The organism is Nocardioides sp. JCM 18999, assembly GCF_055391175.1.
In genome coordinates this window covers 1857661-2304624 of sequence record NZ_AP043887.1, presented here as the reverse complement: position 1 = coordinate 2304624, position 446964 = coordinate 1857661, and the positions used below count along the sequence as shown (strand labels likewise).

450 protein-coding genes, 5 tRNA genes, 3 rRNA genes and 3 pseudogenes (2 of these 461 cut by a window edge) are annotated in these 446964 nt (G+C 70.3%); 284 read left to right on the top strand and 177 right to left on the bottom strand.

All coding sequences use genetic code 11. The features are described 5' to 3' along the window. Together ACZ5J1_RS11290 and ACZ5J1_RS11285 are read left to right on the top strand one after the other, a co-directional pair. Window positions 1-315, top strand: the 3' portion of a protein-coding gene (locus tag ACZ5J1_RS11290) for a MarR family winged helix-turn-helix transcriptional regulator (RefSeq protein WP_464558782.1). Its footprint begins 195 nt before the window's first position; only the last 315 of its 510 coding nucleotides appear in the window; its start codon lies off the left edge, out of view; the stop codon is at window positions 313-315. A 32-nt stretch (window positions 316-347) separates the two neighbouring features. Further along, on the top strand, window positions 348-872 hold the full coding sequence (locus tag ACZ5J1_RS11285; RefSeq protein WP_464558780.1) for a DinB family protein: 525 nt from the start codon (window positions 348-350) through the stop codon (window positions 870-872). Between the two features lie 11 nt (window positions 873-883). Here the strand turns inward: ACZ5J1_RS11285 and ACZ5J1_RS11280 are convergent, their stop codons facing one another. The 5 genes from ACZ5J1_RS11280 to ACZ5J1_RS11260 all read right to left on the bottom strand — a co-directional run bounded on the left by ACZ5J1_RS11280 (window position 884) and on the right by ACZ5J1_RS11260 (window position 8273). Beyond that, window positions 884-4267, bottom strand: a complete 3384-nt coding sequence (locus ACZ5J1_RS11280) for a pyruvate carboxylase (protein ID WP_464558778.1) — start codon at window positions 4265-4267, stop codon at window positions 884-886. A 97-nt stretch (window positions 4268-4364) separates the two neighbouring features. After that, window positions 4365-5705, bottom strand: coding sequence for a serine hydrolase domain-containing protein (locus tag ACZ5J1_RS11275; protein ID WP_464558776.1), 1341 nt, complete (start codon window positions 5703-5705; stop codon window positions 4365-4367). A gap of 24 nt (window positions 5706-5729) precedes the next feature. After that, on the bottom strand, window positions 5730-6377 hold the full coding sequence (locus ACZ5J1_RS11270) for a response regulator (RefSeq protein ID WP_464558774.1): 648 nt from the start codon (window positions 6375-6377) through the stop codon (window positions 5730-5732). Beyond that, window positions 6374-7777 (bottom strand): sensor histidine kinase, encoded by a 1404-nt coding sequence (locus ACZ5J1_RS11265; protein WP_464558772.1) that lies wholly within the window; start codon window positions 7775-7777, stop codon window positions 6374-6376. The genes ACZ5J1_RS11270 and ACZ5J1_RS11265 overlap by 4 nt, the downstream gene beginning before the upstream one ends. Window positions 7778-7802: 25 nt before the next feature. Further along, a complete protein-coding gene (locus ACZ5J1_RS11260) occupies window positions 7803-8273 on the bottom strand; it encodes a hypothetical protein (protein ID WP_464558770.1) in 471 nt (156 codons plus the stop codon). Between the two features lie 119 nt (window positions 8274-8392). On the opposite strand from ACZ5J1_RS11260, the gene ACZ5J1_RS11255 reads away from it, so the two are divergent. The 4 genes from ACZ5J1_RS11255 (at window position 8393) to gdhA (ending at window position 11996) form a co-directional block, all read left to right on the top strand. Beyond that, entirely contained in the window at window positions 8393-8971 is a 579-nt protein-coding gene (locus ACZ5J1_RS11255) for a cupin domain-containing protein (RefSeq protein ID WP_464558768.1), read from the top strand. A gap of 1 nt (window position 8972) precedes the next feature. Beyond that, entirely contained in the window at window positions 8973-9638 is a 666-nt protein-coding gene (locus ACZ5J1_RS11250) for an FMN-binding negative transcriptional regulator (protein ID WP_464558766.1), read from the top strand. Continuing rightward, the gene (locus ACZ5J1_RS11245; RefSeq protein WP_464558764.1) at window positions 9635-10534 is read left to right on the top strand and encodes an EamA family transporter; all 900 of its coding nucleotides are present in this window, start codon (window positions 9635-9637) and stop codon (window positions 10532-10534) included. The genes ACZ5J1_RS11250 and ACZ5J1_RS11245 overlap by 4 nt, the downstream gene beginning before the upstream one ends. Window positions 10535-10658: 124 nt before the next feature. After that, window positions 10659-11996, top strand: a complete 1338-nt coding sequence (gdhA, locus tag ACZ5J1_RS11240; protein ID WP_464564780.1) for an NADP-specific glutamate dehydrogenase — start codon at window positions 10659-10661, stop codon at window positions 11994-11996. Window positions 11997-12004: 8 nt separating this feature from the next. On the opposite strand, the gene ACZ5J1_RS11235 is transcribed toward gdhA, so the two are convergent. Further along, window positions 12005-13576 carry an MFS transporter gene (locus tag ACZ5J1_RS11235; protein ID WP_464558762.1) on the bottom strand — a complete coding sequence of 524 codons (1572 nt, stop codon included), beginning with the start codon at window positions 13574-13576 and terminating at the stop codon, window positions 12005-12007. A gap of 67 nt (window positions 13577-13643) precedes the next feature. Here ACZ5J1_RS11235 and ACZ5J1_RS11230 point away from each other — a divergent pair, with 67 nt between their 5' ends. From ACZ5J1_RS11230 to ACZ5J1_RS11205, 6 genes are all read left to right on the top strand, one after another. Beyond that, window positions 13644-13838, top strand: coding sequence for a hypothetical protein (locus tag ACZ5J1_RS11230; protein ID WP_464558760.1), 195 nt, complete (start codon window positions 13644-13646; stop codon window positions 13836-13838). Continuing rightward, entirely contained in the window at window positions 13835-14740 is a 906-nt protein-coding gene (locus tag ACZ5J1_RS11225; RefSeq protein WP_464558758.1) for an NADP-dependent oxidoreductase, read from the top strand. Before ACZ5J1_RS11230 ends, ACZ5J1_RS11225 begins: the two co-directional genes overlap by 4 nt. Window positions 14741-14811: 71 nt before the next feature. After that, window positions 14812-15780: a YihY/virulence factor BrkB family protein gene (locus ACZ5J1_RS11220; protein WP_464558756.1), complete on the top strand. Its 969-nt coding sequence runs from the start codon at window positions 14812-14814 to the stop codon at window positions 15778-15780. Beyond that, on the top strand, window positions 15773-16132 hold the full coding sequence (locus tag ACZ5J1_RS11215) for a DUF5709 domain-containing protein (protein ID WP_464558754.1): 360 nt from the start codon (window positions 15773-15775) through the stop codon (window positions 16130-16132). The genes ACZ5J1_RS11220 and ACZ5J1_RS11215 overlap by 8 nt, the downstream gene beginning before the upstream one ends. A gap of 62 nt (window positions 16133-16194) precedes the next feature. After that, a complete protein-coding gene (locus ACZ5J1_RS11210; protein ID WP_464558752.1) occupies window positions 16195-17532 on the top strand; it encodes an anaerobic C4-dicarboxylate transporter in 1338 nt (445 codons plus the stop codon). Next, window positions 17532-18626, top strand: coding sequence for an N-formylglutamate amidohydrolase (locus tag ACZ5J1_RS11205; RefSeq protein WP_464558750.1), 1095 nt, complete (start codon window positions 17532-17534; stop codon window positions 18624-18626). The genes ACZ5J1_RS11210 and ACZ5J1_RS11205 overlap by 1 nt, the downstream gene beginning before the upstream one ends. A gap of 10 nt (window positions 18627-18636) precedes the next feature. On the opposite strand, the gene ACZ5J1_RS11200 is transcribed toward ACZ5J1_RS11205, so the two are convergent. Then, window positions 18637-19071, bottom strand: a complete 435-nt coding sequence (locus ACZ5J1_RS11200; RefSeq protein ID WP_464558748.1) for a VOC family protein — start codon at window positions 19069-19071, stop codon at window positions 18637-18639. 103 nt (window positions 19072-19174) lie between these two features. On the opposite strand from ACZ5J1_RS11200, the gene ACZ5J1_RS11195 reads away from it, so the two are divergent. From ACZ5J1_RS11195 to ACZ5J1_RS11185, 3 genes are read left to right on the top strand one after another with little or no spacing between them, the layout of a single operon-like run. Next, on the top strand, window positions 19175-19636 hold the full coding sequence (locus tag ACZ5J1_RS11195) for an SRPBCC family protein (protein WP_464558746.1): 462 nt from the start codon (window positions 19175-19177) through the stop codon (window positions 19634-19636). A 9-nt stretch (window positions 19637-19645) separates the two neighbouring features. Continuing rightward, window positions 19646-20122, top strand: a complete 477-nt coding sequence (locus ACZ5J1_RS11190) for an SRPBCC domain-containing protein (RefSeq protein WP_464558744.1) — start codon at window positions 19646-19648, stop codon at window positions 20120-20122. Continuing rightward, entirely contained in the window at window positions 20119-20472 is a 354-nt protein-coding gene (locus ACZ5J1_RS11185; protein WP_464558742.1) for an ArsR/SmtB family transcription factor, read from the top strand. The genes ACZ5J1_RS11190 and ACZ5J1_RS11185 overlap by 4 nt, the downstream gene beginning before the upstream one ends. Window position 20473: 1 nt before the next feature. Here ACZ5J1_RS11185 and ACZ5J1_RS11180 read toward each other — a convergent pair whose 3' ends face one another. Together ACZ5J1_RS11180 and ACZ5J1_RS11175 are read right to left on the bottom strand one after the other, a co-directional pair. After that, on the bottom strand, window positions 20474-20632 hold the full coding sequence (locus ACZ5J1_RS11180) for a hypothetical protein (RefSeq protein WP_464558740.1): 159 nt from the start codon (window positions 20630-20632) through the stop codon (window positions 20474-20476). Between the two features lie 21 nt (window positions 20633-20653). Beyond that, window positions 20654-21811 (bottom strand): acyl-CoA dehydrogenase family protein, encoded by a 1158-nt coding sequence (locus tag ACZ5J1_RS11175; RefSeq protein ID WP_464558738.1) that lies wholly within the window; start codon window positions 21809-21811, stop codon window positions 20654-20656. A gap of 104 nt (window positions 21812-21915) precedes the next feature. Here ACZ5J1_RS11175 and ACZ5J1_RS11170 point away from each other — a divergent pair, with 104 nt between their 5' ends. Together ACZ5J1_RS11170 and ACZ5J1_RS11165 are read left to right on the top strand one after the other, a co-directional pair. Beyond that, window positions 21916-22107 carry a CsbD family protein gene (locus ACZ5J1_RS11170; RefSeq protein ID WP_464558736.1) on the top strand — a complete coding sequence of 64 codons (192 nt, stop codon included), beginning with the start codon at window positions 21916-21918 and terminating at the stop codon, window positions 22105-22107. 43 nt (window positions 22108-22150) lie between these two features. Continuing rightward, window positions 22151-22639 carry a hemerythrin domain-containing protein gene (locus ACZ5J1_RS11165; RefSeq protein ID WP_464558734.1) on the top strand — a complete coding sequence of 163 codons (489 nt, stop codon included), beginning with the start codon at window positions 22151-22153 and terminating at the stop codon, window positions 22637-22639. Here the strand turns inward: ACZ5J1_RS11165 and ACZ5J1_RS11160 are convergent. Further along, window positions 22605-23348: a GAF and ANTAR domain-containing protein gene (locus tag ACZ5J1_RS11160; RefSeq protein WP_464558732.1), complete on the bottom strand. Its 744-nt coding sequence runs from the start codon at window positions 23346-23348 to the stop codon at window positions 22605-22607. The genes ACZ5J1_RS11165 and ACZ5J1_RS11160 overlap by 35 nt on opposite strands. 270 nt (window positions 23349-23618) lie before the next feature. On the opposite strand from ACZ5J1_RS11160, the gene ACZ5J1_RS11155 reads away from it, so the two are divergent. Further along, window positions 23619-24410 carry a sigma-70 family RNA polymerase sigma factor gene (locus ACZ5J1_RS11155; protein WP_464558730.1) on the top strand — a complete coding sequence of 264 codons (792 nt, stop codon included), beginning with the start codon at window positions 23619-23621 and terminating at the stop codon, window positions 24408-24410. A gap of 5 nt (window positions 24411-24415) precedes the next feature. Here the strand turns inward: ACZ5J1_RS11155 and ACZ5J1_RS11150 are convergent, their stop codons facing one another. Together ACZ5J1_RS11150 and ACZ5J1_RS11145 are read right to left on the bottom strand one after the other, a co-directional pair. Then, window positions 24416-24940, bottom strand: coding sequence for a hypothetical protein (locus ACZ5J1_RS11150; protein WP_464564778.1), 525 nt, complete (start codon window positions 24938-24940; stop codon window positions 24416-24418). Then, the gene (locus ACZ5J1_RS11145; protein ID WP_464558728.1) at window positions 24937-25398 is read right to left on the bottom strand and encodes a hypothetical protein; all 462 of its coding nucleotides are present in this window, start codon (window positions 25396-25398) and stop codon (window positions 24937-24939) included. The genes ACZ5J1_RS11150 and ACZ5J1_RS11145 overlap by 4 nt, the downstream gene beginning before the upstream one ends. 67 nt (window positions 25399-25465) lie before the next feature. On the opposite strand from ACZ5J1_RS11145, the gene ACZ5J1_RS11140 reads away from it, so the two are divergent. From ACZ5J1_RS11140 to ACZ5J1_RS11130, 3 genes are read left to right on the top strand one after another with little or no spacing between them, the layout of a single operon-like run. After that, window positions 25466-25765: a hypothetical protein gene (locus tag ACZ5J1_RS11140; RefSeq protein ID WP_464558726.1), complete on the top strand. Its 300-nt coding sequence runs from the start codon at window positions 25466-25468 to the stop codon at window positions 25763-25765. Further along, window positions 25765-26091 carry a plasmid stabilization protein gene (locus tag ACZ5J1_RS11135; RefSeq protein WP_464558724.1) on the top strand — a complete coding sequence of 109 codons (327 nt, stop codon included), beginning with the start codon at window positions 25765-25767 and terminating at the stop codon, window positions 26089-26091. The genes ACZ5J1_RS11140 and ACZ5J1_RS11135 overlap by 1 nt, the downstream gene beginning before the upstream one ends. After that, window positions 26088-26252, top strand: coding sequence for a hypothetical protein (locus ACZ5J1_RS11130; protein WP_464558722.1), 165 nt, complete (start codon window positions 26088-26090; stop codon window positions 26250-26252). Before ACZ5J1_RS11135 ends, ACZ5J1_RS11130 begins: the two co-directional genes overlap by 4 nt. Here the strand turns inward: ACZ5J1_RS11130 and leuC are convergent. Further along, window positions 26235-27653: a 3-isopropylmalate dehydratase large subunit gene (gene leuC / locus ACZ5J1_RS11125; RefSeq protein WP_464558720.1), complete on the bottom strand. Its 1419-nt coding sequence runs from the start codon at window positions 27651-27653 to the stop codon at window positions 26235-26237. The two genes, ACZ5J1_RS11130 and leuC, sit on opposite strands and share 18 nt — an antisense overlap. A gap of 99 nt (window positions 27654-27752) precedes the next feature. On the opposite strand from leuC, the gene ACZ5J1_RS11120 reads away from it, so the two are divergent. The 4 genes from ACZ5J1_RS11120 (at window position 27753) to ACZ5J1_RS11105 (ending at window position 32798) form a co-directional block, all read left to right on the top strand. After that, the gene (locus ACZ5J1_RS11120; RefSeq protein ID WP_464558718.1) at window positions 27753-29390 is read left to right on the top strand and encodes a long-chain-fatty-acid--CoA ligase; all 1638 of its coding nucleotides are present in this window, start codon (window positions 27753-27755) and stop codon (window positions 29388-29390) included. A gap of 138 nt (window positions 29391-29528) precedes the next feature. Beyond that, window positions 29529-30107 carry an NADPH-dependent FMN reductase gene (locus ACZ5J1_RS11115; protein WP_464558716.1) on the top strand — a complete coding sequence of 193 codons (579 nt, stop codon included), beginning with the start codon at window positions 29529-29531 and terminating at the stop codon, window positions 30105-30107. After that, on the top strand, window positions 30104-31225 hold the full coding sequence (locus ACZ5J1_RS11110) for an alpha/beta hydrolase family protein (RefSeq protein ID WP_464558714.1): 1122 nt from the start codon (window positions 30104-30106) through the stop codon (window positions 31223-31225). Before ACZ5J1_RS11115 ends, ACZ5J1_RS11110 begins: the two co-directional genes overlap by 4 nt. After that, entirely contained in the window at window positions 31218-32798 is a 1581-nt protein-coding gene (locus tag ACZ5J1_RS11105) for a long-chain-fatty-acid--CoA ligase (protein WP_464558712.1), read from the top strand. The genes ACZ5J1_RS11110 and ACZ5J1_RS11105 overlap by 8 nt, the downstream gene beginning before the upstream one ends. 71 nt (window positions 32799-32869) lie before the next feature. On the opposite strand, the gene ACZ5J1_RS11100 is transcribed toward ACZ5J1_RS11105, so the two are convergent. Then, the gene (locus ACZ5J1_RS11100; RefSeq protein WP_464558710.1) at window positions 32870-33238 is read right to left on the bottom strand and encodes a nuclear transport factor 2 family protein; all 369 of its coding nucleotides are present in this window, start codon (window positions 33236-33238) and stop codon (window positions 32870-32872) included. 9 nt (window positions 33239-33247) lie between these two features. Next, complete coding sequence (locus ACZ5J1_RS11095; RefSeq protein WP_464558708.1) at window positions 33248-33823, bottom strand: VOC family protein; 576 nt, start codon at window positions 33821-33823, stop codon at window positions 33248-33250. Between the two features lie 151 nt (window positions 33824-33974). On the opposite strand from ACZ5J1_RS11095, the gene ACZ5J1_RS11090 reads away from it, so the two are divergent. The 9 genes from ACZ5J1_RS11090 (at window position 33975) to ACZ5J1_RS11050 (ending at window position 42812) form a co-directional block, all read left to right on the top strand. Then, a complete protein-coding gene (locus ACZ5J1_RS11090) occupies window positions 33975-34829 on the top strand; it encodes a helix-turn-helix domain-containing protein (RefSeq protein WP_464558706.1) in 855 nt (284 codons plus the stop codon). A gap of 47 nt (window positions 34830-34876) precedes the next feature. Next, entirely contained in the window at window positions 34877-36043 is a 1167-nt protein-coding gene (locus ACZ5J1_RS11085; RefSeq protein ID WP_464558704.1) for an enolase C-terminal domain-like protein, read from the top strand. Then, entirely contained in the window at window positions 36040-36969 is a 930-nt protein-coding gene (locus ACZ5J1_RS11080; protein WP_464558702.1) for a ketopantoate reductase family protein, read from the top strand. Before ACZ5J1_RS11085 ends, ACZ5J1_RS11080 begins: the two co-directional genes overlap by 4 nt. Window positions 36970-37044: 75 nt before the next feature. Continuing rightward, entirely contained in the window at window positions 37045-37710 is a 666-nt protein-coding gene (locus ACZ5J1_RS11075; protein WP_464558700.1) for a TetR/AcrR family transcriptional regulator, read from the top strand. Window positions 37711-37938: 228 nt separating this feature from the next. After that, the gene (locus ACZ5J1_RS11070) at window positions 37939-39183 is read left to right on the top strand and encodes an ABC transporter substrate-binding protein (protein ID WP_464558698.1); all 1245 of its coding nucleotides are present in this window, start codon (window positions 37939-37941) and stop codon (window positions 39181-39183) included. 71 nt (window positions 39184-39254) lie between these two features. Further along, window positions 39255-40136 (top strand): branched-chain amino acid ABC transporter permease, encoded by an 882-nt coding sequence (locus ACZ5J1_RS11065; RefSeq protein ID WP_464558696.1) that lies wholly within the window; start codon window positions 39255-39257, stop codon window positions 40134-40136. A gap of 3 nt (window positions 40137-40139) precedes the next feature. After that, window positions 40140-41261: a branched-chain amino acid ABC transporter permease gene (locus tag ACZ5J1_RS11060; protein ID WP_464558694.1), complete on the top strand. Its 1122-nt coding sequence runs from the start codon at window positions 40140-40142 to the stop codon at window positions 41259-41261. After that, window positions 41258-42028, top strand: coding sequence for an ABC transporter ATP-binding protein (locus ACZ5J1_RS11055; protein WP_464558692.1), 771 nt, complete (start codon window positions 41258-41260; stop codon window positions 42026-42028). Before ACZ5J1_RS11060 ends, ACZ5J1_RS11055 begins: the two co-directional genes overlap by 4 nt. 1 nt (window position 42029) lies before the next feature. Then, window positions 42030-42812, top strand: coding sequence for an ABC transporter ATP-binding protein (locus tag ACZ5J1_RS11050; RefSeq protein ID WP_464558690.1), 783 nt, complete (start codon window positions 42030-42032; stop codon window positions 42810-42812). A 78-nt stretch (window positions 42813-42890) separates the two neighbouring features. Here the strand turns inward: ACZ5J1_RS11050 and ACZ5J1_RS11045 are convergent, their stop codons facing one another. From ACZ5J1_RS11045 to ACZ5J1_RS11035, 3 genes are all read right to left on the bottom strand, one after another. After that, entirely contained in the window at window positions 42891-43835 is a 945-nt protein-coding gene (locus tag ACZ5J1_RS11045) for an SMP-30/gluconolactonase/LRE family protein (protein ID WP_464558688.1), read from the bottom strand. 40 nt (window positions 43836-43875) lie between these two features. Further along, complete coding sequence (locus tag ACZ5J1_RS11040; protein ID WP_464558686.1) at window positions 43876-45414, bottom strand: class I adenylate-forming enzyme family protein; 1539 nt, start codon at window positions 45412-45414, stop codon at window positions 43876-43878. 102 nt (window positions 45415-45516) lie between these two features. After that, entirely contained in the window at window positions 45517-46125 is a 609-nt protein-coding gene (locus ACZ5J1_RS11035) for a TetR/AcrR family transcriptional regulator (RefSeq protein ID WP_464558684.1), read from the bottom strand. Between the two features lie 90 nt (window positions 46126-46215). Here ACZ5J1_RS11035 and ACZ5J1_RS11030 point away from each other — a divergent pair, with 90 nt between their 5' ends. The 5 genes from ACZ5J1_RS11030 to ACZ5J1_RS11010 all read left to right on the top strand — a co-directional run bounded on the left by ACZ5J1_RS11030 (window position 46216) and on the right by ACZ5J1_RS11010 (window position 49363). After that, a complete protein-coding gene (locus ACZ5J1_RS11030; protein ID WP_464558682.1) occupies window positions 46216-46758 on the top strand; it encodes a VOC family protein in 543 nt (180 codons plus the stop codon). A gap of 76 nt (window positions 46759-46834) precedes the next feature. Further along, the gene (locus tag ACZ5J1_RS11025; protein ID WP_464558679.1) at window positions 46835-47131 is read left to right on the top strand and encodes a putative quinol monooxygenase; all 297 of its coding nucleotides are present in this window, start codon (window positions 46835-46837) and stop codon (window positions 47129-47131) included. Window positions 47132-47178: 47 nt separating this feature from the next. Further along, on the top strand, window positions 47179-47823 hold the full coding sequence (locus ACZ5J1_RS11020) for a carboxymuconolactone decarboxylase family protein (protein WP_464558677.1): 645 nt from the start codon (window positions 47179-47181) through the stop codon (window positions 47821-47823). Further along, complete coding sequence (locus ACZ5J1_RS11015) at window positions 47823-48164, top strand: DUF6285 domain-containing protein (protein ID WP_464558675.1); 342 nt, start codon at window positions 47823-47825, stop codon at window positions 48162-48164. Before ACZ5J1_RS11020 ends, ACZ5J1_RS11015 begins: the two co-directional genes overlap by 1 nt. Further along, window positions 48161-49363 (top strand): acyl-CoA dehydrogenase family protein, encoded by a 1203-nt coding sequence (locus ACZ5J1_RS11010; RefSeq protein ID WP_464558673.1) that lies wholly within the window; start codon window positions 48161-48163, stop codon window positions 49361-49363. Before ACZ5J1_RS11015 ends, ACZ5J1_RS11010 begins: the two co-directional genes overlap by 4 nt. A gap of 16 nt (window positions 49364-49379) precedes the next feature. On the opposite strand, the gene ACZ5J1_RS11005 is transcribed toward ACZ5J1_RS11010, so the two are convergent. Beyond that, window positions 49380-50375 (bottom strand): phosphotransferase family protein, encoded by a 996-nt coding sequence (locus ACZ5J1_RS11005; RefSeq protein ID WP_464558671.1) that lies wholly within the window; start codon window positions 50373-50375, stop codon window positions 49380-49382. A 126-nt stretch (window positions 50376-50501) separates the two neighbouring features. Here ACZ5J1_RS11005 and ACZ5J1_RS11000 point away from each other — a divergent pair, with 126 nt between their 5' ends. After that, window positions 50502-51395, top strand: a complete 894-nt coding sequence (locus tag ACZ5J1_RS11000; protein WP_464558669.1) for a hydroxymethylglutaryl-CoA lyase — start codon at window positions 50502-50504, stop codon at window positions 51393-51395. Here ACZ5J1_RS11000 and ACZ5J1_RS10995 read toward each other — a convergent pair. Then, window positions 51388-52089 (bottom strand): GntR family transcriptional regulator, encoded by a 702-nt coding sequence (locus ACZ5J1_RS10995; RefSeq protein WP_464558667.1) that lies wholly within the window; start codon window positions 52087-52089, stop codon window positions 51388-51390. The two genes, ACZ5J1_RS11000 and ACZ5J1_RS10995, sit on opposite strands and share 8 nt — an antisense overlap. A gap of 148 nt (window positions 52090-52237) precedes the next feature. On the opposite strand from ACZ5J1_RS10995, the gene ACZ5J1_RS10990 reads away from it, so the two are divergent. Next, window positions 52238-53449 (top strand): CaiB/BaiF CoA transferase family protein, encoded by a 1212-nt coding sequence (locus ACZ5J1_RS10990; protein WP_464558665.1) that lies wholly within the window; start codon window positions 52238-52240, stop codon window positions 53447-53449. Here ACZ5J1_RS10990 and ACZ5J1_RS10985 read toward each other — a convergent pair. Next, window positions 53446-54219 carry an SDR family NAD(P)-dependent oxidoreductase gene (locus tag ACZ5J1_RS10985; RefSeq protein ID WP_464558663.1) on the bottom strand — a complete coding sequence of 258 codons (774 nt, stop codon included), beginning with the start codon at window positions 54217-54219 and terminating at the stop codon, window positions 53446-53448. The genes ACZ5J1_RS10990 and ACZ5J1_RS10985 overlap by 4 nt on opposite strands. Before the next feature lie 98 nt (window positions 54220-54317). Here ACZ5J1_RS10985 and ACZ5J1_RS10980 point away from each other — a divergent pair, with 98 nt between their 5' ends. From ACZ5J1_RS10980 to cobS, 5 genes are read left to right on the top strand one after another with little or no spacing between them, the layout of a single operon-like run. Further along, entirely contained in the window at window positions 54318-55499 is a 1182-nt protein-coding gene (locus ACZ5J1_RS10980) for a thiolase family protein (RefSeq protein WP_464558661.1), read from the top strand. Then, entirely contained in the window at window positions 55499-56683 is a 1185-nt protein-coding gene (locus ACZ5J1_RS10975; protein ID WP_464558659.1) for an acyl-CoA dehydrogenase family protein, read from the top strand. Before ACZ5J1_RS10980 ends, ACZ5J1_RS10975 begins: the two co-directional genes overlap by 1 nt. Beyond that, window positions 56680-57699, top strand: coding sequence for a phosphotransferase family protein (locus tag ACZ5J1_RS10970; RefSeq protein WP_464558657.1), 1020 nt, complete (start codon window positions 56680-56682; stop codon window positions 57697-57699). The genes ACZ5J1_RS10975 and ACZ5J1_RS10970 overlap by 4 nt, the downstream gene beginning before the upstream one ends. An 8-nt stretch (window positions 57700-57707) precedes the next feature. Further along, complete coding sequence (locus ACZ5J1_RS10965) at window positions 57708-58913, top strand: acyl-CoA dehydrogenase family protein (protein WP_464558655.1); 1206 nt, start codon at window positions 57708-57710, stop codon at window positions 58911-58913. Between the two features lie 2 nt (window positions 58914-58915). Beyond that, entirely contained in the window at window positions 58916-59680 is a 765-nt protein-coding gene (gene cobS / locus ACZ5J1_RS10960; RefSeq protein WP_464558653.1) for an adenosylcobinamide-GDP ribazoletransferase, read from the top strand. On the opposite strand, the gene ACZ5J1_RS10955 is transcribed toward cobS, so the two are convergent. From ACZ5J1_RS10955 to ACZ5J1_RS10945, 3 genes are read right to left on the bottom strand one after another with little or no spacing between them, the layout of a single operon-like run. Beyond that, entirely contained in the window at window positions 59681-60208 is a 528-nt protein-coding gene (locus tag ACZ5J1_RS10955; protein WP_464558651.1) for a bifunctional adenosylcobinamide kinase/adenosylcobinamide-phosphate guanylyltransferase, read from the bottom strand. Continuing rightward, the gene (locus tag ACZ5J1_RS10950; protein ID WP_464558649.1) at window positions 60205-60735 is read right to left on the bottom strand and encodes a 2'-5' RNA ligase family protein; all 531 of its coding nucleotides are present in this window, start codon (window positions 60733-60735) and stop codon (window positions 60205-60207) included. Before ACZ5J1_RS10950 ends, ACZ5J1_RS10955 begins: the two co-directional genes overlap by 4 nt. Further along, window positions 60735-61721 carry a DUF389 domain-containing protein gene (locus tag ACZ5J1_RS10945; protein WP_464558647.1) on the bottom strand — a complete coding sequence of 329 codons (987 nt, stop codon included), beginning with the start codon at window positions 61719-61721 and terminating at the stop codon, window positions 60735-60737. Before ACZ5J1_RS10945 ends, ACZ5J1_RS10950 begins: the two co-directional genes overlap by 1 nt. Window positions 61722-61777: 56 nt before the next feature. On the opposite strand from ACZ5J1_RS10945, the gene ACZ5J1_RS10940 reads away from it, so the two are divergent. After that, window positions 61778-62539 (top strand): lysophospholipid acyltransferase family protein, encoded by a 762-nt coding sequence (locus ACZ5J1_RS10940; protein WP_464558645.1) that lies wholly within the window; start codon window positions 61778-61780, stop codon window positions 62537-62539. Here the strand turns inward: ACZ5J1_RS10940 and ACZ5J1_RS10935 are convergent. Continuing rightward, the gene (locus ACZ5J1_RS10935; protein ID WP_464558643.1) at window positions 62536-63462 is read right to left on the bottom strand and encodes an oxygenase MpaB family protein; all 927 of its coding nucleotides are present in this window, start codon (window positions 63460-63462) and stop codon (window positions 62536-62538) included. The genes ACZ5J1_RS10940 and ACZ5J1_RS10935 overlap by 4 nt on opposite strands. A 95-nt stretch (window positions 63463-63557) precedes the next feature. On the opposite strand from ACZ5J1_RS10935, the gene ACZ5J1_RS10930 reads away from it, so the two are divergent. The 3 genes from ACZ5J1_RS10930 to ACZ5J1_RS10920 are packed head-to-tail and all read left to right on the top strand — an operon-like array spanning window position 63558 to window position 65654. Beyond that, window positions 63558-64235 (top strand): TetR/AcrR family transcriptional regulator, encoded by a 678-nt coding sequence (locus ACZ5J1_RS10930; protein WP_464558641.1) that lies wholly within the window; start codon window positions 63558-63560, stop codon window positions 64233-64235. Window positions 64236-64261: 26 nt separating this feature from the next. Then, window positions 64262-65158, top strand: coding sequence for a dioxygenase family protein (locus ACZ5J1_RS10925; RefSeq protein WP_464558639.1), 897 nt, complete (start codon window positions 64262-64264; stop codon window positions 65156-65158). Continuing rightward, complete coding sequence (locus ACZ5J1_RS10920) at window positions 65151-65654, top strand: MarR family winged helix-turn-helix transcriptional regulator (protein WP_464558637.1); 504 nt, start codon at window positions 65151-65153, stop codon at window positions 65652-65654. Before ACZ5J1_RS10925 ends, ACZ5J1_RS10920 begins: the two co-directional genes overlap by 8 nt. Here ACZ5J1_RS10920 and ACZ5J1_RS10915 read toward each other — a convergent pair. Beyond that, window positions 65639-66652: a TIGR03617 family F420-dependent LLM class oxidoreductase gene (locus ACZ5J1_RS10915; protein ID WP_464558635.1), complete on the bottom strand. Its 1014-nt coding sequence runs from the start codon at window positions 66650-66652 to the stop codon at window positions 65639-65641. The two genes, ACZ5J1_RS10920 and ACZ5J1_RS10915, sit on opposite strands and share 16 nt — an antisense overlap. Window positions 66653-66677: 25 nt before the next feature. Here ACZ5J1_RS10915 and ACZ5J1_RS10910 point away from each other — a divergent pair, with 25 nt between their 5' ends. Beyond that, entirely contained in the window at window positions 66678-67529 is an 852-nt protein-coding gene (locus ACZ5J1_RS10910) for an SDR family NAD(P)-dependent oxidoreductase (RefSeq protein ID WP_464558633.1), read from the top strand. Here the strand turns inward: ACZ5J1_RS10910 and ACZ5J1_RS10905 are convergent. Beyond that, window positions 67487-68590 carry an NAD(P)H-dependent amine dehydrogenase family protein gene (locus ACZ5J1_RS10905; RefSeq protein WP_464558631.1) on the bottom strand — a complete coding sequence of 368 codons (1104 nt, stop codon included), beginning with the start codon at window positions 68588-68590 and terminating at the stop codon, window positions 67487-67489. The genes ACZ5J1_RS10910 and ACZ5J1_RS10905 overlap by 43 nt on opposite strands. Before the next feature lie 78 nt (window positions 68591-68668). On the opposite strand from ACZ5J1_RS10905, the gene ACZ5J1_RS10900 reads away from it, so the two are divergent. From ACZ5J1_RS10900 to ACZ5J1_RS10875, 6 genes are all read left to right on the top strand, one after another. Then, on the top strand, window positions 68669-69421 hold the full coding sequence (locus tag ACZ5J1_RS10900; RefSeq protein WP_464558629.1) for an SDR family oxidoreductase: 753 nt from the start codon (window positions 68669-68671) through the stop codon (window positions 69419-69421). 13 nt (window positions 69422-69434) lie between these two features. Next, window positions 69435-70430 carry a DUF389 domain-containing protein gene (locus ACZ5J1_RS10895; protein ID WP_464558627.1) on the top strand — a complete coding sequence of 332 codons (996 nt, stop codon included), beginning with the start codon at window positions 69435-69437 and terminating at the stop codon, window positions 70428-70430. A 4-nt stretch (window positions 70431-70434) separates the two neighbouring features. After that, window positions 70435-72510: an alkaline phosphatase family protein gene (locus ACZ5J1_RS10890; RefSeq protein ID WP_464558625.1), complete on the top strand. Its 2076-nt coding sequence runs from the start codon at window positions 70435-70437 to the stop codon at window positions 72508-72510. Further along, window positions 72503-73627, top strand: a complete 1125-nt coding sequence (locus ACZ5J1_RS10885; RefSeq protein WP_464558623.1) for an AI-2E family transporter — start codon at window positions 72503-72505, stop codon at window positions 73625-73627. The genes ACZ5J1_RS10890 and ACZ5J1_RS10885 overlap by 8 nt, the downstream gene beginning before the upstream one ends. 10 nt (window positions 73628-73637) lie before the next feature. Then, a complete protein-coding gene (locus tag ACZ5J1_RS10880) occupies window positions 73638-74015 on the top strand; it encodes a PLDc N-terminal domain-containing protein (protein WP_464558621.1) in 378 nt (125 codons plus the stop codon). Between the two features lie 64 nt (window positions 74016-74079). Beyond that, a complete protein-coding gene (locus ACZ5J1_RS10875; RefSeq protein WP_464558619.1) occupies window positions 74080-74703 on the top strand; it encodes a hypothetical protein in 624 nt (207 codons plus the stop codon). A 7-nt stretch (window positions 74704-74710) separates the two neighbouring features. On the opposite strand, the gene ACZ5J1_RS10870 is transcribed toward ACZ5J1_RS10875, so the two are convergent. Beyond that, window positions 74711-75874, bottom strand: a complete 1164-nt coding sequence (locus tag ACZ5J1_RS10870; RefSeq protein WP_464558617.1) for a CDP-glycerol glycerophosphotransferase family protein — start codon at window positions 75872-75874, stop codon at window positions 74711-74713. A gap of 240 nt (window positions 75875-76114) precedes the next feature. Between ACZ5J1_RS10870 and ACZ5J1_RS10865 the strand changes: the two genes are divergently transcribed. Beyond that, on the top strand, window positions 76115-77365 hold the full coding sequence (locus tag ACZ5J1_RS10865) for a GAF domain-containing sensor histidine kinase (protein WP_464558615.1): 1251 nt from the start codon (window positions 76115-76117) through the stop codon (window positions 77363-77365). A gap of 2 nt (window positions 77366-77367) precedes the next feature. On the opposite strand, the gene ACZ5J1_RS10860 is transcribed toward ACZ5J1_RS10865, so the two are convergent. Further along, on the bottom strand, window positions 77368-78558 hold the full coding sequence (locus ACZ5J1_RS10860; RefSeq protein ID WP_464564776.1) for a nitrate- and nitrite sensing domain-containing protein: 1191 nt from the start codon (window positions 78556-78558) through the stop codon (window positions 77368-77370). 150 nt (window positions 78559-78708) lie between these two features. Between ACZ5J1_RS10860 and ACZ5J1_RS10855 the strand changes: the two genes are divergently transcribed. Both ACZ5J1_RS10855 and ACZ5J1_RS10850 read left to right on the top strand, forming a co-directional pair. Continuing rightward, window positions 78709-79209: a hypothetical protein gene (locus tag ACZ5J1_RS10855; protein ID WP_464558613.1), complete on the top strand. Its 501-nt coding sequence runs from the start codon at window positions 78709-78711 to the stop codon at window positions 79207-79209. Beyond that, complete coding sequence (locus ACZ5J1_RS10850; RefSeq protein ID WP_464558611.1) at window positions 79206-80267, top strand: matrixin family metalloprotease; 1062 nt, start codon at window positions 79206-79208, stop codon at window positions 80265-80267. The genes ACZ5J1_RS10855 and ACZ5J1_RS10850 overlap by 4 nt, the downstream gene beginning before the upstream one ends. 19 nt (window positions 80268-80286) lie before the next feature. Here ACZ5J1_RS10850 and purU read toward each other — a convergent pair whose 3' ends face one another. After that, the gene (gene purU / locus ACZ5J1_RS10845; protein ID WP_464558609.1) at window positions 80287-81144 is read right to left on the bottom strand and encodes a formyltetrahydrofolate deformylase; all 858 of its coding nucleotides are present in this window, start codon (window positions 81142-81144) and stop codon (window positions 80287-80289) included. Window positions 81145-81180: 36 nt separating this feature from the next. On the opposite strand from purU, the gene ACZ5J1_RS10840 reads away from it, so the two are divergent. Continuing rightward, the gene (locus ACZ5J1_RS10840; protein WP_464558607.1) at window positions 81181-81534 is read left to right on the top strand and encodes a hypothetical protein; all 354 of its coding nucleotides are present in this window, start codon (window positions 81181-81183) and stop codon (window positions 81532-81534) included. Between the two features lie 18 nt (window positions 81535-81552). On the opposite strand, the gene ACZ5J1_RS10835 is transcribed toward ACZ5J1_RS10840, so the two are convergent. Then, window positions 81553-81948, bottom strand: coding sequence for an FAD synthase family protein (locus tag ACZ5J1_RS10835; RefSeq protein ID WP_464558605.1), 396 nt, complete (start codon window positions 81946-81948; stop codon window positions 81553-81555). A gap of 46 nt (window positions 81949-81994) precedes the next feature. Between ACZ5J1_RS10835 and ACZ5J1_RS10830 the strand changes: the two genes are divergently transcribed. Together ACZ5J1_RS10830 and ACZ5J1_RS10825 are read left to right on the top strand one after the other, a co-directional pair. Further along, window positions 81995-83242 carry a DUF445 domain-containing protein gene (locus ACZ5J1_RS10830; RefSeq protein WP_464558603.1) on the top strand — a complete coding sequence of 416 codons (1248 nt, stop codon included), beginning with the start codon at window positions 81995-81997 and terminating at the stop codon, window positions 83240-83242. Between the two features lie 101 nt (window positions 83243-83343). Then, window positions 83344-83586: an RNA-binding S4 domain-containing protein gene (locus ACZ5J1_RS10825; RefSeq protein ID WP_464564774.1), complete on the top strand. Its 243-nt coding sequence runs from the start codon at window positions 83344-83346 to the stop codon at window positions 83584-83586. An 11-nt stretch (window positions 83587-83597) separates the two neighbouring features. On the opposite strand, the gene ACZ5J1_RS10820 is transcribed toward ACZ5J1_RS10825, so the two are convergent. The 5 genes from ACZ5J1_RS10820 to aroA are packed head-to-tail and all read right to left on the bottom strand — an operon-like array spanning window position 83598 to window position 88267. After that, window positions 83598-84725 (bottom strand): PQQ-dependent sugar dehydrogenase, encoded by a 1128-nt coding sequence (locus ACZ5J1_RS10820; protein WP_464558601.1) that lies wholly within the window; start codon window positions 84723-84725, stop codon window positions 83598-83600. 4 nt (window positions 84726-84729) lie between these two features. Continuing rightward, window positions 84730-85098, bottom strand: a complete 369-nt coding sequence (locus ACZ5J1_RS10815; protein ID WP_464564772.1) for an FKBP-type peptidyl-prolyl cis-trans isomerase — start codon at window positions 85096-85098, stop codon at window positions 84730-84732. Between the two features lie 16 nt (window positions 85099-85114). Continuing rightward, on the bottom strand, window positions 85115-85984 hold the full coding sequence (gene hisN / locus ACZ5J1_RS10810; RefSeq protein WP_464558599.1) for a histidinol-phosphatase: 870 nt from the start codon (window positions 85982-85984) through the stop codon (window positions 85115-85117). A 9-nt stretch (window positions 85985-85993) separates the two neighbouring features. After that, window positions 85994-87007 carry a ribosome small subunit-dependent GTPase A gene (gene rsgA / locus ACZ5J1_RS10805; RefSeq protein ID WP_464558597.1) on the bottom strand — a complete coding sequence of 338 codons (1014 nt, stop codon included), beginning with the start codon at window positions 87005-87007 and terminating at the stop codon, window positions 85994-85996. 6 nt (window positions 87008-87013) lie between these two features. Then, window positions 87014-88267 (bottom strand): 3-phosphoshikimate 1-carboxyvinyltransferase, encoded by a 1254-nt coding sequence (gene aroA / locus ACZ5J1_RS10800; protein WP_464558595.1) that lies wholly within the window; start codon window positions 88265-88267, stop codon window positions 87014-87016. Between the two features lie 56 nt (window positions 88268-88323). Here aroA and ACZ5J1_RS10795 point away from each other — a divergent pair, with 56 nt between their 5' ends. Continuing rightward, window positions 88324-88770 carry a hypothetical protein gene (locus ACZ5J1_RS10795; protein ID WP_464558593.1) on the top strand — a complete coding sequence of 149 codons (447 nt, stop codon included), beginning with the start codon at window positions 88324-88326 and terminating at the stop codon, window positions 88768-88770. Between the two features lie 66 nt (window positions 88771-88836). On the opposite strand, the gene ACZ5J1_RS10790 is transcribed toward ACZ5J1_RS10795, so the two are convergent. From ACZ5J1_RS10790 to ACZ5J1_RS10780, 3 genes are all read right to left on the bottom strand, one after another. Further along, window positions 88837-89247 (bottom strand): hypothetical protein, encoded by a 411-nt coding sequence (locus ACZ5J1_RS10790; RefSeq protein ID WP_464558591.1) that lies wholly within the window; start codon window positions 89245-89247, stop codon window positions 88837-88839. A gap of 455 nt (window positions 89248-89702) precedes the next feature. Further along, complete coding sequence (locus ACZ5J1_RS10785; RefSeq protein WP_464558589.1) at window positions 89703-90101, bottom strand: hypothetical protein; 399 nt, start codon at window positions 90099-90101, stop codon at window positions 89703-89705. Between the two features lie 47 nt (window positions 90102-90148). Continuing rightward, entirely contained in the window at window positions 90149-91456 is a 1308-nt protein-coding gene (locus ACZ5J1_RS10780; RefSeq protein ID WP_464558587.1) for an HNH endonuclease signature motif containing protein, read from the bottom strand. Between the two features lie 92 nt (window positions 91457-91548). Here ACZ5J1_RS10780 and ACZ5J1_RS10775 point away from each other — a divergent pair, with 92 nt between their 5' ends. The 6 genes from ACZ5J1_RS10775 to ACZ5J1_RS10750 are packed head-to-tail and all read left to right on the top strand — an operon-like array spanning window position 91549 to window position 94416. After that, window positions 91549-92010 (top strand): aromatic ring-opening dioxygenase LigA, encoded by a 462-nt coding sequence (locus tag ACZ5J1_RS10775; protein ID WP_464558585.1) that lies wholly within the window; start codon window positions 91549-91551, stop codon window positions 92008-92010. Between the two features lie 9 nt (window positions 92011-92019). Then, complete coding sequence (locus ACZ5J1_RS10770; protein ID WP_464558583.1) at window positions 92020-92733, top strand: SOS response-associated peptidase; 714 nt, start codon at window positions 92020-92022, stop codon at window positions 92731-92733. After that, on the top strand, window positions 92733-93383 hold the full coding sequence (locus tag ACZ5J1_RS10765; RefSeq protein WP_464558581.1) for an alpha/beta hydrolase family protein: 651 nt from the start codon (window positions 92733-92735) through the stop codon (window positions 93381-93383). Before ACZ5J1_RS10770 ends, ACZ5J1_RS10765 begins: the two co-directional genes overlap by 1 nt. A gap of 7 nt (window positions 93384-93390) precedes the next feature. Further along, entirely contained in the window at window positions 93391-93999 is a 609-nt protein-coding gene (locus tag ACZ5J1_RS10760; RefSeq protein ID WP_464558579.1) for a sigma-70 family RNA polymerase sigma factor, read from the top strand. Then, window positions 93996-94283 (top strand): mycothiol system anti-sigma-R factor, encoded by a 288-nt coding sequence (gene rsrA, locus ACZ5J1_RS10755; protein ID WP_464558577.1) that lies wholly within the window; start codon window positions 93996-93998, stop codon window positions 94281-94283. The genes ACZ5J1_RS10760 and rsrA overlap by 4 nt, the downstream gene beginning before the upstream one ends. A gap of 58 nt (window positions 94284-94341) precedes the next feature. Then, window positions 94342-94416, top strand: coding sequence for a 50S ribosomal protein bL37 (locus tag ACZ5J1_RS10750; protein WP_369759046.1), 75 nt, complete (start codon window positions 94342-94344; stop codon window positions 94414-94416). Window positions 94417-94462: 46 nt separating this feature from the next. On the opposite strand, the gene ACZ5J1_RS10745 is transcribed toward ACZ5J1_RS10750, so the two are convergent. Continuing rightward, window positions 94463-95257, bottom strand: a complete 795-nt coding sequence (locus tag ACZ5J1_RS10745) for a DUF2785 domain-containing protein (RefSeq protein ID WP_464558575.1) — start codon at window positions 95255-95257, stop codon at window positions 94463-94465. Between the two features lie 23 nt (window positions 95258-95280). On the opposite strand from ACZ5J1_RS10745, the gene ACZ5J1_RS10740 reads away from it, so the two are divergent. After that, window positions 95281-96759, top strand: a complete 1479-nt coding sequence (locus ACZ5J1_RS10740; protein WP_464558573.1) for a sensor histidine kinase — start codon at window positions 95281-95283, stop codon at window positions 96757-96759. Between the two features lie 7 nt (window positions 96760-96766). Here the strand turns inward: ACZ5J1_RS10740 and ACZ5J1_RS10735 are convergent, their stop codons facing one another. Continuing rightward, the gene (locus ACZ5J1_RS10735) at window positions 96767-97018 is read right to left on the bottom strand and encodes a WhiB family transcriptional regulator (RefSeq protein WP_464558571.1); all 252 of its coding nucleotides are present in this window, start codon (window positions 97016-97018) and stop codon (window positions 96767-96769) included. A gap of 222 nt (window positions 97019-97240) precedes the next feature. On the opposite strand from ACZ5J1_RS10735, the gene ACZ5J1_RS10730 reads away from it, so the two are divergent. Beyond that, a complete protein-coding gene (locus tag ACZ5J1_RS10730; RefSeq protein ID WP_464558569.1) occupies window positions 97241-97618 on the top strand; it encodes a hypothetical protein in 378 nt (125 codons plus the stop codon). Between the two features lie 8 nt (window positions 97619-97626). On the opposite strand, the gene ACZ5J1_RS10725 is transcribed toward ACZ5J1_RS10730, so the two are convergent. From ACZ5J1_RS10725 to sodN, 3 genes are read right to left on the bottom strand one after another with little or no spacing between them, the layout of a single operon-like run. Then, entirely contained in the window at window positions 97627-98334 is a 708-nt protein-coding gene (locus ACZ5J1_RS10725; RefSeq protein WP_464558567.1) for an RNA polymerase sigma factor SigF, read from the bottom strand. Beyond that, window positions 98331-98717: an anti-sigma factor gene (locus tag ACZ5J1_RS10720; RefSeq protein WP_464558565.1), complete on the bottom strand. Its 387-nt coding sequence runs from the start codon at window positions 98715-98717 to the stop codon at window positions 98331-98333. The genes ACZ5J1_RS10725 and ACZ5J1_RS10720 overlap by 4 nt, the downstream gene beginning before the upstream one ends. 27 nt (window positions 98718-98744) lie before the next feature. Continuing rightward, window positions 98745-99158, bottom strand: a complete 414-nt coding sequence (gene sodN / locus ACZ5J1_RS10715; RefSeq protein WP_464558563.1) for a superoxide dismutase, Ni — start codon at window positions 99156-99158, stop codon at window positions 98745-98747. Window positions 99159-99272: 114 nt separating this feature from the next. Between sodN and ACZ5J1_RS10710 the strand changes: the two genes are divergently transcribed. Continuing rightward, window positions 99273-99542, top strand: a complete 270-nt coding sequence (locus tag ACZ5J1_RS10710) for a S24 family peptidase (protein ID WP_464558561.1) — start codon at window positions 99273-99275, stop codon at window positions 99540-99542. Then, window positions 99542-100510 (top strand): zinc-binding dehydrogenase, encoded by a 969-nt coding sequence (locus ACZ5J1_RS10705; RefSeq protein ID WP_464558559.1) that lies wholly within the window; start codon window positions 99542-99544, stop codon window positions 100508-100510. Before ACZ5J1_RS10710 ends, ACZ5J1_RS10705 begins: the two co-directional genes overlap by 1 nt. 10 nt (window positions 100511-100520) lie before the next feature. Here ACZ5J1_RS10705 and ACZ5J1_RS10700 read toward each other — a convergent pair whose 3' ends face one another. The 3 genes from ACZ5J1_RS10700 to ACZ5J1_RS10690 form a co-directional block, all read right to left on the bottom strand. Further along, window positions 100521-100949, bottom strand: a complete 429-nt coding sequence (locus tag ACZ5J1_RS10700; protein WP_464558556.1) for a DUF2238 domain-containing protein — start codon at window positions 100947-100949, stop codon at window positions 100521-100523. A gap of 206 nt (window positions 100950-101155) precedes the next feature. Continuing rightward, window positions 101156-101338: a DUF6104 family protein gene (locus ACZ5J1_RS10695; RefSeq protein ID WP_464558554.1), complete on the bottom strand. Its 183-nt coding sequence runs from the start codon at window positions 101336-101338 to the stop codon at window positions 101156-101158. A gap of 14 nt (window positions 101339-101352) precedes the next feature. Beyond that, entirely contained in the window at window positions 101353-105066 is a 3714-nt protein-coding gene (locus tag ACZ5J1_RS10690; protein WP_464558552.1) for a multifunctional oxoglutarate decarboxylase/oxoglutarate dehydrogenase thiamine pyrophosphate-binding subunit/dihydrolipoyllysine-residue succinyltransferase subunit, read from the bottom strand. 266 nt (window positions 105067-105332) lie between these two features. Between ACZ5J1_RS10690 and ACZ5J1_RS10685 the strand changes: the two genes are divergently transcribed. Together ACZ5J1_RS10685 and ACZ5J1_RS10680 are read left to right on the top strand one after the other, a co-directional pair. Then, window positions 105333-105839: a hypothetical protein gene (locus ACZ5J1_RS10685; RefSeq protein ID WP_464558550.1), complete on the top strand. Its 507-nt coding sequence runs from the start codon at window positions 105333-105335 to the stop codon at window positions 105837-105839. Next, complete coding sequence (locus tag ACZ5J1_RS10680) at window positions 105836-106795, top strand: LCP family protein (protein WP_464558548.1); 960 nt, start codon at window positions 105836-105838, stop codon at window positions 106793-106795. The genes ACZ5J1_RS10685 and ACZ5J1_RS10680 overlap by 4 nt, the downstream gene beginning before the upstream one ends. Here ACZ5J1_RS10680 and ACZ5J1_RS10675 read toward each other — a convergent pair. From ACZ5J1_RS10675 to ACZ5J1_RS10645, 7 genes are read right to left on the bottom strand one after another with little or no spacing between them, the layout of a single operon-like run. Beyond that, the gene (locus ACZ5J1_RS10675) at window positions 106788-107423 is read right to left on the bottom strand and encodes a pyridoxamine 5'-phosphate oxidase family protein (protein WP_464558546.1); all 636 of its coding nucleotides are present in this window, start codon (window positions 107421-107423) and stop codon (window positions 106788-106790) included. The two genes, ACZ5J1_RS10680 and ACZ5J1_RS10675, sit on opposite strands and share 8 nt — an antisense overlap. A gap of 27 nt (window positions 107424-107450) precedes the next feature. Next, a complete protein-coding gene (locus tag ACZ5J1_RS10670) occupies window positions 107451-108257 on the bottom strand; it encodes an SDR family oxidoreductase (protein WP_464558544.1) in 807 nt (268 codons plus the stop codon). Then, window positions 108254-109351, bottom strand: a complete 1098-nt coding sequence (locus tag ACZ5J1_RS10665; protein WP_464558542.1) for an NAD(P)H-dependent amine dehydrogenase family protein — start codon at window positions 109349-109351, stop codon at window positions 108254-108256. The genes ACZ5J1_RS10670 and ACZ5J1_RS10665 overlap by 4 nt, the downstream gene beginning before the upstream one ends. A gap of 45 nt (window positions 109352-109396) precedes the next feature. Continuing rightward, window positions 109397-110518, bottom strand: coding sequence for a cystathionine gamma-synthase (locus tag ACZ5J1_RS10660; protein WP_464558540.1), 1122 nt, complete (start codon window positions 110516-110518; stop codon window positions 109397-109399). After that, the gene (locus tag ACZ5J1_RS10655; RefSeq protein WP_464558538.1) at window positions 110515-111897 is read right to left on the bottom strand and encodes a cystathionine beta-synthase; all 1383 of its coding nucleotides are present in this window, start codon (window positions 111895-111897) and stop codon (window positions 110515-110517) included. Before ACZ5J1_RS10655 ends, ACZ5J1_RS10660 begins: the two co-directional genes overlap by 4 nt. 17 nt (window positions 111898-111914) lie before the next feature. Continuing rightward, the gene (locus ACZ5J1_RS10650) at window positions 111915-112418 is read right to left on the bottom strand and encodes a mycothiol transferase (RefSeq protein ID WP_464558536.1); all 504 of its coding nucleotides are present in this window, start codon (window positions 112416-112418) and stop codon (window positions 111915-111917) included. Between the two features lie 10 nt (window positions 112419-112428). Then, the gene (locus tag ACZ5J1_RS10645) at window positions 112429-112602 is read right to left on the bottom strand and encodes a hypothetical protein (RefSeq protein WP_464558534.1); all 174 of its coding nucleotides are present in this window, start codon (window positions 112600-112602) and stop codon (window positions 112429-112431) included. 67 nt (window positions 112603-112669) lie between these two features. Between ACZ5J1_RS10645 and ACZ5J1_RS10640 the strand changes: the two genes are divergently transcribed. The 8 genes from ACZ5J1_RS10640 (at window position 112670) to rho (ending at window position 122558) form a co-directional block, all read left to right on the top strand. Then, window positions 112670-112742 (top strand) — tRNA-Arg (locus tag ACZ5J1_RS10640). Window positions 112743-112847: 105 nt separating this feature from the next. Then, window positions 112848-114524: an arginine--tRNA ligase gene (gene argS, locus ACZ5J1_RS10635; RefSeq protein WP_464558532.1), complete on the top strand. Its 1677-nt coding sequence runs from the start codon at window positions 112848-112850 to the stop codon at window positions 114522-114524. Between the two features lie 7 nt (window positions 114525-114531). Further along, window positions 114532-115923 (top strand): diaminopimelate decarboxylase, encoded by a 1392-nt coding sequence (lysA, locus tag ACZ5J1_RS10630; protein WP_464558530.1) that lies wholly within the window; start codon window positions 114532-114534, stop codon window positions 115921-115923. Next, window positions 115920-117272 carry an MFS transporter gene (locus ACZ5J1_RS10625; RefSeq protein ID WP_464558528.1) on the top strand — a complete coding sequence of 451 codons (1353 nt, stop codon included), beginning with the start codon at window positions 115920-115922 and terminating at the stop codon, window positions 117270-117272. The genes lysA and ACZ5J1_RS10625 overlap by 4 nt, the downstream gene beginning before the upstream one ends. 10 nt (window positions 117273-117282) lie before the next feature. Then, the gene (locus tag ACZ5J1_RS10620) at window positions 117283-118593 is read left to right on the top strand and encodes a homoserine dehydrogenase (RefSeq protein WP_464558526.1); all 1311 of its coding nucleotides are present in this window, start codon (window positions 117283-117285) and stop codon (window positions 118591-118593) included. Further along, the gene (gene thrC / locus ACZ5J1_RS10615) at window positions 118590-119672 is read left to right on the top strand and encodes a threonine synthase (RefSeq protein WP_464558524.1); all 1083 of its coding nucleotides are present in this window, start codon (window positions 118590-118592) and stop codon (window positions 119670-119672) included. The genes ACZ5J1_RS10620 and thrC overlap by 4 nt, the downstream gene beginning before the upstream one ends. A 6-nt stretch (window positions 119673-119678) precedes the next feature. Continuing rightward, a complete protein-coding gene (gene thrB, locus ACZ5J1_RS10610) occupies window positions 119679-120593 on the top strand; it encodes a homoserine kinase (RefSeq protein WP_464558522.1) in 915 nt (304 codons plus the stop codon). A 309-nt stretch (window positions 120594-120902) separates the two neighbouring features. After that, window positions 120903-122558: a transcription termination factor Rho gene (gene rho, locus ACZ5J1_RS10605; protein WP_464564770.1), complete on the top strand. Its 1656-nt coding sequence runs from the start codon at window positions 120903-120905 to the stop codon at window positions 122556-122558. A gap of 15 nt (window positions 122559-122573) precedes the next feature. On the opposite strand, the gene ACZ5J1_RS10600 is transcribed toward rho, so the two are convergent. Further along, window positions 122574-123302 (bottom strand): FadR/GntR family transcriptional regulator, encoded by a 729-nt coding sequence (locus tag ACZ5J1_RS10600; RefSeq protein ID WP_464558520.1) that lies wholly within the window; start codon window positions 123300-123302, stop codon window positions 122574-122576. A 141-nt stretch (window positions 123303-123443) separates the two neighbouring features. Between ACZ5J1_RS10600 and ACZ5J1_RS10595 the strand changes: the two genes are divergently transcribed. From ACZ5J1_RS10595 to ACZ5J1_RS10510, 18 genes are all read left to right on the top strand, one after another. Continuing rightward, window positions 123444-123956, top strand: a complete 513-nt coding sequence (locus ACZ5J1_RS10595; protein WP_464558518.1) for a gluconokinase — start codon at window positions 123444-123446, stop codon at window positions 123954-123956. Next, window positions 123956-125344 carry a GntP family permease gene (locus tag ACZ5J1_RS10590; RefSeq protein WP_464558516.1) on the top strand — a complete coding sequence of 463 codons (1389 nt, stop codon included), beginning with the start codon at window positions 123956-123958 and terminating at the stop codon, window positions 125342-125344. The genes ACZ5J1_RS10595 and ACZ5J1_RS10590 overlap by 1 nt, the downstream gene beginning before the upstream one ends. 88 nt (window positions 125345-125432) lie before the next feature. After that, the gene (gene rpmE / locus ACZ5J1_RS10585; protein WP_464558514.1) at window positions 125433-125639 is read left to right on the top strand and encodes a 50S ribosomal protein L31; all 207 of its coding nucleotides are present in this window, start codon (window positions 125433-125435) and stop codon (window positions 125637-125639) included. A gap of 104 nt (window positions 125640-125743) precedes the next feature. After that, window positions 125744-126817, top strand: coding sequence for a peptide chain release factor 1 (gene prfA / locus ACZ5J1_RS10580; RefSeq protein WP_464558512.1), 1074 nt, complete (start codon window positions 125744-125746; stop codon window positions 126815-126817). Next, window positions 126814-127668, top strand: coding sequence for a peptide chain release factor N(5)-glutamine methyltransferase (gene prmC, locus ACZ5J1_RS10575; RefSeq protein WP_464558510.1), 855 nt, complete (start codon window positions 126814-126816; stop codon window positions 127666-127668). Before prfA ends, prmC begins: the two co-directional genes overlap by 4 nt. Further along, a complete protein-coding gene (locus ACZ5J1_RS10570; RefSeq protein ID WP_464558508.1) occupies window positions 127665-128339 on the top strand; it encodes an L-threonylcarbamoyladenylate synthase in 675 nt (224 codons plus the stop codon). Before prmC ends, ACZ5J1_RS10570 begins: the two co-directional genes overlap by 4 nt. A gap of 7 nt (window positions 128340-128346) precedes the next feature. Beyond that, window positions 128347-129480, top strand: coding sequence for an MraY family glycosyltransferase (locus ACZ5J1_RS10565; protein WP_464558506.1), 1134 nt, complete (start codon window positions 128347-128349; stop codon window positions 129478-129480). Window positions 129481-129598: 118 nt separating this feature from the next. After that, window positions 129599-130018: a hypothetical protein gene (locus ACZ5J1_RS10560; RefSeq protein ID WP_464558504.1), complete on the top strand. Its 420-nt coding sequence runs from the start codon at window positions 129599-129601 to the stop codon at window positions 130016-130018. Between the two features lie 100 nt (window positions 130019-130118). Continuing rightward, entirely contained in the window at window positions 130119-130904 is a 786-nt protein-coding gene (gene atpB, locus ACZ5J1_RS10555) for a F0F1 ATP synthase subunit A (RefSeq protein WP_464564768.1), read from the top strand. Window positions 130905-130932: 28 nt separating this feature from the next. Then, window positions 130933-131142: an ATP synthase F0 subunit C gene (locus ACZ5J1_RS10550; RefSeq protein WP_227782961.1), complete on the top strand. Its 210-nt coding sequence runs from the start codon at window positions 130933-130935 to the stop codon at window positions 131140-131142. 25 nt (window positions 131143-131167) lie between these two features. Next, the gene (locus ACZ5J1_RS10545; RefSeq protein ID WP_464558502.1) at window positions 131168-131722 is read left to right on the top strand and encodes a F0F1 ATP synthase subunit B; all 555 of its coding nucleotides are present in this window, start codon (window positions 131168-131170) and stop codon (window positions 131720-131722) included. Continuing rightward, on the top strand, window positions 131722-132525 hold the full coding sequence (locus ACZ5J1_RS10540) for a F0F1 ATP synthase subunit delta (RefSeq protein WP_464558500.1): 804 nt from the start codon (window positions 131722-131724) through the stop codon (window positions 132523-132525). The genes ACZ5J1_RS10545 and ACZ5J1_RS10540 overlap by 1 nt, the downstream gene beginning before the upstream one ends. 44 nt (window positions 132526-132569) lie before the next feature. Then, the gene (atpA, locus tag ACZ5J1_RS10535; RefSeq protein WP_464558498.1) at window positions 132570-134207 is read left to right on the top strand and encodes a F0F1 ATP synthase subunit alpha; all 1638 of its coding nucleotides are present in this window, start codon (window positions 132570-132572) and stop codon (window positions 134205-134207) included. Between the two features lie 34 nt (window positions 134208-134241). After that, window positions 134242-135171: a F0F1 ATP synthase subunit gamma gene (locus ACZ5J1_RS10530; protein WP_464558496.1), complete on the top strand. Its 930-nt coding sequence runs from the start codon at window positions 134242-134244 to the stop codon at window positions 135169-135171. Window positions 135172-135192: 21 nt separating this feature from the next. Next, window positions 135193-136626, top strand: a complete 1434-nt coding sequence (gene atpD / locus ACZ5J1_RS10525) for a F0F1 ATP synthase subunit beta (RefSeq protein ID WP_464558494.1) — start codon at window positions 135193-135195, stop codon at window positions 136624-136626. A 2-nt stretch (window positions 136627-136628) separates the two neighbouring features. Continuing rightward, window positions 136629-136889 carry a F0F1 ATP synthase subunit epsilon gene (locus ACZ5J1_RS10520; protein ID WP_464558492.1) on the top strand — a complete coding sequence of 87 codons (261 nt, stop codon included), beginning with the start codon at window positions 136629-136631 and terminating at the stop codon, window positions 136887-136889. Window positions 136890-136895: 6 nt separating this feature from the next. Further along, window positions 136896-137342: a DUF2550 domain-containing protein gene (locus tag ACZ5J1_RS10515; RefSeq protein WP_464558490.1), complete on the top strand. Its 447-nt coding sequence runs from the start codon at window positions 136896-136898 to the stop codon at window positions 137340-137342. 14 nt (window positions 137343-137356) lie between these two features. Then, a complete protein-coding gene (locus ACZ5J1_RS10510) occupies window positions 137357-138523 on the top strand; it encodes an MFS transporter (protein WP_464558488.1) in 1167 nt (388 codons plus the stop codon). Here the strand turns inward: ACZ5J1_RS10510 and ACZ5J1_RS10505 are convergent. From ACZ5J1_RS10505 to ACZ5J1_RS10490, 4 genes are all read right to left on the bottom strand, one after another. Next, window positions 138520-139092 (bottom strand): cob(I)yrinic acid a,c-diamide adenosyltransferase, encoded by a 573-nt coding sequence (locus ACZ5J1_RS10505; RefSeq protein WP_464558486.1) that lies wholly within the window; start codon window positions 139090-139092, stop codon window positions 138520-138522. The two genes, ACZ5J1_RS10510 and ACZ5J1_RS10505, sit on opposite strands and share 4 nt — an antisense overlap. Before the next feature lie 97 nt (window positions 139093-139189). Continuing rightward, window positions 139190-141682 carry an FtsX-like permease family protein gene (locus ACZ5J1_RS10500; protein WP_464558484.1) on the bottom strand — a complete coding sequence of 831 codons (2493 nt, stop codon included), beginning with the start codon at window positions 141680-141682 and terminating at the stop codon, window positions 139190-139192. Then, window positions 141679-142380 (bottom strand): ABC transporter ATP-binding protein, encoded by a 702-nt coding sequence (locus ACZ5J1_RS10495; protein ID WP_464558482.1) that lies wholly within the window; start codon window positions 142378-142380, stop codon window positions 141679-141681. Before ACZ5J1_RS10495 ends, ACZ5J1_RS10500 begins: the two co-directional genes overlap by 4 nt. Next, window positions 142377-142934, bottom strand: a complete 558-nt coding sequence (locus ACZ5J1_RS10490; protein WP_464558480.1) for a PadR family transcriptional regulator — start codon at window positions 142932-142934, stop codon at window positions 142377-142379. The genes ACZ5J1_RS10495 and ACZ5J1_RS10490 overlap by 4 nt, the downstream gene beginning before the upstream one ends. 138 nt (window positions 142935-143072) lie before the next feature. Here ACZ5J1_RS10490 and ACZ5J1_RS10485 point away from each other — a divergent pair, with 138 nt between their 5' ends. Genes ACZ5J1_RS10485 through ACZ5J1_RS10470 form a run of 4 tightly spaced genes read left to right on the top strand, consistent with a single transcriptional unit; the run spans window position 143073 to window position 146086 of the window. Beyond that, window positions 143073-145070 carry a protein meaA gene (locus tag ACZ5J1_RS10485; protein ID WP_464558478.1) on the top strand — a complete coding sequence of 666 codons (1998 nt, stop codon included), beginning with the start codon at window positions 143073-143075 and terminating at the stop codon, window positions 145068-145070. Window positions 145071-145119: 49 nt separating this feature from the next. Continuing rightward, window positions 145120-145305, top strand: coding sequence for a hypothetical protein (locus ACZ5J1_RS10480; protein ID WP_464558476.1), 186 nt, complete (start codon window positions 145120-145122; stop codon window positions 145303-145305). 15 nt (window positions 145306-145320) lie between these two features. Next, the gene (locus ACZ5J1_RS10475) at window positions 145321-145845 is read left to right on the top strand and encodes a ferritin (RefSeq protein WP_464558474.1); all 525 of its coding nucleotides are present in this window, start codon (window positions 145321-145323) and stop codon (window positions 145843-145845) included. Continuing rightward, a complete protein-coding gene (locus ACZ5J1_RS10470; RefSeq protein ID WP_464558472.1) occupies window positions 145838-146086 on the top strand; it encodes a hypothetical protein in 249 nt (82 codons plus the stop codon). The genes ACZ5J1_RS10475 and ACZ5J1_RS10470 overlap by 8 nt, the downstream gene beginning before the upstream one ends. On the opposite strand, the gene ACZ5J1_RS10465 is transcribed toward ACZ5J1_RS10470, so the two are convergent. After that, entirely contained in the window at window positions 146052-146579 is a 528-nt protein-coding gene (locus tag ACZ5J1_RS10465; protein WP_464558470.1) for a DUF1990 family protein, read from the bottom strand. The genes ACZ5J1_RS10470 and ACZ5J1_RS10465 overlap by 35 nt on opposite strands. Window positions 146580-146604: 25 nt before the next feature. Continuing rightward, the gene (nucS, locus tag ACZ5J1_RS10460; RefSeq protein WP_464558468.1) at window positions 146605-147288 is read right to left on the bottom strand and encodes an endonuclease NucS; all 684 of its coding nucleotides are present in this window, start codon (window positions 147286-147288) and stop codon (window positions 146605-146607) included. A gap of 186 nt (window positions 147289-147474) precedes the next feature. Between nucS and ACZ5J1_RS10455 the strand changes: the two genes are divergently transcribed. After that, complete coding sequence (locus tag ACZ5J1_RS10455) at window positions 147475-148647, top strand: 3-hydroxyacyl-CoA dehydrogenase family protein (RefSeq protein ID WP_464558466.1); 1173 nt, start codon at window positions 147475-147477, stop codon at window positions 148645-148647. Window positions 148648-148656: 9 nt separating this feature from the next. Then, complete coding sequence (locus ACZ5J1_RS10450) at window positions 148657-149451, top strand: alpha/beta fold hydrolase (RefSeq protein ID WP_464558464.1); 795 nt, start codon at window positions 148657-148659, stop codon at window positions 149449-149451. On the opposite strand, the gene ACZ5J1_RS10445 is transcribed toward ACZ5J1_RS10450, so the two are convergent. Next, window positions 149452-149958: a CGNR zinc finger domain-containing protein gene (locus ACZ5J1_RS10445; protein ID WP_464558462.1), complete on the bottom strand. Its 507-nt coding sequence runs from the start codon at window positions 149956-149958 to the stop codon at window positions 149452-149454. Window positions 149959-150021: 63 nt separating this feature from the next. Between ACZ5J1_RS10445 and ACZ5J1_RS10440 the strand changes: the two genes are divergently transcribed. Beyond that, on the top strand, window positions 150022-151101 hold the full coding sequence (locus ACZ5J1_RS10440; protein WP_464558460.1) for an EamA family transporter: 1080 nt from the start codon (window positions 150022-150024) through the stop codon (window positions 151099-151101). On the opposite strand, the gene ACZ5J1_RS10435 is transcribed toward ACZ5J1_RS10440, so the two are convergent. The 4 genes from ACZ5J1_RS10435 to mce form a co-directional block, all read right to left on the bottom strand. Further along, window positions 151000-152127, bottom strand: coding sequence for an AI-2E family transporter (locus ACZ5J1_RS10435; protein ID WP_464558458.1), 1128 nt, complete (start codon window positions 152125-152127; stop codon window positions 151000-151002). The two genes, ACZ5J1_RS10440 and ACZ5J1_RS10435, sit on opposite strands and share 102 nt — an antisense overlap. Next, complete coding sequence (locus ACZ5J1_RS10430) at window positions 152124-153269, bottom strand: hypothetical protein (protein ID WP_464558456.1); 1146 nt, start codon at window positions 153267-153269, stop codon at window positions 152124-152126. Before ACZ5J1_RS10430 ends, ACZ5J1_RS10435 begins: the two co-directional genes overlap by 4 nt. A 91-nt stretch (window positions 153270-153360) precedes the next feature. After that, complete coding sequence (gene ccrA, locus ACZ5J1_RS10425; RefSeq protein WP_464558454.1) at window positions 153361-154701, bottom strand: crotonyl-CoA carboxylase/reductase; 1341 nt, start codon at window positions 154699-154701, stop codon at window positions 153361-153363. Between the two features lie 97 nt (window positions 154702-154798). After that, the gene (gene mce / locus ACZ5J1_RS10420; RefSeq protein ID WP_464558452.1) at window positions 154799-155251 is read right to left on the bottom strand and encodes a methylmalonyl-CoA epimerase; all 453 of its coding nucleotides are present in this window, start codon (window positions 155249-155251) and stop codon (window positions 154799-154801) included. Between the two features lie 97 nt (window positions 155252-155348). Here mce and ACZ5J1_RS10415 point away from each other — a divergent pair, with 97 nt between their 5' ends. Genes ACZ5J1_RS10415 through ACZ5J1_RS10400 form a run of 4 tightly spaced genes read left to right on the top strand, consistent with a single transcriptional unit; the run spans window position 155349 to window position 159336 of the window. Continuing rightward, window positions 155349-156539, top strand: coding sequence for an acetyl-CoA C-acetyltransferase (locus tag ACZ5J1_RS10415; protein ID WP_464558450.1), 1191 nt, complete (start codon window positions 155349-155351; stop codon window positions 156537-156539). Next, window positions 156523-157494 carry a methylmalonyl Co-A mutase-associated GTPase MeaB gene (gene meaB, locus ACZ5J1_RS10410; protein WP_464558448.1) on the top strand — a complete coding sequence of 324 codons (972 nt, stop codon included), beginning with the start codon at window positions 156523-156525 and terminating at the stop codon, window positions 157492-157494. The genes ACZ5J1_RS10415 and meaB overlap by 17 nt, the downstream gene beginning before the upstream one ends. Continuing rightward, window positions 157491-158429 carry a co-chaperone YbbN gene (locus tag ACZ5J1_RS10405; RefSeq protein ID WP_464558446.1) on the top strand — a complete coding sequence of 313 codons (939 nt, stop codon included), beginning with the start codon at window positions 157491-157493 and terminating at the stop codon, window positions 158427-158429. The genes meaB and ACZ5J1_RS10405 overlap by 4 nt, the downstream gene beginning before the upstream one ends. A gap of 7 nt (window positions 158430-158436) precedes the next feature. Then, window positions 158437-159336, top strand: coding sequence for an EamA family transporter (locus ACZ5J1_RS10400; RefSeq protein WP_464558444.1), 900 nt, complete (start codon window positions 158437-158439; stop codon window positions 159334-159336). Here the strand turns inward: ACZ5J1_RS10400 and ACZ5J1_RS10395 are convergent. From ACZ5J1_RS10395 to glgX, 4 genes are read right to left on the bottom strand one after another with little or no spacing between them, the layout of a single operon-like run. Continuing rightward, a complete protein-coding gene (locus ACZ5J1_RS10395; protein ID WP_464558442.1) occupies window positions 159315-160082 on the bottom strand; it encodes an NUDIX hydrolase in 768 nt (255 codons plus the stop codon). The genes ACZ5J1_RS10400 and ACZ5J1_RS10395 overlap by 22 nt on opposite strands. Continuing rightward, window positions 160079-161878, bottom strand: coding sequence for a 1,4-alpha-glucan branching protein GlgB (gene glgB / locus ACZ5J1_RS10390; RefSeq protein ID WP_464558440.1), 1800 nt, complete (start codon window positions 161876-161878; stop codon window positions 160079-160081). Before glgB ends, ACZ5J1_RS10395 begins: the two co-directional genes overlap by 4 nt. Next, window positions 161875-163797 carry a maltotransferase domain-containing protein gene (locus ACZ5J1_RS10385; protein ID WP_464558438.1) on the bottom strand — a complete coding sequence of 641 codons (1923 nt, stop codon included), beginning with the start codon at window positions 163795-163797 and terminating at the stop codon, window positions 161875-161877. Before ACZ5J1_RS10385 ends, glgB begins: the two co-directional genes overlap by 4 nt. A gap of 14 nt (window positions 163798-163811) precedes the next feature. Then, window positions 163812-165974 carry a glycogen debranching protein GlgX gene (gene glgX / locus ACZ5J1_RS10380; protein ID WP_464558436.1) on the bottom strand — a complete coding sequence of 721 codons (2163 nt, stop codon included), beginning with the start codon at window positions 165972-165974 and terminating at the stop codon, window positions 163812-163814. A 116-nt stretch (window positions 165975-166090) separates the two neighbouring features. Here glgX and ACZ5J1_RS10375 point away from each other — a divergent pair, with 116 nt between their 5' ends. The 11 genes from ACZ5J1_RS10375 to ACZ5J1_RS10325 all read left to right on the top strand — a co-directional run bounded on the left by ACZ5J1_RS10375 (window position 166091) and on the right by ACZ5J1_RS10325 (window position 173721). Continuing rightward, window positions 166091-166414, top strand: coding sequence for a hypothetical protein (locus ACZ5J1_RS10375; RefSeq protein ID WP_464558434.1), 324 nt, complete (start codon window positions 166091-166093; stop codon window positions 166412-166414). Window positions 166415-166501: 87 nt separating this feature from the next. Further along, on the top strand, window positions 166502-167275 hold the full coding sequence (locus ACZ5J1_RS10370) for an electron transfer flavoprotein subunit beta/FixA family protein (protein WP_464558432.1): 774 nt from the start codon (window positions 166502-166504) through the stop codon (window positions 167273-167275). A gap of 12 nt (window positions 167276-167287) precedes the next feature. After that, on the top strand, window positions 167288-168241 hold the full coding sequence (locus ACZ5J1_RS10365; protein ID WP_464558430.1) for an electron transfer flavoprotein subunit alpha/FixB family protein: 954 nt from the start codon (window positions 167288-167290) through the stop codon (window positions 168239-168241). Between the two features lie 92 nt (window positions 168242-168333). Next, entirely contained in the window at window positions 168334-169827 is a 1494-nt protein-coding gene (locus ACZ5J1_RS10360) for a phospholipase D-like domain-containing protein (protein ID WP_464558428.1), read from the top strand. Between the two features lie 10 nt (window positions 169828-169837). Further along, the gene (locus tag ACZ5J1_RS10355; RefSeq protein WP_464558426.1) at window positions 169838-171103 is read left to right on the top strand and encodes a glutamate-5-semialdehyde dehydrogenase; all 1266 of its coding nucleotides are present in this window, start codon (window positions 169838-169840) and stop codon (window positions 171101-171103) included. Between the two features lie 28 nt (window positions 171104-171131). Next, complete coding sequence (locus tag ACZ5J1_RS10350; protein WP_464558424.1) at window positions 171132-171281, top strand: hypothetical protein; 150 nt, start codon at window positions 171132-171134, stop codon at window positions 171279-171281. 26 nt (window positions 171282-171307) lie between these two features. Further along, window positions 171308-171910 carry a nicotinate-nucleotide adenylyltransferase gene (gene nadD, locus ACZ5J1_RS10345; RefSeq protein WP_464564766.1) on the top strand — a complete coding sequence of 201 codons (603 nt, stop codon included), beginning with the start codon at window positions 171308-171310 and terminating at the stop codon, window positions 171908-171910. Further along, window positions 171907-172284, top strand: coding sequence for a ribosome silencing factor (rsfS, locus tag ACZ5J1_RS10340; RefSeq protein ID WP_464558422.1), 378 nt, complete (start codon window positions 171907-171909; stop codon window positions 172282-172284). Before nadD ends, rsfS begins: the two co-directional genes overlap by 4 nt. A 15-nt stretch (window positions 172285-172299) precedes the next feature. Then, window positions 172300-172920 carry a histidine phosphatase family protein gene (locus tag ACZ5J1_RS10335; RefSeq protein ID WP_464558420.1) on the top strand — a complete coding sequence of 207 codons (621 nt, stop codon included), beginning with the start codon at window positions 172300-172302 and terminating at the stop codon, window positions 172918-172920. Window positions 172921-173000: 80 nt separating this feature from the next. Beyond that, window positions 173001-173073: transfer RNA gene (locus tag ACZ5J1_RS10330), tRNA-Ala, on the top strand. Between the two features lie 117 nt (window positions 173074-173190). Continuing rightward, a complete protein-coding gene (locus ACZ5J1_RS10325) occupies window positions 173191-173721 on the top strand; it encodes a hypothetical protein (protein ID WP_464558418.1) in 531 nt (176 codons plus the stop codon). 35 nt (window positions 173722-173756) lie between these two features. Here the strand turns inward: ACZ5J1_RS10325 and ACZ5J1_RS10320 are convergent, their stop codons facing one another. The 8 genes from ACZ5J1_RS10320 to ACZ5J1_RS10285 all read right to left on the bottom strand — a co-directional run bounded on the left by ACZ5J1_RS10320 (window position 173757) and on the right by ACZ5J1_RS10285 (window position 183185). Then, window positions 173757-174500 (bottom strand): SDR family oxidoreductase, encoded by a 744-nt coding sequence (locus ACZ5J1_RS10320; RefSeq protein WP_464558416.1) that lies wholly within the window; start codon window positions 174498-174500, stop codon window positions 173757-173759. 70 nt (window positions 174501-174570) lie between these two features. Next, the gene (locus tag ACZ5J1_RS10315) at window positions 174571-176406 is read right to left on the bottom strand and encodes a putative bifunctional diguanylate cyclase/phosphodiesterase (RefSeq protein WP_464558414.1); all 1836 of its coding nucleotides are present in this window, start codon (window positions 176404-176406) and stop codon (window positions 174571-174573) included. A gap of 118 nt (window positions 176407-176524) precedes the next feature. Continuing rightward, window positions 176525-177244, bottom strand: coding sequence for a gamma-glutamyl-gamma-aminobutyrate hydrolase family protein (locus ACZ5J1_RS10310; protein ID WP_464558412.1), 720 nt, complete (start codon window positions 177242-177244; stop codon window positions 176525-176527). 10 nt (window positions 177245-177254) lie between these two features. Next, the gene (locus ACZ5J1_RS10305) at window positions 177255-178031 is read right to left on the bottom strand and encodes a 3-oxoacyl-ACP reductase (protein ID WP_464558410.1); all 777 of its coding nucleotides are present in this window, start codon (window positions 178029-178031) and stop codon (window positions 177255-177257) included. Window positions 178032-178046: 15 nt separating this feature from the next. Further along, window positions 178047-179417, bottom strand: a complete 1371-nt coding sequence (locus ACZ5J1_RS10300) for an aldehyde dehydrogenase family protein (protein WP_464558408.1) — start codon at window positions 179415-179417, stop codon at window positions 178047-178049. A gap of 4 nt (window positions 179418-179421) precedes the next feature. Next, window positions 179422-180807 (bottom strand): glutamine synthetase family protein, encoded by a 1386-nt coding sequence (locus ACZ5J1_RS10295; protein ID WP_464558406.1) that lies wholly within the window; start codon window positions 180805-180807, stop codon window positions 179422-179424. A 28-nt stretch (window positions 180808-180835) separates the two neighbouring features. Beyond that, the gene (locus ACZ5J1_RS10290) at window positions 180836-181519 is read right to left on the bottom strand and encodes a FadR/GntR family transcriptional regulator (protein ID WP_464558404.1); all 684 of its coding nucleotides are present in this window, start codon (window positions 181517-181519) and stop codon (window positions 180836-180838) included. Between the two features lie 82 nt (window positions 181520-181601). Then, window positions 181602-183185 carry an amino acid permease gene (locus ACZ5J1_RS10285; protein WP_464558402.1) on the bottom strand — a complete coding sequence of 528 codons (1584 nt, stop codon included), beginning with the start codon at window positions 183183-183185 and terminating at the stop codon, window positions 181602-181604. A 143-nt stretch (window positions 183186-183328) separates the two neighbouring features. On the opposite strand from ACZ5J1_RS10285, the gene ACZ5J1_RS10280 reads away from it, so the two are divergent. The 13 genes from ACZ5J1_RS10280 to ACZ5J1_RS10220 all read left to right on the top strand — a co-directional run bounded on the left by ACZ5J1_RS10280 (window position 183329) and on the right by ACZ5J1_RS10220 (window position 200687). Further along, complete coding sequence (locus tag ACZ5J1_RS10280) at window positions 183329-185002, top strand: alpha/beta hydrolase (RefSeq protein ID WP_464558400.1); 1674 nt, start codon at window positions 183329-183331, stop codon at window positions 185000-185002. 103 nt (window positions 185003-185105) lie between these two features. Beyond that, window positions 185106-186419 (top strand): SWIM zinc finger family protein, encoded by a 1314-nt coding sequence (locus ACZ5J1_RS10275; RefSeq protein WP_464558398.1) that lies wholly within the window; start codon window positions 185106-185108, stop codon window positions 186417-186419. After that, complete coding sequence (locus ACZ5J1_RS10270) at window positions 186416-187885, top strand: DUF5691 domain-containing protein (RefSeq protein ID WP_464558396.1); 1470 nt, start codon at window positions 186416-186418, stop codon at window positions 187883-187885. The genes ACZ5J1_RS10275 and ACZ5J1_RS10270 overlap by 4 nt, the downstream gene beginning before the upstream one ends. Then, window positions 187882-188970 carry an ATP-binding protein gene (locus ACZ5J1_RS10265; protein ID WP_464558394.1) on the top strand — a complete coding sequence of 363 codons (1089 nt, stop codon included), beginning with the start codon at window positions 187882-187884 and terminating at the stop codon, window positions 188968-188970. The genes ACZ5J1_RS10270 and ACZ5J1_RS10265 overlap by 4 nt, the downstream gene beginning before the upstream one ends. 13 nt (window positions 188971-188983) lie before the next feature. Then, complete coding sequence (locus ACZ5J1_RS10260; protein ID WP_464558392.1) at window positions 188984-191278, top strand: DUF5682 family protein; 2295 nt, start codon at window positions 188984-188986, stop codon at window positions 191276-191278. Next, window positions 191275-192468 carry a VWA domain-containing protein gene (locus ACZ5J1_RS10255; protein WP_464558390.1) on the top strand — a complete coding sequence of 398 codons (1194 nt, stop codon included), beginning with the start codon at window positions 191275-191277 and terminating at the stop codon, window positions 192466-192468. Before ACZ5J1_RS10260 ends, ACZ5J1_RS10255 begins: the two co-directional genes overlap by 4 nt. A 68-nt stretch (window positions 192469-192536) precedes the next feature. Continuing rightward, window positions 192537-192938: a hypothetical protein gene (locus tag ACZ5J1_RS10250; RefSeq protein WP_464558388.1), complete on the top strand. Its 402-nt coding sequence runs from the start codon at window positions 192537-192539 to the stop codon at window positions 192936-192938. Window positions 192939-193003: 65 nt separating this feature from the next. Continuing rightward, a complete protein-coding gene (locus ACZ5J1_RS10245; RefSeq protein ID WP_464558386.1) occupies window positions 193004-193093 on the top strand; it encodes a potassium-transporting ATPase subunit F in 90 nt (29 codons plus the stop codon). Beyond that, entirely contained in the window at window positions 193093-194766 is a 1674-nt protein-coding gene (kdpA, locus tag ACZ5J1_RS10240; RefSeq protein WP_464558384.1) for a potassium-transporting ATPase subunit KdpA, read from the top strand. Before ACZ5J1_RS10245 ends, kdpA begins: the two co-directional genes overlap by 1 nt. Further along, entirely contained in the window at window positions 194766-196922 is a 2157-nt protein-coding gene (gene kdpB, locus ACZ5J1_RS10235) for a potassium-transporting ATPase subunit KdpB (RefSeq protein WP_464558382.1), read from the top strand. The genes kdpA and kdpB overlap by 1 nt, the downstream gene beginning before the upstream one ends. Window positions 196923-196934: 12 nt before the next feature. Continuing rightward, window positions 196935-197549 carry a potassium-transporting ATPase subunit KdpC gene (kdpC, locus tag ACZ5J1_RS10230; RefSeq protein WP_464558380.1) on the top strand — a complete coding sequence of 205 codons (615 nt, stop codon included), beginning with the start codon at window positions 196935-196937 and terminating at the stop codon, window positions 197547-197549. Between the two features lie 51 nt (window positions 197550-197600). Further along, a complete protein-coding gene (locus ACZ5J1_RS10225) occupies window positions 197601-199796 on the top strand; it encodes a polyprenol monophosphomannose synthase (protein ID WP_464558378.1) in 2196 nt (731 codons plus the stop codon). A gap of 69 nt (window positions 199797-199865) precedes the next feature. Continuing rightward, window positions 199866-200687, top strand: a complete 822-nt coding sequence (locus tag ACZ5J1_RS10220) for a COG4705 family protein (protein ID WP_464558376.1) — start codon at window positions 199866-199868, stop codon at window positions 200685-200687. Here the strand turns inward: ACZ5J1_RS10220 and ACZ5J1_RS10215 are convergent. From ACZ5J1_RS10215 to ACZ5J1_RS10205, 3 genes are read right to left on the bottom strand one after another with little or no spacing between them, the layout of a single operon-like run. Further along, window positions 200656-201657, bottom strand: coding sequence for a sensor histidine kinase (locus ACZ5J1_RS10215; protein WP_464558374.1), 1002 nt, complete (start codon window positions 201655-201657; stop codon window positions 200656-200658). The two genes, ACZ5J1_RS10220 and ACZ5J1_RS10215, sit on opposite strands and share 32 nt — an antisense overlap. Then, on the bottom strand, window positions 201657-202367 hold the full coding sequence (locus ACZ5J1_RS10210) for a response regulator transcription factor (RefSeq protein WP_464558372.1): 711 nt from the start codon (window positions 202365-202367) through the stop codon (window positions 201657-201659). The genes ACZ5J1_RS10215 and ACZ5J1_RS10210 overlap by 1 nt, the downstream gene beginning before the upstream one ends. A 45-nt stretch (window positions 202368-202412) precedes the next feature. Beyond that, window positions 202413-203219, bottom strand: coding sequence for a COG4705 family protein (locus tag ACZ5J1_RS10205; protein WP_464558370.1), 807 nt, complete (start codon window positions 203217-203219; stop codon window positions 202413-202415). Between the two features lie 151 nt (window positions 203220-203370). Between ACZ5J1_RS10205 and ACZ5J1_RS10200 the strand changes: the two genes are divergently transcribed. The 3 genes from ACZ5J1_RS10200 to ACZ5J1_RS10190 are packed head-to-tail and all read left to right on the top strand — an operon-like array spanning window position 203371 to window position 206702. Next, window positions 203371-205023: a SulP family inorganic anion transporter gene (locus ACZ5J1_RS10200; RefSeq protein WP_464558368.1), complete on the top strand. Its 1653-nt coding sequence runs from the start codon at window positions 203371-203373 to the stop codon at window positions 205021-205023. Continuing rightward, on the top strand, window positions 205020-206411 hold the full coding sequence (locus ACZ5J1_RS10195; RefSeq protein WP_464558366.1) for a PASTA domain-containing protein: 1392 nt from the start codon (window positions 205020-205022) through the stop codon (window positions 206409-206411). Before ACZ5J1_RS10200 ends, ACZ5J1_RS10195 begins: the two co-directional genes overlap by 4 nt. A 9-nt stretch (window positions 206412-206420) precedes the next feature. Further along, on the top strand, window positions 206421-206702 hold the full coding sequence (locus tag ACZ5J1_RS10190) for a DUF4031 domain-containing protein (RefSeq protein WP_464558364.1): 282 nt from the start codon (window positions 206421-206423) through the stop codon (window positions 206700-206702). A gap of 16 nt (window positions 206703-206718) precedes the next feature. Here the strand turns inward: ACZ5J1_RS10190 and ACZ5J1_RS10185 are convergent, their stop codons facing one another. Then, window positions 206719-207321, bottom strand: coding sequence for a TetR/AcrR family transcriptional regulator (locus tag ACZ5J1_RS10185; protein WP_464558362.1), 603 nt, complete (start codon window positions 207319-207321; stop codon window positions 206719-206721). An 83-nt stretch (window positions 207322-207404) separates the two neighbouring features. Between ACZ5J1_RS10185 and ACZ5J1_RS10180 the strand changes: the two genes are divergently transcribed. Both ACZ5J1_RS10180 and ACZ5J1_RS10175 read left to right on the top strand, forming a co-directional pair. Continuing rightward, the gene (locus ACZ5J1_RS10180) at window positions 207405-208649 is read left to right on the top strand and encodes a cytochrome P450 (RefSeq protein ID WP_464558360.1); all 1245 of its coding nucleotides are present in this window, start codon (window positions 207405-207407) and stop codon (window positions 208647-208649) included. Between the two features lie 42 nt (window positions 208650-208691). Next, a complete protein-coding gene (locus ACZ5J1_RS10175; protein WP_464558358.1) occupies window positions 208692-209753 on the top strand; it encodes an NAD(P)H-dependent amine dehydrogenase family protein in 1062 nt (353 codons plus the stop codon). Here the strand turns inward: ACZ5J1_RS10175 and ACZ5J1_RS10170 are convergent, their stop codons facing one another. The 3 genes from ACZ5J1_RS10170 to ACZ5J1_RS10160 are packed head-to-tail and all read right to left on the bottom strand — an operon-like array spanning window position 209754 to window position 212169. Then, entirely contained in the window at window positions 209754-210632 is an 879-nt protein-coding gene (locus ACZ5J1_RS10170; RefSeq protein WP_464558356.1) for an aldo/keto reductase, read from the bottom strand. Window positions 210633-210646: 14 nt separating this feature from the next. Beyond that, on the bottom strand, window positions 210647-211693 hold the full coding sequence (locus ACZ5J1_RS10165; protein WP_464558354.1) for an NAD(P)-dependent alcohol dehydrogenase: 1047 nt from the start codon (window positions 211691-211693) through the stop codon (window positions 210647-210649). Between the two features lie 23 nt (window positions 211694-211716). Then, window positions 211717-212169: a MerR family transcriptional regulator gene (locus ACZ5J1_RS10160; protein WP_464558352.1), complete on the bottom strand. Its 453-nt coding sequence runs from the start codon at window positions 212167-212169 to the stop codon at window positions 211717-211719. A 61-nt stretch (window positions 212170-212230) separates the two neighbouring features. Between ACZ5J1_RS10160 and ACZ5J1_RS10155 the strand changes: the two genes are divergently transcribed. The 8 genes from ACZ5J1_RS10155 to ACZ5J1_RS10120 all read left to right on the top strand — a co-directional run bounded on the left by ACZ5J1_RS10155 (window position 212231) and on the right by ACZ5J1_RS10120 (window position 219349). Then, window positions 212231-213466, top strand: a complete 1236-nt coding sequence (locus tag ACZ5J1_RS10155; protein ID WP_464558350.1) for a M48 family metallopeptidase — start codon at window positions 212231-212233, stop codon at window positions 213464-213466. 17 nt (window positions 213467-213483) lie between these two features. Then, window positions 213484-214191 carry a hypothetical protein gene (locus ACZ5J1_RS10150; RefSeq protein ID WP_464558348.1) on the top strand — a complete coding sequence of 236 codons (708 nt, stop codon included), beginning with the start codon at window positions 213484-213486 and terminating at the stop codon, window positions 214189-214191. A gap of 38 nt (window positions 214192-214229) precedes the next feature. After that, on the top strand, window positions 214230-215180 hold the full coding sequence (locus tag ACZ5J1_RS10145; RefSeq protein ID WP_464558346.1) for a hypothetical protein: 951 nt from the start codon (window positions 214230-214232) through the stop codon (window positions 215178-215180). A 104-nt stretch (window positions 215181-215284) separates the two neighbouring features. Then, complete coding sequence (locus ACZ5J1_RS10140; RefSeq protein ID WP_464558344.1) at window positions 215285-216616, top strand: MFS transporter; 1332 nt, start codon at window positions 215285-215287, stop codon at window positions 216614-216616. Between the two features lie 42 nt (window positions 216617-216658). After that, window positions 216659-217552 (top strand): alpha/beta fold hydrolase, encoded by an 894-nt coding sequence (locus ACZ5J1_RS10135; protein ID WP_464558342.1) that lies wholly within the window; start codon window positions 216659-216661, stop codon window positions 217550-217552. Continuing rightward, the gene (locus ACZ5J1_RS10130) at window positions 217549-218184 is read left to right on the top strand and encodes a TetR/AcrR family transcriptional regulator (protein WP_464558340.1); all 636 of its coding nucleotides are present in this window, start codon (window positions 217549-217551) and stop codon (window positions 218182-218184) included. The genes ACZ5J1_RS10135 and ACZ5J1_RS10130 overlap by 4 nt, the downstream gene beginning before the upstream one ends. Window positions 218185-218200: 16 nt before the next feature. Next, the gene (locus ACZ5J1_RS10125; protein WP_464558338.1) at window positions 218201-218689 is read left to right on the top strand and encodes a pyridoxamine 5'-phosphate oxidase family protein; all 489 of its coding nucleotides are present in this window, start codon (window positions 218201-218203) and stop codon (window positions 218687-218689) included. Window positions 218690-218755: 66 nt separating this feature from the next. Next, on the top strand, window positions 218756-219349 hold the full coding sequence (locus ACZ5J1_RS10120; protein WP_464558336.1) for a hypothetical protein: 594 nt from the start codon (window positions 218756-218758) through the stop codon (window positions 219347-219349). A 12-nt stretch (window positions 219350-219361) separates the two neighbouring features. Here the strand turns inward: ACZ5J1_RS10120 and ACZ5J1_RS10115 are convergent, their stop codons facing one another. Continuing rightward, window positions 219362-220282 (bottom strand): dioxygenase family protein, encoded by a 921-nt coding sequence (locus tag ACZ5J1_RS10115; RefSeq protein WP_464558334.1) that lies wholly within the window; start codon window positions 220280-220282, stop codon window positions 219362-219364. Between the two features lie 33 nt (window positions 220283-220315). Then, window positions 220316-222388 (bottom strand): MMPL family transporter, encoded by a 2073-nt coding sequence (locus tag ACZ5J1_RS10110; protein WP_464558332.1) that lies wholly within the window; start codon window positions 222386-222388, stop codon window positions 220316-220318. 51 nt (window positions 222389-222439) lie between these two features. On the opposite strand from ACZ5J1_RS10110, the gene ACZ5J1_RS10105 reads away from it, so the two are divergent. From ACZ5J1_RS10105 to ACZ5J1_RS10095, 3 genes are read left to right on the top strand one after another with little or no spacing between them, the layout of a single operon-like run. Next, the gene (locus ACZ5J1_RS10105; protein WP_464558330.1) at window positions 222440-222922 is read left to right on the top strand and encodes a MarR family transcriptional regulator; all 483 of its coding nucleotides are present in this window, start codon (window positions 222440-222442) and stop codon (window positions 222920-222922) included. After that, window positions 222922-223236: an immunity protein Imm33 domain-containing protein gene (locus ACZ5J1_RS10100; RefSeq protein ID WP_464558328.1), complete on the top strand. Its 315-nt coding sequence runs from the start codon at window positions 222922-222924 to the stop codon at window positions 223234-223236. The genes ACZ5J1_RS10105 and ACZ5J1_RS10100 overlap by 1 nt, the downstream gene beginning before the upstream one ends. A 22-nt stretch (window positions 223237-223258) precedes the next feature. Then, the gene (locus ACZ5J1_RS10095) at window positions 223259-224044 is read left to right on the top strand and encodes an enoyl-CoA hydratase/isomerase family protein (RefSeq protein ID WP_464558326.1); all 786 of its coding nucleotides are present in this window, start codon (window positions 223259-223261) and stop codon (window positions 224042-224044) included. Here ACZ5J1_RS10095 and ACZ5J1_RS10090 read toward each other — a convergent pair. Both ACZ5J1_RS10090 and ACZ5J1_RS10085 read right to left on the bottom strand, forming a co-directional pair. Further along, on the bottom strand, window positions 223932-225080 hold the full coding sequence (locus tag ACZ5J1_RS10090) for a DUF7802 domain-containing protein (protein WP_464558324.1): 1149 nt from the start codon (window positions 225078-225080) through the stop codon (window positions 223932-223934). The genes ACZ5J1_RS10095 and ACZ5J1_RS10090 overlap by 113 nt on opposite strands. After that, window positions 225077-225565, bottom strand: coding sequence for a nuclear transport factor 2 family protein (locus ACZ5J1_RS10085; RefSeq protein WP_464558322.1), 489 nt, complete (start codon window positions 225563-225565; stop codon window positions 225077-225079). Before ACZ5J1_RS10085 ends, ACZ5J1_RS10090 begins: the two co-directional genes overlap by 4 nt. A 61-nt stretch (window positions 225566-225626) precedes the next feature. On the opposite strand from ACZ5J1_RS10085, the gene ACZ5J1_RS10080 reads away from it, so the two are divergent. After that, window positions 225627-226802, top strand: a complete 1176-nt coding sequence (locus tag ACZ5J1_RS10080; protein ID WP_464558320.1) for a saccharopine dehydrogenase family protein — start codon at window positions 225627-225629, stop codon at window positions 226800-226802. Here the strand turns inward: ACZ5J1_RS10080 and ACZ5J1_RS10075 are convergent. Together ACZ5J1_RS10075 and ACZ5J1_RS10070 are read right to left on the bottom strand one after the other, a co-directional pair. Then, window positions 226792-227301 carry an SRPBCC family protein gene (locus ACZ5J1_RS10075; RefSeq protein ID WP_464558318.1) on the bottom strand — a complete coding sequence of 170 codons (510 nt, stop codon included), beginning with the start codon at window positions 227299-227301 and terminating at the stop codon, window positions 226792-226794. The genes ACZ5J1_RS10080 and ACZ5J1_RS10075 overlap by 11 nt on opposite strands. A 20-nt stretch (window positions 227302-227321) precedes the next feature. After that, window positions 227322-227882, bottom strand: a complete 561-nt coding sequence (locus ACZ5J1_RS10070) for a TetR/AcrR family transcriptional regulator (RefSeq protein ID WP_464558316.1) — start codon at window positions 227880-227882, stop codon at window positions 227322-227324. A gap of 86 nt (window positions 227883-227968) precedes the next feature. Between ACZ5J1_RS10070 and ACZ5J1_RS10065 the strand changes: the two genes are divergently transcribed. Together ACZ5J1_RS10065 and ACZ5J1_RS10060 are read left to right on the top strand one after the other, a co-directional pair. Further along, on the top strand, window positions 227969-228865 hold the full coding sequence (locus ACZ5J1_RS10065; RefSeq protein ID WP_464558314.1) for an SDR family oxidoreductase: 897 nt from the start codon (window positions 227969-227971) through the stop codon (window positions 228863-228865). A 30-nt stretch (window positions 228866-228895) separates the two neighbouring features. Next, a complete protein-coding gene (locus ACZ5J1_RS10060; RefSeq protein ID WP_464558312.1) occupies window positions 228896-230152 on the top strand; it encodes a low temperature requirement protein A in 1257 nt (418 codons plus the stop codon). Here ACZ5J1_RS10060 and ACZ5J1_RS10055 read toward each other — a convergent pair. Further along, window positions 230118-230783 carry a class I SAM-dependent methyltransferase gene (locus tag ACZ5J1_RS10055; RefSeq protein WP_464558310.1) on the bottom strand — a complete coding sequence of 222 codons (666 nt, stop codon included), beginning with the start codon at window positions 230781-230783 and terminating at the stop codon, window positions 230118-230120. The genes ACZ5J1_RS10060 and ACZ5J1_RS10055 overlap by 35 nt on opposite strands. Window positions 230784-230818: 35 nt before the next feature. Here ACZ5J1_RS10055 and ACZ5J1_RS10050 point away from each other — a divergent pair, with 35 nt between their 5' ends. Both ACZ5J1_RS10050 and ACZ5J1_RS10045 read left to right on the top strand, forming a co-directional pair. Continuing rightward, window positions 230819-231673: an amidohydrolase family protein gene (locus tag ACZ5J1_RS10050; protein ID WP_464558308.1), complete on the top strand. Its 855-nt coding sequence runs from the start codon at window positions 230819-230821 to the stop codon at window positions 231671-231673. A gap of 138 nt (window positions 231674-231811) precedes the next feature. Further along, the gene (locus tag ACZ5J1_RS10045) at window positions 231812-232225 is read left to right on the top strand and encodes a hypothetical protein (RefSeq protein WP_464558306.1); all 414 of its coding nucleotides are present in this window, start codon (window positions 231812-231814) and stop codon (window positions 232223-232225) included. Here the strand turns inward: ACZ5J1_RS10045 and arsC are convergent. From arsC to yczR, 3 genes are read right to left on the bottom strand one after another with little or no spacing between them, the layout of a single operon-like run. After that, entirely contained in the window at window positions 232218-232571 is a 354-nt protein-coding gene (gene arsC / locus ACZ5J1_RS10040; RefSeq protein WP_464558304.1) for an arsenate reductase (glutaredoxin), read from the bottom strand. The genes ACZ5J1_RS10045 and arsC overlap by 8 nt on opposite strands. Before the next feature lie 10 nt (window positions 232572-232581). Further along, a complete protein-coding gene (ybaK, locus tag ACZ5J1_RS10035) occupies window positions 232582-233067 on the bottom strand; it encodes a Cys-tRNA(Pro) deacylase (protein WP_464558302.1) in 486 nt (161 codons plus the stop codon). Window positions 233068-233098: 31 nt separating this feature from the next. Next, window positions 233099-234541 (bottom strand): MocR-like transcription factor YczR, encoded by a 1443-nt coding sequence (gene yczR / locus ACZ5J1_RS10030; protein WP_464558300.1) that lies wholly within the window; start codon window positions 234539-234541, stop codon window positions 233099-233101. 94 nt (window positions 234542-234635) lie between these two features. On the opposite strand from yczR, the gene yczE reads away from it, so the two are divergent. After that, window positions 234636-235262, top strand: coding sequence for a membrane protein YczE (gene yczE, locus ACZ5J1_RS10025; RefSeq protein ID WP_464558298.1), 627 nt, complete (start codon window positions 234636-234638; stop codon window positions 235260-235262). Continuing rightward, window positions 235259-235519: a hypothetical protein gene (locus tag ACZ5J1_RS10020; RefSeq protein WP_464558296.1), complete on the top strand. Its 261-nt coding sequence runs from the start codon at window positions 235259-235261 to the stop codon at window positions 235517-235519. The genes yczE and ACZ5J1_RS10020 overlap by 4 nt, the downstream gene beginning before the upstream one ends. On the opposite strand, the gene ACZ5J1_RS10015 is transcribed toward ACZ5J1_RS10020, so the two are convergent. Further along, window positions 235471-235932 carry a GNAT family N-acetyltransferase gene (locus ACZ5J1_RS10015; RefSeq protein WP_464558294.1) on the bottom strand — a complete coding sequence of 154 codons (462 nt, stop codon included), beginning with the start codon at window positions 235930-235932 and terminating at the stop codon, window positions 235471-235473. The genes ACZ5J1_RS10020 and ACZ5J1_RS10015 overlap by 49 nt on opposite strands. A 62-nt stretch (window positions 235933-235994) precedes the next feature. Between ACZ5J1_RS10015 and ACZ5J1_RS10010 the strand changes: the two genes are divergently transcribed. Continuing rightward, complete coding sequence (locus tag ACZ5J1_RS10010) at window positions 235995-236771, top strand: SDR family oxidoreductase (protein WP_464558292.1); 777 nt, start codon at window positions 235995-235997, stop codon at window positions 236769-236771. 7 nt (window positions 236772-236778) lie between these two features. On the opposite strand, the gene ACZ5J1_RS10005 is transcribed toward ACZ5J1_RS10010, so the two are convergent. From ACZ5J1_RS10005 to ACZ5J1_RS09970, 8 genes are all read right to left on the bottom strand, one after another. Further along, window positions 236779-237261 carry a YbaK/EbsC family protein gene (locus ACZ5J1_RS10005; RefSeq protein WP_464558290.1) on the bottom strand — a complete coding sequence of 161 codons (483 nt, stop codon included), beginning with the start codon at window positions 237259-237261 and terminating at the stop codon, window positions 236779-236781. Beyond that, window positions 237258-237662: a hypothetical protein gene (locus tag ACZ5J1_RS10000; protein ID WP_464558288.1), complete on the bottom strand. Its 405-nt coding sequence runs from the start codon at window positions 237660-237662 to the stop codon at window positions 237258-237260. The genes ACZ5J1_RS10005 and ACZ5J1_RS10000 overlap by 4 nt, the downstream gene beginning before the upstream one ends. A gap of 136 nt (window positions 237663-237798) precedes the next feature. Next, complete coding sequence (locus ACZ5J1_RS09995; protein WP_464558286.1) at window positions 237799-239331, bottom strand: SDR family NAD(P)-dependent oxidoreductase; 1533 nt, start codon at window positions 239329-239331, stop codon at window positions 237799-237801. Continuing rightward, the gene (locus ACZ5J1_RS09990) at window positions 239324-239941 is read right to left on the bottom strand and encodes a TMEM165/GDT1 family protein (RefSeq protein ID WP_464558284.1); all 618 of its coding nucleotides are present in this window, start codon (window positions 239939-239941) and stop codon (window positions 239324-239326) included. The genes ACZ5J1_RS09995 and ACZ5J1_RS09990 overlap by 8 nt, the downstream gene beginning before the upstream one ends. Before the next feature lie 11 nt (window positions 239942-239952). Beyond that, complete coding sequence (locus ACZ5J1_RS09985) at window positions 239953-240852, bottom strand: hypothetical protein (RefSeq protein ID WP_464558282.1); 900 nt, start codon at window positions 240850-240852, stop codon at window positions 239953-239955. Then, entirely contained in the window at window positions 240849-241586 is a 738-nt protein-coding gene (locus tag ACZ5J1_RS09980) for a class I SAM-dependent methyltransferase (RefSeq protein ID WP_464558280.1), read from the bottom strand. The genes ACZ5J1_RS09985 and ACZ5J1_RS09980 overlap by 4 nt, the downstream gene beginning before the upstream one ends. After that, entirely contained in the window at window positions 241583-242512 is a 930-nt protein-coding gene (locus tag ACZ5J1_RS09975) for a glycosyltransferase family 2 protein (RefSeq protein WP_464558278.1), read from the bottom strand. Before ACZ5J1_RS09975 ends, ACZ5J1_RS09980 begins: the two co-directional genes overlap by 4 nt. 69 nt (window positions 242513-242581) lie before the next feature. Then, on the bottom strand, window positions 242582-244516 hold the full coding sequence (locus ACZ5J1_RS09970; RefSeq protein ID WP_464558276.1) for a hypothetical protein: 1935 nt from the start codon (window positions 244514-244516) through the stop codon (window positions 242582-242584). Window positions 244517-244636: 120 nt separating this feature from the next. Between ACZ5J1_RS09970 and ACZ5J1_RS09965 the strand changes: the two genes are divergently transcribed. The 6 genes from ACZ5J1_RS09965 to holA all read left to right on the top strand — a co-directional run bounded on the left by ACZ5J1_RS09965 (window position 244637) and on the right by holA (window position 253783). Next, entirely contained in the window at window positions 244637-245983 is a 1347-nt protein-coding gene (locus tag ACZ5J1_RS09965) for an aminotransferase class V-fold PLP-dependent enzyme (protein ID WP_464558274.1), read from the top strand. A 42-nt stretch (window positions 245984-246025) separates the two neighbouring features. Continuing rightward, complete coding sequence (leuS, locus tag ACZ5J1_RS09960; protein WP_464558272.1) at window positions 246026-248539, top strand: leucine--tRNA ligase; 2514 nt, start codon at window positions 246026-246028, stop codon at window positions 248537-248539. Between the two features lie 14 nt (window positions 248540-248553). Beyond that, on the top strand, window positions 248554-249444 hold the full coding sequence (locus ACZ5J1_RS09955; RefSeq protein ID WP_464558270.1) for a DegV family protein: 891 nt from the start codon (window positions 248554-248556) through the stop codon (window positions 249442-249444). Window positions 249445-249557: 113 nt separating this feature from the next. Further along, window positions 249558-250391 (top strand): ComEA family DNA-binding protein, encoded by an 834-nt coding sequence (locus ACZ5J1_RS09950; RefSeq protein WP_464558268.1) that lies wholly within the window; start codon window positions 249558-249560, stop codon window positions 250389-250391. A 33-nt stretch (window positions 250392-250424) separates the two neighbouring features. Then, window positions 250425-252758: a ComEC/Rec2 family competence protein gene (locus ACZ5J1_RS09945; protein WP_464558266.1), complete on the top strand. Its 2334-nt coding sequence runs from the start codon at window positions 250425-250427 to the stop codon at window positions 252756-252758. A gap of 44 nt (window positions 252759-252802) precedes the next feature. Then, complete coding sequence (holA, locus tag ACZ5J1_RS09940) at window positions 252803-253783, top strand: DNA polymerase III subunit delta (RefSeq protein WP_464558264.1); 981 nt, start codon at window positions 252803-252805, stop codon at window positions 253781-253783. Between the two features lie 73 nt (window positions 253784-253856). Here holA and rpsT read toward each other — a convergent pair whose 3' ends face one another. Together rpsT and ACZ5J1_RS09930 are read right to left on the bottom strand one after the other, a co-directional pair. After that, entirely contained in the window at window positions 253857-254117 is a 261-nt protein-coding gene (gene rpsT / locus ACZ5J1_RS09935) for a 30S ribosomal protein S20 (RefSeq protein WP_464558262.1), read from the bottom strand. Window positions 254118-254274: 157 nt separating this feature from the next. After that, window positions 254275-255222, bottom strand: coding sequence for a phosphotransferase family protein (locus ACZ5J1_RS09930; protein WP_464558260.1), 948 nt, complete (start codon window positions 255220-255222; stop codon window positions 254275-254277). Window positions 255223-255253: 31 nt separating this feature from the next. Between ACZ5J1_RS09930 and ACZ5J1_RS09925 the strand changes: the two genes are divergently transcribed. The 19 genes and pseudogenes from ACZ5J1_RS09925 to ACZ5J1_RS09835 all read left to right on the top strand — a co-directional run bounded on the left by ACZ5J1_RS09925 (window position 255254) and on the right by ACZ5J1_RS09835 (window position 276007). After that, window positions 255254-256174: a glycoside hydrolase family 25 domain-containing protein gene (locus ACZ5J1_RS09925; RefSeq protein ID WP_464564764.1), complete on the top strand. Its 921-nt coding sequence runs from the start codon at window positions 255254-255256 to the stop codon at window positions 256172-256174. 45 nt (window positions 256175-256219) lie between these two features. Next, a complete protein-coding gene (gene lepA, locus ACZ5J1_RS09920; RefSeq protein ID WP_464558258.1) occupies window positions 256220-258094 on the top strand; it encodes a translation elongation factor 4 in 1875 nt (624 codons plus the stop codon). A 10-nt stretch (window positions 258095-258104) separates the two neighbouring features. Continuing rightward, a complete protein-coding gene (locus tag ACZ5J1_RS09915) occupies window positions 258105-259250 on the top strand; it encodes an NAD(P)/FAD-dependent oxidoreductase (RefSeq protein WP_464558256.1) in 1146 nt (381 codons plus the stop codon). Continuing rightward, on the top strand, window positions 259240-260049 hold the full coding sequence (locus ACZ5J1_RS09910) for an aminoglycoside phosphotransferase family protein (RefSeq protein ID WP_464558254.1): 810 nt from the start codon (window positions 259240-259242) through the stop codon (window positions 260047-260049). Before ACZ5J1_RS09915 ends, ACZ5J1_RS09910 begins: the two co-directional genes overlap by 11 nt. A gap of 22 nt (window positions 260050-260071) precedes the next feature. After that, window positions 260072-260743, top strand: coding sequence for an MOSC domain-containing protein (locus ACZ5J1_RS09905; protein WP_464558252.1), 672 nt, complete (start codon window positions 260072-260074; stop codon window positions 260741-260743). 43 nt (window positions 260744-260786) lie between these two features. Beyond that, window positions 260787-262685: an AMP-dependent synthetase/ligase gene (locus tag ACZ5J1_RS09900; RefSeq protein WP_464558250.1), complete on the top strand. Its 1899-nt coding sequence runs from the start codon at window positions 260787-260789 to the stop codon at window positions 262683-262685. A 61-nt stretch (window positions 262686-262746) separates the two neighbouring features. Continuing rightward, the gene (locus ACZ5J1_RS09895) at window positions 262747-263478 is read left to right on the top strand and encodes a hypothetical protein (RefSeq protein ID WP_464558248.1); all 732 of its coding nucleotides are present in this window, start codon (window positions 262747-262749) and stop codon (window positions 263476-263478) included. Next, window positions 263475-265010 carry a DNA polymerase Y family protein gene (locus ACZ5J1_RS09890; protein ID WP_464558246.1) on the top strand — a complete coding sequence of 512 codons (1536 nt, stop codon included), beginning with the start codon at window positions 263475-263477 and terminating at the stop codon, window positions 265008-265010. The genes ACZ5J1_RS09895 and ACZ5J1_RS09890 overlap by 4 nt, the downstream gene beginning before the upstream one ends. Window positions 265011-265040: 30 nt before the next feature. Then, a complete protein-coding gene (locus tag ACZ5J1_RS09885) occupies window positions 265041-268457 on the top strand; it encodes an error-prone DNA polymerase (protein ID WP_464558244.1) in 3417 nt (1138 codons plus the stop codon). A gap of 15 nt (window positions 268458-268472) precedes the next feature. Beyond that, window positions 268473-269897: a serine hydrolase domain-containing protein gene (locus ACZ5J1_RS09880; RefSeq protein ID WP_464558242.1), complete on the top strand. Its 1425-nt coding sequence runs from the start codon at window positions 268473-268475 to the stop codon at window positions 269895-269897. Between the two features lie 17 nt (window positions 269898-269914). After that, the gene (gene hemW, locus ACZ5J1_RS09875; RefSeq protein ID WP_464558240.1) at window positions 269915-271135 is read left to right on the top strand and encodes a radical SAM family heme chaperone HemW; all 1221 of its coding nucleotides are present in this window, start codon (window positions 269915-269917) and stop codon (window positions 271133-271135) included. An 18-nt stretch (window positions 271136-271153) separates the two neighbouring features. Then, complete coding sequence (locus tag ACZ5J1_RS09870; protein WP_464558238.1) at window positions 271154-271357, top strand: PspC domain-containing protein; 204 nt, start codon at window positions 271154-271156, stop codon at window positions 271355-271357. 19 nt (window positions 271358-271376) lie between these two features. Further along, complete coding sequence (locus tag ACZ5J1_RS09865) at window positions 271377-272342, top strand: NAD(P)-dependent alcohol dehydrogenase (RefSeq protein ID WP_464558236.1); 966 nt, start codon at window positions 271377-271379, stop codon at window positions 272340-272342. 27 nt (window positions 272343-272369) lie between these two features. Then, complete coding sequence (locus ACZ5J1_RS09860) at window positions 272370-272798, top strand: DUF1801 domain-containing protein (protein ID WP_464558234.1); 429 nt, start codon at window positions 272370-272372, stop codon at window positions 272796-272798. Window positions 272799-272862: 64 nt separating this feature from the next. After that, the gene (locus tag ACZ5J1_RS09855) at window positions 272863-273375 is read left to right on the top strand and encodes a hypothetical protein (protein WP_464558232.1); all 513 of its coding nucleotides are present in this window, start codon (window positions 272863-272865) and stop codon (window positions 273373-273375) included. Window positions 273376-273550: 175 nt separating this feature from the next. Continuing rightward, complete coding sequence (locus ACZ5J1_RS09850; RefSeq protein WP_464558230.1) at window positions 273551-274030, top strand: DUF456 domain-containing protein; 480 nt, start codon at window positions 273551-273553, stop codon at window positions 274028-274030. A gap of 188 nt (window positions 274031-274218) precedes the next feature. Beyond that, entirely contained in the window at window positions 274219-274590 is a 372-nt protein-coding gene (locus ACZ5J1_RS09845) for a hypothetical protein (RefSeq protein WP_464558228.1), read from the top strand. A 240-nt stretch (window positions 274591-274830) separates the two neighbouring features. Beyond that, window positions 274831-275196 (top strand): annotated as a pseudogene (locus tag ACZ5J1_RS09840) (IS110 family transposase); the annotation flags it as partial. Window positions 275197-275206: 10 nt separating this feature from the next. After that, a complete protein-coding gene (locus ACZ5J1_RS09835) occupies window positions 275207-276007 on the top strand; it encodes a transposase (RefSeq protein ID WP_464558226.1) in 801 nt (266 codons plus the stop codon). A 191-nt stretch (window positions 276008-276198) separates the two neighbouring features. Here the strand turns inward: ACZ5J1_RS09835 and ACZ5J1_RS09830 are convergent, their stop codons facing one another. Beyond that, on the bottom strand, window positions 276199-277467 hold the full coding sequence (locus ACZ5J1_RS09830) for an HNH endonuclease signature motif containing protein (protein WP_464558224.1): 1269 nt from the start codon (window positions 277465-277467) through the stop codon (window positions 276199-276201). 279 nt (window positions 277468-277746) lie between these two features. Beyond that, window positions 277747-278592: a DUF3097 domain-containing protein gene (locus ACZ5J1_RS09825; RefSeq protein ID WP_464558222.1), complete on the bottom strand. Its 846-nt coding sequence runs from the start codon at window positions 278590-278592 to the stop codon at window positions 277747-277749. A gap of 197 nt (window positions 278593-278789) precedes the next feature. Between ACZ5J1_RS09825 and hrcA the strand changes: the two genes are divergently transcribed. The 3 genes from hrcA to ACZ5J1_RS09810 are packed head-to-tail and all read left to right on the top strand — an operon-like array spanning window position 278790 to window position 281766. Continuing rightward, window positions 278790-279812, top strand: coding sequence for a heat-inducible transcriptional repressor HrcA (gene hrcA / locus ACZ5J1_RS09820; RefSeq protein ID WP_464564762.1), 1023 nt, complete (start codon window positions 278790-278792; stop codon window positions 279810-279812). A 24-nt stretch (window positions 279813-279836) separates the two neighbouring features. Continuing rightward, window positions 279837-281006 carry a molecular chaperone DnaJ gene (gene dnaJ / locus ACZ5J1_RS09815; protein ID WP_464558220.1) on the top strand — a complete coding sequence of 390 codons (1170 nt, stop codon included), beginning with the start codon at window positions 279837-279839 and terminating at the stop codon, window positions 281004-281006. Between the two features lie 19 nt (window positions 281007-281025). Then, on the top strand, window positions 281026-281766 hold the full coding sequence (locus ACZ5J1_RS09810) for a 16S rRNA (uracil(1498)-N(3))-methyltransferase (protein WP_464558218.1): 741 nt from the start codon (window positions 281026-281028) through the stop codon (window positions 281764-281766). A 3-nt stretch (window positions 281767-281769) separates the two neighbouring features. Here ACZ5J1_RS09810 and ACZ5J1_RS09805 read toward each other — a convergent pair whose 3' ends face one another. Further along, the gene (locus tag ACZ5J1_RS09805) at window positions 281770-282816 is read right to left on the bottom strand and encodes a winged helix DNA-binding domain-containing protein (RefSeq protein ID WP_464558216.1); all 1047 of its coding nucleotides are present in this window, start codon (window positions 282814-282816) and stop codon (window positions 281770-281772) included. A 13-nt stretch (window positions 282817-282829) separates the two neighbouring features. Continuing rightward, a complete protein-coding gene (locus tag ACZ5J1_RS09800) occupies window positions 282830-283198 on the bottom strand; it encodes an HIT domain-containing protein (RefSeq protein WP_464558214.1) in 369 nt (122 codons plus the stop codon). A gap of 26 nt (window positions 283199-283224) precedes the next feature. Here ACZ5J1_RS09800 and ACZ5J1_RS09795 point away from each other — a divergent pair, with 26 nt between their 5' ends. The 9 genes from ACZ5J1_RS09795 to era all read left to right on the top strand — a co-directional run bounded on the left by ACZ5J1_RS09795 (window position 283225) and on the right by era (window position 291453). Then, entirely contained in the window at window positions 283225-283764 is a 540-nt protein-coding gene (locus ACZ5J1_RS09795; RefSeq protein WP_464558212.1) for a Gmad2 immunoglobulin-like domain-containing protein, read from the top strand. A 45-nt stretch (window positions 283765-283809) separates the two neighbouring features. Beyond that, window positions 283810-284820, top strand: a complete 1011-nt coding sequence (locus ACZ5J1_RS09790) for a PhoH family protein (RefSeq protein ID WP_464558210.1) — start codon at window positions 283810-283812, stop codon at window positions 284818-284820. Then, window positions 284817-285296, top strand: coding sequence for an rRNA maturation RNase YbeY (ybeY, locus tag ACZ5J1_RS09785; RefSeq protein ID WP_464558208.1), 480 nt, complete (start codon window positions 284817-284819; stop codon window positions 285294-285296). Before ACZ5J1_RS09790 ends, ybeY begins: the two co-directional genes overlap by 4 nt. Next, window positions 285296-286579, top strand: a complete 1284-nt coding sequence (locus ACZ5J1_RS09780; protein ID WP_464558206.1) for a hemolysin family protein — start codon at window positions 285296-285298, stop codon at window positions 286577-286579. The genes ybeY and ACZ5J1_RS09780 overlap by 1 nt, the downstream gene beginning before the upstream one ends. Next, window positions 286576-286878, top strand: coding sequence for a cytidine deaminase (locus tag ACZ5J1_RS09775; protein WP_464558204.1), 303 nt, complete (start codon window positions 286576-286578; stop codon window positions 286876-286878). Before ACZ5J1_RS09780 ends, ACZ5J1_RS09775 begins: the two co-directional genes overlap by 4 nt. A 90-nt stretch (window positions 286879-286968) precedes the next feature. Next, complete coding sequence (locus ACZ5J1_RS09770; protein ID WP_464558202.1) at window positions 286969-288354, top strand: FAD-binding oxidoreductase; 1386 nt, start codon at window positions 286969-286971, stop codon at window positions 288352-288354. Between the two features lie 5 nt (window positions 288355-288359). Continuing rightward, window positions 288360-289664: a class I SAM-dependent methyltransferase gene (locus ACZ5J1_RS09765; RefSeq protein WP_464558200.1), complete on the top strand. Its 1305-nt coding sequence runs from the start codon at window positions 288360-288362 to the stop codon at window positions 289662-289664. A gap of 41 nt (window positions 289665-289705) precedes the next feature. Next, on the top strand, window positions 289706-290494 hold the full coding sequence (locus ACZ5J1_RS09760; protein WP_464558198.1) for a siderophore-interacting protein: 789 nt from the start codon (window positions 289706-289708) through the stop codon (window positions 290492-290494). After that, entirely contained in the window at window positions 290491-291453 is a 963-nt protein-coding gene (gene era / locus ACZ5J1_RS09755) for a GTPase Era (protein WP_464558196.1), read from the top strand. Before ACZ5J1_RS09760 ends, era begins: the two co-directional genes overlap by 4 nt. A gap of 10 nt (window positions 291454-291463) precedes the next feature. Here the strand turns inward: era and ACZ5J1_RS09750 are convergent, their stop codons facing one another. Continuing rightward, window positions 291464-291943, bottom strand: coding sequence for a flavodoxin family protein (locus ACZ5J1_RS09750; protein WP_464558194.1), 480 nt, complete (start codon window positions 291941-291943; stop codon window positions 291464-291466). A 46-nt stretch (window positions 291944-291989) separates the two neighbouring features. On the opposite strand from ACZ5J1_RS09750, the gene ACZ5J1_RS09745 reads away from it, so the two are divergent. The 3 genes from ACZ5J1_RS09745 to ACZ5J1_RS09735 are packed head-to-tail and all read left to right on the top strand — an operon-like array spanning window position 291990 to window position 294300. After that, window positions 291990-292634: a hypothetical protein gene (locus ACZ5J1_RS09745; RefSeq protein ID WP_464558192.1), complete on the top strand. Its 645-nt coding sequence runs from the start codon at window positions 291990-291992 to the stop codon at window positions 292632-292634. A 53-nt stretch (window positions 292635-292687) separates the two neighbouring features. Further along, window positions 292688-293488, top strand: coding sequence for a septum formation family protein (locus tag ACZ5J1_RS09740; RefSeq protein WP_464558190.1), 801 nt, complete (start codon window positions 292688-292690; stop codon window positions 293486-293488). Continuing rightward, window positions 293485-294300: a septum formation family protein gene (locus tag ACZ5J1_RS09735; RefSeq protein WP_464558188.1), complete on the top strand. Its 816-nt coding sequence runs from the start codon at window positions 293485-293487 to the stop codon at window positions 294298-294300. The genes ACZ5J1_RS09740 and ACZ5J1_RS09735 overlap by 4 nt, the downstream gene beginning before the upstream one ends. A gap of 6 nt (window positions 294301-294306) precedes the next feature. Here the strand turns inward: ACZ5J1_RS09735 and ACZ5J1_RS09730 are convergent, their stop codons facing one another. Next, window positions 294307-294699 (bottom strand): pyridoxamine 5'-phosphate oxidase family protein, encoded by a 393-nt coding sequence (locus ACZ5J1_RS09730; protein ID WP_464558186.1) that lies wholly within the window; start codon window positions 294697-294699, stop codon window positions 294307-294309. Between the two features lie 8 nt (window positions 294700-294707). Beyond that, entirely contained in the window at window positions 294708-295790 is a 1083-nt protein-coding gene (locus ACZ5J1_RS09725; RefSeq protein ID WP_464558184.1) for an SLAC1 family transporter, read from the bottom strand. Between the two features lie 86 nt (window positions 295791-295876). On the opposite strand from ACZ5J1_RS09725, the gene ACZ5J1_RS09720 reads away from it, so the two are divergent. The 5 genes from ACZ5J1_RS09720 to ACZ5J1_RS09700 all read left to right on the top strand — a co-directional run bounded on the left by ACZ5J1_RS09720 (window position 295877) and on the right by ACZ5J1_RS09700 (window position 301482). After that, a complete protein-coding gene (locus ACZ5J1_RS09720) occupies window positions 295877-296767 on the top strand; it encodes a LysR family transcriptional regulator (RefSeq protein WP_464558182.1) in 891 nt (296 codons plus the stop codon). 154 nt (window positions 296768-296921) lie between these two features. Next, on the top strand, window positions 296922-298679 hold the full coding sequence (gene leuA, locus ACZ5J1_RS09715) for a 2-isopropylmalate synthase (protein WP_464558180.1): 1758 nt from the start codon (window positions 296922-296924) through the stop codon (window positions 298677-298679). A gap of 49 nt (window positions 298680-298728) precedes the next feature. After that, the gene (gene recO, locus ACZ5J1_RS09710) at window positions 298729-299454 is read left to right on the top strand and encodes a DNA repair protein RecO (RefSeq protein WP_464558178.1); all 726 of its coding nucleotides are present in this window, start codon (window positions 298729-298731) and stop codon (window positions 299452-299454) included. Window positions 299455-299528: 74 nt separating this feature from the next. Then, entirely contained in the window at window positions 299529-300779 is a 1251-nt protein-coding gene (locus ACZ5J1_RS09705; protein ID WP_464558176.1) for a YibE/F family protein, read from the top strand. Next, window positions 300682-301482 (top strand): isoprenyl transferase, encoded by an 801-nt coding sequence (locus ACZ5J1_RS09700; RefSeq protein ID WP_464558174.1) that lies wholly within the window; start codon window positions 300682-300684, stop codon window positions 301480-301482. The genes ACZ5J1_RS09705 and ACZ5J1_RS09700 overlap by 98 nt, the downstream gene beginning before the upstream one ends. Before the next feature lie 73 nt (window positions 301483-301555). Here the strand turns inward: ACZ5J1_RS09700 and ACZ5J1_RS09695 are convergent, their stop codons facing one another. From ACZ5J1_RS09695 to ACZ5J1_RS09680, 4 genes are read right to left on the bottom strand one after another with little or no spacing between them, the layout of a single operon-like run. Continuing rightward, window positions 301556-301996 carry a Fur family transcriptional regulator gene (locus tag ACZ5J1_RS09695; protein ID WP_464558172.1) on the bottom strand — a complete coding sequence of 147 codons (441 nt, stop codon included), beginning with the start codon at window positions 301994-301996 and terminating at the stop codon, window positions 301556-301558. Next, window positions 301983-303020, bottom strand: a complete 1038-nt coding sequence (locus ACZ5J1_RS09690) for a metal ABC transporter permease (RefSeq protein ID WP_464558170.1) — start codon at window positions 303018-303020, stop codon at window positions 301983-301985. Before ACZ5J1_RS09690 ends, ACZ5J1_RS09695 begins: the two co-directional genes overlap by 14 nt. Beyond that, the gene (locus ACZ5J1_RS09685) at window positions 303017-303802 is read right to left on the bottom strand and encodes a metal ABC transporter ATP-binding protein (RefSeq protein WP_464558168.1); all 786 of its coding nucleotides are present in this window, start codon (window positions 303800-303802) and stop codon (window positions 303017-303019) included. Before ACZ5J1_RS09685 ends, ACZ5J1_RS09690 begins: the two co-directional genes overlap by 4 nt. After that, on the bottom strand, window positions 303799-304770 hold the full coding sequence (locus tag ACZ5J1_RS09680; protein WP_464558166.1) for a metal ABC transporter substrate-binding protein: 972 nt from the start codon (window positions 304768-304770) through the stop codon (window positions 303799-303801). Before ACZ5J1_RS09680 ends, ACZ5J1_RS09685 begins: the two co-directional genes overlap by 4 nt. A gap of 142 nt (window positions 304771-304912) precedes the next feature. Between ACZ5J1_RS09680 and ACZ5J1_RS09675 the strand changes: the two genes are divergently transcribed. The 11 genes from ACZ5J1_RS09675 (at window position 304913) to ACZ5J1_RS09625 (ending at window position 314869) form a co-directional block, all read left to right on the top strand. Further along, the gene (locus ACZ5J1_RS09675) at window positions 304913-306316 is read left to right on the top strand and encodes a glycine--tRNA ligase (RefSeq protein WP_464558164.1); all 1404 of its coding nucleotides are present in this window, start codon (window positions 304913-304915) and stop codon (window positions 306314-306316) included. Between the two features lie 5 nt (window positions 306317-306321). After that, window positions 306322-306996, top strand: a complete 675-nt coding sequence (locus ACZ5J1_RS09670) for a hypothetical protein (protein ID WP_464558162.1) — start codon at window positions 306322-306324, stop codon at window positions 306994-306996. Between the two features lie 98 nt (window positions 306997-307094). Next, a complete protein-coding gene (gene dusB / locus ACZ5J1_RS09665; RefSeq protein WP_464564760.1) occupies window positions 307095-308180 on the top strand; it encodes a tRNA dihydrouridine synthase DusB in 1086 nt (361 codons plus the stop codon). An 11-nt stretch (window positions 308181-308191) separates the two neighbouring features. Continuing rightward, entirely contained in the window at window positions 308192-309082 is an 891-nt protein-coding gene (locus ACZ5J1_RS09660) for an SH3 domain-containing protein (protein ID WP_464558160.1), read from the top strand. A 32-nt stretch (window positions 309083-309114) separates the two neighbouring features. Beyond that, on the top strand, window positions 309115-310350 hold the full coding sequence (locus tag ACZ5J1_RS09655) for a deoxyguanosinetriphosphate triphosphohydrolase (RefSeq protein WP_464558158.1): 1236 nt from the start codon (window positions 309115-309117) through the stop codon (window positions 310348-310350). Between the two features lie 10 nt (window positions 310351-310360). Further along, window positions 310361-312217, top strand: a complete 1857-nt coding sequence (gene dnaG / locus ACZ5J1_RS09650; protein WP_464558156.1) for a DNA primase — start codon at window positions 310361-310363, stop codon at window positions 312215-312217. 73 nt (window positions 312218-312290) lie between these two features. Beyond that, window positions 312291-312363, top strand: a tRNA-Asn gene (locus ACZ5J1_RS09645). A 485-nt stretch (window positions 312364-312848) separates the two neighbouring features. Next, complete coding sequence (locus ACZ5J1_RS09640; RefSeq protein ID WP_464558154.1) at window positions 312849-313313, top strand: hypothetical protein; 465 nt, start codon at window positions 312849-312851, stop codon at window positions 313311-313313. A 183-nt stretch (window positions 313314-313496) separates the two neighbouring features. Further along, window positions 313497-313625, top strand: coding sequence for a hypothetical protein (locus ACZ5J1_RS09635; RefSeq protein ID WP_464558152.1), 129 nt, complete (start codon window positions 313497-313499; stop codon window positions 313623-313625). A 73-nt stretch (window positions 313626-313698) separates the two neighbouring features. Beyond that, a tRNA-Ile gene (locus tag ACZ5J1_RS09630) sits at window positions 313699-313772 on the top strand. Between the two features lie 194 nt (window positions 313773-313966). Next, window positions 313967-314869: an alpha/beta hydrolase family protein gene (locus ACZ5J1_RS09625; RefSeq protein ID WP_464558150.1), complete on the top strand. Its 903-nt coding sequence runs from the start codon at window positions 313967-313969 to the stop codon at window positions 314867-314869. 52 nt (window positions 314870-314921) lie between these two features. Here ACZ5J1_RS09625 and ACZ5J1_RS09620 read toward each other — a convergent pair whose 3' ends face one another. After that, window positions 314922-315560 (bottom strand): TetR/AcrR family transcriptional regulator, encoded by a 639-nt coding sequence (locus tag ACZ5J1_RS09620; protein WP_464558148.1) that lies wholly within the window; start codon window positions 315558-315560, stop codon window positions 314922-314924. Window positions 315561-315668: 108 nt separating this feature from the next. Between ACZ5J1_RS09620 and ACZ5J1_RS09615 the strand changes: the two genes are divergently transcribed. The 10 genes from ACZ5J1_RS09615 to ACZ5J1_RS09570 all read left to right on the top strand — a co-directional run bounded on the left by ACZ5J1_RS09615 (window position 315669) and on the right by ACZ5J1_RS09570 (window position 328999). Further along, window positions 315669-317048 (top strand): flavin-containing monooxygenase, encoded by a 1380-nt coding sequence (locus tag ACZ5J1_RS09615; protein WP_464558146.1) that lies wholly within the window; start codon window positions 315669-315671, stop codon window positions 317046-317048. Beyond that, window positions 317045-317878 (top strand): SDR family NAD(P)-dependent oxidoreductase, encoded by an 834-nt coding sequence (locus tag ACZ5J1_RS09610; RefSeq protein ID WP_464558144.1) that lies wholly within the window; start codon window positions 317045-317047, stop codon window positions 317876-317878. Before ACZ5J1_RS09615 ends, ACZ5J1_RS09610 begins: the two co-directional genes overlap by 4 nt. After that, the gene (locus ACZ5J1_RS09605) at window positions 317875-319248 is read left to right on the top strand and encodes an MFS transporter (RefSeq protein WP_464558142.1); all 1374 of its coding nucleotides are present in this window, start codon (window positions 317875-317877) and stop codon (window positions 319246-319248) included. The genes ACZ5J1_RS09610 and ACZ5J1_RS09605 overlap by 4 nt, the downstream gene beginning before the upstream one ends. Then, window positions 319248-319979, top strand: a complete 732-nt coding sequence (locus ACZ5J1_RS09600) for a TSUP family transporter (RefSeq protein WP_464558140.1) — start codon at window positions 319248-319250, stop codon at window positions 319977-319979. The genes ACZ5J1_RS09605 and ACZ5J1_RS09600 overlap by 1 nt, the downstream gene beginning before the upstream one ends. A gap of 43 nt (window positions 319980-320022) precedes the next feature. Further along, window positions 320023-321309, top strand: a complete 1287-nt coding sequence (gene tyrS / locus ACZ5J1_RS09595; protein WP_464558138.1) for a tyrosine--tRNA ligase — start codon at window positions 320023-320025, stop codon at window positions 321307-321309. A 452-nt stretch (window positions 321310-321761) separates the two neighbouring features. Beyond that, a 16S ribosomal RNA gene (locus ACZ5J1_RS09590) occupies window positions 321762-323282 on the top strand. 446 nt (window positions 323283-323728) lie between these two features. Further along, window positions 323729-326844 (top strand): 23S ribosomal RNA (locus ACZ5J1_RS09585). Window positions 326845-326993: 149 nt separating this feature from the next. Further along, window positions 326994-327110, top strand: a 5S ribosomal RNA gene (gene rrf / locus ACZ5J1_RS09580). Together the 16S, 23S and 5S rRNA genes form the textbook arrangement of a ribosomal RNA operon. 115 nt (window positions 327111-327225) lie before the next feature. Beyond that, a complete protein-coding gene (locus tag ACZ5J1_RS09575) occupies window positions 327226-328284 on the top strand; it encodes a tetratricopeptide repeat protein (protein ID WP_464558136.1) in 1059 nt (352 codons plus the stop codon). A gap of 187 nt (window positions 328285-328471) precedes the next feature. Then, window positions 328472-328999: a DUF3145 domain-containing protein gene (locus ACZ5J1_RS09570; RefSeq protein ID WP_464558134.1), complete on the top strand. Its 528-nt coding sequence runs from the start codon at window positions 328472-328474 to the stop codon at window positions 328997-328999. Between the two features lie 12 nt (window positions 329000-329011). Here ACZ5J1_RS09570 and ACZ5J1_RS09565 read toward each other — a convergent pair whose 3' ends face one another. From ACZ5J1_RS09565 to ACZ5J1_RS09535, 7 genes are all read right to left on the bottom strand, one after another. Beyond that, the gene (locus ACZ5J1_RS09565) at window positions 329012-329494 is read right to left on the bottom strand and encodes a hypothetical protein (RefSeq protein ID WP_464558132.1); all 483 of its coding nucleotides are present in this window, start codon (window positions 329492-329494) and stop codon (window positions 329012-329014) included. A gap of 66 nt (window positions 329495-329560) precedes the next feature. After that, entirely contained in the window at window positions 329561-330982 is a 1422-nt protein-coding gene (locus tag ACZ5J1_RS09560; protein ID WP_464558130.1) for an acyl-CoA carboxylase subunit beta, read from the bottom strand. After that, a complete protein-coding gene (locus ACZ5J1_RS09555; RefSeq protein WP_464558128.1) occupies window positions 330982-332247 on the bottom strand; it encodes a beta-ketoacyl-[acyl-carrier-protein] synthase family protein in 1266 nt (421 codons plus the stop codon). Before ACZ5J1_RS09555 ends, ACZ5J1_RS09560 begins: the two co-directional genes overlap by 1 nt. Window positions 332248-332303: 56 nt before the next feature. After that, window positions 332304-332555: an acyl carrier protein gene (locus tag ACZ5J1_RS09550; protein WP_464558126.1), complete on the bottom strand. Its 252-nt coding sequence runs from the start codon at window positions 332553-332555 to the stop codon at window positions 332304-332306. Window positions 332556-332613: 58 nt separating this feature from the next. Beyond that, a complete protein-coding gene (locus tag ACZ5J1_RS09545; RefSeq protein WP_464558124.1) occupies window positions 332614-333627 on the bottom strand; it encodes a beta-ketoacyl-ACP synthase III in 1014 nt (337 codons plus the stop codon). Next, window positions 333627-334811: an acyltransferase domain-containing protein gene (locus ACZ5J1_RS09540; protein ID WP_464564759.1), complete on the bottom strand. Its 1185-nt coding sequence runs from the start codon at window positions 334809-334811 to the stop codon at window positions 333627-333629. Before ACZ5J1_RS09540 ends, ACZ5J1_RS09545 begins: the two co-directional genes overlap by 1 nt. 104 nt (window positions 334812-334915) lie before the next feature. Further along, window positions 334916-336073 (bottom strand): PucR family transcriptional regulator, encoded by a 1158-nt coding sequence (locus ACZ5J1_RS09535; RefSeq protein WP_464558122.1) that lies wholly within the window; start codon window positions 336071-336073, stop codon window positions 334916-334918. A 74-nt stretch (window positions 336074-336147) separates the two neighbouring features. Between ACZ5J1_RS09535 and ACZ5J1_RS09530 the strand changes: the two genes are divergently transcribed. Then, complete coding sequence (locus ACZ5J1_RS09530; protein ID WP_464558120.1) at window positions 336148-337110, top strand: alpha/beta fold hydrolase; 963 nt, start codon at window positions 336148-336150, stop codon at window positions 337108-337110. Window position 337111: 1 nt separating this feature from the next. On the opposite strand, the gene aceE is transcribed toward ACZ5J1_RS09530, so the two are convergent. Continuing rightward, entirely contained in the window at window positions 337112-339886 is a 2775-nt protein-coding gene (gene aceE / locus ACZ5J1_RS09525) for a pyruvate dehydrogenase (acetyl-transferring), homodimeric type (RefSeq protein WP_464558118.1), read from the bottom strand. Window positions 339887-340039: 153 nt separating this feature from the next. On the opposite strand from aceE, the gene ACZ5J1_RS09520 reads away from it, so the two are divergent. The 7 genes from ACZ5J1_RS09520 (at window position 340040) to ACZ5J1_RS09490 (ending at window position 347941) form a co-directional block, all read left to right on the top strand. Further along, window positions 340040-340483, top strand: coding sequence for a DUF3052 domain-containing protein (locus ACZ5J1_RS09520; RefSeq protein WP_464558116.1), 444 nt, complete (start codon window positions 340040-340042; stop codon window positions 340481-340483). 3 nt (window positions 340484-340486) lie between these two features. Continuing rightward, window positions 340487-342082 carry an AMP-binding protein gene (locus ACZ5J1_RS09515; RefSeq protein ID WP_464558114.1) on the top strand — a complete coding sequence of 532 codons (1596 nt, stop codon included), beginning with the start codon at window positions 340487-340489 and terminating at the stop codon, window positions 342080-342082. Beyond that, window positions 342079-342561: a peroxiredoxin gene (locus ACZ5J1_RS09510; protein WP_464558112.1), complete on the top strand. Its 483-nt coding sequence runs from the start codon at window positions 342079-342081 to the stop codon at window positions 342559-342561. Before ACZ5J1_RS09515 ends, ACZ5J1_RS09510 begins: the two co-directional genes overlap by 4 nt. A gap of 117 nt (window positions 342562-342678) precedes the next feature. Further along, window positions 342679-344331 (top strand): alkaline phosphatase, encoded by a 1653-nt coding sequence (gene phoA, locus ACZ5J1_RS09505; RefSeq protein WP_464558110.1) that lies wholly within the window; start codon window positions 342679-342681, stop codon window positions 344329-344331. Window positions 344332-344528: 197 nt separating this feature from the next. Next, window positions 344529-344602, top strand: a tRNA-Val gene (locus ACZ5J1_RS09500). A gap of 100 nt (window positions 344603-344702) precedes the next feature. Further along, the gene (locus ACZ5J1_RS09495) at window positions 344703-346820 is read left to right on the top strand and encodes an MMPL family transporter (protein WP_464558108.1); all 2118 of its coding nucleotides are present in this window, start codon (window positions 344703-344705) and stop codon (window positions 346818-346820) included. A gap of 74 nt (window positions 346821-346894) precedes the next feature. Continuing rightward, the gene (locus ACZ5J1_RS09490; RefSeq protein WP_464558106.1) at window positions 346895-347941 is read left to right on the top strand and encodes an acyltransferase family protein; all 1047 of its coding nucleotides are present in this window, start codon (window positions 346895-346897) and stop codon (window positions 347939-347941) included. On the opposite strand, the gene ACZ5J1_RS09485 is transcribed toward ACZ5J1_RS09490, so the two are convergent. Then, the gene (locus tag ACZ5J1_RS09485) at window positions 347877-348557 is read right to left on the bottom strand and encodes a type 1 glutamine amidotransferase domain-containing protein (RefSeq protein WP_464558104.1); all 681 of its coding nucleotides are present in this window, start codon (window positions 348555-348557) and stop codon (window positions 347877-347879) included. The two genes, ACZ5J1_RS09490 and ACZ5J1_RS09485, sit on opposite strands and share 65 nt — an antisense overlap. 120 nt (window positions 348558-348677) lie before the next feature. On the opposite strand from ACZ5J1_RS09485, the gene ACZ5J1_RS09480 reads away from it, so the two are divergent. The 6 genes from ACZ5J1_RS09480 (at window position 348678) to ACZ5J1_RS09455 (ending at window position 354544) form a co-directional block, all read left to right on the top strand. Next, window positions 348678-349559 carry a LysR family transcriptional regulator gene (locus ACZ5J1_RS09480; protein WP_464558102.1) on the top strand — a complete coding sequence of 294 codons (882 nt, stop codon included), beginning with the start codon at window positions 348678-348680 and terminating at the stop codon, window positions 349557-349559. Between the two features lie 79 nt (window positions 349560-349638). Then, window positions 349639-350031, top strand: coding sequence for a Fur family transcriptional regulator (locus ACZ5J1_RS09475; protein WP_464564757.1), 393 nt, complete (start codon window positions 349639-349641; stop codon window positions 350029-350031). A gap of 31 nt (window positions 350032-350062) precedes the next feature. Continuing rightward, the gene (gene katG, locus ACZ5J1_RS09470) at window positions 350063-352240 is read left to right on the top strand and encodes a catalase/peroxidase HPI (protein WP_464558100.1); all 2178 of its coding nucleotides are present in this window, start codon (window positions 350063-350065) and stop codon (window positions 352238-352240) included. Between the two features lie 86 nt (window positions 352241-352326). Beyond that, window positions 352327-353127, top strand: a complete 801-nt coding sequence (locus ACZ5J1_RS09465; protein ID WP_464558098.1) for a Nif3-like dinuclear metal center hexameric protein — start codon at window positions 352327-352329, stop codon at window positions 353125-353127. A gap of 12 nt (window positions 353128-353139) precedes the next feature. Next, complete coding sequence (locus ACZ5J1_RS09460; protein ID WP_464558096.1) at window positions 353140-353880, top strand: zinc ribbon domain-containing protein; 741 nt, start codon at window positions 353140-353142, stop codon at window positions 353878-353880. A gap of 7 nt (window positions 353881-353887) precedes the next feature. After that, complete coding sequence (locus ACZ5J1_RS09455) at window positions 353888-354544, top strand: histidine phosphatase family protein (protein WP_464558094.1); 657 nt, start codon at window positions 353888-353890, stop codon at window positions 354542-354544. Window positions 354545-354556: 12 nt separating this feature from the next. Here ACZ5J1_RS09455 and yaaA read toward each other — a convergent pair whose 3' ends face one another. Beyond that, a complete protein-coding gene (gene yaaA, locus ACZ5J1_RS09450) occupies window positions 354557-355348 on the bottom strand; it encodes a peroxide stress protein YaaA (protein WP_464558092.1) in 792 nt (263 codons plus the stop codon). A 121-nt stretch (window positions 355349-355469) separates the two neighbouring features. Between yaaA and ACZ5J1_RS09445 the strand changes: the two genes are divergently transcribed. Beyond that, complete coding sequence (locus tag ACZ5J1_RS09445) at window positions 355470-356297, top strand: cation diffusion facilitator family transporter (RefSeq protein ID WP_464564755.1); 828 nt, start codon at window positions 355470-355472, stop codon at window positions 356295-356297. Between the two features lie 22 nt (window positions 356298-356319). Here the strand turns inward: ACZ5J1_RS09445 and ACZ5J1_RS09440 are convergent, their stop codons facing one another. Both ACZ5J1_RS09440 and ACZ5J1_RS09435 read right to left on the bottom strand, forming a co-directional pair. Beyond that, complete coding sequence (locus ACZ5J1_RS09440) at window positions 356320-357522, bottom strand: sensor histidine kinase (protein ID WP_464558090.1); 1203 nt, start codon at window positions 357520-357522, stop codon at window positions 356320-356322. A gap of 25 nt (window positions 357523-357547) precedes the next feature. Further along, the gene (locus tag ACZ5J1_RS09435; protein WP_464558088.1) at window positions 357548-359266 is read right to left on the bottom strand and encodes a cation:proton antiporter; all 1719 of its coding nucleotides are present in this window, start codon (window positions 359264-359266) and stop codon (window positions 357548-357550) included. 76 nt (window positions 359267-359342) lie between these two features. Here ACZ5J1_RS09435 and ACZ5J1_RS09430 point away from each other — a divergent pair, with 76 nt between their 5' ends. Both ACZ5J1_RS09430 and ACZ5J1_RS09425 read left to right on the top strand, forming a co-directional pair. Further along, on the top strand, window positions 359343-360122 hold the full coding sequence (locus tag ACZ5J1_RS09430; RefSeq protein ID WP_464558086.1) for a DeoR/GlpR family DNA-binding transcription regulator: 780 nt from the start codon (window positions 359343-359345) through the stop codon (window positions 360120-360122). 25 nt (window positions 360123-360147) lie between these two features. Then, window positions 360148-361380 (top strand): MFS transporter, encoded by a 1233-nt coding sequence (locus ACZ5J1_RS09425; RefSeq protein ID WP_464558084.1) that lies wholly within the window; start codon window positions 360148-360150, stop codon window positions 361378-361380. On the opposite strand, the gene ACZ5J1_RS09420 is transcribed toward ACZ5J1_RS09425, so the two are convergent. Together ACZ5J1_RS09420 and ACZ5J1_RS09415 are read right to left on the bottom strand one after the other, a co-directional pair. Then, window positions 361355-361765 (bottom strand): hypothetical protein, encoded by a 411-nt coding sequence (locus tag ACZ5J1_RS09420; protein ID WP_464558082.1) that lies wholly within the window; start codon window positions 361763-361765, stop codon window positions 361355-361357. The genes ACZ5J1_RS09425 and ACZ5J1_RS09420 overlap by 26 nt on opposite strands. 11 nt (window positions 361766-361776) lie before the next feature. Further along, the gene (locus ACZ5J1_RS09415; RefSeq protein ID WP_464558080.1) at window positions 361777-362427 is read right to left on the bottom strand and encodes a hypothetical protein; all 651 of its coding nucleotides are present in this window, start codon (window positions 362425-362427) and stop codon (window positions 361777-361779) included. A gap of 126 nt (window positions 362428-362553) precedes the next feature. Here ACZ5J1_RS09415 and ACZ5J1_RS09410 point away from each other — a divergent pair, with 126 nt between their 5' ends. Next, window positions 362554-363186, top strand: a complete 633-nt coding sequence (locus tag ACZ5J1_RS09410; RefSeq protein WP_464564661.1) for a DUF5701 family protein — start codon at window positions 362554-362556, stop codon at window positions 363184-363186. 4 nt (window positions 363187-363190) lie between these two features. Continuing rightward, on the top strand, window positions 363191-363694 hold the full coding sequence (gene mobA, locus ACZ5J1_RS09405; RefSeq protein WP_464564659.1) for a molybdenum cofactor guanylyltransferase: 504 nt from the start codon (window positions 363191-363193) through the stop codon (window positions 363692-363694). On the opposite strand, the gene ACZ5J1_RS09400 is transcribed toward mobA, so the two are convergent. The 9 genes from ACZ5J1_RS09400 to ACZ5J1_RS09360 all read right to left on the bottom strand — a co-directional run bounded on the left by ACZ5J1_RS09400 (window position 363585) and on the right by ACZ5J1_RS09360 (window position 374301). Continuing rightward, window positions 363585-364343 (bottom strand): sirohydrochlorin chelatase, encoded by a 759-nt coding sequence (locus tag ACZ5J1_RS09400; protein ID WP_464564657.1) that lies wholly within the window; start codon window positions 364341-364343, stop codon window positions 363585-363587. The genes mobA and ACZ5J1_RS09400 overlap by 110 nt on opposite strands. Further along, complete coding sequence (locus ACZ5J1_RS09395) at window positions 364343-365458, bottom strand: uroporphyrinogen-III synthase (RefSeq protein WP_464564655.1); 1116 nt, start codon at window positions 365456-365458, stop codon at window positions 364343-364345. The genes ACZ5J1_RS09400 and ACZ5J1_RS09395 overlap by 1 nt, the downstream gene beginning before the upstream one ends. Then, a complete protein-coding gene (gene nirD / locus ACZ5J1_RS09390; RefSeq protein WP_464564653.1) occupies window positions 365455-365826 on the bottom strand; it encodes a nitrite reductase small subunit NirD in 372 nt (123 codons plus the stop codon). Before nirD ends, ACZ5J1_RS09395 begins: the two co-directional genes overlap by 4 nt. Further along, window positions 365823-368384: a nitrite reductase large subunit NirB gene (nirB, locus tag ACZ5J1_RS09385; protein ID WP_464564651.1), complete on the bottom strand. Its 2562-nt coding sequence runs from the start codon at window positions 368382-368384 to the stop codon at window positions 365823-365825. The genes nirD and nirB overlap by 4 nt, the downstream gene beginning before the upstream one ends. Then, window positions 368384-369847, bottom strand: a complete 1464-nt coding sequence (locus ACZ5J1_RS09380) for an FAD-dependent oxidoreductase (protein ID WP_464564649.1) — start codon at window positions 369845-369847, stop codon at window positions 368384-368386. The genes nirB and ACZ5J1_RS09380 overlap by 1 nt, the downstream gene beginning before the upstream one ends. A gap of 67 nt (window positions 369848-369914) precedes the next feature. After that, the gene (locus ACZ5J1_RS09375; protein WP_464564647.1) at window positions 369915-371963 is read right to left on the bottom strand and encodes a molybdopterin oxidoreductase family protein; all 2049 of its coding nucleotides are present in this window, start codon (window positions 371961-371963) and stop codon (window positions 369915-369917) included. Beyond that, complete coding sequence (locus tag ACZ5J1_RS09370) at window positions 371960-373357, bottom strand: MFS transporter (protein ID WP_464564645.1); 1398 nt, start codon at window positions 373355-373357, stop codon at window positions 371960-371962. The genes ACZ5J1_RS09375 and ACZ5J1_RS09370 overlap by 4 nt, the downstream gene beginning before the upstream one ends. Before the next feature lie 133 nt (window positions 373358-373490). After that, complete coding sequence (locus ACZ5J1_RS09365; protein WP_464564643.1) at window positions 373491-373910, bottom strand: hypothetical protein; 420 nt, start codon at window positions 373908-373910, stop codon at window positions 373491-373493. A gap of 10 nt (window positions 373911-373920) precedes the next feature. Further along, window positions 373921-374301: a YccF domain-containing protein gene (locus ACZ5J1_RS09360; protein ID WP_464564641.1), complete on the bottom strand. Its 381-nt coding sequence runs from the start codon at window positions 374299-374301 to the stop codon at window positions 373921-373923. Window positions 374302-374391: 90 nt separating this feature from the next. On the opposite strand from ACZ5J1_RS09360, the gene ACZ5J1_RS09355 reads away from it, so the two are divergent. Then, window positions 374392-375504 (top strand): diguanylate cyclase domain-containing protein, encoded by a 1113-nt coding sequence (locus tag ACZ5J1_RS09355; RefSeq protein ID WP_464564639.1) that lies wholly within the window; start codon window positions 374392-374394, stop codon window positions 375502-375504. A gap of 10 nt (window positions 375505-375514) precedes the next feature. Here the strand turns inward: ACZ5J1_RS09355 and ACZ5J1_RS09350 are convergent, their stop codons facing one another. Next, window positions 375515-377200: a SulP family inorganic anion transporter gene (locus tag ACZ5J1_RS09350; RefSeq protein ID WP_464564637.1), complete on the bottom strand. Its 1686-nt coding sequence runs from the start codon at window positions 377198-377200 to the stop codon at window positions 375515-375517. An 11-nt stretch (window positions 377201-377211) separates the two neighbouring features. Then, complete coding sequence (locus ACZ5J1_RS09345; RefSeq protein WP_464564635.1) at window positions 377212-378786, bottom strand: SulP family inorganic anion transporter; 1575 nt, start codon at window positions 378784-378786, stop codon at window positions 377212-377214. A 71-nt stretch (window positions 378787-378857) separates the two neighbouring features. On the opposite strand from ACZ5J1_RS09345, the gene ACZ5J1_RS09340 reads away from it, so the two are divergent. From ACZ5J1_RS09340 to ACZ5J1_RS09325, 4 genes are read left to right on the top strand one after another with little or no spacing between them, the layout of a single operon-like run. Further along, entirely contained in the window at window positions 378858-381185 is a 2328-nt protein-coding gene (locus tag ACZ5J1_RS09340) for an arylsulfatase (protein WP_464564633.1), read from the top strand. Next, window positions 381185-382483, top strand: a complete 1299-nt coding sequence (locus ACZ5J1_RS09335; protein WP_464564631.1) for a chloride channel protein — start codon at window positions 381185-381187, stop codon at window positions 382481-382483. The genes ACZ5J1_RS09340 and ACZ5J1_RS09335 overlap by 1 nt, the downstream gene beginning before the upstream one ends. Next, the gene (locus ACZ5J1_RS09330) at window positions 382480-383145 is read left to right on the top strand and encodes a GAP family protein (RefSeq protein ID WP_464564629.1); all 666 of its coding nucleotides are present in this window, start codon (window positions 382480-382482) and stop codon (window positions 383143-383145) included. The genes ACZ5J1_RS09335 and ACZ5J1_RS09330 overlap by 4 nt, the downstream gene beginning before the upstream one ends. Before the next feature lie 10 nt (window positions 383146-383155). Next, window positions 383156-384028: a formylglycine-generating enzyme family protein gene (locus tag ACZ5J1_RS09325; protein WP_464564627.1), complete on the top strand. Its 873-nt coding sequence runs from the start codon at window positions 383156-383158 to the stop codon at window positions 384026-384028. 21 nt (window positions 384029-384049) lie between these two features. Here the strand turns inward: ACZ5J1_RS09325 and ACZ5J1_RS09320 are convergent, their stop codons facing one another. From ACZ5J1_RS09320 to ACZ5J1_RS09300, 5 genes are all read right to left on the bottom strand, one after another. Next, on the bottom strand, window positions 384050-384454 hold the full coding sequence (locus tag ACZ5J1_RS09320; RefSeq protein ID WP_464564625.1) for a DUF7144 family membrane protein: 405 nt from the start codon (window positions 384452-384454) through the stop codon (window positions 384050-384052). An 80-nt stretch (window positions 384455-384534) separates the two neighbouring features. Beyond that, window positions 384535-386859, bottom strand: coding sequence for an arylsulfatase (locus ACZ5J1_RS09315; protein ID WP_464564623.1), 2325 nt, complete (start codon window positions 386857-386859; stop codon window positions 384535-384537). A 20-nt stretch (window positions 386860-386879) separates the two neighbouring features. Beyond that, a complete protein-coding gene (locus ACZ5J1_RS09310; RefSeq protein WP_464564621.1) occupies window positions 386880-387356 on the bottom strand; it encodes a phage tail protein in 477 nt (158 codons plus the stop codon). Window positions 387357-387366: 10 nt separating this feature from the next. Then, window positions 387367-388665, bottom strand: a complete 1299-nt coding sequence (locus tag ACZ5J1_RS09305) for a flavin monoamine oxidase family protein (RefSeq protein ID WP_464564619.1) — start codon at window positions 388663-388665, stop codon at window positions 387367-387369. A 36-nt stretch (window positions 388666-388701) separates the two neighbouring features. Beyond that, window positions 388702-389211, bottom strand: a complete 510-nt coding sequence (locus ACZ5J1_RS09300; protein WP_464564618.1) for a hypothetical protein — start codon at window positions 389209-389211, stop codon at window positions 388702-388704. A gap of 192 nt (window positions 389212-389403) precedes the next feature. Here ACZ5J1_RS09300 and ACZ5J1_RS09295 point away from each other — a divergent pair, with 192 nt between their 5' ends. Continuing rightward, window positions 389404-390861 (top strand): phytoene desaturase family protein, encoded by a 1458-nt coding sequence (locus tag ACZ5J1_RS09295; protein ID WP_464564616.1) that lies wholly within the window; start codon window positions 389404-389406, stop codon window positions 390859-390861. Here the strand turns inward: ACZ5J1_RS09295 and ACZ5J1_RS09290 are convergent. From ACZ5J1_RS09290 to ACZ5J1_RS09280, 3 genes are read right to left on the bottom strand one after another with little or no spacing between them, the layout of a single operon-like run. Next, entirely contained in the window at window positions 390848-392026 is a 1179-nt protein-coding gene (locus ACZ5J1_RS09290) for a PrsW family intramembrane metalloprotease (protein WP_464564614.1), read from the bottom strand. The two genes, ACZ5J1_RS09295 and ACZ5J1_RS09290, sit on opposite strands and share 14 nt — an antisense overlap. After that, window positions 392023-392658: a hypothetical protein gene (locus ACZ5J1_RS09285; RefSeq protein ID WP_464564613.1), complete on the bottom strand. Its 636-nt coding sequence runs from the start codon at window positions 392656-392658 to the stop codon at window positions 392023-392025. The genes ACZ5J1_RS09290 and ACZ5J1_RS09285 overlap by 4 nt, the downstream gene beginning before the upstream one ends. 9 nt (window positions 392659-392667) lie before the next feature. Then, a complete protein-coding gene (locus ACZ5J1_RS09280) occupies window positions 392668-393909 on the bottom strand; it encodes a PucR family transcriptional regulator (RefSeq protein WP_464564611.1) in 1242 nt (413 codons plus the stop codon). 158 nt (window positions 393910-394067) lie between these two features. On the opposite strand from ACZ5J1_RS09280, the gene ACZ5J1_RS09275 reads away from it, so the two are divergent. The 5 genes from ACZ5J1_RS09275 (at window position 394068) to ACZ5J1_RS09255 (ending at window position 398351) form a co-directional block, all read left to right on the top strand. Next, on the top strand, window positions 394068-395375 hold the full coding sequence (locus ACZ5J1_RS09275) for a glycosyltransferase family 2 protein (protein ID WP_464564610.1): 1308 nt from the start codon (window positions 394068-394070) through the stop codon (window positions 395373-395375). Continuing rightward, a complete protein-coding gene (locus ACZ5J1_RS09270; protein ID WP_464564609.1) occupies window positions 395372-395896 on the top strand; it encodes a hypothetical protein in 525 nt (174 codons plus the stop codon). Before ACZ5J1_RS09275 ends, ACZ5J1_RS09270 begins: the two co-directional genes overlap by 4 nt. A gap of 12 nt (window positions 395897-395908) precedes the next feature. Beyond that, complete coding sequence (locus ACZ5J1_RS09265) at window positions 395909-396871, top strand: hypothetical protein (RefSeq protein WP_464564607.1); 963 nt, start codon at window positions 395909-395911, stop codon at window positions 396869-396871. Next, entirely contained in the window at window positions 396868-397545 is a 678-nt protein-coding gene (locus ACZ5J1_RS09260) for a hypothetical protein (RefSeq protein ID WP_464564605.1), read from the top strand. Before ACZ5J1_RS09265 ends, ACZ5J1_RS09260 begins: the two co-directional genes overlap by 4 nt. Window positions 397546-397613: 68 nt before the next feature. Beyond that, entirely contained in the window at window positions 397614-398351 is a 738-nt protein-coding gene (locus ACZ5J1_RS09255) for an HAD family hydrolase (RefSeq protein ID WP_464564603.1), read from the top strand. Window positions 398352-398360: 9 nt separating this feature from the next. On the opposite strand, the gene ACZ5J1_RS09250 is transcribed toward ACZ5J1_RS09255, so the two are convergent. Further along, window positions 398361-398708: a DUF2200 domain-containing protein gene (locus ACZ5J1_RS09250; protein ID WP_464564601.1), complete on the bottom strand. Its 348-nt coding sequence runs from the start codon at window positions 398706-398708 to the stop codon at window positions 398361-398363. A 41-nt stretch (window positions 398709-398749) separates the two neighbouring features. On the opposite strand from ACZ5J1_RS09250, the gene ACZ5J1_RS09245 reads away from it, so the two are divergent. Then, entirely contained in the window at window positions 398750-399166 is a 417-nt protein-coding gene (locus ACZ5J1_RS09245) for a hypothetical protein (RefSeq protein WP_464564600.1), read from the top strand. Here ACZ5J1_RS09245 and arr read toward each other — a convergent pair. Genes arr through ACZ5J1_RS09230 form a run of 3 tightly spaced genes read right to left on the bottom strand, consistent with a single transcriptional unit; the run spans window position 399153 to window position 400882 of the window. Continuing rightward, window positions 399153-399587 (bottom strand): NAD(+)--rifampin ADP-ribosyltransferase, encoded by a 435-nt coding sequence (gene arr, locus ACZ5J1_RS09240; RefSeq protein ID WP_464564598.1) that lies wholly within the window; start codon window positions 399585-399587, stop codon window positions 399153-399155. The genes ACZ5J1_RS09245 and arr overlap by 14 nt on opposite strands. 16 nt (window positions 399588-399603) lie before the next feature. After that, a complete protein-coding gene (locus ACZ5J1_RS09235; RefSeq protein WP_464564596.1) occupies window positions 399604-400680 on the bottom strand; it encodes an HNH endonuclease signature motif containing protein in 1077 nt (358 codons plus the stop codon). Then, the gene (locus ACZ5J1_RS09230; protein WP_464564594.1) at window positions 400619-400882 is read right to left on the bottom strand and encodes a hypothetical protein; all 264 of its coding nucleotides are present in this window, start codon (window positions 400880-400882) and stop codon (window positions 400619-400621) included. The genes ACZ5J1_RS09235 and ACZ5J1_RS09230 overlap by 62 nt, the downstream gene beginning before the upstream one ends. A 253-nt stretch (window positions 400883-401135) precedes the next feature. Between ACZ5J1_RS09230 and ACZ5J1_RS09225 the strand changes: the two genes are divergently transcribed. After that, complete coding sequence (locus ACZ5J1_RS09225; RefSeq protein WP_464564592.1) at window positions 401136-401981, top strand: DUF7674 family protein; 846 nt, start codon at window positions 401136-401138, stop codon at window positions 401979-401981. Here the strand turns inward: ACZ5J1_RS09225 and ACZ5J1_RS09220 are convergent. Beyond that, complete coding sequence (locus ACZ5J1_RS09220; RefSeq protein WP_464564591.1) at window positions 401966-403216, bottom strand: flavin-containing monooxygenase; 1251 nt, start codon at window positions 403214-403216, stop codon at window positions 401966-401968. The two genes, ACZ5J1_RS09225 and ACZ5J1_RS09220, sit on opposite strands and share 16 nt — an antisense overlap. 151 nt (window positions 403217-403367) lie before the next feature. On the opposite strand from ACZ5J1_RS09220, the gene ACZ5J1_RS09215 reads away from it, so the two are divergent. From ACZ5J1_RS09215 to ACZ5J1_RS09185, 7 genes are read left to right on the top strand one after another with little or no spacing between them, the layout of a single operon-like run. Next, complete coding sequence (locus ACZ5J1_RS09215) at window positions 403368-404294, top strand: LysR family transcriptional regulator (RefSeq protein ID WP_464564589.1); 927 nt, start codon at window positions 403368-403370, stop codon at window positions 404292-404294. Window positions 404295-404337: 43 nt separating this feature from the next. After that, window positions 404338-404766: a RidA family protein gene (locus ACZ5J1_RS09210; protein WP_464564588.1), complete on the top strand. Its 429-nt coding sequence runs from the start codon at window positions 404338-404340 to the stop codon at window positions 404764-404766. Beyond that, window positions 404763-405431: a DUF1028 domain-containing protein gene (locus ACZ5J1_RS09205; RefSeq protein WP_464564586.1), complete on the top strand. Its 669-nt coding sequence runs from the start codon at window positions 404763-404765 to the stop codon at window positions 405429-405431. The genes ACZ5J1_RS09210 and ACZ5J1_RS09205 overlap by 4 nt, the downstream gene beginning before the upstream one ends. Window positions 405432-405435: 4 nt before the next feature. Further along, the gene (locus tag ACZ5J1_RS09200; protein WP_464564584.1) at window positions 405436-406590 is read left to right on the top strand and encodes a M20 family metallopeptidase; all 1155 of its coding nucleotides are present in this window, start codon (window positions 405436-405438) and stop codon (window positions 406588-406590) included. Beyond that, a complete protein-coding gene (locus ACZ5J1_RS09195) occupies window positions 406587-407981 on the top strand; it encodes an aspartate ammonia-lyase (protein ID WP_464564582.1) in 1395 nt (464 codons plus the stop codon). Before ACZ5J1_RS09200 ends, ACZ5J1_RS09195 begins: the two co-directional genes overlap by 4 nt. Next, window positions 407978-408415 carry a helix-turn-helix domain-containing protein gene (locus ACZ5J1_RS09190; protein ID WP_464564580.1) on the top strand — a complete coding sequence of 146 codons (438 nt, stop codon included), beginning with the start codon at window positions 407978-407980 and terminating at the stop codon, window positions 408413-408415. Before ACZ5J1_RS09195 ends, ACZ5J1_RS09190 begins: the two co-directional genes overlap by 4 nt. Before the next feature lie 10 nt (window positions 408416-408425). Then, window positions 408426-408860 (top strand): VOC family protein, encoded by a 435-nt coding sequence (locus ACZ5J1_RS09185; RefSeq protein WP_464564578.1) that lies wholly within the window; start codon window positions 408426-408428, stop codon window positions 408858-408860. Between the two features lie 7 nt (window positions 408861-408867). On the opposite strand, the gene ACZ5J1_RS09180 is transcribed toward ACZ5J1_RS09185, so the two are convergent. The 3 genes from ACZ5J1_RS09180 to ACZ5J1_RS09170 are packed head-to-tail and all read right to left on the bottom strand — an operon-like array spanning window position 408868 to window position 412816. Further along, a complete protein-coding gene (locus ACZ5J1_RS09180; protein ID WP_464564576.1) occupies window positions 408868-409359 on the bottom strand; it encodes a hypothetical protein in 492 nt (163 codons plus the stop codon). Beyond that, window positions 409359-411311, bottom strand: a complete 1953-nt coding sequence (locus ACZ5J1_RS09175) for a primary-amine oxidase (RefSeq protein ID WP_464564574.1) — start codon at window positions 411309-411311, stop codon at window positions 409359-409361. Before ACZ5J1_RS09175 ends, ACZ5J1_RS09180 begins: the two co-directional genes overlap by 1 nt. Continuing rightward, on the bottom strand, window positions 411308-412816 hold the full coding sequence (locus ACZ5J1_RS09170; protein ID WP_464564572.1) for an APC family permease: 1509 nt from the start codon (window positions 412814-412816) through the stop codon (window positions 411308-411310). Before ACZ5J1_RS09170 ends, ACZ5J1_RS09175 begins: the two co-directional genes overlap by 4 nt. A gap of 132 nt (window positions 412817-412948) precedes the next feature. On the opposite strand from ACZ5J1_RS09170, the gene ACZ5J1_RS09165 reads away from it, so the two are divergent. The 3 genes from ACZ5J1_RS09165 to ACZ5J1_RS09155 all read left to right on the top strand — a co-directional run bounded on the left by ACZ5J1_RS09165 (window position 412949) and on the right by ACZ5J1_RS09155 (window position 416822). Then, window positions 412949-413590, top strand: a complete 642-nt coding sequence (locus ACZ5J1_RS09165; RefSeq protein WP_464564570.1) for a TetR/AcrR family transcriptional regulator — start codon at window positions 412949-412951, stop codon at window positions 413588-413590. A 49-nt stretch (window positions 413591-413639) separates the two neighbouring features. Further along, window positions 413640-415130 (top strand): aldehyde dehydrogenase, encoded by a 1491-nt coding sequence (locus ACZ5J1_RS09160; protein ID WP_464564568.1) that lies wholly within the window; start codon window positions 413640-413642, stop codon window positions 415128-415130. A gap of 66 nt (window positions 415131-415196) precedes the next feature. After that, window positions 415197-416822, top strand: coding sequence for an MFS transporter (locus tag ACZ5J1_RS09155; protein ID WP_464564566.1), 1626 nt, complete (start codon window positions 415197-415199; stop codon window positions 416820-416822). Between the two features lie 25 nt (window positions 416823-416847). On the opposite strand, the gene ACZ5J1_RS09150 is transcribed toward ACZ5J1_RS09155, so the two are convergent. The 7 genes from ACZ5J1_RS09150 to ACZ5J1_RS09120 form a co-directional block, all read right to left on the bottom strand. Then, window positions 416848-417924: a sensor domain-containing diguanylate cyclase gene (locus ACZ5J1_RS09150; protein WP_464564564.1), complete on the bottom strand. Its 1077-nt coding sequence runs from the start codon at window positions 417922-417924 to the stop codon at window positions 416848-416850. Between the two features lie 96 nt (window positions 417925-418020). Beyond that, entirely contained in the window at window positions 418021-418941 is a 921-nt protein-coding gene (locus ACZ5J1_RS09145; RefSeq protein ID WP_464564562.1) for a GGDEF domain-containing protein, read from the bottom strand. After that, window positions 418942-419553 (bottom strand): dihydrofolate reductase family protein, encoded by a 612-nt coding sequence (locus tag ACZ5J1_RS09140; RefSeq protein ID WP_464564560.1) that lies wholly within the window; start codon window positions 419551-419553, stop codon window positions 418942-418944. It abuts the gene before it with no gap. A 157-nt stretch (window positions 419554-419710) separates the two neighbouring features. Continuing rightward, entirely contained in the window at window positions 419711-420352 is a 642-nt protein-coding gene (locus tag ACZ5J1_RS09135) for a TetR/AcrR family transcriptional regulator (RefSeq protein WP_464564559.1), read from the bottom strand. A 9-nt stretch (window positions 420353-420361) separates the two neighbouring features. Beyond that, entirely contained in the window at window positions 420362-421315 is a 954-nt protein-coding gene (locus ACZ5J1_RS09130; protein ID WP_464564557.1) for a DUF1214 domain-containing protein, read from the bottom strand. 10 nt (window positions 421316-421325) lie between these two features. After that, on the bottom strand, window positions 421326-422687 hold the full coding sequence (locus ACZ5J1_RS09125) for a hypothetical protein (protein WP_464564555.1): 1362 nt from the start codon (window positions 422685-422687) through the stop codon (window positions 421326-421328). Window positions 422688-422716: 29 nt separating this feature from the next. Then, complete coding sequence (locus tag ACZ5J1_RS09120) at window positions 422717-424216, bottom strand: flavin-containing monooxygenase (RefSeq protein WP_464564553.1); 1500 nt, start codon at window positions 424214-424216, stop codon at window positions 422717-422719. An 87-nt stretch (window positions 424217-424303) separates the two neighbouring features. On the opposite strand from ACZ5J1_RS09120, the gene ACZ5J1_RS09115 reads away from it, so the two are divergent. Next, on the top strand, window positions 424304-425215 hold the full coding sequence (locus ACZ5J1_RS09115) for an alpha/beta hydrolase (RefSeq protein WP_464564552.1): 912 nt from the start codon (window positions 424304-424306) through the stop codon (window positions 425213-425215). On the opposite strand, the gene ACZ5J1_RS09110 is transcribed toward ACZ5J1_RS09115, so the two are convergent. Further along, window positions 425125-425796 (bottom strand): FMN-dependent NADH-azoreductase, encoded by a 672-nt coding sequence (locus ACZ5J1_RS09110; RefSeq protein ID WP_464564550.1) that lies wholly within the window; start codon window positions 425794-425796, stop codon window positions 425125-425127. The genes ACZ5J1_RS09115 and ACZ5J1_RS09110 overlap by 91 nt on opposite strands. Window positions 425797-425936: 140 nt before the next feature. Continuing rightward, the gene (locus ACZ5J1_RS09105; RefSeq protein ID WP_464564548.1) at window positions 425937-426479 is read right to left on the bottom strand and encodes a DUF1697 domain-containing protein; all 543 of its coding nucleotides are present in this window, start codon (window positions 426477-426479) and stop codon (window positions 425937-425939) included. Window positions 426480-426529: 50 nt separating this feature from the next. On the opposite strand from ACZ5J1_RS09105, the gene ACZ5J1_RS09100 reads away from it, so the two are divergent. Then, window positions 426530-427015 (top strand): hypothetical protein, encoded by a 486-nt coding sequence (locus tag ACZ5J1_RS09100; protein ID WP_464564546.1) that lies wholly within the window; start codon window positions 426530-426532, stop codon window positions 427013-427015. A 13-nt stretch (window positions 427016-427028) separates the two neighbouring features. Here the strand turns inward: ACZ5J1_RS09100 and ACZ5J1_RS09095 are convergent, their stop codons facing one another. The 3 genes from ACZ5J1_RS09095 to ACZ5J1_RS09085 are packed head-to-tail and all read right to left on the bottom strand — an operon-like array spanning window position 427029 to window position 428635. Then, window positions 427029-427532, bottom strand: a complete 504-nt coding sequence (locus ACZ5J1_RS09095; RefSeq protein ID WP_464564544.1) for a M15 family metallopeptidase — start codon at window positions 427530-427532, stop codon at window positions 427029-427031. A gap of 31 nt (window positions 427533-427563) precedes the next feature. Continuing rightward, complete coding sequence (gene arfB, locus ACZ5J1_RS09090; RefSeq protein WP_464564542.1) at window positions 427564-428013, bottom strand: alternative ribosome rescue aminoacyl-tRNA hydrolase ArfB; 450 nt, start codon at window positions 428011-428013, stop codon at window positions 427564-427566. Between the two features lie 10 nt (window positions 428014-428023). Next, entirely contained in the window at window positions 428024-428635 is a 612-nt protein-coding gene (locus ACZ5J1_RS09085; protein ID WP_464564540.1) for a TetR/AcrR family transcriptional regulator, read from the bottom strand. 90 nt (window positions 428636-428725) lie between these two features. Here ACZ5J1_RS09085 and ACZ5J1_RS09080 point away from each other — a divergent pair, with 90 nt between their 5' ends. Together ACZ5J1_RS09080 and ACZ5J1_RS09075 are read left to right on the top strand one after the other, a co-directional pair. Then, window positions 428726-429655, top strand: a complete 930-nt coding sequence (locus ACZ5J1_RS09080) for a nitrilase-related carbon-nitrogen hydrolase (protein ID WP_464564539.1) — start codon at window positions 428726-428728, stop codon at window positions 429653-429655. A 23-nt stretch (window positions 429656-429678) separates the two neighbouring features. Next, window positions 429679-430545, top strand: a pseudogene (locus ACZ5J1_RS09075) (agmatine deiminase family protein); the annotation flags it as partial. Here ACZ5J1_RS09075 and ACZ5J1_RS09070 read toward each other — a convergent pair. After that, complete coding sequence (locus tag ACZ5J1_RS09070; protein WP_464564537.1) at window positions 430485-430631, bottom strand: hypothetical protein; 147 nt, start codon at window positions 430629-430631, stop codon at window positions 430485-430487. The pseudogene ACZ5J1_RS09075 and the gene ACZ5J1_RS09070 overlap by 61 nt on opposite strands. Before the next feature lie 43 nt (window positions 430632-430674). Continuing rightward, a complete protein-coding gene (locus ACZ5J1_RS09065) occupies window positions 430675-431202 on the bottom strand; it encodes an N-acetyltransferase family protein (protein WP_464564535.1) in 528 nt (175 codons plus the stop codon). A gap of 103 nt (window positions 431203-431305) precedes the next feature. Here ACZ5J1_RS09065 and ACZ5J1_RS09060 point away from each other — a divergent pair, with 103 nt between their 5' ends. Beyond that, window positions 431306-432661, top strand: coding sequence for a flavin monoamine oxidase family protein (locus ACZ5J1_RS09060; RefSeq protein WP_464564534.1), 1356 nt, complete (start codon window positions 431306-431308; stop codon window positions 432659-432661). A gap of 16 nt (window positions 432662-432677) precedes the next feature. On the opposite strand, the gene ACZ5J1_RS09055 is transcribed toward ACZ5J1_RS09060, so the two are convergent. Next, window positions 432678-433565, bottom strand: coding sequence for a LysR family transcriptional regulator (locus ACZ5J1_RS09055; protein ID WP_464564532.1), 888 nt, complete (start codon window positions 433563-433565; stop codon window positions 432678-432680). A gap of 87 nt (window positions 433566-433652) precedes the next feature. Here ACZ5J1_RS09055 and gabT point away from each other — a divergent pair, with 87 nt between their 5' ends. From gabT to ACZ5J1_RS09040, 3 genes are read left to right on the top strand one after another with little or no spacing between them, the layout of a single operon-like run. Beyond that, window positions 433653-434990 carry a 4-aminobutyrate--2-oxoglutarate transaminase gene (gene gabT / locus ACZ5J1_RS09050; protein ID WP_464564530.1) on the top strand — a complete coding sequence of 446 codons (1338 nt, stop codon included), beginning with the start codon at window positions 433653-433655 and terminating at the stop codon, window positions 434988-434990. Continuing rightward, window positions 434987-436270 carry a Glu/Leu/Phe/Val family dehydrogenase gene (locus tag ACZ5J1_RS09045; RefSeq protein ID WP_464564529.1) on the top strand — a complete coding sequence of 428 codons (1284 nt, stop codon included), beginning with the start codon at window positions 434987-434989 and terminating at the stop codon, window positions 436268-436270. Before gabT ends, ACZ5J1_RS09045 begins: the two co-directional genes overlap by 4 nt. Further along, on the top strand, window positions 436267-437739 hold the full coding sequence (locus tag ACZ5J1_RS09040; RefSeq protein WP_464564527.1) for an NAD-dependent succinate-semialdehyde dehydrogenase: 1473 nt from the start codon (window positions 436267-436269) through the stop codon (window positions 437737-437739). Before ACZ5J1_RS09045 ends, ACZ5J1_RS09040 begins: the two co-directional genes overlap by 4 nt. 136 nt (window positions 437740-437875) lie before the next feature. On the opposite strand, the gene ACZ5J1_RS09035 is transcribed toward ACZ5J1_RS09040, so the two are convergent. After that, on the bottom strand, window positions 437876-438415 hold the full coding sequence (locus ACZ5J1_RS09035) for a TetR/AcrR family transcriptional regulator (protein ID WP_464564525.1): 540 nt from the start codon (window positions 438413-438415) through the stop codon (window positions 437876-437878). Between the two features lie 126 nt (window positions 438416-438541). Between ACZ5J1_RS09035 and ACZ5J1_RS09030 the strand changes: the two genes are divergently transcribed. Then, on the top strand, window positions 438542-439942 hold the full coding sequence (locus tag ACZ5J1_RS09030; protein WP_464564523.1) for an APC family permease: 1401 nt from the start codon (window positions 438542-438544) through the stop codon (window positions 439940-439942). Here ACZ5J1_RS09030 and ACZ5J1_RS09025 read toward each other — a convergent pair. After that, entirely contained in the window at window positions 439932-441143 is a 1212-nt protein-coding gene (locus tag ACZ5J1_RS09025) for an MFS transporter (protein WP_464564521.1), read from the bottom strand. The genes ACZ5J1_RS09030 and ACZ5J1_RS09025 overlap by 11 nt on opposite strands. Before the next feature lie 56 nt (window positions 441144-441199). On the opposite strand from ACZ5J1_RS09025, the gene ACZ5J1_RS09020 reads away from it, so the two are divergent. The 6 genes and pseudogenes from ACZ5J1_RS09020 to ACZ5J1_RS08995 all read left to right on the top strand — a co-directional run bounded on the left by ACZ5J1_RS09020 (window position 441200) and on the right by ACZ5J1_RS08995 (window position 446677). Continuing rightward, a complete protein-coding gene (locus ACZ5J1_RS09020; protein WP_464564520.1) occupies window positions 441200-441553 on the top strand; it encodes a MerR family transcriptional regulator in 354 nt (117 codons plus the stop codon). Window positions 441554-441620: 67 nt separating this feature from the next. Next, window positions 441621-442259, top strand: coding sequence for a hypothetical protein (locus tag ACZ5J1_RS09015; RefSeq protein ID WP_464564519.1), 639 nt, complete (start codon window positions 441621-441623; stop codon window positions 442257-442259). A 99-nt stretch (window positions 442260-442358) separates the two neighbouring features. After that, the gene (locus ACZ5J1_RS09010; RefSeq protein ID WP_464564517.1) at window positions 442359-443933 is read left to right on the top strand and encodes a circularly permuted type 2 ATP-grasp protein; all 1575 of its coding nucleotides are present in this window, start codon (window positions 442359-442361) and stop codon (window positions 443931-443933) included. Further along, window positions 443927-444859: pseudogene (locus tag ACZ5J1_RS09005) on the top strand (alpha-E domain-containing protein). The gene ACZ5J1_RS09010 and the pseudogene ACZ5J1_RS09005 overlap by 7 nt, the downstream one beginning before the upstream one ends. Continuing rightward, complete coding sequence (locus ACZ5J1_RS09000; RefSeq protein ID WP_464564515.1) at window positions 444859-445695, top strand: transglutaminase family protein; 837 nt, start codon at window positions 444859-444861, stop codon at window positions 445693-445695. Before ACZ5J1_RS09005 ends, ACZ5J1_RS09000 begins: the two are co-directional and overlap by 1 nt. A 31-nt stretch (window positions 445696-445726) precedes the next feature. Next, the gene (locus ACZ5J1_RS08995) at window positions 445727-446677 is read left to right on the top strand and encodes a GGDEF domain-containing protein (RefSeq protein ID WP_464564513.1); all 951 of its coding nucleotides are present in this window, start codon (window positions 445727-445729) and stop codon (window positions 446675-446677) included. A gap of 20 nt (window positions 446678-446697) precedes the next feature. On the opposite strand, the gene ACZ5J1_RS08990 is transcribed toward ACZ5J1_RS08995, so the two are convergent. After that, window positions 446698-446964: the 3' end of a GTPase family protein gene (locus tag ACZ5J1_RS08990; protein ID WP_464564511.1), read on the bottom strand. The gene runs 873 nt beyond the window's last position; only the last 267 of its 1140 coding nucleotides appear in the window; its start codon lies beyond the right edge, outside the window; the stop codon is at window positions 446698-446700.

Sequence of the window (446964 nt, the reverse complement as noted above, 5' to 3'; positions counted from 1 at the left end):
CACTTCAGCCGCTCCGGCGCACTGCCGCTGAGCAAGGTGGGGGAGCGCCTGATGGTCCACCCGACCTCGGTCACCAGCGCGATCGACCGGCTCGAGGCGCAGGGCTTCGTCGAGCGGCTGCCCGACGAGTCCGACCGGCGACGGACGCTCGCACGGCTGACGCCCGCCGGGCGTCGTACCGTCGAAGAGGCGACCGGGGCCGTGACGGCGATCGACTTCGCGATCACCGGCCTCTCGGCCGACCAGGAGCAGGACCTCTACCGGATCCTGCGCGACTTCCGGATCGGTGCCGGCGACTTCCCCGCTGGGGGATGAAACTGTCGGTGGTCCCTCCTAGCGTGGGCGGCATGACCACCGAACGCGACGACATCCTCGACCTGCTGCACAAGCACCGGGAGCTGTTCCGGTTCACCGTCCAGGGGCTCACCGACGACCAGGCCCGCTCCCGCCCGACCGTCAGCGAGCTGAGCCTGGGCGGCCTGGTCAAGCACGTCACCTCGACCGAACGGACCTGGGCCGAGTTCATCCGCTCCGGCCCGGCCGACGCGCCCGACGTCGACTGGGCGAACGTCGACTGGTCCAACCCGCCGGCCGCGGTGATCGAGCACCAGAACAGCTTCATCCTCCTGGAGGGCGAGACCCTCGCGGGCGTCCTCGAGGAGTACGACGCCGTGGCGGCTGCGACCGACGAGCTGGTGCGCACCGTCGACCTGGAGGAGCGGCACCCGCTCCCGACCGCACCGTGGTTCGAGTCCGGCGCCTCGTGGGCGAACCGGCGCGTGTTCACCCACATCGCGGTCGAGACCGCCCAGCACGCCGGCCACGCCGACATCATCCGGGAGACGATCGACGGTCAGAAGTCGATGGGCTGAGCCGCTCCGCGTCAGGCGATCACGAGCACGAGGTCGCCGCCGTCGACGGGCTGGGTGGCGCGCACGGCGAGCCGCTGCACCACGCCGCCGACGGGAGCGGTGATCGCGGCCTCCATCTTCATCGCCTCGATGGTGGCGACGGTGTCGCCGGCAGCGACGGTGTCCCCGACCGCGACGACGGGGGTGACGGCGCCCTGGAACGGTGCCGGGACGTGGCCGGGGACGGCAGGGTCGGCCTTCTCCACGGCGGCCGCTTCGGCCTCGACGGAGCGGTCGCGGACCGGGATCGGGCGCATCTGGCCGTTGATCGTGCACAGCACGGTGCGGATCCCGCGCTCGTCGGGGTCACCGATCCCCTCGAGGCCGAAGTAGACCTGCTTGCCCTCCTCGAGGGTGACGACGTGGTGCTCGCCGGAGCGCAGGCCGTAGAGGTAGTCCAGGGTCGGGATCACCGAGACGTCGCCCCACTTCGAGCGGGCCTCGCCGAACTCGCGGGTGGGGGCGGGGAAGAGCAGCCGGTTGAGCGTCGCCCGCGGTTCGGCGGCCAGCGCGGCCGCGTCCTCGGCCGACAGGTCGGCGCTCGGGGCCGTCCACGGCCGGCCGGCGATCGCCTGGGAGCGGAACGGCTCCGGCCAGCCGCCGGGCGGGTCGCCGAGCTCGCCGTGCAGGAACCCGAGGACCGACTCGGGGATGTCGAACGCGGCCGGATCGGCGGCGAACGCGAGCGGATCGGCACCCGCGGCGACCAGGGCGAGGGCGAGGTCACCGATCACCTTCGACGACGGGGTCACCTTGGGCACGCGGCCGAGGATCTGGTTCGCGGCGGCGTACATGTCCTCGATCGCCTCGAACCGCTCACCGAGCCCCAGCGCGATCGCCTGCTGGCGCAGGTTGGAGAGCTGGCCGCCGGGGATCTCGTGGGAGTAGACCCGACCCGTCGGGGCGGGCAGGCCGGACTCGAAGGGCGCGTAGACCCGGCGCACCGACTCCCAGTAGGGCTCGAGCGCGTTCACGGATCCCAAGGAGAGACCGGTCGGGCGGGCGGAGAAGTCGGTGGCCGCGACCAGTGCCGACAGGGACGGCTGCGAGGTGGTCCCCGACATCGGGGCCGACGCGGCGTCGACGGCGTCGACGCCGGCCTCGATCGCCGCGGTCAGGGTGGCGAGCTGGCCGCCGGGGGTGTCGTGGGTGTGCAGGTGCACCGGCAGGTCGAACCGCTCGCGCAGCGCCGTGACGAGGGTGCGGGCAGCCGGGGCGCGGAGCAGGCCGGCCATGTCCTTGATCGCCAGCACGTGCGCGCCGGCGTCGACGATCTGCTCGGCCAGACGCAGGTAGTAGTCCAGCGTGTAGAGCTGCTCGGACGGGTCCGACAGGTCGCCGGTGTAGCAGAGCGCGACCTCGGCCACGGTGGTGCCGGTGGCCCGGACGGCGTCGATCGCCGGACGCATCTGGGAGACGTCGTTGAGGGCGTCGAAGATCCGGAACACGTCGACCCCGGTGGCCGCGGCCTCGGCGACGAACGCGTCGGTGACCGCGGTGGGGTACGGCGTGTAGCCGACCGTGTTGCGCCCGCGCAGCAGCATCTGGAGGTTGATGTTGGGGATCGCCGCACGGAGCTGGGCCAGCCGCTCCCACGGATCCTCGTTGAGGAAGCGCAACGTGACGTCGTACGTCGCCCCGCCCCACGCCTCGACCGACCAGAGCTGCGGGGTCAGACGGGCCACGTGCTCCCCGACCCCGACCAGGTCGCGGGTCCGGACCCGGGTGGCGAGCAGGGACTGGTGGGCGTCGCGGAACGTGGTGTCGGTGACCGCGACCTCGTTCTGGGCCCGCAGAGCGGCCGCGAAACCGTCCGGGCCGAGCTCGCGGAGCCGGTCACGGGAACCGGACGGGATCGGCGTCGACAGGTCGAGGGCCGGGAGCTTCGAGGCCGGGTCGGTCCCCACGGGCGCCGTTCCGTGCGGGTGGTTCACGGTCACGTCGGCGAGGTAGGTCAGCAGCCGGGTGCCGCGGTCGCCACTCGCCCGGGCGGTGAGCAGCTGCGGGTGGGTCTCGATGAAGGAGGTCGTCACCCGGCCGGCGGCGAAGTCGGGGTCGTCCAGCAACGCCTGGAGGAACGCGATGTTGGTCGCGACGCCACGGATCCGGAACTCCGCGACCGCACGCCGCGAGCGACGGACGGCGTCGTCGAACGTCCGGCCGCGGCAGGTCAGCTTGGCCAGCATCGAGTCGAAGTGCGCGCTGATCTCGGCACCGGAGTAGGTGGTGCCTCCGTCGACGCGGACGCCGGCGCCGCCTGGGGAGCGGTAGGTGGTGATCACGCCGGTGTCGGGACGGAACCCGTTGGCGGGGTCCTCGGTGGTGATCCGGCACTGCAACGCCGCACCGCGCAGCACGATCGCGTCCTGGGAGAGCCCGAGGTCGGCCAGGGTCTCGCCTGCGGCGATCCGCATCTGGGCCTGGACCAGGTCGACGTCGGTGACCTCCTCGGTCACCGTGTGCTCGACCTGGATCCGCGGGTTCATCTCGATGAACACGTAGTTGCCGGCAGGATCGAGGAGGAACTCCACGGTGCCCGCGCACGAGTAGTTGATCGCCCGGGCGAACCGCACCGCGTCGGCACACATGCGGTCCCGGAGCTCGGGGTCCAGGTGCGGGGCGGGGGCGATCTCGACGACCTTCTGGTGACGGCGCTGGACCGAGCAGTCCCGCTCGTAGAGATGGATCACGTTCCCGGCACCGTCGGCGAGGATCTGGACCTCGATGTGGCGCGGCTCGACCACGGCCTGCTCGATGAACACGGTGCCGTCACCGAAGGCGGCCTCGCCCTCGCGCATGCAGGTCTCGACCGAGGCGCGCAGGTCAGCCGGGTCGTCGACCCGACGCATCCCACGACCCCCGCCACCGGCGACCGCCTTGACGAACAGCGGGTACGGGATCGCGGCCGCCTCGACCTCGGCGAGCAGGACGTCGACGTCTGTGGACGGCTCCACCGACGCCAGGGTCGGGACGCCGGCAGCCTTCGCCGCCGCGATCGCGCGCGCCTTGTTGCCGGTCAGCTCCAACACCTCGGCGCTGGGCCCGATGAAGGTGATCCCCGCCTCGGCACACGCCTCGGCCAGCGCCGGGTTCTCGCTCAAGAAGCCGTAGCCCGGGTAGATCGCGTCGGCCCCCGCGGCGACGGCCGTCGCGACGATCCCTGCGGGATCGAGGTAGGCCCGGACCGGGTGTCCGACCTCGCCGATCTGGTAGGCCTCGTCGGCCTTCAGCCGGTGCTCGGAGCCACGGTCCTCCTGCGGGAAGACGGCGACGGTACGAGCACCGAGCTCGTAGGCGGCACGGAAGGCGCGGATGGCGATCTCTCCGCGATTGGCAACGAGGACCTTGGAGAACACCCTGGGCACGCTAGCCACGATCGCGAGCCGGTGCGGGAGTCGACCGACTGGTGGACGATACGTTCCGCCGGGCGGAACGAAGGGCCGGAATCGGGGCTCAGCGCAGGGCAGCCGCGAGCTGCACGGCGGTCGAGACCGCCCGGTTGTCGTCGGCCTCGGGGGTGAATCCGAGCCGGGCGACCACGAGCTTCTCCGACGGCACCACGATCACCCACTGGCCGTCGTGGCCCTCGGCGAAGTACGCGTCGGCCGGCAGGCCCTGCTCGACGATCGAGCCGTCGGGTCGGGCGTTGGACCACCAGCCGGCTGCGTACCCGTCGGAGTCGGGCTCGACCAACGCGGCGACCGCCGTCGTGGACTCGGTCATCCAGCCGGCGGGGAGGAGCTGCTCGCCGTTCCAGGAGCCGCCCTGCAGGGCGAACTGACCGATCGAGGCCCACTCCCGCGGGGTGGCCCACATGTAGGAGCTGCACACGGGGGTGCCGACGGCGTCGGCCTCCAGGGTGGCTCCGGCCAGCCCGAGCGGCGCGAAGATCTCGCGCCGGGGAGCGTCCGCGAGACCGTGGTCGGCGGTCACGATGTCGCACAGCAGCGTGGTGCTGCCGCTGGAGTACTGCAGGTAGGAGCCCGGGTCGTGCGCCAGCGGCTGCGTGGCGACGTACGCGCCCATGTCGGGCTCGGTGTAGAGCATCTTCGTGATCGGGGTGCCGAGGTCGTAGGTCTCGTCCCACGCCAGCCCGCTGGTCATCTGCATCAGCTGCCGCACCGTGATCGAGCCACGTTCGTCGGTCCACTCCGGCCGGAGGTGGTCGTCGTCGAGACTGACCTCGCCGGCCTGGACCAGGCGGCCGACCATCAGGTTGGTCACGCTCTTGGTCATCGACCAGCCCAGCTGGGGGGTCGTCTGGGTGAAGCCGTCGGCGTACCGCTCCGCGACCAGCTTTCCGTCCTTGAGCACCACGATGCCGCGAGTGCCGAGCTCGTCGCGGTCGGCGGAGTCCAGGTCGTCGCCGAACCCGTGGGCCAGGGCGGCGGTGACGGCAGCGGAGGTCGGCGTCGTCAGCGGCAGGGCGGCGTACGGGTTGGCGTCGGAGGTCACGTTCGTCGCCGTGCCGAGGTCGGTCGGACGCTCGTCGGCCAGGGTGCAGCCGAAGCCGGGGACCTCCCACGCCTTCTGCTTCGCCAGCACTCCGAGCAGGGTCGCCTGGGCGGCGGTGTCGTCGTCGATCAGCTTCGTGCGCAGCACGGGGACCAGGGGGTTGGGCGGCAGGTCGTCGCCCGCGTCGTCGCGCCCAGCGATGGTGTGCAGGGCGCAGGCGTTGTGGGCCGCGTACCCGGTGCCGGTGAGCAGCATCGGTCGCTCGTACCAGTAGCCGCCGATGAGGAGGACGAGGACGACGGCGACGATGCCGAGGACGATCTTGCGAGCACGTGACACAAGACGGTGAGGCTACCCGTCCGGTCAGGTCGCCGGATGGTCCCGCGCCCAGAGCGCGGCACTCGTCCGGTCGGCGACCCCGATCCGGCGGAAGACGTTGCCGACGTGCACCTTCACGGTGCGTTCGGCGATGCCGAGACGGCTGGCGATCTGCTTGTTGGCCAGCCCCTGCGCGACGAGGTCGAGCACCTCGCGCTCACGGGCGCTCAGTTCCGAGCCAGGCTGGTCCGAGTCCACCGCTCGGGCCGGGAGCAGCGCCCCCGCCACGCGCGGGTCGAGCGGAGCATGGCCGGCCGCCGCGGACCGGATCGCCGCGATCAGGGCCTCGGGCTCGCTGTCCTTGAGCAGGTAGCCGACCGCGCCGGCTCGCAACGCGTCGGTCACCCGGGTGCGGTCCGAGAACGAGGTCAGCATGACGACCGCCCCGGCGAACCCGGTCTCGCTGAGTCGCCGGGTGGCCTCGATCCCGTCGAGCACCGGCATGGAGATGTCCATCAGGATCACGGCCGGGCCGAGCTCGTCGGCGAGCGTCACGGCAGCGGCGCCGTCGGCGGCCTCGCCGACGATCTCGAGGTCCTCGGTCGCGGACAGCAGTCCGACCAGTCCCGAGCGGACGACCGGGTGGTCGTCGACGACGAGCACGCGGATCGGGGTGTCCGCCGGCCCGTTCACAGCCGCAACCTCCAGGTGCATCCGGCGCCCGGAGCGGACGAGACGGCCAGCTCGGCGCCGGCGCGGGCCGAGCTCTCGGCCAGCAGGCGAAGGCCGAAGTGGCCCTCCTCGGGGTGGGCGAGGACAGCGGCCGGGTCGAAGCCGGCCCCGTCGTCGGCGACCGTGAGCTCGAAGCCCGCCTCGCCCGGGCCGAGACGGAGCCAGACGTGGCGGGCGCCGGAGTGCTTGCGGACGTTCTGGAAGCACTCGTGCACCGTCCGGAAGACGAGCCGGTCACGCTCGATCCCGAGCGCGGGATCGGTCTCGGGGAGATCCAGATGGACCTCGATCCCGCGGGAGCGCATCGTCGAGGCGAGGTCGCGCAGCACCTCGACCAGCCCTGCGGTCTCCAGCGTCTCCGGATAGATGTCGACCAGCAGGGTGCGCAGACCGCCGATGCTGTCGCGCACCGTGCCGGCGACCTGGCGCAGGTCCTCGGCCAGCGTCGACTCGCCGATCGTCTCGGCGCGGGTGGCAGCACCGCTGAGGGTGAAGGACGCCCCGGCGAGCTCCTGGACCACCCCGTCGTGCAACGTGCCCGCGATCCGCTCGCGCTCCTCGGCCGAGGCGTCGACGGCACGTTGCAGGAGCTCCTCGCGCTGCCGGCTCGCAGCCCGGACCCGGCTGACGAGCTGCCACAGGAGCGGGATCATCAGGGCGACGAAGACGAGCAGGCTGCTGATCGTCACCCCGGCGAAGCCGCGCCAGAGCTGGCCGGCGCGGGTGTCGACCTCGTCGTACGGGCTGTAGGTCTCGAACAGCAGCGGGGTGCCGTCGGGGGTCCACACCGGTCGGTAGGCCTCGAGGAGCTTGCCCTGGCCGCGCTCGTACTGGTTCTCCGGAGCGTCGAGGTCGCTGACCTCGGCGATCGTGCGCGGATCCCGGAAGACCTCGGTCTCCTCGTCGTCGAGGGTGAACCGCTGGCCGATCAGCCGGGACTCGTCGGAGTAGAGAACCGTTCCGTCCGCGGCCCACAGCTTCACCCGGACCAGCGAGGAGGTCTGGAGGTAGTCGGTCAGTGCGTCGTGCAGGCGGGCGAGGGCCGCCGGGTCTCGAGTCGCGATGCCGTCGGTGAGTGCCGGCTGCACGACCGCCTCGGCGAGCAGGTCGACGGTGTTGGCCGCGTCGTTGACCGACTGCCGCTCGGCGAGGCTGCGGGCGGCGATGATGCCGAGGACCGACACCGCCACGAGCACCAGCACGGCACCGACCGCGATCGCCGTCATCAGACGACGCAGGCTCGGGGCCGGGACGTCCTTCCCGGGGCCCGCCGCCGAGACGACCAACCACGGCGCCACCTGCGGGAGCTCCCGGGTGGCGCCGTCGTCCTGACCGGTGCGGTCGGTGTCGCTGGTCGTCATCGAACCCATTGTGGCGTCCGCTGCCTCAGTCGTCGTCGGATCCGTCGTGGCCGCCACCGTGCCCGCTGTTGTCCTCGCGGTCATCGTCGCCGCCGCGTCCACCGTGGCCGCCGTGGTCGTCGCCGGGCTCGGCGGTGCGGTTGTCGCGGTCGTCGCCGGGTTCGGTGCGCTGGTCCCGAGGCGTGCGGCCGCCGTGGTCGTCACCGGCTTCGGAGCCCTGCTTGCCACGCTGGTGGTGGCTGCCGGAGGTCGCGTGCTGGCTGGGGCTCGAGGTCGGCGTCCCCGCAGGGGCGTCGCCGTGGCCCTGGTCCGCGGTCCCGTCATCGTCCGAGGGGGACTCCGAGGGCGAGGCCGACGGCGTGGGTGTGCTGGTCTGCGCCTGCTGCGGCACCCGGACGGGGACGTCGCGGGAGAAGGAGGCGTTGCCGGCCATCCCGATAGCGGCCGGAACCGCGGCCAGCAGCAGGACCGCGGCGGCGAGGAGGTACTTGATCATGGTCTGCTCCCTTCCTGGAGTGGATCCAGGTTCGCTCGCGCTCGGCGTCCCGCGCTATCGGACCATGGTGCTAGTACCCAGGAACGATAGGTGCACTGTAAGTGCATTACGATGCACTTGTGGATCCTGCTACCGCCTCTCTCGCCGGCTCGATCGGCGCCCGCGTCCGGCGCGCGCGCCAGGCTCGGCAGTGGACCCTCGACCAGCTCGCCGAGGCGGCCGAGGTGAGTCGCCGAGCCCTGGTCAACGTCGAGCAGGGCACCGCCAACCCCAGCGTCGGCACGCTGCTGCGGATCAGCGACGCGCTCGGGATCGGCCTGCCGAGCCTGGTGGAGTCGCCGGACCCGACCCCGGTCAAGGTCGCCCGCGCCGGCGAGGGCGCGGTGCTCTGGACGGGGGAGCACGGTGGGCGCGGGGTCCTCGTCGCGGGCACCGAACCGCCGGACGTCGTGGAGCTCTGGGACTGGACGTTGGCGCCCGCTGACGCGCACCGCAGCGAGGCGCACGTCGCGGGCACCCGCGAGCTCCTCCAGGTGCAGGAGGGGCAGGTCGTGATCACCGTCGGCACCGAGGAGTTCCGGCTGGGGGAGGGCGATGCGATCTCCTTCCCGAGCGACCTCGCCCACGGCTACGCCAACGACGGCGGCGAGACCGCCCGCTTCACCCTCACCGTCTTCGAGCCCGGCGTCGGAGGCTGAGATGTTCATCCAACCCTGGGACGCCAGCATCGATCCCGCCGAGTGGAGTGCCTGGCTCGCCACCACCGGACAGTTCGGGATGCTCGCGGTCAACAACCTCGACCCGGCGCAGGCGCCCTTGGTGCTGCCGACCCACTTCACCCTCGCCGGCGAGGACCTGGTGCTGCACCTGGCCCGGCCCAACGCGGTCTGGCCGCACCTCGCGGCGGCCGCCGAGGTCCGACTCGCGCTGATGGGTGACTACGCCTACGTCCCGAGCTACTGGCGGGCCGCTCCCGGCGGACCCGAGGAGGACGGCGTGCCGACGTCCTACTACGCCTCGGTCCAGTTCGTGTGTCGTCCGCGGATCGTCGACGAGCCGGGCGAGAAGGCGGAGATCCTCACCGCTCAGCTGGCCGACCTGCAGCCCGAGGGACGTCACGCCGACGTGGTCGAGGGCGAGGCGCCGTACGGCCGGATGCTGCCCGGCATCCGTGGCATCCGGCTCACCATCCTGCGGGTCGAGTCCAAGTTCAAGTACGACGACCACAAGCCGGTCGAGCACCGCGAACGCGTCATCGAGAAGCTGCGCGAGCGTGATCGCGGCATCGACGCCGGCGCCGCGGCCCAGCAGCAGCGGCGCCTCGACGCGATCGGGGACTGGCAGTCCTTCCGGGGGCAGCCGTGAACCGGGTGCCGCCCTGGATGCTCGCGGTCACCGCGATGTTCTCCGTCCAGCTCGGGTCCGCGCTCTCGGTGGACCTGATCGCCGCCGTCGGCGCGGCCGGGGCCGCGTGGCTGCGGCTCAGTCTCGGTGCCCTGATCCTGATCGCGATCGCCCGCCCGCAGGTGCGCTCGATCCGGCGCGCCGACGTCCCGACCCTGGTGGCCCTGGGCGTGACCACGGGGCTGATGTCGGTGTGCTTCCTCGCCGCGCTCGAGCGCATCCCGCTCGGCACCGCGGTGGCGATCGAGTTCCTCGGACCCCTGACCGTCGCCGCGGTGCTCAGCCACCGCGCCCGCGCGTTGGTCTGGCCGGTGCTCGCCTTCCTCGGAGTCGTCCTCGTGACCCGGCCCTGGACCGGCTCGATCTCGCCCGCGGGTCTCGCCTTCGCGGCGCTGGCCGCGCTCGGCTGGGGGACCTACATCGTGCTCACCCAGCGCGTGGGTGACCGGTTCGACGGGATCGAGGGGCTGGCCTTCACCATCCCGATCGCCGCGGTCACGGCCGCGTTCGTCGGAGTGCCGCAGGCGTCCGGGAACCTCGACCTGGGCGTGCTCGCCGCGGCGGCCGGCTTGGCCGTCCTCCTGCCCGTGCTGCCCTTCGCCCTGGAGATGCTGGCGCTGCGCGGGATGACCCACTCCGCCTTCGGCACGTTGATGGCGGTCGAGCCGGCGATCGGGGTCGTGCTCGGCTACCTCGTCCTCGACCAGACGATGACACCGCTGCAGATGCTCGGGATCGGGCTCGTCATCCTCGCGGGCGCCGCCGCGCAGCGCGGCGGGCGCCGCGTGCCGGTGGCCGGTCAGCCGGTGGCGGGTCAGCCGGAGGCGGCCGCTCGCCGCGCGATCTCGCCGAGCTGATCCGAGACCCCTCCTTCCGACCCCTGAACGAACGCTCACTGGGGCGAACTACGCTGTGCTCCTGAACGACGAGGGACCGCGCGACCGCAGCGGCCGGACCGCTGAGGAGACGCACGTGACCGTTCTGGACCTGAAGCTGCAGGACACCTTCGACGAGGTGCTGCGTCGCAACCCGGGGGAGAGCGAGTTCCACCAGGCCGTCACCGAGGTCTTCGAGACCCTCGGTCCGGTCCTCGTCAAGCACCCGGAGTACGCCGACGCCGAGGTCCTCTCGCGTCTGTGCGAGCCGGAGCGGCAGATCATCTTCCGGGTCCCGTGGGTCGACGACCGCGGCCGGATCCAGGTCAACCGAGGCTTCCGGGTCGAGTTCAACTCGGCGCTGGGCCCGTACAAGGGCGGCCTGCGGTTCCACCCGTCGGTCTACCTGGGCATCGTGAAGTTCCTGGGCTTCGAGCAGATCTTCAAGAACGCCCTGACGGGGATGCCCATCGGTGGCGGCAAGGGCGGCTCGGACTTCGACCCGAAGGGCCGCTCCGACGCGGAGGTGATGCGCTTCTGCCAGTCCTTCATGACCGAGCTGCACCGCCACATCGGTGAGTACACCGACGTTCCCGCCGGAGACATCGGTGTCGGTGGTCGGGAGATCGGCTACATGTTCGGGCAGTACAAGCGGATCACCAACCGCTACGAGTCGGGTGTCCTCACCGGCAAGGGCCTCGGCTGGGGCGGATCCCTGGCCCGGACCGAGGCGACCGGCTACGGCACGGTCTTCTTCGTCGACGAGATCCTGCGCAGCCGTGGGGAGAAGCTCGACGGCAAGAAGGCTGTCGTCTCCGGCTCCGGCAACGTCGCGATCTACGCGATCGAGAAGCTGCAGCAGCTCGGCGCCACCGTGGTCGCCTGCTCGGACTCGAGCGGGTACGTCGTCGACCCGGCGGGGATCGACCTCGAGCTGGTCAAGGACATCAAGGAGAACCGTCGCTCTCGGATCTCGGTGTACGCCGACGAGCGCGCGGGTGCGTCCTTCCACGACCGGGGCTCGGTCTGGCAGGTCGCCTGCGACATCGCGCTCCCGTGCGCGACCCAGAACGAGCTCGACGGTGCCGACGCGGCGAGCCTGATCAGCAACGGCTGCCAGGTCGTCGCCGAGGGCGCGAACATGCCCTGCACCCCGGAAGCGGTCAAGGCCTTTGCCGAGGCGGGGGTCTCGTTCGCGCCCGGCAAGGCGGCCAACGCCGGTGGAGTCGCGACCAGTGCCCTGGAGATGCAGCAGAACGCCTCGCGTGACTCCTGGACGTTCAGTCACACCGAGGAGCGGCTGGAGGAGATCATGCGCAACATCCACCACCGCTGCCTGACGACCGCCGACGAGTACGGCCAGCCGGGCAACTACGTGGTCGGGGCCAACATCGCCGGGTTCACCCAGGTCGCCGACGCGATGCTCGCCCTCGGGGTCATCTGACCCGAAGGTCAGAAGTCGTAGCCCTCCAGCGACGAGCTCGGTCGCAGGTCGGGCAGGCGCAGCATCCGCAGCGAGTTGGCCAGGCCGAGCAGCGCCGCCAGGAACGGGATGAACAGCGCGACCTGCAGGGAGAGGTTGCGGGCGTCCTGGTTGATCGACACCACCTCGGCCTCGACCTCGGGCGGCTGGTTCACGATCAGCTCGGCGAGCTGGCGGTCGCTCATCACCTCGGCGTCGTCCTCCAGCGCGGTCGCGATCCGGTCCTGCTGGGACTCGGGGATCACGCTGCTGTTCGACGCCATCGCGGTGAAGCTGACCGACAGCGCGGCCAGCAGCAGACCGCCGGCCATCGCCAGGCCGAAGGAGAGGCCGAACGAGCCGGCCGCGGAGTTCACCCCGGCCGCTTCGCTGACCCGCTCCTCGGCCACCGGCGCCAGGGTGTAGTTGTTCAGCTGGGACACCAGCAGTCCGAGGCCCGCGCCGGTGAGGGCCAGGGGCAGTGCCAACGCCCAGCCGCTGTCGGCACGTGGCACGAACGGGATGATCACGCCGATCCCGACGGCGGACAGGGCGAAGCCGGCCCGGATGATCGCGGCGGGTCGACGGTCGCCCGCCTTCCGGCCCGCGATCAGGGCGGCGGCGAACATGGTGAGCGACAGCGGCGCCATCGAGAGCCCGGCCTGCATGGCGTCGTACTCCAGGGTCATCTGGAAGAACAGCGGCAGCGCGATCATCAGGCCACCGAGGGTGATCTGCTGCAGCATCTGGCCCGAGATGCCGGCGGTGAAGTTCGGCTGCGAGAACAGGTCGGGATCGAGCAGGGCGACCCGCCCCGCACGCTTGCGTCGGACCAGCCAGCGGGCCAGCAGCACCAGCGCGACGGCGCCGACGACCATCAGCGCGACGACGTACTCCCCGCCCTCCTGCCAGACCAGGATGCCGAGCACCACGCCGCCCATGCCGATCACCGAGAGCACCGCGCCCATCACGTCGACCTGGCGCGAGCCGGTGTAGGGGACGTCCTTGATCAGCGAGATCTGGCTGAGCACCACCGCGATGATCACGACCTCGAGGGCGAAGCCGACCCGCCACGAGAGGTAGGTGGTGACGAACCCGCCGATCAGCGGACCGACGGCCGCGGCGATCGCGGCCGAGGCGCCGACCAGCGCATAGGCCTGCTTCTGCGCGGCGCCGGCGAAGTTGCCGTGGATCAGCGACTGCATCGCCGGGAGGAGCAGGGAAGCGCCGAGCCCGCCGATGATCGCCCAGAAGATCACGATCGCGGTCAGGTTCTGGGCCAGCGTCATCGCCAGCGCCCCGATCGCGTAGGCGGCCAGGCCGAGCACGTAGGCGCGCTTGCGGCCGATCAGGTCGCCGACCTTGCTGTTGATCAGGATGAACGCGGCCGAGACCAGCGCTTCGAGGGCGATCGCGGACTGCACCCCGCTCGCGGTGGTGTCGAGGTCCTCGATCACCGCTGAGATGGAGACGTTCATCAGCGAGGTGTCGACCACGAGGACGAACATCGCCATCGCCAGCAGCACCATCAACCGCTTGCTGTTCCCCTGGTCGTCGGCCACAGGCCGAACCTAGCGACTGGCCGCCCGGCCCGCCACCAATGAACTATCTACGATATATGCTTGGGCCATGGCTAAGCCGTTGTGGGTCGTCGCAGGAGTCGTGCTCATCCTGATGGGTTCGGTGTGGGCGCTGCAGGGATGGGGCGTCATCGAGGGGAGCGCGATGAGCGGCACCACCACCTGGTCCGTGATCGGTACGGTCGTGGTCGTCCTCGGTGCCCTGGTCACCTGGGCCGGCGTCCGCGGTCGGAAGACCCCGTGAAGGCGGCGCGCTTCCACGAGTACGGCGGCCCCGTCGTCGTCGAGGAGGCTCCCGTCCCGCAGCCCGGCCCCGGCCAGGTGCTGGTCCGGGTCGCGGCGACCTCGCACAACCCGGTCGACGTCGGGATCCGGGCGGGCGCGCTCCGGGCGGCGTTCGACCTGGCCCTGCCGCACACGCCGGGCGCCGACGTCGCCGGCGTCGTCGAGCAAGTCGGCGCTGACGTCGACGGTGTCAGCGTCGGGGACGCGGTGGTCGGCTTCATCCCGCTGAACCTCCCCGGTGCCGCCGCCGAGCAGGCCGTCGTCCCGGCCGCGATCCTCGCCCCGGCTCCGACCACCCTCGACCTGGCCGACGCCGCGGCTCTCCCGCTGGTCGCGCTGACCGCGCAGCAGGCGCTCTTCGAGCACGGCCGCCTCGAGGCGGGCCAGCGGGTGCTGGTCAACGGTGGCGGCAGCGCCGTCGGCGCGTACGCCGTCCAGCTCGCGCTCCTCGCCGGGGCGGACGTGATCGCGACGGCCGGGCCGGCCAGCGCGGAGCGCGTCGCCTCCTACGGAGCGGTGCGGATCATCGACCACACCGCGACCAGCCTGCGCGCCGGTCTCGAGGGCGAGGTCGACCTGGTGGTCAGCTTCGCGCCGACCTCGTTCGACGAGCTGGCCGCGCTGGTCACGCCCGGTGGACGCGTGGTCTCGGCCGCGGCCGAGGTCCAGGAGACCACCGACGCGGGTGTCGCCGGGTTCCGGATGCGGGTGCGTTCCGACGCCGCCCAGCTCGCCGAGCTCGTCGGCAAGGTCGACGCCGGCCAGCTGCGCGTGTGGGTCGGCGAGCGACGCTCCCTCGACGAGATCGCCGAGGTCCAGGCCGGCGACCGCACCGGCAAGACGGTCCTGCTGACCCGCTGAGGCAGCCGACCGTCGCCGCATGAGCGACCGGTCGACCGGGTACGGCTCTCCCGACACTGGAGGAGGGCCCGATGCCTGGTCTGGATGTGCGGGACGTGGAGCCCGATGCGCTGCACGATCTCACGAGACCCACGTGGCGGTACGTCGCCCGACGGACGCTCCGTGAGTTCGTCAGCGATCAGTGTCCGGACCTGGCCGCGGCCCTGACGTACTACGCCGTGCTCGCCCTGTTCCCCGCAGCGATCGCGCTGCTGTCCCTGGTCGGGCTGGCGGGGCAGAGCGACGAGACCGTCTCGACCCTGCTGCAGATCCTGCGCGACGTCGGCGCCTCCAGTGCGGCCGAGACGCTCGAGCCGACCCTGACCCAGCTCAGCCGGAGCCAGAACGCGGGGCTGGGTCTCGTCCTCGGGCTGGCGATCGGGATCTGGTCCGCCTCGGGCTACGTCGGGGCGTTCGGTCGAGGGCTCAACCGGATCTACGGCGTCGACGAGGAGCGGCCGTTCTGGAAGCTCCGTCCGTTGATGCTGCTGGTCACGCTGGTCACCGTCGTGCTGGCGGCCGTCGTGGCGCTGGCCCTGGTGCTGACCGGGCCGGCCGCCCGGGCGGTCGGGGATGCGATCGGGCTCGGCTCGACCGCCGTCACCGTTTGGGGCATCGCGAAGTGGCCGGTGCTGCTGGGCGTGGTGATCGTCATCGTGGCGCTGCTCTACTACGCCACCCCGAACATCAAGCAGCCGTCGTTCCGGTGGGTCTCGGTCGGCGCCCTGGTGGCGATCCTGATCTGGGTCCTCGCCTCGGCAGCGTTCGGGTTCTACATCGCGAACTTCTCCAGCTACGACCGGACCTACGGCACGTTGGCCGGAGCCGTCGTGTTCCTGCTGTGGCTGTGGATCACCAACCTGGCCCTGCTGTTCGGTGCCGAGCTCGACGCCGAGCTGGAACGCGGCCGGGAGCTGCAGGCCGGGCTGGACGCCGAGGAGGACATCCTGCTGCCGCAGCGGCAGGCCCCGAAATCTGACGAGGGAGGACGAGATGAGTGAGGACCAGCTGCAACCCGAGGACACGTTGGACGACCGCGGCGTCGACGACGTGCTGGACGAGGGCTACTCCCCGCCCGAGCGTGAGCCGAGGTACGGCCGGGAAGGTGAGTCGCTCGACGAGCGCCTGGCCGAGGAGGAGCCCGACCCCGATCCGTACGCCGACGGGCTCGGTGACGTCGGCAGTCCGGATCTGCGCAGCGGTCGCCTCGTGGCGCCCGACCAGGGGACGGCCGAGGACGAGGAGAAGGACGAGGTCGCGACCGATGTCGGGATCGACGGTGCCGGAGCCAGCGCCGAGGAGGCGGCCATGCACGTGTTCGATCCGGAGGAGGATCCCCGCGTGGAGGAGTGACCGCGGAGCCCGGACATCGCTACGGTGCGGAGTAGGCGGAGCCGCCGCCGCAAGGGGGAGCGATGGACAACCTCAAGCTCGTGGCCGAACTCCTGGTCGTCCTGGCGTGCATCGTCATGGGCACCCGCTCGAGCGGTGTGGCGCTCGGTCTGTGGGGCGGGACCGGTGTCGCGATCCTGGTCATCGTCTTCGGCGAGGACGTCGGCAGCCCCCCGGTCGACGCCCTGCTCATCATCCTGTCGGTGGTGCTCGCCTCCTCGATGATGCAGCTCGCCGGCGGCATCGACTGGCTGGTCACCGTGGCCGCGCGGATCATCCAGTCCAGGCCACGGCAGATCACCCTGATCGCACCGCTGGTGTCGTTCCTGTTCTCCGTGGGAGCGGGCACCTCGAACATCCTCTACCCGCTGCTGCCCGTGATCAGCGATCTCTCCTACCGCAACAACATCCGACCCTCCCGGCCGTTGTCGCTCTCCGTGGTCGCCACGGGTGTCGCCCTGGCCTGCAGCCCGGTCTCGGCGGCGATGGCGGCGATGGTCACGCTGACCGACGTCGAGCCGTACAACTTCGAGATGATCCAGATCATCGCGATCACGCTGCCGGCGGCGATCATCGGGATCATCCTCACCTCCTTCGTCTCCGCCCGGCTGGGCAAGGACATCGAGGACGACCCGGAGATCCAGCAGCGGATCGCGGCCGGTGAGATCCCTGCTCCGGGTGCCTCCGGCTCCGTGGAGCTCGGCGTCACCGCCACCGCGGCGGGCAAGCGCGCGGCCCTGATCTTCCTCACCGGCGTGGTGGCGATCGTCGTCTTCGGCCTCTTCAAGGGCCTGCGGCCCGAGACCTCGGACGGCGACCCGCTGTCGATGACCCCGATGATCGAGATGATCATGTTCGTCGTCGGCACCCTGATCCTGCTGGTCTGTCGGCCCGCGGTCGCCAAGATCCCGGAGCAGACCGTCTTCCGGGCCGGCATGGTCTCCGCGATCGCGCTCTTCGGCCTGGCCTGGCTGACCGACACCTTCATCTCGGCGAACTCCGAGGTCATCACCGACACGATCGGCGACATCGTGCAGAACCAGCCGTGGGTCTTCGCCCTCGGAGTCTTCGTCGTCTGCGTGCTGACCACGAGCCAGTCGACGGCGACCCGGACGATCGTGCCGATCGGTCTGGCCGCCGGGATCGCGCCCGCCGTGCTCAGCGGGATGTGGGCGGGAGCCTTCGCCGGCATCTACCTGCTGCCCACCAACGGCTCCCAGATCGCTGCCGCCAACTTCGACGAGTCGGGCAGCACGAAGCTGGGCACGAAGCTGATCGACCACAGCTTCGCGATCCCGGTGGTCGTGCTGGCGGTCACCACCGTCGCCGCCGGTGCCGCTCTCGGCGTGGTGCTCGGGTGATGGAACCTCGTCTCCTTCCCGCCGGGCACGTCTTCGCCCCCGAGGACCTGATCTTCTACGCCGACCGTTCGACCCGAACGATCGACGAGGCGCTGGCCGCCGCCGACGTGGTCGTCTCGTGTCCGCACTCGGGCGCGGCGATCCCCGGAGAGCTGCAGCCCTATCTGGCCCCGGAGTTCACCCGCCGGCTGCAGTACGACTTCACCGACGTCGCCACCTCGGCGATCGTGCGGCGGTGGGCCGAGATCGACCCCACCGTCGTCTACGTCGAGAACCCGCACCCCCGGATGGTCCGGGATCCCAACCGTGCCCGGCCCGACGACCTCGCGGCCTCGCTCACCGAGGCGCTCGAGCGGGTCCGGCGTGCTGGACCGTTCGAACGGGTGGACCTGACCGGGGTCGATGCCATCCGGCCGGTGACCTTCTCCTTCTTCCCGCTGCTCCGGGTGCCGGACTCGGCCGCCGGGGTGCAGGAGCTGGTCGCCGCGTTCGTCGATGCCGGCAGCCGAGGCGTCGACGTCTACCAGGCGACCCGGGTGACCCTGATCGAGCGTCGGGCGGAGATGGCGCTCCACGGCCGCGCCGAGCGCCGGTTCACCACCCTCTCCTTCCACGACACGATGAACTGCACGACCCAGCGTGACGGCGCCGTCCGAGTCCCGCGGGATCCGAAGGACCGGCTCCCGGCGGTGGTGGCGCTCTCCAACCGCGGCGACGCCGAGGGGAACCCGCGCGATGCCGACCCCGTGGTCACCATGGACCCTGCCCGGATCCGGCTCCTCGCCGACGCGCACCGCGCCGGGTTCGCCGTGGCGGACCCGGGCGACGTCGCGCTCAACCAGCCCTACCTCGGCAGCGAGGAGATCATCACCGCCGGCCGCTACTTCGACACCCTGCGTCAGGAGGCCGACCTGGTCGGCGCGACGCTCGACGCGGTCCAGGCGGAGTTCCTCCGCGAGCTCCTCCTCGGCGCCGCCAACGCCGCCTACATCGCGCAACCCGGTGGCGACTGGCCCGAGCCGGATCCGGTTCACGTCGACCTGATCGCGCGGTCGTGCCGTGACTCCTGGGCGCGGTACCGCGAGCTGCGCTGACCGGCACCCCTCAGTCGAGGCAGAACTCGTTGCCCTCGACGTCGCGCATCACGAGGCAGGACTCGTTGATCCCGTCGGCGCGGTGCAGCTCCACCTTGGTCGCGCCGAAGCCGAGGAGGCGGTCGCACTCGGCCTCCAGGGCCGCGACCCGGTCGTCCCCGGTCAGTCCCGTGCCGACCCGGATGTCGAGGTGGACCCGGTTCTTGACCACCTTGCCCTCGGGCACGCGCTGGAAGAAGAGTCGTGGACCGACGCCGCCCGGATCGACGCAGGCGAAGGCGGAGTCCTGCGCCTCCGGCGGCAGTGATGCGCTGAAGGCCGCCCAGTCGGCGAAGCCGGGAGGCGGTGGCGGGACGACGTACCCGAGCGCCTCGCACCAGAACCGCGCTACCCGCTCGGGCTCCGCGCAGTCGAACGTGACCTGGAACTGTCTCACCGAGGACATGCGTCCAGCCTAGGCCACGTTGAGCAACAAATCATTGCGCATTCCAGGAGGTCGACGTACGGTGGAAGCGCAACAAAGTGTTGCTTGATTCTCAGGAGGAACCATGCCCGACATCCTGCACCGGGTCGGAGCGACAGCTCCGCTCAGCACGGTCTACGACGCGTTGGCCACGCCCGAGGGGGTGGCGTCCTGGTGGTCGCTCGACACCTCCGGGGGACGAGATCCCGGCGACCTGATCACCGTCGTCTTCGACGATCCCGGCACCGGAGAGCGGATCGGCTCGTTCGACCTCGTGCTCGACGAGCTCGTCCCCGACCAGCGGGTCGCCTGGCGGGTCCAGGGTGGACCGCCGGAGTGGATCGGCACCCTGATCGACTTCGACCTCACCCGCGAGGGTGACTTCACCATCATCGGCTTCGCCCACACCGGGTGGTCCGAGCCCGGCACGTTCATGGCGCACTGCAGCACGAAGTGGGCCACGTTCCTGCTCAGCCTCAAGGCGCTGGTCGAGACTGGGCACGGCGCACCGGCGCCGCACGACCTCCAGATCAGCAACTGGCACTGAGGAGCACCCGTGACCGAGTCGACCCAGCGCGACGAGTACGCCGCCATCGAGCGCGAGCTCTACATCGACGCCAGCCCCGACATCGTCTTCGAGGTGGTCAGCACGCCGGCCCACATCCTCGCCTGGTGGCCGGACTCCGGCGAGATCGATCCCGAGCCCGGAGCGCCGGGCTGGATCGGCTTCGGCGACATCACCGACGGTGGCCAGCAGGTCCAGATCACGGTCGCCGACGCCGTACCACCGCGGCACTTCTCGTTCCGCTGGACCCACGACCAGGACGTGGTCGCGGGCCCCGACAACTCCAACCTGGTCACCTTCGACCTCGAGCCCCGGGGCACCGGCACACTGCTGCGGTTCCGGGAGATCGGGTTCCGGGAGCGCGGCTTCTCCGAGGCGCAGGCAGCGGCCACGCACGCCGACCACTCGAGCGGGTGGGACTACTACCTGCCCCGGCTGGTCGCTCTGGCTGAGAGGCTGTCCGGGTGAGCACCACGATCGGCGGCAGCATCGACGAGGACCTCTGGGCGGCGATCGGCGATCCCACCCGGCGCCAGGTCCTCGACCTCCTCGTCCTCGACGGTACGGCGACCTCGACCGCCCTCGCCGATCGCCTGCCGGTCACCCGGCAGGCGATCGCGCGGCACCTCCAGGTGCTCGACGACGCCGGGCTGGTGCACGCCGAGGTCGAGGGTCGCGAGCGCCGCTACCGGGTCGACGAGGCCCAGCTGCGCCGGGCCGTCGAGCAGCTGCGCTCGGTCAGCGGCGCCTGGGACAAGCGACTCGGTCGGATCCGGGCCGTCGCCGAGGAGCTCCAGCGCCGACGGACCGACGGCTAGGTCACTGCCCCGGAGCGTGCGTCGCCGGACCCTCGGGAGTGGCGCCACCCTCGGAGGCCCAGTCGGCCCCCTCACGGTCCGACTCGGCCGGATCGCTCTCGGTGTCGGGATCCGTGCCGGACTTGGGTGCGGTCGCGTCGGCGGGGTCGTTCGTGGTCATGAGGGTGAGGTACCCCGAGCGCTACAGACCCATGTCCTTGGCGATGATCATCTTCATCACCTCGGAGGTGCCGCCGTAGATCCGGTTGACCCGGTTGTCGGCGTACAGGCGGGCGATCGGGTACTCGTTCATGAACCCGTAGCCGCCGTGCAGCTGCAGGCAGCGGTCGATCACCCGGTGGGCGACCTCCGTGCAGAACAGCTTCGCCGAGGCCGCCTCGGCCGCCGTCAGCTCTCCGGCGTCGAGCGCCTCCAGGGCGCGGTGGGCGACCGCCTCGGAAGCATCCACCTCGGCCTTGCAGGCGGCGAGCTCGAACTTCGTGTTCTGGAACGAGGCCACGGTCTTGCCGAACACGGTGCGCTGGGCGACGTACTCCTGGGTGAACCGGATCGCCGCCTTGGCCTGGGCGAACGAGCCGTAGGCGATGCCCCAGCGCTCGGAGGCGAGGTTGTGGCCGAGGTAGTCGAAACCCTTGCCCTCCTCGCCGAGCAGGTCCTCGACGGGCACCTTGACGTCGGTGAAGGAGAGCTCGGCGGTGTCGGACGTCTTCAGGCCGAGCTTGTCCAGCTTGCGACCGACGGCGAAGCCCTCGGAGTGCGCGTCGACGGCGAGCAGGGACAGGCCGAAGCGGCGGTTCTCCTCGGTCGCGGGGCTGGTGCGGGCCGCGACGATCACCCGGTCGGCCAGCACGCCGCCGGTGATGAAGGTCTTGGCGCCGTTGAGCACGTAGTGGGTGCCGTCCTCGGACAGCTTCGCGGTGGTACGGATGCCGGCGACGTCGGAGCCGGTGCCGGGCTCGGTCATCGCGAGCGCCCACATCTCCTCGGCGGCCACGAACGGCGGCAGGTAGCGCTGCTTCTGCTCCTCGGTGGCGAGCATCTTGATGTAGGGCAGCGCCAGCAGGACGTGCACGCCGGAGCCGCCGAACGTCACCCCGGCCCGGGCGGTCTCCTCGGAGAGGATCGCCTCGAACTTGTGCGTCTCGAGTCCGGCGCCGCCGTACTCCTCCGGGACGGAGATCCCGAAGACGCCGAGGTCGGCGAGCTTCTTGTAGAGCTCCTTGGGGACCTCGCCCGCGGCGAACCAGTCCTCGAAGTTCGGTGAGACCTCGGCGGCGATGAAGGCCCGCAGGGTCTGGCGGAAGGACTCGTGATCCTCGTCGAACACGGTGCTGCGCATGGCTGTCTCCCTCGACTGTGGCGTGTGTCACGCCAGCCTAGGCATTCAGCCACAGCGGATCGGGTACGGGGTGGGTTCACGTCCATCCAGAGAAGGAGTTCACGATGAGTGCTGACGACAAGCTCGAGAACAAGGCCCAGGACCTGACCGGCCGGGCCAAGGAGGCCGCCGGAGCGGTGACCGGGAACGACTCGCTCAAGGCCGAAGGTGAGGCCGACCAGAAGAAGGCTGGCCTCAAGGACAAGATCGAGGACATCAAGGACAAGGTCGAGAAGAAGATCGACGAGACCTTCTGATCGTGTCCTGATTGGTGTCCTGGCCGCGGGGTACCTGGGTGGCATGGCTGACGTCGTCGATCTGATCACCCAGGACCACCGCGAGCTGGAGCGCCTCTTCCGGGTGCTGCTCGACGAACCGGAGAAGCGAGCCATGACGGCTCCGGTGATGAGCACCCTGCTGTTCGCCCACAGCCGGGCCGAGGAGGTCGAGGTCTATCCGTTCGCCCGGGACGCGGGTCTGGGGGAGGACATCGAGCACAGCCAGAAGGAGCACCTGGTGGCCGACCTGATCGCCGCCCGCCTGGTGGTGACCGACCCGACCTCGGCAGCGTTCGAGCAGGTCCTCCGCGAGCTCGTCGAGACGGTCCAGCACCACATCGACGAAGAGGAGGGCGACGTGCTGCCCGGGATGCGCTCGTCGATGCCGAGCGATGACCTCGAGCGACTCGCGAAGCGGTTCCTGGCAGCCCGCACGGACAACCTCGTCGGCGTCGCGGGCGGCGACAGGAGCGAGGTCACGCGGGCATGGGCGGCCCGGGCGGAGTGGTGACCGTGTCCCCGTCGAGGTGACGATGGTGCTCCTCGACGATGTGGAGGGCGACCTCGCGCAGCTTGATGTTGTGGTTGTTCGAGAGCCTGGTCAGGTACTCGAACGCCCGGCTGTCGTCGACGCTGAAGCGCTGCATGATGATCCCCAGTGCGATCCCGATCGTGCGACGACTCTCCATCGCGGTGGTCAGCTCGTCCTCGCGACGCATCCATCCCAGCGCCACTCCCGCCTGAGCGGCGAAGAGGTCGGCCAGCTGGACGGTCTCCTGGCAGATCGAGTCACTGATCGTGGAGTAGAGGTTGATCGCGCCCATCGACCGGTCGTCGGTCAGGAGCCGGACCCCGATCATCGACCGCAGGCCGAGCGGGAGCGCGGCGCCGATGAACTCCGGCCAGCGCTGCTCGTGCCGGGCCGGTTCGATCCGGACGATGGTCTCGGCCTCCGCCGCGAACACGCAGGGACCGTCGCCGAGCACGGCCTGGATCCGATCCAGCTCGGCCGCGAAGTCGCTCGACGAGGCCGGCGTGGTGATCGTGCCGTCGCTGAGGGCGAGCGAGATCCCGACGTGGTCGATGTCAGGAAGCAGGGTCGCGGCCGCGGAGACGATGGAGTCGAGGGCCGCGGCGCGGTCCGGGGCAGAACTGAACTGTCGGGCGACCTCGGCCAGGCTCGCCAGCAATTGGGGCTTATCCACGTGCTCCTCATTCATGGCACCACAACGTCCTCGACCCGACCTGCTTCAGCGTCCTGGCCAGCATAGACATATCCCGGGGTGCAGGAGGGTACAGCGGTGCTCAGGTGAACTCTGTGGCCATGGAGACCGAGGGCACCAGGTCCGTGGGGTCGACGCTTCCGGCCCCGTGGACCGCTCTCCGGAGGTTTGAGCTTTTTACTTTGCGGGTACGGTCGATTCAGGTTCACCCGTGAGCGGTCGACACCACGGCCGCGCCAGCTGTACTCCCCTCACCGAGGTGACGACGTGAGCACGACAGCCACCAAGCACCATGCCTCCCGGGACCTCCAGGGGGTCGAGCAGGACCTGAAACGCACCCGGGCTCTTCCGGGTCTGCGCCGCCAGGCGGCCGAGGAGAGGATCATCCAACGGCTGATGCCGTTGGCCGCCTCTCTCGCACGCCGCTACGTGGGTCGAGGTCTCGCAGCCGACGACCTCGAGCAGGTCGCCTACGTCGGGCTGATCAAGTCCGTCCGCGGATTCGACCCGGATCGGGGCAGCGACTTCGCGTCGTACGCCGTCCCCACCATCCGGGGCGAGCTGCAGCGCCACTTCCGCGACGCCGGGTGGACCGTGCGTCCGCCGCGTCGGATCCAGGAGCTGCAGGCCCGGCTCTGGGCGACCGAGTCCCGGATGTCCCAGCAGCTGCACCGCGCCCCGACCGCGGGCGAGCTGGCCGTCGAGCTCGACGTCCCCGCCGCCGAGGTCAGGGAGGCGCTGTCGTCGGGCGGCTGCTTCCGGCCGACCTCCCTCGACGAGACCGGCGGCGACCACGACGGCAGCAGTCTCGGTGAGCGTCTGGTCTCCGACGAGGAGGGCTACGCCCGGACCGAGACGCGGTTGATGCTGGCGCGCGCCCTGCGTGGGCTCGGGGAGCGGGACCGTCGCATCGTCGTGCTCCGCTTCTTCGACGGTCGGACGCAGGCCGAGATCGGCAGGGAGGTCGGGGTGACGCAGATGCAGATCTCCCGGCTGCTCACCCGGATCCTCGCCGAGATGCGGGTCTCCCTGACCGCTCCTGCCGCCCGGGCCGCCTGACCGGCTCACGCGCCGAGCAGTGCCGCGACCGCCCGGTCCAGCGCGTCTGGACCGTGCGGTCGCGGGTCCAGGACCGTGCCGGCCTCGAAGAGGTCGATCACCCGCGGATCGATGTAGGACGACCGTGCGACGCTCGGGGTGTTTCCGAGCAGCTCCGACGTCACCTCCAGTGCCTGCCTGAGGCGGACGGCGCGTCCCCGGGCCGAGGTCGGGGCCGGCGGCTCGGCCAGGGCGGCCGCAGCGGTGACCGTGGCGTGCCAGGTCCGGATGTCCTTCGCCGTGACGTCCAGTCCCGTGACCGCGCGGATGTGCTCGTTGACCTCGTCGGGAGAGAGGGGGCGGCGTCGACCGGCCTCCGGAACGGTCAGCAGGCGGTCGCAGCCGCTGCGGCGCCGGCGCAGGGAGTCCACCACCGCGACGACGTCGGGGTCGTCGATCACGATCTCGTGCTCGACGCCGGACTTGCCGATGAACGTGAAGGCACGCGCCCCCTGCCGCGCCCGCACGTGGCCGCGTTCGAGTGTGGTCAGCCCGTGGGCACCGAAGTCGGCGGCCGACGCCTCCGAGCCCGGGCGGAAGCAGCCAGGTCGATCAGCCGGACCGCCGCGGCGAGGACGCGCAACCGCTCGGACTCCTCGTCCTGGGCGTCGGTTCGCATCTGGTGGCGCAGCGTGCGTCGGACCCCGGGCAGCCGAGTGGCGAGGCTGGCCACGCGGTCGAACTTCTCCGCGTCGCGCTGCTCGCGCCAGGCGGGGTGGTAGAGGTATTGACGTCGACCCGCGTCGTCGGTGCCGACCGCTTGGAGGTGGCCCCGTGCGTGGGGGCAGATCCACACCTCGGTCCAGGCCGGAGGGATCGCCAGCGCGCGCACCCGTTCCACCTCGGCGGGGCCCAGCCGCTCGCCGTCGCGGTCGAGGTAGCTGAAGCCGCGACCGCGACGTACCCGACGCCATCCGGGTTCCTGGCTGGAGACGTAGCGCAGCCGCACCGTTGTTGCCCCTTCCCGTCGTCTCGCTCCGGTGTTTGCCGATCCTGGTGTGGGGTACCCCTCCTTCATGTCCGGTATCGCTATCACCCTGATCATCGTGCTCGGAGCCGTCGTCGTGGCGGGGTTCCTGATCGCGTGGACCCTCGACGCCCGGCGGGCGGACAAGGTGACCCACGACGAGGAGCGGCTCGACGTCGATCCCGACCTCGCCGTGAAGCCGGTCGATCCGCCGCCGCACACGACGTGGGTCGACGACGCGGCCGCCGCTCGACCGCGGGTCGAGCCCGACGCCGATCCCGGCAGCGTGCCCGAGGGCTGGGGCGACGACCCCTTCGGGCGTCCTCCGGCCGACCGTGGGATGCGCTGATGCCACAGCGGTCCTGGAGCGCCAAGCGCGAGCGCCAGTACAAGCACATCAAGGACGGCCTGCTCGATCGCGGCGAGAACGAGGACACCGCCGAGGAGATCGCCGCCCGTACCGTGAACAAGGAACGCGCACGTCATGGGGAGTCCGACGAGGCCAGCCGGACCTCGACCGAGGACATCTCCTCGGGACGACGCGGCGGACTGCGCAGCCACCACGGTCGCGGCGGCCGCACGAAGGCGCAGCTCTACCAAGAAGCCAGGAAGAAGCACATCAAGGGTCGGTCGCGGATGACCAAGGCTGAGCTCGAGCGCGAGGTCGACCGATGAAGCTGCGCGTTCTCGTCCTGGTCGGCGCCCTCGTCGGCGCTGCCACCGGAGTGGCACTGGTGGTCATGCGGCTGCGACGTGAGGAGCGGTGGGAGCAGCTCGACGGCGACGAACGACGCGACGACGAGCTGCTCGACCGGCCCTCAACCAGCAGCGCCTGAGCCCAGGTCGCCGGGTGCACACAGCCGCCCGGCGATGGCCGTCGCGGCGGCGACGTCGGGGGAGACCAGGTGGGTCCTCGCCCCGTCCCCCTGACGGCCCTCGAAGTTGCGGTTGGTGGTCGACGCCGACCGCACGCCGGGGCCGAGCGAGTCGGGGTTCATCGCCGTGCACATCGAGCACCCCGCCGAACGCCACTCGAAGCCGGCGTCGAGGAACACCCGGTCGAGCCCCTCGGCCTCGGCGGAGGACGCGACCGCCCACGAGCCGGGAACGACCAGGGCCCGCACCCCCGGTGCGACCGTCCGCCCGGCGGCGACCCGGGCCGCCGCGCGCAGGTCGTCGAGGCGCCCGTTGGTGCAGGAGCCGATGAAGACCGCGTCGATCGCGATCTCCCGCATCGGGGTGCCCGGGGTCAGGTCCATGTAGGCCAACGCGCGGACCGCGGCCTCGTGCCCGGCCGGGTCGACGAACGACGCCGGATCGGGCACCTGCCCGTCGAGCGGCACCGAGTGGCTCGGGATGGTGCCCCAGGTGACCGTCGGGGAGACCGCCGCGGCATCGATCACGATGCTCCGGTCGAAGCCGGCGCCCTCATCGGTCGCCAACGCGGCCCACGCGGTCACCGCCTCGTCCCAGTGCCGGCCGGTCGGAGCGTGCCGACGGCCCTGCAGGTAGGAGAGGGTGACCGCGTCGGGCGCGATCATCCCGGCGCGGGCACCGCACTCGATCGTCATGTTGCACAGCGTCATCCGCTGCTCCATGCCGAGAGCGCTGACCGTGCTTCCGCGGTACTCGACCAAGGCGCCGGACCCGCCGTGCGGGCCGATCACCCGCACCACGTGCAGGGCCAGGTCCTTGGCGGTGACGCCGGGACCCAGCACGCCGTCGATCCGGACCTCCATCGTCCGCGGTCGATCCATCCACACGGTCTGGCTGGCGAGCACGTGCTCGACCTGGGTGGTCCCGATGCCGAACGCGAGGGCGCCGAAGGCGCCGTGGGTGGAGGTGTGGGAGTCGCCGCAGACGATCGTCATCCCGGGTTGGGACAGGCCCTGCTCGGGACCGATCACGTGCACGATCCCGTTCCCGGCCGACGCCATCGGATGGTGCGGCACCCCGAACTCGGCGCAGTTGGTCCTCACCAGCTCCAGCTGGCGGCGGCTCAGGGGATCGGCGACCACCTCGCCCGTGCCCACCGTGGGGACGTTGTGGTCCTCGGTCGCCATGGTCAGCTCCGGTCGGCGGACCGGCCGACCCGCCTCCCGCAGGCCCGCGAACGCCTGGGGCGAGGTCATCTCGTGCAACAGGTGCAGGTCGACGTACAGCAGGTCGGGACCGTCGCCGCCGGCGACCACGACGTGGCTGTCCCACAGCTTGTCGGGCAGGGTGCGTGGCGCCATCGACGCCTCCTCACGTTCTCTTCCAGTTCGGATATCACCATGTTAGCGTTCGCTAAGTGGCGTACGTCACGATCCGGTTCGGAAGGAGCGCCGAAGACCATGCAGAACTCGATCCCGCTCGGGAACATCGGCGACGGTGAGCTGACCGTCGCGAACATCCTGCGGCACGGCTCGACCTGGCACGCCGACCGCTCGGTGCTGACCGTCGGCGACGACGCGGCCACCGTCAGCTTCGGCGACTTCGCCGGCCGTGCCGCGGCCCTGGCCCACGGCCTCGCCTCGCTCGGGGTCCGACCCGGAGCCTGTGTCGGCTCGCTGCTCTCGAACACCCGGCACCACCTCGAGGCGTACTACGCGGTCCCGTCCATGGGAGCGCTGCTGCACACCGTCAACCCGCGCCTCTCTCGCGAGCAGATCAGCTACACGATCACCCATGCCGCCGGCGAGGTGCTCCTGGTCGAGCCGCCGCTGCTGGGACAGCTGGTGGACGCGGCAGCGCTCCTCCCGACCGTGCGCACGCTCGTCGTCGTCGGCGCCTTCGACCGCGCCGTCCTGGGGGAGTGGGCGGTCCAAGCCATCTCGTACGACGACCTCGTCGCGGGGCAGCCGACCGAGTACGCCTGGCCCGTCGTCGACGAACGCTCCGCCGCCACGCTCTGCTACACCAGCGGGACGACCGGTGACCCCAAGGGGATCGCCTACAGCCATCGCTCGATCTGGATCCACGCGCTCTCGTTGTGCACCGCCAACGCGGTCGGGGTCAGTGCCGGTGACACCGGCTACATCATCGTCCCGATGTACCACGCGAACGCCTGGGGCTACCCGTTCGCCAACTTCTGGGCGGGCGGCGACCTGCTGCTCAGCAACAACAAGGTGGACCCGGTGACCGTGGTCGAGGCCGTCCGACAGCACCGGCCGACGTACGCCAACGGCGTGCCGACCGTGTGGAACGAGATCCTCACCCACGTCGATGCCGACGAGGGCCGTGACCTCGCGTCCCTGAACCGGGTCGTCCTCGGTGGTGCCCCGATCCCGCAGGCGCTGAGTCGCGGGCTCGCGAGGTACGGCGTCGAGGCGCTGCAGGGGTGGGGGATGACCGAGACCTCTCCGCTGGTCACGGTCAATCGCCCTCCACGTCCTGAGGAGAACCCTGATCCCGAGGCTCGCGCAGCCCTGCAGGGACGGGTGCTCGCCGGGGTCGACATCCGGGTGGTCCAGCCCGACAGCGGTGAGGTGCTGGCCGCCGATGGTGCGTCGGTGGGAGAGCTGGAGGTGCGCGGACCGTGGATCGCGGACTCCTACTTCCGCACCGCGGCGCCGGAGAAGTTCCGCGACGGCTGGTTGCGCACCGGTGACATCGGGACGATCGATCCGCTCGGGTACGTGCATCTGAGCGACCGCGCCAAGGACGTGATCAAGTCCGGCGGCGAGTGGATCTCCTCGGTCCACCTGGAGCTCGAGATCGCCAAGCACCCGGACGTGCTGCAGGCAGCCGTGATCGGTGTGCCGGACGAGCGCTGGGACGAGCGACCGGCGGCCCTCGTCGTGCTGCGTGAGGGCAGCGAGGTCACGGTCGAGCAGCTGCGGGCGCACCTGATCGAGGAGCTGCCGAAGTGGTGGGTCCCCGAGCGCTGGATCCTGCTGGAGGCCCTGCCGCTGACCAGCGTCGGGAAGTTCGACAAGCGCGCCATGCGTCAGCTCTACGCGGCCGGCGACCTCCCGGTGCAGCACCTCTGAGCACCCCGAGTGTTCGCCCTTAGCGATCGCTCAGACCCAGGTTGACTCGCTTGCTTAGCGAGTGTTCAATAAGGATGCCGCGTGTGAGGCGGGCCACATGGTCCGGCGGGGGCACGCCATGACGTCAAGGAGAGAAACGTGAGCGGAGACGCACTCAAGGTCTGGGGTATCGCAGGCAGCCTGCGAGCCGACTCGTGGAACCAGAAGCTGCTGGAGGCGGCGGCCAAGCTCGCGCCGGAGGGCATGGAGATCCACGTCAGTGACCTGCTCCCGCAGATCCCGATGTTCAACCAGGACCTGATCGGCAACGAGCCGGCGATCGTGCAGCAGGTCCGTGCCGAGGTCGCTGCCGCCGACGCCGTCCTGATCGTCACCCCGGAGTACAACGGGGGCGTCCCCGGCGTGCTCAAGAACCTGCTCGACTGGATCGCCTTCCCGATGGGTGCCTCGGCCCTGCACGAGAAGCCGGTCGCCCTGATGGGTGCCTCGGGGAGCAAGCTCGGCACCGCTCGGGCCCAGTTCGAGCTGCGCAACACCTTCGTCTTCACCCGGTCCGACGTGGTGCCCTCGCCCGAGGTCCTCGTGGGCTTCGCCCACCAGGCCTTCGACGAGAACGGCGAGCTGGTCGACGAGATCGCGACCGAGCGGATCGGTCAGCTGCTCGGCACACTGCGGCGCTACGCGCTCCGCAACGCCCAGGACGTGGTGCCCGCATGACGGCGATCGAGCGGGAGTTCGTCAGCCTGGTCTCGCCCGGTGCGTTCCGCGCCGGCGCCGGCGGTCGGCCGTGCCAGGGCGTCTACTACACGCCCGAGGGTGCCCGGCCGAAGATCGCGATGATCGCCACGCACTACCAGATCGACTTCTCCGAGCACTACCTCGCCGACCTGATGGCGCAGCGGGGGATCGGCTTCCTGGGCTGGAACACCCGCTTCCGTGGGTACGAGTGGCAGTTCCGCCTCGACCAGGCGCTCGTCGACATCGGCGCCGGGGTGCGCTGGCTCCAGGAGGAGGCCGGCGTGGAGCAGGTCATCCTGCTGGGCAACTCCGGCGGCGGGTCCCTGATGGCCGCCTACCAGTCCCAGGCCGTCGACCCCTGGGTCGTGCCGCCGCGCGACCGTGCCGAGACCGCGGGGATCGCCGAGCTCGTCCCGGGCGTCGGCTACGTCTCGCTGGCCGCGCACCTGGGTCGCCCCGACGTGCTCACCTCGTGGCTCGACGGTGCGGTCACCGACGAAAACGACCCCACCGCGACCGACCCCGCGCTCGACCTGTTCAGCGAGCAGAACGCGCCGCCGTACTCGGCCGAGTTCATCGAGCGCTACCGGGCCGCCCAGGTGGCCCGCAACCACCGGATCACGGCGTGGGCGACGTCCGAGCTGGAGCGGATCACCGCGCTCGGCTACGACGACTACCCGTTCAGCGTGCACCGCACCTGGGCCGACCCGCGGATGTTCGACCCGACGCTCGAGCCGACCGACCGCCCCACCGCGGAGTGCTACCGCGGCGCGCTGCCGGCGGCCAACCGGACCGGGCACGGCATCGGTGGCCAGACGACGCTGCGCAACTGGCTCGAGATGTGGTCGCTGGAGGAGTCGCAGTGCCGGGCCGACAAGCGGCTGGGCTCGATCACGGTGCCCGCCCTGGTGATCAACCCCACCGGCGACACCGGCGTCTTCCCCAGTGACGCTGAGCAGATCTTCAACCGGATCGGCAGCGCGGAGAAGAAGCGGATCGACCTGGCCGGCGACCACTACTTCCTGGCTCCCGACGGGGCCCGGGACGTCGTCGCCGACACGATCGCGGACTGGATCGGATCGACGTTCGGTGTCTGAGGCATCCCCGATCGGGGCGCTGGCGGCTGCTCGTCGCCAGCACTGGGTCAACCAGGTCGCCCGTCACGCCGCCTCGCGGGCCGACGTCGTCGCGCTCGAGTTCGAGGGGCAGCGGCGCACGTGGGCCGAGGTCCAGGCTCGCGTCGTGGCGCTGTCGGGCGCGCTGGCTCGCCGGGGTGTGACGTTCGGCGATCGGGTCGCCGTCCTGATGGGCAACCGGGCCGAGTACGTGGAGATCCTGATCGCGGTCAATCGACTGGGTGCGATCGCGGTGCCGGTGAACTTCCGGCTCAGCCCGGGCGAGGTCGGCTACATCCTCGACGACAGCGGTGCTGGCTTCCTGTTCGTCGACGACCTGGCCCGTGACCTCGGACGGGCCGCTGCGGCCAGCACGTCGGGTGCGGTCCAGCTCTGTGACGTCACCACCGACGGCGGTCCGTCGCCGGTCGGCCTGGCGTCGTACGAGGACCTGCTGGCCGAGGAAGGCCCCGTGGCCGAGGCGGTCGACGTGCCCGAGGACTCCCCGGCGCTGATCATGTACACCTCCGGCACCACCGGGCGTCCCAAGGGTGCGGTCCTGACGCACCTCAACCTGGCGGCGCAGTGCACCACGAACATCAGCGCGTTCGGTCTCCGGTTCCGCGACGAGGTCCAGCTGTGCGCCTCGCCGATCTTCCACATCGGCGCGGTCGGTACGTTCGCGCCGGCCGTGATGGTCGGAGCCACGATCGTGATCATGCCGTCGGCGGCGTTCGACCCCGGAGGCGTGCTCGACCTGATCGCCCAGCAGAGGGTCAACACGCTCTTCCTGGTGCCGACCCAGTGGCAGGCGGTCTGCGAGGCGCAGGTGCAGCAGCCGCGCGACCTCACCAGCCTCCGGGTCGCCGGCTGGGGCGCTGCCCCGGCGACGGACGCACTGCTGCGCACGATGAACCAGGTGCTCGTCGGTGCTGACAACGTCGCCTTCTTCGGCCAGACCGAGATGTCCCCGGTCACCTGCGTGCTCGAGGGCAAGGACGCGATCCGCAAGCTCGGCTCGGTCGGCCGCCCGGTCCCGGGCGTCGAGATCCGCGTCGTGACCCCGGAGATGACCGACGTGGCTCCGGGCGAGGTCGGCGAGATCGTCTACCGCGGACCCGGGCTGATGCTGGGCTACTGGAACAACCCGACCGCGACGGCCGACGCCTTCGCCGGCGGCTGGTTCCACTCCGGCGACCTGGTCCGGGTCGACGACGAGGGCTTCATCTACGTCGTCGACCGGGCCAAGGACATGATCATCTCGGGCGGGGAGAACATCTACTGCGCCGAGGTCGAGAACGTCCTGGCCGAGCACCCCGACGTCGTCGAGGTCTCCGTGGTCGGGCGGCCGCACGAGCGCTGGGGCGAGACTCCGGTCGCGGTCGTCGTGCTCCGCGACGGTGCCGAGCCGCTCGACGTGGTGGCGATGCGGGAGTGGGCCGGAGGACACCTGGCGCGCTACAAGCTGCCGTCGGTGGTGGAGGTCGTCGAGGCACTGCCCCGGAACGCCTCGGGCAAGGTGCTCAAGGACACCCTGCGGGTCACCTTCGGCTGAGCGTTCGACACCGACGACCACAACGGCCCGGCCCCCGAGGGGACCGGGCCGTTGTCGGTATCGGTTGCTGCTCAGGCGAGCGCCGCGAGGAGCTGGCCGTAGTCGAAGTACTCCTCGATCCGGTGGATCCGGGAGTCCTCGACGTAGACCCGGAGGATCGCGGGGACGAGAGCCGTCTTCCCGTCGCGGACCGCCTTGATCGTGTGCTGGCGCAGGAATCCGCCCTCGATCTCGGTCCGTCGGGCGTCGACGTACTCGAAGCTCTCGTACCGCTGGCCGATCCCGCCGAGCACCGCGAGGTTCTCGGCCTTGGACTGCTCCACCCCGTCCCAGTTGTGCCAGACGGTGACGTCGTCGGTGTAGCAGTCGCCCACGGCCTCGATGTCACCCGCCGCGACCGCGTCGAAGAACCGGTCGGCGAGGTCGAGTACGGCGCTCACGGCCGCGCCTCAGACGCCGACGCGGACGGGCATCGGCTGGACCTCGCCGTCCTTGTTGACCGGGTTGTGCCGAACGTCCTCGGCGGTGAGCTCGCGGGTCCAGGCGGCGAACTCGAGGAGCTCGCCGTCGGGGCCGAAGAAGTACATCGAGCGGACGAAGACGCCCTTGTCGGCGGTGGTGTACTCCGAGATGCCGCGCGGGCTGTCGTCGTGGTTGAGCACCGGTCCGGTCACGACGCCCTTGGCGTCGAGCTTGGCCTTGTACTCGTCGAACTTCTCCAGCGGCACCTTGAAGGCGACGTGGTTCATCGAGCCGTGCGCCGTGACGAACTCGTCGACGCCGGGGATGTGGTTGGGGGAGGCGATGCCGGGAGCCCGCTTGGGTGCGCCCGGGAACCAGAAGAACGCCAGGTACTCGTTGCAGCCGACGTCGAAGAAGAAGTGCTGGCCGCCGTTGCTCATCTCGACCGTCTTGGCCAGCGGCAGGCCGAGGACGTTGGTGTAGAAGTCCACCGTCCGCTCCATGTCCTCGCAGACCAGCGCGAGGTGGCACAGGCCACCCAGTTCGAACTCGGTGTTCGTCATTTCCATCACTCCCTGTCGTGTCGAGCCTTGGAATGTGACCGTAGTCACGCTGTTCGGCGGAGTCAATAGTTAGCGCTCGTTCAGTACGAACAATGATCGGCTGCGCCGTGCCTGCCCGACGCGGTGCGTCGGGGCCGATAGCGTTTCGGCCGTGGTGAAGGGATCGCGGAAGACCGAGTCGGGCCTGGGTGCGACGGTGCGCGCTGCGCGGAAGGCGCGCGGCCTGGGCCTGCGCGACCTCGCCGTGACGGTCGGGATGAGCCCGTCGTCCCTCAGCGAGTTCGAGAACGGCAAGAGCACGCCGAGCCGGGTGCGGCTGGAGGCGCTCGCGGCGGCGCTCGAGGTGGAGCTCGTCGAGGCGGCTCCCGAGCGTGACGACATCTCGTTCGTCTCGTGGCGCGAGTTCGACCCGGTGCCGCTCGACCCGGTGCGGAACGCGGCGCTCGAGGTCTTCGTCGAGTTCGGCTACTACGGCGCGACGATGCGGATGATCGCCGATCGTTCCGGGATGTCGGTCGCCGGCGTCTACCACCACATCCGGAGCAAGGACGAGGTCCTCGCCTGGTTGATCGAGCGCTCGATGACCGAGCTGTTCGCGCGCTGTGCCGCGGCGGATGCCGAGGTCGTGGACCCGCGGCGACGCCTGTCCCAGCTGGTCGAGTGCCTGGTCCTCTTCCACGTGCACCGGCGTCCGTGGGCGTTCCTGGCGGCGAGCGAGGGCCGATCGCTCGACGACGAGCACCGTGACCGCCTGTTCGAGGGGCGGCGCCGGGTGCGCCGACTGATCCAGGACGCGCTGGCCTCCTACGTCGGCGTGGAGTCGACCGTCGTCCCCGAGGAGTCGATCGCCCGGGCGATCGCGACGATGTGCGTCGGTGTCGCCGACTGGTACGGCGCGGCCGGCAGCCCGGATCCGTCGAAGCTCGCCGACGAGTTCGTGACGTTGGCGCTCGCGATGGCCACGGCCGAGCCCCGAACGCTTGTCCCGTCAGGAGTCTCCGACTAAGTTAGCGAACGCTAAGTCGGTCAATCCTGAACAAAGGATGTGCAGCCATGCGCATTGTCGAGATCCGAGAGGTGGCGGTCCCGCTCCAGGGCAACGTCGCCAACGCGGTCGTGGACTTCTCCCGCCACACGGTCTCCCTCGTGGCGGTGGTCAGTGACGTCGTCCGCGACGGGCGACCGCTCGTGGGGGTGGCCTTCAACTCGATCGGCCGGTACGCCCAGGGCGGCATCCTGCGCGACCGGATGATCCCGCGCGTGCTGGAGGCGGACCCCGAGTCGTTGCTCGGGTCCGAGACCGGGCTGATCGATCCGGCCGCGGTGCTCGCGGCCGCGCTCAAGGACGAGAAGCCCGGTGGTCACGGCGACCGGGCCGCGGCGGCGAGCGCGATCGAGCTCGCCTGCTGGGACCTGCTGGCCAAGGAGGCCGACGAGCCCGCGCACCACACCATCGCCCGGGCCCACGGCCGAGCGGTGGCGACCCGGGGGATGCCGGTCTACGCGGCCGGTGGCTACTACGCACCCGGCAAGGGCACCGAGGCGCTGCGGGAAGAGCTCCTCGGCTACCGCGCCAACGGCTACGACGCGGTCAAGATCAAGATCGGTGGCGCTTCGCTGGCCGACGACCTGCGCCGCCTCGAAGCCGCCATCGACGTGATGGGGTCAGGCTCGGCCGTCGCCGTGGACGCCAACGGCCGCTTCGACCTCGAGACGGCGCTGACCTACGGGCGCGAGATGGCTGACCTCGGCCTGCGCTGGTACGAGGAGGCCGGTGACCCGCTCGACTACGACCTCAACCGGCGCCTGTCCGAGGTCTACGACGGCCCGATCGCCACGGGCGAGAACCTCTTCTCCACCCGCGACGTCGAGAACCTGCTGCGCTACGGCGGGTTCCGGGCCGATCGCGACATCTTCCAGATGGACGCCGGCCTGAGCTACGGACTGACCGAGTACGCCGCCATGATCGAGCTCCTGGAGAAGCACGGCGTCTCGCGCACGGCGGCGTTCCCGCACGGCGGGCACCTGATCAACCTGCACATCGTGCTGGGCCTGGGACTGGGCGGCTGCGAGGCGTACCCCGGGGTGTTCCAGCCCTTCGGGGGCTACGGACCCGACGCGGTCGTCGAGTCGGGCACGGTGCGCGCGTCCGAGGCGCCCGGGTTCGGTCTGGAGGCCAAGCCGGGGCTGGCCGAGCAGATCGCCGGCCTGCTCCGATGAGGATCGCCGTGATGGGGGCCGGCTCGATGGGATCGGTCTACGCCGCCCGCTTGGCCCGCGGCGGCCACGACGTGCTCGCGATCAGCCGCTCGGTCGCGCACGTCGAGGCGATCAACGCCCACGGCCTCGTGCTCCTCGGCCCCGACGGGGAGGCGACCGTCCCGCTGCGCGCCTTCACCTCGCCTCCGGCCGAACCGGTCGACCTCGTCGTGCTCGCCGTCAAGGCCGCCGACGCCGGACCCGCCGCGGCCGCGGTGGCGCCGATGCTGGGGGAGAGGACCGTCGTCCTCACCATCCAGAACGGCCTCGGTGCCGCCGAGGAGGTGGCCGGCCTCGTCGGCACCGACCGGCTCGCCGTGGGCATCGCCAGCGGCTTCGGTGCCGAGCTCGTCGCGCCCGGCCAGGTCCGACACCAGGCCATGCGCGCCGTTCGCCTCGGTCCGTACGGCGGCCACGTCGAGGGGATGGCCGGGGAGACCGCCGAGGAGGTCGCGGCCGCATGGCGCCAGGGCGGATTCGACGCCGAGGCCGTGGGCGACATCCTGGCGATGCAGTGGGAGAAGCTGATCTGCAACGTCGCCTACAGCGCCCTGTGCGCGCTCACCGGCCTGACCGTCGGTGAGGTCCGGGACGACGTGCGCCTCGGCCCGCTCAGCCAGCGGGCCGCTGTCGAGGCGTGGGAGACCGCGAGGGCGCTCGGCGTGGCGATCACGGTCGAGGACCCGGTCGAGCACGTTCGCGCGTTCGCCGCGCAGATGCCGTCGGCGAAGCCCTCCGCCCTGCTCGACCTGGAGGCCGGTCGGGTCAGCGAGGTCGGGGTGATCAACGGTGCGATCGGGCGGGAGGCGGCCAAGGTCGGCCGGACGGCGCCGATCAACGACACGCTGACCACCCTGGTGCAGGCGCGGGAAGCGGATCCCCGTTGAGCCTTAGTTTACGCTCGCTCAGAGGCGCCGATCCCGCCGAGTGGATGTGGCCCGAACCAGAACTGGAAGACCATCGTGACTGAGACGCTCAACGACTCCCCGGCTGCCGACGACACCACGGTGGACTGGCGGGTGTGCGCGCCCGTCGAGCTGAGCAACATCCTCGAGGCGGCCAGCGAGGCGTTCTACGAGCACGGCTTCCACGGCACCTCGGTCCGTGACATCGCCAGCCGGGTCGGCGTCACGGTGCCCGCCCTCTACTACCACCACGAGAACAAGGAAGCGATCCTCGTCGCCGCCCTCGAGGCCGCGATCCACGACCTGCTTCCGCGCAGCGAGGCCGCGATCGCCGACGCCGACGGCGACCACGTCCAGGAGCTGGCCAACCTGGTCCGGTGCATCGCGCTGCACGTCGCGGTCCGGGCGAAGCTGGCCTCCCTCGACAGCGAGTACCGCTACCTCAGCCCGGCGGCGCGTGAGCCCTACGCGGAGGTGCGCAAGCAGAACGAGCTCCTGATGCGGGGCGTGGTCGTCCGCGGCCAGGAATCGGGCGCCTTCGTGGTCGAGCAGCCCGCCGAGGCCGTCCGGGGCATCCTCGGCATGCTGCAGGCGATCAGCCGGTGGTTCGACCCGGCCGGGAGCCTCACTCCCGAGGCGATCGCGGACAGCTACGTGGCGCTCTGCCTGGCGATGGTGGGCGTCGAGCCGGCTCGGGCCGAGGCTGTCGCGCACGCCGGTTGATCGGTCCCTAGACCTTCGCCGGTCGCCCATTTCGTATACATTCTCGCGCCCTCCGCCGTTCTTGGCGGAGGGCGCGAGCGCATTCCGAGATACATAGGCACTCGATCGTGTACCAAATCGGTTTTGAACGATCGCTAAGTAGATGCTTGACTTCGGCACTTAGCGAATGTTCAATAGGGTCTCGGTCACACCGCAGGTGAGCCACGTCACATATCGAAGGGATGCACCATGTATCGCAGAATCGTTCCGGCCATCGTCGCCGGCGCCGCCCTCACGCTGAGCGCCTGTGGGTCCTCGGACGGCGGCAGCTCCGCGACCGACGCCAACGGCGTCAAGACCGGTGCCGGCGTGACCGACACGCAGATCAACGTCGGCCTCCTGACCGACTACTCCGGCCCCCTCGCCGAGGGCGCGACCTCCGGCTCGCTCGGTGCCGAGCTCAAGTTCGACGAGGTCAACGCCGCGGGCGGCGTCTGCGGTCGCAAGATCGTGGCCGTCAAGGAGGACACCAAGTACGACCCGCTCCAGACCGTCCAGGCGTACCGGGCGATCTCCAAGAAGGTCGTCATGATCAGCGAGCTGCTCGGTACCGGCAGCGTCGAGGCGATCAAGACGCAGATCGAGCGGGACGCGATCCCGGCCCTCGCCATCTCGATGAACACCGCGACCCTGGAGAAGAAGGGCGTCTACGTCCCGCTCCCGGTCTTCGAGGTCGAGCTGATGAACGGTCTCGCGTGGGCGGCCGAGCAGGCCAAGGCCAGCGACTCCAACCCGATCAAGGTCGGCGTCGTGACCGGTGCCGACGACTACGGCAAGGACTACCTCGACGCCGTCGAGCACGCCGCCGAGGCGCTTCCGGGTGTCGAGATCGTCGCCAAGCCGACCTTCGCCTACACCGACAAGGACTTCACCGCCCAGGTCTCCGAGCTGAAGGACAAGGGCGCCGAGTACGTCCTGCTCGGTACGGCCCCGCAGCAGACCGCCGGCCTCGTCGGCACGTCGGCGCAGCTCGGCTACGAGCCGACCTGGGTCGCCAGCTCCGGTGCCTGGTACGTCGCCCTCGCCACGCCGCTCAAGGGTCTGCTCGACAAGTTCTACGTCTCGGCCGGCTACGGCACCGAGGTCGACAAGGTCAAGGGCGTCGAGGACCTCAACGCCGCGATCGCGAAGTACTCGCCGGACTCCAAGCCGACCAACTTCATGATCGCCGGGTGGCTCTTCGGTATCGCCACCGTCGACGCGCTCGAGGCCGCCTGCGACAGCAAGGACCTGACCCGCGAGGGCATCACCGCCGCCCTCAAGGACCTGAAGATCAGCTACGACGGCCTGGCCGGCGACGCTGACCTCAAGGACGGCGACACCATCGCGAGCTACAGCTCGCGGATGAACACCGTCGGCGCCGACGGCTCGCTCCAGCCGGTGAACGACTTCGTGGCCACCGAGGCCGCGAAGTCCTGGGACCAGAACAACTGACCCACGCCTCCCACGGGTGGGGCGGGCGCCCCGGCGCCTGCCCCACCCTCGGCAGTTAGTGAGAGACACCAATGACGCTGTTCCTGCAACTCGGCTTCCAGGGCATCGCCCTGGGCATGGTCTACGCCCTGATCGCCCTGGGGTTCGTGATCATGACCAAGGGGTCCGGCACCTTCAACTTCGCCCACGGTGAGTTCGTCGCCCTGGGCGCGTACGTCGTGATCGCGCTGATGCCCCACATGCCTTACGGCTTCGCGTTCCTCGGCAGCATCATCGTCACCGTCGCGGTCGCGGTCTTCGTCCAAGCGGTGCTGCTGCGGCGCCTGGTCGGACGCTCCCCGGCGGTGATCGTGCTGGCCACGCTGGGCGTCTCGATCATGCTGCACCCGGTCATCCTGATGGTCTGGGGGGTCGGGGCTCGGGGAACCGCCGGTCCGGTCGGTTCGCAGACCGTCAGCATCGGTGACGTCGTCCTCCCGGTCAGCGCCATCGCCACGATCGCCACGTCGCTGGTCGTGATGGGTGCCCTGGTCCTCTTCTTCAACAAGACGTCCTACGGCCTCGGCCTGCGCGCGACCGCCAGCCACCTCGAGGCGGCCACGGCCCAGGGCATCAACGTGCGCCGGATGTTCGCGCTCTCCTGGGCGCTGGCTGCCGTGCTCGCCGTGGTGGCAGCCGTCTTCCTGGCGTCCTTCCCGCGGGTGGTCGAGCCGACGATCAGCACGATCGCGCTGGCGGCGATCCCCGCCGTCGTCATCGGCGGCATGGACTCGCTCCTGGGCGCGGTCGTCGGCGGTCTCACCGTCGGCCTGATCCAGGTGCTGGGCGCCGGCTACCTCACCGACTTCGGCGGAGGAAACCTGCACGAGGTGCTGCCGTACGTCCTCATGTTCGTCGTGCTGATCGTGCGCCCCTACGGGCTCTTCGGCCACCGCAGCATCGAAAGGGTCTGACTCATGACCGTCACTACGTCCGCGCTCTCCGAGGACACCCAGCCGGCCGCGATCGCCACGTCGACCGTGGTGCGGTCCCGACGGACCAAGGCGCTCGGCATCGCCGTCTTCCTGCTCGGCATGATCGCCGTCCCGTGGGTGGTCACCGAGGACAAGTGGATGAGCATCGCCGTCTTCACGTTGATCTTCGCGATCGGCACCCTCGGCATCCAGGTGCTGATGGGCTACGCGGGTCAGGTCTCCCTCGGCAACGCCGCCTTCATGGCGATCGGTGCCTACGGAGCCATCTGGCTCAACGACGACCTCGGGCTGCCGTTCTGGCTCTGGCTGCCGGGATCGGCACTGATCGCCGGCCTCGCCGGTGCGATCATCGCCCCGACCGCCGTCCGGATCCGGGGTCTCTACCTGGCCGTGGCCACGATCGCTCTGGTCTTCATCACCAACTACATCTGGGACTACTGGGAGAGCTTCACCGGTGGCACCAACGGGCGCGCCGCCGCAGCCGTCGAGATCGGCGGCCAGAACCTGCTCGACGGGATCTGGTCGGGCAACACCGAGATCCTCACCATGTTCCAGGCGTGGTGGTACTTCGTCCTGGTCATCCTGCTGATCGTGATGGTGCTGACCTGGAACATCCGTCGCTCGCGCCTGGGTCGCGCCTTCATGGCGGTCCGTGACCGCGATGTCGCTGCCGGCGTCGCCGGTATCCCGGTAACGGCCACCAAGGTCACCGCCTTCGCGATCTCGTCGGCCTTCGCCGGTCTGTGCGGTGCGCTCCTGACCTCGTTCATCGGGTTCGCCTCGGCGACCCAGTGGGGTCTGATGCTCTCGGTCGACTTCCTCGCGATGGCCGTGATCGGCGGCCTCGGCACGATCTCCGGTGCGCTCCTCGGGGCGCTGTTCGTCAAGGCGATGCCCGAGTTCGTGAACTGGCTCGCCACCTTCATCCCGTTCATCTCCCAGGACGCCAAGGTCGGGGGCGGGGTGACCGCGCCGCTGCTCAGCCAGTTCGTCTACGGCCTGGCGATCGTGCTCGTGCTGATCTTCGAACCGCTCGGCATCCGCGCGATGCTGCTGCGGCCGTTCAACGCCCTGCGGGCACGGAAGGAAAGGGGTGCGGAATGAACGCCACCAGCACTGCCGACGCGCTCCAGGTCACGGACCTGAGCGTGCAGTACGGCGCCGCGCACGCGGCGATCGACGGGATCTCGATCACCGTCCCGGCGGGCCAGATCGTCAGCCTGCTCGGCCCGAACGGGGCCGGGAAGTCCACCATGATGCGCGCCATCTCGGGCCTGCTGCCCCTGCACGGCGGCGCCGTCACCCGCGGCACGGTCGCGCTCCTCGGTGCGGACGTCACGACCGCGGACCCGGCCAGCCGGGTCAAGCGGGGCCTGGCTCAGGCACTCGAGGGTCGCCACGTCTTCCCCGAGCTCACCGTGGCGGAGAACCTCGCGGCGGGCGGCTACACCCGGCGCTACCGCAAGGCCGAGGCTGCCGCGGCCCGGGAGCGGGTGCTCACCTTCTTCCCCCGTCTCGGTGATCTGATGGGACGCACCGCGGGTTACCTGTCCGGTGGGGAGCAGCAGATGCTCGCCATCGGCCGGGCGATGATGTCCCAGCCCTCGGTGCTGCTCCTGGACGAGCCCAGCCTCGGCCTGGCGCCGAAGATCGTCGAATCGGTCCGGGACGTGATCGTCGCCATCAACCAGAGCGGCACGTCGGTCCTCCTGGTCGAGCAGAACGCGGCGATGGCGCTGTCGATCGCGTCGTACGGCTATGTCGTCGAGGGTGGTCGCGTGATCAAGGAGGGGCCGGCTGAGGTCCTCCGTGCCGACGACGAGATCGCTGCCCTCTACCTGGGTGGCGCTGCCACCGCGAACGGAGCGTGACATGAGTTCTGAGAAGACCCCCCTGCTCGAGGTGACCGACCTCTCGCTCAGCTTCGCCGGCGTCAAGGCGCTCTCGGACGTGACCTTCTCCGTCAACGAGGGCGAGCTGTTCTCGGTGATCGGACCGAACGGCGCCGGCAAGTCGTCGCTGTTCAACTGCATCTCCGGCGTCTACCGGAACCAGGCCGGCACGGTGACCTTCGCCGGTGAGACCATCACCGGACTCAAGCCGCACCGGATCGCTCGCAAGGGCATCGCCCGCACGTTCCAGAACGTCGAGGTGTTCCCGGCGATGACGGTGCGGGAGAACCTGCTGCTCTCGCGGCACAACTTCATGAAGTCGGGCTTCCTGGCGAACATGGTCCGGCTCGGGCCGTCCGTTCGTGAGGAGCGCCGGGCCGAGGCCGCGGTGCTGCCCTTCGCCGAGATGCTGCGGATCGGCCACCTGCTCGACATCCCCGTCGGTGCGCTGCCGCACGGCACCCAGAAGCGGATCGAGCTGGCGCGGGCCCTGGCCATGGAGCCGCGCCTGATCATGCTCGACGAGCCGGTCGCCGGCATGAACCACGACGAGACCGCCGAGATGACCGAGGCGATCACGTCGGTGAACCAGGAGCTCGGCATCGCCATCCTGCTGGTCGAGCACGACATGGCGATGGTGATGAGCATCTCGGAGCGGGTCTGCGTGCTCGACTTCGGACAACGGATCGCGCTCGGCATCCCCGCCGACGTCGCCCAGGACCCGGCGGTGGTCAACGCTTACCTCGGTGGTGCGCTGACCTGATCCCCACCGCCCGGACACAGCGGAAGGCCGCACCGATCAACGAGGATCGGTGCGGCCTTCCGTCGTCGGGGCGCCGGATCAGACGCCGGCCGGCACGACCTGGTGGTTGAGCTGGAGGCCGGGCCGTGCCCAGTCGAAGCGGAGCAGCTTGCCGGTGCTCGAGGCGGTGACGTACGCCGTCCGCAGGTCCTCGCCACCGAAGCAGATGTTGGTGATGCCGGGGTCGCCGTCGGTGTCGATCTGGAGGAACTCCACGGTCTCGCCCTCAGGGGAGATCACCACGATCCCGGGGTTCGCCAGCGAGGCGACGCAGATGTTGCCGTTGGCCTCGACGGCGAGGGAGTCGAAGTTGCGGAAGTCGCCCGAACCCCACAGGTAGTTCGCGCCACCGGAGCCGGCGATGGTGCGCCCGCCGACGATCTGGCCGGGGCCGGTCACGTCCCACCACCACACCCGGGCCGACCAGGTCTCGCTGACGTAGAGCTTGGTGCCGTCGGGGGAGAGGCCGATCCCGTTGGGGCAGTTCATGTCGTGGGCGACCAGCGTGATGCCGGAGCCGTCGGCCTGGGCGTAGAAGATCCGGCCCTTGTCCTGGGTGACGCCGTCGCTCTTGCCGTGGTCGGTGAAGTAGAAGCCGCCGTGGGCGTCGAAGACGATGTCGTTCGGGCCGCGCAGGTCGGCACCGTCGCACTGGGTGTAGAGCACCTCGACCTCGCCGGTCTCCAGGTCGACGGCCTGGATCGAGCCGCTGACGTAGTCCTCGGGGATGCCGCCGGCGAACACGTACGGGCCGAACTCGAAGGCGTACATGCCGCCGCAGTTGGCGATGTAGGCACGACCGTCGGGGCCGATCGCGGCGCCGTTCGGGCCGCCGCCGACCTCGGCCACCACGGTGCGGGTGCCGTCGGGGGAGACCCGGGTCAGGGTGCCGCGGTGGATCTCGACGACGAGCACGTCGCCGTTGGGGAGGGCGACCGGGCCCTCGGGGAACTGCAGTCCGGTCGTGACGACGTCGAACGTCATGAGTGTTTCTCCTGAGTGGTGGGTGGAACGAAATCGGGGGTCAGGCGGGACCGAAGCGGTCCCGGAGGACGTTCTTCTGGATCTTCCCGCTGACGGTCTGGGGCAGGGCGTCGAGGAAGACGACCTGGCGTGGCTGCTTGAAGGACGCGATCCGGTCGGTGCAGCGCGCGATCACGTCCTCGGCGGTGAGCGAGGCCCCGGGCCGGCGCACGACGAAGGCCGTGACGACCTCGCCCCACTTCTCGTCGGGCACGCCGATGACGGCGGCCTGGAGCACGCCCGGGTGGGTGTAGATCGCGCCCTCGACCTCGCTGGAGTACACGTTCTCGCCGCCGGTGATGATCATGTCCTTGGCCCGGTCGACCAGGTAGAGGAAGCCCTCCTCGTCCTGCCGTGCCAGGTCGCCGGTGTGGAACCAGCCGCCGGCGAACGCCTGCTCGGTGGCGGCGGGGTTGTTCAGGTACCCCGTGAACACCTGGTCGCCCTGGACGACCAGCTCGCCGACCTCGCCGAGCGGGCAGTCGTGGCCGTCGGGGTCGACGACGCGGACGTCGACGAGCGCCATCGGCTTGCCGACCGCGTCGAGCAGGTGCTCCTCGCCGCGGGCCGCCCGCTGGTGCGCAGCCTTGTCGAGCGTGATCATGTTGCCGCCGAGCTCGGTCATCCCCATGCCGGCGTACACGACGTCCCCGAACCGCTCGATCGTCCGGCGCAGCACGTCGGGCGGGATCTTCGAGGCGCCGTACCCCATCCACTCCAGGCTGGAGAGGTCGTAGTCGTCGATCCGAGGATGGGCCAGCAGCATCTGCATCATGGTCGGCGCGAAACCGCCGCTGGTGACGCGGTGCTCGTCGACCAGACGCATCCAGCGCTCGGGGTCCCATCCCGACATCAGCACCACCGAGCCGCCGTGGAACAGGTGCATCGGCGTCAGGTAGCCGGCGACGTGGCACAGCGGCATCGCGTTGAGGAAGCAGGTCTCCGGTGTCGGTTCGTAGGCCATGACCGACTGCACCAGCGCGGTGGTGAGGTTGCGGTGACTGAGCATCGCACCCTTCGGACGGCCGGTCGTCCCGCTGGTGTAGAGCAGCCAGGCGGTGGCGTCCTCGGTCACGGGGGCGGGGCGCTCCAGCGAGCTGGCCGCAGCGAGGAGGGCCTCGTAGCCGAGTGCGCCGGCGGGCACGTCCTCGCCGAGGACGACGACGTGCTCGACGCTGGACAGCTCGCTCCGCAGGTCCTGGACCGCCTCGAGGTACGCCGGCTCGACGATGAGGACGCGGGCCTCGGCGTCGTTGAGGATCCAGGTCCACTCGGCAGGGTGGAGCCGGTAGTTGAGCAGGGTCAGTGCCATCCCGGCGGCGGGGACACCGAAGTAGCACTCGACGTACTCGAGGTTGTTCTCCGACAGGATGGCGACCCGGTCGCCGGGGGAGGCGAGGCCGCCGAGCGCGTTGGCCAGGCGGGTCGCGCGGTCGTGCAGCTCGCCGTAGGTGCGACGACCCGCCCGGTCGGGAAGGAGGAGTGCCGTCCGATCCGGTCGCCGGCGGGCGTGGCGCCGCAGCAGATCGCCGTACAGCATCCCAACCTCCCCTTGATTGTGTGCAATCTTAAACCGGCGAGGGAGGTGTCACAAGAGAACGGCCCGGAGCCTTCGTTCGAGAGGTCGGCAGATTGTATGTAATCAGTCGTCGAGGCCGAGCGAGCGGATGGTCAGCAGATTGACCGCCGCGAGCGCCGCCTCGTCGGCGGGGCCCTCGCCGGCGACGCAGCGCAGGTAGAGGGTGCGATCGAGCATCGCCCCCAGGGCCTGGGCCGCGATCTCAGGGTCGACGTCGCGGGGGACCTCGCCGCCGTCCTGCCAGCGTCGGATCGAGGAGGCCATCCGGTCGTACGTCGTCCGGCGGTGGCCCACGCGGAGCTCGGCGAACTCGGGGTCGATGGCGGCGACCTGCTCGACGATCGCCATCAGGCCAGCGTTGCGGCGGTAGCGCTCCCAGTAGGTGCGGTTGGCCCGTTCGAGTCGTTCGCGGGGCGTGCTCGCCGCGGGGGCGTCCGGCTCCGGGGCGAACATCTCCTCGAAGAGTCGCGAGGCGACGGCCGAGAAGATCTCCTCCTTGGAGGAGAAGTGCGTGTAGAAGCTCCCGTAGGCGACCTTCGCGGCCCGGGTGATCTCCGCGACCCGGGCGTCGACGAAGCCGCGCTCCTCGAAGACCGTGCGTGCTCCGACGATCAGCCGTTCGCGGGTGGCGCGACCACGGCTGCTGGCGGGAAGCGGAGTCGGCTCGGACACGGCGGCGAGCGTAGCAGTCAGGCTTGCTCGGAATTGATTGACATGACTATCATGTCAAGTACCGAATCGAAGATCGAAAGGACGTCGACCATGAGCGACTTCGCAGTCAAGGGCATCAACCACCTCGCCCTCGTGTGTTCCGACATGGAGCGGACCGTGGACTTCTACTCCAACGTCCTGGGCTTCCCGCTGGTGAAGACCGTGGAGCTGCCCGGCGGGATGGGTCAGCACTTCTTCTTCGACCTGGGTGGCGACAACCACCTCGCCTTCTTCTGGTTCCCCGACGCCCCGCCGGCCGCGCCCGGTATCGCGATGGCCGCCGGCATGCCCGGTGGGGGAGACCTGACCAGTGCTGTCGGCTCGATGAACCACGTGGCGTTCACGATCCCGCTGGACAAGTTCGAGGAGTATCGCGACCGGTTGATCGAGCGCGGTGTCACGGTCGGCAAGATCCTCAACCACGACGACAGTGAGTCGACGGTCGCGACCGAGATGCACCCCGGCGTCTTCGTCCGCTCGCTCTACTTCCAGGACCCCGACGGCATCCTGCTCGAGTTCGCTTGCTACACCAAGGAGCTCACCGCGGCCGACGTCCGGCACGCACCGGCGAGCGCGCTCTCGGCGACGGTCTGAGAGTCGGCCCCCGCGGGCCGGGTGCGTGCTACTGTCGCACCCGGCAGGATTGCATACAAAGTGGAGGATCGGTCCGATGATCGTCGTGGAAGCCCGGATGCGGGTCCGGCCCGGTGTCGAGGGTGACTACGCCGCCGCCGTACGCGAGCTGATCGCCGCGACGCGGACCGAGCCCGACCACGTCTCCTACACCTGCGCCCGCGACCTGCTCGACGACACCCAGTTCGTCTTCGTCGAGCACTGGGCCGACCTGGACGCCTTCGGTCGCCATCTCGCCACCGAGCACTACGTGTCCTTCAAGGCCGTCACCGGTGACTGGGTGGCCGAGCGGGACGTCCGCTTCCACGAGGTCACCTCGACCACCCAGCGCTGAGCACTCCTCCGCGCCGTACCCCCAGCTCCCCACCGGAAGGAAACACCATGCCCCGCCTGCGCCAGGTCCCTCGCTCCGAGGTCGATTCCGACGTCGTCCTGACGATGTACACCAAGCTCTTCGGCGACCGCGACCCCGTCACGGAGCCGGGCACCGCCACGGGCACCCCGGGCGACTGGTGGACCGTGTTCGCGCTCGCGCCCGACATCTTCAAGCACGCCGTCGACGGCTTCGGCATCTACCGCAGCAGCGCGCGCACGATCGACCCGGTGCTGCGCGAGCTCGGCCAGACCCGCGCCGGCTACCTCGGCGGCTCGCAGTTCGTCTTCTCCCAGCACTGCAAGTCGCTGCGCACCCTCGGGGTCAGCGACGAGAAGATCGCGAACATCAACGCGTGGGGCATCTCGGACCTCTACTCGCCCGAGGAGCGCGCGATCCTCTTCTACACCGACTGCCTGATCTCGGGCTTCGGTCGCGTCGACGAGCCGACGTTCGCGAAGATGAAGGAGTTCTTCACCGACGAGCAGATCTTCGAGTACACCTACATCATCGCGCTGTACGGCATGCACGCCGTGATCACGCGGGCCCTCCGGATGGAGTACGACGACCGCGAGGAGCCCGTCGTCGAGATCGCCGCTCCCGAGGGGTTCAAGGGGATGGACCTCGGCTCGTCCATCAGCCTGGACGACTGATGCACGGCACCCCCACGGCCGCCGAGCTGGTCGAGGCGGTCCGGGAGTTCCTCGAGGGCGAGGTCCTGCCCGGCCTGGAGGGCAGCACGTCCTACCAGGCCCGGGTCGCGATCAACACCTTGAAGATCGTGCAACGCGAGCTCGAGACGGGTGGCGCCGACGTCGCCGCCCACCAGGCCCGACTGGCCGAGCTCGGCTACGCCGACGACGCCGAGCTGTCCGCCGCGATCCGACGCGGCGACGAGGACGGCCGCTACGACCAGGTGAAGGCGGCGATCGCGCAGAGCGTGAGCGCCAAGCTCCAGGTCGCCAACCCCCGCTACCTCCAGGAGAGCAGATGAGCTTCCAGGTCCCCGACCACGTCCGACCGCTGCGCGACGCCGTCCACCGCTTCATCACCGAGCGGGTCGAGCCCAGCGAGCCGGTGCTGCGCGCCGGCGGTCCCGAGGGTGAGGCGCTGCTCGCCGAGCTCCAGGCCGAGGCGAAGGCGCAGGGCTTGTGGGCGCTGGGCCACCCGAAGGAGATCGGCGGTGGTGGCCTCCCGTTCCTCGACTACGTCTACGTCAACGAGATCCAGGGGCGCAGCGAGTACGGCCAGCTCGCCCTGGGGACGTGGACGCTGCAGGACTCGATCATGCTCAACAAGTACGCCAGCCCGATGTGGCGCGACGCGTACCTGGCGCCGATGGTGGCGGGGGAGGTCTCGCCGAGCTTCGCGATGACCGAGCCCGACGTGGCCGGCTCCGACCCGACGCAGCTGCAGACCACCGCGGTGCTCGACGGCGACGAGTGGGTGATCAACGGTCACAAGTGGTTCACCACCGGGGCCGCCGGGGCGGCGTACACGACGGTGATGTGCCGGACCGAGCCCGACGCCGCGCCGCACGCGGCGTTCAGCATGATCATCGTGCCGACCGACACCCCCGGCTACGAGATCGTCCGCGACACCCCGCTGCTCGGCCTGCACGGCAGCGGTCACGGCGGGCACGCCGAGGTGCGCTACGACAACGTCCGGGTGCCCGCGCAGAACCTGCTCGGCGAGCGCGGCCAGGGCTTCGTCATCGCCCAGGAGCGCCTCGGACCGGGGCGGATCTTCCACGCGATGCGGTGGCTCGGTCAGGCCCAGCGGGCCTTCGACCTGATGTGCACCCGGCTCAACGAGCGGGTCGCCTTCGGGGAGCCGCTGGCCAACAAGCAGCTGATGCAGAAGCACGTCTTCGACTCCTACACCGAGATCCAGGCCAGCCGTCTGCTCACCCTGGCCGCGGCCCAGCAGATCGACCAGGGCGACCAGGCCCGCGTCGAGATCGGTGCGATCAAGGTGTACGGCGCCCAGATGCTGCACAACGTGATCGACCGTGCCATCCAGGTCTACGGCGCTGCCGGCGTCACCGAGGACACCCCGCTCAGCGTGATGTACCGCAACGCCCGCTTCGCCCGGCTCTACGACGGTGCCGACGAGGTGCACATCCAGTCCGTCGGCCGCCGGATCCTCGGCGAGTACCGCCGCGGCGGCAACTGGGAGTTCGGCCTCCGCTGATCCCCTGCGGCTCCTCCTACGGGAGGAGCTGCAGGAGCTCCCACTCGTTCTCGGCGACGCGCCGGCCGATGCTGGCCAGCTCGACGGAGCGGTTGACGCCGGAGCGGTGACGCTCGGACTGGTGGATGCAGAGCACCGCCCACTTGAGCGTGCCGAGCACCTGCCACCACGCGAGCGCGTCGCGGTCGACGGTGGTGCCGCTCTCGGCCTCGTAGGCCGCGACCAGGTCGTCGACGGTGCCGAAGCCGCCGACGGTCGGCTCCTCGCCGAAGCGCCAGGCGCGGATGCAGAGCCAGCCCAGGTCCTCCAGCGGGTCACCGAGGTGGGCCAGCTCCCAGTCGAGGACGGCGCGGATGCCCTCGGGTCCGACGATGAAGTTGCCGTTGCGGAAGTCGCCGTGCACGACCCGCGGCTCGACGGCGGCGGGCCGGTGCGCCTCGAGCCAGCGGAAGGCGAGCTCCAGCGCCGGGTGCGCGTGGCCGTAGCCGTCGAACTGGTCGCGCAGCGTGTCGAGCTCGTCGCGCGCGGCCAGACCGGGCACCGCGGAGGCGGGGATCGTGTGGATCCGGGCCAGGGCGACGCCGCACTGGGCCGCCAGCAGTCCGCGGGCCTCGGCGTAGGCCGGGTCGCGCAGGATCCTGCGCGGGATGGTCTCGCCCTCGACGAAGCTCATCACGACGAACGGGACACCGAGGATGCCCTGCTCGTCGCCGGAGAGGATCACCTCGGGGGAAGCCACCCCGGCTGCAGAGGCGGCCACCATCAGCGCGGTCTCGCGACCCATCGCCTCGGCCTCCACGCCACCGGGGGCGTCCATCCGCAGGATCAGCGGCCGACGCTCGGTCGCGTCCCCGACCAGCTCGAAGGACCAGGTGTGCCGGGAGGCACCGGCCGGGATCCGGCGCAGCGCCTCGATCCGCAGCGACGGGTCGCCGACCCGCTCCGCCAGGGGTTCACGCAGCTTCTCCGCCAGGACGTCGGCGGTGGCGGGCGGCGGTGCGGTGGTGGCCACGAAGGAGCTCCTGGGATGTCGGTGAGCCGGACGGTTCGTGTCGAATTGTATGCAATATGTCAGACTGGTGCTACCGCGCCCCACGAAATCGCGTCGGCACCGAGCCTGGTCGGAGGAGAGTCAGCAGTGAACATCATCGAGGTCGGACCCCGAGACGGTCTGCAGAACGAAGCAGTGCTGGTCTCCACCGAGGACAAGATCGAGCTCATCGAGCGCAGCATCGCCGCCGGGGTGCGCCGGATCGAGGCGACCAGCTTCGTCCACCCCGGCCGGGTCCCGCAGATGGCCGACGCCGAAGCGGTGATGGCCGGCGTTCCGCGCCGCGACGACGTCTCCTACAGCGGCCTGGTGCTCAACCGGCGCGGCTTCGAGCGGGCCGTCGTGGCCGGGGTCGACGAGGTCAACATCGTCGTCGTCGCGACCGAGACCTTCAGCCAGCGCAACCAGGGCATGTCCGTGGCCGACGGTGTCCGCGGCGTCGAGGACCTGGCGGCCGAGGCGCGGGCCGCCTCGGTGAGGTTCTCCGTCACGATCGCCGCCGCGTTCGGCTGCCCGTTCGAGGGTGAGGTGCCGGAGGAGCGCGTGGTCGACATCGCCCGACGCGTCGCCGGTGCGGGCGTGGACGAGATCGCGCTCGCGGACACGATCGGGGTCGGCGTACCGGCTCAGGTGTCCCGCCTGGTGGCCGGGATCGGGGCGGTCGCGCCGGGCGTCGACCTCCGGTGCCACTTCCACAACACGCGCAACACCGGCTACGCCAACGCCGTCGCCGCGTACGACGCCGGGGTCCGTGCCCTCGACGCCTCGACCGGTGGCATCGGCGGGTGCCCGTTCGCCCCGGACGCGACCGGCAACATCGCGACCGAGGACCTGATCTACCTGCTCGAGCGGTCCGGCATCGCCACCGGGGTCGACCTGGGGACCGTGATGGACACCGCCCGCTGGATCGAGGGTGTGCTGGGGTCGACCGTGCCCGGTCAGCTGGCGAAGGCCGGCGGCTTCCCGGTGCCGGTCAGCTGACGGTGGGGAAGAGCGCCTCGACGCCCGAGCCCGACTCGTCGATGTGCGCGATCAGGACGTCGCGGCCCATCAGCACGTGCTCCGACATCAGTGTCGCGGCGCGCTGGGCGTTCCCCGACACGATGGCGTCGCGGATCATCTGGTGGAAGACGTGGGACCGCTCGGTCTGAGCGCGGTCGAACTGTCGGAAGGACTGGAAGACGAGCGGGACGTCGACCGTCCGGGCGTGCAACCGGCGCAGTCGGTCGTGGTGGGCCGCGTCGAGGATCGCGTCGTGGATGGTCCGGTTGGCGGCGTCGATGGCCCGGATCCGGTCGATCTCCTCGTCGAAGTCGGCCGCGAGCGCGTCGGCGAAGGCGAGGATGCCGGCGTCGAGCCGGGCCAGCTCGTCGGGCTCGATCCGCTCGGCGGCCAGCTCCGCGCCGTACGACTCCAGGCGGGCTCGGAGGCCGTAGAGGTCGCCGACCTCCTCGAGCGAGACGTCGCGGACGACCGCGCCGCGGTTGGGGACGGACTCGACCAGGCCCTCGGCCTCGAGTCGGCGCAGCGCCTCGCGCACCGGCGTCCGGGAGAGGGAGAACTCCTCGCCGATCCGCTGCTCGATCAACCGCTGACCGGGGGCGTAGCGGCCCTCGACGATCGCGCTGCGGATCTGATCGTAGGCGGTCTGGCTGTTGCCCTGGTGCGTGGCCACGTCGTCGAGCCGTCCCTTCCGTGGTGAGAACTAGATTGTGTGCATGGTAGTCACTCTGGTCCCACGGTGACGGGAAGCGCCGGACTATATACGCGTCAGATCTCGTTTCGGACCTAGACCGAACCTGCAGATTGTGTACAATCTGGCCATGTCTACCTCCTCCGGGCCACTCGCCGGCATCCGCGTCCTCGAACTGGGCAGCTTCATCGCCGGACCGTTCGCCGGCCAGCTCCTCGGTGACTACGGCGCCGAGATCCTCAAGGTCGAGACGGTCGGCTCCGGTGACCCGATGCGCACCTGGGGGATCAACGTCGAGGGTGAGAGCCTGTGGTGGCCCTCGATCGCGCGGAACAAGCAGTCCCTCGCCCTCGACCTGCGCCAGGACGAGGGACGCGCCGTCATCCGGCGCCTCGTCGCCGAGGTCGACGTCGTCCTGGAGAACTTCCGGCCGGGCACCCTGGAGAAGTGGGGCCTGGACTACGCCGCGCTGTCGGCGATCAACCCCCGCCTGGTGATGGTGCACGTCTCCGGCTTCGGTCAGACCGGCCCGCGGTCCAGCGACGCCGGCTTCGGCAGCATCGGTGAGGCGATGGGCGGGATCCGGCACACCACCGGCAACCCGGAGCTGCCGCCGACCCGGGCCGGGATCAGCCTGGGTGACTCCCTCGCGGCGCTGTTCGCCGTGATCGGCACCCTGGCCGCGCTCACCGAGCGCGCCACCAGCGGCCGGGGCCAGGAGGTCGACGTCGCGATCTACGAGGCCGTCGCGGCCCTGATGGAGTCCACCATGGCCGACCACGTCCTCGGCGGGGTCACGCGCGGGCGCACCGGATCGGTGCTGCCCGGGGTCGCGCCGTCCAACGTCTACCCGACCTCCGACGGGGCCGAGGTGCTGATCGCGGCCAACGCGGACAACGTCTTCGGGCGGCTCTGCGTGGCGATGGGACGGGCCGAGCTGGTCGACGACCCGCGCTACCAGGCGCACGCCTCGCGCGGGGAGAACATGGTCGAGCTCGACGGGATCATCAGCGACTGGACCCGCACGCTGACCGGCGACGAGCTGATCGCGGCGATGGAGAAGGCCGGCGTTCCGGCGGGTCGGATCTACACCGCCCCCGACATGGTCGCCGACCCGCACTACGCCGCGCGCGAGATGGTGCTCAGCCTGACCAACCGGATCGGGCTCGAGGTCCCCGCGACCGGCATCGTGCCGAAGTTCTCCCGCACCAAGCCGGCCACGCCGGTCCCCGGGCCGACGCTCGGCGGTCACACCCGCGACGTCCTGACCCGTCTCGCCGGGATTGACGACGCCGCCTGGGAGCGGCTCAGCTCCGACGGAGTCGTGTTCCAGGCTGACTAGATCGCGGCGAGGCCGCCGTCGACCACCAGCGTCGTGCCGGTGACGTAGGACGAGGCGGGGCTGGCCAGGAAGAGCAGTGCTGCGTCGAGCTCGGACTGCTCGCCGAAACGGCCGAGCAGGCTGTGGGTGGCGACCATGTCGCGCAGCTTGTCCTCGCCGTTCTCGCCGCCGGTGGTCATCTCGCTGGCGAAGTAGCCGGGGCAGAGCGCGTTGACCCGGATGCCCTTGCGGCCCGACCACTGCTGGGCGAGGTCGCGGGTGAGGCCGACGACGCCGGACTTGCTCGCCGAGTACGACGCCTGCGGGAACCGTGACCCGACCAGACCATGGACGCTGGCGACGTTGACGATCGACGACCCGGGCTGCATCACCCGGGCGCACGCCTGGGCCATCCAGAAGGTGCCGTTGAGGTTGACGTCGACGACGGCACGGAAGTTCTCGGGCACCTCGCGGGTGGCGGGCACGGAGCCGCCCAGGCCGGCGTTGTTGATCAGCACGTCGACCTGGCCGAACGCCTCGACGGCCGCCTCGACGAGCGCCTGGCACGAGGCCGGGTCGGTGACGTCGGTCTCGCGGACCACGACCTCGGCCCCGCTCGCGCGCAGCTCCTCGGCCACGGCACTGAGTCGATCGATGCGCCGGGCGCCGAGGACGAGGCGTGCGCCGACCTCGGCGGCGGCGCGGGCGAACCCGACTCCGAGGCCGGAGCTGGCGCCAGTGATGACGATGACGCGGTCGTCGAGCCGGAAGCTGCTCAGCAAGGTGGACACGGTGTTCCTTTCGGGTTGCGCACAGGCGCGGATCAGCATACCTTAGCGAGCGCTAAGTAGGGCCGCAATCGGATCAGCGGTCGAACCAGGAGGAACCCATGCGTGAAGCAGTGATCGTCGATGTCGTCCGAACCGCCTCCGGGCGCGGCAAGGCCGGAGGCGCCCTGTCCGAGGTCCATCCGGTCGAGCTCCTCGCGACGGTGCTGAAGGCCCTCGCCGAGCGCAACGACCTCGACCCCGCCCTCGTCGACGACGTGATCACGGGCTGCGTCATGCAGGTGGGGGAGCAGGCGGTCAACATCGGCCGCCAGGGCGTCCTCGCCGCCGGGTGGCCCGAGTCGGTTCCGGCCACCAGCGTCGACCGGCAGTGCGGCTCCAGCCAGCAGGCCGTTCACTTCGCCGCGCAGGGCGTGATGGCGGGTGTCTACGACATCGTCATCGCCGCCGGTGTGGAGTCGATGAGCCGGGTCCCGATGGGGTCGTCGACGATGGGTCAGGACGCGCACGGTCCCTCGATCGCCGCTCGCTACCCCGAGGGCCTGGTCAACCAGGGCGTCTGCGCCGAGCTCATCTCCGACAAGTGGGGCTTCGACCGTGAGGCGCTCGACGCCTACTCGGCCCGCTCGCACCAGCTCGCCGCCGCGACCGCCGCCGCAGGCGGGTTCGACCACGAGATCGTCCCCGTCACCACCCCCGACGGCACCGTGGTCACCGCCGACGAGACCATCCGCGCCACCACCACCGCCGAGGGTCTCGGCGGCCTGCGGGTCGCCTTCGCGACCGAGGAGATGACGGCCCGGTACCCCGGCCACGAGTGGCGGATCACGCCCGGCAACTCCTCCCCGCTCACCGACGGCGCGTCGGCCGCCCTGATCATGGCCGCCGAGACCGCCGAGAAGCTCGGGCTGAAGCCGCGAGCCCGGTTCGCCGGCTTCTCCGTCGCCGGTGACGACCCGCGCCTGATGCTGACCGCGCCGATCCCGGCCACCGAGAAGGTGCTGGCCAAGGCGGGCCTGACGATCGACGACATCGACGCCTACGAGGTCAACGAGGCCTTCGCCCCCGTCCCGCTGGCCTGGCTGGCCGAGGTCGGCGGCGACCTCGAGAAGCTCAACCCGCGCGGCGGTGCGATCGCCCTGGGCCACCCCCTCGGCGGATCCGGCACCCGCATCCTCGCGACCCTGCTCAACCACCTCGAGGCCACCGGTGGTCGCTACGGCCTGCAGACCATGTGCGAGGCCGGCGGCCTGGCCAACGCCACGATCATCGAGCGTCTCTGATGGGGCACGGACTCTGGGACCCGCGCCCGCTCTTCACCGAGGACCACGAGGCCTTCCGCGGCAGTGTGCGCTCGTTCCTCACGCGCACTGTGGTCGACCAGATCGAGACCTGGGACGACGCCGGCATCGTCCCCCGCGAGCCGTGGCTCGCGGCCGGCGAGCAGGGCTACCTCGGCATCAACGCTCCCTCCCACCTCGGTGGCGGGGAAGCCCTGCATGACTTCGGCTTCCGGGTCGCGATGATCGAGGAGTTCGCCAAGGCCGGGGCCACCTCGTTCGCGGCCGGGATCGCGGTGCACTCCGACATCGTCGTGCCGTACGTCGTCGACCTGGCCACCCCCGAGCAGGCCCAGCGCTGGGTGCCGGGGATGTGCACCGGCGAGATCATCGGCGCGATCGCGATGACCGAGCCCGGCACCGGGTCGGACCTCCAGGGCATCCGCACCACCGCCACCCGCACCGAGGACGGCTGGGTCCTCAACGGTGCCAAGACGTTCATCAGCAACGGGATCAACGCCGACATCGTCATCGTGGTCGCCCGCACCGACCCGGACCCGGCCGCCGGGTCCAAGGCGTTCAGCCTGTTCGTCGTCGAGCGCGGCATGCCCGGCTTCGGTCGCGGCCGCAACCTGGACAAGATCGGGCTCAAGGGGCAGGACACCGCCGAGCTGGTGCTCGACAGCGTCCACGTCGGGCCCGACCACCTGCTCGGCGAGGTCGGTGCCGGTCTCGGTTACCTGATGAGCCACCTGCCGCTCGAGCGCGCCCAGATCGCCGTGGCGGCCTGCGCCGGCGCACGGGCCGCGCTGACCTGGACGATCGACTACGTCCAGGAGCGCGAGGCGTTCGGCAGGCCGCTCTCGGCGTTGCAGAACACCCAGTTCGCGATCGCCGAGATGGTCACCGAGCTCGAGGTCACCCAGGCGTACGTCGACGAGGCGGTGCTCCGCTTCAACCGCGACGAGCTCAGCGCGGTCGACGCCGCCAAGGCGAAGTGGTGGGCGACCGAGATGCACAAGCGGCTCGTGGACCGGTGCCTCCAGCTCTTCGGTGGCTACGGCTACATGACCGAGTACCCGATCGCCCGCGCCTACGCCGACACCCGGGTGACGACGATCTACGGCGGAGCCACCGAGGTGATGAAGCACATCATCGCCCGCGACGTCCTGGAGCGGACCCGATGAACGATCTCGTCCGTCCCGTCGAGCTCGGCGCGCTCCTGGCCGACGTGCTCGGCGACGATGCGTGGCGTTCGGTGCAGCCGACGCTGATCGCCGGCGGCAAGTCCAACCTGACCTACCTGCTCACCAGTGCTGCCGGCGATCTGGTGCTGCGTCGCCCTCCGTCGGGGGAGCTGCTGGCCAGCGCGCACGACATGGGCCGCGAGGCCCGGGTGCAGCGTGCCCTGGCGGGCTCCGCGGTCCCGGTCGCGGCGATCCGGTACGTGGACACCACGGGTGATCTGCTCGGCGTGCCGTTCTACGTGATGGAGAAGGTCGAGGGCCTGATCCTGCGCGACGAGCTCCCGGCGGGCTACGCGAATGACCGGGCCGACCGGGTCGCGATGTCCGACGCCCTCGTCGACACGCTCGCCGACCTGCACGCGGTCGACCCGGGCCTGATCGGCCTGGGCGACTACGGACGGCCGCTCGGGTTCCTGGAGCGCCAGGTCCGGCGCTGGCGAGGGCAGTGGGAGGCCTCGAAGACGCACGACCTCGACGACCTCGACCGGCTCGGCGCCTGGCTGACCGACTCGATCCCTGCTCAGCAGGACGCCGCGATCGTGCACGGTGACTACCGGCTCGACAACTGCCTGATGGACACCACCGCGCCCGACCGGGTGGCGGCCGTGCTCGACTGGGAGCTCTCCACCCTCGGCGACCCGCTCGCCGACCTGGGGATGCTGCTCTTCTACTGGCGCGAGCCGCACGAGCCGGCGCCCGCCCTGACGCCCGCGTTGACCCGGCTGCCCGGCTTCCCCGGCCGCGACCACCTGGTCCAGCGGTACGCGGCGACCTCGGGACGCTCGGTCGACGACCTCGCCTTCTACGTGGCGTTCGCCCACTTCAAGTTCGCCATCATCGCCCAGGGGATCGCCGCCCGGGTCGCGGCCGGCTCGATGGCCGGCCAGGACTTCGGTGACCTCCAGGGCGAGGTCGGACGCATCATCTCCGACGGCCTCGCCGCCCGCACCCAGTAAGGAACGACATGGACTTCGCACTCTCCCCGTTGGCCTCCGACACCGTCTCGAAGATGTGGGACTTCATGCGCGAGGAGGTCTTCCCGGCCGAGGCCGAGTGGGCCGCCTACCTCGCCGAGCACGGCGACCACGCCACCCCCGAGGTGCTCGGCCGGCTCAAGGAGTCGGCGCAGCGGCGGGGACTGTGGAACCTCTTCCTGCCGTCGCTCTCGGGGATGACCAACCTCGAGTACGCCGCCGTGGCGGAGGTGTCGGGCTGGTCGCCGGTGATCGCCCCCGAGGCGATCAACTGCCAGGCGCCCGACACCGGCAACATGGAGACGCTGCACCTGTTCGGCACCGACGAGCAGAAGCAGCGCTGGCTCGAGCCGCTCCTCGCCGGACAGATCCGGTCGGCGTTCGTGATGACCGAGCCGGCCGTCGCCTCCTCCGACGCCACCAACATCACTACCGAGATCGTCCGTGACGGCGACGAGTACGTGATCAACGGGACCAAGTGGTGGATCACCGGGGTCGCCGACGAGCGCTGCGAGATCTTCATCGTGATGGGCAAGACCGACCTCGACGCCGAGCCGCACCGGCAGCAGTCCATGGTGCTGGTGCCGCGCGACACCCCCGGCGTCACGATCGTGCGCAGCCTGCCGATCTTCGGCTACCAGGACCAGCACGGCCACTGCGAGATCCGGTTCGACAACGTCCGCGTCCCGGTCGAGAACCTGCTCGCCGGTGAGGGCGACGGCTTCAAGATCTCCCAGGCCCGGCTCGGGCCCGGTCGCATCCACCACGCGATGCGCGCCATCGGGATGGCCGAGCGCGCGTTGGCCCTGATGGTCGAGCGCGCCAGGTCGCGGGTCGCGTTCGGCAAGCCGCTGGCCGAGCAGGGCGTGGTGCAGGAGCTGATCGCGCAGTCGCGGATCGACATCGACCAGACCCGGCTGATGGTCTACAAGACCGCCTGGCTGATCGACCAGGTCGGCGCCAAGGGCGCCCGCACCGAGATCGCCGCGATCAAGGTCGCCGCACCCGCGATGGCCACCGCCGTCATCGACCGCGCGATCGAGGTCTTCGGGGCCGCCGGGGTCAGCAACGACACCCCGTTGGCCTACTTCTACGCCTGGGCCCGCGTCCTGCGGATCGTCGACGGTCCGGACGCGGTCCACCGCCGCACGATCGCCCGCGAGGAGCTCAAGCGGGAGCGCCCCTACACTGGCTGACCATGCTTCGTGACGCCTGGCGGCTGTCGCTCGGGACCCTGACCGCCGTCCCCGTGACACCGCCGGAGGTCGTCGACCGTCGGCGTGCGGGGGCGGCGATGCTGCTCGCCCCGCTGGCGACGATTCCCCTGGCGCTGGCGCTCTTCGCCGTGCTCGTCGCGGGGGAGTGGCTGGACCTTCCGCCCCTCGTGACGGCGCTGCTCGCGGTGGGGGCGACGATCCTCGGCAACCGGGCCTTCCACCTCGACGGACTCTCCGACGTGGTCGACGGGATGGCCGCCTCCTTCGACCGCGAACGCTCCCTGGCGGTGATGAAGTCCGGCACCGCCGGGCCGGCCGGCGTGGTGGCGATCGTGCTGGTCGTCGGTCTCCAGGCGGCCGCGCTGGCGTCGTTCGCGGCCTGGGGTAACTGGGAGGCGGCGGCGTTGTCCGCTGGAGCGCTCTGCGTCTCCCGCGGCGCGCTGGCGATCTGCTGCGCCCGCGGCTTCGAGCCCGCACGTCCCGACGGGCTGGGTCGGCTCTACACCCAGACCGTCCCGCGCTGGGCCGTCGCGCTCGTGTGGCTGGCCGGCGCCGCGCTGCTGTCCGCCCTGGCCGTGCTGGCCGACCTGGCGTGGTGGAGGGGAGCGGTGGCGGCGCTGGTCGCCGTGGTCGCGGTCCTCGTCGTCGTACGGCGCGCGGTGACGCGCTTCGGTGGGGTCACGGGCGACGTCTTCGGCGCTGCGATCGAGCTCGCCTTCGCCGCCCTGCTGATCGCCCTGGCCTGACTAGAGCTCCAGCACCCGGCCGGCGATGACCAGGTGCACCGCGTCGCAGCGGGCGGCGACCCGCTGGTTGACCAGGCCGAGCAGGTCCCGGAACAGCCGACCGGAACGGTGCGAGGGAATCACGCCGAGACCGACCTCGTTGGTGACGAAGACCGTCGGTGCGTCCCGCTGGTCCAGCACCTCCTCGATCCGGTCCACCTCGGCGTTGACCCGCGCCGTCGCGGCGTCACTGGTGGCCTCCCACAGCTCGGCGTCGTCGAGCAGGCGGGTGAGCCAGGTGCCGAGGCAGTCCACGATCACCGCCTCCTCCCGGTCCAGGGCCGTGACCAGGTCGGCGGTCTCCAGCGTCGTCCAGTGCGAGGGCCGCGCAGCCTGGTGGGCCGCGATCCGCGCCGACCAGTCGGGGTCGCCCTCGGCGTCCGGGGTCGGCCCGGGGGCGACGTACGTGACGGTGGCGATGCCCTGCAGCAAGGACTCGGCGTGCCGGGACTTGCCGGAGCGGACGCCGCCGGTGACGAGCACCTTCATCGGTCACCGCCCAACCGCCAGGAGTGCAGCAACCGGCAGTCGTCGTTGGCCCACCACTGCAGGTCGATCCGGTCGAGCGTGAAGCGCACGGGGAGATGCGGTGCCATCCGGGTGCGGACCTCCTCCAACGTGACGCCGCCGGCCGGGTGGTCGAGGGTCAGGTGCGGCACCGGGTCGGGGAACGCCCCGGCGTAGGGCGGGTGGTCGGGGAACGCGGCCACCAGCGCTGCGGTCAGCCTACGGAACGGATCCTCCGGTCGGGGGCGCAGGTGGATCACTCCGCCGGGGAACTCGAGCACCTCCTCGAGGTCGATCTCGGTCGGGGCCAGGGAGGCAGCGATCGAGGCGACCGTCGCCAGGTCGGCCGGGGTCGGTTCGTCGATCCAGGGAGCCAGCAGGGTGATGTGGGCGTGCACGAAGCCGGGGTCGGCCGAGACGAACGAGGCGTCGTAGTACGCCGTCCGTTCTCGGACAACCACGTCGATCTGCGGCACCGGGACGGCGAGCACGGAGTGGCCGAGCGCCATCAGAGCGGATTGATCGATTCGGAGGACTCGCTCGCTCGTCCGAAGCGCAACAGGCGCGCGCGGCGTTCGGCGACCCGGTGCCAGACGTGGTGCTGGAAGGCGAGGGTGAGCCAGCCCGCCAGTGCCATCCCTGAGACGTTGATCAGGATCTGCATCAGGCTGCCCCGGATCTCGTCGCCGAGACCGAACGCGATCCCCACCCCGATGTTGGCCACCGCCGGGATCGTCGTCACCGAGATGAACACCCCCGACAGTCCGCCCACGCGCGCCGAGGTCAGGGACAGCACCCCCGCTGCGGCCGCCACGACCGCGACGATGAACGACCACTTGTCGGGGGTGTAGATGAACCCGGTCTGAGGGCGGGCCGCGGTGACGTCGGCGACGGTGATCCAGCCCAGCCACTTGCCGACCAGGACGGCGATCGTGGTGGCGATGATGCCGACGGTGAAGCCGATCACGAGGGTGGCCAGGGCACGTCGGAGGAGCCCATAGCGGTGCCTGACCAGAGCGACGCCGAGGGCGGCGATCGCCCCGAACTCCGGCCCGATCACCATCGCGCCGATCACCAGGATCTGCGAGTCCAGCACGATCGCGACCGCGGCGATCAGCGACGCCAGCACGAACAGGCTGGCGAACGTCCAGTTCGCCTCGCTGTCCTCGTAGGCCTGCTGCGTCACGTCGGCCCACACCACGGTGTCGGCACCGCTGCCCGGCGCGATCCGGGAGGCCGCCAGGCCGGGTTCGGACAGCCAGGCTTGGACGGGATCGATCTGGATGCTGCCCTGCTGGGAGATCCCGAGGGCGTCGAGCCGCTCGACCACGTCGTTGGCAGCCTCGCGCGCGACGCTCGCCATCACGACGTCGCCCGGCGGGCGCAGCGACGCGCCCGGCAGGAGCGCCAGCTCGCTGACGGCCGGATCGCTGCGGAGGACGTCCAGGGCGGCCGGGGTGAGCTCACTCGGGGTGGTCAGGCGCAGACGCAGCATGTCCGGCATTCTTGCGGCTGGGCGGCGCCGCTGTCGTGACCCGGCATGATGGCCCCATGGACTTGGCTTACCCCGTCGTCATCAAAGCGGCCCGCACCTGGCTCAAGGTCGGTGACATGCGGATCCGGATGACCGGCGGTGAGCACATCCCCGAGACCGGCGGAGCCCTGATCGCGGTCAACCACCTCTCCTACATCGACTACGTGATGGCGGGCTTCCCGGGCGCCGAACGTGGGCGGTTGACCCGGTTCATCGCGAAGAAGGAGATCTTCGACAACAAGGTCGGCGGACCGGTGATGCGCGCGTTCCACCACATCCCGATCGACCGCGCCAGCGGCCGGGAAGGGATGCGGATCGCGTCGGAGAAGCTGAAGGCGGGGGAGCTCGTCGGGATCTTCCCGGAGGGCACGATCTCGAACAGCTTCCTGATCAAGGAGGTCAAGACCGGCGCCGTCCGGATCGCTGCCGATGCCGGCGTCCCCCTGATCCCGATGGTGCTCTGGGGCACGCAACGGATCCTGGCCAAGGGTCACAAGGCCGACTTCTCCCGGCACCGCACGATCGGGATCAGTGTCGGTGAGCCGATGCACGTCACCGGCGAGGACCCGATCGCGGAGACCGCCGAGCTCAAGAAGCGGATGGAGGCGATGCTCGACGAGCTGATCCGCAACCACCCCGCCGAGGAGCAGCCGCCGGGTTCGTGGTGGCTCCCTCGCGCGTACGGCGGCTCGGCACCGACCATCGAGGAGGCGGCTGCGGCCTACGCCGAGGAGCGACGCCTGCGCGCGGAGAAGAAGCGCGCGAAGAAGGGCTCCTAGGCCGCGAACTCCGTCAGCTGCGGTCGCGCGTAGGCCGCGCGGAGACGCTCGTAGCGGCGACGGTTGGCGGCCAACGGGTCGAGCAGCAGCCAGGACGGCAGGACGCGTCGTCCGGCCCGGATCAGCCGGGTGTACAGCCGGAACTCCCACGCCTTGCGGCGCGTCCAGGTGATGCCCAGCAGGTCACGCATCACCGGGTGCGCCGTGGCCTCGCCGCAGATCCGGGCGGGGCGGGAGAGCAGCGGCGTGGCGAGCCGCCACAGGGGCGTGATCGCCCGGTGCAGCCACCGCGGCCCGATCAGGGTGGGCACCGGCAACGCGCTGAAGCTCTCCGCGGCCCACTGCAGGAACGGGTTGTCGGCGAGCTCGAAGGTGGCGACCTCCTCGTAGTACGCCTCCATCTCAGCGACCGTCGGCGGCACGGACGCGGCATCGCTGGGCAGATCGGTGTCGCTCATCCAGAGCACGGTGCGGTAGACCACCTCCCGTTCCTCGGTGCTGAGGCCGGGGTAGGTGCTGATGTAGCCGGTGTAGAAGACGAGCAGGCTGCTGGTCCCGACCCACTTCCACAGCGCGGGGTTGAGCGCGCTGTAGCGCTCGCCGGCGAAGTCGCCCGTGCCGCGCCCGTGCACCTGGCCGTGCAGCACCTTCAACCGCTCCGAGGTGGCCCGGCGGTCACTGTCGTCGCCGAAGAGCATCAGCGGTCCCCAGAGGTAGCTGCGCACCCCGCGGTTGGTGAAGTTCTCCGCGAACCGTCCCGTCGCGTCGACCGCCGCGGCGACCTCGCGATAGGCCACCTGGTCCAGGGCGAGTCGGCCGTAGAGCCCGAAGGCGAGCGGGGTGCCGACCCACCAGCGCACGTCGTCGGCGAGCTCGTGGTGCGGCTGGGAGGGGTGCCACGGGGGCACGCTGGTCGATTCCATGGGGGAGCACTCCTGGATCAAGTGTCAACGCACGTTGACAGATCTATCAGACCAGTGCTCACCCCATCTGTCAACGGATGTGTCACGATGGCGTCGTGTCCACGATCCCGACCGAGCCGCGTCGTTACGCGGGAGCCTCGGCCGCCGAGCGCACGGCCGAGCGCCGGGCACGGCTCCTGGCCGCCGGGCTCGACCTGATGGGCGGCGGCGGCACGTCGGCGGTGACCGTGCGCGGCGTGGCCGAGGCCTCGGGGCTCGGAGCGCGCTACGTCTACGAGAGCTTCCCGACGATCGAGGAGCTCCAGGTCGCGGTGTTCGACGCGATCGCGACCGAGGCGGCGACCCGGGCGATCGCCGCGTTGGCGTCGGTCCCCGACGCGGGGGACGAGACCACCCGGGCGGCCCGGACGCGGGCGGTGCTGGCCGAGATGGCCGACCTCATGCTGGAGGACCCGCGCAAGGGGCGGATCGTGCTGCTCGAGGCGGTCTCCTCGCCCATCCTGGGGCCGCGGCTTCGCGAGGAGAGCCGGCACTTCGCCGCGATGCTGGCCGCCACGGCCTCGTCGGGCGACCCGCTGGCCGAGGCGGCCGAGCTCTCGCCACGGCTGCGCATCCTCGCCCAGTTCCTGATCGGGGGAGTGGCCCACGCCCTGGCCGCGGTCCTCGAGGGCGACGTCACCGCGAGCCGTGACGAGGTGGTCGACATCCTGGTCGACGTCTTCGGTGTCGTCGACGGTTTGGTCGTGGGCGAGATCGGCGTATCCTCGAATTAGTTGAAGGTACAACTAAGGAGCGAGAGATGTACGCCGACCCGCGCACTGCCCAGGCCGATGCCGAGATCGCCGCGACCCACCCGTTCGCGGCTCACCTGCGTCGCGCGGCCGCGGTCGAGGCCGCCGTACCGCACCGGGACTGGACCCCGGCCGACGGTCCGCTGCCCGCGCTCTACCTGAGCCACGGCGCACCGATGCTCTTCGAGATGACCGACTGGATGACGGAGCTGCACACCTGGGCCCGGGCGCTGCCGAAGCCGACCGGGATCGTGATCGTCTCCGCGCACTGGGAGCAGGCGCCGCTCAGCCTCTCGGTCGCGCGTCCCCTCGAGCTGGTCTACGACTTCGGTGGGTTCGACCCGATGTACTACCGGATGCGGTACGACACCCCGGACTCCGGACACCTGGCCGACCGGGTGCGCGGCCTGATGCCGGACACCGAGACGGTGCACCAGCACGTCAGCCGCGGCTTGGACCACGGTGCCTGGGTGCCGCTCAAGATCATGTACCCCGCCGGTGACATCCCGGTGCTGCAGGTGAGCATGCCGACGCACGACCCCGATCGTCTGCTGGCGCTGGGCTCCCGGCTGCGGGACCTGCGCGACGAGGGCGTGCTGGTGATCGGGTCCGGGTACATGACCCACGGACTGCCCTTCATCGACTGGCACCAGCCCGACCAGGTGCCGGGCTGGTCCAGCGACTTCGACGTGTGGGCCGCCGAGACGCTGGCGCGGGGCGACCTCGAGACCCTGGCCGCCTTCCGTGAGGCGGCTCCCGGGATGCCCTACGCGCACCCGACGGTGGAGCACTTCACGCCGCTCTTCATCACCCTGGGCGCGGCCCAGGACCCGACAGCAGCGCCGACCACCCGGATCGACGGCTACGCGATCGGCCTGGCCAAGAGGTCGGTCGAGGTTGCCTGAGCGGCCCGAGCAACACGAGCAGCCGCGCTGGCTCGACCCTGACCAGCTGGCCGCCTGGCAGCGGGTGGTGGCGATGGTCGAGCTGCTGCCCGCCGCGCTCGACGCCCAGCTGCGGCGGGACGCCGACCTGACCCACTTCGACTACTACGTGCTGGCGATGCTCGCCGACGCCCCAGAGCGCACCATCCGGATGGCCGACCTGGCCAGCAGCACCAACGCGACCCTGCCGCGGCTCTCGCACGTGGTGAAACGGCTCGAGGCGCGGGAGTACGTCGAGCGGATCCCGTGCCCTGAGGACCGGCGGGCCACGAACGCCCGTCTGACCGAGACCGGTCGTCGCGCCCTGGTCGCGGCGGCCCCCGGGCACGTCGACCTCGTCCGCGACACGGTGATCGACGCGCTCAGTCCCGACCAGCTGGCGCAGTTCGCCGAGATCGCCGACGTCCTGCTCGAGCGCCTCGATCCCGAGGGACGGTTCGGCTACCGCGCCGGCTGAGCGTGCAGCGCCTCGGCGAGGCCGCGCAGGGTCGAGGCCGGATGGTCCGAGCCGGGGAAGTAGGCGCACACCCGGTCGGCGATGTCGCCGAACCGGCGCCCGATCTCGGTCGCGCACTCCTCCGGGGTGCCGACCACGGCCAGCGTGCGCAGCATCGTGTCGTCGATCAGCTCGATCATCGCGCCGATCTCGCCGCGCTTGCTCAGCTCGTTCAGCCGCGGACCGAGGTCGCCCCAGCCCTCGATCTCGAGCACCGGCCAGTACGCCGGGGTGGACCCGTAGAAGGCCAGCAGGGCTCGGACGCCCATGCTCGCCTGCTCGATCTCGGCGGCCGTCGTACCCATCGCCACGATCGCGGCCGGGAACAGGTCGAGGTGCTCCCGACCGGCCCGGTCCAGGCCGGCAGCCACCGCGGGCAGGGTGCGTTCCCGGATGTGGGTGTGGCTGTGGAACGGCATCACCAGCAGCCCGTCGGCGACCTCCGCCGCGGTCCGTGTCATCACCGGTCCCAGCGCGCCCATCACGACCGGCGGGACGCCGTACGGGTTCGGGCCGGGGATGAAGGTCGGCGGCATCAGGGTGTGCCGGGTGAAGTCGCCGCGGAAGTCGAGTCGGGTCCCGTCCTGCCACGACGCCAGGATCGCCTTGGTTGCCAGCACCGACTCCCGCATCCGGGCCGCTGGCCGGTCCCAGGTGCTGCCGTAGCGCTTCTCGATGTGCGGCCGGATCTGGGAGCCCAGCCCGAGCCGGAACCGGCCCTTGCTCATCACCTGGAGGTCCCAGGCGAGATGTGCCAGGTGCATGGGTGACCGGGGGAGCGCGATCGCGACGTTGGTCATCAGGTCCGTCTCGACCGCGGTCGAGGCGGCGATCAGGGGAGCGAAGACGTCGTGCGGCCCCTCGAACGTGAAGAGGCCGTCCACCCCGGCGGCCACCAGCTCCTGGGCTCGGGTGACTGCTTCGGCGGGGCCGCGATCGAGTTGTACGTCCAGCAACACGAGAACGTGTTCTACGCTCGCGGCCATGAATGCGCAAGGGTTGTTCACCGGTCGGTCGGTGATCGTGAGCGGCGGCAGTCGTGGCGTCGGGCTCGAGGTGGCGCGCCAGCTGGTGGCCGAGGGCGCGGCCGTCGTGCTCAACGGCCGCGATCCCGAGGTGGTCGCCCGAGCCGCCGACGAGGTGGGCGCGATCGGTGTCGCCGGGTCCGCGGCCGATCCGCAGGTGGCGGACCTGCTCGTCGCGACCGCCGTCGATGCTGCGCCGCTGGGCGCCCTGATCAACTGCGCCGGCACCGCCGAACCGGTCGGTTCCTCGATCCTCGAGATCGACTCCGCGACCTGGCACGGCCTGATCGACGCCCATCTCCATGCCACGTTCGAGACCTGTCGCGCCGCGGCTCCGCACCTGGTCGAGACCGGCGGCGCGATCGTCAACACCAGCTCGCACGCCTTCACCGGAACCTTCGGTGGCACCGGGTACGCCGCCGGCAAGGGTGCGGTGAACAGCCTGACCTACGCCCTGGCCGCCGAGCTGCGCGAGCACGGGGTCCGGGTCAACGCCGTCTGTCCCGGCGCCGCGACCCGGCTCTCCACCGGACCGGAGTACGAGGAGACGGTGCGCGGGCTGCACCGTCGCGGGCTGCTCGACGACCTGATGCTGGCCGGCTCACTCGCCCCGCCGCCACCGGCCCACGCCGCGGCGATGTACGTCTTCCTCGCCGGCCCGCTGGCCGCGGGGATCACCGGGGAGGTGCTCTCCGCCGCCGGCGGGTACGTCGGCAGGTTCGCCTCGCCGAGCGAGGCGATGGTCACCTACCGCGACCACGCCACGTCTCAGCCGTGGACACCGACGGAGCTGGCCGAGCTCCTCACGTAGGTGCCCTTGCCGGTCGGCAGCGGCATGTCCAGCGTGGTGCGGATCCCCGGCGCCGCCGCGACCACGTCCGGGATCGAGTTCACGATCCGCCCGCAGGCGGCCACGATCGCGGCGTGGTTGTGGTCGCCGTGCTCGCTGCTCGGCACGATGTCGACGACGTAGCTGGGCTCCCCGGTGATCTCGACCCGGTAGGCACCGCCGCCACTGGCCGGACGCGCCCAGTCGGGGCGCAGGTCCTCGCGGGTGCGGGTGACGTGCTCGACCACGATCGCGGGCCGGCCGTCGACCAGGCCGGAGATGGAGAACTTCAGGGCCGCGATGGTGCCCTTCTCGATCCGGCCGGCGGCGATGTCGTAGGACTCGGGAGCGGGCTCGGCCTCCCAGGCCTCGACCACCTCGTCGATCTCGACGCCGATCCCGGCCGCCATCATCCGGATCGCCGTGCCCCAGGCGAAGCCGAGCACCCCGGGGAGGAAGAGCATCGGCGTGGCATCGATCGGAGCCCCGAAGCCCATCAGGTCGAACATCACCTCGGCGCCGTCGTACGTCGCGTAGTCGGCCAGCTCGTAGCAGTGGATCTTCTCGATCCGTTGACAGGTGCTGGCCAGGGCCAGGGGGATGAGGTCGCTGGCGAAGCCCGGGTCGACCCCGGTGATGTAGAGCGTGGATCCGCCGGCGGTGGCGGAGGCCTCGACCTTGTCGATCACCGACTGGTCGAGCGTTCCCCACGGGTACTGCAGGGTGCCGGGAGCCGAACCGACGACGTCGATCCCGGCCTCGAGCAGGGTGCGCACGTCGCGGGTCGCCTCCACCGGTCGGGTGTCACCCATCGCGCAGTAGACGGCCACCTGGGGGCCGCTCGCGATCAGCTCGGCCAGGGAACCGACGGCCGTGATGCCGGTGACCACGTCGAGGCCGGCGAGCTCCCCGGCGTCACGTCCGACCTTGTCCGGGTTGGTCGTCGAGACGGCGACCAGCTCGAACCGATCGTCGTCGATCAGCTGGCGGAGCGTGAGCATGCCGGCGTTGCCGGTGGCGACCTGGGCGACCCGAATGGGCATCGAAACTCCTGCTGATTGAAGGACGTCGAGGAATGGAACCTGTTCTAGTTTCCTGAAATCTACGTTATCGTCCGCCGCATGGGTCGTGTTGAAGGAAAGGTCGTCCTGATCAGTGGCGGCGCACGCAACATCGGTGGCGCCAGCGCCCGCCGTCTCGTCGCCGAAGGCGCCCGCGTCGTCATCGGTGACCTCCTCGACGAGGAGGGCAAGGCGCTCGCCGACCAGCTGTGCGCCGAGTTCGGCCCCGACGCCGCCCGCTACACGCACCTCGACGTGACCAGCTCCGACGAGTGGGCCGACGCCGTCGCCTTCACCCTCGCGGAGTTCGGTGCGCTGCACGTGCTGTTCAACAACGCCGGGATCTTCAACGGCGGCCAGCTGCAGCGCTACAAGCAGGCGCAGTGGCAGCAGATGCTCGACGTCAACCTGACCGGAGCCTTCCTCGGCGCCCAGGCCGCGGCCGACGCGATCATCGCAGCCGGCGGCGGCTCGATCATCAACACCTCCTCGATCGAGGGTCTGCGCGGAACGCCCTGGGCGCACGGGTACGTCGCCTCGAAGTGGGGCCTGACCGGACTGACGAAGTCGCTGGCGATGGAGCTGGCGCCGCACGGGATCCGGGTGAACTCGCTGCACCCCGGTCGGATCAGCACCCCGGCCACCGACCAGATGCCCGACGACCTGATCCCGATCCCGCTGGGTCGTCCGGGCAAGCCCGACGAGATCGCGACGTTCGTGGTCTTCCTCGCCAGCGACGAGTCCAGCTTCGCCACTGGTGCCGAGTTCGTCGTCGACGGCGGAACGGTGATGCACATCCCGACCAAGATCTGAGCACAATGGCGCCGTGAGCACCCTGGCTGCGGCGGACGTCGAGCGGATCACCGGCACGTACTTCATCGAGGGTGCGGGCGGTCGGCGGAACCTCCAGACCTTCTGGGTGATGCTGGTGCTGGCCGCGATCATCGCCTCCGCCGGTGTGGTGGGCGACTCCACGGCCACGGTGATCGGCGCGATGATCGTCGCCCCGTTGATGCGCCCGATCCTCGGCACCGCCTGTGCCCTGGTCCTCGCCCGTCGCCGTCAACTGGTGATCAACCTCGGGCTGGTCCTGGCCGGTGCCGTGGTGGTGATCGCGATCGGGTACGTGCTCGGGCTGCTCACCCCGCTCGCTGTGACCGCAGAGACCAACAGCCAGGTCGCGTCCCGGGTGAACCCGAAGCTGATCGACCTCCTCGCGGCACTCGCCACCGGCACGGTCGGCGCGTACGCGGTGGTCCGCTCCGACGTCTCCGACAGTCTGCCCGGCGTGGCGATCGCCATCTCCCTAGTTCCGCCGCTGGCCGTGGTCGGGCTGACCCTCGAGTCCGGAGCCGGTAGCCAGGCGCTGGGAGCGCTGCTGCTCTTCGGCACCAACGTTGCGGCGATCATCGTCACCGGGATCTGCGTGCTGTTGGTCGTTCGTTTCCGCGAGGCCGCACGGTCCTCCGGCGGCGAGGTCGGCCATCTCACCGGCCGCTCGCTCACGGTCGTCATCGCTGCCCTGGTCCTGGTGGCCGTCCCGCTGACGTTGGGCAGCGTGCACGTGGTCGACCAGCAGAGGACCATCTCGAAGGCCCAGCCCGTCGCGGAGGAGTGGGCGGTGAGCCAGGGCTGGGAGATCACCGACCTCTTCCTGCGTTCCGGGGTGCTGCACGTCGTCGCCCTGGGTGGTCAGCCCGAGGCCGACCCGGAGGAGCTGCGCCAGGCACTCGACGATGCCGGGCTCTCCGACGTTGACGTGGACGTCAGCCTGGTGCTCGGCGGGTCCAGGGACCTGCCGGCCTCCGGCGTGCCACAGTAACGCCATGCGGAGGTTCTCCATCCGGTCAGGGGACGTGGGCCGGCTCGTCTGGAGCTGGGCCGTCGGGGCCGTCTCGCTGGTCATCGCCGACATCGTGCTGCCGAACCTGAGCGCCGACTCGATCTGGGTCTGGTTCGGGGTGGCACTGATCACCGGCATCGTCGGGGCACTGCTGCGACCGGTCCTGGTGATGGGTGCCGCGGTGATCGGGTGGATCGCCGTCTTCGCGCTGGCCTTCCTCGGGCAGGCCGTCATCCTCAGCGTCGCGTTGGCGCTCGTGCCCGCCGTGCACGTGGGTTCCTTCTGGACGCTGGTCGCGGCCGCCTGGATCACCGCCATCCTCGCCACCGTCCTGGAGTGGCTCAGCACCGCCGGGACCCCGGACCACCTGGTCGCCCTGCTCGCTCGCGACGTGCGGCCCGGCAAGCGCAGCGAACCGATCGAGGACCCCGAGGTCACCGGCCTGATCATGATCCAGCTCGACGGGGTTCCGTTCCCGCTGGTGCGCTGGGCGTTGCAGTCGGGCCTGATGCCCACCCTGCGACGCTGGGTCGACAGCGGCAACCACGTCGCGCGCGAGTGGACGGCCCAGCTGCCCTGCACGACTCCGGCCAGCCAGCTCGGCATCCTGCACGGCACCTCCGCGGGCGTCCCGGCGTTCCGCTGGTACGACCGTGAGCTCGGCCGGATCCTGGTGGCGAACAAGCCGGCCGACGCCCGCGTGATCGAGGAGCGGGCGAGCACCGGGCACGGCCTGCTCGCCGACGACGGTGCCTCGATCAGCAACCTCTTCTCCGGGGACGCGGTCAGCTGCTCGATGGTGATGAGCCGCACCGGCCTCACCCGCGGCAGCCTGCAGACCCGCAAGGTGCTGGCCACCTTCATGGCCCGGCCCGAGGGGTTCGCCCGCAGCTTCGGACGCGCGATCGCCGAGATCGTGCGGGAACGGCAGCAGGCCCGGCGCCAGCGGGTGCGTGACGTCGTACCCCGGATGAACCGGCCCTGGGAGTTCGCCGGCCTGCGCGCGGTCACCAACGGCCTGCTCCGCGACGTCAACATCACCCTGGTCGCGCGCGAGATGGAGATCGGCCGCAAGTCCATCTACGTCGACTTCGTCGACTTCGACGAGGTGGCCCACCACGCCGGCGCGGTGCGGCTGGAGTCCTTGGCGGTGCTCGGCGACCTCGACCGGATCGTCGACGTGATCTCGCAGCTGGCCGAGCTCGCCCCGCGCACCTACGAGATCGTGCTCGTCTCCGACCACGGCCAGTCGACCGGCGAGTCCTTCGCCGACCGCTACGGACAGGGCCTGGACGGCCTGGTCCGCGAGCTGATCGGCGCCTCCGTGCACTGGGAGGGCGCACCGGTCGAGGGCTGGGGCCGGGCCGGCTCCATCGTCGAGGACGTGGCGGCGACCTCGAAGCCGTCAGCCGTGGCCGGGGGACTGGCCCGCACCGCACGCCGGCACCAGGGCAACAGCGACGCACCCGAGGCCGAGCCCGTCGTGCTGGGTTCGGGCAACCTCGGTCTGATCTACTCCGGGACGTCGGAGCGGTGGAGCCTCGAGGTGCTGGAGGAGGAGTGGCCGGGCCTGATCGACGGGCTCGCGGATCACCCCGGGATCGGCTTCATCGCGGGCGTCGACGACGCCGGGACTCCGTTCGCGATCGGTGGCGGTGGGCGGCAGAACCTGCTCACCGGCGAGATCCAGGGGACGGACCCGCTGCTGCTCTTCCCTGCCCACTCGGCCCGGGTCCTGGCCACGGCCCTCGCCGATCCGCGGGCGCCTGACCTCTACGTCAACAGCCTGGTCGACCCGAGCACCGACGAGGTCGCGGCGTTCGAGGACCTGGTCGGGTGCCACGGTGGACTGGGCGGCTGGCAGGACCGCGGCCTGGTCGTCGCGCCGACCTACCTCTGGACCAACGAGGACCAGGTCGAGGGCGCCGCGGCGCTGCACCGCGAGCTGGTGCGGATGCTCGAGGCGCTCGGCCACCGCAAGGACCTACCCCCGATCAGCGCGGAGCGAGTAACCTCCGTGCCTGACTCGCCACGTGCACAGGAGATTGCTGATGTCTGATTCGCCGCAGCCCTCGGCATCCGTCGACGGAGGCGGCATTCCCCGCGGCCTCCTGATCGTGATCGGCCTCGCTGCCGGCGTGATCACGATCTTCGGCATCCGGGCGATGTCCGGCATCATCGGGCCCGCGTTCCTGGCCATCGTGCTGGCGATCGCCGCCAGCCCGGTCCGGCGCTTCCTGGTCAAGAAGGGCTGGCCGTCCTGGCTCGGCAACCTGATCTCGCTGCTCACCGTCTATGTCGGTCTGATCCTCTTCAGCCTCGCCATGCTCGTCGCGCTGGCCCACTTCGGCACCTTGATCCCCGAGTACAAGGACGAGTTCGCCAACACCATCGCCGACGTCACGTCCTGGCTGAAGTCCGTCGGAGTCGATCAGGACCAGCTCGACAAGATCCGTGAGTCCCTCGACCTCGGTCGCCTCGCCGACCTGATCACCAGCCTGCTGCTCGGCACGTTCTCGATCCTCGGCAACGTGGTCTTCATCGTGACGATGGTGCTCTTCGTGGTGATGGACGCCGGCAAGTTCAGTGACAACCTCGAACAGCTCTCGGCGTACCGGCCCAACTTCGTCCGTGGCCTGTTCCAGTTCGCCACCGGGACCCGGATCTACCTGCTCGTCTCGACGGCGTTCGGGCTGGTCGTGGCGGTCATCGACACGGCGATGCTCACGGCGATCGGGGTCCCGGGCGCTGCGCTGTGGGGTCTGCTCGCCTTCATCACCAACTACGTGCCCAACATCGGCTTCGTGATCGGACTGATCCCGCCGGCCATCCTCGGTCTCCTCGAAGGTGGCTGGGAGATGGCCCTCGCGGTGATCGTCGGCTACATCGTGATCAACACCGTGATCCAGTCGATCATCCAGCCCAAGATGGTCGGCGACGCCGTCGGTCTCTCGGCCACCGTCACCTTCCTGTCCCTGGTGGTGTGGTCGTTCATCCTCGGCCCGGTCGGCGCGGTGCTGGCCGTGCCGCTCTCGCTCTTGGTCCGCGCGATGTTCGTCGACGTGGATCCCAAGGCCCAGTGGTTCAACGCCTTGATCGGCGGCAAGGTGACACCGCCGCCGGAGGAACCGTTGGGCAGCACCGAATCCTCGGATTCACCCCCACCCGCACCCTGAGAGGTATCGCATGTCGTTTCTCGAAGTTTTCTGGCTGATCGTCGTCTCGTTCGCGTTCGTCGCCTACTTGATGGTGATGTTCTCGATCATCGTCGACCTGTTCCGTGACCACGGGACGTCCGGATGGCTCAAGGCAGTCTGGATCATTTTCCTGATCGTGTTCCCGCTGATCACCGCGCTGGTCTACCTGATCGCCCGCGGCGACGGCATGGCCGAGCGCAGCGCCAAGGAGTACAAGGAGGTCAAGGCGGCCCAGGACGAGTACATCCGCTCCGTCGCTTCCCCCACCTCCGTGTCCGACCAGATCGCGCAGGGCAAGGCCCTGCTCGACTCCGGCGCCATCACGCAGGCGGAGTTCGACCAGCTCAAGGCCAAGGCTCTTTCCTGATCCAGCAGACGGCTCCGGCGGCACCGATGAGGTTCGGTGCCGCCGGAGCCGTTAGTTTCGTCCCATGAGCGTGGTGCAACTCGGGATCTGTGTCGGTGGTCTGCTTCGGACCTGGGACGACTCCGGCACGCAGCTGTGGGTGGTCGAGGACGACGCCGCTCTGGTCGCCCTGCAGGGCACCGGCGTGCTGGACCGGACCGAGCGCGGCGAGGATCGCTACCGGGAGGCCGGCGAGCTCGACCTCAGTGACCCGCAGGCGCCGCTGCTGCGGCTGGCCGGCGACGTGACGCTGAGCCTGGCTCCGGCGCAGGGGCAGGTCGCCCCGCGGGCCGACGCTCCGCAGGAGTTCGTCCGGGCGATCAACCAGGCCGTGCGCCACGTCGCGGAGAACTTCGAGTACCTGGTCGTCGAGATCGGTGGCCCGCAGGCGCCGCTCGAGCCGTACGCCTTCTTCGCCCTGCACGTCGACGACGAGGGCACGCAGCTGTCCACCGTCGAGGTCTGCCCGCCGCCGCGCGAGAGCACCCTGTGGGCGCAGCACGTCGCGGGCGGTGAGCCCGTGGTGTCGCTGAGCGCCCCGGCCAGTGCCGAGGCGATCGACATGGCGCCGTACTACCTCGCCGACGCCGTGCCCGGATGGGGCCTGCTGCCCTGGGACGTCGCCCTCACGTACGGCGTCCGGAGCTAGGCCCGAACTAGGCGATGTCGGCGTTCGCGTCGGAGGTCGGTGCCACACCGATCAGCCGGTCGCGCAGCTCGCACAGCACGGTGAGCTCGGTGGTGAACCGCGTGGTCGACTCGCCCACCCGGACGTCGTCGAAGTAGTGGTGCCGCATCGCGGCCCGCGCGATCCGGTGCTCGTCGTGGTCGAGCCGGTCCGCGATCAGAGCGCTGAGCGCGCCCAGGTCGATCAGGTCGCGGGAGTCGAGCACGTCGGCGACCCGGCTGACCGGGACCTCCTGGCGGAGGGCCTCGCCGTCGTGGTGCCGGTCGGTGATCAGGATCGGCTTGTCGGTGCGCAGGTAGAGCCAGTCCAGGCCGACCGAGGAGACGTCGGTGATCATGGCGTCGCAGACCGGCATCACCGCCAGGATGTCGCCCTCGAGCACGACCTCGTGGCCGGCCGCGGGGTCGGCCAGGGCGGCAGCCCCGATCCGCTCGAGGATGGCGCGGTGCCCCTCCGCGATCGCGGGGATCTGTGAGGTGGTCACCTTGGGGTGCGGCTTGTAGACCATCCGGACGTCGGGGGTGGCGAGGATCGCCTCCGTGATCTCGTCGCCGAACACGTCGACCGAGGTGTAGCAGTTGTAGTCCGCGTCGCCCTCCCAGGTCGGCGCGTACAGCACGGTGCGGCGCTCGGAGGTGCGCACGATCGGCTCGGGCTGCAGGTCCAGCTGCGGCCGTCCGATCCGGACCAGCTTGGTCGAGTCGAACTGGAGGAGGCCGCGCTCGATCCGCTGGGCCGCGGCCTCACCGGCGACGAAGACCCGGTCGTAGGCCTTGGCGTTGTTCGAGACCATCGAGTGCTTGTCGGACTCGCCGTGGTTGATGTGGACGTGCAGCATCCGGTTGTCGAGCAGGGACTGGAAGTTCCGCATCGAGTTGTTGCAGTACACGACGACCTTGGCGTCGAGCCGCGGGTACAGCTCGTGCAGGTCGTGGAACTCAGGGGCGCAGTGGACCGGCAACGTGGTCCGCTCGCGGACGATCGCGGCGGTCTCCGGGTCGCGGGTGACCACGCCCACCCGATGCGTGCTATCGACCTTTTCAAGCACCGGGATCCACTGCAGGAGCTGGTAGACGCGGGTCGCGTCGTCGGCGAAGTAGGCGATGACATCAAGGGTGGGGGGCTTCTGCACTCACGGATCCTAGGTCCAGCATGTTTCAAGTACCTACCTGAGGCCGTTCCGTGACCGTTCTGTTGCCAAAGGACCGAAGTGGGCCGCCAAAAGGCGGGACGAAAGACCTTGATCGCGCGTCGCCCCCGCCGATGGAGCCTGTGAGTCGAACGTCCTCGGTACAGTCCTGGGCAGGGGCCCGCTCGGGAGGGACGCGCGACGGAGGGGAAGGGCCTCGTGACGTCTGTGACGCGTGATGAGATGCATGACGAGCTGGTCGAACAGGTACGACTCGCCGATGCGGCACGCCGGCTGATAGCCGCCGTCGCCGGTGAGGAGGACCTCGACACGGTGATGCGCGACGTGCACGACGAGCTCGTGCACTGCTTCGGGCTCGCCTCGATCCGGTTGCGTCTCTTCGACGCACCGATCCTCCCGGTCGCGCGCCGATCCTCCGACGAGCCCGGCTCCCAGGCCTGGCCCGAGTCGATGGCGCTGCGCGCTGCCCAGGACCTGTGGACCCTGCAGCAGATCGCGGTGATCTCGCTCGGTGAGGACGACACCACCGGCAACGACCCGCGGTTCGACCCGCTGCGCCGTCGGCTGACCTCGGGATCGCTCTCCTCGGTGATGCTGGTGCCGCTCGGCATCGGCCAGGAGTGCCTCGGGGTCGCGCTGATGATGCGCGCCGACGGGGCCGCACCGTGGAGCTCCTACGAAGCCACCGCCGCCCGCGAGATCGGACGCGACCTGGGCCGGGTGGTCTCGAACGCCCGCGCCCGGACGCAGCAGCAACGGATCCTGGCCGAGCTCCAGGACGTCGACCGGGTCCGGGACCGGCTGATCGGCTCGGTCTCGCACGAGCTGCGCAACCCGCTGACCTCGATCGTCGGCCACCTCGAGCTGCTCCAGGAGGGTCTGCAGGACCCCGCCCAGGTCGAGGAGGTGCTGGCATTGGTGCTGCGCAGCGCCGAGCGGATGTCGACGGTCGTGGACGACCTCCTCGTGATGGCGCGGTCCGGAGCGATCACGCCCTCACCCGGCTCCGCCTCGGTCTCCCTGCCCGACGTGGTCCGCGAGAGCGCACTCCTGCTCGGCCCGATGGCCGCCGATCGCAACATCAGGATCGAGGTCGAGTCGCCGGGCGTCCCCGTCGTGGTCGTGGGTGACCACGGCCAGCTCGTCCGTGCTGTGCACAACCTGCTGAGCAACGCGATCAAGTACTCCCCGGAGGGATCGTTCGTGCTCGCCCGGATCCTGGTCGGGAAGCGCACCGCCGAGCTGGTGGTCCGCGACCAGGGGATCGGGATCAGCCCGGGGGACCAGGCGCTGCTCTTCACCGAGTTCTTCCGCTCCCAGCAGCCGGCCGTCCAGGCGCAGCCGGGCACCGGACTGGGTCTGGCGATCGTGGACCGGATCGTCCGCGCCCACGACGGCAGCATCGAGGTCGTCTCGGAGCCGGGGGAGGGCACCACCGTCCGGGTCGTGCTTCCGCTGGCGCCCTCGCCCTGAGCTCAGGAGGCAGCCTCGACGGGGGCCGCGTGACGCGGCACGTGCCGCTGCTGCGGGATCGGCACCACGCCGACGGCCGGCTCCGGCGGACCCGCGTGGGCGCCCCGGGAGTGGGCCAGGAACGAGTCGAGCAGCTCGTCGGGTCGGCCCGCGTGCGCCGCGAGAACGGCCGCGTCCGACTCCGCCGCCGTACGACGGCGCCGCCGGCGCATCACCGAGCCCAGCGCGACACCGGTGATCAGCACGGTGCCCACCGCTGCCGCGACGGCGATCTCGGTCTGGATCCGCACCACCGAGGTGCGCGAGGCCAACGCGGAGTGCAGCTCGCCGGCGGCGTCCGCCGCGGTGCCCGCGACCGCGGAGAACAGGTTGCCCCACTGCGCGAGGACCAGGCTCGGTCGTAGCCCGTCGGTCGTCCCGGTGGTCAGGATCTGCTCGACCGCCGGCGCCAGCGCCGCGTGCGCCTTCTCGACCGCGGCGGCCTTGAGCTCGACGCCGGTGCTGCTGGCGTCCCGGAACCGTTGGAAGGCCGCCGCCCAGCTGGCCTCCGCTCCGGCCAGCGCGGTCACCGTCGCCATCGAGGGCCGGGCGACGTCCGGTGCCAGGGCCGCCGCCAGGGCCGCGCGCTCGGCGAGCAGGGCGTTCGCCGCGACGCCGAGGTCGGCGAAGGAACGGCTGTGCCGGGCGAGGTCGTCCTCGCGTTGCGTCGGCAGGTGGGAGCCGAGGGCGCTCAGCCGGCCGATCAGCGAGGCGTACGCCGCCAGGCCCGCGTCGGTTCGGGCCCGGACCGTGAGGTCGGAGCGCAGCGGGTCGAGGTCGCCGACCCCGACGGCGAGGTCCTGGAGGTCGCGCTGCAGCGTCGGGTTCTCGGCCCCGGCCACACCGCCGAGCAGGCCCACCCACGATGCGGCCTCGGCGTCGGTCGCGATCCGGAGGCGGCCGAGCCGGGCCGTGTCGGAGCCTGCCTCGCCGGAGCTGATCGTCTCCGACTCGAGCCGCAGGCGGTCGGCGAGCCGCAGTCCGTCGGGGAGCACCGCCGCCAGTCGGGTCGCCTGAGCGAGGTGGCCGGTGTGATCGATCCCGTCGGTGGCGGCGACCGCTCCGAGGGCGACCACCGCCATCACTGGCAGGAACAACAGTGCACCCATCCGCGCTCGCCCGATGCCGCGCGTCGGAGTCACTCGGGGCGTCATACTCACGGCGCCCTCCTTTCGACCACTCCGCAGATGGGAGCATCGCCCACCCCCGTCGCACCAGGGTCCAGGTGGGTTTTGAGGACCTTCGTCCTCCGGGAACCACCCGCCTTGCTCAACTGCGCCGCTGGGGTGCCGATCGGAGCAGGCATGAGTGAGACCGTGATGGGTTCGGCGGATCTCGTCGACGCCGCGCCCGACGAGCTGCGTGAGCACTACGAGGTGCGGATGGCCGAGCGCCGGCGAACCTGGCACGAGGCCTGGGACCGGGCCGGCATGCTCCCGGTCCACCCGGAGGACGGCCTGGTCGAGGCGCACCGGTCGGCCTGGCACGAGGCCTGTTCGGCCGCCACCGGGGCCAACTCCGGGTGGGAGCCATCGCCCCTGGACGAGGCGCTCATCGAAGCGTTCCTGCTCAGCGCCCAGTTCCCGCTCTGGGTCTCGCCCAGCGCACCCGGCGAGGTGAACTGGGGCGACGTGCACGTCGCGCTCTACCGCCAGACCCGGCTCGCCGGCGACGTGACGCCCGTGACGCCGCTGGCGCAGCTCCTGCACCGGTCCCTGCGGATCGGGTTGCCCAAGACCCTCGACCGGGTCGTGCGCCGGGCCCAGGAGGCCGCCGAGTCCCTCGGCATGGCGGTCCACCCGTGAACCGGGCAGCGGTGATCGTGCTCGCGATCACGCTGCCGCTGCTCCTGGGATTCGCCACCCCGGCCCGAGCCGACGAGGCAGCCACCCCGGGGGCGGCGCGCCTGAGTCTGACGCCGGGACCGGCACGGGTCGTCGCTGACGGCGCCGTCACCGTCTCCGGAGCAGTGGCCGCACCGGCCGGTGGTCTGCTCGGTGGCCTCGGCACCGTCGTCGGGAGCCTCCTGGACGCGCTCCTGCGACCCCTCGCGCCGGTCTCCGGCCTCCCGGTGTCGCTGGAGCTGAAGACCCCCAACGGGTGGCTCGCCCTGGCCAGCGCCCGGACCGACGCCGCCGGCCGTTACACGCTCCGGGTGCCGACGTACTTCCTCGGCGCCCACCAGTGGCGGGTCAACGCCGCCAGGACGACGACCTCGGTCGCCACCCCCAGCGCGCCGTTCTCGCTCTCGGTCGGACCCGGCTACGCGCCGACCGGCTCGGCCCGCTCGTTCAAGCTGATGGCCGACGCCGGAGCGCGCTGGAACCCCTGCCAGGCGGTGCCGTACTACGTCAACCGGGCCGGCATGCCGCGCGGAGCGCTCGGCGTCATCGCCGCGGCCCTGCGTCAGGTCCGCGAAGCCAGCGGGATCAGCTTCCGGTACGCCGGCTCGACCCGCTCGCTCCCGTTCGGGGTCCGGTCGGCCGGCAACGGGCTGCCCGCGTCCGGGATCACGATCGCCTGGTCGACCCCGCGCCGCGTGACCGAGCTGCGCGGATCGACGATCGCGATCGCCGGCTCATCGACCCGCGTGACCCAGCGCGGTCCGTCCGACTTCCGCCAGCAGTACGTCGCCGGGGGACTGGTGGTGGACCGCACCGAGCACGTCGCGACCCGGATGGGTCGGGGCAAGACGCTGGGCTACGTGATCATGCACGAGATGGGCCACGTGCTCGGGCTCGCCCACGTCAAGGACGGTTCCCAGGTGATGGGGCCGTTCATGAACAGCCGCTCCTACACCCGCTACGGCGCCGGCGACCTGGCCGGGTTCGCCGCGGTCGGGCTGGGCAAGGGCTGCGTCTGAACCCGATCGACGGGGACCGTCAGCGGAACACCACGGTCTTGTGCCCGTTGAGCAGGATCCGGGTCTGGGCGTGCCAGCGCACCGCGCGGGAGAGCACCTGAGCCTCGACGTCCCGGCCCGACGCCACCAGGTCGGCAGCCGAGGCGCGGTGGTCGATCCGGACGATGTCCTGCTCGATGATCGGTCCCTCGTCCAGCTCGGCGGTGACGTAGTGCGCCGTCGCTCCGACGAGCTTGACCCCCCGCTCCCAGGCCTGGTGGTAGGGCCGGGCGCCCTTGAAGCTGGGCAGGAACGAGTGGTGGATGTTGATCGCCCGACCCTCGAGCCGGCGGCACAGGTCGTCGGAGAGGATCTGCATGTAGCGCGCCAGCACCACCAGGTCGATCTCGAGGTTGTCGACCAGCTTCATCAGCTCGGCCTCCGCCTCGGACTTGGTCGCGGCCGTGACCGGGATGTGGTGGAACGGGATCCCGTAGTGGTCGGCCAGCGGCTTGAGGTCGAGGTGGTTGGAGACGATGCCGGGGATCTCGATCGGCAGGGTGCCGGTGCTCCACCGGAAGAGCAGGTCGTTGAGGCAGTGCCCCTCCTTGCTGACCAGCAGCAGGGTGCGGTGCGGCCGGGCGGCGTCCCACAACGACCAGCTCATCGCGTAGCGCTGGGCGACCTCGGCGAAGTCGGCCTTCAGGTCTTCGGCGCTAACGGTCTCGTCGAGCATCTCGACGTGCACCCGCTGGAAGAAGCGCCCCGACTCGGGGTCGTTGAACTGCTCGGCCTCGACGATGTTGCCCGACCGCTCGGCGAGGAAGCCCGAGACGGTGTGGATCAGGCCGGGGGCGTCGGGGCAGTCGATCGTCAGGACGAACTGGGGGCGGGTCACGGGGGAGAAGTCTAGGGCGCCTGCCAGGATGTCACCGTGACGATCAACTACGACGGACGCGTATTCCGTCCGGTCAGTGGCACGGAGAACGCTGAGGTGTCCGCCGAGACCCTCTTCGTGTACCGCCAGGTCCGCAGCATCGTCACCGCCGCCTACCAGGGCGGCACCATCCAGGCGGGCCACCTGATCGGGCTGGTCAACCCTGCCGGCGTGCTCGACTTCCGGTACCACCAGGTCACCCTCGACGGTGACCTGCAGACCGGGACGTGCCAGTCGGTCCCCGAGATCCTCGAGGACGGACGGATCCGGTTGCACGAGACCTGGCAGTGGACCTCCGGTGACGGATCGAGCGGCACCTCGGTCATCGAAGAGGTGCCGCCGGCGGTCTGACCGGCAGCCGGGTGGGGCTCAGCCCTGGGAGATCTTCTCGATCAGCGCGGTCGTCGAGATCGCGGGGGTGCGGGGCAGGTAGACGACCTCGCAGATGTCGGAGAACTCGTCGAACCGGCCGGCCCAGTCGTCGCCCATCACCAGGACGTCGGCGCCGTGGGTCTCGATGTAGTGCCGCTTGAGCTCCAGGCTCTCCTCGACGAACACCTGGTCGACGCCCTTGAGCGCGCCGACGATCGCGAGCCGCTCGCCCTCGGAGAACACCGGGGAGCGGCCCTTCTTGCGCAGGTTCAGCGCATCGGCGGAGACGCCGACGACGAGCCGGTCGCCGTAGGAGGCGGCGCGCTCGAGGATGCGGAGGTGCCCGACGTGGAAGACGTCGAACGTTCCAAAGGTGATGACAGTTCGCGACACGCGGTGCATCGTCGCATGCTCCCATCGACCCGGCAGAATCGAAACCATGCTGCTGGTCGAGTCGCCCGCCGACGTCGTACGACGACGCGCACTGCGCCGGATGCGGACGATCGCGACGGGTCTGCTCTGCTTCGCCGCCGTCGTCTACCTGCTCACCCTGGACGCCACCGGAGGCTGGGGTTTCGTCAACGCCGGCGCTGAGGCGTCGATGGTCGGCGCGATCGCCGACTGGTTCGCGGTCACCGCCCTGTTCCGCCACCCGCTCGGGCTGCCGATTCCGCACACCGCGCTGATCCCGCGTCGCAAGGACGAGCTCGGGCAGGGGTTGGAGGACTTCGTCGGCGAGAACTTCCTGAACGAGGCGGTCATCCGCGAACGGATCGCCGACGCCACCCCGGCGCTGCGGGTGGCGACCTGGCTCAGCGACCCGGTGCACGCCCGGTCGCTGGTCGACGAGGTCTCCACCGTCGCCGCGGCCGGGTTGGCTCGGGTCCGGGACGAGCACATCGAGGCGCTGCTGGCCGAGGGGGTGTTCCCGCGGTTGCGCGAGGAGCCGGTGGCACCACTGATCGGCGGCCTGCTGGCCGACGTCGTCGAGGACGACCTGCAGCGCGGTCTGGTCGACCTCGGCCTGGCCGAGCTGCACGCCTGGCTGGTCGCCAACCCGGCCACCGTGACCGACGTCCTCGAGGAGCGGGCGCCGTGGTGGACCCCGAACGCGCTCAACCACGGCGTCGCGCTGCGGATCCACGCCGAGGTGGTGCGGTGGATCGAGGACATCCAGGCCGACCCGCACCACCGTGCCCGGGACGCCTTCGACTCGTGGCTCATTCAGCTGGCCGCGAACCTGGAGACCGATCCGCCGACCCAGGAACGGGCGGAGCGGCTCAAGGAACGGCTGCTCGAGCACCCGCAGGTGCTCACCTCCAGCATCTCGCTGTGGAACGCGCTGCGCCGAGCGTTGACCGCCTCGCTGCAGGACCCCGACGGCGCGGTCCGGGCGCGCCTGGCTGTCGAGGTGCAGGGGTTCGCCCGCAGCGTCCTGGACGACACCGAGCTTCGCACCCGCCTCGACACGCTCGTCGCTGACGGCGCCGTGTTCATCGTCGAGCGGTACGGCTCGGAGGCGACGGCCGTGATCACCCACACGATCGAGCGGTGGGACGGCAAGGAGGCCTCGGACCGGATCGAGCTCCACGTCGGCCGGGACCTGCAGTTCATCCGGATCAACGGCACCATCGTCGGCGGTCTGGTCGGCGTGGGGATCCACACCGTCTCCGTCCTCGTCACCTGAGTCTCGCCGTCTGAGGGCGGTGGCCCTCCGTGTGATGGAATTCAGGCATGGCCCTGTTCCAGCGACGCAAGAAGACCCCCGAGACCGTCGCTGAGACGCCCATCGCCGAGCCCGTTCCGATCACGGGCGACGTCATCCGGCTCGGGCAGTTCCTCAAGCTCGCCAACTTCGTCGACGACGGGGTCCGGGCCAAGGCCGTCATCCAGGCCGGTGAGGTCCTGGTCAACGGCGAGGTGGAGACCCGACGCGGACGCCAGCTCGGCATGGGGGACGTGGTCCAGCTCGGGAGCCAGCTCGCGACGCCGGTCGACGGGGAGCAGTTCGAGGACGACCTGCCCTGGTGAGCCTCGGCTAGTCAGCCGACCCGGACCAGCAGGATCCGGTCGTCGTTCGCGCCGGGGGTGGCGCGTCCGTCCCGGTTGCTGGTCGTCACCAGCAGCGTGGCGTCGTCGAGGGCGAGCACGCTGCGCAGTCGGCCGTAGCGGCCGTTGAGGAAGTCCTGCGGCTTCCCCGCCGTCTCGCCGTTCAGGGGGATCCGCCACAGCCGCTCACCCTGGAGCGCGGCCATCCAGACGGCACCGCTGGCGATCGCGATCCCGCTGGGGCTGTCCTCCTCGGTGCCCCACTCGGCGACCGGCCCGGTGAAGCGCGAGTCGGAGGTGCTGCCCTCGGTCTCGGGCCAGCCGTAGTCCTGGCCCGCCTGGATCAGGTTGAGCTCGTCGAAGGCGTGGCTGCCGAACTCGCTGGCCCACAGCCGTCCGTCGCTGTCGAAGGCGAGCCCCTGGACGTTGCGGTGCCCCAGCGTCCAGACCACGGAGCCCGCGTCCGGGTTCCCCGGCGCCGGTTCCCCGTCGGGCGTCATCCGCAGGATCTTGCCGCCGAGCGAGTCCGGATCGGGGGCCAGCGACGGCACCCCTGCCTCGCCGGTGCTGGCGTAGAGCATGCCGTCGGGGCCGAAGGCCAGCCGCCCGCCGTTGTGGTGCACCCCGTGCGGGATGTCGGTGACGATCGGGTGCCAGGTGCGCAGGTCGGTGCTCCAGGCGATCCTGTTGTCGTCGCGGGTCGAGTAGTAGGCGTAGACCCGTCCGGCATCCCCGTCAGCGGCGTACGTCGGCGCGACGGCGAGGCCGAGCAGACCGCCCTCGCCGAACTCGTCGACGTTGCTCACCGACTGCGGCACCCGGCCGACCGTGTCGATCCGCCCGGTGTCGGGGTCGAGCCGGTGGATCCGACCGTCGTCCCGGGTGCTGACCAGGACCTCGCCCGAGGGCAGCAGGGCCAGGCCCCAGGGCACGTCGAGACCGCGGGCCAGCGTGCGGACCACGCGGGCACCGGGTTTCGCCGTCGCGGACGGGCTCGGGGTCGTCGTCGAGGAGCTCGTCGCCGGCGGTGACGAGGCAGGAGACGACGGAGCTGCGCTGGGCTCCGACGTGCACCCCGCGAGGAGTGCGGCGATCGGGAGCGCGATCAGCGCCCGACGCATCGGATCAGCCGACGGCCAGCAGGTCGACGACGAAGATCAGGGTCTCGTTCGGCTTGATCACGCCGAGGTCGCGCGAGCCGTAGCCGAGGTGCGGCGGGATGACGAGCTGGCGGCGACCGCCGACCTTCATCCCCTGCACGCCCTGGTCCCAGCCGGCGATGACCTGGCCGGAGCCGAGCCGGAACTGGAGCGGGTTGCCGCGGTTGTAGGAGGCGTCGAACTCCTCACCGGTGCTCAGGGCCACGCCGACGTAGTGGACCGACACCGGCTTGCCGGCGACGGCCTCATCGCCCTCGCCGACGGTGATGTCGGTGATGACGAGGTCCGACGGCGGGGTCGGGTCGACGAACTCGATCTCAGGCTTCTCTGCCATTCCCATGCGCGCCACCCTACTCGTGACGGCCACGCAGGTGCGTGACCGTGCCGGGCCCGGTGGTCGGCTGGTCGGGGTCACCGATCGTCGCCGACGTACCGAGGAAGGAGAGCGCCGCCTCGTGCAGGTGGCCGTTGCTGGCCAGGGCGTTGCCGCCCCACGGGCCGGGGGAGCCGTCCAGGGAGGTGAAGGTCCCGCCCGCCTCGGTGACGATCGGCACCAGGGCGGCCATGTCGTAGAGCGCGAGCTCCGGCTCGGCGGCCAGGTCCACGGCGCCCTCGGCGAGCAGCATGTAGGACCAGAAGTCGCCGTACCCGCGGGTCCGCCAGACGCGTCGCATCAGGGCGAGCATCCCGTCGAGGTTGCCCTGCTCCTCCCACTCGGCGAGGTCGGAGTAGGCGAGCGAGGCGTCGTCGAGGCGGCGCACGTCGGAGACCTGCAGCCGGGTCGGCTTGAGCAGCGACTTCCCGGTCCAGGAGCCCTGCCCCTTCGCGGCCCACCAGCGGCGGCCGAGCTGCGGGGCCGAGACCACCGACATCACGACCTCGTCCTCGACCGCGAGCGCGATCAGGGTCGCCCAGACAGGCACGCCGCGGACGTAGTTCTTGGTGCCGTCGATCGGGTCGATGATCCACCGCCGCGACGAGGTGCCGGTGGTGCCGGTCTCCTCGCCGGTGATCGCGTCGCGGGAGCGGGCCCGGCCGAGGGTGCGACGGATCGCCTCCTCGACGGCCTGGTCGGCGTCGGAGACCGGGGTGAGGTCGGGCTTCGTCATGACGTGCAGGTCGAGCGCCTTGAACCGGTCGTTGCTGATCGAGTCAGCGTCGTCGGCCAGCAAGTGCGCCAGACGCAGGTCGTCGGTGTAGTCCACTGCGTCATTCGCCACGGGCGCAGCCTAGTAGTCAGTGGTGCTGCGCGCCGCCAACAGGCGTCGGAACGAGGTGACGCGTTCCGGATCGGCCTCGCCACGGGTGATCGCCTCGTCGAGTCCGCACTCGGGTTCCTCGGCGCCGTGCGTGCATCCGCGCGGGCACTCCTCGGTCATCTCGTCGAGGTCGGGGAAGGCCTCGATCAGGTGTCCCGGCTCGACGTGGGCGAGCCCGAAGGTGCGGATGCCGGGGGTGTCGATGATCGCGCCGCCGCCGGGCAGCTGCAGCAGCAGGGCCGAGGTCGAGGTGTGCCGTCCGCGACCGGTGACCGCGTTGACGTGCCCCACCTCGCGCGAGGCACTCGGGACGAGCGCGTTGACCAGCGTCGACTTGCCCACGCCCGAGTGGCCGAGCAGCACCGAGGTGCGGCCGGCGAGCTGCTCGGCGAGGTCGGCCACGCCGTGCTGGTCCGTCTCCGAGCGCATGTTCCCGGTGACCACCCAGCGCACACCGAGGCTGCGGTAGGTGCTGAGCAGCACCTCGGGGTCGGCGAGGTCGGACTTGGTCAGCACCAGCAGCGGACTCATCCCGGAGTCGTACGCCGCCACCAGGGCGCGGTCGATCAGTCCGTGCCGCGGCTCCGGATCGGCGAGTGCGGTCACCACGACGAGTTGCTCGGCGTTGGCCACGATCACGCGCTCGACCGGGTCGTCGTCGTCGGCGGTGCGACGCAGCACGGTGCTGCGCGGCTCGACCTCGACGATCCGGGCCAGCGCCCCGTCGACGCCGGAGATGTCACCGACCACGCGGACGTGGTCGCCCACGACGACGCCCTTGCGGCCCAGCGGACGCGCCTTGACCGCCCAGATCTGGCGGTCCTCGACGATCAGGGTGAAGCGACCACGGTCGACGGTGACGACGATCCCCTCGACGGCGTCGTCGTACGTCGGACGGTCCTTCGTGCGCGGACGGGTGCGGCGGCGGGGACGGTCGTAGTGCTCGACGTCCTCGGTCGAGTACCGAGCGTTGTTCCGCGCCACCCCGGGTCAGGCCTCGAACAGGTTCGCCCAGAACGGGCCGAAGTCGGTGAAGGTCTTGGAGGTCGTGGCGATGTTCTCCACCACGATCCCGTCGACCGCGGCGCCGATCAGCACACCGGCGTGAGCCATCCGGTGGTCGGCGTAGGTGTGGAAGGTGCCGCCGTGCAGCGGCGCCGGGGTGATGGTCAGTCCGTCCTCGTGCTCGACCACGTCGGCGCCGAGGGCGCTCAGCTCGGTGGCCAGTGCGGCGAGCCGGTCGGTCTCGTGACCGCGGATGTGGGCCACCCCGGTCAGCCGGCTCGGCGTGGTCGCGAGGGCGCACAGGGCGGCGATCGCCGGAGTGAGCTCGCCGACGTCGTGCAGGTCGGCCTCGAGGCCGAGCAGCGTGTCGGGGCCGGTGACGCTCAGCCCCTCGGAGGTGAGCTCGACGCGACATCCCATCCGGGCGAGCAGGTCGCGCAGGGAGTCGCCGGCCTGGGTGGTCTGGGCGGGCCAGTCCTGGACGGTCACGGTGCCACCGGAGATCGCGGCTAGCCCCAGGAACGGAGCGGCGTTGGAGAGGTCGGGCTCGATCCGGTGGTCCACGGCCTTCACCGGTCCCGGCTCGATCCGCCAGGTGCCCTCGCCGGTGATCACCTCGACGCCGTGGGCGGCGAGCATCTCGACGGTCATGTCGATGTGCGGCTGGGAGGGGATGGAGCCGCCGACGTGGACGATCTCGATCCCGTCCTCGTACCGGGCCCCGGCGAGCAGGAGCGCGGAGACGAACTGCGACGAACCGCTCGCGTCGACCGTCACCCGGCCGCCACGGACGCGGCCCGAGCCAGCGATGGTGAAGGGCAGCGCGTCTCCGGTCACGTCGACGCCGAGGTCGCGCAGCGCCGTCAGGATCGTTCCGACCGGCCGGGTCCGCATGTGCTCGTCGCCGTCGAAGGCGATCGTCGCGTCGGTCAGCGCCGCGATCGGCGGGACGAACCGCATCACGGTGCCGGCCAGACCGACGTCGATCGTGGCCTCGCCGGCACTGGTGCCGGGCACGACGTGCCAGTCAGGCCCATCGGTGTCGACCTGGGTCCCCAGCGCCCGCAGCGCCTGCGCCATCAGCAGCGAGTCACGCGAACGCAGCGCCCGGTGCACGGTCGACGGCCCGTCCGCGATCGCGGCCAGGATCAGCGCGCGATTGGTGATCGACTTCGACCCGGGCAGCGTGACGGTCGCGTTGACGGGGTGCAACGCACGAGGCGCGGGCCAGAGATCCACCTGCCCAGCCTATCGAGGAGTGCAGGAAGGCGCCTTCAGCCCCATAACATCGCGCGGTGCGACTCCTCGGACGCCTCAAGCGGCTCGGCAACGTGGTGTATCTCGTGATCTGGCCCGTCCTCGCGGTGTTCTGCCTCCTCATCCTCATGCTCTCGCTTCCCGAGGCGGTGAAGGCTGACAGGGTCGAAGGCTTGCGAGGCACGTACGCCGTCACGCACGTGGAGTCGTGCGGGCGCTGGCACAGGGACCAGTGCTTCGAAGGAACCTTCACCAGCGCCGACGGCACCGTCGAGCTCGAGCGCGTCACCTTCGACGGAGACGTCGACCACGTCGGCCAGGTGGTCCAAGCCCAGTCCCTTCCGGAGGCGTTGTCCGGCAGTGGGGTCTTCTCCTTGAACCCGCACGGCGTCCTCTACACCTTGCTGCTCGCCTTCGCAGCGTGGGCTTGGCTGGCGTACTGGGTCTGGAAGGTCCTGATCGCCCCGCACCGTGTCAGAAGCTGATCGGCCGACTCGTCTGGTGCGCGGCCCGGCGTAGCCGGCGCCCGCTCAGCGGCAGATCCGTACGAGTCACAACTTCTTGTCCTCGCGTGAGTAGGCGTACCAGCCACCACCGGGAATGATCCCGTCCGGATACTGGGCCGCAATCTCTCGCAGGCGGAGGAGGCCCGGGTCGACCGGCAGTTCTGGGGCGTCGCAGGGCAACAACTGGTAGTAGCTGTAGACGAGGAAACGCTGGTCCTCCGGTTGATTCAGAACGAGCCCTCGCACGTGATCCGCGGCCGACTCGACCACGACCCACCACATCGAAACGAGGTCACCCCACTCCTCCCGTGTCATGACAATCTCGACCACGGCCGGAGTTCCGTCGGCCCTTTGAGCGCTGACAACAAGGCCATACGGGTCGCGCGCCTCCACCACTCCCAACGAGCCCAGGACGTCGGTCAGCACGGTCCACCACGGGTCAGGTTCGACGCTCACGACCTGAGGCTCTCACGATCTGGCAGACCAGTCGGCGGCATCCGCTCATCGGCAGAACAGTTCACTGCGATGCGGCATGGTCGAACGTTTCGTCAAGGTCTGCCCGTGAATAGCCAGTCGCTCTCGGCCCGGTTCGGGGAAACGACAGCCGAGCGGACGTTCGGGATCCTCGGACTGATCGCGGTCACGATCGCTGTCGGATCGCGTCTCCTTGACCTGGGTGACGCACCGTTCGTCGCGGCTTGGGGATTCGCTGTGGTCTCGATCGTGTCCTGGAATCTTCTGGTGTTCATGCGCCGTCGACGCGAGCAGCCGTAACCAGTCGCCGTCAGAAGCGGGGAATGACCGAGGGCCACGTTCGGGACGGGGCGATGAACGGCCTCGGACGGGTGGAGCCGGTCGGGCCCCCTACGCTCATCGCCAGGACCGCGCATAGCGCGGCATGGTCCGGCGTTTCAGGTCTCGTCGAGCAGCGTGCCGGTAAAGGAATCCAGTTCGCGGAGACGCGTTTCCCATGGGCGATCGCGTTCGTCAGCCAAAGGTTCCGGGAGCCAAAAGGTGCGCGCCCCGTCTGGTAGCCAGAGACTCACGCCCTTGCCGCCATCCCAGATATCCACGTGTAGGCCGCGATGTCGGTCCCGGCCTTCGCCATGCACAACGACCACCGAACCGGGACCCGGCGGCGTGAACTCGCCGCACCAAGGCTCGAAAAAGTAGAACGACGCGGTTACGTCCGTCCAGCCGGTCGCGGTGGGGTCGAAGGCCGCCTTACCCGTTGACCGCACACCTCCCGGCCGCCTGAACCTCCGCATACTCGCCATCATTTCACGAGCGCCTTGCCACGACCGATCCATCGACATGAGCGTGTGGAGCAGCGGCCCAGGACCGATTCGCGGCAGGGTCAGTTCGCGAAGCTGATCGGTGTGGTGCCGTCCCGGGTACGGAGCAGCAAGTCACCAGTCGGTGTGCGCCACAGGTACATCCCGGCCGCGAGGCGGGCATACGTCCAGTCGGTGAAGGTCTTCAACCGGTGGTGATACCTGCACAAGGGTGCGAGATTCGATGAACGAGTCTGGCCGGGTGGGCCGTCCTTGTCATAGGCGTTGATGTGATCCAGGTCCGCCTTCCGCGCCCGCTTGTTGCAGTACGGATGCGCACACGTCGTCTGTGTGAGGAACAGTTGCTCGCGCTGCTTGGTCGAGGGGGCGTACGGGTTGCGGATCAGGTCCTCGTTCAGGTCGATCACCGGCCGCACGATCACCTTGCTCGCACCGGAGAGCCATTCCTTGACCCGAGCCACGGGCACGAGGGTGTCGGGTTGCTCGAGGCGTGCCCACGCTTGCATGGTCTGGTCGGCATCGAGGTGGATGTAGAGGTTCGCATCCCGCGCTGTCGAAGGCGCCACGGTCAGATCACCGGCGAGGATGCGGCGGGCGATGATCCCCACCGCCCGGGCCCGACGCACATCCAGACTCTCTTCCGACCCGGCTTGCTTCAGTTCTTCCGCGACCATGGCGACCGCGGTGTCGAAGTCGATCGCATCCGGGAGGTCGAGGCAGGCGTAGGTGTCGGCCACACCGTTCTGGTTCAACGCCGCCGACTCGGCGTGGACCTCGACCTTGCGTGATTCGGCAGCCGCTTCGGCACGACGTGCTGCCTCATCGGGGTCGAACCGCGTCAACGCCTCCGTGATCAACCGGGTCAGGGTGGTGTGGCCGACCTTCTCGAACCGGTACGCCAGCTGGGCATCCATCCACGCCGCCCCCTCAAGCGAGAGGGGTCGGGTCGCGGCAGCGACCAGGCGGGCCTTCCAGACCGGGAGGTGTTCCTCCCACAACCGGTCGAAGATCTTCGGCAGCCGGTAGGCGAGCTCGAGAGCGTCCCCGATCCACAGGCGCGCCTGCGCATCACTCATCCCCAACGCGACTGCCATCTCGGCGATCGCATCCTCCCTCACCAGTGGAGTGCCTTCACCGGCGAGCGGGATGTCGTGGAGCAGATCCAACAGTGCCGGCCCGCGCCCGAACGAGACGCCAGGGCCGGACTCGGGGCCGTGGGCTTCAGCCCAGTCCACGGTGTGCAACAGAGCTGAGACTTCAGCCGCGGCCATCATCTGCCGCGTGTTGGCGACCATCGCCAACGGGTCATCGACAGGGAAACCGGCGGTCGGACCCAGGCCGCGACCAGCCTTAGACCCCTCGTCGAACACCGGCTCCTCCATACCCCGAACCTAGACGGCACCACCGACAAAACCGTGCTCACCTCTTCCGGTCCTCCACGAGCGCTGCTCTCATGGTTTCCATGAGTGAGAACCCTCCGTCCTCCAGCCCGTCGACCGCGCGCGCTGACGGCGCCGTTCGCATCATCGGCATCGTCGTCGCGATCCTCGGAGTGGTCTTCGTCGTCGCCGGCATCACGACGTACGCAACCGTCTCCATGACCCTCGCCGACGAGCACATCGTCGTGTCGGACGACGCCGCCCACTTCGCGGGGAAGGAGGTGAAGGGACCGTTCACCGCCTACGCGCAGGCGGAGGTGATCGCGAAGCACGCCCTGGAGATCGGTGGGGGCAAGACCTACTCCGAGCTTCCCCAGGACGACCCGAACCGCGACGCCGTGATGACCGCGTCGTTCCTGCGAGCGAGCCTGTTCACCTCCGTCGTCGCCTTCGGTGTCGCGGCGTTCGTGGCTGTGATCGGTGTCGTGCTCGCCCTGCTGGGCTGGGCGCTCCTCCGTCTCCAGCGGGTGCCGCGACAGCCCTAGGCTGGCCCCATGTGCGGCCGTTACGCCTCGAGCAAGTCAGCCGGTGAGCTGATCGACGAGTTCGAGATCGACGAGGTCCGGACCCTGACCGAGCTGGCGCCGAGCTACAACGTCGCGCCGACCGACGAGGTCTACATCGTCGCCGAACGTGCCCCGGACAAGCAGCAGCCCGACGTCCTGACCCGTCAGCTCCGCTCGGTGCGGTGGGGCCTGGTGCCGTCGTGGTCCAAGGACCGCAAGGGCGGCGCCCGGATGATCAACGCCCGGATGGAGACCGTCGCGGAGAAGCCGGCCTTCCGGCGGGCGTTCGCCGCCCGACGCTGCCTGGTCCCGGCCGACGGCTACTTCGAGTGGTACGTCGCCGAGAACGGCTCCAAGCAGCCGTTCTACATCCACCCCGACGACGGCTCGTCCCTCGCGATGGCCGGTCTGTACGAGATCTGGCGCGACCCGACGATCGCCGACCCCGACGACCCCGGCGCGTTCCTCTGGACCTGCACCGTGATCACCACCAGCTCGACCGACGCGCTGGGTCGGATCCACGACCGGATGCCGCTGCTGGTTCGGCCCGAGGAGTGGGGGCACTGGCTCGGCGCAGGACAGGTCGGGCTCGACCTGCTCACCCCGGCGACCGACCTGCGCGCCTGGCCCGTCTCGACGGCCGTCGGCAACGTGCGCAACAACGGGCCCGAGCTCGTCCGACCGCTCGCCGAGGAGGCCTGATGACGCTCTCTCCGGTCGAAGTCCCCGTCCCCACCTCGTACGGCGACGGGCGGCTGGTCCGCTGGGAGGCACCGAGCCCCACCGTGACGATCGTGCTCAGCCACGGAGCCGGGGCCGGGATCGACACCCGCGACCTCGCAGCGATCGCAACCCAGCTCCCCGAGCGCGGGATCAGCGTGCTGCTGTTCGAGCAGCCGTGGCGGGTGGCGGGCCGTCCACTCGCCGGTGCTCCGGCCACGCTCGACGTCGGTCTCCGGGCCGCGGTCGAGGTGGCGGACGTCGAGGGTCCGCTCATCGTCGGAGGACGGTCCGCCGGTGCCCGCTCGGCGGTCCGGACGGCACGGGAGGTCGGAGCCGTGGGGGCTGTGGCGCTGGCGTTCCCGCTGCACCCGCCCGGCAAGCCGGAGCGCTCGCGCGCCGACGAGCTCGCTGCGGCCGGGGTCCCCACGCTGGTGGTCCAGGGGGAGCGGGACACCTTCGGTCGCCCCGAGGAGTTCGATCTCGCCGTGCTGCCGCACGTCGAGCTCGCCACCGTGCCGGGCGCCGACCACGGCTTCAAGGTGCCGGTGCGGCACGAGACGACCCAGGAGGAGGCCCTCGCGAGGATCGTCGACGCGGTCGCGGAATGGACGGGCCGTTTTGTCGGTTGAACCCGACATGACCCTCCTGCTGGAACGACCCGACGTAGGCTGGTCCCTGATGTCTGACACCGAGACCCTGACCCAGGACCAGCGCTTCGAGCGAGATGCGCTGCCGTACCTCGACCAGCTTTACTCCGCCGCGATGCGGATGACCCGGAACCCGGCCGATGCCGAGGACCTGGTCCAGGAGACCTTTGCCAAGGCCTTCTCGTCGTTCCACCAGTTCAAAGAGGGCACCAACCTCAAGGCCTGGCTCTACCGGATCCTGACCAACACCTTCATCAACTCCTATCGCAAGAAGCAGCGTGAGCCGCAGAAGTCGATGTCGGAGGACGTGGAGGACTGGCAGCTCGCCCGAGCCGAGTCGCACACCTCGACCGGACTGAAGTCCGCCGAGATGGACGCGCTCGAGCACCTGCCCGACTCGCAGGTCAAGGACGCCCTGCAGAAGCTTCCGGAGGAGTTCCGGCTGGCTGTCTACCTCGCCGACGTCGAGGGCTTCGCGTACAAGGAGATCGCCGAGATCATGGACACTCCGATCGGGACCGTCATGTCCCGCCTGCACCGAGGGCGTCGCCAGCTGCGCGACTTGCTCAGCGACTACGTCAAGGAGTCCGTCGCATGAGCGAGCACCAGCACGACGGCGCCGCGCACCCCACCACGGCGGAGTGTGTCGACTACTTCGAGCGGATCGTGTCGTTCATCGACAACGAGCTCGAGGCGGCCGACTGTGCCGCGGTCCGGGAGCACCTCGACTCCTGCAACCCCTGTCTGGAGCGGTACGACCTGCAGCGCACGGTGAAGGCCGTCGTGGCGCGTTCGTGCAGCGAGACCGCGCCGACCGAGCTCCGTGAGCGGGTGCTGCTCCGCCTGCAGCAGGTCCGCATCGAGGTCACCCACGAGGCCTGATTGGCGTTCTGTCCGGTCGGTTTGAGAGAATCGACGGAAGACCACCAGGAGGAACACCATGGGCAAGACCGGACGCAAGCGTCGGGCACGCAAGAAGAAGGGCGCGAACCACGGCAAGCGCCCCAACGCCTGAGCAACACTGAGTAAAAGGCCCCGCGATCCGCGGGGCCTTTTCTTGTTCAGCGCAGGTTCGGGTCGATCTCGCGCAGCACGTCGACCAGCAGCAGGACCAGGTCCGGTCGGCCCGCGAAGGTCCGTCGGCCCACTGAGACGTGCAGGTAGAGCGCCCGCAGGAAGGTCTGGGCGTTGCTGGCCGCTGCGCCTCCGCTGAGCGCGCCGGTGCCGAGGCGGAGCACCCACGACTCGATCAGGTCCATCGCCACGACGTCGCGACGCAGCACCGTCATGGCGGCGTCGGCCAACGCGTCGACCTCGGCCAGGCGGAACCCGGCGTCGGTGGTGCTCAGCGCCCGGTCGGCGACCACGTCGAGGACGACGGTGAGCTCAGGTCCGCTGAAGTGCGCCGAGCGGGCGAGGGAGGCCAGTGCCGCCCCGCCGGGGGCGACGGCCCGCAGGTCCGGGTCGGTGAGCACCCAGGAGACCAGCAGGTCGCCCCACTCGAGCACCTTGCCGGGAGCCAGCAGCGCCAGGCGGTTGTCCCGGTCCAGGCAGGCCGCCAGGACCGAGGCGGACGAGGCGCGTCGGACGGCGGCGTCGCGTCCGGCCGGCCAGGCCGGGCTCAGTCCGGCGCGGAGCCCGGAGGTCATCCCGTCGCCCAGACCGGCGAGCAGGTCGTCGTACACGCCCTCGCCGATCCACCGGATCAGCGTGGGGGCGGCGATCTCGCGGAACGCCGGATCCGGGTCGCCGAGCATCGCGGTCAGGTCGGCGGTGAGGTCGCCCAACGGGCGGTCGGCGGGCACCGTCCCCCCGTCCGCGAGCACACCTGCCCAGTACGACCCCGATATCGCCATGGGCACCATCCTAAACTGCTCCGGTGCCCTCTCTGACCGAGCTCGTGCGCTCGCACACGGACCTCGACGACGCCGATGTGGCCTGGCTCCACCTGCTGATGGCGGACTGGCAGATCGTCGCCGACCTGAGCTTCGCCGACCTGGTCCTCTGGCTCCCGGACCGCGACGGACAGGGCTTCTGGGCCGCCGGCCAGATCCGCCCGACCACCGGCCCGACGGCGTACGTCGACGACGTGCTGGGCACCTTCGTGCCGGTCGGGCGGCGTCCGCTGCTCGACGTCGCCTGGCGCGAGGGGCGCTTGGCCCGCGAGGGCGACCCGGAGTGGCGCGACGACGTCCCGGTGCGACTGGAGTCGATCCCGGTACGTCGCTCGGGCCGGGTGATCGCGATCGTGGACCGCAACACCAACCTGCTCGGCGTCCGGACCCCGTCGCGGCTGGAGCTGACCTACCTGCGCTCGGCCTCGGACCTGTCCCGGATGATCGCCAGCGGGCACTTCCCGTCGGCGGCCCAGCGCAGCGACGACGCCGACACGCCCCGGGTGGGGGACGGGTTCGTCCGGCTCGACCAGGAAGGATCGGTGGAGTACGCCAGCCCGAACGCCCAGTCGGCGTTCCGCAAGCTGGGGCTGCACGGCGACCTCACCGGGAAGTCGCTCGCCGAGACCACCCGCGAGCTGGTCCCGCAGCGCAAGCACATCGACGAGGAGACCCTCAGCGCGGTCCTGGGCGGGCGTTCCTTCCGGGACGCCGAGATCGTGAGCCAGGACGTCTCGCTGGTGGTCCGCTCGCTGCCGCTGCGACCCGACGGCACGCCGATCGGCGCGATCGTGCTGGTCCGCGACGTCTCGGACCTGCGCCGCCGCGATCGGGAGCTGGTCACCAAGGACGCGACCATCCGGGAGATCCACCACCGGGTGAAGAACAACCTGCAGACCGTCGCAGCGCTGCTCCGGCTCCAGGCCCGGCGGATCTCCTCACCGGAGGCGAAGGCGGCTCTGGAGGAGGCGGTCCGTCGGGTCGGGTCGATCGCGCTCGTGCACGAGACCCTCTCCCAGGCGGTCGAGGAGGTCGTCCCGTTCGACGAGATCGCCGACCGGATCAGTGTCGCCCTCGGTGAGGTCGGTGGGGTCGGCGCGGTCTCGGTCCGGGTCAGCCGCGAAGGCAGCTTCGGCGGGCTCGACGCCGAGGTCGCGACGCCGCTCGCGATGGTCCTGACCGAGCTGTTGCAGAACGCGGTCGAGCACGCCTACCCGGGCGGGGTCGAGCAGCGGCTGCACGGTCAGATCCGGATGGTCGTCGACCGCAACGACGCGGGCCTGACGGTCCGGGTGCTCGACGACGGCGTCGGGTTGCCCGACGGATTCGATCTGGCGACGGCGACGAACCTGGGTTTGACGATCGTGACGACTCTGGTCGAGTCGGAGCTCGGTGGGCGGATCACCATGGGGAACCACCCCGATCGGGGAGCTCAGGCGGAGATCTGGGTGCCGCTCTCCTGAGGGAGACTCAGGCGGTGCGGACGCGGGCGCGGGCGTTGCGGCGCTTGAGAGCGCGACGCTCGTCCTCGGAGAGGCCACCCCAGACACCGTGGTCCTGGCCGGCCTCGAGGGCCCACTGCAGGCACTGGTCGCGCACCTCGCAGCGGCGACAGACAGCCTTGGCCTCTTCGATCTGAAGGATGGCCGGACCGGTGTTCCCGATGGGGAAGAACAGTTCCGGGTCCTCGTCGAGGCACGCCGAAATGTGACGCCAATCCATGGGTAAGGAAACCTCTTCCTACAAAAGTTCAGTGTGCGGGCGGCGCTGGATCATCAGCGCCGCGGGCTCGGGGCGTGCGGATGTGAACGCGTTCACGAGCGCTCATCAAGAGTTCCAGTTCCAGCCGTTGGACACAAGGGTCGTTGGCCGTGTGTTTCGTCACTGTTTCGTGCACGGTAGTCCCGAAATAGGTCTTGGCGATACCCGGGCTAGGCTGACGCGGTGAATCTGACCGCCCTGCCTCGCCCGCTCCGGTTGACAGTAGCCGTTGTTGCGCTCCAGGTCATCGCCCTGATCGCGCTGGCTGTCTGGCAGCTGATCAACCTCGAGAGCCACCGGGTCGCGATGGGACTCACCAGTGCGGCGTTCTTCCTGCTGGTCGCGGCGGCGCTCAGCGCCTGCCTGTGGGGGCTGAGCCGGCTCAACTCGATCGCCCGCAGCCCGATCGTGCTGGCCGAGCTGATCAACCTCGGCCTGGCCTGGAGCTTCCACGAGACGCCCGCGGTCGGGATCCCGTTGCTGCTCGCCTCGATCCTCGCGCTGGTCGGGATCTTCGCCCCGGCCAGCCTGCAGGCGCTCGAGCCTGCTCCCGAGCGGTAGACCCTCGGTCAGGCGTCGCCGTCCGGGCCGAGTCCGTGGCGCAGCTGGGCGAGCGTCCGGCTGAGCAGCCGGGAGACGTGCATCTGGGAGATCCCGATCTCGGCGGCGATCTCGCTCTGGGTCAGGTTGCGGAAGTAGCGCAGCACCAGGATCCGCTTCTCCCGCTCGTCGAGCTCGTCCAGCAGCGGACGCAGCGAGGCCCGCAGCTCGACCAGGTCGAGATCCTCGTCCTCGCTGCCGAGTGAGTCGGCCAGGCTCGGACCCTCGTCCGTGTCCGCCGCCTCGAGGCTGATCGTCGCCCAGGCGTTGCCGGACTCGAGCGCCTGGAGGACCTCCTCGGAGCTCACCCCGAGGGCCGCCGCCAGCTCGGAGACGGTGGGGGAGCGCCCCAGGGTCTGGGTCAGTCGGGCCGTCTCGGCGGTGACCTGCGCGCGCAGCTCCTGGAGCCGGCGCGGGATCCTGATCGCCCAGCCCTTGTCGCGCAGGTGCCGCTTCAGCTCGCCGACGATCGTCGGGGTGGCGTAGGTGGAGAACTCGAGACCGCGCTGGACCTCGAACCGGTCGATCGCCTTGATCAGGCCGACCATCCCGACCTGGACCAGGTCCTCGTAGGACTCGCCCCGGTGCTGGAACCGTCGGGCCAGGTGCTCGACCAGGGGGGCGTGCCGCACGACCATCTCGGCCCGCGCGTCGTCCCGCGCGCCGTCGGGCCTCATCCGGTGAACTGGCTCCCGACGGCGCTCGTCGTCACCAGCGACACGGTCATCCGGTCGTCGGTCACGGCGGAGGTCGCCTCGGCGAGGGAGGCCAGCAGGGTCCACGCGAAGGAGGACTCGTCAGGGGGGAGGGGAGTCGGGGTGAGCAGCGAGACGTCGGTGCGCAGTCGGCCGGGTCCGAGCCAGAAGCCCGCCTCGAGCCGATCACCGGGACGGGCCGCCTCGAGGGCGACGGCCGCGGCCTCGCCGACAGCCATCCGGAGGTCCTCGATCTCCTCGAGGGTGAAGTCGAGCCGGGCTGCCAGGCCCGTCGCCGTGGTGCGGAGCACCGCGACGTACGCGCTCTGGGCCGGCAGCCTCAGCTCGACATCAGGGGTCGTCATGACCGGGTGGTGCAGAGGGAGACAGGCTCAGGCGGCCTTCTTGGTCTCCCAGAAGATGTCGGCGATCTCGTCGATCTTGCCGAGCAGCTGGTCGGCCACGGCCTCGTCCCAGCTCGCCTTCGTGCCGCCGGCACCGGCCAGCTTGGTGGCGTCGTTGAACAGCTGGTGCAGCTGCGGGTACTTCTCGAAGTGCGGGGGCTTGAAGTAGTCGGTCCACAGCACCCACAGGTGGTGCTTCACGAGGTCGGAGCGCTCCTCCTTGATCGACAGCGCGCGAGCCTTGAAGCTCTCGTCGTCCGACGCGTTGGCCTTGGTGATGCAGGCCTTCACGGACTCGGCCTCGAGGCGGGCCTGGGCGGGGTCGTAGACACCGCACGGCAGGTCGCAGTGGGCCGAAACCTCAACAGTGGGGGCAAGCAGGTGGGCGAAGCGCGAGAACATGCGACGTTCCTCTCCTCTGAAGTCACTTCCGAAAAGTGCACGCGGATGCTCGTGCATCGGCTGCACTGCGACACTACTCCCGTGTACGGGTTCGCGCGCGTCAGGGGTCGATCCATGGAACCGACGTTGCGCGCCGGCGACGTCCTCTGGGTCAAGTACGGCGCCGCGCCGGTGCCGGGCCGGATGGTGATCGCCCGGTTCGCCGACGGCACGATCGCGGTCAAACGGGTCACCGAGCGGCGCGCCGGTGGGTGGTGGCTGCTCTCGGACAATCCGGACGAGGGCGTCGACTCCCGACACCGTGGGACGGTGCCCGACGCGGCGGTCCTGGCCGTCGTACGAGCCCGGCTCCCGCGGCTGCCGTTCTGTGCCACACTGCGCTGATGTTCGCCGTCTACGCCGCCTCGCAGTCCGCCGCCGATCCGCTCAGCGGCCTCGTCCTCGGAGAGCGTCCCGAGCCCGTCGCGCCGGCCGGCTGGACCACCGTCGAGGTGAAGGCGGCCAGCCTCAACCACCACGACCTCTGGTCCCTCAAGGGGCAGGGCCTCAAGGCGGACCGGCTGCCGATGATCCTCGGCTGCGACGCGGCCGGCCTGGACGAGGACGGGCGACCGGTGCTGGTGCACTCCGTGATCGCCTCGCCGGACTGGGTCGGCGACGAGACCATCGACCCGCGCCGCTCGCTGCTCTCCGAGGTGCACCAGGGGACCTTCGCCGAGCGGGTGATCGTGCCGCGCAGCAACGTGATCGCGCTGCCCGACGGGTTCTCCGCCGCGGAGGCGGCCTGCCTCCCGACCGCGTGGCTGACCGCCTACCGGATGCTCTTCGTCAAGGGCGAGCTGCGCCCCGGCGACTCGGTGCTGGTCCAGGGAGCCGGCGGCGGTGTCGCGACGGCGTGCATCATCCTCGCCCGGGCCGCCGGGCTGCGGGTCTTCGCGACCAGCCGGGACGCGGCCAAGCGTCAGCGCGCCCTCGAGATCGGTGCGCACGAGGTCCTCGCCAGCGGCGAGCGGCTGCCGGAGAAGGTCGACGCCGTGATGGAGACCGTCGGCCGGGCGACCTGGGAGCACTCGATCCGTGCGCTCAAGCCGGGCGGCGCCCTGGTCATCTCCGGGACGACGTCCGGGCCGCAGCTCGATGACGCGATGCTGACCCACATCTTCTTCCTGCAGCTGCGGGTGATCGGGTCCACGATGGGGACGCGCTCGGAGCTGGCGTCGCTGGTCGCGCTCCTCGACGCCACGGGGACGCGGCCGCTGATCGACGCCACCCTGCCGATGTCCGAGGCCCGTCAGGGCTTCGAGCGGATGGCCGAGGGCGACGTCTTCGGCAAGATCGTCCTGACCCTCTGACGCCCGGACGTCAGGTCAGGCGCGGGACGCGGCGCTGCCAGGCCTGGTGGACGACGACCGCCGCGACGACGGCGCCCAGCACTCCCAGGCCGAGGTCCCCGAGGGTGTCGGCGTAGGCGAACCTACGCTCCGTGGAGTGGCTGATGAAGGCGAAGTACTCGGCGATCTCCCAGGCGATCGCGGCCGTGGCGCCGAACGCCAGCGCGCGTTCGAGCAGGCTCGGCAGGCCGTCGCCCGGCTTCTTGGTCAGCAGCAGGACCGCCGTGACGAGCAGGCCGACGTTCATGAAGTGCATCCAGTCGTCGAACCAGACCACGGTGTCGTAGAGGTCCATCCGGTTGCCCAGGATGTCGGTGAAGCACGTCAGGGTGACCAGCAGGTCGGCCAGCCACGGGACGGCGGTCCGGTCGCGGTCGAAGAGCCACCAGAGCGCGAGCACCGTGCACGACGCCAGCGGATAACCGATGGCACGGAGGCCGGCAGCCTTGTCGCGCAGGTTGCCGGAATCGGGGAAGAGCAGGGCCAGGGCGAGCAGCAGGATCAGGCCGACCTTCGCCGAGATCGCTGCTGCGCGCAGTGCCGGTGGGGTCGGATCAGCCGTGATGGCGAGGTCAGGAGCGCCGCTCCAGGAGGGTCTGATCTGCGTCAGTCCTCGTCGTCGAGATCGTCGAGCCGGGCCAGCCAGGTGGCCAGCCTCTCGATCGGGGTCTCGAACTCCGGGTGCACATCGACGAAGACCTGGAGGTGCTCGGCGAGCCAGGCGAAGGAGATCTCCTCCTCACCGCGGCGTCGCTCGAGCTCCTCCAGGCCTCGGTCGGTGTGGTACATGGGTCGGTCAGGCCTCAGCTGAACGCCCGGTCGAGCAGGTCGGCCTGCTCGGCGAGGTGGCGCTTGGCGGTGCCGACGGCGGTGGTCGAGGACGCGGTCCGGCTGATCAGCTCGGCGGCGACACCCAGCGGGGCGAAGACGTTGAGCGCGAACGACGGCCACGGGCCCTGGTTCGCGGGCTCGTCCTGGACCCACTTGACCTTGGCGTTCGGGTACTTCGCCAGCTCGGCGGCGACCTCGGCGGTCGGCCACGGGTAGAGCTGCTCGACCCGGACGATGGCGACGTCGTTGCGCGACCGCTTGGTGCGCTCGACGACCAGGTCCCAGGTGAGACGGCCCGAGACCAGCAGCACCGTGGAGACCGCGGCCGGGTCGACGGTGGTGTCGGCGATCACCGGCGCGAAGGTGCCGGAGGTGAAGTCCTCGGGCGCCGAGGCGGCCTCCTTGCGACGCAGCATCGACTTCGGGGTGAAGACGATCAGCGGGCGGTGGATCTCACCGAGCGAGTGCCGGCGGAGCAGGTGGAAGTACGACGCGGGGGTCGACGGCTGAGCCACGACCATGGCGTCGTCGGCGCACAGCGTCAGGAAGCGCTCGATGCGCGCCGAGCTGTGGTCCGCACCCTGGCCCTCGTACCCGTGGGGGAGGAGGAGCACGACGCCCGAGTCCTGGCCCCACTTGGTCTTGCCGGCCGAGATGTACTCGTCGATGACGCTCTGCGCGCCGTTGACGAAGTCACCGAACTGGGCCTCCCACAGCACCAGCGCGGAGGGACGGGCGACCGAGTAGCCGTACTCGAACCCGAGGGCGGCGTACTCCGAGAGCAGCGAGTCGTAGACGTAGAACTTGGCCTGGTCCTCGGACAGGTGGGCCAGCGGGGTCCACTCGTCGGCGTTGACCCGGTCGATGATCGTCGCGAACCGCGAGGCGAACGTGCCACGACGCGAGTCCTGGCCGGCCAGACGGACCGGACGACCCTCCATCAGCAGCGAACCGAAGGCGAGCAGCTCACCGGTTCCCCAGTCGATGCCACCCTCGGAGATCGAGGTGGAACGACGCTGCAGCTGCGGCATCACCTTCGGGTGGACGGTGAAGCCCTCCGGCGGGGTGACGTAGGCGTCGGCGATCCGCTTGAGCACCTCGTCCGAGATGGCCGTGGTGGCCTCGCCCGCGGGCTTGGTCGGGTACTCCGGCACGGTCTCCCACTGCTCGGGCTTGGTGTCGGCGTCACGGACCTCGGTGAAGACGCGCTCCAGCTGGTTCTGGTAGTCGCGCAGCACCTCCTCGGCCTCCTCGAGCGTGATGTCGCCACGACCGATCAGGGACTCGGTGTAGAGCTTGCGCACCGAGCGCTTCTTCTCGATCAGGTCGTACATCAGCGGCTGGGTGAACGACGGGTCATCACCCTCGTTGTGGCCGCGGCGGCGGTAGCAGACGAGGTCGATGACGACGTCCTTGTGGAACCTCTGCCGGTAGTCGAAGGCGAGCCGGGCCGCACGGACGCAGGCCTCCGGGTCGTCGCCGTTGACGTGCAGGATCGGCGCCTGCACCATCCGGGCCACGTCGGTCGCGTAGAGCGAGGAGCGCGACGAGCCGGGGGAGGTGGTGAAGCCGACCTGGTTGTTGATGATCAGGTGGATCGTGCCGCCGGTGCGGTAGCCGCGGAGCTGGCCCAGCTGCAGGGTCTCGGCGACCACGCCCTGACCGGCGAACGCCGCGTCACCGTGGATCAGCAGCGGCAGCACCGGGTAGGCGCCGCCCTGGTCGAGGACGTCCTGCTTGGCGCGGGCGATGCCCTCCAGGACCGGGTCGACGGTCTCGAGGTGGGACGGGTTGGCCGCCACCGACACCTTGATCGTGTCGCCGGTGCCGGCGACGAACTCGCCCTCGGCGCCGAGGTGGTACTTCACGTCGCCGGATCCCTGCACGGTGCGCGGGTCGATGTTGCCCTCGAACTCGCGGAAGATCTGGTTGTAGGACTTGCCCACGATGTTGGCCAGCACGTTCAGCCGGCCGCGGTGGGCCATGCCGATCGCGACCTCGCGCAGGCCGGCCTCAGCGGCGGCCTCGGCGATCTCGTCGACCACGGGGATGGTGGTCTCGCCGCCCTCGAGGGAGAACCGCTTCTGGCCGACGAACTTCGTCTGCAGGAAGGTCTCGAACGCCTCGGCCTGGTTGAGCTTGAGCAGGATCCGGAGCTGCTCCTCGCGCGGGGTGCGGTCGAACGGCTTCTCCAGGCGGTCCTGGATCCACTTGCGCTGCACCGGGTCCTGGATGTGCATGTACTCGACGCCGGTGGTGCGGACGTAGGCGTCACGCAGCACGCCGAGGATGTCGCGCAGCTTGAGGAACGACTTGTTCGACGGGCCGAAGGAGCCGGTCGGGAACTCGCGGTCGAGGTCCCACAGCGTCAGGCCGTGATTCTCGATCTCGAGGTCGGGGTGGGTGCGCTGCTTGTACTCCAGCGGGTCGGTGTCGGCCATCAGGTGACCGCGCACCCGGAAGGCGTTGATCAGCTCGCCGACGCGGACCTGCTTGGAGACCTGGTCGTCGTGGCTGATCGCGACGTCCTGGGCCCAGCAGATCGGCTTGTAGGGGATCCGCAGCGACCGGAAGATGTCGTCGTAGAAGCCGTCGTTGCCCAGCAGCAGCTTGTGCACCGTGGCGAGGAACTCGCCCGACTGCGCACCCTGGATGACGCGGTGGTCGTACGTCGACGTCATCGTCATGATCCGGCTGACCGCGTCGCGGGCGAGGTTCGCCTCGGAGGCGCCCTGCAGCTCCGGCGGGTAGTCCATCGAGCCGACGCCGATGATCGCGGCCTGACCCTGCATCAGACGGGGCACCGAGTTGTTGGTGCCCAGGCCGCCGACGTTGGTCAGGCTGATCGTCGTCCCGGAGTAGTCCTCCATGGTCAGCTTGTTGTCCTTGGCCTTGCGCACGATGTCCTCGTACGCCGTCCAGAACTGGGCGAAGTCCATCGACTCGCAGCCCTTGATCGACGGGGCGACCAGCTGGCGGGTGCCGTCGGGCTTCTGCTGGTCGATCGCCAGGCCGAGGTTGATGTGCGCCGGCGTGACCTGGGTCGGCTTGCCGTTGACCTCGGCGTAGGTGTTGTTCATCGCCGGGATGGCCTTGCTCGCCCGGATGATCGCGTAGCCGATCAGGTGGGTGAAGGAGACCTTGCCACCGCGCGCCCGAGCGAGGTGGTTGTTGATCACGGTCCGGTTGTCCCAGAGCAGCTTGACCGGAATGTTGCGCACCGACGTGGCGGTCGGGACGCTCAGCGAGATGTCCATGTTCTTCGCCGTCGCGGCGGGGATGCCGCGCAGCGTCGTGTAGACCGGCTCGTCGCTGGAGGCGACCGGGGCCGGCGCGGGAGCGTCCTTGGGCACCGGGTTGGAGGTGCCCTTGGCGGGCTCGGCGGCCTTGGTGTTCGCCGGACGCGGCTTCGCGACGGGGGCAGGGGCGGCGGCCGCGGGTGCCGCTGCGGCGGGAGCCGGCGGGGTCGGAGCGGGGGCGGCGGGGGCCGGGGCGGGTGCCGCGGCCGTCGTACCGCCGTTGCCGTTACCTGCGTGAGCGCCACCGTTCTTGAAGAACGTCGCCCAAGCAGGATCGACACTGCCCGGGTCCTTGGTGAACTGCTCGAACATCTCCTCGACGAGCCATTCGTTGGCTCCGAACTCGTCGGGGATCTCGCTGGTCTGGTTGCCAGTGGGCTGCGGCACGGCTGGGTTCGCCTCTTCCGGGGTGGCTCTGAACGCTGATTCCAGGGGTCAAGGCTAGACCCACCGTGATGGAAATACCTGCTCAGGGGGTCTCTTTGGGGCAGGGTGTCGCCTAACCCACACCGACACGAGAGTTCTTCCCCATGAGCAAAGCCATCCTGGCGTGCTCTGCGGTGCTCGCCGGAAGCCTTCTGCTGACCGGATGCAGCTCCTCAGATGCCAGTTCGTCCTCCCCGCAGTCACCGAGCTCGACCGCCCCGGAGGTTGTGACCAACGCCTCAGTCGACGTGGTCACCGGGCGCCTCGACGAGGCCGGTCAGAGCGACCTCTCGGCCCAGGTCACCGACCTGATGACCCGCTACTTCGACGCCGCCTACCTCGGCGACTTCCCCCGCTCGGACTTCTCCGCGGCGTTCACCGAGTTCACCGAGGGGGCTGCCGCACGGGCCCAGGACGACCTCGACCTGCTCACCTCGGCGGCGCTGTCGGACCAGATCGACGAGGCGACCCAGACCGAGGGCAACCTCAACCTGGACATCCTCTCGCCGAAGAACACCCCGGCCGGGGTCACGGTGCGGTGGACCCTCGACTTCACCACCACCGGCACCCTCGAGTCGGACCAGAGCGTGACCGGCATGTTCGACCTGACGCCGGTCGACGGTGCCTGGAAGGTCTTCGGCTACTCGATCAAGGGCGGCCCGATGGTCCCGCTCGCCTCCGCACCCACCACTCCGGAGATCACCCTGGACGCAACCACGGAGGCCACCCCATGACCCGCTCACTCCTGCACCGCCTCGTCACGGGGACGGCGCTCGCGCTCATCCTCGGCCTGGTCCTGGTCGCCCTGCCCGACTCGAGCTCCCAGCCCACCCAGATGGCGATCGTCGCCACCGACTCCGCCCGGACCGCCGACGTCGACTCCGACATGGTCTACGTCCTGGCCGTCGGCTCCGACCAGCGTCCCGGCGAGGACCTGCTGCACACCCGCGGTGATGCCATCCAGATGGTCTCGATCAACACCCGCACCGGCGCCGCCGCTGTGATCGGGGTGCCGCGTGACTCCTACGTCTCGATCCCGGGCCACGGTCACGAGAAGATCAACGCCGCGCTCTACTTCGGCGGTCCGAAGCTCTTCGGCCAGACCGTCGGCGACCTGGTCGGGATCCAGCCGGACTACGTCTTCCTGTCCAGCTTCAAGCAGTTCCAGCGTCTCGTCGGTGGGATCGGGGGAGTCGAGATCAACAACCCCTTCTACTTCGACGACGAGTACTTGAAGGAGAAGGGCTTCCAGGCCGGCAAGATCCACCTCACCGGCTACGAGGCGATGGCCTACTCCCGGATCCGGCACAGCCTGCTCCGCGGCGACTTCGACCGTTCGCGGCACCAGCAGGTCGTGATGCGGGCGATTCAGAAGAAGGTCGCTCGTCGGGCGACGCAGCCGGGCTTCGTCACCGGCGGTGTCGCCTCGGTGATGAAGAACCTCTACACCGGCCTCTCCCCGGTCGAGCTGTTCAAGCTCGGCCACCTGCTCGCCGCGATCGACCCGACCAAGGTGACCAACTGCGTCGTCCAGGGCGGGATCGGCGTCAGCCCCGGCGGGGCGAGCATCGTCGAGCCGTTCGTGGAGCAGGCCCGCGCGATGGGCGCCGACGCGAAGAAGGACGGCACGTTGTCCAAGTGCGAGTCGCCGTGGACGGTGCCGGACCCGGCCTCGGGCGCCGCTAACTGAGCGCGACCACGCTCGGCGGCACGGCGATCCCGGCCCGCAGGTTCGGGTGCGGGACCGGGGCGCCGTACTGCTGGGCGAGGGGGACCACGCCTGCCCACGCCGGTCCCTCGACGTCGCTGTCGGGGTCGTCGCTGAAGTCGTCGGAGACCTTGAGCGACCACTCCACGATCGGCAGTGCCAGCACGAGGGTTGCGGCCAGCTCCTTGCCGGTGCTGGCCCGGATCTCGGCCCGCCTCCCCGGCAGGAGCCGGTCGGTCAGCAGGTCGAGCGCGTGCGCCTTGGCCTCGCCGAGGACCTCCTCGCAGCGTCCGAAGAGCACCGCGCTGCGGTAGTGCAGGGAGGACTCGAAGGCCGACCGGGCGACCACGACCGCGTCGAGCGTGGTGACGGCGACCGAGACCGGCGTGCCCGCCGCGGCCGCGCGCATCCACGGCGACCCGGTCGAGCCGTGCAGCAGGAGCCGGTCACCGTCACGGGCCACCGCGGTCGGGACGACCACGGGCCAACCGTCCTCGCGGACGAGGCCGACGTGAGCGAGAAAGGTCGCATCGAGGAGCAGATCGAGATCCGCTCGGTCGGTGCGACCCTTCTCCTTGATCCGGGTGATCTGGGTCCGCGTGCCCTCCATGGGCGGCATGCTGCCAGACCGGCCGCCTCAGGTGAGGTCGGGCAGACCCAGGTCGAGGTTCGGCTCCTGGATCCCGCCGTCGACCTCGAGCAGCTTGCCGGTGATGTACTTGCCGGCGCGCGAGGAGAGGTAGACCACCGCAGCGGCGATGTCCTCGGCCTCCCCGATCCGCCCGAGCGGGGTCCGGGTCTCCATCTGGTCCTTCATCTCCGGCACGCCGGCGACGAACTCCAGGGCGCTGGTCATCACCGAGCCGACGTAGATGCCGTTGACCCGGATGTTCGGGGCCAGGTCGGTGGCCGCCAGCCGGCTCCAGTGCGCGAGCGCCGCCTTGGCGGTGCCGTAGGCGAGGTAGCCGCGGGCGGCGGTGCGACCCATCATCGAGCTGATGCTGACGATCGACTTCTGGTGGGAGTCGTCGACGGTCTTGAGCATCAGCGGCACCGCGGCACGACTGAGCGCGTGCGCGGTCGAGACGTTGAACCGGAACGCCTCCTCGAGGTAGTCCACGTCGGTGTCGAGGAACGCGTTGGGGATGGTGCCGCCGACGTTGTTGACCACGATGTCGAGACGACCGAAGGCCTCGTGCGCCCGTTCGACCAGCGCCTCGACCTGGTCGAGCTTGGCGAGGTTGGCCGGCACGACCAGGGCCTGGCGGCCCACGGCGCGGATCTGCTCGGCCACGCCGTTGAGCTGGGCCTCGGTCCGCGACGAGATCACGACGTCGGCGCCGGCCTCGGCCAGGGCGATCGCCGTGGCAGCGCCGATCCCGCGGCCCGCGCCGGTGACGATCGCGACGTGGCCGTCGAGGGTGAAGCGGTCCAGGATGCTCATCGCGTCACCAGTCCGCGACCGGTGACCAGGGGCAGGTCGAGCGGGGTGACCAGGCCGGGCTTGGCCGCGACGACCGCGGGGATCGCGTTCACCAGCCGCTGGGCGGTCACGATCATGCCGCTGACGTTGTGGTCGCCGTTCTCGCCGTGGTGGGAGAACTCGACCTTCATCATCGGCTCACCGGTGATCTCGATCCGGTAGCAGCCGTCGCCCTCGTGGGGGGAGGGCCAGTCGGGGTCGGACTCCGCGTCGGTCCGGGTGACGTGGTCGAGGGTGACCCGCGGCACGCCGTCGACGGTGCCCACGACGCCGAACCGGACCGAGCCCATCGTGCCCGCGGCGATGTCGACGCTGATCGTGTCCTTGTCACGGGTCGCGGGACGGCGCTCGACGTACTCGGTGAGCGGCTCGTCCAGCGTGAGCCCCAGGCCGGCGGCGATCACCCGGACGACGGGGCCCCAGGCGCTCGACAGGATGCCCGGCTCCCACAGCATCGGCCGGGTCTCCAGCGGAGCACCGAAACCGTAGATGTCCTTCATCACGACCGGCTGGTAGTAGGTCGAGTAGTCGGCGATCTCGCTGACCCGGACGTGGTCGATGCGCTGGGAGAGCGAGGTCATCACCAGGGGCAGGACGTCGTTGGCGAAGCCGGGGTCGATGCCGTTGACGTGCAGGCTGGCGTTGTTCGCCTCTCCTGCCTTCTGCAGCGGTCCGACCACGTCGTCACCGAACACGCCGTAGGGGTAGAGCAGGACGACCGGACCCGAGGAGACCACGTTGATCCCGGCCTCGAGCAGGCCGCGCAGGTCGTCGATCGACTCGAAGAGCCGGTCGTCGGTCATCGCGGCGTGCAGGATGCAGTCCGGCTCGAGCGCAAGGATCTCGTCGCGGTCGGTGGTGGCCAGGACGCCCAGGTCGCGGCCGAGCTCGGCGAGCTGGCCGACATCGACCCCGTGCTTGGCCGGCGTCGAGGTCCAGACCCCGACGAGCTCGAGGTCGGGATGGGCATCGATTCCGGCGATGGCGTGGCGGCCGATGGTTCCGGTCGACCAGACGGCCACACGGAGCGGTGTGGCGGGGATCACTTGCGACATGAGGCAAAACGTAGAACAAGTTCTAGTTTTGCGGAAGGGGTCCGGTCAGATGAGTGCTTGATCCAGATCGGCGAGCAGGTCGGCGACGTCCTCGATCCCGACGCTGAGCCGGACCAGGTCCTCGGGGACCTCGAGCAGGGATCCGGCGGTCGAGGCGTGGGTCATCGCCGCCGGCAGCTCGACGAGTGACTCCACCCCGCCGAGGCTCTCGGCGAGGGTGAAGATCCGCAGCCGGGCGCACAGGTCCAGTGCTGCCGGGGCGCCGCCGGTCATCCGGATCGAGACCATCCCGGCGAAGCCCGGCCAGCGGACCTCGCTCACCGCCGGGTGCGCCTCCAGCATGCTCACCACGGCGGCCGCGTTGGCGGTGTGCCGCTCCATCCGGATCGCCAGCGTCTTGAGCCCGCGCAGGGTCAGGAAGGCGTCGAAGGGGCCGGGGACACCGCCGGCGCCGTTCTGCAGGAAGCCGAACGCCGCGTCGAGCTCGGTGTCGTTGGTGATCAGGGCACCGCCGACCACGTCGGAGTGCCCGCCGAGGTACTTCGTCGTCGAGTGCAGCACGACGTCGGCACCGAGCCGGAGCGGCTCCTGGTAGTACGGCGTCGCGAAGGTGTTGTCGACGACCAGCCGGGCACCGGCACCGTGCGCGACCGCGGCCACCTCGGTGATCGGGGCGGTGGTCAGCAGCGGGTTGGTCGGGGACTCGATCCAGACCAGCTTGGTCGCCGGAGTGCAGGCGCGCGCGATCGCGTCCGGGTCGTCGACGGGGGCGACGTCGTAGGTGATCCCCCAGTGGGTGAGCACCTTGTCGATCAGCCGGAAGGTGCCGCCGTAGGCGTCGTTGGGGATGACCAGGTGGTCGCCCGGGCGCAGCATCGCCCGCAGGGCGGCGTCGGTCGCAGCCATCCCGGAGGAGAACGCGCGCCCGTGCCGACCGCCCTCGAGGGCTGCCAGGGCGGTCTCCAGCGCGGCCCGGGTCGGGTTGCCGGTGCGGGCGTACTCGAAGCCCTCGCGCAGCCCGCCGACGCCGTCCTGGGCGAAGGTGGAGGAGGCGAAGATCGGCACGTTCACCGCGCCGGTGCGGGGGTCGGGCTCCTGCCCGGCGTGGATGGCGCGGGTCGCGAACCCGGTCTCGGTGGGGTTCTCGGCGGGGTGGTCGTTCGTCATATCTGCATTCCCAAGAGGTCGTGGCGGGTGAGGACGCCCAACGGCTTCCCGTCCTCGATCACGAGGAGGGCGTCACTGGTGATCAGGAGCTCGTTCGCCTCGGCGGCGAGCTGGCCGGCGCCGACCAGCGGCAGCGGGGCCTCCATGTGGGCCGAGACCGCGTCGGTCAGCTGCGCGCGGCCGGTGAAGACGGCGTCGAGCAGGGCACGCTCGCTGACCGAGCCGGCGACCTCGCCCATCACGACCGGGGGCTCGGCACCGACGACCGGCATCTGCGAGACGTTGTACTCGCGCAGGATCTCGATCGCGTCGCGGATCGTCTCCTGCGGGTGGGTGTGGACCAGGTCGGGCAGCCGGCCGGACTTGGAGCGGAGGATCTCGCCGACCGTCGGGTGGTCGGGCTCGGTGCCCTCCAAGGTGCTGCGCAGGAAGCCGTAGGAGCGCATCCAGTCGTCGTTGAAGACCTTGGACATGTAGCCGCGGCCGCCGTCGGGCAGCAGCACCACGATCACCGCGTCAGGTTCCGTGTCCTTGATGCGCTCGGCGACCTGGGCCGCAGCGACCACGGCCATGCCGCACGAACCGCCGACCAGCAGGCCCTCCTCGCGTGCCAGACGTCGGGTCATCTCGAAGGCGTCGGCGTCGCTGACCGCGATGATCTCGTCCGGGATCTCCGGGTCGTACGCCGTCGGCCAGAAGTCCTCGCCCACGCCCTCGACCAGGTACGGGCGCCCGGTGCCGCCGGAGTAGACCGAGCCCTCGGGATCGACCCCGATCACCTTCACCGCTCCGCCGGAGACCTCCTTGAGGTACTTGCCGGTGCCGCTGATCGTGCCGCCGGTGCCGACGCCGGCGACGAAGTGGGTGACACGACCCTCGGTGTCGCGCCAGATCTCGGGCCCGGTGGTCTCGTAGTGCGAGCGCGGCCCGGCCGGGTTGGAGTACTGGTCGGGCTTCCAGGCGCCCGGCTGCGAGGCCAGGCGGTCGGAGACGTTGTAGTAGGAGTCGGGGTGCTCCGGTGCGACGGCCGTCGGGCAGACGACCACCTCGGCGCCGTACGCCTTGAGCACGTTGCGCTTGTCCTCGCTGACCTTGTCGGGGCAGACGAAGACGCAGTGGTAGCCGCGCCGCTGGGCGACGAGAGCGAGGCCGACGCCGGTGTTGCCGCTGGTCGGCTCGACGATCGTGCCGCCGGGCAGGAGCAGCCCGGCCGCTTCGGCGTCGTCGATCATCGCCTCGGCGATCCGGTCCTTGCTGCTGCCGCCCGGGTTGAGGTACTCGACCTTGGCCGCGACGACCGGACCGGCCGGGACGACGCGGTTCAGCCGGACCAGGGGAGTGTTGCCGACGAGCTCGACCACGTGGTCTGCGATGCGCATGCATCCATTAGACCGGATCAGACCAGCAAACCCCTGATGTAGGCCGCCTGCCCCAGGTGCTGGGTGTCGTCGTTGAGCACGCTGACCAGTCGGGCGCCCAGCGTCACCGGCGGATCCCAGCGGGTGTCGACGATCCGGTCGAGGTCCGGGCCGCCTCCGAGGGTGTCGAGGAACGCGAGGGTCGCCTCGTGGGTGGCGTGGAAGTACGCCGCCAGCTGGTCGGCGCCGAGCTGGACGTGACCCACCTCGTCGACGCTCTGGTCCCAGCCGGTGGCGGCGCTGTCGAACGGCAGGCCGAAGGAGTCGGCGAAGCCGTGAGCCGTCCAGACCTGCTCGGTGCCGGCCACCTCGGCGACGTGGTCGTCCTGCACCCGGGTGAGGTGCCAGACCAGCCAGCTGATCGTGTTCGCCTCCGGTCCGACCCGGGTGCCGAGCTGGTCCGAGGTCAGGCTGTCGAGGATGCCCGGGAGCTCCTCGGCGATCCTCCCGAACCCGTCACGCAGGACAGCGATGGCATCCACGGTGCACCGCTCAGCGAGCGGGGACGTTCTTGTCGTCGGTCTTCATCGCGAACGCCATGATCGCGTCGGTGTCGTACTCGCGACCGGGGTGCTCGGCCGCGAGGTGGGCCTGGACGGTGGCGACGAAGGTGTCATCGAAGTCGACGATCCGCTCGCCGCACGGGCAGCGCAGAGACATAGCCATGTCTCCCAGGTTACTGCGGACCCGTTTCGTGGTGCGGTCGAACGGCCGTGTAGTGTCAAGCCCCGTTGCCTCCGTAGCTCAGGGGATAGAGCACTGGTTTCCGGTACCAGGTGCCGCAGGTTCGAATCCTGCCGGGGGCACGCACGTTCGATCAGTTGCGGATCCACTCCTCGAGTGGATCCGCTTCTGCGTTCGGGGGCGACGGCGAAGGTAAGTCGGTGGCGCTGCGCCGATAGGCTGGTCCGGTGACCCCTGAGCAGCTTTCCTCCGTGATCGTCGACGTCCTGACGGCCCTCAGCAACGAGGGTGAGTTCACCTTCCCCGACGGCGTTCCGAACCAGGTCACGGTGGAGCGTCCGCGGGCCAAGGGACACGGCGACTACGCCACCAACGTCGCGCTCCAGCTGGCCAAGAAGGCCGGGGTCGCCCCGCGCGTGCTCGCCGAGGCCGTCGCCGCCCGGCTGACCGCCGCCGAGGGCGTCGCCGGGGTCGAGATCGCCGGCCCGGGCTTCCTCAACATCTCCGTCGAGGCGGGCGCCCAGGGTGAGGTGGCCGCGCAGATCGTGAGCGCCGGCGCTGCCTACGGCACCTCGAACGCCCTCGGTGGGGCGAAGGTCAACGTCGAGTTCATCTCGGCCAACCCGACCGGCCCCCTGCACCTGGGGCACACCCGCTGGGCCGTGCTCGGCGACGCTCTCGGTCGGGTGCTGTCCGCGGCGGGCGGTGACGTCACCCGCGAGTTCTACATCAACGACCGCGGCGTCCAGATGAACCACTTCGCCAACTCGATCATCGCCTCCGCGCTCGGCCTGCCGAAGCCCGAGGACGGCTACGCCGGGGCCTACATCGACGACCTCGCCACGGCGGTCGGTCAGGCGCAGCCGGGCATCTTCGAGCTGCCCGAGACCGAGCGCCTCGCCGCCGTCCGGGCGAAGGGCTACGAGATCCAGCTCAAGGAGCAGCAGGACCAGCTCGAGGGGTTCAACACCCACTTCGACGTGTGGTTCAGCGAGCTCTCGCTGCACGAGTCCGGATCGGTGCCCGACACCCTGGCCCAGCTCAAGGAGCTCGGCCACGTCTACGAGGAGGGCGGCGCGCTCTGGATGCGCACCACCGACTTCGGCGACGACAAGGACCGCGTCCTGATCAAGTCCGACGGTGAGCTGACCTACTTCGCCTCCGACACGGCGTACTACCTGAACAAGCGCGGCCGGGGCTTCGACCGCTGCATCTACCTGCTCGGCGCCGACCACCACGGCTACGTCGGCCGCCTGCGGGCCATGGCCGCCTGCGCCGGCGACGACCCGGACTCCAACATCGAGGTCCTGATCGGGCAGCTGGTCAAGATCATGAAGAACGGCGAGGAGGTCAAGCTCTCCAAGCGGGCCGGCAACATCGTCACCCTCGACGAGCTCGCGGCCGAGATCGGCGTGGACGCGCTGCGCTACTCTCTGGCGCGCTACCCGGCCGACAGCCCGCTCACCCTCGACATCGCCGAGATCACCAAGGCCTCGAACGACAACCCGGTCTACTACGTCCAGTACGCCCACGCCCGGTCGTGCCGGATGCTGGCCAACGCCGTCGACTTCGGGCTCACCCCGGAGAGCGCGATCGCCGACTTCGACCCCGCGCAGCTTGCCCACGAGCGCGAGGGTGACCTGCTGCGTGCGCTGGCCGAGTTCCCGCGCGTGGTCAGTGCCGCGGCCGACCTGCGCGAGCCGCACCGGGTCGCCCGGTACCTCGAGGACACCGCCGCCGTGTTCAACCGCTGGTACGACACCAAGGAGTGCCGTCTGCTGCCCCAGGGTGACGAGCCGGCGACCGCGGTCAACAGCGCTCGCGTGGTGCTCGTGCTCGCGACCCGCCACGTGATCGCCAACGGTCTCGACCTGCTCGGCGTCAGCGCGCCCGAGCGGATGTGAGCCACCGATGAGCGGACACGCCAGCCCCGGCAGCTTCACCGGCACCTCGCCCGTGTGGCTGCAGCAGCCCGACGACGTCAACGCCCTGCTGCCGCAGCTGTGGTCGACCACGGCGACGAAGGTGGGCGGCGACCTGCACGTCGGCGGGGTCTCGATCCCGGACCTGGTCGCCAACATCAACACCCCGGCGTACGTCCTCGACGAGGAGGACTTCCGCACTCGCGCCCGAGCGTTCCGCGACGCCTTCGCCGGCTTCGACGTGTACTACGCCGGCAAGGCGTTCCTCTGCACCGAGGTGGCCCGCTGGGTCGACCAGGAGCGGCTCAGCCTGGACGTGTGCAGCGACGGCGAGCTGACCGTCGCGCTGCGCTCCGGGATCGACCCGGCCCGGATCGGCTACCACGGCAACAACAAGACCGCGATGGAGCTGCGTCGCGCCGTCGTCGCGGGGGTCGGGCGGATCATCGTCGACTCCTTCGACGAGATCGACCGCGTCGCCGCCCTCGGCCGCGAGCTCGGCGCCACCACCCCGATCCGGGTGATGGTCCGGGTCACCGCCGGCGTCGAGGCGCACACCCACGAGTTCATCGCCACGGCCCACGAGGACCAGAAGTTCGGCTTCTCGATCGCGTCGGGCTTCGCCTTCGAGGCGGCCCGTCGCGTGCTCGAGGCGCCCGGTGTGGAGCTGCGCGGCTTCCACTCCCACATCGGTTCGCAGATCTTCGAGTCCGCCGGCTTCGAGGTCGCCGCCCGCCGGGTGCTGCAGCTCCAGGCCCGGGTCGCGACCGAGCTCGGCGCCACCCTGCCCGAGCTCGACCTCGGCGGCGGCTTCGGGATCGCGTACACGACCCAGGACACACCGGCGACGCCGGCGTTCCTGGCCGAGGAGCTGACCCGGATCGTGGGCGACGAGTGCGCCCGCCAGGGTCTGGCCGTGCCGCACCTGTCGATCGAGCCGGGTCGCGCGATCGTCGGCCCGGCGATGTGCACCGTCTACACGGTCGGCACCGTCAAGCCGGTCCAGCTCGACGGCGGCGCCCAGCGGCTCTACGTCAGCGTCGACGGCGGGATGAGCGACAACATCCGCACCGCCCTGTACGACGCCGACTACTCGGCCACGGTCGCGGGCCGCGCCTCGGAGGCGACGCCGGTGCTGGCCCGGGTCGTCGGCAAGCACTGCGAATCGGGCGACATCGTGGTCAAGGACGAGTTCCTGCCCTCCGACATCGCCCCGGGCGACCTGATCGCCGTCCCGGCGACCGGCGCCTACGGCCGGTCGATGGCCTCGAACTACAACCACGCGCTGCGGCCGCCGGTGGTCGCCGTCGCCGGGGGAGAGGCCCGGGTCATCGTCCGTCGGGAGACCGTCGAGGACCTGCTCGCCACCGACCTGGGATGAGCCAGGCAGCGGCGGTCGCGCCGTCCGCGTGGCGAGGTCACTACCTCCCGATCACGCTCGGCGTCTTCTCGCTCACGTTCCTGTTCGCCTTCGAGACGGTCGCGGCGTCGACCGTGATGCCAGCGATCGCTCGGGACCTGCAGAGCCTGAGCTGGTACGCCGTCTCGTTCGCTGCCCCGACCGCGGCGATGATCGTCGCCACCACGGTGGCCGGCCCCTGGATCGACCGGTCCGGACCGCGGCCCGCGCTGCACGTGGGCACGGCCGTCTTCATCGTCGGGCTGCTGGTCTGCGGACTGGCGCCGGCGATCGCGCCCTTCCTGGTGGGGCGGGCGATCCACGGTTTCGGCGCGGGCCTGGTCGGGGTGGCGGTGTACGTCGTCGTGGCGCAGGCCTACCCGGAGCAGCTGCGTCCCCGGGTCTTCAGCATCCTCGCCGCCGGCTGGGTCCTGCCGGCGATCCTCGGGCCGGCGCTGGCCGCCCACGTGGCTGAGTGGTGGAGCTGGCGCTGGGTCTTCCTCGGCGTCCCGCTGCTGGCCGTCGCGGCCTGGGTGCTCGTGCTTCGCGCCCCGTCGCGCCCCGCTGGACGCGACGCGGAGCGGGCGCCATGGCTCGCGGCGCTGTGCGTCGCCGGCGGCGTCTTCGCGATCAGCATCGCGGGGCAGCGCACCGTGCCGGGCTGGCCCGTGCTGCTCGGGCTCGGCGCCGTCGCGATCGTCGTCACCGCACCCCGACTGCTCCCGGCCGGCACCTGGCGGCGGCACGCCGACGGGCTGGCGGGGATCATCACGCTCCGTTCCCTGGTCTGGGTCGGCTTCATCGGCACCGAGGCCTACCTGCCGCTGCTGCTGATCCTCGAGCGCGGCCTCAGCCTGGCCGAGGCCGGATCGATGCTGACCGTGTCGACGCTGAGCTGGTTCGCCGGATCGTGGTGCACCAGCCACGTCGGGTACTTCGACGGGCGCCCACGACGGTCGTTGCTGGTCGGGCTGCCGTGCGTGAGTGTCGGCATCGCCGTCGTCGCGACCGCGGCCCTCGACGTCGTACCGGTGGTGGTGCCGATCCTCGGCTGGGCGGTGGCGACCTTCGGGGTCGGTCTGGTCTTCCCGACCGCGGCGGTGCTCGCCCTCGCCTCGGTCAGCGACGCCGAGGCGGGCCGGGCCTCCTCGGCGTTGCAGCTCAACGACTCGCTGGCCCAGTCGGTGGTGCTGGCGCTCGGGAGCGTCCTGTTCGCCGCGCTCGCCGACACCGAACCGGTCCTCGGCGCGACGGTGCTGATCGTGCTCTCCGCGCTCGTCTCCTGTCTCGCCTGGTTGCCGGCGCAACGCGCGGGCCTCGAGCCCCGATAGGCTGCAGCCCATGCGTGCGTATGACCGACCACTCAACGTCGCCGTCCTCGGCTGCGGCTCGGTCGGCTCCCAGGTCATCCGGCTCCTCCAGGAGCAGTCCGACGACCTCGCGGCGCGCGTCGGTGCGCCGCTGAACCTGGTCGGTGTCGCGGTGCGTCGGCTCGACGCCCCGCGCGAGATCGAGCTGCCGGCCGAGCTGCTCACCACCGACGCCGCGGCGCTGGTGGCTCGTGAGGACGTCGACCTGGTGATCGAGGTGATCGGTGGCATCGAACCCGCTCGCACCCTGATCCTGTCCGCCCTCGAGCACGGTGCCAGCGTGGTCAGCGCCAACAAGGCACTGCTCGCCGAGGACGGCGCGGCGCTCTTCGAGGCCGCCGCCAAGGCGGGTCGCGACCTCTACTACGAGGCCGCCGTCGCCGGTGCGATCCCGATCCTGCGGCCGCTGCGCGAGTCGCTCGCCGGTGACCGGATCCTCAAGGTGATGGGGATCGTCAACGGCACCACCAACTTCATCCTCGACAAGATGGACTCCCAGGGCGCCGGCTTCGAGGAGACCCTCGCCGAGGCCCAAGAGCTGGGCTACGCCGAGGCCGACCCGACCGCCGACGTCGAGGCGTTCGACGCCGCCGCCAAGGCCGCGATCCTGGCCAGCCTGGCCTTCCACACCCGGGTGACCGCCGCCGACGTCCACCGCGAGGGCATCGTCGACGTCACCGCCGCCGACGTCGCCTCCGCACGCGAGATGGACAGCGTGGTCAAGCTGCTCGCGATCGCCGAGCTCAAGGGCGAGGACGTCTCGGTGCGCGTGCACCCGGTGATGATCCCGCGCTCGCACCCGCTGGCGAACGTGCGTGAGGCCTACAACGCGGTCTTCGTCGAGGCCGAGTCGGCCGGCCAGCTGATGTTCTACGGCCGTGGCGCCGGCGGTGCCCCCACGGCCAGCGCCGTGCTCGGTGACCTGGTCACCGTGGCCCGCAACCTCGTGGTCGACTCCCGCGGCGCCGGCGAGAGCTCGTACGCCGCCCGCGCGGTGCTGCCGATGGGGGAGACCATCACCCGCTACCACGTCTCCCTCGACGTGGCCGACCTCCCGGGTGTGCTCGCCTCCGTCGCGACGACGTTCGCCGACCACGGCGTCTCGATCCAGACCGTGCGCCAGGAGGGGCGCGGTGCTGACGCCCAGCTCGTCGTGGTCTCGCACGAGGCCACCGACGCTCAGCTGAGCGCCACCGTAGAAGCTCTGCGCGGCATGGAGACCGTGCGAGAAGTGACCAGCGTGATGCGCGTTGAGGGCGACCTCAGAGGAGAGAACAAGTGAGTGCCACCCCTGCCCTGACCCACCAGTGGCGTGGAGTCATCGAGGAGTACCGAGAGCTGCTGGACATCCCGGAGGGGACGCCGGCGGTCACGCTCGGTGAAGGCGGCACGCCGCTGGTCCGTTCGGCGTGGCTCTCCGAGCAGACCGGCGGTGAGGTCTGGCTGAAGGTCGAGGGCCAGAACCCGACCGGCTCCTTCAAGGACCGCGGCATGACCGCCGCCCTCTCCGTGGCCGTGCACGAGGGCGCCAAGGCCGTCGTGTGCGCCTCGACGGGCAACACCTCGGCGTCGATGGCTGCCTACGCCGCCCGCGCCGGGATCACCCCGGTCGTGCTCGTCCCGGACGGCAAGATCTCGGCCTCGAAGATGGCCCAGGCGCTGATCCACGGCGCGAGGGTGATCCGCGTCCGCGGCAACTTCGACGACTGCCTGACCATGTCGCGCGGGATGGCCGAGTCCTACCCGGTCGCACTGGTGAACTCGGTCAACCCGGTCCGCCTCGAGGGCCAGAAGACCGCCGCGTTCGAGGTCGTCGACCGCCTCGGCGACGCCCCCGACGTGCACCTGATGCCGATCGGCAACGCCGGCAACATGAGCGCCTACTGGCTCGGCTACCAGCAGTACGCCGCCGCGGGCCGCTCCACCAGGACCCCTGTCATGCGTGCCTTCCAGGCCGAGGGTGCGGCACCGCTCGTGCTGGGCCACCCGGTGCTCGAGCCCGAGACCAAGGCGACCGCCATCCGGATCGGCAACCCCGCGTCCTGGAAGCTCGCCGAGGCCGCCCGGGACGCGTCCGGCGGTCGGTTCAAGGCGCTCAGCGACGACGCGATCCTCAGCGCCCAGTCCCAGCTCGCCCAGCGCGAGGGCGTCTTCGTCGAGCCGGCCTCCGCGGCCGGTGTCGCGGGGCTCCTCGCGGACCTGGCGGCGGGGGAGAGCTACGCCGACCTGACCACGGTCATCACCGTCACCGGTCACGGCCTCAAGGACCCGGCCACGGCACTCGACTTCTTCGGCGAGGTGCCGGAGATCGTCGTGGACGCCGACATCGACGCGGCTGCGGCCGCCGCCGGCCTGCTCTGACCTGAGATGGCACTCACCTTCGTCGAGGGGCCGGTCACCGTCACGGTGCCGGCGACCTCGGCCAACCTCGGACCCGGTTACGACACGCTCGGTCTCGCGCTCGCCCTGCGCGACACCCTCACCGCCGAGGTGATCCCGGCGGGCCTCGAGATCAAGGTGACCGGCGAGGGCGCCGACACCGTCGTCCGGGACGAGTCCCACCTCGTGGTGCGCTCGCTCAACGCCGGGCTCGAGCTCGCGGCCCGCGTCCTGGGCGTCGAGCCGAGCGTGCCGACGGGGCTGGCCCTGCGCTGCGAGAACGTCATCCCGCACGCGCGTGGCCTGGGGTCCTCCTCGGCGGCGATCGTCGGTGGGCTCGCGCTGGCGCGCGCGCTCGTGGTCGGTGGGGAGCAGATCAGCGACACCGACCTGTTCGCTCTCGCCGCCGAGATCGAGGGGCACCCGGACAACGTCGCCCCGGCCGTCTTCGGTGGGCTCACCATCTCCGGGCACGAGGGCGCCGAGCCGCCCCGGTTCTTCAGCGTCTCCGCGCCGATCGACGCTCGGATCACCACCACCGTGTTCATCCCGCCGACCGGTGTCGAGACCAAGGTCGCTCGAGGCCTGCTGCCGGAGACGGTCCCGCACGCCGAGGCTGCGGCCAACACCGGCAACGCGGCCCTGCTGATCGCCGCCCTGGCCGGACAGCCCGAGCACCTGCTCCGGGCCAGCGCCGACCTGCTGCACCAGAACTACCGTCGCCCGGCCATGCCGGACTCGCTCGCCCTCGTCGATGCGTTGCGCAGCGCCGGGATCGCCGCGGTCGTCTCCGGGGCCGGTCCGACGGTGCTGGCCTTCACGCTGGGCGACGACCTGACCGGCTGGTGCCCGGAGGGCTGGCGCTCGGTGCCGCTGGCGGTCGGCGACGGCGTCCGGGGCTGAGCCCCGGGCCCGAACGACACGGTGTGACGAAACCGGGACAAATGCCGCGCGCCCTCCGGCGCAGTGCTACTCTCGAAGAGACGCGCCGCACTCGTCGGCGCGCCTCCCTGGAATCTTCGCAGGCAACGACCCGTACCGGGTCACTGCTCATCAGGGAGACCTGACACCCAGTCAGCCACCACGTCCTGATGGTGTGCTGCGCAAGCGTGGGAAGGACCTCACGTGACGGAAACCACCGAAGCCCCCGTCGACTCTCCTAAGAAGAAGTCCGGTGGCCTCAACTCCCTCCTGCTCGCCGACCTCAAGTCGATGGCGATCGGCATGGGCATCGCCGGCGCCGGCTCCATGAAGAAGGCCGACCTGATCGCCGCGATCAAGGGCGCCCAGGGCGCTAGCCGCCCGGCCCGCGCCGAGAAGAAGGCTGAGAAGCCGGCGGAGAAGCCGGCCGAGCGGACCGCGGAGAAGTCGGCGGAGAAGCCGGTCGAGAAGACCGCCGAGAAGTCGGCCGACCAGCCCGCCGAGAAGCAGGCCGAGAAGCCCGTCGACTCCGACGGCACCCAGAGCAGCCAGCAGGGCCGCAGCCGCCAGCGCGGCGACCGCACCAACCAGCAGGGCGGCCAGACCCAGCAGGGCACCCAGAACAACCAGCAGGGCGGCCAGACCCAGCAGCGCACCGGCGAGAACGGCCCGCAGACCAACACCGGCGACGGTGAGGGCTCGCGCCGCAATCGTCGTCGTCGCGGGCGTGACCGCGAGCGCCCGAGCGGCGGCACCGGCGGCGGCCGTGCCAACGGTCCCCGTGGCGAGATCGACACCGAGATCCGCGAGGACGACGTCCTCGTCCCGGCCGCCGGCATCCTCGACGTCCTCGACCAGTACGGCTTCGTCCGCACCTCGGGCTACCTGGCCGGGGCCGACGACGTCTACGTCTCACTCACCATGGTGCGCAAGCTCGGCCTGCGCCGCGGTGACGCGATCGTCGGCCAGGTCCGCCAGCCCCGCGAGGGCGAGGGCAAGGCCAAGTTCAACCCGATGGTGCGGATCGACTCCGTCAACGGCCTCGACCCGTCGACGGCCTCCGGCCGCCCCGAGTTCGCCAAGCTGACCCCGCTCTACGCGAGCGAGCGGCTCCGGATGGAGACCGACGCCACCAACCTGATCGGTCGCGTGATCGACATCGCTGCGCCGATCGGCAAGGGCCAGCGTGGCCTGATCGTCTCCCCGGCCAAGGCCGGCAAGACGATGATCATGCAGTCGATCGCCAACTCGATCACCGCGAACAACCCCGAGTGCCACCTGATGGTCGTCCTGGTCGACGAGCGTCCGGAGGAGGTCACCGACTTCGAGCGCAGCGTCAAGGGCGAGGTCATCTCCTCGACCTTCGACCGCCCGGCCGGGGACCACACCGCGGTCGCCGAGCTCGCGATCGAGCGGGCCAAGCGCCTCGTCGAGATGGGCCACGACGTGGTGGTGCTGCTCGACGGCATCACCCGCCTGGGTCGTGCCTACAACCTCGCCGCCCCGGCGTCGGGCCGGATCCTCTCCGGTGGTGTCGACTCCGCCGCGCTCTACCCGCCGAAGCGGTTCTTCGGTGCCGCCCGCAACATCGAGAACGGTGGCTCGCTCACCATCCTCGCCACGGCGCTGGTCGAGTCCGGCTCCAAGATGGACGAGGTCATCTTCGAGGAGTTCAAGGGCACCGGGAACATGGAGATCCGGCTGCGTCGCGACTTCGCGGACAAGCGGATCTTCCCGGCCATCGACGCCGTCCAGTCGGGCACGCGTCGTGAGGAGCTCCTGATGAGCAAGGACGAGCTCCAGATCATCTGGAAGCTGCGCCGGGTTCTCTCCGCCCTCGACGGGCAGCAGGCCCTCGAGCTGCTGCTCGAGCGGCTCAAGAAGACCTCGAACAACATGGAGTTCCTGCTCCAGGTCCAGAAGACCACCCCGGGGGAAGGCGCCTGACCGCCTGATCCTCGATCAGACCTCGTCGAGGTCCGTGGCCACGGCGGCCGCGGCCTCGTCGATGATGGCCCGCATCGCCTCCTCGGCGGTGCGGGCCTCCTTCATCCGTACGGCGCGCGCGACCGCGTCGTGCAGCGCGATCGCCTCGGGGTTCGGGCGGTGGGGCATCAGCCCGTGATGGGTCCGCCCGCCGAGGACCTCGGCGACGACGTCGCCCAGTGCGGCGAGCATCTCGTTCCCGCTGGCCTCGAGCAGGGTGCGGTGGAAGCGCTGGTCGGCGAGCAGGTAGGCCTCGAGGTCGCCTGACTCGCCGTAGATCTCCATGTCGCTCACGGCCGCGGCCAGGGCGCGCCGCTGGTCGGTGCTGGCCCGTTCGGCGGCCAGCGCTGCGGCCACGGGTTCGATGCCACGGCGCAGCTCCGAGAGCGAGACCAGCTGGGCGACCCGGTCCTCGCTGGCCAGGCGCCACTTGATCACCCGCGGGTCGAAGACGTGCCAGGAGGAGCGGGGCTGCACGGTGACCCCGACCCGGCGCCGGGAGGCGACCAGTCCCATCGACTCCAGCACCCGCACCGCTTCGCGGGCCACGGTCCGGGAGACGCCGTACTCCTGGCCGAGCCGCTCCAGGGTGAGCACGGTGTCGACCGGGGTCGCGCCGGAGACGAGCGCCGTGCCGAGGGCGTCCAGCACTGCACCGTGCAAAGCCCCCGATGCCGGGGTACTGGAAGAGGGCTCGCTCGTCATGGCAGTCATGCTCCCACGACACATCTTTCAGCGAAAGAGCCGATCTTTTGGCGTCAAGGTCTTGCAAAAGTAATACTTAATGAGGTTCGCTGTGACGGTCGCCACATCCGGTGGTGACACGACGAGGAAGGTGGAGGACGGATGGCGAAGAGTGCCCAGGCTGCTCCGTTGCTCGTGGTGATGGGTGTCTCGGGGTCGGGGAAGTCGACCGTCGGGGCCGCGATCGCCGGTCGGCTCGGTGTCCCGTTCGAGGATGCCGACGACCTCCACCCGCAGGCGAACATCGACAAGATGTCCTCCGGCACACCGCTCGACGACGAGGATCGCCGGCCGTGGCTGGACACGATCGGTGAGTGGCTCCACCGGCACGAGGGCAGCGGGGGAGTGATGAGCTGCTCCGCGCTCAAGCGGATCTACCGCGACCAGCTCCGCTCGCACGCCTCCGACGTCGTCTTCGTCCACCTGCACGGCACCCGTGAGGTGATCGCCGCACGCCAGGCCGCACGTCCCGGGCACTTCATGCCCGCGGCGCTCCTCGACTCCCAGTTCGCCACGCTCGAGCCGTTGGCCAGCGACGAGGCCGGCCTCGTCCTCGACGTCGCCGCCTCGGTCGACGAGCTCGTCCAGTCCTGTCTCGACTCGAAGGAGTTCTGATGTTCCCCGCCCTCTCCACCCTGCCGTGGGCCGATGCCGCCCTCCCGGAGCCCGTCGCCTCGGGATGGCACCTCGTCATCGCGGCCCTGACCGGGATCGCGGTGATCGTCGGCCTGATCATCTGGCTGAAGGTGCACCCGTTCCTCTCCCTGATGATCGGTGCACTGGTCGTCGGCATCGTCGCGGGTGAGGACGTCAGCACCGTGATCACCAGCTTCACCACCGGCTTCGGGGCGACCACGGCCGGCGTGGGCCTGCTGATCGCGCTCGGTGCGATGTTCGCCAAGCTGCTCGCCGACTCCGGCGGTGCCGACCAGATCGTCGACACGATCGTCGGGCGCGCCTCCAAGGCGGCGCTGCCGTGGGCGATGGCGCTGGTCGGGGCGATCATCGGTCTGCCGATGTTCTTCGAGATCGGCCTCGTGCTGCTGATGCCGGTGATCTACCTGGTCTCGCGCCGTGCCGAGGTCTCGATCATCGCGATCGGCATCCCGACCCTCGCCGGTCTGTCGGCCATGCACGGGCTGGTCCCGCCGCACCCCGGGCCGCTGACCGCCGTCGCCTCCCTGGACGCCGACCTCGGTCTGACGATCGCCCTGGGCATCCTGGTCGCGATCCCGACGGTGATCCTCGCCGGCCCCGTCTTCGCTCGTTTCGCCGCCCGGTGGGTGGACGTGCCGGCGCCTGCCCGGTTCGACATGGTCGAGCGTCCGGAGCGCCGCCCGAGCTTCGCGATCACCATGTTCTCGGTCCTGCTCCCCGTCGTGCTGATGCTCGGCAAGGCTCTCGCCGACGTCCTCATCGACGACCCCGAGGCACCGCTGCGTCGGGTCCTCGACGTCCTCGGCAACCCGCCGATCGCGCTCCTCCTCGCCGTCATCGTCGGCTTCTTCACCCTCGGCCGTGGCGCGGGCTTCGACCGGGTCAAGATCTCGACGACCGTCGAGTCAGCCCTCCCCGGCATCGCGGGCATCCTGCTCATCGTCGCCGCCGGTGGTGGTTTCAAGCAGGTCCTGGTCGACACCGGCATCGGCACCGTCCTGGCCGACTGGGCCAGCGCGGCCAACGTCTCCGTGATCCTGCTCGCCTGGCTGCTCGCCGTCCTGATCCGACTCGCCACCGGTTCGGCCACCGTCGCCACCATCACCGCCAGCTCGTTGATGACCGGACTCGTCACCGACCTGCCCGCTGCCGAGGTCTCGTTGGTGGTGCTCGCGATCGGTGCGGGCTCGGTCTTCTTCAGCCACGTCAACGACGCCGGCTTCTGGCTGGTCAAGGAGTACTTCGGACTCACCGTCCCGCAGACGCTGAAGTCGTGGTCGGCGATGGAGACCGTCCTCTCGGTCACCGGACTGGTCTTCGTCCTGCTCCTCAACTTGGTCGTGTGAGGCGGCCCGCGTAAACTCGGCATGTTCCGGAACCGGTTCACCGTCCGCGACCGCGGTCGGACCCGGATCCTCTCAACGAAGGAATCCCATGAAGACTGACATCCACCCCGAGTACGTCGACACCCAGGTCACCTGCACCTGCGGTAACGAGTTCACGACTCGCAGCACGGTCACCAGCGGCGCCGTTCGCGCCGACGTGTGCAACGCGTGCCACCCGTTCTACACCGGTAAGCAGAAGATCCTCGACACCGGTGGCCGCGTGGCCCGGTTCGAGGCGCGCTACGGCAAGAAGTGACGCTTCTGACGGCTTCGGCCTGATGAGTGCCGGCCCCATCCGTGGGGCCGGCACTGTCCATTTCTGGGGCCGGGTGCGGCCCGTCCGAGTCGAGGGGAACTGAGTTGTTCGAGGCTGTCGAAGGTCTGATCGTCGAGCACGAGGCGATCGAGCAGCGGTTGGGTGACGCCGAGGTGCACGCCGACGCGCGGCTCTCGAAGCAGCTCAACACCCGCTACTCGCAGCTCAGCGCGATCATCTCGGCCTACCGCACCTGGATCCAGCTCGGCGACGACATCGAGGCGGCCGGTGAGCTCGCCCGCGAGGACTCCGCATTCGCTGCCGAGGTCACCGAGCTGACCGCCGAGCGCGAGGTCGCGGCCGAGCGCCTGCGCCACCTGCTGGTCCCGCGGGACCCCTCCGACGACAAGGACGCGATCCTCGAGGTCAAGTCCGGCGAGGGTGGGGAGGAGTCGGCCCTGTTCGCCGGCGACCTGCTCCGGATGTACTCCCGCTTCGCCGAGCGCCACGGCTGGCGCACCGAGATCATCGACGCCACCGAGTCCGACCTGGGCGGCTACAAGTCCGTCACCGTCGCGGTGAAGGCGAAGGGCATCCCCGAGCCCGGCCAGGCGCCGTACGCGCTGCTGAAGTTCGAGGGCGGCGTCCACCGCGTCCAACGGGTCCCCGTGACCGAGAGCCAGGGCCGGATCCACACCAGCGCCGCCGGGGTCCTCGTGATGCCCGAGGCCGAGCAGGTCGACGTCGAGATCAACGACAACGACCTCCGCATCGACGTCTTCCGGTCCTCCGGTCCCGGCGGCCAGAGCGTCAACACCACCGACTCCGCCGTCCGGATCACCCATGTCCCGACCGGGATCGTGGCGAGCTGCCAGAACGAGAAGTCCCAGCTGCAGAACAAGGAGCAGGCGATGCGCATCCTGCGCGCCCGCCTGCTCGCGGTCGCCGAGGAGGAGGCCGCGGCTGCGGCCAGCGACGCCCGCCGCTCCCAGATCCGCACCGTCGACCGGTCCGAGCGGATCCGCACCTACAACTACCCGGAGAACCGGATCTCCGACCACCGCACCGGGTACAAGGCCTACAACCTCGACCAGGTGCTCGACGGCGACCTCGGACCCGTGCTCGACAGCGCGGTCCAGGCCGATCTCGCGGCTCGGCTGGCCGCGCTCGAGTCGTGAACCGGCGGGACCTGGTCGCCGAGGCGGTCGCCGCCCTCGCGGCCGGAGGCGTCGCCTCCCCGGAGTACGACGCCAGCGAGCTGTTGGCGCACGTCCTCGGTGTCTCCCGGGGAGCCCTGGTGCTGGTCGACGGGGTCGACGACCCGGCCGCGGCCACCTTCCGGGAGCTGGTGGCGCGCCGCGCGGCCCGCGAGCCGCTGCAGCACCTCACCGGTTCGGCGGCGTTCCGCTACGTCGAGCTGGCCGTCGGCCCGGGGGTCTTCGTGCCGCGTCCCGAGACCGAGCTCCTCGCGGGCTGGGCGATCGAGTCCACCGCCGGCATCGACGCCCCTGTCGTCGTCGACCTCTGCACCGGCTCGGGGGCGATCGCGGCCTCGATCGCCGACGAGGTGCCGGGTGCGGTCGTGCACGCCGTCGAGCTGAGCGAGGACGCGCACGCCTGGGCGACGCGCAACCTCGCCGGCACCGGGGTGGACCTGCGCCTGGGTGACGCGTTCGCCGCCTTCGACGACCTGCTGCGCACGGTCGACGTGGTGGTCTGCAACCCGCCGTACATCCCGCTGGAGGCCTGGGAGTCGGTCGCCCTCGAGGCCCGCGACCACGACCCCCATCTCGCGCTCTTCTCCGGCGACGACGGCCTCGACGCGATCCGGCTCCTCGCCCGGCGCGCGGCCCGGCTGCTCAAACCCGGCGGCGTCGTCGGGGCCGAGCACGCCGACGAGCAGGGCCCCGACGCCGAGAACGGTGGCGCGGCCGCCGTCTTCGCCGCGACGGGGGAGTGGACCGAGGTGCGCGATCACGTCGATCTGGCGGGCCGTCCACGCTTCGTGACGGCGAGACTGGCACGATGAGCGCCATGGCCGAGCGACTCTCCACCGAATTCAGCATCGCTCGGGACGAGGCGATCACCAGCGCGGCGGACGCCCTGGTCCGCGGTGAGCTGGTCGTGGTGCCGACCGACACCGTCTACGGGCTCGCTGCCGACGCCTTCAACCCGGAGGCGGTGCAGCGCCTGCTCGACGCCAAGGGCCGTGGCCGCACGATGCCGCCGCCGGTGCTGATCAGCGAGCCGTCCACGCTGGACGCCCTCGCTCGCTCCGTGCCCGCTTGGGCCCGGGCGCTGGCCGAGGTGTTCTGGCCCGGCGCGCTCACGCTGGTCTGCCAGCAGCAGGCCTCGCTGCAGTGGGACCTGGGGGAGACCCGCGGCACCGTCGCGGTCAGGGTCCCGGACCACCCGGTCGCCCTCGCCCTGCTGGAGCGGACCGGCCCGCTGGCCGTCAGCTCGGCCAACCTGACCGGTCAGCCCGCGGCCACCGACGCCGACCAGGCCGAGGAGATGCTGGGCGACGCCGTCGCGCTGATCCTCGACGACGGTGCCACGCCGGGGGACTCCGACTCCCCGTCGACGATCGTGGACGCGACCACCGCCTCCCCGCGGTTGCTGCGCCTGGGCGCGCTCTCGGTCGATGACCTCAACCGGGTCCTCGCCGAGCACGGCGAGTCCATCGAAGACATCTCGTGAGTCGCCGATGAGGGCGTTCCTCCTGCTCTTCTTCATCTCCGGCGCGGTCACCTACCTGTTGACCGTGATCGCGCGCGAGATCGCGCTGCGCACCGGGGCGGTGGCGCGGGTGCGCGACCGCGACGTGCACGACGAGCCGATCCCGTACATGGGCGGTCTGGCGATGCTCGGCGGTCTCGGCGCGGCCTACGTGGTCGCCCTGCAGATCCCGTTCATCTCCGACGGGTCGCCGTTCCTGCCGCACGACGCCGGCGCGGTCCTGATCGCGGGGGCCGTGATCTGCCTGGTGGGGGTGGTCGACGACATCGTCGAGCTCGACGCCCTGACCAAGCTGGGCGGTCAGGTGATCGCCACCGCGATCCTGATCGGCTTCGGGATCCAGTACTCCTACATCCCCACGGGGGACGGCACCTGGTTCGCGCTCGATCCCTCCCAGGGGGCCCTGCTCACCGGCCTGATGGTGCTGGCCACGATCAACGCGGTGAACTTCATCGACGGCCTGGACGGCCTGGCCGCCGGCGTCGTCGGGATCGGCGCCCTGGCGTTCTTCGCCTTCTCCTACACGCTGACCCGGGTCAACGACCTCGACCGGGCCACCACGCCGGCGCTGCTCTCGGTCGCCCTGGCCGGCGCCTGTGCCGGCTTCCTGATCCACAACTGGAACCCCGCTCGGATCTTCATGGGGGACTCCGGGTCGATGCTGATCGGCCTGGTGCTCTCGGCGAGCGCGATCTCGCTGTCCGGCGGCACCTTCGCCGTCGGCCAGCTCAGTCAGGGCGCCGCGGGCACCCAGTCGAGCCTGCTGCCGACGTTCCTGCCGATCATCCTGCCGCTGACGATCCTGATCGTGCCGCTGGTGGACCTGGTGATGGCCGTCGTCCGCCGCACCCGGGCCGGACGCTCGCCGTTCGCGCCCGACAAGCAGCACCTGCACCACCGCCTGCTCGAGATCGGGCACAGCCAGCGCCGCGCGGTGCTGATCATGTGGCTCTGGGCGGCGCTGATCGCCTTCGGGTCGGTCTTCGCCAGCCTGTACGCCGGCCCGGCGATGTGGGCGATCCTCGGACTGGGCCTCGCCGTGACCTTGGCGCTCACCTTCGTCCTGCCGAAGCTGCACAGCGCCCCGGACCCGACCGCCTGAACAGGCTCCTTGATCGTTCCAGTTAGGCCGCCCTGACCGCTTGTGCTACTTTTCACAAGCGCCCGAAGTAGGGTGTGCAGGACCCCATGTTTACCGCTGACAGAACGGCCGCCCCACGATGACGACCGAGTACCGCCGCACCTCCGTGGTGCGGGGAGCACTGACGTGGTCCGTCGTCCCCGTCGTCCTCGCGATCGTGTTCGGCGCGATCGTCGACGGCTCCGCGGGAGCCTGGGGCGCGGTCATCGGTGGCGTCGCCACCCTGGTGGTGCTCGGCGCCGGGACGGCGCTCGTGGTCAAGGTCGCCCAGGCGTCGCCGACGGCCTCCCTGATGGCTGCGCTCTGCGTCTTCACGGCTCAGGGCGGGCTTCTGCTCGCCACCCTGGCTATCGTCAAGGCCACGCTCGGTTCGCCCGAGCTGACCTGGTGCGCGGTCGCCGTCATCGCGGTCACCGTCGTGTGGACCACGGCGTTCGGTTTCTACGTCCGCCGCGAGCGGATCCCTTTGTTCGACCTCTCAGGGGCGGGTGCGCCGTGACTCTGCCCGCCTGCTATCTTTCGGCTCGACTGCTGGAGACCTGTTCAGGTCTGTTCCCCGCGTCGAACCCCCAGTTACAGAACCAGGAGACCGCGTGAGCATGCTTGCCACGATGATCCCCGCCGACGACGAGTTCCACGCTCCGGGTCCGGCGGACTTCGACCTTCCCGCTGTGTTCGGCGACGTCACCAAGCCGATGATCCTGGTGGTCCTCTCGGCGGTCATCGCCTTCGGCCTCTTCTACGCGATGTCGCGCAAGGCCGCTGTCGTCCCGGGTCGGCTGCAGTTCGCCGGTGAGTACGTCTACGGCTTCGTCCGGAACTCGATCGCCCGCGACATCATCGGCGGTCACGACTACATGAAGTTCGTGCCGTACCTCTTCGGCCTCTTCCTGTTCGTCCTGATCAACAACTTCTACGGTGTGATCCCGTTCATCCAGTTCCCGTCGATGTCCCACATCGGGTACGCGGCGTCGCTGGCCGGAACGACCTGGGTCATCTACAACGTGGCCGGTATCGCGAAGCACGGCTTCTTCGGCTACCTGAAGCACCAGACGGTCCCGGCCGGCATCTCCGGCCCGATCCTGTTCGCCCTGGTGCCGCTGGAGTTCTTCTCCAACATCATCGTCCGGCCGTTCACGCTCGCGCTGCGTCTCTTCGCGACCATGTTCGCCGGTCACCTGCTCGTCGCCCTGTTCTCGGTCGGCGGCTGGTACCTCATGGCCCACTACGAGCCCCGGGCCCTCGGCGCCGTGGCCGGCACGTTCTCCTTCGTGCTGGCGATCGGGGTCAGCTTCCTGGACATGCTGGTCATGTTCCTGCAGGCCTACGTCTTTACTCTGCTGTCGGCGATGTACATCGGCAGCGCAATCTCTGACGAGCACTGAGCTCGTCAACCAACGAAAGGAAACCCCCATGGGTGGCACCCTCAACATGATCGGCCTCGGCCTCGCTGCGATCGGCCCGGCCATCGGTGTTGGCCTCATCTTCGCCGCGTACGTCGCCGGCGTTGCGCGCCAGCCGGAGGCCCAGGGTCGTCTGCAGAGCATCGCGATCTTCGGCTTCGTCCTCGCTGAGCAGTTCTTCATCATCTCGCTGGCTCTGGCGTTCGTTCTCAAGCCCTGATCTCCGGGGAGTCTGAGAGATACCCATGTTCACGACGCTTGCCCTTGAGGCGGCCGCGAAGGAAGAGCCGAACCCGCTTCTTCCTCACTGGCCCGAAATCGTTCTCGGACTGATCGTCCTCGGGATCCTCGTCTTCGCCCTGGCGAAGTTCGTCGTCCCGAACTTCGAGAAGGCGTACGCAGAGCGGACCGAGGCCATCGAGGGTGGTCTGGCCGCCGCCGAGACGAAGCAGGCCGAGGCTGACGCGAAGCTCGCGCAGCTCGAGGCCCAGCTCGCCGAGGCTCGGCACGAGGCTGCCCGGATCCGCGAGGAGGCTCGCGCCCACGGCGCCGAGATCGTCGCGGAGATGCGGGAGCAGGCTCAGTCCGAGGCCACGCGCATCGTCGAGCACGGCAAGACGCAGATCGAGGCCGAGCGCCAGCAGGCGATCACCTCCCTGCGTGCCGAGGTCGGTGGCCTGGCCGCCGGCCTGGCCAGCAAGATCGTCGGCGAGAGCCTCGAGGACGAGGCTCGCCAGAGCCGCGTCGTCGACCGGTTCCTCGCTGACCTCGAGTCTGCCGACGCTGGGAAGGCCATCTGATGGACTTCCGTGGAGCTTCGGCCGACGCGTTCGCCGCCCTTTCCTCCGAGCTCACTTCGGTGGCGGGGGAGAGCGCGGCGTTCGCCGAGGTCGCTGCCGGTCTCTTCGACGCCTCCGCCACGCTTCGGTCCGAGCCGGCCCTGCGCCGGTTCGTGACCGACGCGTCGGTGGCGGCCGACGCCAAGCAGGGCCTGGTCACGGAGCTGTTCGGCTCCCGCCTTCCTGCTGGTGCGCTCACGCTGCTCGGCTCCGCCGTGTCGCGGCGCTGGACGCACGGCGGTGACCTGGTCGACGCGCTGGAGCGCCTCAGCGAGGTCGCTTACGCACGGTCGACCCAGGCCGACCAGCTGATCGACGAGCTGTTCACCCTGGAGCGGGCGGTGCAGGACAACCCCGAGCTGCGCGACGCGCTCTCGGACCCGTCCCGCTCCGCTGCCGACAAGGCTGCGCTGGTCGACTCGCTGCTGGGTGGCAAGGCGCTTGCCGCCACCGTCGCCCTCGCGAAGCAGGCCCTGGCCGGCACCTACCGCACGGTCTCGACCGCGCTCGCGGGCTACCAGAAGGTCGCTGCGTCGGTGCGTGAGGAGGGCGTGGCGACGGTTCGCGTCGCTGCTCCGCTCACCGTCGACCAGGAAGCGCGGCTCGTGGCGGGTCTGTCCCGCCAGTACGGCCGTGCCATCCACATCAACACGCTGGTCGACCCCACGGTCATCGGCGGAATCTCAGTCGAGATCGGTGACGACGTCATCAACGGCTCCATCGCGAGCAAGCTCGACGACGCCCGCCGGGCCCTCGCCGGCTGAGCCGGCCCCATTACTTAGTAGAGAACGAGAGAGAAGGCATCGACATGACGGAGCTGTCAATCCGTCCCGACGAGATCCGGGATGCGCTGGCGAAGTACGTCGCCGACTACACGCCTGAAGCTGCGGCCAAGGAAGAGGTCGGCACGGTCGCCCAGACCGCCGACGGCATCGCCCGCATCAGCGGCCTGCCCTCGGCCATGGCCAACGAGCTCCTCGAGTTCGAGGACGGCACGCTGGGTCTGGCGCTGAACCTCGACACCCGCGAGATCGGTGCCGTCGTCCTCGGTGACTTCGACAAGATCGAGGAAGGCCAGCCCGTCCGTCGGACCGGCGAGGTCCTCTCCGTCGCCGTCGGTGACGGCTACCTCGGTCGCGTCGTCGACCCGCTCGGCAACCCGATCGACGGCCTGGGCGACATCGCCACCGAGGGTCGCCGCGCGCTGGAGCTCCAGGCTCCCGGCGTCATGGCCCGCAAGTCGGTGCACGAGCCGCTCGCCACCGGTATCAAGGCGATCGACGCCATGACCCCGATCGGCCGTGGCCAGCGTCAGCTGATCATCGGCGACCGCGCCACCGGCAAGACCACGGTCGCGATCGACACGATCATCAACCAGAAGGCCAACTGGGCCTCGGGCGACCCGAAGAAGCAGGTTCGCTGCATCTACGTCGCCGTCGGTCAGAAGGGCTCCACCATCGCCTCCGTGCGTGGTGCGCTCGAGGAGGCCGGTGCTCTGGAGTACACCACCATCGTCGCCGCTCCGGCGTCCGACTCGGCGGGCTTCAAGTACCTGGCGCCGTACACCGGCTCGGCCATCGGCCAGCACTGGATGTACGACGGCAAGCACGTCCTCATCGTCTTCGACGACCTGACCAAGCAGGCCGAGGCCTACCGCGCCGTGTCGCTGCTGCTGCGTCGTCCGCCGGGCCGCGAGGCCTACCCGGGTGACGTCTTCTACCTGCACAGCCGGCTGCTCGAGCGTTGCGCCAAGCTCTCCGACGAGCTCGGTGCGGGTTCCATGACCGGTCTGCCGATCATCGAGACGAAGGCCAACGACGTCTCGGCGTTCATCCCGACCAACGTCATCTCGATCACCGACGGTCAGATCTTCCTGCAGTCCGACCTGTTCGCGGCCAACCAGCGTCCGGCCATCGACGTCGGTATCTCGGTCTCCCGCGTCGGTGGTGCGGCGATGACCAAGGCGCTCAAGGGCGTCACCGGTTCGCTCAAGGTCGACCTGGCGCAGTACCGCGCCATGGAGGCGTTCGCGATGTTCGCCTCCGACCTCGACGCCGCCTCCAAGCAGCAGCTCGCTCGCGGTCAGCGCCTGATGGCTCTGATGAAGCAGCCGGCCTACTCGCCGTACGCGGTCGAGGAGATGACCGTGTCGCTGTGGCTCGGTACCTCGGGTCGCCTCGACTCCATCCCGGTCGAGGACGTGCTCAAGTTCGAGCGCGAGTTCCTGTCGTTCATCAAGTCGAGCAAGCCCGGCATCCTGACCGGTATCGCCGAGACCCTCAAGTTCGAGGACTCGACCGAGACCGAGCTCGTCGCCGCGTACGACGACTACCTGCTCCAGTTCGAGACGAGCGCGGGTGGCGGCATCAAGCCGGGTCACCTCGAGACCGACGCGCTCGAGGACGACGAGGTTGAGCAGGAAACCATCGTCAAGCAGAAGCACTGACGAGTCCTACCAGGGAATCTGAGGACTAACGACTATGGCTGTTTCGCTGCGTGAGTACCGCGCGCGGATCCGATCGACTGAGTCGATGAAGAAGATCACGCGCGCCATGGAGCTCATTGCTGCGTCCCGCATCATCAAGGCGCAGCAGCGAGCCAATGCTGCCGCGCCCTACGCACGGGAGTTGACCCGGGCGGTGTCGGCCGTGGCGACGTACTCCAACGTCGACCACGCCCTGACCACCGAGCCCGAGTCCGCCGACCGGGCCGCGATCCTCGTCGTGACGAGCGACCGCGGTCTGGCCGGTGCCTACTCCTCCAACGTGATCCGCGAGGCCGAGGGCCTCATCACGCGGCTCACCGACGAGGGCAAGGCCGTCGACATCTACGTGTCGGGACGCAAAGCAGAGGCGTACTTCAAGTTCCGCGGTCGCGCCGTCGCGAAGGCCTGGTCGGGCTTCTCCGACCAGCCGACCTTCGAGGTCGCGAAGGAGATCGGCGAGACGCTGATCGGCGCCTTCCTGGCCGGCAAGGCCGAGGGCGGCGAGGACGTGTTCCCGGGCGTGGACGAGGTCCACCTCGTCTACACGCGCTTCGTCTCGATGCTGACGCAGAAGCCGACCGCGCTGCGGTTGCTTCCGCTGGAGGTCGTCGAAGGGATGGAGCCGCCCGCCGAGGGCGAGGTCCTGCCGCTCTACGAGTTCGAGCCGTCGGCCGAGTCGGTGCTGGACGGACTGCTGCCGCAGTACGTGCAGAGCCGGATCTGGTTCGCGCTGCTTCAGTCCGCCGCCTCCGAGCTCGCCGCTCGGCAGAAGGCGATGAAGTCGGCGACGGACAACGCCACCGAGCTCATCAAGAAGTACACCCGGATCGCCAACCAGGCCCGCCAGGCTGGCATCACCCAGGAAATCAGCGAGATCGTCGGAGGCGTGAACGCCCTCGCCGACGCCACCGCCGCGAACGACTGACACCAAAAGGAAAACGAGACAATGACTGCAACCGCGACTGAGACCAGCACTGGTCGTATCGTCCGCGTCATCGGTCCGGTCGTCGACGTGGAGTTCCCCGTTGACTCGATGCCGGACATCTACAACAAGCTCGAGGCCACCGTGGTGCTCGACGGCGAGTCCGCTGTCCTGCCCTTCGAGGTCGCGCAGCACATCGGCGACGGCGTCATCCGTGCCATCTCCCTGAAGCCGACCGACGGCCTCGTCCGCGGCCAGGCCGTGACCGACACCGGGAACCAGATCACCGTTCCCGTCGGTGACGTCACCCTGGGCAAGGTCTTCAACGCCACCGGCGACATCCTCAACGTGGACCCGTCCACCGTCGAGGTCACCGAGCGCTGGGGCATCCACCGCAAGGCTCCGGCCTTCGACCAGCTCGAGCCGAAGACCCAGATGTTCGAGACCGGCATCAAGGTCATCGACCTGCTGGCGCCGTACGTCACCGGTGGAAAGATCGGTCTGTTCGGTGGTGCCGGTGTCGGCAAGACCGTGCTGATCCAGGAGATGATCGCTCGTGTGGCCAAGAACCACGCCGGTGTCTCCACGTTCGCCGGTGTCGGTGAGCGCACCCGTGAGGGCAACGACCTCATCGTCGAGATGCAGGAGGCCGGCGTCTTCGACAAGGTCGCCCTGGTCTTCGGCCAGATGGACGAGCCGCCGGGCACGCGTCTTCGCGTCGCGCTGTCCGCGCTGACGATGGCGGAGTACTTCCGTGACGTCCAGAAGCAGGACGTGCTCCTCTTCATCGACAACATCTTCCGGTTCACCCAGGCCGGGTCCGAGGTCTCGACCCTGCTCGGCCGGATGCCGTCCGCCGTGGGTTACCAGCCGAACCTCGCCGACGAGATGGGTCAGCTCCAGGAGCGGATCACCTCGACGCGTGGTCACTCGATCACCTCGATGCAGGCGATCTACGTGCCGGCCGACGACTACACCGACCCGGCTCCGGCGGCGACGTTCGCGCACCTCGACGCCACCACCGAGCTTTCCCGTGAGATCGCGTCGCTGGGTATCTACCCGGCCGTCGACCCGCTGACCTCGACGTCGCGCATCCTCGACCCGCAGTACATCGGTCAGGCGCACTACGACTGTGCCGTTCGGGTGAAGCAGATCCTGCAGCGCAACAAGGAGCTCCAGGACATCATCGCGATCCTCGGTGTCGACGAGCTGTCCGAAGAGGACAAGACCGTCGTGCATCGTGCCCGTCGGATCCAGCGCTTCCTGTCGCAGAACACCTACGTGGCCAAGCAGTTCACGGGCATCGAGGGTTCCACCGTTCCGCTGGTGGAGACCATCGAGGCCTTCAACAAGATCTGCGACGGCGACTACGACCACGTGGCCGAGCAGGCGTTCTTCATGTGCGGTGGCCTCGACGACGTCGAGCGCAACTGGGCTGACATCCAGAAGAGCCTCTGATCATGGCCGGCGTGATCACTGTCGAGCTCGTCGCTGCGGACCGCGTGGTCTGGAGCGGCGAGGCCTCGACGGTGTCGGCACGGACGGTGGAGGGTGACCTGGGTGTTCTCCCGGGTCACGCTCCGCTCCTGTCCCTGCTGGCGCCGTCCTCGGTGCAGATCCATCCCACCGAGGGTGCCGTCCTGACGGCCGAGGTCGATGGCGGATTCATCTCCGTCAACAACGACCACGTCTCGATCCTCGCCGAGCACGTCACGCTCTGAGCAGGGATGGCTCTCTGGGCGTGGGTGCTTGATGCCATCGGCATCCTGCTGCTCCTTGCCCTGATCTACTTCGGGTCTCTGATGGTCCGCCGGCGCATCATCGCGCGGCACGGCGGCACCTTCGAACTCGCCTTCCGCGTCCGGGCCGATCGGCCCGGACGCGGTTGGGTTCTCGGAATCGGACGCTACTCGGGGGAGACCCTGGAGTGGTTCCGGGTCTTCTCGCTCCGACCGTCCCCGCACCGCAGCTGGCAGCGGGTGGCGATGGCCTACCACTCCAGCCACAACCCGGATGCTGAGGAGCAGATCGCCCTCTACCCTGGTCACGTGATCGTGACCTGCGACCTCCGCGACGCGGCTCAGGTGGAGCTGGCGATGGCGTCGGACAGCCTGATCGGCTTCCAGGCCTGGCTCGAGTCGCGCAACCCCGGAACGGACTGGACACGCCGGTGAACCACGCTCCGACGGTGGAGCGAACTCGGGACGGGGTCTATGCGACGTTCGCCCTGGCCGGACTTCTCTTCGCCTCCTTCGTCACCCGACTTCCCGACATCCGGTCCTCGTTGGAGCTCTCCAACGGATCGCTGGGACTTCTCCTCTTCACCGGCTCCCTCGGTTCGCTGATCGCGCTCCCGCTGTCGGGACGCGTGGTCGAGCGGATCGGCGCAGCCGCCGCGGTCCGCCTCGGCGGGGCCGTCGCCGCCGTCGGTCTGGTGCTGATCGCGTTCGGCGCGACCACGATCGAGGTGGTCGGCGTCGCGGCGCTCGGGCTCTTCCTGCAGGGCGTCGGGGTCAGCTTCTGGGACGTCTCGATGAACGTCGAGGGCGCCGAGGTCGAGCGTCGGCTCGGCTACACGATCATGCCGCGCTTCCATGCCGCCTGGAGCATGGGATCGATCCTGGGCAGCGCCATCGGGATCCCGATGGCGGCACTCTCGGTGCCGGTGCTGCTGCACGTCAGCGTGGTCTGCGCGGTCGGCTACGGCGCCGTCCTGCTCGCGACGAGTGTCTTCCTGCCGACCGACACGCACGGCTCCACCCACGCCGGCGGTCCGACCCGGATCCGGCCGTGGCGGGAACGGCGCACGCTGCTCATCGGGGTGATGGTGCTGGCCTTCGCGATGGTCGAGGGGTCGGCCAACGACTGGCTCAGCCTCGGGTTCATCGACGGGTACGACGTCGAGCACTGGGTCGGCGTCACCGCGTTCTCGGTGTTCGTCATCTCGATGACCTTCGGGCGGATCGTCGGCCCGGTCGCCCTCGACCGCTACGGTCGCGCGCCGCTGCTGTGGGCCTCGACCGCCGCCGCCTTCGTCGGCATCCTGATCACGGTCTTCGCCGGCAGCGTCGCCGTCGCCTTCGTCGGCGTGGTCATCTGGGGCCTGGGCTCGGCGTTGGGCTTCCCGGTCGGGATGAGCGCCGCGGCCGACGACCCGGTCGGCGCGGCCAAGCGCGTCGGGGTCGTCTCCACGATCGGGTACGGCGCCTTCCTGGTCGGTCCGCCCCTGCTCGGCTGGGTCGGGGACCGGATCGGGACGCTGGAGTCGCTCCTGGTCGTCGCGCTCCTGATGATCCCCGCCGCGCTCAGCGTGTTCGCCGTCCGCACCCCGCCCGAGGTGCCGGCGCGGGGCTAGCGTTCTCCGCCGGGCACCCAGAGGACGTCGCCGTTCTCCCGGTTCTCGTAGCGGGCGAGGATGAAGAGCAGGTCGCTGAGCCGGTTGAGGTACTTGATCGCGGTCAGGTTCATCGTCTCGGAGTGCTGCTCCCACGCGGCCCAGGCGGCACGCTCGGCACGCCGGGCGACGGTGCGGGCGACGTGCAGGTGCGCCGAGGCCAGCGTGCCGCCGTTGAGGATGAAGCTGCGCAGGTTGGGCAGCTCGTCGTTGAACCGGTCGCACCAGCCCTCGAGCCGGTCGACGTAGTCGGGCTCGACCCGCAGCTGCGGGTACTCCGGGTTCTCCACGATGGGGGTGGCGAAGTCGGCCCCGACGTCGAAGAGGTCGTTCTGGACGTGGGTCAGGATGCCGGCGATCTCGGGGTCGATCCCGCCGCTGGCGACGACCACACCGAGGTGCGCGTTGAGCTCGTCCACGTCGGCGTACGCCGCCAGGCGCAGGTCCGTCTTGGTGGTCTCACTCATGTCTCCGAGTCGGGTGGATCCGGCGTCGCCGGTGCGGGTGTAGATCCGGGTGAGGTTGACCATGTGTCAGACACTAGCCGTCCGAGCTGGAGGCGACGGACCACGATCAGCTCGCGGATCCGGCGTCGTCGGGTGCGGGCGTCGGGACGGTGAGCGACGGTCATGCGGCCCTCCTCAGGCTGATCGTGCGTGACCGGGACACGAGCGTCGTGATCCCGCCTGCCACCAGCGGGAGGATCACCAGCAGGAGCACCAGCAGCATCCATGGGATCCGGAGTACCCAGCCGTCGCCGTAGACATGCGTGAGCAGGTAGGCGGCGGCGATGCCGGGGGTGAAGCCGACCGCGATCCCGAGGACCGCCCCGAGGAAGGCGATCAGGAAGGCGTGCGTGCCGGCGACGACCTTCCGGGTCGCCGGTCGCGCCCCGACCGCCGACAGGGTGGCCATGTCGTGGCGGGCGTCGTTGAGCGCCAGCCCCGTCGCCGAGAACGTGCCGAGGAGCACGGTGAAGACCGCGAGCAGCGAGAGCAGTCCGAGGATCAGCCAGTAGTCGGAGTGCCATCCCTGCTCGGTCAGCAGCGTCCATCCGAACGGACTGACGCTTCCGGCCGCCGCCCGGACCTCGGGGCTGTCGGCCGCCGACGGATCGTCGGCGATCGCTTCCTGGTTGCCGTCGACCCCGACGAGTCCGAAGGCGCGGGCGGTCTCGGGAGAGACGACGATCCCGGCGATGATCGGCGGGGCCGCAGCCGGTGCCTCACCCTTCATGGTGAGGTCGGCCTCGACGGCCGGGAGCCGGAGGTCGGACTCGTTCCCCGCGTCGTCCCAGGCGCTCAGCGTCACGGCTCCGTCGGTGGTGATGACGCTCGGATCGACGAGCGCCTTGCCCGCGAGCAGCTGCGCGGTGGCGGTGTCGTCGAGCGTGACGCCCCAACGCTTGAGGGTGGTCGGGTCGGCCGCGACGATCGTGTAGGCGTTCTCCGGCACGGCCTCGGCGGCGGTCTCGAAGGAGTAGCCGCCGAGGCGGGACAGCGGGGTGAACCGCACGCCGGTCTGCTCCTCGATCGCGGCGACGGTCCTCGCCATCTGGTCCGCCGTCTCGACGCTCAGCGTGACGGTACCGATCGGGTACTGGTAGCCACCGATGCGCATCCCAGAGGCCTGGTCGCTCGCCGAGCCGATGCCGAGGGCGACCACCGCGGCGACCGAGGCCATCACCGCGGCCACGGCCGGGGCGCTGCGGGAGCGGTGCCGGTCGGCATCGCGGAGCGCCAGCCGGAAGGGCAGGGGGAGTCGCGGGGCGAGCCGGGCGATGACGGCGATCAGCCAGGGGGTCATCATCACGGCCCCGCAGACCGAGACCACGGCCCACCAGCCGTTGGCGTAGCCGTAGGCGCGTCCGAGCGAGGCGATGCAACCGAGCGTGCCGAAGGCGAGCACGACGGCCCCGAGGATCGGCCATCCCCGTCGGATCCGCGGCGTGGGCTGGCGCCCGGCGAGCGCGGTCACGACATCGGCCCGCGCAGCGATCCGCGCCGGGATCAGGGCCGCGAGCACCGCGGAGAGCGTGCCGAGCACGATCGCCGGAACCACCGCGACCCAGCCGATGTCGAACGGACCGACCACGAGGCCCCATCCGCGGGCGGCGACCCACAGCCCGGCCCAGGTCAGGGGGATCGCGGCGAGGGCGCCGACCACGGAGCCGAGCAGGCCCAGGACGACCGCTTGGGCCAGCACCGCGCGCCGGATGTCACGCGGACTCCCGCCGGCCACGGCCAGCAGGGCGAGGGCGTGCCGCTGGCGACGTACGCCGACGGCGAAGGCGGGGCCCGCCAGCAGCACGATCTCGATCAGCAGGCAGGTGACCACGAGGGCGATCAGCTGGGTGTCCGTGCTGTCGGGGCCGGCCATGGACCAGGCGGCCTCGCCGGGGGCGCCGATGGTGAAGCCGGCCTGGGACAGCGTCTGGCGCTGGGCATCGGTCAGCGGTGCGTCGTCGGGTCCGCCGACGAGGAACGTCCAGCCGTGGCTGTACTGGAAGTTCGTCGGATAGGACTGACCGTCGGCCAGGAGGACCGCCGCCGACTCGGCCGGCACGAAGATGCCGTTCGTGACGACGCGTGCGTTGCCGATCGAGCTCGCCACGCCGACGACCGTGACCTCGGCATTGCCCATCGACACGGTGGCGCCGATGTCGAGGCCGTCGTGGGCGAGGTCGGGGGTGACGGCGATCTCGTCCGGCTCGGTGGGCAGGTGACCCTGGAGCACGGTGGCGACGCCGTCGGTCAAGGGGGAGTCGAAGTCGGTCCGCAGGGCTTGCACCTCCCAGCCCCGCACGCCGTCGACGAGCTGAGCGGGGGCCCAGGTGTCGTCGACGACCGGGAGGTCGGTGAGGGAGGTCAGCTTCGCGCGGACCTGGTCCTCGGTGAGGGTCGAGCCGGCGTCCTCCCAGACGGCCTGGTGCTGCGCCGAGGCGTAGGTGTACGGGTCGGCCTCGGAGCTGTCGATCGAGCCGGTCTCGATCAGGGTCACGGCCGCGACGCTGACCATCACCGGCAGCCCGATCAGGATGAGCACCAGCAGCGAGCGCCACCGGTGCCGGAGGATCTCGCGTCGGGCGAGACGGAGTGCGGGCCGCATCCCGGTGGTCATGCCCGTGCGCCGTCGGTGACGTCGACGATCTTGCCGTCACGCAGGAACACGATCCGGTCCGCCCAGGCGGCGTGCCGGGAGTCGTGGGTCACCAGGACGCCGGCGGCACCGTTGTCGATCCGCTCGCGCAGCACCTTGAGCACCTCTTCCCCGGTGCGTGAGTCCAGGGCGCCGGTGGGCTCGTCGGCCAGCAGCAGGCGTCGAGGTCCGGCCAGCGCGCGGGCGATCGCGACCCGTTGGCGCTGTCCGCCGGAGAGCTGGTCGGGGAAGCGGTCGTCGACGGCGGGCAGGCCGACGTCGGCGAGCGCGTCGCGCCCGATCCGGTTCGCCTCTCGAGCCGGGACGCCGTCGAGCTCCATCGGCAGGGTGACGTTCTCCAACGCGGTCAGCGTGGGGATCAGGTTGAGCTCCTGGAAGACGTAGCCGATCGACTGACGACGCGCCTTCGCCAAGGCGGCCGCCGAGGCTCCGCGCAGCGACCGGCCCTCGACCACGACGTCGCCGCTCTGGAAGTCCTCCAGACCGCCGGCGATCTGCAGCAGGGTCGACTTGCCCGCCCCGGACGGCCCCATGATCGCGACCAGCTCGCCCGCGGCGACGTCGAGAGACACCTCGTCCAGGGCGTGCACGACGGAGTCGCCGTCGCGGTAGGTGCGGGAGACGTGGGTGAGGCTCAGGACGGTGCTCGAGTCGGTCATGCGTCGTTCTCCTTGGGAGCAGGGATGAGGAGGGCGGTGTCGCCGGCGAGCCGGCCCTCGATGTGGTCGAGCCAGCGCACCTGCGCCTCGGCGTCGAAGATGCGGCGTTCCAGCACCAGCTCGGCGGCCAGGGTGAGGCCGCCGGTGCGCTTGGCCCGGGTGAGCTCCTGCAGCTGCGTCATGGCGGCGGTGCGCTGACGTTGGACGAGGTCGGTCACGTCGACTCCTGGGACGGTGACGGCGAGCGCGAGCTTGATCGTCAGCTCGTCGCGCGGATCGGGGGTGGTCGGGAGGGCTGAGTCCCACCACTGCTCGACCTCGGTGCGGCCGGTGTCGGTGAGGGAGTAGGGGATCGTCTTGTCGTCGCCCTGTCCGTGCGGGCCGCCGGCCTGAGACACCAGGCCGTCCCGCTCGAGACGCTGCAGGGTCGAGTAGATCTGCCCGATGTTGAGCGGCCAGGTGCCCCCGGTCCGGTCCTCGAACTCGGAGCGGAGCTGGGCGCCGTACATCGGCTGTTCGGACAGCAGGGCCAACAGCCCGTTTCGGACACTCACATACTCAGTATGTATACCGAGTATGCATTGGTCAACGAGGCGCGCCCTGCGGCGTGTGGGATATGCCACACGCGGGTGGATCGATCCAGAGCCGGAAGGGTCGTTACCAGCAGGTAACTAACGGCCTAGGCTGCGGATATGGCTGAGAAGGATCGTCCCTGGGTGATGCGCACGTACGCCGGTCACTCGACCGCCGAGGCGTCCAACGCGTTGTACCGGACCAACCTGGCGAAGGGGCAGACCGGACTCTCGGTCGCCTTCGACCTGCCCACCCAGACGGGCTACGACCCGGACAGCCCGCTGGCCAAGGGCGAGGTCGGCAAGGTCGGCGTCCCGGTCCAGCACCTCGGCGAGATGCGCAAGCTCTTCGCGGGGATCCCGCTGACCGAGATGAACACCTCGATGACGATCAACGCCACCGCGATGTGGCTGCTCGCGATGTACCAGGTCGCGGCCGAGGAGCAGAACCCCGACGCCGACCCGGCCGCCGTGGCGGCGCTGCTGCAGGGCACCACCCAGAACGACATCATCAAGGAGTACCTCTCCCGGGGCACCTACGTCTTCGGGCCCGAGCACTCCCTGCGCCTGATCAGCGACATGATCAGCTACACCGTCCACCAGATCCCCAAGTGGAACCCGATCAACATCTGCAGCTACCACCTGCAGGAGGCCGGCGCGACGCCGGTGCAGGAGATCGCCTACGCGATGTGCACCGCGATCGCGGTGCTCGACCAGGTCAAGGCCTCGGGCCAGGTGACCGAGGACGAGTTCGGCAAGGTGGTGGGGCGGATCTCGTTCTTCGTCAACGCCGGCGTGCGGTTCATCGAGGAGATGTGCAAGATGCGCGCCTTCGTCGAGCTGTGGGACGAGATCACCCGCGAGCGCTACGGCGTCACCGACGAGAAGATGCGTCGCTTCCGCTACGGCGTCCAGGTCAACAGCCTCGGCCTGACCGAGCCGCAGCCGGAGAACAACGTCCAGCGGATCGTGCTCGAGATGCTCGCGGTCACGCTCTCCAAGGACGCCCGCGCGCGTGCCGTGCAGCTGCCCGCGTGGAACGAGGCCCTCGGCCTGCCGCGCCCCTGGGACCAGCAGTGGTCGCTGCGCCTGCAGCAGGTGCTCGCCTTCGAGTCCGACCTGCTCGAGTACGACGACATCTTCACCGGTTCGGTCGTGGTCGAGGCCAAGGTGCGCGAGCTCATCGACGGCGCCAAGGCCGAGATCGACCGGGTCCAGGCGATGGGCGGCGCGATCGCCGCCGTCGACTCCGGCTACATGAAGTCCGAGCTGGTCTCCTCGCACGCGCTGCGTCGCGCGCGGATCGAGTCGGGCGACGAGATCGTGGTCGGGATCAACAAGTTCACCACCACCGAGCCCTCGCCGCTGACGGCCGACCTGGACGGCGCGATCATGGCCGCCGACCCGCACGCCGAGAAGGCCGCGATCGCCTCGCTCGAGGAGTGGAAGGCGGCGCGCGACCAGAGCGCGGTGGACAAGGCGCTCGCCGAGCTCGCCGCCGCGGCCAAGACCGACGAGAACCTGATGTCCTACACGCTGGCTGCCGTGCGCGCCGGAGCGACCACCGGCGAGTGGGCCGGCACGTTGCGCGGTGTCTTCGGCGAGTTCCGCGCCCCGACGGGTGTCGCCGGCGCCGTCGGCGTGGCCGAGGCGGGGGAGCAGCTGTCGGCCGTGCGCGAGCGGGTCAAGCAGACCGGCGACGACCTCGGCGGTCGGCTGCGTGTGCTCGTCGGCAAGCCGGGGCTGGACGGTCACTCGAACGGAGCGGAGCAGGTCGCCGTACGGGCGCGCGATGCGGGCTTCGAGGTGATCTACCAGGGGATCCGGCTGACCCCGGAGCAGATCGTCTCCGCGGCCGTGGCCGAGGACGTGCACCTGGTCGGCCTCTCGATCCTGTCCGGCTCGCACATGGAGTTGGTCCCCGACGTGCTCGACCAGATGAAGGCGGCCGGGATCGACGACGTCCCGGTGATCGTCGGCGGGATCATCCCGGAGTCCGACGCGGCCAAGCTGATCGACCTCGGGGTGGCCGCGGTCTACACGCCGAAGGACTTCGGCCTGACCGAGATCATGGACGGCTTCGTCGACGTGATCCGGGCGGCCAACGGTCTCACCTGACGGGCAGAGGATGCGCCCACTCAGGTAAGCCTGTGCTAACTTCCCGCGCGTGGGTAAGAAGGTGCGCAAGCTTCCGAAGACGGAGTGCTGTGTCTCGAAGAAGAAGTGCGACCGCTGCCCGCTGCGCATGCTGAAGGAGGGAACGCTCCCTCAGGGGTATACGGTCAAGAAGCGCAAGCTTGTTGCCCTCGACGGCAGCAAGGTCTCCAAGAAGCGGCTCAAGAAGGCCGCCTGACCCGTAAGGATCCCCGTGGCCGCCGAGCGATTCGCCCAGCAGTTGAACACCCAGATCGCCAACGAGCTGGCCTCGCACAACCAGTACCTCTCCTGCGCGGTGTACTACGACGCGCAGGTGATGCCCCAGATGGCGGCGTTCTTCTACCGGCAGGCCAGCGAGGAGCGCGAGCACGCGCTGATGATGGTCAAGTACCTCCTCGACACCGACCACCACGTCGAGATCGGCGCGATGCCCGCCACCGTGTCCCGGTTCGACGACGTGATTGCCCCCGTCGCGCTCGCGCTGGAGCAGGAGAAGCGGGTCACCGAGCAGATCAACGACCTGTACCGGATCGCCCGCGAGGAGATCGACTTCGCCTCCGAGCAGTTCATGAGCTGGTTCATCACCGAGCAGGTCGAGGAGGTCGCCTCGATGTCCGACCTGCTCGCCGTGGTCACGCGCAACCGCGACGACATCGAGCAGATCGAGGAGTACGTCGCCCGCAACGGTGGTGGCGGCGGCGCCGACCCGACGGCCCCCAAGATCGCTGGTGCCTGACCAGCAGGGCGACCCGGGGTCGTTCACCCGGGCCTTCCTCGGGGAGATCGCCTTCCGTGCGCTCGTCGTCGGGATCGCGATGGCGTGCTCGTTCCTCGGCTCCTGGCTGGTCGGCCTGATCTCGGCCGACGCCAGCTGGATCGGAGCCTTCGGCGGGCTCGCGATCGGCATCGTCCTCGCTGTCTGGCTCTCCCGGCGTCGTACGGCTAGGGAGCGATCGCGCGCAGATAGCGCCGAGTGATCGCAGCCTGAGCGCGCCGGTTGATCGGCCCACCGAGTCGGGCCAGCGGTGTGCCGGCCTTCGAGAAGGCGCGGATGGTGAAGTGGGCTCCGCCGGCGGCACGCTCGACGATGAACGACTCCTCGCCGATCTCGGCATGGCCGGGCAGGGTGCCGTAGGCGAACCCGACCCGGTCGGGTTCGTCGATCACGGAGACGACCCGGCACAGAGCTCGGATCCCGAGCCACCGGGGGCCGAGGTGCATCTCCACGACGTCGCCCTCGCGGATCCGCGTGCTGGAGGCGCTGACGGACAGTCCGGCCGCCTCGTGGACCTGCCAGGTCATCAACCGCTCGACCGCGCGGTCGAAGTCAGCGACGGGGAAGACGACCGAATCGTCGACGTGGTGGTAACCGCCGGGCAGGATCTCGGACGCGGTCTCGCCGACCTCGTCGTAGGTCAGGGATGCTGCGGCGAGCTCGGCAGCGATCGATGCACTCAGGAGGCTGGCCACGGAGGCATCGTGGCACAGGCGCGGGCTAGAAGAGTCGGTCCTCGGCGTTGTCGAGGCCGCGGAGCGCGTTGTAGTCGACCAGGGCGCAGGCGATACCGCGGTCCTCGGCCAGGACGCGGGCCTGCGGCTTGATCTCCTGGGCGGCGAAGACCCCGCGGACGCGACCCTTGGTGGTCAGCAGCGGGTCGCGGTTGAGCAGCTCGAGGTAGCGCGTCAGCTGCTCGACGCCGTCGATCTCGCCACGGCGCTTGATCTCGACGGCGACGGAGAGGCCGGTCGCGTCCTTGCACATCAGGTCGACCGGTCCGATGGCGGTCATGAACTCGCGTCGGACCAGGGTCAGGCCGTCCTCGATCGAACCGGGGTGCTCGGCGAGGAGCTCCTGGAGGTGCTTCTCGACGCCGTCCTTCTGCAGGCCGGGGTCGATGCCGAGGTCGTGCGAGGAGTCGCTCAGGATCTCGGTGAGCTTGATCCGCAGGGTGTCGTCGGTCTTCGAGGTGACCGTCCACTCGGCGACGCCGTCCTCGTCGACGCCCTCGCGCAGCGTGCACGGCGGCGACATCCAGTTCAACGGCTTGTAGGAGCCGCCGTCGGAGTGGATCAGCACCGAGCCGTCCGCCTTGAGCATCAGCACCCGCGTCGCCAGAGGGAGGTGAGCGGTCAGTCGTCCGGCGTAATCCACCTGGCATTTCGCCACCACGAGTCGCACGGCCGGGAATCTACCGGGACACCGTCGAACTCCGACACTCGACCGTGTTCGAGGGCCGATCGTGACACTCGGATTCAGGGCTTTGAAACCCGGTTTCGCGCCGTGTGTCGCACGCCACACCAGTCGAACGATCCAATGTTACTGGCGGGTAGTAATTGGTCGGTGAGACAGGCAAGATGACGAGCCATGAGCGCCCAGAGCCCCGAAAAGACCTTCGAGACGCTGATCTATCCCTACCTCAACCACGCCGTACGCATGCTCGAGGCGGGATACGCCACGGCGACCGACATCGACAACGGCATGCGGTTCGGCTGCGGGTACCCGCAGGGCCCGCTGACCGTCCTGGACGAGCTCGGTGCGCCTGCTGTTCGCGACGCTCTCGCAGCGCGGTACGCCGAGTCCGGCGACGCCCTGCACGAGCCGGCCGCCCTCCTGGTCAGCGTCGCCGACGCCGGCGGGTCCTTCGCCGACGCCGCTGACGCGGGGGCGTCGGCCCCGGAGTTCAAGCGCCCGATCGCGAGCGTCGGTGTCGTCGGCACCGGCACGATGGCCTCGGGCATGGTCCAGGTCTTCGCGGCTGCCGGCTACGACGTCACGTACATCGGTCGCAGCCAGGAGAAGCTCGACGGGGTCGTGACCTACATCAGCAAGAACCTCGACCGGGCCATCGAGAAGGGCAAGTCGACCGAGGACGACAAGGCCGCGCTGCTGGGGCGCCTGGTCGCCTCGACCGAGCGGGAGGCCCTCGCCAGCGTCGACATCGTCGTGGAGGCGATCGCGGAGGACCTCGACCTCAAGCTCGAGCTCTTCGCCGACCTGGACCGGATCTGCAAGCCCGGTGCCATCCTCGCCACCACCACCTCCAGCCTCCCGATCAGCCAGCTCGGTGCCGTCACCGGCCGCCCGGGCGACGTGATCGGCATGCACTTCTTCAACCCGGCGCCGGTGATGAAGCTGGTCGAGATCGTGACCACCCAGGCCACCTCGCCCGACGTCGACGAGACGGTGAAGGCGCTGACCGCGAACATCGGCAAGATCGGCGTCTCGTGCTCCGATCGGGCCGGGTTCATCGTCAACTGCCTGCTCTTCCCGTACCTCAACGACGCGATCAAGCTCTCCGAGTCCGGCGTGCCGCTCGAGGAGATCGACCTGGCGATCAAGGAGCAGGCCAGCCTGCCGCTCGGTCCGTTCGAGCTGCTCGACGTGGTCGGCAACGACGTCTCGCTGGCGATCCAGAACGAGCTCCTCGCCGAGTTCAAGGAGCCGGGGCTGACCCCGGCGGCCACCCTCGTCGCCAAGGTCGAGGCCGGCGAGCTCGGCCGCAAGACCAAGAAGGGCTTCCACGACTACGCCCGATAGGCTTCGCGGGTGCAACTCCACACCACGGCTCTCGGATCCACCGGGAGCCGTGTGGTGTTCCTGCACGGGCTCTTCGGGCAGGGCCGCAACTGGCACACGCTGGGCAAGCACCTGGCGTCCCGGCATCGGGTGCTGCTGGTCGACCTGCCCAACCACGGCCGGTCCCCGTGGACCGATCGGGTCGACTACGGCGAGATGGCCGAGGCGGTCGCCGCACTCCTCGATCCCGCCGACCCTGTGACGCTCGTCGGGCACTCGATGGGCGGCAAGGTGGCGATGCTGCTCACGCTGCTCCACCCGGACCTGGTCGCCCGGCTGCTGGTCGCCGACATGTCACCGGTGCGCTACTCCGCGGCCGATGACGCCACCACCGGCGGGGTGCTCAGCTACGCCCGGATCCTGCACGACCTCGACCTGACCGGTGCCGAGCGCCGCGAGGACGTCGACCGACTGCTCGAGCCGCAGGTGCCCAACGTGACGGTGCGGCACTTCCTGATGCAGAACCTCCGCCGCGGGGAGCACGGCTGGGCCTGGGCCGCCAACATCGACCTGCTGGCCACGGACGGCGCCGCGCTCACGGAGTGGCCGGCCGAGCGGGTCGCTGCCCTACCGCCGTACGACGGCCCGGTGCTGTGGGTGGCGGGGGAGCGCTCCACGTACGTCCAGCAGGAGTTCGAGCCCGCGATGCACGCGCTCTTCCCGCGGGCCCGCAAGGTGACGATGAAGGGCGTCGGGCACTGGGTGCACTCGGAGAACCCCGAGCTGTTCCGTCAGATCCTCGAACGCTTCATCGGCGACGCCTGATCAGGCCTGGCGCGCGCGGTAGGCCTGGACCGCGGCACGGTTGCCGCAGGTGACCGAGCAGAACCGCTTGGAGCGGTTGCGGGAGAGGTCGAGCGCGATCGACGTGCAGTCCTCGGCGGCGCAGACCGCGATCCGGGAGCCCTCGTTGTCGCGGATGACGTCGATCATCGCCATCGCGGCCTCGACCTGCATCTGGGTGGCCAGGGGAGCGTCGACGGGCTCGGCGTGGATGTGCCAGTCGAGCCGGTCGTGCCGGGCCAGGCGGGGGACCGCGCCGGCCTCGGCGAGGATCGCGTTCACCATCGCCGCGGCCTGGTCGCGCTCGGCCAGCAGCAGGGCGCGCAGCGGGATCCGGGCGGCGCGGACGTCCTCCAGCTCGGCCCGGGTGCGCTCGTGCCGGCCGGAGTACTCCCAGCGCGCGTAGTAGTCGTCGAGCTCGCTCACCGAGGTCAGCAGGTCGGGCTCACCGGCGGTGTTGATCAGCTCGACGACCGCCTGCAGCGTCATCTCCGTGTCATGGGCAAAAACCACTTTGACAGATTACAGGATGCGGACGTAGCGTCATGTGTCATGAGCACGTTGACCCATGACACCCAGCGCGGCTCGCGGCTGAGCACGGGCATCGTGCTCGCTACCGTCTCGGCGCTCACCTTCGGCCTGTCCGGCTCGTTCGCCTCGAGCCTGTTCGCCACCGGGTGGAGCCCGGGCACCACCGCGCTGGTCCGCTCGGCGATCGGCGCCCTGGTCGCGCTGCCCTTCGGGATCAAGGCCCTGCAGGGTCGCTGGCACCTCGTGCGACAGAACTTCATGCTGATCTTCACCTACGGCCTGCTCGCCGTGACCGGAGCCCAGTTCTGCTACTTCATGGCCGTCGAGCGGATGGAGGTCGGTCCGGCGCTGCTGATCGAGTACACCGCTCCGGCGGCCGTCGTGGTCTGGATGTGGCTGCGCCACGGCCAGCGCCCCGGTCCGATCACCGTGGTCGGCGCCGTGCTGGCCGCGATCGGCCTGGTCCTGGTGCTGAACCTCACCGGCGGCGGCAACACGCTCAACCCCGCCGGCATCGCCTGGGCGCTGCTCGCCATGGTCGGCGCGGCGACGTACTTCATCGTCAACGCCGACGAGACCAGCGGCCTCCCGCCGGTGACGCTGGCCGCCGGGGGACTGCTCACCGGCACCCTCACCATGGGCGTGCTCGCCCTGATCGGCGTGCTCCCGATGGCCGCGAGCACCGACGACGTCGTGCTGCGCGGCACCGCGTTGCCGTGGTGGGTGCCCGTGCTCCTCCTGGGCGTGGTGACCTCCGGGTTCGCCTACCTCACCGGCGTGGCCGCCGGACGGCTGCTCGGCGCCCGCCTGGGTGCCTTCATCGCCCTCTTCGAGGTCGTGGCCGGCGTCTTCTTCGCCTGGTTCTTCGTCGCCCAGGTGCCCGCACCGATCCAGCTGCTCGGCGGCGTCCTGATCCTGGCCGGTGTGATCGCGGTCAAGGCGGGGGACACCTCCGTCGACCGTGGTGACGGCGTCGGAGCCGGGATCGGTGCCGGCGAGCTAGGCGAGGTCCTGCTGGCGGACGAAGATCTCCCGCGTCAGCAGCAGCACGGCAGCGGCGGTCGGGATCGCGAGCAGCGCGCCGACCACGCCCAGCAGTGAGGCGCCGATCAGCGCGGCGATGACCGTCACCGATCCGGGGATGTCCACCGAGCGTGACATCACCCGGGGGTAGAGGACGTAGTTCTCGAGCTGCTGGTAGGCGACGTAGAAGATCAGGCAGATGATGCCGATCTGCGGGTCCGTGGCGAAGCCGATCGCACACACGATCACGGCGCCGATGGTGGCACCGATCATCGGGATCACGTCGAGCAGGAAGACCACGAACGCGAGCGCCACGGCGTACTGGCTCATCCCGACGATGCACAGGAAGATCGCCGTCGAGACGCCGGCGCACAGGGCCACCACGAAGGCGCCCGAGACGTAGCCGCCGATCCCGCGGATCACCCGGTCGCCGAGCTTGGAGACCCGGTCCCGGCGCGAGGCGGGAGCCAGGCTGTAGAGCGCGCCCGTCAACGTGGTGAGGCCGCTGAGGAAGTAGAGCGTCAGGACGAAGATGACCAGGACGTTGAAGAGCGCCCCGAGCACGGCCAGCCCGACGCCGAGCGCGCCACCGAAGATGCTCGACAGGAAGTCGCCGCCGGTGACGTAGGCCTCGACCTTGTCGATGATGTGGTACTCGTTGTCGAAGTCCTGGATCCGACGGTTCTGCTGCAGCGACTCGAACCAGGTCGGAGCGTTGCTCGTGATCCGGGCGACCTGCTCGGTGATCACCGGCACGATCGCGACGAAGAAGAGCACCAGCGCGATCAGCAGCAGGGTCAGCACGACCGTGACCGCCCAGTGCCGCTTGAGCCCGCGCCGCTCGAAGAAGCTGACCGAGGGGTTGAGGCCGGCGGCGATGAAGAACGCCACGATGATCTGGATCAGCACGCCGGAGACGGCCGAGAGCACCCAGCCGACGGCCAGCGCGCTGAGCAGGCCGAGTCCGAGCAGGAAGCCGTAGAGGTACGGCGCCTTGCGGTCGAAACGCGGTCCCGGGATGCCCAGGTCGGGCCCCTGGTCCGGTTCCTTCTCAACGACCTCGTCGACGACGACGGAGTTGTCGGGCTCGGCCGGGGTGGTCACTCGGCGTCGGCCTCGGCGAACGTGGTGGCCTCGAAGGACTCGTCGTCCTCAGCCTTCGCGGCGGCCGGAGCGTCCTCGGGGTCGCGGCTGAACCCGGCGACGATGTCGCCGAGGGAGGCGAGCTGGGCCGAGATCGCGTCGCGACGCTTGGTCATCCGCTCCACCTCGGACTTGACCACGGCCAGGGCGCGCTCGGCCTCGGCGGTGCCGGCCAGGGAGATCGACTCGGCCTGGGTGCGCGCGGCGGCGACGATCTGCTCGGCCTCGCGCTTGGCGCGGGCGAGCAGGTTCTCGGAGTCGGTCTGGGCCTGGGCGCGCGCCTCGGCGGCCTGGTTGTTGGCCAGTCGGGCACGGTCCTCGGCCGCGGCAGCGCGACCCTCGGCGTCCTCGACCAGGGTGCGGGTCTCGGCCAGCTTGGAGGCGTGGAAGTCGGTGGCCTCGCGGGCGAGACGCTCCTTCTCCACGGCCAGCATGCGACGGGCCTCCTGGACCTCGCGGTCGGCGCCGGCGCGAGCCTGCTCGACCTCGCGCTGGACCGAGGAGCGCGCCTCGGTGCTCTCCTGCTCGGCGGCCAGCCGGAGCTGCTCGGCGTCGCGCTTGGCGGCGGCGAGGGTGTCGTCGGCGTGGGCGCGGGCCATCGTCCGCTCCTGCTCGGCGTCGGTCAGCAGGCGGGCGCGCTGGTCGTCGACCTCGCGCAGCTGCTCGGCGCGCTGGAGGTCCATCTCCTGGGTGACGTCGAGTCGCAGGGCGGCGGCGTCCTTGGTCGCCTGGGCACGGAGTTCGGCAGCGTCACGCTCGGCGATCGCGCGGATCTCGGAGGCCTCCTCCTCGGCGAGGCGGAGCATCGCGCTGGCGCGGCCTCCGAGGCCGGCGTACGACGGCGACTGAGCCTCGGCGACCTGCTCCTCGGCGGCGCTGAGGCGCCCCTCGAGCTCGGCGACGTGCTTCTTGGCGGTGGCGAGGTCGGCGTTGAGGCTGGCCACCTGGCGGGCGTGCTCACCGAGACGCGCGTCGACGGCGTCCTTCTCGTAGCCACCGCGGCGTGACAGCGGGAGCCCGGCGCCGCCGGAGGTCGTCCCGGCGCTCGGCGGCGGGGTGGTCGGCTGTCCCTGATCGAAGATCGACAGTCCTTGGTCGCTCATGGAATTCCCTCAAACTCGGCTGATTGATCCAAGGCGCGACCCTACCTCGGATAGGGGAGGGGGCACGCACTCGGTGCGTGCCCCCATCCTCTCAGATCCCGCGGAAGCGGTTGATCGCTTCGAGGTGCGTCGCGCGGAACTCCTCGTCCCGGATGCCGAGACCCTCCTCGGGGGCCAGGCACAGCACGCCGACCTTGCCCTGGTGGAGGTTCTTGTGGACGTCGAGCGCCGCCTGGCCGACGTCGGCCAGCGCGTAGGAACGCGACAGCGTCGGGTGGATCGCGCCCTTCGCGATCAGCCGGTTCGCCTCGTAGGCCTCGCGGTAGTTCGCGAAGTGCGAGGAGACGATCCGCTTGAGGTTCATCCACAGGTAGCGGTTGTCGTACTCGTGCATGAAGCCCGTCGTGGAGGCACAGGTGGTGATGGTGCCGCCCTTGCGGGTGACGTAGACGGAGGCGCCGAACGTCTCACGGCCCGGGTGCTCGAAGACGATGTCCACGTCCTCACCGCCGGTGAGCTCACGGATCTTCTTGCCCAGGCGCTGCCACTCACGCGGATTCTGCTCGGTGTTCTCCTCGTTCCAGAACTTCCAGTCCTCCTCGGACCGGTTGATCACGAGCTCGGCACCCATGGAGCGGACGATCTTGGCCTTCTCCTCGTTGGAGACCACGCAGATCGGGGTGGCACCACCGTTGAGGGCGTACTGCGTCGCGAAACCGCCCAGGCCGCCGGAGGCGCCCCAGATCAGGACGTTGTCGCCCTGCTTCATCTGGCCGCCGTTCTTGGAGACCAGCTGGCGGTACGCCGTCGCGTTCACCAGGCCGGGGGAGGCGGCTTCCTCCCAGGTCAGGTGGGCGGGCTTGGGGAGGAGCTGGTTCGCCTTGACCAGGGCGACCTGGGCGAGGCCGCCGAAGTTGGTCTCGAAGCCCCAGATCCGCTGCTGCGGGTCCATCATCGTGTCGTTGTGGCCGTCGGGGCTCTCCAGCTCGACCGACAGGCAGTGCGCGACGACCTCCTGGCCGGGCTGCCAGGCGGTGACGCCGGGTCCGGTGCGCAGCACGACGCCGGCGAGGTCGGAGCCGACCACGTGGTAGGGCAGGTCGTGACGCTTGGTGAGGTCGGAGAGCTTGCCGTAGCGCTCCAGGAAGCCGAACGTGGAGACCGGCTCGAAGATCGAGGTCCAGACGGTGTTGTAGTTGATCGCCGAGGCCATCACGGCGACCAGGGCCTCGCCGGGGCCGAGCTCGGGCAGGGCTACGTCTTCGACGTGGAGCGACTGGCGCGGGTCCTTGTCCCGGCTGGCCTGGCCCTCGAACATGTCCACCTCGTCCTTGTGGACGGTGGCGGCCGTGTAGTGGTCCGGCAGGGCGAGGTTGGCGTAGTCCTGGCTGGTCGCTTCACCCGAGAGGATCGCGTCAAGGATGGTCTGCATGCCGCCAGACGTTACTGGCCAGTAACAATCCTGGCTACCCCTGTGTGACGCGGCGCACAATCGATCGATCTAAGCCGCGTCACCCAGGGATGACCGGTCAGTGCGTGGCGTCCGCGGCGGGCTCGACGAGCTCGACCAGGATGCCGCCGGCGTCCTTGGGGTGGACGAAGTTGATCCGCGAGTTCGAGGTGCCGCGACGGGGCGCGTCGTACAGCAGGCGGACGCCGCGCTCGCGCAGGATCGCGCTGACCTGCTCGACGTCGACGACGCGGTAGGCGAGCTGCTGGATGCCCTGGCCGTTCTTGTCGATGAACTTCGCGATCGTCGACTCCGGGGTCAGCGGGGCGAGCAGCTGGATCTTGGAGTCGGTCTCGCCGACGGCCAGCATCGCCTCGGCGACGCCCTGCTCCTCGTTGACCTCGCGGTGGATCTCCTTGAGTCCGAAGGTGGTCTCGTAGAACGCGATCGCCTCCTCCAGGTCCGGCACGGCCACGCCGACGTGGTCGATGGCGGTGAAGAGGTGGGCGGGGATCTCGAGGGAGCTCGTCATGGCCGTATCGTGGCACGGCCGCCGGGTGGTCGATGCCACGCCCACATTGTGTCGATCCAGTAGCCACCCGTGGTTACTCGCCGGTACGTTCGGGCCCATGACCAACGTGATCGTCGCTGGGGCCCGGACCCCGATCGGACGCCTCCTCGGAAGCCTCAAGAGCCTCTCCGCCGCCGACCTCGGCGCCGTCGCCATCGCTGGCGCGCTGGACAAGGCGGGCGTATCCCCGGACCAGGTCGACTACCTCATCGCCGGTCAGGTCCTGCAGGCCGGCGCGGGCCAGAACCCGGCGCGGGCCGCGGGTCTCAAGGCCGGGCTGCCGGCCTCGGTCCCCTCGATCACGATCAACAAGGTCTGCCTCTCCGGGATCAACGCGATCGCCCAGGCCGACCAGCTGATCAAGGCCGGCGACGCCGAGATCGTCGTCGCCGGTGGCATGGAGTCGATGACCAACGCGCCGCACTTCCTGCCCAAGACCCGCGAGGGCTTCAAGTACGGCGACACCACGCTGGTCGACCACATGGCCTACGACGCGCTCTACGACCAGGCCACCGCGCAGGCGATGGGCAACCTGACCGAGGCCGTCAACGCCGACCGCGACATCCCGCTGTCCCGCGAGGCCCAGGACGAGTTCTCGGCCCGCTCGCACCAGCTGGCCGCCGCCGGTCAGAAGAACGGCGTCTTCGACTCCGAGATCGTCCCGGTCACCATCCCGCAGCGTCGCGGTGACGACGTCGTGGTCACCTCCGACGAGGGTGTGCGTGCCGACACCTCGGCCGAGTCCCTGGCCAAGCTGCCCCCGGCGTTCTCCAAGACCGGCACCATCACCGCCGGTTCGGCCTCGCAGATCTCCGACGGCGCCGCGTTCGTCGTGGTGATGAGCAAGGAGAAGGCCGAGTCCCTCGGTCTGCCCTGGCTGGCCGAGATCGTGTCCCACGGCCAGGTCGCCGGCCCGGACTCCTCGCTCCAGCTCCAGCCCGCCAACGCCACCCAGAAGGCCCTCGACAAGGCCGGCCTCACCGTGGCCGACCTCGACCTGGTCGAGTTCAACGAGGCGTTCGCCGCCGTCGGTCTCGAGTCCGCGGCCGCCCTCGGCCTGGACGCTGAGAAGGTCAACGTCAACGGTGGCGCCATCGCGATCGGTCACCCGCTGGGCGCCTCCGGTGCCCGGATCACGCTCCACCTCGCGCTGGAGCTGCAGCGCCGCGGTGGCGGCGTCGGCGCCGCCGCCCTGTGCGGCGGCGGTGGCCAGGGTGACGCGCTGATCCTTCGTGTCCCGCAGTCCTGACCCGACAGCCAACCGGGTCACTGACCTGGTGACGGCCGCCCGTGGGGGTTCCCCACGGGCGGTCGCCCGTCTCATCTCCTGGGTCGAGGACGACTCCCCGTACCTGCGTGAGGTGATGACGGCGCTGGCGCCGCACACCGGACGTGCCCGGGTGGTCGGCATCACCGGAGCGCCCGGAGTCGGCAAGTCGACCAGCACCAGTGCGCTGGTCACGGCGCTGCGTGCGCGCGGCGAACGGGTCGGCGTGCTCGCGGTCGACCCGTCCTCACCGTTCAGCGGGGGAGCCCTGCTCGGCGACCGGATCCGGATGGGCGACCACGCCACCGACGCCGGAGTCTTCATCCGCTCGATGGCCTCGCGCGGCCACCTCGGCGGGTTGTCCTGGTCGACCCCGCAGGCGATCCGGGTGCTCGACGCCGCCGGGTTCGACACCATCCTGGTCGAGACCGTCGGGGTGGGGCAGTCGGAGGTCGAGATCGCCGCCGCGGCCGACACGACCCTGGTCCTGCTCGCTCCCGGGATGGGCGACGGCATCCAGGCCGCGAAGGCCGGGATCGTCGAGATCGGGGACGTCTTCGTGGTCAACAAGGCCGACCGGGACGGCGCGGCCAACGTCAGCCGCGACCTGCGCGGGATGCTCTCCCTGGCCGAGCGTCCGGCCGGCGCCTGGCACCCCGAGATCGTCAAGACCGTCGCCCAGACCGGCGTCGGGGTGGACGAGGTCGTCGAGGCGATCGACCGGCACCAGGCCTGGCTCGCCGAGTCGGGACAGCTCGCCGTGCGTCGGGTCCGTCGGGCCCGGGAGGAGATCCAGGCGATCGCGCTGCAGATGTTGCGGCAGCGCTGGGGTTCGGTCGATGCCTCGGGTCGGCTCGCCGGCCTGGCCGAGGAGGTCGCCGTCGGGGGGTCCGACCCCTACGCCGCCGCCGACCGCCTCCTAGAATCGCCGGTATGACGCAGCAGCCCTTCACCCGTTCCGGCGTGGTCGACCTGTCCGGCCTGCAGCGGCCGCCGGCCGCGCCCACGCCTCCTCCCGCCGCCCCGGCCGGAGCGAGCGGGGAGGCAGGCTCCGGCGCCTACTCCGTCGAGGTGACCGAGGAGAACTTCCAGGGTGTCATCGAGTCCTCGATGACCGCTCCGGTCGTGCTGGTCTTCGTCTCCGGCTCCCGGATGCCCGCCAGCCTCGACTTCGGCCGCGGGGTCGCCGCCACGGTCGAGGCCTACGACGGCCGCTTCCTGGCCGGGATCGTCGACGTCGACGCGGCGCCGACCATCGCGCAGGCCCTCCAGGTGCAGCAGATCCCGACGACGTACGTGATCCTGGACGGGCGCCCGGCGATGCAGCCGATCCCCGGCGTGATCACGCCCGAGGAGTTCTCCGGACTGCTCCAGCAGCTCGGGCAGCAGCTGACGATGCAGGGCATCACCGCCCGGCACCAGCCGCGCGCCGCCGCGGACGCCGACGGCGAGCCCGCCGAGGACCCGCGCTACGCCCCGGCCGAGGACGCCCTGGTCGCCGGCGACGTCGCCACCGCGGTCGCGGAGTACCAGAAGCTGGTCGACGCCAACCCCGCCGACGTCGAGGCGGTCCGTGGCCTCGCGATGGCGCAGATCCTGCTGCGCGCCCAGGGTGTCGACCCGGCCGCGGTCCGCGCCGCCGCCGACGCGGCCCCCGACGACGTCGCCGCTCAGCTCCTGGCCGCCGACGTCGACCTGGTCGACGGCGCGGTCGAGGCGTCGTTCCAGCGCCTGGTCGCGCTGGTGGCCCGCACCGCCGGCGACGAGCGCAACACCGCCCGCGAGCACCTGATCAGCCTCTTCGCGGCCGTGGGCAACGAGGACCCGCGGGTCCTCGACGGTCGGCGCGCGCTGGCCTCGGCGCTGTTCTGACCACGCGGTGACTCGACGCGACTCCCTCCTGGCCGCTCTGGTGGCCACGATCTGGGGGATCAACTTCCTCGCGATCGACTTCGGTCTGCGTGACGTCCCGGCGCTGCTCTTCCTGGCGATCCGGTTCGTCGCCGTCGTGGCGATCGGGATCTGGTTCGTGCCCCGCCCCGACGTCTCCTGGAAGATCCTGGCCGGCATCGGCCTGACCATGTCCCTGGGGCAGTTCGGCCTGCTCTACCTCGCCATGGAAGCGGGATTCCCCGCGGGGCTGGCCTCCCTGGTGCTGCAGGCGCAGGTGGTCTTCACGATCATCATCGCGACGCTCGTGCTGCGGGAGCCGCCCACCCGCGGGCAGGTGATCGGCGTCGGTCTCGGCATGGCGGGACTGGTGGTCGTCGGGATGGGTCGCGACGGCGACATCAAGCTCGGCGTGCTGACGCTGGTGCTGCTCGCGGCGCTGTCGTGGGCCACCGGCAACGTGATCACCCGAGCCGCACGCGTCCGCGGCGGCCTCGGCGTCACCGTCTGGTCGGCGATGGCAGTCCCGATCCCGGCGCTCGCGCTCTCCTTCGCCGTCGACGGACCCGAGGCGATCCGGGCCGGCCTCGAGGCGTTCGGCTGGCAGGCGACGCTCTCCACCGCCTACACCGTGATCTTCTCCTCGCTCGTGGGTTACGGCATCTACAACAGCCTGCTGGCCCGCAACCCCGCGTCGGCGGTGGTGCCGTGGATCCTGCTGGTCCCCGTGGTCGGGATCGGATCGGCCTGGCTGGTGCTGGGGGAGACCCCCTCACCGGCCGAGCTCTGCGGCGGCGTCGTCCTGGTGTGCGGCGCGTTGGTGGCCAACGGGGTCCGCCCCGGGATGCGGCCACGGACGCCGGTGGTTCAGCGACCGGACTCGGTGTAGGCCGGGCCTTCCCCACGGGTGCGCTTCAACGCGGCCCGGATCCGTCGAGCGGTGTAGTCGGCGCAGACGTCATCGAGGTCGGCCGGGTCGACGAAGGCGACCGAGGCGATCTCGCGGGCCTGCGGCACCACGGCGTCGAGCAGCTCGGCGGCATGGCTGCCGCCGTCGAAGACCAGGCAGATCGCGTCGTCCCAGCCGCTCCACGGCGGCATCCAGTCGGTGAGCAGCAGCTCGCCGGCCAGCACGTGCAGGGCGAGCTCCTCCTCGACCTCGCGGGTGACCGCGTCGGCCGGGGACTCGTTGACCTCGATCACGCCGCCGGGCAGGTCCCAGTCGGGCTTGTAGGTGAGGTGGCACAGCAGCACCCGGCCGGCCTGGTCGCGGATCAGCATCTGGCCGATGCCGCGCTTGCGGGGCAGCACGGAGTTGAGTAGTGCCCGGAACCCGCGCGGGTCCCCGGCGGGCGCATCGGTGCCGACCCGGGCGTAGACGATCCGGTCCACCGGAGCGCCGTCGATCGTGATGCCGCGCATCACGCCCTCGCGCAGCAGCCCCGAGTGGGCGGCGATCCGTTGGCTGCGCTGGTCCTCCGGTGCGATCAACGCCTCGACCCGGTGGTGGGTGGTCAGCGCGGCGGCCACCGTGCGCCGCACGACGTCGACGTTCTCGTCGGGGAGCCAGCTCAATCGAGCGATCCCGTCCGCCACGGTGCTCACGACCGGTGCGGCGGAGGGGAGTTCGGTCACGCCTCCACCCTACGCAGCCACAGGGCGGTCAGTGGGGGCAGGTCGAAGACGTCGGCGGCATCCAGGGTGCCCTCGGGGCCGCGGCCCCCGCCGCCGTACGCCGTCGCGTCGGTGTTGAGCACGACCTCCCACGTCCCGCCGGGGAGCCAGAAGGTGCGGGAGACCCACTCGCCGGAGAAGTTCAGGATGACCAGCAGGTCGGTGCCACCGGTCTCCGGGTCGGCGTGCCGCAGGAACGCGAGCAGGTTGTGGTCGGCGTCGTCGGCCACCACCCAGGCGAACCCGGCCGGCTCGTGGTCGGCCGACCACAGCGCCGGTTCGGCGGTGTAGCGCCGGTTGAGCTCGCCGACGAAGCGCTGCACGCCGGCGTGCCCGGAGCCCTGGTCGTCCAGCAGCCACCACTCGAGCTCACCGGACTCGGCCCACTCGGCGACCTGGGCGAACTCGCCGCCCATGAAGAGCAGCTTCTTGCCCGGATGGGCCCACTGGAAGGCGAGGTAGGCCCGCAGGGTGGAGAACTGGTCGCCCCGCCAGCCGGGCATCTTGCCCAGCAGCGAGCCCTTGCCGTGCACGACCTCGTCGTGCGAGAGCGGCAGCACGTAGTTCTCCGACCACGCGTAGGCCAGGGAGAACGTCGCCTGGTGGTGGTGCCAGCGGCGGTGCGCCGGGTCGCGCTGCATGTAGGAGAGCGAGTCGTGCATCCACCCCATGTTCCACTTGAACCCGAAGCCGAGACCGTCCTGATCGGTCGGCCGGGTGACGCCGGGCCAGGCGGTCGACTCCTCGGCGATCATCAGCACACCGGGCACCCGGGCGTAGATGGTCGCGTTCAGCTCCTGCAGGAAGCCGACGGCCTCGAGATTCTCGTGGCCGCCGTGGATGTTCGGCTCCCAGGCCCCGGGCCCGCGGGCGTAGTCGAGGTAGAGCATCGAGGCGACGCCGTCGACGCGCAGGCCGTCGGCGTGGAACTCCTCGGCCCAGTAGAGCGCGTTGGAGATCAGGAAGTCGCGCACGTCCCAGCTGCCGAAGTCGAAGATGTGCGAGCCCCACTCGGGGTGGAAGCCGCGCCGCGGATCGGGGTGCTCGTAGAGCGCCTGCCCGTCGAACCGGCCGAGTGCCCACTCGTCGGTCGCGAAGTGCCCGGGCACCCAGTCGAGGATCACCCCGACGCCGGCCCGGTGCAGCCGGTCGATCAGGTAGCGCAGGTCGTCGGGGGTGCCCAGCCGTGAGTCGGCGGCGTAGTACCCGGTGACGTGGTAGCCCCAGGACCCGCCGAAGGGGTGCTGCATCACCGGCATCAGCTCGACGTGGGTGAAGCCGAGCTCGGTCACGTAGGCGGTCAGCTCGTCGGCCAGCTCGCGGTAGCTGCGACCGCGCCGCCACGAGGCCAGGTGCACCTCGTAGGTCGCCATCGGCCGCCGCACGGCGAGCTCGTCGGCTCGGGCCGCCATCCAGTCCCCGTCGCTCCAGGAGTACGTCGACTCCTCGATGATCGAGGCGGTCGCCGGCGGGACCTCGGCCCAGCGAGCCATCGGGTCGGCACGGTCGGTCCAGACGCCGTCGGAGCCCCGCACGGCGAACTTGTACCGGACACCGGGACCGACCTCGGGCACCGTCGTGCGCCAGGTGCCGGACCCGTCGCGCTGCAGCGGGTGCCGACCGCCGTCCCAGCCGTTGAAGTCGCCCTTCACCTGCACCTCGAGCGCGTGCGGCGCCCAGACGGTGAACGACGTGCCGACCAGGTCCTCGCCGTCGCGGATCACGTGCGCGCCGTGGTGGCGCCAGCGCTCGCTCATCGGGTCGCCTCGGTGGCCCGGGCGCTGAGGATGTGAGCGACCGGGCCGGTGCGCGGGTCGAGCCGGACGTAGTTGTGCGAGCCCCAGGTCCAGCTCTCGCCGGTGACCTCGTCGGTCACCTCGATGGTGCTGCCGGTGACGCCGAGGTCGGCCAGGTCCAGGTGCACCAGCGTCTCGACCGGGGCATCGGGGACCAAGGCGACCACGACGATGACCAGGTCCAGCCGCCCGCGGGTGTCCCGTGCGGTCTTGGTGAACGCGATCACGCCGTCGTCGTCGGTCCGAGCGATCCGGAGGTTGCGCAGCTGGGCGAGCGCCGGGTGCGCCCGGCGGATCTCGTTCAGCCTGGTCAGGTACGGCGCCAGGGTGGCTCCGGCCGCCTCGGCCGCCGCCCAGTCGCGGGGGCGGAGCTGGTACTTCTCCGAGTCGAGGTACTCCTCGCTGCCGGGACGCACCGGCACGTTCTCGAAGAGCTCGTAGCCGGAGTACACGCCCCAGGTCGGGGACGCGGTCGCCGCCAGCGTGGCCCGGATCGAGAACATCGCCGGCCCGCCCTCGACCAGCGAGGCGTGCAGGATGTCGGGGGTCACCGGGAAGAAGTTGGGTCGCATCACGTCGTCGCTCTCGCTGGCGAGCTCGACCAGGTACTCCTCGAGCTCGACCTTGCCGGTGCGCCAGGTGAAGTACGTGTAGGACTGGTGGAACCCGACCGCGCCCAGGGTGTGCATCATCGCCGGGCGGGTGAACGCCTCGGCCAGGAAGAGCACGTCCGGGTCTGTGGCGCGGACCTCGGCCAGCAGCCACTGCCAGAACTCGACCGGCTTGGTGTGCGGGTTGTCGACCCGGAAGATCCGCACCCCGCGGTCCATCCAGTACCGGACCACGCGCAGCACCTCGGCGTAGATCCCTGCCGGGTCGTTGTCGAAGTTGATCGGGTAGATGTCCTGGTACTTCTTCGGCGGGTTCTCGGCGTAGGCGATGGTGCCGTCGGCGCGGGTGGTGAACCACTCCGGGTGCTCGGCCACCCAGGGGTGGTCGGGCGCCGCCTGCAGGGCCAGGTCGAGCGCGACCTCCATCCCCAGCGTCGCCGCCCGGGCGACAAAGGCGTCGAAGTCGGCCACGGTGCCCAGCGCGGGTTCGATCGCGTCGTGGCCGCCGTGCCGGGAGCCGATCGCCCAGGGGCTGCCGACCCAGTCGGCCGGGACCGGCTCACCGGCCGGGATGACGGTGTTGTTCGGGCCCTTGCGGTTGACCTCGCCGATGGGGTGGATCGGCGGCAGGTAGACCACGTCGAAGCCCATCGCCGCGATCGCGTCGAGCCGGGCCGTCGCGCCCGCGAATCCGCCCTCGGAGCGGGGGAAGAACTCGTACCAGCTCCCGGTCAGGGCGCGGGGCCGGTCGGCGAAGAGCGGGTAGGGGCCGTCGATGGTGACCAGCTCGCGGACCGGGTGCGTGACCGCGGCGCGGGTGAGCGCCTCGTGCAGCGACTCGCCCCGGGCCTTGCGGAACCCGAGCGCGCGGACCTGGGCGAGCAGCAGCTTGCCCTCGGTCTCCATCAGCTCGACGTCGACCCCGGCGGTGATCTTGATCGGTGCGTCGTGCAGCCAGGTCGCCAGCGGGTCCGACCAGGCCTGCACCTCGAAGCTCCAGGCGCCCTCGGCGTCCGGGGTCACCCAGGCCTCGTGCCGATCGGTGCCGGGCGCGATCTCCCTCATCCGCACCGGCGGTCGACGGACACCGTCGGGGGCGATCAGGACCGCCTCGGCCCCGAACCGGTCGTGGCCCTCGCGGAAGATCGTCGCTCGGATCGGCAGCGGTTCACCGAGGGTGGCCTTGGCCGGCGCGAACTCCGGGCCGGGCACCGGGTGCACGTCGATGATGGGAATGCGGCCCAGCTTCGAACGTGGCTCCCCGGTCATAGCGCCCAACCTACTCAGGAGGCACGGAGCAGCACGAGGGTTCGAGCCCCCAGGGTGAACGTGTCCCCGGCGACGAGGGGAGTCCCGCCGGCCAGGGCCGGGTCGGTGCTCAGCGCGACCTCCCCGGAGGCGACCCAGCGCTGGTGCGGCAGCGTCACCTCGCAGGGCACGCCGCCCCCGTTGAACCAGAGCAGGAACGAGTCGTCGAGGATCTGGTGGCCGTGCCGGTCCGAGGAGCGCAACGGTCCGCCGGAGACGAAGAGCCCGAGTGTCTGCAGCGCGACGTCGTCCCAGTCCCTGGCGGTCATCTCCCGACCCTCCGGGTGCAGCCAGGCGACGTCCTTCGGGCCACCGACGATGGTCGGCTCGCCCTCGAACCAGTGCCGCTGCCGCAGCGCCGGGTGCCGGCGGCGCAGCCCGATCGCCGCCCGGGTGACGGCGTGCACGTCGAGCCAGGCGTTCTCCTCGCTCCAGTCCACCCAGGAGATCGCGTTGTCCTGGCAGTAGGCGTTGTTGTTGCCGCCCTGGGTGCGGCCACGTTCGTCGCCCGCGGTGATCATCGGGACGCCGTTGGACAGCAGCAGCATCGCCATCATCGAGGCGGCGTCCTTGCGTCGCAGCGCGGCGATGGCCGGGTCGTCGGTCTCGCCCTCGACCCCGTGGTTCCAGGACCGGTTGTTGTCCGACCCGTCCCGGTTGCCCTCGCCGTTGGCCTCGTTGTGCTTGTCGTTGTAGGAGACCAGGTCGCGCAGCGTGAAGCCGTCGTGGGCGGTGATGAAGTTGACCGAGTTGTACGCCGACCTGCCGTCGTCGGCGTACAGGTCGCTCGAGCCCGCCAGCCGGGTGGCGACGTCCCGCACGCCGTGGGCCTGGCCGCGCCAGAAGTCGCGCATGGTGTCGCGGTACTGGTCGTTCCACTCCACCCAGGGCGGGGGCATCCGACCGACCAGGTAACCGTCCTGGGAGGTGTCCCACGGCTCGGCGATCAGCTTCACGTGGCGCAGCACCGGGTCCTGGTTGATCGCGATCAGCAGGGCGCAGTGGAAGTCGACCTCGGTGCCGGTCCGGGTCAGCGCGCTCATCAGGTCGAAGCGGAAGCCGTCGACGTGCATCTCGGAGACCCAGTAGCGCAGCGAGTCCAGGATCAGTCGCAGTGCGAGGTCGTCCCAGGTGTTGACCGTGTTGCCGCAGCCGGTGACGTCCCAGTAGGTGTCGTCGTACCCGTCGGGGTCGCCCGGGGCGGCGGGCACCCGCTTGTAGAAGCCGCGGTCGTCGAGGCCGCGGAAGGAGATCGTCGGTCCGAGCGGACCCGCCTCGGCGGTGTGGTTGTAGACCACGTCGAGGATGACCTCGATCCCGGCGCGGTGCAGGTCGCGCACCATCGTCTTGAACTCGGTGACCTGCTGGCCGCGGTCACCGCCGGCGGCGTACCCGGCGTCGGGGGCGAAGTAGGAGACGGTGTTGTAGCCCCAGTAGTTCTTCATCCCGCGCTCGAGCAGCGCGGGCTCGGAGAAGAACTGGTGGATCGGCAGCAGCTCGACGGCGGTGACGCCGAGGTCGGTCAGGTAGTCGATCACGGCGGGGGAGGCCAGCCCGGCGTAGGTTCCCCGCAGCTCCTCGGGCACGTCGGGGTGGAGCTGGGTGAATCCCTTGACGTGCAGCTCGTAGAGCACCGTGTCGCGCCAGCGGCGGTGGATCGGGGCGTCGCCCTGCCAGTCGAAGCTCGGATCGACCACGACCGAGCGGGCGGTCACCGGCGCGGAGTCGGTGAGGTCGGGGGCGGTCGGGTCGGCCCAGTCGTAGCCGTAGAGCTCCTGCTCGTTGCGGATCGTGCCGCTGGTCGCCAGACCGTAGGGGTCGAGCAGCAGCTTGTGTCCGTTGAACCGCAGTCCGGAGGCAGGGTCCCACTCACCGTCGGCGCGGAAGCCGTAGCGGGTGCCGGGGTCGATCTGGGGGAGGGCGCCGTGCCAGATCCCGAGGGACTGCTCGCTCAACCGGTAGCGGGTCTCGACCTCGGTGCCGTCGGGGGCGTCCTCGAAGAGGCACAGCCACAGGGCGCTGGCTCGCGGGGCGTAGACCGCGAAGTTGGTCGACTCCGGCGTCCAGCTCGCACCCAAGGGCCAGTTCCGCCCCCGCCAGACCGGGCGGGTCTCGCCGAGTCGTGTCCACAGTTCCACGGGGGCCATTGTGCCGGTGGGAGGTTTCACGCGGGGCGTGTGGGATGTTTCACACCCGCGCCGGATGTGAGCGATCAAGAACAGGTTCTGGGTTTGTGCCGCTAGTGTCGCCCGCTGTGGATACGTTGACGCGGGTTCGCCTCGTCGCCTCCCAGGTGATCTGGGTGTTCAGCTCCATCGCAGCACTGTTCCTGGCTCTGGGCGCGCTCTTGGTGGCGTTCCAGGCGGACGAGCAGAACGCTCTGGTGAAGTTCGTGCTCAACGTGGCCGATGTACTTGATCTTGGGATTTTCGACCCTGACCACGGCATCAAGACGTGGACCTCGGAGAACGCGCACACGAAGAACGCGCTGTTCAACTGGGGCCTCGGCGCGCTGGCGTGGCTCGGGGTCGGCCGTCTGGCGGTGCGCTACCTGAGGCCCGCCGTGACACGTAAGTGACTCGCGAGTAACATCGCGATTCAATATCGCTCATCGCACAGGAGGGGCCCTCGCGGGCCGCACCAGACCATGAACATTGTTGTCCTCGTGAAGTACGTCCCCGACGCGACCGCGGATCGCCGGTTCGAGTCGGACAACACCGTTGACCGTGTCGGCGTCGACGGCCTGCTCTCTGAGCTCGACGAGTACGCCGTCGAGCAGGCCCTCCAGATCAAGGAGAAGCGCGAAGGCGAGGAGGTCGAGGTCACTGCGCTGACCGTCGGCCCCGCCGAGGCGGAGGCTGCCGTCCGCAAGGCTCTCCAGATGGGTGCCGACAAGGCCGTGCACGTCGTCGACGACGCCATCGCCGGCTCCGACGCCCTCGCGACCTCGCTGGTCCTGGCCAAGGCGATCGAGAAGATCGGTCCGGTCGACCTGGTCGTCACCGGTCTCGGCTCGACCGACGCCGGTCTCTCCATCATCCCGGCCATGCTCGCCGAGCGCCTCAACCTGCCGCAGGTCACCCTCGCGGCGGTCGTGGAGTCGCAGGGCAACCAGGTCCGGATCAAGCGCGACACCGACGCCGCGACCGAGGTCATCGGTGGCGTGATGCCGCTGGTGCTGTCGGTCACCGACCAGTCCGGTGAGGCTCGCTACCCGTCCTTCAAGGGCATCATGGCGGCGAAGAAGAAGCCGCTCGAGGCCTGGGGTCTGGGTGACCTCGGCATCGACGCCGGCACGGTCGGTCTTGCTGCCGCCTACACCGCCGTCGAGACCGTGACGGCCCGCCCGCCGCGGACCGCCGGCGAGATCGTCAAGGACGAGGACGGCTCGGGCGCTTCGGCGCTGGCCGGGTTCCTCGCGTCGAAGAAGTTCATCTGAGGAGCCTGAGTCATGTCTGAAGTTCTCGTTCTCGTCGACTACCAGGGCGGAGCGGTCAAGAAGCCGACGCTCGAGCTCCTGACCATCGCCAAGCGCCTCGGTGAGCCGTCGGCCGTCTTCATCGGTGCCCCGGCCGAGGCCGCGGCCGTGGCCGAGGTCGTCAAGGGCTACGGCGCCGAGAAGGTGTACGTCGTCGACGACGCCCAGATCAAGGGTTACCTGGTCGCCCCGAAGGCGGAGGCGCTCGCTCAGCTGGCCGCGTCCGCCTCGCCGGCCGCGATCCTGCTGCCCTCGAACGCCGAGACCAAGGAGATCGCCGCGCGCCTGGCGATCAAGATCGACTCCGGGCTGATCGTCGACGCGATCGACGTCCAGGCCGGTCCGGTCGCCACCCAGTCCGCCTTCGCCGGCAACTTCACCGTCGAGGGCAAGGTCACCAAGGGCACGCCGATCATCACGGTCAAGCCGAACGCCGCTGCCCCCGAGGCCGCTGCCGGCGCCGGTGCGGTCACCGAGTTCCCGGTGACCATCTCCGACGCCGCGAAGACCGCCCAGATCGTGGCCACCCAGCCGCGTGCCGCGACCGGTCGTCCCGAGCTCACCGAGGCGGCCATCATCGTCTCCGGTGGTCGCGGTACCGGTGGCGACTTCACCCCCGTCGAGGACCTGGCCGACCAGCTCGGTGCCGCCGTGGGTGCCTCGCGTGCCGCGGTCGACTCCGGCTGGAAGCCGCACACCTTCCAGGTCGGCCAGACCGGCAAGACGGTCTCGCCGCAGCTCTACATCGCCAGCGGTATCTCCGGTGCCATCCAGCACCGGGCCGGCATGCAGACCTCCAAGACCATCGTTGCTGTCAACAAGGACGAGGAGGCGCCGATCTTCGAGCTCGTCGACTTCGGTGTCGTCGGAGACCTCCACACGGTGCTGCCCGCGCTCACCGCGGAGATCAAGACCCGCAAGGGCTGATCAATTATTTCGGGAAGGTGTCCCCTGCCGGTTTCGGCAGGGGACACTTTTCGTCTTTACTTAGTGTCCGGTTGAAGAAAAGGAAGTGACTCATGGGGCGCTGGAAGCCATTGCTCGGCACTGCGGTGGCGTTGGCGACCCTGCTCGGCGTCGGGATCAACGTCGTCGAGACCTCGGGCCCCACGCCTCTGGCGCAGGCCGCCGCGGTCACCTCGACCGGGTGCCCGACGGTTCAGGTGCCGGTGAAGTCGCCGACGGCGACGACCACGACCACCACGACCAGCACGCCGGTGGCCGGTCCGACCACGACCACGGCGACGGCGACGCAGTACGCGACGACGTACAAGTCGGTGCCGATGCCGAACTGCCCCTACGTCCCGTGGCTCCCGGGGTGGCGGCCCTCGACCGGGCCGATCTTCAACGACCCGCTCGGCAGCAAGAGCCAGGCCCAGGCGATCGTCCGCCGGGTCTACAACGCGATCATGCACGCGCCGCGCGGCTCCCAGATCCGGATGGCCGTCTACTCCTTCGACCGCTCCGAGCTCGCCTACGCGCTGCGCAAGGCCAAGAAGCGCGGCGTCAGCGTGCAGGTGATCGTCAACGCCGAGGTGATGTCGAACGTGGCGCGCAGCCTGCAGCGCACGCTCGGCAAGAACCCGAAGAAGCGCAACTTCCTGATCGCGTGCTCGGGCAGCTGCCGTCGCAAGGGTGACGGCGGCAACCAGCACGACAAGGTGTTCGCGTTCTCCCAGTCGGGCGGCGCGCGCTACCTGGTGATCACCTCCTCGGGGAACATGACCTCCAAGGCCGTCTACCGGCAGTGGAACGACTCCTACGCGGTGGCCAACGACCGCCAGCTGTACTCCACCTGGACGGCCATGTTCGACCAGATGAAGAACCGCAAGCGGGTGGGTCCGCGGGTGCTGACCTACACCACGGTCAGCGGCGCCTACAGCTACTGGTTCCAGCGCCAGGCCGCCGAGCTCGGTGACCAGGTCGCGAACCTGTCCACCACGACGGTCGCGCGCTACAACTCCAAGCAGGACCGTCCGGCCAACCAGATCCGCAAGATCGGCTGCAAGGCGCCTGCCGGTACCGGTGTCAACGGTCGGACCACGATCCGGGTCGCGATGTACGCGATGTTCGGCAGCCGTGGTCGGGCGCTGACGAAGCTGCTCGTGGAGAAGAAGAAGCAGGGCTGCGACGTCAAGGTGATCATGAGCGTCCCCGGCTCGCAGTGGCCGCAGCTCACCCGGGCTGGTATCCCGGTGCGCAGCGCCGACTGGGAGTTCACCGAGCGCGACCCGCTGCTCGAGGACGGCATCGGCGGCTTCGGCCCGCGGATCTACTCCCACCTCAAGTTCATGGCCGTCAGCGGTCTGTACAACGGCAAGCCCGCCAACCTGGTGATCACCGGGTCGGAGAACTGGGACAACCTGTCGTTCACCAACGAAGAGGTCGTCCTGCAGATCAACAGCCGCTCGGTCTACCGCGCCTACGTCGACCACTTCAACAAGATGTACAACGGCAAGGCGACCCACCGGATGGGCGTCAAGCCGCTCCGGGGCCCGGGTTCGGTCAAGTAATCTGGGGGCCATGACCAGCCCTGCCCCGGACGTCGTCGCTGCTGTGCGAGAGGCCGCCTCGGCGGCACGGATCGCGAGCTACGACCTGGCGGTCGCGACCCGGGCGGTCAAGGACGAGGCCCTCGAGGCGATGGCTGCCGCACTCGTCTCCGGGGCCGACGCCGTCCTGGCCGCCAACGCCGACGACGTCGAGCGTGCGCGCGCTGCCGGCACCCCGGAGAACATCATCGACCGGCTCCGGTTGACCCCCGACCGGATCGAGGCGATGGCGCTGGGTCTGCGCGAGGTCGCGGCCCTGCCGGACCCCGTCGGCGAGGTCGTCCGTGGCTCGACGCTGGCCAACGGCCTGGAGCTGCGCCAGATCCGCGTCCCGTTCGGCGTGGTCGGGATGATCTACGAGGCCCGCCCCAACGTGACCGCCGACGCCGCCGGCATCTGTCTCAAGTCCGGCAACGCCGTCCTGCTGCGCGGCTCCGGCAGTGCCGCCGCCTCGAACGCGGTGATCGTCCAGATCCTGCGCGAGGCCCTGGTCGCGACCGGGCTCGCCGCCGACGCGGTCCAGCTGCTCCCGGCTGACAGTCACGACTCGGTCACCGCGCTGATGCAGGCCCGCGGGCTGGTCGACGTCCTCATCCCGCGCGGCGGGGCCGGGTTGATCAATGCCGTCGTCAGCGGCTCCAGCGTGCCGGTGATCGAGACCGGCGTCGGCAACGTGCACGTCTACGTCGACCGGGCCGCCGACCTGGACAAGGCGGTGAGTGTGGTGCTCAACTCCAAGACCCACCGCACCAGCGTGTGCAACTCGGCCGAGTCCCTCCTCGTCCACGCCGACATCGCCGACGAGTTCGTCCCGCGGATCACCAAGGCGCTGCAGGCCGAGGGCGTGACGCTGCACGGGGACGCCGGTTTCGCCGCCCTCGACGGCGTCCTGCCGGCCACCGACGCCGACTGGGAGACCGAGTACCTGTCGCTGGACATCGCCGCTGCCGTCGTACCGGACCTGGAGGCGGCGATCGCTCACATCCGGCGCTGGTCCAGCGGGCACACCGAGGCGATCGTCACCGAGGACCTCGCCGCGGCCCGCCGTTTCACCGCCGCGGTCGACTCCGCTGCGGTGATGGTCAACGCCTCGACCCGGTTCACCGACGGTGGGGAGTTCGGCTTCGGCGCCGAGATCGGGATCAGCACGCAGAAGCTGCACGCCCGAGGTCCGATGGGGCTGCCCGAGATGACCTCGACCAAGTACGTCGTCACCGGAGACGGCCACGTGCGCTGATCGGGCGCTCACCCGCTAGGATCGCCCCATGCTGAGCACGCTTGCCCTCCACGCCGCCGAGGCCACCGAGCACACCGAGTCGGTCAACCACTGGGTCATCGGTGGCATCGCGCTGGCGATCCTCCTCGGGCTGCTGGTCACGCTGGTCGCCTTCGCCGGCGGCCGCGAGCACAGCTGAGCATGACCCGACGCCGGGTGGGCGTGATGGGTGGGACGTTCGATCCCATCCACCACGGGCACCTGGTGGCTGCCAGCGAGGTCCAAGGTGTCTTCGGCCTCGACGAAGTCGTCTTCGTGCCCACGGGTGATCCGTGGCAGAAGAGCGACCGGGTGGTCTCGCCCGCCGAGCACCGCTACCTGATGACGGTGGTGGCCACGGCGGCCAACCCCCGGTTCACCGTCAGCCGGGTCGACATCGACCGCGACGGGCCGACGTACACGATCGACACCCTGCGGGACCTGCGCGCGGCGATGCCCGACGCCGATCTGACCTTCATCACCGGCATGGACGCGCTGGCCGAGATCTTCACCTGGCGCGACGCCGAGCAGCTCTTCGAGCTCGCCCACTTCGTCGGCTGCACCCGACCGGGATACGCCCTCGATTCCGAGATCACGGCCCGGATCCCGGAGGATCGGGTCACGATCCTGGAGATTCCGGCTCTGGCGATCTCCTCCACCGACTGCCGCGACCGACACCGCGCCGGCCAGCCGATCTGGTACCTCGTCCCCGACGGGGTCGTGCAGTACATCGGCAAGCACGCTCTCTATCCGGGTGCCTCGGGTGCCCCTGACGAAAGGTCCTCATGACCGCCACCGACTACGCCCACGACCTCGCCCTGGTCGCCGCTCGCGCCGCCTCCGCCAAGCTCGCCCAGCACATCATCGCCTTCGACGTCAGCGAGCAGCTCGCGATCACCGACGTCTTCGTGCTCTGCTCGGCGCCCAACGACCGCCAGGTGAAGTCCATCGTCGACGAGGTCGAGGACAAGGCCCGCGAGTTCGGCGCCAAGCCGATCCGCCGCGAGGGGGAGCGCGACGGCCGCTGGGTGCTGATCGACTTCGGTGACGTCGTCGTGCACGTCCAGCACGAGGAGGAGCGCCAGTTCTACGCCCTGGAGCGGCTGTGGCGCGACTGCCCGGCTCTCGAGCTGGGCGACCTCGACGGTCCCGTCTCCGCCTGATCACGGCCGCCGCACGTGAAGCGTCTGTTGCTGGTGCGCCACGGCCGCACCGAGTGGAACCGGCTGGGACGGATCCAGGGGCAGACCGATGTCGCCCTCGACGCTGAGGGGCATTCCCAGGCCGGCCTGCTGGCGCCGGTGATCGCCGGCTTCGGTCCGGTCGCGATCTGGTCCTCCGACCTCGCCCGGGCCGCGGAGACCGCGAACCGGCTGGGTGCCGAGGTCGGGCACCTGCCCCGACTCGACGCCCGGTTGCGAGAGCGGTCCTTCGGCGACCTCGAGGGCATCTCGCACGCCGAGTTCCGTGATCGCGTCCCGCACGACTACGAGGCGTTCCGCGCGGGCGACTTCGACAAGATCGCCTCGGCCGAGCCGTCGGAGGTGGTGACGGCGCGGATGCGTCAGGCCACCGACGAGCTGGTGAGCCAGATGGCGGCGGGGGAGACCGCCGTCGTCGTCTCCCACGGTGCGGCCCTCAAGCTCCTGACCGGTTCGCTGCTGGGCCTGTCGCCGGCTGCGTCCGTGGCGACCCTGGTCGGGATGACGAACTGCGCGTGGGCCGAGATCCAGGTGCTCGAAACCGGTGATCCCGGGCGCCTCGTGGCCTACAACCGGACCGCGACGGGCCAAGAGTGACCCCCGATTTCGAGTTCCATGCAGGCTTCTGTATTGTTCTCGTCGTTGCCCGGGTCTGATCAAGCCGGGACAACGCCAACGGGGGTGTGGCGCAGCTGGTAGCGCACCTGCATGGCATGCAGGGGGTCAGGGGTTCGAGTCCCCTCACCTCCACGTTGGAAGAAGCCGCAGGGCAGAGGTCGAAAAGCCTCTGACCTGCGGCTTTTCTGATTTCAGGGCAAGCGCATCGGGTGCGCGCAGGACGGGAGGTCGGGTTTGAGTTCGCCGTCCGTGACCCTCCAGACGTCCGTCCGCACCGAGATCGCCGAGCTCGGCCTGCTCCTTGCAGTCGGCTTCGTGTTCATCGTTCTCGCGCTCGTGGCGCGAGCAGTCATCCGCATACGAAATCCGGACCACGGGCGAGTCGCGGTCGGGCCGCCTCCCGGGCACGACCCGGAGAACCCGAACTCGGCATTCGTCAGTGCCGGTCACTGGTACACGGTCGAAGGGTGGCCGGCCTTGGCTCCCGTCCCACTGATCAGGCCGATGACGGACGGCGGCTCGATCCTGGCGTTCCTCTTGTTCGGTCTTCCGATCCTTGGACTTGCTCGAAGGATGGATCGTCGGTTCAAGGTATGCGTCTACCGGGGCAGTAGTCGCCCGCCACTCGTTCGGCTGGTCCACGTCGAGTTCTTCGACTCGGCCGACGGGGCCGAGCGACGGCAGGCGGAGCTGATCGGCAACTGGGATTCTCGGGCCTTCGCGAGTTCGCCTCCCCTCTCTCGCCGGGAGTACCGGAGTCTCAAGCGGCTGGCGAGGTAGCCCTTCGTTTGCGCTCGTAGGGCTGGGCGCGACTGCTAGCGGCCGCCTGCGACGCGCAGGGTCGTCCCGGTCACGTAGGAAGCCTCGGCGTCGAGCAGCCAGGCGATCGCGTTCGCGATCTCGTCGGGCTCTCCGGCCCTTCCCAGCGGCACCAGCGGGCCGACCCGGTCGAGTCGGCCAGGTTCGCCGGCGTCGGCGTGGATCGACGTGCGGACGATGCCCGGCGCGACTCCGACCACGCGGATCCCGTCCGCGGCGACCTCTTGGGCGAGGCCGTGGGTCAAGGCGTCGACGCCCGCCTTCGCCGCTGCGTACTGGACGTACTCCCCGGGTGCACCGATCGTGGCGGCACCGGAGCTGACGTTGACCAGGACGCCGCCCCGGCCGCCGAAGGAGACACCGAGGGCCTGAACGGCCGCGCGGGCGACCAGGATCGCTGACGTCAGGTTGAGGTCGATGGTGGTGCGGATGACGTCGACCGGGGTGTCAGCGAGGCTTCCGATGTGGAGTGTCGCGCCGGCGTTGTTGACGACCCCGGTCAGCCGGCCCTGCGTTGCCGCGGCCGCGAAGAGCTCATCGATCGCAGTCGGCTCGACGAGGTCGGCCCGCACGGTGAGGCAGCTGACGCCGAGTCCCTCGAACTCGGTCCGGCACTGTTCGGCGGCCTCGTCGTCGTGGGCATAGCCGAGGACGAGGTCGTGGCCAGCTCGGGCCAGGCGGCGGGCGGTGGCGGCGCCGATGCCTCGGGTACCGCCGGTGATGAGAGTGAGGGGCTGCATTCGGGAGGCCTAACCAAGTTTCGTGACGTGGTCGGTCCGGGCCCGACCCCTCCGCCATCCTTTCACCCCGTCATCTCCGGGGGAGGGCCCCTGCCAAACCGGAGCCCGGTACGCGGGCCTGGTCGGGGACGGCGAGTGCCGGATGGACCACCGAGTTGTGGAGGGCGAGGGCGGGCGACGGCTTTCCGTACAGGTAGCCCTGGACGAAGTCGTAACCCATGCCGCGCAGCACGGAGGCCTGGTGGGCCGTCTCCACGCGTTCGGCCACGACCTTCATGCCGAGGGAGCGGGCCATGGTCAGGATCGCTTGGAGGATCGGTGCCTCGTCGGAGTTCGGCTTGATCGACTGGACCAGCGTGCCGTCGATCTTGAGGACGTCGATCGGCAGTTCCGCCAGGCGACGCAAGGACGAGAATCCGGCCCCGAAGTCGTCCATCGTGATCAGGATCCCGAGGTCGCGCAGTCCGCCGACGGTCGCCAGCACCTGCGGGTCCGCCTCGTCGAAGACGCCCTCGGTCACTTCGACCGCCAGCAGGTCGGCGGGCATCTCCCACCGGCCGAGCAGGTCCGCGACCTCTCCGACGTAGCTCTCGCAACGCAACTCGTGGATCGACGCGTTCACGGTCACCGGTGAGCGCGGCTCCGGTCCGGCCATCACTCGGCGGGCCGCCTCTTCGCGGACCCAGGCGCCCAGCACGTGGATGGCGCCCGACTGCTCGGACTCGGGGACGAAGGAGTCGGGCATCAGCATGCCCTTGGAGGGGTGGTCCCACCGGACCAGGGCCTCATGAGCGGCCACCCGCTCGCTGTCGAGGTTGACGATCGGCTGGAACTGGAGCACCAGCTCGTTGCGCGCTGCGGCCCGTTCGATCTCACGACCGAGGCGGGTCGGATCGCCATGGACGACCGTGCGGTCCCGGCCCGCGACCTTGGCCTCGTAGAGCGCTGAGTCGGCCCGACCGATCAGGATCGACATCGAGTCGTCCGGGCGGGCAGCTGCGACCCCCGCCGAGGCTCGGATCCCGGGTGGGGTCAGGGAGCGCAGCGTGTCGGCGATGTCGCCGGCCCGGGCCAGCGTGCAGCCGGGAAGGAGCGCGGCGAACTCGTCGCCGCCGTACCGACCCAGCACCGCTGTCGACGGGAGGCCCTGCTGCCAGGCCGTGGCGCACGCGGCGAGCGCTCGATCGCCTTGCACGTGCCCACCGGTGTCGTTGATCCGCTTGAAGTCGTCGATGTCGAGCACGATCACCGCCAGCGGCGCCCGCAGGGGCCCGATCCGCCGGAGGAGGCTGATCTCCTGCTCGGCACGGCGATCGAGTCCTCGCCGGTTGAGCAGGCCCGTGAGGAAGTCGACCTCGGCCGCGTCCGCGATCCGGGTGAGCCAGGCCGTCACGAGGCAGATGACCAGGCCGACCCAGCCGAGGACGACGACATCGCCGACCGGGACGTCGGCGCGCTGCATGGCCGCGGCGCCGACGATCGCGGTGAAGGCCAGGTGGAGCGCCGCCTCCCGGAGCGGGAACAAGAAGAGCGCATCGATCACGGGGAACGCGTAGATCGCCCCCATCGCGACCGATGCGGTTCCGCCGCCGGCGAGGAGGACCTCAGCGGTGATCAGGAGGGTGCCGGCCGCGACCAGGAGGTGGTAGAGCCCGCGTCCTGGTTGATCGCCCCGCAGGAGGATGACAACGGCCGCCAGGCCCGCGAGGAGACCGAGCGCGGTCATCGGCACGCGGTTGAGATCACCGTGGAGTGCGACGACGCCGGCAAGGACGGTGATGCAGCCTGCGAGGTAGAAGTTGCCGGTCACCAGACGGTGGGCACGCACCCCCGCGAGGGACGGTGCTTCCCGCCAGGCACGCGGTACGTCCAGGCCCGCAGTGATGCTCCAACGAAGCGCGCTCAACACACCTCCCCTTCCGTGGGCCTTAGGTGTTCGTTGGCGGTATCGGCAGGGCCGAGGGCGACTCCAGCGATTCAGAGGTAAAGGATGGTGTCCGCTGCACCCGCCGGCCGCCCGGATCCTAGGGCGGCCCGCGCCTGGCAGCCGCCACCAGCGCGGCGAAGACGCCTCGGTCCGTAGGCGCGGACGTGACCTCGGGGTGCCACTGAACCGCCACCTGGAACCGGTCCCCAGGCGCTTCGATCGCCTCCACCAGACCGTCCTCGGCCCAGGCGACCGCCTCGAAGCCAGGGTGGCTGCGGACCGACTGGTGGTGGTGGCAGCGCACCCGGGTGTTCGCGCCCAGGGTGTGCCCCAGCCGGCTCTCCGGCTCGATCCTGACGGCGATGTCGCCGTACCCGTCGCCGCCGGGGTTGTGCTCCTCGTGGCCGACGAGGTCGGGCACGTGCTGGTCCAGGACACCACCGGCGTGCACGGCCATCACCTGCATCCCCCGGCAGACGCCGAGGGTCGGTGTCGCACGGCGTGCTGCGGCTTCGAGGAGGGCGAGCTCCCAGCCGTCCCGGTCCTCGCGCCAGGTGGTGGTGCGAGGGTGCGGCTCGGCGTCGTAGCGCGCCGGCTGGACGTCGGCGCCTCCGCTGATCACGAGGGCGTCGAGCCGTGCCAGCACAGCCTCGGCCGCGTCGGGGTGGGGGAGCGAGGGCGGCAGCAGCACGGGAACTCCGCCGGCCGCCTCGACCGCGCGCGCGTAGTCGGTGGGCAGCAGGTCGGCCGTGGTGTCCCAGACCCCCCACCGTGCCTGCTCCCGGTAGGCCGACAGGCCGATCAGTGGACGGCTCATGACGCCTCACTCACAGCGGCGTGACGTACGCACCGGAGATCCCGCCGTCGACCAGGAAGGTGGAGGCGGTCATGAAGGACGACTCGTCGGAGGCCAGGAACAGCACCGCGTTGGCCATCTCCTCGGGCTCACCGAAGCGTCCCATCGGGACGTGCACCAGCCGGCGCGCGGCTCGTTCCGCGTCCGAGGCGAACAGCTCCTTGAGCAGGGGAGTGTTGACCGGGCCGGGGCAGAGCGCGTTGACCCGGACCCCGGCGCGAGCGAACTGCACGCCGAGCTCACGGGTCATCGAGAGCACGCCGCCCTTCGACGCCGAGTAGGAGATCTGTGAAGTGGCAGCGCCCATCACCGCGACGAAGGACGCCGTGTTGATGATCGAACCCTTGCCCTGCTCGAGCATGTAGGGCAGGGCGGCCTTGCAGCACAGGTAGACGCTGGTCAGGTTGACCTCCTGGACCCGGCGCCAGGCCTCGAGCTCGGTGTCCAGGATCGAGTCGTCGTCGGGCGGCGAGATGCCGGCGTTGTTGAACGCGATGTCGACCGACCCGTAGGTCTCCTTCGCCGTCCGGAAGAGCGCGTCGACCTCCTCCTTGCTGGTCACGTCGACGTGCACGTAGGTGAGGTCGAGCTCGGCCGCGAGGCTGGCACCGGTGGTGTCGTCGACATCGCCGAGCACCACCTTCGCGCCCTCCTCGAGGAACCGTCGGACGGTCGCGAGCCCGATCCCGGAGCAACCTCCGGTGATCACTGCGACCTTGCCCTCGAGCCGTGCGGGACGTTCCGCCATGGTCCTGCTCCCTTCCTAGTCCTGGGCGATGAAGACGTTCTTCTCCTCGGTGAACGCGTGCAGCGCGTCCGGGCCGAGCTCCCGGCCGAGGCCGGACTGCTTGTAGCCGCCGAAGGGCGTCCAGTAGCGCACCGAGGAGTGCGAGTTGACGCTCAGGTTGCCTGCCTCGACCGCGCGGGCCACCCGCAGAGCGCGGCCGACGTCGCGGGTGAAGATCGACCCGGACAGGCCGTACTCGGTGTCGTTGGCCAGCCGGATCGCGTCGTCCTCGTCCTCGAAGGCCATCACCGCCACCACCGGGCCGAACACCTCCTCACGCCAGATCCGGGCAGCCGGATCCTGCGCCAGCACCACGGTCGGGGGCAGCCAGAACCCGCCCTCGAAGCCGTCGCCGTCGGGGGTCGAGCCGGTGAACGCGGTCTCGACGCCGTCCAGGTAGCCGGTCACGGTCTCCCGCTGACGGGCCGAGATCAACGGCCCCATCTCGCTGGCCTCCGCGCTCGGGTCGATCACCCGCAGCGCGCGCACCGCGGTCTCGAGGCGGCCGAGGAACTCGTCGTAGACCGAACGCTGGACCAGGATCCGGGAACGGGCGCAGCAGTCCTGCCCGGCGTTGTCGAAGACCGCGTACGGCGCCGTGGCCGCCGCCTTCGCGATGTCGGCGTCGGCGAACACGATGTTGGCGCTCTTGCCGCCGAGCTCGAGCGTCACGGCCTTCACCTGGTCGGCGCAACCGACCATGATCCGCTTGCCCACCTCGGTCGAGCCGGTGAAGCAGACCTTGCGGACCAGCGGATGGGTCACGAACCGCTCCCCGACGACGGAGCCCCGGCCAGGGATGACCGTGAAGACGCCCTCGGGCAGACCCGCCTCGATCGCCAGCTCGCCGAGCCGGATCGCGGTCAACGGGGTCAGCTCGGCCGGCTTGAGCACCACGGTGTTGCCCGCCGCCAGGGCCGGTGCGAAACCCCAGCCGGCGATCGGCATCGGGAAGTTCCACGGCACGATCACGCCGACGACGCCGAGCGGCTCGCGGAACGTCAGGTCGACCCCGCCGGGCACCGGGATCTGCCGGCCGAAGAGCCGCTCCGGCGCTGCGGCGTAGTAGTTCAGGACGTCGCGGACGTTGCCGGCCTCCCACCGCGCGTTGCCGATCGTGTGCCCGGAGTTGAGCACCTCCAGCTGGGCGAGCTCCTCGAGGTGGGAGTCCACGACGGCGGCGAAGGAGCGCAGCAGCCGCGCCCGCTCGCCGGGAGCGACGTCGCGCCACCCGCCGAACGCCGCTGCGGCGCGCTCGATCGCGGCGTCGGTCTCGGTGAGGGAGCTCTGGACGACCTCGGTGACCGGGACGCCGGTCGCGGGGTTGAGAACGGTGTAGGTGCTCATCGCGTCACAGCCGTTCGAAGCCGCGCCGCAGCTCCCAGTCGGTGACCGCGGCGTCGAACGCCGCGAGCTCGACGGTGGCCAGGTTCGTGTAGTGGTCGACCACCTCGTCGCCCAGTGCCGACCGGGCGAACGCGGAGGCGGTGAACGCGTCTCGGGCGTCGCGCAGCGTGCTCGGCACCCGTGGCCGCCCGGAGGTGTAGGCGTTGCCGACCAACGGCGGTTCCAGCGCCAGCTGCTGCTCGATCCCGTGCAGCCCGCCGGCCAGCATCGCAGCCAGCGCCAGGTAGGGGTTCACGTCCCCGCCGGGGACCCTGTTCTCCATCCGAGCGCCCGCGCCGTGGCCGACCAGACGGACCGCGCAGGTGCGGTTGTCCTCACCCCACGCGATCGCCGTCGGGGCGAAGGACCCGTCGGCGAACCGCTTGTAGGAGTTGATGTTCGGGGCGTAGAGCAGGGTCAGGTCCGGAAGCGTGGCCAGCACGCCGGCGATGAAATGGTCGTACAGCGGCGTCCGGGTGCCAGTGGCGTCGTCCCAGAACACGATCGCCCCGTCCAGGCCGCGCAACGACAGGTGGATGTGGCAGGAGTTGCCCTCCCGCTCGTTGAACTTCGCCATGAACGTCAAGGACTGCCCGTGCTGGGAGGCGATCTCCTTGGCCACCGTCTTGTAGACCGCGTGGTTGTCGGCGGTCACCAGGACCTCGTCGTAGAGGAACCCGATCTCGTGCTGGCCGAGGTTGCACTCACCCTTGGAGCCCTCGACGTTGAGGCCGGCGTCGTACATGGTGTTGCGGATGTCGCGCAGCAGCGGCTCGGCACGGGTGCCACCGAGGATCGAGTAGTCGACGTTGTACTGGTTGACCGGTGTCAGGTGCCGGTAGTCGTCGTCGTGCGCCTCCTCGAAGCTGTCCTCGAACGCGATGAACTCCAGCTCGGTTCCGGCGAACGCGGCGAAACCGAGCGCCGCCGCGCGCTCGACCTGAGCCCGGAGGATGCCTCGGGGCGATTGCAGCACAGGTTCGTGGGTGTGGCCGGCGTGCGGTGGCCACTCGAGGTCGCACTGCACCATCGCGGTCGCGGGCAGATGGGTCAGCACCCGGATCGTGTCGAGGTCCAGGACGAAGTCCATGTCGCCGTAGCCGTGCTCCCACGAGGTGATCGCGTAGCCCGCCACCGTGTTCATCTCGACGTCCACCCCCAGCAGGTAGTTGCATCCCTCGGTGCCGTGCTCGAGCACGACGTCGAGGAAGTACCGGCCGTGCAGGCGCTTGCCCTGCAGCCGGCCCTGCATGTCGGTGAAGGCGACCACCACCGTGTCGATCGTGCCCTCGTCGATCGCAGAGGTGAGCTCCGCGAGCGTCAGGTGTCGGCTGTTGCGGGGGTGCGTCATGGATCCTCCTTCGTCGTACGTCGTGTGCTCAGTCGAGAAGTCCGCGCAGCAGGGCTGCGGTGTCGTCACAGTGCTGCTCCATCGCGCGCCGCGCCTTGGTCGCGGCGCCGGCGATGATCGCCTCCACGATCGTCTGGTGCTGGCGGCTGGAGTGCTTGATGTTGACCTCCAGGACCGGGATCGCCTGGAGCATGTCGTGCAGGCGCGCCTGCACCGACGTGACCGCCTCGATCAACATCGGTGATCCGGTGACGCTGGCGATGGCGAGGTGCAGCCGGGAGTCGGCCTGCCGGTGGGTAGCCGGATCGGCAGCCCTGTCCACCTCGGCCAGCGAGGTGGTCAGGAGGTGCTGGTCGGCCGTGCCGAGGTCGCGACCGGCGGCGACCTGGCAGGCGCCGGGCTCGACCACCCGGCGGAAGACCAGGGAGTCGAGGAACTCGGTGCGACGTTCCCCGAGGCGAGGCGTGGCACCTGCGGCCGGATCCGCGGGTTGGTAGGAGACCACGGTCCCGCCGCTGCGACCCCTGGTGGTCCGCACCATCCCCGCGCTGCGCAGCCCGACGATCGCTTCGCGCAGGGTCGCCCGGGAGACCCCCATCCGCTCAGCGAGCTCGCGCTCGGGTGGCAGCGCCGACCCGGGCTTGAACGCACCGAGCCTGATCGCGGTCCCGAGCTGCTCGACGCAGTTCTCGAAGGCGTGGTGTCCGCGCACCGGCCGGAGCAACACATCACCGAGAGGGCGGGTCGACCCAGAGCGCTGAGTCGACTCCGAGGAGGGAGGCATGGCGATGGGATCAGGGAGCGTCGGCAGATTCGATCGTCCGGATGGGGCCCTTGAACCAGTTCTTGGCCGAGGCCTGCCACCAGATCGTGATCAGCAGCAGGACGCCGAGGGTGACGATCGGCGAGTAGTTCATGAACTTCCACGAGAAGGTCTCGTCGAAGGGGTTGCCGGACTTCAGCGTCGGCATCATCAGGTAGAGCGAGACCACCACGATCTCGACGACCGCCAGCGGGTTCATCCACTTGTACTTCGAGCCGTTGGTCCACTCGCCGGCCTCGAAGTTGTCGCCGTGTCGCCAGCGCAGGAAGATCGGGATGGCGAACGAGAGGTACAGCCCGATCACCGCGATCGAGGTGACGGCGTAGAAGGCGACCGGCACGATGATCGGCGCCTCCTCCGTGCCCTGGTTGACCTCGACGAGCGCGGGCAGCGTCACCAGCGCGGCGAGGACCGCGACCATCAGGACGGCGTTCGCCGGCACCTTGTTCGCCGACAGCTTCGACCAGTAGCGCGAACCGGGGACCGCCCGGTCACGGCTGAACGCGAAGGTCATCCGGGACGCCGAGGTCATGCAGGAGACCGCGCAGAACAGCTGGCCGGCCGCGGAGATGAACAGGACGGTTCCGGCCCAGTTCGAGCCCAGGGCGGCGTTGAAGATCGGCGCGACACCGCCGGCGCCGAGCGAGTTGTCCGGGTTGCCATCGGGCCCGTTCGGAACCGCGAAGACCACGCAGAGCAGCAGGATGTAGCCACCGATGGCCGAGTAGAGGATCGACTGCCAGATGCCCTTCGCCGCCCCCATCGAGGCGCCCTTGGTCTCCTCGGACAGGTGCGCGCAGGCGTCGAAACCGGTGATCGTGTACTGGGTGAGCAGGAACCCGAACGGGATGATCACGAAGAAGAAGAACCCGCCGCTGGTCGAGCCGTCGTTGAATCCTGAGTTGTTGATCCGCTCGGTGAAGACGTAGCTGAAGCTCTGGTGCGTGTCCGGGACGAACAGCAGGATCGCCACGATCGCCGCCGCACCGGCCACGTGCCACCAGACCGAGACGTTGTTCATGATCGCCATCAGGTGCCCGCTGAAGATGTTGAGCACGGAGGCGATCGCCAGCACGGCCACGAAGATGAGGAAGACCCGCTGCAGCGAGTAGCCGTCGGCGTACGAGGTCGACCAGGTGCTGATGGTCAGGTCGATGAAGGTCGCACAGCCGTAGGCGACACCCGCGGTCACCGCGACCAGGCCGATCAGGTTGAGCCAGCCGGTGTAGAAGCCGGCCCGCGGTCCGCCGAGCTTGGCGGCCCACCAGTAGATGCCGCCCGACGTCGGGTAGGCCGAGACCAGCTCGGACATGGTGAAACCGATGATCAGGATGAAGATGCTGATGATCGGCCAGGACCACGAGATCGAGATCGGGCCGCCGTTGTTCCAACCGGCGCCGAAGTTGGTGAAGCAGCCCGCGAGGATCGAGATGATCGAGAACGAGATCGCGAAGTTCGAGAAGCCGGACCAGCTGCGGGAGAGGTCCTGGCTGTAACCCATCTCTGCCAGACGCTTCTCGTCGGCGTTCATCTTCGGGTCTTCGGTCACGCTCATGACTGTCCCTCTTTCGCCAGGCGAACTCTTGGCGCCAGTGTGAGACGCGTCACATTATCCTGTCAATGGCATGACCTTAGACCTTTTATGCTACGGCGGACTCGCGGTGCGGAGTGGTGCGCTTGCTCCGCTAGCCTCGCCAGGTGTTGAGTCCCCAGGCCCGCGCTGCTCTGCTGCGCCAGGCTCGAGCGCCGTACGCCGCCTCCGTCGGGGCTCTCGTCTTCTTCTGGCTCTCCCTGACGCCGTCGCTGCTCCCGCGCAGCCCGGTCTTCCAAGGTCTGGTCGCCGCGGTGGCGGCCCTCGGCGGGTACGGCGCCGGCGCGCTGCTCGGCTGGATCGTCCGATCGTGTGGCGGGCGCCTGACCGGACCTGCCCGGAAGCGAACCTGGCAGATCACCGGCGCCGTCGCGCTGGTCGGCACGGTCCTCACCCTGATCGCCTACCTGCGCTGGGAGAACGACCTTCGCGAGGCTGTCGGGGTGGCCTCCGAGGGAGGCCCTGACCTCCTCCTGATGCTCGCCGTCGCTGTCGTCCTCTTCGTCGTCCTGCTCCTCGTCGCGCGCGGTCTCCGCGCCCTCGGACGAACGATCGGGCGCTGGGCCGGCCGGTGGATCCCGGCGCGCGTCGCGGTGGTCGTCGGTGGTCTCGTCGTCGCTCTCGGCGCCTACGCGGTGGCGACGGGTGTCGTCGGGCCGCGGGTCGTCGGTGCTCTCGACTCGACGTTCATGGCGATCAACGACGAGTTCAAGGCCGACGTCCCGGCCCCGACCAGCCCCTACGTCTCCGCGGGACCCCGTTCGGGGGAGAGCTGGGACGACATCGGCCGGCAGGGCCGTGCCTTCATCACGAACACCCCGACCGGCGCCGAGATCAGCGCCTTCTCCGGGACGCCGGCGCAGGACCCCGTCCGTGCCTACGTCGGGGTGGGCACCGACGGTCACGTCGACCTGGAGCAGGAAGCCGGTCGCGCGGTCGACGAGCTCGAGCGCACCGGAGGCTTCACCCGCGCGGTCCTCAACGTCGCGACCGGCACCGGACGCGGCTGGGTCAACGAGAACCAGGCCCAGGCGCTGGAATTCATGTGGAACGGCGACACCGCGACCGTGAGCATGCAGTACTCCTACCTGCCCAGCTGGATGTCCTTCCTGGCCGACGGCGACCGGGCCCAGGAGGCGGGTCGGCTGCTCTTCGACGCCGTCTACGCCCGGTGGTCGGAGCTGCCCGAGGCGACCCGTCCGCTCCTCGTCGTCAGCGGCGAGAGCCTCGGCTCCTTCGGTGGTGAAGCGGCCTTCAGCGGCGCCCAGGACCTGGCCGCCCGGACCGACGGGGCGCTCTTCGTCGGGCCGACGAACAACAACGACCTGTGGAGCCAGTTCACCGAGGAGCGGGACGACGGCACGCCGGAGGTGCTGCCGACCTACCAGGGAGGTGCCACGGTCCGGTTCGCAGACCGGGCCTCGGACTGGGACCTGCCGAGCAGCACGTGGAACGGCACCCGGATCGGGTACCTGCAGCACGCCAACGACCCGATCACCTGGTGGGACTGGTCGCTCGCGCTGCACCAGCCCGACTGGCTGAGCGAGCCGCGGGGCAGGGACGTGTCACTGTCGATCCGGTGGATCCCCGGTCTGACGATGCTCCAGCTGGGCGCCGACCAGTTCGTCGCCAACGACGTCCCAGCCGGGCAGGGTCACGAGTTCGGCCAGGAGCCGGTGGCTGCGTGGGCGCACATCCTCCCGCCGAGCGGCTGGACGGATGCTCAGACCAACGAGCTGGCCGACGTCCTCGCGGAGCGATCCCTGACCGCCATCGGGTGAGCCTGACCTCAGCGGCCGTCGCGGCGACTTCTCGGCATTCTGTGCACGAATGCCCGCCAAGTCCCCTCCAGCGGCGCCCGTCGTCGGCCATGATGGACCCACCATGGCCCGATGGAATCTCGCGGCGGTCGAGAAGGCCGCACCGGACGCCGCTTCCCTGGCTGCTGCGCGCAAGCTGGCGACACCGGGGCCGTGGTCGGGAACAGGAAGCACCGACACCCTCGTGTGGGGGAAGTGCCAAGGATCCGGGAAGACGCCGTACCAGGTCAGCATCGACCTCGGCGGTCCCGCGTACCGGTGCAGCTGCCCCAGCCGGAAGTTCCCGTGCAAGCACGCGCTGGCGCTCCTGCTGCTGTGGGTCCACGGTGACGGCACCGTGGCGGATGCGGCCGAACCGGCCGACTTCGCCGGAGAGTGGGCGAGCCAGCGCAGCGAGCGGGCCGAGAAGTCGATGTCCCGGGACACGGCGCCTGTCGACCCGGAGGCGCGGGCGCGACGCCAGGCTGAGCGCTGGGAGACCATGACCGCCGGCATGGCCGACTTCGGGTTGTGGCTGGCCGACCTGGTCCGGGCTGGGAGCGTCGCGGCACGGCGGCAGCCGTGGTCGTGGTGGGACACGGCAGCGGCTCGGCTCGTCGATGCGCAGCTGCCGGGACTGGCTGAGCGGGTGCGCGACATGGGCTCCACCGTGAACCGTCACGAGGACTGGGCCGACCTCCTGCTGACCGACGTCGGGCGGTGGTGGTCCGCCGTCCAGGCGTGGCAGCGGTGGGCGGATCTCGACGAGCCCAGCCGTGCGGACCTCCGCACCTACGTCGGGTGGTCCCAGGCGAGCGACGACGTCCGCGCCGGAGAGACCGTCACGGACGCCTGGGTGGTGCTCGGTGCCCACCGCAGCGAGGACGGCCGGATCCAGCAGCAGCGGACCTGGTTGCGCGGTGAACGGTCGGGCGAGGTCGTTCAGCTGCTGGACTTCGCCGTCGGAGGTGGCCCCCTTCCGCTTCCCCATCTCGCCGGCTCCGTGCTCGAAGCCACGATCGCCCTCTATCCCGGTTCCCGCCCACGGCGCGCGCTGGTCGTGGGGGAGGTCGCCGTTCGCGCCGGCCGGGCGCCTGCGCTGGCCGGAGGCACGGTGGCCGAATCGCTCAACGACCTGGCCGACAGCCTGGGCGCCAACCCGTGGGGTGGACGGGTCGCCGCGGTGCTCGCCGACGCAGCCCTGCTCCCACTGCCGGACGGGGCGGGCGTGCAGGTCGTCGACCGCGACGGCGACGCGTTCCCGGTCCTGGCCCCGACCGTTCCGTGGGGCGCTCTCGCGCTCACCGGCGGCCGACCCACGTTGCTGGTCGGCGAGCTGGAGCCGTCCGGATTCCGACTGCTCAGTGTCTCGGCCGCCGACGGTCTGGTGGCCGTGTGAACGGCGAGATCGCAGCCTGGTGGGAGGACCTGTCCGCCGCCGCGCTGCTCGGCACCGCGCGGCGGCACCTGCCGCCCTCGCCCAGCATCTTCGGTCCCGCTCGCGACGGTGCCTCACGCGAGGTGGCGTTGTTGGACGCGGCCGCACTCGGCTCGGCCGCGCGACGTGCGGGGGTGCGCACCGGCGCGCCGCAGGGAGCTGTCGCGGCCGAGGCCGACACCCAGCCGCTGGCCCCGCCTCGCGCCGTGCAGCTGCTCGAGCTCATGCTCCACCAGTCGCCCGTCGGGCCGACCCTGGCCGTACCGCTGGTCGGGTCGTGGCTCGACGCCGCCACCGCACGTGGACTCCGCGCCCCGCACCACCTGCTGCCCGAGCTTCTCGACCTGGCCACCCAGCACGCCTCGTTGCGCGCCGGAACGCTGAGCGTCGGCGACGCACGGGCCGCCTGGCTCGTCGGGATCAACCCCACGTGGGCCTGGCACGAGGGCACCACCGCGTCGGCCGATCCGACGCCGAACGCGGACGCCCTGAGCTGGGCGCGTCAGCCGCGCGAGCGTCGTACGTCGATCCTGACCCGGGTGCGCGGCGTCGACCCCGAGGCGGGCCGGGAGCTCGTCCTCTCGACCTGGGACACCGATCCGGCGGCGGATCGCGCAGCGCTCCTGGCCGCGCTCCGCGCCGGCCTCGGACCCGACGACGAACCGCTGCTCGAGCAGGCGCTCGACGACCGTTCAGGGAAGGTTCGGGAGGTCGCCGCCGAGCTCCTCGACGCCCTGCCCGGCTCCGCCCGGGCCGCCCGGCACGCCGCCAGGCTCCGGCCGCTGCTCCGAGGCAAGGGCATGCTCCGCAAGAGCCTCGAGGTGGAGCTGCCCGTGGAGCCCGACGACGCCGGGGTCCGCGACGGGCTGATCACGCCGAAGCGGGTCGGGTCCGTGCGTGGATGGTGGCTCCAACGGCTCGCGGCCGGTTCGCCGCTCGAGGTGTGGACCGAGGCGACGGGTACGGACGCCGCCTCGACCTGGCGGATGGTGACCCAGCCCGACGCCCGTGCCGGGATCGTGGACGCCGTCCTCGCTCGCCGTGACCCTCTGTGGGCGGCGGCGATCGTCAACGACGTCTGGCACCCGCGACTCCTGGCGCTGCTGGCGCGCCCGGACGTCGAAGCTGCGGCCGGGAGACAGCTCAGGAGCGCGAGCGTGGATCAGGTGGTCGCCCTCGTCGATGCCGTCCCGGCACCCTGGGGCCCGTCGTTCAGTCGCGTGCTCGTGGACCGTCTGGCGGCCGAGAAGACGCCCGACCACCTGATCAGCCAGCTCGCCGTCCTGCTCGCCACCGGCCTCGACCCGACGGTCCGTCCCACCCTGGAGAAGTGGCGCGACCGACTCGAGGGCACGCCTCGCAGCCATCTCTCCCGCATCTGTCAGTACCTCGTCCTCGTCCCCGAGATCCCGGAGGCCTTCGCATGACCGACGCTCCCACCGATGTGCTCCGCGCCCATGCGGAGGACGAGTACGCCGCCGAGCTGGCCGCGCTCGCCGAGGTCGACGACCGACCTCGGCCTCCGCGGTGGAAGCTGTCGCCGTGGGCGGTGACGACGTACCTCCTCGGAGGCGAGGCGGGCGGCACGACCATCACGCCGAAGTACCTCGGCTCGCGACGACTCCTCGAGATCGCGGTCGCCTCGCTGGCGACGGATCGCGCCCTGCTCCTGCTCGGCGTGCCGGGCACGGCCAAGACCTGGGTCAGCGAGCACCTCGCCGCAGCGATCAGCGGCGACTCGACCCTCGTCGTCCAAGGCACGGCCGGCACGCCGGAGGAGTCGCTGCGCTACGGATGGAACTACGCGCGGCTGCTCGCCGAAGGTCCGACGCGCGAGGCCGTCGTGCCGAGCCCTGTGCTGCGAGCGATGCAGACGGGGGCGATCGTCCGGATCGAGGAGCTGACCCGGATCCCCGCCGAGGTGCAGGACGCGCTGATCTCGATCCTGTCGGAGAAGGCCCTGCCGATCCCCGAGCTCGACGACGAGGTGCAGGCCCTCCAGGGCTTCAACGTGATCGCGACGGCCAACAACCGGGACAAGGGCGTCAACGACCTGTCGTCGGCGCTGCGACGCCGGTTCAACACCCTGGTCCTGCCACTGCCGGACACCTTGGAGCAGGAGGTCGAGATCGTCCGCACGCGGGTCGCCGCGATCGGCAAGTCCCTGCAGCTTCCTCCCGAGGTCGAGGCGCTGTCGGAGATCGAACGGGTCGTCACCATCTTCCGCGAGCTGCGGTCCGGCACGACGCTCAACCAGCGGACCACCGTCAAGCAGCCGAGCGCGACCTTGTCGACGGCCGAGGCGATCTCGGTGATGACCAACGGGCTCGCACTGGCCGCGCACTTCGGGGACGGTCGGATCCGCGCGGACGACGTCGCGGCGTCGCTGACCGGCGCCGTGATCAAGGACCCGGTCCAGGACCGGATCGTGTGGCAGGAGTACCTCGAGACGGTCGTCAAGGACCGCGCCGAGTGGACCGACCTCTATCGCGCGTGCCGAGAGCTCGGCTGAGCCTGCCCTCACCATGACGGTCATCGAAGTCCTCGGCATCCGCCACCACGGTCCCGGTTCAGCCCGGTCCGTGGTGGCGGCGTTGACCGAGCTCGAGCCCGACCTGGTGGTCATCGAGGGCCCGCCCGAGCTCGACGGACTGCTCGACCTGGCCGCCCACGCCGACCTGGTGCCGCCGGTCGCCGGGCTGGCGTACGCCGTCGACGCGCCCCGTCGTGCCTCCTTCTACCCGTTCGCGCTCTTCTCCCCGGAGTGGGTGGCGATGCGGTGGGCCCTGCAGCGGGGGATCGAGGTCCGCTTCGCCGACCTCCCCGCGATCCACGCCCTGGCGGACCCTCCGGACGTGGCCGACGACGAGGCTGATCTCGAGGTTGACGACGCACCGACGCGGTCGGACCCGATCGGCACCCTGGCCGCTGCGGCGGGGTACGACGACCCCGAGCGGTGGTGGGAGGACGCGGTCGAGCACCGCTCGACGTCGAGTCTCGAGCGGTTCGCGATGATCCGTGAGGCGATGGCGGAGGTGCGCGCGACCGACGGATGGGGCGACCGCGACGAGGAGAACCAACGACGCGAGGCAGCGATGCGCCGGGTGATCCGGGCGTCGATCAAGGAGGGCAAGGAACGGGTCGGGGTCGTCTGCGGTGCCTACCACGCGCCCGCGCTCCACCCGGACAGGTTCCCGCCGGCGACCCACGACAACCGGTTGCTCGCCAAGCTCCCCAAGACGAAGGTGGCGGTCACGTGGGCGCCGTGGACCGCCGACCGGCTGGCGGTCGCCAGCGGGTACGGCGCCGGAGTGACCTCCCCCGGGTGGTACCAGCACCTGTTCGAGACCTGGCAGGCCGACGAGACCGCCCGCGAGGCCGGTACCGAGGGAGGTGGCTCCGACCTGGTCGTCGCCAGCTGGCTGAGCCGGGTCGCGCGGGCACTGCGCGACGAGGAGCTGCCGGCGGCACCGGCCACCGTGGTGGAGGCAGCCCGGCTCGCCGAGGCCCTCGCCGCCGTCCGGGGCCGACCCTCGGTCGGGCTCGCTGAGCTGAACGACGCCACGGAGTCCGTGCTGTGCGAGGGCTCCGACCTCCCGCTGCGGCTGGTGCACCGACGACTCGTGGTGGGGGAGCAGCTCGGGTCGGTGCCGGCCGGCACGCCGATGGTGCCGCTGGCCCGCGATCTCGAGCGTCTCCAGCGGTCGGTGCGGCTCAAGCCCTCGGCGTCCGAGAGCACGCTCGTCCTCGATCTGCGCAAGGACTCCCAGCGCGAGCGGTCGTTGCTCCTGCACCGGCTGCGGCTGCTCGGCATCCCGTGGGGCACCCCGACAGACGCTGGACGCAGCACCGGGACGTTCAAGGAGGGCTGGACGCTGCTGTGGCAGCCCGAGTTCGCCGTCGCGTTGATCGAGGCGGGCCTCCATGGCACCACCGTGCTCGGGGCAGCGACGGCGCTCGTCGCCGAGCGGGCCAGCGACGCTGCCGACCTCGCGGCCCTGGGCGACCTGGTGGAGCAGTGCTTCGTGGCCGACCTGCCCGACGCCCTGGACAGCGTGGTCGCCGCCCTGGCCGCGCAGACGACCCAGCAGCACGACGTGATCGCCCTCCTCGAGACGATCGAACCCCTGGCACGCACCCGCCGCTACGGCGACGTCCGCGGCTCGGACACCTCCGCGGTGGCCGAGGTTCTCGACACCGTCGTCATTCGGGCCTCGGTCGACCTGCGCCCGGGCTGTGCGTCCCTCGACGACGGGGCTGCGGCGCGGATGCGCCAGGCGATCGACTCCGCCCAGCGCGGGATCAGCCTCGTCGAGACCGAGCCGACGGTGTGGCAGGAGGCCTTGAAGCTGGTCGCCACCGACGATGCCGTGCACGGCCTGGTCTCCGGCCGGGTGAACCGGATCCTGCTCGACCTCGGTGCCCTGTCCAGCGAGGAGGTCGCCCACCGTCTGAGCCGCCGGCTCTCGGTGGGGGCCGCTCCTGTCGCCGGTGCTGCGTGGTTGGAGGGCTTCCTCGACGGCGAGGTCGTCCTGCTGCTGCACGACCACGAGCTGCTCCGGATCATCGACGACTGGGTGAGCTCGGTCGACGAGACCACCTTCGAGGATCTGCTGCCCCTCCTCCGTCGGACGTTCTCCCGTTTCGTCCCGGCGGAGCGACGTTCGCTCGGCTCGCGTCTCCGGCACCGTGACGACGGCCGCACCACCGGCGGCGGTGCCCCCGACGCCGACCTCGACTGGGAGCGGGCGTTGCCCGCCGTACGAAGGATGGCGCAGATGCTGGGACTGCCACCGGCCGTGGGCGTGGAGGACGGATGAGCGAGGTGACCAGGGACCGGCTGACCCGCTGGCGCCTCGTGCTCGGCGGCAAGGACGCCGACGGGATCGGCGGGCCGGGGGTCGGTGGCGACGGCAGCGGGCTCTCGCTGACGGACGCGGACGCCGAACGTGACAAGGCGCTCGCGGAGCTCTACGACGGCAGCCGCCAGGGCGGGTTGGGGCGCAGCGCGCCGCGAGTGGCCCGGTGGCTCGGCGACATCCGCACGTACTTCCCCTCCTCGGTGGTGCAGGTCATGCAGGCCGATGCGATGGAGCGGCTCGGCCTCCACCAGCTGCTGCTCGAGCCCGAGCTGATGGAGTCCGTGCAGCCCGATCTCTCGATGGTCACCACCCTGGTCGGGCTCAACGGGGTGATCCCGGAGCGCAGCAAGGCGACGGCCCGCGCGGTCGTCAAGACCGTGACCGACCAGCTCGAGGAACGCCTGCACAGCAAGACCGTCCAGAGCGTCACGGGCGCGCTGAACCGGGCCGCCAAGACCCGGCGCCCTCGGTTCGCCGACGTCGACTGGAACAGGACGATCGCCGCCAACCTCAAGCACTACCTGCCCGAGCACCGCACCGTGGTGCCCGAGCGCCTCGTGGGTCATGCCCGACGCAGCACCCAGGTGGAGCGCCACATCATCCTGTGCATCGACCAGTCCGGGTCGATGGCCGAGTCGATCGTCTACTCCAGCGTCTTCGGCGCGGTCCTCGCCTCACTCCGTTCGGTGGCGACGAAGCTGGTCGTCTTCGACACCGAGGTCGTCGACCTCACCGACGAGATGACGGACCCGGTCGACGTGCTCTTCGGCGTCCAGCTCGGCGGCGGCACCGACATCAACCGCGCCATCGCCTACTGCCAGAGCCTGGTCACCCAACCGACCGACACCGTCTTCGTCCTGATCAGCGACCTCTACGAGGGCGGCATCGCGGACGAGATGCTGCGCCGTGCCGCGGAGATCGTCACCTCCGGCGCCACCATGATCGCCCTGCTCGCGCTCAGCGACTCCGGCACTCCCTCGTACGACGCCGAGCACGCCGCTGCGCTCGCCGCGATCGGCGTCCCGTCCTTCGCCTGCACGCCCGACCTGTTCCCCGACCTGATGGCGGCGGCGATCGAGCGCCGCGACATCTCGGCGTGGGCGGCGGCCAACGACATCGTCACCGCGCACCAGGTCGAAGGCGGCTGACTTCGGACGAGGCGCATTGAGCGACCGGTGGCGATCTGGCACGATCGGCTCGAGCGAACGGAGACGCGATGTCCAAGAAGCACCGCAAGAAGCTTGACCGCCAGGTGAAGAAGCTGGCCAAGAAGGTTCGCAAGCTGGAGACGCGGATCGACAAGGCCGAAGCATCAGCCGCCGCCTGGAAGGCCGAGGCGAAGAAGCGCAAGGCCAAGCTCAAGCAGTGGAAGGCCGAAGCGCTCCCGCTGGAACCCGACGCCCCGCAGCTCGAGGACGATGTCGACGAGCCGACTCTCGACGAGCAGCCCGAGGAGCAGCCTGAGGAGCAGCCTGAGGAGCTGCCGGCCCAGGCGGTTCCGTCGGGGCCGGACGAGTCCTGGACCGTGGCACAGCTGCGGATCGCTGCGCGCGAGCGGGGTGTTCCTGGAGCCTCACGGCTGAACAAGTCCGAGCTCCTCAGCGCCCTCGCCACCTGAGCCACCGCGGCCGCCCGTCCCCGACCAACTAGGGTCCTCCTCGAACCATGGAAGGAGGGTGGAGCGTGGGCTTGCTCGATTGGATCGCAGCGATCATCGGGATCGCGGTGGTCGGCTACCTGCTGGTCGCCCTCGTCCACCCTGAGTGGTTCTGATGGTCTGGTGGCAGGCCACCGCCGCCGTGCTGGCGGTCGCGATTCCGATCGCGTTGCTCTACCGGCCCCTGGGCGACTACATGGCGTGGGTCTTCACCACGCCGAAGCACTCCCGGGTGGAGCGCCTGATCTACCGCGCTGCCGGGATCGATGCCGACGAGGAGCAGCGCTGGACGTCGTACCTGCGCTCGATCCTGGCCTTCTCCGTCGTCGGGCTGGTCATCCTCTACGCGCTCCAGCGGCTGCAGCCGTGGCTGCCGTTCTCGCTCGGTCTGGACGCGGTCGAGCGGACGTTGGCGTTCAACACGGCCGTCTCCTTCGTGGCCAACACCAACTGGCAGGCCTACTCGCCCGAAGCCACCATGGGCTACACGGTCCAGATGGCCGGGCTGGCGGTGCAGATGTTCGTCAGCGCCGCGGTCGGGATGGGCGTCGCGATGGCGCTGGTCCGGGGGATCGCGTCACGACAGGGGCAGTCGGTCGGCAACTTCTGGGTCGATCTCGTCCGCGCCAACCTGCGGATCCTGCTGCCGCTGTCGGTCGTGATCGCCTTCGTCCTGCTCGCCGCCGGGGTGGTGCAGAACTTCGCCGGCTTCACCGACGTCACGACCCTCAGCGGTGGGAGCCAGTCCATCCCGGGTGGTCCGGTCGCCTCGCAGGAGGCGATCAAGATGCTCGGCACCAACGGCGGCGGCTTCTACAACGCCAACTCCGCGCACCCGTTCGAGAACCCGGCGCCCTGGACCAACGCGTTCCAGGTCTTCCTGCTGCTCGTGATCCCGTTCGCGTTGCCCCGCACGTACGGCCGGATGGTGGGGGACCAGCGCTACGGCTACGTGCTGGTCGGCACGATGGCGGTCCTCTTCCTCCTCTTCTACGCCTTCCTCACCTGGGCCGAGGCGACGGGACACGGCACGGCACCGGAGCTGGCCGGTGCTGCCCTGGAGGGCAAGGAGCAGCGGTTCGGGGTGGTCGGCTCCACCCTGTTCGGGGCAGCGACGACCGGGACCTCGGGCGGCGCGGCGAACTCGATGCACGGGTCCTACACCGCGATGGGCGGGATGGTGCTGATCCTCAACATGCTGCTCGGCGAGGTCTCGCCGGGCGGGGTCGGCGCCGGTCTGTACGCGATCCTGGTGCTGGTCGTCATCACCGTCTTCCTCACCGGCCTGCTGCTGGGCCGGACCCCGCTGCTGCTCGGGAAGAAGGTCGGGGTCACCGAGGTCAAGCTGGTCAGCGCGTTCATCCTCGTGATGCCGACCCTCGCGCTGTCCGGGATGGCACTCACGCTCTCGATCCCGTCGATCCGGGAGGAGGTGCTGTCGGTCAGCACCAGCAACGACGGTGCACGCGGCCTCTCCGAGGTGATGTACGCCTTCATCTCGACCGCGGTCAACAACGGCTCGGCCTTCGCCGGGCTCAACGCCAACACTCCCTGGCTGAACGTCCTGTTCGGGATCATCATCGGCCTCGGCCGCTTCATCCCGATCACCCTCGTCCTGGCACTGGCCGGTTCGTTCGCCCGCCAGGACCGGGCCCGTCAGACGGCCGTCGAGCTCCCCGTCCACCGGCCGCAGTTCGGTCTCATGATCATCGGCTTCGTGCTCGTGATCGCGCTGCCGATGTTCCTGCCCTTCCTGATGCTCGGGCCGCTCGCCGAGGGGCTGGGCTGATGAGCACGGCGATGGCTGAGCAGCCGGCACCGGCGAGCGGTCGGGAGCGCGGACCCTTCGGAGCGCGCCTCGACAGCGCCGGCGCCGTCCTCCTGCTCGCCCTCCGGAAGTCCGACCCGCGCACCCTGTGGCGCAACCCGGTGATCTTCCTGGTCCTGATCGGGGCCATCCTGACCACGGCGGTGGCGATCACCGACGTCGCCTCGGGCGGTGCCGAGCCGTCCGGAGGCACCGACTTCCCGCCCGGATTCAACTGGGCGCTGGCGTTCTGGCTCTGGCTCACGCTGCTGACCGCCAACATCGCCGAGGCGCTCGCCGAGGGCCGAGGCCGCTCCGAGACCGCGGCGCTGCGTGCTCGCCGCGAGGGTACGACGGCGCACCGGGTGCGTTCCTACGACCCGGCCGCCGACCCGGAGGCACTCGCGGCTCAGATCGAGGACGTGGACTCGGCCGACCTGCGTCCCGGGGACATCGTCGTCGTGGCCGCCGACGAGATCGTGCCCACCGACGGTGAGGTCGTCTGGGGATCGGCGTCCTTGGACGAGTCCGAGACGACCGGCGTCGCGGGTGCGGTGATCCGGTCGACCGGCGGCGACCGGAGCGCGGTCACCGGCGCGACCACGGTGCTCACCGACCGCATCGTCGTCCGGGTCACCGCCCGCCAGGGCGCGACCGTCGTCGACACGATGATCGACCTCGCCGAGGGGCGGGTCCGGCAGAAGTCGCCGACGGAGCTGGCACTGTTCGCGCTGCTCGCCTCGTTCACGCTCTCGTTCGTCCTGATCGCGCTCACCCTCAACGTGGTGGCCACGACGGTGGCGCCGGCGCTCACCCTGCCGGTGCTGATCACGATCGTCGTCTGCCTCATCCCCGCCGAGATCGCGGCGCTGCTCTCGGTGACCGGCCTGGCCGGGATGTACCAGCTCCTCGAGCGCAACGTGCTGGTCGACTCGAGTCACGCCCTCGACACCGCGGGCGCCATCACCACCGTCGTCCTGGACAAGACCGGCACCATCACCGAGGGCGACCGCCAGGCCACCGACTTCGTCACCATGGCCAGTGCGAGCCAGGCCGAGCTCACCCGTGCCGCGGTGCTGGCCTCGCTCGACGACCCCAGCCCCGAGGGCATCTCGACGGTCGCCCTGGCAGCCGGTCGAGGATTCACCGCGCCTGACCTCGACGTCGAGGGCCGGGTGCCCGTGCCGTTCAGTGCGCAGACACGGATCTCGGGCTGCGACCTCCCCGACGGGACGCAGATCCGGAAGGGCGGCGAGGCCGCGATCCTCGAGTGGATCGCCCCGCCCGAGCGTGCACTCCCGCAGTCGGTGGTCGACCACCTGCACAGCCGGACCGAGTCGATCGCGCGGGCCGGTGGCACTCCGATGGTGGTCGCGACCAAGCCCGCCGTCGGGCCACCGCGGCTGGTGGGGGTGGTCGACTTCACCGACGTCATCCGGAGCAGCGTCCGCACCCGGATCGGCCGCGTCCGCGCCCACGGGATCCGGGTCCTCATGGTCACGGGGGACAACTCGACCACCGCCGATGCGATCGCCAAGCAGGTCGGGGTGACCGCCTGCCAGGGCGACGCCTCGGCGACCGACAAGCTCGAGGTGGTGAGGAAGGCGCAGGAGGAGGGCCACTTCGTCGCGATGGGCGGGGACGGCACCAACGACGCCGCGGCCCTGGCCCAGGCCGACATCGGAGTGGCGATGAACTCCTCGACGGCAGCGGCCAAGTCGGCGGCGAACATGGTGATCCTCGACGACGACCCGACCAAGATCCTCGACATCGTCGAGATCGGGCGACGCCAGATGGCGACCCGCGGGGCGTTGGTCACCTTCAACCTGGCCAACGACCTGGTCCGCTACTTCACCCTGTTCCCCGCGCTCTTCGTCGGAGCGTTCCCGGGCCTGGACGCGCTCAACCTCCTGCGCCTGCACTCGCCGGCCTCGGCGATCCTGTCCACCGTCATCTTCGGCGTCGTCGTGATCGGGATCCTGATCCCGCTCGCTCTGGCCGGGGTGCCGTACCGCACCGTCGATCTCAGCCGCGCGCTCGGGCGCAACCTGCTCTTCTACGGCGTCGGCGGCATCGTCGTGGCCGCCGTGGTGATCAAGCTGATCGACCTGATCGTCTCCCTGTTCCCGGGCTACTGAGGTGATCCACTGATGAGCAACGCCACCTCGACCCTCCGCTCCCTCGGCATCGCCGCGCGCCTGATGCTGATCCTCACCGTCGTCCTCGGCGTGCTCTACCCGCTGTTCGTGACGGGCGTCGGCCAGCTCACCCTGGGTTCCCGGGCTGACGGCTCGCTGGTGCGCGACCGCTCGGGGGAGGTGGTCGGATCGACGCTGATCGGCCAGTCGTTCACCGACGCCGCGGGACAGCCGCTGGCGCAGTACTTCCAGCCCCGCCCCTCGGCTGCGGGCAGCGGCTACGACGCCAGCGCCTCCGGCGGCTCCAACCTCGGTCCCGAGAGCGCCGAGCTGATCGACGCCATCGAGACCCGCCAGCGGGAGGTCGCCGCGTTCAACGGCGTCCCCGAGAGCGCCGTGCCCCCGGACGCGGTCACCGCCTCGGCCTCCGGCCTCGACCCCGACATCAGCCCCGCCTACGCGCGGATCCAGGTCGAACGGGTGGCGCGCGAGCGGGGCCTGGACGTCGGCGAGGTCCGTCGGCTGCTCGCCGCTCACACCCAGGGGCGCGACGCCGGAGTCCTGGGGGAGCCCCGGGTGAACGTGCTCGAGCTCAATCTCGCACTCGACGAGATCGACCAGCACTGACCCAGCATCCGGTCAGGTTGTCGCCAGGATCGGCTGCCTAGCGTCCTGGACATGCCAGGGCAGCATCCGTCGCGGGTTCTCGCGGTCGTGCCGACGTACAACGAGGCCTCGAACATCCTCGACCTGATCACGCGGGTGCGAGCGGCGGTGACGGGGGTGCACGTCCTCGTCGTCGACGACGACAGCCCGGACGGCACCGGTGACCTGGTGCGTGCTCACCCGGCGTTCGGCGCCGAGGTCCACCTGCTCGTCCGGACCGGGCCACGCGGCCTGGGGAACGCCTACCGGGACGGCTACGCGTGGGCGGCCGAGCACGGCTATGCGGTCGTGCTGCAGCTCGACGCCGACCTCTCCCACCCGCCCGAGAGCCTCCCGGACCTGATCGCGGCACTGGACGAGGCCGACATCGCCGTCGGCTCGCGCTACGTGCCGGGAGGTCGCACCGAGGGATGGCCGCTCAAGCGGCGTCTCATCTCCCGCGGCGCGGGCCTCTACGCCCGGACGATGCTCGGCCTCGCGACCCACGATCCGACCTCCGGTTTCAAGGCCTACCGGATCGGCGCGCTCGCGACGATCGAGGTGAGTACGACCGCCACCACCGGGTACGGCTTCCAGGTGGAGTGCATCTGGCGGGCGACGCGGAGGGGACTGCGGATCCTCGAGGTGCCGATCGTCTTCACCGATCGGGTCGCCGGCTCGTCGAAGATGACCCTGGGAGTGGCGCTCGAAGCGGCTCGGAGGATCCTGCGCTGGCGTCTCGGCGAGGTCCGCCATCCGGCGTCGATCATGATCGGTCTGGCGGTGCTGGCCACCTTCGCCGTGCACCTGCTCTACGTGGGCGGGCCGTTGCTGCCGGACGAAGGTGGGTTCGCCATGGTCGCCCGCTGGTGGAGTGGCGGGGGAGGTCATCTGTACGGCGCCCAATGGGTCGATCGCCCGCCCGGCCTGATCGCGGTCTTCTGGCTCGCCAACCACATCGGGCTCGACGGCGTCCGCCTGGTCGCGGCGATCCTCGCCAGCGCCTTCGTCGCAGCAGCCGCCTGGGCCGGCTGGGCGGTGCGCGGAACCGCGGCGGCCTCGTGGGCCGCCTGGGCCGCCTTCTTCCTGATCAGCACGCCCCTGACTGGCGCGTTCGCGCTCAACGGTGAGCTGATCGCTGCGGCCTGGACGATGCTGTCGATCGCTGCCGTGATCCATGCCGTTCGACGGACCGACTCCGGCCCCCGAGCCAGCCTGTTGGGCGCGATCGCCGGCGCCGCCGCCTCGATGGCGGTGCTGACCAAGCAGAACTTCCTGGATGCCGCAGCGTTCCTGGTGGTCTTCTGCATCGCTGAGGCGGTCGTGGTGCGATCGCGGCGCCGCCGGCTCGTCCGGGTCGGGGGCGCGGCCCTGGTCGGAGCCCTCGTGCCAGTGGGACTGGTCGCTGCCTGGACTCTGGCTCACGGCACGCTGGAGGGTCTGATCTACGCGTTGTACGGCTTCCGGGTCGACGCCTCGCGGGTGATCGCCTCGTGGTCGCACGCCGCCCCCGATCGGCGGATGTGGCAGCTGGTCCAGATCGCCGTGGGGAGCGGGATCGCTGCGTTGGCGGTCTCGCTCGTGGTCGCGGGCCGTCGGTCGGCGACGGTCCGGTCCCCGCTGTTCCTGGCGTGCGCTGCGGCCGCGACCATCGAGCTCTCCGGGGTGGTGCTGGGCGGGAACTACTGGCCGCACTACCTGATCGGACTCGCACCGACACTGAGCCTGGCGGCCGGTGTCCTGGCCGTCCAGGGAGGTGGTGATCCGACCCGGGTGGTCCGTGCCCTCGTCATCGTCCCGGTCGTCGTCACGCTGGGCATCTCGCCAGCGGTGGCGCAGCAGGTCACGGCGGAGAGCACCGTCCGGACCACCGCACGCTGGCTCGCCTCCGCCGCAGCCTCCGGCGATACCGTGACGGTTCTCTACAGCCACGCCAACCTGATCGAGGAGTCAGGCCTCCGGCCGGCGTACCCCTATGCCTGGAGCCTGCCGATCCGAACCCTCGATCCCGACCTGGCCCTGATGGAACGCACCCTCGAGGACCCGCAGCGGGCACCGGACTGGGTCGTCGGCTGGGATCCGATCGACGCGTGGGGGCTCGACTCCGAGCACCGCATCGACGGTGCGCTGGCCACCCGGTACGTCGCGATCGCCACGGTCTGCGGGCACCAGGTCTGGCTGCGCCGTGGCCTCGACAGGGAGCTGCCGCCCGCGGCCTGCACGCGCTGAACGGCGTCGGTTGCGGGAGGCCTGCCGTAGTCAGGTTGCGGCCATGCGGACGCCCTTACGGTCCGGAGCATGGCCACACGACGCGTCCGGCTTCGGACCTACTCAGCCCCGAAGGTCCCCGAGGTCTTCGCACTCTTCTGGATCATCAAGCTGCTCACCACGGGCATCGGTGAGACCGCCTCGGACTTCATGGGCACCCACAGCCTCGTCATCGCCGCGCTGGTCGGCATCGGAGGCTTCGCCGCCGCGTTGACCGTTCAGGTCCGTGCCTCGAGCTATCACCCGGTCCGCTACTGGGTGACGGTCCTGATGGTCGCCGTCTTCGGCACGATGATCGCCGACGGTCCGCACGTCGCCCTGGGGACGCCGTACTACGTCGACGCGGCGCTCTACCTCGTCCTGCTCTGCGCCGTGCTGGTGTGGTGGAGACGCAGCGAGGGCACGCTGTCGGTGCACTCGATCCTCACCTCGCGGCGGGAGGCGTTCTACTGGGCGACGGTGCTGCTCACGTTCGGGCTCGGCACGGCGCTGGGTGACACCACGGCAGAGAACCTGCACCTCGGTTTCGGGTGGTCCACGGTGATCTTCGGCGTTCTGATCCTCGTCCCGCTCGCTGCCTGGCGGCTCGGTGCCAACGCAGTGGCCTGCTTCTGGGCGGCGTACTCCTTGACCCGGCCGTTGGGGGCGAGCGTCGCCGACGGACTCGCCTCCCACCACGGCGGGGGACTCGGGTTCGGCACCGGTCCGGTCACGGCGATCGGACTCGTGATCTTCGCACTGCTGGTCGCCTACCTCGCGGTCACCCACTCCGACGAGGAAGGCGCCCATGCGCGGCACGAGCTGGCGCCCGGCCTCCCGCTCAGCGGGGCCGAGCAGGCAGTCGAAGCGTGAAGGTCGCCGGCCCGCCGGGCTCGGGCAGACGGACGTCGCCGCCGAGCGAACGAGCCACGCGCCGGCTGATGCCGAGTCCGAGGCCGGTGCCTCCACTGGTGCTGCTGCCGGCCTCGAAGAGTGTGCCCGCCACCTCGCTCGAGATGCCGTCGCCGTCGTCGGTCAGGATGAAGACGACCTCGTTGCCGCGGTGAGCCACGCTCAAGGTGATCCGATGGGCGGCGTGGCGCACGGCGTTGTCCAGCATCGGGGCGAGGGCGCGGACGGTGAGGTCGGGCGGTGCCGCGACGGCCGGCAGGCCCTCATCAGCCGAGATCACGAAGTCCAGTCGCGGCGGGACGAGATCCCGCACGGCGACCACGATGTCGGCCACCTCGGCGCTGCCCCCGGCTGCTCGGCCGCGTGGTCCGTTGCGGGCAACGTCGAGCAGGGTCGTGATCGCGGCGTCCATCCGGACCGCGGCGTCGATGATCTCGGTCAGATCCCGCCGCAGCGCCGGATCGTCCGGGGCGCGCAGCGTCGCGAGCTCGGCCGAGCCGCGGATCGCGGTCAGGGGAGTGCGCAGCTCGTGGGCGAGCTCCGAGGTGAGCCGTTGCTCGTCGCGGATGGCTCGTGCGACGCGGTCGAGCAGGTGGTCCAGCGTCTGGCCGAGCTGAGCGAACTCGTTGACCGGCGCCCCGAGGTCGAACCGCCGGCCCAGATCGTGCGCGGACCACTCCTCGGCCCGCTCGGCCATCTGCTGGACCGGGTCGAGCACCCGCCGGGTGGTCGCCCAGACGACGATCCCCACCAGCACGACGGTCACCGCGGCCAGGACGACCATCGTGTAGAGCACGTGGTCCGAGGCGTAGGCCCGCTTCTCGTGCTCGGTCATCTCCAGCGTCGCCCACAGGACGACGACGACCCCGATCATGATCGCGCTGACCAGCAGCACGGTCGAGACCACCAACCGGGTCCGGAAGTTGCGCATCAGGGGGCGCTCCCCGTGCCGGATCCTGTGCCCGATCCAGCACGGAGGCGGAGGTCGAAACCGACCCCGCGGACCGCGATCAGGTCGTAGGGGGAGTCGACCTCGCGCAGCTTGCGCCGCACCCGGGCGGCGTAGGCGTCGACGGTGTTCTCCGCCACGATCGCACCGTCGGGCCAGGCCGCGGCCACGACCGCGCGACGTCGGACGACCTCGCCGGGACGCGAGGTGATCGCGGCGAGGAGACGGAACTCGGTCGGGGTGAGGCGCACCTCGAGGTCGCCGTGCCGGAGTGAGTGCCGGGCCGGATCGAGCACCACGCCGCCGGAGTCCGGCGCCGTCGCCTCACCACGGCGACGGGCCAGCACCTCGACCCGGGCGGCGAGCTCGGCCACCGCGAAGGGCTTGGCCAGGTAGTCGTCGGCGCCTGCGGCGAAGCCGGCCAGCCGGTCGTGGACCTGGTCCAACGCGGTGAGGAAGAGGATCGGGGCCGGCTGCCCGTTGCTGCGCAGCGCGAGGGCGACGTCGCGACCGTCGGCGTCGGGCAGACCGACGTCGAGCACGAGGACGTCGATGCTCAGGTCGGTGGTGAACCGCCGGAGCGCTTCGCCGCCGTCGTACGTCGTGACGACCTCGTGGCCGTAGAGCGCCAGGCCCTCGCTGACGACCCGGCGGATCGCCGGGTCGTCCTCACACAGACCGATGCGTGCCATGAGCCCATTGTGTGACGAGGACCTGACAACGACCTGACAATCCGCTCAGGCGGCGTCGACGGCCCGCGCCTCGGACTGGTCCACCTTCGTCGCGGTCAGGTACACGACCAGGCCGAGGATGGAGCTGAGGAAGACGAAGCTCGTCACCGTCGTCCCCCAGCCGCGGCCACCGTCGGCGACCGGCTGGGAGAGGAAGTCGCCGATCGAGGCACCCAACGGTCGGGTGAGGATGTAGGCGATCCAGAACGCCGCGACGGCGTTGAGGCCGAGCTTCCACCAGGCGACGGTGACGGCGGCGATCAAGGCGCCGAAGATCAGCACCGACGGTCCGTAGCCGAAGTTGAGCTGCTCGGCGAACAGGTCACCGGCCGCGGTGCCGAGCGCGAAGGTGAACAGCACCGCCAGCCAGTAGAAGCCCTCGCGGCGGGTGGTGGTGATCGTGTGGATCGACAGCGTCCGCTCGACTGCGAACCACAGCGCGAAGGTGCCGGCGAGCAGGGCCGAGAACACACCCGTCGAGACCCAGAGGGAGACGCCGAGGTGGTCGGTGAGGTTGTCGGTGATCAGGGTGCCGACCACGGAGATCAGGACGACGGAGACCCAGTAGATCGACGGGACGTAGCGCCGAGCGCGGAACTGCGCGACCAGCGCGACCGCGAGCAGCCCCGTCATCACGAGGCTGGTCGTGGTCAGTCCGAGGCCGAGGGTGTCGTTGAGGTAGTCGGCGGCGGTCTCGCCGACGGTGGTGCAGAGGATCTTGATGATCCAGAAGTAGAGCGTGACTTCCGGAACCTTGTTGAGCATCGTGCGGGCGTCGAGTCGACGGGCGTCCGAGGTGAGGGGCTGAGTCATGGATCCGAGGCTGGACGACGGTTCCTGACACGCGCCTGACACCGTCTCCGTCAGCGGGTTCCCTGCACGATCCGGTGCGCGTCGCCCATGATGGTCACCGAGCGCATGTCGACCATTGAGGAGCCCGGTGCAGATCCACGTCCCTCGACGCTTGTCCCAGGTCCGTAGCTGGGTGCGCAAGGACCTGCGCGCCGACTCCTCGGCCGGTCTGGTGCTGGGCGTGGAGAGCGTCCCGGACGGGCTCGCTGCCGGTCTGCTGGCGGGGGTCAATCCGTTGTGGGGGTTGCACGGCTACCTCTTCGGGATGGTCGGCGCGGTCGCGTTCACGGGGAGCGCGCTGATGGCGGTCCAAGCCACCAGCGCGATGTCCCTGGTGGTCGCCGACGCCGACCTCAGCCAGTACGACGACCCCGACCGTGCCCTCTTCACGCTCGCCGTCCTGACCGGGGTGCTGATGGTCATCGCCGGGATCGCACGCGGCGGTCGACTGCTGCGCTTCGTGCCGACCGCGGTCATGAACGGCTTCATCACCGCGATCGGGGTCAACATGATCCTGGGCCAGCTCAGTGACTTCACCGGCTACGAGGCGTCCGGGACCAACCGCATCACCCGGACCATCAACCTCGTGCTGCACCCGTGGCGGATCGACCCGGCCACCCTCACGGTGGGGCTGACGACGGTCGGGTTGATCCTGCTGCTGACCCGGACGCGGTTGAAGTCGTTGGGCCTGGTGCTGGCGGTCGCCCTCGCCAGCGCCGGTGCGGCGATCTTCAACGCCGCGGACTATCCGATCGAGCTGGTCCGCGATCTCGCCCACATCCCGAACTCGCTGCCCGCCCCGCAGGTGCCCGACCTCTCGCTCACCGTCAGCCTGCTGGTGCCGGCGGCGTCCTTGATGTTCGTCGGCCTCATCCAGGGCGCCGCGATCTCGATGAGCTCGCCCAATCCGGACGGGACGCGCACCGATCCCTCGTCCGACTTCCTCGGGCAGGGGGCCGGCAACGTGGTCGCCGGAGTCTTCCAGGGGATGCCCGTCGGTGGATCGATGTCGGCGACCTCGCTGGTCCGGACCGCCGGCGCCCGGTCGAGGGCGTCCTTGGTGATCGCCGGGGTGGTGATGGCCGTGGTGATCCTCTGCCTCGGCGAGGTGATCGGGCTGATCGCGATGCCGGCGCTGGCCGGCCTGCTGATCGTGATCGGCTTCAGCACGATCAAGCCGCAGCGGATCACGTCGGTGGTCCGGACCGGGGCCCTGCAGACCACGATCATGGGTGCGACCTTCGTGCTGACCCTGCTGATTCCGCTCCAGTTCGCGGTCCTGGTCGGGGTCGGACTGGCGATCGTCCTCTACGTCGCCCAGCAGTCGAACCGGCTCGTCATCCGCGGCATCGAGGTGCACGGCGAACGGCTGCGCGAGGTCGAGGCTCCCGCGACAGTGCCGGCGGGCGAGGTCGTCATCGTTCAGCCCTCGGGCGACCTCTTCTTCGCCAGCACCCCGCAGCTGCGCTCCCAGCTGCCGCAGATCACCGCGGCCAGCACCGGCTCGGTGGTGATCATCCGGTTGCGCGGCGTCGAGCACATCGGCATCGCCTCGATCGAGGTGCTCCGCGACTACGCCCGGGCGCTCGCCGACCACGGCAGTCAGCTCAAGCTCGTCCTCGGCCACGGCGAGGTCGCGGCCCGCCTCGAGGCCGAGGGCCTCCTGGCGCTCCTCGGAGAAGCGAACGTCTATCACGGCAACGAGTGGTTCGGGGACGCCGTGCTCCGGGCCCACCACGACGCGACGGCGGAGGTCGGCCGATGAAGCGGATCGTGGCGAGCGCGGCCGTGGCGCTGCTGGCCGCACTGGTCGCTGGGGGGTGCGGCAGCGACCCAGCCGCCCCCGCTGCTCTGGTCAGCACGCCCGACGGCACGGTGCCCTCCGTCTTCGCCCACACCAAGGATTCGGCGACGAAGCTGCTCCGCGACCAGGGCCTCGAGGTCCGGTTCGGCGAGAAGGACAGCTGTGAGCAGGCCGGGCGTCCGGTCGGGACCGAGCCGGCCACCGGGGCTCCGGTGGAGCAGGGCGACACGGTCACGGTGCTGCTGTCGTTCCAAGGCCCCACCACCGACTGCGTCTCGGCCTTCGACGAGTCCTGGCAGTTCGTCGACTTCGCCACCGGCCGGGGACCGGCGCCGGAGTTCGCCGACACCGTCGCGCTGTTCGTCGACGGCGAACTCACGGGGAACCTGTCCGGCGCCGAAGCCGCCCAGGGGGACTGGGGCTCCGACTCGGCGCTCGGCATCCTCACCCGGGCCACCGACCAGGTCATGCGCACCGGCGACACCTATCTGACGCCCGGGCTGGGAGAAACCCGCGGTACGCCGCCGGACACCGCGTGCGGCGTCGTCCGGCCCGCAGCGGTCGGAGATCGGGAGGCGCTCAGCGTCGCGATCGACTTCGAGGGAGAGGGGCTGTGGTCGCGGTGTCCGGCCCGGGTCGCGCTCTACCGGACCGACGGTGCGATCGACGCCGTCGTCGCCTGGACGGCGTCCTCCGGGGCCACCGAGGGCAGCACGGCACGGCCGATCCCGGACGTGGTCGGTCTGGGCCTGGCCGAGGCGCGGCACCGGGTCACGGCGGCGGGCCACACCGCGCGGGTCGAGGAGCTCGAGACCTGCCATCCCCGCCCCGGGGTGGTGGAGCAGGCGCCGACCCAGCAGGCCGTGGACGAGGACCTGGGTGACGAGCCGGGCTGGGCCGGTCCGGTGACGCTGGTAGTGGAGGTGCCGCACCGCACCCGCGACTGCGCCGGCCTCGACGCTGCGGCGGCCGGGTTCCTGCGGTTCGCCCGGGGCGGTGCCGCGCCGGCCTGGGCGCCCGAGGTGCAGCAGCTGCTCGGCTACACCCCGTGGGCCACGGTGAGTGCGGCGCGCGCCGATGACCCGGCGGCCTGGTCGTCCGTGATCGCCGCGATGGGCAGCGGCGACGTCGAGACCGGCGAGTCCGCCGACGTGACCCGCTGGCCCGACGACGAGTACTGCGAGCTGATCGACCGCGGCGGGCTCCCCAGCCACCTCGCCGACGAGCAACGGATCGTGCTCTACCCGGCCACTCTCTCCTCCTGTGAGGACGACTGGGAGGTCTGGCTCTGGATCGACGACGCGGGTCGGACCACCGCGGTCAACCTGCTGGTGCCGCGCGCTGACTAGCCTGGCCCCGTGACCATCCTGATCGACAGCCCGCAGGTGCCGTGGCGCGGACGGATGTGGTCGCACCTCGCCTCCGACGAGTCCTTCGACGAGCTGCACGCCTTCGCCACGACGATGGGGATCCCCGCGCGGGGCTTCGACGGGGACCACTACGACATCCCGGCGGAGTACTACGACGCCGCGATCGCGGCCGGTGCGGTGCCCGTGCGCAGCCGCGAGCTGGTCAGTCGACTGATCTCGTCGGGACTGCGGCGCCGCAAGCAGCGCGGATCCCGCGTCGGCTCGGCGTGAGCGCGGTGCGTCACCGTCAGCGCAGGGCCGGTGCGACCCACCGGAGCAGGTAGGCGCGCACCTGGTCGCCGCTGCGCGGCGGCACGCCCGGGTCGAGGACCAGGGACTGCAGGTTGCGCAGCAGGACCTCGACCACCTCGGCCTCGTCCTGGTCGGTGAGACCGATCGAGTCGAGGTCGACCGGGAGTCCGGCCAGCCAGTCGCGGCCGAGGGCGATCGATGACGGTGCGGTCAGCTCGGCCACCGTGCTGCTGATCCGGCCCGGGGCGACCAGCCGCTTGAGTGCCGGATCCTCACGCAGGTGCTCGTAGACGTAGGCCACGACCTCGACCACCGCATCCGCGGCATCGCCGTCGGTTCGTGCCAGGTGGTCGACCACGTGCTTGGCCACGTGGCTCTCCAGGTCGACGACGGCGTCCATCGCAGCCGCGTTGAGCAGGTCCTCGGTGGTGGGGAAGTAGCGGTACACGGTCTGCCGGGTCACGCCCAGGAGATCGGCGACCTCGGACGTGCTGGTGCTGCCCGCCTCGCTCAGCCGGTGCCGGGCGGCGGTGAGGATGCGCGCACGAGCCTCCTCGGCATCCGCCGGAGGCTGACCACCCCATCCGTGACTTCGCATCGGTTCGACCATACATTCTCGTGAAAGTGTGCATACACTCTTTCACGATTGTCTCGTCCGCTACGCCCTCACCAGGAGTACTCATGACTGCGACACTTCCCGCCGGCTTCGACTTCACCGACCCGGACACCAACCTGGCCGGGGTGCCGTACGAGGAGTTCGCCGAGCTCCGCCGCAGCCAGCCGGTCTTCTGGGTCGAGCAGCCCGAGCACGCGCGCGCCGGGATGTCCGAGGCATCGGGCTCCGGCTACTGGGCGGTGACCAAGCACGCCGACGTGCTGGAGGTCTCGAAGAACAGCAAGCTCTTCTCCAGCCGCGAGAACGGCGTCATCATCCGCAACCCGGTGACCGCGACCCGGGAGTCGATCGAGATGACGCAGGTCGTGATCATCAACCAGGACGCCCCCGAGCACACCCAGCTGCGCGCGATCATCAGCCGTGGCTTCACCCCGCGCGCGATCGGCGCCCTCGAGGAGGGGCTCGAGGAGGTCGCCCGGCGGATCGTGACCGAGGCGGTCGCCGCCGGGGAGGGGAACTTCGTCGAGCAGATCGCCTCGCAGTACCCGCTCGAGGTGATCGGCGACATGCTCGGCATCCCGGCCGAGGACCGGCAGAAGATCTTCGACTGGACCAACGAGATGACCGGGGCCGAGGACGCCGACCTGGCGCGTGCCGACAACGACCCGGCGGCCGCGGCGGCCGAGGTGCTGATGTACTCGATGGGACTCTCGGCCGACCGGAAGGCCAATCCGCGCGACGACATCGTGACCAAGCTGGTCAACGCCGACGTCGACGGTCGCGGCCTGACCGACGACGAGTTCGGCTTCTTCGTGATCGCCCTGGCCGTCGCCGGCAACGAGACCACGCGCAACGCGACCACGCACGGCATGAAGGCGTTCTTCGACCACCCCGACCAGTGGGACATCTGGGTGCGCGAGCGCCCCGACACCATGGTCGACGAGGTGATCCGTTGGTCCACCCCGGTGACCTCGTTCCAGCGCACCGCGCTCGAGGACACCGAGATCGGCGGCCAGCGGATCAAGGCGGGTCAGCGGGTCGGGCTCTTCTACGCCAGCGCCAACCACGACGAGGACGTCTTCACCGACCCCGACACGTTCGACATCCTGCGCGACGACAACCCGCACCTGGCCTTCGGTGGCCACGGCGCGCACTACTGCATCGGCGCCAACCTGGCCCGCACCGAGATCCGGTTCATCTTCAACGCCATCGCCGACCTCGCGCCCGGCATCACCCGCACGGGGCCGGAGAAGCGGCTGCGCTCGGGGTGGCTCAACGGGATCAAGGAGCTCCCGGTCTCCTACGCGTAGGTCCTTGCCAAAGCAGCCGCGGCGCGTGTTGGCTCTCGCGTCATGACTTATCGCGTCATCCAGTGGGCCACCGGCGGCGTCGGTCGCGCGGCCATCGAGTCCATCCTCCGCCACCCCGACCTCGAGCTGGTCGGGTGCTGGGTGCACAGCGCCGACAAGGCCGGCCTCGACGTCGGGGAGATCCTCGGCACCGGCGAGCCGATCGGCGTGATCGCGACCAACAGCGTCGAGGAGATCCTGGCGCTCGAGGCCGACTGCGTGCTCTACGCACCGCTGCTGCCCGACCAGGACGAGGTCGCGGCGCTCCTGCGCTCGGGCAAGAACGTCGTCACGCCGCTGGGGTGGTTCTGGCCCACCGCCAAGGACCGCGCGCGGATGGAGCCCCCGGCGCTCGAGGGAGGGGTGACGTTGCACGGCACGGGCATCGACCCCGGCGGTGTCACCGAGCAGCATCCGCTCTTCTTCTCCGGGCTCTCCTCGGCGGTCACGTTCGTCCGCGGTGAGGAGTACTCCGACATCCGGACCTACAACGCACCCGAGGTGGTGCGCGACCTGATGGGCTTCGGTGGCACGCCGGAGAAGGCCAAGGCGGGCCTGATGCTCGGACTGCTGACCGGAGGCTTCACCCAGTCGGTCCAGATGTGCCTGGACACCCTCGGGTTCGCCGAGGCCGAGATCCGTGCGAGCCACGAGGTCGCGGTCGCGACCGCACCCATCGACGGTCCGGCCGGCCGGATCGAGCCCGGGGAGGTCGCCGCCCAGAGGTTCGCCTGGGAGGCGTTCGTCGGTGAGGCCAAGGTCGTCCGGGTCGCGGTGAACTGGTTCATGGGCGATGAGCACCTCGACCCGCCGTGGACGTTCGGACCCGGGGGTGTGCGGTTCGAGGTCGAGGTCAAGGGTGACCCGGACTGCGACGTCACGATCCACGGCTGGCACCCGGCCAGCGTCGCGGCGGGCCTGGAACGCAACCCCGGCATCGTCGTCACCGCCGCGCACTGCGTGAACTCGATCCCGAACGTCTGCGCGGCCCCGCCCGGCCTGGTCACGTTCGTGGACCTGCCCCTCGTCACCGGCCGCGCACATCCCGACCTGGCGCGAGGGTGATCAGGCCTCCGGGATCTCGCGGCTGTACGTCGGCAGCGTGATCTGGTCGGGCTCGGGACCGCCACGCTTGCCGGTGTCGAGGGCGTCCAGGGAGGCGAGCTCCTCGGCGGCGAGGTCGAAGTCGAAGACGTCGATGTTCTCGGCGATGCGGGCAGGCTTCGTCGACTTCGGGATCACCGAACGACCCTGCTGCAGCCCCCAGCGCAGCATCACCTGCGCCGGCGACCGGTCGTACTTCTCCGCCAGTCCCGTGATGACCGGGTTCTCCAGCGCGCTGGTGTGACCGCTGTCGCGGTAGAAGGTGATTCCACCGATGGGGGACCAGGCCTGGGTGAGGATCCCGTGCGCCTCGTCGGCGGCCTGGACGGCCGCCTGGGTGAAGAACGGGTGCAGCTCGATCTGGTTGACCGCCGGGACGACGGTGGTCGCCGCGAGCAGCCGGTCCAGGTGGTCGACCATGAAGTTGCTGACCCCGATCGCCCGCACCTTGCCCTGCTCGAGCAGGGTCTCGAGGGCCCGGTAGGCGTCCAGGGTGCGCTCGAACTCCGCCGGGAACGGTTGGTGCAGGATCAGCAGGTCGATCTGGTCGACGCCCAGCTTCGCGGCACTCTTCTCGAAGCCGTGCAGGGTCTCGTCGTACCCGTAGTCGTTGATCCAGATCTTGGTCTCCAGGAACACCTCCGACCGGTCGATGCCCGAGTCCCGTACAGCGTCGCCGACCTCGCGCTCGTTGAGGTAGGCGGCCGCGGTGTCGATGTGGCGGTAGCCGCTCTCGAGCGCGGCCAGGACGGCGGCCCGGGTCTCGTCGGGCGGGGTCTGGAAGACGCCGAGCCCGAGGGCCGGCATGGTGACGCCGTTGTTGAGGGTGAGGGTCTGCATGGTGGGGCTCCCGTTCAGCTGGAGGCGAGGGTGGCGGCGTCGATCACGAACCGGTAGCGGACGTCGGAGGCCAGCACGCGCTCGTAGGCCTCGTTGACCTGGTCGACGCTGATCACCTCGATCTCGGACCCGATCCCGTGCTCGGCGCAGAAGTCGAGCATCTCCTGGGTCTCGGCGATGCCGCCGATCATCGACCCGGAGAACGAGCGGCGTCCGCCGATGAGGGACATCGCGTTGACCGGCAGCGGCTCCGGCGGGGCGCCGACGTTGACCAGGGTGCCGTCGACGGCGAGGAGCCGCAGGTAGGCGTTGATGTCGATCCCGGCGCTGACCGTGTTGATGATCAGGTCGAACCGGCCGGCGAGCTGCTTGAACGTGTCGCGGTCCGACGTGGCGTAGTAGTGGTCGGCCCCGAGGCGCAGGCCGTCGTCGGCCTTCTTCAGCGACTGCGACAGCACGGTCACCTCGGCACCGAGGGCGTGGGCGAGCTTGACGCCCATGTGCCCGAGCCCGCCGAGGCCGACGATCGCGACCTGCTTGCCGGGGCCGGCGCCCCAGCGCCGCAGGGGGGAGTAGGTGGTGATGCCCGCGCACAGCAGCGGTGCGGCGGCGGCCGGGTCGATCCCGTCCGGGACCGTGAGGACGAAGTCGGCGTCGACGACGACGTGGGTGGAGTAGCCGCCCTGGGTGGTGGTGCCGTCGCGGTCGGTGGCGGCGTAGGTGCCGACCATGCCGTTCAGGCAGTACTGCTCGTCGCCCTGGAGGCAGTTGGCGCACGTCCGGCAGGCGTTGACGATGCAGCCGACCCCGACCCGGTCACCCACCTGGTGGCGGGAGACGGCCGAGCCGACCTCGGTGACGATCCCGACGATCTCGTGCCCGGGGACGACGGGGAAGGGCTGCGGGCCCCAGTCACCGTTGACCGTGTGGATGTCGGAGTGGCAGATGCCGGCGTACTCGATCGCGATCAGGACGTCGTTGTCCCCGACGTCGCGGCGCTCGATGGTGATGGGGGCCAGCGGCTGGCCGGCGGCGGGTGCTGCGTAGGCGTTGACACGCACAGGGTGCTCCTTCAGTGCCCGGGTCAGGGCTTCTTGGTGTCGTTGAGCTCGTCGGCCAGGGTCATGGCCTCGCTCCCGAGGGTGGTGGCGCGTTCGGTGTCGCCGGCCGCGACGGCCTCCCAGTACTCGACCTTCAGGGCGACGTACCGGCGGCGGAGGATGATCTGCTCGGCCTCGCGGGCCAGCCGCTCGCCCTGCTGGGTGAGCAGGTCGATCTGCTCGGCCGCGGCTGCGGCGCCGAGTGGGGCGTTGGCGACGTAGCGGCGCATGTCGCTGACCGACATCCCGGTCGCGGCCAGGCAGGCCACCGACATCACCTGGTTGAGATCGGCGTCGTCGTACACCCGGTGCTTGCTGCTCGCACCGCGACTGATCGGCGCGATCACGCCGATCGACTCGTAGTAGCGCAGCGTGCTGGCCGGGAGCCCGGTCAGGGCGGCGGTCTCCTTGATCGTGTAGCCACGGGAGGTTCTCACTCCATCGACGGTAGAAACTTCGAGTACTTGAAGTCAAAGGTCATTTGCCACACTTCGTCGTGTGAGTGCCGAGGCCGTGACCGCGCGACGCGTCTCCGCAGCCGTCCTGGCGCTCGGCCTGATCGGGTTCGTCGTGCTCGCCGTCACCCGCGTGCCGTGGCATCCCTATCCGGGTGGCGCGCTCGAGCCGCCGGCCGCCGACGCGATCTTCACCCACGCCCAGATCTCGGCGATGGAGGCGTACTCGTCCTGGGTCCGCGGCTGGTCGCGCACGGGCCTGGTCGTCTCGCTGGTCGTGGCGTGCGTCATCGGGTTCACGCCGCTGGGCCGACGGCTGATGGCCCTCGCGCGCGGTCCGTGGTGGCTGCGGGTGATCGAGGGAGTGGTCGCACTCGAGATGATCAGCTCCCTCGTCACGCTCGTGCCCGCCGTCCTGATCCGCCGCCGCCAGCTCGACGTCGGGCTCTCGCACCAGGCCTGGACCGGGTTCGCCTCGGACCGGCTGATCGGCATGCTGGTCTCGATCGTCGGGGTCTCGCTGGCGCTCCTGGTCCTGATGGCGTGCGCCCGTCGCTGGCGGCGGTGGTGGCCCGCGGTCGCGGGCGGCCTGCTCGCGGTCGGGGTGCTGCTCGGGTCGTTCGTCTACCCGGTGCTCGTCGAGCCGCTCCTCAATGACTTCACCTCGCTGCCCGAGGGTTCGCTGCGCGACGAGATCGTCGCGCTGGCCCAGGAGCAGGGCGTCCGGATCGACGACGTCCTCGTCGCCGACGCCTCGCGGCGCACGACGACGCTCAACGCCTACGTGTCCGGCTTCGGCGGCACCCGCCGGGTCGTCCTCTACGACAACCTGGTCAACGACGTGCCGCGCGCCGAGACGCTGTCGGTGGTCTCGCACGAGCTCGCCCACGCCCAGTACGACGACGTCCTGACCGGCTCGCTCCTCGGCGCCGCCGCGGCGCTGATCGGGGTCGGCCTGCTCGGCCTGGTCCTCGAGCGCCGGGGATCCCGGGTCCGGGTCAGGGATCCGGAGAGCGTCCCGCTGCTGCTGGCGCTCTTCGCGGTCGGGAGCCTCCTGGCGCTGCCGGTGCAGAACACGATCAGCCGGCAGATCGAGACCCGGGCCGACGTCACCGCCCTGCGGACGACGCGGGACGCCGCGGCGTTCGTGGCGCTGCACCGCGAGCTGGCCGTGCGCTCGCTGTCGGACCCGACCCCCGCGCCGTGGGCGCAGTTCTGGTTCGGCTCGCACCCCACGTCGTTGCAACGGATCGCACTGATCGACCGGGTCTTGCGCTGAGCGCATAAGGTCTGCGCATGGCCGCGGCGCAGCACTGGGACCTCAGCGTCCCTGCCGCGGAGGGCGTCGTTGGGCACCATGTCTCGGTCCGTCCTGACGGGTGGTCGCGGGTCGTGGCCTGGACGGTCGACGGGACCCTGGTAGCCGAGAAGAAGTCCGGTGACGAGACGGTGAGGCTGACCGACCCCCAGGGAACACACGGCGCCGTCCGAGTCACCTTCAGCATGCTCGGGGCTCCCCGACGGGCGACCTGGTTCAGCGCGGGGGAGGCCGCCGCGCTGGCCGGCTTCGGGGGGATCGACCTGGATCCGGAGCCGGGATCGAAGGCGGCGCTTCGCGAGGACCGGATGCGGGCACACCCCAGGAGATACGCCGCGAGGCACGTCGCCGTGGGGGTCGCCCAGGTCGTCGTGCCGCTCCTGGTGACCCTCCTGATCGCGCGGTTCGCCGTCCGGATCGACTGGCCCGACTGGAACCTGCCGAACCTTCGGGTGCCACGCCTTCCCGACGTCCTTCCCGATCCGGATCTGCCCGACTGGGAAGTGCCGGGGTGGGCCGCCGCGGTGCTCGAGAAGGTGAAGTTCCTGATTCCCGTGCTGATCGGTCTCGGCGTCGCCCTGGCCGAGCTGCGACGACGGCGCGCGCAGGACCGGATCAAGGCCGAGCTGAACGCGCGACGCGTTCCCGACGAGTCCGATTCCCAGGGCGAAGGGGGTCCGGTCTAGTGCCGGGAACCGAGGCCCGCCCCCGGACCGTCGGACCGGTGCTCCTCATCCTCCTGGTCGCGCCGTTCTTCGGCGAAGGACTCTCGGGTTCGTCGCCGCCGCTCGACCTGCTGCTGCCGTGGAACCTCGCGGTCATGGCCGCGCTCTACGGCTGTGGGGCGTTGGTGTGCCGGGAGATCTCGCACCGCTGCGGGTGGGGCTTCTCGGGCCTCATCCTGCTCGGCCTCGCGTACGCGGTGTGGGAGGAGGCCCTGGTCGACCGCTACTGGTTCTTCCCCGGCTTCTGGGAGGACTCGGGGATCGGTGGCTACAGCGTGGTGTGGCACACGAACGTCCTGCTCGCCGTCCACCTCTCGGTGTTCCACACCGCGATCAGCATCTGCTCCTCCGTCCTCGTCGTCGAGTGGCTCGTCCCTCAGTCGCGTCATCGCCCGTGGGTCGGTCGTCCCGGACTCCTGCTCGCCGCGGTGGTGCTGGCGATCACCCCGCTGATCTACGGCGAGCTCGACCAGCGCCCACCGATCCCCGTCCTGGTCGCCGCAGGGCTCCTGCTCGGGGCGCTCGTGGGGTCGGCCTTCGTGGTCGGTCGCCGGCACCGGCCAACGAGGAAGCCGAGCGCGGAGGAGCGCCGCCCGGAACGACACGGTCTGGGACTGATCGCCTTCGGCTGCGCACTCGGGCACTGGGTGCTGACCTACTCGGTGGCGGAGACCGGCTTGCCGGCAGCCGTCGGTGTGGTGCTGGCGCTGCTTCCTGTCGCCGCCGGCGTCGTCCTGGTGCCTCGCCTCGCGGTGACCGGCCCCTACGGGAGCGACGGCGTCCGCGTCGTGGTCGGCCTGCTCTCGTTCTTCGTGCTGCTCGACCTGCTGGTCGCGTTGCTCGGTCGGTACGACATGATCCTGAGCGCCGCGGTCGCCGCTTGGCTGGCCCGGTGGCTGTACACCCGACGCGACCGTCTCGGGACGGCCGCCGACGCGTTGCCGGCCTGATCGAGGTCGAGTTTCCCGTCCAATCCCCGGCCCGTCTGTAGCATCATCTGCCCAGGTCAGGCCAAAGATCGGTGGGCGCCGTCGAGGCCGCGTAGCCTCCCGCAGTGACCTCCACCCTGCCTGACCAGGAGCGCCCGCTGCGGCTGCTCTCGCCGGCCTACGCCGCCATCACGATCGGGATGTTCGCGCTCTCCGCGGTGATCGCGTTCGAGGCGATGGCAGTCACCACCGTGATGCCGACGGTCGCCGAGGAGCTCAACGGTCTCGACCTGTTCGCGGCCGCGTTCGCCGCGCCGCTGGCCAGTGGTGTGGTGGGCATGGTGGCCGCCGGGTCGTGGAGTGACCGACGAGGTCCCGTCGCCCCGCTGGCGGCCGCCCTCGCGCTGTTCTCGGTCGGCCTGGTCGTCTGCGGCACCGCCCCGTCGATGGAGGTGCTGATCGGTGGTCGCGTGCTGCAGGGCCTCGGTGGCGGCGCCCTGTCCGTGGTCCTCTACGTCCTGGTCGGTCAGGTCTTCCCCCAGGAGCTCCAACCGTCCCTGTTCGCCAGCTTCGCTGCCGCGTGGGTGCTGCCCGCCCTCTTCGGTCCGGCGCTGGCGGCGCTGATCGCCGACGAGCTCGGCTGGCGCTGGGTCTTCCTCGGCGCCGTCGCGCTGGCCATCGCCTCGGCCTCGCTGGTCGCCCCGTCGCTGCGTCGGCTGAAGCCGCACGAGCCGGGCGCGCCCGCGCCGCGGTCCCGGCTGGTCTGGGCCGCCGTGGCCGCCGTCGCCGTGCTCGCGATCGACCGGTTCGCGATCGTGGCGGTCCTGGTCGCCGTACTCGCCCTGGTCAAGCTGCTGCCCCGCGGCTCGATGCTCGCCCGCCGCGGGCTCCCGGCGGTCGTGGCCGCGCGCGGTCTGATGAGCGCGTCGTTCTTCTGCTCGCAGGCCTACATCGTCTTCGTGCTCCAGGAGAACTGGGACCTCAGCCCTGCTGTGGCCGGTCTGGTGCTCTCCTTCGTCGGCATCGTGTGGGCGCTCGGCAGCCAAGCCTCGGCCAAGGTGGGGGACCGGGTCTCGGACGCGGCCGGCATGGTCTGGGGCAACTCGCTGCTGCTCGTCGGCACGGTCGGTCTGCTCGGGGCGTTGTGGGCCGAGCTGCCGGCGTGGCTGGCGATGACGGCGTTCGTGGTCGCCTCGGCCGGGATGGGCTTCGGCTACCCGCGCACCGGCGTGGCGATGCTGGCCGCCTCCAGCGACGCCGACCGGGGCTTCAACTCCTCGGCGCTCGCGATGGCGGACTCCCTCGGCAGTGCCCTGACGCTGGCGCTGGCCGGCGTGGTCTACGGCGCTGCCGGTCACGGCGACCGGGACCCGTTCCTGGCGGTCTTCGGCCTCGCCACGGTGGTGGCGGCGCTCTCGGTGCTGAGCGCCCTGCGCACCACCGCCTCCCGCGCCTGAAATCTCCATCACCTGATTGAATCGGCTGATACATTCCGATTCGTGCCGCTGACCAGTGCCGATCCGACCGAGTACACGGTCGAGCTGCCCGGCCTGAGGGCCGCGGTGCTCGAGTGGGGTGATCCCGAGGCGCCGCTGCTGGTGGCGTTGCACGGCTTCCCCGACAGCGCCCGGACGTGGCGGCACGTCGCGCCGCTGCTCGCCGAGGCGGGCTGGCGGGTGGTGGCGCCGTTCCTGCGTGGCTACGCGCCGAGCAGTCTGCCCGCGGACGACGACTTCTCGGTCGTCGCGGCGGCCGCCGACGCCGTCGACCTGCACCGCGCCCTCGGCGGTGACGAGCGCAGCGTCCTCGTCGGGCACGACTGGGGCGCGATCGCCACGTCGGTCCTGGCCGGTCAGCCGGACGCGCCCTTCGATCGGTACGTCGCCCTCGCGGTGCCTCCGCTCGGGCTGATGAATCCCACCCGGGCGACCTTCGTGACCTGGGTCCGGGCGCTCCTGCGGCAGCCGTTCCGGTCCTGGTACATCGGGTTCAACCAGATCCGTGGCCTCTCGGAGCGTCGCTTCCACTGGCTCGCGCGTCGGCTCTGGCCGGTCTGGTCGCCGGGGTACGACGCGACCCACGACCTGGAGCTGCTGCGGGCCGCGATCCCGGACCGCGCTCACGCCCGGGGAGCGCTGTCGTACTACCGGGCGCTGCTGCGCCGCGAGTCCCGGGCTCTGGCCGCAGAACCGCTCCGGCCGGTGCTCTACCTGCACGGCGACCGCGACGGTGCCCTGGACCGCCGGTTCTTCGACGTCGTCGCCCCGCACCTGGCGGCCCCCTCGGCCGCCGCGCTGGTGCCCGGCGCAGGGCACTTCCTCCACCTGGAGGCACCGGGTGTGGTCGCCGACCACCTCCTGGGTTTCCTCGGCTCGCCGCGGGTGCGCTCGTGAGCACGGTGACCGACGTCCCGACGGAGGTCCGCCTGCTGAGCGCCGCCGAACGGCTCTTCGCCGCTCACGGCGTCGAGGGCGTTTCGCTGCGCACGGTGATGAGCGAGGCTCGGGCGAACGTCGCGTCGGTGCACTACCACTTCGGTTCGAAGGAGGCCCTCCTCGCCGCGGTCGTCCGGAGCCGGCTCGACGAGATCACGGAGGCCCGCGCCCTCGTGCTCGACGAGCTCGCCGTCGCGTCTCAGCCGTCAGTGCGCGACCTGGCCCGGGCCCTGGTCGGTCCGGTGGCGGCGGTGGCGGCCAACGGCGGCCGGAACTGGGTGAAGCTGATCGGCACGCTGATCAGCACCAACGACCCCGGCCTCGACCCCGCCGCCGACTCGTTCTTCGCGCGCAACGCCCGCTTCATCGACCTGATGGAACGGTGCGACCCGACGGCCTCCGCGCAGACCCTGAGCTTCCGGCTCACCCTCGCGATGTCGATCACCCTGCAGGTGCTCGGCGACGCCGAGAACCTCCAGTCCCTGATGGCTGGAGGCGGTCGTCCCTGGAGCGAGTCCGACGTGAACGGCCACCTGCTCGACGTCGTCACCTCCGTCCTGGCCGGGCCGCCGGCCCACCCCTCCGAGTAACTCGAAAGCGAGCACCATGGGCACCAACCAGCGCTCCCAGGTCACGATGACCCCTGAGGAGATCGAGGCGTTCCTCGCCTCCCAGCGCACCGCGAACCTGATCACCCTCGGCGCGAGCGGCCACCCGCACGCCATCGCGATGTGGTTCGCCCTCATCGACGGCGTGATCTGGTTCGAGACCAAGGCGAAGGCGCAGAAGGCGGTCAACCTGCGCCGAGACTCACGCGCCACGGTCCTGGTCGAGGACGGCCTCACCTACGACACCCTGCGCGGCGTCTCGCTCGAGGGTCGGTGCGAGATCATCGACGACCCGGCGGCACTGTGGGCGGTCGGCGTCAACGTGTGGGAGCGGTACAACGGCCCCTACACCGAGGAGCTCAAGCCGTTCGTCGAGATGATGCTGCACAACCGGGTCGCCGTCCGGTTCGACGTCGAACGCACCCGGTCGTGGGACCACCGCAAGCTCGGTCTCGACCCCATTCCGCTGGGGGGCACCACGGCGTAGATTCGAACATTGCCCTCCACCTCCCAATCCCGAGAGGTGGGTGTCGATTCCAGAGGGGGGCAGCACATGTTCATCCAGATCATCCAAGGCACGTGCACACGCCAGTCCGAGCTCCGCGAGCATGCGGACACCTGGCGTCGCGAGCTCAGCCCGGGCGCGACCGGCTGGCTCGGAGGGACCTACGGGTTCACCGACGACGACCTGTTCATGGCCGTCGTCCGTTTCGAGTCGCGCGAGGCAGCGATGGCCAACTCCGAGCGACCGGAGCAGGCCGCCTGGGCGGAGACCATGATGAGCTTCATGGACGGCCCGGTCGAGTTCCACGACTGCGACGACGTCACGCTGCTGATGGACGGCGGGTCCGACCAGGCTGGCTTCGTCCAGGTCATCCGGGGCAAGGTCGACGACCCGGAGCGACTCCGGTCGATGATGACCAGCAACACCGATGCGATGCACGAGATGCGGCCCGACATCCTGGGTGGCACCTTGGCCTTCGAGCCGGACGGCACCTTCACCGAGACGATCTGCTTCACCAGTGAGGCCGAGGCCCGCAAGGCCGAGGGGATGGAGCCGCCGCCGGAGGTGCGGTCCGAGCTCGACTACGCGATGGCCGGGGCGACGTTCTTCGACCTGCACCACCCCTGGTTCGAGTCCCGCTGACCTCGACGCTCCTCACGGACCCGGCGGCGGGGCACCGCCGCCGGCCGCGGGGGTCGTCGTGGTGTCGATCGCGACGGTCAGACCGCCGGTGTAGCCCGCCGTCGGATCGCCGGCGAAGGTGCCCAGCTCCAGCGCGTAGCCGTCGCTGAAGACGTTGTCGGTCTCGAGCGAGACCTGGCCGAGGTTCGAGGCCGACCCCGGATAGGTCGACTCCGCGTAGACGGTCGAGACCATCTCCTTCGGGAACGCGACCTGCGAGGTGGCGATCGCGTTGCCCGAGCTCGTCGCCGATGCCGCGTCGGGGTAGACCTCGAAGTGCAGGTGCGGCCACCGGCCGGCGTAGCACCCCGGCACGATCGTGGTGAAGGTGACCATCCCCTGCGCGTCGGCGACCTGGATGCCGCGCAGGAAGGTCTCGTCCTCCACGCCCTCGGAGTACATCGAGTACCGCCCCTGGGCATCGCACTGCCACAGGTAGACCGCCGCCCCGGCGAGCGGGGTGCTGCCCTGCGCCAGGTCCGTCAGTGTGAACGTGAAGGTCAGCGTGACCCCGTCGACGAGCGTCGTGCTGCCCAGGCTCGACCGGATGTCCTGGCGCACGATCCCTGACTGCTGCAGCACGTTGACCCCGTTGCTGCCGTCGGCCGGGTAGGGGCCGTTGGTCTCCTGCGGGATCTCACCGGTGGCCGACGTACCGGCTCCTGACGAGCTCGAGGTGGACGGCGAGGCGGGCGTGCCGTCGCTGCCGCACGCCGCCAGGGTGAGTGCTCCTGCGCCGACGCCGAACAGTGCGAGCATGCCGCGCCGGCTCAGCAGGGTGCCGAGGTCGAAGCCGGCGCCCTGGTCGACCACCTCGTCCTCGGGGCGGGCGAGGAGGCGACCCTGGTAGGCCGGGCCAGCGGGGGTGTGGTCGGGTTCCGGGATGCGCTTCATGCCCCGAATCTGCCCCCGCTGGCTGTGTGCCACCTAGTGCTGGGCTGAGAATTCCTCCACAGGAACGTCGCTCGCGTCGGTGCGGTGGTCGACCCGGCTGGGCCACCAGAACCGGTCGCCGAGCTTCACCCCGAGCGCGGGCACGAGCATCGTCCGGACCACGAGGGTGTCGAGCAGGACGCCGACGCAGATGATGCTGCCGAGCTGGGCCAGGCCCACCAGGGGCAGCACGCCGAGGACGGCGAAGACCGCGGCCAGCAGGAATCCGGCGCTGGTGATCACCCCTCCGGTCACCGTGAGGGCGCGCAGCATCCCCTCGCGGGAGCCGTGCTTGGCCGCCTCCTCGCGGGCCCGGGTGACGAGGAAGATGTTGTAGTCCACCCCGAGCGCGACCAGGAACAGGAACGCGAAGAGCGGCACCTTGGTGTCGATCGCCGGGAAGCCCAGCGGTCCGGTGAAGAACCACCAGGACGCACCCAGCGCGGCGACGAAGGTGCCGACCACCGACAGGACGAGCAGGACCGGTCCGAGGAAGGCCCGCAGCAGCACCATCAGGCCGATCAGCACCATCGCCAGCGCGATCGGCACGATCAGGCGCAGGTCGCGTACGGCGGCGGCGCGCTCGTCGATGCCTTCGGCCTCCGATCCGCCGACGTGCGTCGCGGCGTCCAGGGGCGCGAGCCGGCTCTGCAGCCGGTCGATCGTGTCGGCCGATCCGTCCGTCCCCGGGCGGTCGGCGAGGACGACGTCGATCGAGGTGATCCCGGCGCCCTGGGCGCTGATGCGAGCGGAGTCGACGCCGCTGGTCCGGGTGACGATCGCGAGCACGTCGTCGGCGTCGGCCCGGGTCACGATCCGGGTCGGCTCCACCGTGCCTGCTGGGAAGGACTCGGCCAGGCGGGCCGCGGCGCTGATCGCCTCGGGCTCGGCGAGGAACTGGTCGGCCCGGTCGAGACCCACCTTGATCCCGAGGGTGCCGCTGGCGAGGATGGCGAGCATCGCGACGGTCCCGGCGATCACGGTGCCGGGACGACGGGCGACCATCCGGCCGATCCGGGAGAAGATCGTCTGCCGCTGGCTGGCGACCACGTCACCGGGCCGCGGCACCATCGGCCAGAACACCCAGCGGCCGAAGAGCACCAGCGTCGCCGGCAGCACGGTCAGGGCGAAGAACGCGGCCACCACGATCCCGACGGCGCACGCCAGGCCGAGCCCGCGGGTCGCCGGAGTGAGGGAGAGCAGCAGGGTCAGCACCGTCAGGAAGACGGTGGTGGCGCTGCCGAGGACGGCCTCCGCGGTGCGGGTGAGGGCGTGGGCCATCGCCTCGCGTCGGTCCTCGAAGATCCGCAGCTCGTCGCGGTAGCGGGAGATCAGCAGCAGCGCGTAGTCGGTCGCCGCACCGAAGACGAGCACCGACAGGATCCCGGTGGTGGTGCCGTCCCAGGGCAGCCCGACCCACTCCAGCATCCGGGTGGCGGCCAGGACCGCGGTCTGGTCGGCGATCGCCACCACGATCAGCGGGATCAGCCACAGCACCGGGCTGCGGTAGGTGATCACCAGCAGGATGGCGACGATCAGCATCGTGGCCAGCAGCAGCTTGAGGTCGGCGCCGTCGAAGACCGCGCCGAGGTCGGCCTGGATCCCGGCCGGGCCGGTCACCTGGGCGCTCACCCCGTCCGGAGCGTTGTCCGAGAGCTGGGTGCGCAGGTCACCGACCTGCTCGCCGACCGTGTCGGCGTCGCCGGAGTCGATCAGCTTCACCGCGAGTGCCGCGGTGCCGTCCTCCGACACGGTGACCTGTTGGTCGGGGGCCTGGGCCCGCACCGCGACGATCTGGGCCTCGGTCAGGGGGCCGGAGTCGGAGGCCCAGACGATCAACGCTGCGGTGGTGTCGGCCGCCGGGAGCTGGTCGAGCAGGGCCGCGGCCGCCGTACTGTCGGCGCCGCGGGGGAGCCAGTCGCTGGACTGTGCCTCTCGCTCGGCCTTGCCCACCCCACCGATCGCGAGGATCGCGATCAGGATCGGGACGAGCATGACTATCCAGGCCGTACGACGGCCGGTGATGATAGCCGCGGAGCGGCTGGTGATGTTGGACGCGAAGCCCACGACGCCTCCTGAGGCTCTACGATTTCATTAACTAACTTAGCAACTAGGTGGGTGAGTCATATCGACGGTCCGGGAAGCGCCTTCGTCAGCGGGTGGGCGCAGACGGGAAGTCTGCGTGCGCTCCGCCTTGCCATCGGGCAGGGGAGTCGCCTGCGGCACGTCATCGCCCGGCGTGCCGGCCTGAGCGAGAGCGACCTGGTCGCGATGGAGCACCTGGTCGAGTCACCGCTCGGCCCGGCCGAGATCGCCCGCCTGCTCGACGTGAGCACGGCGGCCGCGACCGGCCTCGTCGACCGGCTGGCCGAGCGCGGGCACGTCCGGCGCCGCCCGCACGACCAGGACCGCCGCCGGACCCAGGTCGAGATGACCGAGAGCGGTCGCGAGGAGATCCTGGCGCAGCTGCTGCCGATGTTCGTCGCCCTCGACCGGCTCGACAGCTCCTTCACCGAGGAGGAGCGCGAGGTCGTCGAGCGCTACCTGCGCGGGGTGATCGCGGCCTTCGACGAGCTCGAAGCCGGCTCGCCGAACCCATGATGAACGCGACTCCGGGTCACCGGGACCTGCTGGACCAGCGGGTCTTCGTCAGCCGCCGCTCGCACGACGACGACCTCCGTCCGGGCTACGTCTACCGCGAGGCGCCCGACGACGACCAGGACTCGGGATGGCGTGCGCTCGTCGGTGACGAGACGGCCGCGGAGGCCGATGACCCCGGCAGCATCCTCGTCCAGCAGGTCGGACACCTGCTCCGTCGGTGGCCGGAACTTCGACCGCTCGTCGAGGCGGAGCCGCCCGAAGGTGCCTGGGAGTGGGACGAAGAGAAGGGCGCCTACGTCGAATCGTCCGAGTGATCGGGTTCGGTAGGGTCCGAGCGTGCTTCCCGACGCCGCCCGCCTCGCCGCCGCCCGCCTCCGCCTCGACCTCGACGGTCCGGTCGCGACGATCACGCTCAACGCCCCGGACCGACGCAACGCGCAGGTCCCGTCGATGTGGCACGCCCTGGCCGAGATCGGTGCCGGGTTGCCCGACGAGGTGCGTGTCGTGGTGCTCCGCGGTGAGGGTGCTGCCTTCTCCGCGGGCCTCGACCTGGACCTGCTCTCACCGGGTGGCGTGCCGGGGGAGGAGTCGACGCTGGAGCTGACCGGCAAGGACGAGCAGACGATCCTCGACACCATCGACGGCTACCAGCGTGGCTTCACCTGGTTGCACGACCCCCGGTTCGTCAGCATCGCCCAGGTCCACGGGTTCGCGATCGGGGCGGGCTTCCAGCTCGCGCTGGCCTGCGACCTCCGCGTGGTCGCCGAGGATGCCTACTTCTGCATGAAGGAGCCGGCCCTCGGTCTGGTGCCGGACCTGGCCGGGACCAAGCCGCTGGTCGACCTGGTCGGCTACTCCCGAGCCCTCGAGATCTGCGTGACCGCCCGCAGGGTGGGTGCTGTCGAGGCCGACGCCCTCGGCCTGGTCACCCGACTCGCCGCCGCGGCCGAGCTCGAGGCCACCACCGCGGCGCTGGTCGCTGCGATCGTGGCCAACAACGCCGGTGCGGTCAGGGAGACGACGGCGCTGGTGGCCGGGGCGCAGGGTCGCGACCTGGAGACGCAGCGGCTGCTGGAGCGGACGGCTCAGGTGCGCCGGTTCCGCGAGCTCGGGAACCGATGAGCACCAGCGTCGCGGCGGTGAAGCACGCCAGCACGTAGGGCACGTTGCCGGTGGCCCCGTCCAGCGAGGCCAGCCACAGGCCGGCGAACACCAGCAGGTAGGTCGCCGGGAAGAGTCGGAACGCCGTCCGCGGCTCTGCCGCGATCGCCTCCGGCTGACCAGCGCGCCACTCGCGCCACAGCAGGCCGATGCCGACGGTCCAGAGCAGCACGATCTGCGTGGTCAGCACGATCGCCTTGCCCGTGATGTTGGCGTCCTCGCGGCCGAAGACGGCGGTGGTGGCGCTGAAGATCGGCATCGCGACCGCCGACCCGAGGCCGATCACCACGATCCGCCAGGCCAACGACCAGCCCCGCGGAGCCGCGCCGCGCGCGGTCGGAGCCCCGACGAGGCGGTGCAGCAGGAACGCCATCACGCCGAAGGTGACCGAGGCGAAGATCCAGATGCTGTTCATCGGGACGGAGTCGAGCAACGGGTGGTTGTCCGGGTTGTCCAGGTTCCACGCCCACCAGCCCAGCTGGGGGCCGAGCTGGTCGAAGATCTCGTAGAACACCTGGTAGACGAACGCCACCGCGATCCCGCCGGCCAGAGCACCGCGTCGGGCGAAGACACCGAAGCGGCGGACGAGCTCGTAGGCCAGCTGCGACATCGCCGGGTAGAACGCGACGATGTAGAGCGGCAGCCGGTCGTACATGAACTGCACCGTGAAGACGTTGTGGGCGAAGTTGAAGCCGACGTACTCGCGGATCCCGAACCACTCCGGGAAGTAGAGCAGCGGCTCGACGACGAAGAGGTAGACCAACGACCCCAGCCAGAGCGCCAGGTTCGTCGGGTCACCGCCCCGGAGGCGACGGATCGCGTGCAGCAGGGCGAGCACGGCGCCGACCACGATCACCAGCTCGAGGATCGGCTGGGTCCAGCTGGTCAGCCCGAACGGGTTGCGCAGCGTCGCGACCGGGTTCGCGTCCTGGCAGGAGAAGCCCAGGGCGTCGGTGAGCCGGATCGCGACCGGATCGCAGTCGGCGCCCACTCTCATGAGTGCGACGACAGGGCCGGGTCCCATCGGTTGGCGATCAGCTTGAAGCTGGGCGTGTCGTCCAGGGACGTCATCGCTTCGTAGATCCGCTCGTACTTCGTCGAGGCGATCCGCCACTGGCCGTCGGCCTCGCGCCGATAGCTGTCGAGGTAGTAGCCGGCGCCCTCGATCCGCACCTTGAAGTCCGGCACGATCACCACGTCGTCGAATCCCCAGGACGCGGTCGCGGTGTCGCCGTCGACGGTGATCTCGGGGTGGTGAGCCAGGTGGATCGTGATGATGCCCGGTCCCAGGTTCTCGCTCATGTAGTCGACGACCGCATCGCGCGAGTCGAAGTGCAGCGGCTTGTCCATCGCCTGGGTGCCGTACCGGGCGCTGACGTCGGAGGCCAGGGTGTCGCCGTACTCGTCCCAGAGCTTGAGGTCCAGGGTGCGGAAGTAACGGTGCTTGAGCTGCTTGATCGCTTCGATCGCTTCAAGGTCCATGGTCGGAGAGTAGCCGTGATCTAGAACACGTTCTAGTACCTGATCGGCTAGCGTGCGAGGCATGAGTGCGCGAAGCGATCGACGGTTCGACGTGGTGCTGTTCGGAGCCACCGGCTTCACCGGAGGTCTGACGGCGAGCTACCTCGCCGAGCACCTGCCGCCGGACGCCCGCTGGGCGATCGCCGGACGCAACGCGACCAAGCTCGAGGGCGTGCGCGCAGGGTTGGCCGGCCCCGCCGCGGCGGCCGCCGAGGTCGTCGTCGCCGACGCGACCGACCCCGTCGCGCTGGCCGAGCTGGCCGCCGCGACCCAGGTCGTGATCACGACCGTCGGGCCCTACCTGGAGCACGGCGAACCGCTGGTCGCCGCCTGCGCGGCGGCCGGGACCGACTACGTCGACCTGACCGGGGAGCCCGAGTTCGTCGACCGGATGTACCTCGCCCACCACGAGGCCGCGGTGGCGAGCGGCGCCCGGATCGTGCACGCCTGCGGGTTCGACTCCGTCCCGCACGACCTCGGCGCGCTGTTCACGGTGCAGCGGCTGCCCGACGACGTACCGCTGGTGGTGCGGGGAGTGGTGCGCAGCAACGCTGCCTTCTCCGGCGGCACCTTCGCCTCCGCCCTCGGTCAGTTCGCTCGGGCCCGGCAGATGCGTGACGCCGCCTCGAAGCGCCGCGACGTCGAGCCGCGTCCTGAGGCCCGCCGATCCCGCGCCCACGGCGGGGCACCGGGTCGCGACGCCGACCTCGACCTGTGGCTGCTGCCGCTGCCGACCATCGACCCGATGATCGTGAAGCGCTCGGGTGCGGCCCGGGACGACTACGGACCGGACTTCAGCTACTCCCACTTCGCCGGGCTGAAGAAGGTGACGACGATGCTCACCGCCCCGGTCGGGGTGGTCGGGCTCTTCGTGGCCGCCCAGATCCCGCCGGTGCGCACCCGCCTGCTGGCGCGGATGCCCCAGGGCGAGGGCCCGAGCGAGAAGCGCCGGGAGAAGTCCTGGTTCACCGTCGACTTCGTCGGCGAGGGCGGCACCACCAAGGTCCACACCCGGGTCAGCGGTGGCGATCCCGGCTACGACGAGACCGCGAAGATGCTCGCCGAGTCGGCGATGTGCCTCGCCTTCGACGACAACCCGTCCACCGCGGGACAGGTCACCACCGCGACGGCGATGGGGGAGAACCTGATCGCGCGACTGGTCGCGGCCGGGATGGTGTTCGAGGACGTCAGCGACTGACCGCGGGGACCCCGTTCGCGGTCAGCTGCTGCAGGCTGCGCAGGAACCGGCGGAACATCCGGTTCGAGATCGGCGTCGAGATCGCGGTGAAGTGCCGCGAGGGTCCGTTGAGCTCCTGGCCGAGCTTCCAGGTCAGGTCGCAGCCGGTCGCGGTCGGGACGATGACGTACTCCTCGACGAACGCGCCGATCGCCGAGGTCGAGGCGGAGTTGAACCGGAACGCCAGGTGCTTGCCGGGCTCCCAGGCGAGGAACTCCTCCTCGCCGACCAGGCCACCGAGCATCGTGACCGTGCGCGTCGTGCCCACGCCGTACGGCGTCGGGCTGGTGTAGGTCACCCCGGTGATCACCTTCGCCCAGCGGGACCAGGTGTCGGGCCGGGCCAGCACCTCGAACAGCTCCTCGGGGCTGAGCGCGATGGAGACGGTGTTGCTGAAACGGATCGGCGCTCGGTCGATGAAGTCCAGGTCGACCCGGGAGCACGGGTGCATCGTCGGCATGCGGCGCACTCTAGAACGTCTCAGCCCAGCAGGGTGCGGAACCGTTCCAGTATCTCGGCGAGGAGCTCGTCGAAGGTCCGCGTCTCGCCCGGGGCGATCCAGGCGCTGAACGCCTGGCGGAAGACGGCCACGCCCGATTGCGCTGCGAGCGCCGCCGTGACCGGGTCGACGCCGCGCGTGGTCAGCTCCTCGGCCAGGGTGTCGGCGAGCGTCGACATCTTGTGCAGCTCGCGCTCGGCCAGGGCCGGGTTGGCGAGGAGTACGTCGGCGCGCGACCGCGACCAGGCGCGACGGTCCTCGGTGAAGAACGTGCCTGCTCCGGTCAGGGCCGCCTCGATCAGGTCGAGCGGGCGGGTGCCGTCGCACGCGGCCAGGGCGTTGGTGAAGGAGGCGGCGAACTGGTCGGAGCCGGCGAAGAGCACTTCGCGCTTGTCGGCGTAGTTGCGGAAGAAGGTGCGTTCGGTGACGCCGGCCTCTGCGGCGATCTCGGCCACCGTCGTCGCCTCGAACCCCTGGGTGCCGAACAGGCGCAGCGCTGCCTCGGCGAGGCGTTCGCGCGATCCTGACTCCCAGCGGGGCATGGCGGACATCCTAGGTGATGTCAGATGCTGACATCGCGTGTTACCGTCGATGTCAGCATCTGACATCACTGTGCAAGGAGTTCATCATGAAGGTCTTCGTCACCGGCTCGAGCGGCTGGATCGGTTCCGCCGTCGTCGACGAGCTCATCGCCCACGACCACGAGGTGGTCGGACTGGTCCGTTCCGACGCCGCCGCCGAGGCGGTTGCGGCGAAGGGTGCGACGGTGCTGCGCGGCAGCCTCGACGACCTCGACTCCCTGCGCCGTGGCGCGGCAGCCTCAGACGGCGTCGTGCACCTGGCCAACAAGCACGACTGGGGCAACCCCGCCGAGTCGGCCCGCGCCGAGCGCGCCTCGATCGAGGCACTCGCCGAGACGCTGTCCGGAAGCGGCCGACCACTGATCATCTCCTCCGGCGTCGCCGGACTCACGCCGGGACGGCCCGCCACCGAGGACGACGCCAACCCGGCGGTCGGCCCCGACGCACCGCGCGGCGGCGGCGAGAACCGGGCGTTCGACTTCATCGACGCCGACGTCCGCGCGATCGCGGCCCGGTTCGCCCCGACGGTGCACGGCATCGGGGACCACGGCTTCATCGCGCTGATCGCCGCGGCCGCGCGACGGACCGGCACCGCCGCCTACATCGGGGACGGGGCGCACCGCTGGGCCGCCGTACATCGGGGGGACGCGGCGCGTCTGGTCCGGCTCGGTCTCGAGAGCGCTCCGGCCGGGACCCGGCTGCACGCCGTCGGGGAGGAGGGGATCCGCACCCGCGAGATCGCCGAGGCGATCGGCGCCCGGTTCGGGCTGCCGGTGACCTCGATCGCTGCCGAGGACGCGGTCGACCACTTCGGGTTCGTCGGCATGTTCTTCGGGATGGACCTCTCCGCTTCCAGTGCTCTCACCCAGGAGCGGTTCGACTGGACTCCATCCGGTCCGACGCTGGTCGACGACATCGTCGCGGGAGGCTACGACCTCCCCTGACCGTGGCTGCCGGTGTGGAAGCCTGGAGGTATGTCTGACGGGACCCTGCAGCATCGCACCACGCGGATGACGGGCCGTGACCCGGACGAGCAGCACCGGGTCGCGAGTCCGTTGGAGCTGCTCTTCGACCTGACCTTCGTCGTCGCCTTCGGCACGGCCGCGAACTCGCTCGCCCACGGCCTCGCCGAGGGCTACGTGGTCCCGGTTCTGATGGGCTTCGCGTTCGCGACGTTCGCGGTGTCGTGGGCGTGGATCAACTTCACCTGGTTCGCCTCGGCCTACGACACCGACGACTGGATCTACCGGCTGACCACGATGCTCCAGATGGTCGGCGTCCTGGTGCTCGCCCTCGGCCTGCCGGCGATGTTCTCCTCGCTCGAGCACCATGCCGAGACCCTCGACAACGACGTCATGGTCTGGGGGTACGTCGTCATGCGGACCGCGATGCTGCTGCAGTGGCTGCGCGCCTCCCAGCACGACCCCGCCCGTCGCCCGGTGCAGCAGTGCTACATCGTCTCGATCCTGATCTCCCAGGTGATGTGGTGCGCGCTGGCGGTGATCGACTTCAGCATCCCGCTCACCTTCGCGCTGATGACGATCCCGCTGCTGATCGAGCTCGGTGGTCCCTTCGTCGCCGAGCGTCGCTTCGGGGGGACGCCGTGGCACGCGCACCACGTCGCGGAGCGCTACGGCCTGATGGTCATCATCACGCTCGGCGAGGGGATGATCGGCACGATGGCGAGCCTGACCGCCCTGTCGACGGACGGCGTGACGCTCGACGTCGGGCTGCTCGCGCTGGCCGGCACGGCGCTGACCTTCGGGCTGTGGTGGACCTACTACTCGATCCCGCACGCCGAGATCCTGCACGCCTGGCGCACCCGCTCGTTCCGCTGGGGGTACGGCCACATCCTGCTCTTCGGCGCCATCGTCGCGGTCGGGGCCGGCCTGCACGTGGCCGCCTACTACCTGGCGCACGAGAGCCACCTCGGGCTGGTCGCCACGGTGCTGACCGTCGTGGTCCCGACGGCGATCTACCTGCTGCTGCTCTACGTGCTCTACGCGACCTTCACCGAGTCGCTCGACCCGTTCCACCTGCTGCTCATCGCCGGCACCGCGGTGATGCTGGTGGTGCCGCTGCTGATGGCGGCCGCCGACGTCGAGATGACCTGGTGCCTGCTGGTCGTCGCGCTGGCGCCGTGGGTGACGGTGGTCGGGTACGAGACCGTCGGCTACCGGCACAACGCCCGGGTGCTCAGCTCGCTGGCGACTCCAGTCGACGAGCCTTGAGATAGGCGAACGACCCCTCGATCCGCACCCGGACGTGGAACCCGTCCCGGCTGAGCCACTGCGCCACCTCGGCGGCGCTGGCCGACGGGCCGACCACGCCGAGGAGCCGGGCCCCGCCCAGGATCGGTCGGTAGCGCAGGCCGGCATCGGAGCGCAGCCAGGTCAGCTCGATCCGGTCCCTCGTCACCCGCGCCAGCTCACGCACGGCTGACTCGGGGTCGGGGAAGCAGTGCAGCCCGGTCAGGCTGAGGGTGAGGTCGACGGAGTGGTCCGGGAGCGGCAGGTGGGCGACGTCGGCCTGCACGGTCTCGACCGTCAGACCGAGGTGGCGCGCCGCCGCGGCCGTGCGCTTCAGCATCGTCGGGGCGATGTCGGCGGCGAGGTAGCGCACCGGCGTCGACCGGCGGGCCAGGCCGTTCAGGGCGATCCCCGACCCGCACGGGACATCGAGAACCGTCCCGCCCTCAGGCACCTCGGTCACGGTCGCGATGGCGTCGTACAGGCCGTCGAGGTTGGTGCCGAAGGCGATCCTCCCCGCCGTCCTGACCACGCGCGGGTGACTCATCGCCCGTGAATAGATGGCCGACCACGGATGGTCCAGACGCCAGGCATCGCTCACGTTGCGGCTCATGCGTTGGATGCTAGCCCCGGTGAGAGGATGCTCCGATGCGCGAGATCCTCGACCGGCTCGGTCTGCCGAGCATGATCGACGTCCACACCCACTTCATGCCGCGGCCGGTGATGGACAAGGTGTGGGCCTACTTCGACGCCGTCGGCCCGATGACCGGGGTGGAGTGGCCGATCACGTACCGGATGGACGAGGAGGCGCGAGTCCAGGCGCTGCGGGAGCTCGGGGTGGAGCGGTTCACCTCGATGATCTACGCGCACAAGCCGGAGATGGCGGCCTGGCTCAACGCGTGGGCGGCCGACTTCGCGGCCCGGACGCCGGACTGCCTGCACACCGCGACGATCTATCCCGAGCCCGGCGTCGAGTCGTACCTGAGGCGTGCGTTGGACGAGGGCGCGCAGGTGCTCAAGGTGCACCTGCAGGTCGGCGCCTTCGACCCCAACGACCCGTTGCTCGAGCCGGCCTGGGGACTGTTGAACGAGACCTGCACCCCGATCGTGATCCACTGCGGCTCCGGCCCGGTGCCGGGGGAGTTCACCGGCCCGGACCGGATCGCCTCGCTGCTGCGCCGCTTCCCGCAGCTCCGACTCGTGATCGCCCACATGGGGCTGCCGGAGTACGGCGAGTTCTTCGACCTGGCCTCCGCCTACGACGGGGTGCACCTGGACACCACGATGGCGTTCACCGACTTCACCGAGGCGATGCACCCCTTCCCGCGTGCCCTGACCTCGCGGCTGCTGGATCTCGGGGACCGGATCGTGTTCGGAAGCGACTTCCCGAACATCCCCTACTCCTACGAGGAGGCGGTCACCGCCCTGGAGCGGCTCGACCTCGGCGACGCCTGGATGCGCGGGGTGCTGCGGGAGAACGCGCAGCGGCTCTTCAACCTCTGAACCCCGATGAACCCGCCGACTTGAGGCTTCCTGCAGCCGACTTGAGGGTTGCAGCGGCCGAGTCCCGGGTTTTGGGGTGTCGAGTCCCGGGTTTTGGGGCGCCGAGTCGCGGGTCCTGGTGATCGCTACGCTTCCGGTGTGACCACCGAGCCCCGGCCCCGCTCGATCTGGTTCGAGGTGCTCGGGGGATTCATCGGCCTGGCCCTCACCTTCAGTTGGGGTCGTGCGGTCAACTGGGTGCTCGGAGGACTCGACGACGCCTTGCCCGATCTGCCGATCGCCGTTGCATTTCTGGCGCTGGTCGCCCTCGTCATGGTGCTCTGGTCGCCGTGGATCCCGCTCCTGGTGCGCGCGCAGTTCCCGTGGTGGTACATCGCCGCGCTGGCCTTCCCCCTAGTCGGCCTGGCGCTCGGAGGCGTCGTCGGCGTCCGGGTGGCAGCTCGCCTTGGGGAGCCGTGGCGGCCGCGTACGCCGGCAGAAACCCTCAACTCGGCTGTCGGAACCCTCAAGTCGACCGTCGGAACCCTCAAGTCGGCGGAGGGGGTCAGCTGAAGAGCTCGTTGACCCGCTCGATGGGGCGGGCGAGGACAGCGCGGTCGCCGCGGACCACGATGGGGCGCTGCAGCAGCGCCGGGTGGGCCACGATGGCGTCGATGATCGCGTCGTCGCTGACCGCGGGGTCGGCGAGACCGAGCTCCTTGTACTCCGGCTCGCGGGTGCGCAGCACCTGGCGGGGCGTCAGCCCGGCCTTGGCGAGGAGGTCGCGCACCTCGCCGGCCTCGAGGCCGAGGACCGAGTAGTTGATCGAGTCGTAGTCGATGCCCTGCTCCTTGAGCAGCTTCACCAGGTTGCGGCAGGTGGTGCAGGTCGGCTTCTCGTAGACGGTGATGTCGCTCATGGGTGCTCCTTCAGCGGGCGATCGGTGCGGCGGTGGCCGCGGTGGCGGTGAGCAGGTCGGTGGGGGAGAGCTCGACGTCGAGTCCGCGTCGACCGCCCGAGACGAAGACCGTTACATGGGCCTGGGCGGACTCGTCGACGACGGTGCGGTGGGCGCGCTTCTGCCCGATCGGGGAGATCCCTCCGGCGACGTACCCGGTGGCACGTTCGGCGGCGCTGACCTCAGCCATCGCCGCCTTGGAGCCGCCCAGCGCGCGGGCCAGGGCCTTGAGGTCGAGGTGGGCGTCGACGGGGACGATCCCGACGACGAGCTCGCCGTCGAGGGTGGCCAGGAGCGTCTTGAAGACCCGGCTCGGCTCGACCCCGAGCGCCTCAGCGGCCTCGAGCCCGTACGACGCGGCGCGTGGGTCGTGCTCGTAGGGGTGCAGGGTGAAGGCGATCCCGGCTGCGGTCAGGGCAACCGTCGCCGGAGTGCCGCCGGCCTGCTTCTTCGCCATGGGGTGAGGTTATCGGGGCCGCCCGGGCGCGTCAGACCACGGTCTCGGAGGTGGTCAGGCGCATCGGGGCGGCGTCGGCCACGCTCGGCCAGAGCTCGGCGAGCAGCTCCACGACACGGGTGAGCGTGTCGGGCGAGGCGGTGATCGGCACACGCAGGAAGCGTTCGTAGGCACCGTCGACGCCGAAGCGCGGGCCGGCACTCAGGTGGAGCCCGTGGGCCAGCGCGGCGAGAGTGAGGTGGGAGCTGACCGGGGCCGGCATCTTCAACCAGGCGGCCAGTCCGCCGTCGATCCTCGGCGGCATCTCCCAACCGGGGAGGTGGCGCGCGACCGCGGCCGTGAGTGCCTCGCGGCGGGCCCGGAGCTGCTCGCGCCGCTCGGCGACGATCGCCTCGGTGTGCTCGATCAGCTCGGCGGCGACCAGCTGCTCCCAGACCGGGGTGCCGAGGTCGTGGGCGGGCCGCTGGCTGGTCAGTCGGGCGTGCAGGTCGGGCGAGGTCCGGATCCAGCCGATCCGCAACCCGCCCCAGAAGAGCTTGCTGGCCGACCCGATCTGGAGGACCCGGGCGCCGTGCTCGCCCGCCAAGGCCGCCAACGGGGGATGGGTGCGACCGCGGTCGATGTCGAGCTCGGCCGGCGTCTCGTCAGCGACGACGAGGGTGTCGACCCGGGCGGCGGCGTGGAGCAGCTCGTGCCGGTCGTCGACGCTCATCGAGCGACCGGTCGGGTTGTGGAAGTCGGGCATCGTGTAGGCCAGCACCGGGGCGGTCCGGGCGATGGTGGCGATCAGGGCCTCACGGTCCCATCCGCCGTCGACCGTCACCGGCGAGGTGACGATCCGTCCGCCGGCCGAGGCCAGGGCGTCGTACGCATGGGGGTAGGACGGACTCTCGGCGTAGACCCGGTCACCGCGGCCGATCAGGGTGCGCGCGACCAGGTCGATCGCGCTCTGGGCGCCGGTGGTGATCAGGATCTGCTCCGGATCGGTGGGCAGCCCCCGGACCGTGTAGCGCCGGGCGACCGCCTCGCGCAGGGAGGGCAGACCGACGAGGTGGTAGCCCGGGGTGTCGAGGTGGTTGATCAGCGTCTCGGTCGCCCGCTGGGCGGCCTCGGGCAGGAAGCGTGTCGCCGGCAGGGTCGCCATGGTGAGGTTCAGCGCGGTGGGCTGCCCGGTCGCCGGCGTGGGTCCGGCGTGCGGGAGCGTCGTCGTGGTGCCCGACCCCTGGAGCGCGCGGGCGTACCCGTTCTCGCGCAGCAGCCGGTAGGCGGCGGTGATGGTCGTGCGCGACAGGTCCAGGCGCTCGGAGAGCTCCCGCTCGGAGGGCAGCCGGACCTCGGGGGAGATCCGGCCGTCGATCAGGAGCAGCCGGATCCGCTCGGCCAGGGCCTCGTACGCCGGCAGGCCGGTGTCGCCGCCGCGCCAGTCGCCGAGCAGGTCACCCAACGTTGCAGCAGCCAATCGTCCGCGAACCATGCCTCCAATCTAAGGCCACTTTCACTGAAATGGCGTCTTGGCAGGGAGAATTGGATCGAGATTGGCTAGGCGCATGCGGAAAATGGCACGTCGAATGGCTTGGCTCCTGACTGGATTGGTCCTCTACGGGATCGCCGTTGCGATGATCGTGCGCGCCCACATCGGGCTCGACCCGTGGTCCGTCTTCGCGCAGGGCCTCGCCGAGACGACGGGCCTCTCCTTCGGCATCATCGTCGTGCTCACCGGCCTCGGCGTCCTGCTGCTGTGGTGGCCGCTGCGCCAGCGCCCCGGCCTCGGCACCGTGCTCAACGTGCTGCTCGTCGGCCCTGCTGCCGACCTGGGGCTGTGGCTGATCCCCGAGCCCGACGCCCTGCTCGTCCAGGGAGCGCTCTTCCTCGGCGGCATCGGCCTGCTCGCGGTCGCGACCGGTCTCTACCTCGCCCCTCAGCTCGGGGCCGGACCGCGCGACGGGCTGATGACCGGGCTGCACCGCCGGCTCGGCTGGCGTCTGGGCGTGGCGCGGACCGTGGTCGAGGTGACCGTCCTGGTGGTCGGCTTCCTCCTCGGCGGCCAGGTCGGACTGGGCACCGCGTTGTTCGCCGTGCTGATCGGTCCGTGCGTCCACCGCACGGTGCCCTTCTTCGCTGCACGGTTCGCTGGCGCCGGCACCCTCACGGTCGTCCGGCTCGAGCCCGAGACACAGCTGGACGGTGCCGCATGATGGCGTTGAGGTGCCCGGGTGAGGACCGGCTCGTCACGGTCGGTGCGGCCGGCCTGAGCGCGCTGGTGAACGTGGAGCCCGGTCTGATCGTGGTCCGCTGGCGGTGCCGCTGCGCGCACGAGCACTGGAGCGCGGTCGGGCACCTCGTCAGGACCGATCCGGAGCGCGCCCGCGCCGCCGTACGGGAGCTGCGGGCCGAGGTGCTGGCTCAGTCGAGCGGGAGCTCCATGAAGACGCTGTTGGGGTCCTCGACGTAGTGGTCGAACGGGCCGCGGACCTCGAACCCGGCGCGGGCGTAGAGGCGCCGTGCCGGGGCGAAGAAGTCCTGCGACCCGGTCTCCAGCAGGGCCGTCTGCGCGCCGGCCCGGCGGGCCTCGGCGAGCAGGTGCTCGAGCATCGCCGCGCCGACCCCCTTGCCGCGGGAGCCTTGGACGGTGCGCATCGACTTCAGCTCGACGTGGAGGTGGTCGAGGGTCTTGATCGCGCCGGTGGCCCGGAGCTGGTCGCCCTCCCAGGCGCTCCAGAAGGCGATCTCGGGTGCGCGGAGCGCGTCGAGGTCGAGGGCGTGGACGGACTCGGCGGGCGAGGTCGCGTACATGTCGGAGAGGTGTTCCTCCAGCAGCGCGATGACGTCCGCATGCGTGAGGTCGTCGAGTTCGAAGCGGAGCATGGCGCGAAGATATCGGATCGATCCGATGGAGAGGGCGCTTAGCGATCGCTAGAGTGCGCGCCATGGAACTCCAAGGATCTTCTGCCATCGTGACCGGCGGTGCCAGCGGCATCGGTGCCGCTGCCGCCCGCCAGCTCGCCGCCCGTGGCGCCACGGTCGTCATCGCCGACCTCCAGGCCGACAAGGGTGAGGCCCTCGCCGCCGAGATCGGCGGAGTCTTCGCGCAGGTCGACGTGACCAACACCGCCCAGATCGCCGACGCGGTCCGGGTCGCCTCGGAGATCGCGCCGCTGCGGGCCGTGGTCAACTCCGCCGGGATCGGCTCGGCCCAGCGCACGATCGGGCGCGACGGCACCGTGGAGTCGGCGCACTCGCTCGACGGGTTCGCCAAGGTGATCAACATCAACCTGGTCGGCACCTTCGACGTGGTGCGTCAGGCAGCGAGCTCGATGTCGACCAACGAGCCCGACGCCGACGGCTGCCGTGGTGCGATCGTCAACCTCGCCTCGGTCGCGGCCTTCGACGGCCAGATCGGCCAGGCGGCGTACTCGGCTTCGAAGGGCGGCATCGTCGGGATGACCCTGCCCGTGGCGCGCGACCTTTCCGCGTCGGGGATCCGGCTCAACACGGTGGCGCCCGGTCTGATCGAGACGCCGATCTACGGCGAGGGCCCCGAGTCCGAGGCGTTCAAGGCCAAGCTGGGCGAGAGTGTGCTCTTCCCCAAGCGCCTCGGCACCGCCGACGAGCTCGCCTCGATGGTGCTGGAGTGCCTGACCAACTCGTACATGAACGGTGAGGTCATCCGGGTCGACGGCGGGGTCCGGCTGCCCCCGAAGTGACCTGCGTTCAGGCTGGGTCGGGGAGTACGCCGACCTCGACCCAGCCGTGGTGGCCGGTGATCTCCTCGAGCTGGTCGGGGGTGAGCTCGATGACCTCGTTGGGTCCGCCGCAGGCGGGGAAGACGGTCTCGAACCGCTGCAGCGAAGCATCCAGGTAGACCGTGGCCGAGTCCGGGTTGCCGAACGGGCAGACGCCGCCCGGGGCGTGACCGGTGAGCGCCTCGACCTCGTCGCCCGCCAGCATCCGGGCCTTGATCCCGAACCGTGCCTTGAACGCGGCGTTGTTGGAGCGCGCGTCCCCGGCCATCACGATCAGGATCGCGGTGCCGGGCTCGACGCCGCGGAAGCTGAGCGTCTTCGCGATCCGCGCCGGCTCGACCCCGAGGGCCGCTGCGGCCAGGTCGACCGTCGCCGCGGACTCGGCGGTGGTGATGATCCGGCCGGCCAGGCCGAAGCGGGACAGGTGGGCGTGGGCCAGCTCGAGGCTCATGCGACCACCTGCTGCTTGCGCGACGGCAGGAGGTCGATCAGGGCGAGCATGATGCCCAGTCCGAACCCGCCGATCCACAACAGCGGAACGAGGTCGATCACCCAGATACCCGAGTCGTCATTGCTGGCCGCGTCGATCGCCCAGGAAATAGCGAAGCCGATCGACGCAGCGGCGGGGAGAATCAGGAGTGAGGCGTGCCGGTGCTGGGGCGGGGCCAGGCGGTGGGCGACGGCCGTTGCCAATCCGACCGAAACGGCACAGGCGACCACCTGCCATGCGTGGTAGGGGCCCTTCGCGAAACCGCCGTCGTCGTAGTAGAGGTCGCGATCCCAGCCGCACCAGGCGAACCACACTCCAGCGGAGAAGAGCGCAAGCATCACGGCTGCGACGGCAAGTCTCATGCGGCGCAGCATGCCACAGCGACGTACGGCCGATCGGCCCACCAGAACCCGGGACTCGGCTCACCAGAACCCGGGTTTCGGCTCACCAGAACCCGGGTTTCGGCTCACCAGAACCCGGGTTTCGGCGAGTGGCGGGTCACCAGGGGGAGGGCTCGTAGTCCTTGATGAAGCAGCCGTAGATGTCGTTGCCGGCCTCGCCCTGGACGATCGGGTCGTAGACGCGGGCGGCACCGTCGACCAGGTCGAGGGGGGCGTGCCAGCCCTCGGCCGCGATCCGGAGCTTCTCCTCGTGCGGACGCTCGTCGGTGATCCAGCCGGTGTCGACGGCGGTCATCAGGATCCGGTCGGTCTCGAAGTACTCACCGGCTGAGGTGCGCGTCATCATGTTGAGCGCGGCCTTGGCCATGTTGGTGTGGGGGTGGCCGGGGCCCTTGTAGCGTCGGGAGAACTGACCCTCCATCGCCGAGACGTTGACGATGTAGGCGCGCCGGGCGCCGGCCTGCACCGCGGCCCGCATCGCCGGACGCAGCCGGGAGTTGATCAGGAACGGCGCGATCGAGTTGCAGAACTGCACCTCGAGCAGCTCCAGCGGGTCGACCTCGTCGAGCACCTGGGTCCAGGAGTTGTTGGTCTGGACGTCGGGGATCAGACCGCCGGCATCGATCGCGGTGCCGGCCAGGTGCGCGTCGAGGGAGGCGCCACCGGCCTTGAGCGCCAGCTGGGTCAGGGCGGCCGCGTTGGTCGCCGCCAGCGCCGCGGCGTGGTCCTCGCCGGACTCGCCCTCGTGGTGGGCGAGCTGGGCACCGGCCAGCGCCGAGGCGATCGAGGCGGGGTGGGCCTCGCTGATCCGGTCGAAGGTCAGCATCTCCGGCAGGTCGACCCCCGACGGAAGCGGCGCGTTCTCGCCGTCGATCAGGTGGCTGTAGGCACCGGGGAGGCGACGTACGGTCTGGCAGGCGTTGTTGACGATGATGTCGAGCGGCCCGTCGGCGGCGACCTCGTCGGTGAGCGCGACCACCTGGGTGGGGTCACGCAGGTCGATGCCGATGATCTTGAGCCGGTGCAGCCAGCCGGCGCTGTCCTCCATCGCCGAGAACCGCCGGACGGCGTCCTTCGGGAACCGGGTGGTCAGCGTCAGGTGGGCTCCGTCGCGCAGCAGCCGCAGCGCGATGTACATCCCGATCTTGGCGCGACCACCGGTGAGCAGCGCGCGCTTGCCGGTCAGGTCGGTGTGCTGGTCGCGCTTGAGGTGCGACTTGGCCGCACACGTCGGGCAGAGCCAGTGGTAGAACGCGTCGACCAGGGTGAAGTCCTGCTTGCAGATGTAGCAGCCGCGCGCCGTGATCAGCTCGCCGGCGAAGGCGCCCTTGGCGGTGGAGACCAGCGGGATCCCGGCGGTCTCGTCGTCGATCCGCATCTTCGAGCCGGTGGCGGTCTTCTCGATGATCGCCTGGTCGTGGGCCTGCTTCTCGCTGCGGATCTCGGAGCGGCGCGCCTTCTTGATCAGCTTCCACATGTACGACGTCGCGCGCTTGACCGTGCGGACGTCGTCGTGGTCGGGGTCGAGCCGGTGCAGGTCGCCGAGGACCTCGAGCGTGATCGCCAGCTTCTCCGGGTCGATCCGGTCCAGCGACTTGAACTCGTCGCGGTGGGCAGCGTTGTCAGCCATGGATGACTCCGACCAGGGTGATGGAAGCGAGGACCAGCATCACCACAGCGGCGACACGGGTGATGGTGCGCATCGGCAGTACCTTGAGCAGCGACTTGCCGAACAGCATGGCAGCCGCCGCGACGGCCCACAGGCCGAGCAGGGCGCCGATGCCGACCGACCAGGGTTCGTTGTACTTCGCGGCCAGGTTGGCGATCAGGATCTGGGTGATGTCGCCCCACTCGCCGATGAAGATGACGCCGAAGCCGATGCTGGCGACCTTCCAGAAGCCGGCCGTCGCCGGGACCTCGGCGGTCTCGGCCTCGAGCTCGGCCTCGTCGGCGGCCTCGTCCTCCTCGGACTCGTTGCCCTCGCGCCAGATCAGGAAGGCGCCGAGGATGAAGAGGATCGCGACCACGATCTCGGTCAGGTCGTGGGGGAGCAGGCTGAGCAGCTGGCCCGCGGCGGTGGCGATCACCACGTGCACGGCGAACGCGGCCGCGACGCCGGTGAAGACCCAGGCCATCGGGAAGCGGGTGCCGAGCACGAGGCTGGCGATGGCGCTCTTGTCCGGGAGTTCGGCGACGAAGATCAGCGCGAACGTGGTCAGCAGGATTCCGAGGTCGAGCACGACGGGCCAGCCTACCGGCGGAGCAGGGGCTCTCCCGAAACGTCAACGCGCCGCGACCGCCGGACGACGGTCCAGGCGACACCGGCCAGGGCGAGGTCGGCGACGGTGTGGACGACGCGGACCAGGAGGGCCGTCGCGGCGGCCTGCGGGACACCGAGGGTGGGGGCGAGCACGGCGATCAGCACCGCCTCGCGAGCGCCCGCACCGGCGGGAGCGATCACGACCACGACCCCGACCGCGTAGGCCAGCGCGAAGGCGCCGACCATCAGCACCAGGGAGTCGATCGACGCCGTCGGGGCGAGCAGCAGCAGCCCGACGCCGTACAGCGTCCAGACGAGCAGCATCAGCACCACCACTCGGATCAGGGCGGACAGGGTGATCTCGAACGGCTGCTTCGCGACGTACGTCGCCAGCCGACCGACCACACCAGGGGCGAGACTCGTCAGCGCGGCGGCCACCGCGAGCACGCCGGCGAGTGTCGGCACCTCCCCGGACCAGGCTCCGGCGAGCCGGGCTGTGCCGGTGACGAGGACCGCGGTGGCGAGGTTGACGGCGAGGAAGACCAGCGACGTCGTCGCGGTGACCCGCGGAGGGAGCCGCTGGCTGCGACCGAGCTCGGCCTGGGCGCCGATCGACCAGACCGATCCGGGGATGTACTTGCCGAGCTGGCCGACGAAGAAGATCGCGTTCGCCGCGCGGGCCGGCGGGTCCGCCGCGAAGCCGAGGAGCAGGCGGCGCCAGACCAGGCTGGTCAGCACCAGGCCGACCGTGATCAGGGTGACGGAACCCGCGAGCGCGGCCGGCGGGACCGCCGCCACGGCGTCGGCGATCTCGTCGCCGCGCCCCCGCAGGCCCCAGCCGAGGAAGGCCAGGGCGAGGAGCAGGAACGCCCCGCGCAGCCCCGCCCTCACGCGGCGTCGGCGCGGGCGAGCGTGATCAGGGCCGTGTCGCACGGGTACGGAACCGTCGGGGTGCGCCCACGCGTCCAGGTCACCGCCAGCGCGGGTCCGGCCTCGGCGATCGCGGCGATCGCGGCGGCGTACCGCCGGCGCTCGGTGTCGTCGAAGACCACCAGGCCGCCGGGCGCCAACCGACCGAGGGCACGGGTGAGGCAGGCCTCCCGGGCGCGGCCGTCGATCACGATCAGGTCGAAGTCGCCGTCGACGGCATCGATCGCCTCGACGTACTCGCGGAAGTCGAGATCCTTGAAGCCGGACTTGGACGAGCGGATCGCGGGAGGACCGCCGGGACGGTCCGGATCGACGGCGGCCGGCGGCGCGGTCAGCAGGGTCGTCGCGGTGCCCAGGCGGGGACGCATCCGGTCGGCCCAGGCGAGGTCGTGCTCCACGCTGGTGACCTGCGCCCCCTGGGCGGCCAGCCACAGCGTCGAGACGCCGGAGCCCCACTCGAAGACCCGTGCGCCCGGACGGGCGAGCAGGAAGGCGTCGACCTCGTCGATGGCGTCGAAGGTCCACCACGGCAGCCCGAGCCCGGCCAGGTCGTCGAGGTCGTAGATCGCGAACCAGGAGCGCACCCAGCGAGCCGTCGGCGAGCTCCGGGCGCTCCGGTCCAGGAGGGCGAGCAGCCCGGTCACGCGGAGCAGGGCTCGCAGACCGTGCATGATCCGCACGTAGAGGGCCTTCACGCCGGTGACCTGCGTTGGTGCTGCTGCTGGTGGCGGGCGTGCACCACGAGCTCGGCGAGCAGCCCGAACAGGCTGAGCTGCACGCCGACCACGACGAGCAGGATGCCGGCCAGCAGCAGCGGCCGGTCCCCGATCGTGGAACCGCCGAGCTTGAGGGCGGTGAGGTAGCCGAGGGTCAGCAGGCCGGCGAGCAGGCTGGCGAGGCCGAGGCCGCCGAACAGGTGCGAGGGACGGTTCTCGTAGCTGAGCAGGAACCGGATCGTGACCAGGTCGGCCAGCCCGCGCCAGAAGCGGGCCAGGCCGTACTTGCTCTCGCCGTGCATCCGTGGGTGGTGCTGGACCGGGACCTCGGTCACCCGGTAGCCGAGACCGTGGGCGACCACCGTGAGGTAGCGGTGCATCTCGCCGTACAGCATCGGTTCGACGTCGGCGGCGACCTCGTCCCGCATCGCCTTGAGACCCGAGTTGAAGTCACGACCGTCGACGCCGGACAGCGCCGCCGTGGTGCGGTTGTAGAGCCGCGACGTGGTGCGCTTGATGAACCGGTCGTTGCGCTGCAGGCGGGCCCCGGTGACCAGGTCCGCGCCGGCCTCGAGGCCCTCGAGCAGCCGCCCGATCTCGCGCGGGTCGTCCTGGCCGTCGGCGTCCATCATGATCACCACGTCCGCTCCGCCGTCGCAGGCGTGACGGAATCCGGCCTGCAACGCAGCCGCCTTGCCGTGGTTGTGCCGGAACGACTCCAGCTCCACCGACGGCAGCTCGGCCATCAGCTCGGCCATCACCTTGCCGGTGTCGTCGGTCGAGCCGTCGTCGATGACGAGGACGCGACCGCCGGGGGAGAACGCGTCGGCCTCCTCGACGATCCGTGGGATGAGGTCACGCAGGTTCTCCGCCTCGTTCAGGGCGGGGACGACGACCCAGAGCATGTCCCTACGTTCGGCTGGCGGAGTGAACGCAGGGCGACGGGGGGCCGACGTGTCGTCCAATGCTGCGGATCAACGAACCCACAGTCGGCTCAGGCCCGCCCCGGTGGGCCCGGCGGCGAAGGAGAGGACCAGTCGGGATCCCCACGGGGAGTCCGCCGGGATCGTCACCGTGGCCTCGAACGTGTCCCCGGTCCAGCCCAGCGGCGCGTCGACGCCGCTGACCGTGAGCCCCGTGAAGCCGTGACCGACCCCGCTGATGGTCAACGGTCCCGCGTGGGGCGTGGTGAACCCGAGCTGCCCGGTGCCGCCCGCCCGCAGCCCGATCGCGGGCTCGCTCGGGTGCAGCCGCCAGCCGCCGAGCAGCAGGTTCGCACCGGCGCCGGCACCGTCGAAGTCCACCGACGGCCCCGGGTACGGCTCGACCACGAGGTCGCACCGGGACACGGTCGACATGGTGAGGACCCGCCACCAGAGCCGTCGCTCGACCGAGGCGAGCTCCGTGCAGTTCTCGGCGATGGTGTCGTTGCCCTGCCGCACGGCGAGGAACTCGGTGGCCGAACCCGTCCAGGGCAGCGTGCGCCGGTCGTCGTACGCCGCCAGGGGACTGATCAGGAACGACGCGCAGTCGTCGGTGGTCTCGTTGGAGTGCCGCCGGAAGACGTCGTCGCGCAGCTCGGGGGAGCAGGTGACGAAGGCGTCCCGCGGGATCTGCGGGGCGAGCTCGCGCACGCTGGTGCGCCAGTAGTCGGTCTGCACCTCGAGCCGTCGGTCGTGCTCGGCGAGGATCGGCGCGAGCAGGTTCGCCGGCGCGCTCTCGAACGTATAGACGTACGGGAAGAGCATCGCGGCGCCGACCACCGGCAGGACCAGTCCGCCGAACGCGAGGCCGGTGGCGGCGACCCGACGTCGCTCGAGCAACCAGAGCAGCGCCACGGTGGTCAGCACCGCCAGCCCGGGTGCGGCGAAGAGGAACTGCCGGATGCCGGTGTAGACGTTGGAGCCGTGCACGATCGCCAGCACCGGCAGCGTGAACGTCTGGGCCAGCACGAGGGCGAGCAGGGGGTCACGCGCTCGACGCAGCGCCACCCCCGCACCCCACGCGCCGGTGAGCAGCCACAGCGTCGGCAGCTCGACGGTGAGGAAGACCGGCAGGTACCACCGCGCCCCGGGCTTGTTGCCGAAGTCGGAGGACTCGCCCACCGAGGCCGGCATCCAGGTCAGCGGGTCGGCCATCGCCCGCGGGTAGGCGAGCACGAGGGCGACGTACGCCGCCGCGACGGCGATCCCCACCAGACCGATCCGTCCCCACGCCCCTCGCCGGGCGAGCACCACGACGGTGAGGAACCCGGCCAGGCCGAGGCCGGGCCAGATCCCCGGACGGGTTCCGACCGCCAGCGTGATCCCGAGGGCCAGCGCCGGGACGGCGGCCACCACATGGGTCGAGGGGCGCCGGGTCGACGGGGGGCGGGCGAGGAACGCGGCGCAGCCCAGCGTCACCAGCGTGTAGCCGGTGGCGACCGGGATGTCCTTGACGTTGAACATCGCGTGCCCGGTCCAGGTCGGCACCGAGACCAGGACCGCGGCGGCGAGCAGGGCCGCGTCCCAGCGCCGGCTCAGCAGCCGCACGATGCCCGCGGTGGCACCGACGCCGACGAACGAGATCAGCGCGACCCCGACGTGCCGCAGCGCGTAGGCGTGGGCGGACGCGGAGACCCCGCTCCACGGCTCGGCCCCCCACGCGGCGGTCCAGGCGTGCAGCACGAGCGCGGCCACGGGGGAGTAGACGTAGCGCTGGTTCACCCAGGTGCCGGGGGCGTCGCCGTCCAGGTCCTGGTCGAGCAGGTACCAGCCGTGGTCGAACAGGTTCCGCAGCCGCACCACGTGGTAGCTCTCGTCCCAGGAGACCCCCGTCCGCCACGCCCCGACGAGGGTGATCACCGTCGCGACGACCAGGACGACCGCCGAGGTCGCGACCACGAGACGGGGCAGGGGGCGCTGGGTCACGAGGCCGGACTGTCGCCGAGCCGGGTGAGCCGGGGATGATCGTGGGGTGAACACGATCCCGCGGGTGCCCGAAACCTGGACACGGATCCGAATTGACCACCGATCTTATAGACTAATTTCATGACCGTCACCGCGCCGAGCGCCACCATCCCCGCGCTGCTCCCGGTCGTGGGTGCCACGACGCAGGTGCCGCTGCTCGATGGTCGCTGGTTGCCCTACGCCAACCTCGACGGGGCCGCGAGCACGCCGGCCCTCCAGAGCGTCGCCGACCGGGTCGCGGACGTGCTGCCCTGGTACGCCTCGGTGCACCGCGGCGCCGGCTACCTCTCCCAGGTCTCCACCGCGCTCTACGAGGAGGCCCGCCGTCAGATCGGCGCCTTCGTCGAGGCGCGCGAGGACGACCTGACGATCATCACCCGCAACACCACCGACTCGATCAACCTGCTGGCCAGCGTCGTGCCGGGCAAGGTGCTCGTCGTCGACGTCGAGCACCACGCGAACTTCCTGCCCTGGGCCGAGCACCCGCACGGCGTCACGATCGTGGTCGGTTCCCCGACCGTGACCGCGACCCTGGACCGGATCGAGGCCGAGCTCGAGGGCGAGGCCTACGCGCTGGTCGCGGTCACCGGCGCCTCCAACGTCACCGGCGAGTCCCTCCCGATCGATCGGGTCGTCGCGCTGGCGCACGAGCACGGCGCCCGGGTGCTGGTCGACGGTGCCCAGCTGCTGGCGCACCGGCACTTCTCGCTCACCGCCACCGACGTGGACTACGTCGCCTTCTCCGCGCACAAGCTCTACGCGCCGTACGGCGCCGGGGCACTGGTCGGGCGGGCCGACTGGCTCGACGAGGGTCCCGCCTACCTCTCCGGCGGCGGCGCGGTCCAGCGCGTCGAGCTGCGCGAGACCGTCTGGCAGACCGGCCCGGCCCGGCACGAGGGCGGCACCCCCAACCTGATCGGCGCCGTCGCGCTGGCCGCAGCCACCGAGGCGATCGGTGCCCTCGACCCGCACGTCTGGGCCGAGCACGAGCGGGTCCTGCGCGACCGCCTCGTCCGTGGCATCGAGTCGTTGGCCGACGCCGAGATCGCCCGGCTGTGGGTCGACTCCGACGAGCCGGTCGGCGTGGTCACCTTCACCCTCGAGGACGTCGAACCCGGCTACGTCGCCGCCTTCCTTGCCGCCGAGCACGGCGTCGGGGTGCGTGACGGTCGGTTCTGCGCGCACCCGCTGCTCGCCCGGCTCGGGCTGCCGTTGGGTGGCCTGCGGGTCAGCATCGGCCTGGGCACCAGCTCCGACGACATCGACCGGCTGCTCGACGGTCTGGCGGCCTTCGAGGCGGGCGAGATCCACGGTGACTACCGGCTCGCCGACGGGCTGTGGCACCTGGCCAACGACACCCGGCCGCTGCCGCACGTGCCCGGGCTGCGCGAGCTCGCCGACACGGCGGGACTCTGCGGACCGGAGTGAATGGCGGGCAGCCGCACCAGGCTCGGTAGGCTTCGCCTCGTTATGAGTGAGATCTCCCAGACTGCCGACGCCGCCGCCTCCGACGAGGGGGCGACCTACGACCACGAGGCCTTCCAGGCCAAGTGGCGACCCGTCTGGGACCGGCTCGACCCGTTCAAGGCCGGCCTGCGCGAGGGTGCCGAGAAGCGGTACGCGCTGACGATGTTCCCCTACCCGAGCGGTGACCTGCACATGGGTCACGCCGAGGTGATGGCGCTGCACGACGTGATCGCGCGCTACTGGTGGCAGCGCGGCTACGACGTGCTCAACCCGATCGGCTGGGACTCCTTCGGTCTGCCCGCCGAGAACGCCGCGATCAAGCGCAACGAGCACCCGGCGACGTACACCTATGCCAACATCGAGACCCAGGCGGAGTCCTTCCACCGCTACGGCGTCTCCTTCGACTGGTCCTCGCGGCTGCACACCTCGGACCCGGAGTACTACCGCTGGACCCAGTGGCTGTTCCTGAAGTTCCGTGAGTGGGGCCTGGCCTACCGGAAGAACTCCCCGGTCAACTGGTGCCCCAACGACCAGACCGTGCTGGCCAACGAGCAGGTCCTGGCCGACGGCACCTGCGACCGCTGCGGTGCCGTGGTGACCAAGCGCGAGCTCACCCAGTGGTACTTCAAGATCACCGACTACGCCCAGCGCCTGCTCGACGGGATCGACACCCTCGAGGGCAAGTGGCCCGACCGGGTGCTCAACGCCCAGCGCAACTGGATCGGTCGCTCCGAGGGCGCGCACGTCGTCTTCGAGGTCGAGGGCCACGGCCCCGTCTCGGTCTTCACCACCCGCCCCGACACGCTCTTCGGTGCGACCTTCTTCGTCGTCGCGGCCGACGCCAAGCTGGCCGCCGAGATCTGCGCGCCGGAGCAGCGCGAGGCCTTCGACGCCTACCTGACCGAGGTGCGCAAGGCCTCCGACATCGACCGGCTGGCCACCGACCGGCCCAAGTCCGGCGTCTTCCTGGGCCGGTACGCCGTCAACCCGGTGACCAAGGAGCGGATCCCGGTCTGGGCGACCGACTACGTGCTCGCCGACTACGGCACGGGCGCCGTGATGGGCGTGCCCGGCGGCGACCAGCGCGACTTCGAGTTCGCCACCAAGTTCGACCTGCCGGTCGTGCGCACCGTGGCTCCGCCCGCGGACTTCGAAGGCGGCGCGTACGCCGGCCCCGGCCACGCGATCAACTCGGCCAACGACGAGGTCTCGCTCAACGGCATGGACGTGCCGGAGGCGAAGTCGACGATCATCGCCTGGCTGACTGCCAACGGTCTCGGCAACGGCACGGTTAACTTCCGGATCCGTGACTGGCTGCTGTCGCGGCAGCGGTTCTGGGGGGCGCCGATCCCGGTGATCCACTGCGAGGCCTGCGGTGAGGTCGCGGTCCCCGAGGACCAGTTGCCGGTGCTGCTGCCCGACAACGTCAAGGGCGAGGACCTCAAGCCCAAGGGGTCGTCGCCGCTCGGTGCCGTCGCGTCCTGGGTGAATGTCGACTGCCCGTCCTGCGGTGGCCCCGCGAAGCGCGACACCGACACGATGGACACCTTCGTCGACTCGTCGTGGTACTTCCTGCGCTACGTCTCCCCGAACCTGGACACGGCCGCGTTCGACGTCGAGAAGATGCGCGAGTGGGGCCCGATCGACCAGTACGTCGGCGGCATGGAGCACGCGGTCCTGCACCTGCTCTACTCCCGGTTCTTCACCTACGTCCTGCACGACCAGGGCTACCTCGACTTCGAGGAGCCGTTCACCCGGCTGCTCGGCCAGGGCGTGGTGATCAACCAGGGCAAGAAGATGTCGAAGTCGCTCGGCAACGGCGTCAACCTGGGTGACCAGCTCGACGCGTTCGGTGTCGACGCGATCCGGCTCACCCTGGTCTTCGCCTCCCCGCCGGAGGACAACATCGACTGGGCCGACGTGTCGCCCGACGGGTCGCTGCGCTTCCTCAAGCGCGCCTGGCGGCTGGCGTGCGACGTCACCTCCTCGCCCGGGGTTGACCCGGCGACCGGCGACGTGGCGCTGCGTCGAGTCACCCACAAGACGCTGCACGAGGCCGAAGGTCTGATGGAGACCTACCGGTTCAACGTGGTGGTCGCTCGCACGATGGAGCTGGTCAACGCCACCCGCAAGGCGATCGACAACCCCGAGATCGGTCCGGCGAATCCCGCCGTGCGCGAGGCGGTCGAGGCGGTCGCGATCCTGCTCTCCCTGGTCGCGCCCTACACGGCCGAGGAGATGTGGGACGAGCTCGGCCTCAACCCGGCGCACGAGACCACCGTGGCCCGCGCCGGTTGGCCGACGGTCGACGAGGCGCTGCTGGTCGACGACACCGTCGTCGCCGTCGTCCAGATCAAGGGCAAGGTGCGGGCGCGGCTCGAGGTCTCACCCGCGATCAGCGAGGCCGACCTCGAGGCGGCCGCGCTCGCTTCCGAGGACGTCCAGCGTGCCCTCGACGGTGCGACCGTGCGCAAGGTGATCGTGCGGGCCCCGAAGCTCGTCAACATCGTGGTCTGAGACTCGGAGGATTCATGGGGATCTCGGGTCGGCCCGGTCGGGCTGTCGTCGTCACCGACTCCACGGCCGTCCTCACCGAGGCGCTCGCCGCGGAGTCCGGCATCGAGGTGATCGCCCTCCCGGTGATCATCGACGGGGTCACGTTCTGCGACGGTGAGGCCGGCACCGCGCCGTCCGACATCGTCGCGGCCCTGGCCGCCAAGAAGACGGTCTCCACCTCCCGGCCCTCGCCGGCGATGCTCGGGGAGCTCTACGCCCGGCTCGCCGCCGACGGTGTCACCCACGTCCTGGCGGTCCACCTGAGCGGGGAGATGAGCGGCACCGTCGAGTCCGCGCGGGTCGCGGCCGTGGCCGCGTCCTCGCTGGGGATCGAGGTCGTCGCCGTCGACACCCGGGCCGTCGGACCGTGCCTCGGCTTCGCCGCCCAGGCCGGCGCGCACGCCCTGGCCGGCGGGGCCACGCTCGCCGAGGCCGCGGACGCGGTGATGGCCCGCGCCGACACCACCCGGTCGTACTTCTACGTCGACACCCTGGAGTACCTGCGCCGCGGCGGCCGGATCGGTGCCGCGGCCGCCCTGGTCGGGTCGGCGCTCGCGGTCAAGCCGCTGCTGGCTATCGACGACGGCCACGTGGTCGTGCGGGAGAAGGTCCGTACCGCCAGCCGGGCGTTGGCGCGCCTGGAGGAGATCTCCCAGGAGGCCGCTCGTGAGATGGCGGCCGACGAGGTCGAGGTCGTGGTCGCCCACCTCGCCGCCTCCGACCGGGCCGAGCTGCTCGCCGCCCACCTGCGCGAACAGCTCGGCGACCGGATCCGTGGTGAGATCCGGATGGCCGAGCTCGGCGCTGCCCTGGGCACCCACGTCGGGCCCGGGCTGATCGCGGCCTGCGTGGCGCCGGCGCTCTGACGCGGTGGGGTGGGGGCGCCGGGAGTCGTCCACAGGCGACGCCGTGGGTCCGCGCATCCCCTGATCGCTCCTTGACCCGCGTGGGGCGGGTGCCGCGTTCCTAGCGTTTCCGCATGCGTTCGGAACAGCGGCAGCAGGTCGTCGCACGCCGGCTCGGCAGGATCGCCGGGCTGGACGCTGACGCTCCGCGCGGCGCTGAGCATGACGGTGGGCACGACGCTGCCGACGGCGACCCGGTCCCCGGGCTGGTCCCGATCCCGGGCCGGCACGCCCGCCGGCGCGTGGGGGAGCAGCCGGGCCTGCGGGGGTTCGCCCTCGACGCCCGTCACCTCGGGGTGCTCGCCCTGATCGCCTGCGCCGGGCTCGGCGTCGCGCTGTGGTGGATGCTGGCTCGGACCCCGACGATCCAGACCGACCTCTCCTCGTCGAGCACGGCGTCCAGTGCCACCGCCACCGCCACCTCCTCGGGGAGCAGCGCTCCACTCGTCGACCTGGACGCGACCGGGGCGAGCCCGAGCGAGGTCACGATCGACGTCGCGGGTCGGGTCCGACATCCCGGCGTCCGCACGTTGCCGGCCGGATCGCGCGTGGTCGACGCGTTGGCTGCGGCCGGTGGCGCGCGCCGCGGCGCCGACCTGAGCGGGGTCAACCAGGCCCGGCTGCTGGTCGACGGGGAGCAGATCCTGGTCGGTCGGCGGGGTGCCGGGTCGAGCTCGTCGGCGGCTGCCCCGTCCGGAGCTGGTGGCGCGTCGAGTGCGCTGGTGAACCTCAACACCGCCAGCGCCGACGAGCTCGACACCCTGCCCGGCGTCGGCCCGGTGACCGCGGCCGCGATCCTCGACTACCGCGCCCAGCACGGTGGCTTCGCCGCCGTGGCGGAGCTGCTCGACGTCGACGGCATCGGGGAAGCGACCCTGGCCAAGCTCGAACCGCACGTCACCGTCTGACCCCGCGGCTCCGGGAAGCCGGCTCAGACAGCGATGACCGACCTCCGGATGCCGCTCCTGGCCGCCTCCGCCTGGCTGGGAGCACTCGACGTCGCGCTGCTGCGCTCCGACCCGCACGCCGGTCGGGTGCTGGCTGCCGCCCTGCTCGTGCTCGTGTTGGGGCTGGTCGTCCGGGCCGGCCTCCGGCCGAGGCTGCGCGCCCTGGTCGCGGGAATGGTGGCGGTGCTCCTGCTCGCCGGCTCCGTCGCCGCGGTCCGGCTGGCCGCGGTGGAACGTGATCCGCTCCGGGCCTGGGCCGAGCAGCGGCAGTGGGCCGAGCTGACCGTCACGATCACGTCCGATCCGGCCGAGGTCACCGGCGCGTTCGGGGACAGCGTCGTGACCGGGGTGCTGGTGCACCGGGTGGTCACGGCGCGGGCGCGGGCCGACGTACGGATGCGGGCGGTGGTGGTGGCCGACGCCCGCTGGCTCGATCTCGAGCTGGGGGAGCGGGTCCGGTTCGAGGGTCGTTTGGCGCCGCCCCGCGACCCCGGGGTCGCGGCCCAGGTGACCGTCCCGGCCGAGGCCGCCACCGGCCGGGCGACGACCCTCGCCGTGCTGGAGGCTCCCGACCTCTGGTGGCGCGTCGCCGAACGGCTCCGCGCCTCCATCCGCGACGCCGTCGCGCACCGGCCACCCGAGCAGGCCGCGCTGGTGCCGGCCCTCGTCGACGGCCAGGACGATGCGATCACCCCGGAGCTGGCCGCCGACTTCCGCACCGTCGGGCTGACCCACCTGCTCGCGGTCAGCGGCACCAACCTGACCCTGATGGTCGGCGCGCTGCTGGCGCTGGCCCGGTGGTTGCGGGTGCGCGGCCGCTGGTTGACCCTGGTGGGGGCGCTGGGCATCGCCGGATTCGTGCTGCTCGCGCGGGCCGAACCCAGCGTCGTCCGGGCCGCGGCGATGGGTGCGGTCGGCCTGGTCGCGATGTCGGTCGCCGGTCGGGACCGGGCCCTGCGTGCCCTCGGGGTGGCCGTGCTCGCCCTGCTCCTGCTCGACCCCGGGATCGCGACCTCGGTCGGTTTCGCGCTGTCCGTGCTGGCCACCGCGGGGATCGTGCTGTGGGGTCCGCGCTGGCGCGACGCGATGGCGGGCTGGATGCCCCGCTGGGCGGCCGAGGCGATCGCGGTCCCGATGGCGGCCCAGCTCGCCTGCACCCCGATCATCGCCGCGATCTCGGGGCGGGTCAGCCTGGTCGCGGTCGGGGCGAACCTGCTCGCCGAGCCGGCCGTCGGTCCGGCCACCATCCTGGGGCTCGCCGGCGGGGTCGTCGGTCTGGTCATCCCTCCGCTCGGGCGCCTGGTCGGGATCGGCGCCGGACTGGCCTGCGGCTGGATCATCACGATCGCCCATCGAGCCGCGGAGCTCCCGATCCCCGACCTGCCCTGGGCGGTCTCCGCTCCGACGATCGCGTTGCTGAGCGTGGTCAGCATCGCGATCGCGGTGCTCGGTCCGCGGGTGGTGGCGCGGCGCCGGTGGGCGCTCCTGATCGCGGCGTTCGGGCTGGCACTGACCTGCCTCAGGCCACCCACCCCGGGCTGGCCCGCACCCGGCTGGGTGATGGTGGTCTGCGACGTCGGGCAGGGCGATGCCATCGTGCTGAGGATCGCGCCGGGACGGGCGCTCGTGGTCGACGCCGGGCCCGACCCGAACGCGGTCGACCGCTGTCTCGACGACCTCGACGTGACCGTGGTGCCGCTGCTGGTGCTGACCCACTTCCACGCCGACCACGTGGACGGTCTCGCCGGGGTGCTGCAGGGCCGGCAGGTCGGCGCGATCGAGACCACCCGGCTGGCCGACCCGCCCGGCGGGGTCCGGCAGGTCGAGGAGACCGCACGGGCGGCCGGCGTGGACGTGCGGGTGGCGCCGTACGGAGTGGCGAGGCGGTGGGGACCGGTCACGCTGCAGGCGCTGTGGCCGCCACCCGACTCGCCGACCGAGGGTCCGGGCGACGGGTCGACGGCCAACGAGGCCAGTGTGGTGCTGCTCGCCGAGGTCGACGGCCTGCGGATCCTGCTGACCGGCGACCTCGAACCCGAGGGCCAGGGCGTCCTGGCTCGGCGGCTGCCCGGGCTGCACGTCGACGTGCTCAAGGTCCCGCACCACGGGTCGCGCTACCAGGACTTGGACTGGCTCACCTCGCTGGAGGCGCGGGCGGCGATCGCGTCCGCGGGGCGCGACAACGACTACGGTCACCCGGCCGACGTCACCCTGGACGGGCTGCGCCGGGCCGGTGCCCGGGTCTTCAGCACCGACCGCGACGGCGCGGTCGCGGTGATCCCGCACGACGGCGGCATCAGGATCGTCACCCACCCGGCACGGCGCTGAACCGTCGTCCGACGCGGGGGTGCGATGTGACAGGCTTGGCCCTGATGAACACTCCCGCAGCTGCTGACGTCCTGGGCCGCGTCACGTTGGTCACCGGCAAGGAGGAGTTCCTCTCCGAGCGGACCGTGCACGCCGTCCGTGCAGCCGTCCGCGCCTACGACGCCGACTCGGAGCTGGGGGAGGCGCTCGCCTCCGACCTGACCCTGGCCACGCTGGGCGAGCTCGCCGCCCCGTCGCTCTTCTCCGCGATCCGCTGCGTCGTGGTGCGCGGGTTCGAGAACCTGCCCGACGAGTCGGTCGACGGGCTCCTCGACTACGCCGCCGCACCGTCGGAGGACGTCGCCCTCGTCCTGGTCCACGGGGGCGGGCAGAAGGGCAGCGGCGTGCTGACCAAGCTCCGCAAGCTCAAGACCGTCACCGAGGTGAAGTCCGAGGAGATCAAGGCCAACGAGCTGCCCGGCTTCGTCGCCCACGAGGTACGCCGCCACGGCGGCCGGATCGCCCCCGAGGCCGCCTCCACGTTGATCGAGGCCGTCGGCCACGACCTGCGCTCGCTCGCGGCGGCCGCCGACCAGCTGGTCAGCGACTTCCCGGGCGGTGCCGTCGAGGAGTTCCACGTCCGGCAGTTCTTCGGTGGCCGGGCCGAGGCGAAGTCGTTCGTCGTCGCCGACGCCGCCTTCGCGGGCCGCCGCCAGGCCGCGTTGGAGGAGCTGCGCTGGGCGATCGACGGCGGGACGCCGGCGGTGCTGGTCACCAGCGCCTTCGCCGGCAGCGCCCGCGGCCTCGCGCGCCTGTCCGGGGCGCCCCGGGGAGCCCGCGACGCCGATCTGGCCCGCGACGTCGGCGTACCGCCGTGGAAGCTGCGCAGCCTGCGCGAGCAGCTCCGCGGCTGGACCCCCGAGACTCTCGGTGCTGCCATCCGTGCCGTGGCCCAGGCCGACGCCGACATCAAGGGCGCGGCCAGCGACCCGTCGTACACGCTCGAGCGGCTGGTGCTGACCATCACCGGCCTGCGCGGCCGCTGACGCGCGCGGTGAAATGACGAACCCGGTGAAATGACGAAAGCCCCGCCGAAGCGGGGCTTTCGAGAAGATCAGATCAGAGCGAAGCGGCCTTCTTGAAGATGGCCGACTTGCGGTTCGCGGCCTGGTTGGCGTGGATGACGCCCTTCGAAGCAGCCTTGTCCAGCTTGACGCCGGCCTCGCGAGCGGTGGAGACGGCGAGGTCCTTGTCGCCAGCCTCGACGGCCTCGCGGAACTTGCGGACGGCCGACTTCAGACCGGTCTTGACGGCCTTGTTGCGCTCGTGGGCCTTCTCGTTCTGCTTGTTGCGCTTGATCTGCGACTTGATGTTCGCCATGAGTCCTTCTCAGTTCGGGGGTGCGGTTCAGTTAGGTCTCTCGGATGAGAGTGGTGCGATCCGCCCGGCCCCTCGGGGAAATCAGAGGGGAGAGGCCTAACTGCGAACACGCGACGTCCAAAGTTACCAGCGAGGCTCGCCCTGCCTCAAATCCGGCTCACACCCAGCCGCGACGCTCGGCGAGCCAGGTCCAGCAGACCTCGCCCGTCCACATCGCGTACTCGCGCAGGTACGGCGAGTTCGACACCTTCGGCTGCGCCGCCGAGTAGAGCATGTAGCCCGCGATCAGGGCCAGCATGACATCGATGTGCTCGGGATCCACCTCGCCGAGCAGCGGGTGCGCCGCGATCAGCGGCTCGACGTCGATCCCGTCCCCACGCGGGCCGATGAACAGGGTCAGCGAGTCCAGCCAGGCCGCGCCCCGGACCGCGAAGTTCCAGTCGCACAGCACCATCGATCCGTCCGGACGCACGATCAGGTTGTCGTCGCGGACGTCGAAGTGGACGAGCGTGTCCCCGGCGCTGACCTCGGCGAACCGGGTGGCCAGCTCGGCCGCCTGCTCGGCACCGGGCATGTCGTCGTACTCGCGCAGGACGGTCGACCACAACGCCGGCCAGGCGGCGTACTCCTCGGCGAACGTCGGCACGCCGATCCCCGGCGCCGGCGTCAGCCGCACCGCGGTGTCGACCAGCATCGCCGACGCCGCCTCGACCTGGTCGAGCCGCCACGGGCGGGCCGGCGCGGTGCCCTCGACGAACTCGAAGCCGAGCACCACCCACTCGTCGTCGTCCAACGTCCACTTGAGCCGGGGCGCGGCCAGGCCCGGCGGCAGGGTCCGCGCCCGCTTGGCCTCGGAGCGGTAGGAGGTCGCGGCGTAGGACTGGGCCTTCACCGACGCCGCCTTGATGAAGTGCCGGGTGCCGTCGGCGCAGAGCAGCACGGAGGCCAGGCCCGGCGTGTAGCCGCCGTCGCAGGAGTAGGAGTCGACCACCGTGGTGCCGAGCTTGCGCTCCACCGACCGGCGCACGTGCGGCGGCAGATGCACCCATCCGAGCCGCATCGCGGTCTCGCCATGGGGGATCGTCGTCGGAATCGCCGCGGGCATGCGCACAGGATGTCAGGATCGGCAGGTGCGGATGCTGGTAGTCGGGCTCTCGGCGAGTCTCGGGTTGGTCCTGGCCGGGTGTGGCGGAACCACGCCGGCCACCTCGACGCCGACAAACCTCAACTCGGCGCCGACAACCCTCAACTCGGCGCCCGCAGACCTCAAGTCGACGACGCCGACGCCTTCGCCGAGCATCACCGTTCCCGTGCTGCCCACGCTGAAGGATCAGGGTCTGGTCGAGGGCGGCGACGTTAGCTGGCCGCAGTGCCCGACGGGGATGGGCATCCCTGAGCGCCCGACGCTGGGCAGCCCGATGCCGCTCGACAGCGCCGAGTTCGTCATCCTCGGACTGACCAACGGCCCGGCGTTCACCCCGAACCCGTGCCTGGCGGAGCAGGTCGGCTGGGCCGCGCAGCGCCACCTGCTCACCGCCGCCTACGCGGTGATCAGCCATCCGACCAAGCCCCAGCTCCAGCAGTACGGCGCCGCCGGACCGTTCCCGACGACGACCCGGGTCGGGCGGCTGGCCAACACCGGCTACGCGCAGGCCCAGTTCACGATCGAGACGATGCGGGCCGCCGGTCTGCCCTCACCGACCGTCTGGCTCGACGTCGAGCCGGTCCCGGGGTTCGCCTGGTCGAAGGACCTCGGCGAGAACGCGGCGATCGTCCGCGGTGCGGCCCGGGCCTACACCGACGCCACCTTCCAGATCGGGGTCTACTCGACCACCGCGATGTGGCGGAACATCGTCGGCGACCTGCGGCTCGGGGTGCGGGAGTGGCGGCCGGCCGGGCACACCTCCCGGGCGGAGGCGCTGCGCCGCTGCGGCCCGGAGCGGATGATCCAGGGCGGCACGGCGGTGCTGGCGCAATGGGTCGAGGACGGCCGTGATCGGAACGTGACGTGCCCGGGGGAGTCGGCGTACCTCCCGCTCTGGTTCCACCAGTACTAGCGCGTTTTACGGTCGCTCTCCCAACCATGGGATGATTCGCCCATCATGAGCGCCCCCCGCCCCGGACAGACCGATCCCGCGATCATCCGCAACTTCTGCATCATCGCGCACATCGACCACGGCAAGTCGACCCTGGCCGACCGGATGCTCCAGCTGACCGGTGTCGTGGGCGAGCGCGAGGCCAAGGCGCAGTACCTCGACCGGATGGACATCGAGCGCGAGCGCGGCATCACGATCAAGTCCCAGGCGGTCCGACTGCCGTGGACGGTCACGCCCGAGGCCGCCGAGACGCACGACGTCGAGGCCGGCACCTACATCCTCAACATGATCGACACCCCCGGTCACGTCGACTTCACCTACGAGGTCTCCCGCTCGCTGCAGGCCTGCGAGGCGGCGATCCTGCTCGTCGACGCGGCCCAGGGGATCGAGGCCCAGACGCTGGCCAACCTCTACCTCGCCATGGGCGCGGACCTGACCATCATCCCGGTGCTCAACAAGATCGACCTGCCGAGCGCCAACGTCGAGAAGTACGCGCTCGAGCTGGCCAACCTGGTCGGCTGCGAGCCCGAGGACGTGCTGCTCACCAGCGCCAAGACCGGGCTCGGTGTCGAGGCGCTGCTCAACGAGATCGTCAAGCAGGTCCCGGCGCCCGTCGGTGTCGCCGACGCCCCGGCCCGCGCCCTGATCTTCGACTCGGTCTACGACACCTACCGCGGCGTGGTCACCTACGTCCGGGTCGTCGACGGCAAGCTCAGCCACCGCGACAAGATCAAGATGATGTCGTCCGGCGCGGTCCACGAGATGCTCGAGATCGGCGTGATCAGCCCCGAGCCGATGAAGTGCGACTCGCTCAGCGTCGGCGAGACCGGCTACCTGATCACCGGCGTGAAGGACGTCCGCCAGTCCCGCGTCGGTGACACCGTGACCACCAACAACGGTGCCGCGACCGAGGCGCTCGGCGGCTACGAGCATCCCAACCCGATGGTCTACGCCGGGCTCTACCCGATCGACGGCGACGACTACCCGACGCTGCGCGAGTCCCTGGAGAAGCTCCAGCTCAACGACGCCGCGCTCACCTTCGAGCCCGAGACCTCCGGCGCGCTCGGCTTCGGCTTCCGGATCGGCTTCCTCGGCCTGCTGCACATGGAGATCACCCGGGAGCGGCTCGAGCGCGAGTTCAACCTCGACCTGATCTCGACGGCTCCCAACGTGGTCTACAACGTCATCCTCGACGACGGCCGCGAGGTCGAGGTGACCAACCCGTCGGAGTACCCCGACTCGAAGATCGCCGAGGTCCGCGAGCCGATCGTCAAGGCCACGATCCTGTCGCCGAGCGACTACATCGGCACGATCATGGAGCTGTGCCAGCAGAAGCGCGGCACCCTGCTCGGGATGGACTACCTCTCCGAGGACCGCGTCGAGATGCGCTACATCCTGCCGATGGGCGAGATCGCGTTCGACTTCTTCGACCAGCTCAAGTCCAAGACCAAGGGCTACGCCTCGCTGAACTACGAGTTCGACGGCGAGCAGGCCGCCGACCTGGTCAAGGTCGACATCCTGCTCCAGGGTGAGCCGGTCGACGCGTTCAGCGCGATCGTGCACCGCGACGCCGCCTACTCGTACGGCGTCATGCTGGCCGGCAAGCTCAAGGACCTGATCCCGCGGCAGCAGTTCGAGGTCCCGATCCAGGCCGCGATCGGTGCCCGCGTGATCGCCCGCGAGACGATCCGTGCCATCCGCAAGGACGTGCTCGCCAAGTGCTACGGCGGTGACATCACCCGCAAGCGGAAGCTGCTGGAGAAGCAGAAGGAGGGCAAGAAGCGGATGAAGATGGTCGGCCGCGTCGAGGTCCCCCAGGAGGCCTTCGTCGCCGCGCTCTCCACCACCCAGCCCGCCGAGAAGGGCGACAAGAAGAAGTAGCGTTCCTCCCGTGGATGCTGACGTGCTCGTCATCGGCGGGGGCATTGCGGGGATCTCGATCGCCTACGAGCTCGCCGCCGCGGGCCGGCGGGTGACGCTGCTCGAGGCCGAGTCCACGCTGGCGTTCCACACCACCGGACGCTCCGCCGCGACCTGGGTCGGCACCTACGGCAACCCGCCGGTGCGTGCCCTGACCGCGGCCAGCCACGACCACTTCCTCGCACCGCCCGCGGCCCTGCACGACCCGGCCGACGGTCCGCTCGGGACGCCGCTGGCCTTCCTCCACCTCGCGTCCGTCGGGCTCGAGGAGCTCGCCGTGCAGCTGCACGCCGAGGTCGTCGGCCTCGTCCCCGAGGCGCGGCTCCTCGACGCGGAGCAGGTGGCCGAGCTCGCTCCGATCGTCCGCCCCGCGTGGGTCGGTGCCGCGGTCCTCGAGCCAGGTGCGCTCGAGGTCGACGTCGCCCGACTCCACCAGGGCTACAAGCGGGGCCTGCGAGCACGCGGCGGCGAGATCCGCACCGACGCACGGGTCGCTCACGCCAGCCGCGTCGAGGACGGCCGCTGGCAGGTCCGCACGGAGTCCGGGGAGCAGTACGTCGCCGCCACCGTGGTCGACGCAGCGGGTGCCTGGGCCGATCAGGTGGCGGCGCTCTTCGGGGCCGCTCCGCTCGGCATCGAGCCGCGGTTGCGTTCGGTCTTCATGGTGACCGCCCCGGCCCGACCCGAGGGGATGCCGATGTTGCACAGCCTCGACGAGGCCCACCCGTTCTACCTCAAGGGCGACGCTGGCCAGTACCTCTGCTCTCCGGCCGACGCGACCCCGACCACCCCGCGCGACGCCAAGCCCGACGAGCTCGAGATCGCCCGCGCGATCGAGCTGATCAACGAGGCCACCACGCTGGACGTCCGCTCGATCCGCACGCCGTGGGCCGGCCTGCGCAGCTTCGCCCCCGACGGCTCCCCGGTGATCGGCCCGGACCCGCAGGTGCCCGGTCTGTTCTGGTACGCCGGACAGGGCGGTTACGGGATCCAGATGGGACCGGCCGCGGCCCGGCTGGCGGCCGCGCTGGTGCTCGGCCACGACATCCCCGACGACATCGCCACGCTCGGCTTCGACGTCGCCACGGTGCTGCCGGCGCGGTTCCATGGACGCTGACCACGTCGTTCAGGAGCTCGTCCAGGACTGGGAGCTCACCGCTGACGGCGATCCGCGTCGGGCCGGAACCTCGCTCGTCCTGCCGGTCCTGACCCGCGAGCGCCGCCCCGCCGTGCTCAAGCTCACCGAAGCCGGCCTCCGTGCCGAGCACGAGGCGCTCGCCCTGCAGCACTGGCACGGCCGGGGTGCGGCGACGCTGATCCGGGCCAACCCGCGCCGGGGCGCGTTGCTGATCGAACGGCTCGGCCCCGACCTCGCCGAGGAGTGGGACGTCCGGGCCTGCGAGGTCGTCGGCGCTCTCTTCCGTGACCTGCACATCGCCGCGCCGCCCCAGCTCCCGCTGCTCTCGACCAGGGCCGCCGACATCGCCGAGCGTCTCGCCGCGCTGCCGCGCGGGGTCCCGCTGCCGCCGCGGATGATCGACCAGGCGCGTGCCCTGGCGCGCTCCTTCAGCCGCGACGAGGGGACCGACGGCCGTCTGATCCACACCGACCTGCACTACGCCACCGTGCTCGCCCGCCCGGACGGGAGCCACGCCGCGATCGCGCCGAAGCCGTTGAGCGGCGACCCGCACCACGAGGTCGCCCCGCTGCTGCTCCATCGGTACGACGAGCTCGCCGGCCGCGTCCGCGAGGGAATCAGGGACCGGTTCTTCGCCGCCGTCGACGCCGCGGGGCTCGACGAGCAGCGGGCTCAGCACTGGGTCGTCGTACGGATGCTGGACCACGCCGCACAGCGGCTGGGGGACCGGGAGACGGCGACGCGCTGCGTGGCCATCGCCAAGGCCGTCCAGGACTAGCCAGCCATGGGAGGATCGACCCATGACGACCCCCCGGATCCGATCGGTCAACGTCGGTCGTCCGCGCGACGCCGCGTGGGCGGGCATCGGCTACACCAGCATCGACAAGCGGGCCGTCTCCGGACCGGTCCGGGCCCATCACCGAGGCCTCGTCGGCGACGTCGTCTCCGACACCAAGTGGCACGGCGGACCTGACCAGGCCGTCTACGCCTTCGCCCGTGAGGACCTCGACTTCTGGGAGGGCGTCCTCGGACAGCCGATCCGGGACGGCCAGTTCGGCGAGAACCTCACCACCGAGGGGATCGACGTCAACGAGGCGGTCGTGGGCACCCGGTGGCGGATCGGAACAGCGCTGCTCGAGGTCGCCCACGTCCGCACGCCCTGCAACGACTTCAAGAACTGGATGGGCACCTCCGGTTTCGACAACAAGGCGTGGGTCAAGCGCTTCACCGCGGAGTGCAGGCCGGGTCCCTACCTTCGAGTGATCGAGGAGGGCGAGCTCGCCGCGGGGGACGAGATCGTCGTCGTCTCGGTGCCTGAGCACGCGATCACCATCTCGGAGATGTTCCGGGCCGTGAACCTCGACCACAGCATGCTTCCGCGGCTGCTGGAGATCGACGGTCTGGTGGAGGAGGTCCGGCTCAAGGCGAGCAGGATCGCAGAAGGCCTACCGCCAGCTCGCACCAGCATCTAGTCTCAGCGGCACTCGCATCGGCGCGACGGAGGGGACCCCACCCATGCAGAGCAACGACACCACCGCACCCATCTCGGGTGACACCAGCTTCCTGGACCACATGCCGGCCAACGTGGCCGTGCAGTTCCTGGACCGGGTCGCAGCGGACCCGGACGGCGAAGCCTTCCTGTTCCCGCACCTCGACGGGCACGACGTCGACCCGGACGACAACCACGAGCAGGTCGACGGCGACCACCACGAGCACTGGCACGCGGTGCGCTGGCGGGAGGTCGGCGAGCGGGTCACCAAGATCGCGGCCGGTCTGGTCAGCCTCGGCATCGAGCTCGAGCAGCGCGTCGGGATCGCGTCGGCGACGCGGTACGAGTGGATCCTCGCCGACCTCGGCATCATGTGTGCCGGTGGCGCGACGACCACCGTCTACCCCTCGAGCAAGGACGACGACGTCAACTGGATCCTCGGTGACTCCGAGTGCCGGGTGGTCTTCGCCGAGGACGACGAGCAGATCGCCAAGATCGAGAAGCACGCCGCCGAGCTCGGCCAGCTGACCACCATCGTCACCTTCGAGGGCACCGCCGACGGCCAGCGCGTGATCAGTCTCGACCACCTCGAGACGCTCGGTGAGGAGTACCTCGCCACGCGCGAGCACCTGATCCGCGACATCGCCGCCCAGATCCGGCCCGAGCAGCTGGCCACGCTGGTCTACACCTCCGGCACCACGGGCCGCTCCAAGGGCGTCCGGCTGCTGCACCGCTCGTGGGTCTACGAGGGCGAGGCGATCAAGGCGCAGAACATCCTCAGCGCCGAGGACCTGCAGTTCCTCTGGCTGCCGATGTCGCACGTGTTCGGCAAGGTGCTGCTGTCGACCCAGCTCGCGGTCGGCTTCCCGACCGCGATCGACGGCCGGGTCGACAAGATCATCGACAACCTGGCGGTCATCCGCCCGACCTTCATGGGCGCCGCGCCGCGCATCTTCGAGAAGGCCTACTCCCGGATCGTCACCATGGTCGAGGCCGAGGGTGGGGCGAAGAAGAAGCTCTTCGACCGCGCCTTCGCCGTCGGCAAGAAGTACGACGCCCTGATCGAGGCCGGCCAGAACGTGCCGGTCACGCTGCAGGTCCAGCACACGTTGTTCGACATCCTGGTGTTCCGGAAGATCCGGGGACGTTTCGGTGGCCGGGTGCGCTTCTTCATCTCCGGCTCGGCGGCGCTCAACCCCGAGATCGCGGCCTGGTTCCACGCCGCCGGCATCCTCATCCTCGAGGGCTACGGGATGACGGAGAACTCCGCCGGTGCCACCGTCAACCACCCGGAGGGCAACCGGATCGGCACCGTGGGCCCGGCCCTGCCGGGCAGTGCGGTCCGGATCGGGGAGAACGACGAGGTCCAGATCAAGGGCCCGCACGTGATGGAGGGCTACCACAACAACCCCGAGGCCAGCGCCGAGGCGTTCACCGCCGACGGCTGGTTGCGCACCGGTGACAAGGGCGCGATCGACGCCGACGGCTACCTGAGCATCACCGGCCGGATCAAGGAGATCTTCAAGACCTCCGGCGGCAAGTACATCGCACCCAACCAGATCGAGGCGAAGTTCAAGGCGGTCTGTCCGTACGCCAGCCAGTTCGTCGTCTTCGGCGCCGAGCGGAACTTCGCGGTCGCGCTGATCACCCTCGACCCGGACGCGATCGCAGGCTGGGCCGAGGAGAACGGGCTGGGCGGGTCGTCGTACGGCGACATCGTCGCGGCGCCGCAGACGCACGCGATGGTCAGCGAGTTCGTCGAGCAGCTCAACGGCCAGCTCAACCGCTGGGAGTCGATCAAGAAGTGGGAGATCCTCGACCACGACCTCTCGATCGAGTCCGGGGAGCTGACCCCCTCGCTCAAGGTGAAGCGCGCGATCGTGGAGAAGAACAACGCCGCGACCATCGAGAGCTTCTACGCCTGACGCGGTGGGGAGGGACCTTCGCCCGGTTGATTTGTTCGAACAAATGTTCGAACATTGAGAGGTGGCAGCCCCTGTTCAACCGCTCACGCGGACGCGACCCGCGACGGGCGCTGCTGCGGCAGCCGGCACCCTGGCCGAGATCGAGCGGTTGCGCGAGCAGATGCGCCGGATGGAGCGCTCCGCTCCGCAGCGGCGTGACCTGGAGACGCTGCCCGCGCTGCGGGAGCTGATCCAGCTCCAGGCCGGGGGAGTCTACGAGGTCGATCCGGCCGAGGCCGGTCCCAGCCTGGCCTGGGGACTGCTGGCCGGCCTGTCCGCCGCCGGGTCGTGGAGCGCGATCATCGGGGTGCCCGACTTCGGCGCCGAGGCGGCGGCCGAGCTCGGCGCGCGCCTGGAGCGGGTGATCTGCGTCCCCGACCCGGGCGAGGGCTGGCTGGAGGCCACCGCGGCCCTGATCGACGTGGCCAGCCTGATCATCGTGCGCCCCACGAAACGGGTGCCCGAGGGAGTCGCCAGCAAGATCGCGGCCCGGCTGCGGACCCGTGAGGCGGCCCTGATCTCGCTGGGTCCGTGGCCGCGCGCCGAGGTCCGGCTCACCGCGACCCAGCCGCGCTGGGTCGGCGTCGGACAGGGCCACGGCCGGCTCCAGGCTCGCCAGGTCCGGATCGAGGCACGGCGGGGAGGTGCCCCGGCCCGGAGCGCGGAGCTGTGGTTCCCGACCATCACCGGCGAGGTCGCCCCGACCCGGGCGCCGGGCCTGCAGCAGGCCCCGGACGTGAGGGCCGCCGGATGAGGGTGCTCGTGCTGTGGGTGCCCGACTGGCCGGTCGCCGTCGGTCTGCGGGGTCGCGACCTGCCGGGCCACGTCGCCGCGGCGGTCTTCCACGCCAACCGGGTGGTGGCCTGCAACGACGCCGCTCGAGAGGCAGGCGTCCGTCGGGGGATGCGCCGTCGTGACGCGCAGTCGCGCTGTCCGGAGGTGATCGTCCTCGACTCCTCCCCGGACCAGGAGGCGCACGGGTTCGAGGAGGTGCTCGGAGCGCTCGAGGCACTGCGGCCCGGGGTGGCGCCGCTGCGTCCCGGACTGGTCGCGCTGCGCTCGCCCGGTCGCTTCTACGGCGGGGACGAGGAGGCGGCCGCGGTGCTGGCCGAGGCCGTCGTCGGGCTCGGGCTGCGTGACGTCCGGATCGGGGTTGCCGACGACCTCTTCACCGCCGAGCAGGCCGCACGCTCGCGGGAGCGCCAGGAGTCCCTGGTCGTGCCGCCCGGTGGCTCAGGGGATTTCCTGCGACCGCTCTCGGTGGGAGTGCTGGACGATCCCGACACCGTCAGCCTGCTGCAGCGTCTCGGGCTGATGACGCTGGCCGACCTGGCAGCCGTCCCGGCCGCCGGGGTGGCGGCCCGGTTCGGCCGCCAGGCGGCCTGGGTCCACCGGGTGCTGACCGGACGCGCCGAGGAGGGGCTGGCACTGCGCCAGGTGCCCCCTGACCTCACCGTCGAGGTGGGCTTCGAGCCGCCGCTGGCCGATGCCGAGGCGGTCGCCTTCTCCGCCCGGCGGACCGCCGAGGAGTTCGTCACCCGGCTGGCCCACCACCAGCTGGTCTGCACCGACGTCACGATCGAGATCTCCGACGCGGCGGCCGACGAGGTGGTCTCGACCCGGCGCTGGCTGCACCCGCGCTGGTTCGGCGCGAGCGACCTGATCGACCGGCTGCACTGGCAGATCACGGGGAGCCTGCGCACCGGCGGGATCGGTGCGCCGGTCACCCGGGTGCGGTTCGTGCCCGAGACGGTGGTGGCCGAGTCGGTGCACGCCGACGGGCTCTGGGGCGGCTCCGACGCCCGCGTCGAGCGTGGCATCGCCCGCGTCCAGGGGCTGCTCGGTCCCGACGCGGTGCTGGCTCCCGTGCTCCAGGGAGGCAGGACGCCGGCCGAGCGTCAGGCGATGGTGCCCTGGGGCGTCCGCCCGACCGGCCTGCGACCGCGCGAGCTGCCCTGGCCGGGCACCATCCCGGCGCCGTACCCCGCCCGCGTGCTGACCACCCCGGTGCCCGCCGGGGTGATGGACGCAGGGGGTCGCCCCGTCGTGATCGGCTCCCGGGGAGCGGTCAGTGCCGACCCCAGCCGGTTCCGTCCGCACCCCGGCGAGGCGTGGCTGCCGGTCAGCGCCTGGGCCGGGCCGTGGCCGGTCGACGACGCCTGGTGGGAGCCGGCCGGGACGGGCGCGCGCAAGGTGGCCCGGTTCCAGATCGTCGCCGCCGACGGTCGGGCCTGGCTGCTCACCTGCGACGGCGACCACTGGGTGACCGAGGCGTCCTATGACTGAGCAGCATGCGCACGAGGGGAGGTGCGGCTGATGGGCTGGGAGAACCCGGAGATGCCGTGGCGTGAGCTGGAGAAGCGGCTCTCGGGCAAGCCGATCAACCTGCACGACGTCCCGATCTCGCACCGTCGGCGGAAGATCCCGCTCGAGGTCACCGCCCCGACCGGGGCCACGACGCCGTACGCCGAGCTGCACGCCCACTCCCACTTCAGCTTCCTCGACGGCGCCTCGTCCCCGCGTGACCTCGTCGCCGAGGCGGTCCGGCTGGGCCTGAGCGGGTTGGCGATCACCGACCACGACGGCTTCTACGGTGCCCCCGCGATGGCCGAGGCGATCAAGCTGCTGCGCGCCGGCACGCCCGACGGTGAGGAGCCCTACCAGCTCGCCACCGTCTACGGCGCCGAGCTCTCCCTGGGTCTGCCCGGACCGCAGAACGGGATCGCCGACCCGGCCGGGCAGCACCTGCTGGTGCTCGCCCGCGGGGTGGAGGGCTACCACCGGCTGGCCGGCGCGATCACCGAGGCCCAGCTGCGCGGCGACGAGAAGGGGCGCCCGGTCTACGACCTCGACGAGCTGGTCGACCGTTCCCGCTCGGGCGGGCAGGGGCACTGGCAGATCCTGACCGGGTGCCGCAAGGGGTTCCGTGACCGCGACCAGATCGAGAACCTGGTCGACTGGTTCGGTGCGGAGAACGTCGCCGTCGAGCTGATCGACCACGGGCTGCCCACCGACACCTCCACCTGCGACCGGCTGGCCGGGCTGGCCCGCGACCTCGGGCTGCCTACCGTGGCCACGGGCAACGTGCACTACGCCACCCCGCAGAACAGCCGGCTCGGCGACGCGATGGCCGCCGTCCGCGCCCGTCGGGCCCTGCCCGAGATGGCCGGCTGGCTGGCTCCGCACGGCGGCGCGCACCTGCACAGCGGCGACGAGATGGCTCGCCGGTTCGCCCGGTTCCCCGGCGCTGTCGCGCGCTCGGTCACGATCGCCGCCGAGTGCGCCTTCGACCTGCAGCGCGCCAAGCCGGAGCTGCCGAGCCGCAACATCCCCGACGGCCACACCGCGGGGAGCTGGTTGCGCGAGCTCACCGAGACCGGCTTCGCCGAGCGGTACGCCGACGCCTACCGCCACGACCCGGACTTCGTCGCGCGGGCTCGCGCGCGGGTCGACCACGAGCTGAACGTGATCATCGACAAGAACTTCCCCGGCTACTTCGTGATCGTGCACGACATCGTCGCCTTCGCCCGCGGCCGCGGGATCCTCTGCCAGGGCCGGGGCAGCGCCGCGGCCAGCGCGGTCTGCTACGCGCTCGGGATCACCGCGATCGACCCGGTCTTCTACGGGCTACCGTTCGAGCGGTTCATCTCCATCCACCGCGAGGAGGAGCCGGACATCGACGTCGACTTCGACTCCCGGCGGCGCGAGGAGGTGATCCAGTGGGTCTACGAGACCTACGGCCGGCGCAACGCGGCCCAGGTCGCCAACATCGTCGGTTACCGCCCCAAGATGGCGATCCGTGACGCGGCCAAGGCGCTCGGTCACTCACCCGGCCAGCAGGACGCCTGGAGCAAGCACATGTCGAGCTGGACCCGGATCGAGACGCCGACGGGGGAGACCGGCGAGGCCGCCGTACCGCCGGCGGTGGTGGACCTGGCGGGGCAGTTCCTCGGGGCGCCGCGGCACCTCGGGATCCACTCCGGCGGGATGGTGCTGACCGAGCGGCCGATCGGGGAGGTGGTGCCGATCGAGCGTGCCCGGATGGACAAGCGCACCGTGCTGCAGTGGGACAAGGAGGGCTGCGAGTTCATGGGGCTGGTGAAGTTCGACCTGCTCGGGCTCGGCATGCTCAGCGCCCTGGACCACCTGATGCTGATGATCCGTGAGCACCTGGGGGAGTCGTGGACCCTGGCCTCCATCCCCAAGGAGGAGCCGGCGGTCTACGACATGCTCTGCCGGGCCGACTCGATCGGGGTCTTCCAGGTCGAGTCCCGCGCCCAGATCGGCACCCTGCCGCGGCTGCAGCCGCGCTGCTTCTACGACCTCGCGATCGAGATCGCACTGATCCGACCCGGGCCGATCCAGGGCGGCGCCGTCCACCCCTACGTCCGACGCGCGACCGGCAAGGAGGAGGTCACCTACGCCCACCCGGTGCTGATCCCGGTGCTCGAACGCACCCGCGGCGTGCCGCTCTTCCAGGAGCAGCTGATGGAGATGGGCCGCGTGCTCGGCGACTTCGACGCCGACGACGCCGACCTGCTGCGCCGCGCGATGGGCTCCAAGCGCGGGGTCGAACGGATCGAGTCGCTCAAGGAGCAGTTGCTCGCCGGGATGCTGGACAAGGGGCTGACGCCCGAGCAGGCCGGGGCGATCTACCTGCAGATCCTCTCGTTCGCGAACTTCGGGTTCGCCGAGTCGCACTCGCTCAGCTTCGCCAAGCTGGTCTACGCCAGCTCCTGGTTCAAGCTGCACTACCCCGGCGCGTTCCTGGCCGCGCTGCTGCGGGCCCAGCCGATGGGCTTCTACTCGCCGCAGTCGCTCACCCAGGACGCCGTCCGGCACGGCGTGGAGGTACGCCGCCCCGACCTGCTGCTCTCCGGGGCGATGGCCGACCTGGAACTGCTGGGGGACGGGACAGGGACGACCGGGTTCGACGTCTGCCTGCACGACGTGAAGGGCACGACCCCGTGGATCCCGGGGACCCCGGACCCGACCCCGCACCACCGCCGCGACGGGCGGTACGCCGTCCGGCTCGGGCTGGACGAGGTCCGGGGGATCAGTCGGGAGACGGCCGAGGCGATCGTGGCGGCGCGTGCGGAGGCGCCGTTCCGGGACATGCCGGACCTGGCACGCCGGGCGGGGTTGGACACCGCCCAGCTGGAGGCGTTGGCGACAGCCGGCGCGATCAGCGGGCTCAGCCGGCGCGAGGCCCTGTGGGCGGCCGGGTGGAGCGAGTCGCCCGACCACCTGCCGGGCACGGCACCGACGGTGCCCGCCCCGGACCTGCCGGCGATGAACGAGGTCGAGGAGACCCTGGCCGACCTGTGGGCCACCGGGATCACCCCGGACGCGCACCCGTTCGCCCACCTGCGCGTCCAGCTCGGCGGCTCCGGGGTGCACTCGGTCGCCGGACTCCGGGACGTGGCGCACGGCACCCGGGTCACCGTCGGCGGGATGATCACGCACCGGCAGCGACCCGGCACCGCCGGTGGCGTCACCTTCCTCAACCTCGAGGACGAGACCGGGATGCTCAACGTGGTCTGCACGGCCGGAGTCTGGGCGACGTACCGGAAGGTGGCCACCAGCGCCTCGACGATGCTGGTCCGGGGGATCCTCGAGCGGCAGGACGGGGCGGTCAACCTGGTCGCCGATCGGTTGGCGCCGTTGGCCGAGCTGTTGCCCGGAGCCGGCGCGGCGTTGCAGAAACGTCATCGCTCACGCGACTTCAGATGAGGCAGGATCGGGGGTGTGATCCTCGATCCTGCCGAGACCGCGGCGGTCGACGCCCTCTTCGGCGCCGCGTTCGCCCGTGGCACCACCCCGGGGCTGGTCTACGCCGTCGTCCGGGACGGCGAGATCCTGCACGCCGCCGCGCTCGGCACGACCGTCCCCGACGGCGACGTGCGGCCCACCGTGGACAGCGTCAGCCGGATCGCGTCGATGTCGAAGTCCTTCACCGCCGCGGCGGTCCAGCTCCTCGTCGAGCAGGGCCGGCTCGCGCTCGAGGACCCCGTCGCCCGCTACGTCCCGTCCTTCCAGCCGATGCACTCCGGCGACGCCGGCACGGTCACGGTGCGCCACCTGCTCACCATGAGCGGAGGACTCCTCACCGACGATCCCTGGGGCGACCGGCTCGAGCCGCAGACCCCGGCCGAGCTCGACGCCTTCCTGGCTGCGGGGTTCCGCACCGGCGCCCGACCCGGCGAGATCTTCGAGTACGCCAACCTCGGCTACGCCGTCCTCGGACGCGCGATCGACGCGGTGGTCGGGGAGGACGGCGGCTTCCGACGGTTCGTCGTCGAGGAGATCACCACCCCGTTGGGCATGACCGCGACGCAGTACGACGCCTCCGCCGTTGGCCCCGACCTCATGCCCGGCCACCAGCGCCGGTCGGCCGGGTGGACGCCGGAGCCGCCGGTCAGCCCCGGCACGTTCTCGGCGATGGGTGGGCTGCACTCCTCCATCCGGGACCTGACCACCTGGGTCGCGGGGTTCACCGACGCCTTCCGTCACCCCGACGCCCCGCACCCGCTGAGCGCCGCGGCGCGCCGCGAGATGCAGCAGGGACAGCGCTTCATCGCGATGACGACGACCGAGCCGATGCACGCGGCCGGATACGGCTTCGGCCTGGTCATCGAGCACCACGCCGATCACGGCCACGTCGTCCAGCACAGCGGCGGCTACCCGGGCTACGGCTCCCACATGCGCTGGCACCTCGGCACCGGTCTCGGGGTGATCGTGCTGGGCAACGGCACCTACTGCGCCCCGGTCCCGGCGGCCGTGGACGCCCTGCGCCAGCTGGTCCTCGCCGAGCGGCGCCGTCAGCCGACCCCGACCTGTCCGGTCGACGTCACCGAGCAGCTCGTCGAGGAGGTCACCCGTCGACTGCTCGCCGGAGACACCTTCACCGACCCGGCGATCGTCACCTTCAACGTCCCCCTGGACGTGCCGGGGGAGGAACGTCAGGCTCAGCTCGCCGCCCAGCACGACCTGGTCGGCGCGATGCGCCAGCCCCCGGATCCGCTCCGCCCCGTCGCGCACGGCCTGGGCCGGATCACCTGGTCGATCCCGGCCGATCGTGGCCGCTACGACGTCGAGATCAAGATCGCGCCGACCTTGGAGCCACGGATCCAGCAGCTGACCGTCACGGGAGTTCCGGACGTCGTCGCCTGAGCGCCTAGGATCGTTCGGTGCCATCCGCCCTGCCTGACGGCGATCCCGCCCCGCTCGACGGGGCACTCCCGGCGGCCTCCCTCGCCCAGCTCGGCACCCGCCCGTTCGGCTTCTACCTCCACGTGCCGTTCTGCGCGGCCCGCTGCGGGTACTGCGACTTCAACACCTACACCGCCAGCGAGCTCGGCCCCGTCGGTGGTCACCCGGGGGCCTCGCGCGCCAGCTATGCCGAGGCCGCGATCCAGGAGATCCGGTTCGCCCGGCAGGTGCTCGGCGACCGCGACCTGCCGGTGGAGACGATCTTCTTCGGCGGCGGGACGCCGACCCTGCTCGACTCGGCCGACCTGGTCGCGATGATCGACGCGGTCCGCTCCGAGTTCGGCCTGGTGGCCGGCGCGGAGGTCACGACCGAGGCCAACCCGGACTCCGTCACCCCGGAGAGCCTCGCGGTGCTCGCCGCCGGAGGCGTGAACCGGATCAGCTTCGGCATGCAGAGCGCGGTCCCGTCGGTGCTGCGGATCCTGGACCGCACCCACGACACCGCCAACGTCCCGCGCGCGGTCGCGGCCGCGCGGGCGGCCGGGATCGAGCAGGTCAGCCTCGACCTGATCTACGGCACGCCGGGGGAGTCGGTCCCCGACTGGCAGACCTCGATCGAGGCCGCCCTGGCGTGCGAGCCCGACCACATCTCGGCCTACTCCCTGATCGTCGAGGACGGTACGGCGCTGGCCCGTCGTGTCCGACGCGGAGAGATCCCGATGCCGGTCGAGGACGACCTGGCCGACAAGTACCTGCTCGCCGACGAGGCGTTCACCGCCGCAGGTCTCGGGTGGTACGAGGTTTCCAACTGGTCCCGTGACGCCGCCACCCGGTGCGAGCACAACATGCTCTACTGGCGCGGCGACGACTGGTGGGGCATCGGACCCGGCGCGCACTCGCACGTCGGCGGCACCCGCTGGTGGAACGTCAAGCACCCCGTCGCCTGGGCCGACCGGGTCGCCGCGGGGCACTCGACCGCGCAGGCGCGTGAGGTGCTGAGCGACGACGACCGCCACGTCGAACGGATCCTGCTGGAGCTCCGCTTGGCCGACGGCCTGCCGCTCGATGTGCTCACGGACGCGGCCCTGGTCGACGTACCGGTGCGGGACGGGTTGGCCGTGCGCGACGGCGACCGGCTGAAGCTGACCACCCGCGGACGACTCCTCGCCGACGCGGTGGTGCGGGATCTGCTGGGCTGAGCGCCTAGGCTCGGGTGGATGGAGACCTCGCCCGCACGCCGCACCCTGACCCGTCCGCACCAGGGACGGATCTTCGCGGGCGTCTGCGCCGGCATCGCGCGACGTTTCGGCGTCAGCCCCTGGCTGGTGCGGTTCGTCTTCCTGGCCAGCTGCCTCCTGCCCGGCCCCCAGTTCGTGGTCTACATCGCGCTGTGGGTGCTGGTGCCCGAGGACGAGCGCTGAGGGACTAATAGGGGTCCCGATGCAAGCCGTCATCCAGGACAGGTATGGACCTCCTGACGTCCTTCGGCTGGGGAAGCTCCCGGAGCCCGTCCCCGCCGATGACGAGGTGCTGCTGCGCGTGCGCGCGGTCTCCTTGAACGGCTCGGACCGCGAGAACCTGGCGGGAGATCCGGCGTACGCGCGGTGGACCAACGGCCTGCGGCGACCGAGGCACCCGGTGCCGGGATCCGACGTTGCAGGCGTCGTTGCCGCGGTCGGCCGTGCGGTCACGGAGTACGCCGTCGGCGACGAGCTGTTCGGCGAGCTGGCCGGATACCGCGGTGGGCTGGCCGACTATGTCTGCACGCGACCCACGCTGTTGGCCCGGAAGCCGGCCGGGCAGTCGTTCGTGGATGCTTCGACGATCCCGCAGGCGGGCGGCATCGCGCGCAGAGCGACGGCCGACGTCCGACCGGGAGACCGGGTCCTCGTCAACGGCGCGGGCGGTGCCGGCGGAGTGTTCGTCGTCGCGCTGGCCAAGCACACTGGGGCCGAGGTGACGGCGGTCGACACGGCCGACAAGGTCGACTTCCTGCGCGAGATCGGAGCCGACCACACGATTGACTTCGCCACGCAGGACTGGGCCGACGAGCGCGAGAGGTTCGACCTGATCGTGGATCTCGTGGCGACCCGCTCGCCGTTCCGTGTGCACCGCGCCCTGCGGCGGGGCGGGAGGTACGCGATGGTGGGCGGCCTGGCCAGGATCCTGCTCGGCACGGCAGTCGCCGGCCCGCTGGTCGGACGAGCCACCGGCAAGAGGGTCGGCGTACTCGTCGTCCCCCAGTCGCGAGCCGAGCTCGAGACGGTGACCGCTCTCGTGACCCAGGGGGCGGTGACGCCGCGGATCGACCGCGTGTACCCGCTCCAGGATGCTCCCGCTGCCTTCGCCCGACTCGCTGCCGGCGAAAGCCGAGGCAAGCTCGTGGTCGAAATGTCCGAGGGCTGACAATCGGCCGAGTGCGACACTGAGACGATGGGTGAGCCGAAGACGGGGCCGACGGACGCGAGCGTCGAGGACTTCCTGCATGCCGCGACCCCCGCTCGACGGCAGGAGGACGGCCTCCGTCTCGCCGAGATCTTCCACGAGGTCACGGGTGCTGAGCCGATCCTGTGGGGTCCGTCGATCGTCGGTTACGGCAGCTATCGCTACGTGTCGCCCTCGGATCCGCGCAGGCGCGGCGAGTGGCCCAAGACCGGGTTCTCCCCGCGCAAAGCGCAGTTGTCGCTCTACGGCCTCAAGGACCTGCCTGAAGGCGCCGCGTTGTTGCCGTCGTTGGGGACCTACACCGAAGGCGCAGGATGCGTCTACGTCAAGAAGCTCAGCGACATCGACGTCGACATTCTGCGCCGCTTGATCGCGATCGCCTGGTCCCGGTCCGACGACCCGATGCCGACGCCCTAGGTAGCGACACGACCGGCGCGCCCCGGTAGCCGATCCGGATGTTTGGGCACGCTACGGTCCTCCGGTGAAGTGGCATGCGTTGGTGATCTTGACGGGCGTGGTGATGGCCGCGTCGGCATGTGGAAGCGGCTCCAACGGCACCAGCGACCAGTCAATGGAGACGAGCGGAGCTGGCAGTGAAGACTGGGCCATCGCGGCCGCGGCGCCTGCGTTTGCTGCGCACTTCACCGATCCCCTCTACGAGGACGTCTCGGACGAGACCACCCCGTTCGGGTCGGACGAAGGCGCTGACATGTTGGCGATCTGGGACGAACGTCGCGACGAACTCGGCCCCGACTCCACCGTTGCCGATGTGCTCGAAGGCAATCCGCGCGAGTACTTGAGAAGCAAGTCCTTTGACGATGCCATGGCTGTCCAGGCGGCTGGGTTCACTCTGCTTCGCCTCACCGGCCACATCGACCCCGAAGGCAAGCGGGCCACGCTTGAGGCACTGGATCAGCTGATGAGCCCCGACCTGTTCGGGGAGAACCCAGCGATGGTTCGCCAAAGGGATGACCTACGGACCTGGGTCGAGTAGCACGAACTCAACTCGCCGAGGGTGCGTCCGGTTCGGGGCGAACTGGCGCGCTCAGCGGCAGAGTCGGGCTTCGCCCGCATCGCAGCCGATCCGGGCAATCAAGACGCTCTCGACACAGCCTTGAGGATGCCCCGACCCGGCCGGGCATCTTCGTCGCCGCTGAGAGACTCCCACCATGTCCGGACTCGAGATCCTGCTCGCCCTCGCGATCGCCGTCGGCCTGGTCGGCATCCTGGTGCCACTGCTGCCGGGCAGCCTGTTGGTCCTAGGCGCGATCGGAGTCTGGGCGCTGACCGAGGGCGACACCACCGGCTGGGCGGTCCTGGTCGGTACGACGCTGCTGATCGCGGCCGGCGCAGTGGTCAAGTACCTGATCCCGGGTCGACGACTGCAGCGCGACGGCGTACCGAACCGATCGCTGTTCGCGGGCGCCGTGCTCGGCGTGGTTGGGTTCTTCGTGATCCCGGTCGTCGGGCTGCTGATCGGCTTCGTAGCAGGGGTCTACCTCGCCGAGTGGTACCGGCTCTCCTTGCGTGAGGCCGGACCGGCCACCGTAGCGGCACTCAAGGCTGTCGGGCTCGGCATCCTGATCGAGCTCTCCTTCGCCGTCCTTGCCGCCGTCGTGTGGGTCGTGGCCGCCGTGTCGACGTCGTGACCGTTGCCCTGGCCCGGGTCGTCGCGGCTCTTTACGGTCTCTCCGATTTCGTCGGCGGCGTCGCAGCACGCCGGGGGTCAGCCTGGCCGGTCGGCCTGCGAGCGTAGCCGCCCTCAACGCGGCAGGAGCGGGCGGGCGCAGTCGCCGTCAACGCGCATGAGCGAACGATTCGGCCCTAGCCTTCAACTATGCCGGAATTGGACGACGAGTCATTCGATACCCGACGGCACCGGGACGCGGACCTGGGCGCGGTCCTTCAGTCATGGGTGGACGACGCCAGGGCCGTGCCTGCTGAACTTGAAGGACCGCTTGAGGCTCCCGGAATGGACCCACGTTGGGTCCTGAAGATCCGCTCTGAGCAACTCGAAGCAGACGTTCTGCTGTTCTACGGTCCGTACATCGACGTCGCTGCCTTCCGCCCATCCAGCCCGGATGCTGGCGCGTTCGTCGGAGGAACGGAGAACCTCACCGACGACGGTTTGATTGAGATGCTGCACGATCTCGAATCAGCCGCACTCGGTGGTGACCTGCCGTCGTGGCTTCGCTACGCAGGCACGTAGCCGAGCACCGCTCATCGGCTGCTAGTTCCATTGACGCTACGGCCGGGTTCTGACGAGTCTCGGTCGAGGTGTCCGGGACTGTCGCTCTCACATCGGCTGCCCACCCGTGGGTGTGGCTCTCTCATGGCCTGCGCGGTCCCGGACGCTGCTGGGTCTGAGTGGCTCAAGAAGGGATTGCTCTGCTCGTAGCAGCGGTGCCCTCACGACCCGTCCAATCGGAACGGAGTTGAGGAGCATGCGATGGCATCCACACCACGGGTCGTGATCGGAATGGACCCCCACAAACGCTCAGTCACGATTGAAGTCATGGCCGCTGATGAGCAGATCCTCGGCGGTAGCCGGTTCACCACCGACACCCCGGGATTCACCACGATGACCAACTACGCCAAACGGTGGCCCGACCGGGTCTGGGCCATCGAGGGCTGCAACGGCATCGGCCGCCACGTAGCGATGCGGCTCCTGGCCCAAGGCGAAGACGTGGTCGACGTGCCCCCGAAGCTCTCAGCCAGGGCCCGGGTCTTCGCGACCGGGCAAGGACGCAAGACCGACGCCACCGACGCCCACTCGATCGCGTTGGTCGGCACCAGAATGAGCGGCCTACGGCCCGTCGTCGCCGATGCCCAGCTTGAGGTCCTGCGGCTCCTGGCTGATCGACGCCGAGCCTTGGGGCGAGGAACACACCCGCAAGGTCTCTCAACTCCATGCCCTGCTGCCGGAACTACTGCCTGGCGGAGCGAAGAAGGCCCTCTCCGCCGCCCAAGCCAAGGCCCTCCTGACCAAGGTCCGACCCCGCGATGTGGTCGGCAAGACCCGCCGCCGGCTGGCCGCTGAGCTCGTCGCGGATCTGGAGCAGATCTACGCCCGGAAGAAGGCCGCGGACAAGGAACTCAACGCCCTAGTGGCCGCGACCGGAACCGGCCTGTTGGACCTGCACGGCATCGGCCCCTCCGGCGCGGCCCGGCTGCTGGTCGAGGTCGGCGATATCACCAGGTTCCCCGACCGCAACCACTTCGCGTCGTGGACCGGGACCGCGCCGATCGATGCTTCTTCCGGGGACCACGTCCGTCATCGGCTCTCTCGTGGTGGGAACCGTCAGATCAACCGGACCCTGCACATCATGGCCACCGTCCAACTGCGCAACCCGACCGAGGGCCGGGCCTACTACGACCGGAAGAAGGCAGCGGGCAAGAGCTCGAACGAAGCCATGCGCTGCCTCAAACGCCGCCTGTCCGACGCCGTGTACCGGGTCTTGGTCGACGACCTCAGCAAGAGCACGGCGACGGGCCCGGGAGGGCACCTAGGCAACGACTCTGTCTCCAGCGCGACCGGCTCACAGCCCAACACCGGCTCTTCGGACAAGCCACTTCCCGGACCCGTCACCACCGACCCTAAACCAGCCCTTCCAGCAGCCTGTTGACACAGAAGGGAGCCATGAGCGGGTTCTCGGTCCGGCTTCCGATGCGCCTCTCGCGGCCATAAGCGCGGCTTGTCCTGTGGTGTGGCGTGAGCGCCACCCAGGAGTGGCGCTGGTGTCATGCTGGGATGCGGATACGCCGTGCCGCACCTATTGGGTCGTATGCGCCCCGTGTGCTGTTTCATTCGTGGCCGCTAGCAACGTCTCGTGAATCGGATGGTGCCGTCCGGGAGTAGCTCGTGGTTGAGCCCTGGGTTGTGCATGCGGTCGTGGTCGCGTTTGCAGACCAGGACGAGGTACTTGAGATCAGTGGGGCCGCCTTCGGCCCAGGGTTTGAGGTGGTGGACCTCGCTCCAGGCGGCGGGGGTGTCGCAGTGCTCGCCTTGGCAGGTCGCGTGGGCGAGCATGAGGGCCTTCTTCTGGGCCTTGGTGGCGAGGCGCGCGCTGCGGCCGAGGTCGAGGACTTCGCCCTTGGTGCCGAGGACGGCGGGGATGATGCCGGCGTTGCAGGCGAGGCGACGTGCCTCGGAGGCGCTGATCGGGGTGGCGCCGTCGGGGCCGAGCACGGTCGCGGTGGCGAGGTCGGTGCGGAGGTCCTCGAGGCTCATGGTGATGATGAGCTCGGTGCTCATGCTGCCGTGATCGGGCAGCGCCTTGGGGTCGATCCGTTCCAGCAGCTCGCAGAAGGCCTGGCCGAGCTTGCGGGCGTGGGGGAGCTTGCGGGCTACCTCGTCGACGTCCCCACCGTGTTCGTCCTCGTCGCAGTGACGGCGGGGATTGGCGATGGCGTTGAGGAAGTTGGCGAGCCGGATCCCGCTGAGCTCGGGGCCCACTGCGGTGAGGGCGAATGTGCCGTCGCCCGGGAATCGGAGGGAGAGGCGGGTCTTCTCCCGCGCTGTGCGTTCCTCGTCCTGAAGCGCTCGGGCTTCGAGGGCTTCGGCGATGTCGGGGGCGACGACGTCGAGGATCCGGCGTCCGAGGATGCGGAGCTCCTTCGGGCCGTGGTCCTCGGCCAGGGCGACCAGGTGAAACTCGGCCTGGGCCACCAGTGACGGATCGAGGTCGGAGGGGAGAGCGTCGAGGGAACGGGTGATGACGTCGGCTTGGGGAACCGTCAGCGTCCCGGCACGCATCGCCTCGGCGACCGCGGCGCGCGTGTCGAGTCGTTCGGCGAGCCGTGCCGCGTTGCGGGCCTGGGCATGCCCCAGACCAAGCGCGCCGGCGATCCAGGCGGTCACGTCGTGGGTGCCGGTGCCGTCATCGACGCCGGACGGCGCGGCCGCCACCGTGACCCGGGCCTGGAGCTCGGCGACCTGGGAGTTCAGGGCGACCAGCTCGCGCAGCAGGGTGGCGTGCTCGGAAGGGGAGAGGAAGATCGGGTCGCGCTGGCCAGCCAAGGCGACGGCTTCACGAGCGCGACTGACCGCAAGAAGGCTGGGGTGCGAGGACTGGACCACGCTCACCTTGATCACCTCCGGGCAGACGACGCAGACCACAGCCGGTTGGCCGTGGTGGTCGCCGCTCCTGGAGGCCACATGGTGGCAATTACTGACCCTCGCGACTGGTGAGCGATCACCGGGACGACTGGAGCACCTCATCGTGGAGGTGGCATGTCCTGGACTACTGCTTCACCTATGAACGACTGTAGACGAGGCCACCGACAGAACCGTGAAGGTCTCGATACGCCGTCTCGCTTCGCTCGGCGGCACTCGACCAACGGGGAGGGGCAGCAAAAAGGCGGTTCAGTCCACCGTGACGAAGTCGATCAGCTCTTCGACCCGCCCGAGCAGCGCCGGCTCGAGGTCGTCGTACGAACGGACCTTGCTCAGCAGGTGCTGCCACGCCCGGGCGATGTCGGCCTGATCGCGGTGCGGCCAGCCGAGGTGCTGGCAGATGCCCTTCTTCCACTCGATCGAGCGCGGCACGGTCGGCCAGGCCTCGAGGCCGATCCGGGAGGGCTTGATCGCCTGCCACACGTCGATGAACGGGTGCCCGACGATCAGCACGTGCTGACCGACGGGGGAGCGCAGGATGCCCTGGGCGATCCGCGACTCCTTCGAGCCGGGGACGAGGTGGTCGACCAGGACGCCGACCTTCCGCTCGGGGCCGGGCTTGAAGTCACGCAGGTGGTCGGCCAGGTCGTCGACGCCGCCGAGGAACTCCACGACGACACCCTCGATCCGGAGGTCGTCGCCCCAGACCTTCTCCACCAGCTCGGCGTCGTGCCGGCCCTCCACGAAGATCCGGCTCGCACGAGCCACCCGGGCCTTGGCGTTCGGGACGGCGATCGAGCCCGACGCCGTTCGCTTCGGACCCGCCGGTGCCGCCGCGCGGACCGGGGGCGTCAGGATGACCGGCTTGCCGTCGAGCATGAACCCCGGGCCGAGCGGGAACGACCGACGTCGGTTGCGCCGGTCCTCCAGGGTGAGGGTGCCCAGGTCGCGGTCGACCGCGACGATCTCGCCGACCCAGTCGGTGCTGACCTCCTCGACGACGGCCCCGATCTCGGCCGGTGTTTCCACCGCCCGACCGTTGCGCGGCGCGCGCCAGTCGGTGTTGAGCACGTCGGAGCCGTAGCGGTCAGCCATGCCCCCATCCTCCCAGCAGTCACTCCTGTCACAGCCGTTGAACCGCCGAGGCGCCCCAGAACCCGCAACTCGGTGCCCCAGAACCCCCAACTCGACACCCGAACACTCACAACTCGGCGCGGGATGGTCGCCACGGTAGGCTTGGCACTCAGAACAGGTGAGTGCCAACCGGGGCCGAGCGGATCGTGGGGTGTGGGTTGCAGAACGAGCGCAGACTCGCGGTGCTGCGGGCCATCGTCCAGGACTACGTCGCCACCGAGACGCCGGTCGGGTCAAAGGCCCTGGTCGAGCGGTACGGCCTGGGTGTCTCCCCGGCCACGGTCCGCAACGACATGGCCGCGCTGGAGGACGAGGGCTACATCGCCCAGCCGCACACCAGCGCCGGCCGCGTCCCGACCGACAAGGGCTACCGTCTGTTCGTCGACCAGCTCGACGGCGTCAAGCCGCTCAGCCCGGCCGAGAAGCGCGCGATCACCGACTTCATGAGCGGGGCGGTCGACCTCGATGACGTCGTCGGACGCTCCGTCCGGCTGCTCTCCCAGCTCACCCACCAGGTCGCCGTCGTCCAGTACCCGACGCTGTCGCGCTCCACGGTGCGCCACATCGAGCTGATCTCGCTGTCCCCGAGCCGCGTCCTCGCGGTCCTCATCCTCTCCACCGGACGCGTCGAGCAGCGGGTGGTCGACCTCGGTGTCGAGGTCGGCGAGACCGAGCTCGCCGCGCTGCGCTCCCAGGTCAACAACGCCGCCAGCGGCGCGCTGATCGGGGACGCCGTCGCGGGACTGCGCGCCCTGCCCGACGACCTGCCGCCGGCCCAGGCCACCCACGCGCAGGTGCTCGCCGACGTCCTCGTCGACGCGATGAGCGACCACCGCTCCGACGAGCGGATCGCGATCGCCGGCGCCTCCAACCTCGCCCGGTACGGCGACAGCTTCGACTCCGCCGTACGTCCCCTGCTCGAGGCGATCGAGGAGCACGTCGTCCTGCTCACCCTGATGGGGGAGGCCAACACCAGCGGCGCCCTGACCGTGCGGATCGGCGCCGAGGGCCCGATCGAGCAGCTGTCGTCGACCTCCGTGGTCGCCACCGGTTACGGCCCGCCCGACGACGCGCTGGCCATGCTCGGTGTCGTCGGCCCGACCCGGATGGACTACCCCGGCACCATGGCGGCGGTCCGCGCCGTCGCCCGCTACGTCACCCGCATCCTCGACGAAGCTTGATCCAGAAAGAGATTGCACACACCGATGGACCCCTATGAGCTCCTCGGCGTCGACCGTGACGCCGATGACGCGACGATCAAGAAGGCCTACCGCAACCTGGCGCGGAAGTACCACCCCGACGTCAACCCGGACGAGGCGGCGCAGGAGAAGTTCAAGGAGATCTCCCACGCCTACGAGATCCTGAGCGACCCGCAGAAGCGGGCGGCGTTCGACCGCGGTGGCGACATGGGTGGCTTCGGGGGCTTCGGTGCCGCCGGCCAGGGGTTCTCCTTCACCGACATCATGGACGCCTTCTTCGGCGGCCAGGGCGGCGGCAGCGGTCAGGGCCGGGGCCCGCGCCCGCGCACCCGCCGCGGCCAGGACGCTCTGATCGGGCTCGAGATCTCGCTGGCCGAGGCCGCCTTCGGCGCCAGCCGCGAGATGACCCTCGACACCGCCGTCGTCTGCGACAACTGCGAGGGCTCCGGTGCCGCCCCCGGCACCAGCCCGACCACGTGCGAGAGCTGCCGTGGCGCGGGCGAGGTCGCCCACGTCCAGCGCAGCTTCCTCGGCGAGATCCGCACCCTGCGCCCGTGTGCAGCGTGCCGCGGGTTCGGCACGATCATCCCCGATCCCTGCCGCGACTGCAGCGGTGAGGGCCGCGTCCGCACCCGCCGCACGATCACGATCAAGGTCCCCGCCGGCGTCGACAACGGCACCCGGCTCCAGCTCACCGGGCAGGGCGAGGTCGGCCCCGGCGGCGGGCCCGCCGGCGACCTGTACGTCGAGCTCCGGGTCGAGCGGCACGCCGTCTTCGCCCGCGAGGGCTCGGTGCTGCGCTGCCACGTCACCGTCCCGATGACGGCCGCGGCCCTGGGCACGGTGCTGACGCTGCCCACCCTCGAGGCCGACCTGGTCACCGACGAGTTCACCCCCGAGACCCCGACGTCGTTCGACCTCGAGGTCCGTCCCGGCACCCAGCCCGGCACGGAGCAGCTGCTCAAGGGTCTCGGCGTTCCCGGGCTGCACGGCCGTGGCCGTGGCGACCTGATCGTCACCGTCCAGGTCGAGACGCCCACGCACCTCGACGCGGAGCAGACCGCGCTGCTCGAGCAGCTGTCCAAGGCCCGTGGTGAGGAGCACCCGACCGGGACGCTCAAGGCCGCCAAGCACGGCTTCTTCGGCCGCCTGCGCGACGCCTTCGGCGAGCACTGAGCGAACCCGGAGCCTGACCGTGTCCCTCGTCGTCCACCTGGTCGAGTCGCTGACGGGCACCACCGTCGGCGACGTCGTGACGGTGGACGGCGACGAGGGGCACCACGCCGTCGTCGTACGGCGCCTGGGGACCGGCGAACGGGTCGTGCTGACCGACGGGGTCGGTGCCCGCGTGACCGGCACCATCTCGGCCGTGCACAAGCGCGCCATGGAAGTGACGGTCGAGGAGGTCGCCGCCGAACCGGCGCCCAGCCCGGCCTTCACCGTCGTCCAGGCCCTGCCCAAGGGCGACCGCGGGGAGCTCGCGGTCGAGATGCTCACCGAGATCGGGGTCGCCCGGATCGTGCCGTGGGCGTCGTCGCGCACGATCGTGTCCTGGAAGGGCGAGCGCGGGATCAAGCCGCTCGCCCGGTGGCGCTCCACGGCGCGGGAGGCGGGCAAGCAGGCCCGTCGCTCCTGGCTGCTCGAGGTCACCGCGCTGGCCTCGACCGCCGACGTCCTGACCCGGGTCGCAGCAGCCGACCTGGCGGTGATCCTGCACGAGGAGGCCACCGGCTCGATCCGCGACCTCACCGTCCCGGTGACGGGAGAGATCGTCGTGGTCGTCGGACCCGAAGGCGGGCTCACGAGCGAGGAGGTCGCCGACCTCACCGCCGCCGGCGCACAGGCGGTGCGGCTCGGCACGGAGGTGCTGCGCACCTCGACCGCCGGCGTCGCGGCCCTGGCCGCGCTGCTCGCTCAGACCGAGCGCTGGGGCTGAACCTCAGCGAGCCAGCATCGCCTCGACGCGGGCGATCTCCGCGTCCAGCTCGCTCTGCTCCGCCTTGGTCAGCCGACGCGACATCGAGAGCACCTGGACCCGACCGTCCTCGACCCGCCACAGGCCCTCGAGCCAGCCGTTGAGCAGCAGCACGTTGGCGACGCCGCCGTTGGCGCCCATCCAGAACTGACGCTTGTCGAGCTTCGTCACCCGGTCGCGGCCGGCGTGCGAGAGCCAGAGGTTGTCGTAGGTGCCGAGCAGTCGGATCGGCGCCGGAGCATCCTCCTCGGCCAGCGTCGCGTCGGGGAGGTCGAAGAGCGTGCGCCCCTCCTCGTCGGTGTGGCGGACCAGGTCGTCCATCCCGGCCAGGACCGGGCCGAGCTTGGTCACGCCCGACCAGGTGGTGACGTCGGCGGCCGAGGACGGCCCGAACGCCGCGAGATAGCGGCGCACCACGCCCGGTACGTCAAGAGTGCCCATTGGCAGCCCGGTCCAGCGGTCGACGTAGTCGTAGACCACGCCGCCCGAGGCCTTCCAGCCCCCGCGCGGGGGGAGCTGGGCCAGCGGTGCGGCCAGCCGTGCGACGCCGCCGAGCGCGGTCGCCTGGGCGTCGGGGAACGCCGAGGTGAGGGCCGCGCCGAGCTCGGGCTGGGGGAGCGGCCCCTTCGCCAGGGCCTGGCGCAGGGCGGTGTCGAAGCGGTCCCGATCGATCTTCCGCACCGAGCGCAGGTTCTGCGCGCTGCGCAGCTCGGCCTCCATCACCGGCTGCACCCACGGTCGCAAGGACACCGCGTCGGCCGGCGTCAGCAGGTGGATGGTGCCGCGCATCGTCAGCAGCCGGACCAGCCGGCGCTCGGCGAGGTCGGCGCTGATCGCGTGCGGATCGAACTCCTCGAGACGCGCCGCGAGGCCGAAGTACGGCGACCACGACTCCTGCGCCTGGAGCCCGATCAGCTCCTCGACGACGTCGATGGCCGACCCGGTCGTGCGAGCGAGCAGGTGCTGACGTTGCAGCAGGGTCCGGTTGAGCCGGCGGGGAGACAGTCGCATGGCAGGGACGACGTCAGACCGGAAGCTCGGTCAGCAGCCCGCCGGCCAGCAGGTGAAGGTGGGTGTGGAAGATCGTCTGCCCGGCCGCGGCGCCGGTGTTGAACAGCAGGTTGTAGGCCTCGTGGCCGTTCTCGGCCGCGATCGCGTCGGCGGCCGCGACCAGCCGCCCGATCAGGGCCGGATCACCGGCGGCGGTGGCCGCGGCGTTGGGGCGGTGGTCGCGCGGCACGACCAGCACGTGCAGCGGTGCCTTGGGGGCGATGTCACGGAACGCGATCAGCTCGTCGTTCTCGAACACCAGCTCTGAGGGGATCTCGCCGGCGACGATCTTGCAGAACAGGCAGGTCTCGTCGGTCTGGAACGACGCGTTGTCGGTGGCCACGCCCGTGATGGTGTCACACTGGTCCCATGCGCAACAGCTTGCTCCGGCCCGCCCACCGACTCCGCGCGGCCGCCGCCCTCAGCATCGCCGCCCTGGTCCTCGGCACCTCGGCCTGTGGCGGCGACGACGCGAACGTGGCCGCCGACGTGACCACGGCTCCGGCGAGCGAGACGCCCACGCCGACGCCGACCCCGACCCCGACGCCCACCGAGACCCCGTCGCCGGCCGCGACCAGCAGCAGCGCCGCGGCGGTCGACGCCCTGATCACCCTGTCCGCGCCCACCGACGGCGCCACGGTCACCGGCGTGATCAAGGTCAGCGGCACCGCGAACTCTCCCGAGGCCAACGTGCCGTGGACGCTGACCGACGCCAGCGGCGTCGTGAAGGCCGAGGGTGCGTTCACCGCCGAGGGCTGGATGGACAAGCTCTACCCGTACAACGGCGAGATCGACCTGAAGGGCATCGCGGCCGGCGACTACACGCTGACCGTGGCGGTCGCCGACGAGTCCGACGGCGAGGGCTCGATGGAGCCCCAGCAGGTCGCGGTCGTCGTTCGCGTGAAGTAACTGACCTGCGTCGCGGTGTGGTCGCCGCGTAGCATGAGAGGTCAGATGACCCAGTCCAACACCCCGTCCCCGACCGCCAAGCACACCGTCGTCGTCCCGAACAGTGTCGACATGGTGAGCGTGCTCGGCCCGGCCGATGAGTTCCTCGGTGTGATCGAGGCGAACTTCGACGCCGACGTCCACGTCCGTGGCAATCGCATCACCCTGCACGGCGAGCCCTCCGACCTCGCCATGATCGAGCGGCTGCTGGAGGAGATGGTGACCCTCATCCGCACCGGCCAGGGCCTCACCGCCGACGCAGTGACCCGGATCATCGGCATGCTCCGCGCCGACACGGAGGAGAAGCCGGCCGACGTCCTCAGCCTCAACATCCTGAGCAACCGCGGCCGCAGCATCCGCCCCAAGACGCTCAACCAGAAGCGGTACGTCGACGCGATCGACACCCACACGATCACCTTCGGCATCGGGCCGGCCGGGACGGGCAAGACCTACCTGGCGATGGCCAAGGCCGTGCAGGCGCTGCAGGCCAAGGAGATCAACCGGATCGTCCTCACCCGTCCGGCGGTCGAGTCCGGCGAGCGGCTGGGCTACCTGCCCGGCACGCTGACGGAGAAGATCGACCCCTACATGCGCCCGCTCTACGACGCGCTGCACGACATGCTCGACCCCGACCTGATCCCGAAGCTGATGGCGGCCGGCACCATCGAGATCGCCCCGCTGGCTTTCATGCGCGGGCGCACGCTCAACGACGCGTTCATCGTGCTCGACGAGGCGCAGAACACCACGCCCGAGCAGATGAAGATGTTCCTCACCCGGCTCGGCTTCGGCTCCAAGATCGTCGTCACCGGTGACATCTCGCAGAACGACCTGCCGCGCGGTCAGGCCTCCGGCCTGCGGGTGGTCGAGGGCATCCTCGACGACGTCAAGGACATCAGCTTCAACCGGCTCACCAGCCACGACGTCGTCCGGCACCACCTGGTCGGCAAGATCGTGGCCGCCTACGACGAGTACGACGCCGAGCTGGAAGCTCGCCGATCACCGAAGGATTCCCAGTGACGATCGAGATCCTCAACGAGTCCGACGCCTTCGTCGGCGTCATCGACGAGGACCACCTGGCCCAGCTGGCCCGGTTCGTGATGGACTCGATGCGCGTCCACCCCGAGGCCGAGCTCTGCATCAAGCTGGTCGACGAGCCCACCATCGCCACGCTGAACGAGCAGTGGATGGGCAAGGAGGGGCCGACCGACGTCCTGGCGTTCCCGATGGACGAGCTGCGCCCCGGCCTGCTCGACGAGGAGCCGGAGGAGGGCGTGCTGGGCGACCTGATCATCGCCCCGAGCGTCGCCGACCGGCAGGGCGAGGCCGCCGGGCACGGCCTGGTCGGCGAGATCGAGCTGCTCACCACCCACGGCATCCTCCACCTGCTGGGCTACGACCACGCGGAGCCTGAGGAGAAGGCCGAGATGTTCACCCTCCAGGCCCGTTTGCTGGCCGGATTCGGTTCGGCGGCCACCCCGCCGCCGCCCGCCTGATGCCTGATCTGTGGGCCGCGGTCGTCGCGGCCCTGCTCGTCGTCCTGGCCGGAGCCTTCTCCGCCGCTGATGCCGCCCTGAGCGGCTTCTCTCCCGCCCGTGCCGAGGAGCTCCTCGAGGAGGGGCGTCCCGGCGCCCGCCGACTCCGGACGATCGCCGTCGACCCGGCGCCGGTGCTCAACTCCACGCTCCTGCTCCGGCTGGTGTGCGAGGTCGGCGCCACGATCCTGGTCACCCTCACCCTGGCCGACCTCTACGACGGCGCCTGGTGGCCGACCGTGCTGTCGGCGGCCGCGGTGATGCTGGTGGTCTCCTTCGTCGCGATCGGGGTCGGGCCGCGCACCATCGGCCGCCAGCACCACGAGCGGGTCGCCCTGATCGCCGCCGGTCCGCTCGCCGCGATCACCGCGGTGCTCGGACCGATCCCGCGGATGCTGATCGCGCTCGGCAACGCGCTCACCCCGGGCAAGGGCTTCCGCGACGGCCCGTTCACCACCGAGACCGAGCTGCGTGAGTTCGTCGACCTCGCCGAGGCGTCGGCCCTGATCGAGGGCGACGAACGCCGGATGATCCACTCGGTCTTCGAGCTCGGCGACACCACCGCCCGCGCCGTGATGGTGCCGCGCGGCGAGGTGATCTTCATCGAGCGGCACAAGAACCTGCGCCAGACACTGTCGCTGTTCCTGCGCAGCGGCTTCTCCCGGATCCCCGTCGTCGACGACAACCTCGACAACGTGGTCGGGATCGCCTACCTCAAGGACGTCGTCCAGCGGGACTTCGAAGCCCCCGAGGCCGAGACCGTCCAGCGGATCGAGACCGTGATGCGCGCCCCGCTGTGGGTGCCGGAGTCCAAGCCGGTCGACGACCTGCTGCGCGAGATGCAGGCACTGCGCCAGCACATCGCGATCGTCGTCGACGAGTACGGCGGCACCGCCGGCCTGATCACGATCGAGGACGTCCTCGAGGAGATCGTCGGTGAGATCACCGACGAGTACGACACCAGCGACGATTCACCGGTCACCCTGCCCGACGGTGGGGTCCGGGTCCCGGCGCGGTTCCAGCTCGCCGACCTCCCCGACGTGGTCGGGGTCGACATCGACGACGACGACGTCGACTCGGTCCGCGGCCTGATGGCCAAGCACCTCGGCCTCGTCCCGATCCCCGGCTCGGTGGTCGAGGTCGAAGGGCTGCGGCTCACCGCCGAGGAGACCGCCGGCCGACGCAACCAGATCGTCACGGTGCTGATCGAGCACCTCGACACTCCCGAGGAGGAGACCCCATGAGCGACCTGACCGCTGAGGACCGCAAGCTGGTCACCCTGGCCCGCGCCACCCGCGCCCGGACCCGGGCGGCCGAGGGTGCCGCGGTGCGCGACCTCGACGGCCGCACCTACGCCGCGGCCACGGTCGACCTGCCGAGCCTGGCCGTCTCCGCGATCGGGGTGTGCATCTCGATGGCGATCGCCTCGGGCTCGCGGGGGATCGACACGGTCGTGCTGCTCACCGACGCCGCCGACGCCGACGCGACGGACCGCCAGGCGCTCGAGGACTTCGGCGGCGCCACGGTGCTGGTCAACCCCTAAGCAGAGCGCTCCTGTGTCCGGGATCACTCGGCGACACACCGGCACAAAAACCGAAACGCCAGAGTAAAGCCGCAGTAGTAGGTTGAACGCGTGAGCTCCTGGGAGGAACACGCGCACGCCGTCGAGCGGCTGACCGAGTCCTACGCGGCGATCCCTGCCGGATCGCCGGTGCGTCTGGCGAAGCGGACCACCAACCTGTTCCGCGTCCGCGCCGAGAGCACCGCGCCCGGCCTCGACGTCAGCGGCCTGACCGGCGTGATCGAGGTCGACGCGCAACGCCGCACGGCGGACGTGCAGGGCATGTGCACCTACGAGGACCTGGTCGCGGCCACCCTCGCGCACGGCTTCATCCCGTACGTCGTCCCGCAGCTGCGCACGATCACGCTCGGTGGTGCGGTCACCGGACTGGGGATCGAGTCGACCAGCTTCCGCAACGGTCTGCCGCACGAGTCGGTGCTCGAGATGGACATCTTCACCGGCGCCGGTGACGTCGTCACCACCACGCCCGGCGAGGACCTGTTCGAGAGCTTCCCGAACTCCTACGGCTCGCTGGGCTACGCCACCCGGTTGAAGATCAAGCTCGAGCGGGTGCCCGCCTACGTCGAGCTGCGCCACCTCCGGTTCGACGACGCCGACCTGCTCGCCAAGACGATCTCCGCGATCACCGAGTCCGGTGAGCACGACGACGGCAGCGGTGCGCAGCGGGTCGACGGGCTCGACGGCGTCGCCTTCGCCCCGGGGGAGTACTACCTCACCCTGGCCCGGTTCGTGGATGCGGCCGAGACCGGTCTCAGTCGACCCGCCGAGGTGGTCTCGGACTACACCGGGCAGCAGGTCTACTTCCGCTCCATCCAGGAGCGCGAGACCGACCTGCTCACGATGCACGACTACATCTGGCGCTGGGACACCGACTGGTTCTGGTGCTCGGGTGCCTTCGGCGCGCAGAACCCGCGGATCCGCCGGTTCTGGCCGCGCCGGTACCGCCGCAGCGACGTCTACATGAAGCTGCTCGGCCTCGACCGTCGGTTCGGGATCGCCGACAAGCTCGACGACCGCGCCGGTCGACCGCGCCGGGAGCGGGTCGTCCAGGACATCGAGGTGCCGATCGGCGCCCTGCCGGAGTTCCTCGACTGGTTCGACGCCGAGATCGGGATGCGGCCCGTGTGGCTCTGCCCCCTCGTCGCCAAGCAGCGCTGGCGCTCCTACCCGCTCACCCCGGGCGAGGTCTACGTCAACGTCGGCTTCTGGGGCACCGTCCACGTCGGGGCGGACGCGGCGAACGCTCCGAAGAACCGGGCGATCGAGGAGAAGGTGAACGCCCTGGGCGGCCACAAGTCCCTCTACTCCGAGGCGTTCTACGACGAGGAGACCTTCGACCGGCTCTACAACGTGACCAACCTCGAGGCGGTCAAGGCCGTGCACGATCCCGACAACCGATTGACGAGTCTCTACGACAAGACTGTGAGAAGGCGGTAGACACGATGGGTTCCAACATTGCCGGCACGATCAACGGTTTCTTCGCCGGGGGACTGCCGATCAGGGTCGCGGCCTACGACGGCTCGTCCGCAGGCAATCAGGCGTCGCCGTACGGGCTGCGGATCCTCAACCAGCGCGGCCTCGCGTACATCCTCACCGCCCCGGGCGACCTCGGCCTGGCCCGGGCCTACGTCAGCGGCGACCTGGAGCTGGAGGGCACCCACCCGGGCGACCCCTATCCGCTGCTCAAGCTGATCGTCGGTTCCACCGACTTCGCCCGCCCCGGGGTGAGCGAGATCGCCCGGATCGTGCGCGAGCTCGGGATCACCAACTTCGTCCCGCCCAAGCCGCCGCCGCACGAGCACCTCCCCGGCTGGCGGCACAAGCTCGAGGAGCTGCGCACGGCCTCGGCCGGAGCGCTGCGCTGGGGACGGCACAGCCAGGCCCGCGACGCCGACGCGATCCACCACCACTACGACGTCTCGAACACGTTCTACGAGTACGTGCTCGGGCCGTCGATGGCCTACACCTGCGCGGTCTACCCCACGCCGGAGGCGAGCCTGGAGGAGGCGCAGGAGAACAAGTTCGACCTGATCTGCCGCAAGCTCGACCTCAAGCCCGGCCAGCGCCTGCTCGACGTCGGCTGCGGGTGGGGCGGCATGGTCCGGCACGCCGCGAAGCACTACGGCGTCACGGCGCTCGGTGTCACGCTCTCGCGCGAGCAGGCCCACTGGGCCCAGCAGGCGATCAAGGAGGAGGGCCTCGACGACGTCGCCGAGGTGCGATTCTCCGACTACCGCGACGTGGTCGAGGGTGACTTCGACGCGATCAGCTCGATCGGGATCACCGAGCACATCGGGGTCAGCAACTACCCGTCGTACTTCTCCTTCCTGCACAGCAAGCTCAAGGACGACGGCCGGCTGCTCAACCACTGCATCACCCGGAACGACAACCAGGGCTCGGACACCGCCGGCGCGTTCATCGACCGCTACGTGTTCCCCGACGGCGAGCTCGCCGGCTCGGGCACCATCGTGGTGGCGGCCGAGAACGCCGGGTTCGAGGTCCAGCACCACGAGAACTTCCGCCGGCACTACGCACTGACGCTGGCAGGCTGGAACAAGAACCTGGTCGACAACTGGGACGCCTGCGTGGCGGAGACGGACCTGGGGACCGCGAAGGTGTGGGGTCTCTACATGGCCGGCTCCCGGGTCGGGTTCGAGAACAACGAGATCCAGCTGCACCACGTGCTCGCCACCAAGACGGTCGACGGCGCGACCAGCTACCCGATGCGGCACGACTTCGGGGTCTGACCTTTGGCGCTCGGCGCGGCGCACCTGCGAGACTGGGGACAATGAGTGTCAGGGCCCAGCATCATCGTGCGACCGTGGTGCGTCGCGAGCAGCTCTCCGACCACCTGGTGCGGCTCGTGCTGCGCCTCGACGACCCGGACGCGTTCGTCTCCACCGGCGCCCCCGACGAGTGGGTCGGACTGATCGTCCCCGGACAGTTCCAGTCCCGGTACTACACCGTCCGCGCGCTCGAGGGTGAGCACCTCACCCTCGACGTCGTGGTGCACGAGGTCGGCCTGGTCACCGAGTGGGCCCAGCGTGACGTCACCGGCGAGATCGTCACGATCACCGACCCGAAGGGATCCTTCGAGCTGCCCGACGGCGCCGCCTGGCTGCTGCTCGTCGGCGACCTGACGGCGCTGCCCGCGATCGCCCGGATCCGGGACACCTACCCCGAGCTGCCGGTACGGGTCTGGGTCGAGGTCCCCGACGAGCTCGGCAGCTACCTGGACTCCTACCCCGACGGCGACGTCACCTGGGTGACCGGGCACGGCGACCACCTCGCCGCCCTCGTCGAGACCATCGAGTGGCCCGACGGGGAGGGCTACTTCTGGATGGCGGGGGAGTCCGCCCAGATGCGCGCCATCCGCAAGCACCTGATGCGCGAGCGCAAGCTGCCCACGCACGCCTACGACGTGATGGGGTACTGGCGAGCCACCGCGGCCCGCCAGCCCCGCGCGATCGACCCGGGTCCGATCTACCGAGACGGCAAGGCGCGCGGACTCAGCGACGCCGAGATCTGGGAGTCCTACGACGCCGCCCAGCAACAGATGGAGCAGACCCAGCAATGACCGAGTCCACCGAGCAGCCCACCGAGCAGCCGACGCCGCTGCCGCCGTTCCGTTCCGGCTTCGTCTCCTTCGTCGGGCGTCCCAACGCCGGCAAGTCGACGCTGACCAACGCCCTGGTCGGCAGCAAGGTCGTGATCACCTCCGACAAGCCGCAGACCACCCGCACCGTGGTCCGGGGCATCGTGCACCGCCCCGACGGCCAGCTGATCCTGGTCGACACCCCCGGCATCCACCGCCCCCGCACCCTGCTGGGCGAGCGGCTCAACGACCTGGTCGAGGCCACCTGGACCGAGGTCGACGTGGTCGCGATCTGCTTCCCCGCCAACGAGAAGATCGGCCCCGGTGACCGCCGGATCGCCGAGAACGTCGGCAAGCTCAAGAAGCGGATCAAGCGGGTCGCGATCGCGACCAAGACCGACCTGGCCAGCCCGGAGCGGATCGCCGAGCACCTGATGGACATCACGGCCGTCGGTGCCGAGCTCGGCATCGAGTGGGCCGAGGTCATCCCGGTCTCCAGCGTCGGCGGCGACCAGATCGGGCTGCTGGGCGACCTGCTGCTCGACCTGCTGCCCGAGGGCCCGCCGCTCTACCCCGAGGGCGACCTGACCGACGCACCCGACGAGATCCTCGTCGCCGAGCTGATCCGCGAGGCGGCCCTGGAGGGCGTCCGCGACGAGCTGCCGCACTCGATCGCCGTCGTGGTCGAGGAGATGGGTCTGCGCGAGGGGCGCGACGAGGACAAGCCGCTGATGGACATCCACGCCAACCTCTACCTCGAGCGGGACTCGCAGAAGGGGATCATCATCGGGCACAAGGGCAGCCGGCTGAAGGAGGTCGGCCGCAAGGCCCGCCTGCAGATCGCCGACCTGCTCGGTGTCCCGATCTACCTCGACCTGCACGTCAAGATCGCCAAGGACTGGCAGCGCGACCCGCGCCAGCTCCGCAAGCTCGGCTTCTGAGGGTTCGCCCTCAGAGGAGGGTGGCGGCGAGCGTCGCCCCCAGCTCGTACGCCGCCTCGAGCACGTGCTCGCTCACGTCACCGACCACCTCGAGCACCGGCGCCGCCTGACGCCAGCCCAGTGCCGAGGTGAGCGACGTGACCGAGCGGACCGCTCCGGTGACGTCGTACCGGCCGTGGACCCACAACCCGAAGGGTCGGCCCGCGGTCGAGACCCCCGCGTCGCGGTCCAGCGACTCCAGCGAGCCGCCGATCGCCAGGAACGTCCGGTCGAAGAGGTGCTTGAGCGCGCCGCTCATGTAGCCGAAGTGCGCCGCGGTGCCCAGCACGTAGCCGTCGGCGGCGAGCAGGTCGTCGGCGGTGGCGGTCAACGGATCCACCACCAGCACCTCGACCCCGGCGATCGCGTCGTCGTTCGCACCGGCTCGGACCGCCTCGGCGATCGCCCGGAGCGACTCCGACGGAGCGTGGTGGACCAGCAGCAACCGCATGGCCACCAATGCAATCACAAGCCCGCGCCCGCATTAGCCTCCTGCCATGCGCATCGGGACCTGGAACCTCGCCGGGGCATGGTCGTCCGACCACGCCCAGGTGATGGCGAGCGCCGAGTGCGACGTCTGGCTGCTCACCGACGTCCGGCCCCGGGTGATCCTGGCCGGCTACGAGCAGCACCTCACCGCGGAGGCCTCGCCGGACGGCGTGCACTGGTCGGGGATCCTCGCGCGACGCAGCCTCGAGCTGCTGCCCGACCCTGACCCGGCCAGCGCCGCGGTCCGGATCGACGGCCAGATCTTCTGCGCCTCCCAGCTGCCGTGGCCGCTGATGCGGGCGACCCCGCACTGGCCGGGTGATGACCTCGCCGACCAGGTCGAGGGCCTGCTCGCCGTGCTGGAGAGCGCCTTCGGCGAGGCGGCGCCGGTCTGGGGTGGCTGCTGGCACCAGCCGCTGAGCGGCAACATCATCGGTTTCAGCCCGCGGGTGCAGGACGCGATCCTGGCCACGCTCGACCGGCTCGGCGTGGTGGCCCCGACCGCCGAGATGGCTGACGGCATGCAGAGCAACATCGACCACATCGCGATCCCGAAGAGCTGGGAGCTGCTCGAGTCCGGCCAGATCGCGTCCCCCGACCCTGCCGCCGAGGGCAGCATCGCCTGGGTCGATGCGCTCCGGCCGCGTTCCTGATCGGAGCGTCCATGATCCGCACCCTCACCACCGGCTGGCTAGGCTCGTCCACCGTGCATCGCCTGCTTTCCCTCGTCCTCGGCCTGGCTGTGGCCCTGACCGTGCTGACCGGTTGCGGCGATGACACCGAGGCCGGGTCCGACCCTGCCCAGGTCGACGCCACCGCGCCGCCCGAGACGTCGGTGTGCCGCAACCTCACCCGCGCCCAGATGGAGTCGCCCTCGGACGCGACCGACCTGGTCGACTGCAGCGAGCCGCACAACTCCGAGACCTTCGCCGCGGGTGCGCTGCCCAAGACGTTCTCCGAGGCCGACTACGCCGACCCCGACCTGGACACGTGGGCCTACGCCGCCTGCAACGCCGCGCTGGAGGAGCACCTCGGCGCCAGCGACTCGGTGCTGATGCGCTCGCTCTTCACCTGGGTCTGGTTCCGCCCGTCGGAGAAGGCCTGGGACAAGGGCGCCCGCTGGTACCGCTGCGACCTGCTCGCCGGCGGCGACAACGGTCAGCAGTACCTGGACCTGCCCACCACCACCGCGGGCCTGCTCGCCAAGGGCGCCGACGACCGGTGGATGGCCTGCGCCAAGGGCGACGACGTCAACTCCGGCACGAAGCTCGGCTGCGACCAGCCGCACACCTGGCGCGCGGTGACCACGATCAAGGTCGGCGAGCCCGGCGACGACTGGCCGGGGGAGGAGGCGGTCGTGGAGAAGACCAAGCAGTTCTGCTCCAGCAGCGTCGCTGCCTGGCTCGGCTATCCGACCGACTACAACTACGGCTACACCTGGTTCGGTGAGCTGGAGTGGAAGGCGGGCAACCGGCGTTCGGTGTGCTGGGCGATGACGACCTCGTGAGCGCGCCCCCGGGCCGCCCGGTCCGCGCCGTGCTGGGGGTCGCCCTCGGCGTCGCGCTGCTGAGCGGGTGCAGCGACTCCGACGGTACGTCGACCCCGACCGCTCCGCCGACCGCGACTCCGGTCGCGGCGCCCGCGCAGGGCGCCTGCTACCAGCTGACCTACGACCAGGCCGTCGCCCCGACCGCTGCGTCGCGCCCCGACGCCGCACCCTGCGACGGCGCCCACACCTCCGAGACCTTCCTCGTGACCGGGCTGTCCACCCAGGTCGGCGGCCACCTGCTCGCCGTGGACTCCGAGCGCGTGCAGGCGCAGAGCGCGCGGACGTGTCCGGCCAAGCTGTCGTCGTACGTCGGCGGGAGCGAGGACGACCTGCGGCTGTCGATGCTGCGCGCGGTCTGGTTCACCCCGACCGTGGCCGAGTCCGACGAGGGTGCGAACTGGTTGCGCTGCGACGTCGTCGTTGTCGCCGGCGAGGGCAAGCTCGCCTCCCGCAAGCAGTCCGTGAAGGGGCGGCTGAGCAAGGACGACCCGACCCTGGCGATGTGCGGGACCGCCGCCCCCGGCAGCGCCGGCTTCGAGCGCGTGCCGTGCTCGACCAAGCACACCTGGAAGGCGATCGAGGTCGTCGACATCGACGGGTCGACGTACCCGGGCGAGGCGAAGGCCAAGGACGCCGGCACCGACCAGTGCCAGCAGGCGGGCCAGGACGCCTCCGACGACGCCCTCGACTACCGGTGGAGCTACGAGTGGCCCACCGCCGAGCAGTGGGCCGCCGGCCAGGACTACGGCCTCTGCTGGGCTCCCGCCTAGCTCGACTCAGTCGGCGAGACGGCGGCCGTTGACCTCCTGGGCCACCACCTTGATCCACAACGGACGCGGCCCGTCGGCCCAGGTGGTCAGTCCCTGGACGTCGGCCGGGACCTCGGACTCGTGGTAGCGCAGGTGCGCCGATCCACGGACCTGGACGCTCCAGCCGTGGTGGCTGGCGGCGTCGAGGTCGTCGACCAGGACCGCCACCGGGTCGTCGTCGATCTCGTGGGCCGCGGCCGAGTGCGCCGAGGTGCGCAGCCAGAGCTCACCCTCGTGCAGCACGTAGTTGAGCGGTACCACCACCGGTCCGTCGGCCTGGTTCCAGGCGACCCGACAGACGGAGGACCGCTCGAGCAGGCTCCAGCACTCGGCGGTGTCGATCTCGATCAGATGGACCATGGCCCTAGTCAAGCAGCATCGACAAGGCTCGCACGAGGGTCGGAGGCGGGAATCGTGCGCAGGATCGTCCTCGCCGTTCCGGTGGCGACCACACCCCAGATCGCGACCAGCGTGCCGCCACCCGCCCAGGCCAGCCCGATCAGCACGTCCAGTCCGGTCAGGTCGGCCAGCGCCGCCGTCGCGGTCACCATCGTGGCCAACGGGAACGTGAAGGCCCACCACGCCAGCGAGAATCGCAGGCCGTCGTGCCGCGCCGCGCGGGTGAGGCTGACGCAGATCGCCAACCAGAGCAGGCCGAAACCCCAGACCGGGAGGCAGAACGCCAGCTCGAGCGCCCGCAGTCCGGCCGGTGGGAGCCCGGCGGCGGGGAAGGCCGCCGGGATCTGGGCGGCCAGGTGGTGCACCGCGGTCACGGACTGGCCGAGGAACCCCAGGGGGATCCACAGCGTCGGGACCGCCGCCGTCGGCCCCATCCCGCTCTGCAGCAGGCGGGTCCAGAGCTGGCCGAGCAGGAGCATGCCCGCGATCAGCGAGACCCCGATGCAGGCGGCGCAGAGCACGACCAGCGACTGCCGCACCTGGCCGGACGGCAGCCACGGCACCAGCGCGGCCCCGGTCGCCGCGCTCACCAGCGGCGGTACGACGGGCAGCAGCCACCAGCCCGACGGATCGCTCGGGGCGTAGGTGTGGGTGCGGATCGCCGTCACCGGGACGGCGACCGCGGTCCAGCAGCCCAGCGCCGTGCCGGCCAGCCAGCCGGCGATCGCGAGGGTGTGCGCCGCCGTCGCGCCGAGCAGGTGCTCACCGACCAGCCCCGTGCCTGCGGCGACGGCGAGGATCGCCATCGCCGCGGCCCCCGAGAAGTGCCCGAGCACCGGGTCGGTGTGGTGCCGGTGCCACAGCAGCGGGTCGCTCCGTCGTCCCTGCAGGGCGGCCCCGGCCACCCCGAGCAGCAGCACCGCCCCGAGCAGCCAGAAGCCGACGGCCAGGGCCGACTGGCCGGGCACCGTGCCCGGCAGGCCCTCCAGCACGACGGCGACGATCGCCGTTCCCATCGGGACGGTGAACCAGTTCGGGGCGTAGCGCGTCACCCGTCGATCCTCGCCGGGAGGGACCGACGTCAGTAGAGGCACTCTCCTGTGAGGTCACAGGCAAACCCTGTGGCTAGGGTGGCGACATGGATCTGGAGTCCCTCCGCCTGCTGGCCGACGTCGCCCGACTCGGCAGCATCGGTGCTGCCGGTCGGACGGCCGGCATCAGTCAGCAGTCGGCCTCGGAGCGGCTGCGCGCCCTCGAGACCCGGACCGGGGTGCCGTTGCTGGATCGCGACGCGCGGGGCTCCCGGCTGACCGAGCAGGGGCGCCTGGTGGTCGCCTGGTCCCGTGAGCTGCTGGAGGCGGCCGACGAGCTGGAGGAGACGTTGGAGACCCTGCGGGCTCCGCAGTCGCACGTGCTGCGGGTCGCGGCCTCGATGACGACGGCCGAGTTCCTGGTGCCCGGGTGGTTGGTCCGGTTGCGCCGTCACCAGCAGGTGACGGTCTCGCTGCAGGCCTCCAACAGCGACCAGGTGCTGGCCGCGGTGCGCGCCGGTGAGGCGGCGATCGGGTTCATCGAGGGGCCGGCGCACCCGGCCGGGCTCAACTCAGCGGTCGTGGGGCACGACGAGCTGGTGCTGGTGGCCGCCCCCGACGACCCGTGGGCGACCCGGCGCTCCGTCGGGCCGCGCACCCTCGCCTCCCGCCCGCTCACCCAGCGCGACGCCGGCTCGGGCGGGCGGGCGGTCACGGAGCGGGCCTTCGCCGCGGCCGGGGTCACCCCCGTCGTCCCCGAGGCGGAGGTGGCGACCAACGCGGCGGTCGCGGCGAGCATCCGCGCGGGAGGTGCGCCGGGCTTCCTCTCCCGTCGCGTGGTCGAGCGCGACCTCGCGCTGGGAACGCTGGTCCTGGTCCGCACCACCGGGATGTCGCTCGACCTGCCCTTCACCGCGGTCTGGCCGGGCCCCCGCACGCCGCCCGCCGGGCCGGTCCGTGACCTGCTCGCGATCGCGCGTGCGTCCCGCTCGACGTGAGCGGTCCGGCTCGGGGTATGGTGGTTTCCGTCATGGTGACGCTGCTGAGCCTTGAGCTCCTTCTTAGCTGCCGTAGCGAGGTCTGAGAGCCGGACCCCCTCGCTGCGGAGGTCGCGTGCGCCCGGCACACCAGATCCCAGCTGAGGAACAAGACATGACCAATCTGAGCAACACCACCAACCAGCAGAAGCCCTCCCCGATGCCGTTCGGGCGGTACGCCGCCTTCGAGCCCGTCACCGTGCCGGACCGCACCTGGCCCGACCGTCCGATCACGAAGGCGCCGCGCTGGCTCTCCACCGACCTGCGTGACGGCAACCAGGCCCTGATCGACCCGATGACGCCGGCGCGCAAGCTGCGCATGTTCGAGCTCCTCGTCGCGATGGGTTACAAGGAGATCGAGGTCGGGTTCCCCTCGGCCAGCCAGACCGACTTCGACTTCGTCCGCAGCCTGATCGAGGAGGACCGGATCCCGGACGACGTCCAGATCTCGGTGCTCACCCAGGCTCGCGAGGACCTGATCTCGCGCACCGCCGAGTCGCTGGCCGGTGCTCCCCGCGCGACGATCCACCTCTACAACGCCACCGCGGAGCTGTTCCGCCGGGTCGTGTTCAAGGTGACCCCCGAGGAGTGCATCGGGATCGCGGTGCGCGGCACCGAGCTGGTGATGAAGTACGCCGAGCAGTACATGCCCGAGCTCGTCGGCTCCGAGAGCTTCGGCTACCAGTACAGCCCGGAGATCTTCACCCAGACCAACACCGACTTCGCGCTCGAGGTCTGCGAGGCCGTCTCCGACGTCTGGCAGCCCGAGGCCGGTCGCGAGATCATCCTCAACCTGCCGGCCACGGTCGAGATGTCGACGCCGAACACCTACGCCGACCAGATCGAGTACTTCGGCCGGGGACTGACCCGCCGCGAGCACAGCGCGATCAGCCTGCACCCGCACAACGACCGCGGCACCGCCGTGGCCGCCACCGAGCTGGGCCTGATGGCCGGCGCCGACCGGGTCGAGGGCTGCCTCTTCGGCCACGGCGAGCGCACCGGCAACGTCGACCTCGTCACGGTCGGGATGAACCTGTTCAGCCAGGGCATCGACCCGCAGATCGACTTCGCCGTCGGCGGTGGCATCGACGAGATCCGCCGCACCGTCGAGTACGTCACCAACATCAACGTGCACCCGCGCCACCCGTACGCCGGGGACCTGGTCTACACCGCGTTCTCCGGCTCCCACCAGGACGCGATCAAGAAGGGTCTGGAGGACCTGGACCGGATCGCCGCGGAGCAGGGCGTCCCGGTCACCGAGATCCCGTGGGAGGCGCCGTACCTGCCCATCGATCCCAAAGACGTCGGTCGCACCTACGAGGCCGTGATCCGGGTCAACAGCCAGTCCGGCAAGGGCGGCGTGGCCTACCTGCTCAAGAGCGAGCACTCGCTGGACCTGCCGCGCCGCGCGCAGATCGAGTTCTCCCGGGTGATCCAGGAGCACACCGACTCCGAGGGCGGCGAGATCACCGGCGAGCAGATCTGGAAGGTCTTCTCCGCCGAGTACCTCGAGCGCGACGTGCCCTACAGCCTGGAGAGCTGGAACTCCGTGACCGGCCCCGAGGGGGACCGGCAGGAGGTCCACATGCGGGTCCGCGGCGAGGAGCGCACCTTCGTCGGCGAGGGCAACGGCCCCGTCGCGGCGTTCGTCGACGGGATGCGCCAGGCCGGCGCCGACATCCGGGTCCTGGACTACGCCGAGCACGCGCTCTCCGCCGGGGGCGACGCGATGGCGGCCGCCTACGTCGAGTGCGAGATCGGCGGCGAGATCGTGTGGGGCATCGGCATCCACGCCAACATCGTCACCGCCTCGCTCCGCGCGGTGGTCTGCGCCGCCAACCGGGCGCAGGCCGTCACCATCCCGCACGCCTGACCGGTGAGTCCGGCGGGCCGGGTCAGGGGCAAGGGCGCACAATAGGTCAGTGCTCTACCGTGACGAAGCGATCGTCCTGCGCACCCACAAGCTGGGTGAGGCGGACCGCATCATCACGCTCCTGACCCGGTCCCACGGCCGGGTCCGGGCCGTGGCCAAGGGCGTGCGGCGCACGACGTCGCGGTTCGGCTCCCGGCTCGAGCCGTTCACCCACGTCGACCTCCAGCTGGCGCAGGGACGGAACCTGGACACGATCACCCAGGCCGAGACGCTCTCCCCGTTCCAGGCCACGTTGGCGCTGGACTACGAGACCTACACCGTCGGCACCGCGATGCTGGAGACCGCCGACCGGCTGGTCTCGGAGGAGCGCGAGCCGAGCGTGCAGCAGTTCCTGCTCCTGGTCGGCGGGCTGCGCGCCCTGGCGGCGGGCGACCACGCGCCCGGCCAGATCCTCGACTCCTACTTCCTGCGCTCCCTCGCGGTCGCCGGCTACGCGCCCAGCTTCGACGGCTGCGCCCGGTGCGGCCTCGAGGGCCCGCACGGCTGGTTCAACCCGTCGCTGGGCGGGTCGCTGTGCGCGACCTGCCGGATCCCCGGCTCGGCGACGGTCTCCTTCGAGACCCTGGTCGTCCTCGGGGCGCTGCTGGCCGGGAACTGGTCGGTCGTCGAGGCCGCCGACCCCCGGCACCTGCGCGAGGCGAGCGGGCTGGCGGCGAGCTACCTGGCCTGGCACCTCGAACGCGGTCTGCGCTCGCTGGCCTACGTCGAACGATGACCCGGCACGCCCACAGCCATGCCCACGGGCACGGCCACAGCCACAGCCACGCGCGCCGGAGGGCAACAGCCCCCGTGGAGCGCACCCGCGCGCTGATCCTCGTCGGCATCCTGGTGGTGGTCGGCCTCGCCACCATCGTCGGCGCGATCCGGTGGTGGCCCGACCACGCCAAGGCCGAGTCGCTGCGCGGCACCCTGACCTTCGCCGTCGAGGGGTCGACCTACGTCCAGGCGACGGTCACCGACGTGCAGCCGCGCTGTGCCGAGGCGCTCGCGACCACGCCGACCTGCGGCAACCTCGTGGTCACTCTCGACGACGGTCCCGAGGCCGGCAGCAGCCAGACCGTCGGCGTACCCCCGGAGGTGCTCAACGCTGGGCTCGAACCGGGCGACAGCGTCGAGCTGCTCCGGCTGCCGGCCCGGGAGGGCAGCGACGTCAGCTACAGCTGGTACGACGTCCAGCGCGAGACCCCGCTCTGGGCGCTGGGCCTCGTCTTCGTGGCCGCGACGATCGCGGTGGCGCGGATGCGTGGCCTGCTCGCCCTGGTCAGCCTGGCGATCGCCGGAGGGGTGATCTGGTGGTTCCTGCTGCCCGGGATGATCACCGGCGGCCCGCCGCTGGCCCTGGCGGTGGTCGCCTCGTCGCTGATCATGTACCTCGTCCTCTACCTCACCCACGGCGTCTCGATCCGGACCAGCACCGCGCTGGCCGGCACCCTGATCGGGATCGCGATCTCGGCGATCGCGGCCAACTGGGCGATCGACTCCAGCCACCTCAACGGCGTGATCGACGACGGCGGCTCGACGTTGTCGACCCTGCTGCCGGCGCTCAACCTGCACAACGTGCTCAAGGCCGCCGCCGTGATCGCCAGCCTCGGTGCGCTCAACGACGTCACCATCACCCAGGCCTCCGGGGTCTGGGAGCTGCGCGAGGCCTCGCCGCAGATGTCGCGCTGGGAGCTCTACCGCTCCGCGATGCGGATCGGACGCGACCACGTCGCCTCGGCGATCTACACCCTCGCCTTCGCGTACGTCGGCACCGCGCTGACACTGCTGCTGGCCATCGGCCTCTACGACCGATCGATCTTCTCGCTGCTCGGTGCCGAGGAGATCGCCGAGGAGATCGTGCGCTCCCTGGCCGGCGGACTCGGGCTGCTGGCGGCGATGCCGGCCACGACCCTGATCGGGGTGCTGGTGGTGGCCGCGGTGACCTCTAAGGTTGATGCTCATGGCGCGCAAGAAACCGGCTCCGGCTCCGCAGCCGAGGCAGATCCGTCGGCCGACACCGCACCCGTCGGGCGCCACGCCGCCCCCGATCCCGGCTGACCTGGTCCCGCAGCACGTCGCCGTCATCATGGACGGCAACGGTCGCTGGGCCCAGGAGCGCGGGCTGCCGCGCACGGCCGGCCACACCGAGGGGGAGTCCTCGCTCTTCGACGTCGTCGAAGGGGCGATCGAGCTCGGGGTGAAGGCGATCAGCGCCTACGCGTTCTCCACCGAGAACTGGTCGCGCAGCCCCGAGGAGGTCCGTTTCCTGATGGGCTTCAACCGCGACGTGATCCGCCGTCGGCGCGACGAGATGCACGAGCTCGGTGTCCGGGTCCGCTGGGCCGGCCGCGCGCCGCGGTTGTGGAAGTCGGTGATCAAGGAGCTCCAGATCGCCGAGGAGCTGACCAAGGACAACACCGTCGCCACGCTGACCATGTGCGTCAACTACGGCGGCCGCTCCGAGCTGGTCGACGCCACCCAGCGGATCGCCGCCGACGTGGCGGCCGGGAAGCTGAAGGCGCACAAGATCGACGAGGCCGTCTTCGAGCGCTACCTCTACGTCCCCGAGCTCGCCGACGCGGACCTGATCTGGCGGACCTCAGGGGAGCAGCGGCTGAGCAACTTCATGCTCTGGCAGGCGGCGTACTCGGAGATGGTGTTCACCGACGTGCTCTGGCCCGACGTCGACCGCCGGCACCTCTGGGCGGCGTGCGAGACCTACGCCCGCCGCGACCGCCGGTACGGCGGCGCCGAAGCGTGAACTTGAGGAAAGTAACGCGTCCCGCGTTACTTTCCTCAAGTTCACCGGCCCTCGCGCGTTACTTCGCGCAGGTTCACCGACAGTCGGTGCAGGTGCCGAAGAGCTCGAGCGTGTGCGAGACGTCGGTGAAGCCGTGGTCGGCGGCGACGGCGTTGGTCCAGCGCTCGACCGCCGGACCCTCGACCTCGACCGTGCGGCCGCAGGAGCGGCAGACCAGGTGGTGGTGGTGCGAGTCGGAGCAGCGCCGGTAGATCGCCTCCCCGTCCTCGGAGCGCATCATGTCGATCTCGCCGGCCTCGGCCAACGCCGTGAGAGTCCGGTAGACGGTCGCCAGGCCGACCGACTCACCCCGCTGGGCGAGCAGGTCGTGGATCTCCTGGGCCGAGTGGAAACCGGACGTCTCACCCAGCGCCGCCGAGACCGCGAGCCGCTGCCGGGTCGGGCGCAGCCCGCCGCTCGCGGCGCCGCGGGGCTGGATGCCTTCGGTGCCTCGGCGGGGCTCAGTGCTCGTCATAGTGGGGCTCCCCGCTCTCGGTGACGTGAACGGCGTGCCGGTGCCCGTGGTGGAGGTAGTCGACGTGGTCGCCGTGCTCGATCGCCGGGTGTCCGCAGTCGGGACCGTGCTGGTGCAGGTGCGCGTGGCCGGCGCTCGGGTCCTCGGCGCTGCAGTCGAGCTCGTCGTCGATCACGTCGAACGGCGTGAGCAGTCGTTCCCGGCGACGCAGCCAGGCCCCGATCGGCCAGGCGATCGCGAAGAAGGCGAGGGCCAGCATCACGATCGTCGGCCCGGGGGCGACGTCGGCCTTGAACGAGGCGAACGCCGAGATCACCAGTCCGCCAACCGAGGCGAGGGTGCCGACCACCATCGCGCCCAGCAGGGTGGTGCGGAAGGAGCCGCTGAACTGCTGGCTGGTCGCCACCGGCACCACCATCAGCGCACTCACCAGGAGCAGGCCGACGGTCCGCATCGCGACGGTCACGCTGACCGCTGCCAGGACGGCGACGAGCAGGTTCCAGGCCTGCACCTTGAGACCGCTGACCCGGGCGAACTCCTCGTCCTGGGCGACGGCGAAGAGCTGCGGCGCCAGGCCGCCGCCGATCACGAGGATCGTCGCGGCCAGCACCATCGTGGCGATCACGTCGGAGATGGTGATCGTGGTGATCGAGCCGAACAGGTAGCGCTGCAGCTCGCTGCCGGACTCACCGGCCAGGCCGGTGATCAGCACGCCGCCGGCCAGACCGCCGTAGAAGAGCAGCGCGAGCGCGACGTCGCCGTTGGCATGGCCACGACCCCGGATCACCTCGATCGCGATCGCGCCGAGGATGGCGACCACGACGGCGGTCCAGGTGGGGGAGCTGTGCGTCAGCAGGCCGATCGCGACACCGGTGACCGCGACGTGGCCGAGGCCGTCACCCATCAGCGCCAGCCGGCGCTGCACCAGGTAGGTGCCGACGACGGGAGCGGAGAGACCGGTCACGGCGGCAGCGATGAGTGCCCGCTGCATGAAGCCGAGGCTGAACAGGTCGGCCGGGGTCATGAGTCCTCCCGCTGCAGCGGCGAGACCACGTGGATCCGGTGGTCGTCGGCCGGTCGCAGGTCGTGGTGCATGGCGTGGTCGTCCAGGGCGGTGCCGTGGATCTGGCTGTGGTCCAGGGGCGGGCCGTCGTACGCGACCCGTCCGTCCCGCATCACGACGGTGCGGTCGACGAGGCGGGCGAGCGGGCCGAGCTCGTGAGCGACGAGGACCAGCGTGGCGCCCCGGTCCTTGAGCTGGCCGAGCGTCTCGGTGAGCGCGATCTGGTTGGGCAGATCGACACCGGCCGTGGGTTCGTCGAGGAAGAACACCTCGGGCTCGCCGGCCAGCGCTCGGGCGATCAGGACGCGCTGCTGCTGGCCACCCGAGAGGCTGGAGACCCCGTCGTGGGCGCGGTCGGCCAGACCGACCGCCTCCAGGGCGTCGCGCACGACGGCGCGGTCGGCCCGGCCGAGCGGCTTGAACAGGCGCCGGTGGGTGAGGCGCCCCGAGGCCACCACCTCCCAGACGCTCGACGGGATGCCGGAGGAGGCGCCGGCGCGCTGCGGGACGAACCCGATCCGGCCCCAGTCCTTGAAGTCACCCAGGGGAGTGCCGAACAGGTCGACCCGTCCGGCGGCGAGCGGACGCAGCCCCACCATCGCGCGCACCAGCGTCGACTTGCCGGACCCGTTGGCCCCCATCAGGGCGACGAACGCGCCTGGGGTGACCTCGAGCTCGATGTCGCGCAGGATCGGACGCCCGCCGATCGTGACGCCGACGCCGTGCACGGAGACGGGATTCATGCGCATCCGTTCGCTTTCTTCAGGGCGACCAGGTTGGCCGCCATCAAGGAGAGGTAGTCCTCGTCGCTGGTCTCGTCGCTCAGCCCCTCGATCGGGTCGAGGATCGCCGTGGTGATCCCCATGTCGTGGGCGAGGGTCTCGGTCAGCGCGGGGGAGACCAGTGTCTCACCGAAGACCGTGGTGATGCCCTCGGCCTCGATCAGCTCCTGCAGCCGACCGAGGTCGGCCGGGGTCGGCTCGGCGTCGGGCGAGAGGCCCGCGATCGGGGCGATCTCGAGGCCGTAGCGGGTGAGGTAGCCGAAGGCGTTGTGCGAGACCACGATCGTGTCGCGCTCGCACTGCGCCAGCCCCGAGGAGTACGACGCGTCGAGCGCGGTCAGATCGGCGGTCAGTGCCGCGGCGTTCGCCCGGTACTCGTCGGCGTGGTCCGGGTCGACCTCGACCAACGTGGACGCCACCGCGTCGGCGACCTTGGCCAGCTTGAGCGGGTCCTGCCAGAAGTGCGGGTCGAGGTCGCCATGGTCGTGACCGTCGTGGCCCTCCTCCTCGGCTTCGCCGTGCTCGTCCGCCTCGACCTCGTCGTGGCCGTGGTGCTCGATCGGCTCGAGCCCCGCGATCGCGCCCGCCTCGACGACGGTGCCGTTGGCCTGCTTGACGGCGGCGTCGACGGCGGCCTGGAGGCCCTTCTCGTAGACCACGACCTGGGCGAGGGCGACCTCGCCGGACTGGGCCGGGGTCAGCTCGAGGTCGTGCGGTTCCTGTCCGGGGCGGGTCAGGTTCTTCACCGTCACGTGGTCGCCTCCGACGCGCTCGGAGACGAACTGCAGCGGGTAGAACGCGGTGACCACCGAGACGGTGCCGTCCTTCCCGGCGAGCGTGTCGGCGGAGTCGTCGAAGGCGGCGCACCCGCTGGTCAGCAGGGCGGCCGCGGCGATGAAGGCGCCGGCGACGGCGGTCCGATTCAACATGAGAACGATTCTCGTTCGCATTGAGAATGATTGTCAAACCAGGGATCACCTGTGGCGAACGCTGCTGCGGCCGATCGGATCGCTAGGCTGAGCGACCAGCAAACTGCACAACGTACGAAGCTCCCCTCAGAAAGCAGGACCCGTGGCTACCTCGCCCGCCCCCGGCAAGACCGTCGACGCCGTTGTGAACCTCGCCAAGCGGCGTGGGTTCGTCTACCCGTGCGGCGAGATCTACGGCGGAACCCGCTCTGCCTGGGACTACGGCCCGCTCGGCGTCGAGCTCAAGGAGAACATCAAGCGCCAGTGGTGGCGCTCGATGGTGACCAGCCGCGACGACGTCGTCGGCCTGGACTCCAGCGTCATCCTGCCGCGCCAGACCTGGGAGGCGTCGGGCCACGTCGCCACCTTCAGCGACCCGCTGATCGAGTGCCTGTCGTGCCACAAGCGTCACCGCGCCGACCACCTGCAGGAGCGGTACGCGGAGAAGAACAACATCGCGAACCCCGATGACGTCCCGATGGCCGAGGTGCCCTGCCCCGACTGCGGCACCCGCGGCCAGTGGACCGAGCCGAAGGCGTTCTCCGGCCTGCTCAAGACCTACCTCGGTGTCGTCGACGACGAGTCCGGGCTGCACTACCTGCGCCCCGAGACCGCGCAGGGCATCTTCATCAACTTCGCCAACGTCGTGACCAGCCAGCGGATGAAGCCCCCGTTCGGCATCGCGCAGATCGGCAAGTCGTTCCGCAACGAGATCACGCCGGGCAACTTCATCTTCCGCACCCGCGAGTTCGAGCAGATGGAGATGGAGTTCTTCGTCAAGCCGGGCGAGGACAAGGAGTGGCACCAGTACTGGATCGACACCCGACTGCAGTGGTACGTCGACCTGGGCGTCAACCCCGACAACCTGCGCCTCTACGAGCACCTGCCCGAGAAGCTCTCGCACTACTCGACGCGCACGGTCGACGTGGAGTACCGGTTCAACTTCGCGGGCTCCGAGTGGGGTGAGCTCGAGGGTGTCGCCAACCGCACCGACTTCGACCTCTCCACGCACTCGAAGCACTCCGGCACCGACCTGAGCTACTACGACCAGGCCAACAACGAGCGCTACACGCCGTACGTGATCGAGCCGGCAGCCGGTCTGTCGCGCAGCCTGATGACCTTCCTCGTCGACGCCTACACCGAGGAGGAGGCGCCGAACGCGAAGGGCGGCGTCGACAAGCGCGTCGTGCTCAAGCTCGACCCGCGTCTGGCCCCGGTCAAGGCGGCCGTGCTGCCGCTGAGCCGCAACGAGGACCTCTCCCCGAAGGCCCGCGGCCTGGCCGAGGAGCTGCGCAAGAACTGGAACATCGACTTCGACGACACCCAGTCCATCGGCAAGCGCTACCGCCGTCAGGACGAGATCGGCACGCCGTTCTGCATCACCGTCGACTTCGACACCCTCGAGGACCAGGCGGTCACGATCCGCGAGCGCGACACGATGAGCCAGGAGCGGGTCTCCCTGGACCAGGTCCCGGCCTACCTCGGCGCTCGCCTCCTCGGAGCCTGACGACGATGGTGAGGCGCGGTCGACGACTCGGCGCGGTGCTCGGTGGGGTGGCACTCGTGCTGGCCCTGGCCGGGTGCGGCGGCGGGTCGGAGGCCGCGCCGAAGCCGACCGGGACCGCGTCGGCGGTCCCCGAGGTGCCGGCGGGCTATCCCACCGGCGCCCCGACGGGCCTGGACTACACCGAGCCGGGCAGCCTGCTCGAGCTCGGCCAGTCGGCCACCGTCGCCTGGCAGCCCGCTGGGGCGACCCAGGTCGGAGCACTCCGGCTGAGCGTCAACGCGATCGAGAGCACCAGCTTCGCGACCAGCTTCAAGGACTGGAAGGTGGCCGACGACATCGCCGGCTACGCGCCGTACTTCGTCCAGGTCTCGATCGCGAACGTCGGCCCGACCGACCTGGGGGGTCAGCCGATCCCGCTCTACGGCGAGACCACGGCCGACACGCTGCTCGAGCCCAGCCGGTTCGCGGCGACGTTCAAGCCGTGCACGCCGAGCGTCCTGCCCAAGCCGTTCGCCCAGGGCCAGGTCGTCCCCGCCTGCATGGTCTTCCTGGTCCCCAACGGCGGCCAGCTCAGCGGCGCGACGTTCCGTCCGTCGCCGGCGTTCGAGCCGATCGTGTGGCGCGGGCCGATCCAGACGATTGGGGCCGAGCCGTCGGCCTCGGCGACACTAGGACAGTGACTCTCACCGACCTCGCCCAGCCTGCACAGTCAGGGACGCCGAGCGCCCCGCTGCGCTTCGGCGCGCTCGAGGTCGCCACGCCGGTCGTCCTGGCCCCGATGGCCGGGGTCACCAACGCCGCCTACCGGGCCCTGTGCCTGGAGCAGTCCCGGGCCGTCGGCGCCGACGGTCTCTTCGTCTGCGAGATGATCACTTCGCGCGGCCTGGTCGAGGGCGACGAGCACACCCGCGACATGCTCAGCTTCGACCCGACCGAGACGGTCCGCTCGGTGCAGCTCTACGGCACCGACCCGGTCTACGTCGGGGGAGCGGTCAAGATCCTCTGCGAGGAGTACGGCGTCGCCCACGTCGACCTCAACTTCGGCTGCCCGGTCCCCAAGGTCACCCGCAAGGGTGGCGGCGGGGTGCTGCCCTGGAAGCGCAACCTGCTCGGCGCGATCCTCGAGCACGCCGTCCGCGCCGCGGAGCCGTACGGCGTCCCGGTGACGATGAAGACCCGCAAGGGCATCGACGACGACCACCTCACGTTCATGGACGCCGGCCGGATCGCCGCCGACGCCGGGGTCGCCGGGATCGCCCTGCACGGGCGCACGGTCGTGCAGGCCTACTCGGGCACCGCCGACTGGGACGCGATCGCCGAGCTCAAGGCGAGCACCAACATCCCGGTGCTCGGCAACGGCGACATCTGGGAGGCGAGTGACGCCCTGCGGATGGTCGCCGAGACCGGGGTCGACGGCGTCGTCATCGGCCGCGGCTGCCTCGGTCGTCCGTGGCTCTTCCGCGACCTCGCGCTGGCCTTCGCCGACCCCGAGTCCTGGGAGCGGTCGCTGCCCACGCTCGGCGAGGTCGCCGACATGATGCGTCGCCACGCGGAGCTGCTCAGCGTCCACATGGGCGAGGAGCGGGGCTGCAAGGAGTTCCGCAAGCACGTCGCCTGGTACCTCAAGGGATTCAGTGCCGGCGGAGAGATGCGCAAGCAGCTCGGGCTGGTCCGCACGCTCGCCGACCTCGACGTCCTGCTCGCCGATCTCAACCGCGACGAGGCCTTCCCGGTGGGCGAGCTGGGTGCCCCGCGAGGCCGCCAGGGAGCACCCCGCGAGCGGGTCGTGTGCCCCGACGGATGGCTCGACGACACCGACGGGCTCGGCCTCGAGATTTCGGAGGACCTGGTCTCCGGAGGTTAGGGTCGATGACCATGTCGGCCTCTCCTCGTCACGCAGCGCGTCACAGCGCGCCGCGTCGAGCGCGCTTCCGACCCGGTCAGCTGGCCCTCTCCGCGGCCGCCCTGCTCACCCTCGGCACCGTCGGTGCGGGTGTCGCGGTCGCCGGACCGAGCACCTTCGTCGCGGCCCCCGCGCCGAGCATCCAGCTGGAGAAGGCGGGCGCCAGTGCGTCCACCGAGGCCTCGGCCGCGGAGGTCGCCGGCGAGGCTGCCGTCGACACGGCGGCGCTGGCCGACCGACGCAAGGTCAAGCTCTCCCGGTCCGCGGGCCGACGTACCGCCGAGACCATGGCGGAGCAGACCCGCTGGACGACGACGGAGCTCAACCTGTGGGCCCGCGCTGGCGAGGATGCGAAGCAGATCGGTGAGGTCCCGGCCTCCTCGGCGGTCGTCCTGACCGGTGCCAAGCGGGCCGACCGGGTGCAGGTCATCGCCAACACCGAGACCGGTCGCACCGGCTGGGTCACCGCCGAGTACCTCTCGACCACGAAGCCGCCGCCGGGGATCTCGACCGCTCCGTGCGCCGACTCGAGCATCGAGCGGGGGCTCAAGCCGCAGACCGTGACGCTCTACCGCTCGGTGTGCCACGCCTTCCCCGAGGTCTCCGAGTACGCCGGCATGGCCGGTCGGGTCGAGCACAACACCGGCAACGCGATCGACGTGATGGTCTACGGCGACAAGGAGCTCGGCGACCGGATCGCCGCCTGGGCGCTGCAGCACGCCAGTGCCCTCGATCTCTACGACATCCTCTGGTACCAGCGGATCTGGACGCCGGTGCGGTCCTCCGAGGGCTGGCGCAAGTTCGCCGACCGTGGTGGCGCGACCGCGAACCATATGGACCACGTCCACCTCGGGACCAACTAGCACCCGGTCGGGGACTGGCTACGCTGTCCGGCGTGACCCAGGGCCCCTACACCGCGCACGATCGTGAACGCGTGGTGGACGAGCCGCCCAAGCGGGTCGACGCTCCGATCCGGACCGCCTTCGAGCGTGACCGGGCCCGGGTCGTGCACGCCGCCTCCTCGCGTCGTCTGGCCGCCAAGACCCAGGTGGTCGGGCCGCAGTCGGACGACTTCGTCCGCAACCGCCTCACCCACAGCCTCGAGGTCGCCCAGATCGCGCGCGACCTCTCCCGGGCCCTCGGTGAGGGTGGCTCCGACCTGGCCGACCTGACCGAGACCGCCGCGCTGGCCCACGACCTCGGCCACCCGCCGTTCGGGCACAACGGCGAGGACGTGCTGCACGAGCTGGCTGCCGGGATCGGTGGTTTCGAGGGCAACGCCCAGACGTTGCGGATCCTGACCCGGCTCGAGGCCAAGACCTTCGACGAGCACGGCTCGGTCGGGCTCAACCTGACCCGGGCGACCCTCGACGCCTGCACCAAGTACCCGTGGCCCGCCGGACCCGAGCGTCGCAAGTTCGGGGTCTACACCGACGACCTGCCGATCTTCACCTGGATGCGCGCGGGGGTCGCCGGGGAGGGACGCAGCATCGAGGCCCAGGTGATGGACCTCGCCGACGACGTCGCCTACTCGGTGCACGACGTCGAGGACGGGGTCGTGGCCGGCCGGATCGACCTGACCGACCTCGACGCCGAGGCGATCATCGCCGTCGCCCGGGAGTGGTACCTCCCGACAGCCCGCCCCGAGGACCTCGGTGAGGCGCTGGCGGGGCTGCGAGCCGTCGGCAGCTGGCCCCCGGCGTCGTACGACGGCTCACGACGTGCCCTGGCGGCCCTGAAGAACCTGACCAGCGACGTGATCGGCCGGTTCTGCGGCGCGGTGCAGGGCGCGACCCCGGCCGGCACGACGCTGATCCGTCACCGAGGCTCGCTGGTCCTGCCCGAGGCGACACTGCTGGAGATCGCGATGCTCAAGGCGATCGCCACCCACTACGTGATGCTGTCGGAGGGCCGGCAGCAGCTGCAGGCTCGTCAGCGCGACCTGCTGAGCGAGCTGGTCGAGGCTCTCACCGAGCGCGGACCCGACGCTCTCGACCGTGCCTTCGCCGACGACTGGAGCGCAGCCGGCGACGACGCCGGGCGGCGCCGCGTGGTGATCGACCAGGTCGCCTCCCTGACCGACGTGACGGCGGTGGACTGGCATACCCGCTTGGTCCGCTCCGGGAAGTAGAGTTCCCGCCATGGCCGGCCGGATCAGCGACAAGAGCATCGCTGAGGTCCGTGAGAAGGCGAAGATCGAGGACATCATCGGCGACTACGTGTCGCTGCGCCGCTCCGGGTCCAACCTCCAGGGCCTGTGCCCGTTCCACGACGAGAAGTCGCCGAGCTTCAACGTCAACCCGTCCCGCCAGACCTTCCACTGCTTCGGGTGTCAGGAGGGCGGCGACGTCATCTCCTTCATCCAGAAGATCGACGGGCTGAGCTTCACCGAGACCATCGAACGACTCGCCGACAAGTCAGGTGTCGCCCTCGTCCGGGAGGACGGCGGCGCGCCCCAGGAACGTCGCGGCCCCGGCCGCGGCGTGCTGGTCGAGGCGCACAAGGTCGCGCAGGAGTACTTCGCCGAGCAGCTGGTCACCCCGGACGCGGTCGCCGCGCGCCGGTTCCTCGCCGAGAAGGGGTTCGACCAGGAGGCCGCCGCCCAGTTCGGCGTCGGGTACGCCCCGCGCGACGGGAAGCTGCTGGCGCAGCACCTGCGTGGCCGTGGCTTCCGTGAGGAGGACCTCGTCGTCGCTGGGATCCTCGGACAGTGGGGCAAGTCCCGGTTCGAGGGCCGCGTGATCTGGCCGATCCGTGAGTCCAACGGGGACGTGATCGGCTTCGGCGCCCGGAAGCTGTTCGAGGACGACCGGATCTCGGGGAAGTACATCAACACCTCCGAGACGCCGATCTACAAGAAGAACCAGGTGCTCTACGGCATCGACCTGGCGCGCAAGGGTCTGCAGCTCACCCACCGCGCGGTCGTCGTCGAGGGCTACACCGACGTGATGGCCTGCCAGCTGGCTGGCGTGACGACCGCGATCGCCACCTGCGGCACGGCGTTCACCGCCGACCACGGCAAGGTGCTGCGCCGGCTGATGGGGGACTACGAGGGCGCCACCGGCGAGATCATCTTCACCTTCGACGGGGACGCGGCCGGACAGGCGGCGGCGATGAAGGTCTTCTCCGCCGACGCGGACTTCCACTCACCGACCTACGTGGCGGTCGCCCCGGACGGTCTGGACCCCAACGACCTGCGGATGAAGGAGGGCGACGAGGCGGTGCGGACGCTCGTCGACGCCCGGACGCCGCTGTACCAGTTCGTGCTGCGCAACGTCGTCACCCGCTACGACCTCGACCGGGCCGACGGCCGGGTGGACGCGCTCCGGGCCGGGGCGCAGCTCGTCTCCGCCGTGCGGGACCAGGCCAAGGTCGGCGAGTTCACCCGCGAGCTGGCCGGGCTGGTCGGGGTCGACATCGACAGTGCCCAGGGCGCCGTACGTCGGGCCGCGGGGGAGAAGCGCAGCAGCTCGGCGGCCGCGGACCGTGCCGCTCCGCCGGCGCCGCCGCGCCCCGCCGCCGTCCTGCCCGACGCCCGGGACCCGCGGTTCGCGCTGGAACGGGAGGCGCTCAAGGCCCTGATCCAGACGCCGGTCGTGATCGGCAGCCTGACCGCCAGCATCGGACCCGAGGACTTCACCCACCCGGCCTACCGCGCCGTGTGGAAGCTGATGGCCGACGCCGGGGGTGTCGTCGTCGGTTCCGGCGACCCGCAGTGGGCGACGACGCTCCGCTCGCGCTGCACCGACGAGCGTCTCCTGCCGCTGCTGTCCGCGCTGACCGTCGAGTCGATCACCACCAAGAGTGCCGACTCCGGGTACGTCCGGGAGATCGTCTCGCGACTGCGGGAGGCCACCGTCTCGCGCCGGATCGCCGACGCGCACTCGCGTCTCCAGCGCACCGACCCCTCGGACCTGGACGCGTATTTCAAGGCCGCGGGGGAGCTGTCCGCGTTGGAGCAGGAGCGCCGCGCGCTCCGCGACGACCTCGCCTCCTGATCCACGCCAGGGAGGCCCCCCGATTTCGGATGCGCCGACCGGACTTGCTACTGTTTCGCCCGCTGCAAAGCATTCCCCTGTAGCTCAATTGGCAGAGCATTCGACTGTTAATCGAAGGGTTGCTGGTTCGAGTCCAGCCGGGGGAGCAATAACGCAGGTCAGAGGCCCTCTCCGTTCGTCGGGAAGGGCCTCTGGTCTGTTCGGGCGGAAGTTCGCGTGGCTGATTTGGTGCGGGCTTGGTGACTCGACATCCCGCCGTGCGCCGGTCCCGGCTACTTGATGTGGCGTCATCGGACGGCCGAGCCGTCGGTGTGATGCCAAGGTGTACACGCAACGCACCCGTTTTCTGTGAGCCAGGTCAATGGCCAGGTGCTCCCGTGCCTCAACCCTCCCCCGAGGTGGGGGTTGGCGACTGCCGAAGTGATAGACGGTTGGCTACCGATGGCCTCAGTGCGACGGCCTGCGCCTACGATCTGCCTTCGTGAGTAACGTCCCTCTGGCTGGTGCTGCTGACGTCGCAGTGCCCCCGGGTGGTCCGGTTCTCGTAGCTCGGGGCCGCCTGGACGAGGTGTGGCGAGTTCTCCTGATGTGTCCCCTTGTCGCCGCAAGTCCTGGACTGTTTTTCGGTCCTGTGCTGCTGATCGGCGGGGGCGACGAACTGACTGCGTTTGAGGTCTTCGCCTTCGTGACAGCGATCTTCGTGTGTCTCCTGCCGATCGCCATCGCGTTCGTGATGGCCTGGGGCATTTGGCAAGGGAGTGTCCGGTATGTGGTGGACGGCACACACATCCTGGTCTTTCGGGGTCGACGCCTTGTTCGTGATGTCGATGCGACGGACTACACGACGATCCAGGTGTGTGGTCGCGCCACATGGCGCAATGTCATCTTCGCCATCTCGGTCTTGGGGTTCTGGACCGTGCCGCCGATGGTCCGGTGCTGGACGAAACGACCGGAGCAACTGGTCGGCCGGCTCAAGGAGCTTCCACACGTGATGTTGTGGGGCGCCGAGGCCGCGCAGAAGTTCCACGACGACCTCGCCGAAGCCCTCGCGAGAAACGGCGTGACGACCGAAGTCACGACTGATCGTTCGTTCTGAACTCCTAGTCAGGTCCCGTGGGTCTCCGTGTAACGGAGGCTCCTTCGTCAGTGCGGGCTTGGGCGATCGACTCGGTATCAAAAGGGGGATCCCTCGGGCAGGGCGTAGCGGGGAGCAGACGAGGCGGTGCGGGCGTCCGTTGAGGTCAATACTCAAGGCCGAGGAAAAGGCCGGCAGGCGCTCATGAAGGATGCCTTCGCGGGCACCTCTCTCGACTGGAGTCGGGGCGACGGTCAGGTCTGGACTGAGACGGACGCCCCGGCCGGTCTGGTCGACTTCCACCGTTCCCACCTGACGGTGACCATCGAGTGACGGGCGCTTCGTGCATCGTCGGCCGGAAACGATAGGTTTCCGGCGGAGTCACTCGCCGACGTGCGGGTGCCTCGGGGCGGTAGCTCAGTTGGTTAGAGCAGGGGACTCATAATCCCTGGGCCGTCGGTTCAAGTCCGACCCGCCCTACCCCGCAAACCCCCACCCGTCCCGTGGCGGTTGGGGGTTTTCTGCGCCCTGACTCGTATGTCGAGATCCCCACTAGCGCTGACCGTGCTCGGTCCGCCACCCTGGGGCGCTTTGCTATCCGATATATGATCTAGGAAAGGTGTTTCAAGATGGCTCGTTCGCCCCGCCTCCGTGTAGCTCTCGCTGCACTGTCCGTGTCCGTCAGTGCCCTCGCCGCGTCGGCCGTCGCGCCGCTCGCTGCGCAGGCTGATGATCCCGCTTCTCCGCTTCAGCCGGTCGCCGTGTCGACCTACCAGAGCAAGATCGTCAACGACGGCACCAACGTGTACTACCCGACCAACGTCAGCGGGAAGCTTCCCGTGGCGCTGCTGCTCCAGGGCGGGAAGGTGCACCGGCAGTACTACAGCCAGTACGCCGCCGCCGTGGCGTCGTACGGCTTCATCGTGGTCACCCCGAACCACAAGCGGCTCAACTTCTTCGACACCGACTACTACACCTCGACCAGCCAGGTCGGGGAGACGCTGTCCTGGATGGCGACGGAGAACGGCACCGCGTCCTCGCCACTCGCCGGCCACATCGACACCGCGACGATGGTGCTGCTCGGTCACTCGTTCGGTGGGGCCACCGGCCTCTCGATCGCGGAGAGCAAGTGCTCGATCCCGTTCTGCACGACCCTGACCTTCTCGCTGCCCGCAGCGGTCAAGGCGGGGTCGTTCTACGGCACCAACAACGCGATCCTGGGGCTCTACCCGGCGATCGACAACCGGATCCCGATCCAGCTGGTCCAGGGTCAGTCCGACGGCATGGCCGAGCCGGCCCAGGCGGAGAGCGCCTACGCGGCGATCCAGAACGGACGCAAGCAGATCGTCCGTCTCTCCGGTGCCAACCACTACGGCATCACCGACGTCCAGAGCCCCTCGGGCGCTGAGGCCGAGGTGAACACCCAGGCGCTCACCCAGGCGCAGAGCATCGAGGAGGCCGCACGCTGGGCCGCCCTGTGGCTGCGTGCTCAGCTCGGTGACGCCGCCGCGTCGACGTACGTGAACTCCACGGGCGACGCCGCCGACTCCCTGGTCACGGTCACCACCACGCCCTGACCCGGGAAACGGGCGGAGGTCGACAACGGCGTCGGCCTCCGCCTGACTCGTTCTACGAGAGCAACAGTCCGCTGACCACGGCGTGCAGGTGCGCGCGGAAGCGGGCCAGCATCTGCGGATCCGTGATCCGGGTCCGGGTGCCGTCGGCGGTGACGACGCCGCCACGGCTGAACGAGTGGCACGACCAGACGATCTCGTAGACCAGCAGGTCGACGTCGAGGTCGGGAGCCAGTCCGGCCCGGTCGAGCACGCCGCGCACGATCGTCCCGACCTCCGCCGCCAGCGGGCCGGCGAACTCCGCCTCCGCCTCCTCGGCGATCGCGCCGTCGGAGAGCCAGCGGCGCATCCAGAGCGCCGGCACCACGGGGTGCTCCAGACAGAAGTCCAGGTACGCGTCGACGAAACCGAGGAGAGCCGCCCGCGCCTCCTCGGTCGACGAACCGGCTGAGCCCAGCTCGATCAGCGCGCCGCTGACGACCTCGCGCTGGGCGAGATGGGCCTGGCGCATCACCTCGCGGTACAGGTCGGCCTTCCCGCCGACGTGGTACGCGACGGTCGCGATGTTGAGCCCGACGGCCTCGCCGATCGCGCGCGTGCTGGTGGCGTCGTACCCCTGCTCGGCGAAGAGCCGCATGGCGACCTCGACGATCCGATCGCGACTGGACGCGCCCTGCTCGGAGGTGACCGACATGCTCGGAGGCTAGTGCACGCCCGCTCCCTGATCAATCGAATGATGGGGATTGTGAATCCTCTCCATCATGCGATTGAATGAGACGTGGATCACAAGGGGAGGGATCGCATGAACGCAGCACACGGAGAGCACACGCAGGCGCGGACCGCTGCCGTCATCGGAGCCGGTGCAGCCGGCCTGGCGGCGGCGAAGGCACTGCTGGACGAGGGCGTCGAGGTGACTGTCTTCGAGAAGGGCGACCGCCCCGGCGGGCTCTGGCTGCAGGACAACTCCAGCGGCCTGGCCTCGGCCTACGGCAGCCTGCACCTCAACACCAGCAAGGGCCGGACCGAGTTCGCCGACTACCCGATGCCCGCCGACTGGCCGGACTACCCGGCCGCCGGGCTCGTGGCCGGCTACCTCGCCGACTACGCCGCCGAGTTCGGCGTCACCGAGCGGATCCGCTTCGGCACGACGGTCGCCCAGGTCGAGCGCGAGGGCGAGGAGTGGGTGATCACCCTCGACGACGGCACCACCGGACGGTACGACGCCGTCGTGGTGGCCAACGGGCACAACTGGGACCCGCGCTGGCCCTCGCCGACCTACCCCGGTGCCTTCGCCGGCACCCAGATGCACGCCCACGACTACCGCGACCCGGAGCTGTTCCGGGGCAAGCGGGTCATGGTCGTCGGGATGGGCAACTCCGCGATGGACATCGCCGTCGACGCCTCCCAGGTCTCGAACGGGCCGGTGCTGCTCTCGGCCCGTCACGGCGTCCACATCGTGCCGAAGTACCTCTTCGGTCGCCCCGCCGACGCCACCGGCGCGGCGCTCAAGGCGCTGCCGTGGCAGGTCCGCCAGCGGATCGCCCAGACGATGCTGAAGCTCGCCGTCGGCACCCCGGAGAGCTACGGTCTCCCGGCTCCGGCTGGTGGGCTGTTCCAGAACCACCCGACGATCAGCGACACGATCCTGCACCGCCTGACGCACGGCGAGGTGGTCGCCCGCCCGGGGATCGAGTACTTCGACGGCAGCGACGTGGTGTTCACCGACGGTCGCCGCGAGCGGGTCGACGTCCTGGTCTGGGCCACCGGTTACCGGGTCACGATCCCGTTCCTCTCCGAGCAGTGGCTGGGGGAGGACCCCGAGGCGATGGCGCTCTACCGACGCGTCTTCCACCTCGACGAGCCGACCCTCGCCTTCGTCGGACTGATGCAGTCCACCGGTGCCGCGCTGCCCGTCGTCGAGGCCCAGGGCAAGCTGGTCGCCGCCTACCTCGGCGGCCGGTACGCGCTGCCGACCGGCGAGCGCCAGCGCGCCGCGGTGGAGCGAGCCCACCGCGCGGCCCAAGCCCGGTGGGGTCAGAAGCGGCCCATGATGCGGATCGACTTCGACGACTACGTCGCCGACCTCCCGCGTGAGATCGCCGCGGGTGTCCGCCGCGCGGCGAGCGGCGCCCCGACCTACCACCCGAGCACCACCCCCAGCCTCAAGGAGACCTCCGCATGAGCCGCATGAAGTCCGCGACCGGACTCCGGGTCCTGATCACCGGAGCCTCGGGCACGATCGGAGCCGAGCTCGGCCGACGTCTGGTCGAGGCCGGAGCCGTCGTGGTCGGTCTGGACCGTGCCCCGACCGGGCGCGAGGCCTTCCCGGTGGTCAGCTGCGACATCACCGATGACGGCAGCGTCGAGTCCGGCGTCGCCGAGGCCCTCACCCGCCTGGGCGGCCGGCTCGACCTGCTGGTCAACAACGCCGGCGTCGGCGGACCCGCCCCGGCCGAGCTCTCCCCGTCCGACGAGGTCCGTCGACAGCTCGAGATCAACCTGCTGGGCACCTGGCGGGTGACCGCGGCGTGCGTGGAGGCCCTCGTCGCCGCCCGGGGACGGGTCGTCATGGTCTCCTCCCGGATGGCCGTCCTGCAGCTGCCCCTGGCCGCGGCCTACGGCGCCTCGAAGCGAGCGATGGTCGCGTACGCCGACGCGCTCCGGCTCGAGCTCGGCACCCACGTCGGCGTCACCTGCGTGTATCCCTCCGCGGTGCGGAGCCCGATCCACGACTCGACCAAGGCCGCCGGCCTCTCGCTGGAGGGGATGAGTACCTACGAGCCGCTCGACGGTGTCGTGGACGCGATCCTGCTCGCCGGGCTGGCCCGACGCCCCCGCCGCGACGTCACGACGACCCGCAAGGGCGCGATCGAGTTCTTCATGGCCCGCCACCTGCCGTGGCTCAGCGACCGGATCGTGGCCAAGACCCTGGCTGAGCGAGCTGCGGACGGCGCCTTCGACGGCGCCGACCTGGCCGCCGGCGTCCGTGAGCGTCACGGAGCCGGGCGATGAGCGAGTCGACCGCCGTGGAGCCTGGCATGGTGCCTGGCACGGAGACCCCCTCGGTCGACCACGGCCGTCCGGGCGCCGGCGTGCTGAGCGCGTTCGCCTCCGGGTCGATCGGCATGGGCGTGTGGGTCACGGTTCCGGGCCTGCTGCTGCTCTACTTCCTGACCGACATCCTGGCCGTGCCGGCGATGCTGGCCGGCCTGACCCTGCTGCTGCCCAAGGCGATCGACGTCGTCGTGCACCCGATCCTGGGCAATCGCTCGGACCGGGAGGCCCGTCGACTCGGGCACCGTCGCCGGATGATGCGCGGCGGGCTCCTCCTCGGTGCGGCCATGGTGGCGATGTTCGCCGTCCCGAGCGGCTGGACCGGGGCGGCCGCCGCTGCCTGGGTCGGCGGCTGGTTCGTGGTCGGCAACCTGCTCTTCGCGACCTTCCAGGTGCCGTACCTGACCACGCCCTCGGACCTCGAGATCGGCTACCACGAGCGCACCCGGGTCTTCATGTTCCGGATGCTGTTCCTCACGCTCGGCCTGCTGGGGGCCGGCGTCGCGGCACCCGCCATGGTGGCCAGCGAGGCCCGGGCCGACTACGTCCGGATGGCGGCGATCCTCGGCGTCGTGATGCTGGTCTCGGCCCTGATCGCGCTGCGCGGCGTACGTCGCCTGACCGAGGTCGCCGGGTTCCGGACCCCGCAGGTGGGGGAGCGCACCTCGACCCACGCCGACCTGCGCCTGGCGTGGAGCGACCGGGACTTCCGGATGCTGGTCCTCGCCTACCTGTTCACGGGGACGACGACCCACCTCTTCCTGGCCGGCGTCCCGTACTACGCCGACTACGTCTTCGACGACACCGCACTGACGGCGGTCTTCACCGGCGCGTTCCTCGCGCCGGCCGTGCTCGCCGGCCCGTGCTGGCTGGCCGTCTCGCGCCGGATCGGCAAGCAGCGCGGACTGGTGATCTGCCAGGCGATCTTCATCGCGGGCTCGCTCGCCCTGGTCGCGGGGAGCAGCGTCCCGGTCGCCGTCACCGTCGCGGTGATCACCGCGCTCGGGGTCGCCTTCTCGGGCCTGCAGCTCTTCGCCTTCTCGATGGTCCCCGACGCGGTCGCCTCGGCCGAGCGCCGCGGCGAGGCGCGGGCCGGTGCCTACACCGGGGTCTGGACCGCGACGGAGGCGACCGGCACCGCACTGGGTCCCTATCTCTACGCCGCCGTCCTCGCGGGAGTCGGGTTCGTCTCCAGCACCGGAGGCGATCAGGTCCACCAGACCGGGGCCGCGGTGGACGGGCTGACCCTCGGGTTCACCGTGCTGCCGGCCGTCCTGATGAGTGCTGCCCTGGCGATCCAGACGCGTTGCCGCCTCGGCCAGGAGTGATGCTCTCCCTGACCAGCACCTCGCCGCTGCTCCTGCTGGCGCTGGCGAGCATCGCCGTCGGCGCCTTCGCCCAGGCCTCGACCGGGATGGGCTTCTCGCTGGTTGCTGCACCCGCGCTGGTGGCGGCCCTCGGGCCCGCCGCCGGCGTCGGTGTGGTTCTCGCTCTCGCAGCCGTCGCCTCGCTGCTGCCCCTGGCCGCGGAGTGGCGGCACGTGCACGTCGGGTCCGTGGTCGGCCTGCTGCTGCCCACGCTGGCCTGGACCCCGGTGGTCGCGCTGGTCATCGGGCACCACCTGTGGGGGATCGGCGGCTCGGGCCTCGAGCTCGCCGCCGGCCTGGGCGTGATGACCGGGGTGGGGATGCTCGCGAGCGGGTGGCGTTCCCCGTGGCTGCGTCGCCCGGTCGGCCTGGTCGTGACGGGGATGGGCAGTGCCACGCTCAACGTGATCGGCGGCGTCGGTGGACCCCCGATCGGGATGTACGCCGCCAACACCGAATGGTCACCCCGCCGCTCCCGCGGCACCCTGGCCGCCTTCTTCCTCGCCCAGAACGTCGCGACCGCGCTCCTCCTCGGCGTGGTCTGGCCCGGCTGGAACGCCCTGGTCGCCCTGGCGATCGGATCGATCGCCGGGCTGGTCGCGGCCCGCCGGGTGGCCGCCGACCTGGCTCGCCGCGGTGTGCTGCTGATCTCGCTGCTCGGAGGCGTCGCCCTGGTCGCCGGAGCCGTGTGAGCCCGTGCACGCCCGGCGGGCGAGCGACCGTAGGCTGTCCTGCGTGTTGACCGACCAGACTCTCCTTGACGACCTCGAGTGGCGTGGACTCATCGCCGACTCGACCGACCGTGACGCCCTGCGCGACGCGCTCAACGGCGGGAGCGTCAAGTTCTACATCGGCTTCGACCCGACGGCGCCCAGCCTGCACATGGGCAACCTGCTCCAGATCGTGACCGCGATGCGACTCCAGCGCGGCGGCCACACGCCGTTCATGCTGGTCGGCGGAGCCACTGGGATGATCGGTGACCCGCGCGACTCCGGCGAGCGCACCTTGAACACGCTCGACACGGTCCAGCAGTGGGTCGCCAACGTCCGCCGCCAGATCGAGCCGTTCGTCTCCTTCGAGGGCGACAACGCCGCGACGATGGTGAACAACTACGACTGGACCGAGGGTCTGTCGACGATCGACTTCCTCCGCGACATCGGCAAGCACTTCCCGATCAGCCGGATGTTGGCCCGCGAGACCGTGAAGCGTCGCCTCGACTCGGCCGACGGCATCACCTACACCGAGTTCTCCTACGTGCTGCTCCAGTCGATGGACTACCTCCAGCTCTTCCGCGACCACGGAGTGACGCTGCAGTTCGGCGGCTCGGACCAGTGGGGGAACATCACCGGCGGCGTCGAGCTGATCCGTCGCGCGGCCGGGGGACACGCGCACGCCTTCACCACGCCGCTGATCACCAAGTCCGACGGCACCAAGTACGGCAAGACCGAGGGCGGTGCGCTCTGGCTCGACCCGACGATGATGTCGCCCTACGCCTTCCACCAGTTCTGGCTCAACGTCGAGGACGTGAAGGTCGGCGAGCTCCTGCGCGTCTTCACGTTCCTCTCCCACGAGGAGATCGAGGAGCTCGAGGCCACGACGGCGGAGAAGCCCTTCCTGCGGGCCGGACAGAAGGCACTCGCGGACCACATGACCACGCTCGTGCACGGTGCTGCCGAGACGGAGCAGGCCAAGGCCGCGGCAGCAGCGCTCTTCGGTGGCGGCGACTTCGACGTCTTGAGTACGGCGACGCTCGCCGCCGCCCTGCGCGAAGCCGGTGCTGTCCAGGTCGAGCGGGGCGAGGCGCTCCCGAGCGTCGTCGACCTCCTCGTCGACACCGGTCTGGCCGCCAGCCGTGGCGAGGCGCGACGCACGATCGGGGAGGGCGGCGCGTACGTCAACAACGTCCGTGTCGAGGACGCCGAGGCCGTCGTCGCCGAGGCCGACCTGATCGGCGGAGCGTGGCTCGTCCTGCGCCGCGGGAAGAAGAAGTTCGCGGGCGTCGAGGTCGTCTCCGCGCCCTGATCTGAGCGTGGATCGCCCCGATTTGTGCGATCCGGGGGATGTGTCTAATGTTCTCTGAGTCGCGAACGGAGCGGCGGGGAGCAAGACCCTCTCGGGTAGGGCTTCCGGCCCCGGGATCGGCCACCAACCACTCTTCGCTTAGGTGAAGTGTCGGTGGGTGTGGGTGGAAGGTTGCCGATTAGGTCGGAAACGGAAAGCCCGCTAAGTTTTACGACAAGCCCTGAAGGGGAGAAGCCGCAAGGTTTCGAGCCGCAGTGTGTGTGTGATTCTTGAGAACTCAACAGTGTGTTTGGATAGTCGACGAATTAGTTTGTAACCCGTCGACTGATGTCAGCTTTTGGCTGGTGTTGGTTGATGGATTTCTTTGACAATGATTCTGACAATTGGCATCACCGCCTTGGTGGTGGTGTTAGTCAGTGATCTCCTGTCGGGAAGATAATTTTTTGTAGTTTTCTACGGAGAGTTTGATCCTGGCTCAGGACGAACGCTGGCGGCGTGCTTAACACATGCAAGTCGAGCGGAAAGGCCCTTTCGGGGGTACTCGAGCGGCGAACGGGTGAGTAACACGTGAGTAATCTGCCCTGTACTCTGGGATAGCCTTGGGAAACTGAGATTAATACCGGATATGAAATCTGATCGCATGGTTGGGTTTGGAAAGTTTTTTCGGTACAGGATGTGCTCGCGGCCTATCAGCTTGTTGGTGAGGTAATGGCTCACCAAGGCTTCGACGGGTAGCCGGCCTGAGAGGGTGACCGGCCACACTGGGACTGAGACACGGCCCAGACTCCTACGGGAGGCAGCAGTGGGGAATATTGGACAATGGGCGGAAGCCTGATCCAGCAACGCCGCGTGAGGGATGACGGCCTTCGGGTTGTAAACCTCTTTCAGTGCAGACGAAGCGCAAGTGACGGTATGCACAGAAGAAGGACCGGCCAACTACGTGCCAGCAGCCGCGGTAATACGTAGGGTCCGAGCGTTGTCCGGAATTATTGGGCGTAAAGGGCTCGTAGGCGGTTTGTTGCGTCGGGAGTGAAAACCCAGGGCTTAACTCTGGGCTTGCTTTCGATACGGGCAGACTTGAGGTATTCAGGGGAGAACGGAATTCCTGGTGTAGCGGTGAAATGCGCAGATATCAGGAGGAACACCGGTGGCGAAGGCGGTTCTCTGGGAATTACCTGACGCTGAGGAGCGAAAGTGTGGGGAGCGAACAGGATTAGATACCCTGGTAGTCCACACCGTAAACGTTGGGCGCTAGGTGTGGGACACATTCCACGTGTTCCGTGCCGCAGCTAACGCATTAAGCGCCCCGCCTGGGGAGTACGGCCGCAAGGCTAAAACTCAAAGGAATTGACGGGGGCCCGCACAAGCGGCGGAGCATGCGGATTAATTCGATGCAACGCGAAGAACCTTACCTGGGTTTGACATATACGGGAAGCCTGCAGAGATGTGGGTCTCTTTGATACTCGTATACAGGTGGTGCATGGCTGTCGTCAGCTCGTGTCGTGAGATGTTGGGTTAAGTCCCGCAACGAGCGCAACCCTCGTCCTATGTTGCCAGCGGATAATGCCGGGGACTCATGGGAGACTGCCGGGGTCAACTCGGAGGAAGGTGGGGATGACGTCAAGTCATCATGCCCCTTATGTCCAGGGCTTCACGCATGCTACAATGGCCGGTACAAACCGTTGCGATCCCGTGAGGGGGAGCGAATCGGAAAAAGCCGGTCTCAGTTCGGATTGGGGTCTGCAACTCGACCCCATGAAGTCGGAGTCGCTAGTAATCGCAGATCAGCAACGCTGCGGTGAATACGTTCCCGGGCCTTGTACACACCGCCCGTCACGTCACGAAAGTCGGCAACACCCGAAGCCGGTGGCCTAACCCCTTGTGGGAGGGAGCCGTCGAAGGTGGGGTTGGCGATTGGGACGAAGTCGTAACAAGGTAGCCGTACCGGAAGGTGCGGCTGGATCACCTCCTTTCTAAGGAGCACACACACTCGCACCCGGCGAATGTTCGGGTGGAATCGTGGTGTTCACTAGTGGAATCGTCGATGAAAGAGCCAGCTCTGATCCGATCATGGTTAGTACAACCCGTAAGGGAGTGGAAAGCTCATTGAACGGGGTAGGGGTTGGTTGTCCAAGCACACTGTTGGGGTTCTGAGGAATCACGCCGCAAGCGTGTGACTCAGCTGCCCGATCGACGCGGATGCCGGTATTGCTGGTTGATGGTTGGTGTGGGTGTGTTGTTTGGTTGTTGGATAGTGGACGCGAGCATCTTGTAAGCAATTTTGAAATAGATGAGATCACAGTTAAGTGTCTTGTCTGGTCTTTTGTAGTTGAGTTTTGTTGATCTAATCAGCATTCAACGAGACGCATGTGCTGCTCACAGTGTGGGTGGTGGTTGTTGTTTTTGTTGAGTGTTTGTGCGACAAGCTATGAAGGGCACATGGTGGATGCCTTGGCATCAAGAGCCGATGAAGGACGTACGAGCCTGCGATAAGCCCTGGGGAGTTGGCAACGAAGCGTTGATCCGGGGGTGTCCGAATGGGGGAACCCACCACGAGTCATGTCGTGGTACCCGCGCCTGAATATATAGGGCGTGTGGAGGGAACGTGGGGAAGTGAAACATCTCAGTACCCACAGGAAGAGAAAACAAGAGTGATTCCGAGAGTAGTGGCGAGCGAAATCGGATGAGGCTAAACCGTATACGTGTGATACCCGGCAGGGGTTGCGTGTGCGGGGTCGTGGGACCTTTCGTGTAGATCTGCCGGTCTGCGAAACAGTAAGAAAACTCGAGTGAGGGCGAGGCAGTTGGAAAGCTGCACCGTAGTGGGTGATAGTCCCGTAGTCGTAAGTTCGAGTCTGTTGAGAGTGTTCCCAAGTAACACGCTACTCCTGGAATGGCGTGTGAATCTGGCAGGACCACCTGTTAAGCCTAAATACTCCTTGATGACCGATAGCGGACCAGTACCGTGAGGGAAAGGTGAAAAGTACCCCTGGCGGGGAGTGAAATAGTACCTGAAACCGTGTGCCTACAATCCGTTAGAGCCTGCCGTTTGGTTGGGTGATAGCGTGCCTTTTGAAGAATGAGCCTGCGAGTTAGCGGTGTGTGGCGAGGTTAACCCGTGTGGGGTAGCCGTAGCGAAAGCGAATCCGAATAGGGTGTTTTAGTCGCACGCTCTAGACCCGAAGCGGAGTGATCTATCCATGGGCAGGTTGAAGCGACGGTAAGACGTCGTGGAGGACCGAACCCACTTCAGTTGAAAATGGAGGGGATGACCTGTGGATAGGGGTGAAAGGCCAATCAAACTCCGTGATAGCTGGTTCTCCCCGAAATGCATTTAGGTGCAGCGTTGCGTGTTTCTTGCCGGAGGTAGAGCACTGGATAGCCGATGGGCCCTACCAGGTTACTGACGTTAGCCAAACTCCGAATGCCGGTAAGTGAGAGCGCAGCAGTGAGACAGTGGGGGATAAGCTCCATTGTCGAGAGGGAAACAGCCCAGATCATCAGCTAAGGTCCCTAAGCGATAACTAAGTGGAAAAGGATGTGGAGTCGCAGTGACAACCAGGAGGTTGGCTTGGAAGCAGCCACCCTTGAAAGAGTGCGTAATAGCTCACTGGTCAAGTGATTCCGCGCCGACAATGTAGCGGGGCTCAAGTTATCCACCGAAGCTATGGCATTCACATAAGACAGGCCGCCGGAAGGTTGGTCCAGTTGTGTGGATGGGTAGGGGAGCGTCGTGTGGCGAGTGAAGCGGCGGAGTGATCCAGCCGTGGATGCCACACGAGTGAGAATGCAGGCATGAGTAGCGAATGATATGTGAGAAACATATCCGCCGATTGATCAAGGGTTCCAGGGTCAAGCTAATCTGCCCTGGGTAAGTCGGGACCTAAGGCGAGGCCGACAGGCGTAGTCGATGGACAACGGGTTGATATTCCCGTACCGGCAAAATAGCGCCCATGCTGACCCCAGTGATGCTAAGTGCCCGAAACACCGCGACCAATCCTTCGGGAGCGGCGTGTGTGCGTAGCGCATGACCCGAGCTGGTAGTAGGCAAGCGATGGGGTGACGCAGGAAGGTAGTCGATCCACGGCGATGGTAGTCCGTGGCTAAGGTTGTAGGGCGTGTTGTAGGCAAATCCGCAACACTGTGTTTGATCACGAGCTTGAGATCTGATGGGGACCCGTATGGGGAAGTCGATGATCCTATGCTGTCGAGAAAAACCTCTAGCGAGCTATGCGCCGCCCGTACCCCAAACCGACTCAGGTGATCAGGTAGAGAATACCGAGGCGATCGAGTGAACCATGGTTAAGGAACTCGGCAAAATGCCCCCGTAACTTCGGGAGAAGGGGGGCCCGGATCGTGAACCCACTTGCTGGGGAAGCGTGAAGGGCCGCAGAGACCAGGCCCAAGCGACTGTTTACTAAAAACACAGGTCCGTGCTAAGTCGTAAGACGATGTATACGGACTGACTCCTGCCCGGTGCTGGAAGGTTAAGAGGACGGGTTAGATAGCAATATCGAAGCTCAGAATTTAAGCCCCAGTAAACGGCGGTGGTAACTATAACCATCCTAAGGTAGCGAAATTCCTTGTCGGGTAAGTTCCGACCTGCACGAATGGAGTAACGACTTGGGCGCTGTCTCAACCGTGGACTCGGCGAAATTGCACTACGAGTAAAGATGCTCGTTACGCGCGGCAGGACGGAAAGACCCCGGGACCTTTACTATAGTTTGGTATTGGTGTTTGGTTCGGTTTGTGTAGGATAGGTGGGAGACTGTGAAGTGCATGCGCCAGCATGTGTGGAGTCAACGTTGAAATACCACTCTGATCGAATTAGATATCTAACCTCGGACCGTGATCCGGTTCAGGGACAGTGCCTGATGGGTAGTTTAACTGGGGCGGTTGCCTCCTAAAATGTAACGGAGGCGCTCAAAGGTTCCCTCAGCCTGGTTGGCAATCAGGTGTTGAGTGTAAGTGCACAAGGGAGCTTGACTGTGAGACAGACATGTCGAGCAGGGACGAAAGTCGGAACTAGTGATCCGGCGTCGGCAAGTGGAAGCGACGTCGCTCAACGGATAAAAGGTACCCCGGGGATAACAGGCTGATCTTCCCCAAGAGTCCATATCGACGGGATGGTTTGGCACCTCGATGTCGGCTCGTCGCATCCTGGGGCTGGAGTAGGTCCCAAGGGTTGGGCTGTTCGCCCATTAAAGCGGCACGCGAGCTGGGTTTAGAACGTCGTGAGACAGTTCGGTCCCTATCCGCCGCGCGCGTAGGAAACTTGAGAGAGGCTGTCCCTAGTACGAGAGGACCGGGATGGACGAACCTCTGGTGTGCCAGTTGTACCGCCAGGTGCATGGCTGGTTGGCTACGTTCGGAAGTGATAACCGCTGAACGCATCTAAGCGGGAAGCACGTCTCAAGATGAGGTTTCCCACCCGTTATGGGTTAAGGCCCCCCACAGACCATGGGGTTGATAGGCCGGAGGTGTACAGCAGTAATGCCCAGCCGACCGGTACTAATAGGCCGAGGGCTTGTCACACAAGCACTCAACAAAACCAACAAACGCCAAAGACCCTCCCCACCACAATCGGGGAGAGTTGAAATTGCGTAGAGTTGCCCGCGTCCACTCAACAGCTAAACAACTGTGACTTCCCGACACGTCGATATCGACGATGTTGGGGCAAGAGTTACGGCGGTCATAGCGAAAGGGAAACACCCGGTCCCATCCCGAACCCGGAAGTTAAGCCTTTCAGCGCCGATGGTACTGCAACCGCGAGGTTGTGGGAGAGTAGGACACCGCCGGACAATATTTTCCAAGGGGGCCACCGCGAGGTGGCCCCCTTGATGATTTTCTGGAACTTCAAACACAACACAGGCGTGGGTAGGTTTGACCCCACGCGACTCATAGAGGAGACGAGAGATGGCTGACGAGCGTCGCAGCAGCGGATCGGGTCAGGGACGAAGCAGCGGTGGGAACCGCGGCGCGAGCGGCTCTGGCCGTTCCGGCAAGCCCGGCGACAAGAAGCCGTACGACCGCTCCGGCAAGCCCGGTGAGCGGTCCGGCAAGCCGGGCGAGAAGAAGCCGTACGAGAAGAAGCCGTACGACCGGACCGGTAAGCCGGGGGACAAGAAGCCGTACGAGAAGAAGCCGTACGACCGCTCCGGCAAGCCGGGCGAGCGGTCCGGTGAACGCTCCGGCAAGCCCGGCGAGCGTCCGTACAAGCCGCGTCGCGAGGACGACCGTCCTCCCCGGCGCGAGTACCGCGGCGCCGAGGAGCGCAGCGCGGACCAGAAGGCCTACGACGGGCCGGACCTGCCCGAGGACATCACCGGCAAGGAGCTCGATCGCGCCGTTGCCGCGCAGCTGAAGGGTCTCCCGGAGAAGCTCGCCAACCGCGTCGCGCGCCATCTCGCGGCTGCCGGCTACTTCATCGAGTCGAACCCGGAGCTCGCGTACCAGCACGCCAAGGCGGCCAAGAGTCGTGCCCAGCGCCTGGCGGTCGTGCGTGAAGCGCTCGGCGAGGCGGCCTACGCCGCTGGCCACTACAGCGAGGCCCTGGCCGAGCTGCGAGCGGCGAAGCGGATGAACGGTGCGCCCCACTACCTGCCGATCATGGCCGACTGCCACCGCGCTCTCGGTCAGCCCGAGCAGGCGATCAAGCTCGCCCACAGCCCGTCGGTGAAGAACTTCGTGCCCGAGGCGAAGGCCGAGATGACCATCGTCGAGGCGGGCGCGCGCCGTGACCTCGGTCAGCTCGACGCCGCGCTGCGAACCCTCGAGCAGGCCCCGTTGATGAGCAAGAGCCGTGCCGCCTGGGTCGTGCGTCTCCGCTACGCCTACGCGGACACTTTGGAGGCTGCCGGTCGTCCTACCGAGGCGCTGACGTGGTTCCACCGCACCTTCGCGATCGACGCCGACGAGCTCACCGACGCGGCCGACCGTGCCGCGAAGCTCGAGGCCACCCGCACCGAGGACTGATCCGTCCGACTCAGCGATCCACGCCGATCCGACTTGTTCGGCGTGGATCGCTGGAGTTGTGGCTCAACTTCGGCCACAATGGTCACATAAGTACACAGATGTGGTTCGGTCAGTTCGGTTGGTCTGAGTTCCACGGTGAGAACGCTGGGGAAGGCGACGCTCACGCCGGAACGAAGGAGAACCAGAAGTGACCAACTACACCACTGCGCCGTCCTCTCGTACCGCCACGAGGGGCGTCCTCTACGTGCACTCGGCGCCCTCCGCGCTGTGCCCGCACGTCGAGTGGGCTGCCGGCGGCGTGCTCGGCACGTCCGTCAGCCTTGACTGGATCCCCCAGCCCGCTCAGGCCGGCACCTACCGCGCCGAGCTGTCCTGGACCGGTCCGGTCGGCTCTGCGGCTGCTGTCGCCTCCGCGCTCAAGGGGTGGAGCCAGCTCCGCTTCGAGATCACCGAGGAGCCGACGTCCGGTTCCGAAGGCGTCCGCTTCTCCTACACGCCCGACCTGGGCGTCTACCACGCCGTCACCGGCCTGCACGGGGACATCATGATCCCCGAGGACCGGCTCAAGGCCGCCGTGGTGAAGTCGGCGCTGGGGGAGACCACGCTCGAGCTCGAGATCGACCGTCTGCTGGGCAAGCAGTGGGACGACGAGCTGGAGACCTTCCGCCACGCCGGCGAGGGTGCCCCGGTGCGCTGGTTGCACCAGGTCGTCTGAGGTCGCCCGACCTCAGTGCTTCTTCTTCGCCTTCTTCGCCTTCTTCTTTTTCTTCTTGTGCTTCACGGCCTTCTTCTTGGCCGGCGCAGGCGCGATCTTGAACTTCACCGGCGTGTAGTGGACCACGGTCTGCTTCACGCCGTTGTCGAGGTCGAGCTCTCCTGAGAGTGTGAACATCCCTGGCGCGTGCACGTTGGCCGAGCAGAGCTGGAACGTCGACGTCCCGCTGGTCGGATCACCCGGCTCACCTGAGGTGAAGAACTGGAACGCCTGGTTGGTGCCGCCGGCATCGGTGATCTGCACCTGCAGCAGCCAGTTGTACTCCGCCTCGTCGACCTCGATGCGGTAGGAGTAGCGGTAGAGCGCGCAGCCCTTCTTCAGCACCTGGGTCGGTGCGCTGACGGTGACCGGAGAGGTCGCCGAGTCAGCGGGGCCCACCGGGGACAGCCCGAGGAGGCCCAGCGACAGGACAGCAGCCAACGTGACGCGCTTCACACCGGTTCAACGTGAATGCCCCGCGGGAGTTACGCCGCGGGGCATTCGATCAGGCTTCGGTGCTCCTTAGAGCGGGATGTTCCCGTGGTGACCGCGGCGGATGCCGTCACGGTCCACGGCCGAGGCGAACGCCGCCCCGATCACCGACCGCGTGCGGTTCGGCTCGACGATCTCGTCGACCATGCCGAGCTCGACGGCGCGCTCGACGCCACCGGCGATCCGCTCGTGCTCGGCGGCCAGCTCGGCCTCGACAGCTGCGCGCTGGTCAGCGGGCACCTCGGCGAGCCGGCGACGGTGGATGACACGCACCGCGGCCACGGCGCCCATCACGGCCACCTCGGCGCCCGGCCAGGCGAGGACCTTGGTCGCGCCGATCGATGCCGCGTTCATCGCGATGTAGGCGCCGCCGTACGTCTTCCTGGTGACCAGGGTGACCCGCGGGACCGAGGCCTCGGCGAAGGCGTGCAGCAGCTTCGCCCCACGGCGGACGACGCCGTCCCACTCCTGGCCCACGCCGGGCAGGTATCCGGGCACGTCGACGAGCACGATCAGCGGGATGCCGAAGGCGTCGCAGAGCCGGACGAAGCGGGCCGACTTCTCGGCCGACAAGGAGTCGAGGCAGCCGCCGAGGCGGAGCGGGTTGTTGGCGATCACGCCGACGGTCCGACCGCCGAAACGGCCCAGGGTGGTGACGATGTTGGGAGCCCAGCGGGCGTGCAGCTCGAGCTCGCTGCCGGGGTCGAGCATGCCGGCGACGAGCGGGTGCACGTCGTAGGCGCGCTTTGGGTTCTCCGGGAGGAGGGAGCCGAGGTCGACGTCGTCGACGGCGTCCAGGGAGAGGCTGCGCTGGTCGGCCAGGAGGGTGGCGACCTCGCGGCCCTGGGCCAGGGCGTCGGCCTCCGTCTCGGCGACGAGGTGGACGACGCCGGAGCGACGGCCGTGCGGCTCGGGTCCGCCGAGGCGGAGCATGTCGACGTCTTCGCCGGTGACGGACCGGACCACGTCCGGACCGGTGACGAAGATGCGACCCTCGGGGCCGAGGATGACCACGTCGGTCAGCGCGGGACCGTAGGCCGCACCGCCGGCGGCAGGGCCGAGGACGATCGAGATCTGCGGGATGACGCCGGAGGCCTGCGTCATCACGCGGAAGATCCGGCCGACGGCGTGCAGCGAGAGCACGCCCTCGGCGAGGCGGGCCCCACCGGAGTGCCACAGGCCGATGATCGGGATGCGGTCGGTCAGCGCCCGGTGGTAGGCGTCGACGACGACCCGGCAGCCCAGGTCGCCCATGGCGCCGCCCATCACGGTCGGGTCGGAGCAGAAGGCGACCGAGCGGACACCGTTGACGGTGCCGAGGGCGGCGATCATGCCCGAGTCGTCGTTGGGGGAGAGCAGCTCGAGCGATCCCTCGTCGAACAGCGCGGTGAGGCGCTGGACCGGGTGGCGCGGGTCCTCCAGACGGGAGGGCTTTTCAGCAGTCAGAGTCATCAGGAGACCGTTCCGAAGGCGACCGCGACGTTGGAACCGCCGAAGCCGAAGGAGTTGTTCAGGGCAGCGATGTCGCCGAGCGGGAGCTCGCGCGGCTTGGTCGCGATGTCGAGCTCGACGGCGGGGTCGAGGTTGTCCAGATTGATCGTCGGCGGCGAGATCCGGTTCTTCAGCGCCAGCACGGTCGCCACGGCTTCCAGCGCGCCGGCCCCACCGAGCAGGTGACCGGTCATCGACTTGGTGCTGGTCACCACGACGCGGTCGACGTGCGATCCGAGGGTGGCGTGCAGCATCAGGCCCTCCGCGATGTCGCCCAGCGGGGTCGACGTCGCGTGCGCGTTGACGTGGGCGACGTCGGAGGCGGAGATACCGCCCTCCGCCATCGCGAGCCGGATGGCCCGCGAACCGCCGCGGCCCTCCGGGTCGGGCTGAGCGATGTCGTGGGAGTCGTTCGAGATCCCAGTGCCGAGCACCTCGGCGTAGATCGTGGCGCCGCGGGCCTGGGCGTGCTCGAGCCGCTCGAGGACCAGCGCACCGGCACCCTCCCCCATCACGAAGCCGTCGCGGGCCGAGTCCCAGGGACGGCTGACCGCGGTCGGGTCGCCACCCTCCTCGGAGCCGGTCTTGGACAGCGCCATCATGTTGGCGAAGGCAGCGATCGTCAGCGGGTGGATGGCCGCCTCGGTGCCGCCGGCGACCATCACGTCGGCGCGGCCCAGACGGATCTGGTCGGCGGCGATCGCGATCGCCTCGTTGCCCGACGCACAGGCCGAGACCGGCGCGTGCACGCTGGCCCGGGCGACCAGGCGGAGTCCGATGGTCGCCGCCGGCGCGTTGGCCATCAGCATCGGGACGGCGACCGGGGAGATCCGGCGCGGGCCCTTCTCCAGCATCACAGCGTGGTTGTCGAGCAGCGTGTTGACGCCGCCGATGCCCGAGGCCATCGCGACCCCGACCCGCTCGGGCTCGAGACCGATCTCGGTCGTCGGACCGGCGAAGCCGGCATCGGCCCAGGCCTGGTCCGCCGCGATCACGGCGAACTGCGTGGACCGGTCCATCCGACGGGCCTGGACGCGGTCGAGCACCTCGCTGGGCTCGACCGCGATCCGACCGGCGATCTGGACCGGCAGTCCGGCGGCGTACTCGGGGTCGAGCCGGCGGATGCCAGACGTGCCTGCGAGGAGGCCCTCCCAGGTGGACGAGACATCACCGGCGACGGGGTTGGTGGTCCCCAGACCGGTGACGACGACGCGGACGCGATCCATTTCGTTGCTCCTGCTGTGTGTGGTGCCGGGTGGTGCTGGTGTGGGTCTGACCGAGGTCAGACCGTGGCGCCGGCGTTCTCGATGTAGGTGACGGCGTCGCCGACGGTGGAGAGGTTCTTGAACTCGTCGTCGGGGATGGTGACGCCGAACTTCTCCTCGGCGGCGACGACGATCTCGACCATGGACAGCGAGTCGACGTCGAGGTCCTCGGTGAAGCTCTTGTCGAGCTGCACGTCGTCGACGTCGGTCCCGACGACCTCGTTGACGATCTCGGCGAGGGCGGCGCGGATGGCTTCGGTGTTGCTCATGGTGTTCCTTTCATTGGTGGCCGAGCGGCCACGGTGGTGGGTTGAAAACAGAGGTGGCTCAGGGGACGACGACGACCTGGGCGGCCCAGGCCAGCCCGGCGCCGAAGGCGATCAGCAGGGCGAGGTCGCCCGACTTCGCGTCGCCCTCCCGCTTCATCCGCTCCAGGGCGAGCGGGATCGAGGCGGCCGAGGTGTTGCCCATGTCGACGATGTCGCGGGCGATCTTGACGGTGTCGGGCAGCTTCATCGCCTTGGCCATCGCGTCGATGATCCGAAGGTTGGCCTGGTGCGGCACGAAGCAGTCGAGCTGGTCGGCGGTGATGCCGGCCCGATCCAGTGCCTCCAGGCCCGTCTTCGCCATCGTGAAAGAGGCCCAGCGGAAGACCGAGTTGCCTTGCATGGTGAGGTGGGGGAGGGATCCACGATCCAAGGCAACGTCCCAGGTCTCCCGCTGGGTGATCAAGTCGGCGCGTTCACCATCGGAGCCCCATACGACCGGACCGATCCCAGGGGAATCGCTCGGTCCAACAACGGCCGCGCCGGCGCCGTCGGCGAAGATGAACGCCGTACCGCGGTCGGTGAGGTCGGTGATGTCGGAAAGCCGCTCGACACCGATCACGAGCACGTGGCCGGCGCTACCAGCGCGGACCAGGTCGGAGGCGAGGGCGATCCCGTGGCAGAAACCAGCGCAGGCGGCAGAGATGTCGAATGCCGCCGGCTGGTCGGTGCCAAGTTCGTGCGCGACGATCGCCGCGAGGGAGGGCGTCTGGGTCAGGTGGGTGACCGTGGCCACGATGACGCAGTCGATCTGACGGGCGTCGACGCCCGCGTCGGCCAGGGCCGCTCGCGCTGCCTCGGTGGCCATCAGCGTGACGGTCTCGTCCTCGGTCGCCCACCGACGCTCGGTGATGCCGGTGCGGGTCCGGATCCACTCGTCGGTGGAGTCGATCGCCTCGACCAGGTCCGCGTTGGGGACCACGCGCGAGGGACGGTAGGCGCCGATCCCGAGCATCCGGGCGTGGGCCGCTCCGGTCGGGGTCGTCAGCGTCGCCTTCGGGGTGGAGGCGGGCATCAGACCGCCGCCGGGTGGAGCCGCACGAGGGGCTGACCGGGGGAGACCAGGTCGCCGTCCTCGACGAGCCACTCCACGACCTGGCCGCCGTGGGCGGCGGTCACCACGATCCGGTCACGCAGGCTGACGATGTCGCCGATCGCCGCACCGGCGGGCAGGACGTCGCTGTCGCGGCTGGTGCTGTCGAGGTGGAAGGTGCCCTTGGTCGGGGCCACCACCATCCGCCAGGTCGGGGTCAGCTCGATCGGCGAGGGCTCGCCGTGCTTGTTGACGAAGGCGCGGGCGTCGTCGAGCTGGTCGGGGGTCTTCAGCGCGAAGGTCTCGACCTCCTTGCCGAAGTACCGCTTCGCGATCCCGGTCAGGGTGCCCGCCGGGGGCATCTCCAGGATGCCGGTGACGCCGAGGTCGGCCATCGCCTCCATGCACAGGTCCCAGCGGACCGGCTGGGAGATCTGACCGACGATCCGGGTGAGGACGTCGGGGCCGTCGTGCAGGATGCGACCGTCGCGGTTGGAGATCACGGGGGTCCGGGCGTCGTGCACGGAGACCGAGCGGGCCAGGCCGGCGAGGTGGCCGACCGCGGGAGCCATGTGCTCGGTGTGGAAGGCGCCGGCCACCTTGAGGGGGGCGAGGCGGGCCTTGGCCGGCGGGTCGGCGGCCAGCGCGGCGAGCTGCTCGAGCGTGCCGGCGGCGACAATCTGACCCGGGCCGTTGTCGTTGGCGGCGACGAGACCGTGCCGCTCGAGGGTGGCCAGGACGTCCTCGCGGTCCCCGCCGAGCACGGCGGTCATGCCGGTCGCGGTGGTGGCGGCGGCACCGGCCATCGCCCGACCACGCTCGCGGACCAGGACCATCGCCTGCTCACCGGTGATCACGCGGGCACCGGCGGCGGCGGAGAGCTCGCCGACACTGTGCCCGGCGACTGCACCGATCTTGCCGAACGCGTCGGCCGGGTGGGGGAAGACCTCGAGGGCGGCCAGCAGGCCGGTGGCGACCAGCAGCGGCTGGGCGTTCGCGGTGTCCCGGATGGTGTCCTCGTCCGCCTCGGTGCCGAGGTGGCGCAGGTCGAGACCCGCCACCGCACTCAGCCAGTCCAGGCGAGCAGCGAAGGTGGGGTCCTCCAACCAGGGGAGGAGCATTCCGGGGGTCTGTGATCCCTGACCGGGAGCGACAACAACAAGCACGACGTCCACGATGCCTGGCTACTGGTGGGTCACCTTGACCACGGCGTGACGAAGATAGGCAAGGGACTTTGGAGAGTTCCTACAAGCCCCGCCTGACGGCGGAATCAGAGTCCGCGGAGCCGACCGAGGGAGAGTGCGACCCGGAGCGTCCAGGCGTCCCGGGCCGCAGCCGGGTTGAGGCCGGTCGCGTCGGCGATCTGGCGCAGCCGGTAGCGGACCGTGTTGCTGTGCACGAACAGCTGCCGGGCGGTCGCCTCCAGCGAGCCGCCGGCGTCGAGGTAGGCGCTCAGCGTCTCGATCAGGGCCGGGTTGTCCAGCGCCAGGTAGGCCTCGGTGACGAGCTGGTCGGCCGCGACCGTGTCGCCGCCCAGGATGCGCTCGGGCAGCAGGTCGTCGGCGAGCACCGGCCGCGGAGCGTCGATCCAGCCCGCGCTCGCGCGGTAGCCGGCCAACGCCGCCTGGGCCGAGATGGTGGCCTCCCGGACCGAGCTGACCACCGGCCCGACCACGACCGCTCCGGGCGCGAACAGCCCGTCGAGCAGACCGGCCGCCTCCAACGCCTTGTCCACGCCACCGACGAGCACCACCAGCAGGTCCCCGTGCAACGCGCAGAGCGCGTCCATCCCCCCGATCCGGACCAGCCGGCGGGCCTCCTCGAAGACGTCGGTGCCGCCCTCCGAGGCCGGGCCGACCACGACCAGCAGGTCGCCGGCGCCGGCCCAGCCGAGGGCGCCGGCCCGGGACAGCACGGCTTCGTCGGTCTCGCCGCGCAGCACCGCGTCGACGACGAGCGCCTCCAGGCGGGCGTCCCAGGCACCGCGCTGCTCGGCCGCCCGGGCGTAGACCTCGGCGGTCGCGAAGGCGATCTCGCGGGCGTAGCGGACGATCGCGGCGTGCACCGCCGGTGCGTCCTCGGGGTCGACCAGGTGGTCGACGTTGGACTCGATCACGTCGACCGCGAGCCGGACCAGGTCGACGGTCTGCTGCAGGGTGATCATGCCGGTCAGAGCGCGCGGCGCCGTACCGAAGATCGTGGCCGCGAGAGCGGGTCCGTCGACCCGAGCGACCTGGCCGCCGGCGTACCACTCGGTGAAGCCGCGGATACCGGCCTGGACGATCAGGCCGACCCAGGAGCGGTTCTCCGCGGAGAGCTCGCCGAACCAGGCCAGGTCGGACTCCATCCGGCTGGTGGCGGCCGTGGCCAGCTTGCCGGTGGACCGCTTGAGGACGGCGGATCCGGGCGGGGCGGGACGGCGGCTCATCGATGCTCTCCTGACGGTGAAACTGGTCCTGATTCGATCACGGGTGTAACAAACCCGTGATTCAATCCCTGACTATGCCGCAGACCCGGTTCGTCACCATCCATGGGCACCGGCGCGCCTACGCGTTCGGTGGTCGCGAGCTCGGCGAGGCGCCGGTCCTGCTGCTCCTGCACGGCCTGGCCTGCGACCGGCACACCTGGGACCCGGTGTGGGACCAGCTCGCCGAGCGCTACACGTTGGTGGCGCCCGACCTGCTCGGTCACGGCGAGTCCGACAAGCCGCGCGGGGACTACAGCGTCGCGGGCTACGCCAACGGGATGCGCGACCTGCTCACGGTGCTCGGCATCGACAAGGTCACCGTCGTGGGGCACAGCTTCGGTGGCGGCGTGGCGATGCAGTTCGGCTACCAGTTCCCCGAGCGCACCGAACGACTCTTCATGGTCGACCCCGGCGGCCTCGGCCGCGAGGTCACCCCGCTGATCCGGATGCTCGCCCTGCCGGGCTTCGACCTGGCCCTGACGATGTTGACGCTCCCGGGCGTGGTCGAGCTGAACACCGGGGTGCTGCGACTCCTGCACCGCACGGTGGGGCGCAAGGAGACGCGTGACTTCGACGAGGTCGCCGACATCGTCGCCTCGTTCAAGGACGCCGGGAAGCGTCGCGCGGTCCGCCGGCTGGTGACGAACTCGATCGACCTGCACGGCCAGGTCGTCACGATGCGTGACCGCGCCTACCTGACCGAGGCGATGCCGCTGTGCGTGGTGTGGGGCGAGGACGACATGGTCATCCCGGCGAAGCACGCCGGCATCGTGGCCACGCTGGCTCCGGAGGCACGGGTCGTGGTGATCCCCAACGCGGGCCACTTCCCGCATCGCGACCACCCCGTCCAGTTCGTCACCCTGCTCGACGACTTCATGGCCACCACCGTCCCGGCGTCCTACTCCCGGGCGAAGTGGCGCCGCCTGCTCAAGTCTGGCCAGGCGGCACCACTTCACGCGGTTGAGGACTCGGTCGAGCCCACGGGGGAGCTCGCCTGAATCAGGCGTCGCCGCCCTCCTGCTTCACGCCGGCCATCGTGGTCGGGTCGTCGATCCGGTAGGTGGCGAACGCCTTCTCCACCAGAGCCCGGTCGATCTCACCGGCGTCGGCCAGCGCCTGCAGCGCCTGGACGACGACCGACTGGGCGTCGATCTGGAAGAAGCGACGCGCGGCGGGACGGGTGTCGGCGAAACCGAATCCGTCAGCACCCAGCACCCGGTAGTCCGCACCGACCCAACGAGCGATCTGCAGCGGCACGGCACGCATGTAGTCGCTGACCGCGATCACCGGTGCCGAGTCGCCGGCGAGCCTGTCGGCGACGTACGACGTCCGCGGAGCCTCGCCCGGGTGGTTGAGGTTCCAGGACTCGGCCTCGATCGCGTCGCGAGCCAGCTCGTTCCACGAGGTGACCGACCAGGTGTCGGCCGCGACGCCCCACTCCTCGGAGAGGATCCGGGCGGCCTCGTTGATCCACGGGTAGGAGACGCCGGAGGCGAGCAGGCGCACCCGCGGACCACTGGCCGTGGCCACGCTTGTGCGGTGCATGCCCTTGAGGATGCCGGCGATGTCGACGTCCTCGGGCTGGGCCGGCTGGGCGACGGGCTCGTTGTAGACGGTGATGTAGAAGACGACGTCCTCACCGTTGCCGTGCGCGCCACCGGTGCCGTACATCCGCTCCAGGCCGGAACGCATGATGTGGCTGACCTCGTAGGCGAACGCCGGGTCGTAGTGCACGACCGCCGGGTTGGTCGCGGCCAGCAGCGGCGAGTGGCCGTCGGCGTGCTGCAGACCCTCACCGGTCAGCGTGGTCCGACCGGCCGTGGCACCGACGAGGAAGCCGCGCGCCATCTGGTCGGTCATCGCCCAGATCGAGTCACCGGTGCGCTGGAAGCCGAACATCGAGTAGAAGATGTAGAACGGGATCATCGGCACGCCGTGGGTGGCGTAGGCCGAACCCGCAGCGGTGGCCGAGGCCATCGCGCCGGCCTCGGAGATGCCCTCGTGCAGCATCTGGCCGCCGGTCGACATCTTGTACTGGAGCAGCATCTCCCGGTCGACGCCCTCGAACTGCTGACCGTGGGGGTCATAGATCTTGGCGCTCGGGAACATCGCGTCCATGCCGAACGTCCGGTACTCGTCGGGAGCGATCGGGACCAGGCGAGCGCCGATGTTCGGGTCGCGCATCCAGTCCTTGAGCAGACGGACCGCAGCCATCGTGGTGGCGACCTTGTGCGAGTTGCCCTTGGTCAGACCGTCGTACACCTTGTCGCCGGGCAGCTCGAGCGGTTCGGCACGCGTGACCCGCTTCGGCAGCGAGCCGCCGAGGGAGTTGCGCCGCTCCATCATGTACTGCATCTCGGGGGAGTCGGCGCCGGGGTGGAAGAGCGGGAACTTGCCGGTCGCGGCGTAGGTCTCCTCGATCGACTGGTCCGTGATCGGGATGCCGAGCCGGTCGCGGAAGCGCTTGGCGTCCTCGACACCGAGCTTCTTCATCTGGTGGGTGGCGTTCTTGCCCATCAGGGAGTCGATCGTCCAACCCTTGACCGTGTGGGCCAGGATCACCGTCGGCTGTCCGGCGTGCTTGGTGGCCGAGTCGAAGGCGGCGTAGATCTTGCGGTAGTCGTGGCCACCGCGCGGCAGCTTCTCGATGTCGCGGTCGGAGAGGTGGGAGACCATGTCGCGCAGGCGCGGGTCGGGACCGAAGAAGTGCTCACGGTTGTAGGCACCGTCCTCGACGGAGTACGTCTGGAACGCGCCGTCGGGGGTGGTGTTCATCTTGTTGACCAGGACGCCGTCGACGTCGCGGGCGAGCAGGTCGTCCCACTCGCGGCCCCAGACGACCTTGATCACGTTCCAGCCGGCGCCACGGAAGTTGGACTCCAGCTCCTGGATGATCTTGCCGTTGCCGGTGACCGGGCCGTCGAGCTGCTGCAGGTTGCAGTTGACCACCCAGACCAGGTTGTCGAGCTCCTCGCGGGCCGCGATCCGCAGTGCACCCATCGACTCGGGCTCGGCCATCTCGCCGTCACCGAGGAAGGCCCACACGCGCTGGTCGGAGGTGTCCTTGAGGCCCCGGTTGTGCAGGTAGCGGTTGAACCGCGCCTGGTAGATCGAGTTGATCCCGGTCAGACCCATCGAGACGGTGGGGAACTCCCAGAAGTCGGGCATCAACCGCGGGTGCGGGTAGGAGGAGAGGCCCTGGCCGACTCCGTGCTGGACCTCCTGGCGGAAGCGGTAGAGCTGCTCCTCGGTCAGACGACCCTCGAGGAACGCGCGGGCGTAGATGCCGGGGGAGGCGTGACCCTGGATGAAGATCTGGTCGCCGCCGCCCGGGTGGTCCTTGCCGCGGAAGAAGTGGTTGAAACCGACCTCGTAGAGCGAGGCGCTGGACTGGTAGGTGGCGATGTGGCCGCCGACCTCCAGACCCTTGCTGTTGGCACTGGAGACAAGCATCGCGGCGTTCCAACGGATGTAGGAGCGGATCGTGCGCTCCATGTCCTCGTTGCCCGGGAACCAGGGCTCGCGCTCCGGCGGGATCGTGTTGATGAAGTCGGTGCTGCGCAACGCGGGCACACCGATGGCGCGCTCGCGGGAGCGCTCCAGCAGTCGCAGCATCACGTAACGGGCACGGTCACGACCGCGCGCGTCGACCATCGAGTCGAACGAAGCAAGCCAGTCCCTGGTCTCATCGGGGTCGATGTCGGGAAGCTGGGTGGGGAGCCCCTCGTGGATGACGGTGGGGGTCGGCTGCGCCGGAGTGGTGGATTCGGTCACCTTCGCATGGTGTCACTCCCTGGCAGGACTCAAAACTTACTGACGAGTACACCCCTTTTTGTTCTGGCAGGCGGAACGGCGTGGGCTCTTGCGCGCTCGGGGCATCTCCGGTGGACTGTCCACCACGATCAGGGATGATGGTGCTGATCGTTCATGCAGAACAACGTCAAGGAGTGGATGCACGTGAGCTCGACCTCGGCCGCTGGGCCGGCTGATCGCCTGGGATTCAAGCCCGGAATGGTGATCCAAGAGCTGGGCTGGGACAGCGACACCGACGAGGAGCTGCGTGGTTCCGTGGAGGAGACCATCGACGGCGACCTCGTCGATGGCGACTACGGGAACGACGTCGACTCGGTGCTGCTGTGGTGGCGTGAGGACGACGGCGACCTGGTCGACGGCCTCGTGGACGCCTTGACCGACCTGGTCGGCGGCGGTGCGATCTGGCTGCTGACCCCGAAGGTCGGCCGCCCCGGTGCGGTCGACGCTGCTGACATCGCCGAGTCGGCGCCGTTGGCCGGCCTGTCGCAGACCACCACCGCTGCGGTGAGCAAGGACTGGGCCGCCACCCGCCTGGTCGCCCCCAAGTCGCTGTCCTGAGCGATGCGCCTGCTCAGTCCGCTGACCGCGGTCCGCGTGATCGCGGGCTCCGGCCTCGTCCGGCCCTACTCCCCGTCGGCGCTGCTGCGTCTGACCTCCGTCGTGCGGGAGTGGGGGACCGGGCCGGCCGGCGGGTTCGCGAGCCTCGCCGTCCGTGACCCCGACGCGATCGGCGTCATCGACGAGCTCGGCACCCTGACCTGGCGCGAGGTCCACCTGCGCTCCAACGCGCTCGCGCACGCTCTGGCCGAGCGCGGCGTCGGATCCGGGGACGGCGTCGCGGTGATGTGCCGCAACCACCGCGGGTTCCTCGACGCCACGATCGCCGCGGGCAAGCTCGGAGCCGACGTGCTCCTGCTCAACACCGCCTTCGCCGGGCCGCAGCTCGCGGAGGTGCTGGAGCGGGAGAAGCCGCGGGTGGTGATCCACGACCAGGAGTTCACCGACCTGCTCGCCGGGGCGCCGATCCAGGACCGGATCATCGCGTGGACCGAGTCCGAGACCGACGACCCGACGTTGGACTGCCTCATCTCGCGTACGACGGCCATGGAGCTGCGTCCGCCGAAGCGGCACGGTCGGATCGTCATCCTCACCTCCGGCACGACCGGGACTCCCAAGGGCGCTCCGCGCAGCGAGGCCGGCTTCGACGCGGCGATCTCGCTGCTCTCCCGGATGCCGATCCGCGCCGGCTGGCGCACCCACATCGCGGCACCGATGTTCCACACCTGGGGGTTGGCGCACCTGCTGCTCGCGATGCTGCTCGGCACCCCGTTGGTGCTGCGGCGCCGGTTCGACCCCGAGGAGGCGTTGGCGGCGCTGACGTCGAGCGAGGCCGAGGTGTTCGTCGTCATCCCGGTGATGCTGCAACGCATTCTGGCGCTGCCGGCCGAGACCCTCGAGCGCTACGACCTGTCCGCGGTCCAGGTGACCGCCTCGTCGGGCTCGGCGCTGCCGGGTGACCTGGCGCTGGCCTGGATGGACGCCTTCGGCGACACGCTCTACAACGTCTACGGCTCCACCGAGGTCGCCTACGCCTCGATCGCGACGCCGACGGACCTGCGCGAGGAACCCACCTCGGCGGGGAAGCCGCCGTGGGGCACCACCGTGCGGATCCTCGATCCGCTCGGGGTCGAGGTCGGGTCGGGGGAGACGGGCCGGATCTTCGTGGCCAACGGCTTCCTCTTCGAGGGCTACACAGGTGGCGGCGGCAAGGAGATCGTCGACGGCCTGATGGCCACCGGTGACATCGGTCGCTACGACGGGTCGGGCCGGCTTTTCGTCGAGGGCCGCGATGACGAGATGATCGTCTCGGGAGGCGAGAACGTCTTCCCGAAGGAGGTCGAGGACTGCCTCACCCGTCACCCTGCGGTGATGGATGCAGCGGCGATCGGCGTCTCGGACGACGACTTCGGTCAGCGGCTTCGTGCGTTCGTCGTGCTCTCGGCACCGACGCCCGAGCGCGAGCTGCAGGACTGGGTCCGGGTCAACCTGGCCCGGTTCAAGGTGCCACGAGAGGTGATTGTGCTCGATCAACTGCCGCGCAACGCGACAGGCAAGCTGCTCAAGCGGGAGCTTTCCACCTGGGCGCCCGAGGCATGAGCGCCCAGATGAGCGCGATCGGGCTCGAGGTCGGACAGACCGCTCCGGACTTCACGCTGCGCGACCAGTTCGGCAGTGACGTCACGCTGTCGTCGTACCGCGGCCGCAAGGCCGTCGCGCTGGTCTTCTACCCGGCGGCCTTCTCCGGGGTCTGCACCGGCGAGATGGCGGGGATCCGCGCCCGGCTGGCCGACTTCCTCACCTTCGACACCGAGGTGCTCGCGATCTCCTGCGACACCGTCTACTCGCTGCGGGCCTTCGCCGATGCGGACGGGCTCAACTTCCCGCTGCTGTCGGACCACTGGCCGCACGGCGAGGTCGCCCGCGCCTACGGCGTCTTCGACGAGGCCCGCGGGCTCGGTCGGCGATCGTCGTACGTGATCGACAAGGAGGGACTGGTGCGCTGGTCGGTGCACCACCCCAACTCGGAGAGCCGCGATCTCGACGAGCACCTGCGCCAGCTGGGTCTCGCCACCTGACGTTCATCGGGACGTGGTGCACCGGTGGTGCATCCGGGGCCCTCGCGTCGACTGACCACGATCGACTCCTCGGAGTCGCTCGGGAACGGCCCGAGCGAGGTCCGAAAGAGGAATCAGTTGTCTCGATTCAGCTCGCGTCCCGCCCGGCTCGTGGCCGGTGCGGCCGCCCTCGCCGTGGTGGGGACCGGCGTCGCGCACGCCGCCCTGACCGACCCCAACGGAGCGATCCGTCACACCACCGGTGACCAGACGTCCGAGGTCGCCTCCCAGATCAAGTTCGGCAAGGCGAAGAACGTCCTCCTGTTCATCGGTGACGGGATGGGTGACTCCGAGATCACCGTGGCCCGCAACTACCTCGTGGGCGCCAACGGCACCCTGCAGGGCCTCGACTCGCTGCCGCTGACCGGCCAGTACACGACCTACGCCCTGCACAAGTCCGGCACCTACGCCGGCAAGCCGGACTACGTCACCGACTCCGCTGCCTCGGGCACCGGATGGGCGACGGGCACCAAGTCCTACAACGGTGCGATCAGCGTCGGCCTGGACGGCACCACCACCCACCAGACCCTGCTGGAGTGGGCCAAGTCCCAGGGGCTGAAGACCGGCAACGTCACCACCGCCGAGATCCAGGACGCCACCCCCGCGGTGCAGTACGCCCACGTCGCCGACCGCGGCTGCTACGCGCCCGCCGGTTCCAAGGGGATGACCAACTGTCCCGCCCAGGTCCGTGACGCCGCCCACCCGAACGCGCTCGGCTCGATCTCCGAGCAGCTCCTCACCACCCGGCCCGACCTCACCCTCGGCGGCGGGAAGAAGTACTTCAACGAGCTCATCCAGGGCGGGGCGGACCAGGGCAAGACGGTCAAGGCCGCCGCGCAGGACAAGGGCTTCCAGTGGGTCGAGGACGAGTCCGGCCTCAACGCGGTCACGAAGGCCGACCAGGCCGCGCCGGTGATCGGGCTCTTCGCCGACGGCAACATGAACACCCGGTTCAAGGCGACGCCGGCGAAGCACTTCGCCGCGATCAAGACCGGCGCCGGGTCGATCGAGTCGCCGGACACCTGCGTCGCCAACGACACCCCGGCTTGGCCCGGCACCCAGCCGACCCTCGCCGAGATGACGGACAAGGCGATCGACCTGCTCGACAACAAGAAGGGCTTCTTCCTGCAGGTCGAGGGAGCGAGCATCGACAAGCAGGACCACGCCGCGAACCCGTGCGGGCAGATCGGTGAGACCCTCGACCTCGACGAGGCGGTCAAGGTCGGCATGGACTTCGCCAAGACCCACGGCGACACCCTGGTCATCGTCACGGCCGACCACGCCCACTCGAGCCAGATCATCAACGCCGACGACGTCTCCGAGGCGACGCCGGCCTCGATCCCGCCGGGCCTGATCTACACGCTGAAGACGCACGACGACGCGCCCATGACCATCTCCTACGGCACCGCGGACACCGGTGGCTCCCAGCAGCACACCGGCTCCCAGGTCCGGATCGCCGGGTACGGCCCCGGCGCCGCGAACGTGGTGGGCCTCTCGGACCAGACCGACGTGTTCTCCACGGTCAAGCGCGCCCTGTCCGGGACCGGGCTCGATCCCGCCCCGGCACCGATCGTGAAGACGGTGAAGGTCAACGTCTCGGCCCAGGCCTGCAACGCCGCCAAGGCCCAGGTCGCCCAGCTGACCAAGCAGGTCAAAAAGGCGCGCGGCGAGAAGAAGCGCACCCTCACCGCACAGCTCAAGGGCGTGAAGTCGGTCAGCCGCTTCTGCTGAGCCTCTCCCAGGGGCGAACTGGTCTGGACCGGTGGAGGGAACTTTCGGGTTTCGTTCGCCGGTTCGGCCCGGTTCGTCCTAGTCTTCTGGAAGTCCCCCTGGCGACCCGAGACGCCAGGGGGACTTTCTATGCCCGGACAATGATCCGGCGCCGGTTTCGGGGTGCCAGGCGTGCTCCCGTAGGGTTTCCCCGCTACGGGCGTATAGCTCAGTTGGTTAGAGCGCCTCCCTTACAAGGAGGAAGTCGGGGGTTCGAGTCCCTCTTCGCCCACCTCCCGCCGGCACCACCTCGTGCGGTTCTTTACCTCAAACTGGTGACCGCCCGGCTCGGCGCTGCACTCAGCCTCCGAACCTGCCCTTGGCTGGCAGCCATGACACTCGAGCGGCTCGGGTCCTTCTGCGCCCGCCGACCCTGGTGGGTGATCGGTGGCTGGATCCTGGTGCTCCTGCTGGTGACCGTCGGCCACCGCGTCGTCGACTCGACCTACCAGGACGACTTCACCCTGCCGGGTTCGCAGGCCCAGACCGGTGCCGACCTCCTCACCGCGCACCTCCCGGCGGCCGCGGGGGTCGCGGGCCAGGTCGTCTTCACCGACACCGATCCGCTGTCGGCGCAGAAGACGGTGATCGAGTCGGCCGTCGCCTCGATCGACAAGCTCGACAACGTCGCGTCGGTGAGCGACCCGTTCGCCGCAGGGTCGGTCTCGAAGGACGGGCAGACCGCCTACGCCACGGTGCAGTACCAGGTGCGCCCCGACTCCGACGACGTCGACGCGATGGACGGTGCCGTCGCTCCCGTCCGTGCCGCCGGCGTCAAGGTGGCCTACGGCGGCGCGCTGGGGGTGGCCGCACGCCCGTCGGCGAACGACCTGGGCTCCGAGCTCGCCGGCTTGCTGATCGCCATCCTCGTGCTCCTGCTCGGCTTCGGCAGCGTGATCGCGGCCGGGCTGCCGATCGCCAGCGCGGTGGTCGGTGTGGGTGTCGGGATGGGTGTCCTCGGCATGGTCGCCGGCCTGACCACGTTCGCCTCGGCGAGCCCGACCCTGGGGCTGATGATGGGTCTGGGCGTGGGGATCGACTACGCCCTCTTCCTCACCACCCGGCACCGCCAGCACCTGATCGAGGGACTCGAACCCGATGCGGCGATCAGGCTGAGCCTGTCCACCAGCGGCCGGTCGGTGCTGGTCGCCGCGCTGACCGTCGTGCTCGCCCTGCTCGGGCTCTACGCCTCCGGGATCGGCTTCGTCGGCAAGCTCGGCCTCGCCGCGGCCATCACCGTCAGCATCGCGGCCGTCGCCGGCCTCACCCTGGTGCCCGCGTTCCTCGGGCTGGCGGGTCGCAAGATCGATCGGTGGCACGTGCGTGAGCCGGTCGCCGAGGCCGGCCGTGCCGGTGCCGAGAGCGGGTGGCACCGCTACGCCCTGCGGGTTGAACGCCACCCGTGGCTCCACCTCGGGGCGGGGCTGATCTTCCTGTTCGTGCTGGCGGCCCCGGCGTTGTCGATGCGGCTGGGCCACGTCGACGCCGGCGCCGATCCCGCCAGCGACACCAGCCGCAAGGCGTACGACGCCATCGCCGCCGGGTTCGGGCCCGGGGCCAACGGCCCGCTGACCGTGGTGATCAAGGCGCCGAGCGATACGTCCGCGACGACGTCGCTGGAGACGGCGCTGAGCCAGTCGCTGGCCACCGTGCCCGGCGTCGCCTCCGTCTCGCCGCCGACCACCTCACCCGACAAGGCGCTCGTCGTGGTCACCGTCGTGCCCGACTCGGGGCCGCAGGACGCAGCCACCGAGACGGTCCTCGACCAGCTCCGGGACACGACGCTGCCCGGGGTCACCGACCAGCCGACGTACATCACGGGGACGACCGCCGCCCAGCTCGAGTTCCGCGACATGGTCGCCTCCCGGCTGCCCCTGATCGTCGCCGTGGTGCTGTGCGGGGCCTTCGTGCTGCTGATGATGGCCTTCCGAAGCCCGATCCTGGCGCTGAAGGCGGCGGTGCTGAACCTGGTCTCGATCGGCGCCGCCTTCGGCGTCATCGTCGCGGTCTTCCAGTGGGGCTGGGGCGCGAGCCTGATCGGTGTCAGCGAGAAGGTCCCCATCGAGGCCTACGTGCCGATGATGATGTTCGCGATCATCTTCGGCTTGTCGATGGACTACGAGGTCTTCCTGCTGTCCCGGGTGCGGGAGGTGTGGCTGGCCACCGGCAACAACGCCGACAGCGTGGCCGGGGGACTGTCGAGCACGGCGCGGGTGATCTCGTGCGCCGCCCTGATCATGGCCAGCGTCTTCCTGTCCTTCGCCTTCACCCCGGCTGTGGTGATCAAGATGCTCGCGATCGGGCTGGGCGTCTCGGTGCTGATCGACGCGACCGTGGTCCGACTGCTGGTTGTCCCGGCGACGATGTTCCTGCTCGGACACTGGAACTGGTGGATGCCCGCGTGGCTCGACCGGATCCTGCCCCGGCTCGAGCCCGAGGAGCACCACTGAACGCCTACCCCACTTCGGGCATGTCGCCGCCGCCGCGGAGTGGTTCAGGCGAAAGCGCCCGTACCGTCCCGACCATGATCGGCGCGCTGACGGGGCTGAGGGCCTTCGCTGCGGCTGTCGTCTTCGTGAACCACATCGGCTTCCTCGTCGGTCACACCGTGATCGGTGACGAGTGGCGCCTGGTCAACCCGGTCAGCCTGGTCGGCGTCTTCACGTTCTTCGCGCTCTCCGGCTACCTGCTCGCGATGCCGGGATCGATGCGCGGGGGGCGCGGAGCGTTCTGGCGCCGACGCGCCGCGCGGATCCTCCCGGTCTACTGGGTGACGCTGGCCGCGGTCGTCGTCCTGATCCTGACCCAGGGCGGACGTCCCGGCCCGGCGAACCTGATCGCGAACGTGCTGCTGCTCCAGTCCTGGTCGCCGTCGGGGCAGGCCGCGAGCCTCAACCTGCCGGCCTGGTCGCTCTCGGTCGAGGTGCTCTTCTACGCGACCCTGCCGCTGGTGGTCGCGCCGACCGTTCGGCTCGTCCGGCGGTGGCCGCGGGCGACGCTGGGGGCGATCGTCCTGCTCGCGGTGGCGGGCTCGCTGGCCCTGCAGGCCGACCTGGTGTCGGAGGTGTTCCCGCCCGCCTACCTGCCGATCTTCTTCCTGGGTGTCCACGCCGCGGTCACCGGCCGGGCGGCCACCTCGCCGACCCTCGCCTGGATCGCCTTCGGCGTCGGTGCCGTGTCGTACCCGTTCGTGCACAACTACACCCCGCCGGCGATCGGGGCTGCCCTCCTGGTCGCCTCCCTGGCCGCGACCGGGGGACCGGCCTGGATCCGGACGCCGACCGCGATCCGGTTCGGCACCTGGTCGTACGCCTTCTTCCTGGTGCACGTGCTGGTGATCAGCGTGGTCGGGATCGGGATCGCGCACACGGTCGGTCGGTCGGCGATCACTGCACCGATCGGCCTGGGGCTGGCCGCCGCGGCCTTCGTGGCTTCGTGGGCCGCGGCGGCGCTGCTCTACCACTTCGTGGAGGAACCCGGTCGCCGATGGATCACCGGTGCGACCGCTACGCCAGGGTCGTCACCAGGGCGTGCGCCGTGGCCACGCTCGACTGCGGGTTCTGGCCGCTGACCAGGTGGCCGTCGGTCACGACCGTCGAGCTCCACGGGGCGCCGGTGCTGATCACGGCACCGAGCTCGCCCAGCCGGGACGCGACCAGGTACGGCGACTTGTCGCCGAGTCCGCCGGCCAGCTCCTCCTCGTCGGTGAAGACGGCGAGCTGCTTGCCGGCGAACGCGAACGAGCCGTCCGCGCGGACCGCGCTGAGCAGGCCGGCCGGGCCGTGGCACAGAGCCGCCACCACGGCATCGCGGTCGGCGGCGTCGATCAGCAGACGTCCCAGGTCGGCGTCGGTGGCGAGGTCGACCATCGGGCCGTGGCCACCGGGAAGCGCGATCGCGTCGTAGGTCCCGCTCGCGACGTCGCCCAGGACCAGCGGGTGCTGCAGCTGGTCGGCGAGCGTGTCGAGGTAGGCCGACAGCTCTGCGCGGTTGTCCACCTGGAGGCTGCCGGGGTCGACCGGAGCGGGGCGGCCACCGGGGGTGGCGACGTCGACCGTGTGGCCGGCGTCGGTGAGACCTCGGTGCAGCTCGACGAGCTCCTCGGCCCAGAAGCCGGTCGGGTGCGTGCTGCCGTCGGTGAGGGTGATGCTGTCGGCCGCGGTGACGGCCATTAGGACGTGAGCCATGGGATGTTCCTTCGATTCGGTTCGGGTCTCGGATCTGGTGTGGGGGGAACCGCGCGTGTCCTCGGTCTGATTCCATTGTGCTCACCGCCGTCATAGAAATTCCGATAGCTGAGGGGCGTCATGCGCGACCTGGAACTGCTCGGCACCTTCCTCGAGGTCTATCGCGGAGGGTCGCTCACGGCCGCTGCCGCAGCCTCGGGCCTGAGCCAGCCCGCCGTCAGTGAGCGGGTCGCGCGGCTCGAGGACGCCATCGGTGAACCGTTGTTCATCCGGACCCGCCGGGGCGTCGTGGCCACCGACCGGGCGGTCGCCCTGGCGGTGGAGATCGGCGATCCCGTCGACCGGCTCCGCGCCGCCCTCGTCGAACCGGGGGAGTCACCGGTGCACGGCCGCGTGCGGGTCGGTGCCGCGAGCGACGTGGCCGCAGCCCGGCTGATTCCCGGACTGGCCGGTCTCGCCGGCTCGGAGCTCCGGATCGACCTGACGCTCGGGCTCGCGACGGACCTGCTGGACGCGCTCGCCGCGGGACGGCTCGACGTCGTGGTCTCCGCGATCCGACCCCGCCTGGCCGGGGTCGGGTACCGACCCCTCGTGGACGAGGAGTTCGTCCTGGTGGCGGCACCGTCGTGGGTCCGTGCTGCCGACCCCGGGACGGTGCTGCGACACATCCCGTTGGTCGCCTACGACGAGGAGCTCTCGATCCTTCGGCGCTACTGGCGCAGCCAGTTCGGTGCCCGGCCGAGCAACCCGGTGGCCCTGACCGTGCCGGACCTGCGCGCCGTGCTGGCTGCCGTGATCGCCGGCGTCGGTGCGTCGGCGCTGCCGCGCTACCTCGCCGATCCGGCGCTGGCCCAGGGTCTCGTGGTCCAGCTCCACGTGCCGCAGGAGCCGCCGATCAACACGCTCTACCTCGCCACGGCTCGGCGGCGTCCGGCCGACCCGGCGGTCGATGCGGTGCTGGCGCGGCTCGTGGAGCGGGCGCAGGTCTGGGACACGCTCTGACCTTCCCGCGACAGCGCGGCGTGTTTTCTTGACCTATTCAAGAAAAGGCGATTGAGTAGCGGACGTGGAGTTCGAGCAGATGTTGCGCGGCGCCGACCTGCGGGTGACGCGCCCGCGGGTGGCCACCCTGGCGGCCGTCCACGCGCACCCGCACGCCGACACCGACACGATCCTCGGCGCCGTCCGCACCGAGATCCCCGACGTCTCGCACCAGGCCGTCTACGACGTCCTGCGGGCGCTGACGCTGACCGGACTGATCCGCAAGATCCAGCCGAGCGGGTCGCTCGCACGGTACGAGTCGCGCACCGGTGACAACCACCACCACGTGGTGTGCCGTGCCTGCGGCGCGATCGGCGACGTGGACTGCGCGACCGGCCACACCCCTTGTCTCACCGCTTCGGACGATCACGGCTTCGTGATCGATGAGGCCGAGGTCATCTATTGGGGCATCTGCCCCGACTGCACACCGTAAGAAAACACACTCAGAGATTCCGAGGAGATCCATGTCTGAGCACGACGACGCCGTACTCGCCGACGTCAACGAGGGCAGCGCGGGCAAGTGCCCCGTCATGCACGGCGGCCTGACCCACCCCACCCAGGGTGCGCCGAACCACCAGTGGTGGCCGAACAAGCTCAACCTCAAGGTCCTGGCCAAGAACCCCACCGTGGCCAACCCGACCGCCGACCTGAACTACAAGGAGGCCTTCCTCGGCCTCGACCTGGCCGCGGTCAAGGCGGACATCGCCGCCACCCTGACCGACTCCAAGGACTTCTGGCCGGCCGACTTCGGTCACTACGGCCCGCTCTTCATCCGGATGGCCTGGCACTCGGCCGGCACCTACCGCGTCCAGGACGGTCGCGGTGGTGGCGGCACCGGTCAGCAGCGCTTCGCGCCGACCAACTCGTGGCCGGACAACGGCAACCTGGACAAGGCTCGCCGCGTGCTGTGGCCGGTCAAGAAGAAGTACGGCAAGGCGCTCTCCTGGGGTGACCTGATGATCCTGGCCGGCAACGTCGGGCTCGAGGACATGGGCTTCGACACCTTCGGCTTCGGTGGCGGACGCCCCGACGTCTGGGAAGCCGACGACGACATCTACTGGGGCCCCGAGACCGAGTGGCTCGACGAGAAGCGTTATACCGGTGAGCGCGACCTCGAGGACCCGCTCGCCGCGGTCCAGATGGGTCTGATCTACGTCAACCCCGAAGGTCCGAACGCCAACCCCGACCCGCTGGCCTCCGCGGTCGACATCAAGGACACCTTCAAGCGGATGGGCATGGACTCCGAAGAGACCGTCGCCCTGATCGCCGGTGGCCACACGTTCGGCAAGACCCACGGTGCCGGCGACGCCGAGCTCGTCGGTCCGGAGCCCGAGGCCGCCCCGATCGAGGAGCAGGGCTTCGGCTGGAAGTCCGCGCATGCCTCGGGTAAGGGCATCGACGCGATCACGTCGGGCCTGGAGGTCACCTGGACCTACCACCCGACCCGCTGGGACAACGAGTTCTTCCACATCCTGTTCGCCTACGAGTGGGAGCTCTTCCACTCCCCGGCCGGTGCCCAGCAGTGGCGTCCGGTCAACAACGGTGGCGCCGACCTCGTCCCCGAGTCGTTCGGTGACAGCAAGCGCGAGCCGCGCATGCTGACCTCCGACCTGGCGCTGCGTGAGGACCCGGAGTTCCGCGAGATCTCGCTCCGGTTCAAGGAGGACCAGGCCGCGTTCGCCGACGCGTTCGCCCGTGCCTGGTTCAAGCTGACCCACCGCGACATGGGTCCGGTCTCGCGCTACCTCGGCGCCGAGGTTCCCACCGAGGAGCTGATCTGGCAGGACCCGATCGCCGAGGGCACCGCCCTGGGTGAGCCCCAGGTCCTCGCGATCAAGGCCGCCGTCGCCGACTCCGGTCTCTCGATCGGGCAGCTCGTCTCGACCGCCTGGGCCTCGGCCTCGACGTTCCGCAGCTCCGACAAGCGTGGTGGCGCCAACGGTGCCCGCATCGCCCTGGAGCCGCAGAAGTCGTGGGCGATCAACCAGCCCGCCGAGCTCGCCACCGTGCTCGAGGTGCTGCGTCCGATCGCGGCGGCCAACAACGCCTCGCTGGCCGACGTGATCGTGCTCGCCGGCAACGTGGGTGTGGAGCAGGCTGCGGCCGCCGCCGGTGTCCCGGTCACGGTCACCACCTCCACCGGTCGCGGTGACGCCACCCAGGAGCAGACCGACGTCGAGTCGTTCGGCTACCTCGAGCCCAAGGCCGACGGGTTCCGCAACTACCTGGCCAAGTCGAGCAAGTACCCGGCCGAGTTCACCCTGGTGGACCGCGCCAACCTGCTCGGCGTCTCCGCCCCGGAGCTCACCGTGCTCATCGGTGGTCTGCGCACCCTGGGCACCAACTGGGACGGCTCGGACCTGGGTGTCTTCACGTCCACCCCGGGAGTCCTGGACAACGCCTGGTTCGTCAACCTGCTCGACTACGACCAGACCTGGACCGCCGTCGACGAGACCGAGACGGTCTTCCGCAGCACGGCGGGCTGGACCGGTTCGCGCAACGACATCGTGTTCGGCTCGAACTCGGAGCTGCGTGCGCTGGCCGAGGTCTACGCCAGCGACGACGCTCGGGAGAAGTTCGTGCACGACTTCGTCGCCGCGTGGGCGAAGGTCATGGACGCCGATCGGTTCGACCTGCGCTGATCGGCGCCGCGCTGAACGTTCAGCGCTGGTGAAGGGCGGACCGGGGCAACCCGGTCCGCCCTTTCGCCAACAGTTAACGTGAGCCCATGCCGTCGCTCGCCGAGGTCGCCGACCTGCTGCACACCTGGTTCCCGCTCGAGACGGCCGAGCCGTGGGACGCCGTCGGCCTGATCTCCGGCGCCCCCGAGGACGAGGTCGGCAAGGTCATGTTCGCCGTCGACCCCGCGCCCGGCGTGGCCGAGGAGGCCGTCGGCTGGGGCGCCGACCTGCTCGTCGTCCACCACCCGCTCTTCCTCAAGGGCGTGCACTCGGTGGCCGCCACCACCCCCAAGGGCCGCACGCTGACCACGCTGGCCCGCGGCGGCTGCGCGCTGCTCGCCGCCCACACCAACGCCGACCGCGCCCCCGACGGCGTCTCCGCGGCGATGGCCGACGCCTTCGGCCTCACCGACGTCGTGCCGCTCGTTCCTGATGCGGTCGTCGCGGACCGGGGGATCGGCCGGATCGGCTCGATCACCCCGCAGACCCTGCGCGACTTCGCGACCGTCGTGGCCGGAGTCCTGCCCGAGACCGCGCACGGGGTGCGCGTCGCGGGCGACCCCGACCGCCTGATCACGAGGGTCGCGCTGTGCGGCGGCGCCGGGGACTTCGCCCTCGACCAGGTGGCCGACACCGACGTCGACGTCTACGTCACCTCCGACCTGCGCCACCACCCGGCGGGTGAGTTCCTCGAGAAGGACGGCCCCGCGCTGATCGACGTCGCGCACTGGGCGGCGGAATCGCTGTGGCTGCAGGCGACGGCGACCAAGCTGGCCGCGGCCTTCGGCACTAAGGTGGAGACTCGGGTCAGCACGCTCGTGACCGACCCGTGGACCTTCCGCATCTGACCTAGGAGTCTCGTGAAGAGCGACCCCTTCGCCCAACTCAAGCTGCTCGACATCGCCGAGCTCGATGGGCGCGTGCTCAAGTTGCGGCACGCCAAGGCGAGCCTGCCCGAGTCGGCCGAGATCAACGCCCTGCTCGCCCAGCGCACCGGCATCGAGAACCAGGCCCGTGACGCCCGGATCGCGGTGGAGGACCTCACCGCCACCCAGGCCAAGGCCGAGGCCGACGTCGAGATCGTCCGCGCGCGACGCAAGCGGGACCAGGACCGGATGGACTCCGGCGCCATCTCCAACCCCAAGGACCTCGAGGCGATGACGCACGAGCTCGCCAACCTCGACCGCCGGATCGGCGTCCTCGAGGACGAGGAGCTCGAGGTGATGGAGCAGCTCGAGGCCGCCCAGCGGATGCTGGCCGAGCACACCGCGATGCTCGAGGGGTTCGACAACACCGTCGAGGCGCTGGTCGCCCGCCGGGACGAGAAGGCCACCGCGATCGACGCCGACGTCCAGGCCGTCCTCGACGAGCGTCCCGCCGCGACCGAGGGCGTCCCCGACGACCTGCTCGCGCTCTACGCCAAGATCAGCGAGACCCGTGGCGTCGGCGCCGGCGAGCTGCGTGCCCGCCAGTGCGGCGGCTGTGGGATGACGCTCGACGCCGCCGAGCTCGCCCGGATCAAGGCGCTGCCGAGCAACGAGGTCGTCCGGTGCGAGGAGTGCGGTCGGATCATGGTCCGGACCGCGGAATCGGGGCTGTGACCACCCGATGACGACGCTGGTCCTGGTGCGCCACGGCGTCACCTCGCTGACCCAGGAGAAGCGCTTCTCGGGCGGACTCGCCTCGACCAACCCGCCCCTCGCGCCCGAGGGCCGGGAGCAGGTCACGATGACCGCCCGCTGGATGCGACCGCTGATCCACGACGCCGTCGCGGTCGTCGCCTCCCCGGTCCGCCGCACCCACGAGACCGGTGAGATCCTCGCCGCCGAGCTGGGCCTGCCGCTCGAGTTCGAGGCGGGGTTCGCCGAGATGGAGTTCGGCCACTGGGACGGGCTCACGTTCGCGGAGGTCAACGAACGCCATCCGGACGAGCTTGCCGCCTGGCTGGGCGACCTCGACGCGGCGCCGTCCGAGGGGGAGTCCTTCCGCCAGGTCGAGGAACGCGTGCTGGCCGGCCTGGAACGGTTGCGGACGACGTACGTCGGCGCGACGGTGGTCGTGGCCAGTCACGTCACCCCGATCAAGACCATCGTCGCGACCGCGCTGGGCGCTCCGCTGGAGGCGGTGTTCCGGATGGAGCTCGCGCCGGCTGCGGTCTGCGTGGTCGCCTTCGACGACGAGGTCGCCCCCGGGGACACCGGCTGGGTGCGGCTGCTCAACGGGCTGCCGCCCGAGCGCGCCGGCACCGAGTCCGGACGCTGGTAGCTCGCCGGCCGGTCAGAGCTCGGTGACGATCACGTCGAGGTTGGTGCCGGCCTTGCCGGGCGCGCTCACCTCGACGCTCCAGCCCAGGTCGCGCAGCGCGTCGGCCAGCTTCGCGGGGCTCGACGGGTTGGCGCCGTCCTCGAGGAGGGCGCGCACGATCCGGCCCTTGGTGGCCTTGTTGAAGTGGCTGACCACGCTGCGCTTGCCGTTGACCTCGTGCAGGACGCGCACGGTGGCGGTCTTCGCCGCCACCGCGGTCGGCTTCCAGAACGCGGCGTAGGTGCCCGACCGCAGGTCGACGAGCAGCCCGGTGCCGAGGGTGTCCAGCACCGCCGGCTCCAGGTGGGTGCGCCAGTGCGCCTGGATCCCGCCGGAACCGGGGAGCCCCGGCAGCATCGTGTCGCCGCTGAGTCGGTAGGCCGGGATCCGGTCGGCGGGGGAGACGAGCCCGAAGAGGGACGACGCGACCCGCACCCGCGACGTACCGCGTCGCTTGGCGGCGGCGGAGAGGGACTCCCAGTCCAGGGCGTCGTAGAGGACGCCGGTGTAGATCGCCGCCGCGCGGGCGGTCGGCGCGTTGAGCAGGTCCGCGTTGCGCTTGACCAGCTCCGGTTGGGTCTTGGGGATCCCCAGCACGGTCATCGCCCGCTCCGGCTCGGCTCCGCAGAACGCGACCAGGGCGTCCAGGACCTGCTGCCGTGCCGGGGTCAGCTCCGGGGCGGCCAACGTCGACAGGTCCAGCGGGGTGCCACGACGAGGGGCGGTCTTGCCCTCGCTGGGCGGGAGGAGAATCAGCACGGGCATATCGTGCCAGGCTGGTGCCATGGGACACGGGCATGGGCACGGCCACGCGGTCGGGCAGGGCGACGGTCAGGGTGCCGACCGTCGGTTGCTGATCGCCGCCCTGGCGGTGCTGGGCACCTTCATGGTCGGCGAGGTCATCGTCGCCTGGATCACCGGCTCGCTGGTGCTGCTCTCCGACGCCGGGCACATGCTCTCCGACGCTGCGGCCATCGTGGTGGCGCTGGTCGCGATGGGGCTCGCAGCCCGTCCGGCGGCCGGCTCGTGGACCTTCGGCTGGAAACGGGCCGAGATCCTCGCCGCCCTCGCCAACGCCGTCACGCTGCTGGTCTTCAGCGCGATCATCACCGCCGAGGCGATCCGTCGCCTCGTCACCTCCCCGCCGACCGTCGACGCCGGTCCGGTGCTGGTGGTCGCCGTCATCGGGGTCGGGGTGAACCTGGTCGCCACCTGGCTGCTGGCCCGCGCGAACCGCACCAGCCTCAACATCGAAGGCGCCTACCAGCACCTGCTGACCGACCTCTACGGATTCATCGGGACCGCGGCCGCAGCGGTGGTCATCCTCCTCACCGGGTGGTCCGCGGCCGACGCGGTGGCCTCGCTGGTCGTGGCCGCCCTGATGCTCCGCGCGGGCTGGAGCCTGCTCCGGGCCTCGGTCCGGGTGCTGATGGAAGCGGTCCCCGGCCACCTCTCGGTCGAGGAGATCCGGGAGCACCTGCTGGAGGTGGACCACGTGATCGAGGTCCACGAGCTGCACGTCTGGGAGGTCAGCGCCGACCTGCCGACGCTGTCGGCCCACCTGGTGGTCGAGGAGTCCTGCTTCAACGACGGCCACGCGCCGGCGATCCTCGACCAGGTCCAGACGTGCCTGGGCGAGCACTTCGATCTCACGCACTCGACGTTCCAGATCGAACCGCCCACCCATGCCGAGCACGAGGACGCCGTCCACTGAGGTCGACCTCAGGCAGTCCACCTCAGGCAGGGATGGTGAACCAGAAGCAGGCGCCGCCGCCGTACTCCTCGAGGGCGTCGGTGACGCCGATCCGGCCGCCGTGCGCCTCGACGGCTCCGCGGACCGTGGCCAGGCCGATCCCGGAGCCTTCCGCGGTCTCGTCCTCGCGGGCGTAGAGGCCGAAGACCACCGCGCGCCGGTCCAGGGGGATCCCGTCGCCGTTGTCGCTGACGCTGATCCGCCACCCGTCGGGGTCGGGCTGGGCCGTGATGCTGACGATCGGTGCTCGGTCGGTCGGCACGAACTTGAGGGCGTTGGCGACCAGGTTGAGCAGCACGCTGTAGAGCTGCTCCTGGTCACCGCGGACCGCGGGCAGCGGGTCGGCGTGCACGGTGGCGTTGCGGGCCCGGATCCGCGGCTCCAGGTCGGCTTCGACGGTGGCGAAGAGCTCACCCAGGTCGATGTCGACGACCTTCAGCTCGGCGCCGAGCTTGGTGTAGGCCAGGATCCGGGAGATCAGGGCGTTCATCCGCTCCGCCGCCCGCACGGTGGCGTCGACGAGGGGGCGCAGCTCGTCGCTCTCCTCGATCATGGGGGACTCGGCGAGCAGGTCGGTGTTGGCCAGGATCGCCGTCAAGGGGGAGCGCAGGTCGTGGGTGACCTGGCCGGCGAATCGGCTCAGTCGTTCGTTCGAGCGCTTGAGGTCGTCCTGGGAGCGGGTGAGCTCCTCGAAGGAGGCCTCGAGCTGCTGCCGGCCGAGCTCGAGCTCGAGCAGGTCCATCACACGGTCGGCGAGGATCTCGAGCAGCCGGTACTGCGACGGCTCCAGCCGGTGCGGCTCGTCGTCGAAGACGCAGATCCGGCCGATCGGCACGCCGTCCGGAGTGATGAGCTGCGCCGAGGCGTAGAACCGGACGCTCGCCTCCGTCCCGTCGACGAAGGGGTGGCTGGCGAAGACCGGGTCCTGGCTCGCATCCGGGATCACCACGACCTCGGGGCGATCGAGCACCAGGACGCACATCGACTCGTCGTGGCCGCAGACCTTCGGGTCGATCCCGGCGGTGACGAGGGAGTACTGCGTGGTGGAGGTGATGAAGTTGATCGCAGCGTTCTGCAGGCCGCAGGTCAGGGCTGCGAGGTCGACGATCGCCTGGAGCTCGCGCAGGTCGGTGCGCTCAAGGACGTGGTAGGCCGCAATCGCCTCGTCCGCCGCAGTACTCGACACTGTCACCTCTCTATCTTGGCCGATGTTAGCTCCGCCCGGTGCGTCCTTCGAACATGTCCAGGATCGACTGCACCGAGCGGTAGGTGTCCGTGCTGTAGACACCGATCCTGCGCTCGGTGTCCAGCGCCTCGCGCATCGCGTCCAGGTAGCGCTGCTGGATCACCATGGTCTGCTCCATCGCACCGGGGGCGGCTTCACGTGCCTTGCGCTGCCCTGACACCAGCCGAGGGAGCACCTGCTCCTTCAGCGTGGCGACGACCGCCGGGTCGAGGCGATCGCCGTCGATCCGCTGCTCGTCGAGCGGGCCGAGGGCCTCGATCGCCTCGGCCCCGATCTTCGACATCAGGTCGGTGACGGCATCGCGTCGGTCCGCTTCGTCGGTCGTGGGGAGGTCCATCACCTGGATCACGGCCGGCAGGGTGAGGCCGAAGACGATCAGGGTCACCAGAGCGACCAGGTAGGCGGCGAGGACGACCGTGTCCCGGTGCGGGGTGCCGAGGGGGATGGTCTGCACGGCCGCCACCGTGACAACGCCGCGCATGCCCGCCCACGCGATCACGACCAGGCCCTTGGCGGTGATCGGCTCGCGCAGCTCGAAGTCGAGGTCGGCGCGTCCTTGGGCGAGGCGGCGACGCGCCATCTCGACCCGGTCCGGTCCGCGCCCGTTGCCGGAGTCGATCGTGTCGATCTTGCCCTCGAAGTCGTCGAGCCGCAGGCGCATCTCGGCGGCGCGGGCCTCCCGGTCCTGCCGCCCGCCGATCCACGGCCAGATCATGGCCGCGGAGCGGAGCAGGACCAGGAGCCCGGTCACCACGGCGACCAGGCCGATGATCTCGCCGGCGGTGGTCTCGTTCCGCGCCTCGTCGAGCAGGTCGAGGAGCTGGTAGCCCATCACCAGGAACAGCGCGCTCTCGAGGATGAAGTTGATCGTGGTCCAGGTGGTGCTCTGGGTCTGCCGGTCGCGTGCGCTGAAGCGTCGTGGTCCCATCGAACCCGTCACCAGGCCCGCGACCACCACCGCGAGCACGCCGGAGGCCTCGACCGACTCGGTCGGGGCGAAGGCGAAGAACGGCACCGCGAACGAGATCGTCGTGTTGAGCACCGGGTCGTCGAGCTTCTGCCGCAGGAGGACGCTCGCCGCTCCGACGAGACCGCCGATCAGGACCGCTCCGACGACCGCCCAGACGAAGTCGAGGCTGGTGTGGAGCAGGCTGAAGTCTCCCGAGGTGACGGCGATCGCGGCGATCGCGGTGCGCAGCAGGACCAGCGCGGAGGCGTCGTTGACCAGGCTCTCGCCCTCGAGGATCGCCATCAGCCGGGGTGGCAGACCGACCCGGTGGCCGATCGCCGTCGCAGCCACCGCGTCGGTCGGGCTGACCACGGCGCCGAGGGCGATCGCCAGCGGCAGGCTGATCGCGGGGAACAGCCAGTGCACGACGAAGCCGATCGCGAGTGAGGAGACGATCACCACCACGCCGGCGAGCCAGACGATCATGCCGAAGTTGCGTCGGAAGTCGATCACGGGGAGCTGGACGGCCGAGGAGTAGAGCAGGGGCGGCAGGACCCCGGCCAGCACCCACTCGGGCTCGACGTGGATGTGCGGGGCCGACGGCAGGTAGCTGGCCGCGATACCGAGCACGACGAGCAGGAGCGGCGTCGCGACGCCGGTCCGTCGGGCGAAGACCGAGGCGGTGATCATGATGCCGAGCGCGGCTGCCACGACGAGTAGGACCTGATGCTCCACGGGAAGGAACCTACCCAGCCGGGCGTGGCGGGCGCACCGGTTGATCCGGCCACGCAGGCCGAGCGAAGATGATCAGATGCACCGTCCCGAGCGTCTCCGCGCGATCGTTCGGTCCGTCGACCGTGGCCCTCGGACGATCGCCGAGCTGTCCGAGCTCACCGGTGTCTCCTCGATCAGCCTGCGCCGTGACCTCGCCGAGCTGGCCGACCAGGGGCTGCTCCGCCGCGTGCGTGGAGGCGCCGAGCCGATGCCCCGGCGCGGGGAGGAGTACCCGTTCGAGCTCCGCGTCGGCGAAGGAGCCGAGCAGAAGGCGGCCCTGGCCCGAGCCGTGACAGCCCTGATCGAACCGGGCGCGAGCGTCGTGATCGACAACGGGACGACCGCCCTGGCCGTCGCCGCTGAGCTGGCCGGGGCTGGCGTGACCGCGTTGGCGCTCTCCTTGCGGGCCGCGGCGGCGCTGGCGGCTCGCCCGGGGAACGAGGTGATCGTCCCCGGTGGCACGGTCAGTCACGACGACCTCGCCTTCACCGGGGCCGGGGCGGCGGAGAGCGTGCGAGCCATGCGGTTCGACGTGGCGGTGCTCGGCGCCTGCGCGGCCGACCCGGCCGAGGGGCTGACGGTCGCCAGCTTCGGTGACGCGCACGTGAAGCGGGCGATGATCGAGGCGTCGCGGCGGGTCATCCTGGTGGCGACGGCGGAGAAGTTCGAGCGGACCGCCGCCCATCGGGTGGCTGATCTCGCCGCTCTGGACCTGGTCGTGACCACCGACGACGTCCCCGCGCCGATCCTCTACGAGCTCCGGACCGCCGGGGTCGAGGTGATGATCGTTCCGTCGCCGACTGATCATCACGTCTGATCACTTCGCTGCCTACGGTGGTGGCGTGTCGTCCTCCACCCTTGCTCCGTCGAACGCCTCTGTCGGTCGGGCGCGTCTCGGCGTCTCGATCATGTTCTTCACCAACGGCGTGCTGCTCACCTCGTTGCTGCCTCGCTACCCCGAGTTCAAGGCTGCGTTCGGCCTGAGCAACAGCGAGCTGGGGCTGCTGGTGATCGCCTTCCCGATCGGGGCGCTCGTGGCGGCCGCCTTCGCCGGCCGGGTCATCCGCCGCTTCGGCACGATCGGCACCAACGGCTTCGGGTCGGTCGGGCTCGCCGCTGCCCTGGCACTGGCCGGCGCCAGCTACGCCCTCGATCACGGGGCGGTGTACTTCTTCCTCGCCCTGATGCTGGCCGGCGCGCTCGACGCCGTGGTGGATGCCGCGCAGAACGTCCAAGGCGTCCTGGTCGAGGAGTGGCAGGGACGCTCGGCGATCAACTCCTTCCACGCGCTGTGGTCGGTGGGGGCCGCGACCGGTGGCGGAATCGGGGCGCTCGCCGTCGCGCTGGACGTCGAGCCCGGTGTGCAGATGCTGGTCAACGGAGCGGCCTGGGCCGTGGTCGCGCTGGTCGCCTGCCGCCTCGCTCGCGTCCCCGATGACGTCCGCCGCCGGTTGGCAGCACCCTCGCCAGCGGCCGGTGCTCCGGCCAGCGAGGGAACGGCGCGGCCGTCGTGGACGACGTGGAAGCTGCTCGCCCCGCTGGTCCTGCTTGCGATCTGCGGCACGCTGGTCGAGGACATCGCGAACAACTGGGCGGTGCTCTACCTCGGCGACGTCGCGGACGCGCCGACCGCGGTGGCCGGACTCGGGCTCACCGTCGCCCTGGGTGCCCAGTTCGTCGGACGTCTCCTCGGTGACCCGATGACCGATCGTTGGGGTCGCGGTCCCGTGGCCCGGACCGGAGGCTTCCTGATCGCGCTCGGCGCCATGGGCATCGCCCTGGCACCCGCCTATCCGGTCGCGTTGCTCGGCTTCGCCGTCGCGGGCTTCGGCTGCGCGACCCTGGTGCCCGCTGCCTTCGCCGCCGCTGGACGGGTCCCCGGGCTGCCCGAGGGCACCGGCATCGCCGTCCTTGGCTGGCTGATGCGGATCGGTTTCCTCGTGACCTCACCACTCGTCGGCAAGGTGGGGGACCTGACGAGCCTGCGCTGGGCGATGCTGATCCCCGTCGCGGCCGGGCTCGTCGCCGCCTGGGTGGCGCAGACGCGGGTCACGGGCTCGCGGACGGACACGTGACGAACTGAAGCCGGCAGTGCTCGTCGGGCGGGACGGACGAGGCGACGTACAGGTGCAGCTTTCCGTCGACGATGGTGGCGACGGCTGAGGTCGTTGGCAGCCCGACCACCTCGTGCACGGTGACCCGTTCGGGGGGAACCTCTTCTCCGGACTCATCGCCACAGCCCAGGGTCTCCGTGCTGCCGAGGACGCTGCCGAGCGGGATGTCGTGGGTAGTCGGAGACACTTCGCGATACGGCTGGTCGTCGAACGCCAACGGGGGCGGGCACGCCATCCGATAGTTCGCGTCGCCGCCGCCGCCGTCGTCGCCGTTCGTGCAGGCGGCCGCCGCCAAGGTCATGGCCGCGATGACGACCGACCCGATCATGCGTGCGGCACGGGGCATCGCGACATCCCTCACGCGGACTGATGCGCGATCAGAGGAACGGCCTCTGCGTGCCGGACGCCGGCCAGCATGGTTCCAGCCAGGAGGACGAGCGCGTAGCCGGCGAGCACCACGGCACAGGCCACCAGCGACGTCAGGATCTCCGTCGGTTGGATCGGACCGTCGTCCGGGTAGATGCGGAACGTGACCGGGAACAGACTGAACCCGGCCAGGAACAGCGCCACCACGCAGGCGGTGCCACGAGCGACCCAGCGGGCGACCCGAAAGCTGACGACCATGACCTCGAACCACGCCATCGGCAGCGTCATCCCGAGGGTCCAGAGCGCGAGGACCACCACCGTGCCGGGGTCGACCGGGTCTGCGGTGCCAGTCGGCGCGATGCCGTACCTCGTGGTCGCGGGAAGGAGGAGGACGAGGAAGGCCACCACCGCCGCGATCCCGTGGGTCAGCCACGGCAGCCGTTGCCGCAGCTGGCGCCGCGTCGGAGCCTCGGCCCCACGTCGACGTCGGAACAGGACGAGACTCACCCCGAGGGTGACCGCCACCAGCTCCAGGAGAAGCAGCGCCAACCCGCGGGAGCCTGCGCCGAGAAGCGCGTAGGCCGCGACGCCGCCGACGACCACGATGCACAGCGGGATCGCGATGCGCGCGGCGCGGGACATGGCGGCAGTCTGCCCCCGTTCGGCCGAGCCCGCCAGCACCAGCATCAGCTCACGAAGCCCTGAGGGAACGACCTGCGGCCGGCGTGCGTTGAAGTAGCGCCACGTCAGCAACCGAAAGGCCGGCCGATGACCACCACGACCACCCTTCCCACCGTTCAGGAGCAGGCCGAGCGCCTGATCGAACTCGGTCTGGCCGAGCGTGCTGGGATCGCCCCGGAGACGCTGAGGCAGATCGTCGGCGAGCCGGGTGACCTGCTGGTCATCCAGGCGGACCGACTCCCGCCCAGCGTCATGACGGGGTTCCTCAGCCGCCAGGGAAAGCCAGGATTCGTCGTCGAGGACATGACGGACGTCGACTCATTCACGCCCATCCCGGAGACGACCGTCCCGGGCAGCGACGTCTACCTGGTCAGCGGCCTGGAGCGCGGCGACGAGATGAGCAACTGGACTCCCGACGAGGCCCTGCCCTCGATCCTCGGTGCTGAGCGCACCCCGTTGACGCTCGCCGAAGGGATGCACTGGCTCATCCAGCAGCCCGAGGTGCTCGAGCGCAACCGGTGCTTCATGACGATCGCCTCGCGCCTGCGCAAGCCCAACGGCAGGCTCGACGCCCGGACGCCTGCGCTCTGGATCAGCAACGGCACCGGCCGTGACGGCGCCGTGCGGAAGGACGCGCCCAAGGTCGGCTGGTGCTGGGCGGGCAACCGGCACACCTGGCTCGGCTTCGCCTCGGCCTCAGGACGTCGCGCCCTAGGGTGACCGCATGACGCACTCCGAGGGCTTCGACGCGATCATCGTGGCCGGGGGATCCTCGACCCGGTTCGGCTCCGACAAGCTCGCGGTCGAGCTCGACGGCCGCACGCTGCTCGACCACGTCCGGGACGCGGTGGCCGGTGCGGCGACGATCTCGATCGTCGGACCTGAGGTCCAAGGCGGTCCGGTTCCGGCGATCGCCGCGGGGCTGAGCGCTGGCAGGTCGGCGCGGATCGTCGTCGTCGCGGGGGATCAGCCCTATCTGGCGGGCGCGATCGGCCCGCTGGTCGAGACGGTCCCCGACGGTGGGGTCGCGGTGCTCCTGCGCGACGGCCGGCGGCAGTACCTCACCGCCGCCTGGGACCGCATCGCCCTCGCAGCAGCGCTCCAGCGTCTGGGCGACCTCAGCGGTCAACCGGTGCGAGGGCTGCTGGCCGACGTACCAGTGATCGAGGTCGTCGACCTGGAGGGGTGGAGTCGCGATATCGACAGCCCCAGCGACCTGCCGAGCTGAGGTCGGAGGCGAGCGCGCGGGCCACGACCAGGTCCACCAGGTCCGCGTGCGCGCCGAGTACGTCGGCCACGACCGTGGCCCCGGCGTCGCGGGCCTGAGCGGTCGCCAGTCGGGAGAAGTGGCCGGGCGCGAGCAGGTACGGCACGACCGCGTCCCCGGGCCGGACGACGTCGGTGGGGCGGGCACCGAGACCGGCCAAGGTGGCCAGCCGCACGTCCGTGCCCCAGGCTTCCGCCAGCAGCAGGCACGCTCGGGTCAGGTCAGCGGTAGCGGTCGCATCACGGGAGCCGGCCGCGACCATCGTCACCGGCTGACCGGACGTCGCGCCGGCCTGGCGCAGACGAGCCACCATCGCCGACGCCAGCAGAGGATCGGGGCCGAGGGTGCCGCGCAGCCAGACCGGACCGCGGGCGCTCGCCACCGCCTCGGGCACGTCGACCCGCATGTGGAACCCGGCCGACAGCAGCAGCGGCACCACGACCGTCGGCTCGTCGGACACGATCCGCTCGCTGAACAGGGGAGCGCACAGCTCGACGTAGGAGACCTCGGCGGCCATCCCGAGCCGTGCACCGGCGGCCTCGGTGATCGCCGCCGCGACGGTGTTGTCGGCCCGGGACCGGGTGCCGTGGGCGACGGTGAGCAGGCGCATCAGAGCTCCACCGCCAACCGGTAGCCGCGCTTGACCACGGTCTGGATCGCCCGGGTGCCGAGCGCGGCCCGCAGCCGGGCCACCGCCATCTCGACGGCGTGCTCGGAGCCGGCGGTCCCGGACGGGAGCATCGCCAGCAGGGCCCGGCGGGAGACCACGTTGCCGGGGTTGGCGACCAGTGCGGAGAGCACGGCCGCAGGTGCGGGGGAGAGCTTGACCTCGACCCCGTCGAGGAGCACGTCGTCGCCGTGCAGCAGCAGCTGGTGGCCGCCGACCAGCTCGAGCGTCAGCCCGGCACGGCGCGAGGGCAGCTCGATCTCGAGCTGCTTCACCATCGCGGCCAGTCGACTGCGTTCGGGCACGAGCGTGGGCACGCCCCACATCTCGAACGCCGCGGCGGTGACGGGACCGACGCAGGAGGCGACCACGTCGGCCTGGAACGCCGAGACGATGTCGTCGCGTCGCCCGACCGAGCCGGCCGCGTTCATGAACGCTGCGACGGCCGGGGCCGAGGTGAACGTGACCGCGTCGATCTCCCCGTCGGCGACGGCCTCGACGAGACGGAACATCGGCTCGGGATCCTCAGCGGACTCCACCCGGTAGACGGTCACCGTCTCGACCGTGGCGCCCTGACGGCGCAAGGCGTGCGCGACCATCGACAGCGACTGGCCGTGCTCCTGCACCACGATCCGCTTGCCGGTCAGGTCCCGGCCGCGCAGGTGCTCGAGCACGTCGTCGAACTCCTCCGACTCCGGAGACCACAGCTCGCGCAGGCCCCGGGCGCGCAACGCTCCGACCGACTTCGGCCCGCGCGCCAGGATCTCCGCGGCCCTCAACCGCTCCAGCAGCGGATCGAGCAGCTCCCAGCTCTCCGCCGCGTTGAACCAGGCCTTGGAGCCGATCCCGGTCGTGGCCAGGAACAGGTCGATCGGCTCGGCGATGACCCGCTCGGTGGCCGCCCGCAGGTCGTCGGTGTCGACGTGGCTGGCATGCATGGCCAGAGCGGGCGCGGCGACGACGTGCGCACCACGCCGCTCAAGCAGGGCGATCTGCTCGTCGGCCTTGCGTGCCGCGGTCACGCCGATCCGGAATCCCGCGAGTGGTTGATCGCTCACGCGGTCTCCTGCACCGGCTCGCGGCGCGCGCCGATCGTGACCAGGCCGTCGCTCACGCTCACCTCGTACGTCGCCACCGCGATGCTCCCGTCCTCGAGGCAGGCCCCGGTGCGCAGGTCGAAGCGCTGCTTGTGCATCGGGGAGGCCACGAAGTCGATCCTCCCCCCGGGACGCTCCAATGTCCCGACCAGGCCGCGGGCGAGCACCGAGGCGTTCGAGAACGGATCGATGTTGTCCAGCGCGAAGAGCTCGTCGGTGAACGTCCGGAAGAGCGCGACGGCACGACCGGCGTGCAGCACGGGCACACCGCCCTCGGGATCGATGTCCTCGACCCGGCACGCCGGCGTCACCGGGGTGAGCGCGGTCATCGGGTCACCACCGGGATGGTGGCGAACACGGGGCTGATCTGCTCCCGGCTGGTCTCGAACGAGATCGACGGGTCGGGCAGGTCGGGTGCGTTCACGAAGGAGACGAAACGCTTCAGCTTCTCGGGGTCGTTCAACGTGGCGGCCCATTCGTCCTCGTAGCTGCCGATGTGCTCGGCCATGGCAGCCTCCAGCTGGGTGCCGAGTCCGAGGGCATCGTCGACCACGATCTCGCGCAACCGGTCCAACCCACCCTCCAGCGAGTCCAGCCAGGTGCTGGTCCGCTGCAGGCGATCGGCGGTGCGGACGTAGTACATCAGGAAACGGTCCAGGTAGCTCAACAACCGCTCCGTCGAGAGGTCTCCGACGAGCAGCTGGGCGTGGGCCGGGACCGCGCCGCCGTTGCCGCCGACGTACAGGTTCCAGCCCTTCTCGGTGGCGATCACTCCGAAGTCCTTGCCGCGGGCCTCGGCGCACTCGCGGGCGCACCCGGAGACGCCACCTTTGAGCTTGTGCGGCGAGCGCAGACCCCGGTAGCGCAGCTCCAGCGCGATCGCGAGGCCGACCGAGTCCTGGACGCCGTACCGGCACCAGGTCGAGCCGACGCAGGACTTCACCGTGCGCAGCGACTTGCCGTAGGCGTGCCCGGACTCGAATCCGGCCTCGACCAGGCGGTGCCAGATCGCCGGCAGCTGCTCCACCCGGGCCCCGAGCAGGTCGATCCGCTGGCCGCCGGTGATCTTGGTGTAGAGCCCGAAGTCGCGGGCCACCTCGCCGATCACGATCAGCTTGTCGGGGGTGATCTCGCCGCCCGGGATCCGCGGCACCACCGAGTAGGTGCCGTTCTTCTGGATGTTGCCCAGGAAGGCGTCGTTGGTGTCCTGCAACGTCCGACGGCCCTGGGCCAGCACGTGTCCGTTGAACCGGCTGGCCAGGATCGAGGCCACGGTCGGGCGGCAGATGTCGCAGCCGCGGCCGGTGCCGTGCGCGGCGACCAGGTCGTCGAAGGAGCGGTAGTCGTGCACGAGCACCAGGTCGAAGAGCTCGGCGCGGGTGTAGCCGAAGTGCTCGCAGAGGCTCTTGTCGACGGCGCGACCCGATGCGGCGAAGTAGTCCTCGACGATCTTCTTCACCTGGGTCTTGCACGACCCGCAGGTCGCTCCGGCCCGGGTCTGGTTCGTGACCTCGGTGGCTGACTCGGCGCCGGCGGCCGCGCACGCCTCGATCTCGCCCTTGGTGACGTTGTTGCACGAGCACACCTGCGCCTCGGCCGGCAGCGACACCCCGGCCCCGCCACCGGAGGACGCCGGCAGGATCAGCTCCTCGGGGTTCTCCGGCAGCGGCAGTCCACTGGCCACCATCGGGCGCAGCAGCCCGTAGGCACTGGCGTCGCCGACCAGGACACCGCCGAGGAGGCGCTTGCCGTCCTCGGAGATGACGAGCTTCTTGTAGACCCCGGCGACGTCGTCGGCGTAGACCACCTCGAGGCTGCCCTCGGTGGCACCGTGGGCGTCACCGAACGAGGCGACGTCGACGCCGAGCAGCTTGAGCTTTGTCGACATGTCGGCCCCGGTGAACGACGCCACCGACTCGGAGTCCGAGCCGGAGCGGACGAGGGTGTCGACGACGACCTCGGCCATCGCGTAGCCGGGCGCGACCAGGCCGTACATCCGTCCGCCGGGGGCGGCGCACTCGCCGATCGCCCAGATGTGGTCGTCGGAGGAGCGGCAGTGCTCGTCGACCAGCACGCCGCCGCGCTCGGCGACGTCGAGCCCGGCGGTGCGGGCCAGCCCGTCGCGCGGACGGATGCCGGCGGAGAAGACGACCAGGTCGACCTCGAGGGCGTTGCGGTCCTTGAGTGCCAGCCCGGTGACGCCCGACCTGGTCGAGCCGAGCACCGCCTCGGTCATCGCGCCGGTGTGGATGGTCAGGCCGAGCGACGTGACGTGCCGGTTGAGGGCGCGGCCGCCGGCGTCGTCGACCTGGACGGCCATCAGTCGCGGGGCGAGCTCGACGACGTGCGTCTCCAGGCCCAGCTGGTGCAGCGCGTTGGCCGCCTCCAGGCCGAGCAGCCCGCCGCCGATCACCGCACCGCGCTTGCCCTTCCTGGCGGCGGCCCGGATGGCGTCGAGGTCGTCGATCGTGCGGTAGACGAAGGAGCGTGGCAGGTCGTGGCCCGGCACCGGCGGCACGAAGGGGGCCGCGCCGGTGGCCAGGACCAGCTCGTCGTACGGGTGCTCGGTGCCGTCCGACAGCGTCACGATCCGGTGCCGCGGGCTGACCGCGACCACCTCGGCGCCCAGGTGCAGTCGCACCGCCGGGTCGGCGTACCTGCCCGACGGGAGGAAGGAGAGCGCGTTCTCCCCGACCTCGAAGTACGACGTCAGCGCGACGCGGTCGTAGGCGGGCCGGGTCTCCTCGCCGAAGACGAGGAGGTCGTAGTCGGCGGTGAGTCCGCGTTCGATGGCCGCCTCGATGAAGCGGTGGGCGACCATGCCGTGTCCGGCGACGACGATCGTCTTGCGGGGCTTCTGCGTCGAGGAGGTGGGCTGGGTGCTCATCAGGCGGTTCCCTTCACGAGTTCTTGCTGGGGCTGGAGGAGCTGGGTGACGAGGGAGGTGCAGCCGCCGCACCCGGTGGTGGCGCGGGTGCTCTCGCGGACCTGCTCGATCGAGGCGCACGCGCGGATCCGGCCGGCGCTGACACCGGCGCAGGCACACACCTGGGCGTCGTCGGGCAGCTCGGGGGTGACGGCGGTGGCGGGGCGGGACTCGGGCAGCAGCAACGCTTCGGGCTCGCGGGGTCCGAGCACGGTGCCGTGCTCGAAGGCCTTGCCGATGATCCCGAGCCGGCCGAGGTCGCCGACCAGCGTGCCGGCCACGATCCGGTGGTCGCGGACGACGAGCTTGCGGTGGGTGCCGCGCAGCTGGTTGGTCATCTGCACGGTGCTCGTCCCGGGGGTGCCGTCCTCGTGCTCCGGGTCGCCGAGGATCGCGACCTGGACGTCGGTGGCGCGCAGCCGGGCGACGGTCCGGACTCCGGCATAACGTGCTTCCTCGCCGGCGAGTCGGGCAGCGAGGACGTCGGCCTGCTCCCACGCGGGCGGCACCAGGCCGGCCAGGGGGAGCGGTCCGCGATCGGCGGGCTCGGCGCAGTCGCCGATCGCGAAGATCGCAGGGTCGGACGTGCGGAGCGAGGCGTCGACGAGGACGCCGCGGCGGGTGTCGAGGTCGGCGCGACGGGCCAGGTTGGCGGCGGGACGGCCCCCGGCGCACAGGATGACCAGGTCGGCGTTGAGCACGAATCCGTGGTCGAGCTGGAGGCCGGCCGCCGACCCGTCGGTCGCCTCGGTGAGTCGGGTCGCGCGCGTTCCGGTGTAGATCGCGGTGCCGAGCTTGGTCAGCGACCGGGCCAGCACCGCTCCGGCGGCGGCGTCGACGTGCCGGGGGAGCAGGTGGTCCCCGCCCTCGATCACCTCGGTGCTCAGCCCGCGCAGCGACAGCGCCCGCGCGACCTGGATGCCCAGCAGCCCGCCGCCGACCACGACCGCCCGCTGCGCCGAGGGGACGGCGGCCAGGAGCCGCTCGCAGTCGGCGACGCTGCGGAACGCGTGCACGGCGGGGTGCAGCTGGCCGTCCCGTTGCACCAGTCCCCGGATCGGCGGCAGCGAGGGCCGGGACCCGGTGGCGAGCACCAGGGTCCCGTACGCCAGCTCGCTGCGGTCGTCGAGCTCGACGACGTGGGCGTCGCGGTGGAGGTCGACCACCCGGTGGCCCAGGCGCAGGTCGATCCCGTGCTCGGCGTACCACCCGGCGGGGCGCAGGGCGAGCGCCGCGGGGCGGTGGGTGCCTTCGAGGACGGCGCTGAGCAGGATCCGGTTGTACGGGCCGACGGCCTCGTCGCCGAGCAGGGTCACCGGGGTGCGGCCGGGGACGCCCCGCTCGACCAGGCCCTCGACCAGGCGGAGCGCGGCCATGCCCGCTCCGACGATCACGATCCGCGTGCTCGCGGCCCCTTCGGTCATGAGCCCATGCTGGTCGACCGCGGTAACGCTCTCGGCCCGTCGGGATCAGCGCCGTGTCAACGTCTTCTCACAACCTCACAGCCGCAGCGCAGACCTTGAACTCCGGCATCCGGCTCGAGGGGTCGAGTACGTCGAGGGTGAGCCGGTTGGCGCCGACCCAGTGGAACGGGACGAACACGGTGTCGGGGCGGATGGTGTCGACGACCCGGGCCGGTGCGCTCATCTCACCACGCCGGGTGGTGATGGTGATCGCGTCGCCCTCATGGGTGCCGAGACGCTGCGCCAGGCTCGGGTGCAGCTCGACGAACGCGCCGCCGTCGGGCAGGTCCCGGATCCGGCGGGTCTGCGCTCCGGATTGGTACTGCGAGAGCACTCGACCGGTGGTGAGGTGGATCGGGTAGTCGTCGTCGACCGGTTCGGCGTGACCGCCGAAACTGACCGGCAGGAACCGGGCACGGCCGTCGGGGTGACCGAAGGAGTCGGTGAAGATCCGCGGTGTCGACATGGACTCGTCCGAGGCCGGCCAGAAGACGCCGTCCTCGGCGCGGATCCGGTCGTAGCTGATCCCCGAGTAGTCGGCGCGGCCGCCACGGCTGGCGGCCCGCAGCTCGGTGAAGACCTCTTCGGGCTCGGTGGACCAGACGCCGGGAGCGGAGAGTCGGGCGGCGAGGCCGGCCAGGACGTCCAGGTCGGAGCGGACGCCGGTCGGCGGGGTGACCGCCTGCTCCCGCAGGATCACCCGGCCCTCGAGGTTGGTCATCGTCCCGGACTCCTCGGCCCACTGGGTGACCGGCAGCACGACGTCGGCCAGAGCGGCGGTCTCGCTCATCACGAAGTCGCAGACCACCAGCAGGTCCAGGGCCTTGAGGTGCTCGGTGACCCGGGTCGCGTTCGGGGTGGAGACCACCGGGTTGGAGCCGAAGATCAGCAGCCCCTTCGGGCCGGACTCGGTGCCGAGCGCGGTGAGCAGCTCGTAGGCGCTCAGCCCGGCACCGGGAAGCGTCTCGGGCGAGACCCCCCACACCGAGGCGACGTGCGCACGGGCGGCGGGGTCGGTGATCGAGCGGTAGCCCGGCAGCTGGTCGGCTTTCTGGCCGTGCTCACGACCGCCCTGGCCGTTGCCCTGCCCGGTGAGGCAGCCGTAGCCGGCGTACGGACGACCCGGCAGGCCGAGCGCGAGCGCCAGGTTGATCCAGGCCAGCACGGTCGCGGTGCCGTCGGCGTGCTGCTCGGCGCCGCGGGCGGTGAGGATGACGACCTTCTTCGAGCTGGTCAGCAGCGCGGCCAGGCGACCGAGGGTGCCGGGTTCGACGCCGGTGAGGGTCTCGACCCGTTCGGGCCACCAGCCGGCCAGCCCGGCCAGCACGTCCTCGAACCCGGTGGTGCGGTGGGCGATGTACTCCTCGTCGACCGCGCCCATGCCGTCGATCAGGTGCAGCAGTCCCAGCGCCAGGGGAAGGTCGGTGCCGGGCACGGGCTGCACGAACAGGTCGGCACGGTCGGCCGTGGGGGTCCGGCGGGGGTCGATCACGACCAGGGAGCCGCCGTTGGCTCGGAGCCGGTCGAGGTGACGCGCCGCCGGGGGCATGGTCTCGGCGAGGTTGGAGCCGACCAGCACCACCACGTCGGCGGCCTCGATGTCGGCCAACGGGAACGGCAGCCCCCGGTCGAGTCCGAACGCCTGGTTGGAGGCGCTCGCGGCCGAGCTCATGCACCAACGGCCGTTGTAGTCGATGTTCGCGGTGCCCAGTGCGATCCGGGCGAACTTGCCCAGCTGGTAGGCCTTCTCGTTGGTCAGGCCCCCGCCGCCGAAGACGGCGTTGGCATCGGCGCCGTGCGCCTCGCGGATCGCGACCAGGGAGGCGGCGATCCGGTCGAGCGCCTCGTCCCACTCCGCCGGACGGAGCTCCCCGGAGGCGCGGTCACGCAGCAACGGCGTGGTCAGCCGTTCCCGGTGGCCGCGCAGGCCCGTCGACGTCCAGCCCTTGCGGCACAGCGCCCCGTCGTTGACCGGGAAGCCGCGCTCGGCCACCTCCAGGCGGCGACCCCCGGGCCCGGAGGCCACGAGCGTCATGCCGCACTGGAGGCTGCAGTAGGGGCAGTGGGTGAGGGTCACGCGTTCTCCAGCACGCGCTCGGGCGTCGGGCGGGCCGCGCCGGCGCGCTTGCGGACGTAGACCACCGTGGTGAGCACGGCGCAGAAGGCGTAGTAGGCGGTGAAGACCCAGAAGGCGGCCTTCGTCGCTGCCAGCGGGGTGTCGACCCACGGGCTGTTGAACGCGATCGGGATGAGGAAGCCACCCAGGGCGCCGATCGCGCCGATCACGCCGAGCGCCGCGCTGGACTGCGCGGTCGTCGAGTACAGGCCGGGGATCATCTTGTACGTCGACCCGTTGCCGATCCCGGTGGAGGCGAAGACCAGGATGAAGAAGCCGAGGAACAGCGGGAACCAGGACTGGTTGTCGGCCGCGATCGCCGGGTCGGCGGTGGGGTTCGGGGTGAGCTGGCTCAGCGTCCAGACGATGCCGAGGGTGCAGACGACCATCGAGCAGAACGCCGCCAGGGTGATGATCGCGCCGCTGAACCGGTCGGCCAGCCAGCCACCGAGCGGGCGGGTCAGCGAGCCGACCAGGGCACCGAGGAAGGCGAAGTACCCGAAGTAGATGCCGGTGCCGAGCGGTGCCGGCTCGGGCACCCAGAAGTTGAGCTTGATCAGCAACGGCATCGCGGCGGCGTACCCCATGAAGGAGCCGAAGGTGCCGATGTAGAGCAGGCTCATCAGCCAGGTGTGCTTCTGCTTCACGATCGAGAGCTGCTCGCGCGGCTGGGAACAGGCCACCTCGAGGTTGTCCATGAAGAGGTACGACGTCACCGCAGCGACGACGGCCAGGGTGGCGTAGACGTAGGCGGCGTACTGCAGGTGGATGCCGCTCTCGCGCGCGCTGATCAGGCCGAACATGCCGGCACCGCCGACGATGATCGGCAGAGTGAACTGGACCGCGGCGACACCGATGTTGCCGCCGGCGGCGTTGAGGCCGAGCGCGAGGCCCTTCTTGGACTGGGGGTAGAAGAAGTTGATGTTCGTCATCGACGAGGCGAAGTTGCCGCCACCGAGACCGGCGAAGGCCGCGATCAGGCAGAACGCCCAGTACGGCGTCTCCGGGTGGGTGACGGCGATCGCGTAGCCGGCGGTCGGGACGAGCAGGGCGAGGCCGGAGAAGACGGTCCAGTTCCGGCCGCCGAAGCGGGGCACCGCGAACGTGTAGGGCAGCCGCAGCAGCGCTCCGGTCAGCGACGGGATCGCGACCAGGAAGAAGAGCTGCTGGGGGGTGAAGGCGAAGCCGGCGGCGACGAGGAACGCCGAGCTGACGCTCCACATCATCCAGACCGAGAAGCCGAGGTGCTCGGAGAAGATCGACCAGATCAGGTTGCGTCGGGCGATCCGGGATCCGGACGTGGTCCAGAACGTGGGGTCTTCGGGGTTCCAATCGCTGATCCAGCGTGACGACATGCGAGCCTCCAGGTGAGTGGTGGCTCCAGCCTGCTGGCGCAGGATTTCATGCCGAGCGCCGTCAGCGGTGCGGCACGGTCAACTTCTCCTCACAACCTCACAGTCGATCTCACGGTCGACCGCACGGTCGGCGTCAGGCGCAGTCGAGATCGGCGTCGAGCGAGCTGGTCAGGTCGTTGAGGTCGGAGTTGAGCGCACCCAGCGAGCTCTGCAGGTCGGCCAGAGAGTCGGGGGACTTCACGGCCTCCCAGCTGCTCTTCACCGCGTCGATCTCCGGGGTCAGCTTGTCCTTCTCGTCGGCCGCCAGCGCGCGGATCGCGTCGGCGAGGGCGTCGACGGCGGTGCCGACGGCCGGCAGCGCGTCCTTCGCCGCCCCGAAGTTCGCCGAGCCCAGCTCGTCCTTGACCGCGTCCAGGGAGTCGGCGACGTCCTTGCGGGCGTCGCAGGCCGTGTCGATCGCCGACTCGCTGTCGTCGCTGCCGCACGCGGTGAGCGTGCCGAGCGAGAGGGCGAGGGCGAAAGCGGCGGTGGCGGTGCGGGCGAGTGCGATCATGACCGTGACCTTAGTCCCGGGTCGGGACGATCTCGACCCCCAACGGCGTCAGCGAGATCGGGATCATCTTGAAGTTCGCGATCCCGAACGGGATCCCGATGATCGTGATGCACAGCGCGATCCCGCTGACGAGGTGGGCGATCGCGAGCCAGATGCCCGCGAGGACGATCCAGAAGACGTTCCCGATCCCGGACCAGACCCCGGCCGAGGCCTTGCGCTCGATGGTGCTACCGAACGGCCACAGCGCGTACCGCGCGATCCGGAACGACGCCACCCCGAAGGGGATCCCGACGATCGTGATGCAGAACAGGACCCCGGCCAGCGCGTAGCCGAGGAAGAGCCAGACGCCGGACAGGACGAGCCAGATCACGTTCAGCACGAAGCGCAGCACGCGGCCGACCCTACCGAGCCGGGTCCAAAGTCTCGCGTCATCGGGCCCACAAGACCTTGAAAGACGGCCTTCGTGGCCGATGGAGGGCTGATGAGATGGGGGATGCGCTTGCGGGCGACCTGGGTGACGACCGTCGTCGCGATGCTGGCCCTGGTCGCCTTGGCGGCGACGACGTTCGGATCCCTCCGCACGATCGAGCGGTCGATCCAACGGGTCGCCCTGGTCCGTGCCCAGGCTTCGTTGCTGGCCGACGCCCGCCTGGGCGTTGCCGAGGAGGCCTTCGCCGAGGCCGGGTATCGCCGGTCTCCCGGCACCGCGAGTTGGGAGCGACTGACGGCTGCGAACCGGGCCGTGACCCCCCGACTGGCAGCCGCCTCGGAAGGCGCCAACCGCGCCGAGGCGCGGGCCCTTTCCACCGTCCGGAAGCTGAATGATCGGTACGTCGCCCAGATCCGTCGCGACAGGGCGGAGCCCGGACGCCCCCACGACGACGTGGTGGCCGGTCCAGCGCTGGACGAGATGCGTGCGTTGCTGACCGCGGCGATCGACGCACGACGCGCCGAGCTCACCCAGGCGGTGACCGAACAGGCGACGGTCATCCGACGGCTGTACCTCACTCTCGGCGGGGTCTTCCTGCTCGCCACCGGTGCGCTGAGCTGGGCGCTGGGCAACGCCCGGCGGCGGGAAGGTCGCTTGCGTCGTGACGCAGCTCGCCACCGGGAGGCCGCCCACACTGACGACCTGACCGGCCTTCCGAACCGGAGCGCCTTGATCGCAGCGATGCGCAGGAACCTCGTGAGTGGCGGCGAGGCGGCGCTCCTCTTCCTCGACCTCGATGGGTTCAAGCCGGTGAACGACACCTGGGGGCACGCAGCTGGTGACGCGGTGCTCGTCGAGGTCGGGTGCCGGCTCCAAGCCTGTGTGGAGGGTCCCGACCTGGTCGCTCGCCTCGGCGGAGACGAGTTCGCGATCCTGCTGGTCACCGGGATCTCGCCGGACGAGGTCGCGGTCCGCGTGCTGACCGCCTTCGACGATCCCTTCGTCCTCGAGGACGCGCTCAAACGGGTCGGGGTGTCGATCGGGATCGGGGAGACCCGGGAGGTCGGACACGACCCTGACACCCTGCTTCGTGCCGCGGACCGAGCGGTGTACCGGGCCAAGCACGCCGGTGGTGGGCGTGTCGCCCGCCCCACGCCTGTCTGAGCTCGCCGGGTCAGCGTGGGGCCGCGAGCGCCTCGCCGATCGTCTCGTAGGTCGACGGGAGAGCGTCGGCGGTCTCGGCGCGGCGAATCACGTCGCGGAACTGACCCACGCTCTTGGCGACGGCGAGCTCGATGCCGTCGCGGGCGAGGTCCTCCTTGAGCAGCGCCAGCATCCGTGCCCCCGAGACGTCGATGCTCGGCATCGTCTCGGCGTCCAGTACCACGATCCGGGTCGCATCGGTGACGTGGGCACGGACCTCGTCGCGGACGTGGTCGGCGTTGGCGAAGTAGAGGCCGGACTCGACCCGCAGGACGAGTGCGTCCTCAGGCAGCACCGCCTCCGGGTGCCGCATCACGTCGACCCAGACCTGTTCGTCTGTCTGTGCCAGCAGGCCGAGGGTGGCGATGTTGGGACGCGAGGAGCGGTAGAGCAGCGCGATGAGGGAGAGCGTGATGCCGATGAAGAGGCCGGGCAGGGTGTCGAAGATGAGCACCCCGAGCAGTGCGCCGGTCGCGGCGATGAAGTCGGCACGGGCGGCACCCGAGTAGATCCGCCCCAGCGAGCTGGTCCAGACGCTGTAGAGCCGGCGCAGCGCACCGAAGTCGACCAGCTCGATCACAGCAGCGATCACGACCGCGGCCAGCACGGCCTCCGGCAGGTTCTCGAAGAGCCCGGTCAGGAAGAGCAGGGTCAGCACGACGAGGACCGAGACGGTGATCGTGGAGAACTGGGACTTCGCGCCGGCGCCGCCGTTGACCGCGGTCTTGGACAGCGAGCCGTTGACCACCATGCCGCTGGTCAGACCGGCTCCGATGTTGGCCGCACCGAGGCCGACGAGCTCGGCATTGGTGTCGATGTCGTAGCCCTCCTTGGCGGCGTACGACTTGGCGGCGCCGAGCCCTTCGGCCAGCGCGATCAGGAGCAACCCGATGCAGGGCCCGACCAGGTCGAGGTAGTCGTTCAGCGACAGGTCCGGCACGGCGACGCTCGGCAGGCCCGAGGGGATGGTGCCGACGATGTCGATGCCGTGCTGGTCCAGGTCGAGGAGGGAGACCGCGAGGATGCCCAGGAGTACCACGATCAGTGAGGCCGGGAGCTTCGGCGCGAACTCCTTGAGCAGCAGGATCGCGATCAGGGCGAGACCGCCGACCAGCGCCGTCAGGGCGTGGATGTCGCCGAGCTCGCCGAGGATGCCCCACAGCTTCTCGAAGAAGCTCCCGCCGGGCTTGTCCACCCCGATCAGCGCCGGCACCTGGCCGATGATGATGGTCAGCGCGAGGCCGATGATGAAGCCCTTGAGCACCGGCTCGGAGATGAACGAGGACAGGAAGCCGAGCTTGCAGAAGCCGGCGATCAGGCCGAGCACGCCAGTCACGATCGCGACCGCTGCGGTGGTGGTGACGAAGTCGGTGCTGCCGGGCTTGGCGACGTCGGCGACCACGGCCGCCGAGAGCGCGGCGGTCCCCGACATCGAGGCCACGACGAGCTGCTTCGACGACCCGAAGATCGCGTACAGCACGAGCGACGGTACGGCGGCGTACAACCCGACCACGGGGGAGACCCCCGCGATGGTGGCGTAGGCCAGCGACTCCGGCACCAGCACGGCCCACACGGTGAGGCCGGCGACGAGGTCGCCGCGCAGGTAGGAGGGTTTGAATCCGCGGAACGAGCTCAGCACGGTCGGCACAAGCGCCACCTTAAGGGACCTCAGCGCACGTTGGAGGCTGCGAACTTCCGGAACCACGCGGAGCGTTCGCAGACGTCACGGACCTCGGGTCGCATCCCCGTGAGGACGAGGCGAGAGCCGTCCTGGGCCAGGGAGGTCTCAAGCGCCTCGAACAGATCGATCAGGGGGACGGTCACCCTGGTGACCCGCGAGGTGTCGAGCACGACCTCGTGCTTGCCCTCGGCGGCGGCCTCGATCGCATCCTGGGTGGCGCGGGCGTTGCCGGTGTAGATGCTGCCGACGAACCGCAGGGCCAGCACGCCTTCGGTCGGTCGGGCGTCGAGGTCGGACTCGACCCGGCTGGTGTTGAGCTGCCGGATGACAAGGAAGAAGGTGAGGATGATCCCGACCGCCACGGCCACGAGCAGTCCCGCGGTCAGACCGATCGCCGCGGTGATCAGCGCGACCCAGAGCTCGGCCCGGTCGATGGTGGCGAAGCGGCGGAACTCTCGCAGGTCGATCAGGCCCAGGACGGCGACCATCACCATCGCCGCGAGGATGCAGCTCGGCAGGTCGTCGAGGAGAGGTGCGAGCAGCAGTGCGACCAGCACGGCCAGACCGGCGGTGACGAGCTGGGCCGCCTGGGTCTTCGCGCCGGCGCGCTGGTTGACCGCGCTCTGCGAAAAGCCACCGGCAGGCGGCAGGGTCTGGGTGAACCCGCCGGCCAGCGAGGCAACGCCTGCGGCGAGCAGCTCCTGGTTGCTGTCGATCGGTGGTTCGCTCCGGAGCCGCTGGGCTCGGGCCACGACCACGGTCTCGAGGAAGGCCATGAACGCGATCGCGAGAGCGCCGGGCAGCAGGGAACCGAGGTCGGCCAGCACCGGCAGCGAGATCGAAGGCAGACCGGTCGGCACGGTGTCGATCAGCGCCAGACCGTGCTCCTCGATGTCGGTGAAGGCGACCAGCAGGATCCCGCCGGCGACCACGACCAGCGGTCCCGGCACTGCGGGTGCGACCTTGCGCAGACCGTAGAGCACGACAAGGGCAGCCCCGGAGACCGCGACGGTGACCCAGTTTCCCTCGTCGGCATGCAGGAGAGCGTCCTTGACGCGACTGAAGAAGCCGTCGGCGTCGGGGTCGGCGACGAAGCCGATCAGGGCGGGGAGCTGGCTGGCGGCGACCGTCAGGCCGACCCCGACCTTGATCCCCGTCATGGTCGCAGGGGAGATGTTCTCGACCACACCCCCGATCCGGAAGAGCCGCATCACCAGCAGGCAGAGGCCGACGAGGAAGGTGAGGGTGAAGACGTCCTTCAGCAGGTCGTCGGGTGATCCGGGTCGGGTGGCGATCGTCGAGGCGACCAGAACGGCGATGGTGGAGGTGGTCGAGACGCTCAGCGTGCGCGATCCTCCGAGGAGCGCGTAGACGACCATCGGCACCATGCAGGTGTAGAGCCCGATCTCGACCGGCACCCCCGCGATCGTGGCGTAGGCCATCGCCTGCGGGATGACGACCGTCCCGGCGGCGAGCCCGCCGAGCAGGTCGCCGCGAAGCCATCTCCCTTGGTATCCCTGCAACGATGGTGCGAGCCAGGATCCCTTGACCAGTACGGGCACGGGGGCCAGTGTGGCACGGGCAGAGCAAGCGATTTCGGAATAGACCATGAGGGATAGGAAGAGGGAGCAGCATGGCCAAGAAGTTCAACGGTGTGGTCAATCTCGACGTCCGGGACTCCGTCCCGGACTGGACTCCGTTCCGTGAGCCGCCGGCTCCGGAGGGCGCGCCGAACGTCCTCTTCGTCCTGTACGACGACACCGGCCTCGCCGCCTGGTCGCCGTACGGCGGCCGGATCAACATGCCGACGATGGACCGCTTGGCCGAGAACGGCCTCACCTACACGCAGTGGCACACCACCGCGCTCTGCTCGCCGACGCGCTCCTGCCTGCTGACCGGACGCAACCACCACGAGAACGGCTTCGCCCAGATCGCCGAGGGTGCTCAGGGGTTCCCGGGCCACACCGGCCACATCCCGATGGAGAACGCCACCATCGGTGAGGTGCTGCGTGAGAACGGCTACAACACCTTCTGGGTCGGCAAGAACCACAACATCCCGCTCGACGAGTGGGCCGTCGGCGCCTCCAAGCGGAACTGGCCGTTGGCCCGCGGGTTCGACCGCTTCTACGGCTTCATCGGCGGGGAGACCAACAACTGGTACCCCCTGCTCGCCGAGGACAACCATTACGTCGACCAGCCGTCCTACCCCGAGGACGGCTACCACCTGTCGAAGGACCTGGCCGACAAGGCGATCTCGTTCATCGCCGACTCCAAGACCTCGATGCCGAACAAGCCCTGGTACCTCTGGTTCTGCCCCGGCGCCAACCACGCGCCGCACCACGCTCCCGAGGAGTACATCGCCAAGTACAAGGGCCAGTTCGACGACGGCTACGAGGCCTACCGCGAATGGGTGCTGCCCCGGATGATCGAGCGCGGCATCCTGCCCGAGGGGACCGCTCTGACCGAGATCAACCCGTTGCCCGGTGAGGCGGCGACCCCGCTCGACCACGTTCGACCTTGGGAGACGCTGAGCGACGACGAGAAGCAGTTGTTCGCCCGGATGGCGGAGACCTACGCCGGGTTCAGCGAGTACACCGACGCCCAGGTCGGTCGGATCATCGACTACTTGGAGGAGACCGGCCAGCTCGACAACACGATCGTGCTCTACGCCGCCGACAACGGTGCGTCGGGCGAAGGCACGCCGGACGGCTCGGTCAACGAGAACAAGTTCTTCAACGGCTACCCGGACGAGATCGAGCAGAACCTGGCCCAGCTCGACGAGCTGGGCTCTCCTGCGACGTACAACCACTACCCGACCGGCTGGGCGACCGCGTTCTCGACGCCGTTCAAGATGTTCAAGCGCTACACCTACCAGGGTGGCGTCGCCGACCCGCTGGTGATCTCGTGGCCGAAGGGGATCGAGGCCCGCGGCGAGGTCAGGACCCAGTACCACCACGCCGTCGACGTCGTCCCAACGCTGCTTGAGCTGATCGGGATCGAGATGCCCGAGCAGGTGCAGGGCTACGCCCAGTCGCCGTTGCCCGGAGTGTCGATGGCCTACTCGTTCGAGGCCGACGGTCCGACGACGAAGAAGATCCAGTACTACGAGATGTTCGGCACCCGTGCGCTCTGGCACGACGGCTGGCACATCGTCGCCCAACGCGCCCCGCAGCAGGGCGCGACGGCTGCCGACTTCGTCAACGAGACCTGGGAGCTCTACCACTCCGAGGAGGACCGGGCCGAGGCGCACGACCTGGCCGCCGCGTACCCGGAGAAGGTCCAGGAGCTGGCGAACCTCTGGTACGTCGAGGCGGGCAAGTACAACGTGCTGCCGCTGGACAACCGCTCCCTTGCTGACCTGATCAAGGAGATGCCGGTCGCCGACATCCCCGAGGGCGGGATCTACCGCTACTACCCCGACACCTCGCCGCTGCCGGAGTTCAACGCGGCCGAGATCCGCGGGCGCTCGTTCAAGATCCTCGCCCAGGTCGAGATCACCGATCCCGACGCCGAGGGTGTGATCCTCGCCAACGGTGCCCGGTTCGGCGGGCACAGCCTGTTCCTCAAGGAGCGCAAGCTCTGGTACGTCAACAACTTCCTCGGCATCCCGCCCGAGCAGGTGCTGGTCTCACCCGACGAGGTCGGGGTCGGCTCCCACGTGCTGGGCATGGAGTTCGCCAAGGAGAGCCACGGCGAACACGGCGAGGCGGTCGGCACGACCACGCTGTACGTCGACGACGCGGCCGTCGCCAAGGCGGCGTGGAGGACCCAGCCGGGGCACTTCGCGCTCTGCGGGGAGGGCCTGACCATCGGTCGCGACGGGGCGGACCCGGTGAGCCAGGAGTACGCGGCGCCGTACGCCTTCACCGGGGGCCGGATCCGGGTGGTCGAGATGAACATCGGGGACGACCACTACCTCGACCGCGAGCGGGACTTCCACGCCGCCATGTCGCGCGACTGATGGCCTCCGCTGCCCGCGGATACCTGGGACTCGTCGGGCTCGGCGTCGCCCTCGGGATCCCGGCGGCCCTGACCGCGGCGGTCTTCCTCGCCGTCGTGCACTGGACCGAGGACTGGCTCTGGCACGACCTGCCGGACCAGCTCGGGTACGACTCGGTGCCGTGGTTCCTGGTGCTGGGGCTACCGACCGTCGGTGCGGCCATCGTCTGGGCTGCCCGCCGTCTCCTCCCCGGGGACGGCGGGCACTCGCCCGTGGGTGGACTGTCGATGCAGCCCACCCCGATCCGGTACGTGCCCTCGATCGTGCTCGCCGCGCTGGGGAGCCTTCCGTTCGGTGCGGTGCTCGGCCCGGAGGCTCCGGTGATCGCCCTGGGGTCGGCGGTCGGGATGGTCTTCGCCCGGCGGCCCGGCCTGACCCCGCAGGCCCAAGGGGTGCTGGCCTCAGCGGGTTCGTTCTCCGCAGTCTCGGCGCTCTTCGGGGGTCCGCTCGTGGGTGGGCTGCTGCTGCTCGAGGGCGGGCTCGCGGCGGGTGCCGGTCTGCTGACCGTGCTCGTGCCGGGGCTCGTTGCCGCCGCCACCGGCTACCTGCTCTTCGTCGGGCTGGGGGACTGGGGCGGGATCAACGCCGCCGGACTCGCCGTGCCTGACCTGCCGGCCTACGACGGCACCCGACTCGTCGACGTGGGTCTGGCGATCGTGATCGGCGTGCTCGCCGGTTGGCTCCTGACCTTCACGCACCGGGGCGCGGAACGGCTCGAGAACGAGATCAAGCGCCGGGGCCAGATGCTGCTCCCGCTCCTCGTCGGTGGCGTGGTGGTCGGACTGCTGGCGCTGGTCGCACGGGCGGCGGGCGGCGGGTACGACGAGGTGCTCTACTCCGGACAGGCCTCGGTCGGCGTTGTCGTCGGGCAGTCGGCCGGCGTGATCCTGGTGGTCCTGGTGGCCAAGGTGATCGGCTACGTGATCTGCCTGGGCGCCGGCTTCCGGGGCGGTCCGGTCTTTCCCGCGGTCTTCCTCGGTGTCGGTCTGGCAGCCATCTCCGTGGCGGTCTTCGACCGCTCGCCGACGTGGGCGATCGCCGTCGGCGCCGCCGCAGGAATGGCGGCCGGCACGGGCCTGCTGTTCAGCGCGATGCTCTTCGCCATGCTGCTCGCGGGCAGCGCCGGCGCGGACGCCCTGCCGGCGGCCGTCTTCGCCGCCGTCGCTGCCTGGCTGGTTCGCGGCTGGCTCCGCGGCGGAATCGCCGGGCTCTCACCTCAGCCGTCCGCCCCCGCACCACCTCTAGGCTCGACCACGTGAACGAGGTCATCGGTCAACTCCTGCCCACCGCGCTGGGCGTCGCGATCTCACCGGTCCCGATCATCGCCGTCATCCTGATGCTGATGGCGCCCCAGGCGAAGGCCTCCAGCGTGGCCTTCATGGTCGGCTGGCTTGTCGGGATCGCAGCCGTCGTCACGATCCTGGCGCTGGTCGTCGACCCGTCCACCGGTGACGACGGCTCACCCGCCTGGGTCGCCTGGGTCAAGATCGTCCTCGGTGTCCTGCTCCTGCTGTTCGCGCTCCGACAGTGGCGCGGGCGGCCTGCTCCCGGGGTGGAGCCCCCGATGCCGGGCTGGATGTCGGCGATCGACAAGTTCACGCCCGCCAAGGCGTTCGGTTTCGGGGCGCTGCTCTCGGCGGCCAACCCGAAGAACCTCGCCCTGTGCGCTGCTGCGGGTGTGGCGATCGGCAGCGGCGGCCTGACCGGTGGCGAGACCACGATCGCGATCGCGCTCTTCGTGCTGATCGGGGGCTCGAGCATCGCCGTCCCGGTGCTCGGTTACCTCCTCGCGGCCGACGCGATGCGGCACCCGCTCGAGGAGCTGCGGGCCTGGTTGGCGCACAACAACGCCACCGTGATGGCGATCCTGCTGCTCGTCCTCGGAACGGTCGTCCTGGGCCAGGGCATCGGTGCGCTCTGAGATGGGCGACATGATCCACATTCCGGGTGGGCGATCCCGGATGGGCAGCGAGCGGTTCTACCCCGAGGAAGCACCCGTCCGGGAGGTGGAGGTCGCTGGCGTCTGGTTCGACCAGCACCCGGTGACGAACGAGCAGTTCGCCGAGTTCGTCTACGCGACCGGCCACCTCACCGTCGCCGAGATCGCGCCGACCGCCGACGACTTCCCCGATGCCGACCCTGAGCTGCTGGTCGCGGGATCCCAGGTCTTCACCCAGCCACCCGGTCCCGTGCCGCTCCACGACTGGACCCGATGGTGGCGCTGGCAACCGGGAGCGGACTGGCGCCACCCGCAAGGACCCGACAGCTCGATCGATGACCTCCAGGACCACCCCGTCGTCCACGTCGGGTGGGAGGACGCGATCGCCTACGCCCGCTGGGCGGGCAAGGACCTGGCCTCCGAGGCCGAGTGGGAGCACGCCGCCCGTGGAGGGCTGGTCGGCCACGAGTTCGCATGGGGCGATGAGCTGCATCCGGCGGGGCAGCTGCTGGCCAACACCTGGATCGGCCGCTTCCCGTTTGAGTCGGTCGCGCCCGACGGGTTCCAGCGGACCTCACCGGTCGGCTCGTACGCCGCCAACGGGTACGGGCTGCACGACATGATCGGCAACGTCTGGGAGTGGACCTCGACCCCCTGGACCGACTCGCACCGGGAGGTTCCTGCCGCGCCGTGCTGCGGCGGATCGCTCCGGATCGAGGAGTCGAGCCGGATGGTGAGCAAGGGCGGATCGCACCTGTGCTCGCCGTACTACTGCCAGCGCTACCGGCCGGCTGCACGGCAGGGACACGGCGTCCGCGACACCACGTCCCACCTCGGATTCCGGTGCGTCAGGCGGGACGCCTGACGCACCGGAGAGCTGAGGGGTTCAGTCCTCGGTGTTGAGCTGGACGCAGAGCGCCCAGATCACGGCGACGTCGAAGGCGATGATGATGATCGCCCACAGCGGCTGGTAGGGCAGCCAGAGGAACTGCGAGATCGCCGACAGGATCGCCAGCGCGATACCCGCGACCCGCGCCCAGGTCTGGCCCAGCAGCAGGCAGACACCGATCAGGACCGCGAGCGCACCGAGGATCAGGTGGATCCAGCCCCAGGTGGTGAGGTCGAACTTGTAGACGTAGTCGTCGGTGACCGCGAAGACGTCGTCCTTGGCGATGGCCGAGATCCCGGCCAGCGCCTGGAAGACGCCCAGGGTCCCGAGCAAGGCCCCGGCGACGGTGGTGAATCCGTAGGTGACGGCGGTCCGGGTGGGGTTGGTCTGTGATGCGCTCATCAGTGTTTCCTTCCAGTGCGAGAAGAAATAGCGCTCCCACTGTGCTCCGATTCCGGCGTCAATGGGGCCACCGACACGAACTATTCGCGCGAGAGGATCGCCGCCGCCTCGAGCTCGAGATCGAGGTACTGCTCCCCGCTCACATCGATGGCCACTCCGAGCAGCTGCCCGCCCGAGAACGGGAACGGGTTCGTGTACTGCCTGCTCACCGTGTCGGCGCTGTCATAACCCACGCACAGCCCGTCTCCGCAGAGGGTGAACTTGCCGATCTGGGCGCGCATCGGGCCCTCCGCGACGACGGTGTCGTCGACGTAGAGCCGCGTCGTTCCGACCGACTCTTTGTACTGGCCGGCACCCTCGCGGATGAACTCCATGCCGAGGGTGTGCGGTCCGGGCGTGAGTGGCTCGGAGACGAACGTCTGCTCGGGTGGGATGCCGAGGAAGTTGTAGACGTAGTGGAGCTTGTTCTCCTTGATGAAGAGCGCGTGACCGCCGAAGCGTGAACCGTGCGCGAAGAGCACGCCCTCGGCACCCTCGTCGAGGATGGCGTCGGCGATGATCTTGTAGGAGCGTCCGCGCACACTGACCGCCACGCCCTCGGGGACCGCGGCGGTGCCGGGGTAGTAGACGTACCGTTCCCGCTTGGGCTCGGCCTGCGGACGTTCGATGTTGACCAGCTCCACCGGGGTGCGGTCGTCGAGTGGATAGACGAAGTTGGCCTTGGCCTCCTGCTCGAACGCCTCGATCAGCTCCTGCAGTTTCTCCGGCATCTCGGCGGCGAGGTCCTTCGACTCCGCGCGGTCCTCAGCGACGTGGTAGAGCTCCCAGGCGTCGGCGTCGAAGTGGCCCTTGCCGCTGATCGGGGCGTGGATGGCCGCGGCCTTCCAGCCGTCCTTCCAGATGCCGCGGGTGCCGAGCATGGCGTAGTACTGGACCTGCTTCTCGGTCGGTCCGTCGGGTGCGGCGTCGAAGCTGTACTTCATCGAGACGCCGCTGAGCGGGAACTGGTCGACTCCCCGGTAGGAGGCGGGCATCTCGAGGCCGGTGACGTCGAGGATCGTGGCGACGATGTCGGTGGAGTGGTGGTATTGGTGCCGGATCTCGCCCTTGGAGTCGATCCCCTTCGGCCAGTGGATGACCATCGGGTCGCAGGTGCCGCCGGAGAACTGCGAGTAGCGCTTGAACATCTGGAACGGCGTGGAGAAGGCGGCCGCCCAGCCGGTGGGGTAGTGGTTGTAGGTGTCAGCGCTGCCCAGCTTGACGATCATCGCGAGGTTCTCCTCGAGATCATCGGGGTAGTTGTTGAAGAACTTGTTCTCGTTGACCGATCCGTTGGGGGATCCCTCGCCGGAGGCACCGTTGTCGGCGCAGTAGAAGATCAGCGTGTTCTCCAGCTGCCCGGTCTCCTCCAAGTAGTCGACGATCCGTCCGACCTGGGCGTCGGTGTACTCCGAGAAACCGGCGTAGACCTCGGCGAACCGGGAGAAGAGACGCTTCTCGTCGTCGTTGAGGTCGTCCCATCGGCGGACCTCGTCGGTGTCGAGGGCGACCTCGTCGGGCAGCGGGTTGAGCGGGGTCAGCGCGGTGTCGGCGGGCAGGATGCCCTTCTCGACCATCCGGGCCAGCACCCACTCCCGGTACGCCTCGTAGCCGTCGTCGAAGGCGCCCTTGTACTTGGCGATGTACTCCTCGGGCGCGTGGTGCGGTGCGTGGTTGGCGCCGGGGCAGAACCAGAGATACCAGGGCTTGGACGGGTTGGACGCCTGCTGGTTGCGCAGCATGTGCAGCGCTTGGTCCGCGAGGTCCTTGGACAGGTGGTAGCCCTCCTCGGGGGAGTAGGGCTGCTCGATGTAGTGGTTGTCCTCGACCAGGTCGGGGTACCAGTTGTTGGTCTCGCCGCCGAGGAAGCCGTAGAACCGGTCGAAGCCGAGCTGGAGCGGCCACATCGAGCGGTTCCCGCCCGGGGCGTTGTCCTCCTCGGGGACGTTGTGGTCCTTGCCGACCCAGAAGGTCGAGTAGCCGTTGTCCTGGAGGACGTGACTCACGGTCGCGCATTCCTGCGGGATCCGGCCGGCGGCGCCGGGGAAACCGTCGGTGGTCTCCATGATCGAGGCACACCGGTTGACGTGGTGGTTGCGGCCGGTGAGGAACGTCGAGCGGGTCGGGGAGCAGAGCGCCGTGGTGTGCCACTGGGTGTAGGTCAGACCGTTGGCAGCGAGCCGGTCCATCGTCGGCATGTTGATCCGGCCGCCGTACGGCGACCAGGCGGCCATGCCCGTGTCGTCGTAGAGCACCACGAGGACGTTCGGTGCGCCATCCGGGGCCTTCTTCAACGTGTACGGGCCCCAGTCAGGGGTGGAGTCCCGCACGTCGAGCTTGATCTCGCCTTGGAAATCCTCGTTCATCACTTGCTCCCGTCAATCGGTCAGTGGACGTTCTTGATCACAAAGAAGGAACCGCGAATGGTGCCGGCCAGCTTGGACTTCTGGCGCGCGAACTTGAATCTATCCGCCAGCTCAACCGGGACCTCCATGCCGTCGGAGAGCTTGAACCCGACGGCGCGCTTCCCGCCGTCGGCCACGGTGTAGAGGACGTTGATCGACAGGCCCGACTCGTAGAAGACGTAGGCCCACTTGATCGTCTCGCCGTCCAGGGTGACCTCGAACGCCGTGGCCTCCAACGGGGGCGAGGAGATCTCGAGGTCGCGCTCGGAGGAGAGGATCTCGTGGACCCAGGCGATCGTGTCGCCGGCCTCGGCGGCCGGTTCGGTGGTGAAGACGTGGTCGTACTTGTTCTTGAAGTAGCGGGCCTCGTTGGCCCGCAGGCCGGCGAGGGCCTCGGCGACCGGGGAGGACTCCAGCCCGACGGTGGACACGTTCACGAAGTCGACGACGTAAGACATGCCGGTCACGTTAGCGAGAAAGGCGTGCGCTGTCGCCGACGATCCGGCGCGCCTCCCGCAGTCCGCTGGCCATCGCGCCGTCGGCGTAGCCCTGCCGTTCGGGGTCGGTGTGCTCGCCGGCGAATCCGATCCGTCCGACGGGGGAACCGAGGGTCTCGAAGTCGGTCGCGTCCTGGCCCGGTCGCACGTGGGCGTAGGCGCCTCGGGCGTACGGATCGGCCGCCCAGTCGGTGTGGATGCAGCCGGTGGGGTTGAGCGGCAGCGGGCCGCCGTACACCGCCTCGAACTGGGCGAGCGCCCACGCCTCCGGGTCGCGCAGCATCGAGGGCACGGCGCTCTGGGCGACCAGGAACATCAACGTCGGGGAGAGTCCGAAGTCCCAGGTCCAGGTGGCGGCCTCGGAACGGTCGGCCGGGTAGATCACCGAGTGCGCCAGACCGGGGTCGACGTCGCGCCAGAAGGACTCGGCGAAGGCCAGGACGACCTTGTCCATCGTGCCGAAACCGGTGCGGTCGATGATCTCCTGACGTTCGGTCGGGAGGGGAGGGTCGAACGTGATCGAGCCGGACTTCAGCACCCCGAGGGGCACGGTCACGATGACGTGCGTGCCCGACTCGGACCAGCCGTCGCCGGCCACCGTGACGCCGTCCGCGTCCTGGCGGATGGTCGTGATGGGATGGTCGAGACGGATGTCGATCCCCTCGGCCAAGGGCGCGAGCACGCTCCGGTAGCCGTCGACCGGGACGTTGTCGATCACGTCGCCGACCAGCATGTCCCCGGTGAGGGCCCAGAGCGCGGAGATGCCGTCCAGGGGCCCCGAGGCGTCCTGCTCGATCATCGCCGCCATCAGCTGGCGCAGCCGGTCGCGCTCGGATCCGGTGAGGTCGGAGGCTGCGAGGTGCTCGTCGATCACGGCGGCGGCCGATCGGTCCGGCGCGCCGGCGGCCGCCGCGGCCGCGACCTCGGCGGTCAGCGCCTCGAAGACGCCGTACCCGACCCCGGCGAGCTCCTCGGCCGTCAGCTGCCGACCCTCACCGAGGTCGGCACCGGTGAAGCGGGTCCCGGTCGGGTCGACGATCCAGGGCACGCCGGCGGCCTCGACCCAGTCCGAGATCGGGTTGTCCTCCGGGTGGTGGATCCAGGCACCACCGAGGTCGGCGACGTGACCGTCCACGTCGACGGTGTGCAGCCGTCCACCGATCCTCGTCCGCGCCTCCAGGACGACGCAGTCGACCCCCGCGGTGGTCAGGGCGCGAGCTGCGGAGAGGCCGGCGATGCCGGCGCCGATGACGAGGACACGGGTGCTCATGCCGGCGAGTGTAGCGACTGCTACGTCGTGGTCGGCCTAGCGATCGGAGGGACGGGGCAGATGGAGCTCGAGGTAGGCGGTGGCCGCGCGCCCGGCCTCGTTGACCTCGTCGTCGGTGAGGGTGCCATGACGCTGGGTCGACAGGGAGAAGAGGAGCATGAGGACCTCCATCGCGTTCTCGAACCACTCGTCCGATCCGGCGGCGGCCGGGAGGGCGAGCCTCGGTGCGATCTGGTCACGCAGGGCCGTCCCCAGGGTGGCTTTGGCCTCTCCCGGCTGTGCCCCGAGCCCGAGGGGTGCGGTCGAGCTCAGCAGGAGTCGGCGGGCATCCGGCCGGAGCCGGAAGTAGGCGGCTGCTCGCTGGGCGACGATGCCGATCACGTCGGGCCAGGCGGTGACCTCGTCGTCAGCCACCGGCGCGCCGAGGTCGTCGCTGAGCTCCGTCAACATCTGGGCCGCGAGGGCGACGAAGGCCTCGTCCGCGTTGGCGTAGAAGTGGTAGGCCGATGCGGGTGGAATGCCTGCTCTGGAAGCGAGATCGCGCAAGCTGATCGTCGTGCGATCGCGGTCGGCGAGCAGGCCGCTGGCAGCGGTGAGAAGCTCCGATCGCCGCTGCCGCCCTCGTGCTTGTGATCGCGGCGACTGCGGGTGGTGATGCTCTGGCACCGGTGTGCTCCCAACGTTCAGCGTCTCAGCGGCCACCCTAGGCTGTCGGCGTGGCGATCTCCGAGGGACCTCGTGACTAGGGCCGTGGTCGTCGGCAGCGGGCCCAACGGGCTCGCTGCCGCCGTCCGTCTGGCCCAGGCGGGCCTCGACGTCACCGTGCTCGAGGCGGCGGACGTCGCCGGAGGCGGTGCCCGGACGTCGGAGCTGACCTTGCCGGGCGTGCTGCACGACGACTGCTCGGCCTTCCACCCCACCGGGGTGGTCTCGCCGTTCCTCGCCTCGCTCGACCTTGGTGCGCACGGGTTGGAGTGGCTCTGGCCCGAGGTCGATCTCGCCCATCCGCTCGACACCGGCGAGGCAGGTGTCCTCTCCCGGGACCTCGCTGTCACGGCCGCCTCCCTCGGGCCCGACGGTGCGCGCTGGAGGCGGCTCTTCGACCCGTTGGTCGCCGACATCGACGACCTGCTCCCCGAGGTGCTGCAGCCCGTCGCCCACCTGCCGCGGCACCCGATGGTGCTCGGGCGGTTCGGTGCTCCGGCGATGCTCCCGGCCACGGTGGCGGTCCGGCGCTGGCAGGGAGACCCGGCGCGGGCGCTCTTCACCGGGATGGCCGCCCACGCCTTCACCCGGCTGGACCGTCCGTTCACCTCGGCCGTCGGCCTGATGCTGGGATCGGTCGGCCATGCCGCGGGCTGGCCGGTCGCCCGCGGTGGGTCCGGCGCGATCACCGCTGCCCTGATCTCGGTGCTGACCTCCCTGGGCGGGCGGGTGCACACCGGGGTGCGGGTGACCTCGCTGGCGCAGCTGAGGGAGTTCGTCGGTCGGGACCCCGACCTGGTCCTCCTCGACACCGCACCGAAGGGCGTCCTCGAGATCGCCGGGGACCGACTGCCGGCTCGCGTCCGGCGTGGGCTGTCCCGCTACCGCTACGGCCCCGCGGCGTTCAAGGTCGACTACGCGATCGAGGGCGACGTGCCGTGGACCAACGCCGATTGTCGCCGGGCCGGGACGCTCCACCTCGGCGGTACGGCGGCCGAGATCGCGGCCGCCGAGCTCGACGTCTCCCGCGGCCGGATGGTGGACCGCCCGTTCGTCCTGGCCGGTCAGCAGTACCTGGCCGACCCGTCCCGCTCCGTCGTCTCGGGGTCGGGGAGCGGGATCAACCCGATCTACGCCTACGCCCACGTGCCGGCCGGGTACACCGGTGACGCGACCGCTGCCGTGACGGCCCAGATCGAGCGGTTCGCCCCGGGCTTCCGGGAGCGGATCGTGGCCACCCACGTGCGGGGTCCGGTCGAGCTCGAGCGCTACAACCCCAACTACGTCGGTGGCGACATCGCCGCCGGGGCCAGTGACGCCCGCCAGATCCTGATGCGGCCGCGGGTGACGCTGCGCCCCTACTCCTTGGGTGTCTCCGGGCTCTACCTGTGCTCCTCGGCGACCCCGCCCGGGGGCGGCGTGCACGGCATGGCCGGGTTCCACGCCGCCGAGGCGGCGCTGTCGGGTCTGCGCGGACTCAGCCGGCGCTGACCGCGAACCGAGCGAGCTCGGCCCGGGCGAACCCCACCCGGTCGGTCTCCTGCCCGCGGGCGGAGCCGATCTCGTCGGCCAGGTCGAAGGCCGCCTCGAGCCGGTGGTGTCGTCGTCGACGGTCGTGGAGTCCGCCGCCGTGCCGGTAGGCCTTGCGCTGCTTGCGGGTGCCGGCCAGGGCGTCGAGCTCCTCGTCGGTGATCACACCCGTCGCGGCCTCGGGGGCCATCAGGTCACGCATCGCGGACCGTTCTCGCTGGACCGTGAGGTGGAAGACGGTGAGCACGATCGCGAAGGCAGCGACGATGCTGAGGATCAGCACGGCCAGGACCCCGGCGACCGTGCCCTGGGCGATCGCGCTGCTGGCGTCCCAGACTCCGTGCATCAGGACGGACAGGGCGATGAAGAGGACACCGCGGCCGACCCGCCGGCGCTCGGCGACCGTCCCGACGACGTACACGACCCCGGCACCGACGACGGCGGAGTAGAGGATGTGCGAGGTGAATCCGGTGCCCAGTCGCATCAGGGTGGTGTGCAGGCTCTCGCCGACCGGGTCGACACCGAAGTTCTCCCCGGCGGCGTTGATCGCGTAGAGGATGTCCTCGATGATCTCGAATCCGAGGCCGACGAAAGCCCCGATCACGAAGCCGTCGAACGCGGTCCGGATCACCCGCGGTGCGATGAACATCAGCAGCAGCACGCCGGCGCCCTTCGCGGACTCCTCCACGAACGGGGCCGCGAGACCAGCACCCCAGGCGACCGAGAAGTCGCCGCCGAACCACTTCGCGTAGAGGTGGATCAGCGCGGTGTTGCCGTGGATCGCGATCGTCCAGGTGGCACCGAACCCGCCCCAGATGAAGGCGGCGACCCGCAGGTCGAGCGGCTGGCTGGAGTAGCGGTCGATGTGGGTGGTGAACCACCAGAACACGACGGCGTAGAGGCTGAAGATCACTGCGGCGATGCCGAGCGGGCCGCCGTAGATGGGCGCCTCGGTGCGCACCGTGCTGATCGTGTACCAGAGCCCGTAGCCGATCACGGCCACGAAGACCCACAGGCAGGCGTTGCGCGGCTGCAACCAGCCGACCCGCTCACCCCAACCGACGTCGGCGATCGCCTGCGCTCGGCGCTGTTGCAGCTCGGTGGTGGGGGTGTCGGTCGTGGTCATGACGCGGCTCCTTCGACCGGCTCGATGGATCGGATCATGGCGACGATGTCGCGTTCCACCGCGGAGTCCGCGTCGAGACCGATCGGGCCGACCGCGGTGATCTCGGCCCCGGTGCCGTCGAGGACGAGGGCACCGATCAGCCCCTCGGCCGTCGTCGTCGAGAACCGGGCGAGCAGGCCGCGCTCGTCGGTGGCGGTCCGGAACGCGGTCAGGTCGCCGGTCTTGAGGTCGACGCCGTCCTTGCCGAGCTTGTCGTTGTTGGCCTTGATCTGGTCGATCAGCGCGCGGGCCGAACCGTCGAAGCTGCCGGTCTGGACGGCGAAGGTGACCCCGTCGTGGGTCAGCACCGCCTGCTCGGGGTAGGTGCCCGAATCCGCCGTGCCCTGGCGCAGCCCGTCCTCGAGGTTCCACCCGGTGGCCGGGGTGAACTGGATCTCGGAGCCGACCTGGATCACGTCGCCGGGCTGGATCGGATCATCGACGGCGGTATGGCTGTCGAGCGCGGGCAGCGCCCAGAAGGTGAGGGCCACCAGCAGCGCGACGAGGCCTGCGGGGAGGAGGGTGCGGCGGTCCATGCCGAGCCAGCGGCGTTCGACGAGGACCCAATCCGGTGGTGCCTGCGTCGCGGTCACACCGCGATCCTAAGGGGACGGCAAAACCGAGTCGCCCAGCCAGCGCGCGGCGATCAGGGCCAGCTGCAGGGTCGCCCGGTCCTCGTGCATCGGGCGGCCGCGGATCGCTTCGGCCTGATCGACGTGGCCCTTCACCGTGTCGTGGTGGACGGAGAGCCGCTTCGCCGCGGCCATGACGTCGCCGTTGGTCTCCAGCACGGCCTGCAGTGTCGAGCGCAGCTGGGTCGATGACTGGGTGCGGCCGAGCAGCGGACCGAGCGTCGAGCTCACCAGCGTCCGGGTGGCCGCGAGGTCACCCGCGAGGAGCGCCGCGGTGCGCACCCCCTCGTCGGCGTACGTCGTCACGGGCTCCGCCTGCCGGCCGGCCAGCTTCGCGACGGCGAAGGCCCGGGAGGCCTCGTGGTGGGTGGTGCGGAAACCACCGGCTCCGGGTGCGGAGGTGCCGAGGGTCAGGTGGTACTCGGGGCCGGCATCGCGCACGATGCTGGTCACGGCCGGCACGTCGATCTCCGGAGCCGCACCCCCAAAGGGGATCCAGGCCCATCCGACGGTCCGTTCCTTCGCGCTGAACAGTGGTGCGTCGATCGCGCCCGCCGTCGATCCGATGTCGCCGACCAACGCTTCGAGCCGTCGGATCTCGCGCCAGTCGTCGTCCATCTCGGTGACGGGGGCCGACCAGGCGATCACCCCCAGGTGGGTCTGGCCCAGGCGGTAGCCCAGCGCGGTCTCCCCGGCGCGGGTGTCCATCTCGGCGCCGGCGAGGAGGGCTGACAGCGTGGTGGCACTCACGGAGTTGTGGTGCGCGAGCCAGCGCTCGCGCTCGGCCTGGTACTCGACGAGCACCTCGGCCGAGATCCGATCGATGTAGTCGAACGTCAGGTTCTGGAAGTGGTGCGCGGCGGCGAAGGAGAGCTGGGTGGCCGGGCGTTGACCGATCTCGGCGAAGACGGAGTCGAGCACCTCCGCCTGGCCCAGCCGGTAGGCACGCATCAGCGCGGTCGGTGCGATCCCTCGCTGGGCGAGCCGGCGGGCGTACTCGATCGAGGTGGCCGGTGCACGCACCTCGGCCAGGGCGATGTCGTGCTGGGCGACCTCCAGGACCATCGAGACGTGGCTCTGGATGCTCGCGCGGAGGAGGTCGCTGAGACCGAGATCGCCGTCGAGCTCGGGCATCGAGGCGGTGATCTCGCGATGGACGGCGTCGCTCAGGTCGTCCAGATGTTCCCGGAGCACGGTGGCCAGCTCGGCCACCTGGTCGAGAGTGGGTCCCTCCGAGCTCGCTCGGGATCGCTCGCGCCGTGCCGACAATCCAGTCCACCTCTCCCTGTGCTCCCTCTCCCCATTCTGCGGGGGAGCGGACACGCCGGGGCAGCCCTATATGGGGGATCCAGCGGCCTAGGATCGCCGGTATGCCTAGCTCGGCCGCCGACTGGTTCGTGCTCCTGATCGTCTTCGGGTTCGTCGCCTACCCCATCGTCGGGGGCACGGCGTTCATCATCTCGAGCTTCTACTACCGGATCTTCCGGGAGAAGGACGACCGACCGCGCTACCTCGAGCACGGCGAGCCGTTCGTCACCGTCTTCGTGCCCGCGCACAACGAGGAGCTGTCGATCGAGCGGACGATCGACTACCTGTTCACGAAGATGAACTACCCGGCGGACAAGTACGAGGTGATCGTCATCGACGACGCCTCCACCGACCGGACGGCCGAGATCCTCGTCGAGCTCCAGGCTCGTCATGCCGGACTGCGGGTGGTCACGATCGTGGAGAACCGGGGCAAGGCGCACGGCTACAACGTCGCGCTGGCCTACGCCCGTGGGGACTTCATCCTCTCCAACGACGCCGACACCCGACCCAACCCGGATGCGATCTGGCAGTACCTGAGCTACTTCGAGCGCGCGGGCGGCCAGAACGTCGGCGCTGTCACCGGCAACATGCTGCCGGCGAACCGGACCACGCTGACCGCGCAGGCCCAGCAGAACGAGCTCAACTCGATCATCGGTCTGATCAAGCGATCGCAGATGCTCTACGGCTCGCTGTTCGCGTTCTCCGGCGCCAACACGATGTACCGGCGCCAGGCCGTCCTCGACGTCGGTGGCTGGCAGCCCGAGCAGCCGACCGAGGACATCGCGATCGCCTGGGACATGCAGGAGGCCGGGTGGCGGGCCCTCTTCGCCGCGCACATCCGCTTCTTCCTCGACGTCCCGGAAGGAGTCGGCCAGCTGGTGCGTCAGCGGCGGCGCTGGTCCTCCGGAGGCATCTACGTGCTGCTGACCAAGGGCCCTGGCCTGGCGTTCTCGCCGCTGAAGAACTGGCGGATGATGCCGATCATCACCGACTACGGGATGAGCGTGCTCTGGTCGTTCTACTACTGGGTCAGCATCGTGCTGTTCACGCTGACGCAGATCGCGATGGCGGTGACGCAGAACTGGGAGCGGTTCTGGCACAACTGGTACATGGTCGGGATCTTCGTCGCCATCCAGATGATCGTCGGGATCCTCCAGCTCGCAGCCGCGTCGTTCTACAACGACGGGGGCCGCACGTTGAAGTACCTCGCCTTCGCGCCCTGGTACATGCTCATCTACTGGATGGTGAACACGTTCACCGTCGTCGTGATGTTCTTCCCCGTCGCCCTGTCGATCTGGAAGCGCCGCGACGGCGGCACCTGGAAACCACCGGACCGCTCCGACAGCCTGACCGACGGGGGACTGGCATGAGCAGGCGTGACGACACCGCGAAGCCGACGTACGTGGTCAATGAGGTCCGCGAGTCCGACGTCACCGTCGACTGGTTCTACGGTGCCGGTCGGTGGGGCACCAAGATCCTCCAGCTGATCGCGCTGCTGGTGGCGTGGTTCTTCGCGATCCTGCCGATCGTGGTCACCGCGTCCGCGCTGATCTACCGCGACGACCCGGACAAGGGGTGGTGGGACTACAGCGAGGGTTTCTGGATGTTCGACACCACGATGGTGCTGCTCGCCATCCTCGCCGTGATCGACATCGTCGGCTTCCTGGTGCTCTACCTCGCCAACCGGCGTCATGCCGGCGAGCGGGACACCACCACGACGTACGACGACGAGCGGCTCGCCCAGCGTCTCGAGGTCGCCGACCGCTGGTACGCCGACCGTTTCGGACCGGTCGAGTTGCGGCACCTCGAGCGGAACGTCAGGATCGAACCGTACGGAGATCTCGGGACCTACGAGCTGCGCGACCAGTACCGGTCGTTCGGCGTGGACTGAAAGGGATCGCCGATGCCGCTCTCGCCCGCCGATCAGGCTGTCCTGGCGGACATGGAGCAACGCGAGATCCATCTCAAGCGACGCCGCCAGGCCGAGTCGTTGATCGCGTTCCGCGCCCGCCGCTTCACCACGATGCTGATCTGCGTCGGCGTCGTGATCGGCGTCCTGATCTCGCTGGGCGTCATCGAGGTCGCCCGGATGCTGATGAACCACGAGAGCGGGTGGGTCGTGCCCACCATCCTCAACGCCATCTTCGCTGCCTTTCTCGGCTCCGAGGTCACGCAGCACCTGCTCCGTACCCGCCTCGGCCAGCGGTGGATCGCGCGCTTCGAGCGGCGACAGCGGGAGAGATTCTCCGCCGAGCTGCACGCCGGACGACGCTGGCTCGAGTTCTACTACAAGCGGGAGAACATCGGTCCCTACGTCCCGCAGGTGCTGCTCTTCCTGCGGGAGGGCCGGTTCGACTCCGTGGCCGAGGCGGTCGACTTCGCGCGAAGCAGCCGTCGCGAGAGTCCCCTGGCCGAGGCCCGTGCGCTGGAACGGTTCCAGACGATCGCGCACGAAGCCACCGGTTTGGTGGTGTCCAGCACCGACAGGGAGGGGCAGCCCTCGAGCCGGGTGATGCGCTTCGTCACCACGGAACGTCCCGGGGTCTGGCTGATCACGACGGCGCCGTACGCGCCGAAGGTGCCGGAGCTCGAACTCGGCCGGATCGCGATCGAGACGCTGCCGACCGCCGACGGTTCCACGATCTCCAGCAACCGGGCGTGGATCGGCCTTTCGGCGATGTCGTTCAGTCAGGCCGCAGCTCTCTACCAGGAGCAGGTCCCCGGGTACGTTTCGGGAATGACCGAGAACGAGTACGAGGTCGAGCTCGTCTACGAGATCGTGCTGCACTCAGCCAAGGTGCACAGCTGGGTGGAGCACGACGTCGTGGAGTTCGGGGAGCCGCGGCCCGGACGGCACGTGGCGTGACACGACGCTCGGGGGAGGGGGAGCACCGGCTTCCTCCCGCGCTGGCGGTCGTCGTCGCGATGGTCGTCTACGCCACCTTGCCCAGCTCGCTGCTGTTCACGAACCGGCTCGTGGTGCCGATCGTCGAGGGCCTGCTGCTGGTCGCGCTGGTCGTGACGAACCCGACTCGGATGACCCGCGAGACCCGCTGGTCGCGATGGCTCTCGATCGCGCTGGCGGTGGTGATGATCGGCACCAACCTGATCGCTCTGGGCGTGCTGATCTCGCAGATCTCCGAGTCGAAGGGGTCGGACCTGCTGGTCGCGGCGATGCAGACCTGGATCACCAGTGTGATCGGGTTCGCCCTGCTCTACTGGGAGCTGGACCGCGGCGGCCCTGTTGCCCGAAGCCGCGAAGCACGCGAGGAGATCCCGCCGGCCGACTTCCGCTTCTCCCAGGACGAGAACCACGACGCGGTCGTCGAGGTGAAGGTGAGCTCGAGCAAGGACGCGGACTGGATCCCGCTCTACGTCGACTACCTCTACGTGTCGTTGACCAACTCGAGCGCGTTCAGCCCGACCGACACGATGCCGTTGAGTGCGCGCGCGAAGATCCTGATGGGGACCCAGGCGACCGCGGCACTGCTGACGTCGCTCGTGCTGGTCGCGTTCGCGGTCGGCTCGCTGGGCGGCTGAAGGTGCAGATCCACCGCTGACCGAGCCCGGTTGGAATCGGAGCCCGTCATCGTGGGTACCGGCAGGGGATGAACATCGAACCGCAGCGGGCACGGGATCGGGCCTGGGACCGGCGGTTGAAACCGGGGGACGCGCCGGAAGCTGTCGATGCCGTGATCTTCGACGTGGACGGGACCCTGGTCGACACCACCTATCTGCACGTGATCGCCTGGTCGCGAGCGTTCGCAGACTTCGACCTCCCTGTCTCGACGTGGAGGATCCACCGTGGGATCGGCCTGGGTGGGGACGAGTTGGTCGCCCACGTCACCGACGACGACGTCGAGGAGAGCCTGGGTGGCGGTCTGCGCAAGGCCTGGAACGAGCACTACCGGGAACTGTTGACGGAGGCGCGCCCCTTCCCCGACGCGGGAGACCTGCTGCGGGATCTGGCGCGGGCCGGGATCCGGGTCGCTGTTGTGACGTCCGGTCAGGCCGAGCATGTGGAGCACGTCTTGCAGGTGATCGGTGCCGGTTCTGCAGTCACGGCGGTGGTCAGCGCCGAGGACGTCGAGCCCAAGCGTGAGCGTGACCTCATCGCACGAGCAGTCGCCGCGGTCTCGGCCAGCTATGCCGTGATGGTCGGTGGCAGCGCCTGGGACGTCGTCGCTGCGAGCCGACATGGCTACCCGACCGTGGGGATGCTGACCGGCGGATTCAGTCGCGAGGAGCTCGAGCTGGCCGGGGCGCACCTCGTGATGCGCGACCCGTCCGAGCTGCGCTCGCGCGCCCACGAGCTGCTCGGCCGGATGGGACGGGTGCGCTGGTGAGGAGTTCCGTCAGCTGGCGGTGCGTTCGATCTTGGTCAGCGCCCAGCCCTTGGCGAGCTCGTCGACGACCTTGTCGAGGTAGCGGATCTTGCGCATCAGCGGGTCCTCGACCTCCTGCACCTTGACGCCGCACACCGACCCGGTGATGAGGGTGGCGTTCGGGTTCAGCGGTGCTGCCTCGAAGAAGTCGAGGAACGTGGTGTCGGAGTCCAGGTGCCGGTGCAGCTCGGCGGCGTCGTACCCGGTGAGCCAGCAGATCACCTGGTCGAGCTCGTCGACCGTGCGGCCCTTCTTCTCCACCTTGGCCACGTAGTGCGGGTAGACCGACGAGACGGGTGTCGTGAAGATCCGGTGCATGGGACGAACCTAAGGCACGCGCCAGGCGCTAGCGTGCGGACGTGCGTCGGCTGCTGCTGTGGATGTTCGGGATCGCGATCGCGATCGATGTCGCCTACTGGGCGATCTGGTTCACGGACCGGGCCTGGCTGGCGAGCGAGCACCGGCAGTCGTACTACGAGTTCGAGAACGCCTTCCCCCTGGCCGATGCCTGGCTCGGGATCGCCTGCCTGATCGCATTCGTCGCTCTGTGGAGGGAGCGCCAGCGGGCCGCGACGTTCTGGGTGACCTGCGCTGGCGCCGCCGGGCTCTACCTGTTCGGGATGGACTTCCTCTACGACCTCGAGCACGGCATCTTCGGCAAGGGCGGCGGGGGTGCGGTCGAGGCGGTCATCGTCGCCTTGACCCTGGTCTTCTCCCTGACGGCCCTGCGCTACGGCTGGAGGACGACGGGTCAGCTCGACGTCAGTCGAGGATGATCGCTTCTCCGCGTTCGCGCAGGCCGGCGAGCCCGTCCTTCATGGCCTGAAGCCTCTCCGGCGAGTGGCCGACCCAGTCGGCGATCTCGCCGGTGATCCGCAGCGGGTAGCGGCTGCGGAACGAGCGGGTCGGGTTGCCGGGGTGCTTCTTGTCGGTCACGTTCGGGTCGTCCTCGAACTCGCCGGTCGGCTCGACCAGGTAGATCCGGCCGCGCCCCTCACCGAGGGCGAACTCGGCACCCCAGGTCGCGGCGTCGAGGGTCTCGGTGAAGTAGATGTAGTTCATCGTCCGACCGGCTTCGAAGTTGGACTCGCGGCCGGCGGTCAGCAGGTCGCCCACGGCGAGGTCGGCCTTCGTCCCGTGCAGGTACACGCCCTCGGCGTAGATCTCGAAGGGGACAGGTTCGTTGCCCGAGGTCATGCGGACACCGTAGTGGCTACTCGCGACGGGTGAAGCGGACCTGGCCGTCGGGCAGGACGGTGGAGGTCCAGTCGGAGCTGTGGATGCGGTCGTGGTCGCGATTGCAGTACAGGCGGCCCTGCGCCAGGTCGGTGTTCCCGCCCTCGGACCAGGGCGTGTGGTGGTGCACCTCGGTCAGGGTGGCAGGTGTCTCGCACCCCTCGCCGCAGCAGGCGGGATGGTGGATCATCAGGGCGCGCTTCTGCGCTGTGGTGAAGAGTCTTCGCGTACGTCCGAGGTCGAGCACCTCGGAGCGGCCGACGAGGACGGCGGGAATGATCCCGGCTGAACAGGCGAGCCGTCGGGCTTCGCCAGCGCTGATCCGGAAGGCGCCGTCGGGGCCCTGGATGGTGGCGGCGGCGAGGTCGGTGCGGAGCTTCTCCAGATCGATGGTGACCATCAGGGTGACGGGGCTGGTGCCGTGGACCGGGAGGTCGTGCGGGTTGATCCGCTCGAGGAACTCGCAGAAGGCGTGGCCGAGCTTCGTGGGTCCAGGGAGGCTCCACCACAGGCTGGAATCGGTGATGCCGACTTCGGTGGTGGCCTGCTCGGCCCAGGCGGGCTCGCGCCGCGGGTTGGTCAAGGCGCTGAGGAAGGTGGCGAGCAGGGCCGCCTGGAGCTCGGGGATGCGGGCGGACAGCTGGTAGGTCCCGTCACCGCGGTTGCGCAGGGTGAGGCGAGTCTTCTCCCTGGCGCGTCGTTCCTGGGCTGCCAGCGCCGCAGCCTCAAGGGCCTCGGCGATGTCAGGGGCGACGACCTCGAGGATGCGTGCGCCGAGTCGGCGCAGCTCGTGGGGATCGAAGTCGGCGGCGTCGTCGATCAGCACGCTCTCGGCGTTGCGGACGAGCTCGGGGTCGACGTCGTCGGGGAGATTCTCGACGGCCCGGACGATCACCTCCGCCTGCACGGCCGACACAGCGCCCTCGCGCATGCCGGCCGCTGTGGCGGGGTGGGCCTCGAGAGCGTGCGCAAACCGGATGAGCGCCCGAGCCTCACGGTTCCCCGTGACGGTTCCCCGTGCGGGTCTGGAGGTGGAGCCACGCACGCGCGTCATCGAGCACGACGTCGGCTGTCGCGACCAGCCGCGCCTTCACCTCGGCGGCCTGGGCCTCGAGCGCGACCACCTCGCGCAGCCCGGCCTCGATCTCCGCAGGTGCCATGTACAGCGGATCGACGGTGGCCACGTCGGCGACCGCGCGGCGCGCGGTGGCGAGGGCAGCCGGAATCGGGTGGACGCGATTCAATGTCTCGCTCATCGGGCCACCTCCCCGGGCATCAGGCAAACGTGAGCGACCCGCGCGGTGCGGGTTCATCGTCTTCGTTCGCCGGCCCAAGGCTGCGGGTTCAAACCCCACGACTGGCTGTCCGCTTCGACTCTGTGGATCGCGAGGCACCCTCACGAACAGCGTGGTCTCACTCTAGAAGGCCCCACTGACAAAAGTTCTTGGCGCCGGCCACTGAGTGAAAACTGCCGGTGCCCCGCGATGCGTTCCGCCATGATGGGACCCGATGACGGAGAAGTGGCCCTGCCCTTGCTGCGGTTTCAGAACCCTGACCGAAGGTCCAGGTGACTATGACCTCTGCCGCGTCTGCTTCTGGGAGGACGACCCGGTCGCGCTTCGCTGGCCATGGTGCGACGAGGGGCCGAACGGCATCGCACTGATCGCGGCGCAGCGGAGCTTCGCCCGGATCGGCGCCTGTTCCTCGGGATACCTCGACCGATCTCGCGCGGCGCGCGCTGACGAGCCGAAGGAGCAGGGGTGGCGTCCGCTCGATCCCGAGATCGACGACTTCGAGCGGTCGATGGATCCGCCTGGGCGATCGCCGTGGCCTGAGAACGATGAGGCCCTCTACTGGTGGCGGCCGACCTACTTCCGCCGGCCCGAGAACAGGGTCTCTGTTCCCGTGCCGCGAAGAAAGCCGAGCAATCCCGCCGAGCGACTGATGGCGCGGATCCTCCAGGCGGTTCCCGAGGCTGAACCGGTCGACCTTGCGGTTCGGACCCGGTACGAGGCGCCCGCACCGTTCCGGTTCTGCGACGACCTCGGGCAGTGGGTCCTCGACGCGTACACGCGCGGCGACACCGAGCTCGCCCGCCGGGCCGTCGAGGTGGTCAACACGGGGCTGACGGACGAGGACGGCTTCGCGTGGAACTGCGTGGGTGTCGCCTTCCTCGAGCACGAGGGTTGGCGTGACCCGAACCTTGCCGCCGAGATTGCAGCGTGGCCTGACGAGATCCGTGTGGAGCTCGGGCGCCAGCTGGCGCACCGGGCCACCGTCCCTAGCGGACCGATCGTCCTCCGACGTCGTCGGCGATGGTTCGGCGGCCACCGTCGCCGTCAGCCCTGGTCGTAGGCCCAGTAGCTGCGCTGGATCCCGATCTGGTCGGCCACGAACCGGGCGTCGTGCCACACGCCCCAGATGAAGCTCGAGCCGCGACGGGAGAGCCAGGGCAGGCCGACGAAGTAGACGCCGGGCTCGGTGGAGACGCCGCGGCGGTGAGCAGGTCGCCCGTTCTCGTCGAAGGCGTCGACCTGCAGCCAGCTGTAGTCGGTCGCGTACCCGGTCGCCCACAGGATCGTGGTCACCCCGGCAGCGGCCAGGTCGAGGGAGAGCAGCGGGTCCGTCACGGCTCGGGGGTCGGGGCCGAGCTCGCGGGCGGCGGGCTCCTCGGGCAGGTCGAGCCCCATCCGCTCGACGTAGGCGTCGGCCTGGTCGAGCAGGGCGAGGTAGTTGGCATCACCGGCGGCGATGTTCGCGCCCAGGTCGGAGGCGAACGAGAGCACCCCGTCGTCGTACGCCGACGTCATCCCGACCAGCTGGATGCCGCTGGCGGCGAGCTGGCGGAAGTCGACGGTGCGACCACCTCGGGCGCCACTGACGGCGATCGTGACGTGCTCGGCACCGGCCGGCGGGGTGGCGGCGTCCCAGAGCCCGAGGACCCCCAGCCACCAGCAGAAGTCGCGGCCGCGGTAGCTCCGCGGCGGCCGGTCGTGCGCCCCGACCGAGAGGTAGACCTCGCGCCCGGCGCGGCGCAGCTCGTCGGCGATCTGGACGCCGGACGATCCCGCGCCCACCACGAGCACGGCGCCGGGCGCCAGCTGGTCGGGGTTGCGGTACGTGTTGGAGTGCATCTGCGCGACATCGGCGTCAGCGGGCACGATCGGCGGGTAGACGGGCTTCTGGAACGGCCCGGTCGCGGCGACCACGAAGCGGGCGTCGATGGTGCCCTCGGACGTCTCGACCTGGAAGCCGGGGCGACCCTCGTGACGGCGGACCGAGGTCACCTCGACGCCGCACCGGATCGGCGCGTCGAACTTGTCGGCGTACGCGGCGAAGTAGTCGGCCAACCGGTCCTTCGGGGCGAACTCGTCGCCTCCGAGGCCCTCGAGCTCCATCCCCGGGAAGCGGTCGTGCCAGGCCGGCCCGTTGGCGACCAGGGAGTCCCACCGTTCGGTGCGCCAGCGCTCGGCGATCCGGCCGCGCTCGAGCACGAGGTGCGGGACGCCGGCCTCGCTCAGGTGTTCGCTCATCGCGACGCCTGCCTGTCCGGCCCCGACGACGAGGACCTCGACCTCCTGGTGCGACATCTGCGAAACCTCCACTGATCTGGCCAGCTCCGAACGCCGGCTGGGCCTGTGGCCATCGTCTGCGGGAGGCGAGTTACCTGTCCAACAGATGTTCTTGGCGTTCTGCATCTGCTCAATTGATTCAGCGGTGCCGCGGTGAGACGCTGACCCCATGACCCAGTACACGCTGCGACAGCTGGAGTACTTCGTCGCGGTGGCCGAGGCCGGCAGCGTGACTGCGGCTGCGCAGTCCATCCATCTCTCCCAGTCGGCACTGTCGGCCGCGCTGGCGGAGCTGGAGCGCGCCCTCAACGTCCAGCTGCTGATGCGCCACCACGCCCGCGGCGTCACCCTCACCCCGGCGGGGGAGCAGCTGCTGGCCGGCAGTCGGCGCTTGCTGCGCCAGGCATCCGAGCTGGCCGACGAGGCGCGGGGTCTGGGCGCCGACGTGACCGGGACCCTGCACCTGGCGTGCTTCGGCGTGCTGGCGCCGTACCTCCTCCCGGGGCTGCTGGCCGAGGCCGCTGCCCAGCTCCCGCAGCTGGAGATCACCACGTCCGAGGTCGACCTCGGGGCGCTGGTCGACGGCGTCGCCAACGGCCGCTTCGAGATGGCGATCGGCTACGACATCGCGACGGACCCGCGGCTGGAGACGACGGCGCTGTACTCGCTGCCGCCGTACGTCCTGCTGCCGAGGAAGCACCCGCTCGCCAAGCGCAAGAAGGTGCGGCTCTCCGAGCTCGCCGAGGAGCCTCTGGCGCTGCTCGACCTGCCCTACAGCCGGGACTACTTCGCCCAGCTGTTCGACTCGGTCGGCCTGGCGCCGACCGTCCGGTACCGCTCGACCAGCAGCGAGACCTGCCGTGCGCTGGTCGGTCGTGGGTTGGCGTACACGGTGCTGAACGCCCGTCCGCGGGCCGCCAGTCCGGACGTCGATGCGGTGGTGGCCGTCGACATCGACCACGACGTCCCGTCCCTCGACGTCGTGCTGATCAAGGCCGCCGGGGTCCGCCCGACCCGGCGGATGGCCGCCGTCCAGCAGCTGATCGAGGAGCTGGCGACCTCAGGATCGATCGAGTCGATGTTCGGGCACCATTAGATCGTCTCGACAGGGGTGCTGATCGGTTCCTACGCTGCTGAGCATGAACGCCCCAATCGTCGTCGGTGGCCACACCCGGATCCGTCCGTTCAACACTAAGGACACCTACCCCGAGCAGAACCTGGACAACGACTTCTGCCAGGCCGTCGTCGCCGGCAACACGGTCTACGTGCGGGGACAGATCGGGCAGAACCTGGACACGAGCGAGTCGGTCGGCATCGGTGACGTGGAGGCGCAGACCGAGCAGGCGATGGCCAACATCGACATGTTGCTCCGCGAGGCCGGCGCTCGGATGGAGCACCTGGTCAAGCTGACCATCTACATCGTGGACCCGCGCTACCGCGAGACCGTCTACCGCACGATCGGGCGCTGGACCAAGGGCGTGCACCCGATCTCGACCGGCATCGTCGTCTCGGCGCTGGCCCGCCCGGAGTGGCTGGTCGAGGTCGACGCGATCGCCGTCATCTCATGACCTTCTCCGTCCTCGCCACCGACGGCGCCGGCGCCGTCGGGATGGCCGTGACCTCGTCCAGTCCCGCGGTCGCCGCGCGCTGCGTGCATCTCCGCCCTGGTGTCGGTGGCGCCGCGTCGCAGAACGTGACCGACCCGCGCCTGGGCACCGCTCTGCTCGACGCCCTCGAGAAGGGCGCGACCGCTGAGGCGGCGTTGGCCGACGTCGTCGAGGGCCGCGAGCTGATCGAGCACCGCCAGCTCACGGTGCTCGCCCTGGCCGGGGACGCCGCTGCGTTCTCCGGCGCGAAGGCACTCGGCGTGCACCACCACGTCGTCGGCACCAACGTCGTGGCGGCGGGGAACATGCTCGCCGGCACCGCGGTGATCGACGCCGTCGCCGCCGCGTTCGAGGCGTCGACGGGGGAACTGGAGGAACGCCTCCTGGCCGCCCTCGAAGCCGGCCTCGCCGCCGGCGGTGAAGCCGGACCGCTGCACTCGGCCGGCCTGTCGGTCGTGCGCGAGGTCGCGTGGCGCGAGACCGACCTGCGCGTGGACTGGAGCGACACCCCGATCGCGGACCTGCGGGCCCTGCTCGAGGTGTGGCTGCCGCAGCGCGACGACTACGTCACCCGCGGCCTCAACCCCGAGGCCGCGCCGTCCTACGGTGTTCCGGGCGACGAGTGATCTGATGGGCGCCATGAAGGAGTCGGCAGCAGCGACCGTCGCGGGCGACAGCGAGCGGTTGATCCGGCTCTCGGAGCAGCTGCACGCCTACCCCGAGACCGCGTGGGAGGAGCACAACGCCGCCCGCTGGGTCGCGGACACGCTGGCCGAGGCCGGGTTCACCGTGACCCCGGCGTACCTCGGCCTGGAGACGGCTTTCCACGCCACCGTCGGCTCGGGCCCGTTCCGGATCGGGTTGTGCGCGGAGTACGACGCCCTGCCCGGTCTCGGCCACGCCTGCGGGCACAACCTGATCTCCGCGATCAGCGTCGGCGCCGCCCGCGCACTGGCGCCGCTGGCCGACGCCGCCGGCCTGACCATCGACGTGATCGGCACCCCGGCGGAGGAAGGCGGCGGTGGCAAGATCGAGCTGCTCGAGCGCGGCGCCTTCACCGATCTCGACCTGGCGATGATGGCGCACCCGGCGCCGGTCGACGTCGCCGAGGCGGAACCGTTCGCGGTCTCGCACTCCCACATCACCTACCAGGGCAAGGCCTCGCACGCGGCCGCCTACCCCGAGCAGGGCGTCAACGCCGCCGACGCCTTCACCATCGCCCAGGTCGCGATGGGGCTGCTTCGCCAGCAGCTGCCGCACTCGGTCCGGGTGCACGGCATCATGACCAACGGTGGCGAGGCGCCCAACGCGATCCCGGCCCGGACCGAGGGCCGCTGGTACGTCCGTGCCGAGTCCCTCGCTCAGCTCGCCGAGACCGAGGAGCGGGTGTGGCGCTGCTTCGAGGCCGGTGCTCTGGCGACCGGGGCATCGCTCGAGATCACGCCGGAGTCCAAGCCGTACGCCGAGTTCCGGACCGACGCCGCGGCGCTGGCGTCGTACACCCACAACGCGCTGGCGCTCGGTCGCACCTTCGACCCCGGCACCCCGGCCCGTCGGATGAACCGGGCGTCGACCGACATGGGCAACGTCTCCCAGGTCGTGCGTGCCATCCATCCGTACATCGGCATCGGATCGCTGCCGGCGCTCAACCACCAGCCCGAGTTCGCGGCGCACTGCGTCGGCGGGGAGGCCGAGAAGGCGCTGCTGGACGCCGCCACGGCGCTGGCCTGGACGGCCCTCGACATGGCCAGGACCGGAACATCGGAGGATGCTGGACTCTCATGACGCGCAATGAGTCTGACTCACTGGGCCCCCTCGAGGTCCCGGCTGACGTGTACTGGGGCATCCACACCGCGCGTGCGCTGGCGAACTTCCCGATCAGCGGCACGCCGATCGGCGTCCACCGCGACCTGGTCGGTGCGCTCGGCGCGGTCAAGCTCGCTGCGGCGCGGGCCAACCACGAGCTCGGTCTGCTCGACGACCGGCGGTTCGACGCGATCTCGGCGGCCGCCGAGGAGGTCCGGGTCGGGCTCTGGGACGAGCAGTTCGTCGTCGACGTGATCCAGGGCGGCGCCGGCACCTCGACCAACATGAACGCCAACGAGGTGATCGCCAACCGGGCGTTGGAGCTGCTCGGCCTGCCCCGCGGCTCGTACGACGAGATCCACCCGTTGGACCACGTCAACCGCTGCCAGTCCACCAACGACGTCTATCCGACCGCGGTGCGGCTCGCCCTGCTCGACGTGATGGACCGGCTGGCCGAGTCCACGTCGAGGCTGGCCGACGCCTTCGCGGTCAAGGCCGCAGAGTTCCGCACCGTCCCGAAGATCGGGCGGACGCAGCTCCAGGACGCCGTACCGATGACGGTGGGGCAGGAGCTCGGGGCCTTCGCCGCCACCCTGCGCGAGGAGCGGGCGCGGCTGGAGGACTCCCGCTCCCTGCTCTGCGAGATCAACCTCGGTGCCACCGCGATCGGCACCGGCATCACGGCCGACCCCGGCTACCTGCACCGCGTGGTGCCGCACCTGGCGCTGATCACCGGACGCCCGGTGATCGGCGCGACCGACCTGATCGAGGCCACCAGCGACACCGGTGCCTTCGTCCAGGTCTCCGGCGTGCTCAAGCGGATCGTGGTGAAGGCCTCGAAGATCTGCAACGACCTGCGGCTGCTCTCCTCGGGCCCGCAGGCCGGACTGGGTGAGCTGCACCTGCCGCCGCGTCAGGCGGGTTCGAGCATCATGCCGGGCAAGGTCAATCCGGTGATCCCCGAGATGGTCAACCAGGTCGCCTTCTGGGTGATCGGCAACGACCTGACGGTGACGATGGCGGCCGAGGGCGGTCAGCTGCAGCTCAACGCCTTTGAGCCGGTGATCTGCCACGGGCTGCTGCAGGGCTTCGCCTGGGCGGCGCGCGCGTTCGACTCCCTGCGCGAGCTCTGCGTCGACGGGATCACCGTCGATGCGGAGAAGCTCACCGCCGCGACCGCCCGCAACGTCGGCCTAGTCACGGCCCTCACACCGGCACTGGGCTACCAGCGCGCCGCCGAGATCGCCAAGACCGTGCTGGCCGGCGGGGGAGACGTGCGCGCTCTGGCGATGGCGGCCGGGCTCGACGCCGAGACCCTCGACGCGCTGCTGCAGCCCGAGGTGCTGGCCAATCTCAAGCCGCTCGAATGACCGGCGCGGTCCACCTGCGGCGGGCGCGCGACCACATCGACCGGCACTACGCCGAACCGCTCGACCTCGACACCCTCGCGGCCGTGGCGGGGTTGAGCAAGTTCCACTTCCAGCGACGCTTCTCGGCGACGTACGGGGTGACACCGGCCGGTTACCTGTCCCAGCGCCGGGTCGAGCGGGCGCAGGACCTGCTGCGTGCCACGAACCTGACCGTGACCGAGGTCTGCCACGCCGTCGGGTACTCCAGCCTCGGCTCGTTCAGCAGCCGCTTCCGCGACGTGGTGGGGGAGTCCCCCAGCGAGTTCCAGCGGCGCTACGCACGCGGCGCGCCCCACATCCCGGGGTGCTACCTCTTCATGTGGGGCCTGGCCGAGAAGCAACCCGATGCCAGCTCAGCAATCCGGGAGAAGCCAGACGGCGTTGCTTCGCCCTAGCGTCGACGACATGATCACCAACATCTCCCTGGCCTCGATCTTCGTGAAGGACGTCGACGCGTCGAAGGCCTTCTACATCGACGTCCTCGGCTTCGCCGAGCACTCCGACATCACCCTCGGGGACGGCTACCGCTGGTGCACCGTGATGCACCCGAACCAGCCGGAGCTGCAGGTCCACCTCACCCAGCCCGGCCCGCCGTTCACCCCCGACATGGTCGACGCGATCAACCGCTCCCTCGACGAGGGCGGGATGAACGGCCTCGGGATGGCGGTCGACGACTGCCGCAAGACCTTCGAGGAGCTCTCCGCCAAGGGCGTCGTCTTCCTCCAGGAGCCCGCCGAGCGCCCGTACGGCGTCGAGGCGGTGTGCCGGGACAACTCAGGCAACTGGATGGTGCTGGTCGAGCAGCGCGAGTTCACCGGCGAGGACTTCGCCCACGCCTGAGCCCTCGTCAGGCGAGCGCCATCGCTCCCATGCCGAGCATCATCGTGATCCCTGCGCCCCAGCCGACCAGGCTGCGGCGCGGGGTCGCGATCACGGTGGCGACGAGCCAGCCACCCACGGCGAGGACCACCCCGATGAGAACGACGGGACCCCAGGCCGACGGCACCGACGTCATCGGGTGCGATCCCATCTCGTGGCCCGCCATCGCGTGCGGGGCCATCCGGGTGAGCATCGCGACCGTCATCAGCCCGACCAGGGCGGCGCAGGCAAAGGAGTCGATCGCGGTGGCCCGGTGGGTCTCGTCGGCGTGGCGGACCATCGCCACACCGACCAGGCACAGCGCCACCGCGACCGCGGCAGCGATCGTCCACTGACCCATGGCCAGCCCCATCACCGCCATCGCGACGAACATCAGCCCGTGCGCGACGGCCGCGGCGAGCGTGCGCGAGGTCGCCAGCATCAGTGTGGCGCCCAGGAGGCAGATCTGGGTGGCGAGCATCAGCAGTGGCAGGCGGAGGCGTCGGGGTCGCTCGCGCAGTGGCTCTTCGGCGGGCGGGGTGCGTCCAGGGCGGGGTTGCGGTCGAAGAAGCCGGACGGCTTCATCGTGAAGCCGGTGTAGTCGACGGGCATGATCGGCCAGTCCTCCGGGCGCGGGAAGTGTGTCAGCCCGAAGGTGTGCCACACCACGATGTCGGTGCCGTCGATGTCGCGGTCGGCCTTCGACCAGGTGTCGATGCCGGTCAGGCCGGGGTTCTGGTTGACGAAGCGGCCGGACGGGTAGCGCTCCTCCTCCGACTGCGCGGTCACCCACAGGTGCTTGGTGGTGAACGCGGCCCGGCGGGCGATCGACGAGGACGGGTCGGCCAGCAGTGTCGGCTGGCCCTCCGGGTGCAGCGTGTAGCCGACCGGTTGCCCCATCGTGTTGGTCACCGACGGGTTGACGATGTGCCAGGTCCGCCCGACCAGGCCGTCGGCCATCCGGGCGCCCTCGGACTCCGAGTGCAGCCGGGTGGACCGTCGGGTGAACGCGTTCCCGTACGGGTTGTCCGCCGAGACCGGCACCCGCACCGCGTCCACCTCGTCGACCGCGTTGCCGACGCCGTCGATCATCATGTCGAGGCGTGCTGAGAAGAGGTGCTGGTGGAACGGGGCGCCGACGCCGGGGGCGATCTCGCTGGCCCACGGGTACCCCTCGCCGGGGAACGAGGAGGCGAAGACGACACCGGTCGCCTTGCACTCGAGCTCGATCGTGCCGTCGAGGTAGAGGTACCAGTAGAAGCCGTAGTCGTAGTTGCCGACCGTGATGAAGAACGAGATCACCAGGCGCCGCTGGCGCCGCGTTGAACTGGTCCCGTTGTAGGAGTCGGTGTGCTTCCACAGCACGCCGAAGTCCTCCTCGTGCATGCAGATCGCGTTCCCGATCGAGCGCGGACGACCGTCGTCGTCGGCGAGCACGGCGTCGAAGTAGTGGATCTCACCGAGGCAGTCGCACCCGAGCGCGAGGGAGTTGGCCTCCTTGCCGAGCGAGTACTCGCCGGCGTCGAAGTAGTTCTGCCAGAACCGGACCGGCGACGGGTCCCCGTACGGGACGACCATCTCGGCGACCGAGGCGCGGTAGACGATCGGGCGGACGCGGCCACCCTGCGCGGCGTCGGCGAAGCCGATCTGGTGCAGGGTCAGACCCTCGACCTGGTCGAACCCGATCCGGAACTCCCAGTTCTCCCAGCGCACGACGTCGCCGTCGACGGTGAAGCTGGCGCCCTCGGGCTGGGTGATCAGGATCGGCTTCTGCGTGGTCCGCTCCGGCGCGACGCCCGGCCCGACCTCGAAGTCGGCGCGGGCGCCGGGAAGCTCGAAGATGCCGTCGTCGATCAGCTCGACGACGGTGAGGGAGTTGAGGTCGACGTACGCCACGATGCCGTCGATCGGGTGCGCCCAGATGTTGTCCTCGTCGTCGAGCTGGAGGAACGACAGGCAGCGCACGAGACGCCGGCCGTCCTCCCCGTCGATCTCGAAGTGACCGGCCGAGAGTGCCGAGATCCGGATCCGCTCCGGCGTCGTGAGGCCGCGCGCCGCCATCGCCGCGCACCAGGCCTCGTCGGCCCACAGCACCTGCTCGACGAGGACGAACTCCTCGCCCATGATCGGCGGCTGCCCCTCGGCGAGTACGTCGACGAGGCGCTGCTCCACGACCTTCCGGTCATCGAGGGAGACGACGACCTCCGTCACCTCGCCGGTGCCGCGGGAGAGGAGCACCGAGCGGACCCGGCGGTCCCACGCGGTCCCGGGGGACCAGGCGACGACCTCGGCCTTGGCCGGCTCCTCGAGCTGGACGAGCGGGAACCGGGTGGTCGCGCCGATCAGTCCGGCCTCGTCCAGGATGGTGCGGTTGAGCTCGATCTCCTCGGCACTGAGACGGTCGAGCGGGTGCGTGGCGGTGCGAGTGATCATGCGTTGATGCCTTCTTCGGTGGTGCTGGCGGTGCTGAGCGGGGTCGCGGCACGGACCTTGGCGCCGCGGACATAGCCGACGGTGCCGAGGGCGAGGATCACGACGAGGGTGCCGACGGTGTAGAGCTCGAAGGTGCCGCGGTGGACTCCCCAGTAGTCGTAGAACGGGTAGTCGACGCCGAAGAGCGGCTCGAGCGTGCCCGGGAAGACGGCGACCCAGGAGCCGAGCGCGATCCAGGCGAAGCAGACGGCGCCCATGGCGACGAACACCCGGTCGGAGACCGGCACCCGGAACGGGCGGGGGCGGTCGAGCTGGACGAACCGCAGTTTGACCGCGGCGGGGATGACCAGCAGGTAGGAGAACAGGAACGTGGTGATCGAGATCAGCAGCACCACGCCGAAGATCGCGGCGGCGTCGCCGGTGATCTGCATCGCGGCGAGCAGGAAGACGGTCGCGGTCACGCCGGAGAGCAGGTTGACCCGGACCGGGGTGCTGAGCCGGGCGTTGAAGACACCGAAGAACCCGCCGAAGAACGCTCCGTCGGCGGCGGCGATGGCCTGCATCCGGTCGGAGATGATCATCCAGGAAGCGCCCTGCGCCATCAGCACGAAGACCAGCGAGAGCGAGAGCAGCTTGAGCATCACGTCGGCGGCGCCGCCGTACACGCTGAACACCGTGGTGGTGGCGCTGAGGAAGCCGTCGATGCCGTCGATCTCGTCGGACGGGACGACCAGCAGGATCGAGAAGATCGGCGCCAGGTAGCACAGGGCCGCGATGCCGGCCGAGCGCAGGATGCCGAACGGGACGTCACGCGAGGGGTTCTTCATCTCGCCGGCGGCGGAGTTGCCGGACTCGAATCCGAGGTAGGCGAAGAGCAGGATCGGGATGGCGCCGAGGAAGCCGATCAGCGTCGGGGAGAAGTCACCGGCCGAGAGCGAGACGAAGCCGTGCTTGGCGCCGTAGATCGCGACGGTGCCGACGAAGAAGAGCAGGATGAAGACCTTGAGGATCGCGCCGGCGGTCGGCAGCCACTTGCCGTAGCGCAGGCTGACGATCGCCGCCAGGACGGTGATCCAGACGAAGCTCAGCTTGAACACGTAGTCGGTGACCGAGCCTTCGGGGATCGGGCTGAAGTGCTCGTTCCACGCTGCCGTGGCGAGGAAGACGACCGAGCCGCCGACCCAGATCGGCTGCGTCACCCAGGACAGCAGCGCGGCGATCGCGCCGGCGCCGCGGCCGAACGCGTCGCGGACCCAGGTGTAGGCGCCGCCCTCCTCGGTGAACGCGGCGCCCGTCTCGGCGAAGATCAGGCCGTAGGGCACCAGGAAGAAGACCGCCAGGACGAGGGTCCAGGTGAACGCCTCGGCGCCGTAGTCGGAGACCGCGCCGAGGGTCTCCAGCCCGACGATCGCGGAGATGAGCAGGAAGACGATGTCGAACCGGCCCAGGGACTTGTGGAGCTTGGACTCCTGCTCCTGGGCGAGTGCGGTGGGTGTTGTAGACATTCGGATTCCTCTGTTCTTTGCGATTGGTCGCAAGGAATGTGATCAGGGTCATGTCATCGCACTCGAAATTCGCGGTAACCGCAATGTTTCGGGGGACTCGATTCTTTGATGCTCAGCATAGATAATTCCGCTGTGGCTCGACCCAAGGACCAGACAAGCAGGCGTCAGGAGCTCGTCCGTGCGGCGTCGCGCGCCATCGTGGCGACCGGTGTGGCGGGGCTGCGGATCCGTGATGTGGCTGCGGAGGTGGGGCTCTCGGCCGGCTCGGTGAGCTACTACTACCGCAGCCTCGACGACCTGCTCCTCGATGTCCATGCCGATGCGTTGCGCCGCTTCTACGCGGTCCGCCGGGAGGCGATCGAGCCGTTGGACGACCCGCTGGCCCAGCTGGCCGAGCTGGTCGCGCGGGGGACACCGGAGTCGGTCGACGACCTGCTCTGCCGGGTGCTCTACGAACTGCACGTCCATGCCGCCCGCAACGCGGCGCACGCGGCACTGCTGAGTGCGTTGTGGGAGCAGGAGGTCTCGCTCTACGAGGTCGTCCTGGTGCGCGGGGTGGAACGGGGTGTGTTCACGGTGCGCTCGAGCCCGCGGCTGGTCGCCGAGACCATCGTGGCTCTGGAGGACGCCGTGGGGTTGCACGTGGTCGGGCGCAACAGCCGGGTCGATCCTGGGCACGCCCGCGACCTGGTGCGGGGCCTGGTGGAGCGCGAGGTCGACCGGAGCATCGATCGGGTCGACCTGCACCCCATCGATCGAGTCGATCCAAGGTGACCATTTTCTGTGCTGGACAGATGGTCGGGCTGACCCGAAGGTGGGGCGCATGAGCGAGCGCAGCAGTGCCGAGTGGACCGCCCTGGCCGAGACCTTCGAGGTCCCGACCCTGGCGTGGATCGGCGGGCCTGTCGCGGCCCGGTCCGGGGCGACCCGGACGACCCTCGACCCGGCCACCGGGCTCGTGCTGGCCGAGGTCGCCGAGTGCGACGCGGAGGACGTCGACCTGGCGGTCGCCCGCGCCCGCGCGGCGTTCGTGGACGGCGCGTGGGCGCTGGCGCACCCGCGCGACCGGGCAGCGGTGCTGCAGCGCTGGGCGGACCTGATCCTCGCGCACGTCGAGGAGCTCGCGCTGCTCGACAGCCGGGACGGCGGCAAGCGGATCGCCGACACGATGGCGATCGACGTGCCCGGCTCGGCGGCGATCCTGCGCTGGTACGCCGAGAGCCTGGACAAGATCTACGGCGAGGTCGCGCCGACCGGCCCCGACGACCTGGCGATCGTGACCCGCGAGCCTCTCGGGGTCATCGCTGCCGTGGTCCCGTGGAACTACCCGCTCGAGATGGCGATCTGGAAGCTCGCACCGGCGATCGCGGCCGGCAACAGCGTCGTGCTCAAGCCCGCCGAGGAGTCGCCGCTCTCCGCGTTGCGCCTGGCCGAGCTGGCCGCCGAGGCCGGCCTGCCCGAGGGTGTCCTCTCGGTGGTGCCCGGCGCCGGGCCGGTCGTGGGGCAGGCACTGGGCCGCCACCACGACGTCGACGCCGTCACGTTCACCGGGTCGACGGCGGTCGGCCAGCTCTTCCAGACCTACGCGGGTGAGTCGAACATGAAGCAGGTCTGGCTCGAGGCGGGCGGCAAGAGTGCCGTCGTCGTCCTCGACGACGTCCGCGACCTCGATGTCGTCGCTGACGGCATCGTCGCGGGCATCTTCACCAACGCCGGGCAGGTCTGCTCCGCCACCTCGCGCCTGGTGGTGCAGCGCGGCGTCGCCGACGAGCTGATCGCGCTGGTCGTGAAGCGTGCCGGCGACATCGTCGTCGGGGACCCGCTCGACCCGGCCACCCAGATGGGGCCGCTGGTGAGCGAACGTCAGGCCCAGCAGGTGCTTGCCCTGATGGAGCAGGGCGCCGGCGAGGCGACGTACGTGCACGGCGGCGGCGTCATGCCCGGTGCGCCGACCGGCTGTTACGTCCGGCCGCAGGTGCTGGTCGACGTCCCGGCCGACGCGGCGATCGCGCGGACGGAGGTCTTCGGGCCGGTCCTCACGGTGCACACCGTCGACACCGAGGACGAGGCGATCGAGCTGGCCAACAGCACGCCGTACGCGCTGGCAGCGGGACTGTGGACCGACGACCTGCGGCGCGCCCACCGGGTCTCGCGCCGACTGCGCGCCGGCACCGTCTCGGTGAACTGCGTCGACGCGCTCGACATCTCGACGCCGTTCGGCGGGTTCGGCCTGTCCGGTTACGGACGCGACCTGTCGCTGCACGCTTTGGACAAGTTCACCGGGCTGAAGACGACCTGGTTCCACCACGCCTGATCGTTCGACCGACCCACCCTGCGGTGGGTGTGTTCGCCCCACCCTGCGCTCCACGAGGGTGAGCCCATGGCTGACTCCGGTGCTACCGCCAAGGCCGCCGCGGCGGGCTCAGGCATCGTCCTGCTGACGCTCGCGTCGGGACAGTTCCTGATGACGCTGGACAGCTCCGTCATGAACGTCTCGATCGCCCAGGTCGCCGCCGACATCGGCACCACCATCACCGGCGTGCAGACCGCGATCACGCTCTACACCCTCGTGATGGCCACGACGATGATCACCGGCGGCAAGATCGGCACCATGATCGGGCGCCGCAAGGCGTTCTCGATCGGCTGCGTGATCTACGGGGCGGGGTCGCTGACCACCGCGCTGGCGCCGAACCTGACCGTGCTGATCATCGGCTGGTCGGTCCTCGAGGGTCTCGGAGCGGCCCTGATCATGCCGGCGATCGTGGCGCTGGTGGCGATGAACTTCGAGACCTCGCAGCGGCCCCGCGCCTACGGTCTGGTCGCGTCGGCGGGCGCGATCGCGGTCGCGGCCGGCCCCTTGATCGGCGGCCTGGTGACGACGTACTGGACGTGGCGGCTGGTCTTCGCCGGTGAGGTGATCGTCGTGATCGCGATCCTCGCGCTGACCAAGCGGATCCACGACGACGGGGCGGCGGCGGTGCGGCCGCGGCTCGACTACGTCGGCATCGTGCTCTCCGCGCTCGGTCTCGGGCTCGCCGTCTTCGGCGTGCTGCGCTCGGGCGACTGGGGTTGGGTCCAGCCCAAACCCGGTGCTCCCGACCTGTGGGGGATCTCGGTGACGCTCTGGATGATCGTCGGGGGACTGCTGATCGTGCGGGCGTTCGTCTGGTGGGAGTCCTGGATGACCGCCCACGGCAAGGAACCCCTGATCGATCTCGCTCGGCTGCGCAACCCGCAGCTCGTCGGCGGCCTGGTGATGTTCCTGTTCCAGTTCCTGCTGCAGGCGGGCCTCTTCTTCACCATCCCGCTCTACCTCTCCGTCGCGCTCGGGCTGAGCGCGCTCGACACCGGCATCCGGCTGCTGCCGCTCTCGATCACGCTGCTGCTCGCCGCGGTCGGGGTGCCCCGGATGTGGCCGCACGCCTCGCCGCGTCGCGTCGTCGCGATCGGCCTCGCCGCCCTCCTGGCGGGCATCCTGTCGCTGATCGCCGCGCTCGAGCTGGGTGCGGGGGCCGAGGTCGTCACCGTCCCGCTGCTGCTGGCCGGACTCGGCGTCGGGGCGCTCGCCTCCCAGCTCGGCGCGATCACCGTGTCGTCGGTGCCGGACCACCTGAGCGGGGAGGTCGGCGGCCTGCAGAACACGTTCACCAACCTCGGCGCTTCCTTGGGTACGGCGTTGGCCGGCTCGGTCCTGATCGGGGCTCTGACCTCGAGCTTCCTGCTGGGCATCCAGGCGAACGAGGCGATCCCCGACGACCTCGTCGATCAGGCGCAGACCGAGCTGGTCGGCGGCATCCCGTTCGTCTCGGACAAGGACCTGCGGATCGGCCTCGAGGACGCGGGTCTGCCGTCCGACCAGGTCGATGCGATCGTCGAGGAGAACGAGAGCGCGCGGCTCGACGGGTTGCGGTCCAGCCTGGCGATCCTCGCGGTGATCGCCTGCCTGGCGATCTTCCTGACCCGGTTGCTGCCGACCAGACCGGCGAGCCGGCCCGACGTCGTCTGACCCCGCACACGAGGCGGGAGCGAGGTCAGGGGATCGGGTCGGGGGAGTTCTTGTCGACGTACATCTGGGCGTCGGCGGCAGCGATCAGGGTGTCCTGATCGGTCGGGGTCGGTGCCCAAGCTGTGCCGATGCTGGCGTCGAGGTTCCAGTGCGCGCCGTCGAGCTCGATCGGTCGCTCGAACGCCGCACGGACCCGGCGCTTCAGGTCGGCCGAGGCAGCCTCGATGTCCGCGTCCAGGGGGTGCAGGGCTGCGACCACGAACTCGTCGCCGCCGGTGCGAGCCACCATCTCGTCCGGCAGGAGGGCGCCGCGCATCAGGCCTGCACTGGTCGCCAATGCCAGGTCGCCGGCCCGGTGCCCGGCGGTGTCGTTGAGCTTCTTGAACCCGTCGAGGTCGATCACCGCGACGAGCAGCTGGTAGCCGGGCGTCATGGAGGCGCGGGCCAGGTCGTCCTCGAGGATGGTGCGGTTGCGCAGGCCCGTCAGTGCGTCATGGGTGGCAGCCCAGGAGAGGTGCTCGCTGGTGGCCAGCAGCTCCTCGTACATCAGGGCGTTCTCCACGGCGGTGGAGGCGTGCTGGGCGAAGAGCGTGAGCAGCTCCTCCTGCTCGGCACTCGGCATCTTGCCGCTCAGCGGGCTGTCGACCCCGAGCATCCCGATCTCCTCGCCTGAACGGCCGATCAGCGGGGCGAACATCATCGCGTCCGGGTCCCAGTCGTCCGGGGCGACCGGGGTCGGGCCGTCGGGGCGCCAGCTCGGGATGTCGTTGACCTCGGGGAACCGGTCGCTCGCGACGAAGCGCAGCAGCCCGCGCTGCTCCGAGACGGCGAGCAGACGTTCGCGCTGCCCGGCGGTGATCGAGGTGCCGAGGAGGGTCTCGCGGGCGCCGTCGTCGCCGTGCACGGCGACGGTCTTCATGCTGCCGTCCGGTTGGCGCAGCTTGACGGCGGCTATCTGGAACCCGGTGGCGATGCTCACGCCCTGCGTGATCGCCTCCAGCTTCGCGGTCAGGTCGAGGCCGGCATGCACCCGCTGGGTGGCGCCGAGAACCGCCCGAATGGTCTGCGCCTGGGTCCGTTCGGGGGAGGACTCGGGCGCCATGTCGACCAGCGTAGGCCCGCGAAGCCGTGGGGACGGTCACATCAGGACCAAGGTCGTGTCGCCCGCGATTCCCGCCTCCGGGAGCGCCGGAACGTGCTAGGCCGGAGCCGCGGGGGTCCTTGCGCGACGGTAGGTGTTGCGACCGGACTGCTTCGCCTCGTAGAGGGCGGCGTCGGCTCGGGTGAGCGCCGAGTCCAGGTCGAGGCCGGCGCCGAGCCCGACGGCACCGATGCTGACCGTGACCGGATGGTCCGGGTCCGAGGAGGCCCGACGGGCCGAGGCGCTGACCCGACGGAGGAGGTCGGCCGCCACGACGTCGGTGTCGGCGTCGCGCACCCCGTTCATCAGCACGATGAACTCGTCGCCACCCATCCGCGCGACGACGTCGTCGCGGCGCAGCCGACGCCGGATCCCGTCGACGACCGCGACCAGGATCTGGTCGCCCCGGGCGTGCCCGTAGGTGTCGTTGTGGTGCTTGAAGTTGTCGAGGTCGAACAGGAAGAGCGCCCCGTCCGGGCCGGTGCGCGCGTCGAAGGCGTCGGTGAAGGCCCGCCGGGTCAGGGCGCCGGTGAGGGAGTCGTGGTCGGCGTGGTGCTGGAGCTGGCTGTTCTCACGCTGCAGGGTCGTGATGTGCCCGGTGACGACGTCCCAGGTGGCCACCGCTCCGACGAACGTGCCCTCCGGGGTGACCAGGGCGTCGACCCACAGCTCGAGCGTCTCCTCGCCGAGGGTGATCAGCGTCGACCGGGTGGCCCCGTCGGGCGAGCTCGCCTCGTCCGGGTGCCGCCATGGCAGGTCGACGAGCGTGTCGAGCGGGGTGCCAACCATCTCGGAGACCGGGCGGGGCAGGTGGTCCTGCAGCGCGGTGAGCTTCTCGATCGAGGCCCGGTTCAGGTAGCGCACGATCATCTGCTCGTCGGTGACCACCTTGGGCACCGGCGAGTGCTCGAGGGCGGCGAAGAGGAGGTCACGCAAGGAGTCGGGCAGTGAGCCGGGCGAGGTGCCGGGGTGGTCCACTCAGCTCTCCGGGCCGTAGGTGCCGAACTCGGGGGTCCCGACGGACTCGAGGGTGTGCACCGACAGACCCCCCGGGGTCATCTGGTGGCCGACCAGCCGCATCCCGGCCGGAGCGCCTCCGTCCGGGAAGAGCCGGCGTCCCTGCCCGACCACGACGGGCGCGACCACCAGCCGCACCACGTCGACCAGACCGGCGGCCAGCAGGGACTGGGCCAGCCGGGCGCTGCCGTGGACCTGGAGCTCGCGACCCGGCTGCTGCTTCAGGGCCGCGACCTGGGCCGCGACGTCGCCGGACAGGACCGTCGTCGGGTCCCAGCTGCCCTCGTGGAGCGAGTCGGAGGCGACGTACTTGGGGAGGCTGTTCATGATGCCGCCGAACGGGTGGTCGGTCATCTGCGGCCAGTCGCGGGCGAAGTTGAGGTACGTCCGGCTGCCGAGCAGCAGCGCGTCGGCCGAGGCCAGCCAGCCGCCGACGATCGCCAGGAACTCCTCGTCGACGTACGGCACGAACCAGCCGCCCCGGGTGAAGCCGTCGCTGGTGTCCTCATCGGGTGCTCCCGGTCCCTGGGAGACACCGTCCAGGGAGACGAACTCCTGCACCACCAACCGCATCACTCACCCGCTTCCGAAATCGCGTCTAGGTCACGTCGGTGGGGAGCACGACCACGACGTTGCCGACCCTACGTCCACTGTCGACGTACGCGTACGCCTCTTGGAGATTCTCGAAGGCAAAGATCCGATCGATCACGGCCTGGTCGATGGTCCGCGTTCAGCGGCGGTAGGCGAGCTCGAGCACCTGGAGGAGTCGGTCCGACCCGGCCGCCGCCTCGAGCGGCTCGGCGCCGTACGTGCCGAGCACCAGGTCGAGGCCGTTGATGTGGGGCGACAACGCGATGTGGGGGAAGAGCAGCAGCAGCATCGCCAGCAGTGCGTCCGTGTCCGCGCCGTCGCGGAACTGGCCGTTGGCACTGGCGAGCTCGATCAGCGGAGCCATCATCCCGCGGTACTCGTCGGCGGCACTGGACCGGACCGCCTCGCGGGCGAGGCGGTCCGGCTCCAGGTTCGCCGCGGCCGTGAGGGCGAGGTCGACCGGGTGCTCGAAGAAGTACGCCACCCAGTGCTCGTTGAGCGCGCGGATGCTGCCGAAGAAGTCAGCGTCCCAGGGCAGGTCGGCGGCGATCGTCTCCATGTGCCCGCGGACCCGGACGCTCGCGAGCGAGGCCACGTAGGCGAACAGGTCGACCTTGTCGTCGAAGTACTGGAAGAGGCTCCCCTTCGCGACGCCGGCCTCGGCCGCGATCGTGTTGAGGCTGCCCTGGCTGAAACCTCGGGTCGCGAACTCGTGCTCGGCCGCGGCGGTCACGGCCTCGCGGCGGGCAGGGGCGAGACGCTCCCAGGTTCCAGTCGGCACGGACGGAGCCTAGACGGCCGGCTCCGCGAGCGGCTGGACCTCCGGCAACACCCAGGTGCCGTCGAAGAAGGCCACCCGCGGTCGGTAGGCCCGGACCAGGAAGTTCCAGCCCTTCGGCACCGGGATGCTGTTCGGCAGCACCGGCTCCCCGGTCACGAAGCGGACGACCACGGACCCGTCCGGCTCGGGGGTCGCGGTGATGCTGTTGATCGTGTAGCTGTCGTACGGGTTCTTCTCGAAGAAGCCCTCGGCGTTGTACACCGAGATCGACCAGAAGGCGTCGGCAGGGACGTCGCGCATCGTGATCTCCGCGTCGCCGTCGACCTTCGGGGTGACGCCGACGTAGGCCGCCTCGCTGCTGGGCAGTCCACCCCAGCCGGCCGCGGTCCCGATCAGGTGCCGGATCGGGTCGACGTCCCACCGGTTGCCGAAGGTGCGGTCGAAACCGCGCAGCTCGGCGGCCAGCGCCAGGAGTGCCGACCGGGTGTTGTTGAACGACTCGGCGTCGTACTCCGGGCTGGCGAAGGGGTGGGAGCTCGAGGCCTCGAGCACGATCTGGTCCTGAAGGGCGCCCACCGCGGCGACGTCGTCGGCGTCGTTCGGGTCGACCAGGATCCGGACGGCCACCAGGGCGTACGCGGTGCCGATGGTCTCGGTCCGCACCTGGTGCGTGCCGGCGTCGTGCAGGATCGTCGTGACGAAGTGGTCGTTGTTGACCACCATCGCCGAGAGGTAGCGGCCCTGGGTGTCCGGCAGGGTGAGCGCGAAGCCGTTGCTGGCATCGACGATCGCGAAGCTGTAGAGCGTGTCCCGGTTGAGCCGGATCACGGTCTGCTCATCGATCGATGCCGGCGTGCTGTTGTGCCGGAACTGGTTGATGCCCCCGGCACCGAGCTGGATGTCGTTGAACATCCGGTCGGTCTCGGCGCGGACGAAGTTGTCGGTGTTGACGTGCGTGCTCATGCGCTTCTCCTCAGCATCCACGCTTCTCGAACGTTTCCACCGACGAGTATGTCGACGTGGGCAAGTACTCGCCCATGACGGCCTTCTCGTCGCCGGGCTTCGACGTGTTCTGCACCGCGTGGGTGAAGCGCTTCGAGGGCAGCATGTTCCGGATCAGGATCAGGTCGTCGTCAGGGTGTCCCGCACCGTCACCACGGCGCGGGGCCTCGACCCAGGTGACCCCGCACCGGCGGACGGCGTTGCTGGGCCGGTCGGCGGCACTGCTGATCACGATCGTGTAGCGGCCCTTGCGGTTGGTGACCACGTCCTCGTCGTTGACGCAGTCCTGGACGCGGGTGGTCGCCATCGACTCGTTGGTGCACAGCGACCAGTACCGCATGTCCACCTTCGCGGTCATCCGCTTCTCCCGGTGCAGCGTGCTCGGGGTCACCGGCAGGGTGCCCCGCAGGGTGAGGACGGGACCGTGGCTGCGGCTGGCCTGGGTGCTGACGTACTTGTTGTCGATGTTGGCGTACTGCTGGTTGATCCGCTCCGGGTTCCCCGAGCACTGGTCGAAGTAGGTGCACTGGATCCCGAAGTTGGTGTTGTAGTACGCGATCCAGCGCGGGTCCTTGAGCGCCGGGAACGTGGCGGGCTTTCCGGGCTGGTCCCGCAGGGCGCGGTACATCGGCATCGGCAGGACGGCCACGGCCGGCTTGGTGCGCGAGGCCTCCAGGGCGGTGCAGGCCTTGGTGCCGCGCAGCACGGTGCCGTCGGCCAGGGTGAGGCGCGGCTGGGGGAGACCGGCGCCGCCGGCGATGCCGCGTCCCCGGTCCGGCAGGTAGACGCGGTACAGCAGGACCTGGGTGTCCTGCCCGGCGACGCCGGCGTAGAGGGTGTTGCGTCGACGCGGGGTCGTCGGGACCTGAGCGGCGGAGACCCGCACCGTGTAGGAGCGGTGCTTCTCGCCGTCGCGCCGGGCGCCGGGTTTGAACGGGTTGCGCGATCCCTTGTCGGGCCGGGTGCTGACGTCGTTGAGGGCGTCGACCGGCGCGTTGGTCGAGACGTCGTAGGAGTTGAGGGACTGGTACCGGGCGTGCGCGAACCGGCCGACCAGGTCGAGCTTGGCGCCGGCCGGGATCGAGAACGAGGCGGCCCAGTACATCGCGCCGGAGTCCGGGAACGCGTAGTTGTCGTCGGTCTCGTCGGCTGTGAAAGTGTGCAGCCACAAGCAGTTCCCCGGTGCCGGGGTCCGGTTCGCGGTGGTGGGCGCGGTCGTTGGCGGGGCGGTGGTCGCGGAGGTGGTTGCGGAGGCGCTGCCGAGAGGGAGTACGGCGGCGAGGGTGGCGGTGGTCAGTCCAGCCAGCGCTGCGTTGAGCCAGGTGGTTCGCATGATTCGTTTCCTTGGTCGTTCGGTGGTGGTCAGTGGGTGGAGGCGAGGTCGGTCGCCCGGGTGCGGTTGCTCAGCGTCATCACGCCGTCCTCGATCCGACGGTGGCGCAGCGTGATCAGGTCGCTCGGATAGCTCATCCCCAGCCGCCACGGCTTGTGGCTGCCGGCCCGGGGGAGTCGGTCGAGGGCGCGCAGGACGTAGCCGGCGGAGAAGTCCATCAACGGGGTGGTCTCTAGGTCCGGGTCGTCGTTGACCGGGACCGCGATCTCGTGCCCGGTCAGGTCGAGCTGGCGCAGCAGCCGGACGACGTACTCGGCGACGAGGTCGGCCTTCAGCGTCCACGACGAGTTGGTGTAGCCGACCGTGAAGGCGAAGTTCGGGACGCCGCTGAGCATCATCCCCTTGTAGGCGATCGTCTCGGAGATGGTCACGGGCTCGCCGTCGACGGTGAGCTCGAGCCCGCCGAACGCCATCAGGTTGAGACCTGTCGCGGTGACGACGATGTCGGCGTCGAGGTGCTCGCCCGACACCAGGCGGATCCCGGTCTCGTCGAACCGGTCGATCCGTGCGGTCACGATCTCGGCCTCGCCGCTGGAGAGGGCGTTGAAGAGGTCGTTGTCCGGCACCGCGCAGAGCCGCTGGTCCCACGGGTCGTAGGTCGGCGTGAAGTGGCTGTCGAGGTCGTACCCGGCGGGCAGGGCCCGGGCCTGCGAGGCCCGGATGAACCGCCGCGCGGCGCGCGGGAACCTCTGGCAGAACGTGTAGACGCCCCACTGCTTGCCGACGTTCTTCCACCGGGCGGCGGCGTAGCCGAGGCGGTCGCCCAGGACCCGGTGCAGGGCGACGGCGATCCGGTCGGTCGAGGGCAGGTTCATCACGTACGTCGGCGAGCGCTGCAGCATCGTCACGTGCGCGGCCTCCTTCACCATCGCCGGGACCAGTGTCACGGCGGTGGCGCCGGAGCCGATCACGACGACCCGCTTGCCGGTGTGGTCGAGCTCGGTCGGCCAGGCCTGCGGGTGGACGACGGTCCCGGCGAAGTCGTCGATCCCCTCGAAGTGCGGGGTGAAGCCGGCGGCGTGGTCGTAGTAGCCGGCACAGGACCAGAGGAACGCGCAGGTCACCTGCTGCTCCCGGCCGCCGGTTTCGAGGGTCACGGTCCACCGGGCGCGGGTGCTGGACCACGAGGCGGCGACGACCCGGGTGTTGAACCTGATGTGGCGGTCGATCCCGGCCTCGTAGGCGGCACCCCGGATGTAGTCGCGGATCGCTGGACCGTCGGCGATCGACTTCGCCTCCGTCCAGGGCCGGAACCGGTAGCCGAGCGTGTGCATGTCCGAGTCGGAGCGGATCCCGGGGTAGCGGAACAGGTCCCAGGTGCCTCCGATCTCGGCGCGTGACTCGACGATCAGGTAGGACCAGGTCGGCAGGCCCGTCGCGAGATGGTGCGCGGCGCCGATCCCGGACAGGCCGGCACCGACGATCAGGACGTCGACGTGCGGAACGGGTGCGTCGTGTGGCGTGGTCATGGATCCCCTCCTCATGTGACCTGTGGTCATATGACCGCTGGTCACATTAGGCTGACGTGATCCAGAACACAAGACCCGAGGAGTCCCATGACGCCCGATTCCCTGTTCGTGGTGCCCCGTCGCCCCGATCTCGAAGTGCGTGAGCTGCGTCCGAGGGCAGCCGCGCACGCCGGCCCGCCGCTGCTCTTCGTCCACGGCCTCGGCCACGGGGCCTGGTGCTGGGGCCCGTGGATGCACCGGGCTGCGGCGACCGGATGGTCGTCGTACGCCGTGTCCCTGCGCGGGCACGCCGGCAGCGCCGGCAACGTGCGACGGGCGCGACTGGCCGACTACGTCGACGACGTCACGGCCGTCATCGACGCCCTCGACGAGCCGCCCGTCCTGGTCGGCCACTCGATGGGTGGCCTGATCGTCCAGCGGGTGATGGCGCGCCGAGCCGTGCACGCGGGGGTCCTGGTCGCCTCGATCGGTCCGCGTCCGGCGATCGGGTCCTTCCTGTCGGTCCTGCGGGCGCACCCGGGCGACGCCCTGGCGATGAGCGTGGGCCGCACCCTGCCGATGCGGACGGGCTACCTGTTCGAGCGGCTCGGTCCCGGGGAGGCCGGGTACTGGGCGGGCCAGTGCGGTCCGGAGTCGCCGTGGGTCCAGCTCCAGCTGCTGTTCCACCGTCCGCCGGAGCGGCCGATCAACCGGGCGCCGGTCCTCGTGCTCGGGGCGCGGCGGGACCGGTTGGTGCCGATCGCCGACCTGCGTCGGACGGCCGAGTACTACGACGCCGAGCTGCGCGAGTTCGACCGTGCCGGGCACAACCTGATGCTGGACACGGATTGGGAGCAGCCGCTGGACGCGCTGGTGGGCTGGGCCGCCAAGCTGCGCCCGGTGGCCCTAGGTCGCGGAAGTGCGGTGTCTCACGCCTCCATCTCGAGGTCCAGGTCGCCCGACTCAGCCCAGGCGCCGTTGGCCACCCAGCGCCGGACGTCGGCGATCGTCGAGCGCTGAGCCTCCCTGCGGGTCTCGAGGGAGACGTCCATCGGCTGGGCGTGGAAGAACTTCACGTCGGTGATGCCTGCGAGCCCGAAGATCGAGCGCAGGTAGCTCTCCACGAAGTTCAGCGGGGCCAGGTGCTCCTGGGAGTAGTCACCGCCGCTGGAGGCGACCACCACCATCTGCTTGCCGTGCACCAGCGGTTCCGGCACCCCGGCGGCGTTGTACTGGAAGAGGTAGCCGGGTTGGACGATCGCGTCGATGTAGTACTTGAGTGCGTACGGGATGCCGAAGTTCCACATCGGCACCGTCAGGAGGTAGAGGTCGGCGGCGAGGAAGTTCTGGATCGCCCCCTCGATCTCCGCCCAGGACCCGCGGGCGTCCTCGTCGATCGGTTGCCCGGTCATCAGCGCGTACTTGGTCTTGATGTTCACCCCGGCGACGGCGGGGAGGTCGGCGCGGAAGAGATCGAGCGTCTCGATCTCCAACCCGTCGTAGTGGTTCTCGAGGGCTTCGAGCAGGGCGGCCGAGATCCGGCCGGTGTTGGAGGCGAGGCCCCGTGGTGTGGCGACGATGTGCAAGAGCCGTGTGCGCACGTGATGTCCCTTCGCGTGTCCCGAAAAGCACGCTCTCCCATGGCGCCCGGCGGCGCAACGTGTCACTCGCGAGTCAACCTAGAACCGGTTCTTGTCGGGTGACATCATCGGAATTTGGGCTGTTGTGTGTGACGCCGGCGTTACGTTTCCCGCAGCATCTCGGCCAGACGTGATGTCGTGCGCCAGTTGCGCAGCGTCAACGACGCGTAGGCGGGCGAGCCGACGACCTTGTTGACCCGCGATCGAGAGGCCAGCGCGGCGATCCGCCGGTGGTAGAAGGCGCGCTCGCCGAAGGTGACCACGTCGACCTCCGGATGCGTCGGGACGTGCGGCGAGACGTCGTCGGCCGCGATGCCGATGAAGAAGGCGACGTCGTACCGGTAGGTCTCCGGGTCGTCACCGAACCCGGCCGGTGCTTCGGCGACCACCTGCTCGTAGGCGGCCTCGTCCAGGACCAGCACCCGGATCAGCGCACTGTCGAGCTCGAACGCGGTGGGCAGCCGAGTCTCGATCCAGTCGGCGACCTGGGCGGCGGTGTCGTCGGACTCGAGCACCACGTTGCCGCTCTGGATGTAGGTCCGGACCGCGGAGTAGCGCTCCGACAGCACGGCGGCGAGCGCGGCCATCGGCACCTTGTTCTTGCCGCCGACGTTGATGCCGCGGAGCAGGACGACGTACCTCATCTCGCTCAATCTACGCACGCGGCCCGACCGGGAGCCGCACAATCGCTGCCATGGCTCCCTCCCGCTCGCAGCGCATCTCCACCGCGATCGCCGGTGTTGCCGTCGTCGGTGTCGCCGCGGTCGTCCTGGTCAGCCGGATCACCGGGCCCCCGTCCTCCAACCCGCACGCGAAGGTCCTCGCCGACCACACGCCGGTGAACTCGAGCAACCAGCAGTGGAAGAGGATCGAGTACCACGGGGTCACCGTCGACATCCCTCGGAACTGGATCCCCCTGGACACCGGCAACTGCGAGTTCGCCCACGAGCGGTGGGCGCTCGCCAGCAGCGATCCGTGCGAGTACGACGGCGGGCTGATCTTCTACGGTGCCACGACCGCGGACCCGGCCACCGGCCCGGGCGTCACCGCGATCCCGCCCGGCGGCGGTGAGCCGGCCTGGGGTGGCTGGGTCGGGGCCACCGGAACCGACTGGGACGTCTATGCCTCCGACGACGACCGCGACGTGGTGCGCCGGATCCTGGGGTCGGTCCGGCCCTGACTCACGTTCGGGCTCACGTCCGCGGGTCGTGCGACGCGTCGGCGTACATCCGCCCGCACCGGTGGGTGGTGAGGGCGCGAGGCCGCAGCTCGTAGTGCCACGGCTCGTTGCGGTAGGTCCGGCACAGCCCGTACCGAGCGCCGTGCCGAGCGAGCCATCGCTGCGCATCGCGGTAACCGACGTCGATCGCGTCACCGGTCTCGTGCCGCGACGTGCCCGGTCGCGCGACCCAGCGAGCGGCCTCGGCCCGCGAGCCGTACTTCGCCACCGCCTCGCGCCACAGCCGCTGCTGGTGCCGGTGCGAGCGCCATCCGCTGGTCACCCGGATCGTGACGCCCTTACTACGTGCTGCCTTCGTCGCCGACTGCAGGGCCTGGCGCAGGGCTGGGTCGAGCTTGGTGATCTTCATCGGCTGCTTGGCCGCTGCCGCCGAGGCCGGTGCCGTCGGGCCGGTGAGGCCGGCGAGCAACGCGACGGTCAGGACGACCGTGGCTGCGACGGAGACCGGCAGGCGCATGTCCCTATCTGACCACACCCCGGAGAGGCGTTCAGTCGTCGCGGACCCGGCCGCGCAGCGACTTGGTCCGCCCGGCGAGCTTCTTGGACTCGACCCGCCGGCGCTGCGAGGCCCGGCTCGGTTTCGTGGGGCGACGTGGGGGAGGCGGCGGTGCCAGTGCTTCGCGCAGCAGGGCGACGAGCCGGTCCCGCGCGGCACCGCGGTTGCGCAGCTGGGAGCGGTGCTCGGACGCCGTCACGACGACGTAGCCCTGGGTGAGGGAGGTCGAGAGCACCCGGACCAGCCGGGCGCGCTGGGCTTCGCTGAACGCGGTCGAGGTGCCGGGGGAGAAGCGCAGCTCGACCCGGGAGTCGGCGGTGTTGACCGACTGACCGCCCGGCCCGGGGGATCGGGAGAACCGCTCGAGCAGCTCGCTCGCCGGGATCGTGGTGCCGGCCGGCAGGCCGGGGCCGGGCGGGACGACGAGGTCCGGCTGACTCATGCCTCGCGCCTCAGGCCACGGCTCGGGTGGCGAGCCCGGCGAGGAGGAGGTCGAGGCCGAGCTCGAAGGCCCGATCGGCCCGCGTGCGCCCCGAGTCGGCGGCGAGGATCGCCTGCTGCAGCTCGGGGGTCCGGGCGTGCTCGGCGTTCCACACCTCGTCGGGCGCGACCAGGTCGAGGGCCGAGCCGATCACGAAGCTGTCCACCACCGTGATCACGTCGAGCAACCGCTCGGTCGAGACCCCGGCCGTGGTGAGGATCCGGGCGAGGTCGTCGTAGATCCGCATGGCGTCCGGTGCGGAGACGGTCTGGGCGGTGAGGAAGGGCACCAGGCGGGGATGGGCGGCGAAGGCGTCGCGGTAGTGGCGCAGCAGGTCCCGGACCTGCGACTCCCACGGGGTGCCGGCGTCGTCGGGCACCGCGGGCATCGACTCGAAGACCAGTGCCCGCATCGCCTCGACGATCTGGGCCTTGCCCGACGCGTGGTTGTAGAGCGAGGACGGACGCACGTCGAGCTTCGTCGCGACCTGCGCGATCGTGAACTCGCCGTGGGCGTCGACGAGCGCGAGTGCTGCGGCCGCGATCCCCTCGACCGAGAGCAGCGGTGTCGTCGGTCGTCCCATGACCATCTCCTTGCGTCGGGCCGCCATCCTACTGTAAAACGAATGCCGTTCGTTTAATGGGCGCGAGCCCACGTCGAGAAGGAACCCACCATGCAGGTCATCACCGCAGCCGGCCTCCCGTCCCCTGCGCGCGTCGAGGAGCCGACGCGTGGCACCGTCCGCGTCGGGCTCGTCCAGCACGCCTGGCGCGAGGACCACGAGGCGCTGGTCGCCGTCCTCGACGAGGGGATCGCCGCTGCGGCCGCGGCCGGGGCGCAGATCGTCTTCCTGCCCGAGCTCACGCTGTCGCGCTACCCGGCGTTCGAGGAGCCGACCGGCGTGCCCGCCGATCTCGCCGAGGACCTGGCCACCGGCCCGACGGTCGCCTTCGCGGCCGCCGCCGCGCGCAAGCACGGAGTCCACGTGCACGCCTCGCTCTACGAGAAGGCCGACCCCGAGGCCACCGGCGACGGGCTCGGCTTCAACACCGCGGTCCTGGTCGGCCCGACCGGCGAGCTGCTCGCCCGCACCCGCAAGACCCACATCCCGGTCACCGAGGGCTACGTCGAGGACAAGTACTTCCGGCCGGGCCCGGCCGCCGACGCCTACCCCGTCCACGCCGTCGACACGCTCGACCTCCAGCTGGGCATGCCGACCTGCTGGGACGAGTGGTTCCCCGAGGTCGCCCGGCTCTACGCCCTGGGCGGCGCCGACCTGCTGGCCTACCCGACCGCGATCGGCTCCGAGCCCGACCACCCGGACTTCGACACCCAGCCGCTGTGGCAGCAGACGATCACCGGGCACGCCATTGCCAACGGGCTCTTCCTGGTGGTGCCGAACCGCACGGGTGACGAGGGTCGGATCCAGTTCTACGGCTCGTCCTTCATCGTCGACCCCTACGGCCGGGTCCTCGCCCAGGCGCCGCGGGACGAGGAGGCGGTCCTGGTCGCCGACCTCGATCTCGACCAGCGCCGCGACTGGCTGACGCTCTTCCCGTTCCTGAGCACCCGTCGCCCGGACAGCTACGCGGGCCTGCTGTGAGCGCCGGTACGCCGACCTGGCGGATGCCGCCGGAGACGGCGGCGCACGAGTGCACCTGGATGGCGTGGCCGTCGTCGGGCTACACCCTGGGCGACACCCCGGCCGAGGCCGACGAGGCTCGCGCCACCTGGGCCGCGGTCGCGCACGCGATCGCCGAGTTCGAGCCGTTGAAGATGGTGGTCGACCCCTCGGCCCTGGGTGACGCGCGCCGCTGGTTGAGCGGCTCGATCGAGCTGTTCGAGGCCCCGCTCGACGACGCCTGGATGCGCGACATCGGGCCGACCTTCGTCGTGGGAGAACAGGGTCTCGGTGCGGTCGACTGGGTCTTCAACGGCTGGGGCGCCCAGGAGTGGGCGAGCTGGGAGCACGACGCCGCGATCGGGCGCCGGATCGCCGTCTGGTCGGGCGCTACCCTGATCAGCTCGGAGATGGTCAACGAGGGCGGAGGCATCCACGTCGACGGCGCCGGCACGGTCCTCGTCACCCGCACCGTCCAGCTCGACCCGGGCCGCAACCCGGGGTGGACCGAGGCTCGGGTCGAGGCCGAGCTGCGTCGCACCCTCGGGGTCGAGCGGGTCGTCTGGCTCGAGCGGGGACTGACCCGCGACTACGACGAGTTCGGCACCCGCGGCCACGTCGACATCGTCGCGGCGATGCCGGAGCCCGGCGTCGTCCTGCTGCACGCCCAGCCCGACCCGGCCCACCCCGACCACGCGGTCGCCCGTGACCTGCGGGCCGACCTGCCCGGCGGGTTCCGGATCGTCGACGTGCCCGCGCCGCAGCGGCTCGAGGACGAGCACGGGCCGGTCGACCAGAGCTACATCAACCACTACGTCTGCAACGGCGCCGTGGTGGCGTGCAGCTTCGACGACCCGAGCGACGGGCCGGCCCAGGAGATCCTGGCGGCGGCGTACCCGGGCCGGCAGGTGGTGGCCGTCGACGCACGGCCCTCTTCGACCGCGGCGGCGGGATCCACTGCATCACGCAGCAGCAGCCCGCGATCGCCACGTCCTAGCGGCTCAGGACTCCGGCGTCGGTGCGTCGTCCAGGCGGAGCTGGAGGAAGGTCAGGTCGAGCCACCGGCCGAACTTCATCCCCGCCTGGGCGATCGTGCCGACGTGGGTGAAGCCAAGCCGCTCGTGCAGCCGGATCGAGCCGGCGTTGCCCGCGTCGATGCCGGCGACCATGACGTGCTTGCCGGAGGTCCGCGCCCGGGCGATCAGCGCCTCCATCAGCCGGCTCCCGACGCCGTTGCCGCGCTGGTCGCCGCGGACGTAGACGGAGTGCTCCACGGTGAGGCGGTAGCCGTCGTGCGGCCGGTAGGCGCCGTAGGTGGCGTAGCCCACCGTCTCCTCGACGCCCGCCTCGTCGACGACGACGGCGACCAGCACCGGGAAGCCGCCACCCTCGCGCTCGTCGAGCCAGGCGATCCGGTTGTCCTCGTCGACCACGACGTCGTTCCAGATCGCGGTGGTGTGCGCGACCGCGTCGTTGTAGATCGCGGTGATGGCGGGGATGTCGCGGTGGTGCGCCTCTCGGATCTGCATGGAGACATTGTGGAGCACCGATGCTTGACAAAGCGCCCCAGGATCCGTCAGATTGAACGCCGTTCAAACTTTGAACAGCGTTCAAACTTTCTGGGAGAGCACCATGACCACTCACGACGTGATCGTCGTCGGCGCCGGGGTGACCGGCCTGACCGCCGCCTACCGCCTGACGCAGGCCGGCCAGGACGTGCTGGTCCTCGAGGCGCGCGACCGGATCGGCGGTCGGCTGCTCACCGAGACCCATGCCGGGATCAGTGCCGAGCACGAGGCGGCCTTCGAGGTCGGCGGCCAGTGGGTCTCTCCCGACCAGACCGCGCTGATCGAGATGATCGACGAGCTGGGTCTGACCACGTTCGCCCGCTACCGCGAGGGTGAGTCGCTCTACGTCAACCGCCAGGGTGCCGCGCTCCGCTTCACCGAGGACCTCCCGGTCTCGGACTCCACCAACGCCGCGATCGAGGAGCTCACCAAGAAGCTCGACGCCCTCGTCGCCGAGACCGACCCCGACCGGCCGTGGACCCACCCCGACGCGGCCTACCTGGACAGCGTTGCCTTCACCACCTGGCTGCGTGACCAGTGCGACGACGTCGAGGCCTGCGAGAACGTCGCGCTCTACATCGGGCCCGCGATGCTGACGAAGCCGTCGCATTGCTTCTCCGCGCTGCAGGCACTGCAGATGGCCGCCAGCGCCGGCTCGTTCAGCAACCTCGTCGACGCCGACTTCATCCTCGACCGCCGCGTCGACGGTGGTCTGGCGAGCGTCCCGGCCGCTCTGGCCGAGCGCCTCGCCGACCGGATCCGGGTCGGCGCCGACGTCACCCGGATCGAGTGGTCGGAGACGGGCGCGGTCGTGCACGTCGGCACCGAGACCTACGAGGCGAAGCACGTCGTCGTCGCCGTCCCGCCGACCGTCCAGCGCCGGATCCGGTTCTCCCCGGAGATGCCCGCCGAGCAGCGGATGGCGCGCGAGCACTCCTCGTTCGGCCTGGTGCTCAAGGTCCAGCTCGTCTACCCGACGCCGTTCTGGCGCGAGCAGGGCCTGAGCGGCACCGGCTTCGCGCCGTACGAGATGGTGCACGAGATCTACGACAACACCCCTGAGGGTGACGAGCGCGGCTTCCTGGTCGGCTTCGTCGCCGGCGAGAACGCCGACACGCTCGGCCGGCTCTCCGCCGACGACCGCCGGACCGCGATCCTGGCCTCGGCCGGTGCGTACTTCGGCGACGCGGCGCTCGAGCCGATCGTCTTCCACGAGAGCGACTGGCAGCACCAGGAGCTCACCGGCGGTGCCTACGGGACCAGCTTCGACCTGGGCGGCCTGACCCGGTACGGCGCCGAGCTCCGCACCCCGATGGGTGCCGTTCGGTTCGGCAGCAGCGATGTGGCCGGCCTCGGATTCCAGCACGTCGACGGCGCGATCCGCGTGGGCGCCGAGATCGCTGCGGAGCTGCTGGCCTGATCCGGCCGGCGGCCGATCAGCCGACCTCGGGGCCGTACCGCTCGACGCAGAACGCGGCGAGCCGGTCCACGAGGTCGGCGATCACGTCGGCCGCGTGGTGCCGCGGGTCCCAGGCGGCGTACAGGTGGATCCGCAGGGGACCGGTCGCGGTCGTGACCCCGAGCGGCACCAGGTCGAAGCGGGGGTCGTCGGAGACCACGGCCACGCCGCGGTCCGCGGCCGCCAACGCCTGGGCGACCTGCGCGTTGGTGCACTCCAGCACGTCGCTGTAGGCGAGCTCCGCCGCGTCGAGCGCGGCGTCGAGCAGCACCCGCGGCCGGAAGTCGGTCGTCATCAGCACCAGCGTGCGTGAGACCAGGTCCTCGAGCCCGATCTCACCCCGATCGGCCCACTCGTCGCTCGGCCGCACGTACGCCAGCAACGGCAGCACCGCCAGACGCCTCGAGGCCAGCGTCCGCGGCGGTGGCCGGTGCACGATCGCCAGGTCGGCGCCGGCCGAGATCGCCGCGGCCGCACCGCGAGGGTCCAGGCTCCGCAGCAGCGGCACCGGGTCGCTGGGTTGCAGCGTCGCGATGAACGGCGCCAGCACGTCGGTCAGCGTCGTGGTCGGGATCGCGACGTGCAGCCGTTCCACCTCGCCCGAGGCCAGCGCTCGGGCCGCCTCGCCGACCGCCTCGGACTCACCGAGCAGCTCGCGAGCGCGGGGGAGGAACTCCTCGGCCGCCCGGGTCAGCGCCAGCCGGCGACCGTCGCGCTCAAAGAGCCGCAGCCCGAGCTGCTGCTCGAGCTGACGCAGCTGGCGCGACAGCACCGGCTGCGTGATGTGCAGCTGCGTCGCCGCCTGGGTGGCCGATCCGGCGTCGGCCGTGGCGACGAAGTAGCGCAGCAGTCGCAGGTCGATCATGCGCCCAGTTAATCATGCTTGAGGAGCATGGGAACCCTGCATAACAGGTCTTGGACAGCATGTAGCGCTCGGGCGGAGAGTAGTCCCATGAGCACCACTCACGACCTCGAGCAGACCCGCCACCTGGCCACCGCCATCCCGGGCCCCCGTTCCACCGAGCTGCTGCAGCGCAAGCAGACCGCCGTCAGCGCCGGCGTCGGCATCACGCTGCCCGTCTTCGTCTCCCGCGCCTCCGGCGGCATCGTCGAGGACATCGACGGCAACCGCCTGATCGACCTCGGTTCCGGCATCGCCGTCACCACCGTCGGCAACAGCGCCGCCCGGGTCGTCGAGGCCGTCTCCGAGCAGGTCGCCGCGTTCACGCACACCTGTTTCATGGTCACCCCCTACGAGGGCTACGTCGCCGTCGCCGAGCAGCTCGCCCGACTCACCCCCGGTGACTTCGAGAAGCGCTCGGCGCTGTTCAACTCCGGCTCCGAGGCCGTCGAGAACGCGGTCAAGATCGCCCGCTCGTTCACCGGCAAGGACGCCGTCGTCGTCTTCGACCACGCCTACCACGGCCGGACCAACCTGACGATGGCGATGACCGCCAAGAACATGCCGTACAAGCACGGCTTCGGTCCGTTCGCCGCCGAGGTCTACCGCGCCCCGATGTCCTACCCGTTCCTCGACGGCGAGGCCGTCGACGGTCCCGCCGCCGCGGCCCGCACGATCTCCCAGATCGAGGCCCAGGTCGGCGCGGAGAACCTCGCCGCGATCGTGATCGAGCCGGTCCAGGGCGAGGGCGGCTTCATCGTCCCGGCCCCCGGCTTCCTGGCCGCGATCTCCGAGTGGTGCACCGCCAACGACGTCGTCTTCGTCGCCGACGAGGTCCAGTCCGGCTTCGGCCGCACCGGCGCCTGGTTCGCGGTCGACCACGAGGGCGTCGTCCCCGACCTGATCGTCAGCGCCAAGGGCATCGCCGGCGGCCTCCCGCTCTCGGCCGTCACCGGTCGCGCCGAGATCATGGACTCCGTGCACGCCGGCGGTCTCGGTGGCACCTACGGCGGCAACCCGCTCGCCTGCGCCGCCGCCCTCGCCGTGATCGAGACGATCGAGGCCGAGGACCTGATCACCCGCGCCCAGCAGATCGAGGCGCTCCTGGTCGGTCGCCTGCGTGAGCTCGCCGAGAAGGACCCGCGGATCGGCGACGTGCGTGGACGCGGCGCGATGATCGCGGCCGAGTTCGTCGACCCGGCCACCGGCGCGCCCGACGCGGCGCTGGCCAAGGCCGTGGCGTCGTACGCCCACACCCGTGGCGTGATCACCCTGACCTGTGGCACGTTCGGGAACGTGATCCGATTCCTGCCGCCGCTGAGCATCTCCGACGAGCTGTTGATCGAGGGCCTCGAGGTCGTCGCTTCCGGTCTGGAGGCCACCCGATGACCCTCGTCGACACCGACATCCAGACTCCGGTCGACCCGGAGCGCACCGTCCTGGACGACGCCCGCGAGCAGCTCGCCGACGCCGTCGCCGTCCTGGGCCTGCCCCGCGACGTGCACAACATGCTGGCCGAGGCCCGCCGTGAGGTCAGCGTCTCCATCCCGCTGCGTCGCGACGACGGCACCATCCAGGTGCTGCGCGGCTACCGGGTGCAGCACAACTACTCCCGCGGCCCCGGCAAGGGTGGCGTCCGCTTCGACGCTCGCGTCGACCTCGACGAGGTGCGCGCGCTGGCGATGTGGATGACCTGGAAGTGTGCCCTCCTCGACGTGCCCTACGGCGGCGCCAAGGGTGGCGTCCAGGTCGACCCGCGCAACTACAGCAAGGCCGAGCTCGAGCGGATCACCCGGCGCTACACGTCCGAGATCGCGCCGCTGATCGGCCCGAACCAGGACATCCCGGCGCCCGACATCGGCACCGACGAGCAGACCATGGCCTGGATGATGGACACCTACTCCGTCGGCCAGGGCCACACGGTCCTCGGCGTCGTCACCGGGAAGCCGATCGCCCTGGGCGGTTCGCAGGGCCGGGCCGCCGCCACCTCGCGCGGCGTCACGGCGATCTCCGTGGAGGCGCTGCGCCACCTCGGCATCGCCCCCGACCAGGCGACCGCCGCGGTCCAGGGCTTCGGCAAGGTGGGTCGCGGCGCGGCCCGCTTCCTCGCCGACGAGGGCGTCAAGGTGCTCGCCGTCAGCGACGTGTACGGCGCCATCCAGTGCGACGCCGGTCTCGACCTGCCCGCCCTGGAGGCCCACGTGGACGCCACCGGCTCCGTCGTCGGCTTCCCTGGCTCCACCGCGATCTCGGGCGAGGACGTGCTCCTCGCCGACGTCGACCTGCTGGTCCCCGCCGCGATCGAGGGTGTCCTGCACGCCGGCAACGCCGGTCACGTCCGGGCGCGCCTGATCGTCGAGGGCGCCAACGGCCCGCTCACCGCCGACGCCGACCGGATCCTCGCCGAGCGCAACGTGCTCGTCGTCCCGGACATCCTGGCCAACGCCGGTGGTGTGGTCGTGTCCTACTTCGAGTGGGTCCAGGCCAACCAGTCCTACTGGTGGACCGAGGCCGAGGTGAACGAGAAGCTCGTCGTTCGGATGACCCGCGCCTGGCACGAGGTCCTCGACTACTCCACCACCCGCAACCTGTCCCTGCGTCTGGCCGCCACCTGCCTGGCCGTCGAGCGCGTCTACCAAGCCCACGAAGTGCGAGGCCTCTACCCGTGACCGATCTGTCCGTCCGTCCCGACACCACCTACATCGAGGCGCTCAACGCCGAGCTCGGCGTCCTGGTCGGGGGCCTGTGGCGTCCCGGCACCGGCGGCGTCTTCGACGTCGAGAACCCGGCCACCCGTGAGGTCGTCGCCCAGGTCGCCAACGGCACCACCGTCGACGCCACCGCTGCCGTCGACGCCGCCGCCGAGCGGCTCCCGGCCTGGTCCAAGGTGCCGCCGCGCACTCGCAGCGACCTGCTCTCCAAGGTGCGCGAGCTGATGCTGCGCGACGCCGAGGAGCTGGCCGCCCTGATCGCGTTGGAGAACGGCAAGTCGCTCTCCGACGCCCGGGGTGAGGTCGTCTACGCCGCGGAGTTCTTCCGGTGGTACGCCGAGGAGGCCGTGCGTCCGCACGGCGACTTCGGCTCCTCGCCGGCCGGCGGGTCCCGGATCATCGTCACCCACAAGCCGGTCGGTGTGGCCGCGCTGGTGACGCCGTGGAACTTCCCGGCCGCGATGGCGACCCGCAAGATCGCCCCCGCCCTGGCCGCCGGCTGCACGGTCGTGCTCAAGCCGGCCTCGGAGACCCCGCTGACGGCCCTGGCGATCGCCCGGCTGATCAGCGAGGCCGGCATCCCCGACGGCGTGGTCAACGTCGTCCCGGGCACCGACTCCGCGAGCATCGTCACCACCTGGCTCGAGGACCCCCGGGTCCGCAAGATCTCCTTCACCGGTTCCACCGGTGTGGGTCGGATCCTGCTGCGCCAGGCCGCCGACCGGGTGGTCAACACCTCGATGGAGCTGGGCGGCAACGCCCCGTTCGTCGTCACCGCGTCGGCCGACATCGCCGCGGCGGTGGACGGCGCGATGATCGCGAAGTTCCGCAACGGCGGGCAGGCCTGCACCGCGGCCAACCGGTTCTACGTGCACGCCGACGTGGCGGACGAGTTCGCCGCCCGGCTCGGCGCCCGGGTCGAGGCCCTCAAGGTCGGTCCGGCCGAGGCCGGCAGCGACATCGGGCCGCTGATCTCGGCCAAGGCGCTCGCCTCGGTCACCCGCCTGGTCGACGATGCCGTCACCTCAGGGGCTCGGATCGCGCACCGCTCGTCGCTGCCGACCGAGGACGGCTACTTCTACCCGGCCACGGTCGTCGTCGACGTACCGGCGGGGTCGGAGCTGGTCTCGGAGGAGATCTTCGGGCCGGTCGCGCCGATCGTGACGTGGCGCGAGACCGACGAGCTGCTCGAGCTGGTCAACGACTCCGAGTTCGGCCTGGCCGCCTACGTGTACGCCGAGCTGGGGGAGGCGCTCCGCCTCGCCGAGCAGGTCGACGCCGGCATGGTCGGCGTCAACCGAGGTCTCGTCTCCGACCCGGCCGCGCCGTTCGGCGGGGTCAAGCAGAGCGGCATCGGGCGTGAGGGTGCCCGGGTCGGTCTCGAGGAGTACACCGAGACGCAGTACCTCAACGTCGACTGGAGCTGATCCAGCCGCAAAGTGTCACCGTGACCCTTTCAAAGTGTCACGGTGACGCTTTGCGCCAGAAGTGACAGCTCGCAACTGTCGCGAATGGCGCGGAGTGTCACCGTGACAGTTTGCGGGGCGGCAGGGGAGTGCTCCTTCACAGGAGGGCGCGGGTGTGGGCGAGAGCGCTCGCCCGCAGCCCGCGTCCTCCGCCGGTGACGATCCCGACGCTGAACCCGTCCCACATCGCCCGCAGGCGCTCTGAGAGCCCTGCGGGATCTTCGGCATCCGTGTGCACCTTCCGGATCAGCCGCTCCAGGTCGACGTGCCACTCCGCGTCGATCTCACGCTGCGCCTCGGCCAGCTCCGGGTGGTAGGGCGAGCGCGCCCACAGCTCGAGCCACAGCTGCCAGCGCGGATCCTTCTCGTCGATGGCCAGGTAGACGTCGGCGAACTCGACGACGTCCTGCACCGGCTCGCGCTGCGTCGCGTACGCCGCCTCACTCCAGCGCAACGTCTCCAGTAGCAGCCCGTCGCGGGTCTTGAAGTAGTAGAGGAGATGGCCACCGCTGGTGTCCAGCCGCGCCGCCAGCGAGGACATCGTCAGCTTCCCGAGACCGTGCTCGGCAACCATCTCGAGCGCGGCGCTGAGCACCTGCTCACGGTCGAGGCGGCGGTGAGGGCGAGTCGTGGACACGGCGGGGGTCGCTTTCTCGGGGCGAACTTGCGGACAGGGGTTGACATTAGCGGTGATCCAGGTCACTTTGTACGTCGTTCAAAGTTTTGAATGCCATTCAAACGGCATCTCCTGAGAGGCCGGTCAGTGACCGATTCCATGATTCTCGCCGCCGACGAGGCGGGCACCCCGATCGAGGCCGAGCGCAAGCTCGCCCGGGTCCTGGGCCCTGGTGCCGCCGTCCTGCTGGTGCTCTCCTGCATCACCCCGGCCTCGAGCCTCTTCATCATCGTCCCCGAGGTCTTCGCCTCCCAGGGCAGCGGCGCGGTGCTGACCATCGTCGCCGGCGTCCTGATCTCCCTGGCCGTCTGCGCCTGCTACGCCGAGCTGGGCACCCGCACCGCCAGCTCCGGCGGCGAGTACGCGATGGTCACCCAGACCCTGGGCAAGGCGGCCGGGTGGCTCACCTTCGCCCTGGCCGGCATCCAGCTGTGGGTGATCCCGCCGATCATCGCGCTGGGCACCGCCGACTACCTCAGCGACCTGATCGACCTGCCGCGCGCCGCCACCGGCGCCGTGGTGATGCTGATCGCCACCGCGACCGCCATCCTGGACGTGAAGTCCAACGCTTTCGTCACCGCGATCTTCCTGGCGCTGGAGATCCTCGCCGCCGCCGTGGTCACCGTGCTGGCCCTGATGAACGTCCAGCGTGGACCGGCCGAGCTGGTCCACCCGCACGTCTCCGGCCCGAACGGCCTGGAGCCGTTCACGATGGCGATGCTCATCTCCGGGCTGGCCGTCGGCACCTTCGTGGTGAGCGGCTTCAACACCGCGGCCTACCTCGCCGAAGAGGTGGTCAACCCGCGCCGCAACGTCGCCCGCGTCATCTTCACGTCGCTCGGCCTCGGCGCGATCGTGATCCTGGTCCCGACCATCACGACCGTCCTCGCCGTCGGCGACGTCAGCGACCTGGCCACCGGCAACTTCTCCGAGTTCGTGCACGAGTGGGGCGGCCAGGGCATCGGCGTCGCCGTCAACGTGGCGATCGCGATCGCGATCCTCAACGCCGTCATCGTGATGGTGCTGCAGAACGGTCGCGTCGTCTTCGCCTCCGGGCGTGACCGCTGCTGGCCCGCCGCGGTCAACGAGTTCCTCACCCGGCTGCACCCGCGGTTCGGCACCCCGTGGATCGCCACCCTCGCCGTCGGCGTCCCCGGCGCCGTGCTCGCCTACGCCGTGAACGTGGAGTCCCTGCTCGGGATCACCTCGATCGTGCTCGCCGTGATGTACGTCGTCATCGCCGTCGCCTCGATCCGCGGCCGCTGGCTGCCCACCACGGTCGCGAGCTGGAAGATGCCGCTCTGGCCGCTCGCGCCCGTGCTGGTGATCATCGCCGTCGGGTACGCGGTCTTCGGCTCCTCCACGGCCGACCTGCTGATCACCGCAGGCATCCTGATCGCCGCGATGGGCTACTACGCGCTGTACCTCGCCCCCCGCTCCGGCGACCGCTTCGTGGTCGTCGACCCCGAGGACGACGTCAACGACTGACCCCTTCGCCGAGATGGCCCGTCTGGTCCACCGAGATGGCCCGTCTGGTCCGCCGAGATGGCCGGAGCAGTCCGAGCGGGATGATCGCGAGGGTGGCGACACCCGCGGCGAGGAACGGCAACCACGCGAGTACGTCGCCAGCGGCGGCGCGGCTCCCGAGGACTGCGCCGAGGGCGATCCCGAGGTTGAGCGTCGTGATCAGGATGCTGCCGGCAGTGCTGCGGAACTGCTCCGACGCGACCCGCATCACCTGGGCCTGCAGCACCACCGGAAGCACGCCGATCAGGGCACCCAGGATGGTGACGAGGGCGACGTAGGCGAACGGATCGTGCGCCAGGCCGAGGCCCGCCATCGTGGCGGCGAGCAGCAGGGTCGTGACCGGAAGTGCGGACGAGGGCCAGCGGTCGCTGATCCTGCCGGCGCCGAGGACCCCGACCAGGCCACCCAGGCCGCTGGCGAGCAGGACCCCGGCCATCGAGCCGGCCGTGATCCCGGCGACCGCCGCGCTGGTGGGCACGATGAAGGTGAACAGTCCGTAGAAGCCGATCAGGGCGAAGAACCCGCCGCCGGCCACCAGCAGCACCGGACGCGCTGAGCGGTCCCACCGCTCGCCCGCCGAGGCCGCCGTCGCCTCGCCGACGGGCCGGGGTGCCAGCACAGAGATCGCCGCGGCGCTGACGACTCCGGCCAGCGCCAGCGCCACGAAGGTCACCCGCCAGCCGGCCCGATGGGCGAGCGCGGTGCCCAGCGGCAGCCCGAGCAGGCTCGCCAGGGTGGGGCCGGCCAGCACGATCGCCAGGGCTCGGCCGACCCGGTCGGGGGCGACCAGCGAGACGGCGTACGCGACGACGACGGCCCAGAAGAGGCCGTGGGCGGCCGCTGCGACGACCCGTGCCGCCACCGCGACCGGGTAGGAGGGGGCGAGCGCTGTGGCCAGGTTGGCCGCCGCCATCACGCCCAGGCTCACGAGGAGAACGGGCTTGCGGTGCCACCGCAAGGTCAGTCGCACCAAGGGGATGGCGGTCAGCGCGATCGTCCCCGCCCAGACCGTGACGAGCAGGCCGGCCGTCGCCTCACTGACGGCGAGCGAGGTGCTCAAGGAGTCGAGGACGCCGGCGGGCATCATCTCCGCACTGACCGTCGTGAACGTCGCGGCAGACAGGGCCAGCAGCGGCGGCAGCGAGCTCGTTGATCGACTCATGCCGCCAACGTAAACTTTGACGTTGATGTCAAGGTCAAGCGGAATCGGGAGGACGCATGAGGATCGGTGAGCTGGCCGAGCGGACGGGTACTTCGACCCGGATGCTTCGCTACTACGAATCTCAGGACCTGCTGCGCCCCGAGCGCGGAACGAACGGGTACCGCGAGTTCAACGAGGCCGACATCGAGCGCGCCAGCACGATCGCCAGCCTGATCCGGTCCGGGCTCCCGACCCGGCTGATCCGGATCGTCCTCACCGCCGAGGACCGCCCGCAGGACTGGACGGCCGCCTGCGACGACGAGTTCGCCGCGCAGTTGCGCGCCGAGCTGAGTGCGCTCGACGACAAGATCTCGTGCCTCACCCGCAGCCGGGCCGCCGTGCGGACCTACCTCGAGCGTGCAGGTGCCTGACGCCGCGCTCTGATCTTTCGGGCCCAACGTCCCACGTCGCGCGCCGCGGCAGTCCTACGCTGCGAGAATGGCTGACATTCTTCTTGGTCTCATCGCGATCGTTGCCGGTGTGACGATGCTGTTCATCGGGCGGGTCGCGCTTCGGGTCGCTCTTCCGATCTGGGGCTTCTTCGTCGGGTTCGCCTTCGGCGCCGGGCTGGTCGCGGCCTGGGCCGACGAGAGCTTCCTCGGCACCGCGTTCGGCTGGGTCCTGGGCCTCATCTTCGCGCTGATCTTCGCGGTGCTGTCCTACCTCTACTACTGGCTCGCGATCGTCTTCGCCTTCGGTGCGTTCGGTTTCGCGATCGGTTCCGGCATCGTGACCGCGATCGGGATCGACTGGAACTGGCTCGCCGTCCTGATCGGTCTGGCCGTCGGTGTCGTCCTCGGTCTGGTCGCGGCGTTCGCGAACATGCCGATGTTCGTCATGATCGTGGCCAGCTCGGTGGCCGGCGCGTTCGGCATCGTCGGTGGCCTGATGCTGCTCTTCGGCGAGCTCAACACCTCGACGTTCACCCGCGGCGACTTCGCCGGCGCGATCGACAACAGCTGGGTCTGGACGCTCATCGTCGTCCTGTTCGCCCTGGCCGGCATCCTCATCCAGTCGGTGCAGCACGCGATCCTGCGCAGCACCGTCAATGAGGTCTGGTACGCCGAGAGCGTCTGAACCTCCGCTTCTCGCGGGGAATCTCACCGGGACGGCGATGTTTCGTGGCCGACAGCGCCATGAAACATCGCCGTTACCCGTCCCACCTAGCGTCCGGTCATGGACGTGTTCGAGGGCTACAGCACGCAGGGCGCGGCCTATGACGAGATGTTCGGGTCGGCCGGCGTGCGTCCCGGCTACCGGGCGCTGCACGACGCCCTGGGCGGCCTCGCTCCGCGCGAGCTGAAGGCCCGGGTCGACGCGCTGGCGTCGAGCTATCTCGATCAGGGCGTCACGTTCGACATCGGCGGGGAGGAGCGGGCCTTCCCGCTCGACGTCCTGCCGCGGATCATCACCGCCGCGGAGTGGGACCCGATCGAGCGCGGTGTCCGGCAGCGGGTGCTGGCCCTGGAGGCCTTCCTCGCCGACGTGTACGGCGCCGGGCAGGTGTTCACCGACCGGGTGGTGCCCCGCTCCGTGGTCACGTCGTCCTCGCACTACCACCGCGCCTGCACCGGACTGGTCTCGCCCAACGGTGTCCGGGTCCAGGTCAGCGGGATCGACCTGGTCCGCGGTGAGGACGGCGAGTTCCGGGTGCTGGAGGACAACGTCCGGGTGCCGTCCGGGGTCAGCTACGTGATGACCAACCGGCGCACCCTGGCCTCGACCCTGCCCGAGGCGTTCACCGACCACCGGATCCGGCAGGTCGCCGAGTATCCCCAACGCCTGCTCAGCGCGCTGCGTGCCTCGGCGCCGGCCGGGGTCAGCGACCCGACGGTGGTCGTGCTGACGCCGGGCGTGCACAACGGCGCCTACTTCGAGCACGCGCTCCTCGCCCGGACGATGGGGGTCGAGCTCGTCGAGGGCCGCGACCTGGAGTGCCGCCAGGGCCGCGTGATGATGCGGACCACCACCGGGCTGCGGCCGGTGCACGTGATCTACCGAAGGGTCGACGACGAGTTCCTCGACCCGCTGCACTTCCGGGCCGACTCGATGCTCGGCTGCGCGGGCCTGATCAACGCCGCCCGGGCCGGGCACGTCACGATCGCCAACGCGGTCGGCAACGGGGTCGCCGACGACAAGCTCGTCTACACCTACCTGCCCGACCTGATCCGCTACTACCTGGGCGAGGAGCCGGTGCTGCGCAACATCGACACCTGGCGGATGGCCGATCCGGGGGCGATGGAGGAGGTCCTCGACCGGCTCGCTGAGCTCGTGCTCAAGCCCGTCGACGGATCGGGCGGCAAGGGCATCGTGATCGGCCCGGCCGCGAGTCGCAGCGAGCTCGAGGCCGTTCGCGCCGCGGTGATCGCCGACCCCCGGGCCTGGATCGCGCAGCCGGTCGTGCAGCTGTCGACCGTGCCGACCTACATCAACGGCGAGATGGCGCCGCGGCACGTCGACCTGCGCCCGTTCGCGGTCAACGACGGACGCGACGTGTGGGTGCTGCCGGGCGGGCTGACCCGGGTCGCGCTGCCGGCGGGGGAGCTGATCGTGAACTCCTCGCGCGGCGGCGGGTCCAAGGACACCTGGGTGCTGGCGGGGCAACGCCGGCCGCCGGTGCTGCAGCCCGCAGACGACGTACGCGAGGTGGTGGTGCCGACCGGGCCGCGGCCGGGGGACCTGGTCCAGCAGCAGGAGCAGCAACAACAGGAACGGCAACAGCAACAGCAGGCGGAGGTGATCTCGTGCTGAGTCGGATCGCGGAGTCGCTGTTCTGGATCGGCCGGTACGTCGAGCGGGCCGAGGGGACGGCGCGGATCCTCGACGTCCAGACCCAGCTGATCCTCGAGGATCCCTCGATCGACGAACCGGCCACCTGCAGCAGCGTGCTGTCGATCATGGGGGTTCCAGCGGAGGCCGGCGAGGTCGTCACGGCTGCCGAGATGCTGCGTCGGCTCGCCTACGACTCGAGCTGCCCGACCTCGATCGCCGCCTGTCTCACTGCGGCGCGGGAGAGTGCCCGTCGGGCGCGCGAGACGCTGTCGACGTCGTTGTGGGAGTCGATCAACACCACCTAGCTGGCGATCCCGCAGGGCTCGTTCGCGACCAACCCGCAGATCTTCGGCTGGGTCCGCGACCGGGCGGCGCTGGTGAACGGCACCGCCGACTCGACGATGATGCGCGACGAGGGCTGGCACTTCCTGGTGCTCGGCCGCTCGATCGAACGCGCCGACATGACCGCGCGGCTCGTCGCCTCGACGGCGGTCGCGCACGGCGAGGCCTGGACCACGACGTTGCGGGCGTGCGGCGGTCACGAGGGCTACCTGCGGTCCCACCGGGGCACCGTCACCGATGCCGGCGCGGCGGAGTTCCTGCTCCGCGACCGGCTGTTCCCGCGCTCGGTGCTGGCCGCGCTGATCCGGGCCGAGGTCTGCCTGGTCGACCTGGAGGCCGCCGGCGGTCGGGTCGGGGTGCGGGGTGAGGCCGAACGCCTCTTCGGTCAGATCCGCGCCGACCTGGAGTACCGGACGCTGCACGACCTGCTGGTCGACCTGCCGTTCGAGATGGAGCGGTTCCAACGCGCCTGCGTCGCGGCCACCGACGCGATCTCGGGACGGTACTTCGCCGGCGCGGAGGCGCGGTTCTGGCGTGACGGCCTCAAGATCGGAGCGCTCTGATGCACCTGCGGATCGTGCACACCACCGGCTACCAGTACGAGGGGCAGGTCGCGGCGTCGTACAACGAGGCCCGGCTGACGCCGCTGACCCAGTCCGGCCAGCTGGTCACTCAGACCCGGGTCGACGTGACCCCGAAGCCGTGGACCTACGGCTACCTCGACCACTGGGGGACGCAGGTGACCGCGTTCGAGGTGCTCGACGCGCACACGTCGCTCACCGTGGTGGGGACGAGCACCGTCCACACCCGGGAACCCGTCGGCGGCGGCCTGCAGGCGTCGTGGGCGGAGCTGGCCGAGGTCGCCGACCCCTGGTCGGAGTACCTGATGATCCTCGACCGGGCCCGGCCACCGGCCGACCTGCTCGCCCTGGTGATGCCGCTGCGGGAGTCGTGCGCGGCACCGGCCGAGGCGGTCGCGGCGGTCTTCGACCTGCTGCACCGCGAGGTCGCCTACCTGCCGGGGACGACGGCGGTCGAGTCCGATGCGGCGACTGCCTGGGAACAGCGCAGCGGGGTCTGCCAGGACCTCGCCCACCTCGCGATCGGCTGCCTGCGTTCGCTCGGGATCCCGGCCCGCTACGTGTCGGGGTACCTGCACCCCGACCCCGATCCGCGGATCGGGGTCGCCGCTCGCGGGGAGTCCCACGCCTGGGTGGAGTGGTGGGACGGCGCGTGGGTCGGCTTCGACCCGACCAACCAGGTCGAGCCGGGGGAGCGCCACGTCATCGTCGCGACCGGTCGCAACTACGACGACGTGCGGCCGCTCGCCGGCGTCTACACCGGCGGCGGTGCGGCGTCGCGGATGTTCGTCACGGTGGAGATCACCCGACTGCCCTGAATGGGAGGCCCAACCTCCCTACGATGGCGGCGTGCGATCGACGACCCAGGCTTCCGTTCGATTCGCCGTCCCGCTCCCGGGACCCGTGCTCCCGGCGCTGTCCGCTCTGGCCTACCTCTCGGGCGCGATCGGTGTCGGGTTGGGCGTGGTCTTCTGGACCGACGGGATGAACCCGCGCTGGGTCCTGGCCACCGTCACGCTCCTCTTCGTGACGGCCACCGGGTACGCCCTCGCTCGGGGAACTTCGTACACGGTGACGGAGGCGCAGGTCGCCCTGCTGGTCGCGACCGGGTTGTTGGCGGTGCTCTCCTTCACCACCGAGCTCGCCTTCGGTGCCCTCCGCAACGGGATCGCGGTGCCGCTCCTCGGCGTGTACGCCGGGTGGTACTTCCGTCGCCCGGCGACCTGGTGCTTCTACCTCACCGTCGGGGCCTGGTTCGTCGCGGTGGCCGTGCACGACCAGCCGCAGCTGACGGTGATCGCGGCCGCGCTCGCTGTGCAGGCGGTCCTCGGCCTCGAGGTGACCCGGATCCTGGTCCATCGGCTCCGCCGGGTCGCGCGGATCGATCCCTTGACCGGGGCGCTCAACCGGCTGGGGCTCAATGAGCTCGGGCACGGACTGGTGGCCGAGGCCCGGCGGACGAACGCCCAGCTCAGCATCGCCCTGATCGACCTCGACGGCCTGCGCGACATCAACAACCGTGGCGGCCACGCCGAGGGCGATGCCCTGCTCCGCCAGGCCTGCTCGGAGCTGTTGGACTCCCTCGGCCCCGCCGATGCGGTCGGACGCTTGGGTGGCGACGAGTTCCTGATGCTGATGCCCCGCACGGAGCTGGTCGAGGCCACGCGCACGGTGAAGGCCCTCGAGGAGACGGCGACGGTGCGCTGGACCGCGGGCCTGGCCGAGCTCGAGGGCGAGGAGTCCTTCGACGACCTGGTCCGACGGGCCGATCACGGGATGTACGAGCGCAAGTTCCGCTGACCCGTCGGGGGAGGCACGGGTCAGGAGGGGGACGACTTCTTGCGGCTCGTCCACTGCCGCTTGAACTCGTCGCTGAAGAGCTGCCGGATCGCGGCACTGTCCAGCGCACCGTTGCCGCCTTGGAGCTCGCCGCGCGAGAGGAGCTGGCACACCCGGAGCCAGGCGTGCCCCATCGCGTAGGTGATGGTGCTGGCGACCGTGGCGTTGATCGCGCCGCCGACGACGGCACCCGCCCCCGGGATCATCTTGACCAGTCCGCCCACGAGGGAGCGCCCGGCCGAGGTCGC

Coding starts and splice junctions, on each gene's coding strand:
- ACZ5J1_RS10120 (WP_464558336.1), top strand. CDS start 218,756: ATGTTCATCCAGATCATCCAAGGCACGTGCACACGCCAGTCCGAGCTC.
- ACZ5J1_RS11095 (WP_464558708.1), bottom strand. CDS start 33,823: ATGACGAACACCGAGTTCGAACTGGGTGGCCTGTGCCACCTCGCGCTG.
- ACZ5J1_RS09270 (WP_464564609.1), top strand. CDS start 395,372: ATGAGCAGGCGTGACGACACCGCGAAGCCGACGTACGTGGTCAATGAG.
- ACZ5J1_RS10020 (WP_464558296.1), top strand. CDS start 235,259: ATGATGGCGTTGAGGTGCCCGGGTGAGGACCGGCTCGTCACGGTCGGT.
- ACZ5J1_RS11140 (WP_464558726.1), top strand. CDS start 25,466: ATGTCCGGTATCGCTATCACCCTGATCATCGTGCTCGGAGCCGTCGTC.
- ACZ5J1_RS09225 (WP_464564592.1), top strand. CDS start 401,136: ATGACGGAGAAGTGGCCCTGCCCTTGCTGCGGTTTCAGAACCCTGACC.
- ACZ5J1_RS09475 (WP_464564757.1), top strand. CDS start 349,639: ATGTTGCGCGGCGCCGACCTGCGGGTGACGCGCCCGCGGGTGGCCACC.
- ACZ5J1_RS10530 (WP_464558496.1), top strand. CDS start 134,242: ATGGCTGTTTCGCTGCGTGAGTACCGCGCGCGGATCCGATCGACTGAG.
- ACZ5J1_RS09095 (WP_464564544.1), bottom strand. CDS start 427,532: ATGCGCCTGCCGGTCTCCGTCGCAGCCACGGTCGTCCTGACCGTCGCG.
- ACZ5J1_RS10550 (WP_227782961.1), top strand. CDS start 130,933: ATGGGTGGCACCCTCAACATGATCGGCCTCGGCCTCGCTGCGATCGGC.
- ACZ5J1_RS10720 (WP_464558565.1), bottom strand. CDS start 98,717: ATGACGACCCCTGATGTCGAGCTGAGGCTGCCGGCCCAGAGCGCGTAC.
- ACZ5J1_RS10495 (WP_464558482.1), bottom strand. CDS start 142,380: ATGACCGACTCGAGCACCGTCCTGAGCCTCACCCACGTCTCCCGCACC.
- ACZ5J1_RS09955 (WP_464558270.1), top strand. CDS start 248,554: ATGGGGATCTCGGGTCGGCCCGGTCGGGCTGTCGTCGTCACCGACTCC.
- ACZ5J1_RS10305 (WP_464558410.1), bottom strand. CDS start 178,031: ATGGCGGAACGTCCCGCACGGCTCGAGGGCAAGGTCGCAGTGATCACC.
- ACZ5J1_RS10975 (WP_464558659.1), top strand. CDS start 55,499: ATGGGGCACGGACTCTGGGACCCGCGCCCGCTCTTCACCGAGGACCAC.
- ACZ5J1_RS09925 (WP_464564764.1), top strand. CDS start 255,254: ATGCTGGTAGTCGGGCTCTCGGCGAGTCTCGGGTTGGTCCTGGCCGGG.
- ACZ5J1_RS09290 (WP_464564614.1), bottom strand. CDS start 392,026: ATGACCACGACCGACACCCCCACCACCGAGCTGCAACAGCGCCGAGCG.
- ACZ5J1_RS09400 (WP_464564657.1), bottom strand. CDS start 364,343: ATGCGCCTGCTCACCGTCGCCCACGGCACCCGGTCCCGGGCCGACAAC.
- ACZ5J1_RS09730 (WP_464558186.1), bottom strand. CDS start 294,699: ATGGTCCATCTGATCGAGATCGACACCGCCGAGTGCTGGAGCCTGCTC.
- lepA (WP_464558258.1), top strand. CDS start 256,220: ATGAGCGCCCCCCGCCCCGGACAGACCGATCCCGCGATCATCCGCAAC.
- ACZ5J1_RS09825 (WP_464558222.1), bottom strand. CDS start 278,592: ATGGCTGACCGCTACGGCTCCGACGTGCTCAACACCGACTGGCGCGCG.
- yaaA (WP_464558092.1), bottom strand. CDS start 355,348: ATGCCCGTGCTGATTCTCCTCCCGCCCAGCGAGGGCAAGACCGCCCCT.
- ACZ5J1_RS10215 (WP_464558374.1), bottom strand. CDS start 201,657: ATGCGCAACTTCCGGACCCGGTTGGTGGTCTCGACCGTGCTGCTGGTC.
- ACZ5J1_RS10115 (WP_464558334.1), bottom strand. CDS start 220,282: ATGAAGCGCATCCCGGAACCCGACCACACCCCCGCTGGCCCGGCCTAC.
- ACZ5J1_RS10620 (WP_464558526.1), top strand. CDS start 117,283: ATGCGTGCGTATGACCGACCACTCAACGTCGCCGTCCTCGGCTGCGGC.
- ACZ5J1_RS10565 (WP_464558506.1), top strand. CDS start 128,347: ATGAGGGCGTTCCTCCTGCTCTTCTTCATCTCCGGCGCGGTCACCTAC.
- ACZ5J1_RS10085 (WP_464558322.1), bottom strand. CDS start 225,565: ATGGACCTTGAAGCGATCGAAGCGATCAAGCAGCTCAAGCACCGTTAC.
- ACZ5J1_RS09885 (WP_464558244.1), top strand. CDS start 265,041: ATGGGCTGGGAGAACCCGGAGATGCCGTGGCGTGAGCTGGAGAAGCGG.
- ACZ5J1_RS09420 (WP_464558082.1), bottom strand. CDS start 361,765: ATGCCCCGTGCCGCACGCATGATCGGGTCGGTCGTCATCGCGGCCATG.
- nadD (WP_464564766.1), top strand. CDS start 171,308: ATGGGTGGGACGTTCGATCCCATCCACCACGGGCACCTGGTGGCTGCC.
- ACZ5J1_RS09660 (WP_464558160.1), top strand. CDS start 308,192: ATGTCGGCCTCTCCTCGTCACGCAGCGCGTCACAGCGCGCCGCGTCGA.
- ACZ5J1_RS09480 (WP_464558102.1), top strand. CDS start 348,678: ATGCGCGACCTGGAACTGCTCGGCACCTTCCTCGAGGTCTATCGCGGA.
- arsC (WP_464558304.1), bottom strand. CDS start 232,571: ATGAGCGACATCACCGTCTACGAGAAGCCGACCTGCACCACCTGCCGC.
- ACZ5J1_RS09610 (WP_464558144.1), top strand. CDS start 317,045: ATGAGCCGCATGAAGTCCGCGACCGGACTCCGGGTCCTGATCACCGGA.
- ACZ5J1_RS09235 (WP_464564596.1), bottom strand. CDS start 400,680: ATGACGCGCGTGCGTGGCTCCACCTCCAGACCCGCACGGGGAACCGTC.
- ACZ5J1_RS10890 (WP_464558625.1), top strand. CDS start 70,435: ATGCGGAGGTTCTCCATCCGGTCAGGGGACGTGGGCCGGCTCGTCTGG.
- ACZ5J1_RS09575 (WP_464558136.1), top strand. CDS start 327,226: ATGGCTGACGAGCGTCGCAGCAGCGGATCGGGTCAGGGACGAAGCAGC.
- leuS (WP_464558272.1), top strand. CDS start 246,026: ATGAGTGAGATCTCCCAGACTGCCGACGCCGCCGCCTCCGACGAGGGG.
- ACZ5J1_RS09865 (WP_464558236.1), top strand. CDS start 271,377: ATGCAAGCCGTCATCCAGGACAGGTATGGACCTCCTGACGTCCTTCGG.
- ACZ5J1_RS10745 (WP_464558575.1), bottom strand. CDS start 95,257: ATGGCGATATCGGGGTCGTACTGGGCAGGTGTGCTCGCGGACGGGGGG.
- ACZ5J1_RS09620 (WP_464558148.1), bottom strand. CDS start 315,560: ATGTCGGTCACCTCCGAGCAGGGCGCGTCCAGTCGCGATCGGATCGTC.
- ACZ5J1_RS09975 (WP_464558278.1), bottom strand. CDS start 242,512: ATGCTCTGGGTCGTCGTCCCCGCCCTGAACGAGGCGGAGAACCTGCGT.
- ACZ5J1_RS10935 (WP_464558643.1), bottom strand. CDS start 63,462: ATGGAATCGACCAGCGTGCCCCCGTGGCACCCCTCCCAGCCGCACCAC.
- ACZ5J1_RS09680 (WP_464558166.1), bottom strand. CDS start 304,770: ATGTTGAATCGGACCGCCGTCGCCGGCGCCTTCATCGCCGCGGCCGCC.
- ACZ5J1_RS10660 (WP_464558540.1), bottom strand. CDS start 110,518: ATGACGAACGACCACCCCGCCGAGAACCCCACCGAGACCGGGTTCGCG.
- ACZ5J1_RS10360 (WP_464558428.1), top strand. CDS start 168,334: ATGGGGCGCTGGAAGCCATTGCTCGGCACTGCGGTGGCGTTGGCGACC.
- ACZ5J1_RS10905 (WP_464558631.1), bottom strand. CDS start 68,590: ATGCCCATTCGGGTCGCCCAGGTCGCCACCGGCAACGCCGGCATGCTC.
- ACZ5J1_RS10900 (WP_464558629.1), top strand. CDS start 68,669: ATGGGTCGTGTTGAAGGAAAGGTCGTCCTGATCAGTGGCGGCGCACGC.
- ACZ5J1_RS09495 (WP_464558108.1), top strand. CDS start 344,703: ATGACACTCGAGCGGCTCGGGTCCTTCTGCGCCCGCCGACCCTGGTGG.
- yczE (WP_464558298.1), top strand. CDS start 234,636: ATGGCTTGGCTCCTGACTGGATTGGTCCTCTACGGGATCGCCGTTGCG.
- ACZ5J1_RS10970 (WP_464558657.1), top strand. CDS start 56,680: ATGAACGATCTCGTCCGTCCCGTCGAGCTCGGCGCGCTCCTGGCCGAC.
- arr (WP_464564598.1), bottom strand. CDS start 399,587: ATGACCTCGGGCAACGAACCTGTCCCCTTCGAGATCTACGCCGAGGGC.
- ACZ5J1_RS11230 (WP_464558760.1), top strand. CDS start 13,644: ATGGCTAAGCCGTTGTGGGTCGTCGCAGGAGTCGTGCTCATCCTGATG.
- mce (WP_464558452.1), bottom strand. CDS start 155,251: ATGACGAGCTCCCTCGAGATCCCCGCCCACCTCTTCACCGCCATCGAC.
- ACZ5J1_RS11130 (WP_464558722.1), top strand. CDS start 26,088: ATGAAGCTGCGCGTTCTCGTCCTGGTCGGCGCCCTCGTCGGCGCTGCC.
- ACZ5J1_RS10775 (WP_464558585.1), top strand. CDS start 91,549: ATGAGTGAGAACCCTCCGTCCTCCAGCCCGTCGACCGCGCGCGCTGAC.
- ACZ5J1_RS10415 (WP_464558450.1), top strand. CDS start 155,349: ATGACCAACGTGATCGTCGCTGGGGCCCGGACCCCGATCGGACGCCTC.
- ACZ5J1_RS09125 (WP_464564555.1), bottom strand. CDS start 422,687: ATGCGAACCACCTGGCTCAACGCAGCGCTGGCTGGACTGACCACCGCC.
- holA (WP_464558264.1), top strand. CDS start 252,803: ATGAACACTCCCGCAGCTGCTGACGTCCTGGGCCGCGTCACGTTGGTC.
- ACZ5J1_RS10675 (WP_464558546.1), bottom strand. CDS start 107,423: ATGGAGGGCACGCGGACCCAGATCACCCGGATCAAGGAGAAGGGTCGC.
- ACZ5J1_RS09745 (WP_464558192.1), top strand. CDS start 291,990: ATGCGCATCGGGACCTGGAACCTCGCCGGGGCATGGTCGTCCGACCAC.
- dnaG (WP_464558156.1), top strand. CDS start 310,361: ATGGCCGGCCGGATCAGCGACAAGAGCATCGCTGAGGTCCGTGAGAAG.
- ACZ5J1_RS09485 (WP_464558104.1), bottom strand. CDS start 348,557: ATGGCTCACGTCCTAATGGCCGTCACCGCGGCCGACAGCATCACCCTC.
- ACZ5J1_RS09230 (WP_464564594.1), bottom strand. CDS start 400,882: ATGAGCGAGACATTGAATCGCGTCCACCCGATTCCGGCTGCCCTCGCC.
- ACZ5J1_RS09155 (WP_464564566.1), top strand. CDS start 415,197: ATGGCTGACTCCGGTGCTACCGCCAAGGCCGCCGCGGCGGGCTCAGGC.
- ACZ5J1_RS10645 (WP_464558534.1), bottom strand. CDS start 112,602: ATGGCTATGTCTCTGCGCTGCCCGTGCGGCGAGCGGATCGTCGACTTC.
- ACZ5J1_RS09720 (WP_464558182.1), top strand. CDS start 295,877: ATGGATCTGGAGTCCCTCCGCCTGCTGGCCGACGTCGCCCGACTCGGC.
- ACZ5J1_RS10925 (WP_464558639.1), top strand. CDS start 64,262: ATGTACGCCGACCCGCGCACTGCCCAGGCCGATGCCGAGATCGCCGCG.
- ACZ5J1_RS11120 (WP_464558718.1), top strand. CDS start 27,753: ATGCAGAACTCGATCCCGCTCGGGAACATCGGCGACGGTGAGCTGACC.
- ACZ5J1_RS09085 (WP_464564540.1), bottom strand. CDS start 428,635: ATGGGACGACCGACGACACCGCTGCTCTCGGTCGAGGGGATCGCGGCC.
- ACZ5J1_RS09965 (WP_464558274.1), top strand. CDS start 244,637: ATGACCGTCACCGCGCCGAGCGCCACCATCCCCGCGCTGCTCCCGGTC.
- ACZ5J1_RS10265 (WP_464558394.1), top strand. CDS start 187,882: ATGACCGACGCTCCCACCGATGTGCTCCGCGCCCATGCGGAGGACGAG.
- ACZ5J1_RS11285 (WP_464558780.1), top strand. CDS start 348: ATGACCACCGAACGCGACGACATCCTCGACCTGCTGCACAAGCACCGG.
- ACZ5J1_RS10455 (WP_464558466.1), top strand. CDS start 147,475: ATGAGCGCCCAGAGCCCCGAAAAGACCTTCGAGACGCTGATCTATCCC.
- leuC (WP_464558720.1), bottom strand. CDS start 27,653: ATGGCGCCACGCACCCTGCCCGACAAGCTGTGGGACAGCCACGTCGTG.
- ACZ5J1_RS09910 (WP_464558254.1), top strand. CDS start 259,240: ATGGACGCTGACCACGTCGTTCAGGAGCTCGTCCAGGACTGGGAGCTC.
- ACZ5J1_RS09775 (WP_464558204.1), top strand. CDS start 286,576: ATGAGCGACCTGACCGCTGAGGACCGCAAGCTGGTCACCCTGGCCCGC.
- ACZ5J1_RS09160 (WP_464564568.1), top strand. CDS start 413,640: ATGAGCGAGCGCAGCAGTGCCGAGTGGACCGCCCTGGCCGAGACCTTC.
- ACZ5J1_RS10820 (WP_464558601.1), bottom strand. CDS start 84,725: ATGCGTCGGGCGCTGATCGCGCTCCCGATCGCCGCACTCCTCGCGGGG.
- ACZ5J1_RS09000 (WP_464564515.1), top strand. CDS start 444,859: ATGCACCTGCGGATCGTGCACACCACCGGCTACCAGTACGAGGGGCAG.
- ACZ5J1_RS11065 (WP_464558696.1), top strand. CDS start 39,255: ATGACGCTGTTCCTGCAACTCGGCTTCCAGGGCATCGCCCTGGGCATG.
- ACZ5J1_RS09310 (WP_464564621.1), bottom strand. CDS start 387,356: ATGTCTTACGTCGTCGACTTCGTGAACGTGTCCACCGTCGGGCTGGAG.
- ACZ5J1_RS09410 (WP_464564661.1), top strand. CDS start 362,554: ATGACCACCACGACCACCCTTCCCACCGTTCAGGAGCAGGCCGAGCGC.
- ACZ5J1_RS11050 (WP_464558690.1), top strand. CDS start 42,030: ATGAGTTCTGAGAAGACCCCCCTGCTCGAGGTGACCGACCTCTCGCTC.
- ACZ5J1_RS10365 (WP_464558430.1), top strand. CDS start 167,288: ATGTCTGAAGTTCTCGTTCTCGTCGACTACCAGGGCGGAGCGGTCAAG.
- ACZ5J1_RS09600 (WP_464558140.1), top strand. CDS start 319,248: ATGCTCTCCCTGACCAGCACCTCGCCGCTGCTCCTGCTGGCGCTGGCG.
- ACZ5J1_RS11070 (WP_464558698.1), top strand. CDS start 37,939: ATGTATCGCAGAATCGTTCCGGCCATCGTCGCCGGCGCCGCCCTCACG.
- ACZ5J1_RS09635 (WP_464558152.1), top strand. CDS start 313,497: ATGAAGGATGCCTTCGCGGGCACCTCTCTCGACTGGAGTCGGGGCGAC.
- ACZ5J1_RS10060 (WP_464558312.1), top strand. CDS start 228,896: ATGTCTGACGGGACCCTGCAGCATCGCACCACGCGGATGACGGGCCGT.
- rsfS (WP_464558422.1), top strand. CDS start 171,907: ATGACCGCCACCGACTACGCCCACGACCTCGCCCTGGTCGCCGCTCGC.
- ACZ5J1_RS09510 (WP_464558112.1), top strand. CDS start 342,079: ATGAGCGCCCAGATGAGCGCGATCGGGCTCGAGGTCGGACAGACCGCT.
- ACZ5J1_RS10195 (WP_464558366.1), top strand. CDS start 205,020: ATGAAGCGGATCGTGGCGAGCGCGGCCGTGGCGCTGCTGGCCGCACTG.
- ACZ5J1_RS09765 (WP_464558200.1), top strand. CDS start 288,360: ATGGGTTCCAACATTGCCGGCACGATCAACGGTTTCTTCGCCGGGGGA.
- dusB (WP_464564760.1), top strand. CDS start 307,095: ATGGCCGGGGTCACCAACGCCGCCTACCGGGCCCTGTGCCTGGAGCAG.
- ACZ5J1_RS10770 (WP_464558583.1), top strand. CDS start 92,020: ATGTGCGGCCGTTACGCCTCGAGCAAGTCAGCCGGTGAGCTGATCGAC.
- ACZ5J1_RS09305 (WP_464564619.1), bottom strand. CDS start 388,665: ATGAGCACCCGTGTCCTCGTCATCGGCGCCGGCATCGCCGGCCTCTCC.
- ACZ5J1_RS11080 (WP_464558702.1), top strand. CDS start 36,040: ATGAGGATCGCCGTGATGGGGGCCGGCTCGATGGGATCGGTCTACGCC.
- ACZ5J1_RS09205 (WP_464564586.1), top strand. CDS start 404,763: ATGACCTTCTCCGTCCTCGCCACCGACGGCGCCGGCGCCGTCGGGATG.
- ACZ5J1_RS10205 (WP_464558370.1), bottom strand. CDS start 203,219: ATGACTCAGCCCCTCACCTCGGACGCCCGTCGACTCGACGCCCGCACG.
- ACZ5J1_RS09175 (WP_464564574.1), bottom strand. CDS start 411,311: ATGATCACTCGCACCGCCACGCACCCGCTCGACCGTCTCAGTGCCGAG.
- ACZ5J1_RS10590 (WP_464558516.1), top strand. CDS start 123,956: ATGTTCCCCGCCCTCTCCACCCTGCCGTGGGCCGATGCCGCCCTCCCG.
- ACZ5J1_RS09195 (WP_464564582.1), top strand. CDS start 406,587: ATGACGCGCAATGAGTCTGACTCACTGGGCCCCCTCGAGGTCCCGGCT.
- ACZ5J1_RS10515 (WP_464558490.1), top strand. CDS start 136,896: ATGGCTCTCTGGGCGTGGGTGCTTGATGCCATCGGCATCCTGCTGCTC.
- ACZ5J1_RS10310 (WP_464558412.1), bottom strand. CDS start 177,244: ATGAGCCGTCCACTGATCGGCCTGTCGGCCTACCGGGAGCAGGCACGG.
- ACZ5J1_RS09550 (WP_464558126.1), bottom strand. CDS start 332,555: ATGAGCAACACCGAAGCCATCCGCGCCGCCCTCGCCGAGATCGTCAAC.
- ACZ5J1_RS09140 (WP_464564560.1), bottom strand. CDS start 419,553: ATGCGGTTGGTGGTGCAGGAGTTCGTCTCCCTGGACGGTGTCTCCCAG.
- ACZ5J1_RS10010 (WP_464558292.1), top strand. CDS start 235,995: ATGGAACTCCAAGGATCTTCTGCCATCGTGACCGGCGGTGCCAGCGGC.
- ACZ5J1_RS10055 (WP_464558310.1), bottom strand. CDS start 230,783: ATGAGCCGCAACGTGAGCGATGCCTGGCGTCTGGACCATCCGTGGTCG.
- ACZ5J1_RS11215 (WP_464558754.1), top strand. CDS start 15,773: ATGAGTGAGGACCAGCTGCAACCCGAGGACACGTTGGACGACCGCGGC.
- ACZ5J1_RS09545 (WP_464558124.1), bottom strand. CDS start 333,627: ATGCCCGCCTCCACCCCGAAGGCGACGCTGACGACCCCGACCGGAGCG.
- ACZ5J1_RS11055 (WP_464558692.1), top strand. CDS start 41,258: ATGAACGCCACCAGCACTGCCGACGCGCTCCAGGTCACGGACCTGAGC.
- mobA (WP_464564659.1), top strand. CDS start 363,191: ATGACGCACTCCGAGGGCTTCGACGCGATCATCGTGGCCGGGGGATCC.
- ACZ5J1_RS09790 (WP_464558210.1), top strand. CDS start 283,810: ATGACCCAGTCCAACACCCCGTCCCCGACCGCCAAGCACACCGTCGTC.
- ACZ5J1_RS11045 (WP_464558688.1), bottom strand. CDS start 43,835: ATGACGTTCGACGTCGTCACGACCGGACTGCAGTTCCCCGAGGGCCCG.
- ACZ5J1_RS10540 (WP_464558500.1), top strand. CDS start 131,722: ATGGACTTCCGTGGAGCTTCGGCCGACGCGTTCGCCGCCCTTTCCTCC.
- ACZ5J1_RS09380 (WP_464564649.1), bottom strand. CDS start 369,847: ATGACCGAAGGGGCCGCGAGCACGCGGATCGTGATCGTCGGAGCGGGC.
- atpB (WP_464564768.1), top strand. CDS start 130,119: ATGCTTGCCACGATGATCCCCGCCGACGACGAGTTCCACGCTCCGGGT.
- ACZ5J1_RS10950 (WP_464558649.1), bottom strand. CDS start 60,735: ATGGCGCTCGGCCACTCCGTGCTCGCCGTCCCGGTGCCGCAGATCGAC.
- ccrA (WP_464558454.1), bottom strand. CDS start 154,701: ATGCAGACCATCCTTGACGCGATCCTCTCGGGTGAAGCGACCAGCCAG.
- ACZ5J1_RS10910 (WP_464558633.1), top strand. CDS start 66,678: ATGAATGCGCAAGGGTTGTTCACCGGTCGGTCGGTGATCGTGAGCGGC.
- lysA (WP_464558530.1), top strand. CDS start 114,532: ATGAGCGGACACGCCAGCCCCGGCAGCTTCACCGGCACCTCGCCCGTG.
- rpsT (WP_464558262.1), bottom strand. CDS start 254,117: ATGGCGAACATCAAGTCGCAGATCAAGCGCAACAAGCAGAACGAGAAG.
- ACZ5J1_RS09695 (WP_464558172.1), bottom strand. CDS start 301,996: ATGACGAGCACTGAGCCCCGCCGAGGCACCGAAGGCATCCAGCCCCGC.
- ACZ5J1_RS09490 (WP_464558106.1), top strand. CDS start 346,895: ATGATCGGCGCGCTGACGGGGCTGAGGGCCTTCGCTGCGGCTGTCGTC.
- ACZ5J1_RS09930 (WP_464558260.1), bottom strand. CDS start 255,222: ATGCCCGCGGCGATTCCGACGACGATCCCCCATGGCGAGACCGCGATG.
- ACZ5J1_RS09220 (WP_464564591.1), bottom strand. CDS start 403,216: ATGTCGCACCAGGAGGTCGAGGTCCTCGTCGTCGGGGCCGGACAGGCA.
- ACZ5J1_RS10350 (WP_464558424.1), top strand. CDS start 171,132: ATGCTGAGCACGCTTGCCCTCCACGCCGCCGAGGCCACCGAGCACACC.
- ACZ5J1_RS10125 (WP_464558338.1), top strand. CDS start 218,201: ATGGGCACCAACCAGCGCTCCCAGGTCACGATGACCCCTGAGGAGATC.
- ACZ5J1_RS10090 (WP_464558324.1), bottom strand. CDS start 225,080: ATGAGAGTGGGCGCCGACTGCGATCCGGTCGCGATCCGGCTCACCGAC.
- ACZ5J1_RS10150 (WP_464558348.1), top strand. CDS start 213,484: ATGGCCGCGGCGCAGCACTGGGACCTCAGCGTCCCTGCCGCGGAGGGC.
- ACZ5J1_RS10180 (WP_464558360.1), top strand. CDS start 207,405: ATGACTGCGACACTTCCCGCCGGCTTCGACTTCACCGACCCGGACACC.
- ACZ5J1_RS09100 (WP_464564546.1), top strand. CDS start 426,530: ATGGCTCCCTCCCGCTCGCAGCGCATCTCCACCGCGATCGCCGGTGTT.
- atpD (WP_464558494.1), top strand. CDS start 135,193: ATGACTGCAACCGCGACTGAGACCAGCACTGGTCGTATCGTCCGCGTC.
- ACZ5J1_RS09130 (WP_464564557.1), bottom strand. CDS start 421,315: ATGAGCACGCACGTCAACACCGACAACTTCGTCCGCGCCGAGACCGAC.
- leuA (WP_464558180.1), top strand. CDS start 296,922: ATGACCAATCTGAGCAACACCACCAACCAGCAGAAGCCCTCCCCGATG.
- ACZ5J1_RS10625 (WP_464558528.1), top strand. CDS start 115,920: ATGAGCCAGGCAGCGGCGGTCGCGCCGTCCGCGTGGCGAGGTCACTAC.
- ACZ5J1_RS09760 (WP_464558198.1), top strand. CDS start 289,706: ATGAGTGTCAGGGCCCAGCATCATCGTGCGACCGTGGTGCGTCGCGAG.
- nirD (WP_464564653.1), bottom strand. CDS start 365,826: ATGACCGCGCTCACCCCGGTGACGCCGGCGTGCCGGGTCGAGGACATC.
- ACZ5J1_RS10295 (WP_464558406.1), bottom strand. CDS start 180,807: ATGACGCACCCCCGCAACAGCCGACACCTGACGCTCGCGGAGCTCACC.
- ACZ5J1_RS10005 (WP_464558290.1), bottom strand. CDS start 237,261: ATGAGCCTCGAGCTGGCCCACGCCCACCTGTCCCGCTTCGGCCTGGCC.
- ACZ5J1_RS09370 (WP_464564645.1), bottom strand. CDS start 373,357: ATGTCGTCACGCTGGATCAGCGATTGGAACCCCGAAGACCCCACGTTC.
- ACZ5J1_RS10015 (WP_464558294.1), bottom strand. CDS start 235,932: ATGCTCCGCTTCGAACTCGACGACCTCACGCATGCGGACGTCATCGCG.
- ACZ5J1_RS10710 (WP_464558561.1), top strand. CDS start 99,273: ATGGAACCGACGTTGCGCGCCGGCGACGTCCTCTGGGTCAAGTACGGC.
- yczR (WP_464558300.1), bottom strand. CDS start 234,541: ATGGTTCGCGGACGATTGGCTGCTGCAACGTTGGGTGACCTGCTCGGC.
- ACZ5J1_RS11180 (WP_464558740.1), bottom strand. CDS start 20,632: ATGACCACGAACGACCCCGCCGACGCGACCGCACCCAAGTCCGGCACG.
- ACZ5J1_RS10980 (WP_464558661.1), top strand. CDS start 54,318: ATGCGTGAAGCAGTGATCGTCGATGTCGTCCGAACCGCCTCCGGGCGC.
- ACZ5J1_RS09465 (WP_464558098.1), top strand. CDS start 352,327: ATGCCGTCGCTCGCCGAGGTCGCCGACCTGCTGCACACCTGGTTCCCG.
- ACZ5J1_RS10355 (WP_464558426.1), top strand. CDS start 169,838: ATGACCAGCCCTGCCCCGGACGTCGTCGCTGCTGTGCGAGAGGCCGCC.
- ACZ5J1_RS10760 (WP_464558579.1), top strand. CDS start 93,391: ATGACCCTCCTGCTGGAACGACCCGACGTAGGCTGGTCCCTGATGTCT.
- ACZ5J1_RS10875 (WP_464558619.1), top strand. CDS start 74,080: ATGAGCGTGGTGCAACTCGGGATCTGTGTCGGTGGTCTGCTTCGGACC.
- ACZ5J1_RS10185 (WP_464558362.1), bottom strand. CDS start 207,321: ATGCGAAGTCACGGATGGGGTGGTCAGCCTCCGGCGGATGCCGAGGAG.
- ACZ5J1_RS10175 (WP_464558358.1), top strand. CDS start 208,692: ATGACTTATCGCGTCATCCAGTGGGCCACCGGCGGCGTCGGTCGCGCG.
- ACZ5J1_RS09860 (WP_464558234.1), top strand. CDS start 272,370: ATGGGTGAGCCGAAGACGGGGCCGACGGACGCGAGCGTCGAGGACTTC.
- ACZ5J1_RS09870 (WP_464558238.1), top strand. CDS start 271,154: ATGGAGACCTCGCCCGCACGCCGCACCCTGACCCGTCCGCACCAGGGA.
- ACZ5J1_RS09120 (WP_464564553.1), bottom strand. CDS start 424,216: ATGACCACGCCACACGACGCACCCGTTCCGCACGTCGACGTCCTGATC.
- ACZ5J1_RS10100 (WP_464558328.1), top strand. CDS start 222,922: ATGAACGCGACTCCGGGTCACCGGGACCTGCTGGACCAGCGGGTCTTC.
- ACZ5J1_RS11250 (WP_464558766.1), top strand. CDS start 8,973: ATGTTCATCCAACCCTGGGACGCCAGCATCGATCCCGCCGAGTGGAGT.
- ACZ5J1_RS09150 (WP_464564564.1), bottom strand. CDS start 417,924: ATGGCGCCCGAGTCCTCCCCCGAACGGACCCAGGCGCAGACCATTCGG.
- ACZ5J1_RS09265 (WP_464564607.1), top strand. CDS start 395,909: ATGCCGCTCTCGCCCGCCGATCAGGCTGTCCTGGCGGACATGGAGCAA.
- ACZ5J1_RS10855 (WP_464558613.1), top strand. CDS start 78,709: ATGAGTGAGACCGTGATGGGTTCGGCGGATCTCGTCGACGCCGCGCCC.
- ACZ5J1_RS10880 (WP_464558621.1), top strand. CDS start 73,638: ATGTCGTTTCTCGAAGTTTTCTGGCTGATCGTCGTCTCGTTCGCGTTC.
- ACZ5J1_RS09805 (WP_464558216.1), bottom strand. CDS start 282,816: ATGCGACTGTCTCCCCGCCGGCTCAACCGGACCCTGCTGCAACGTCAG.
- ACZ5J1_RS10220 (WP_464558376.1), top strand. CDS start 199,866: ATGGCCACACGACGCGTCCGGCTTCGGACCTACTCAGCCCCGAAGGTC.
- ACZ5J1_RS10500 (WP_464558484.1), bottom strand. CDS start 141,682: ATGACCACCGGGATGCGGCCCGCACTCCGTCTCGCCCGACGCGAGATC.
- ACZ5J1_RS11165 (WP_464558734.1), top strand. CDS start 22,151: ATGGCTGACGTCGTCGATCTGATCACCCAGGACCACCGCGAGCTGGAG.
- ACZ5J1_RS09415 (WP_464558080.1), bottom strand. CDS start 362,427: ATGTCCCGCGCCGCGCGCATCGCGATCCCGCTGTGCATCGTGGTCGTC.
- ACZ5J1_RS09335 (WP_464564631.1), top strand. CDS start 381,185: ATGGCCTCCGCTGCCCGCGGATACCTGGGACTCGTCGGGCTCGGCGTC.
- ACZ5J1_RS11195 (WP_464558746.1), top strand. CDS start 19,175: ATGCCCGACATCCTGCACCGGGTCGGAGCGACAGCTCCGCTCAGCACG.
- ACZ5J1_RS11220 (WP_464558756.1), top strand. CDS start 14,812: ATGCCTGGTCTGGATGTGCGGGACGTGGAGCCCGATGCGCTGCACGAT.
- sodN (WP_464558563.1), bottom strand. CDS start 99,158: ATGTTCTCGCGCTTCGCCCACCTGCTTGCCCCCACTGTTGAGGTTTCG.
- ybaK (WP_464558302.1), bottom strand. CDS start 233,067: ATGGCGAAGAAGCAGGCCGGCGGCACTCCGGCGACGGTTGCCCTGACC.
- ACZ5J1_RS09115 (WP_464564552.1), top strand. CDS start 424,304: ATGACGCCCGATTCCCTGTTCGTGGTGCCCCGTCGCCCCGATCTCGAA.
- ACZ5J1_RS09615 (WP_464558146.1), top strand. CDS start 315,669: ATGAACGCAGCACACGGAGAGCACACGCAGGCGCGGACCGCTGCCGTC.
- ACZ5J1_RS11085 (WP_464558704.1), top strand. CDS start 34,877: ATGCGCATTGTCGAGATCCGAGAGGTGGCGGTCCCGCTCCAGGGCAAC.
- ACZ5J1_RS10275 (WP_464558398.1), top strand. CDS start 185,106: ATGGCCCGATGGAATCTCGCGGCGGTCGAGAAGGCCGCACCGGACGCC.
- ACZ5J1_RS10210 (WP_464558372.1), bottom strand. CDS start 202,367: ATGGCACGCATCGGTCTGTGTGAGGACGACCCGGCGATCCGCCGGGTC.
- ACZ5J1_RS09045 (WP_464564529.1), top strand. CDS start 434,987: ATGACCCTCGTCGACACCGACATCCAGACTCCGGTCGACCCGGAGCGC.
- ACZ5J1_RS10725 (WP_464558567.1), bottom strand. CDS start 98,334: ATGAGGCCCGACGGCGCGCGGGACGACGCGCGGGCCGAGATGGTCGTG.
- ACZ5J1_RS09845 (WP_464558228.1), top strand. CDS start 274,219: ATGCCGGAATTGGACGACGAGTCATTCGATACCCGACGGCACCGGGAC.
- ACZ5J1_RS09255 (WP_464564603.1), top strand. CDS start 397,614: ATGAACATCGAACCGCAGCGGGCACGGGATCGGGCCTGGGACCGGCGG.
- ACZ5J1_RS11060 (WP_464558694.1), top strand. CDS start 40,140: ATGACCGTCACTACGTCCGCGCTCTCCGAGGACACCCAGCCGGCCGCG.
- ACZ5J1_RS11175 (WP_464558738.1), bottom strand. CDS start 21,811: ATGCGCAGCACCGTGTTCGACGAGGATCACGAGTCCTTCCGCCAGACC.
- ACZ5J1_RS09315 (WP_464564623.1), bottom strand. CDS start 386,859: ATGAACGAGGATTTCCAAGGCGAGATCAAGCTCGACGTGCGGGACTCC.
- ACZ5J1_RS11260 (WP_464558770.1), bottom strand. CDS start 8,273: ATGATCAAGTACCTCCTCGCCGCCGCGGTCCTGCTGCTGGCCGCGGTT.
- ACZ5J1_RS10255 (WP_464558390.1), top strand. CDS start 191,275: ATGAGCGAGGTGACCAGGGACCGGCTGACCCGCTGGCGCCTCGTGCTC.
- ACZ5J1_RS10955 (WP_464558651.1), bottom strand. CDS start 60,208: ATGAAGGTGCTCGTCACCGGCGGCGTCCGCTCCGGCAAGTCCCGGCAC.
- ACZ5J1_RS10545 (WP_464558502.1), top strand. CDS start 131,168: ATGTTCACGACGCTTGCCCTTGAGGCGGCCGCGAAGGAAGAGCCGAAC.
- ACZ5J1_RS10260 (WP_464558392.1), top strand. CDS start 188,984: ATGACGGTCATCGAAGTCCTCGGCATCCGCCACCACGGTCCCGGTTCA.
- ACZ5J1_RS10385 (WP_464558438.1), bottom strand. CDS start 163,797: ATGACCGGGGAGCCACGTTCGAAGCTGGGCCGCATTCCCATCATCGAC.
- ACZ5J1_RS10765 (WP_464558581.1), top strand. CDS start 92,733: ATGACGCTCTCTCCGGTCGAAGTCCCCGTCCCCACCTCGTACGGCGAC.
- ACZ5J1_RS10485 (WP_464558478.1), top strand. CDS start 143,073: ATGGCTGAGAAGGATCGTCCCTGGGTGATGCGCACGTACGCCGGTCAC.
- ACZ5J1_RS09215 (WP_464564589.1), top strand. CDS start 403,368: ATGACCCAGTACACGCTGCGACAGCTGGAGTACTTCGTCGCGGTGGCC.
- ACZ5J1_RS09325 (WP_464564627.1), top strand. CDS start 383,156: ATGATCCACATTCCGGGTGGGCGATCCCGGATGGGCAGCGAGCGGTTC.
- ACZ5J1_RS10965 (WP_464558655.1), top strand. CDS start 57,708: ATGGACTTCGCACTCTCCCCGTTGGCCTCCGACACCGTCTCGAAGATG.
- ACZ5J1_RS10250 (WP_464558388.1), top strand. CDS start 192,537: ATGTCCAAGAAGCACCGCAAGAAGCTTGACCGCCAGGTGAAGAAGCTG.
- ACZ5J1_RS09890 (WP_464558246.1), top strand. CDS start 263,475: ATGAGGGTGCTCGTGCTGTGGGTGCCCGACTGGCCGGTCGCCGTCGGT.
- ACZ5J1_RS10520 (WP_464558492.1), top strand. CDS start 136,629: ATGGCCGGCGTGATCACTGTCGAGCTCGTCGCTGCGGACCGCGTGGTC.
- ACZ5J1_RS10570 (WP_464558508.1), top strand. CDS start 127,665: ATGAGCGCCATGGCCGAGCGACTCTCCACCGAATTCAGCATCGCTCGG.
- ACZ5J1_RS09795 (WP_464558212.1), top strand. CDS start 283,225: ATGCGCAACAGCTTGCTCCGGCCCGCCCACCGACTCCGCGCGGCCGCC.
- gabT (WP_464564530.1), top strand. CDS start 433,653: ATGAGCACCACTCACGACCTCGAGCAGACCCGCCACCTGGCCACCGCC.
- ACZ5J1_RS10885 (WP_464558623.1), top strand. CDS start 72,503: ATGTCTGATTCGCCGCAGCCCTCGGCATCCGTCGACGGAGGCGGCATT.
- dnaJ (WP_464558220.1), top strand. CDS start 279,837: ATGGACCCCTATGAGCTCCTCGGCGTCGACCGTGACGCCGATGACGCG.
- ACZ5J1_RS10670 (WP_464558544.1), bottom strand. CDS start 108,257: ATGAGCATCCTGGACCGCTTCACCCTCGACGGCCACGTCGCGATCGTC.
- ACZ5J1_RS09355 (WP_464564639.1), top strand. CDS start 374,392: ATGAGATGGGGGATGCGCTTGCGGGCGACCTGGGTGACGACCGTCGTC.
- ACZ5J1_RS10680 (WP_464558548.1), top strand. CDS start 105,836: ATGACCCGCTCACTCCTGCACCGCCTCGTCACGGGGACGGCGCTCGCG.
- ACZ5J1_RS10320 (WP_464558416.1), bottom strand. CDS start 174,500: ATGCAGCCCCTCACTCTCATCACCGGCGGTACCCGAGGCATCGGCGCC.
- ACZ5J1_RS10865 (WP_464558615.1), top strand. CDS start 76,115: ATGCATGACGAGCTGGTCGAACAGGTACGACTCGCCGATGCGGCACGC.
- ACZ5J1_RS09340 (WP_464564633.1), top strand. CDS start 378,858: ATGGCCAAGAAGTTCAACGGTGTGGTCAATCTCGACGTCCGGGACTCC.
- cobS (WP_464558653.1), top strand. CDS start 58,916: ATGCTTCGTGACGCCTGGCGGCTGTCGCTCGGGACCCTGACCGCCGTC.
- ACZ5J1_RS09445 (WP_464564755.1), top strand. CDS start 355,470: ATGGTCGGCGAGGTCATCGTCGCCTGGATCACCGGCTCGCTGGTGCTG.
- ACZ5J1_RS10695 (WP_464558554.1), bottom strand. CDS start 101,338: ATGTACCACACCGACCGAGGCCTGGAGGAGCTCGAGCGACGCCGCGGT.
- ACZ5J1_RS10430 (WP_464558456.1), bottom strand. CDS start 153,269: ATGAGCGACCAAGGACTGTCGATCTTCGATCAGGGACAGCCGACCACC.
- ACZ5J1_RS10830 (WP_464558603.1), top strand. CDS start 81,995: ATGCTGCTGGTCGAGTCGCCCGCCGACGTCGTACGACGACGCGCACTG.
- ACZ5J1_RS09455 (WP_464558094.1), top strand. CDS start 353,888: ATGACGACGCTGGTCCTGGTGCGCCACGGCGTCACCTCGCTGACCCAG.
- ACZ5J1_RS11015 (WP_464558675.1), top strand. CDS start 47,823: ATGCACGGCACCCCCACGGCCGCCGAGCTGGTCGAGGCGGTCCGGGAG.
- ACZ5J1_RS11210 (WP_464558752.1), top strand. CDS start 16,195: ATGGACAACCTCAAGCTCGTGGCCGAACTCCTGGTCGTCCTGGCGTGC.
- ACZ5J1_RS10665 (WP_464558542.1), bottom strand. CDS start 109,351: ATGTCGCAAGTGATCCCCGCCACACCGCTCCGTGTGGCCGTCTGGTCG.
- ACZ5J1_RS09605 (WP_464558142.1), top strand. CDS start 317,875: ATGAGCGAGTCGACCGCCGTGGAGCCTGGCATGGTGCCTGGCACGGAG.
- ACZ5J1_RS09670 (WP_464558162.1), top strand. CDS start 306,322: ATGGTGAGGCGCGGTCGACGACTCGGCGCGGTGCTCGGTGGGGTGGCA.
- rsrA (WP_464558577.1), top strand. CDS start 93,996: ATGAGCGAGCACCAGCACGACGGCGCCGCGCACCCCACCACGGCGGAG.
- ACZ5J1_RS09080 (WP_464564539.1), top strand. CDS start 428,726: ATGCAGGTCATCACCGCAGCCGGCCTCCCGTCCCCTGCGCGCGTCGAG.
- ACZ5J1_RS10065 (WP_464558314.1), top strand. CDS start 227,969: ATGAAGGTCTTCGTCACCGGCTCGAGCGGCTGGATCGGTTCCGCCGTC.
- ACZ5J1_RS11200 (WP_464558748.1), bottom strand. CDS start 19,071: ATGTCCTCGGTGAGACAGTTCCAGGTCACGTTCGACTGCGCGGAGCCC.
- ACZ5J1_RS09190 (WP_464564580.1), top strand. CDS start 407,978: ATGACCGGCGCGGTCCACCTGCGGCGGGCGCGCGACCACATCGACCGG.
- ACZ5J1_RS09560 (WP_464558130.1), bottom strand. CDS start 330,982: ATGACTCTGACTGCTGAAAAGCCCTCCCGTCTGGAGGACCCGCGCCAC.
- ACZ5J1_RS11265 (WP_464558772.1), bottom strand. CDS start 7,777: ATGACGACCAGCGACACCGACCGCACCGGTCAGGACGACGGCGCCACC.
- ACZ5J1_RS09685 (WP_464558168.1), bottom strand. CDS start 303,802: ATGAATCCCGTCTCCGTGCACGGCGTCGGCGTCACGATCGGCGGGCGT.
- ACZ5J1_RS10080 (WP_464558320.1), top strand. CDS start 225,627: ATGAGTGCGCGAAGCGATCGACGGTTCGACGTGGTGCTGTTCGGAGCC.
- ACZ5J1_RS09690 (WP_464558170.1), bottom strand. CDS start 303,020: ATGACCCCGGCCGACCTGTTCAGCCTCGGCTTCATGCAGCGGGCACTC.
- kdpC (WP_464558380.1), top strand. CDS start 196,935: ATGAGCAACGCCACCTCGACCCTCCGCTCCCTCGGCATCGCCGCGCGC.
- ACZ5J1_RS09905 (WP_464558252.1), top strand. CDS start 260,072: ATGACGACCCCCCGGATCCGATCGGTCAACGTCGGTCGTCCGCGCGAC.
- ACZ5J1_RS11205 (WP_464558750.1), top strand. CDS start 17,532: ATGGAACCTCGTCTCCTTCCCGCCGGGCACGTCTTCGCCCCCGAGGAC.
- rho (WP_464564770.1), top strand. CDS start 120,903: ATGGCGATCGGCATGGGCATCGCCGGCGCCGGCTCCATGAAGAAGGCC.
- ACZ5J1_RS09995 (WP_464558286.1), bottom strand. CDS start 239,331: ATGGCTGACAACGCTGCCCACCGCGACGAGTTCAAGTCGCTGGACCGG.
- ACZ5J1_RS10505 (WP_464558486.1), bottom strand. CDS start 139,092: ATGGTCAACCTCACCCGGATCTACACCCGCACCGGCGACGCCGGATCC.
- ACZ5J1_RS11135 (WP_464558724.1), top strand. CDS start 25,765: ATGCCACAGCGGTCCTGGAGCGCCAAGCGCGAGCGCCAGTACAAGCAC.
- glgB (WP_464558440.1), bottom strand. CDS start 161,878: ATGAGCGAGCGCTGGCGCCACCACGGCGCGCACGTGATCCGCGACGGC.
- ACZ5J1_RS10300 (WP_464558408.1), bottom strand. CDS start 179,417: ATGAGCACCTACACCGTTCTCAACCCCGCGACCGGCGTCCCGGTCACC.
- ACZ5J1_RS09700 (WP_464558174.1), top strand. CDS start 300,682: ATGGCGCGCAAGAAACCGGCTCCGGCTCCGCAGCCGAGGCAGATCCGT.
- ACZ5J1_RS09060 (WP_464564534.1), top strand. CDS start 431,306: ATGACCACTCACGACGTGATCGTCGTCGGCGCCGGGGTGACCGGCCTG.
- ACZ5J1_RS09105 (WP_464564548.1), bottom strand. CDS start 426,479: ATGAGGTACGTCGTCCTGCTCCGCGGCATCAACGTCGGCGGCAAGAAC.
- kdpA (WP_464558384.1), top strand. CDS start 193,093: ATGGTCTGGTGGCAGGCCACCGCCGCCGTGCTGGCGGTCGCGATTCCG.
- ACZ5J1_RS10560 (WP_464558504.1), top strand. CDS start 129,599: ATGACGACCGAGTACCGCCGCACCTCCGTGGTGCGGGGAGCACTGACG.
- ACZ5J1_RS10595 (WP_464558518.1), top strand. CDS start 123,444: ATGGCGAAGAGTGCCCAGGCTGCTCCGTTGCTCGTGGTGATGGGTGTC.
- ACZ5J1_RS09555 (WP_464558128.1), bottom strand. CDS start 332,247: ATGGATCGCGTCCGCGTCGTCGTCACCGGTCTGGGGACCACCAACCCC.
- ACZ5J1_RS09055 (WP_464564532.1), bottom strand. CDS start 433,565: ATGATCGACCTGCGACTGCTGCGCTACTTCGTCGCCACGGCCGACGCC.
- ACZ5J1_RS10285 (WP_464558402.1), bottom strand. CDS start 183,185: ATGAGCGTGACCGAAGACCCGAAGATGAACGCCGACGAGAAGCGTCTG.
- ACZ5J1_RS09320 (WP_464564625.1), bottom strand. CDS start 384,454: ATGAGCGCATCACAGACCAACCCCACCCGGACCGCCGTCACCTACGGA.
- ACZ5J1_RS09950 (WP_464558268.1), top strand. CDS start 249,558: ATGCGTTCGGAACAGCGGCAGCAGGTCGTCGCACGCCGGCTCGGCAGG.
- ACZ5J1_RS10225 (WP_464558378.1), top strand. CDS start 197,601: ATGCCAGGGCAGCATCCGTCGCGGGTTCTCGCGGTCGTGCCGACGTAC.
- ACZ5J1_RS10705 (WP_464558559.1), top strand. CDS start 99,542: ATGTTCGCCGTCTACGCCGCCTCGCAGTCCGCCGCCGATCCGCTCAGC.
- ACZ5J1_RS09430 (WP_464558086.1), top strand. CDS start 359,343: ATGCACCGTCCCGAGCGTCTCCGCGCGATCGTTCGGTCCGTCGACCGT.
- ACZ5J1_RS09170 (WP_464564572.1), bottom strand. CDS start 412,816: ATGTCTACAACACCCACCGCACTCGCCCAGGAGCAGGAGTCCAAGCTC.
- ACZ5J1_RS10440 (WP_464558460.1), top strand. CDS start 150,022: ATGAGCACGTTGACCCATGACACCCAGCGCGGCTCGCGGCTGAGCACG.
- ACZ5J1_RS09185 (WP_464564578.1), top strand. CDS start 408,426: ATGATCACCAACATCTCCCTGGCCTCGATCTTCGTGAAGGACGTCGAC.
- katG (WP_464558100.1), top strand. CDS start 350,063: ATGTCTGAGCACGACGACGCCGTACTCGCCGACGTCAACGAGGGCAGC.
- arfB (WP_464564542.1), bottom strand. CDS start 428,013: ATGAGTCAGCCGGACCTCGTCGTCCCGCCCGGCCCCGGCCTGCCGGCC.
- thrB (WP_464558522.1), top strand. CDS start 119,679: ATGGCACTCACCTTCGTCGAGGGGCCGGTCACCGTCACGGTGCCGGCG.
- ACZ5J1_RS10940 (WP_464558645.1), top strand. CDS start 61,778: ATGGACTTGGCTTACCCCGTCGTCATCAAAGCGGCCCGCACCTGGCTC.
- ACZ5J1_RS09365 (WP_464564643.1), bottom strand. CDS start 373,910: ATGATCGCACTCGCCCGCACCGCCACCGCCGCTTTCGCCCTCGCCCTC.
- ACZ5J1_RS10600 (WP_464558520.1), bottom strand. CDS start 123,302: ATGACGAGCGAGCCCTCTTCCAGTACCCCGGCATCGGGGGCTTTGCAC.
- ACZ5J1_RS09530 (WP_464558120.1), top strand. CDS start 336,148: ATGCCGCAGACCCGGTTCGTCACCATCCATGGGCACCGGCGCGCCTAC.
- kdpB (WP_464558382.1), top strand. CDS start 194,766: ATGAGCACGGCGATGGCTGAGCAGCCGGCACCGGCGAGCGGTCGGGAG.
- ACZ5J1_RS10735 (WP_464558571.1), bottom strand. CDS start 97,018: ATGGATTGGCGTCACATTTCGGCGTGCCTCGACGAGGACCCGGAACTG.
- ACZ5J1_RS09210 (WP_464564588.1), top strand. CDS start 404,338: ATGAACGCCCCAATCGTCGTCGGTGGCCACACCCGGATCCGTCCGTTC.
- ACZ5J1_RS09025 (WP_464564521.1), bottom strand. CDS start 441,143: ATGAGTCGATCAACGAGCTCGCTGCCGCCGCTGCTGGCCCTGTCTGCC.
- ACZ5J1_RS09945 (WP_464558266.1), top strand. CDS start 250,425: ATGACCGACCTCCGGATGCCGCTCCTGGCCGCCTCCGCCTGGCTGGGA.
- ACZ5J1_RS10445 (WP_464558462.1), bottom strand. CDS start 149,958: ATGACGCTGCAGGCGGTCGTCGAGCTGATCAACACCGCCGGTGAGCCC.
- ACZ5J1_RS09900 (WP_464558250.1), top strand. CDS start 260,787: ATGCAGAGCAACGACACCACCGCACCCATCTCGGGTGACACCAGCTTC.
- ACZ5J1_RS09835 (WP_464558226.1), top strand. CDS start 275,207: ATGCCCAGCTTGAGGTCCTGCGGCTCCTGGCTGATCGACGCCGAGCCT.
- ACZ5J1_RS11170 (WP_464558736.1), top strand. CDS start 21,916: ATGAGTGCTGACGACAAGCTCGAGAACAAGGCCCAGGACCTGACCGGC.
- ACZ5J1_RS09515 (WP_464558114.1), top strand. CDS start 340,487: ATGCGCCTGCTCAGTCCGCTGACCGCGGTCCGCGTGATCGCGGGCTCC.
- ACZ5J1_RS10075 (WP_464558318.1), bottom strand. CDS start 227,301: ATGCCGACGATGCACCCGTGCTCCCGGGTCGACCTGGACTTCATCGAC.
- ACZ5J1_RS11110 (WP_464558714.1), top strand. CDS start 30,104: ATGACGGCGATCGAGCGGGAGTTCGTCAGCCTGGTCTCGCCCGGTGCG.
- ACZ5J1_RS09020 (WP_464564520.1), top strand. CDS start 441,200: ATGAGGATCGGTGAGCTGGCCGAGCGGACGGGTACTTCGACCCGGATG.
- ACZ5J1_RS09015 (WP_464564519.1), top strand. CDS start 441,621: ATGGCTGACATTCTTCTTGGTCTCATCGCGATCGTTGCCGGTGTGACG.
- ACZ5J1_RS09250 (WP_464564601.1), bottom strand. CDS start 398,708: ATGCACCGGATCTTCACGACACCCGTCTCGTCGGTCTACCCGCACTAC.
- ACZ5J1_RS11160 (WP_464558732.1), bottom strand. CDS start 23,348: ATGAATGAGGAGCACGTGGATAAGCCCCAATTGCTGGCGAGCCTGGCC.
- ACZ5J1_RS10945 (WP_464558647.1), bottom strand. CDS start 61,721: ATGCTGCGTCTGCGCCTGACCACCCCGAGTGAGCTCACCCCGGCCGCC.
- ACZ5J1_RS10815 (WP_464564772.1), bottom strand. CDS start 85,098: ATGGCAGAGAAGCCTGAGATCGAGTTCGTCGACCCGACCCCGCCGTCG.
- ACZ5J1_RS11025 (WP_464558679.1), top strand. CDS start 46,835: ATGATCGTCGTGGAAGCCCGGATGCGGGTCCGGCCCGGTGTCGAGGGT.
- ACZ5J1_RS09535 (WP_464558122.1), bottom strand. CDS start 336,073: ATGAGCCGCCGTCCCGCCCCGCCCGGATCCGCCGTCCTCAAGCGGTCC.
- ACZ5J1_RS10785 (WP_464558589.1), bottom strand. CDS start 90,101: ATGGATCGGTCGTGGCAAGGCGCTCGTGAAATGATGGCGAGTATGCGG.
- ACZ5J1_RS09750 (WP_464558194.1), bottom strand. CDS start 291,943: ATGCGGTTGCTGCTGGTCCACCACGCTCCGTCGGAGTCGCTCCGGGCG.
- ACZ5J1_RS10990 (WP_464558665.1), top strand. CDS start 52,238: ATGTCTACCTCCTCCGGGCCACTCGCCGGCATCCGCGTCCTCGAACTG.
- ACZ5J1_RS10070 (WP_464558316.1), bottom strand. CDS start 227,882: ATGCCCCGCTGGGAGTCAGGATCGCGCGAACGCCTCGCCGAGGCAGCG.
- ACZ5J1_RS11030 (WP_464558682.1), top strand. CDS start 46,216: ATGAGCGACTTCGCAGTCAAGGGCATCAACCACCTCGCCCTCGTGTGT.
- ACZ5J1_RS10860 (WP_464564776.1), bottom strand. CDS start 78,558: ATGACGCCCCGAGTGACTCCGACGCGCGGCATCGGGCGAGCGCGGATG.
- ACZ5J1_RS10405 (WP_464558446.1), top strand. CDS start 157,491: ATGACGCAGCAGCCCTTCACCCGTTCCGGCGTGGTCGACCTGTCCGGC.
- era (WP_464558196.1), top strand. CDS start 290,491: ATGACCGAGTCCACCGAGCAGCCCACCGAGCAGCCGACGCCGCTGCCG.
- ACZ5J1_RS11040 (WP_464558686.1), bottom strand. CDS start 45,414: ATGCTGTACGGCGATCTGCTGCGGCGCCACGCCCGCCGGCGACCGGAT.
- ACZ5J1_RS09010 (WP_464564517.1), top strand. CDS start 442,359: ATGGACGTGTTCGAGGGCTACAGCACGCAGGGCGCGGCCTATGACGAG.
- ACZ5J1_RS09065 (WP_464564535.1), bottom strand. CDS start 431,202: ATGCAGATCCGAGAGGCGCACCACCGCGACATCCCCGCCATCACCGCG.
- ACZ5J1_RS10170 (WP_464558356.1), bottom strand. CDS start 210,632: ATGCAGACCCTCACCCTCAACAACGGCGTCACCATGCCGGCCCTCGGG.
- atpA (WP_464558498.1), top strand. CDS start 132,570: ATGACGGAGCTGTCAATCCGTCCCGACGAGATCCGGGATGCGCTGGCG.
- ACZ5J1_RS09520 (WP_464558116.1), top strand. CDS start 340,040: ATGCAGAACAACGTCAAGGAGTGGATGCACGTGAGCTCGACCTCGGCC.
- ACZ5J1_RS09780 (WP_464558206.1), top strand. CDS start 285,296: ATGCCTGATCTGTGGGCCGCGGTCGTCGCGGCCCTGCTCGTCGTCCTG.
- ACZ5J1_RS10050 (WP_464558308.1), top strand. CDS start 230,819: ATGCGCGAGATCCTCGACCGGCTCGGTCTGCCGAGCATGATCGACGTC.
- ACZ5J1_RS11010 (WP_464558673.1), top strand. CDS start 48,161: ATGAGCTTCCAGGTCCCCGACCACGTCCGACCGCTGCGCGACGCCGTC.
- ACZ5J1_RS10000 (WP_464558288.1), bottom strand. CDS start 237,662: ATGAGACTTGCCGTCGCAGCCGTGATGCTTGCGCTCTTCTCCGCTGGA.
- rpmE (WP_464558514.1), top strand. CDS start 125,433: ATGAAGACTGACATCCACCCCGAGTACGTCGACACCCAGGTCACCTGC.
- ACZ5J1_RS11020 (WP_464558677.1), top strand. CDS start 47,179: ATGCCCCGCCTGCGCCAGGTCCCTCGCTCCGAGGTCGATTCCGACGTC.
- nirB (WP_464564651.1), bottom strand. CDS start 368,384: ATGAGCACCCAGCCCACCTCCTCGACGCAGAAGCCCCGCAAGACGATC.
- ACZ5J1_RS09850 (WP_464558230.1), top strand. CDS start 273,551: ATGTCCGGACTCGAGATCCTGCTCGCCCTCGCGATCGCCGTCGGCCTG.
- ACZ5J1_RS09180 (WP_464564576.1), bottom strand. CDS start 409,359: ATGCTCGCCACCCAGATCTGCCTCCTGGGCGCCACACTGATGCTGGCG.
- ACZ5J1_RS09200 (WP_464564584.1), top strand. CDS start 405,436: ATGGGCGCCATGAAGGAGTCGGCAGCAGCGACCGTCGCGGGCGACAGC.
- ACZ5J1_RS10655 (WP_464558538.1), bottom strand. CDS start 111,897: ATGCGCATCGCAGACCACGTGGTCGAGCTCGTCGGCAACACTCCCCTG.
- ACZ5J1_RS09275 (WP_464564610.1), top strand. CDS start 394,068: ATGCCTAGCTCGGCCGCCGACTGGTTCGTGCTCCTGATCGTCTTCGGG.